The sequence below is a fragment of the Dyella koreensis genome, from assembly GCF_044904565.1.
Taxonomy (GTDB): Bacteria; Pseudomonadota; Gammaproteobacteria; order Xanthomonadales; family Rhodanobacteraceae; genus Dyella_D; species Dyella_D koreensis.
Window position 1 is genome coordinate 922,747 of record NZ_JADIKD010000012.1, and the last position, 457,848, is coordinate 1,380,594.

Consider the following 457,848-nt stretch of genomic DNA (forward strand, 5'->3'; position numbering starts at 1 on the left):
TACCGCCGATGAGCGCGCGCGCTGGGAGAACTTCCGCCGTGACCGCCTGCTCAAGCCGGGTCCGCTGACCAACCTGACCATGGACGACTACTTCGCCCGCATCGCCACGCTGCGTGCCGAACATGCGAACGAATCCGGCAAACTGTCACTGCTCGATCAACTGCAACTGTGGGGCGAGCACCTCACCGCCGACCTCCTTCCCCTCGCCACCTGATTCTCGATAAGCCCTATGCCGAAGAGCTACTTCTCGCCCGCCACCTTCCGCTTCCTGCGCGCGCTCGACCGCAACAACAGCCGCGAGTGGTTCCAGGCGCACAAGGCCGACTACGAGCGCGACGTGCGCGATCCGTTCCTGGAGCTGATCACCGATATGCAGGCCCCGCTGGCCAAGATCAGCCCGCACTACCGCGCCGACCCGCGCAAGAACGGCGGCTCGCTGTTCCGTATCTACCGTGACACGCGCTTCTCCAATAACAAGCTGCCGTACAAGCCATGGCAGGGCTCGCGCTTCTTCCACGAGCGGCGCCACGAAATTCCGGCACCGTCGTTCTATGTGCACATCCAGCCCGGCGATTGCTTCGCCGGTGGCGGCATGTGGCATCCGGAACCCGATGCACTCAAGCGCCTGCGTGCCTTCCTGGCCGACAACCCCACTGCCTGGAAAAAGGCCACGCAGAGCAAAGCCTTCCGCGAACACTTCACTTTCTGGGGCGAGGCACTCAGCCGTCCGCCGCGTGGCTTCGATCCGGAGCACGAGCTGATCGAGGACATCAAGCGCAAGGACTTCGCGGCCGGCGAAGGCTTCGACGAAAAGCTCGCTTGCTCAGACGAACTGCTGCCGTGGCTCGTCGCCACCTTCAAGCGCATCTCGCCGATGATCGACTACCTGTGCGCCTCACAAGAACTCGAGTTCTAAGTAGGAGCGCACCCTGTGCGCGACTGGCCGCGCGACAACGTGCGGCCCTGGTCGCCCACAGGGTGGGCTCCTACAAGGCAGCGCGCCGCTGCCTGAGCAGATAAATAGCCACCACAGCCGACACCACCGCCGTGATAGCCACGTAATGCGCCGGCGCCATGTGCCCCACACGCTCGGCCAGCACTTCGATCAAAGTGGCCGTACTGGCGCCGAACACGGCATAGGCCACGTTGTACGCAAAGGACAGGCCGGAATAGCGGATCGGCGCCGGGAAGGCCATCACCATCACCGTGGGCACCACGCCGACCGCGCCGACCAGGAACCCCACCAGCGAATACAGCAGCAGGAAGTGCTGACCGCCATTCGCCAGATCGCCGAACAACACGTAGGTCCCCGCCAGCAACGCGATCGAACCGGCGAGCAGCGCCTGGCGATCGCCGATGCGATCCACCAGCCAGCCATAGCTGATGCAACCCAGGCACAGGAAGAACGCCGCAAGACTGTTGCCGAGGAAGGCCACGTCGGGACTCAGACCGAACTGCTTCTGCACCAGGTTCGGCAACATCAGAATGAGCACCAGGATCGCCGCCGTCAGCATCCAGGTCACCAGCATCGAGGTGACTACGGCACCACGATGCGACCTCAGCACAGCCCGCAATGGCAACTCGCGGCTCAGCTCCTTGCGTTCGCGCATCGCCGCGAACACCGGCGTCTCGCTCAACCAGCGGCGCAGCCACACAGCAATGAAGCCGAACACACCGCCAAGCAGGAACGGCATGCGCCAGCCCCACGCCAACACCTGCTCGTGACTGAGGTGATGATTGATCCATGCCGCCGTCAGCGAGCCGATCAGAATGCCCACCGTCAGGCCGGACGTGAGGCTGGCACAGGCGAAGCCGACTCTACCCTTCGGCGCGTGCTCAGCCACGAACACCCACGCCCCCGGGACTTCGCCGCCGATCGCGATGCCTTGCACCACGCGCAGCAACAGCAGCAGCACCGGCGCGAGCAGGCCAACCTGCGCGTGCACCGGCAACAAGCCAATCGCCAGCGTGGGCAATGCCATCAGGAACACACTGAGCGTAAACATGCGCTTGCGCCCCAGCCGGTCGCCGAAGTGCGCCATCACGATGCCGCCCAGCGGCCGCGCGAGATAACCCGCCGCGAAAATGCCATATACCTGCAGCTGCGCCAGCCATGGCGCCGTGCCCTTCGGAAAGAACAGCTCGCTGAGCGGTAACGCGAAGAACACGAACACCACAAAGTCGTAAAACTCCAGCGCACCACCCAGGGCGGCCAGGAACAGCGTGCGGAAATCGTTGCGGGTAAGCACGGCGGATGTGCCGAGCGAGGGCACTGACGGAGCGGCTTGCATCATCGGTGGCGGCGGTGCGGGCATCGAAAGGTGGCGGGCAACATAGCACCAAACCTGCAGCCCGCCGCAGGCGCTATCGGATACGCACCCATATGCCCCGCTTAACCAGTTTGCTAGGCTAGCCCGGCGCTTGGGCAGGGAGAGCCTGGGCAGTAGGGGTAACAAACTTTTTGGATTTCCCTTCCCGCTTTTCGCAAGGAGACCTACTCATGAGTATGGGCAAGCGTTTTACCGCCGAGTTGTTCGGCACGTTCTGGCTGGTGTTCGGCGGTTGCGGCAGCGCTGTCCTGGCAGCCGCGTTTCCCGATCTTGGTATCGGCTTTGCGGGCGTCGCGCTCGCCTTCGGCTTGACCGTGGTGACCATGGCCTATGCGGTCGGCCACATCTCCGGCGGCCATTTCAATCCCGCAGTCACGGTAGGCCTGTGTGCCGGCGGCCGCTTCCCGGCCAAGGACGTATTGCCTTACATCGTCGCGCAGGTCATCGGCGGCATCGCGGCGGGCGCCGTGCTGTACGCCATCGCCAGCGGCAAGGCCGGTTTCGACGCCAGTGCGGGCTTCGCCTCCAACGGTTACGGCGATCACTCGCCGGGCGGCTACTCGCTGCATGCAGCCATCGTGGCCGAACTGGTGCTGACCGCGTTCTTCCTGATCGTGATCCATGGTTCCACCGACAAGCGCGCACCGGCCGGTTTCGGTCCGCTCGCCATCGGCCTCGCGCTTACCTTGATCCACCTGATCAGCATCCCGGTCACCAACACCTCGGTGAACCCGGCGCGTAGCACCGGCGTGGCGCTGTTCCAGGGTAGCTGGGCGCTCCAGCAGCTATGGGTGTTCTGGCTGATCCCGCTGATCGGTGGCGCCATCGGCGGCCTGATCTATCGTCATCTGCTGGAAAGTAAGGACTGACGAAAAAGAGGGATCCGGCGAAAACCGGATCCCTCTTTGGTTTGGTAGGCGCCCATCCCGTGGGCTACCTGATTTTCTGGCTACGTCTTACTCGGCATAAGCCGGAGCGTCAGGCCTTGGGCAGATTGCCCTTGAACAGCATGCCGACGCCCAGCGCGATCAGCGCCAGCGGCCACCAGGTCACAAAGAGCTGACCCAGGTGCAGGTCGAAGCCAAGGTTGCGCATCAGGAACAACACGCCGATCACGATCAGGATCAGGCCGGGTACGCTGGGTTTCATCGAAGCCTCACAAGGGTTGGCACGCGGCCACTCTGCGTGGCCGCCGCGGGCGAGTCAATCGGAACGTTGCGGACAATTCAGCTAGCAGCGCTGCACCGGACACTCCCTCCCCTGCGTGTCCCACGGGGACTTCCTCTGGGCGCATCAGGGGAGGGTCGGGGTTGGGTGAAGCCCACCCATGTGCAGCGCCATCGCAAGGGCCTACCCCCTCCCAACCTCCCCCTGCCAGCAGGGAGAGGAGCAGAAGCTCAGAGCACGCCCTTCAGGCATCCGCAAACGGAAACGCCAACACGTCGGCAATCGCATCCGTACCGGCCAGGCACATCAGCAACCGTTCCATGCCCATGGCCACGCCAGCGCAATCGGGCATGGCGTCGAGCACGGCCAGCAGATGCTCATCCAGTGGCACTTCGCGCAGGCCGCGCTCGCGGCGCAGTGCGTTGTCGCGCTCGAAACGCCGGCGCTGTTCCGCTCCGTCGTTCAACTCGTGATAACCGTTAGCCAGTTCATAACGCCCCAGGTATAGCTCGAAGCGCTCGGCCATCGGCGGATCGCCAGGGCGAATCTTCGCCAGCGCGCACTGGCTGGCCGGATAGTCGTGGATCACCGTGACGCGATCGCGCGGAAAAGCCGGCTGCAATTTGTGCGTGATCAGCAGATCGAGCCAGTCGTCGCGACGCAGCCCTTCCGGATCGATGCCGTACTCCGCCAACGGCGCGCGCAGCTCGTCGGTGCTGGCATGCAGCGGATCCAGCCCCAGTTCGTCGAGAAACAGCTGGCGATAGCTTTCCACCACCACTTCCGCACGCCGGTGCACCAGCGACAGTGCCGCTTCCACCAGCGCAATGCTTTCCTCCATCAGCTGGCGATGATCCCAGCCGACGCGATACCACTCGAGCATGGTGAATTCGGGATTGTGGCGCCCGCCCGCCTCACCATTGCGAAACACCCGGCCCATCTCGTAGCAGTCGCCCACACCGGCGGCGAGCAAGCGCTTGAGCGGATACTCCGGGGACGTGCGCAGCCAGCGCTCACGCGGGCCGGCGTCGACGTGGCCATTGAAGCTCGCACTGAAGCTTTCAATGTTCGGATCGGTATTGCCGGCCGCCGACAGAATCGGCGTCTCCACTTCCAGCACACCGCGCTCGGCGAAGAAAGAACGAATCAACGCATTCAGGCGCGCGCGCAGCTGCAGCGGCGCGCGCCGCACCAGCGGAATCACCCGGTCGCCATCGTGCGTGGTCATGCCTTCCCCTCATGCATGGCCAGCAGCGCCAGGAGGCGCGCTTCGTCCCACACCTCCACGCCCAGCTCCTGCGCCTTGTCGAGCTTGGAACCGGCCGCCTCGCCTGCCACCACGAAACTGGTTTTCTTCGATACCGAGCCAGAAACTTTCGCGCCCAGCGCTTCCAGTCGATCCTTGGCTTCGTCGCGCCCCAGCGTGGCGAGTGTGCCGGTAAGCACCACAGTCAGCCCTTCGAGTGGCGCGGTGGAGGCGCCAGCGCTGGAGGGAATCGCGTCGAGCAGGCGCTGCATGGCGGCCTCGGCCTCGCGCAGCGGCACCAGATTCGCTTCGTCGGCCAGACAGGCTTCCAAGTTGATGGCCGCCGCCGATGGCACACCCGCTGTTACCCATTGAGCCTGCCCGGCGCGGACAAGCTGCTGCAGATTCGTGTAGTGCTGAGCCAGTTGCTTGGTGCTCTTCGGGCCCAGCTTCGACACCTTGGCCATATCCAGCAGCACGTCCAGACTGAGCTTGCCGCGCAGCTTGGGCGAAGGTTCGGCTTCGTCACTGAATACGATACCGGACGCCAGCAAATCGTCGACCACCTTCTGGTTGCCTTCCTGCGCAAAGAAACCCGCGATGGAACGCGCCACTTCGCCGCCGATATCCGGCAACACCTGCAGCACCGGCTCCGGCGTGGTGCGCACGAACTCCAGCCGTCCCAGCCACGCCGCCAGCGTCTTCGCGGTGCTCTCGCCGATATGCATGATGCCCAGCGCGAACAGGAAGCGCGGCAAGGTGGTGTGCTTGCTCGCTTCGATGCCTTCGATAAGGTTCTCGGCCCACTTGGTGGCGACCTTGCCCTGCTTCACCGTTTCCGGCGTGGTGCCGTCGCGCTCGTCCGCGCGCCGTTTCATTTCAAGAAAATCGTCCAGCGTCAAGCGATACAGATCCGCCGGCGTGTGCACATAGCCGAAGTCCACCAGCGCATCGACAAAGCGCTCGCCGAGGCCGTCGATATCCATCGCGCGGCGCGCGGCGAAATGGATCAGGGCTTCTTTGCGCTGCGCCGCACAGATCAGGCCGCCGGAACAGCGCCATGCCGCCTCGCCTTCCTCGCGCAGCAACGCCGAGCCGCAGACCGGACAATGCGTTGGCATCGACCACGGCTTGGTGTGCGAAGGCCGCTGCTCCGACATCACGCGCACCACTTCAGGAATCACATCGCCGGCACGCCGCACGATCACCGTATCGCCCACGCGCACATCGAGACGCGCCACCTGATCGGCGTTATGCAGCGTGGCGTTGGTCACCGTCACGCCGGCCACCTGCACTGGAGCCAGCCGTGCCACCGGCGTCGCCGCGCCGGTGCGGCCGATCTGGATCTCGATCGCCTCCACCGTGGTGGTCTGTTCCTGCGCCGGAAATTTATGCGCGATGGCCCAGCGCGGCGCGCGCGAGACGAAACCCATCTCCTGCTGGCCGGCGTAGTCGTCCAACTTATAAACCACACCATCGATGTCGTACGGCAGCTTGTCGCGCTTCTCGCCGATGCGGCGGTAGTACGCAATCAAACCGCCAAAGCCACGCGCCGTCCCCACTTCCGGCGACACCGGAAAACCCCACTCGCGCAGCTTCTGCAGCGTCTGCGAATGTGTCGGCGGCATCTCGCCACCTTCGACCACACCGATGGCATAGGCGAAGAAACTCAACTTGCGCTTCTTGGTGATGGCCGCATCAAGCTGGCGCAGCGAGCCGGCGGCGCCGTTGCGCGGATTCGCCAGCGTTTTCTCGCCGCTGGCGCGGGCACGCGCATTGAAGGCCTCGAAATCCTTGTGCAGCATGATCACTTCGCCGCGCACTTCCAGCACGCGTGGCCAGCCGCTGCCACGCAGGCGCAGCGGAATCGCGGCGACAGTACGCAGGTTGGCGGTAACGTCCTCGCCGGTCTCGCCATCACCGCGCGTCGCGCCCTGCACGAACGCGCCCCCCTCGTAGCGCAGGCTGATCGCCAGGCCATCGAGCTTGGGCTCCACCGAGAACACCGGCTCGCGGCGGTCCAGCGTCTGCTCGATGCGGCGCTCGAATTCCGCGACCTCGCGGAAGCGCTCGCGGTCGCCGTCGCCTTCCTGTTCGAAAGCATTACCCAGCGACAGCATCGGCAGCGCATGACGCACTTCCGCGAAACCGCCACTCGCGCGGGCGCCGACGCGGCGAGTCGGCGAGTCATCGGTAGCCAGCTCCGGGTGCTCGGCTTCCAGCGCTTCCAGTTCGCGCATCAGGCGGTCGTAGTCGGCGTCGGTGATTTCCGGGTCGTCGAGAACGTGATAGCGGTAGTTGGCTTGTTCGATGCGCTCGCGAAGCTCGGCGGCGCGGGCCTGAATAGTGACGGGATGACGTTGGTTCATGCCGGAAGTTTAGCGAGTAAGCCGCCCGAAAGCGGGTGGGTCTAGGGTCGCCCCGGGTGCGGCGGCGTCCGCCCGCCGCGGGAGGACACAGCCATGCGCGCGCTGCGGTTTACCCTGCTGCTACTTGTTATCGTTCTGTGCACAACCCTGCTGCCTGAGAATGCCCGGGCAGGCGGCGGCCCCCTCGGCATCGATCACACCCTCCACTTCGACAACACCGGCATCTGGAGGCGCAGCAACCAGCAGGTGCTGCTCTACGGCACGGTGCTTTCGGTGGCCGGCGGCGCGCTGTGGCTGGGCGACGACAACCAGTTGGGCGATACCCTGTGGCGCTCGGTCGACTCCATTGTGGTGACCAGCGTCAGCGCCCAGGCGCTGAAATGGACCTTTCAGCGCAAGCGCCCCACCCAGTCGCGCAGTCCCAACCAGTGGTTTCAGGGCTTCCATGCGCAAAGCTTCCCTAGCGGCGAGGTATCGACCATCACCGCCGCGGTGACGCCGATCATCGCCACTTATGGTGACGAACACCCTGCCGTTTATGCCCTGGCCCTGTTGCCAGCCTATGACGCTGTAGCCCGCATGAAGAACCACGCGCACTGGCAGACCGACGTGCTGGCGGGCGCGGCGCTCGGCGTCGGCGTAGGCCTGTGGGCCGAACACCGCAAATCGCCGTGGATCGTGGGCCTGTTGCCGGGTGGGTTCCAGGTGGGCTTCCAGAAGAAGTGGGATTGAAGGTCGGAACGGAACCGAACCGATGCGCTACTGGATTCCGGCCTACGCCGGAATGACGAGCAAAGAAGACGCTCCCTGACCGTCATCCCGGCGCAGGCCGGGATCCAGTAGAGACAGCATTTGTCACCTCAACGGTGCAAATGCCCCGCCGCCTCCGGCTGATACTCGATCTCCAGCACATGCAGCCGCCGCTGCTTGCCGTCCGGCGTCGGCCAGTCGATGTGCTGCCCCTTGGTGAGGCCCAGCAACGCGCTACCGACGGGCGCCAGGATGGATACCGTACCCGGAGCGCCCGCAGCGGCCGGATACACCAGGGACAACGTGAGCTTTTCGCCCTGCCCCTCATCCTCGAAGGTCACCCGGGAATTCATGGTCACCACGTCGCTCGGCATGGCGGCCGGCTCCAGCACCTCCGCGCGATCCAGCTCGGCCCGCAAGGTCGCATAACCCTCCGCCTGCGCGGGCGGCATGCGCTCCAGCAAGGCTTCGATGCGCTCCAGGTCGAGACGGGAGAGAACGATGGGGGGCTTGATGCTCATGTCGATGTCCTTTCCATAGGCGCTGCTTCGCGCCGACTACGCAAAAAAAGCAGCGCCGAGGCGAGAACACCTCGGCGCGGCGGGTTGAAATTCGGTCACGCGCTGGTACGAATGCGCGGTGAAACAGTAATGACTTTGGTGGCGCCTCGCGCGAAAAGCAAGGTGCCATAGCAGCTATCATTACGCGGGTCATGCCCGAACATTTCGCCGCCACGGAAGTGCCCCCACCTTCCGACCCAACCGGTCCCGAAACCGGCCTGCCTCCACCGGTTTCATCGCGCGAACGCTATCGCGGCCTGATCTGGCTGGTCGCCGCCGCCTTCTTCATGCAGGCGCTGGATTCCACCATCGTCAACACCGCCGTGCCGGCCATGGCCGACGCGCTGGGCGTCACGCCGCTGGGCATGCGCATCGCACTGACCAGCTATGTGCTGACCCTGGCCATCTTCATTCCCGCCAGCCCCTGGGTGTGCGACCGCTTTGGCACACGGCGCGTGTTCGCGGCGGCCATTGCCGTGTTCACCTTCGGCTCGCTGCTATGCGGCATGGCGCAGACGCTACCGCAACTGGTGGCTGCGCGCGTGCTGCAAGGCCTCGGCGGTGCAGCGCTGATGCCGGTGGGCCGTTATGTGCTGGTGCGCAGCATCGACAAGCGCGACTTCGTGCGCGCCATGAGCACGGTGGCCACCGTCGGCCTTTTAGGCTCCGTCCTGGGTCCCCTGCTCGGCGGCCTGTTGGCGCAATACACCTCGTGGCGCCTGATCTTCCTGATCAATGTGCCGGTGGGCGTGATCGGTTACTGGATGAACGGGCGTGAGATGCCGGATTACCGGCTCGACGATCCGCACCGCTTCGATCTGCTCGGCTTCCTGCTGTTCGCCGCAGCCTCGGCGATGTTGCTGACCGCCTCCGAAGTCGCCAGCGGCGGCGGCGGCCGCTGGCCGGAAATCGCGGTGAGCGGCGTGCTCGCACTGATCTTCGGCAGCATCTATGTATGGCATAGCCGGCGCACGGCGTACCCGGTCGCCGACCTCACCCTGCTGCGCGTGCGCAGTGTGTGGGTGTCGCTCGCCGGCAACCTGTTCACCCGCCTCGGCGTCTCCGGCATGTTCCTGTTGCTGGTGCTGTTTCTGCAGGTGGGTTGCGGCTGGTCGCCCACCATGGCCGGGCTGATGATGGTGCCGCAGGCGCTGGGCTCGATCTGCGCGAAGTGGGTGATCAACCGCCTGCTCACACGCATGGGTTATCGCCGCTTCCTGCTCACCAACACCTTGATCGTCGCAGCGCTGCTGGCCTCGTTCGCGCTGCTCGGCAAAACCACGCCGATGTGGGTGATCGCGCCCATGGTGTTCGTCTACGGCGGCTTCATGGGCCTGCAATACACCGCCATGAACACGCTGATCTACAACGACCTCGACGTGAAATATGCGTCGATGGCCTCGTCCATGGCCTCCACCGCGCAGTACCTGTCGATGAGCTTCGGCATCGCGCTCGCCTCGCTGCTGATGGAGGCTTTGCTGCAAGGCCATGCGCATGACGACTACGTCGGCGCATTCCGCTGGACCGTGCTGCTGCTGGGCATCGTTACCGCGACGGCGAGCTGGGTTTTCAGCCGCCTGGGCGTCGATGCCCCCAAGCGCTCAACCATGTAGCATGCCGGGCATATTTGCTTTCGGAAGGACCCCCGCATGCATCACGCCGCCGACATTCTGCTGACCCTTTTCATCGTCTTCGTCGCGGCGCAGATCGGTGGCGAGATCGCTCAGCGCCTGAAGCTGCCGGGTGTTGTCGGTGAGATCGCCGCAGGCTGTGTGGTCGGTCCCTCCCTGCTCGGCTGGATCACCCCCGACCAGATCGCCGTCGGCACACCGCTGGATGTGCTGGCCGAAATCGGCGTGGTCCTATTGCTGTTCGCCGTGGGTCTGGAAACCCGGCTCGAAGATTTGAAGAAGGTCGGCAAGGTCGCCTTCCTCGTCGGCGTACTCGGCGTGATCGTGCCGTTCGCGCTCGGCGGCTTCTGGGCGCATAGCAGCGGCTTCGACTGGGGCAAGTCGCTGTTCGTGGCCGCGGCCTTCGTTGCCACCTCGGCCGGCATCACCGCACGCGTACTGCAGGAGTTGAACGCACTGCAGCGCACCGAGAGCAAAGTGATTCTCGGCGCCGCCGTGATCGACGACATCCTCGCCATGCTGCTGCTCGGCGTAGTGGTGTCGCTGCAGGGTGGTGAAGGTTTCAATGTGATGCATCTGGTCACCACGCTGGCCGGCGCCATCGGCTTCATTGCGGTGATCGGTCTCGGCGGCGCACGTGCGATGCGCTGGAACTCCAGCTGGCTCGACAAGCCGCACGGCCAGCACTCCGCACTCGCCGTGGTGCTGGCGCTATGCCTTGGCCTCGCCTACGTCTCCACCCTGTTCGGCCTGGCCGCCATCATCGGCGCCTTCCTTGCCGGCATGATCGCTTCCGAAACGCGCCAGCAACACACGCTGGAGAAGCAGGTGCAGCCGCTGCTCGCCCTGCTCACACCGTTCTTCTTCGTCATCACCGGCAGCAAGATCGACCTGCACCAGCTCGGCAACGCCGATGCGCTGATCATGCTCGCCGTGGTCACCGTGATCGCCATCATCTCCAAGCTGGCCGGCGGCTTCCTCGGCGCGCTGTCGCTGGGCAAGCGCGGCGCCACCATCGTCGGCTTCGGCATGGTGCCGCGTGGCGAAGTTGGCGTGGTGATCGCCAGCCTTGGCCTGGCCGCGGGCGTCTTCAGCGACCGCATCTACGCCATCATCGTGGCGATGTCGCTGCTTACCGCGATGGTGACACCGCCGGTGCTGGCCATGCTGTTGAAGCGTGCGCCGGTCGAAGGCACCGTGGACGCTCCCGACACGCGCGGCTGATTCTTTCGGCTTTCGAACTCAGCAGCGAAATCGCATGCCCGCATGACTGGCTGCGGCAGTGCCGTCTGCCATCAATGCATGGCCATCCACGTGGAGTGGGTCAACCGCCTCCGTCGCCACTACCGCTCGGAATTCGCCTACCTGTGCCGGGTCTTTGCGACTACATACGTGGGCGGAGGACTTGGTCGACTGTTTGGCCAGGGCACTGGCCATACCAATGTCCAACTCAGGATCAGGGATCCATGCATTGAGAAGGACTTTCCATGCTGAAAAAAATCCTCATAAGCGCTCTGGGGTTGTCTGCACTGGCAGCGGCATCCATAGCCAGCGCATTCGACATCTATCAGATGCAGCTCTCCATCTCCCGGGCCAACGTCGTCATTGCGAAGCCCATCATCCAGATGGAAGCAAACAAGATCGCCGAGTTGACCGTCAAGCCGACCCAAGGATTCGACGACGACGCCGTACGCTTGCAGGTAAGCATCACCGAGCCGGACGCAGGCAGCTCCACGAAGGACTTCAAAGTCCACATGTTGATCTTTGACAGATCGAACGGCGAATGGATTCTCCGCGGAGAACCCGATGTCCAGTCAACATTGAATACCGAAGTGACCTTGACCACGGGTATCAACGGCCTCAAGCGCATAGCCGCACCGCTAGGGGTGAGCTTCCAATTGAGCAGAGTCACGGCTGACAAAACAACCAGCGCCCTTGATATCTTCCATCACCCGCTAAAGACCGAGACCGCCGACCTATCGGCCTTCCCCTCCTCCTGCAACTGCTGCACTGCCGGCAATCTTCAGTGCTGCAACGCGGTGAGTTGCTGCGAAGGAGTAAGTGGCGTTTGCTGCAACCCGCTGTGCCGCAGGATGACGGGGGATCGACATCGCCCCAGCGAGCATGAACGCCCTGGCCCTCGACGTTCCAGCGTCATCCTTGGCTGAAAGCCGACCGTCGCCTATCCTGCCCCGCTATCGGTCGTGGGGAGAAACGGATGGGTCACCCGACTCTATTGGTGCAGCTGCTGGTGATCCTGGTCGTATCCAGGGCCGTGTCGTGGGCGCTGCGTTGGCTGGGACAGCCGCCGGTGATCGGCGAGATGATCACCGGCCTGCTGCTGGGGCCCATCGTATTCGGCGCGATGGCGCCGACATGGCAAGGCGCGCTGTTTGCGCCATCCTCGCTGGGTGGACTGAACAGCCTGAGCACCATCGGCCTGGTGCTTTTCATGTTTATCGTCGGCGCCGAGCTGCGCTTCCCTAGCGGCGCACGGCGACAGATGCGCGACGCCAGCTATGTCGGCGGCTTTTCCGTGCTCCTGCCCGCCGTACTCGGACTCTGCATCGCGCCAATGCTCTACGCGGGCTACGCGCCAAAAGGCATCGACTTCTGGCCGTTTGCGATGTTCATCGCCGTTTCCGTCGCGATCACGGCGTTGCCGGTGATGGCGCGCATCCTTAAAGACCGCCATCTGACACAGAGCGAACCAGGGCAGCTAGCGATCGCCGCCGCCGCGGTCACCGACGTGTTCGCCTGGGTCGCGCTCGCTCTGGTCGTGGCGCTCATCTCCGCGCATGGCAACTGGGCACCGTTCTGGCGCACCTGCATCGGCCTCGCCGTCGTGGTGGCCGCCGGCCTGGGGGTGCTGCGCCCGCTGCTGGTCCGATGGCTCGCCCATCGCGCACCCGACGGCCGCCCCGCCAACACACTGCTGGCCATCCTGCTCGCCGGCGCCATCGCCTTCGCCGCCGTCACCGACTGGCTCGGACTGCATGCCGTCTTCGGCGCCTTCCTGTTCGGCCTGTGCCTGCCGCGCGACGACCGCCTGCTCCACTCGCTGATCGAGCGCATCGAGCACGTCGCCGTACTGGTGCTGCTACCCATCTTCTTCGTGCTCTCCGGACTCAACACCACGCCCAACATGCTCACCGGTGGCGCTGGCCTCGCCATGGCCGCCGTGCTGGCGGTCGCGATTGTGGGCAAAGTGCTGGGTGGCCTAGCGGGTGCGCGTTTGGCGGGCCGTTCGTGGCGCACCAGCTTGGCGGTGGGCTCGCTGATGAATGCACGCGGCCTGATGGAGTTGATCGTCATCAAGGTCGGGCTGGACATCGGCGCGATCGATCAGCGGATGTATACGATCCTGTTGATCATGGCGATCCTGACGACGGTGATGACGACGCCGATGGTGTTGGCGTTTACGCAGCGAGTGGGCGCGAATGAAACGGCGAACAAGGTCACGCCGGACTCCAGGCCGCACCAATAACGGCGCGACGCCACCGCAAACCTTACCCCTCGACCGCCTCAACGATGTCACCAAAATGCCAGCCCCCGGGTGTGAAATACGCTCCCTTATGGGACAGGCAACAGGTGCACCTTGGTTAGCTCATGGCTTCAACACCCGGTCATCCTCACAGGCCGCATCGTCGAACTTCGGCCTGTGGAAGAAGAAACCCTGGATGAACTTTTCAGCGTAGGCCGTGACCGTGCCATCTGGCGATTGACGTCAGTTGACTACTCCGACCCCGCCATCTTCTACCCAAACTTTACGGCGGCCCTGCATGACAGGAAGCTCGGCAAGGCCTACCCGTTTCTGCTGTGTCTTCGCGGCAGCGGCCGAATCATCGGCACTACCCGGCTCCTGGACATCCATCCCCACGACAAGAAAATCGAAATCGGCGTCACCTGGATGGCGAGCGAATTCTGGGGCAGCGGCGTCAATACGGAATGCAAGCAACTGCTGCTTGAGTATTGCTTCGAGACCCTTGATGTCAACCGAGTCCAGTTTCGTGCCAAGGCGGACAATGTCAGATCCCGGCGTGCACTCGAAAAGATCGGCGCGACGTTCGAGGGCGTCATGCGCAGAGACAAGATCGAGCCCAACGGCCATCCTAGAGACACCGCCTTCTACAGCATCGTGCGCGAGGAATGGCCGAGCGTGAAAGCATATCTCGCCCTTCAGCTTACCCCCCGTTGAAGCCGATCTGACGGCGGAACGCTGGCGCTTCCGCGCACAAAAGGATGCATGCGGCCATTGCCTCCCCCTTCAATCACACGCCGGCTTCAGCCTGAAACAAACAGGCCGGACTCACGAATCTTCGACGATGAGTACGTCCGACCCAACTTGATTCACAAAGACTGCAGAGATGAACTGACGTTTGTTTTTATCTATATCCAGGCATCGCCTCTCTTTTGGCGATACCGCTATCTATAGAAGCTTGAAATCCCCGTCCGAAACGGCAAAGAACACGTTGTCGTTGCAGCTGACCCGAATGCGTGCACGGGATGTTTTCTGGAGCCAGTCCGGGACTCTGATTGCGGCAGATCCCGTATTGGGCGTGGAGGCTAGCAATGGCTGCAATAAGTAGACGCGGCCTCCATCGATCGATAAGTCGACTCGCACATCCCGGCACAAGATAGGGGTATCGGCGGTACCCGCGACGTTCCATTTCACCAGTTTCTTGTCGCCTCCTCTCCATACCGTCGCACCGGTGGGATAGGTGACGGCAAACGCCTCTCCCGTGTCTTGCACATGGATTTTCTGATCGCGATAGGACGTCGAGGACTGACCCTCCAGGTTGTCACGCACTGTCAGGCGAAAATTGAGTTCGCGTGTTGTCGATGGATAGACTTCGCCCAGCCCCAGATCGCGAGTGCCAAGCACTGCCTCCAACTCGGGAAATACCCGCGTCCCCCTAGCGGATGGCGGGAAGGATCGGAAGATGGGCCCTTGCCCTTTATCGACCAATACTTCGTCGCCCAGTTGCTCAGGACCTACGTCAATCTGCTCCCATGAATACGTCAACTTCGCGTTGCGGTTTTCCGAATGTGCAGATCCGCTCAAGGCGAATGGCGTGTGCGCAGGGATGAATATCTGCCTATCGCCATACTTGATACGAATCGACGGTGGCGCATTGGGATTGACGGTCCTGCTTCCGCACTGCAAGCCCACGCCAGATGAAACGAATTGCCGAATCTGCGCGATGTTCACCCCGTTGAAATAGGAGTCGCGGTGGTCTTGTAGTTCATGAAGCACGTTGACCTCCGGAGGGTATTTATCCAGAAAGAAACACCCACCGGCATAACTCATCACGCTCGATCCGCTACCAGGTTCGACAGCCGCTTTGCCATCACGCACACAACCGTTAAAAATATGGTCCGCGCCGAATTGATGCCCTAGCTCATGCGTAACCGTAAGGATGAAGCCTTCGCCATATGTCGGAGCCCCGGTCAGATCTTGCAGCCCAGTCGCCGAATCTGCCTTTGTATCCGATTGACAGGCTGGCATCCCATTGCCGTCAATCCCATCGGTGAATACATGACCGGCATCAAAATTTTCAATACCGATGACCTTGCTCAATGTTTCCGTATTCTTCCTACGAACGAAGCTGTCATTCTCCTTTTCTTCATCGGTTCGCGGAACATAGGGATCGGATGTCGGATCGGTGAATATGATCTTGTCGTTGTCCTCGACAAGCGTGAAATGTATCCCGACATCGCGCTCAAACACGGCGTTCGAACGGTTAACCACCTGCACGACACTCGCCAGACTGTTGGCCAATGATTGGCCAACGTATTTTGAGTATCCGCTCGTGGCAGCGATGGCAAGACGATAGTTGCGGAGGCTGTTGTCGTAACCCTGTGCTCGATGGATCGCCTCGTCGCGTGCCGTCGATGCCGGCATCCCGGCCCCATCGCCCCGCATCCAGGATGCGTAGAGCGACACCGTCGCAGCTGAGGTATCGGAGGTTCGCGTACTGATGTAGGTGTTTTTGTCGACGGCGACACCATGATTCATCTTGAGCGGCCGTATGAACCACATGCCATCCAGGTCATAGACCGCAACGTTCAATCCGTTGTCCGAGAGGTCAACACGCGCCTCACGCCCTTTGCTATCACGCCCTTTCAAACTGCGTATCTGGGGATACTTCTTGGCGAGTCCGGGCGGAAGGACACCGGAATCACTCAGTACAAATTCGGTGTCACCGCCTTCCGGCAGAGGAAGCCTCAACTTCATAGATTGATTGCCCCCGCCATGCGAGTCCTTTCGATTAAGCAGCCGGTTATGCAATGAAAAATAATCGAGATGAATGATCAGCGGATTTGAGCGCCCTTCCAACGAATACTTATTGGCACTCAACGAACCGATGGAAGCCTTATTCCGAGGACCTTCCACAGCCAGAACGCAAGAGCATGCCAACACACCACCAGCCACAGCGACGAGCTTGAGCGCGAGCTTGTCGCACGCGATTGCTTTGATCACATCAGTTCCTTTTCCAAAAAATGAATGAATTCCATCAAGACAGACATACATCTATCGATTCATCCCATCGCGCATGAAGAAGAACACTCTCCAGGCGGCACAAGAAAATCCGAAATCACGAGTGCGAGAAGACAACCGAATGCCAGCGCGAACAACGACCACGCACGAAGCCTGGGGCAACATCTCGCTGTTGATTGCATGACCAGCATGGCGTACCAGAGCGACGCCAACGCCCAACAACCGCCGACAACATGTAACGTCATCGATGATGTGGCAATCATCATCGGCGTCATGTTGAAGAGGTACAGACTGGCGAACCACACACCGAAAATCGTGGAGAGCATGACCGCGATCGGCTTGCGGCATACCGATTCCTTCCGCGCACATTCCGAAATGAGCAGCAACGGCATGGCAACAAAGAACAACACCAGCCCGATCACGCAGAAGCGCTTCCCATCCCAGAGCATGTGATTGAGTGTGGTGGCCATGACAAGGCCACCACAAATCGCATTCCACCCCACAAGAGACATCATGTGAATGGCACTCATATCCCTGCTCTCCGATTCCGCCGAGCTGAGTTAGCCGTGAAAGCGCGACTACCGCGCTCAGCCTCAATATCCAGTGCTACGGGCTCGTCGAGTGCTTTCTTCAGCATCAGGCATGCTAAAAGCACGCTCCGCGGGGCGGGCTCTCCCGCTGCTGCAAATCGTGCCGTTCCGATCCGAGGTACAAGTCTCCAACGCACTTGCTCGCTCAGAGTGGGTGCGCCCTGACGCCGCACGCGTGTCGCCGCTGGATGTTGTAGAGACCGGGCGCTTGCTTGTTATGGTTTCGGTACCGCAGGCCGTGACGCCTAGCGCTAGCGTCGTGATACAGATCGATCGAGTCACTGCTGATAACACGGAAAATCCTCCATGGATGCGATTCACGCTCATCAGCGCATGGTCGTCGGAAGACGGCACGACATGCGAGATGACCGACGCCGGGCTTGCGCAGCCCGACGTGGAATCACTATGCGCGTCCCTCAGAAGAGAATCCGTAGCTATTTGAGCGCGACATTGAAACGGAAGATCGCCGTTATGTGATCGTATGTAACGTCACGAACAGCGCCGGTCGCCACACGCAGGCAACGAAAAGCACAAGCGCGCTCCACCCAGCGGAGAGGCCTCAGCCGTGCAACCTCCGCCGTGCCGTTCCGCAATAGTCCGGACGAGTGCCAGGCCCAGACCAAAACCCGGCTGCGATCGATCGAGCCGGCGAAAGGGTTCGAAGACAAGATCGCGCATCCCCTCAGGAATACCCGGACCATCGTCATCGACCGTTACCGTCACGAAACCATGGCGGCTCGCGACGCTGATCACTACGTATGCCGAGGCGTACCGCACCGCATTGGATACGAGATTGGCCAGCGCCAGGCTGATGCTCTCGCGATGCGCATAGACACGTAGTGCTTCAGGAGAGTCAACACGCAGGTGGACACCATCGCGAGAAGGCCAATCCCTTCTCCATTGGGCAAGTAACGCAGCCATCTCCAGCATTTCGCCATGCACACCGGCCCGGCTTGTGCCGAGACGCGCATAGGAAACACTGGCTTCCGCCAGGGATTCGAGATGATGGACGTCCGCATCCAGTTCGCTCAGCCAGCGCTCTCTTTCCACGCGCGGCCCCTGCTCTTCCAACATGGCCAAAGCAAAATGCATGCGAGCCAGAGGCGTGCGCATCTCATGCGCCACCGCCTGGGAAAGTACTTTCTGCCCCTGGATCAGGCGCAGCGTTTGCTGCGCCATATGATCGAGCGCCGCGCCAAGCGGCGCCAGCATCGGTGTACAAATGGCGGGAGTGCGAACATCGAGGTCGCCCGCACTGATCTTTTGCGCCGCACCGCCAAGAATGCGTATGTCGCGCGTGACCCGCCACGTAAGCTGGTAAACCGGCAGCGCGAAAGCCAACAGGGCGATAGCAATGTATAGCGCAGCCTCGTTCTCATCACTGGTGCGCAGCCATCGGCTCAGCAACGGCTTTCTTGGAAGATCCAGCTTGATGACCGTTTCGGGGTCGATGCGGCTGAAACTGGTATGCCCCCGCCGGATGACCAAGCGCTCCAGGTCGGCGGAATCGACGGGCCTTCCCGCGACATAGCGATCGAACTCACCCTGTGAAATCAACTCGAACCGGTCGCCCAGAATGGTCCGCAATCGCTGAGTCACTTTAGGCCATTCATCCCGTGGGGTACGCGTATAGAGTGTATGGATGATCGCATGCCGCGCCTCGATATCTTTCGGCGGCACGCGTTCGTAGCTCTCCATGACACTCAACAAGCCAATGGCGACGGCCGACAACACCACATAGAAGAACAGCACGCCGATGTAATGACGAAAGAAGAAAGCGAGCTGTTTCCGCCAATCCCTCACGCATTCCATCCACTGGCGTTGAAGAGATAGCCTCGGCCCCGCACGGTCTTGATGCGCTCGGGTTCGCCGCCCGTGTCCTTCACCTTGCGCCGGAGACGGGAAATGCGCGCATCGATGGATCGGTCCAGCCCATCGAAGCTGATACCCCTGAGGTTCTGCGACAGCTCATCCCTGCTGAGGATGTTCCCCGCATGCGAGGCGAGCAGCCAAAGCAGATCGAACTCCGAATCGGTCAGATCGATACGCTCATCGGACAGCGTGGCCTCTCGTATGCGCTGGTCGATCGCGAAGCAGCCAAAACGGAGTGACGTCGCATCCTGCTCCAGACTGTCGCGGCGCAGGTGCGCCCGGATGCGCGCTAGCAGCACACGCGGAGGAATGGGCTTGGCGACATAATCGTCCGCACCAAGTTCCAGGCCGAGCACCTGGTCAATTTCCTCATTTCTCGCGGTGAGCATCAGAATCACACCGCCATAGCTCGCCCGGATATCCCGGCAGATATCGAAGCCGTTGCGGTTCGGCAACGCGATATCCAACAAAACCAGGCGAGGCTGCTCCTGCAGGATCACTGCCTCCGCGCGTCCACCGTCGCTTTCAATGACCACCTTATAGCCATGGGTCTGCAAATACGTGGCGACAAATGTGGCAAGACGCGCGTCGTCCTCGATAAGCACAATGTCGGTCATTTTCCTTCCATGGCGAGGCCGTGACCCGGCGTTCCTTCGTGACTACAGGCGTCGATCGCACTGCGGCGGCCGATACTATCGAATCGATACTCGCCAAGAAATCAGAGCCTTCTGCCAGACCATTCAACACTGGTCCAGCGCCCCTAACGACGACGGACTGACGGCGAAACACCGTCAGTCCGTCACGGGTAGCAAGCAGGTACGGCGCATCCCCGCTCAGCCTTACTGATACGCCTCCGTCACCCTCATGACATTCCACCTGCCTTACACCACACGCTGGTTATACGTTGCGAACCGACTGGGGAACCACCTGGCAGTGCTGGCCTCCCGCGCGTACATATTGCTTGCAATACACGTTCACGATGGCAACGGTGTTCTGGGCAGGGTCAATCAATTGGAACTGTTTCGCCACGCCGGGGCCGGTTGAGTTGTCGACGGCCACAGCGACCAACGCCCGCCGGGCCATGCCCTGCTTCCGCAGAGCTTCCGACCTATCGGCCGCGCGCCGCGCTTCCATGTACTGCCTGTGCGTGTTGCCGACAAAGGCTTCCAATCCGTAGCCCGTGCGCAAGTCGACAACGTAGGTTTCGTACTGACCTGGTGGCGCGTTGACGGTGACGTGTTGCAAGTTGGTGGTTTGAAGCTGGTCTTGGGCGGCACTGACGCTACCGACGCAGGCAAGACCGAGCGCGATGGTCGTGGCAATGAGCGGGTGTTTCATGAGGGCCTCCGTTACGGACACCAATGTCCGTTCGGCGATTCTGGGCCGGCGTTAGGAAACAAAACGCCAATAAGACGAGAACAAAACGAGATGACCGCCGTTGAACGCCATCAACAATCTCCGTCTCGTTTCTCGCGATATGCGAGTGCGCGTACCAACATGATGACTAGTGGCATAGGCAGCGTCCGCCCTTCCGCTGCTGTAGATATGCCAGAAGTCACGGTACGATGCTGCATGATCGACGCCCCGGCGGACGATCGCGCATGCGCGCCACCTCATGGCGCGCCCATGGTCGACGTAGTCCGGCTGCCTACGCAGCTTGAATACACGCATCCATCCCGAATGAGGAGAGCCAAGATGGTCAGCAAGAACACCGTTTGTCTCTGGTACGACGGCACCGCGTTGGATGCCGCGAAGTTCTACGCCGAGACGTTCCCGGATAGTGCAGTAGGTGCCGTCCATTGCGCACCTGGCGACTACCCCGACGGCAAGGAGGGCGATGTCTTGACGGTCGAGTTCACCGTGATGGGCATCCCATGTCTCGGCCTGAACGGAGGGTCGACGTTCAAACATAACGAGGCGTTCTCGTTCCAGGTGGCGACCGACGACCAGGCCGAAACGGACCGCTTGTGGAACGCGATAGTCAGCAACGGCGGCCAGGAAAGCGCATGCGGCTGGTGCAAGGACAAGTGGGGCCTGTCGTGGCAGATCACGCCACGCGCTCTAACGGCCGCGTACACCGACCCTGACCGCGCGGCGGCCAAGCGCGCGTTCGACGCCATGATGGAAATGGGCAAGATCGACATCGCTGCCATCGAAGCGGCTCGGCGCGGCTGAGGTCCCTTCCGGCTATCGCTCCTTAGCCGATCGACATGCCGGCGAAGCGATCACCGCTTATGGATTCGGATGATCGGCTTCGTCGGCGCAACCTCGGTCGTCAGATACCCATCGCAGATCAGCCATCTCGTAGAGCGGCCGCATGTAGCGGATGTACCCTAACCATGCGTTCAAGCGGGCGCGTATGCCGCGCTCCGCTCAACTCCAGCACTAGAGCGCATGTGACCGGCGCTCGGAGGCAACCATGTCCAACATCGACAAGGTCTTCGCTGGCTCCATTCCGAAGCTATACGAGACCCATCTCGTGCCGCTGATCTTCGCGCCATATGCGGCGGACTTGAAGCAACGGGTAGGTTCGATGGGCGTGTCCCGCGTATTGGAAGTGGCGGCGGGTACCGGCGTGGTGACACGCGCCCTGGCAACGATCCCGAACGATGCGATGTCGATCGTCGCGACAGATCTCAACCAAGCCATGCTCGACCAAGCCGCGGCCGTGGGAACCGCCCGCCCTGTCCAATGGCAACAGGCAGACGCCATGGCACTGCCGTTTCCCGATGCCCAGTTCGACGCCGTCGTATGCCAGTTCGGCGCGATGTTTTTCCCCGACAAGTCCAAGGCTTTCTCAGAAGCACGCCGCGTGCTCAAGCCAGGCGGCGTTTTCATCTTCAATGTCTGGGACCGCATCTCAGAGAACGAATTCGCCGACACCATCACGGCAGCGCTCGCGACCGTCTTTCCCAGCGACCCGCCCCGGTTCCTGGTGCGAACGCCCCACGGTTACCACGATCCATCGACCATCGCGCAGGACCTGGCGAACGGGGGATTTACCAAATCACCTCGGATAGACATCGTCGCTGCGCGAAGCCTGGCAGCTTCGGCCGATGTGCCTGCGATGGCGTATTGCCAAGGCACCCCACTCCGAAACGAGATCGAAGCGCGCGACGCTTCCCGACTCACCGCGGCAACGGACGTGGCCGCCGCCGCGCTCGCACAACGATTCGGTACGCATGCCGTGGATGGCAAGATTCAAGCGCTTGTCGTCACTGTCGAGAAATGAAGCTCCGCCAGAAACGGGACGAAGATAGTTAGACCCAATGAATCACCTCCGTCCCGTTTTCCATAAACAGCCAGGCTGCCACCCAGGCAAATAGGTACAAAACCAGTTCGGCTCTCCTCGCTGGCGATGGATCAGGCCGCAGCCGCCTGGATCGCCGCGCCGAGTTCCTCGTTTGTATACGCCTTGCCGCCGATACCCCATGCGCCGTCCACCGCATAGGTGACATTGACGTAGGTCCGTTCGCGCGGGTGCGCGCCCGCTTTCAAGGCATCGACGATGTCGGTGACTTCGCTCACAAAAGCCTGTTTGACCTCGGCACTGGGAAACGTGGCGGCAGGCACCTTCACCTCGATCACGGCCAGCGACTGATAGCCGCCGCCGACATAGCTCTCCGACTCCTGGCTCACCATCAGATGCCCAATGACATTAGGGGTCATGAACGCATTGTCGGTAAGGCCGTGGACGCGCAATAACGCTTCGGCAACGCGCGGCAACACATCGCGCTCACCCTGAGCGGTGAGCAAGCCCTTGGTAACCTGGACTGAGATAGGCATAGCAACAACTCCTTGGATTTTCGAAGGGATCGAACCAGAGCTCTTGTTCGTGCGTCACAGCCGCCATATAACGGTCGTGATGTTGGCGATCGTTTCATAACGATCGTTATGTCGTCAAGAACAAAATAGTGATCGTTATGTGGAGACGTCATATGGCCCACCGGCCCGGTAAGAAGGAAGAAAGCAAGGCAAAGATCCTTAAAAGCGCCGGCCGCGGCTTCCGCAGCCGGGGCTTCGGCGGCTCCGGCGTGGACGGGCTGGCGAAAGACGCTGCCGTCACCTCCGGCGCCTTCTATGCCCACTTCAAGTCAAAGGCGGATGCGTTCCGCGAAGCGGTGATCGTCGGGCTGTCGGAGTTGAAGGACGGTGTCGAAATGATGCGCGCCCAACGGGGTCCACGCTGGCACAAAGACTTCGTCGACTTCTACCTGGGCGACCGCCGCACTTGCGACCTGGCCGACAGCTGCGCCTTGCAAAGCCTTTCCAGCGAAGTAGCACGTGCCGACGATGAAACACGGGAGGCCTTCGAGACTGAGCTACGCGGCATCATCGACGCCGTCGCCGGTGGCCTTGAGGGAACGCCCAAGGCCAAGCGCGACGAAGCCATCAGTCTGCTTGCGCTACTCGTTGGCAGCGTCACGCTGGCACGTGCGGTCAAAGATCCTGTCGTCAGCAACGAGATAGCGGCGGCGGTGCGGAAGGCGGCGCTTGGGTTGCATACGCGTGCGCAGTGATCAACCTGATCGGTGTGCGCACTGAGGTGAAGCCCTCCCCCTCTAGGTGGCATGGGCCCTACCCGCTATGCTCGCCCTGCACGGCGCGGGGGCGCCGATCTTCACGGACGACACCATGACGACACGATCCAAGGGCCCATCGGCCGGTTTGGGCTGGCTGACGAACGGCATCACCGTGGGCTTCCGCCATCCGAAGCCGTTGCTAGGAGGGGCAGCCTTCATGGTGGTGGCATGCCTGCTGCCGTCGCTGTTCACGCTACCGATGCAATTCCACGCGACTCGCACCATGACACCGATGAATCCGGCAACCTTTGGCTGGGCCATGGCATTCGCCATGCTAGTCGGCCTGCTGATCGTGCCGCTCTACGCGGGTTATCTGCAGTTGGTCGATGCAGCGGAGCGCGGGTTGCCGGCACGCGCACTCGACATCTTCAACCCCTATCGACAAGGCGAGGCGTTGCGCCTGATCGGCTATGGGCTGGCGATCCTGGTGGCCTACCTCGTCGTGATCGGAATCATTGTCGCTGCCACGGGAGGCGGCATCGCCAGCTGGTACATGGAATTACTGACTGCACAGGCCACCCATCAACCGCCGCCGGCGTTGCCCCAAGGTTTCGGAATCGCCGTAGCACTTTTCATCGTGCTCGGCCTTTTCATGATGGGTTTCTATGCGATCAGCCTTGGCCAGGTGGCGCTGCGCCGTCGCAGCGTGTTCGGCGCCATTGGCGATGGCGCAGTCGGCGCGCTGAAGAACCTGCTGCCGCTGATCGTGTTTGCAGGGTGCCTCTTCCTTTGCTGGATTGTCATGGCCATTGCCTTCGCGCTCCTGGCCCTTGTACTCGCCCTGCTTGGGGCGCTCATCGGCCCGTGGCTGGTGTTCGTGCTGATGATTCCGCTCTATATCGCCATGATGCTGACGGTATTCGCGGTGATGTTTGGGATGATGTATTACCTGTGGCGTGATGTGTGTGGTGACGACACCGTCACTGGCCTGGCTCAAACGACAGCCGCCTGATCCGCACTCCATCGTTGAACCATTGCGCCCGGTCAAGCCGGGCGCAGTCATTTCCGCCCTCCCCTACTAATAAAAGAAGGCAGAGACATTTTCATCTTCTGTAGGTATCTCCGCTCCCCATTAAAACTACTTCCGGGGCGCAACATCCTCCACATGCTGGATGTTGAGGACATAAGGCGTCAGCGGACTTGGATCTGATTGAAAGATCCCAGTGATGGTTGCAACTCCCATGCGCCCTTGATGGTTCATCTGTACGTAGAAGTGATGCACGTCTTTCTGCTTGAACACAGCGTCTGACTTAATAACAAGCTCGATCCCTCGTCCGGGGCATGCCTTGTCACTGATGTTCATGTGATCCTCCCCGAGATAGATAAGCCCACGGAGGCGAATCACTTGATTGACGAATGCCTCAGGTGCCTTCAGCACGCTGCAAACGTCGATAGAGACAAGCTTTGGCTTGTCCTTCACGGCCCCTGCCGATGCAGCAAGGGAAATGCTCAAAGGCAACACAAGAGAAGCCGCCAATATCGAAGCCTTCATTGCGCATCGCTCGGAGGCCAAGGCGAAACAGAAATAGAACGACATGGGATGGCTAAGCGACATTGACTGCTTCCACATCTTTCTCCGGAAAGCCTCAGAACCTACCCCACCACCTCTTCCACGAGGTCATGCAGACAAGCGTTCTTATTTTTTATTTTTCCACGGCAGAAGATACGAATCTTCTACATGCATGTCATCAACGGCGAAGCGGAGTTCGCCCATGGATCTGACCAGGCGCCCACAGACCATGACATTTTGCCGGTAGTACCGGACCTTACTGATGTCCGCTTTGTACTTCGCACCCTCCACAGGGTGAAGTTTGGCGAACAGATCGCTGACCACATTGAAAGGAGGCTTGGCCGACAGGTTATGGCGCTTGTTGTATGCAGTGGACTCGTCGTCCGCTGTTGTCAGGACTGAAAAACCCGACTTTTCATCAAGCGAGATGCGCGTGTACGCCTTCGCATCGGTCCTCAAGATGGCATGCGTTTGAATACGCTGATTGAGAAATTCACCTGGTTTCGAGAGCACCTGGTCTAAGGGGGTAAATTTTGATCCCTCACAAAAATCAGCCCCGGTCACTTGTGCCGAGAAGATATACAGCAAACTGATACAAATGATCCGAGCTTTCATGGGCATTTACCGTTGTGGCAATACGCATTGGTTGAAGCCTCGGCTTCGCCATACACAGCCTTCATATTCAAGCGGTCCAAGTCCCCCTGGGATCGTTCTCGCCCATGCCCTCCCAGATGGGTGTTTCAGCACGAACACCACGAACCTCGTGCCAGAACTCGTTTGACACATCGTGCGGTTTATCGCGCGCCTGGCGCCTCATACCCCCTGAAGGATGAGTACGCAAGCGGCATCCCTGATCGTTAAGCGGGTTTTACCCGTCTCGCTATTTGAAAACAATGGCATCAAGATCCCCCTTGCGCCCTTGCCCATCCGCGACTCGAAAAGCGTCCAAACGGCTAACGTCGGGGCCGGTGCCATCGACAGCTATCCAAAACGACGGCGAGTTCTTCCGCGTACTTGGCGAAGCACGCAAACACGGGCCTGGCATCCACCTTCAGCGGCTTCGCCTTGGGATCGGCACCGTCGGCAAGATCGGCGAGTTGCCATAGCGCGTCGCGGATCTCGCAGAGCTGGCGGTGGGCGTGTTCGGGGAGGTCGTAGTGCAACGCGACGGGCTGCGGCTTGCGTGCGATACCGGCCATGGTGGTGTCTCCTTGGCGTGGACTCGTTCGTTTCGCCCAGGTGCGGCACACCGTGTGCAACGCACGACGTGCCGCGGGGCGATCACAGGACTCAAGGGCTCACCGACGGCTCATGCCTGAGCGCCGATGCGATGTGATTAAAGAAGTGGATCGCAGCGACCGCCCTTGCCATCGAGGCACACGGCAACGTGCCGGGTGCAACGGCTTAAGTGGATTCGCATGGAAACGGCAGCGCCGCGGTTCCTCAATCGTGTTCGCTGATAGCGCGAACCGCCCGGGTTATCGGTGAGGGTGCCGCCGAGGGGTTCGGCGGGCGAGCGAGTGCCGTATGATCTGGCTTAGCCATATCAACTCCTTACTAGTTGGTTTGGTTAGCGGGTCAGGGGTGCGTCAACACCTCTGGCTCGCGCTTCTACACTGCATCGCTGCAATGGTTGCTTGCGTCGACGTGCTACAGACTCCGCAAGCAACGGAACGAAGCTAGCAAAAGATCGGATGGACGTCTGTAGGGGTTGGCCTGCATGGGGCATGAGGAATGTGTCGTCGACTTATGCCGTATGCGAAATCCATACGCGTAGCCGCCACATATTGCCCTCGTACACCACATCAAGCTAATGAATGGCTTTATTCATGCCGACAAAAATCAATTCATAAGTTCAACAAGATGGTCTCAGCGACAACATTCTTGTACCAATCCTCTGGCATCACGCGCCAGATTTCATGCGCAAACTTGATGCGACTCATCTCACCCCGTAAAACCATCTCGCGCAGATCTTCATAGCCCTGAGCAGCTACGAAAAACGTCAGCATACGGTCGCCCAGAAAGTAGAACTCATCTTCGCTGATACCGCGCCGGACAGCATCCTCGAGCAGAAGACCGTACAAGAAAGCCCACTCGTCTTGGTCATCCCCTTGTTCGGCGCCGAATGGAAGAGACATATCTGGACGACCGTTGAACTCGGCATGCACCCGCCGATGACATCGGTGACACAAGGTAATGCCATTACCAATCTCGAAAGCTCCCCACGGAAAGAGCGTTTTCCGTACAACGTGATGCGCTTGAAGACCTTCAACTGAATCGCAGCACACGCAACGGTACAGATCCCGTGTCTTAATGAAGCGACTCCACAGCTGGAGAATCCACCTGCCCGATCGATTCTTCTGGACAGCCGACGTCAAAGCGAGTTTTCGCCTCCGAATATCTTCCAAACCAATCACGGATGGTGAGCTCACGCGGACATCCATATCAACTCAACACTGGAAGAGCTTCAAAAACAGAGACCTCTACTGGGCACCTCAAGAAAAGCAGCTCCCTAGGCCAGTCATTCTCCAAGACGGCACTTCGCGATGATCAATCGGCCGCGCTTGATCGAGCGCTTTTCGCCGTCAAATAGGCTGATCATTGCCACACCACATATCAAGGAACGCTCAGGACACGACTCAAAGGGGCAAGGCATCCTTAAATACCGCTTTGAATTTTTTCGACGAGGGACGCAACCGTCGCGTCGATACGACTGGGGGTGACCTCACATTCCCAAACCACGAAGACTCGCCATCCAAGCTCAACCAATCGAGCCTGGTTCAAGCTATCCCGTGCCACATTTGCTTCAAATTTCTTCTGCCAGAACTCGCTATTGCTCTTCGGATTGTTGGCCACCATGCAAGCCCAATGGTGATGCCAAAAGCAACCATGAACAAACACCACCGCACGATACTTGGGCAAAAGAATATCGGGCCGTCCGGGCAAATTCTGTCCGTGCAGCCGATAACGAAAGCCAAGGCAATGAAGTTTCTTCCGCAAGCACACCTCGGGTTTTGTGTTCTTTCCCCTGATGCGAGACATTCGTATAGAACGCTCAGCTTTGGACAGAAAGTCAGTCACTTCCTTACACCTAAGCCTCAACCGGTCCGTCTGACTCAGCAGCCTTGTCTAGCGCGGATTGAACGGTTCGGCTGGCCAACTCCCTACTGATGTCATTGAACGCTAATTTGTACTCAATGATCTTCTTGCGAAGAGCTATCCCCACCTCATCACTGAAGATGTAGCTCTTTCCCTGATATTTAAATATTTCAGTTCCATTGTCCCCGGGCTCAGGTACTCCATGAGCGAGGAAATTTCGAGGAACAAGGATCTCTTTAACATAATCGCCAAGCTGCACAGACTTAAGCGTCTCGTGATGGTCCTTGGCCCTATTGTAATTTGCCCATCGCTTGTTGCTATCACAGAGCATCAGTAGGACATCGACACTGGGAGCTTCCTTAAAGGAATCCAACTTCTCCTTATGTTTCCCATGAAGCGCTTCAGAGGCTTGATGGAAACGATCAAATACGTCACGACGCTGCTCTGGATTCAGGCTGTCGATTGCAGTTCGGACAATCACATCTAGTGAATGATCCAGATCACCGACCTCGGCCATCACTATGCCGCGCATATTCCCGACATCCAACACCTTCCGAAGCGTTTGCAGACCGACTTTGAGAATCTTCTCAATAATTACAGTCTTGTTCGCGATGTAGATGCCTTCGAGCTGGTATTTACCAACGGCCTCCCAAAGCGACGACGACTTGCCCGCTGAATAAAATATAATCTCAGTGTAGACCTCTTGATCTCGAATCTTCGCAATAAAGTCCTGACCTTGCCCGTGCTCTTCCAAGTTATAGTCAACAACAATGAGGTCATAGTCAGTAAAAGGACTTCTCTTTAAAAAGTCGTCTGGATTGCTAACAAACTCAATCTCCGGCACAAAGCCCCACCCATCAATCCCCTGTCTAAGCGGATCAAAATCGATGGACTGATACATCTCTTCATTGTCATCAAACCAGAGAATTTTGTATTCAAGCTTCATCGTGTTAGCTCCAGCAACATCTCCATCCCCTTCGGCTTCTGAGGTATCGCAGTAAGCCGCCCGTCCATTGATTCAACTATACGCCTAGCATGGAACAAACCTAGCCCCGATCCAGTTGATGTAGTTACGCCCATTTCAAAGATCGACTCGACGTCAGCAACCTCAGGCGAAAGACCTTTTCCATCATCCTTGAAACTGACTTGCAGGTGATTCTTACCCTCAAGCCTCATTTCGACGTCAAGTCGCCTGGACATCGCCTTGACGGAATTACTGACCAAATTATCGATAAGTATCGACAGCTCTAGCTTGCTAGCCTTGATTTCGAACGCTTCATTCACAGAATTATGGACACGCACATTTAGATCGGTGGCGGTAAACTCTTTTGCAATATTCAACAAATACTGCTCGATAAATGCCGGGATATCAGTCAGTTCCTTCTTCAGCCCCGACCTAAAGTTGGCTTTACTCGCGTACTGAGCAACAACGGATATCCGACGGTTAGCCATCAAAGCCTTCTCTATGTCCTCAATGATGGGCCTCGAATTTGGCATCCCTCTAAGAGCCTTAATAGCTTTCGCCAGATGGTTGGCAACAATTGTGGAGTCGTGATTGATCTGATGATGAAAATTCACCAGTTCATCTACATTTGCCTGCGCTACCGATTGCAGAAAAAGCGTTTGCGCACGATATGTCTCTGTTTCTCCGCGCAACTTCTCAACATCGCGCTGTTGCTTCGCCGTAACAACCCTGAGTTCCGCAACCTCCGCCTTGGCGGCCTTTGTTTCTTCTTCCTTTTTTTGCAAAAGTTTTCTAATTCTGGCAAGCCCCCTCTTTAGGTCGCCATCCAGTTGGTCAGCTGACGAGCCTTCAATCTGAGAGAGAAGTTGACGAACTTCTTCACTTCTTGTTTCGTATACGGCTTCAAGAAGGGATGGGTTAAACCAATAACTGATGGTTCTCGATGGATCACCCCCTATCAATGACATGATGGAGAGTGCAATACGCTGCTGCTTCCGCTCGCGTGACTCAACGTAGACTTCTGGTGTATTCCCCCAATCGAGGCCGTCGCTTTTCCGAAGCTCTTCTCGCAGAGAATGAGGAACGCTATCCCAATCAAGGCCATCAACAACGAATCGCTCAAGCTTCCTCAGCGTCTCTATGAAGAACGCATTTTTGAGTTCAATAAAGGCGGGTGTGTTTTTCAATCCTTCTCGGCTGGAGACAGGCTGAAAAGCATCTTGGTTATCTGAAATTTCGATACGGCCCACGATGTCGCGGCTCGACAAATATCTGGTTGTACCCTGCGTCTTTCTAACATCCAGACCCAGCCAATCATCGCCACGGTCACCATAGGGCGCAACGCGAAAGCCATTTAAGAATAGAAAAATGGAGCCAAAATCGACGGATCGTATACCAGTTTGTCTGGTGAAATAAGCTTTCTTATAGGAATTAAGATAATAGATGATCACTGAAACATCATCGAGACCGGGGTAGAACTCGTTTTTTTCCTTTGTCCTAAATACAAGCTCACCTTCATGATACAACTCAGTATCAACGATCCCCTCTTCCGCTGACACGTGCGACTGGATGTATGTCGCGTTGAATTTAAGCCTTTCGAAAACTTGATTCCTGACCTCTCCATTGACGGTGTTGTAGTAGAGTTGACCAGCGTCCTTTTGCAGCAATTCGGGCACACGCAACGTGATTTTGAAAGAGTTCCGCTGAAAAAGCTGGTTCGGGTTAAGGAATTTCTCTAACGACCGCTTCAATTCCAGCAACCGATCTCTATTCCAAATGCTGCGCAGCTCGGATATGACAAGAATGGTGCCATTCTTCGGGAATTTTTTGATCCCAGCCATGGACGCCGCTTTGCCATCATCGATACGATTGATAGATATATCGATATCTTGAATAAGTAGGTCTTTGTCGCCCTCAACCTCGAAGTCTTTCCAGTTGATAGGCATATGAAGGACACGTTCACCATCGATCCTCGTTAATAAATCGAGGCGTGCGCCCAAACGATCACAAGAAAAGCGCCCTACGCCTTTATTACCTGCATAGTACGATCCATTTTCTTGTTGAAGCTGCCTCTTTTCTGAGTAAGCAATGTTGAGCCATTTATCCCTAATGTCGTGAAGACTCATACCAGTGCCATGATCTTCAATGATTATGCGACTCTCATGGCCCGTCTTGCTACTTGAAGACAATTTCTCAAATGTGATCAGTACCACAGGAGAACGGGCGTCATAAGAGTTTTTCGCCAATTCAACAATGGCGATGTTGTCGTCGTTGATTAAGTCCTTGCCGACGAGATTCTTAAGCAACGTGTTGGTCTTGAAATGGTAGGTCGTTGCCATGACGCCCTCAGGAAGCAAGCTGCTTCAACATTCGGCCAATCGCCTCTGCAAACAAGGGTGGAACAGCATTCCCTATTTGCGTATACCTAGGACATTCGTTCTTGCGATTTGGCCCACCAGTGGTGTACTTACCGGTGAACTGATAGGTGTCGGGAAAGGTTTGAAGTCGAGCGCTTTCGCGCGCTGTCAGAATTCTGGGTTCGGAATAATGAATAATGTCGTCGGGAAGTGTCGTTATCGTCGCAGATGGCAACGTGCCCTCCAGGGGAGTGATGGCATGTTTCTTCAACTTGAGGCGCTTTCTGTCGAGGTCAGTAAGCGTCCGCCCTTTAACACAGGTATCCATAATCAACTTGAACTGCGTCCTTGTTGATTCATTGTGATTAGGCAACCTAAGACTGTTGGGCTCAGAAACAACTCCTTTTCGCATTAGGGAAATGAACGACGACCTGTATTTACCCCGCTCATAACTGACCTTATTGAAGCCTTTCAGCGGCGAATCAGTGCACGGCAGTAAGTTGCCACCCTTTATCTCTAGGTCACCAATTGCTTCTTTTACCGATACCGGCCGGTCATACGGAATCCTCTTATTCGCCAAGAAGCGAACTCGCTGCTTATACAGCAAGTCAATTGGAGAACTCCCATCAAGCTTCTTGAGCGCCTTATCGCCACACTTGATAGCAATCAATATGAAGCGCTTGCGTGATTGCGGCACGCCAAATCGACTTAGATCAATCAGATCTGAATAGACCCGATACCCGATCTTCTCAAGACTTTCTTTTACTCTATCTGAGTAGGGTCCAGCATCATGTTCGTCGCTAACGTTCTTCTTAAAAGGGAGCGTAAATCCTCTCACGTTCTCGATTAGTAGAAATCTAGGCTCTAGGAGTCTAACCATCTCAATGTAATCTTCGGTCAGCGCATTTCGGGGGTCCGACTGAGTGCGCCGACCAGCCAATGAAAAACCTTGGCACGGGGGGCCGCCCGCCAATAAAGTTAATTTACCTTTCATTTCCGCTAATTCTTTACCGTAGCCGCCCAGAAGATCACTGGTCGCTATTTCCGATTTTGGCAACCATTGAGGCCAGGCAAACTTTCGCTTTGAAGGGCGGCCATTCACCAGATTCGTTGCAAGAGTCCCAAAGGCATCAGCGTGCCTTTCAATTGCAAACGTCCCCTTCCATCCTGCATTCACCAAACCCAGGGAAAGCCCACCACAGCCCGCGAATACGTCCGCAAAGGTTATACTTGCCACTTTTTTCGCGGAAGTATTTTTTCTTTTTTTCTTTGCATCCATGGAGTCATCCTGAAGCCAATATATTTCTGCACCACACCAACTTAATCCCAAGGCCGGAAATTAAAGACCCAATCAATCTCAAGATCTTCTACAATCACATCAAAAATTCTATTTGCCAAATATTGCCATACCTGACATAGCCGGGACCATACTTAATGAAAACCAATAAAAATAACGGCACTTTGCGGCAGCCAGTAATCGCATTTCTCCAAGCAGCGCAATAGCGATCATTTCCATTCCTCCCATTCCCAGTCACCCATCCAATCACGCAGCACAAATCTGAAAGCAATATAATTTCATTATTGGTCGAATACTTGATTTCATTCAACTACTAGGCCCGGCTTTGCCGATAGCGATGCTGGGGATGCTTGATGATGAGGAAGCTAGCAATGCCGGCGATACGGCCTGCACGGCTCACACGAACTGATAGCACGGTTCTTTGTCCAACCGTCCGATGTGCTCAAGTGCATCCATGGCAAGGGCATAGCCCGCCTTACCATCAGCTTCGATTTCAGCTGAGCCATCCGCTCGCTGGATGATTTTGTAATCCTCGAGGCGCTGAGTCCCAAGGATTTCAGAAATTATTGGCACGCCATCCCTAGCCACCACACCCAGCCCCCCAGCATGTGTGAAGGTTTGAGCATACGCCTAGGCAACTTCTAACGCACGCCTTGGGCAGCGAAGAGGTCACGGATACGAAGGCTCTGTTTGGCCCCTGCTCCATTCGTTTAACGGGCAATCTAAACTGAAAGACGTTGGCAAAAATGCCAGGCGCCCGAAGGAGCAAGCTGCAGATAGTTCGGAATACGTATCTCGATCGGTGTGTGCCGATTTATGTACCAGCAGACTTTTATCCGGCCCCAAAAAAAAGACCCTGTAGAACAGGATCTTTGTCGTACTGGCGGAGAGAGTGGGATTCGAACCCACGGTAGGCTTACACCTACGGCAGTTTTCAAGACTGCTGCCTTAAACCACTCGGCCATCTCTCCGTATTTTGTCGTTGCCCGGCTTTGCGCGGGGTAACGTTTGAGCCGCGACATCTTATCAGGAATGCCGCGCCGCCCCCTGCCCTTTCTTCGAGAGCGCCAGCAGCGCCCACAAAATAATGCCTACCGGAATCGCCGCCCCGATCAGCGGCAGTAGCAATACCGGCTGGCGGACCACCATGGGCACCAGCTGGGTGGCGGCGGCGAAGCCGATGACCCAGAAGCGCAGCTTGCGGCTGTGGCGCGCGAACCAGAACGCGCCGATCACCAGCACGGTGGCGGCGCTGGTGAGTACGAGGTCCACAGTGGGCAGCGGGAACATGCTGATCAGGCCGAGGCGGGTCAGCAGTTCGGTGGCGAGGATCACCAGCAGCGTGTAGCTGGCGGTAAGCTCGACTTTGTCCCAACGGGCGGTGCTCATGGCGTTCGCGCTCAGGCGATTTTTTCCAGGCCGTGCATGTAGGGGCGCAGCGCGTCGGGCACGGTGATGGTGCCGTCGGCGTTTTGGTAGTTCTCCATCACGGCGACCAGGGTGCGGCCCACGGCGAGGCCGGAGCCGTTCAAGGTGTGCACCAGCTCGGGCTTGCCGGTGGCGGGGTTGCGCCAGCGGGCTTGCATGCGGCGCGCCTGGAAATCACCGCAGTTGGAGCAAGAGGAGATTTCGCGATAGGTGTTCTGGCTGGGCAGCCACACTTCGAGGTCGTAGGTCTTGATGGCAGCGAAGCCCATGTCGCCGGTGCACAGCAGCACTTTGCGGTACGGCAGGTTGAGCAGCTGCAGCACTTTCTCGGCGTGGCCGACCATTTCTTCCAGCTGCGCGTGCGACTGCTCGGGCGAGGCGATCTGCACCATTTCGACTTTCTCGAACTGGTGCTGGCGGATCATGCCGCGGGTGTCGCGGCCGTAGCTGCCGGCTTCGGCGCGGAAGCACATGCTGTGCGCGGTGAGGCGCATGGGCAGTGCATCGGCTTCGACGATGCTGTCGCCCACGAGGTTGGTGAGTGCGACTTCGGCGGTAGGGATGAGGTAACGCTTGCTGTCGCCCACCTGGGTGGAGAACAGGTCTTCCTCAAACTTGGGCAGCTGGCCGGTGCCCTGCATGCTTTCGGCGTTGACGATCAACGGCACGTTGCATTCGAGGTAGCCGTGCTCGGCGGTGTGCAGGTTGAGCATGAACTGCGCGAGCGCGCGGTGCAGCTGGGCCAGCTGGCCGCGCAGCACGGTGAAGCGCGCGCCGGAGAGCTTGGCGCCGGCGTCGGCGTCGAGCCAGCCGTGGCGGGCGCCGAGGTCGACGTGGTCTTTCACGTCAAACGCGAACGCGCGCGGGGTGCCCCAGCGCAGCTGTTCGGCGTTGTCGTTTTCGTCCTTGCCCTGCGGCACGGACTCATGCGGGATGTTGGGGATGCCCAGCGCGATGGCGGCGAGCTTGGCTTGCACCTCGGCCAGCGCGTGTTCGTTGGCCTTGAGCTTGTCGCCGATACCGGCGACCTCGGCCATCAGCGGCGCCACGTCTTCACCCTTGGCCTTGGCCTGGCCGATGGCCTTGGAGCGGGTGTTGCGCAGGTTCTGCAGCTCCTGCGTTTCGGTGGACAGCTGCTTGCGCTCGCTTTCCAGCGCGTCGACCGCGGCCACGTCGAGTTCGTAGCCTCGGGTTTCCTTGAGGCGCGCGGCGGTGTCGGCCAGGCGCGAACGCAGCAGTGCGGGGTCCAGCATGGTGGGATCCGGGTGGTGACTTGAACGCGGGATTATCGCTGTGGGGGGCGGATTGCCGCAAACGTGGTGTGCGTTTAGCCCCTCCCCCTGCTCGCAGGGGGAGGTTGGGAGGGGGTGAGTACTTGAGGAAGCCTTTCCATTCCGGACGGGAGGCTTAGAAGCGCTTGGATCTGAAACACCGTCTCAAGGGCTTACCCCTCCCCAACCCTCCCCTGCAAGCAAGGGAGGGGGCTGGGTGGCTCAAGTCTTGTGCGTTCGGAAGGAGGTCAGGCTCAAGCCTTGGTCTGCTCTCCGCGTCCCAACCACCAGGCCATGGCGGCGCCGGCGATGAGCCAGCCGATCCATTGCTCCACGAACGCGGACAAGGTGAAGTCCAGCGGGAAGCGGTACCAGTTCCAGTACGGCACCATGGTGCTCAGCCACGCGAACACGGCCAGCGCCACGGCAATGACCAGGCGGCGGGTGAAGCTGACGGCCGCCAGGCTCATCACGAAGGCCAGCACCAGCGCGGACAGCGTGTCGGAGGCCCACTGCCGACCCAGCTGCGGGCCCATCTGCATCATGTCTTCGCCCTGCGGCAGGTAGACCACCCAGGCGTACGGCGAGGTTTTGCTTTTTTCCGAGTAGGCCTTGATCACGGCCTGGTCGGACATTTTGTTCGGGTCCACCGACGGCAGGATGTAGACGCCGGATTGTGTGCCCAGCCCCTGGTGCAGGCTGCTGAGCACCACGTCTTCGTTGGCGGGCTGGTGGATGCCGATGCTGCCCAGGCCCAGGGCCATGTGGGCCACGGCGCCCCAGATAAACATCACGATGCCGCCGATCAGGCCTGCGACGAGTACACGCATGATTCGCCCTCCCCCGTTCAAATCGCTATGGGTGCGGCGAATCTATGCCTGCACTGCGAAGCGCCGCAAGGGCGAACGCAGCAGCGCTCAGAGCCGCGAGACGCCCACCGGCAAGGTCGCAACGCGGTGCATTTCGGCCTCGTCCCACATGGCCGGGTTGCGCAGATAGTCCATCGCGAAATCGTGGGCGTCGCCGCCCCAGAACAGGCGGCCGTCGATCGACAGCGTGGGCACGCCGAACAGGTTTTCCGCCATGGCTGCGTCGAAGTTGGCTTTCAGCTGCGCCTTGACGGCGGGGTCGGCCACGGCAGCGGCGGGGTCAGCGATGCCGAGCTGTTTGGCGACCGGCGCCAGCGCCTCGATGGTGTCGCTGACCTGCCCCTGCCCCCAGATCCACTCGAAGATCGCATCGGTGGCACGCACATCGCTACCGGCGGCGATGCACAGGCGCAGCGCCGCCAGCGGGTTGAAGGGATGCTTGGGCGGAAAGCGCAGCGTCTGTCCGGTTTGCTGCGCGCGCCACAACACGTATCGGTAGGAGAACTCGCGCTTGGCGGGAATCTCCGCCGGGCCTTTCTGCCCCACGCGGTCGAGCACGCCTGCGAACAGGATGGGGCGCAGGGTTACCGGATGCGTTTGCGCCAGCTCTTTGATGCGCGGCCACTGTAGCCAGGCGAAGGGGGAGATGAAATCGAAGTACCAGATGATCGACATGGGTTTACCTCGAGTGTGTGGGGATATTTTTTTCTCCTCCCCCTGCTTGCAGGGGGAGGCTGGGAGGGGGTAAGCCCTTGAGAAAACCTCTCCCGAGGCGCGTTCTCAAGTACTTACCCCTCCCCAACCCTCCCCTGCGAGCAGGGGAGGGAGCGCGCCTTGAGTGCTTGCGGCACGCTAGAAAAATCGCTTACTTCTTTTCGCGCGCTTGCCGCCGAGCCTCACGCAGGCTCAGCAGCTTCTCGCGCAGTTTCAATTCCAAACCGCGTTCGACGGGCTCGTAGAACACGGTGCCTGCCAACGCATCTGGCAAGCATTGCTGATCAAGCGCCACGCCACCTTCCGCGTCGTGGTCGTATTGGTAGCCTTTGCCGTAGCCGAGGCCTTTCATCAGTTTGGTCGGCGCGTTGCGCAGGTGCATCGGTACGTCGAGCGTGCCGCTTTCGCTGACGACGGCGCGGGCCTGGTTGTAGGCCTTGTAGGCGGCGTTGCTCTTGGGTGCGATGGCGAGCCAGATGGCGAGTTGTGCCAGGCCGAGTTCGCCCTCGGGGCTGCCGAGGCGTTCGTAGGTGTCCCATGCGTCGAGCGCCATGCGCCATGCGCGCGGTTCGGCCAGGCCCACGTCCTCCACCGCCATGCGCGTCATGCGGCGTGCGAGGTAGAGCGGATCGACGCCGCCATCCAGCATGCGGCATAGCCAGTAGATCGCGGCATCCGGGTCGGATGAGCGCACGGATTTATGCAGCGCGGAAATCTGGTCGTAGAACTGTTCGCCGCCCTTGTCGAAGCGGCGCGTGCGATCGGCCAGCACCTGCTCCAGGGTGGTGTCGTCGATATGGCCGTCTTCCGCCAGCTCGGCGGCGATCTCCAGCAGCGTGAGGCCGCGGCGTACGTCGCCATCGGCCGCGCGCGCGATGAGTTTCAGTGACTCGTCGGAGACTTGCAGCGGTTGATCGCCGAGGCCGCGCTCCTTGTCGACCAATGCGCGCTTCAACGCGGCAACGATGTCGTCGGGCGAGACCGCTTCCAGCACATGCACGCGGCAGCGCGAGAGCAAGGCGGAGTTGAGTTCGAACGACGGGTTCTCGGTAGTGGCGCCGACGAAGATGATCACGCCCTTTTCGATGTGCGGCAGGAAGGCATCCTGCTGCGCCTTGTTGAAGCGGTGCACCTCATCCACGAACAACACGGTGCGCCGCCCCTGCGCGAAATTGGCTTCGGCTTCGGCCAGCGCCTTGCGTACTTCGGGCAGGCCGGAAAGCACGGCCGAAATCGCGCGGAAATCGGCGTCGGCGTAACGCGCCACCAGCAGCGCCAGCGTAGTCTTGCCGCAACCGGGCGGCCCCCACAGCACCATCGAATGCACCCTGCCCGCTTCCAGCGCGCGGCGCAGCGCCTTGCCCGGCGCCAGCACACGCTGCTGGCCCACGATCTCGTCGAGGCTGCGCGGACGCATGCGCTCGGCCAGCGGCTTCAGCTCATCGGACTCGGCGAATAGCCCGGGGGATGGGGACAGCTTGGACATGAGGTAACGGAAACAATCCGGGAATCAGGGGCGGGCATCCTCGCGCTTGGATTGCCGCAACAAACTCAGCGCCATGCCACCAACAGCCAACGCGCCCGCCACCAGCACCACCCACAGCAGCGGCTTGGTCCAATCATAAGGCACCTTGGGCGCGGCCAGTGCCTGGGGGCCACCGACGTCGCTGCGCGCGCCCAGGGCGGCCAAGGGCGGCTGCCAGTCTTCGGGATGGGTTGCGTGCAAGCTATCCAGCGCCGCCGCTACCGGGTAGTCAGCACGCCGTGCGGCATAGCTGCCGGCCAACAGACGATAGGGGCCGCCGCCTTCGGCGAGGAACACAAACTCATCCGGTAGCCAGGCCACCGCTAGTGCAGGTGCCTGCAGCAAAGGCGTGTCGGTGTGCAAGCGCAAATGCTGCACGCGCTGCGGCGGGAACGAGGCGTCGGCCGTGGTTTTACCCGCAACGCGCACGACGGTGATCGAGGCCAACGGGCTCCACGATGCGCTGCCACCCTCGCCTGCCTGCGCCGACAACTGGAACAGTGCGGCGGTATTGGCATCCGGCAACGTTACCCGCACGGCCTCCAGCGGCAACCTGGCCGGCAAGGCGTAGTCGTAGTCATGGCCATTGCCGGATGCGCTTGACGTTACCGGCTGCATGGTCTGCCACTGCAGCGACGCGGCGTGATCGGCGGCCGGGTCGGTGTAATGGCCGCTAAGCTCGACAGCAGGCGTGTGCTCGCTGTCCCAAGCCGGTGCGCCATCGATGATGCGCAAACGGTAATAGCGTGCCGGCTCGCCGCCGACCGGGATGCTGCGCTGGTCTACGGCATCTTCGCCGCGTTTCACGCTGACGATGGTGGCGCCATCATTGCGTCCGCTCCAATGCTGCAGATCGTCGCTGGCTTCCACCGCCAGCTGGATCTGCATGTCGTGCTCGGAGTCCAGCGCATCGATATCGATGTGGTCGATGGCCACCGAACGGCGCGCATCGACCAGCCATTGCACTGGCTTGAGCGCAGCGGCTACCGCGCTCGGCTGATTAATCACGATATCGCCGTTCGCGGTGCGCTCTACCCGCACGCTGTCTTTGCCATCCGCACCACTGGTGGGCAGCGGCAGCAGCTTCGCTTTGAGCGAATACGCATGCACCTGTGGCGCCGTGGGCGGCATCGGCGCAAACGGCACTGGACGCCCTTGCGCATTGATCACCACGATATCGCGCAGCCCGGCATCAGGTCGCGATGCCGCATACACAGCGGGACTCAACGCCACCCGATAAGCCTCGCTTTCGTTCTTGGTATCCAAGGCGAAACCGTAGGCATAGTCAGTCATCGTGCTGGCATGCGCCGCTGCCAGCGGCAGCAGCGACGCCGCCAAAACCCAACGCAGATCAAGGCGCATGTGCGGCCTCCTCTTCAGATGAAAGCGGGCGCTTGGGGGGCGCCGGCGCGAGATAACCAATCACCGTGCACAGCAAGCCATAGGCGATGAAGGAGCCGATGCCGAACAGATTGCCGAGGTGTCCGCGATCGATCAGCAACAACTTCGCCAACACCACGCCCATCATCACCGCGCCGGCCAGCCATACCAGCCGTTGGCCACGGCGCGAGCCCCACACCCAGGCCAACAGGCCGAGCGCGCTCCACACCACGGTCAACGACATCTGAGCGAGGCTGGAGTCGCTTAGCGCGCTGTTCCAGGGCACGCCGGCCAAGTGATGCACACCGCGCAAGGTGGCGCTGGTAGTAAACAGCAGCACAAACACGCCAAGCATGATCGGACGCGCCTGCCGCAACGCTGGCGACGTTGCCGGATCGATAAGCCAACGGGCGACGCACAGGGCGATCAGCAACAGCAGCACATCCACCGGATTCAATAGCGGCAGATAGTGCAGCGGTGCCGCGTCTCCATCCTGCAGCAGCGCCCAAAGACCCAGCGCGCCCAACACCATCAGCAATGAATGCAGTAACGGCGGACGCCACTGTGGCAAAAGCTCGGACAGCGGCGAAGCGATCCACCGCGGCTGCCACAACGCCAGCGCGAGCAATAGCAACAGCGGAATAGATGCCAGTACCACGTACCAGTTGGTCGACAGCCAGCGGCTGCCAATGAAGGCCACCCCAATCGCCACTGTAAAAATCACGCCCCACCGCCATAGCCAGGCGAGCTGTGCCAGCGTCGCGGCCAATGGATAGGCACGCAGGCAGGCCAACGCGCGCCAGCCGAGCACGGCGGCAAACGCGACGCTGAGCAAGCGCCAGCCGACCAGAAGCTGCTGCTCCTCCACGCCGCACTGGATCAGCAGAAGAAGCACGGCGGCGAACAGCGCGGGCACAGTGAAAGCGATGACCTTCCCCAGTTCGTGCGGGGGGCGGCGCTGCGCCACCTCGGCAACGCCCCAGGCGGTGAGCGCGAGCAATGCGATGCCCCAAGCCAGCCGCATGGACGGCCCAGCGAAATGAACGATCTCCGCGTGGCATGCCAGCAGCCACCAGCCCAATCCCCACCCATACAAAGCCACGGAGATGAGTCGCTGCGTCGAGGTGTCGCCGCCCCAGCGCGCATAGAACGTACTGCCGGCGAAGGCTGCCGCGACGAGCAGCAGTGCACCGACGAAATCGCCATTGAGTAGCGGCAGCATCGTGTCGTACGCATGTCCCGTGCGAGCGATGAGCAAGGCGCTGGCCGCAAAGACCTGCAAGGCCAGACCGCTCCAGCGAGACAATGCGCGCTGCTGCTTCAAACCCAGCCAGATCAGGCCGGCGCCTTCCAGCGCAAAGATGCTGCCAGTGACACCCGCGCTCAGTGCCAAGGGCACAGCCAGCGTAGCCAGGCTCACCGCCAATACCGCCCAGGCGTCGCGCAGCAACCGCAGCCCACTTCGATGGCGCACGCTGAAGGCAACGAACACGTAAATGGCGGCGGCGATCAGCGCAGAAAACGCCAGACTCTGGCCCTGCCAACGCAGCAGCGCGCCCTGTAACAACAAGCTCACGATCGGATTGCCGAACAACAGGCTGCCGTCGATCACCAGGCGCCGATCCGCCGGGGCGCGCAATACGTGCAGCCACGGAATCACCAGATAGAACAGGAAATTCAGGATCAGGAACGGCTCGGTGCTGGCGAAAAGCTCGTGCTGATAGCGCAGTACGCCCCAGGCCGTACCGACACCGAACGTTGCGATGAAACCCAACAGGTTCAGCACGCGCCAGGAACGCACCCACGCAATAGCCAGCACCGCGATGTTCAACACGGCGTAGTAACTGAACAGCGCGACATGGCTTCCGCTGCCGGTGGAAACCAGAATCGGTGCGGCAAAACCGGCAAGCAGGCCGAGCACCGCCAGCGCCAAAGCGTCTTGCAACACGGCCAGTACCCCGATCCCGGCGACCAGCAGCACGAGCAGGGCGAAGGCCGCCGCAGGCGGCAGCAGATCGTACAAACGAAATGCCGCGAAGATCGTTATCAGCAACACGCCGATCGCACCGCCTTGCAGCGATAGCGCGAACACGCGTCGCTCGGTGCGTTGGCGCCAACCGAAACCGAGCGCTGCAATCGCCGCGACTGCCACCAAGCTGATGCGCAGCCCGATCGGCACATGCAGCAAGCCGCTATCGGAGGCGTATTTCAACAATGCGGCCACACCGGCAAACAACACCAACATGCCGATCTTTACCGGCACGTTGCCCTCGGTGAACCAACCCCACACGCGCTCCAGCAGCGTTGGGCCACTCGGCGGTGGTGGTGGCGATGCCGGCGGCGAAGCGCGAACTGGCTCAGGTACCGGCTTCGGAAGGGATGACGGCGGGTTGTCTATGACCAGCGAAGGCTGTGTGTCGCGAACCGGCATCGGCGCAGCGACCACCGTGGCTGCCGGTGGCGCGACCAGCGGGAAAGGTCGACTCTCCGCCGGCGTTGGCGCGGATTTACTTCCTGCGGCCAGCGCATCCAGCGTCGCACGGGTGTCGCGCAACTCCCTGGATAGCGTCGACTGTCGCGCCCACAACAGGCCGAGCACGGTGCCGGACAGTGCGGCAAACACGCTCTGCCCGGCGATAGCGCCAAGCACAGCGCCTACAACCATCCATAGAAAATACATGTCGCATCCCTTTCTGCCCGCCGAATGATTCGCCGGATCCGACTCACGGTCGTTGTGGTCATCAGTCTGCCATGTTCAGGGCAGCTGCCGTAGCAAATCTTAGGTTAGATGCCGGTGGCGGTAGATGGCGTAGGCAAGGCCGACCAGGCCGGTGAGCACGGCGGGCAGCAGCAACGTGCGTTCCGCCAGCACACCGAATGCGAGTGCACCGACGGCGCTGCCGGCGAGGAAACTGCCGGCCACCAGCACGCATACATGGATGCGCAGCATGTCGACCTCCAGCCCACGCAGGCGCTGGCCGAGGTAGATGCCGAGGTCGGTGAAGATGCCGGAGAGATGAGTGGTGCGGAAGGTGGCGCCGCTATACGTGCTGGCCATCGCGTTCTGCAGGCCGCAGGCGATGGAGGCGAGATACAGGCCGATGTCGTTGCCGTTGTGGATCAGCGGCACGGCGGCGAACAGCAGCGCCGATTCCACCATCAGCGCCACGCCGTAGCGCCGCCCCAGCTTCAGCGTGTGCTGCTGCACGATGAAACCGCTGAGTACCGCGCCGAATACGAAGGCCACGATCGCCAGCGTCCAGTGCAGCATTTCGCCGCGGTTGCCCTCGGCAACGGCGGCGCCCAACAACGTGGTGGTGCCGGTGAGATGGGTGATCGCCTGATGGCGGAAACCCATAAAGCCGACGGCGTTGATCATGCCGGCAATAAAGGCCAGCAGCCCTCCGCCGACCCATGCCCAGCGCGGTAACTGGCGCAGCATGAGGGGCGATCAGTTCTTCAGCGGCTGGGTGGTGATCACCGGCGCATCGCCGATGACGTCAGCGCCCTTCGGCGGCACGAAGTTGAAGGTGGCCGGCGGAATCGACGCGTTGCGCTGCCAGCCGGAGAAGCGGATGTCAGTGGTGGCGCCGAGCTGGTCGCGGAAGGTCATGCGCGCGAGGCCGTTGGCGTCGAAGCCAAGGTCGGCGTAGTCGAACTGCGGATCCTTGCCGGTGGAGGTGAGGCGCAGCCAGTTCAGGCCGTCATGCTCGCCCTGCTCCACCACTTTGAAGTCGCGGTCCATCTGCTTGAGATCGGTGAGCACGGTGAGCGGGCTGTGCGCTTCCTCGGTGCTTTGCACGCGCACGGTGACCTGCTCCAGGTCCGGGTCATACAGCCACACGCGGCTGCCGTCGGCGACGATGGTCTGCTTGTACGGCGTCACGGTGTCCCAGCGGAACTGGCGCGGCGCTTCCAGCGCGAGCGTGCCGGAGCTGGTCTTGCCCGCGTTGCCGGCGGCGTCGGTGAGCGTCTGGGCGAACTTGCCGGTGAGCGAATGCAGGCCCGTCGCGAAGGTATCCAGGCGCGCGCGTGCCGCGCCGGTGGCGGCCTGGGCGGTGGCGCACAGCGATAGCGCGATGGCGGCGGTGAAAGCGATGAAGCGGTTCATGGGGTTCCCTGTTTCGTTTCCGCGATGGTGCGAAGTTTGCGCGGGGGTCGCTTAATGGTTGGCGCTTGGGTGGGGGTGTCGCAAGGGCTTACCCCTCCCCAGCCCTCCCCTGCAAGCAAGGGAGGGGGCAGGTTGCGCAAGCCTTGAGCCTTTGCCCCTCCCCCTGCTCGCAGGGGGAGGCTGGGAGGGGGTGAGCCCTTGAGCCACCCTCTCCCCCTGGCCACCTCAATTCTTCGGCGGCGGCGGCGCCAGCACTTCACGGTTGCCGTTGTGCTGGGGCGCACTCACCACCCCGTCCTGCTCCATCTGCTCAATCAAACGCGCCGCACGGTTGTAGCCGATGCGCAGATGGCGCTGCACGCCGGAGATCGATGCGCGGCGCGTCTCGGTGACGATGCGCACGGCCTTGTCGTACAGCTGCGTGTCGGCGTCGCCGCCTTCCTCGCCTTCCTGCGGCAGGCCGGCGTCGTTGATGAATTTGCCGTCGCTGGTGGCCTGCACTTCTTCCAGCACGCCTTCGATGTATTGCGGCGCGCCCTGGGACCGGAGCCAGTTCACCACGTTGTGCACTTCATGGTCGTCCACGAAGGCGCCGTGAACGCGATCCGGCGTGGCGGTGCCGGGCGGCAGATACAGCATGTCGCCATGGCCAAGCAGAGTTTCCGCACCGCTCTGATCCAGGATGGTGCGCGAGTCGATCTTCGACGACACCTGGAACGCGATGCGTGTGGGGATGTTGGCCTTGATCAGACCGGTGATCACATCCACCGACGGACGCTGCGTGGCGAGCACCAGATGCACGCCAGCCGCACGCGCCTTCTGCGCCAGGCGTGCAATCAGCTCTTCGACCTTCTTGCCGACGATCATCATCATGTCGGCAAATTCGTCGATGATGACCACGATGTACGGCAGCGGCTCCAGCGGTTCGGCCGCCAGGTTGGGCATCTCAGGGTTGGGACGGAACAGCGGGTCCAGCAGCGGCTGGCCGGAGTTCTCGGCGTCGCGCACCTTCTTGTTGAAGCCCGCCAAGTTGCGCACGCCGACGGCAGCCATCAGCTTGTAGCGGCGCTCCATCTCGGCGACGCACCAGCGCAGTGCGTTGGCGGCCTCCTTCATATCGGTGACCACCGGCGCCAGCAGATGCGGGATGCCCTCGTACACCGAGAGCTCCAGCATCTTCGGGTCGATCATGATCATGCGCACGTCTTTCGCGCTGCTCTTGTAGAGCAGGCTCAGCACCATCGCGTTGACCGCCACCGATTTGCCCGAGCCGGTGGTACCGGCCACCAGCAAATGCGGCATCTTGGAGAGGTCGGCGACGGCCGGGCGGCCGGCGATGTCCTTGCCCAGCGCCAGCGCCAGCGGCGACTTCAGCTGGTCGTACTTGTCGGAGCGCAGGATCTCGGAGAGATAGACGATCTGCTTCTTGCTGTTGGGGATTTCCAGGCCGATCACGTTCTTGCCCGGAATCACGTCCACCACGCGCACGCTGACCACGGAAAGGCCGCGCGCGATGTCCTTGTCCAGGCTGGATACCTGCGAGCCGCGCACGCCGGCCGCGGGTTCCAGCTCGAAGCGCGTGATGACGGGGCCGGGATACACACCGACCACTTTCGCTTCGATCTTGAAGTCCTTGAGTTTCAGCTCGACCTGGCGCGACAGCACCTCGAGCGTTTCTTCGGAGTAGCCCGGCCCCTGCGGCGGCGCTTCGTCCAGCAGCGACAGCGGCGGCAGTTCGCCCGGCGAGGATGCGCCGGTGAACAGCGGAATCTGTGTCTCGACCTTGGCGCGCTCGCTCTTCACCACCGGCGGCGGCGGTGCTTCGATACGCACCGGCTCGCGCTTGGCCTGCTTCACCGCTTCAACTTTCTTGACCACGTCGCGCTCGGCACGCGCCTGACGTGCGGCCAGCGCTTCCGGTGCCTCGCGCAGCTTGCCGCCGAACCAGTTGGCGATCTTGACCACGACCAGGCCGGTCCAGTCCATCAACTTGAACCACGACAAGCCGGTGGCCAGGGTCACCGCCACCAGGAACACCGCCAGCAACAGCAGCGGCGCACCTTTGTCGCCAAAGGCGTGCAACAGGCCGCTGCCCACCCACTGACCGATGATGCCGCCCACGCCCTGCGGCAGGATCGGCTCATCATGAAAATTGAGATATAGCAGCGCCGGCGCGGTAATAAAGAAGAATACGAAACCGATCAGGCGCAGTGACGGCTCCCACGGCTGCACCGTGCGCTCGCCGCGATGGCGCAGCACCTGCACGCCCAGAATCAGCAGCAGCAGCGGGAAGCAATACGAAACCAACCCGAAGATGTAGCGCAGCAGGTTGGCGATATTCGCGCCCACTTCGCCACCGAAGTTGCGCGCATGCTCCACCGTGCTCGCATGGCCCCAGCTGGGATCCTGATCGTTGTAACTGAACAGGCAAACCAGCAAGTACAGCGCGAGCGGCAACAGCAGTAACGCGCCGGCTTCGCGCAGACGGCGCTTCAGCTCCTCGCTGAGGCCGCTGGGCTCTTTTTGCTTCTTGACGTTCGCGCTACGCGCCACTGCGTTCCTTTTCCTCGGGATAAAACCAAACCTGCTTCTACTGCGTCGCAGGGGCAAAAGCCAGAACCCGCCACGCCCCTATGCTTGCCCGGGCCGGGCGACTAAAAAGGCGGGCCATCCTCGGCGCATGCCCTTGAGTGCCGAATGAACCCGTCGATATCCCCTCGCCATCCGCCCGGAACCTTGTGGGCTCCCGGATCTGGCGTATCGCCGTTACCTGCGCCTTGAATCGGTCACGCGTCTTCCCCATTCTTGCGGGCTTAGGCGACCCCGCCCCATGCCTTGAACCGGCATGAGGAAACCGCTGTAAGGGTCGGAACGAATAACGATTCAAGCTGCCAGTAAACCCCAAGGATTATAACCATGACCACCCCCAAGCACAGCCGCCTGCTGATCCTCGGCTCCGGCCCCGCCGGCTACACGGCCGCCGTGTACGCCGCCCGCGCCAATCTCAAGCCGACGCTGATCACCGGCCTGCAACAGGGTGGTCAATTGATGACCACGACCGACGTGGACAACTGGCCGGGTGACGTGGAAGGCCTGCAGGGTCCGGCGCTGATGCAGCGCATGGCCGAGCATGCCGAACGCTTCCACACGGAAATGGTGTTCGACCATATTCATAGCGTGGATCTGAAGCAGCGCCCGTTCCGCCTCAAGGGTGATTCCGGCGAGTACACCGCCGACGCGCTGATCATCTCCACCGGCGCCACCGCCAAGTACCTGGGCATTTCGAGCGAGGAGCACTTCAAGGGCAAGGGCGTTTCCGCCTGCGCCACCTGCGACGGCTTCTTCTTCCGCGAACAGGAAGTGGTGGTGGTCGGCGGCGGCAACACCGCCGTGGAAGAGGCGCTGTATCTGTCCAACATCGCCAGCAAGGTCACCCTGGTGCATCGCCGCGACAAGCTGCGCGCCGAGAAGATCATGCAGGACAAGCTGTTCGAGAAGGCTGCCCACGGCAAGATCGAGCTGGTGTGGAACCACGCTGTAGACCAAGTGCTGGGCGACCAGTCCGGCGTGACCGGCGTGCGCGTGAAGGACGTCAACAGCGGCGCCACTCGTGATATCCAGGCCACCGGCTTCTTTGTCGCTATCGGCCACACGCCGAATACCGGCATCTTCGAAGGCCAGCTCGAGATGCACGACGGCTACATCAAGATCCGCAGCGGCCAGGCCGGCATGGCCACCATGACTTCGGTGCCCGGCGTGTTCGCGGCGGGCGACGTGGCCGACCATGTCTATCGCCAGGCCATCACTTCGGCCGGCTTTGGCTGCATGGCCGCACTGGACGCCGAGCGCTGGCTGGACCAGCAGAGCCCGGCGGGTTGATGTCCACGCATCACGCCACGCTGCATTACATCCACGATCCGCTGTGCGGCTGGTGCTATGCCGCGCAGCCGCTGGTGAGCGCGGCCGTCGAGAAACTCGGCGGCCGGCTTGCCCTGCAACTGCATGGTGGCGGCCTGTTCGGCGAACCGCGCCGGCTGGATCCGGACATGGCCGAACACATCGTGCATGCCGACCAGCGCATCGCTCAGCTCAGCGGGCAGCCGTTCGGCAAGGCGTATCTGGAAGGTCTGCTGGCGGAGCAAGGCACCGTGCTGTATTCGCTGCCGCCGATCACGGCGGTGCTGGCGGCTGAAGCGGTCGATCCGGCCAAGGCCTACCCCATGCTGGTCGCCATCCAGGATGCGCATTACCAGCGCGGCCTGCGCGTGGTCGAACCCGAAGTACTGGGTGAACTGGCGGTGGAAACCGGCCTCGACGGCGAGCGCTTCACTGCCGCCTTCGCCAAGGCGCAGAGCACGCAGGTGATCGAGCATGTGCAGGCCAGCCGTCGCCTGCTGGAGGAAGTGGGCGGCCAGGGCTTCCCTACCCTCGTACTGGAAGTAGATGGCAAACGGCAGGTGCTGCCGCATCATCATGACTACGGTAAGCCTGATGCTTTCGTGGAACGATTGGCCGCACGCCTGCCGGCGGTGCATTGATTGAATGATGCGCGACGGCCACGGTTCCTGCCTGCTGGCGTCGAATCTCAGTAAAGCGACGCTCATGCTCCCTCCCCTGCTCGCAGGGGAGGGTTGGGGAGGGGTGAGTACTTGAGGAAACGCTCTGGAGAGGTTGTCGCAAGGGCCTACCCCCTCCCAACCTCCCCCTGCGTGCAGGGGGAGGAGCAGGTTGTGTTTTCGTGGGGACTCGCCGCTAACCACACGCCGCTGATTACCGCACACTGAGGCATGATCGAAGCGCGCTTCCATTCCAGCATCACCGAACTGCCGGCGGCGGACTGGAACGCGCTGCGTACCGACGACAATCCATTCCTCTCCCACGCTTTCCTCGCCGCGCTGGAATCCACCGGCTGCATCCGCGAGGACTGGGGCTGGCGCCCGCATCATCTGGGCCTGTATGACAACGATGCGCTGGTCGCCGCCGCACCGCTATACCTCAAAGGCAACTCACACGGCGAGTTCGTGTTCGACTGGAGCTGGGCCGGCGCGTGGGAACGCGCCGGTGGCGACTACTACCCCAAGCTGCTCAACGCGGTGCCCTACTCACCCGTGCCCGGCGCGCGCCTGCTGGCGGGAACCCACCCCAAAGCGCCGCAGCGACGCCAGGCACTGGCCGGCGCGATGCAGGCGGTGACCGAACAGCTCGGTCTATCTTCCGTGCATGCCAATTTCCTCAGCGCCGACGACCTGCCCGCTTTCGGGCCTGATTGGCTGTCGCGCACTGATGTGCAGTTTCATTGGCCCAATCGCGGTTACACCAGCTTCGACGATTTCCTCGCTGCGCTGAATCACAAGAAGCGCAAAAACATCCGCCACGAACGCGCGCAAGTAGCGCGCAGCGGCCTGCGTATCGAATGGCATCGCGGCGACGCGCTGAGCAACGAGCAATGGCGCGCCATACACAAGCTCTACACCAACACCTTCGACGCCAAGGGCAATCACGCCGCACTGACCTCGGCTTTCTTCCACGAACTCGGCCGCAGCCTGGGCGATGTCTCGCACGTGGCGCTGGCGCTGGATGGCGACGTCATCATCGCCATGGCGCTATTCCTGCAAAGCAGTGACGCCCTCTACGGACGCTACTGGGGCAGCCGCGCCGAGGTGCCTGGCCTGCATTTCGAACTGTGCTACTACCAGGGCATCGAACACGCGATCCGCGAAGGGCTGCAACGCTTCGAACCCGGCGCCCAGGGCGAACACAAACTCGCGCGCGGCTTCCTGCCGGTGCGCACGCACTCGCGCCACTACCTGGCCGACGAAGGTTTCCGCGCCGCCGTGCGCGCCGCGCTTGCGCGCGAGGCCGAAGGCATCGACGCTTATGCGCAAGATCTGTTGCAACACGACCCCTACGCCCACCGCGACGCCGAGCCATGATCCGCCTGCCTCTCCTCGATGCAGCCAAACCGGAGCAGTTCCCCGATCCCGGTCGTGCCATGACCGACCCCAATGGCTTGCTCGCATTCGGCGGTGATCTCTCCCCGCGCCGCCTGCTCGCCGCGTACTCTCGCGGCATCTTCCCCTGGTACAACGAAGACGAACCCATCCTGTGGTGGTCCCCCGACCCCCGCTGCGTCTTCCACACCGACCGCCTCAAACCCAACCGCAGCCTGCGCCGCCAACTCGCCGGCAAACCCTGGCGCGTCACCGTCGACCACGCCTTCCGCGACGTCGTCGAAGCCTGCGCCGCACCGCGCCCCGGCCAGATCGGTACGTGGATCGTCCCCGCCATGATCGACGCTTACGACGGACTCCACACCATGGGCCACGCCCACAGCGTCGAAGTCTGGGAAAGCGATCGCCTCATCGGCGGCATCTACGGCGTCGCCGTCGGCCGCCTCTTCTGCGGCGAATCCATGTTCAGCCGCGAAAGCGGCGGCTCCAAACTCGCCCTGCTCGCCTTAGGCCAATTCCTCCACCGCTGGGACTTCCCCCTCATCGACGCCCAGGTCACCAACAACCACCTCATGAGCCTCGGTGCCGTGGAATATCCGCGCGAGCAGTTTCTGCGCATCGTTGAACAGCTCACGCAATTGCCGGGGCAGCCTGGGAGCTGGGAGCGGTTTACGCCGTTGGTGGAAGGGATGTTGGATGGGTGGGGTTGAAGCACATCAAAGATGTGTTTTGACTTTGAGCTGATGTGCTTGAGAGCTGCGTTGTAGAAACGCGATCTCAAGCACCCGCCCCTCACCCCAACCCTCTCCCCGGAGGGGAGAGGGAGCTGCTCTTTCTTTTTCTTTGCTTGGCGATGCGTAAGCGAGCCCGTAACGGGTCCCCTGTGGAGCGGTGAGGGTTGGACGATCAGGCCCCGAAGGGGGCGCAGGCAGGACGCCTGCGCCTTTTCGACACGACAGGGACGTCGTGTCGAAAAGCCCGGCCAACCCTCACGGACCCGTAGGCGAAGCCGGAGGGCGCGTAAGAGGGGTGCCTTTTCTTTTGGTTACTTTTCTTTGGGCAAGCAAAGAAAAGTAACCCGGCTCGCGGCAGCGAGACGGAAGCCCGCCGCAGGCGAGCCCGGTCGCGATAACACGACAATCGAAACGCTTCACTACTGGATTCCGGCCTGCGCCGGAATGACGAAGTAGGAAAGGATGTTGCCAGACCAAACCCTCATCACTCCAACCCTCTCCCCAGAGGGGAGAGGGAGCAAAAAACTTAAGCAGCCTTCGCAGACCGCAACACCTGCGCCCTCCGATACGAACTCAAAATATCCTCCCGCACCGGCACCTCCCCTGAAGCCACGCAACGCACCCACTCCTCCGTACTCAACACCGCCGCAAACCGCGACTGCTCCACCACCGCAAACACCCGGTGAATCTCCTCCGCCGTCGCATAACCAGCGCGGTTCGCATACGACACCGCCCCCGACGCGTCATGCAAAAACTCCACCGCCATCCCGCGATCGAACGCATGCTTGATCGTGGTGTCGTTGCAGTTATGTGTCATGTAGCCAACCACGCTCAGCGTGTCGATCTGATTCGCCTGCAGCCAATCGGACAAACCGGTCTCGGAGAACGCACTCGGTAGCGGCTTGAGGAAAAGCACATCGCGATGACGGCGGGCCACTTCGGGGTGCAGCTGCCAGCCATCGCTGCCTTCGGCGAAGGCCGGGCCATCGGCCGGTGAATTCTGCTGGATCACGATCACCGGAATGCCCGCCGTGGTCGCCGCGTCCATCGCATGAGTGATGTGCGCAAGGCTGTCAACCACTGGCGGATATTCAATCTGCAGGTTGCCGGTGAAGTATTCGTTCTGCACGTCGATAACGATCAGCGCGCGGCGCGGGGTCTTGGCAGTCATGGCTCAACTCCTGATGTGTGGAAGGTGTGCGTATGCTGCGCCGCGCGGCACTTGTGCGAGAGTGGCCCGAAGGACAATCATCGATGGTATTGGGCCAGCCGGATATTCTCATGCGCAAGATCCGCATCGCCGTGGTGGCGTTCAACGACATCCTCCCCTTTCATCTCTCCGTGCCCTGCGGCGTGTTCCAGGCGGTGCTGCGCGAGAAGACCTCACCGTTCCGCCTGCGCGTGTGCTCCGCCGAGGGCAAGCGCGTGCGTAGTGCCTCGGGTTTCGCCATCGCCACCGACTATGGCCTGGATGAACTACGCAACGCTGACATCGTGATCGTGCCCTCCTGGCGCGATGCCGATGAGCGGCCGCCGGAAGCCTTGCTGGAAGCGCTACGGCGCGCCGCCGCGAGCGGCAAACGCATCGTCGGCCTGTGCATGGGCGCTTTCGTGCTCGGCCATGCCGGCCTGCTCGATGGCCGGCGCGCCACCACGCACTGGTTCGCTACGGATGAGCTGGCAGCGCTGTTCCCCACCGCCGAGGTGGACCCGGATGTGCTGTATGTGGATGCGGGCCAGATCGTCACCTCCGCCGGCGCCGCGGCCGGTATCGATTGCTGCCTGCATCTGGTGCGCCAGCTGCTGGGCAGCGAGCACGCCAACCGCATCGCGCGGCGCATGGTGGTGTCACCGTTCCGTCATGGCGGGCAGGCGCAATTCATCGAGCAGCCCGTGCCGGCGATGGCTGGCGATGTGCGCATGGGAAAGCTGCTCGACGAGATCCGCCGCAAACTGCGGCATCCGCACAGTCTGGATGAAATCGCCGCGCGCGCCGCGATGAGCCGGCGCAGTTTTACCCGGCATTTCCGCCAGCTCACCGGCAGCAGCTTTGGTGACTGGTTGATGTCTCAACGTCTCAGCGAAGCGCAGCGATTGCTGGAAACCACCAGCCTGCCGCTGGACCGCATCGCCGGCGCGGTCGGCCTGGGCTCGCCGGTCACGTTGCGCCAGCATTTCCAGCGTGCCTTTCGCACCTCGCCGATGAACTATCGGCGCACCTTCAATGCAGCGCGTGTGGAGAACTGACCTCGGGCGGCGGCAACAAATCCAGGCGGTCCATGCCGATGCGCTTGAGTTCGTCGTAATGCGCCAGGAACAGCTCGACCATGTTCGGATCCAGCTGGCTTCCGGAAATCTTGTGCAGGTAGTCGATCACTTCGTGCTCGGGCCACGCGGGCTTGTACACGCGCGGAAAACTCAGTGCGTCCCATACGTCCACCACGCTGAACACGCGCGCGGCCAGCGGAATCGACTCGCCGCGCAGCCCGCGCGGATAGCCGTTGCCGTCCCAGCGCTCGTGATGGCTGTACGGAATGTCGACCACCGGTCGAAGAAAATCCACGCGTTGCAACAGATCGTGGCCGATCTGCGGATGCGTGCGCATCAGTTGGATTTCTTCGGCATCCAGCGGACCTGGCTTGATCAGGATCGCATCCGGCAAGGCCAGCTTGCCGATGTCGTGCAGCAGCGCGCCGAACTTCACGCGGTACAGGGCCTCTTCGTCCATCCCCGCCAAGCGCGCCAGCGCCACCGTCATGCGCATCACACGCTCGGAGTGGTCGCGGGTTTCCTTGTGGCGGATATCCATCGCCGACACCAGCACGCGCAAGGATTGCTCATTGCCTTCCATCAACGTGCGGTTGACCTTGGCCAGGCGGCGCAGGTCGCGGTCGATCATCACGTAGAGCAAGCCACCGGTGATCAGCACAAACAACGTGCCCTTCACGCTCTGGAATAAGCTGAGTGTTTTGGCGTCCCGCACCAACGAAAGCAATGCGTGATTGGACAACCAGATCCACAGACTGGCCACGATGACGTAGGTCAGTACCGTGCGGACTTGAGGCTTCAATGTCATGCCATCCCCCTGACCGTCCGCCGGGCGCTGTCCCTGCGGGCGTGACGAGCGGGAGCTTACCTCCAACCGGGGCGGATGGGTGTGCGTTTGCGCACCGGATCATCCATGACTAATGGATCATCGATCCATCGCCAGGTGCATGCACGACTTCAGACGCTGTGGGCGGGTACCAGCACGAACAATACGGAGGCCGGCCGGCCACTGTCCGGATGCAGCGGCTCATCGATGCGTATCAGCCTGAGCCCGCACGCCGTGAACGTATCCAGCCAGCCGCCCAACGTGCGGAAGTACCACGGTGCCGGCGTATTGAAACCCTCGCCGCATCCGGCCCATGAACCTTCGCGCCAGCCATCGCGATAAGGCTGGTCGCCGCAAGCCATCATTGGATGCAGGGTCTGCACCACCAATACGCCACTGTGATTCAACAGGCCGGGCACGGCTGCCAGCAGGTGTTCCACCGACTGCTTGCCCAGCAAGGAGAAGTTGCACACCACCACATCGCCCCGCTCGCCAAGCATGCCGGCGGCGAGCTGCGCATAGGAGAGGTGTTCGAAGCGCCCGCCACCTTGCGCCCGTGCTGTCTCGATCAGGTCGGCCACGGCGTCCACGCCGATGACCTCGACACCCTGCGCCGTAAGCACGCGCGCCAGCCAGCCTTCGCCGCAGCCGATATCGATGACCCGTTTCGGCGCGCAGGCCATGACGGCCTCCACCACCGCGCGGTCCGTCACCAGGCGGCGGCTTTCGATGCGCTGTTCGCGCACCGCCTGCGTCCACGGCTGCGCGTTCTGTTGCCAGGCCGCGAGGATGGCGTTTTCGAGGAGGAGCGTTTCGCTGGTCATGCGAGCAGGCAACGCTCCGATGGGTCAGCCGCCGCGCGCCTGGTAACGCGTGGCAACGTAGTTGTCGAGGATGCCCACGAACTCGTCGGCGATGCGATCGCCGCGCAAGGTCATGGCCTTCTCGCCGTCGATGAATACCGGCGCCGACGGTGCCTCGCCATTGCCCGGCAGCGAGATACCGATGTTGGCGTGCTTGGATTCGCCCGGCCCGTTCACCACGCAGCCCATCACGGCCAGCGTGAGGTTCTCCACGCCGTCGTACTTCACGCGCCACTCCGGCATCTTGTCGCGCACATGCGCCTGCACGGTCTTGGCCAGTTCCTGGAAGAACTCGCTGGTGGTGCGCCCGCAACCCGGGCAGGCCGTGACCAGCGGCGTGAATGCACGCAGGCCCATGGTCTGCAGCAGCTCCTGCGCCACCACCACCTCGCCGGTGCGCGACGCGCCCGGTTCCGGCGTAAGCGAGATGCGGATGGTGTCGCCGATGCCTTCCTGCAACAGCACGGCCAGCGCGGCGCTCGACGCGGTGATGCCCTTGGAACCCATGCCGGCTTCGGTCAGGCCCAGATGCAGCGCGTAATCGCAACGTGCGGCGATATCGCGGTACACCGCGATCAGCTCCTGCACGCCAGATACCTTGCAGGAAAGAATGATGCGATCGCGCGACAGGCCGATCTCTTCCGCGCGCAGCGCGGAATCCAGCGCCGAACGGATCAAAGCCTCGCGCGCCACGTGCGCGGCATCCCACGGCTCGGCACGGGTGTGGTTCTCGTCCATCAACATGGCGACCATGCTCTGGTCCAGCGAACCCCAGTTGGCGCCGATGCGTACCGGCTTGCCGTACTGGATCGCCTTTTCGATGATCGCCGCGAACTGGCTGTCCTTCTTCTTGCCGAAGCCGACGTTGCCGGGATTGATGCGGTACTTCGCCAGCGCCTCGGCGCAGGCCGGCTCGCCTTCCAGCAACTGATGGCCGTTGTAGTGGAAGTCGCCGATGATCGGCACCTCTACGCCCATCATCTCCAGCCGCTCACGGATGCGCGGCACTGCCGCAGCGGCGGCTGGCGTATTCACTGTAATGCGCACCAGCTCGGAGCCGGCGCGCGCCAGCTCGGCGATCTGCTTGGCGGTGCTGACCGGGTCTTCCGTGTCGGTGTTGGTCATCGACTGCACCACGATCGGCGCACCGCCGCCCACGATCACCTTGCCGATCTGCACGGCGACGCTGGGGCGGCGCTTGCCGGGTTCGGCATTGCGGGGGGAAGAAGAAGACTTGTCGCTCATCAAGGAACCAACCGGACACAGGCCGCGACGCTGGCGCGGCAACCGTACAAGGATACTTCAAGCCGCTGTGGCGGTTCATGACAGGTCACGTAACAACCGCGTTTCGCCATGGATCGTCCAGCACCCTGGCCGATGCGGCATAACCGCGCACAGGCGCCATTCCGGCGGTTTCCAGACCGATCATGATCGCGGAGAAACGTGCCCGACACGACGATCAAGGAACACCCGCATGCCCGCCATCCATACCCTGGAAACCCCGCCGGCCACGCGCCGCGCGCACACCGTCGGCTGCACCGGCTGCGCCCACGCCAGCGCCTGCCAGGCGGGCGGCTACGGCAAGGACGAACTCTCCGGCCTGCGCCGCATCGTGGAAAAGGTCGGCCTGCTCCGCGACGGCGAATACCTCTACCGTCCCCGCACGCCCTTCCGCGCGCTCTACGCCGTTCAGTCCGGCATGGCCAAGACCGTCACGGTCGACAGCGCCGGGCGCGAGCAGGTGTTGGCCTTTCATCTCCCTGGCGAGCTGTTCGCCCTCGACGCGATCTGCCTTGGTTATCACGACAACGCCGTGATCGCGCTCGGCCGCACCCAGTTCTGCCGCTTCCCCTTCGACAGCCTGCGCTGCCTCGCCACCACCCAGCCCGACGTGCAGTGGCATCTCATGCACACCATGAGCCGCCAGATTCATCAGCAGCGCCTGAGCGGTGGCGACTACCCCGCCGAAGAACGCATGGCCGCCTTCCTCACCGACCTCAGCGACCGCCGCGCCATGCTCGGCCTGCGCGCCGACCACCTGCCGCTGCCGATGTCGCGCGCGGACATCGGCAACCACCTGCGCCTCGCCACCGAAACCGTCAGCCGCCTGCTCGCCCGCTTCCGCGATGCCGGGTTCATCCGCATCGACCGGCAGGGTCTCGACATCCTTGACGGCAGGGCGCTGCGCGACGTCGGGCGACACCTGCTTCAAGGCTGAGTCGCCTAGCACTCTCGCCCGAGCGGCATAACGACGCACTCCGCCATCACATCGCCGCGGCGCACTCCAAACTGCGGCAAAACAACTCATCGAGTTGATGTCGATCAATATCGAGAACAGCCCCGCTGCCTACCCTGCGCGCACTCCTTATGCAGGCAACAGGGGCTATGGCCAACGCAGCCGATTCGCTTACCTATAACGACAAGGTCGTGCGGCAGTTCCTCGCCGCCGCCGTTTTCTGGGGCATCGTGGGTATGGGGGTCGGCCTGCTCGCCGCCGCCCAGCTCGCCTGGCCCGCCCTCAACTTCGACATCCCCTGGCTGACCTACAGCCGCATCCGGCCGCTGCATACCAATGGCGTGATCTTCGCCTTCGGCGGCAGTGCGCTGATGGCCTCCTGCTACTACGTGGTGCAGCGCACCTGCCACACCCGCCTGTTCTCCGACAAGCTCGCCACCTTCACCTTCTGGGGCTGGCAGGCTGTGCTGGTGTCGGCGGTGATCACGCTGCCGCTGGGCATTACCCAGAGCAAGGAATACGCCGAGCTGGAATGGCCGATCGACCTGCTGATCGCGGTAGTGTGGGTGGCTTTCGGCTGGAACTTCTTCGGCACGCTGGCCAAGCGGCGCATCCGCCACATCTACGTGGCCAACTGGTACTACGGCGCCTTCATCATCGCGGTGGGCTTGCTGCACATCGTCAACAACATCGCCATCCCGGTGTCGATGGGCAAGTCGTACATCGTGTACTCCGGCGCCGTCGACGCGATGGTGCAGTGGTGGTACGGCCACAATGCGGTGGCGTTTTTCCTCACCGCCGGCTTCCTGGCCATGATGTATTACTTCGTGCCGCGCCAGGCCGACCGCCCGCTATGGAGCTACCGCTTCTCCATCGTGAACTTCTGGGCGCTGATCTCCGTGTACATGTGGGCCGGCTCGCACCACCTGCTGTACACCGCCCTGCCCGACTGGGTGCAGTCGGTGGGCATGATCTTCTCGCTGATCCTGCTGATGCCCAGCTGGGGCTCGGCCGCCAACGGCCTGATGACCTACAACGGCGCCTGGTACAAGCTCAAGACCGACCCGATCACGCGCTTCATGGTGATGGCGCTGGTGTTCTACGCCGCCGCCACCTTCGAAGGCTCGATGATGGCGATCAAGAGCGTCAACGCGATCTCGCACTACACCGACTGGACTATCGCCCACGTGCATTCCGGCGCACTCGGCTGGGTGGCGATGATCACCATCGGCTCGCTCTACTCCATGGCGCCGCGCGTGCTCGGGCAGGAAGCGATGTACTCCACCCGCGCCATCAACGTGCATTTCTGGATGCATGTGGGCGGCACCATCATGTACGTGTTCGCCATGTGGACCGCCGGCGTCACCGAAGGCGTGATGTGGCGTGAAACGCTGCCCTCCGGCTCGCTGGCCTACAGCTTCATGGACAGCCTGCGCGCGGTGCACCCGATGTACATCATCCGTGCCGCCGCCGGCCTCATGATCGTGAGCGGCATGTGTGTGATGGCCTGGAACATGTGGCGCACCTGGGAGCCCGTGCGTGCGCGTGGCGTCGAACCTATCGCCATTCCGCAGGGAGCCTGAGCCATGAGCCAAACCAATCCAGGCGGCTTCCGTCGCTACCGCTATTTCGAGTTCATCGAGACCCACGCCGGCCTGCTCGGCGTGCTGATCGCCATCGCCGTGTCGTTCGGCGGCCTGGCCGAGATCATCCCGCTGTTCTTCCAGGCGCATGTGGTGAAAGCGCTGCCCGGCGTCGAGCCGCGCGACCCGCTGCGCCTCGTTGGCTTCGACGTCTATGTGCGTGAAGGCTGCTACGGCTGCCACTCGCAGATGATCCGCACCCTGCGCGCAGAAACCGAACGCTACGGCCACTACTCCGAAGCGGGCGAATCGGTCTACGACCATCCGCACCAGTGGGGCAGCAAGCGTACCGGCCCCGACCTGGCCCGCGTCGGTGGCAAGTACAGCGACGACTGGCATCGCCAGCATCTGATCAATCCACGCAGCGTCCCCGGCGGCAAGGACTCCAACATGCCCGGCTATCCCTGGCTGGACAACAACGCACTCGACGTCGCCGACGTGCAGGCACGCATGAAAGTGCTGCGCACCCTCGGCACGCCTTACAGCGATGCCGACATCGCCGCCGCTCCGCAGGTTCTGAAAGGCAAGACCGAAATGGATGCGCTGGTCGCCTACCTGCAGAGCCTCGGCACCGCACTGCCCGCCTCGGGTGTGCGCACCGCTTCCACTCAAGCCGCGGAGGTCGCGCCATGACTGCTTCCTGGATCGGACATCTCTACGGCGGCAGCATCCTGGTGCTGATGGTGCTGTTCCTTGGCATCTGGGCCTGGGCCTGGAGCCGGCACAACAAAAAGACCTTCGACGCGGCCGCGCACCTGCCGCTCGAACACGACCGCGTCGCGCCGCACCCGCAGGAGAGCCGTCGATGAGTTTGTTCTGGAGCATCTACGTCGGCGTGCTGGTGACCAGCAATCTCGGCCTGGCGATCTTTCTGTACATCTACGGCACCCGCGTCAAAATTCCCATCGAGGGCGACGGCACCACCGGCCATAGCTGGGACAACGGCCACCTGCGCGAGTCGGTGCGAAGGCTGCCGCGGTGGTGGGCGATGATGTCGCTCACCTCGATCGTGGTGGCCATCGGTTATCTGATCCTGTTTCCCGGCTTCGGCAACTACAAAGGCCTGCTCGGCTGGACGTCGGAACAGCAGGTCAGCGAGGCGCGCGTCGCCAACGCACAAAAGCTGGACCAGATGTTTGCGCGCTATCGCCAGTACCCGGTGAACCAGCTTGCCGGCGATAGCACCGCGCGGCAGTACGGCAACCGCCTGTTCCAGGACAACTGCGCCGCTTGCCACGGCACCCGCGCGGAAGGCGGGCACGGTTTCCCGGCGCTCACCGTGAACGGTGACGATGGCGACTTCGTGGTCTCGACCGCGCTGGCCGGACGCACCGGCGTCATGCCGCCCTGGGGAGCCGTGCTTGGCGAACAGGGCGTCACCGACGTGGCGAACTACGTGCTCAGCCTCTCCGGCGCACCGCACGATGCCGCACGCGCACAGGCGGGCGAGCCGCGCTTCAAGGAAACCTGCGCGGCCTGCCACGGCGCCGAAGGCAAAGGCACCAAAGCGCTCGGCGCACCCGATCTCACCGATCACAGCTGGATCTACGGCGGCGACCTCGCCAGTGTCGAACAGAGCATCCGCGATGGCCGCACTGGCCACATGCCGGCGTGGAAAGACCGGTTGGGCGAAGACCAGCTCCGGCTAATCGCCGCATGGCTGCGCTACAACGCCCTGACCGAACGCGAAGCGTCCATCGCCGCGCCGGTGGCGGACGCGCGCCGATGAGCGCTGCCGCCTATCGCGCGTTCCGCTGGTATCGCGAGCCCGTCGTATGGCTGGGCGCGCTGGTGCTGGCGACCGCGATCGGCGGATGCATTTCCTTGATCCGCACCGCCTCGCATCATGTCGACGCTGAACTGCCGGAGCCGGTGAACCGCGGCGCGCGCATGCAGGTGTCGGCGCAACGCCTGTCGGGCACGCTGCCGGCGCTAGCGCAATTGCAGCGCATGGACGACCAGTTGGTGATGCAAGCCGACGTCGGCGACACGGCGCCGTCGTCGCTGCAGCTGCTGTTCTGGAGCACACGCGCAGAGCACGACGTGACAGTGCGCCTGCTGCGCCAGGCTGATGGAAGCTACCGCACCGCATGGCCCTCCCTGCCATCGATACCGCTGCACGTGCGCATCGACACACCAAGCCGCGACGATGTACTGATCGGCGAATGGCCCCTGCAAGCCCAACAGATCGAACTGCGCGAGCCATCCCGATGAGCGGCGGCTGCTACCACTGCCACGAAACCTTGCCGGAAGGCGAGCGCATCGTCGCGCGTATCGGTGGCGAAACGCGGACCTTCTGCTGCATCGGTTGCCGCGCCGCCGCCGAGTGGATCGAACAGCTCGGCCTGGGCGACTACTACCGCCTGCGCAGCGCCCCGGCACGCAAGGCCGAGGACGCGCCGCGCGAAGAGCATCTGTGGGACAGACCCGAACTGGACCGCCACGTCGTGCGGCAGCTCGGCGACTCGCGCAGCGAAGTCTGCCTGTTGATTGAAGGCGTGCGCTGCGCCGCCTGCGTGTGGCTGATCGAACGCAGCCTCAGTGCCTTGCCGGGTGTGATCGATGTCCAGGTGAATGCCGCTGCCTCGCGTGCACGCGTCGTGTGGGATGCGCAGCGCACACCGCTGCCCGGACTGCTGGAAACCCTGTCGCGTACGGGTTATCGCGCCCTGCCGCTAGATGCGCAGGCCTTGGACGATGCCCGCCGCCGCGAACTGCGCGGCGCACTCAAGCGACTCGCCGTTGCCGGCTTCGGCGCGATGCAGGCCATGATGTATGGCGTCGCGCTTTATGTCGGCGCCTTCCAGGATATGGACGCCAGCACGCGCGACCTGCTCCGCTGGATCGGCTTTCTGGTGGCCACACCGGTAGTGCTCTACGCCGCACGCCCCTTCTTCGCCGGCGCGCTGCGCAACCTTCGCGCGCGGCGACTGGGCATGGATGTGCCGGTGGCGTTGGCGGTCGGCCTGATCTATGCCGCCAGCCTGATCCAGGCGCTGCACGGCGGCGCCGAGGTGTATTTCGATTCGGTCAGCATGTTCGTGTTCTTCCTGCTGCTGGGCCGCTTTCTGGAAATGCGCGCGCGGCATCGCTCCGGCGACCTGGTCGATGCACTCGCCCGGCTCACGCCGGTGTTCGCCGACCGATATCGCGAAGACGGCACGCTCGAACGTGTCGGCGCGAACGAACTGCAACCGGGCGACACTGTGCATGTCCCCGAAGGCGGCAGCGTGCCGGCCGATGGCGTTCTCCTCGATGCGGCCTGCCGCGTCGACGAGTCGCTTCTTTCCGGCGAAGCGGAACCGATCGGCAAACGGACCGGCGACCGTTTGATCGCCGGCAGCGTGCTGCAGGACGGCCCGATCCGGCTGCAAGTGGAGTGCGTAGGCGCGGATACCGCGCTGGCCGGCATTGTCGCCCTGGTCACTCGTGCGCAGACCGAGCGGCCGCGCCTGGCCTTGGCCGGCGAACGCGCCGCGGCCCGCTTCGTGGCGCGCGTGCTGGCGCTTACCGCCGTTACCGCGTTGACCTGGAGCTTGCTCGATCCTTCGCGCGTGCTCACCGCCACGCTGGCCGTGCTGGTGGTGTCGTGCCCCTGCGCTTTCGCGCTGGCGGTGCCCGCCGCGATGACGCGTGCACTGGCTGTGCTCGCGCGCCGTGGCGTACTGGTCGCCCATGTCGATGCCATCGAAGCATTGGCCGCAGCCGATCACGTGGTGTTCGACAAAACCGGCACCCTCACACAGCCGTATTTCCAGCAACAGGCGGGGGACGACGCCGTGCGGCCGCTCGCGCTGGCGATGGCTCGTGCAAGCAGCCATCCGCTGGCACAAGCCATGGCTGCATCGCTTGGCGACGGTGGCGCCGCGCCTGTCGCGCAGCAGGTGATCGCGTATGCCGGACATGGTGTGGAAGGCATCGTCGATGGTCGGCGCCTGCGCCTGGGCCGCGCCGACTTCGCCCTGCGCGGTACGGTGAAGGACAACGCGCTCAACGATGCAGTCGTACTGGCCGATGATCACGGCGTGCTTGCCACCTTCCAGCCAAGGGAACGGTTGCGCGACGGCGCCGCGGCCTGCGTGCGCGAACTCCACGCGCAGGGATTGGCGGTCGACGTGCTCAGTGGCGACGCGCCGCAACGCGTGCGCGGTATCGCCTCGGCGGTCGGCGCTGGCGAATGGCACGCGCGCCAGCGGCCCGCCGATAAACTGGCGCGATTGCAGGCGCTTCGCGCGCGCGGTGCCAAAGTGATCGCGGTCGGTGACGGCATCAACGATGCTCCCGTACTGGCCGGCGCCGATGTCGCCGTGGCGATGGGCACGGGTACGTCGCTGGCGCAGGCAAGCAGCGACATCGTGCTGACCCACGGCCGCCTGCAGGCACTGCCGGAAGCGCGGCGGCTTGCACTGCAAACACTCCAGGTGCTGCGCCAGAACCATCGCTGGTCGCTGCTCTACAACCTTTGCGCCGTGCCGCCTGCTGCGCTGGGCCTGGTGCCACCATGGCTCGCCGCCATCGGCATGTCGCTGAGCTCACTCCTGGTCGTATTGAACGCCTTGCGCATCGGCCGCGAACGTCCCGCCCCCACTGGCGCGATGCCATTGCGCGAGGTGCACGCATGACCACCATGCTGATCCTGATTCCGCTGACCTTCCTGTTGCTTCTGGTCGCGGGCGGCGCCTTCTTCTGGGCGGTGAATCACGACCAGTTCGACGACATGGATAGCGCGAGCCTGGTGCCGCTGACCGACCACGCACCCCAGCCAAGCGATCCGGACAAACCGGAGGATTCGTGAGCGGTGGGCTCGGTCTGTTCGCCGCGCTATTGCTGGGCCTTGCGGCATCCGGCCACTGCGTATTGATGTGCGGCGGTATCTCGGGCGCACTGGCCCTGGGTACGAAGCGCGATGCGAATGGCCGTCCATTGGCGCGCCTGATGATCGCCTATCAACTGGGCCGCATCGGCGGCTATGCGCTCGCCGGCTTGCTGTTCGGCTCGATCGGCGCGGGACTCTATCTGCTATTGGATCACGATGGTTTGCGCATCGCCCTGCGGGTGATCGCCGCGGCGGCGTTCGCTACCGCGGCGCTTGCGTTGCTGGGCGGACAAGGCCTGCTGGAACGCCTCGTCGGCAGACGCCTATGGCAGCGCCTAGCTCCGCGCGCGCGAAAACTGTTCCCGGTCAATACATGGCCCCGCGCCTTCGGCGTCGGCATGTTATGGGGCTGGATGCCCTGCGGCTTCGTCTACACCGTGCTGCTGCTCGCCCTGGCGAGCTTCGATCCGTGGCGCAGCGCGGCAACGATGCTGACGTTCGGGCTGGGCACCCTGCCCTCGATGCTCGCCGCGGGTTTCAGCGGCGGCGTGCTGTTTCGCTGGCTGGGGCGTCTCGCGTTTCGCCGTGCCGGCGCGGGTCTGTTGCTGACCATGGCGCTGCTGACACTGGCCGGCCCCTGGCTGGCGCCGCTCGGCATGCCGCATCTGACGGCGCTGCTGCCGTTCGATTGCTGACGCCCCTCTCGTCCGCATGACGAGAGGGGCGTCATTTCAAAGCTCGACGCGATTGAGCCTCAGCGCATTACTCACCACCGACACCGACGACAGACTCATCGCCAGCGCCGCGATCATCGGCGACAGCGTGATACCGAGCAGCGGATACAGCAGACCGGCCGCCAGCGGCACGCCCAGCGCGTTGTAGACGAAAGCGAAGAACAGGTTCTGGCGGATGTTCGCCACCGTCGCCTGCGACAGTGCGCGGGCACGCAGGATGGCGGTGAGCTCGCCTTTGACCAGCGTGACTTGTGCGCTCTCCATCGCTACATCGGTGCCACCGCCCATGGCAATGCCGATATCCGCAGCCACCAATGCCGGGGCGTCGTTGATACCGTCGCCCGCCATGGCCACTCGACGCCCTTCAGCGCGCAACTGGTTGACCACGGCTGCTTTGTCGGCAGGCGACACGTCGGCGTGCACGGCATCGATACCCAGCTCCTTCGCCACTGCATTCGCCGTGACGGCGTTGTCGCCGGTGAGCATCACGATACGCAGCCCCGCCGCATGCAGATCGGCAATGGCCTTGGGCGTACTCGGCTTGATGCGATCGGCCACCGCCAGCAGGCCAGCAAGTGCGCCATCGACGGCGAGGAACATCACCGTGGCGCCACTCTGACGCAAGGCGTCGGCGCGAAGACGTGCATCTTCGCCCAAGGCCACACCCAGCGATTCGAACAGCCGCGCATTGCCCAGCGCGACATCGCGACCATCGACGCGGCCTTGCACGCCGCCACCCGTAAGCGTGCGGAAATCCGTCACCGCAGGCACGGTTACCGAGCGGGCTTCGGCGCCCGCAAGAATCGCGCGTGCCAATGGATGTTCGCTCGGACGCTCCAACGCGGCAGCGAACGCCAGCAACTGGTCCCACGGCAGCGCACCGACACTGATGACATCCTTGAGCGCCGGCTTGCCCTCGGTCAGCGTGCCGGTCTTGTCCACCACCAGTGTGTCGACCTCACGCAAGGCCTCGATGGCGCTGGCGTCCTTGAACAATACGCCGTTCTGCGCACCGCGACCGCTGGCCACCATGATCGAAATCGGCGTTGCAAGACCCAAGGCACACGGACACGCGATGATCAGCACGGAGACCAGCGCGATCAGCGCATGAGCCATACGCGGATCCGGCCCGAGCACCGCCCAGCCGATAAAGGCCAGCACCGCCACCGCAACCACCGCAGGCACGAACCACGCTGCCACACGATCCGCCACACGCTGTAGCGGCGCCTTGCTGCGCTGCGCCTGCGCCACCAGCGCGACGATCTGCGACAACATGGTGTCGGCGCCGACCTTCTCCGCACGCATGGTCAACGCGCCGTCCTGGTTCACCGTGCCGCCGGTCACGTGATCGTCCTTTGACTTGGTTACCGGCAAGGGTTCGCCAGTGAGCATCGATTCGTCGATATGGCTGCTGCCTTCCAGCACTACGCCATCGACCGGCACCTTCTCGCCGGGACGCACGCGCAGCATGTCGCCCGCCTGCACCTCATCCAGCGCCACATCCTGTTCACTGCCATCGGCAGACAAGCGTCGCGCGGTTTTCGGCGCCAGCCCCAGCAAGGCCTTGAGCGCCGCGCCGGTGCGACGACGCGCACGCAGTTCAAGAAAATCACCCAGGGTGACCAGAGTGACGATCACGGCAGCGGACTCGAAATACACGCCCACCCTACCGTGCATGTCCCTGAAACCTGCCGGGAACAGATCGGGCGCGAAGAACGCCACCATGCTGTACAGCCACGCCACGCCGGTACCCAGCGCAATCAGTGTGTACATGTTCGGCGACCACGGCTTCAGCGAACGCCAGCCGCGCGCGAAGAACGGCGCACCGCCCCACAGCACCACGATGCTGGAGAACACCACCTCGATCCAGGCCGCCACACGATCCCACGGCGCCGGCAGATGCCAGCCGAACAGATGCGGCCCCATCGCCAGCAGAAACACCGGCAGCGTCAGCGCCACCAACACCCAGAAGCGGCGCGACATATGACGGAGCTCGCCGCCGTCATCCTCTTCAGCACTCGGCATCATCGGCTCGAGCGCCATGCCGCATTTCGGGCAATCGCCGGGGCCGACCTGCTGTACTTCCGGGTGCATCGGACAGGTATAGATCGCACCGGGCACGACAGGCGCGGCAGGCTTGTCATGCAGATAGCGCTGCGGCTCCGCCACGAACTTCGCGCGGCAACGCTCGGCGCAGAAGTAATAAGTATGGCCCTCGTGCTCAGCGCGATACTTGGCGCTGTGCGGATCGACGTTCATGCCGCACACCGGGTCCTTCACCGTATGAGCGGCGTGATCGTGATGATGGCCGTCGTGATGCGAAGCACCGTGATGATGATGGTCATGCGCATGATCGTGCGCGTGCTCATGCGGCCCGGCCTGCGCCGCCTTGTCAGCACAGCAGCTTGCGGAAGCTTTCGGCACGACCGGCTCGGCAGCGGGGCTGCAGCAAGATCCCTTTTCACCGCTCATGCCTTCGGCTCCTCATCCACCAGCGCCCGCAGGATCGGACACTGCTCCGGCGAGCCGTGCCCTGGGCAAGCCGCCACCAACTGTTCCAGGCCGTTGCGCACGCGCGTCAGCTCGGCGATGCGCTCGTCGATCGCCGCTAACCGATCCTGCGCCCGCTTCTTCACCGCCTTGACACCGCGATGCCGATCCGCCGACAGCGCCAGCAAATCGCGGATCTCTTCCAGCGTAAAACCCAGATCCTTGGCGCGACGGATAAAACGCAACTGGCGCACCGCGCCTTCGTCGTAGCTGCGATATCCCGAAGCGCGCCGCTCCGGCTCCGGCAGCAAACCCTCGCGCTCGTAATAGCGGATGGTGTCGATAGCAACGCCGACGCGCTTGGCGACGGCACCGATGGTCAGGGAGGAGGTTTGTGTGTTCATAGGTCAAGTCTAGACCTTTGATCTAGGTCTAGAGTCAAGCCCTTCTTAAATCCGCCCCCATTCAGGTGGCCGGAACCAGCAAGGTGTCCACCCTCGATCGGCCTAGTGTCCAGTTCACTCCGGCATCCGCACTATTGGAGATCACGCGCTGGAATTTATTTCTGGATGGGCTTGGAGGAAACATCCTCCGCTATCAGGCGCAATGCCCGCTCACCACGAGCACGATCGCTCTCACCCTCTGTCGGCAGGACCGGCAGGTCGGGAGCGATACCGGCTTCCTCGTTGGACCCGTCAGCGCGGAGGCGCATGCAATTCGGCACGCGGAATCGCAGCCGTGAATGACGCAGGACGATCGGCACGCCATCGGTCATGAAGCCGCAACCGTCACCGCCTGTCCGGTCTCCGACCAGCTTGGCGATGTGGTTGTCCTGCATCACCGCAGCGAACATCTCCGCCGACGAGTAGGAGCGTCGATCAGCGAGGACATAGGTTGGGCCAGACCACGTGCCGTAGTAGGCATCGACGATCGATGACGACGCGAGCGTACCGGCGGTCTTGTCGCTCCCGTAAGCGCCTCTCTGTAGACCGGCGCTGTACCCGCCAGCATAGCCGGCGGTGAGGAGCCGATTGCAGTTCAAGGGCGACCATGGTCGCCGCTCACGCCATGACCACGACAGGTCGCACCGATGCTGCCCGATGCTGTTCTTCTGATCCACGAAGAAAGATCGGGCCTCGGCCAATGCCGCCTTCGCGGCCGGCGGCCTTATGGAGGGGAGCGCGGCATCGATGTCGCTAACCTCACTATCGAAATAACCAGCCGCGAGCGGGGCATCTACCATCAGGAGCCGGGCGGAGCGTACCGCGTGATCGGTGAATAGGCGGGCCGTCCAGTCGCCGCTGTCGTCACCACCGCTGTTGTTGCCGATATCGATGACGAGGGCGGTCGCACCTGCCTGGCGCAGCTCTGTCACAGCGGCGGTCATGTCCTGGAACCAACGCATCCGCGCCGCTTCCATGATCGTCTCGGGGGTGATGGCCCTACCCGCTCGCCGCAGATCTGCCCATGCGTGTAGGCATGAAGCAGGAAAAGCCCTCGCCCGAAACGCCTGAATGCGAATGACGCCCAGCCTGACGCCTGAGCGCACCACCAGGCCGGTGCGGAAGGTCGAGCCAAGGCCGTCAGACACAAGCTGGAAACTGGGGAGTCCTTCGAGCGGAAGGGAGAAGGCAACCGGCGCGGTAGACGCATACCCGAGCGACGCGCATCCCCCGGCAGAGGCGTCAGGGCTGAGGGTCGGTTTCTCCGGCTCTATAGCCTGCGCCGATGCGGCGGCAAGAAGGGGTAGTTCCGACAGATGCCCGTCGTGGAAACCGGTTATGAAGGCGCGGATGGCGTCGGCGGCCTCCGCATCGTCGCTAGCGGACGCGAGCGCTGCTGTCGTCTTCCGATCCAGCGCCGGAAGATCGACCCCGCCAGCACCGGATGCCTTCCATGCCAGATTGGAGTAGCGATCAGTCAGCTCCGTCTTGAGCTGGACATAGTCCTGTTGCCAAGCCCCACGGTCGAATGGCTCGGCCGCGATGGTCGTTCCGGAGAACAGGATGAGAGCAAGCAGCAAGGATATGCGCATCGTCGATCCACGGAAGGCAAACGAGACCGCACGGTAGTGGAAGCTGTGCGACCGGTCTTGGATGTTTGGCGCAATCAGGATGCTACGCGCGTTTCCGGTACTCGGAAGGCGAACAACCCAGCACCGCGTGGAACGATCGCGCGAGATGCGCTTGGTCGCAGAAGCCGCAGTCCGCAGCGACCTGCGCAATGGGAAGGCGCGTTGCCTTCAGCATGTCGGCCGCCTTTTGCACGCGCGAGCGTCGCTGATATTCGCCTGGAGTGCAGCCCAGTTCCCGGCGAAAGGCCCGAGTGAGCGTCGCCGGATGGCAATCGATAACTCGGCACAACGCCGCCACTGATATGACTTGCCCCTGCACGGCATCGATAACCGCGCAGGCGCGCCGCACGATCACCGAAGTGGGAACGGAAGCCCCGGCAAGATCGCGGCCCATCTCGGCGGCGACCTGCCAAATCAAACCCGCGATCGCGCCCCTCGAAAATGCATCGTTCGTTCGGCGTTCCGCGTCGATCCGGGCGGCCAGCTCTCGGATAGGTGTTGAACGTGCTGCCGGGGCCGCACGAAACGGCAGTGTCGTCACGAGATAGTCGAGAAGATCGGCCGCCGGCGTAACGATGATCTTGCGAGCTCCATCAGCCCCAAAACGTTGGGCATGAGGTAACCCCTCCGGGCAAATGAGAGCGCTTCTGCAATCCTGCACGGCAACCCGCCCGCCGATCGTTTCTTCATAACCTCCACCAAGCACGACCGTAAGGCTCGGTGTTGCATGGATATGCGACGCGATGCTGCTATTGGCCGCATAGGTTCGATAGCAGAGGCTTGCAGAATGCGAAGGCTCATCGGTCATTGAGCCATCATATCGCCTGACGGGTTGTTGAGAAGCAGCCCGCCGTGAATCAAGCACATCAAGTGCTTGATTCATCGGAGCCGGGATGCTCACGCACACTAGGGTCGACATCGCCAAGACGGACATGCCCCCATGTAAAGAGTCATCGCGACTCTGTGTATCGCTTGAAGATGTCGAGCGTTCCCATCCAATAGAAGTGCAAATGCCTATAGATGGCTATCGTGGGAAATCCGGATGCCTCGAATCTCAGGAGCGTTCGGCTACCGCCGGCTTCGAGTTCGAAGCTGAGTTTCGTATAGCTCGCGGGCTGATCCGGGAGACGAGACAGCGAGCTCAGATGCGTGAAGCTCAGCGCTTCGCACGGGCGAAATGCCAGCACGACGCCCCTGTTTTCGAATGGAAGATGGTGCATGCCTCGAATGACGATCGCGCTACCCAAGGCCCAGGTCGTATCCACCTCGACGGCGTAGTCGTCGCCACCAAGCCATTCGCGCATACTGCGGTGGCTAACGAGGTGCTTCCAAACCACAGGAGCGGGTTTCTCCAAAACCACTTCTTCGCTGAAGTGGTCGGGAATGTCGCCGCTGTCATCACTTGGTAGGTTCATTGCTCGATCCGCAGTTCGCCATCGACTCGCGTCGCAGCGTGGCCGCCCACCCAAAGACGCTGCCCGTTGACGGCAATATGCACTCGGCCTGAGCGCCCTATCATCGCCCCTGATTGACCGCGCTTTCGTCTTTCAGCAGGAAATCCAGCACCGTGCGTACGTAGGTATCCGTGTGCTCCACGTTGGGCAGGTGGACAGCCGGCAGTATCACCAGGCGCGCACCTGGCACGGTCGCGGCGATGTACTCGCCATGGCTCGCCAGCGTGACCGTGTCGTTTGCGCCAGCGATCACTAGTGTGGGGAGGTGGATGAGCGCAATGGTCCGCCGCATGTCGGAGTCGCGCACCGCCGCATAGGAGCCCGCCAGTCCTACGGGGCTGGTGGAAAGCAGCATGTCGCGGAATGGCTCAATGGCGGAGTGTTCGGCTTCGAGCATATGCGCCGGAAACCAGTTGGCCAGGAACGCCTCCGCCACGGCGGCCATGTCGGGCGATGTCTGCAAGGCGGCGATGCGTGCGTCGAATTCGCTGGGCGGTCCCAGATGGGCTGAGGTATTGCTCAGGATCAGTCGATCGATGCGCTCCGGCGCATGGATGCCCAGCCACTGTCCCACGAAGCCACCGAGCGACAGGCCAAGGAAATGGGCGCGTTCGATGCCGAGCGCATCGAGCAACTCGGTAACGTCGCGGCCCAACCGATCCATCGAATAAGCCCCTGCGGGAGCGTCCGATTCGCCGTGGCCGCGGGCGTCGTAGCGCAGCACGCGAAAGTGCTCGGCCAATGCGCTTGTCTGGCCATCCCACATGTGCAGTGTCGTGGCAATGGAGTTCGACAAGACGAGGACAGGCTTGTTCGCGTCGCCATCAAGGCGGTAGGCCAGGCGGTGTCCATCGCCGGTGGTGATGAAAGTGGTGCTGTTCATGGCGCATCGCTCCTTAGGGTTGGGCAGGTGCCCGGTACGAGAGGGATGCTAAGTGCCGCCGCTTCTGATAAAAATTACAAAGTTCTGAAAACCTTTGTAGGTAATTTGGACATGAGCGCTTTTACCCTGCACGACCTCCAATGCTTCGACGCCGTGATCAAGGCTGGCGGCTTTCAAGCCGCGGCCCAGGTCATGAACCGCTCACACCCCGCCGTGTTCGCCGCCGTCGCCAAGCTCGAGCGACAGCTGGGATTTGTGCTGCTGGAGCGTGGCGGCTACCGCGTGCAACCCACGGCGGCGGGCCGGTCCTTTCATCGCCGTGCGCAAGCGCTGCTGCGCGAACTGGAAAGCCTGCACGCCCACACGGCGCAACTGGCCATGGGCGCGGAAAGCGATCTGCGTGTTGTCATCGGCGACATGTGTCCCGTGCCACAGACGCTGCGCTTGCTGAGCGGCTTTTTTGCGCAACATCCCAGTACCCGGCTGCATCTCCATTTCGAAGCGGTCACGGGGCCGTGGGAGCGACTCTTCAACGACGAAGCCGACCTGATCTTTCATCGCGTGGATAAGCACGATGCGCGCATCGAATGGGTGGATCTGTGCCCGGTGTCGTTCATCCCTGTGGCAGCGCCGGGCTTCCTGCCATTTCGCGCCGGCCGCGCGGTGCGGCCCGAGCATCTGCGTGAACTGACGCAATGCATCATGCGCGATACGGCGCAAAGCCCCGAGTCACGAAGCTACTTTGTGGTGGAAGGCGCGCCGCAATGCACCGTCGCCGATCAACTCATGAAAAAGGAAGTCATCCTGCAAGGCATGGCCTGGGGTCACCTGCCGAACTTCCTGATCGAGCAGGAACTGCGCGATGGCAGCCTGATTTCCCTCGCCGGGCGATACCTGCCTGGTGGCGTGCAAGAGCTGGTAGCCGCCCGCCGCCATGACCGGCCACACGGCCCCGTGGCCAATCAGCTGTGGCAACTTATCCGCGACAAGACAACTCAATGGCGAAGTGCTTTGGCATAGTGGCTCTGATCAGGGGCGATGCTGTAGAGGGCAACGTCAATATTCCCAGCCTCTTCGAAAGAGAGAAGCCTTCCCTGTTTTCTATTTCAATACGACCCCTGGGTGCCAACCGCTCTTGTCCAGGAATGCGTGCGGGTCGTGCATCTGGATGATCTCGCGTATCGCGCGGCGTTTATCGGGAGCATGCTGGTAGTAGGACTTCACGATGCGGTAGCCGACCCAATAGCCGAGATCCCCGAGCTTGTCCGCCGTTGTATTGTCAAACCAGTCAGACAAATCGGTCTTGTCCGTGTCGGCCGCGAACCTGGCCTCGATCTCATTCTCTCGCCCTTTGGTCGACTCCCTGAAGGCTCCATAGGCGACATCGCCAGATATCATTTCGCCCATAAACTCGGCGGCTCCTTCCAACAGGGATCTCTCAAGAACCGTAGGGTGCTCGTTGTTGGAAAGCCCGGGGTCTTGCTGGGAGTGGATGTACTCGTGTGCAGTCACATGCACGAAACGATCGTCGATATTGGGGCTGAGGAACCGCCCGATCGGCGAGCAGATGACCTCCAGGCCGATCTGGACGCCATCCCCCGGGCCGGAGATGGCCAATGGCCTCCCGCGGCCGATGACGATGGTCACCGGGGGCTTCTGCGACTCCGGGTAGACAGCGACAAGTTTGCCAAAGGCGATGTCGAGCCGCTCACGGACGCGAGGCAGTACCGCCATGCAAGCTCTCGCCCCAACATAAAGTTCTGGCCGTGTCGCAATCGCCTGCGCGATGCGTTCGGCCGTCACATTGCGTACCTTCATGAGATGGTGCAGCCCCTCTGTTCCGGGGCCCAGATAGTCATATTGGAGTTGCTCTGCGGTCGGGTGATCGCCGGCGGCGTCATAGATCTTGTAGAAACGTGTGACATCCTCGGTTTGAATCTCGATGCCACTGGCGGGCGAACGTGGCGCGTTCAACACGGCGAGGCTCGTGGGCTGGTCTGCGGCCTGGGCGGCAGAAAGTGCAAGGCAGCAGACTAAAGCGAGACCGATGGATGAGCGGCGGTTCATGTCAAATTCCATGAGCGTAAAGTGCAGTGAATGATTGAGTAGGCATGTCTACTTTTTCGTGATTCTCGAGCCACTTCGCGAAGAAACGGCTTGTCGCCGCGGCCGGGCTACGCGCACTGCAGCTTGCCACGACCCACCTCGCAGCAAGGCCACCCACCCAGAGACTCCGCTCGTCAACGGTAACGTGGACTCGGCCTGAGCGCCCAATCACTCGCCCTGATTGACCACGAAGCGGTAGGGAGCGGCATTCACCGCTGAGCGAAAACGGAGGCTCAGCGGGAAACGCACGCCTCATAGGCCTTATCCAGCGCGGCGCGGGAGTCGCGCGGAAGATAGTCGGACGCTTTAGTGTGCGCCGCCAACGAACCGTTCGTGAAGAAGCCAAGTACCTTCTCAACGATGGCGGGATCTCGCAACACGCGCCGGTGTCCCAGCCCTCGCGTCACCACCAGATGTGCCGACGGCCATGATGCCGTCAATGTGCGCGCATGCGTCAATGGCACTTCCCTGTCGTCCTCATCATGGACCACCAGTAGTCGTTGTTGCTTATGCGCATCGTCCAATGGGGCGATATCCAGATAAGACCACGGATGCCCAAGCCAGCGTTCAACGCGTGCGCGGAATTCAGCGACGACGCGCGCATTCGCACCGATGGCTTGAGCGAAGCCATCGATGGAAGCCACGGGATGCACAAACGGCGCAACGAATACCATGCTTGCTGGTGGTGTCCATCCGGCGCGCAAAGCGAGCGATACGGCGGTGCAGCCGCCGGAGTGGGCGATGATGCCGGCGACGCTGGCTTCGCTCGATGCGATGACCTGCAACGCGTCGGCGAATTCGAAGAAGGTCACCCGGCGTCCACCATGACGGCTCTCGGCGGATGAGCCATGCGATGGCGCGTCGAAAGCGACGACGCGGAAACCCGCTTCGCGCAACGGCAGCACGAACGACTGCAGCTGCCCCGCATGTCCACCCCAGCCATGCAGAAGGATGACCGTCGGCCCTTCATCGCCCCAGGCCCACGCCACCACCTCTCGGCCATGGACGCGGAACGACAGCCGATCACCGCAATCGAGCACGGTCTGATCTGCCGCGCGAGGCGTCGTCCTCGGCGCGGAGAACCATAGGCGATCCATTACTTTTGCCGCATACGACGGGCTGATGGCACCGAGCATGCGCACGCCCACCCGTAACAGACGCTGCCCTGGCAGGATCCAGGCCGGCGTTTCGGAACGTTTGACTGGTGTGCGTGGTGAATGCTGCGCCGTCATGATGATCACGCTTTCCGTGGATGAAGAACCGGGGGCGTTGCGTGATCGACGTTAGCAGTGGTGAGTCATCGGGTAACCGGGCGAGCCGGCCAGATTGATGGGCAAGCTCGCCATCGCATGGCGAGGCGTCAGAACACCGTGACGTCGGCAGTATAGAAACGTTTGCGGAACGCCGCGGGCGTGAGATGCGTTCGCCGCGTGAATAGTCGCGAGAACGTCGCCACATCAAGATAGCCCACTTCGGAAGCCACCTGCGCCACGCTGAGCGTGGTGGTTTCGAGCAGCAGCTTCGCGCGTTCCACACGCAGGTCGTGCAGAAGGTCCAACGGTGAGCGTCCCGTTTCGGCACGGAATTTACGCAGCAACGTGCGGCTGGAAAGATTGAACGCATCCGCCAACGTGTCCAGCCGGTAACGCTCCGCCAGACGTTTCTCAAACCACACGCTCACGGCGCGCGCGAAGGATTCGCGCCGCTTGTGGCTGAAGCGATGGTCAAGATATGTCGCCTGACTGCGCGGGCTGTGATCGATCAGGCTGAACCTGCCGACCGCGCGGGCGAGACTGGTGCCGACGCAATCGCGGATCAGCTGCAGCGCAAGGTCCCCGTACGCCGTGAACGCGCCGCACGTAACGATCTCACCATCACGCACCAGCACGGCATCGGGTACCACTTCCACCTTGGGATAGCGTCGCGCCATTTCCCCGGCGAGCGCCCACGCGGTGGTCGCCTGCCGTCCATCCAGGACGCCGGCTTCGGCGAGCAGCAGGCTGCCGCCGCAAATGGAGGCCACCTTGCGTTGTTCCGCCGCGCGGCGAATAAGCGTCTTCTCTTCATCGAGACCGGCCAGTGCTGCGCTGATCTCCTCGGCATTGTTGAAATCGAAAGCCGGCACCACGAGCAGGTCGAATGGCGTGGGCGCGGTGACGGACAACTGGGCACCGCCCGCCAGGCGTATGAGGCCGGCCTGCGCGCCGATGATGGACACGGAGAACGGCATTGGCGCATCCGGCTCGCGCATGCCGCTGATGCGATTTGCCACGAGCAGGACATCCGAGAGTCCAAGGACCTCGGCGCCCATGCACCCGTCGTAAGCAAGAATGGCGACCCGCACAGTAGTTCCCTTCGATCACTCCAAGCGCCAAGCGTGGCGATTTCGCCCTGCGCGTCAAGCGTTCCGTTGTGCAGACCGTCGCGTCATTGAGCGGAGGGTGACATCGTAAATATCCATCTATTCAATACATTACCTACGATCCCGAACACCTATACCACTGCAACCCTGGCGGCGCCGGCGAAAAGATTGGCGAGATCGCACATGGGTTTTGCGAACACGCGGCGGGATTACCCCTAGATCTGTCGCTGCAGACAAGTGACGGGGCAATGCGGCCAACCTAGGCTGGCATGGATCGATTTCCCCCACCGATCCGACGCGCAAATCCTGTCTGAGAACGCGCGTCGTCCCCTGTCAAAGACAACCCATTCTTCTGTGAGCAGCCATGCCCGAGCGACATGTCGTCAGTACATTCATTTCGCTGGTCGAGAGCGGCCAGTTTATCGACGCACTGCAGCGCTTTTACCATCCCGACGCCATAGTCTGGGAGAACCTCTGGCAGTCACGCATTGGCCTCGACGCGCTAATCGAGAACGAGCGCCTGGTGTTGAACCGCTTCACGACCGTGACGGCGCACGCGGCTCAGGTCGTGGTCGATGGCGATCGCGTTGTCATCAACTGGCGCTTCGAGTTCTCCAGCGACAACGCGCACACCACGCTGGACGAAGTCGCCGTGCAGCAATGGGTCGATGGGAAGATTGTGTACGAGCGTTTCTATTACGATCCAGCGCAGTTGCAGCCCGAGGCCGTCGGTCCGGCGGCCCATGAGGATGCCCGGGAAGCCGCTGCCCAATGAGCGCTGCATTCCTCATTACCGCGTTGCTCGTCGTGGCGTCGCCAGGAACAGGCGCGCTCTACACCATCTCCGCCAGCCTTTCCCGTGGCGTACGCGCAGGCCTTGTCGCCGCGGCAGGCTGCACGCTCGGCATTCTCCCGCACATGCTGGCCACCGTGCTCGGCCTTGCAACGGTGTTCCGCACTAGCGCACTGGCGTTCGAGGTGCTCAAGATCGTCGGTGCCGCCTACCTGCTCTATATGGCGTGGCAGGCGCTGCGTGACGCCCGCATGCTCGAGGTAAAGGATTCTGGCGAGGAACAAAACACGGCGAAGGTCATCGCCTCCGCCGTATTGCTCAATCTGCTCAATCCCAAGCTTCCGGTGTTCTTCCTTGCTTTTCTTCCGCAGTTCGTACCCGCGGACGATCCATCGCCCATCACCACGATGCTCATGCTCAGCGGTGTCTTTATGGCGATGACGTGGGTGGTGTTTGCGAGCTACGGTTGTTTCGCGGCACTGATGCGCAAGCACGTTCTTACGCGACCGTCCGTGCTGACGTGGATGCGGCGAAGCTTCGCTGCAGGCTTCGCGCTACTCGGCCTTCGGCTGCTCGTCAGTCAACGTTAGCTGCGTAGCCTGCCGATGTCGCACGACCAGTTCGCTTTCCAGGCCAGCAGCGTGTCGACCAGCACGGCAGGTCAATCGCTGCAACGAAAAAAAGGAATTTCGTATGAATGTTCGTCACCTCACATGGCTTCTCCTGGTCGCCGTACTAGCAACTCCCCTGCAGGCGCAGCCCGCCGCCCCTTCATTGCGTCTTTATGTTTTGGATTGCGGCCGGATCCATTTTGACGACCTTGCCCAGTTCGCCGATACCGGCGAGTACGATGGAAAACCGGGCGACCTGGCGGCTCCTTGCTTCCTCATTCGGCACCCGAAGGGGGACCTGCTATGGGACGCTGGCTTAGGAGACCGTTTCGCTGGCAACCCCAACGGCACACTGGTTCGCGAAGGTGTTCATGCATTCGTGACCAAGACGTTGCGATCACAGCTCGAAGCTGTGGGGGAGAGTCCCGACGATGTCAAATACATTGCCTTCTCCCACTTCCATTGGGATCACACCGGAAATGCGGGTGCGTTCGCCAAATCGACGTGGTTGTTGAGTCGACGCGAAGTGCAAGCACTGGAAGGCGAGTTGACGCCAGTTGCCGTGCGCCCCGAGAACTTGACTGCCTACAAGCAGGCAAAGGTGGAGCTTATCGATTTGGATCGAGACGTCTTTGGCGATGGCTCGGTGAGCATTCTGCGTGCCAATGGCCATACGGCCGGCCATCAAGTATTGATGCTACGCCTGCCGAAGAGCGGCACGGTCGTTCTCTCGGGCGACCTGTTCCACACCCGGGAGAATTTCGACAAGGGCCTCATGCCGGTATTCAACTATTCCCGGGGCGAGACGTTGGGCTCCATCGACCGTATTCGCCGCATCCTTAAGAATACGGGAGGTCGTCTGATCATCCAGCATGACCCGAAGGACTTCGAAGCATTACCCAAAGCACCGAAGTTCCTCGAGTAAGCATTCAACGCGCTACATGCTTCGAACCCGTCCAGTCGATCATGCCCCTATCTCATAGCCTGGCGCGTGAGTCACAACGGTGCCCGCTGATGGATCAACTGGACTCGCCATGTCATGTCCGTCATGACCCATCGCACGCACTACATCGAGCAGCATCCATGACTAAGCCACGCCTGAAACCCATAGTCGCTGTGGTGAGCCTGACCCTGTCGCTGAGCGCCTGCGGCAAGCACGAAGCCACTTCGGAGCCATCCGCCCCCGCCAAAGGCATCAGCACTGCGACCGCCAAAGCGAGCGGCACCGCCGCAGCGACTGCCTCCAAAAGCTCGTTCGACGTCAGCGAGCTGGATAGCACCATCGCCGCCTGTCAGGACTTCAATGGCTTCGTCAATGCCAAATGGGTAGCTGCCAACCCCATCCCCGAAGATCGCAGTGGTTGGGGCGCCTACGATTCGCTTATCGAGAGCAGCCTCAACATCCAGCACGATATCGTCGATGCAGCTGACAGGAGCGCCGACAGCGCCAAGGCCGCCTCGATCGAGCAGAAGATTGGCTGGCTGTATCGCTCGGGTATGGACGAGGATGCCATCAACGAGGCCGGTCTCGAACCGATCAAGGTGAAGCTGGAGGCGATCGGCGACCTCAAAATCCCTGCCGACGTGGTCGAGTATATCGACCGCAGTTTTAGCGAGGGTGCGCAGCCGCTGTTCCATTTTGGCGCAAACCCGGACTACCGGGATGCCAAGATGCAGATTGGGTACGCCAACCAGGGCGGCCTTGGTCTGCCGACCAAGGACTACTACAGCGACTCCAAATATGCCGATGTCCGCATCGCCTACGTCGCCTACATCGTCAAGCTGCTTCAGCTGGCCGGCGTGTCTGCAGACGATGCGAAGTTACAGTCCGTTGAGGTGATGAAGTTCGAGACCCAGCTTGCCGAGGCTTCGCTTTCGCCAGAGGAAGAGCGCGATCTGCGGAATCAGTACCACTACGTCACAGTAAAAGAGGCTGACAAGATCACGCCGCACTTCAGTTGGCTGAAATTCTTCAGCATGCAAGACCTGGCCACCATCGATGGCTTCTCGCTATCCCAGCCGACATTCTTTGCTCAGGTCGACAAAATGCTCGCTCATGTGCCGATCGAGCAGTGGCAGGCCTATCTGCGCTTTCATGCGATTGATGATGCGGCCAGCGATCTATCCCAGGATTTCCAGGACGCAAAGTTCGCGTTCTACAGTCGCACCCTGACCGGCCAGCCGCAGCAGAAGTTGCGTTGGAAGCGTGTGCTCGACACCGTCAATGCCGATATGGGCGAAGCCTTAGGCCAGCTGTACGTAGCCAAGATGTTCACCCCCATGGCCAAACAGCGCGCCGAAGCGTTGGTCGACCGTGTGCGCAACGCGCTGAAAGTCCGCATCGAGAACCTCGACTGGATGAGCGCCGAGACCAAGGCCAGGGCCATCGCCAAGTGGAACACCTTCCTGCCCAAGATCGGTTATCCAGACAAGTGGCGCGACTGGTCAGGCCTGCAGATCAAGCCGGATGACTACTACGCCAACGTAAAGGCAGCGGCCAAATTTAACTACCGGTACGACATCAGCCACATCGGCAAACCCACCGATCGCAGGGAGTGGGGTATGACGCCGCAGACAGTGAATGCCTACTACAACGCATCTGACAATACGATCAACTTTCCGGCCGCCATCCTGCAGCCACCGTTCTTTGACACCAACGTTGACGATGCGATCAATTACGGCGCGATCGGTGCGGTGATCGGTCATGAAGCCAGTCACGGTTTCGATGATGAAGGCAGTCAGTTCGACGGCGAGGGCAACAACAAGAACTGGTGGAGCAAAGAGGATCGCGCCAAGTTTGACGCGCGCACCGACAAGCTGGTTCAGCAGTTCAACGCGTATGCGCCGATCAAGGACAAGCCTGCTGTTCATGTCAGCGGCAAGCTCACCCTGGGCGAAAACATCGCCGATCTGGCAGGCTTGAACGTGGCCTACGACGCGCTGCAAGCGGCACTGGAGAAAAGCCCGGCGGATTCAGCACGGAGAATCGACGGCTACACCCAAGATCAGCGCTTCTTTCTCAGCTGGGCGCGCATTTACCGCTCCAGCATGCGCGAGAAGAAAGCCCTGCTCTACGTCAATACCAACGTACACGCACCGCCCGCGCTGCGCGCTATCGGCGCGCCCTCGAACATGGAAGCATTCGCTACTGCATTCCAGTGCAAGCCGGGCGATGTAATGGTTCGTGCGGGCAATAGGCAAGTGAAGATCTGGTGAGGCTTTCATCGCGGCCGTACCCAAGCTACGGCTTCGAGCACAACCACAGACTTACTTACGCTCGGGAAGCGAAAGCCCTGCCCTGGCTTGATAAGGCGCGAAGCTTCATTACAACACCATCCGATAGCACAGCACGCTGAGCTATCGGCCGCCCGCACTGGAAGCGATCCCGATCCACAGACCTCAACCCAACCTGCGGCCTGCGGCTCGCCGCGCAAACTAACTTGGCATCTGGACCAGTCAATGCGGGCCAGTCAGGCAAGTGCCGATAGTTGGCTCTGGCACTGTATATATGTGAAGGGTTAGCGCGGCTACTATGCCGAACGCCCCAGGCTTTTCCCCACGCAACCCTTAATTGCTTTTGCACCCATCACGCACGGGTGCGAGAAACCGCTATGTCCAAAAATCTCCGCCGCTTTGTGCCCGTGTTAGCTGGAAGCCTGTTGCTGGCCTCATGGGCCGTTTGCAATGACGCGCACGCTAAACTTGTAGTCGCGGCGGATTCCGTCGATGCCAACATGGCTACTGATATTCTCCCTTGCCATCGGTATGACGGCATGCAGCCGCAAGGCACCACCAATCCGGCCATCAGCACCTGTGAAACCATGTCGCCGGATTGGGGCAAGTTTCGCGAAAGGTTGGCCGAGCACGGCTGGCTGATTCAAGGTGGCATCACTCTGGGCGGAACCTTCGACCTGCTGGATCATGGCGCGCATCCCCAGCTTTACATCGGGCAAAATCCCACTTACCGGGCTAACGGGTATGTAGCCGCTACCTACGATCTATCCCGGGTGGGTTTTGCCGGCGCTTCGCAACTGGTGTTCAATGCGAACGTGCAACGGTTCTCGTACGCCGGGGAAAATCCAACCGGTTTCGCCATCAACAGCCTCTATGTCAGTCAGCGCTTCAACGACGGGCGCGTGCAGTTGCAATATGGCTTTGAGGAGCTAGGCAACCAGTTCTATGGTTTTGCACTCGGCACCAGTTCGACGACATCGCCGGCCGGTGTCGGAAGTTCCATCCCCTACCAAGTCGGCTTCATCTTCAACAAGACGGCACCCGAGATCAACCTGCGCCTGGCTTCGGCCAACAAGCACTTCTATGAGCGGATCGGCGTGACCCGCAGTGTGGATCCCGAGGGAGCGCAAGCGGATTGGGACCACAATAATTTCCTGGGGCTGAAGTGGCATATTCCCGGCGCCAAGGCGCTCCTCATCAATGAGTTGGGCTACCAGGTCGAAGCCGCTCCCAGCCAACGGATGATATGGCTGCGACAGGGCGTGATGTACAACGAAAGCCGTATTTCAAGCTTCCATGGAGGCTATGCGGATGGCAACTATGCCTATTACCTGGTCGGCGACTATCAGTTGTTCCAGGCCGATGCGGCAAAGCCGTATCGAGGTTTTTACGTCAATGTAAAAGCCGACTATGCGCCACCCGATCGTAACGTCTATACCGGAGATATCGGCGCCACGTTGTACGTACTGGGTCCTTTCGGACAGCCCGAGGATGCGCTCGCGCTGGGCTATACCTTCAATCGATTGAGCCGCTCCTACCAACGCATGCAACAGGCAAGCGGGATCGCCGCTGTGGACTACAGTCGCAACTATGCGCTGTCCTATGTCTACCGTGTGACGCGCGGCGTTTATCTCTCCAACCAACTGAGCTATACCGTCAACCCCATTCCGGCGCCGAAGCAGCCGGAAGCTTTGACGTGGATGAGTTCGTTGTCGCTGTCTTACTGAATCTGGTAGTCGACCCATCCAGATAGGATCTTGCGTGGGCCTGCCGGGTTGGATGTGCATCCACTCGATACCGTGTCGCTGTGCCCATCTGCCCCGTTCCAGCAGCACCTTATTTCAGACCGTGGAAAATCGATGAAGACGCTGATAATCGCCATCGCGTTGACCCTGTCCATCGGGACGGCAACCGCCGAAGGTTCTCCTGCGGCAACCATCGATACTGCGCTGGCATCGTTTGCCGGTCCGGCGGATGCGCCAGGCTGCGCGGTCGGCGTACAAAGCGGAAACAGCGCACCGGAGTTTCGCGCTTTCGGGACGGCCGATCTGGAACATGCGGTGCCGATCGGCGCCGATACCGTGTTCGAGGCGGGCTCCGTAAGCAAGCAGTTCACCGCGGCGGCAACGCTGGTCCTGGTGAGCGAAGGCAAGCTGTCGCTGGATGAAGACATCCGCAAATACCTTCCAGAGCTGCCCGACTATGGGCACCCCATCACCATTGCCGAGCTGCTGGGACATACCAGCGGATTGCGCGATTGGGGCGACATCGAAGCGATCGCCGGCTGGCCGAGAGCCGATCGCATTTATGAGATGGCGGATGTGCTGCATATCACCGCCCGGCAACGCGCGTTGAATTTCAGTCCGGGCACGGCCTGGTCGTACACCAACACCGGCTTCAACTTGCTGGTGCTGATTGTGCAGCGGGTAAGCGGCGTCGGCTTCGTGGATTTCACCCGCGAGCATCTGTTCAAGCCATTGGGCATGACCCATACCCAATGGCGTGACGATTTCCGTCGCATTGTCCCTAACCGGGCCGTTGCCTACGAGCGCCTATCCGACGGTGTTTACGAGCAGCTGATGCCATTCGAAAACACCTATGGCCACGGTGCCCTGCTGACCACCGTGAGCGATCTGCTGCGCTGGAACCAGGCGCTGACCGAGGAGAAACTGGGGGCCTCGGTGACCAAGGCCTTGCAGACACGCACCTTGCTGTCGGATGGGCGACCCACGGTGTATGCGCGCGGTTTGTTTCTGGGCAGCTATCACGGCCTGAGCGAAATCTTCCATGACGGCTCCACGGCGGGCTATCGCGCATGGCTTGGGCGTTATCCCGGCCAGCATCTGTCGATCGCCCTGCTGTGCAATAGCGGCGATGCCATTCCCGCCAACTATGCGCACGCCATCGTCGATCGCTACCTGCCTGACGCCAAGCCGGAGCCCAATCGCTTCAACTCCACTCCACCCGCGAGCCTTGCCGGCATCTACGCCAGCGAACGCGACGGCAGCCCGCTGAAACTGAGCTTCCACGATGGCAAATTGCGCGCTGGCAATGGCCTGATCGTCATGGCCGGACCGCGCGACGCTCTGGCGTTCGAGCGCAAGGATGGCAGGGTCGCCATGACCGGAGCAGTCGTTGCAGGCGGACGGATTCGTATCGATCGCGAAGGCGATGCGACCTTTTTTACCCGGCAGCAAGCGTACTCGCCCACGCCGGGGGAGCTTGCACACATGACAGGCCGCTTTCATAACGCGGAAGTTCCGGTGACGTATCAGATCACGGCCGCGAAGAATGGCTTGCAGGTTATCGCCGAAGACCGCCCAGGCCAGACCCGACTGTTTGTCCCCGCTTACGCGAACGCTTTCATTGCCGGCGACACGGTATTGCGGCCGGTGTTCAATGCTCAAGGAGATGTGACGGGTATTCGGGTTTCCGATGATCGCGTGTGGGACCTGCCGTTCGACAGGCTGCCCACGACGCGCTGAACCTGTTGGCCGTCAATTGGCCAGCTGATCGACGACCATGTCCAGCAAGGCCCTCAACCGTGCGAGCCGGCGCATATCACGGTGATAGCCCATCCAGATTTCCCGCACCGGCGGTTCTTCACCCAGATCGATGCGCTGGAGTTGCCCGATGGCGTCACCCAAAGGTCGCGGCAACACGGCTATCCCCGCGCCCTCCACGCACATACGCGCCTGCACCGAGCGCGAATTGCTGCGAAAGACCACGCGCGCTTTTGGCAGCATGTGCTGCAGCCAGGTGACTTCCGGCATACCGCCAAACGCAAGATTCATCACCAGCAAGGCCGCGTCCTTGCCATCGCCCGGCACCGGGTGTGGATGATCCATCGACACGTAGACCCCATAAGGCATGCACAGCAGCTTGCGGGAAACCACATCCGGCTCGTCGAACGGCTGGATGCGAAACGCCAGGTCGGCCTCCTGCCGTGACAGGCTGAAAAGCCGCGAGTCGGTCAGCAATTCCACGCTCACCCGCGGATACTTCGCGGAGAACCGGGCGGTGACCGGCGTCAGCACATATTCGGCGAACCAGTCCGCCGAGGTGATGCGCAACATGCCGTCGAGCTCTCGTCCCTTGCCGGCAAGCTGACGCTGAAAGGCGAGCGCCTCTTCCTCCATGCGCTCGGCATGGCCGAGCACGAGCGAGCCCTCATCGGTCAGCACGAAACCATCCTTGGTGCGCTGCAGTAGCTGCTGTCCAAGCGCCTGTTCCAGCGCCTGCAGACGCCGCCCCATGGTGGGCTGACTCTGTCCCAGTTTGCGCGCGGCGCCGCCCAATGTTCCCTCGCGGGCAACAGCAAGAAACACGCGCAGATCACTCCACTCCATGAACGCCCTTTCCTTAGTCGAAATCACGAATTTGTCACCATGAAGCGGCGCGCGCCTCATTCAATTATGCATGGAAGCCATACACATCTTTCGATCAACATGCGGAATTTTTTGTCGTAGCGTACGCGCCCACTCGCCGCCCCAGCGAGTCTGCCCGCTCATTCGATGTGTGCGGCAGCACGCTTTCGATCCGTATCGATCCCGCTGCTCCATCCCATCCCAAGGAAACGCAATGAAAGCCATGATGCGCAGGACGCTCCCTCTTTGTCTGATGCTCTCGTTGACGGTTTCATATGGCGGCACCGCGACTGCCGCTATTCACTCATCACACGGAAGTGTGGTGACGCCGGCGACCACGAAGATCGCCACCAAAGCTTCCCTGGCAATGGCCGCGCTTCCCGTCGGTGTCACCTTGCGCGACATCGACGGCGGCCCGCAGTACTTCACCAACAAAGATCCACGCAGCGCCTGGATGGACAGCCACATCATGCTGGGCGCATGGATGGAGCAGCCGGCCGACGCCACGCAGGTGGGTTATGCCGTGGCGATGGGCAACAACATCTATTGGAACCTCGGCGGCAAGGCCGGCGATCCGGAGCAGTGGCGCGCCGACTATGACGTGATCCGCGCGGCAGGCATGCACGTTTCCGCGCCGGACACCACGCCCAACAGCGGCACCGAAACGGTGGTCTACGACGGCTGGGACGAGGCGGACATGCAGTACGGGTCGGGCGCCAATGGCTGGAACCCCGCCGCGCCCAATGCCAACCAGGACGACTGCATCCCCGCAGGCAGCGAATGCGGATACACCGTTGCGAAATGGTCCTACTCAGGTCAACCCGGCAGCTATGGTTCACCGGGCTATCCCATCGACAGCATGGCCAAGCATCAAGGCTACGGCAAAGGCGTGCTGTTCTGGATGTGGGATTCCGAAGCAGCGGTTTTTCTTGGCTATTCGGACATCCTTTCGGCGGACAGCTATTGGATGACCGATCCCGACCTGGAAGCGAATTCCCAGGGCGGCTGCGCGTTCTTCCCCCACAGCGAAAGCATCTGCTATGGCGCGAATCCCGTCGGCCTGACTCGCGCCCAGCGCGCGTTGCCCGCCAACTACGCGTTCAACGTGGCGCGGCTGCAGACGCTGTCCAACACGCTCAATCATCAGTCGAAGCCGGTGGTAGTCGATGTGGAGACGGGCTGCCCCATCTATGGCGGAACGGAGTGCATCACGCCCGCGGCGATGAAGGCAGCGGCCATGCACGGCCTGATCGCTGGCGCGCGCGGCATCCTCTGGTTCCAGCACAACTTCAGCGGTCCTTGCACCGACTACACCACACTGATCGACGGCTCGGATCCCAGCAGCGACGATTACAACTGCCAGCAGACCCCGGGCGTCACCATCCACGACCTGGTGTTGAACATCAAGGCGTTCAACCAGCAGGTGAACAGCGTCAACAATGTTCTGTTGTCGCCATTCGCCGATGGCTACGTCAGCCACACGGGCAATGTCGCCGCGATGGCCAAGTACGATGGCAGCCATTTCTACGTATTCGCCGCCTCCGGCACGCCGGCAACGCCGCCGCCGGCGAATCAGTCGGTGACATTTACGGTAAAGAGCTCCGGCGCGACCAAGGTCACCGTCGTCAATGAGGGACGCACGCTCCCCCTGGTCAATGGCACGACGTTCACCGATACCTTCGCCGACGCCAACGCGTATCACATCTACCGCATGGACTAACCATCCTGCCGCCGCTTCAGGCAGTGCTGTCGATCACCTGGCAGTAACCCCTGCCCGTTCGGCTGAGTCAGCGAATCGGGCCGGGGCCTTTTTTATCCCACATCTCCATTCACAACCGAGACCATCCATGTCGACCAGCAAGACCGCGCATGTCCTGGCACGAACTCTTTCATTGGCTCTGATCGTCGCCTGGGCAGGACCGGCCCTGAGTGCACAGGGCATCGTCGATCATGTGAATGCGGAGGCCGCCAAAGGCGCCATCGCTATCCATCCACTGCGCGCCAACGTGTGGGAGCTGGAAGGATCCGGCGGCAACATCACCGTGCTGAGCGGTCCGGATGGCAAGTTTATGGTCGATGCCGGCATCGCCTTGTCCAAGGCGGCCATGCAGGCGAGCCTGTCCAAGCTCGGCCCTGCGCCGGTCAAGTATGTCGCCAATACCCATTGGCACTGGGATCACTCCGACGGCGATGCATGGCTGCACGAAGCGGGCGCCACGATCATCGCCACCCCGCAGACCGTCAGCCACCTCACCCAGGCATCGCGCGTCTCGGAGTGGGATCACACCTTCCCTGCCGTCGCTGCGGACGGCGTGCCGTCAGTCAGGCTGACCGACGACAAGACTTACACGATGAATGGCGAGTCCGTGGTGGTGCGGCCGCTTATGGCGAGCCATACCGACGGCGACATCGCTGTCTACTTCAAGCAAGCCGATGTCCTGGCGACGGGCGATACCTTCTGGAACGGCATTTACCCGTTCATCGATCATGAGCACGGCGGCGGCATCAACGGCACCATCGCCGTAGTCGACTCGTATCTGAAGTTCGTTACCGACAAGACGATCATCGTTCCGGGACATGGCGCGGTGGCGGACCGCAAACAGCTGCTCGAATACCGTGACATGCTGATCGCCATCCGTGATCGCGTCGCGGCGCTCAAGCACCAGGGCATGACGGCAGCCGAGGTTGTCGCAGCCAAGCCCACCGCGGCATTCGACGCCAAGTGGGGGAAGTTCATCGTGACGCCGGAGTTGTTCACGGAGCTTGTCTATGACGGCGTGTAAGCGGCTCCAGATGGACGTCCTCGAACGACGCAAGGCATGCTGTCGTCCTCCCGTATCGGCAAGAAAACACTTGAGGCCGCTATTGCTCGCGGCGGCCATCGCCTTCGCTCCGATGATCTGGTGTCAGGAGATCGCGAGCCCGGCATCACCAGAGGGGCTGGCCTCCTCCATCAGCGCCGCAGCGGATTCCGCGCATGCATTCGATTTCAGCGAACTGGACAGCACCATCAGCGCCTGTCGCGACCTGAATGGTTTTGTCAATGCGAAATGGTTCGCCACGCATCCGATTCCGCCCGATCAATCCCATTGGAGCGTCGGCACCGCACTGGCTGAGCGCTCGCTCGCCATTCAACGGAACATCGTCGAGTCTGCTGCGGCCAACGCCGGCAGGGTCACGGCAAGTTCGATCGAGCAGAAGATCGGATGGCTGTATCGCTCTGGCATGGATCAGGCGGCGCGCGACAAGGCCGGGTTTGACCCCATCAAGCCACTTCTGGCGGACATCGCATCGCTGCGGGTACGCAGCGATATCTCCGGCTATATCCGCGCCCACTATCTCGAAGGTGGCATGATTTTTCTCTTCGGCGCCAATGCGGATGCCAAAGATGCGAGCAGGCAGATTGCGGTAGCGCAACAGGGCGGCCTTGGCCTCCCCACGCCCGCCTACTACGCTGAGGACAGGTACACAGACCTTCGCAGGGCATACTCCGAACACATTGCGAGAACACTCGCACTCACTGGCATAACTACTGCCGACGCGGAAGAACAAGCTTCGGATGTACTGGCGCTTGAAACGGCGCTGGCCAGGGCTTCACTCACTCCCTTGCAGCTACGCGATCCGACTCGTCAGTACCATTTCGTCACCGTGCTAGAAGCGAGCAAGATCACTCCACATTTTGACTGGAGCGCCTTCTTCACCGCGCAACATGCGACCGTCAACCAAGGCTTCTCGATAGCGCAACCAGGGTTCTTCGCCCAGTTCGACCACCTGCTCGCGACGGCACCCATGAAGCAGTGGAGAGCCTACTTTCGCTTCCATCTCATCGAAACCGCCTCGCCTTATCTAAGCACGGCATTTGAAGACAATCACTTCGATTTCCGCGGCAGGGTCCTGGCTGGCCAGCCACAGCAGCAGCCAAGGTGGAGGCGCATGCTCGATAACATCAACGCCTTGATGGGCATGGCGCTAGGCAAGCTGTACATACAGCAGAACTTCTCGCCAGATACCAAACAGCAGGCCGAACAACTGGCCACCGAGATAGGCGCGGCGCTGAGGCAGCATATCGAACAAGCCGACTGGATGAGTGCCGTCACAAAGAAGAAGGCGCTGGATAAGTGGAGCAAAGTACTGCTCAAGATCGGCTACCCTGACGACGCACACTGGCGAAACTGGGATGACCTCCAGCTCACCCCGGATCGCTACTACGGCAACGTCATGGCCATTAACCTGTTCAACTACCAATATGAGATGGCCAAGATCGGCAAGAAGACCGACCGCAACGAATGGATCGTGACGCCACAGCGGATCGACGCCTTCTACGAAGCGAGCACCAACGCCGTCAATATTCCCGCTGGATTTTTGCAGCCGCCCTATTTCTATCCCGGTAGCGACGACGCCATCAATTTTGGTGCGATCGGCAGCTTCATCGGTCATGAGTTCACCCACGCCTTCGATGACGAAGGCAGCCGCTTCGACGGCGACGGCAATCTAACCGACTGGTGGACGCCTCAGGATAGACAAGCCTTTACGGCACGCACCGCCAGGCTGGTGGAACAAGCCAGTGCGTTCGCGCCGATCAAGGACAAGCCGGATCTTCATGTCGATGGTGCGCTGACCCTGGGTGAGAACATGGCCGATCTTGGTGGCGTCAGCATCGCCTATGACGCCTTGCTTACTGCGCTGGAGAAGAGCCCCGGCGGGGCCATGGCCATCATGAGCGGCTACACACCCGAGCAACGTTTTTTCATGGCCTGGGCCCGCAACTGGCGCAACAATATCCGCGATAGAACGCGCGAAATGGCGCTCCACAGCGACCCTCACGCTCCGCCGGCGTTTCGCGCCAATGCACCAGCGTCCAACATGACGGCTTTCTCGACGGCGTTTCAGTGCAAGGTAGGTGATCAGATGGTTCGCTCAGGCGATCAGCAAGTGAAGATCTGGTAGATGCGAGGGCTGGCTTCCCGCCTGAAACCCTACGGCCTCGATATGTCTGCCGGCTATGGAGTTGCTGATCCGCATGACTGAATTGAATGGCATTCGTGTTTTGATCACCGGCGCGACCAGCGGCCTGGGTGCCGCGATGGCCGCAGCGCTTGCGGAAGCCGGGGCACGGGTAATGGTCACTGGTCGCGACAAGCTGCGAGCCAACGCGACCGCCAGGAAGCTCGGTTCAGCAGTCATCTCGTGCCCGCTCGATGTGCGCGACGAGCGATCCGTCGCCGACTGTGTGGCCAGGGCTTGCGACACATGGGGCGGCGTCGACATGCTCGTGAACAACGCAGGCATCGGTATGCGGACGGTCAATCCCCGCTTCATGTCGGAACCGCAGCCCTTCTGGAAGGTGACCCCCGCGGGGTTCCACGACGTCGTGGACACCAAGCTCACAGGCTGCTTTCTGATGGCGCGCGAGGTCGTTCCGCTGATGCTCCGCAACGGTGGTGGGCGTATCGTCAATATATCGATGAATCAGCAGACCATGGTGCGCCAGGGTTTCGTGCCCTATGGGCCCGCGGGCGCAGGTGTCGAAGCGTTGTCGCGCATCATGGCGGCGGATCTGGCAGGCAGCTCGGTGACGGTAAATCTGTTGCTTCCAGGCGGCCGGGGAACCTTGAGCGAGATGGTCCCCGACGATGTTCCCACCGAAATCCGGGCTCGGCTGCAGGCTCCCGCCATCATGGGGCCACCCATCGTCTGGCTCGCCTCCAAGCAGGCCGCTGGCGTGCACGATCGTCGCTTTGTCGCGACAGAGTTTGATGCCGACCATATGGTCTGGCCAGTATGTCAGCCTGGGTCGCCACGGTAACAACCATTTCCAGCCAAACAATCAAAGAGGCTCCGCTATGCGCGCGCTTGTCTTTCAACATGCCGGTGAGGCAGAAGACGTATTACAGCTGTCCCGGCATTCGATACCTGATCCCATGCCTGGCGAAGTCAGGGTCAGAGTTACCGCGCGACCCATTCAACCCGCGGATCGTTTTTTTATACGCGGGCAATATCGAATCAAACCGACCTTCCCGCAGATCGCCGGCCTGGAAGGAACCGGCGTGGTGGATACGAGCAACGACCCTGCGTTTCATGCCGGAGAGCGCGTCGCCTTTCGCTGGTCGGGAACGTGGGCGGAGTACGTCACCGTTCCCGCGGCGCGCCTGATTCGCGTACCCAGCGACGTAAGCGATGACGATGCCTGCCAGATCGCCCTGAATCCGATCACCGCCTGGGCCTTGCTTGAAGGGGCGCAGGCTGGTCCGGGCGACTGGATCGCGCTTACCGCCGGTGGCTCCACCGTATCGGCGCTTATCGCTTTGCTCGCGCGTGCCCGGGGTATCCGCGTCATCAGCCTGGTTCGCGGTGACGTAGCGCGCATGGCAACGAAATCAAACGCCGATATCACGCTTTCGGTGGATGAGCCGGATTTCCCGGCCAGTATTCTCCAAGCGACGGAATCGGTGCGCATAAGCGCGTTGCTTGACAGTGTGGGGGGCGCCAATACGGCCAAGCTATTTGGCGTGCTTCGCCCTGGCGCGCGCGTGGTTGCCTATGGTGCGCAGGATGCCTCGGCTATACCCGTCACCAATGCCATGCTGGTTTACCAGAACCTGACCTGGGTCGGGTTCGGCATCGACCACTGGCTGGGCGGCATTTCAGCCGACCAATACAACGCCATGCTGACCTCCCTTTGGCAGCTGATCCGCTCAGGCTCCCTTCCACTCCCCGTTGCCGGTCGCTATCCGCTGGAACAGGCGCGCGAGGCACTGCAAGCGGAATCCAACCCGGATCGGCTGGGAAAGGTGTTGCTCATCACCTAGAGAGTGTTTCTTCGCCCGTCGGCTTACACCATGTGGCGAGCAGATCGACGCGCCTGCTCGTGGCCTGCTGAGCGCTTCATGGGTATACCAAGTGCTTGGCCGGCTTGCCGGCGACATACTTGAGCCATCAAGCCCGATGCGGATATCCCGAGTGCCAGGCTACAAATGGGGATCGTAAATGCCCCGATGTACTTGCATACAATCTCGTAGCTTTCCGGCTGCACAGCCCATTCCTTGGCTGAAGGATCGACATGGGACTCCCATGGTCACTTGGCACGGTTCCGCCGATTCTGGCCCGGCTCGACCGCGGCCGGCCAGGTATGGAGCCGTGTTTGAAGATGCTATTGCGGAGCGTGATAGCGAGCGCTGCACTGTTCTGCGAGCAGGCGTTATCCGATGAGATTGACGATCAAAAGGCCAACCTCATTCGAAAAGGTGTAACCCCTGCCTTGGTGTACGACGGAAGCGCTGTCGCAGATACCTCTGGCGGTATGCGAACAGGCACTGCCTATGTCGGCAATCTACGATTGCAGCTTGCGCTGGATGGCAACCGACTGCTTCGCGCGCCAGGTTGGACGGCCTTTTTCCAGGTACTTTCGATACACGGCGGCCAACCAAGCAACTTCATCGGAGACGCTCAGGGCGTTAATAGCTACGCGGCAAAGCCGGCATTGCGACTCTACGAAGCATGGGGACAGTACAGCTCGCCGAACGGACATTGGTCGTTTCTCGCCGGCCGATATGATCTCAACTCAGAGTTCTATCGCCTTGCGTCCAGCGGTCTCTTCTTGAACAGTTCGTTCGGCATGGGGCCCGAGTTCTCTCAAAGCGGCATCGGTGGACCATCCATCTTTCCCGATACCTCATTCGGGGCCAGGGTTACCTTCAAACCCACCCCAGGCATTCTGATTCGCACGGCGATCATGGATGGAGTACCGGCCAATCGGGCTGAGGGGCAGACCCGATTTCCTGGTCAAAAAGAAGGTCTACTGTTTGTCTCCGAGATCGCCTTCCTGACTCGCCCGGGGTCAGATGCTTCACAGGGCATCGCCAAATACCGCGTTGGTCGCGGTGCGAACTTCCCCGCTTACGACGACAAGATCGCCATCGGAGCCTGGCACTACACCGGCACCTTTCGCGATCTGAGTCTCGTCGACAACAAAGGACGTCCTTTGCAGCACGAAGGCAGCAGCGGTGCTTATGTCCTCATAGACCGGACCCTGTTCAGGTCGTCCACCGATCCCAAGGCACGGCTATCGGGCTTCCTGCAGTACGGCATCGGAGACGGGCGAATCAATCAGTTTGGCTCGTACGCCGCCGCGGGCCTTACCGCCTCCGGATTCTTGATAAGCAGGCCGGACGATACGTTTGGCATCGCTTTCACCTCTGCACGGAATGGATCGCACTACATCGACTCACTGAACACGCAAGCGATCCCAACGACACACGCCGAGACTTCCATTGAGGCCACCTATCTTTTGCAGGTGAATCCGAGGTTGGCGATACAACCGGATATTCAGTACGTGATTCATCCTGGCACGAGCTCGACGAGAGCAAATGCAACCGTTCTCCAGGTGCATTTTCAATGGATACTGTAACCAGCCCACCTGGCGTGGATGCCCCATCATGGCCTTTGTGAATGCATTTCTTTTTTCACACCGTGATGCTCCAGCTGACCAACTGGCGCCTCCTTGTGCCCATCAGCCCGAATCAAAGCAACATGCCGATAACCACTATGGCCATGGCCGCCGTGGCTAGCCAGCCGAGCCAGCGCAAGGCGCCCTGGATGGCGAAATGCCCCATCACGGCGCGGTGGGTAGCCACCCACATGATGCCCACCATCAGGGGAACGGAGATCACACCGTTGATCACTGCCGACCAGAACAACATGCGGATGGGATCCAGAGGCGAGAGGCTCAGCAACGTGCCCAGCACGGTCGCGCCGATGATGATCAGGTAGAACAGCTTGGCGTCCGCCGGTTTGCGTCCGAGCCCGGATTGACGGTCGAATGTTTCGGCAACCGCATAGGCCGCCGACCCGGCGAGGATCGGCACCGCCAGCAAGCCCGTGCCCACAATGCCGGCGGCGAAGAGCAGCGAGGCAAAGCGTCCCGCCAGCGGCCTGAGCGCCTGCGCCGCTTCGGCCGAGGTATTGATATCGGTGATGCCATGCGGATGGAGTACCACGGCCGTCGTCAGCATGATGAAGAAGGCCACCACGTTGGAATAGAACATGCCGATGTCGGTATCGAAGCGGATCCGCTCAAACGCGGCACCAGCCTGTTCGGGGGCTGCCTCCAGCGGCGACTGATCCGCCGCACTCTCCTCTTCCTCCGCCTCCTGCGACGCCTGCCAGAAGAACAAATACGGGCTGATGGTTGTGCCGAACACGGCAACGACGGTCACCAGATAGTCGTGCCCCGAGTGACGCGACGGCCACCACTGGGTGGCTACCTCGCGCCAGGGTACGTCGATCACCAGCACGGTCAGCACATAGGCGAACAGGCTCAGCGTGAGCAGCTTGAGCAAGGGTGCATAGCGCGGAAAGGGAATCACCACCTCAAGCGCCAGCGACAACAATGCAAAACCCAGCGCGTATACGGCAGATGGCCCACCCACGAGAAGGGTCAGAGCCGCCCCCATCGCGCCGATGTCCGCGGCGAGATTGATGATATTGGCCAGCAACAAGAGGCTGACCAGTGCGAGCACCAGGGGCTGCGGGAAATGCAGGCGCATATTGGCTGCCAACCCACGCCCAGTCACGCGGCCCACATGAGCGCAGATCGTCTGGATGCCGATCATCAACGGCAACGTAAATAGCGTGGTCCACAGCGTGGTGTAACCAAACTGGGCGCCGGCCTGCGAATAGGTGGCGATGCCGCTCGGGTCGTCATCCGCCGCCCCGGTGATGAGGCCGGCGCCAAACCGGCGAAGCCAATGCCGGGGTTGCGCCCGAACGGGAGCAACCGCGTGGTCGATGCCAGGTGTCTCTGCCAAGGTGCCGCCCCTGTTCCGGTATCAATCGCTGGCACGCTAACGCTTTTTGCCATCGCGAAATTGACGCTCATCAATCATGGCATCGATCGGGCCTTTAGTTGATCACGATCAAGATCGCCTGCCCCTGGCCCGCGCACGCTGTCGCCACATTCTTGTGGGGTGGCAGTCATGGGTCGGCTCGATGGCAAGGTGGCGCTGGTGACTGGTGGCGCGCTGGGGATTGGCGCCGCATGCGCCACCCGCCTGGTTGAAGCAAATGCGCGCGTGGCCATCGTCGATCGGCTCGATGACGAAGGGCAGAAGCTTGCCGCGAAGCTGGGGGACCCTGCCCGCTACTTTCATGCGGATGTCACGAAGGAATCCGAGGTGGCGCAAGTGATCGCCGACATCGTCCATCGGTTTGGCCGGCTGGACGTACTGGTCAACAACGCCGGCATCTCGGGGGCGAATAAACCGACCCATGAACTCACTGAAGCCGAGTGGGACCAGGTACAGGCCGTCAACGTCAAAGGCGTGTTCTTTTTCACCAAGCACGCCATAGCGCCGATGCGCGCCGCGGGTGGCGGCAGCATTATCAACCTGTCGTCCATCTACGGCCTCGTGGGCGCGCCCGACGTCCCGCCGTATCACGCCTCCAAGGGGGCGGTGCGGCTCATGAGCAAGGTCGACGCCCTGTACTACGCCGCCGACCGGATCCGGGTGAATTCGATCCACCCCGGTTTCATCTGGACACCCATGGTGGAGCACCACCTCGCCACGCTGGGCGGCGACCCGGAGCAGCACCGCAAAGACGTTGGCGCATTGCACCCGCTCGGCCACATGGGCGAGCCGGATGACATCGCCTGGGGCGTCGTCTATCTGGCTTCCGACGAATCGAAATTCGTGACGGGAAGCGAACTGGTCATTGACGGCGGCTACAGCTGCCACTGATCACTTAAGGAGCACCGCTATGTTCAAGCACATTCTGTTGCCGACCGATGGTTCCGAGCCGTCGTTGCGCGCCATCGATATCGGCATCGCGCTGGCCAAATCACTGGGGGCCCAGGTGCATGCCCTTTACGTCGCAACGCCGTTTTCCGCGGTGACTTACTTCGCTGAAGTGATTCAAACGCCCGCGGAGCCGGCTTACGTCCAAGGCGTCGTGAAGCTGGCGGAACGCTGTCTTGAAGAAGTCCGCAAGCGCGCCAATGCCGCCGGCGTTGCCTACGACGGCAACTACACCTTCGACCATCGCCCCTACACGGCCATCGTGGGCGAGGCCACCAAGCGCCAGTGCGACCTGATTGTCATGGGGTCTCACGGCCGAAGGGGCCTGGACCGGCTCATCCTTGGCAGCGAGACCTACAAGACGATGCTGAGCACCGACGTTCCCGTACTGGTGTGCCACTAGCTGCGAACCGGAGACGGATCATGCCGCTTGTTGATCCTGGTCAAGTCATGCCGCCGGGCGCGGCGTAAAACAACATCGTCGGTGTCGCTGACACATGTCGGCCATCCCGTATTTCGTGATCACCGGAGACCGCATCATGACCGCTCCCACCACCCAGCCGCCCAGCACCGAAACCACGCCCCCGCTGCTGACCGGCGAGCACTGGATCGAAACGCTGAACGACGGAAGCCACGTGTTGGTGCGGCCGATCCGTCCCGAAGATCGCGAACGCGAGAGCCATTTCATCGAGCGGCTTTCGCCGGCATCCAGGCATTTCCGCTTCCTGGGCGAAATCCGGGAAGCCAATCCTGCCTTGCTCGATCAGTTGATCAACGTGGATTACAAAAAGAGCATGGCGTTTGTGGCTCTGGTGCATGACAACGGTGAATTGCGCGAGGTAGGCGTGAGCCGCTACAGCGCTTCCGGCGACGACCAGCACTGCGAATGCGCGGTGACCGTCGCCGACGACTGGCAGCATCGCGGCCTCGGTGTCGCGCTGATGCGCCACCTGATTGAGGTGGCTCGCCATAACGGATTCCGCCAGATGTTCTCGATCGATGCTGCATCCAACGAGCCCATGCGCGATCTGGCGAAGTATCTGGGGTTCGACCGGAAACGCGATCCGCAGGATGCCGCGCAGGTCATCCATACCCTGGATCTGTAATCCCTAAGCTCAAAGGGAAACCGCACATGTCCACGTATGCCGAAGAAGCCGAGACAGCCACCATGGGCATCGATCCCGCCCTATCGCCCCATAGGCCGAACGATGTGGTGGCGCTGGTCACTTCGACCGACCCGTGGAGTCCTGCCGCTACAACGGGTGTCGCTCTGGCCCGGCAGTGGGGAAGCCGCCTGACCGGCTGCTATGTGGACCCCTCGCTGCGTACGCTCAGTGGCGCCGATGCGGAGCCCACGGTACTTGGTCTTTTGATACAGGCATGGGATGAGGATCACGGCGAGCGCGCCGCTTTTGAATCGCTGGCCCGCGCATCGGGTGTGCCCGATGCCGCCTGGGCGGTCACTCACACCAGCGTGGCGCCAACGCTGCGCCAGCTGGGCGCCTGGCACGATCTGGCCGTACTGGAGCGCGACATGGTGGAAGGCCATGCCTTGGCCGACATCCTGGGCGAGACGATGCTGAGCTGCCGCATCCCTTGCCTGATCCTGCCGCCCGGCTGGAAGGGTGAGGTCGCCTTCAAACGCGTCTTGATCGCGTGGAACGGAAGTATCGAATCCACCCGCGCATTGCATGCCGCGCTGCCCTTCCTTGAAGCTGCCAAGGACGTCATCCTGATCGATGGCGAACGACTGAACCCCGAGGATCTCACCGGCCACCCGCCGCGGTTCGACCCCATCACCTACCTGATGCGCCATCGCATCGCCGTTAAGCCCCATTCCATCGGAGGCCCCCATCACCTCAGTGGGGAAAAGCTGCTTCAGGAGGCCGTGCATCTGCATGCCGACCTGCTGGTGATGGGCGCCTACGGACATTCGCGTACACGCGAGCGGATTCTTGGTGGCGCTACCAGGCATGCCCTGCAGCACGCGAAGATCCCATTACTGATGCAGCACTAGCGCATGAGTCACGCGACGGAAGCCCCCCGCAAAACCCGGAACATCACCTACAGCTGCCATGGCGCAGCAAAGCAGGTAACGGGCTCGTGCCATCTGGTTACCTGCAACGGGCGACGCGTACTGATCGACTGCGGCCTGTTCCAGGGCGGCCCTGAGCAAGAAGAGGCCAACTACCAGCCCTTTGGTTTCGATCCGGCCAGTATCGATGCGCTCCTGCTTACGCATGCTCATCTGGATCACTGCGGCCGCATACCACGATTGGTGCGCGAAGGATTTCGCGGGCCGATTTTCACCACCGCGGCGACGCGGGAACTGGCGCGCGTCGTGCTCATCGATGCCGCCGGCCTGCAGGAAGAGGCAGCGCGACGCCAGCTACGCAGCGCACGTCGCCGCGACGAGCCGAAGACGGAGCCGCTGTATACGCTCGATGACGCTTTCCACGCGCTCGATTTCTTCACTGGCGATGTGCGCTACGGCGACATGGTGGCCGTCACGCAGGGCGTCCGCGCTCAGTTTCTGGACGCCGGCCATATCCTCGGCTCCGCCTCCATCCTGCTTGAGCTCGATGATGGCGAAGGCACTTGCCGCATGTTGTTCTCCGGAGACCTGGGAAGCCCCGGACGCCCCATCCTGCGCGATCCCACGCCGGCACCGGACGCCGATTACGTAGTGATGGAAACGACCTATGGCGACCGTCCGCACCGCCCCCTGCCCGATTCAGTGGATGAACTGCATCAAGCCGTGCGCCAGACCATCGAGCGCCATGGCAACGTGATCATTCCTACCTTTGCGCTCGAACGCGCACAGGACGTGCTCTATTACCTTCACCGGGGTATAGAGGATGGTGCCATCCCCTCGCATATCCCCATCTTCCTCGACTCGCCCATGGCAGTTTCCGCCACCGAGATCTTTCGCCGCCACCCAGAGTGTTTTGGCGAAAACTTCGTCAAAGAGCTGCAGGGCGGCGACCCGTTCGCCATGCCGGGGCTGCACTTCACGCGAGAGTCCGCCGAATCGATGGCGATCAACAACATCGAGGGCGGTGCCATCATTCTGGCGGGATCGGGCATGTGCAATGGCGGCCGCGTTCAGCACCACCTCAAGCACAATCTGTGGCGCGACAAGAGCAGCATCGTCTTCGTCGGCTACGCGGCCGAAGGCACCCTTGCCCGGCGCATCATCGACGGCGCGCCAAGCGTGCGGATATTCAACGACGAGATCCGCGTGCGCGCGCAAATCTGGACCATCAACGGTTTCTCGGCGCATGCCGACCAGGGATCGCTGCTTGCCTGGCTGGGCCATCGCCATCCGCGCAAAGTGTTTCTCGTGCACGGCGAATACGACCGCGGCATGAAAGCCATGGAGCAATGCCTGAGTGATCGCGGTATCGCCAGCCAGATACCCGCCATCCACGAATCCATCCCACTCTGAGAACAGCGGCGGTGGCCGGGCGCATGCCATTGCCGCGGGACCGCTCTTCAAAGGCAGGCCTATGTCGCCAGGCTCCGACATGAGTGAAATAGCCGTCAGCGCGCTGAGCCTTGGTGTCGCCCTTGGCGTCGGTCTGCTGATAGGACTCGAGCGGGAACGGAATAAGCGCACCGGGCCGATGCGCGGTCAGGCCGGCGTGCGCACCTTTGCCTTGCTTGGTCTCGCCGGCGCCATCTCGGCCCTGATCGGCGCGAAAGGCATCTATGCCGCCAGTTTCTTTATTGCGCTGGCGATGGTGGTCAGCTATCGGCGGACGCGCGAGCGCGATCCCGGCCTCACCACCGAGATGGCGATGCTGGTGACTTTTCTGTTGGGGATCCTGGCGATGTCCATGCCCGAGCTGGCCGGCGGGCTTGGCGTGATCGTCGTGGTTCTGCTGGCAAGCAGGAGAAGGCTGCATTTGTTCGCCCGGCAGTGGCTGACCGAACAGGAACTGCACGATCTGCTGATTCTCGCGATCGCCGCCTTTGTCATTCTTCCCTTGCTGCCCGATCGCACCATCGATCCCTGGGCCGCGATCAATCCGCACCGGCTCTGGTTTCTGGTGGTGGCGGTGATGTCGATTTCATCGCTGGGTTACCTCACCCTTCGTTCGTTTGGTTCGAGGCTCGGATTGACGATTGCCGGTCTGGCGGGCGGTTTTGTTTCCAGCACCCTGACCGTCGCCGCCATGGCAGACCGGGCCAGGGAAGCGCCTCGACTCACCGCAGCGGCGGCCAGCGCCGCGGTCATGTCGAACGTCGGCACCATCGTGCAATTAGCGGTGGTGGTTGGCTCGTTATCACGCGCGTTGCTGGCACATATCGCCGTGCCGCTGATCGTTGCCGGCGCCATCGCGGTGGTGGCATCCGCCTTGTCCAGCTGGCGAACGTTCTCCTCATCCATCCCGGTGGACGCGCTTGCCGGGAATCGCCCTTTCAAGCCCGCCGCCGTGCTTCGATTCGTTGCCGTGCTGGCGGGGATCATGCTTCTGAGCGCCATCATTCGCAGCGCTCTGGGCAACGCAAGCCTGCCCTGGGTGATGATGCTTTCCGGCCTGGCCGACGTTCACGCTGCGGCGGCTTCAGCTGCTCAGGCCACCGCAACGGCACAGGTTGATGTAGTGCAAGCGGGGTTGGGTGTATTGATCGCACTCACCGCCAACTCGCTGCTCAAATGCGCCATGGCGCTCGCCAAGGGTGGCCGCGCCTATGCGTTGCGCGTCATCCCCAGAGTTATCGCCATGGTTTCGGGTTTTGCGATCGCCTTGTTCACCGCCTAGGCGCGCCACGTGTAGCGACAGGTTCTTCCCAATTGACCTGCATCAAGTCGATGGTTGCGCACACGCGCCAGGATTTGTTCCGGGGGATAGAGATCTCCTGCATAGAGAACATAACTACGGGGGTGAAACGCCATGCCGTCCATACTGGTCGTTTACTACAGCCGTTCCGGTACAACGCGTCGGGTCGCCGGACAGCTCGCGGAAAAGCTGGGCGCCGACCTGCTGGCTGTTCAAGACACACAGCCTCGTCGCGGCCTGTCGGGATACCTGCGCTCCGTGCTGGAGGTCATGAGCCGGTCCTTGCCGGCCATCGTACCCACCTGCACTCCGCTATCAAGCTATGACCTGATCGTGCTTGGCGCGCCCGTCTGGATGGGACGCCTTTCCAGCCCGATGCGCCGCTTTCTCAATGACCATGCTCCGCAGATACGCAAAGCGGCGTTCTTCACCACCATGGGTGGCAAAGATGCTCAACGGGCTTTCGCTGACATGCAGGAGCTGCTCGGTCAGCCACCCATGGCCACGTTGGCTATCACGCATGCCAAGGTCATTCATGGCCAATGCCTCGCACCGATCCGCGACTTCGCGGATGAACTCGGCAAGGCGGCCATGCGGCCGGCGGCTCCGCGCACTCCGGAGCATGACGAGCCCCAACCAGCGTGCACCTCACTGAAATGGCAGTCCTGAACACGGCGACTGGCGAAGAGGGAAGCATTCCATGCGCGCGTTCTCGCCCATCTCGGTCTTCTTCCTCGTCTTCGCCATCGCATGCGCCGTACTGATCGGGCTGGACAAGACGCCCACGCTTAAACCGGCGCTCGAATGGCTCTGCGGCATCAGTGTCGTGATGTTCGTCATCGCACTTTGGAACCGACGCCGGCTTTAGCGACGCGCGCCGGTGCGATCGGCGATACGCGCCGCGCCTATGACAAGCCGGCCTGACGATCCGTGGGCAAGCTCACTATCTGGCCCGACATGGGCTCCACCGTGGTCAATTCATCCTCGACGCGGATGACGCCGGGAATGCTTTCCACCAGCACTCTCAGCGCATCGCGCATGGCGTCGTTGAGGATCACTCCTTGCAGATGGACGACACCGCGACGCACATCCGCATGTGCCGTGGTGCGCGGCGCCCAGGATTGCGAGTCAAACTCCATCGCGATGCGCTTGCTGATCGTAGCGTCCGAGGTATCGGCTGGAGCCAGTCCGGGCAAACCTGACAAGGCGGCCCGCATCAGATCCGCGCGACTGAGGATGCCTTCAAGCCGGCCGTGATGTACCACAGGAATACGCTTGATGTGCCGCTGCTCCATCAGATTCACCGCCGCAGCCAATGGCGCTTCCCCGTCGATGGTGATCACCTCTGGCGTCATCACCTCCTCCACTGTGCGTCCGTGCGAATCGGTGTACTCACGCGCAAGGCGCCCCGGCCCCATCAGAAACGTAAGCCAGCGAGGATGCTTCTGCTCCGTGCCCAGTTCCGCGCGGCGCAGAAGATCGCCCTCGGTGAGCATGCCGACGAGTGTTCCTTTGCGGTCGACCACCGGCAAGCCACTGATATGTGTCTGCAGCATCAGGCGCATGGCGTCACCGATATCCGCCTTGGAGGCGATCGTAGTCACTTGGCGTGTCATGGCATCGCTGACTTTCATGGCTTTGGCCCTCGCTGAGGTTTTCAGTATCGGAACGGCAGGACATGGCTCATTGACCTGGGTCAACTTCTTGCGCGCCATTCGCCCTGCCTCACTCTTTCTTTTTGGCGACGGCGGCTGCACCGCCAGCCTTCAGCCCTTCTTGACGACGGAGAGCGCAGCCTACGGGCTTCGGATCGGCACCCGCCGACGGAGGGACCATCATGAAACTCGCCTATCTGACACGCACAGTGTCATTAGGAATGCTTGCCGCGGCGCTGTTCGCCAACACGCAGCTCCACGCACAGGACAGCATGCCTCCGGCGCCGGCATCGCAAGACCGAGCGGCGGGTCAAACCATCGGGCCAGCGAATCGCGTCGGCGTGATGAAGGTCCGCGATGTCGATGGCAGGCACACCATGCAGGCCACCGTCACCGCCACCGATCCCGCCACCGGCATTGTCGACGTGAGCACCGGTGGCATGGCTTTACGAGTGCACTTCCCACCGCCGGCCATGGCGTCGCTCAAAGCTGGCGATCAGATCACCTTGTATCTGGGCTTTACCAAGCCCTAGGCGCTAGCGCCATCCGGCATGACCGTCACGACCCGCCAACCCGGCGGTACGACGGATGATGCCTTGCTGATGCGCGGTTGATGCAGATCAACAAGCGTTTCGCATCGCTGACTACCCTGATCCCTGCAAATCGTTGGGGCCCAGTTACCGTGCATCGGGCCATCAATCCTCTGCCGGGATGAAATGTCATGCGCGATGTGCTGGTTTACTCCGAGAGCTACAAAGCATGGTCGCCGGGCGTCGAATACGCCGCCCGTCTGGCGACGGCCTTCGATGCGCACCTGACCGGCATCTGGATCTGTCCGTCGCCCAGCGCGGCCATCCCCGCCTTCGAAGCGCCGGATCTGCTCGCTCTGCTGTTCGAAACTACGCGGCAGCTTGAAGATGAAGCGTTCGCCGCGGGCCCTTCGTTCGTGGATTGCGTGCACAAGCTGGGAGTTCACAAAGCGTCCTGGCAGGTGGCGGAAGGGTATGTACCCGACACCCTGGCGCTGGCCAGCCGTTACCACGACCTGCTGGTGATCGACCGCAGCAATGAAACGGCCTGGGGTTCGCTATCGGCGGTCGGCAACATCGTGATGGGTTCGGGGATGCCCTGCCTTATCGTTCCGCCAGGCCAGCTCAACCTCCCCGCTCTCGACACCGTAGCCATTGCCTGGAACGGTTCCGCCGAGGCGCTTCATGCCGTGCACGCTGCGCTGCCGCTGCTGGCGCGCGCACTGCGTGTAGTGATCCTGCATGGCGAGCAGCAGCAACCGATGAGCATGCTGTCCTGGCGTCCGCCATTCGATCTGGCCAGCTATCTGCTTCGCCATGGCATCGCCTCGGAAAGCAAACGGCTCAACGAAGGCAATGAGGACATCGGCGCTGCGTTGCTGACCGCCGCCGGACGTGCCGGGGCCACCCTCCTGGTCATGGGTGCCTACGGCCACACCCGCTTCAGCGAATGGGTACTCGGCGGAGCAACGAGATCCGTGCTGGAGCAAGCAACGATTCCCGTTCTGATGCTTCACTGATCGAAGAGGTCGATATGTTCAAGCGCATCATGATCCCAACCGATGGTTCGGCCTTGTCCGAGAAGGCTATCGCGCTCGGCGTCGAGCTCGCCGCCAGCCTCAAGGCAAGCGTCTGCGGTTTCTATGCCGCACCCACCTTCCATATGGTCTCCTCGGTGATCGATGTGGTCGAGGCGACACCGGATAGCTATGTCAAAGAAGCTATCCAGCGCGCCGCGCGATATCTGGAAGCGGTCAGCGCGGCCTGCCGCCAGGCGGGCGTGGCGTGCGAATGCGAGTACGAATTCAATGACCATCCCTACCAGGCCATTGTGCGAGTAGCTGCCGAGCAAGGCTGCGACCTCGTGGTGATGGCTTCTCATGGCCGACATGGGGTCAGTCGCCTACTGCTCGGCAGCGAGACGGCCAAGGTGCTGTTGGAGTCGTCCACCCCCGTGCTGGTCTATCATTAAATAGAAAAAGCCTGAGTGATTGACCTTCTCGTCCGCGATGAGGTCGGCTTCATCACTGGAGCCATGCTCGACATCAACGATGGGCAGTTAATGCGCTAGGCGCACCCCTCTCCTCCCAGGCACGCTCGATGCCTGCGTTTCCCGGCGACACGCCGCCGGATGTATCGTTCTGTCCGCAGCAGATACCTTCGCCGACAGGCAGGCGGGGCCATGCCCCATGGCTGGCCGGGCCAAGGACTGAGACTTGAAGGTAACGGCAACACACCTGTCAGTAAGATGCGCCTACGCTCAGCCAAAGGTTTTTCTCGCATGTCGGTTGAAAGCTTCGAGTCCGCCAATGGATCACGCCCGACCCGCCTGCTGGTGGTGGAGGACGACCCGGAAATCTCGACCCTGGTAAACCGCTACCTCACCAGCCAGGGCTTTGAGGTGATCGTCGCGGCCAATGGCACCATGCTGAGAAACACGCTGGCCGTCACGGCCGTGGATCTCGTGCTGCTCGATCTTGGCCTGCCGGGCGAAGACGGCTTTGCGCTGACCCGCTACCTGCACGAGCACTGGCAAGGGCCCGTCATCATTGTGTCCGGTCGCGGCGAATCCATCGACCGCGTGGTGGGACTGGAACTGGGCGCGGACGACTATGTCACCAAGCCCTTCGAACTACGCGAACTGCTGGCGCGCATACGCAGCGTACTTCGCCGGTCCGCCGGACGGGCGCCGCCGAAAGCTCCGCCCGGTGACAGCCCATCGGCCCTGCATTTCGCCGGCTACCGCTTGGATCCGGGTTCCCGCCTGCTCACCGGCCCGGAAGGCCAGGAGGTCCCGCTGACCACCGGCGAATTCGACCTGCTGCAGCTGTTTCTGGACCACCCCAACCGGGTGCTATCGCGCAACGACATCATGACCCACATCCATGGACGGGACGCTGGCCCCTATGACCGCGCCATCGACGTACAGATCAGCCGCCTGCGCCGCAAGATCGATGCCGACCCGACGCGGCCTGCCCTGTTCAAGTCGATCCGCGGCGCCGGCTATATGTTTACCGAACGAGTAAAGCGGGCATGAGTACCTTTCCCGATCTGGCTACCGACGCCGATCTGTTCAAAGCGCTCTTCGAAACCGCGCCCGACGCGATGATCGTGGTCGATCATGACGGACGCATCGTGCTCGCCAATCCGCAAGCCGATCGCCTGTTCGGTTATGACGAAGGCCAATTGCGCGGGTTGAAAGTCGAAGCCTTGCTGCCCGAGCAGGTGCGCAGCGCGCATATCGTGCATCGCTCCACCTACATGTCGAGCCCGCGCGTGCGTCCGATGGGCGCGGGTTACGAGCTGACCGGTGTGCGCCGCAATGGCCAGTCCTTTCCAGTGGAGATCGGGCTCAGTCCGATTCCGGTCGATGGCCGCCCGCTCTTTGCGGCATCGATCCGCGATATCTCGGAAACGCAGCGGGCCCGCCAGGCTCTGGTGCGCGCCCGTTACGACGCCTTCGTCGCGGAAGCGAGCCGCCTGCTGCTCGAATCGCCGAACTACGAGGTGGCCGTGGACGGCATGCCGTCGCTGATCGCTTCGGCGCTGAAAACCGATGCCACCGCCATCCTGTTCCGTGATGCCCACGGTACCGACCTTCATGCCCGCGCCGCGACCGGCGCGCCGTCCGACCTGTTGCGGACCATCTGCGCCCAGCTCTCGCAGAGCGCCTGGATGGCGAAAATGCTCGAGCGTGAAGTGGGGGCTATCGCGTTGTCGCGTACTGGCGAAGCCTTTGCCCAGATCCGGGCCACCCTGAGCGAAGCCGGTTTCCGGGAAGCGGGCATGGTCCCGCTGTTCGACCGTTACGAGCCGATGGGCTTGTTGCTGGTGATGTCCAAGGAGCAGGACAGCTTCGATCACGACAAGCTGCACTTCCTGCAATCGGTCGCCAACATGCTCGCGGCGGCGGTTCAGCGCAGCCGCAGCGAAGAAAAACTCTCTCACGCACAACGACTCGATGCGATCGGCCAGCTTACGGGCGGCATTGCCCACGACTTCAACAATCTGCTGACGGTGATCTCGGGCAACCTGCAGTTGCTCATGGCGACGTTGTCCACTCATTCGTCAGCCATGGAAATTATCGAAAGCGCGGCACGCGCGACGGACCGTTGCGCCGCGCTGACCGGCAAGCTGTTGTCCTTCGCCAGTCGCCGGCGTCTCACGCCGCGCCCGGTCCACGCCACCCGCGTACTCACAGACCTCAAGGAAATGCTGGGCCGCACGCTGGGCGAGCGGATCACGGTGGTCACCGAGGGCCCGGACGACATTTCACCCATCCACGTCGATCCGGCTGAATTCGATACGGCCTTGGTGAATCTGGCCGTCAACGCGCGCGATGCCATGCCACGGGGCGGAACGCTGACCATCACCGTACGCGAAGAACATGTCGGCCCCACCCAGGCGGGCATCAAGATCCCGCAGGGCTCTTATGTGGTTTTCAGCATCGCCGACACCGGCATGGGAATGACGCCCGAGGTACAGGCCCACGCGCTGGAACCCTTCTTCACCACGAAAGAAGTCGGCAAAGGCAGTGGCCTCGGGTTGAGCATGGTGTATGGCTTCGTCAAGCAGTCCGGCGGACATCTCAGTATCGACAGCCAGCTAGGCTACGGCACTCGTGTCGACCTGCATTTTCCGGTGGCGCCTTCCGCTTCCGGCGAAGGTTCCGCACCGCAGGAACGCGCCGTTCCGCCAGGCCATGAAACCATTCTGGTAGTGGAAGACGAGCCCGAAGTGCGCGGCATCGCGCTGGCCTTCCTGCACTCGATGGGCTACGCCACGCGCGAGGCCGACAATGCCAGCCAGGCACTCGAACAGCTTGAACGACATCCCGAAATCGCTCTGCTCTTCTCCGACGTCGTGCTCGGCAACGGCATGACCGGTGTGGAGCTGGCCAAGGTCGCGCAACAAATGCGCCCCGGCCTGCCCGTGCTGTTGACCTCGGGCTATGAGCATTGGGCGCTGGACACCGACGACGCCTCGCTCAAGCGATTCAATCTGCTGCGCAAGCCTTATCGGATGGAAGCGCTCGCCGCGGCCATGCACGATGCGCTGAAGCATCGTTCGCCGCCATAACGCGCCCGTACAGGTCTAGACGCGCATCCCGGCCATGGCCCTCAGGCCGCTATCGTCCAGCACGTGGACTTCACGGCGCTCGACCGAGATCAGGCGAAGGTCGTCCAGGCGCGACATCACGCGGCTCACGGTTTCGTGCTTGAGCGCCAGGAAATTCGCCATGTCCGTGCGGCGCATGCGCAGCATGAAATGGCGGGCGCTGTAACCCAGCCGCGCATAGCGTTTGGCAACGTCGAGCAGGAAAGTCGCCACGCGCTGCTCGGCATTCAACGTGCCAATGGCCAGCATCCAGGCGTGGTCGTCGCGGATCTCCTGCGCCAGGGCCGCCGTCAGGCGTGCCTGCAGCTCGGGGATCTCCCTGCATGCAGTCAGCATGGCGGGATAAGGGAGCTCCCACGCCTCGCCGGATTCCAGGGAAACGGCGCCGCAAGCGTAGGTTTTCAGCCCGATCGACTCGGCGCCCAAAAAGTCGCCGCGCATGCGGAAGCCGGTGACCTGGTCGCGCCCGTCATCCGCCAGCTCAACCGTTTTGAGGAACCCCGAGTTGATCAGGTAAAGCGACTGGAAAGGCTGGCCGGCGTGATAGAGATATTGCCCGGCGGAAAGCTTGTGGCGAAGCACCGGCACATACTTGCGCAGCAGGTCGATATCGATGTCGGTGAATCCGGCTTCATGCTCAGCCGCCGGATAGCGGGCGGCCTGTGCCCGGGTTGAAGCAACCGTTGTCTGCATGATCATGACGACACCCCATAGTCCTAGCGAATCCCCGAAACGCAGGCATAAAGTAGCGTCGCCGTGTCACAGGGTGACGTCAGGTCGGAAACGGTTTGTAACAGTACGTAACCGAACCATCGTGCAAGAACTTGATGTGGCTCAAGTCCTTCGCCGGGCAGCGACCGATACTCGCGACAAGTTCATCGTATGAGCCGTCATGCGTCATCCATCGCTCTTCAAGGACATCATCGCGGTCGAAGCCTGGGATGCCTGGTTTCGCTGGCGCGAAGACGGATATCTGCGCGACCTTTCCATCCATGACACCTGGTCGCGCATCGCGCGAACGCTGTCGGTTGCGGAACCCCGGGATCAGGCAAAAAGCTTCGAGCGCCGCATTATCGAAGCCAGCGAAAGCTGGCGCTTGCTGCTGGACGAGCGAATCATGGTCAGCGCAGGCACCGCAAAGCCCGATTGGCCCGGTGACGGACTGGCCGCGGTCCTGAATGCGGCAAGTTTCGTTTGTGCACCCTATTCGGGTGATGCCTATTTTGAACATGAGTCGTTCGAAACCACCGCCGCGCTGGCAGTTCGCGCGCTGGACAATGCGTGTTGCGTGGCCGCTCGGTCCGTCGACCACGCCCCTACTCATCTGCGTATCGGCGTGATGGGGCTGGCCGATGCCATGGCCATGTTGCAGGTGCCCTACGACAGCACCGCGGGACGCCGGTTCGCGCATGACGTCGCCCGGAGTCTGGCCTGTGGCTGCCTGCGCGGAAGCCTGCGGATGGCCTGTGATCGGGGCGACGCGCATCCGCTGTCGGCATCTCCGACACAACAGCACAAATTGCAGGCACTGCCCGCCGAGTTGCTCCGGGATGTTCAGCGGCATGGGCTGAGGCACCAGCGACTGACTGCCGTCGAGCCGCAACGGCGGATCGCCCTGTTGGCCAACCATGTCTCGGACGCGGCCGACCCACTGCTGGCCCATGGTTACGCCCATACCATCGCCGATGCCTATGCCACCCGATCGGTATGCTCGTCCGGCTATGCCATTCATCTGGCCCAGCATCTCAATGCGCACGATGCGCTCATGGCCCTGCTCAAGGAGCTGGCGACCCTGTCGCCCGAAGCACAGCTCGCACTTCGAACAGCCATGCAGGGGTGGATCGACTACCCCATCGATTACCCGCTGGCGCAGTCCATTCCGCCAGAAACGTTGAGTGCCGTTGCCGCTCTCCGGCCGGCCTAAGAAAGAATTGATCCTCGTCAATATGGGCCGCGCCATCGCGCGTAAGGTGAGTTGCGTCCATCCATTTACTGAGGGCCTTCGTCATGCCCAAGTCCACACCCAACGTCTCCGCCGGCAACGTTCAGGCCATGTCTGACATGGCCCGGCAGTCACTCACCGCCATGTCCGGCGCCTTCTCCGCCTGGATGCACGACGCCAGCAAAGTGCAGGCCGAAACCGTCCGCTTCTTGAACGAGCGCTTCGAAAAAGACATGGCGCTGCTGACGCAGTTCGCGCAGTGCAAGCGACCCGATGAAATTGCCGCCCTTCAGGCGAAGCTTCTGACATCGCTGGTGACGGACTACATGGAAGAGAGCCGGACCATGCTCACCCTGCTTGGCAACGTCTCCAAACACAATTTGGAACAAGTCGAAAAGATGGCCCATACGGCGACACCACACTGACGCGCGTCAACGGTTGTCGATGCGTGCGAAAGATCCTGGATCCCGCATGGCCCTGGATGCTCCGGACAATAAAGGAGCCCAATCTATGACACAGACGACTCATCGCTCCATTTCTTTGCCAGCCAGGCCGCCTTCGCTGCAAGAGCGGCTGCGCGACGGAAGCGTGGTGTATATACGGCCGATCCTGCATACCGACGCGTCCCTCGAAAAATCCTTCCTGTCGCGACTTACGCCGGAAGGGCTTTCCTATCGGTTCCTGGGATTGGTCAAGGACTCAAGTCCAGAGACGGCGCGAGAGCTGACCCATATCGACGCATCCAGAGAATTCGCCCTCGCCGCGCTCAGCATCGATGGCGATCAGGAGAAAGAGATCGGGGTTGCCTGCTATCGACTCAGCGACGATGGCAGGCGCTGCGATTGTGCCGTCACCGTCGATCCCACGTGGCAGAACCGTGGCGTCGGCCGCGCACTTATGCAGCACCTTATCGGCGTCGCGCGGGCGCAAGGCGTGCAGCGCATGTATGCCGTGGATGCCGTGCGCTGCGCGGGCGCGCATGCGCTGGCCCAATACCTGGGCTTTCATAGCCGCCCTGATCCGGAAGATCCCGCCGTGGTGACGTTCGAACTCGAACTGGACTGAGGAGGGTAGTATGTCCCGCACTTGGGTACTGATCAGCGACGCAGCGCGCGCCCGGCTGTTCGAAGTCGCCGAGCACGACGGCATGACCGAGATTGCCTGCTATAGCAACCCCAGCCGCCGCAGCATGACGCATAACAAGGCCGATCACTCGCCTTCGCGCACTCATGACAGTCATGGCCCAGGCAGGCACATCATCGAAGTGCACACCAGCTCTCGCGAGAAGAGCGAAAGGCAGTTCGCCAGCAGCATCGTGGAGGCTCTGGAGCACGGCATCGCACAGCATCAGTGCGGGCGCCTTATTCTGGTGGCGCCACCCCATTTCCTGGGTGTGCTGCACGCGAAGCTCACTCCATCGCTCGAGAAGGTCATGGTCGGCGAGATCCATAACGATCTGGTGTCGTGTTCCACCCAGGAACTAGCCGATCGCCTGCACGAGGCCTTTCCCCGGGAATGTCATCAACAACTCAGGCGCGCAGCTCTCTGACACCCTTGTCATGCCAGAGAGCCGCCCCCGGCATAAGGCTGGCCTTGTACGTGCGCACTGGCGAATGACTGGCGGCCATTGGCACGACTTGTTAAGAAGCCAGGCAGATCGACACCAGCGGAATCAGGTTGAACAGAATGATTCCGATCTTGTAGACAGCCATGCCGCCGTAGTGAATGGCATCAAAGGCACCATCCGAAAGCTTGAACCAGCGGCCATGTATTCGATACATCCAGTCACGGGCAAAGATGAAAACGCCGGCCCAGGCAAGCAGGATGATGTAGTTCAGGACTACACACCAGATAAGAACGTCTTTGATCAAGGTAGTCGTCATATCGTGTCTTCCTTACTGTACGGTGCTGTTGGCGCACTACGTTGCTCGCGCAGCGCCCCACCGACAGTCAAACGCTAGAACAGGGGCACGACCGCCATGATTTCACGTCCTGCCCGATAGAGGTCATTGACGCTACGCGAGCGGCACCCGCACCCAAGTCATAGCGTGTGTCACTGCTGACATCGCTCGCTTGATCGAGATCAATAAACTGTTTCCGACATTGTTTAACGTCGCCCTATCAACCCGAGGAGCAGTGATATGGCGAAGACCATGCGAGCGGCAATCGTCCACACGTTCGGCAAGCCGCTGACGATCGATGAGATACCGATCCCCGTACCGGGCCACGGCGAAGTGCTCGTCAAGATTGTTTCGACCGGCGTATGCCATACCGACCTTCATGCCGCCGATGGCGACTGGCCGGTCAAGCCAACACCTTCCTTTGTCCCGGGCCACGAGGGCGCCGGCATTGTCGCCGCGGTCGGACCAGGCGTGACGCATCTCAAGGAAGGCGACCCCGTCGGCATTGCCTGGCTGCACGATGCCTGCGGCGGATGCGAATACTGCACCGACGGCTGGGAGACGCTTTGCGAATCTCAGCACAACAGTGGCTACAGCGTGAATGGCACGTTCGCGGAATACGCCATCGGCTCGGCGGCCTACGTTGCCCGACTACCGACCAACCCGGATTTCGCGGCGCTTGCACCGATACTTTGCGCAGGCGTCACCACCTACAAAGGCGTCAAGGAAACGGAAGCGAAGCCCGGCGAGTGGATTGCCATCTCCGGCATTGGCGGCCTGGGTCACATCGCCATCCAGTATGCCAAGGCGATGGGTCTGTACGTCGCCGCGCTCGATGTCACCGAAGAGAAGCTTGACCTGGCCCGCCAGCTTGGCGCGGATATCGCGGTCAATGCCAAGGCACCTGACGCGGCGGCGCAAGTCGTGAAGCAGACCGGAGGCGGGGCTCATGGCGTGCTGGTCACGGCGGTGTCGCCGCCGGCTTTCAACCAGGCGCTACACATGGCTCGGCGCAAAGGCACTGTAAGCCTTGTGGGCCTGCCTCCTGGCGATTTCTCGACGCCCATCTTCGATGTTGTACTGAAGCGCATCACGCTGCGGGGATCGATTGTCGGTACGCGCAAGGATCTCGCCGAAGCCCTGGCTTTCGCAGCCGATGGCAAGGTGCGCGCCCATATACACAAGGCCAAGTTGACCGACATCAACCAGGTCTTCGCGGACCTCAAGGCTGGCAAAGTCGATGGACGGATCGTCATCGATCTGTAGAGGCTGCCTTAGACGCTCGCTTTTGAATCAAAGGCGAGCATTTCCAATCGGCCGCTATGGCTTACAGCGAAAACAGATCTATTCAGTGCATATGTGAAATAGCATCGGCGATAAACATCGGCTTCTTGGTCGAGCGTTGTTGCCTACCTTTAGATGCCGCCCGTGATGGGTGAGGCATCGGTTAGCTTGTCTTTGACGCTGACGACCCCGGGAACATTCTCTACCAGCACGCGCAGCGCATGACGCATGACGTCATTTGTAATGACGCCACGAAGATCGACAACACCTTTTGTCACCTCAACCTGGATGACCGAATGGGTGATCCAGGGATGTCGCAACATCTCCTGATAGATATGCGTCCGAATATCGGCATCCGACATGTTGACCGCCTCTTCCTCCCTGGGCAGGGCGTTGAGAAACACCCGCATGAGGTCTGCCCGACTAAGCATGCCTATCAGCCGGCCTTGATGGAGCACGGGCAGACGCTTGATGTGGTGCTTTTCCATGAGGTCTACCGCATCCACCAAGGGGGCGGACTCATCGATCGTCAGCACATTGGTCGTCATCAGATCTCCCACCCGGCGACTGTGAGACTCCACGTATTCCTGCGCCAGGCGCCGCGGACCGAGAATGATTTCCAGCCAGCGCGGCCGTCGGCGCTCGGTTCCAATTTCCGTCCGTCGCAGCAAGTCGCCTTCCGTCACGATGCCGACCAAGGCTCCCTGGGCATCAACGACAGGGAGACCACTCACCCTCACCCCCAGCATGATGCGCATCACGAGAGACACTCTGTCTGTGACAAGAGCGGTACGTACCTGGCAGGTCATCGCGTCGCTGACGATCATGATTCAGACCTCCTCTGCTTGGCTCAAGTATGGATAGGCCAAAGCAGGAAGGATTGATGTATATCAATGCGCGAGCGAGATGCGGCCGACCTTTCGACCCTTTTGATGTGCATGAATGATGCGACCGGAACCAGGCGGGCATCAGCTCATGGCCAAGCGGCTTATCGCGGCATCGTGGCGGCCATGAAAAACGCCAACGCACCGGCAAGCTCCTTGGTCAACTTGACCTTTCGATTCTCCAGCCAGCGCAACACCGCGCCCAGGTACAGGAAATGCAGATGCCCGGATAGCAGGACCGGTGCAATGTCGTCGCGGATCTCGCCTCCGGCTTGCGCCCGTTCGATCAGCTGCGCATAGAGCGTCTGCATTTCAGAATCGCTTTGCCCGGCTTGTCCGTCGCTAATGGTCTGAAAGCGGTAGCGGATGTAAGGGGCCGCATAGTCGCGATGTGCCTCCCACCACTTCGCTGAGGCTTCAAACACCCCCGTAAGCTGTGCCAACAGGCCGCGGCGTGTCATCGCCTTCTGCAGCAAAGGTCCGAGTTCGCTCGCCAGTTGTACGTGCAGGGCTTGCACCAACACGGCTTCCTTTACTGGAAAGTGGTTGTAGAGCGTGCCGCGCGCAACGTCCGCGGCAGCGGCGATCTGCTCCATGGTGACGGCGTCATAGCCGTATTGGTCGAACAGCGCCAAGGCCACCGCGACAAGGTGTTCGCGGGTACGGGTGCGTTTGCGATGGGTGCGGGTAGGTGTGGGCATGGTTGCGATAGTTAATAAACAATGTTCATAATTGAACATTGTTCAATTATTGACGGGCCAGCATAGCATGGCGCCACGAAGGATGGCCGCTGGCGGCTTGAACTGACATTGATCCATAAACCCTTGATGAGGTTCACCATGCCCCAGCCTGCCCTTCCTGTCATCGTGATCGGTGCCGGCCTGTCCGGCCTGTCCGCCGCATTGGCGTTGGCCCGCACAGGCCGTGACGTGGAGTTGCTGGAAGCGGGAAATACGATAGGCGGTTGTTGTTCCAACACCCAGATGGATGGCTATACCTTCAACAACGGTGCCGTGTACGTCGCCGTACCCTCCTTGCTGCGTCGCGCCTTTGACCAACTGGAACTGGATTTTGATTCCGAGGTGCCGCTGCTACCCATCGAGCATCCGCACGAGACCCATCTCGACGACGGCACCGTGGTGCACCTGAGTGCGCCGGACAGCACTCGTGTGGAAGGCCCACAGGCGTCGCTCCGCACCAAGTTGCTGCGCGATGGCCTGCGCGACCTGCAACGCGACTGGCAACCCATTTACCACCGCCTGCTCGACGAGATCCTGCCGTTCGAACCATCGCTGCCGCGGACACTGGCGCAACTGTGGCGCTATCTACCGACGTTGGCCGGACGAGCGGACCGGCTGATCGCCCGCTACTTTCCCGATCCCGCGTTGCAGGCCGCAGTCGCGTCCATCCTGCTCTACACCGGCACGGCCCCACAGCGGTTATCGGCTTCGCAACTGATCGGCCTGCTTGCCTTGCTGGAGGAAGGGTTCCACCTGCCGCGTAAAGGCATGGGCGCCATCACGGCGTCACTGCATCGCGCACTGCAAAGCTTGGGCGTCAGGGTACGTTGCGGCTGCAAAGTCGAGCGGATCGACGTCGCCCATGGTGCCGTGAGCGGCGTGATACTGGCGGGCGGCGAGCGCATCGCCGCACGCGAAGTCATCGCCACCTGCGCCGGCTTCAGTGTCGTCGAGCATCTGCTTCCACCGGCAGCCGTGCCGCGCGCGATGCAGCGCACCGCGCGCAAAGCACCGTTGTCACACCGGGCAATCGCGATACAACTTGGGGGCCAATTCGAGCTGCCATCCAAGTCCTTCATCGTCAACCATGTGCCCGACATGGCAGAGCAAGGTGAGATACACCGCGCCACTAGTGGCGAGCCACGCTGGCTCTCCTGGACTTCACCAAGCGAAGTACTGTCCGGACTTGCTCCGGCAGGCAAAGCAGTGATCGAACTGTATGCCCCCGTGTCCGGCATCGCACACGCCGACGAATGGACGCCCGCGATGACCGAGCACGCGCTCGCAGGACATCTGGCCGCATTGCAACGCCGCCTTCCCAAGTTCCAGATCGATACGGCGCGAACGCTCGATCCACAAACCTTCGCTCACCAGCGGCATTTGCACGAAGGTGCTCTTTATGGCGTCGCCCCTGGCACCAATCCCAATCTTTACTTCCCTCACCGCACGGCCTTGCAGGGTCTCTACCTCGCCGGCCAGACCACCTTCCCCGGTTTTGGCGTGCCGTCGGCCATGTTCTCGGGACTGCAGGCCGCAGCATGCCTGTTGGCTGAGGGCCGGTAAGTTCACGGTCCAGGCATGACTGTGCGGTCGTGCCGCGGAATCCATTTCTATCCGCTGAGACCCATCACTTCACGAGTGATCTTCGATGTCCGGCGTCATCATGGGAGCCAAGTCAATGTCTTCAATGGTAGTCATTACACTATGCGTTGCCTTCGATCTCGGCTTCGCACTCTTTCATCTGGCCTTCTGGCGTTGGCTCAAGTGGCCGCAATCCCTCAAGGGCAGTGGAACGCTTAATCAGAGCATCACCCAGACACTCAACCTCATGTTGAGCTACGTTCTGGTCGTCTATGGCGTGTCGCTCTGCGCGTCCACTCACAACGTTCAAAGCCTGCTCGCGTTATCCGGGGCAGGATTCTGGCTACTGAGGAGCATGGCGCAGCCGGCCTTGTTTCTCCGTACGCGCTTGAGTTGGGCCATGACGGTCTTGTTCGCGGTGGGCGCCATCTTGCATGGCGCCGCATGGGTCTTGACCCGAGTGCCTGGCAACTCCGCGTGACGACATCATGGAGGTAATTCGCTATCCACGCCTCGACGCGCGCGGCGCCGTCGAGCCCCGCACCACCAGATCGGCCGACAGCACGCGCTTGCGCGGCGGCACCTCCGGATCGTTGAGCAGCTCGATCATCATGGTCATGGCTTCACGCCCCAGCGCGTTCTTCGGCTGGGCGACGGTGGTCAGCGACGGTGAGGTGTAACGCGCGAAACGGATGTCGTCGAAACCGACCACGGAGACATCATCCGGCACGCGCAAGCCGTGCGCGCTCAATGCGCGCATCGCACCGATCGCCATCTCGTCGTTGGAACAGAACACCGCGCTGAACGTCTGTCCTTGCGACAGGAACAACTCGATGGCGCGCTCACCCGCTTCGATCGAAAAATCACCGACGGCCGTGAGCGCGGGATTGGCGGGAATCTTTGCCCGCTGCAAAGCGAGCTGGTAGCCCTGTTCGCGATCCACGCAGATCGGACTCGACGACGGGCCGGCGATGAAGGCGATGTCGCGATGTCCCAGCGTCACGAGGTAGTCGACCGCGGCACCGGCTGCCATGACGTTGTCGATATAGACGCTGGAGATCTGGCTGTCCTTGACGTATTCGCAGGCATTGACCACAGGCAGGCGTCCATCGATCGGAATCGCCGGCACGCGATGCGACATGGTGATGATGCCGTCGGCCTGGCGCGCCGCGACCATGTCGGCATAAGCCTGCTCGCGCACGAGGCTGCTCTGCGTCTCGCCCAGCAGCACCGAATAGCCGTTCTCATGCGCAACCTGCTCGATGCCGCGGATCACTTCGGAGAAAAACGGATTGGCGATATCGGGCAGCAAGGCGACGATCAGTCGCGTGCGCGCCGTGCGCAGATTGCGTGCCAGTGCGTTGGGCGTGTAACCCAGACGCTTGACCACCTCATGGATATGCAGGCGTGTCGCTTCGCTGACGATCTCGGGCCGCTGCAAAGCGCGCGAAACCGTCGCCACCGACACCTTCGCGATGGCGGCAATCTCCTTGACCGTCTTGACGCGCGCCGGCTGCGCGACGGTTTTCGATCGCGTGCCTTTGGTGCCCTTCCCTTTGCCCTTGGATCCCGCCGTACTCACGAGCTTCAGACTCCCTCATCGCGTTGTGGCATGGACGATACCACCCGCACTCCGGTCAACAAGCACCTGGAAACGAAATATCCAAGTGGTTAGTTCGCTGCATATTTGTGCAGTGCAATGTAATGGATTACATGAAATCGTTGCATCGGCGTTTGTACATCTGCTACATACAGCGGCACGTTTTTCAGCGTTATTCAGCGAATCGGTTGTCGCGCAGAATCACGCAGCTCCCGGATCAAGCAGCAAAGCCCAGCTTTCAAGCGAATGTAATCGAATACATTCACCCAATGACAGTGATGTATCGGAGGGGAAGTGGCAAGCCAGTCCGTATCGAACAGCCCCAGGCCCGCGCCCGGCGCCACACCTGTATCTCCACCCCTCTCCGGCCGTTACTACCTCCTTGAACTCCCCACCAGGCTTGCCTTCGGGGAGATGGGCCGATGAAGAAACTCGGCATGGGGCTGGTCGGCCCTGGCTTTATCGCGGCGCACCACCTCGATGCGGTACGCCGACTGGGTGATGTCGAGATCATCGGTATCGCCGGCTCCAGTCTTGAGTCCGCAAAGAAGAGAGCACGCGAGCTGGACGCCGGGCGCGCCTACGCGAGTTACCAGGAACTGATCGCCGATCCCGCCGTGCAGGTGGTGCACAACACCACGCCGAATCATTTGCATAAAGAAGTCTCGCTGGCAGCGCTGCGCGCCGGCAAGCATGTGATCTCCGACAAGCCGCTGGCGAGCAATGTGCAAGAGAGCCGCGAGCTTTATGAAGCCGCGCGCGAAGCGGGCGTGGCGCATGTCGTTACATTCAACTACCGCAGCCACGCGCTCGTGCAGCAGGCGCGCGCGATGATCGCCAAGGGGAAACTCGGTGCGCCGGTGTTCGTGCATGGTTGTTATCTGCAGGACTGGCTGACCGACGAGCAGACCTATTCGTGGCGTCTCGATCCGAAGCTGGGGGGCGCCAGTTCCGCGCTCGGCGACATCGGCTCGCACTGGTGTGATCTCGCCGAACACGTCACCGGCGCGCGGATCACGGCCGTGTTGGCCGACCTGCATACCGCCGTGCCGATTCGGCATGCGCCAGCCGAATCGACCAAAGCCTTCGCCAAATCGAAGTCGGCGCAGCGGCGCGAGGTCAAGATCACCAGTGAAGATTTGGCCAGTGTGCTTTTGCGTTTCGACAACGGCGCACGCGGCTGCGTCACGGTGGGCCAGGTGCTTCCCGGCCACAAGAACGACCTGCGCCTGGAAGTGAGCGGCCGCCTTGCCTCCGTTGCGTGGCGACAGGAACAACCCAACGAACTATGGATCGGCCATCACGCGCAGCCCAACACCTTGCTGTCGAGGGATCCCGCGCTGCTAGATCCCTCCGCGCGCGGCTATGCGCATTTGCCCGCGGGCCATCCGGAAGCCTGGAGCGACGCCTTCCGTAACCTGATGGCCGATGCCTATGCGTGGATACGCGGCGGCGGCACGCCGGAAACGAAGCCCGCTGCCCTACCCACCTTCGCCGACGGTTACCGCAACAGCCTTCTGGTCGACGCCATGCTCAAGAGCCATGCCGCGGGTGGTGTATGGCAAAGCGTCGAAGAGCAGCTCAAACCAAAACGCAACGAGCCAAAACAACGAAGGGGAACGCGGGAATGAAATGGCGCCTTAGATTGATGATGCTGTTCGAGTACGCGATCTGGGGCGCCTGGTTCGTCACCGTCGGCACCTGGCTGGGCAAGACACTGCACTTCAGCGGTCAGGAAATCGGCGCCATCGCCAGCACTACGGCGATTGGCGCGATGATCTCGCCGCTGTTCGTGGGCCTGCTGGCCGACCGCCTGTTTGACACGCGCCGCGTACTCGCCGCCCTGCACGTTCTTGGTGCCGTGCTGCTGGTCGTGGCGGCGCGGCAGACCTCGTTCCTGGCGCTGTACGCCACCCTGCTCGCCTATAGCCTCTGCTACATGCCTACCCTGGCGCTGACCACCTCGCTGGCGATGCGCCACATCGCCGATCCGCGAGAGGAGTTCGGCGGCATCCGCGTGCTCGGTACGATCGGCTGGATCGTGGTCGGCTTGATCGTGGGCAAGTGGGGTGTGGAAGGCACGGCCACGCCGCTGCATCTGGCAGCGGGGCTTTCGGTGGTGACGGCGATCTACTGCCTCACGTTGCCGGCGACCCCGCCGCTGGCGCGCCACCAGCGCTTCGAACTGCGCCATGCGCTGCCGCTCGAAGCCTTGCACCTGTTGCGTGACCGCTCGATGGCGATATTCGCCCTCGCCTCGTTCCTGATCTGTATCCCGCTGCAGTTCTACTACGCGTTCACCAACCTCTTCCTCAATGAGGTCGGCGTGGTGAACGCGGTAGGCAAGATGACCGGCGGACAGATGTCGGAAATCCTCTGCATGCTGCTGATCCCCTGGTTCTTCCGGCGCCTGGGGGTGAAGTACATGCTCGCCGTGGGCATGCTGGCCTGGGTGGTCCGTTATGTGATGTTCGCCTTCGGCGCGCCCGGCGAGTTGATGTGGATGCTGTGGCTGGGCATCGTGCTGCATGGCATCTGCTTCGACTTCTTCTTCGTGGTGGGCCAGATCTACATCGACCGCGAGGCGCCGCCGGCATTGCGCGCGGCGACGCAGGGCCTGATCACCTTCCTCACCTACGGCTTAGGGATGTTCGTCGGCTCGTGGCTGTCGGGACGGGTGGTCGATATGTATGCCGCGCAGGGCGCCGCCGCGCACGACTGGCGTCCGATCTGGCTGATCGCCGGCGCCTGCGCCGCGTTGGTCCTGGTGCTGTTCGTACTGATGTTCAAGGACCGCAAAGATACCGTCGGAAACCCCGTCGCCGTTGCCGACTGATCCCCAACACTCCCCGTCTCAACCTGATCGCCGAAGAGAAAACGACATGACGATGACTCGCAGGCAGTTCCTGGCTCGATCCGCGCTTTGCGGCTCCGCCGCGTGGCTGGCAACCAGTATGCCCGGAAGGATTCTCGCAGCCTCCGCGCAAGGCAAGCCGCTCGGCATCCAGCTGTACATGGTGCTCAAGGCGTACCAGGACGACCCGGCTGGCACGCTCAAGACACTCAAGAGCATCGGCTATACCGAAATCGAAGCCATCATCACCAGCACCGCCAAGACCCTGCGCGATCAATTGAATGCCGCCGGCCTGGGCTGCCCCAGCCTGCACTTCGACAGTCTCGGCATCGACCCGGGTATCGAAGCCGCACACACGCTCGGCTCGCAGTACGTGGTCAGCAGCATGCTGCCTTCGATCATGCAGAAGGAGCAGGCCGCCAAGGGTCAGAACGCGCCGGAGCCGACCTACTCCCTCGACGAGGCCAGACGCACTGCGGAGTACGCCAACCGACTCGGCGAAAAGGCCAAGAAGGCCGGGCTGCAATACGCCTACCACAACCATCATCTGGAATTTACCGACGTCGGTAACGGGCAGACCTTCTACGACGTGCTGCTCAAGGAAACCGATCCGCACCTGGTCAAGTTCGAACTCGATTGCGGCTGGGTCCATGTGGGCGGCAAGAATCCGGCCGACTATTTCAAGGCGAATCCCGGCCGCATTCCGCTGATGCATGCCAAGGATTTCCTGTCCACCGCTGGCGGCAAGGACTATCCAGGCGCCGAACTCGGACGCGGCACCATCGACTACAAGCCGGTGATGGCGGCGGCGGATCGCGCCGGATTGAAACACTGCTTTGTCGAACAGGAAGGCCCCTTCGCGCGCATGAGCCAGCTCGACGCGGCGCGTGTCGACTACGCCTACCTGCGTCCGCTGCGCTGAACCGCGCTTTCTATTGATCGTGACCTTGCCCCAAGGGACCCGCATGGAAAAGAACACATACGACGCCATTGTCGTCGGCACTGGCGTCAGCGGCGGCTGGGCCGCCAAGGAACTCACCGAGAAAGGACTCAAGACGCTGGTGCTGGATCGTGGCCGCATGGTCGAGCACGGCGATTACCCCACCGCGATGAAAGCGCCGTGGGAGCTGCCCTACGCCGACGAACCTACGCGAGAGGACATTGCGCGCCACCCTATCCACACGCGCCCTTCTTTCTACGGCATCACGCAGTCCACCAAACACTGGTTTGTCGACGACCTCGACAACCCTTATGAGGAAACCCGGCCGTTCGACTGGTTCCGCGGCTATCACGTCGGCGGGCGCTCGCTGATGTGGGGCCGACAGAGCTATCGACTCAGCCCGATGGATTTCGAGGCCAACGGCAAGGAAGGTGTCGGCGTGGATTGGCCTGTTCGCTACGAGGATGTGGCGCCCTGGTACGACTACGTCGAGAACTTCATCGGCGTCAGCGGCTCGATCGAGCACCTGCCGCAGTTGCCGGATGGCGATTTCCTGCCGCCGATGGAGCTGACCCGTCCGGAGAAGGATTTCCGCGACAAGCTTGCTGCCAAGTTCGGTGGCCGCAAGCTGATCATCGGCCGCACCGCCAATCTTTCGGGACCGCTCAAGCACGACAAGAGCCCGCAGCGCGCGCCTTGCCAGTATCGCAATCTCTGCATGCGCGGCTGCCCCTACGGCGCGTACTTCAGCAGCAACTCCTCGACGCTGCCCGCCGCCGAAAAGACCGGCAACATGACCCTGGTGACCAACGCCATCGTCTACGAACTGATCTACGACAACGCCAAGGGCAAGGCCACCGGCGTACGCGTGCTGGATGCCGAGACCGGCCACCAGACCGAGTATTTCGCCAAGGTCATCTTCATGTGCGCGTCGACCTTCGGCACCACGCACATCCTGCTGCACTCCACCTCCAGCCGCTTCCCCAACGGCTTCGGCAACGACAGCGGTGAGCTGGGCCACAACATCATGGATCACTTGTTCGGCAGTGGCGCGCGTGCGCTGGTCGACGGCCACGAAGATCGCTACTACAGCGGCCGCCGCCCGAACGGCTTCTACATCCCGCGCTACCGCAACATCGGCGGCGACAAGCGCCAGTATCTGCGCGGCTTCGGCTACCAGGGCGGCGCGAGCCGCCGCGACTGGACGCGGCTGGTGGATACGCCGATGCTCGGCGACGAGCTGAAGCGCGCCGCGCAGACGCCCGGGCCCTGGACCATCTCGATGATGGGCTTTGGCGAGATGCTGCCCTCCCACCGCAACAAGGTCACCCTGGATACCAGCCGCAAAGACAAGTACGGCATGCCGGTACTCAACTTCGACGCGGCGCACGAGGAGAATGAGCTGATGATCGGCAAGGAGATCATCAACGATGCGATGGAGATGCTCACCGCTGCCGGCTATCGCGACGTGAAATCGTTCAAGGTCGAGGCCAACGTCGGCGCCGGTATCCACGAGATGGGCACCGCGCGCATGGGCCGCGACCCGAAGACCTCGGTGCTCAATGGGTGGAACCAGATGCATGCCTGCAAGAACGTCTTCGTCACCGACGGCTCGTTCATGGCCTCCTCCGGCTGCCAGAACCCGTCGCTCACCTACATGGCCATGACCGCGCGCGCGGCTGCCCATGCTGTGGAAGAACTCAAGCGCGGCAATATCTGAGGAGACCGCCATGAACCGTCGCGAATGGTTGAAATGCATGTCCGCGCTGGCCGTGGGCGCCGTGGCCGCGCCGTCGCTGCTGGCCGTGTTCGATGCCCATGCCGCCGCGCAGAACGGCGGCGCCGCCCCGCAGTTCTTCAGCAAGACGCAAGGCGACCTGATGGCCGCTGTAGTGGACATCATCATCCCGCGCTCTGATACGCCCGGTGCGGTCGATGCAGGCGTGCCGCGCTTCATCGACCAGATGTTCAAGGACGTCTATACGCCGGAAGAACAAAAGCGCTACCTCAGCGCGCTGGCCGCGTTCGAGAAGGAGAGCGGCAAACCGTTCCTCCAGCTCGATGCCGCGCGGCGCAAGGCGCTGGTCGTCAAACTCCACGAACAGGCACTGGCCAAGGGCAAGGATCTCGAACCGACCTCGGCGCCCGCGTTCGTGCTGATGACCAAGAAGCTGGCCATGCTGGGCTTCTTCATGTCCGAACCCGGCTGCACGCAGGTGCTGCAGTATGCGGCCGTGCCCGGCGGCTATCAGGGCGACATTCCGCTGTCGAAGGCGGGCAACGGCAAGGCCTGGGCCGTCGAAACGGTCCTGAGGATCTGACGCATGAAAACACTCAAGGGGCCAGGTATTTTCCTCGCCCAGTACGCGGGCGACGCCGCGCCGTTCAACACGCTGCCCGACATCGCCCGCTGGGCATCGTCGCTGGGTTTCGTGGGTGTGCAGATCCCTTCCAACGACAAGCGCCTGTTCGACCTCGAACAGGCAGCGGCCAGCAAGACGTATTGCGACGACATCGCCGGCACGCTGGCCGAACACGGGCTCGTAGTTACCGAGCTGTCCACGCATCTGCAAGGACAATTGGTCGCCTCGCATCCCACCTATGACCGTCTGTTCGACGGCTTCGCGCCCGCCGAACTGCGCGGCCGCCCCGTGGAACGCCAGGCCTGGGCGGTGCAGCAACTCAAGCTTGCGGCGACCGCGAGCAAGCACCTCGGCCTGACCGCGCATGCCACCTTCTCCGGCGCGCTCGCCTGGCATCTGTTCTATCCCTGGCCGCAGCGCCCCGCGGGACTGGTCGAGGAAGCGTTCGCCGAACTCGGCAGACGCTGGCGTCCGATCCTTGATGCGTTTGACGAAGCGGGGGTCGACGTCTGCTACGAGCTGCATCCCGGCGAGGACCTGCATGATGGCGCGACCTTCGAGCGCTTCCTAGACGCCGTCGGGCAGCATCCACGCGCGAATATCTTGTACGACCCCAGCCACATGGTGCTGCAGCAACTCGACTATCTGGAGTTCATCGACTTCTATCATCAGCGCATCCGCGCCTTCCACGTGAAGGACGCGGAGTTCCGTCCCAACGGCCGCGCTGGCGTCTACGGCGGCTACCAGAATTGGATCGATCGTCCCGGCCGTTTCCGTTCGCTGGGCGACGGGCAGATCGATTTCGGCGCGATCTTCAGCAAGATGGCGCAGTACGACTATCCGGGCTGGGCCGTGCTCGAATGGGAGTGCTGCATCAAGGACGCCCAGCAGGGCGCGAAAGAAGGTGCGGCCTTTATCCGCGACCACATCATCAAGGTCACCGAGCGCGCGTTCGACGATTTTGCCGCGACCGGCTCCGACCGCACGTTCAATCGCCAAGTGCTGGGGCTCGAATAACCATGTCCACCGATTCCCGAGGCATCACCCGCCGCGCCGCGCTTGGCCAGATCGCTGCCGCCGCGGCGTTCGGCGCCACGTCGCTGCTGGCGTCCGCCGAAACCACTTCCGGCAAGCTTGCATCGGCGAAGGCGACGCCTGGCCGCCTCAAGCAATCCCTCAGCCGCTGGACCTCCAAGGCGCCGCTTCCCGAATTGTGCAAGCGCCTCCAGGCGATCGGCTTCGCCGGTGTCGACTTGCTGTATCCGGACGAATGGTCGGTGGTGAACGACAGCGGCCTGTCGGTTTCCATGGGCTATCCCAAGCTGGTCTCTCCCGATCGTCGCGACAACTTCATCGCGATGGGCTTCAACGATCCGGCCAACCACGCCACCTTGTTGAAGGAACTGGAGGCGTCGATCCCGCTCGCCAAGCGCGCCGGCGTGACCAACCTGATCACCATGTTCGGCAACCGCAAGGCGGGCATCGACGCCCGCGCGGCCCTCGACCACTGCGTGGCGGGGCTTTCCAAGATCGCACCCTACGCCGCCGAGAACGGCATCACCCTTTGCGTGGAATTGCTCAACAGCAAGGTCGACCACCACGGCTACCAGGGCGACCACACCGCGTTCGGTGTTGACGTGATGAAGGGCATCGGTTCGCCGAACGTCAAACTGCTCTACGACATCTATCACATGCAGATCATGGAAGGCGACGTGATCCGCACCATCCGCGACAACATCCAGTGGATCGGGCACTTCCATACCGGTGGTGTGCCGGGGCGACACGAGATCGACGGTACCCAGGAACTCAACTACCACGCGGTCGCCAAGGCGATCGCGGATCTGAATTACCAGGGCTTCATCGCACACGAATTCATGCCGGCGCAGCCCGATCCGTTCGCCTCCTTCGCCGAGGCGTTCAAGATTTGCACGGTGTGACCAGCCATTTATGGCTCATGGGTATGCGCCAATCAGCTCATTGGGGATGTTGTTTATGAAACGACGAATCGCGATGGCCCTTGTTCCCTTCGTGTTCGCATTACCCGTGTGGGCGCAAACCGCCCCGCCTTCCGCCTCCGCCGAACCCACCGACCCCAAAGCCACCGAGCAATGGGAGCCCGTGCCCAAAGCTGTGACGCCAGGCAAACAGGACAGCGCACCGCCCTCCGATGCCGTCGTGCTGTTCGACGGTCGCGATCTCGCGCAATGGGAAACCTCCAAGGACCATTCGCCCGCACGCTGGAAAGTCCACGACGGCGTGATGACGGTCAACAAGACGACGGGCAACATCCAGACCAAGCAGCGGTTCAAGAACTACCAATTGCATCTGGAATGGCAGGTTCCCAAAGACATCGCGGGCGAAGGCCAGGCGCGCGGCAACAGCGGCCTGTTCGTTGCATCGACCGGGCCGGCCGACGAGGGCTACGAAATCCAGATCCTGGATTCGTGGAAGAACAAGACCTACGTCAATGGGCAGGCTGCCAGCGTCTACAAACAGACGCCGCCCCTGGCCAATGCGATGCGCCCGCCGGGCGAGTGGCAGGCCTATGACGTGGTCTGGACAGCACCGGTGTTCGCCACCGACGGGACGCTGAAGTCGCCCGGTTATGTCACGGTCTTCCACAATGGCGTGCTGGTGCAGAACCACACCCAGCTCGCCGGCGAGACGGTCTACATCGGCAAGCCGAAATACAAGCCGTACGCCGATGCGCCGATCAAACTGCAGGCACACGGCGATCCTTCGCAGCCCATCAGCTTCCGCAATATCTGGGTGCGTCCGCTGGATTGAGCGACCCCGATACGGGTAAAGCCGTCAGCCGCTCACTTGCGCCGTCGCGTTTGCCGGCCCAGTGCGTGAAAACGCGAAGGCGGTGCCAGATGCGCGTACACCGTCTCAAAGAGCGGGCTCGCCTGAGCGGGATCCTGGACATGTCGGGCTACCGCCGCCGCGGCCAGTTGAGCCATTTCCAGCGGTACCGGCACGGTCGCCTCCGGCCAGAACGCCAGTTCGAGGGCACCGAGTCGAGATGTGGTGTCGAGATGCGCTAACACCTCGCCAAAAATCAGCCGCTGCCCATCGCTTTCGGCCGGCTCTTGGTTCGGTGCGACCACGATGCGGCAGGCCGCCTGGCTCGTACTCTTGAGGTAAGCGTTGTAGGCGGTCAGGCAGCCGGAAAACAGGGAGCGGCGGCGCAAGGCGTCCGAGCCATGATTCTGCTCCGTCTCTTGCTCGACCACGGCCACCGCGAATCGAATGGGAAGACGGCGGATCAAGGTAGCCAGCGTGCTTTCCGCGGCACCGGGATCCCGCTCAAGCGGAAGCCCCAGCTGCGGCGCTACCGCAGGAATCCAGGATGCGGTGCCCTTGGCGACGCTCAGCGACATCGAGTCGCCGCGACGCTGCTCGTTCAACGCCAAGGCTGTCTGGGTCAACATGCCCCAGGCCGCCGGAACGGTGGGCCAGCACAGGATTTGCACAAACACCTGCTTGTCCTTGGCGCTGGCGGTGTATTCGCCAAGAAAGGCCACCTGTTCCGGACGCAGTCCGGTCATCGCTTGCGAGGCATTTTTCACAGCCGTCGCGGCGGATGGCGATGTCGCGGCGCTGCGCTTACCGGCCGCCGACACGACGACTCCCCTGTTCCGAAGAAACCACCTCGTCCGACACCTCATCCTCCGCATGCCACGGCTTACCCGACGTGCGCTCGATGTATTCGCGGATGAGTCGACGCACCACCTGCGAGGGCGTGGCGTCTTCGTCGGCGCACAAGCGCTCAAACACCGCCTTCTTGCGCGGGTCGATCAGGATGGTCAGACGGGCCGTACGGCTCTCGATGGGCATGGGGTGATATCCGGTGTTACATGATGTGTGTATTCAATGATAATAACATTATCATCCAGGTCGCTTCGCAGGGGGAACGATGGACGCGGTCAGTGCGCGCAAATACCTGCGGCTCTATGTGCCCAAGTTGGTCACCGTGCTTTCGGAAGGCTATGGCTGGCGCGATTTGCGCAGCGATGCGATCGCGGGACTGACGGTTGCCATCGTGGCCTTGCCACTGGCCATGGCGCTGGCGATCGCCAGCGGCACCACGCCCGAGAAAGGGCTTTACACGGCCATCGTCGCGGGCTTCTTGATCTCCGCGCTGGGCGGCTCCCGCGTGCAGATTGGTGGGCCGACGGCGGCATTCATTCCGGTGGTGTTCGTCGTCATCCAGAAATTCGGTTTCGGCGGACTGATCCTGTGCACGCTGCTGGCCGGCCTGATGTTGATCGGCGCCGGCCTTTTACGGCTGGGCACCTTGATGAAATACATGCCGCAGCCGGTGATCACGGGGTTCACCGCGGGCATTGCCGTCAGCATCTTTTCCAGCCAGATCAAAGATGCGCTCGGACTGAGCATGGGCACCGTGCCAGCCGACTTTCTCGAGCGCTGGATGGCTTACGCGCAGCACCTGTCGACGACCCAGCCGGCAGCGGTCGCGCTCACGCTGGTGAGTCTTGCCGTGATCATGGCGATACGCCGGTGGCGGCCGGGATGGCCCGGTTTTCTGATCGCGTTGATCGTCTGCACCGCACTGGGTGTGGGCCTTGCCTTGCCGGCGGAGACGATTGGCAGCCGATTCGGAGGTCTGCCTTCGAACCTGCCGATCTTCGATGTTCCACACATTCCGTTCGAGCGCACACGCGAGCTGCTGCCCAGCTCCTTCACCATCGCCTTTCTCGCGGGCGTGGAATCGTTGCTGTCGGCCGTGGTGGCGGATGGCATGATCGGTGGCCGGCATCGGTCCAACGGTGAGTTGGTGGCACAAGGCGTTGCCAATGTCGGCTCAGCCTTATTTGGCGGCCTGCCCGCCACTGGCGCCATTGCACGCACGGCCACCAATGTACGCGCCGGCGGGCGAACCCCGGTGGCCGGCATGATCCACGCCGCCCTGCTGCTGGTGTTCATGCTGGCCTTGGCGCCACTGATGAAGTTCGTGCCACTCGCCGCTCTGGCGGCCGTGCTGCTGGTGGTGGCCTGGAACATGAGCGAGATCGAGCATTTCCGCCACACCCTGTCGGCCCCGAAAGGCGACGGCTTGGTGCTGCTACTGACGTTTGGCCTGACCGTGTTCTTCGACCTCACCGTTGCGATCGAGGTCGGCCTCGTGGTTTCGGCCTTCGTCTTCATGTTCCGCATGGCGGATGCAGTCGAGGTCAGCGCGGGCATCAAGCTACTGGACGAAAACGGCGATGACCGCGCGGCCGGTGACGACGCTTCGCAGCGTGCCCGGCTGCCGCCAGGCGTTGAGGTATTCCAGATCAGCGGCCCGTTGTTCTTCGGCGCGGCGAACCGGCTGGATGATTTGCTCGATCAGTTTCAGAAGCCACCCCGCGTCTTCATTCTTCGCATGCGATTGGTGCCGATCATTGACGCCAGCGGCGTGCATGCGCTCAAGACCTTGCTGGAGCGCTGCCGGCGGCGCAGCATCGTATTGGTGATATCTGGCTTACAGCCACAACCGCAGCGGGTGATCCGGCAGATGGCGCTGCATCCGCACGAGGGCGAGTTGTATTTCGTCGACCACTATGAGGCGGCTCTGGCTCTGTCAGAGCAACTCTGCCCCCGAGAGTAAGTGAAGGAACCGAGCGTCATGACTCCCAACGATCGAAAAATTGAAGCACTGCGTCGACGCATTCCGTCGTTCACCTGCGTCGTCGGTTGCCACGATTGTTGCGGGCCGGTAACGGCCTCCGCGGAAGAAGTCGCGCGGCTACCGATCAAAACCGAAGAGGAACATGCCGCAGCCTTGGCCGAACTGACTTGCCCCTATCTGGGCAAGCACGGTTGCGAGGTTTACAACGAACGCCCGCTCATCTGCCGCCTGTTCGGAACAACACCGCGCCTGCTTTGCCCAAATGGAAAGCGGCCGGTGTACATGATCGACACCAGGACCGAGGACGAGATCCACGCCTTCCTCAAGCACACGCGGCAAGTGCTGTTGTAGCGCGAACTCCAACCACGTCAGAAAGTAGCTGCCGGAAAGCCACACCCTTTTTCGACCTCGCGTCGCCTTATCGAAACCCACATCACAAACGCATGATTTTGCGCCACTCGCACAGCCACAGTTGTCATCTGCGGCGCTGAGGATGGGCCGCCCAATGACGGGTGCTGACAGGTCATGCATCTATGAAGGTGATGTCTAGAGCGGCGCTCGCCGCCTTGCTGATCGTTGCGATGGGACCCTTTGACGCTGTGCTTGCGGCCAATGGCGGCAGCGCGAATCTGATCGTTGGCGGCGATGGCGAAGCCGCTGCCTGCATGACGGACTGGAACGCAGTGACCACCGTACCGGGCTGGACCGTTCTTCGCGGCAATCCAAGCGTGGTGTGTTATTCCATCGCCAGCTTTTCCACACCGAATGCATCGGCGCAGGGCAAGGCCTTCATCGCCGACGGCCCGTATGGCGACTCCGCGCTGCAGCAGCGGGTGGATGTGTCAGCCGCCAGCGCCGCCATCGACACCGGCTCCACGACTTACACGCTTTCCGGCTGGCTGGGCGGCTATGGCATCTACAGTGCGCATACCGAACTGAGTGTGACGTTTCTCGACGCATATGGCCATCCGCTCGGTTCTTCGGCAACGGTTCCCACGGTGACCGCCGCGGACCGCGGCAATAGCAATGCCTTCCTTGCCCGCGCCATCACCAACCCGGTGCCCGTCGGCACACGCGCGATTTCCGTGCTGTTGCGCTTTGTGGATACCGGCGCCTCTTACAACATCGGCTACGCCGACAATGTGTCGCTGACACTTTCCACCCCGGTGCCGGCGCCCACGCTGGCGACGCCGCCATCGACTGTGCCGGCCTACGACCATGTCTTCGTCGTGATGATGGAGAACACTACTTACAGCCAGGTTATCGGCGACACCGCCGACGCACCCTTCATCAACAGTCTGGCCAACCGCGGTACGCTGCTGATGAACTCGAGCGGCACTTATCACCCCAGCGATGAAAATTACCTGGCGATCGCCGGCGGCGACAATTTCGTCCAGGGTGCCATTTACTACCCGAATATCCATGTGGCCTCCCCGCATCTCGGCGATCGCCTCGAAGCCATCGGCAAAACCTGGAAGGCCTACGAGCAAGGCATGGGCACGCCGTGCAATACCAACAAGAACTATGACTCTTACTACGCGCCCGATGACGCACCCTTTATCAACTTCACCAATATCAGCAGCAACCTCACCCGCTGCCAGGCGCATCTGGTCGATCTGAGCCAGCTCAACAGCGATCTGCAGACCGCAGCAAGCACGCCGAATTTCGCCTGGTTGGCCGCCGACGACTATTACGACGGCGAAGCTTCGGGCAACGGCTCATCGGCAAGCCTGAAGGTGCAGGACGGCTGGCTGAAGCAGACCCTGCAGCCGATCTTCAACTCGCCCGCATGGACCGGCCAGCGCTCGCTGCTGATCCTGACCTGGGACGAGTCCGCCGATAAGTCCAACAGCTCCGGCAATCACATCGCGACGATCCTGGTGGATTCGCAGGGCTCCGTGCGGCCTGGTTATGGCAGCGCTGCCAGCTATAACCATTTCAATGTGGGGCGCACGATCGAGCAGGCGCTCGGACTTGCTTCGCTGACCGCCAACGATACCTACGCCGCACCGATCAACGATGCGTTCGCCCCCGTCACGCCGCCGCCGTCGGCACCGACGCTGTCCACCGTTACGGCCACGGTGCCGCAAGGCGCCACTATCGTGTTCGACTATGCGACTACCGGTGCAAAGCTGAGCGCCACCAATTGGGTGGGCATCTATAGCGCCGGAAATACGCCGGGCTCGCAGTCGTCGATCACCTGGCAATACGTGCCCACCACGAACGGCAACGTCGCGTTCGACACGTCCGCACTAGCGCCGGGCAACTACACCGCCTGGTATCTCTATAACGATGGTTACAGCGTATTGAACGGACCGGTGAGCTTCCGCGTATCGCCCTGATCCATCCCGCCAGGACCGCGATACACCGCGGTCCTGGCAATCACACCGGCAACGCCGTGGTCTTCTTCACCGTACGCAAGGCCAGCGTCGACTGCACGCGCACCACGCCGGGCAACTGGGTGAGGATGTCGGTGTGGATGCGCTCGAAATCGGCGGAGTCGGCATAGGCCACGCGCACCATGTAGTCCGCCGCGCCGGCAAGCAGGCAGCACTCCGTGACTTCCGGATGACGCTGGATCGCTGCCTCGAAAGCATCGAGCGCGGCACGGCCCTGCTGGTCGAGCGTCACCAATACGAAAGCCGTGCCCGGCAGGCCGGCCACCTTCTCATCGAGCAGCATCACGTAGCGCGAAATCAGGCCGCGCTCCTCCAGCAACTTCACCCGGCGCAGGCAGGCCGAGGGCGAGAGGTTGATTTGCAGCGCCAGCTCCATATTGGTCAGGCGGCCGTCCTGCTGAAGCAACTGGAGGATGGCGCGATCCCGCTCGTCGAGGGCCCAATCGGCGCGTTGCATAAAATTCCAATAAATACGTATTTGTCTGAGTGAAAATTCTACACATAGGCCATCCGTGGCGCCAAATGAGCGAGAAATTGCTCAACACACCGTTCATACTGCTGCGTCGCCGGCGCCCCGGGCCGCCGGTCCAGCAACCCTCCCACTAGCGAGAGATCTCCAGTCATGCGCATCGGTGTGCCGAAAGAAATCAAGAACCACGAATACCGCGTGGGCCTCATTCCGTCGTCTGTCCAGGAACTGGTGCACCACGGTCACCAGGTGATGGTGCAGGCCGGCGCAGGCCTGGGCGCGGGCATCACCGATGCCGATTACACCGCCGCTGGCGCCACCATCGTGGAGAGCGCTGACCAGATCTTTGCCGACGCCGACATGATCGTGAAGGTGAAGGAGCCGCTGGCCGTGGAGCGCAAGAAGCTCCGCAAGGGCCAGATCCTCTTCACCTATCTGCACCTCGCGCCCGATGCGGAGCAGACGAAGGATCTCATCGCCTCCGGCGCCGTCTGCATTGCGTACGAAACCGTGACGGCCGCCAATGGCTCGCTGCCGCTGCTGACGCCGATGTCCGAAGTCGCCGGCCGCCTCGCTCCGCAGGTCGGCGCGCATTCGCTGGAGAAGGCCCAGGGTGGTCGCGGTGTGCTGCTCGGCGGCGTGCCGGGCGTGCCTGCGGCTGAAGTGGTCATCCTCGGCGGCGGCGTGTCCGGTACGCATGCGGCGACGATCGCCGTGGGCATGGGCGCCAAGGTCACCGTGGTCGACCGCTCGGCCGATGCACTGAAGCGTCTCGCCACACAGTTCGGCACCTCGATCTCGACCGTATTCTCCACCCGCTCGGCCATCGAAGAACTGGTGCGCCGCGCCGACCTGCTGATCGGCACCGTGCTGGTGCCGGGTGCCGCCGCGCCGAAGCTGGTGACGCACGACATGGTGCGCACGATGAAGCCGGGCTCGGTGATCGTCGACGTCGCCATCGACCAGGGCGGTTGCGTCGAGACCTCGCACGCCACCACGCATTCCGATCCGACCTATGTGGTGGACGGCGTGGTGCACTACTGCGTCGCCAACATGCCGGGCGCGGTTGCCCGCACCTCGACCTTCGCGCTCAACAGCGTGACCCTGCCCTTCACCCTCGCGCTGGCCAATCACGGCTGGAAGAAGGCGCTGCAGCAGGACGTGCATCTGCGCAACGGCCTGAACGTGTCGGAAGGCCAGGTGACCTGCGAGCCGGTGGCCCAGGCGCACAACCTGCCGTACGTCAAGGCGGAAACCGCGATCGGCCTGTAAGGCCTCGCCAACGCGACCTCCCTGCTCTGAAAAGCAGGGAGGTCGTGGTTAGTCAGCTACTCGTTTCGCCTGCATCCCCGCTGCAAACAGTCTGCACATTCGCGAACGCAAGCTTCGCGTAAGCATGAAACCGCACTGAACCCCTTCCGCGCGATGACGCATTCTGGGTCATCGACACCCGACATGGCTCGTTCTCGTTAGTGGCATCCGACGCCACAAACGAGGATTCCTCATGTCATTGCTCTCTCGCTCCCCAAGCAGAAAGACACCTACGCGACTGGTGCGTGGACTGTTGGCCGTCACGCTGCTGACAGCCGGCCTCGCCAGTCTCCCGCAGCCCGCCTCCGCGGGTGTGTTTGTATCGGTGACGGTGGCGCCGCCGCCTCTGCCCGTCTACGTGCAGCCCGTGATTCCCGCACCTGGCTACATCTGGGTGCCCGGCTACTGGGCCTACGATGACGGCGACTACTACTGGGTGCCGGGCACCTGGGTGCTTCCGCCCTACTCCGGTGCGCTATGGACGCCAGGCTACTGGGGCTGGGGTGATGGTGTTTACGTCTTCCATACCGGTTACTGGGGCCTGCATGTCGGCTTTTACGGCGGCATCAATTACGGCTTTGGCTACACCGGCATCGGTTATGGGGGCGGTTACTGGGATCACGACCGGTTTTATTACAACCGCAGCGTCAACCACGTCACCAATAACATCACCAACGTCTACAACAAGACGGTGATCAACAACACGACAATCAATAACACCACCATCAACCGCACCAGCTTCAATGGCGGCCCGGGTGGTATCGCCGCACGACCGACACCGCAGCAATTGCAGGCGCAACGCGAGCAGCATGCGGGACCAGTCGCTGCGCAACAGCAGCAGATGGCCATGGCCAGCCAGAATCGCGCGATGCATGCCTCGGTGAATCATGGCGTGCCGGCCATCGCCGCTACGCCAAGGGCCGGCGTTTTCAGTGGGCACGGCGTGGCCGCTGCGGCACCGGTGGCCGCATCCGCGCGACCGGCCGCCATGCCGGGGCCGACACACACCAATGCGCCAACGTCGCCGATGAATGACCGCGGCGCGTTGCGCTCCGCCAGCTTCGCGCCGCACAACAACAGCAACGTGAGCCACATGGCGCAGACAGCTCCGCACACGGCTTATTCACCAGCCACAGGCCCTGCCTCTCATGCTGCGCCTCACATGCAGCCGAGCGCTTACCGCGGTGAAACGGCAAGCCCACGCAACCCATACGAGGGTGGCAACGCCTTCAGTCATGGGGCGGCGAGACCGGCCATGCACGCATCTGCACCGCCGTCGGCGTATCACCCGGCACCGCCGCATCCGCAAGGTGGCGGGCGGCCCGCACCGCGAGCTCAGCCAGCGGCCCATGCCGCCCCGCATGGCGACCACAATATGCATTGAAGAAAAACGTATCTGTCGCAAAGCCCGCCACACGGCGGGCTTTGTTTTGTCAGAAGACCGGTGAGTACGAGACGCCGCTAGGCACTTGTCTGCGGCGCACGCGACCAGCCCAGCCGCCATTTCAAATTGACGCCCAGCGTGCCGAGCACGATCAGCACGAGTCCCGCGAGCTGCACCGGGACGAGGTGATGTCCGTAGATCAGGTAATCCAGCAGCAGCGTGACAAGCGGATAGACAAAGGCCACCACCGCGATCGTCACTACAGGCAGGCGCGGATACGACGAATAGAACAGCACATACACGATGCCGCTGTGGATCACGCCCAATCCGAACAGCCAGAACCAATGCGGCCCGGCATGAAACACTGACGTGCTGGAGAAGCCGGCCAGCATCGCCACACCCACCCAACACTGGATCATCACCAGCGCGAACGGACGCTTGCGACCGATCTGTCGCGACATCAGCAACGAAGCGCCGCATAGCACCGCAGCAAGCAAAGTCAGTCCGATGCCGATCAGGTACGAGAGGTCGGCACTCTGCCAGAGACGTACGGGATCGGAAGAGCAGGCCACACCAACGAAACCGAGCAGCGTCCACGCCAGGTCGGCGGGACGTGTGCGCTCGCCCTGCAGCAGCGCAGCCAGAATCAGCATCACAAACGGAAAGAAGTGATACACCAGGGTCGCCACGCCGATGGATGAGCGCGCCATGCCGGCGAACAGCGCCACCCAGTTCAGCACCAACAGCACGCCGCTGAACAAGGCACCGCGCAACAGCTCACGCTCTTGCAGCAAACCGCGCAGATGCCCCCGGGCCAGCCCCCAGCTCAGCAGGAACAGGCCGCCGAACAGGCACCGATAGAACACCGCCGTGACCGGGTCCTGGCCGCTTTCATGCACGAAAACACCGACCGAGCCGATCAGCAGTTCGCCGAGCAGCAGCTGGCCAAGCGCCGCGCGCGCGCCGTCGCGGCTGGAGGTGGCATGCATGACGTGGTCCTCGCAGGTGGATGACGTTCAGCGTAAGCCGCTTGCCTCCACCAATACAGATTCAGATAGGATGCAAATAGACCAATACAGATGGAACAAATCGGTGCTGCTTTACGAACGCCTCGCGGAAAGCCTGCGCGTACAGATCGCGCAAGGCGTATTGCGGGCGGGCGAGCGCATGCCGTCGATCCGGCAACTGGCGCACGGACATGGCATCAGCGCCGCCACTGCCGTACAGGCCTGCTTGCAGCTGGAACGCGAAGGCCTGGTGGTGGCTCGCCCACGCTCGGGTTACTTCGTGCGCGCGGCAACGCCTCTGCCACCGGCGATACGGCCTCCACGTCGACGCGTGCCCGGCAGCGTCAGCAATCCGGCATTGCAGGATGTACTGGACATGCTGGCGCGCAGCGACCTGCTCCCTCTGCACAGCGCCACGCCAGCGCCAGCACTACTGCCGCAACCCGCCCTGGCGGCGGCACTGACACGCAGCCTGCGACATAGCTCCGCGGCGGCACTCGACTACGCACCGCCACAGGGCCATCTCGCGTTGCGGCAACAGATCGCCAAGCGCTATGCACAAGTTGGCGCAGCAGTAGCGCCCGACGAGATCATCATCACCGCTGGCGCGATGGAAGCGATCAGCCTGGCGCTGCGCACACTGACGGCACCGGGTGATGTGGTGCTGGTGGAAACGCCGACTTATCACGGCATTCTGCAGGCCGTTGCGGCGCTGCGACTGAAAGTACTGGAGGTGCCCAACCTTCCCGGGCAAGGCATCGACGTCGCACGGCTGGAACAGTTGCTGCAACAGAACACCGTGCGCGCAGCGGTGCTGATACCCAACTTCAACAACCCGCTCGGCAGCCTTACCAGCGACGCCAATAAACAGTCCTTGCTGGAAAGCTGCGCCAAGCACGGCACCGTCGTGATCGAAGATGACATCTACGGCGAACTGGCCTGGTCGGGCCAGCGCCCCTCACCGCTGCGCCGCTGGGACCGGCATGGCATGGTGATCAGCTGCGGCTCGTTCTCGAAGACGCTGGCACCGGGTCTGCGCGTCGGTTGGCTGGCCGGCAGCGCATGGACCGACGCCCTGGTACGCGCCAAATACTTTTCGACCGTGGGCAGCGCCAGCCTGCCCCAGCTGGCGATGGCCGATTACCTGCAACGCCACGATCTGGAACGTCACCTGAGACGCCTGCGCCGCACCCTGGCGGACAACGCACAGCGCATGCACGAGGCGATTGCGCGTCACTGGCCCCAAGGGACACGAGCCAGCGAGCCGCAAGGCGGTTTATCCCTGTGGCTGCAATTGCCGGCCGGCGGCAACGGCTACGCGCTGTTCGAAGAAGCACTGAAAGACGGTATCGGCACATCGCCGGGCGTATTGTTCTCCAGCCGGGGCGATTATGCGGATTGCCTGCGGCTGAGTTGCGGACTGCCGTGGAGTGGACGGCTGGATATCGCGTTGCGGAAGCTCGGGCGACTGGCAGCACGCCAGTCCGAGTGACGTAAACGTCCCTGCCCGCAGAAGGAGGCCGCTTTTGTCCGTGACTTGCCTAGGAATTGTCTGAAAGAGCCGACGCCTTCGCCTCCCTAGACTATCGGCGCCCGAGATCGTGGTTTTATCGCTGCGATCCGGTTCACCTGGACCCTCATGGAGTCTCTAACAATGGCAACTCACGGCATTATTGTTTGGCTGATTATCGGCGCAGTAGCGGGCTGGCTGGCAGGGCTGCTGGTCAAGGGAGGCGGCTTCGGCCTGCTGGTCGACATCGTGGTCGGCATCGTGGGCGCCTTTATCGGCGGCTGGCTGGCAGGGATGCTCGGCATCAGCCTGGGCGGCGGCCTGCTGGGCTCGATCATTACCGCGACGATCGGTGCGGTGGTCTTGCTGTTTGTGATCCGTCTGTTCAAGCGAGCGTGAACGAACATACGCGCAACACGGATGCCGGCGCACGCGCCGGCATCTACAGCATCCGGGAAGACCATAACGGACGATGGATACTGTGGTCGGATGACCAGGTGGTATCAGCCGGCCTGCGCCTTGGGCCAGCGATCAAGCTGGCGCGCCTGCTGGTGCGCGAACAGCGTGAAAAAGATCAGGTCGGCTCAAAAATCGAGTTGGTAAGCTGCGGTCACACCATCGATGTGGACGACAGGGGATGAGCATTTCCTTTGAACAAGGCATGTTTCTGCCGCGTCCGCCCGAGCAGGTCTTCGACGTACTCGACGATATCTCGGCCCTGCCCAAATGGCTGGATCGCTGTATCCGCGTGCAGAAACATCAGCCGGGCCCGAACGAAGTCGGCGATGCACTGCGTTACATCTACCTGGATGGCCTGCGCAACAATGTCATGGAAGGCACCATCACCGCACGCAGCCCCAGCGAGCACTTGAGCTGCCAATGCGCCAATCGCAAGATGGCGGTGAACGTCGCCATCCATATGCGCCCCCATGGCACCGGCACCTATCTCACCCAGAGCATCAGCATCCTGCCCAAGGGTCTGTTTACCCGGCTGGCCGCGCCGCTGATTCGGCGCGCACTGCCCGATCAGAGCACCCGTGCCCTGGCCGGCCTGCGCAATTATCTGTTGCGCATACCGTCATCCCCCTAAGCAGGGATCAAGCTTCGCGTTTCAACACGATGGCCGCTCGCTGCAGCAGCTCGCGCAACTCCGGGTCGATCGCAACCAGCCGATCCACCGCGCGCAACATAACCAGCGAAACCGGATCGCTCAGCGCGCCTTCGCCCCACTCCGCCAGCACGATCCGGCGCAGCATGGGCTGCCGGATCTGCGCCAGCGCCGCTGGATCTTCCGGATCGATGGCAGACACCATGGTGACCAGATCGCGACGCATCGCGACGGCCCTGGCGTCCGATGCCGAGGTGCCGCTCTGCAGGGGATGCTCGAAAGACCCTTGGCTGGCAAGGTGGCGCAATACGTCGATCGGCGAGGCACGATGCGGCGATGAGTCCATAACAGAGGGCATGGCTGGAAGAGTCGGGATCAGTTGGTGGCGCGGCTGTTCTCGCCAGCGGCCTCAAGCAGATTCACCAGCACCACGACACGGCGGTTAGGAGCGAGGCAATCGATCAGGGCAGCGCGATCCGCGTCGTCGCAGCTGCGCACCGGGTCGGCCTTGCCCAGACCCTCGGCCTGGATCAATTCGGATGGCACGCCCTGTTCCACCAGGTAGTTCATCACGGCGTACGCGCGGCGGCCCGACAAGCTGTCATTGTGGCTATCGCTGCCGAGCCGGTCGGTGTAGCCCATGATGTGGATGTTCTCGACGCGCGTCTTATGCGTCAGCAGATTGCGTGTCAGCTGATCCAGCTGTGTCTTTCCATCATCGGTAATGTCGGCCACGGTGGCTCGATCGAAAGCGAACAAAGCATCCGTGGACAAGACGAACTGCTCACTCGACGGACCACTCTTGGCTACGGCATCCGCTTGCTGATATTTGGCGCAGGACTCCGGCAGCCAATAGAAACTCTGCGCGAGCTTGTTCTGGTCGAACAGCACCTTGAACTGGCAGGTGCTGACCTTGTTGTTGGCGTCGCGGAAGTTGAACAGGTAGTTCCACTCGCGCACACCCACCACACCTTCACTGAAGTGCGGGAAGCCGACGAGCGCAGCCAACTGCTGCTTGTTGAGTCCGGCTTTGACTTGCCGCACGTCGCTCACATTGGGAAACGTCCCGCCCTTGTGCATCGGCGTGGTGTCGCCGGGTGCCGGCCACACCAGCGCATCGGCGGTGTGGCCATCCGGCGCGACGCCGCGACTGAGGTTGCCGCAGGCGCTGAGTGAACCCAGTACCCCAAGCACGGTGAGCGTCGTAAGGATTTGCTTGATCGAACTATGCATGTCGTCGCTCTCCTGCCTTACCAGACCATGCCCGCGCCCACACCCACACCGGCGTCGCCGCGTGTATTGGTGCTTGCGTTGAGCTTGAAGATGTAGCGACCGCTCTCAGAGATGGTCGACACGCCGACGGCGACACCGGTCTCGCCATGGAAGCTGCCCACCGCGACGCCCGCCGAGTTCTGGTTCGGCTGATAGGCCTGCGGCAGCGCCGCCATCGCCATCGCCGACGCTGTACCCGCATTGGCGCGATTGCCGATCTCGTTGATGTTCCTATCGACCGTCTGGAAGCGCTGATCGGTATAGCTCTTGGACCAGTCCTTGGCCTGATTCAGTGCCTCGTTCAACTGCCCCACATTCGCCGCATCCGTGGTGGCAGTACCCGCGCCCACGTTGTGGACGACCGCAGCCGAGCCGCCCGAATTCAGCGTGACGCTGTTGTAGTCGGCGGCTCCGTTGACCGTGGTGTCGTACTTCACCACGCCAGATTGGGCTGCCTTGAGCTGACTCACATTCACCGCGTCAGTGGCCGCAGTACCTGCCGCTACATTGGTGACCTGCCGCTCGCTACCTGCAGCACCCACCGACACGCTATTGGCGCGATCGGCCACCGAGCCGCTGCCCACGGCCACGCTGTTGCTGGCCGTCGCCTGCGCGCCGGAACCGACCGCTGTGCTGGTATTGCCGGATGCGACGGCACCCGCACCGCCTGCCGTGGCATCCGTGCCCGATGCCTGCGGCTTGCCCTTGGCCGACGTGTCGTTGACCTGGAAGTAGCCGTCCTTGCCGTTCTGCAGATTGGTGACGTTGGTGGTGTTCTGCGATACCTGCTGATTGGTGGCGTACAGCTGCGAACCATTCACCGCATCCGTGCTGGTGGCCGAGACAGCGCCCTGATGCACGTTGGTAATGGTGGTGCCACCGATGACGCCGCCATCGGTCGAGGTGGTGCCGCCAAGCGTCACGCTGCCCTTGCCGCTGTTGTCGTACTGCACCGCGTTGTTGCTCAGCGTGCTGACCTGCGAGCCGATGTTGTTTACGGCCTGGTTGGTGGCATAGAGCTGTGAACCGTTCACCGCATCCGTGCTGGTGCTGCTCACCTGGCCGGCGGCGACATTACTGACCGTGCGCTCGTTACCTGCACTGCCGACGCTGACCGTGCTGGTCGGCGCCGTGCCGGCGAACTGGTAGTTCGTACCGTTGATGGTGGTGCCAGTGGTAGCCACCGCGGCTGAGGTGGTGGAGCCCGAACCCAGCGCCACATCGCCGGCGTTGGTCGCCGTTGCACCGGAGCCCAGTGCCACCGCGTTCTGCGCCGACGCTTTGGCGGTATCACCCAAGGCCACGGCACCCGCGCCATTCGCCGTCGACGTATTGCCGAGAGCAACCGCACCCTGCCCATTGGCAGTGCTCTGGTTACCCAGTGCTACGGCGCCCTGTCCGGTCGCTGTGTTGTTGGCGCCCATCGCCACCGCACCGGTACCGGTGGCGGTGTTCGGATCGCCGATGGCGACCGCGCCATCGCCCGACGCGGTGTTGCCCACACCGATCGACACCGCCTTGCCACCCGTAGCCGTAGCCGACTGGCCGATAGCTACCGCGCCTGCCGCGTTGGCAACCGCGCCAGTACCCTGCGCGATCGAGTTGCCACCGGTCGCCTGCGCACCGTTGCCGAGCGCGATGTCATTCGCCGCCGACGGACTGCCGCTGACACCGGCCACCGCGTTCGCGCCCTGTGCAATAGAGCTGTTGCCGTACGCATTCGCCGCCGGACCGACCGCGATGCTGTCCGTTCCCGCCGCATTGCTGTCGGCCAGCGTCGAGTTGGTGTGGAAGTAGCGAATGCCACCGCCGTTGATCGAACCGCCGATCTGGTTCAGCACGTTCTGCACGGAGCTATAGGTATTGCCGCCGTAGCTGAGATTGGTGGTCACCGTGCCCGTGGTCGGGTCGTAGCTGCTGCCGCCACCCAGCGACGTCGCCGTGGAACTGCCCACGTTGTTCAGCGCATTGCCCACTGCGTAGAGCTGCGAGCCGTTCACTGCATCCGTCGAGGACGAGGTGACCGTGCCGGCCGCCACGTTGGTGATCTGGCGCTCCTTGCCGGCGCCCCCCACCGACACCACCGACTGTGCGGACCCACCGGCGACCGTACCGCCGTTGATCGTGTAGGGGCCGGTCGACGGTGCCACCGTGACCGAACTCGCACCCAATGCAACGTCGTTGGCGTTGTTCGCCACGGCGCCCTGGCCGATCGCCACGCTGTCCGCGCCGGTAGCGCTGGAATCCGCGCCGGTCGAATTGGCATGGAAGTACTTGGTGCCCGTGGCGTAGACGTTGTTGACCTGGTTGCCCAGATTGGTGATCGCCGTCGTGTTGCCGGCGACCTGCTGGTTGGTCGTATACAGCTGTGAACCGTTCACCGCATCCGTGCTGCTAGCACTGAGCGTGGCCGGCGCGACGTTGGTGATCGACTGCGGCGAACCGCTGCCATGGCTGGCGTCGTAAGCGTTCAGTGACGCATTCCACTGCAAGGCATCCTGTTGCAGCGTGGTGATGTTGTTCGTGTTGGTGGTGACCTGATTACCCAGGTTGGTGATCGCCGTTGTGTTGTTGGCGATGTTGGTGGTGTTCTGGCTCACCTGCTGGTTGGTCGCGTAGAGCTGCGAGCCGTTCACCGCGTCCGTGCTGGTCGAGCTGAGGTTGCCAGCCGTCACGTTGGTCAGATTGACCGGCGTGGTGGAACCCGCGCCGCCCAGCGTCACGCTGGTCTTACCAGCGTTGTCGTACTGCACCGCGTTGCCTGACAAGGTGCCGATCTGGGTGCCTAGACTATCCACCGCCTGATTGGTTGCGTAGAGCTGCGAACCGTTCACAGCATCGGTGCTGGCGGCGCTCAACTGTCCGGCCGCGACATTCTGGATCTGCCGGCCACCGACGCTCAGCGCTGCCGAGGGCGTCGCGCCGGCAAAGGTGTAGCTGGTGCCATTGATGGTGGCGCCGCTTACGGCCGTCGTCGCCGAGGTCGTGCTGTTCGCACCCAGCGCCACATCATTGGCGTTGTTGGCCACCGCGCTCTGACCGATCGCCACACTGTCCGTGCCGACGGCACTGGAGTCCGTACCGGTCGAGTTGGCGTGGAAGTACTTGGTACCGGTCGCATAGATGTTGTTGACCTGGCTGCCCAGATTGTTGATCGACGTGGTGTTGTTCGCGATGTTCGCGGTGTTGGCGCTCACCTGCTGGTTCGTTGTGTACAACTGCGAACCGTTCACCGCATTGGTGCTGGTAGCGCTGAGCGTGGCCGGCGCAACGTTGGTGATCGACTGCGGCGATCCGGTGCCATGACTGGCATCGTAAGCATTGAGCGACGGATTCCACTGCAGCGCATCCTGCTGCAGTGCCGTGATGTTGTTCGTATTGCTGGTGACCTGGTTACCCAGGTTGGTGATCGACGTGGTGTTGTTGGACACCTGCTGATTCGTGGCGTACAGCTGCGAGCCGTTCACCGCATCCGTGCTGGTCGAGCTGAGGTTGCCCGTCGCGACGTTGGTTAGGGTCACCGGCGTGGTGGAGCTTGTACCGCCCAGCGTCACGCTGGTCTTGCCGGTGTTGTCGTACTGCACCGCATTGCCGGCCAGCGTGCCGATCTGCGAACCGAGGCTGTCCACGGCCTGATTGGTCGCGTATAGCTGCGAGCCGTTCACCGCGTCGGTGCTGGTGCCGCTCAAACGGCCGGCGGCCACGTTGGTGATGCTGCGTTCGCCGCCCACCGTACCCACACTCACCGTGCTCGTCGGGTTGGTGCCCGCAAAGCCGTAGCCGGTGCCGTTGATGGTGGTGCCGCTGGTGCCTACGGCAGCCGCCGTGGCCGAACCCGCACCCAGCGCCACATCACCGGCGCTCGCGCTAGCCGTGGCGCCCTGCCCCAGAGCGATCGCGCCGGTCTGCGAGGCGGCGCTGGTCGCGCCCAGCGCAATGGCGTTGATGCCCGTGGCTTGCGCACCGGTGTTGATGTTGCCGCCGATAGCAATGGCATCGGCGCCGCTTGCCAGCGTCTTCTTGCCGATAGCGATCGCGTCATCGACCGCGGCCGTCGTCGCGCTGGCACCGATGGCGATACCGTTCGCGCCGCTTGCCGTGGCGCCGTCGCCACCCGCGAAGCTGCTCACACCCAGCGCCCTGGTATTGGCGCCGATACCAGTTGCATTGGCTGCCGTGGCTTGCGCACTGTCACCCGCGGCGAAGGTGCTGGTGGCCGTGGCCTGGGTGTTGGCGCCGATGGCCGCCGCATTGACACCACTCGCTGTGGCCTTGTCGCCGACCGCCGCACTACTCACGGCATTGGCCTGCGTATTGGCGCCGATCGCCACACTGTTGGCGCCATTCGTCTTGGACGAATCGCCGATAGCGACGCTGCTGGTACCTGTGGCCTTCGTAAACACACCCAGCGCCACGCTGTTGGTGTCGTTGGCCGTCGCCGTATTGCCCATGGCGATGGAAGAACCACCGTTGGCCACCGACTGCGGCCCCACGGCAATCGACTCCGCGCCGACCGGCTGGCTATCCGCCGCCGTCGAATTGGTGTGGAAGTACTTGGTACCGGTCGCGTAGATGTTGTTGACCTGGTTGCCCAGATTGTTGATCGACGTGGTGTTGTTCGCGATGTTGGTGGTGTTGGTGCTCACCTGCTGGTTGGTGGCGTACAGCTGCGAGCCATTCACCGCATCCGTGCTGGTCGAGGACAAATTGCCTGCGGCCAGGTTGGTCACGGATACCGGAGTGGTCGTGCCGACCCCACCCAGCGTCACGCTGGTCTTGGCGCTGCTGTCGTACTGCACCGCATTGCCGGTGGCCGCACCAACCACCGCCTGCAACTGGCTCACATTGACCGCGTCCGTGCCGGCACTGCCCGCCGCCACGCCAGTGATCTGGCGGTTGCCGACGTTGACTTCGCCGGATGATGTCTGCGGCGCGGCCAGGCCATAGGCCGTGTAGTTGCTTTGCGCGCCACGGGTATCGGCGGAGCCGGCGCCCAGCGCGACATCGTTGGCGAACGTGGTCTTGGCACCGTTGCCCACGGCAACGCTGTTGGTGCCGCCGGAGCTGGCACTGGTACCGATCGCCACACTGTCGGTGCCGACCGCGCTCGAATCCGTGCCAGTCGAGTTGGCGTGGAAGTATTTCGTACCCGTCGCGTAGATGTTGTTGACCTGATTGCCAAGGTTGGTGATCGAGGTCGTATTGCCCGCCACTTGCTGGTTGGTCGCATTGAGCTGCGAGCCATTCACCGCATCGGTGCTGGTCGACGACAGCGTGCCCGCTGCCACGTTGGTGATCTTCTGCGGCGAGCCACTGCTGTGGCTGGCGTCATAGGCGCCCAGCGACGAGTTCCATTGCAGCGCATCCTGTTGCAGTGCCGTGATGTTGTTGGTGTTGGTGGTGGTCTGGTTACCCAGATTGGTGATCGCCGTCGTGTTGTTGGCGATGTTGGTCGTATTGGTGCTCACCTGTTGGTTGGTCGCGAACAACTGCGAACCATTGATCGCATCCGTGCTGGCCGACGAGATCACACCCGCCGCTACGTTCTGGACCTGGCGCTCCGCACCCGCCGCGCCCACCGACACAACGCCGTTGGCGGCATTGGCGATACCTGCCGCCGTGCCGCCGAAGCCCGCCGTCGTTCCCGTGTGCGGCGCCGCTGTCGTACTGTTGGCGCCCAGCGCCACATCATTGGCATTGTTCGCCACGGCACTCTGACCGATGGCCACGCTGTTGGCGCCGGTGGCCGCGCTATCCGTGCCGGTCGAGTTGGCATGGAAATACTTGGTGCCGGTGGCGTAGATGTTGTTGACCTGATTGCCCAGATTGGTGATTGAGGTCGTATTGCCAGCCACCTGCTGATTGGTGGCGTACAGCTGCGAACCATTCACCGCATCCGTGCTGGTGCCATTAAGCGCACCCGCCGACACGCTGGTCAGCGTGCGCGTACCGCCACTGGCATTGGCGAAGTTCACCGTGGTGCCACCGGTAGCCGCACCGACCGTGATCGGGTTGGTGTTGCTCGGGCTGATGCCGCCGGCCTGCTGCACCAGGCCCGCCGTACCGTTGTTGATATTGTTGATCGCCGTGGTGTTGTTGGTGATGTTGGTGGTGTTGGTGCTGACCTGCTGATTGGTCGCGTATAGCTGCGAACCGTTCACGGCGTCGGTGCTGGTCGCGCTGAGCGTGGCCGGAGTGAGATTGGTGATCTTCACAGTGCCCGCCGCACCGCTACCGCCTGTGGCACCGAGCGTAATGGTGTTGCCACCGACCGCGTCGTACTTCACCGCGATGTTGGCAGTGTTGGCGATACTGTTGTTCAACGCGCCTAGCGCGCCGGCCACGGTGGTCTGAGTCGTGGGACTGCTTACCGCACCCGTCGTGCTGACGCTGTTGATCGGCTGACTGAAGCCGCTGATCGTGCCGGTAGCGGCGCTGTAGCTGGCACCGCCACCCAAGGTGTTTGCCGCGGAGCTGCCAAGGCTGTTGACGCCCGTCACGACGGAGTTGAGCTGCGAACCGTTGATCGCGTCGGTACTGCTGGCGGAGATCACACCCGCCGCCACGTTCTGGATCTGGCGCTCCGCGCCTGCGGCCCCCACCGAGACCACGCCGTTGGCCGCGCTGGCAATGCCCATAGCGGCTCCGCCGTACACCGCCGTGGTGCCCGTATGCGGAGCTGCCGTCGTGCTGTTGGCGCCCAGCGCCACATCGTTGGCGTTGTTGGCTACCGCACTCTGGCCGATCGCCACACTGTTCGCACCCGTTGCCGTGCTGTCCGTGCCGGTGGAGTTGGCGTGGAAGTACTTGGTACCAGTGGCGTAGATGTTGTTGACCTGGTTGCCCAGGTTGGTGATCGACGTGGTGTTGTTGGCGATGTTGTTGGTATTCGTCGTGACCTGCTGGTTGGTTGCATACAACTGCGAGCCATTCACCGCATCGGTGCTTGTCGCGTTGAGCGCACCGGCCGACACGCTGGTCAGCGTACGCGTACCGCCACTGGCATTGGCGAAGTTCACCGTGGTGCCGCCGGTGGCCGCACCCACCGTGATCGGGTTGGTGTTGCTCGGGCTGATACCGCCCGCCTGCTGCACCAGGCCCGCCGTGCCATTGTTGATATTGTTGATCGCCGTGGTGTTGTTAGCGATGTTGGTGGTGTTGGTGCTCACCTGCTGGTTGGTGGCGTACAGCTGCGAGCCATTCACCGCGTCGGTGCTGCTCGCGCTCAGCGTCGCCGGGGTCAGGTTGGTGATCTTCACCGTGCCGGTGGCGCCAGTGCCGCCTGTCGCACCCAAGGTAACGGTGTTGCCGTTCGGGGCATCGTATTTCACCGCGATATTGGCAAGATTGGCGGTGTTGTTGTTGAGCGCCCCCAGGGCGCCCGCCACTGTGGTCTGCGTGGTCGGACTGCCCACGGCGCCGGTGGTGCTGACACCATTGATTGGCTGGCTGAAGCCGCTGATGGTGCCGGTGCTGGTGTTGTAGGTCGCGCTTGCGCCCAGCGTGCTTGCCGCGGAATTGCCCAGGTTGGTCACCGTGGTGCCCAGTGTGCCGACCGCCTGATTGGTCGCGTACAGCTGACTGCCATTGATCGCATCTGTGCTGGAATTGCTGATGCGGCCAGCGGCCACGTTGGTGATCTGACGTTCCGCATTGGAGGCGCCAACGCTCACTACGCCACCGGCAGCAGGTGCGGCACCCGCGAAGTTATAGGTCGTGCCGTTGATCGTGGTGCTGGCTGTCGGGTTCGACGTCGCTACAGTGGAGTTGTTGCCCAGTACGACCGCGCCATCCAGACCGGTCGCCACAGTGACATTGCTGCCCACCACGAACGCATTGTTCGCATTGATGGTGTTGTTATTGCCCAGCGAGTAGGAACCGGTGCCGGTGATGACGGTGGGATCGCCGATGGCGCCCGAGTTATTGCCGCTTACCGTGTTGCCGGTACCGATGCTGATGCTTTGCGAACCAGTGGCTTTGGCGCCCTTGCCGATAGCGATGGCACTGCCGGCGGCGGAGGCTGCGTCGCCTGCGGCGAGGCCGAAGGCAGCGGTGACGGAGGAGCCACGACCGAAAGCCACACCCGACGTCGCAGTAGAGGCTACCGAGGACTGGCCACCGATAGCGATTGCATCCGACGCCTGCGCATTGGCGCCTGCAGTGGCGTTACCGCCGATCGCCGCGGCGCCTGCCGCCGAGGCTGTAGCCGACGGACCGATCGCCGTCGCGTTCGTCGCGGAAGCCTTGGAGTTATAGCCAATCGCTTGTGATTGGCCGCCCGTTGCCGAGGTTTGATTGCCTATCGCCGTATCGTTGGCCACCGTGCCTGAGCCGGACACACCCGCCGTAGCAGTGCCTCCAAGCGCCAGCGAACCTGTGTTGTAGGCGTTGACTCCGTTGCCAATGGCCACCGCCGATTGGCCGACCGCATTAGCCGATTGGCCGATCGCCGTGGACTGGTTGCCGCTTGCGCTCGAACCGGGCGCACCAGCATGGCCACCGATAGAGATCGCATCGGTGCCAGTGGCGCTCGCAAAGTCACCGATGGCCGTCTGTGAACCAGCGCCGATTGCGCTCGCGTTGTTGCCGATGGCGGTTGGTGACGCACCCGAGGCGCCAGTGACGACAGACCGCGAATTGTTGCCAATCGCTACGCCACCGTTCTTATTGGCAGTAGTGGAGGTGACCTGCGCCGACGGACCCAGCGCGACGTCACCGGCTCCGCCCGTCGCCGTTGCACTGACACCAATGGCGATGCTTGGTACCAAGCCACCCGTGGGCGTATTCGCCAAGGCCTGACGGCCCAAAGCTATGTCACCCTGGTTGGTCGCCGTTGCGCCATCTCCTTGCGCAATGCCATAAGCGGCGCTAACAGTCGAACCGCGCCCTAATGCGATGCCAGACGCGGCGGCTGAGGACACAGACGATTGACCACCAAGCGCAATCGAATCCGAGGCCGCTGCCTGTGCGCCTTTAGTAGCGTTGCTACCAATAGCGATGGCACCTGCGCCGGAAGCAGTGGTGGAGTTAGCCACCGTAAGAGCATTGGTGCCATCACCACCGGCACCGCCGATGGCCACAGCGTTGAGTGCGGTGGCATTACTACCAAAGCCCACTGCTGTGCTGGAGGTGGCGGACGCATTGGCTTCCAGGCCAATGCCCGTGCCCCACTTCGAGGCTAGGCTCAGCAAGCCGAAGGCCGAAGCACCATCGCCCTTGGCCTGCGCGAAGGAACCGTATACCGACACCCCGACATAGCCATTGCCGGCGGCATTACAGCCGGCCACATTGGAGTAAGTGCCGGAACCATCTGTTGCCTGGCTGGAGGTGCCGCCCGGGTTTATTCGACCCACGACACCGCTGCTTCCGGTCACGCAAGATTGATCGGAGGTATAGGTATTGGCGTATCCAATAGACGGTGAGACCTGCAGTACCAAACCCAGTGCTGCGGCTAGCGCGCTCAGCTTTAGGCTCGTACGTCCCATGCCACTCGCTGCGGCACCTGTGTCACGGCTCGCCAGTTCCGATGCCACCACAACCTGGCCCAGTGACCGATTCCACACCTTGCTATAGATTTTGTTCATTGCCGTTTCTCACACCGCCCAAAGGGATACGCCCGAGCGCGGTGCTAAAAAACGAGCACGCACGCCCTACTCGCGGAACGAGGGGCGTGCCATGGATTCGGATCGATATTCGCCGGGCGTTTGCCCTAGCGCTCGGATGCGAAACATCCCACTGGCGCCCCCTGCCACCCCCTCACCTAGAAACAGATCCCGGCAGCCAAGCCCCAGGGGGCCAGGGCCTAACTACCGCCGGCGTTATTCGCCGACACATACACGTCCTTGGTATGCGGGAAACCGTGTGTGGCGGGCGGGGTCGCTCATCTCTGGGGGAGCGAATGTGACGCCCGTCACATCTGGTGGGTGTAATTTCGGTGACGGGGCGCACGCTTTGAATCAGAAAAGTCCTACGAGACTAAAAATGTGACTTAAGTCCTTTTTATTGATTTATTTGCGTGATAAGCGATGAGATCCGTTCGGGTGCGAGCCACTGGAAGGCGGGCGCCAGACAGCAGAACGGGGCCCGAGGGCCCCGTTCCACGGTCAAAGCTTTCGATGTGCTGCTAGAGGAGGCCGCTGGAGCGCGCGTACTCGAACAGCTGCTTGTCGCCATCCAGCCCAAGCTTGCGCATGGCATCGCGCTTCTGCTGGCTCACGGTTTTCACGCTGCGCTCGGTGCGGCGGGCGATCTCGGAAACGGTCAACCCCTGGGCGAGGAAGCGCACGACCTCGGCCTCGCGCGGCGACAGGGTGCCGGCGTCCTCGCCCGCTATCGACACGTTTTCGATCTGCTTGCGGGTGCGCTCGCTCAGGTAGGTGCGGCCCGCGCGAATCACATCGATGGCGAGCATCAATTCCTTGGTCATCGACATCTTGTCGACCACCCCACGCACGCCGGTCGCGAGCATGCCCTGCACCAAAGCGGGATTGCTGAGCATGGTGAGCACGAGGATGGGTAGCTGCGGATAGCTTTCCCGCAAGCGGCTGAGCATGGCCAGCCCATCCTCCGCGGGCGGGTCGCCGGGCATAGAGAAGTCAGTGATGAGCAGATCGCAGGATTCCTGCGCCAGCAGTTGAATCAGCTCTTTGCCATTACGCGCCTCGCCGACGATGCGGAACCTGTCACCGTAACTCTGCAAAGCTGCCTTCAAACCCATCAGGACGACAGGATGATCGTCGGAAATAATGATCCGCACTGCACCACCTCATAACTTCCGTTGCATACCGTCCAACCTACCCAGGAGCGAAGATATTCGCGCCTGACGCTGGTTTGTACCGGAGCGGCGGCAACAGTAACATGAACAAGTAACAAGGCATTGACCGCGGCAGGCGTGCGCCTGGGCCAGCCAGCGGTTCACAAGGCCTGCACAGATGCCCTGCCAGCACAGCATCGCCAGGGAGCGATATGCCGACCACGCTGCATCCTTCGTCTTCACGGCCGGCCGCCCTGAGTCCCTTGCTTGGTATGGCCTGGGTCGACAACCAGGCGATTCCCGTTTCCGCGACCACCCTGATGCTGGCGGCACTGCTGATTCTCGTGGCGGTGGCGGCATTAGGGCTCGCCTGGCTATTGCAGGCGCAGGCAAGCAAGACCAAGCGGCTGCAAGCGGAACTTCTCGCGCAACGCACCTGGTCGAAGAGCGCCATGGATGCGTTGCCGGCATTGGTGCTGATGCACGGTCCCGATGGCGATGTCCTCGACACGAATGCCTATGGACGCCAGCATCCCATCGCCGCCGAAGCCATGCTCGTCGCGATCAAGTCCAACGATCTCACCGTCACGCCTGATGGCGAACCCGAGCCTTACGAGATCGATTACACGGACGATGACGGTACGCATCGACAGGGAATGCTATGGAGCCAGCCGCTCCTTGCGCTATCGGGTGAACGGACGGGTTCGATCAGCTTTCTGTTTGACATCACGGCATTTCGCGATGCCGAACAGGCAGCCAGAGTTACCGAACGCGGTTTGCGCGAGATCGTGCAGCGGGTTCCAGTGGCGGTCTTTTCCATCCTGAAGGACACGCACGGTGTCCGCCATGTCACCTTTGCCGCTGGTGACGTACGCGCATTGTTCGGACTGGAGTTGACGGATCTGCTGGGTGCGGGCGATGTGTTGCAGGAGCGCCCCTTGCAGGGTCGTATCCACCCTGACGATGTTGCTGCCTTCGGCCGCCTGATCTCTCCCGTTACAACCGACCTGAAACCGCGCTCGCTGGATTTCCGCGCCTTCGGCCGCGAAGGCTTGCGCTGGATCCATGGCACGCTGACGCCGCAGGCCCTGCCTGATGGCAGCCTGCGCCTGATCGGTTATTTCATCGATACCACCGAACTCAACGCACGCAATGAAGCACTGCGCATCGCGCGCGACGTCGCCGAGCGTGCGTCGAAGGCGAAGGCGGATTTCCTGGCGACCATGAGCCACGAAATCCGCACGCCGATGAATGGCGTCATCGGCATGCTCGAACTGCTCGGCCGCACCCCCATCAACGCGGAGCAACGGGAGCTCTTGCGCGCCGTCGAAGATTCGGCGGCCGTGTTGTTGCAGATACTCAACGACATCCTGGATTTCTCTAAGCTCGAGGCGGGCGATCTCCGGCTGGACGAAACGCCGTTCGATCCACGCGTCCTGGTCGACAATGTGGTCAGCGTGATGGCATCACGTGCGCAAGCGAAGGGCCTGAGCGTTCACGTAGCCATCGACGCTACCGTCGCCGGCAGCCTCGTTGGCGACAATGTGCGTTTGCGCCAGATTCTGCTGAACCTATTGAGCAATGCCACCAAGTTCACCGAGCGCGGCAGCATTGCTGTGCGTGTAGTAGTGCTTGCCGATGACGGTGCCCAGCAGCATCTGCGCGTGAGTGTGAGCGACACCGGCATTGGTATTCCTCGCGAAAAGCAGGCCATCCTGTTCAACCCATTTACCCAGGCCGAGGCTTCGACCAGCCGGCGTTATGGCGGTACCGGACTGGGGCTGGCCATTTGCCGTCACCTGGTACAGCTCATGGAGGGCTCGGTAGAACTGAGCAGCGAACCCGGTCATGGAACGACTGTCGGTTTCGAAGTGCGTCTACCGGTCGAACGACGGGAAGCTGCGGCGCCCGCAGGTTTGCGCGGCCGGCACGCTGTGGTTCGGCTGGTTTCGGCCGACACTGGTACTGCCTTGAGCGAACATCTCAAATCGCTGGGCATGACGGTGGAATTGGCGGACAGCGCCGCACCTCTGCGCGAAGGCATGGCCGCGAGCCTGCTGTTTGTCGAGCCTGCGGATACTGAAAGTGAAACGCGGATCAGCGCCCATGTGGTCGCCGTGACGGATGAGCCACTGCTGTCTACCGGTATCGAGCTGCGCCAGGAGCGGCTGTTTCTCAGCGCCAATCCGCTGAAATGGCAATCGTTGGTACGAGCCTGCCTCAATGTGCTGGAGCTGCGTGACGATGTCGCCGAGACGCACGGTTTGCATCCGTCATCCGAAGCGGTGGCAACAGACGCCGATCCGCCACCTTCATCGCTGGCGGATCTGCCCACCCATCGCGGGCATATTCTGGTGGCCGAGGACCATCCGGTCAGTCAGAAGCTGATCCTTCGCCAGTTGGCGATACTGGGCTTGAGCTGCGATGTGGTCGACAACGGGCGCGATGCCCTCGAAGCCCTCAGCGGGAACGATTACGCCATGCTGCTCACGGACTGCAACATGCCCCTGATGAGCGGCTACGAACTGGCTACCGCCTGGCGTAAGCACGAGGCGGAAAACCGCAGCCCCCGGCGACTGCCGATCATCGCGATGACTGCCAACGCGCTGGCCGGCGAAGCCGTGCGTGTACGCAATGCCGGGATGGATGACGTACTGAGCAAACCACTGCAACTGCTGCCACTCAGCCAGAAGATCAGCCAGTGGCTGCCCGAACAGCTGGCGTCCACAAGTGCCTCGCCATTGGGGCTGCACGATCTTGGCCTATTGACCGGCCTGGCTGGCGATGAAGTGCCCGGCCTGTATGACGAGATGCTGCAGGCCTTTTCCAGCGCCAGCCATGACGACCTGGTCGAACTCCGACACTGCGTGGAAAGTGGGGATCCGGCGGCGGCGGCCCTGAGCCTGCACCGCTTGCTCGGCGCCCTCCAACTGTTCAGCAACGGTGCCCTGCTAGATCAGGGACGGGGGCTGTTGGAAGCCCTTCATACCGGCCAAGCCCGGGAAGTCCTGCCCCAGTTGCCCAGTTTCGCCCGGGACGTAGAACTCCTCCTGTCGAACCTGAACGGCCAACCAGCTGATAAGCCGGTGAATTAGCTATTTCCTTGTGGCTCCGCGACAATAGGAATTGTCTGTAGTCCGCACTAAGGCCATCGGATCCGGATGAGACGGGGGCTAGAAGGATCGCGCGGATAAGCGTCAGGGGGCGCATTAGGATCGTCGAGGTTTTCCCATGACACACAGGGTATGGAGACGGCTCTCGTTCGGCCGTCAATGGTTCGCTGCGTTGCTTATCGTGGTCGTCGTGCCGGTTCTTGCCGCGCCGGCTGCCGATTGGAGCTACCGGGTACGTCCCAAGGACACCATCTGGGATCTGGCCGGCCACTACATGAAGCCGGGCATTCCCTGGCAGAAGCTGCAGGACTACAACAAGGTCACCGATCCGCTGAACCTGCCGCCGGGCATGACTTTGCATATCCCGGTCGCATGGCTGCGCCTGGAGCCGGCCAAAGCCAAAGTCGTAGCCGTTATCGGCAAGGCCGCCGCAACGCTGCCCGATGCCACCCAGCCAGTTCCGGTAACCCAGGGCATGACGTTCGGTTACGGCACCCGCTTGGTGACCGATGACGATACGAGCCTCACCCTGGAGTTCGCGGACGGCTCGCGCATCCTGGTGCAGAGCAATAGCGAGCTGGCGCTCGACCGACTCACCGCCTACGGCAATACGGGCATGGTCGATACGCGCGTGCGCCTGCAACGCGGGCGCTTGAACAGCGACGTGATTCCGTTGAGCGGCAGCGCCGCGCGCTTCAGTGTGTCGACACCGGGCACCATTTCCAGCGTGCGCGGTACGCACTTCCGCGTAGTCGCCGACTCGCAGGCCGGTGCGGCGCGAACCGAGGTGACGTCAGGCAAGGTCGATGTCGGCAATGACAAACGGCATGTCCTGGTGAAAACCGGTTCGGGCGTGGCGACGGCCGACGGCGCCTCACCCGGACAACCGCAATCGCTGCTGCCAGCGCCCACGGTGCAGTGCCCTAAGGATCCGGTCAACCAGTCTCCCTATGAATTCCAATGGCAGGCACTGGCTGGTGCGCAGCACTACCGCGTGCAGCTTGCGCCCAATGCGAAGTTCGAAGCGCTGTTGCTCGACCGCGTGGTCGACGACGCCAAGGTGGCGCTGCCGGAACTCAGCGATGGCACTTACGCTGTGCGCGTGCGCGGTATCGGCACGGGAGACCTCGAAGGTCTCGATGCCACCTGCCCTGCCGTGACCATCAATGGCCAGCCACAGCCGCCGCTGATCATGTCGCCGCAACCGGGCAGCAAGGTACGCGATACCCGCCCATCATTCCGCTGGACCGAAAGCGAGCAGGCGGCGTCCTATGCCTGGCAGCTGTCCAGCGATCCGGCGTTCCAGCAATTGCTGGCCGAACAAACGAAGATCACTGGCAGCGACGTGCGGGCGCCGAATGCCCTACCCCTTGGCCACTATTACTGGCGTGTCGCCAGCCGCGACAAAACAGGCAAGGTAGGCCCTTACACCCATGCACTGCCGTTCGATCTGGTGGCTGAGCCGCCAGCACCGACACCTGGCGAACCGAAGCGCTCGCACGGCGATCTGGTCTTGAGTTGGCCCGAGGGGGCCGCCGGCCAGAAATATCATGTGCAGCTCGCACGCGATCCCGCGTTCGCCAAGCCGGAAGTGGATACGACTGTCGACAAGCCGGAGCTGGATCTCAAGAAGCTGTCATCAGGCAAATGGTACGTGCGCGTACAGACCATCGAACCCGATGGCTATGCCGGCCCGTGGAGCTCGGTGCAAAAGACCCGCATCTCATGCGTCGCTTGTCGCTGGGCAGCAGCCGGTGGCGGCGCAGCGCTGCTCTGGCTGGTGCTCTGAGGTCATGAATGGCCGTGGCCGCGCCGACGACGGGAATCGCTCACCCAGGCAATGCGGCCACTGATGATGCCTGTCGATCCATTGCGGATACTCGGGCGCGCGCTGGCGTGGATGATCGGGGTGGCGTTGCTCACCCTGGTGCTCGCGAGTGGCGTGGCGACGCGGCTCGATAGCGCCTTCTATGATCTGCACATGCGTTACTGGCCTTACCAGACCAGTAACGCGGTAACGATCGTGGCGATCGACCCCAAGAGCCTTTCCAAGCTGGGCAACTGGCCGTGGCCCAGGACGGTTCATGCGCAATTGCTCGACCGTCTGACCGACGCCCATGTGCGCGGGGTCGGCGTCGATATCACCATGGCGGACCCCGACGTCAACCATCCCGAGAACGATCACGCACTGGCGCAGGCAATGCGCCGCAATGGGCGCGTGATCATGCCGGTATTCGCCGAAGCAGCGGAATTAGGCGGCACATTGGAAGAAATGCTGCCGACACCGGAGATCGCCAGCGCGGCAGCCGGCTTCGGCCACGTTGATGCGGCGAAGGACGACGATGGAGTCATCCGCGGCGCCTATCTCAAGGCGGGGCTTGGACATCCGCAATGGTCCGCGCTGGCGCTTGCGGTCTACGAGATCGGACAGAAGACCCCGGAACCCGCGTTGCCCAGCCTGCATCGGCCGGACCCGGGAGCCGAATCGCCTTATGAATGGATGCGCGACGACTACGTCATGCTGCACTTTGCCGGCCCCGTTGGCAGCTTCGAGCAGGTGTCCTACATCGACGTACTGGAAGGCCAAGTGCCGGCGGCACAACTCAAGAGCCGCTGGGTATTGATCGGCGCCACTGCCGCTGGTTTGGGCGATTTGCTCGACACATCCGCGTCCGGCGGCGGCGAGCGCATGCCTGGCGTGGAATACCAGGCCAATCTGCTTGAATCCATCAAGAACACCCGCACCCTGACACCGCTGAATTTCACCAGCCAATTCCTGCTTGGCGCCGCACTGCTCGTTTTGCCGATGCTGCTCTATGGCATGCCGGGCTTTCGTCGAGTGTGGCTGGCCGCCGTGATATCACTGTGCGCCAGTTTCGCCATGAGCATTGGACTATTGCGATGGGCGGGATGGTGGTGGCCGCCGATCGATAGCGCGATAGTGATCGTGATGGTCGCGGTGGCGGTTTCCGGATTGCAACGGATCAATTGGCGGCGTTGAAGGGCGTGCCGCCTGCCTTAAGTGATAATCCGGTTGTTACGGGCAAGCTCGATCAGATCGCGGATATTAGCCAGGCTAAGCTTGTCCATCAGGTTTCGCTTGTGCGCACTGACGGTCTTGTTGCTGATCATCATGTGGCGTGCGATGTCGATATTGGTCATACCGAGTGCCAGACAGCGGAACACTTCGAATTCGCGCTTGCCCAGGGAACCGAGCGGACTGCCCTTTTCCCTCGCGATCACACTGGAAGCAGCGACAATCACTTCACGGCCGAAATAAATTTTTCCTCGCGCCACGAGCTGTGCCGCGGTGACGATATCGTCCATGGCAGAACTCTTATGTACGAAGCCATCAGCGCCCGCGCGAAACGCGCGCACACCGGCAACGATTTCATCAGCCGCGGAAATCATCAGAATACCGATCGTCTCGGCGGCGTGGCGCAGCCGATGAATAACTTCGACGCCACCCAGCTGCGGAATGTCCAGATCGATAATCAGCAGGTCTGGATGCAGTTCGCGAGTTGTCGATAGTCCGGCAATGCCACTAGTACATTCGGCCAGGATACGGAACTCACCAGATCTTTCGAGCAGGGCGCGAACCGCCCCATTGACCATGGGGTGATCGTCCACGATTACGACGGTGAACATGACGCGTCATCCATGTGAAGAAGTCACGGGTCGGCATTTCTCGTACCGATGCCTCCAGGCATGGCCACGAAGAAAACGGAGCGCCTAGCGCTCAGTAACCGACCTCCATCGCGTAGGCGTAAATCTCCATGTCGGAGCGAAGGCCCAGCTTCTTCATGGCATCCGTCTTCTGCTTGCTGACCGTCTTGACACTGCGCTCCAGCTTGCGCGCGATCTCCGTGACGCTCATGCCCGCAACGAGAAGGCGGATAACCTCGCCTTCCCGATCGGTCAGCTTGTTAACGGAATGGGTACCAAAACGCGCGAGCCGTCCTTCGAAGGTGGCGCTGACAAAAACATGTCCGAGTACGGCAAGACGCACTGCGGTGTGCACTTCGGCCATCGCTGTGGTTTTGTCCACAATCGCTTTGACGCCCGCCGCCAGCAGCGCCTGCAGCAACCCTACATTGCGGATCATGGTGAGCACGACGATAGGAACACCAGGATGGCTGGCGCGTAACCGCTCGATCAGGCGGATACCATCCGGAGAACCATCACTGGGCATGACGTAGTCCGTCACTACCGCATCACAATCGACCCGCTCTACGAGAGACAGCAGCTCGGCCGGGCAAGAAGCTTCTCCGACCACCTGGATATCGCTGCCATTGAGTACGGCCATGACACCCTTGCGAATGATGGGGTGGTCATCAGCAAGGATGATTTTGATGTTCTGATCGACTGATGCGTTCATGGGAGGCATCTCCTCTTGTCGCGCTCGTGAAGGGGCTTCGGCGGTTCGACGGCGGCGAAGCAATATGACTATCCGCGAATGAAGGTTGAGCATGTCGATCAGCAGCATCAACCACTCGGAACCCTTCGAACCGTTATGGGCAGCTGCGGGATTTTCCCTTGCGACCCCGCATCGATCCATACGAACATTCCGAAATTCGCTTCGTACTTATCGGAAAATTAGCTCTATGTTTGCTGGGATTGCTTCAAGGCCGACATGAATCCGCCCAGATCGGATTCAAGCTGGCGTGCACGCATAAGCATGTCTGAAGTCGGCTGATCCGACTCGACCGATGACGCCACCTCCGCGAGCTGACTTGCGCCGAAGAACGCCGCGATGCCGCGCACGGAGTGCGCCACTTCGCGCACTTTATCGATATCCATCACTCTCAACGCCGCGTTCAACCGCTCCCGCTCGGACTGAGTCAGCTCGACATAATCCTTGAGCACCGCAACATAGCTGTCGCCAAACACCTTGCTCAGGCAGGTTTTCACCTGAGCAATATCAGAACCGTCAGTCTCGTCAGAGATGGCATCGCTTACGACTGAGGCGGATAGCATCGATCGGCCAATCCAGTGATTCAGTTTGTCGGCCAGCGTCGCCAGCCGCAGGGGCTTGGCCATCATGTCGTCCATGCCAGCCTCTATGCATCGCCTTTCCTGATCCACCAAGACGTTAGCGGTCAGCGCAATGATGGGAAGGCGACTACCCATTTCGCCGGCGCGTATTCGCCGCGCCAGTTCGAAACCATCCATCTTCGGCATGTGGCAGTCGGTGATCAGCAAGGCGTACGACCTCGCCGAGAGTGCGGCCAGGGCCTCTTCGCCATCAGCTACGACATCACACAGCCAGCCAAGGGTTTCCAGTTGCCGATGAAGGACTTCACGTACGATCGCATGATCCTCGGCCACTAGAATCCTGAGCTCTTCGGAGAGCTTAGTGCTACCCGAATCGGGCGTGATGGCGAACGAGGCATCCTCACGCTCAGCCGCTCCGGCCATCACGAACCGGCCACGCAACATAATGCGCGCGCTCTGATCCGGCTCACTCTGATGACCGATCGACAAATCCATCAAACTGCATAAGCGATGAGCGATGACCAGCTCCAGGCCGTCGGCTGCACCACTCCTGTCGATCGACCCGGCTGCCTCCGCTGACGGATCGAACAAAGCAGCCCAATGCTCTGCTCCCATCTCGCCACCGGCACCAGCGACACCGATCTCGATGTCCTGTCGCCCATCTGCTTCTTCAATCACTCGCACCTCGACACGAACATCTCCATCGAAGGTGAACTTCAATGCGTAGCGAAGCAGGTCATCGAGCAAGTGCCGCAGGCGCTCACCATCGCCCTTCAAATATGTCGCCACATCGGAATCGATTCTGGCGTCGATCCTCGCGCCATTGATGGTCGCTTGAGATAGCCGCGCCCGCACAACGTTATCGATGACCTGGCGGAGATTGAACGGCTTGCATGCAATGGCCAGCCTTCCTGCCTCGATCCTGGCGTAGTCCAGGACGTCATCAATGACATGCAACAGGGAACGAGCGGCTTCGCCAGCCACTCGCAAAAGCATTCGCTGGCGTTCGCTCAAATGAGGATGATCAAGCAGCTCCAGGGTACCCAACAGACCGCTCATAGGCGTGCGGATCTCGTGGCTCATTAGCGACAGTAGATTTGCGTCCCAGTTGGCGGCCTGTTTCAGCCCGATGCCATTGTCCTGCCACTGCGGCGCGCGAGCCTCTTCCATGTCCGCAATCACCACCAACAGTGCTGCCTGTCCATTGGGTAATTGCACGGGTATGCGGTGAATCCGGCACAAGCGCTCGCCGCCGATGGCCGGAAGAACGCGCTCATCCCGCTCGGCCGCCCGGCTGCTTAGTACGCGCAAGTGCGCCTGATGCGCCTGCTCCCAATCGACATCGATATGCCGGGTCTGCAACAGGCTGCGTCCGAGCAATTGCGCTCTCTGAACCCCGAACCGGGATTCATAAGCGTCATTGACCGCCAGATAGGCGCCCTGCGCATCTTTGCAAAGGACGGGATACGGCAGCGCATCCAAAATGGCCTGACAGATTCCGTTCGACGCAGGAGATGGCTTGGCAGCCTGCCCCGATTCGCGACTGCCCCCCATCCATCCGCGTAGTCCCAACCACCATCTGAACCACGGAGTGCGTCCCCACCCGGAAGCCACCAAACGCATGCCGGCACCTCACTCGTCCATCGGCCTCCAGGCAGGAGGTCTGAATGGGTCACAAGGGACATATGCGATACCCCGATGCCCCGTCACGCCAACGGCGCAGTTTCCTGGGCGGAAGCCTTACATGGGCTCCGGCACCAGACGGACGCATTGTCGGATTTCGCTGTGCGCGGAAGATATGGGACGCGCCTTAAAGACGGCCGGATGCGTCTCATACTGCATGGCGTTTCGCCTTAACGGGACCAAGCCCCCCGGTTACCTGGAGTGGCTGCCCAGACCCCACCTTTCATTTCGCCACAGCTTGCGCCGCAAACGGTCGGCACGTAGAATTCGCGGCTCTCTGCCGGAATAGCTCAGTTGGTAGAGCGGCGCATTCGTAATGCGTAGGTCGCAGGTTCGACTCCTGTTTCCGGCACCAGTCAAAGCAAAAAGCCCGCATCGCTGCGGGCTTTTTGCTTGGTGGGGCCTTGAGCCCGCCCTCAGAGACTGGCGGGAGTGCTGCTGCCGGCGATGCGCAGCTCCTTCGGCAGGGCAAAGGTAATCGTCTCGGCCTCGCCATCCAGCTCGCGGACCTCGCCAGCTCCCCAGGACTGCAACCGAGCAATGACGTCGCGTACCAGCTTCTCGGGCGCGGAAGCACCGGCAGTCAAGCCGATGTGCCGGACGCCTTCCAGCCAGCTACGCTCGATGTGCTCTGCACCGTCGATCAGGAAGGAACGTACGCCTTGCTTCTCCGCCAGCTCACGCAGGCGATTCGAATTAGAGCTGTTGACGGAGCCGACCACCAGTACCAGGTCCACTGAATCAGCCAGTCGCCGCACGGCGTCCTGGCGGTTCTGGGTGGCGTAGCAGATGTCGTCCTTGCGGGGGCCTTCGATATCGGAGAACTTCTCGCGCAACGCGGCGATGATCGCCTTGGTGTCGTCTACCGACAGCGTGGTCTGGGTGACATAGGAAAGTGCATGCGGGAATTTCGGCTGCAGCGTCTGCACGCACTCCACCGATTCGACCAGCAGAATCTCGCCTTCGTTGGCCGGGTTCCACTGCCCCATGGTGCCTTCCACTTCCGGATGCCCCGCGTGACCGATCAGCACCACACTGCGGCCGGTGCGGCCCAGCCGGGCAACTTCCATGTGCACCTTGGTCACCAGCGGACAGGTGGCGTCGAAGACATTCAGATGGCGGCGATCGGCTTCCTCACGCACCGCCTTGGAAACGCCATGCGCGCTGAAGATGACGGTGGCGCCGTCCGGCACCTCGTCCAACTCTTCCACGAATACCGCGCCACCGGCGCGCAGCTTGTCCACCACGTAGCGGTTATGCACCACCTCGTGTCGCACATAGATCGGCGCGCCATAGGATTCGAGCGCACGCTCGACGATGGCAATGGCGCGATCCACGCCTGCACAGAATCCGCGGGGGTTGGCGAGCAGAATGTCCAAAGAAGGCCTCAGCTGTCTGGCGCCCGGTCCGGGCTGCACCGCACCCCGATTCGGGCCGGCGCTGAACTCCGTAATTATCGCACGGCACCGGCAGGCTTGCCGGCAAACAGGCCGAACGCGATCAGCAGCACCGCACCCACAGTAATGGCGCAGTCGGCTACGTTAAACACCGGGTAGTACCAGTCACGGTAGTAAACCTGGATGAAATCCGTCACCTGCGCGGCGTGCAGGCGATCAATCAAGTTGCCTAGCGCGCCGCCCACAATCAGGCCTAACGGCAGCGCCGTACGCCAGTCGCTACGGGCCGTGCGCTTGAGCCACACCACCAATACGCCACTGATCACCACCGCCAGCAACACAAAAAACCAGCGCTGCCAGCCTGCGCTATTAGCAAGGAAACTGAACGCGGCACCGGTATTGAACGCCAGCGTCCAGTTCAGGAAACCCGGAATCACCGGATGCGGCATGCCCGCAGGCTGTAGCGCACCCAGCGCCCAGAACTTGCTGATCTGATCCAGCACGATGACCACGACGGAAAGCCATAGCCAGCGGAGTGCATTGGGGGAGTTACTCATGATGTCCTTCGGCACTCAGAACCAGCGGCGATCTTCGCCCGGCCCTTCCACGTTGCTGATACAGCGGCCACACAACTCGGGATGGTTGGCGTGCTGACCCACATCGTCGCGACGATGCCAGCAGCGCACGCACTTCGCCGCATCACTCACCGTGGCCGAGACCCATACGTCGGCACCTTCGAGCTCTGAAAGTACCGCCGTTTCCGGCTGACCGCCTGCGACATCAAGGCGCACATCCGAGGTGATGAAGAAGAAGCGCAGCTCTTCCGCCGCGGGAGCGTAGCGCGACACCACGGCCGGATCCGCATGAATGGCCAGCTTGGCCTCCAGCGAAGCGCCGATCTGCTCGCCCTTGCGCATGCCTTCGAGCACACGCGACGCCGTGTCGCGAATGGCCAGCAGGTCCGACCAGTAACGACGCTGCTCCGGCGAACTCTGAGTAGCCGCAAGACCCTCGTACCAAGTCTCGAACAGCACACTCTCACCGCGCTCGCCCGGCAAGGACTTCCAGATTTCCTCGGCCGTGAAACTCAGTACCGGCGCCAGCCATCGCACCAACGCCTCGGCGATGCGGTACATCGCGCTCTGCGCACTGCGCCGACCATGGCTATCGGTCGGCATGGTGTAGAGGCGGTCCTTGGTAATGTCGAGATACAACGCACCCAGCTCCGTGGTGCAGTAGTTCTGCACGCGCTGCACGATCTCGGGAAAATCGTAACGATCGTATGCCGCGGCCACGGCCTGCTGCACATCGTACGCTTGCTGCACCGCCCACTGGTCCAGCAATAAACACTGCTCTACAGGCAGCAAATGCTTCGCCGGATCGAAACCATCGAGGTTGCCCAACAGAAAGCGCGCCGTATTGCGGATGCGACGATACATATCGGAAACGCGCTTGAGGATCTCGTCCGACAGCGACATCTCGTTGCGGTAATCGGTGGAGCAGATCCACAGACGCAGGATGTCCGCGCCCAGGGTCTTCATGATGTCCTGCGGCTCGATGCCGTTGCCCAGCGACTTGGACATCTTGCGCCCCTGCGCGTCCACGGTGAAACCGTGGGTAAGCACATCGTCATAGGGCGCACGACCATGGATCGCGGCCGAGGTGAGCAGCGAAGACTGGAACCAGCCGCGATGCTGATCCGAGCCTTCCAGATACATCACCTTGTACGACTTGGCATCGCCCTGCTGCAGCTCCGGACGCTGGCCGATCACGCCAAAGTGAGTAACTCCGGAGTCGAACCACACGTCCAGCACGTCGGTCACTTTCTCGTAATCGGCCGCCTGGTCGCCGAGCAATTCGGCGGGATCGAGCGCATACCACGCGTCGATGCTGCCCTGCTCCACACGCTTGGCCACCTGCTCCAGTAGCGCGACGGAATCCGGATGCGGCTCCTGTGTCGCCTTGTGCACGAACAGCGCGATCGGCACGCCCCAGGTGCGCTGACGCGAGATGCACCAGTCCGGGCGGTCGCCGACCATGCCGGCGATGCGCTCTTCGCCCCAGCCCGGCACCCAGCGCACATGCTTGATCGAGGCCAATGCGGCCTCGCGCAGCTTGGCCTGCTCCATGCTGATGAACCACTGCGGCGTGGCGCGGAAGATCACCGGCGTCTTGTGGCGCCAGCAATTGGGATAGCTATGCTCGATCTTGTGATGGGCCAGCAACACGCCGCGCCCACGCATCAGTTCGACGATGGCGTCGTTGGCCTTCCAGATGTGCATACCCGCCAGCTGCAGGCCGTCCGCCGCCGGCGTATCCGCGCGGTAGGTGCCGCGCGATTCGATGAAATTGAGCGTATTGATGCCATAGCGGCGTGAGACGACAAAGTCTTCCACGCCATGATCGGGCGACGTATGCACCGCGCCGGTGCCGTCTTCCGCGGACACATGCTCACCCAGCAGCACCGGCACCTGACGTGCATAGAACGGATGCTGCAACAACGTCCCTTCCAGCGTCTGGCCGACCGCATGACCCAGCACGACCGGCTGCTCTACGCCGTAGCGATGCAACGCCTTTTCCGCCAGAGCGGCGGCGATGACCAACAGGACGCGGCGTCCGTTGCGCGACGGTCCCTCGACCAGCGAATACTCCAGCTCCGCACCCAGCGCGACCGCCTGACTTTCCGGAAGCGTCCACGGCGTAGTGGTCCAGATCGGCACGGCGACAACGGCATCGCCCACATCCACACCAAACTTCGCGGCCAGCGCCTTGGCATCTACCGCGTCATAGGCGACGTCGACAGCCGGCGACGTCTTGTCGCCATACTCGATCTCCGCCTCGGCCAGCGCCGAGCCACAATCGAAGCACCAATAGACCGGCTTGGCGCCACGTACCACATGGCCATTGGCCACGATGCGCGCCAGCGCGCGGATCATGTCGGCCTCGAACTTGTAATCCATGGTGCGGTACGGGCGCTCCCAGTCGCCGAGCACGCCCAGGCGCTTGAAATCGCCGCGCTGCAGATCGATCTGCTGCTGCGCATACTCGCGGCACTTCTGGCGGAAGGCCACGGCGTCGAGCTTGTCGCCCGCCTTGCCGTGCTTCTTCTCAACCGCAATCTCGATCGGCAGGCCGTGGCAATCCCAACCGGGCACGTAAGGCGAGCGGTAGCCTGCCATCAGCCGCGACTTCACCACGACGTCCTTCAGTACCTTGTTCACTGCATGGCCCAAATGAATGGCGCCGTTCGCATACGGCGGGCCGTCATGCAGCACGAACACCTTGTCGCGGCCAGCGGTGTGCTCCTGAATCTGCGCGTAGCGGCTGACCTTCTCCCATTCCGCCAACCAGCCGGGTTCGCGCTTGGGCAGGTCGCCGCGCATCGGGAAATCCGTCTGCGGCAGATTGATGGTGCTCTTGTAGTCCTGAGTCATTGCCTGGGTGCCATCGGGGTTGCGGGCGCGGCCTTAAGGCCGGCGCCGTCTTGGTCTTGCCGGCGCGGGCCGCGCGCCGGGCGAAAGCTTGAACGTTACCGGATTCCGGCGCGTTACGCCTCGGCCAGGCGCGGATTCATGCCGAGCACTTCGCGCGCCATGCGGGCGTCGCGGTGCATCTGCTCGGTGAGGGCATCCAGCCCGTCGAACTTCATTTCATCCCGCAGCTTGGCCACGAACTCCACCGCCATGCGCTGACTGTAGAGATCGCCCTCGAAGTCGAACAAATGGACTTCCAGCAGCGGCTCGGCCACTTCGTTTACGGTGGGACGGATGCCCAGGCTGGCCACGCCGGGCCAGCTGCATTCGCTTTCGCCCAGCCCAACGCGCACCGCGAAGATCCCATGTACTGGACTCACCCGCTCACGCAGATGGATGTTGGCCGTGGGGAAACCCAGCGTGCGGCCCAGTTGATTGCCGTATTCGACCTTGCCTTCGATCACGAAAGGACGGCCAAGCAAGGGCGTCGCCCCGGCAAACTCACCCGCCGCCAGCAGCATGCGTACGCGGCTGGCGGATACCCTGGCGCCGTCCAGCAAAACCGAAGGCATGGTGCGCGCGGTAAAGCCGTGATCGGCACCCATCACCTCCAGCAAGGCGACGTCGCCGCCACGCTTGTGACCAAAGCGGAAATCGCTGCCGACCCAGACTTCCCGCGCAGCCAACCGCTCCACCAGCACGTGGCGCACGAAATCCTCGGCGGACATAGCGGTAAGCGTCGCATTGAAACGCAGCAACAAGGCCTGCTCCATGCCGGCTGCGTCAAAGCCGCGGAGCTTTTCCCGCACGCTGGACAGACGTGGCACCGGCTCCTTGGAGAAAAAGGCTCGGGGCAATGGTTCGAAGCTCACTACTACTGGCGTACAACCCAGCGCCTGCGCGCGCTCGTGCACCTCGGCCAGCAGCGCCTGGTGGCCGCGATGCAAACCGTCGAAAGCGCCGACGGCTACCACGCTACCGCCGGGCGCCAGGCACGGACCGGCGATATCCCTGGAAAGTCTCATCATCGCCTGAGTATAACGGCTGCGCCGCGGCGGCTAGTCACACGCCACGCAGATCGCGCAGGCGGAAACCCGTGGCGAACAGGGTGGCGACGTAGGCTCCGCCCCCAGCCACAACCAGCGCAGCCAGATGCCAGCCGCGTGTCCACTTGGACACATCGGTCCAATCCGGCCACAGCCACAATCCCAGCAACAGCACGGCAATCATCACCGCGCAGGAAAGCACAAGGCGCAACAGATGACGGGCCCAGCCCGGCTGGCGTTGGTAAACCCCGGCCTTACGCAGCCAATGCCAGAGCAAGGCGAGATTGATGTAACTGGCCAGTGCGCTAGCCATACCCAGCGCCATGTGCAGCCCTGGCACCTTGGCCAACCCTTCCAGCCAGGAACCCTGCTTCAGCTCCGACGGCGCCCAAAGCTCGAACAACAGCACCAGGAACACCACGTTCAAGGCCATGTTGGACACCAGCGAAGCCACGCCGGCGCGCACCGGTGTACGCGTGTCCTGCCGCGCATAGAACGCCGGCAGCACCACCTTCACGAGCGCAAAAGCCGGCAGCCCGAAGCTCAGCGCCGAAATCGACAGCGTGGCCATATGCGTATCGAACGGCGTAAAGCGGCCATGCTGGAACAGCGTCGCCACCAGCGGCTCGGCCAACAGCATCAGCCCGAACATGGCCGGCACCGCGATCAGCAGGGTCGTGCGCAGCCCCCAATCCAACGCCTTGGAGAAACCGGCACCGTCCGTCGCTACATGATGTCGCGACAGCGAGGGCAGGATCACCGTGCCCAGTGCCACACCGAACACACCCAGCGGCAGCTCCAGAAAGCGATCGGCCTGCGACAACCAGCTCTGCGAACCGGTGAACAGCAGCGAGGCGATGACCGTATCCAGCAACAGATTGATCTGCGCCACCGACGAGCCGAACAGCGTCGGCACCATCAGCCGCATGATCCGGCGTACGTCGGGTTGGCTCCAGCCCCAGCGCGGCAAGGTCAGCAGATCGAGCTGACGCAACGCCGGCAACTGAAACAGCAATTGCAGGATGCCGGCGGCCATGATCGCCCAGCCCATCGCCATGATCGGCGTATGCAGGCGCGGCGCCAGCCACAGTGCGCCGGTAATCATGCATAGATTGAGGATCACCGGCGTCAATGCCGGCAGACCGAAGCGATGGAAGCTGTTGAGCGCACCACCCGACAACGCGGTCAGGGAAACGAACAAAAGGAATGGAAAGGTCAATCGCAACAGATTCACCGTCAGCGCGAACTTCTCCGGCGTCTCGATCGCTCCAGGAGAGAACAGCGCGGTGACCTCGGGCGCGAAAATCACGCCCAACGCGGTAACAAGCAGCAGCACGCCCCCGAGCGTGCCGGACACGCGCGACATCAGATCCTTCAGATCCGCGTGAGGCCGCTTCTCCTTGACCTCAGTGAACACCGGCACGAACGCGGTAGAGAACGAACCTTCCGCAAACAGCCGCCGCATGAAATTCGGAATGCGGAAGGCCACCCAGAACGCGTCTGTCGCCGCATTGGCGCCGAAGGCCGCGTTGATCGACATATCCCGGACCAGACCGAGGACGCGCGAGATCATGGTCATGCTGCTGAACGACAGCAGCCCTCGGAACATGCTGGGTGACTTCATGCGCGCTCTGGCACCTTGGTTTTTATGGTCTGGAATAAAGCCGTGGGGCCGGTCCGGCACCCACAAAGCGCGTAGTTTGACAGCCGTTTCGGACCAGAGACAGCTCCGACGTGGCATAATGGTGACTTTCCGGTGGACATCACCGGCCCCGATTCAGCCTCATCGCACCCCGGCCAAGCCCGGGAGCGTAGCTAAGCTGTTGACGCAGCGGCGCATTAGCCGCATAATTACCGCCTTTTTCCACCCAACCCAGCGATTTCGGAGTTCTACCTTGGCCAACATCAAGTCCGCGAAGAAGCGCGCGCGCCAGTCCGAGCAGCGCCGCCTGCGCAATGTCAGCGCCCGTTCCATGGTGCGCACCGCCCTCAGGAAGGTCGTCAAGGCCATCGAGGCCAAGGACAAGGCTGCCGCCGTCGAAGCTTTTGCCGCCGCCCAGCCGGTGATGGATCGCTACGCCGCGCGTGGCCTGATCCACAAGAACAAGGCAGCTCGCCATAAGAGCCGCCTCAACGCGAAGATCCACGAGCTGGCGTAAGCCAGCGTCCTGCGCGATTCGGGTTGGCGAGAAGGCCGGCGAAAGCCGGCCTTTTTGTTTCATCGGGGAAAATCCTGCCGGCGACAGCCGGCGTTTTTGTTTGACTGAAGAAGTCACTAAAGGGCAGTCGACTCTCCCCTTACAGGCGCATCCCGCCATTGCCCACAAGAATGGGCTCCTTCATATCTCCGACAGGCACGCCTCAGGCGGCGTCTCGCGCCTTGTCCGGCAGGGCCAATCGCCTTTCCGCTTCGTTGTATTCGATCAGCAATACGCCCGAATCGTGGCGCCCATTGATGTCGACAAAGCACGCCCCACCAATGAACGGCTCCAGCGTCATCACTGATTTCAGCGGCGTCGCCACAATCATCTGGAAACCGAAGTTTTCGAAGATATTCATCGCCAGCGCAGTGAATTCGTTATCGGCCTTGTCGAAGGCCTCATCGAGCACCACGGGAGCATAGCGCGGCAGATGGCCATCTTCGCCGCCGAGCTGGTAACGCAAGGCGGCAGCCAGGCAAGTGGTCGCCAGTTTTTGGCGCTGTCCGCCCGACTTACCGGCGCCGCTGCGATAAACCTCCACCTGCCGGCGCGTATCCGCCTCCACTTCCACGCCGACGAATTCGACATGCTGCCGCACGTCCAGCACCTGTTCGCGCCAGCGGCGCTGCTCCGGATCCTGCGCGCCGAGACGCGCCACCAGCTGCCGCAGTACGGCGAACTGAGCTTCCGAGCGTTCGCGATCCTCTGTCTGGTGCTGCATCAGCACGTCGCGTAGCTGGCCCTGGAAATCGCGCACTTCCTGCAAGCCACGATCCGTGACTTCAATCTGCAGCAGCGTGCCCCGATTGAAGGGCACACGTTCCAGGCTTTCGTTGACCTCCTCCATGCGCTGGCCGATCAACTTGCGCGCTTCGGTCATATGCTTCTGGAGTACCAGCAGATCCTGCTTGCTCTGACTCTGCAGCAGCTCGAAGAAACGCGCCTCGTGCTTGGGCAGGCCATCCAGTTCCAGACGCCGCAGCCGGGCCATGAAGCCTTCGGTAGCGTCAAGAGTCGGCGTGAAGTCCGCACCGTCCTGCGGCCAGCGGCGGCAGAAGGCGCGGAAGCACTCCTCAATCGCCTGTACCAGCTGGATGTCCTGCGCCGCCTGCCCATTGAGCACGTCATGCAGCGCGCGCTCGAGCGTGCGGAACTGACTGTCGATATTGTCCAGAGAGAGCGCAGGCTGCGATGGCAGACGCGCCTCCAGCCCCCCGGATTGCACGGGAGTGAGTGCGGCCGTTCCCGCTTTTATCGCGCAAGCCTCGCGCTGCGAGACAAGGCCACGGTACTCGCGCCCCGCCGCAATACGCTCTGCAGCGACATCTTCATAGGACCTCGCCGCCCGCTGACGCTGGCCGCGCTCAGATTCAATCTGCTGCGCCAGCGCCTGCAGGTTGGCATCCCCCTCAGCTAGCTGACGCAGATGGGTCTCGATATCGCCCAAACGCTGCAGTTTGGGCGCCACATCGATTTCTTCCCATTCCACACCCAGCAATGCGGCAGCAGCCACGCGACGGTCACCTTCCTTGTCTCGCTCCTGCTTGAGTGCAGCCAGTGCGTCACCACCATGCGCAATCGCCTGGGCCAGTTCGCCGCCTTCCTTTTCGAACAGCACCAGCTTGTCGCGGTTATCGAAACCAAGCACCCAATGCCGGCGGTCATCCACCCCGCGCCGATCGTCCTTTTCATAACGATCGCCTGGATGCTTGACCTGGCCTTCCCGTGTGATTGCACGATCCGCCTGACGCAAGGCTGCCGCCGTATCCACACAGGCATAGTCGAAACGGCGCGTCAGCTCGGCCTGAAGCCAGGCTTGATGTGCGTGATCGCGAATATCCAGTCGATGCACCAACGAACGCGATTCGGGTTTGCGCTGACCAAAGTTCTCCACGCGATTCACGCGGTAGTACACCAGCTTGCCGCCCAAGTGAGTCTTGTTGACCCACGCGGCAACCTCGCCATATTGGTGCTCGTCAACCAGCAACGACAAGGCGAAGCCGTGCAATACGCGTTCAATGGCACCACGCCAGGCAGCATGCTCATTCTTGACCTGAAGCAGCTCACCCACGAAGGGCACAGCATTCTCGGACCAGCCAAGCTCCTGGCATAGACGCGCGCGCATAGCCTGGATCGGCGCCGGGATATTGGACGGATGACGCTTGAGCGCATCAATTTCTGCCCGCACTATCGCGAAGCGCTGCGCGGCCTGGCCGCTATCGCGCTTGACCGCATCCATTTTTTCTTCGAGTACCGACGTATGCCCACGTACGCCGTCGACAAGTTCCCGCGCCTGTCCGGCCAGCTCGGCAAAGCCGCGCGCACTCGATGGGAGATCCCAGTCCAACTCACGGCAGGCCGCTTCAATCTTGCCCCGCCTGCGCAGACGTTCGTCGCGCTCACGTGCCACTTGCTCGCGTTCGCGTTCCAACTGATCGATCGTGTCGCCACCCTGCTCGCGGCGACGGCGCTCCAGATCGGCGAGGTGCTGATCGTGGTTATCCAGCAGCGCTTTGCGCTGCGCCAGCTCGCCTTCAAGCGCCTGCTGTTGCACCTGCAGCTCGGCCAAGCGCCCATCCAGCAACATCAGCCGGCGCTGCTCCCGGAACAGATCGATGCCCTGTTGTTGCTCGCGCAAGGCGCTGGTCTCGCGGCGCAGCCCCAGCAGCCGGTCATAAGCCTGACGCGCCGGGGCCAGGGTATGCACCTGTTCGCGCGCCACCACCACCGCTTTATGTGCCGCATCCAGCTCGCCGAAATCGCCCACCAAGCGGTCGGCCGCGGCAAACGTTTCCGGCTCGTCCAGCATGAAGCTGCGCAGAAAATGATTGAGGTCGCCGAGGTTCTTTGCCGACTGGGTCTTGTGCAGCAGCTTCAGCGCCATCTCGTTCTGAATACCGAGCAAGCGCCGGAAGCGCTCCGCGTAACCGGCAAACGCATCGAAATGATGCACGTCATCGCCTAGCCGCGCCTTGAGTCGGCGCAGGTCGAGATCGAAGCCATCCATATCCTTCGCGACATCGAAGGCACGCTCAGCAACCATGTAATGCTTGCGCACATCGGCGGCGGCCGAACCATTGCCGCTGATCCAGAACAGACGGATCAAGGTCACTGTGGCGCCAAACGCATTGCGGTATTCCAGTGCCAGCGCGGACCAGGTCGTACCTTTGCGCAGGTACTGCGTAGCGATTTCGCCGGAGTCGCTATCGTGCTGGTCAGCCCATGCGCCGCGCACATAGGAAGCCAGGCTGCGGTCGCGGCCGCTGCGATCGGCTTCACGCGCTGCCGCGTTGAAATCCACCAGACTGGGCGGCACCAGCAGTGCCGACATGGCATCGAGCAACGTGGACTTGCCGGAGCCAGAACGACCCACGAACAGGAAACCGCGCTCGGCGATGGGGATATCGACCAGACCGCTGAACGTACCCCAGTTGAAAACCTGCAGGCGACGCATGCGGAACTGCTCGTCCCTGGGATCGGGCAGATCGGACAAGAACAACGAAGGAGCTGCCACGCGAGTGGCCTTGACTGGCTTGGCGCGTTTTACTGGAGCGGATGTGTCAGCAGGAACGGTGGCCGTAGCCATGGGTGACGCCACCGCGGAAGCCTCTACCTTCACCGGCTTGGCCGTCTTCTCTGGGCCAATAACCTGCCCGCGCTTCTTCGCTGCGTTCGCGGGCTTCGCTGACTTAGGCGGCTTCACGGATTTGCCAGGCGCCTTGGTCTCCACCGGCTCCGTCTTACCACCCACATTCTTCGCAGGTTTCTTTGCGTCCTGGCCCTTAGCGTTCATCCACATACTCCTCGACCACCGCTTCCACGCCGCGCAGCTCGCGATAAATCTGCGTCAAGGCCTGCACGTCCTCTGCCGAGAACAACAGCTTCAACGTGGGTGAAACTTCGAAGCGGTCTTCGCTGCCACGCAGGCGATCCAGCACGTGGTTGTCTTTCATTTTGCCGATCGCAGCCGATACACGTTTGGCGAAGCCGGCGCGGTCGGTCGACAGGTTCCTCTCGTAGACGGAAAGCGCATCCACCAGGGCACCCTCTTCCACCACGGCCCGCAACCCGTGCGCTTCGGCTTCCACCAGTTGCTGACGCAGATGAAGCAGGAGCACGGTGTCGATGAAGGTCAAAGGGGAAGAGCGCAGCAGTACCGGTGTATCCAGCTCGCCGGTTTCGGCCTGGCGCGCAAAGGCCACACCAGCCTCGCGATCCACCACCAACTCGAGAAAAAGCTCGCACAACTGCGAACGCAGTGTCGTTTCATAGCGAAGCAAGGCCGTCCACAGCAAACCGTGGCGCGCCATGTCCACGCTGGGGCCAGCCAGTAGCTGGCACAGCGCGCGGCGCGCCTCCAGGGGCAACACGCCGGTGTCTCCTTCGAACAAACCCTTTGCGGCCGTAGGTGCAGATTCGTGAGGAACGCCTAGCGTCTCGTTCTCAAGCAAGTTCATCGCGCTTCTCTTTGAGGAACCATACGAGGGGAATACGGGCATGGCGCCATTGGCCATCGCCACCCTGCCATGCGACTTCTTCCAGCTGACCTTCGGCCACCACGCCGTAACGCGTCGCGAGCGACAGGAAGCCGATGATGCTGCCCAGACCCTGCTCGGCCGGACGCTGCGTCAGCACCTCACGAATGGATAGCTGATCGTGTGTCTGCAGCAATTCATGGACATCGCGGCGAAGGCCGCGGAAATTGATCTCGGACTGCGCCACCAGCTCGCCCACGCTATCCAGTGAAATGGCGGCGCCGCCGCTCAGATCGACACGCCCGTCCACTCGGGCATGGCGTGGGTCATGCAATCGCCATTGCGACAGGGAGCGCAAACGCGAACTGGTAAGTGGCAGTACAAACGGGGTGCGCTGATGGGCGCTCACTTCGTCGCGCAACTGCAGTGCTTCCGCTTGTGCCTGTTTCAGCAACTGATTGAGGCGACGCTGCTCCAGATAGCCGCGGCTCTGAACGAAGCCACGCAGGCTGCGCGCAAAGTGCTGCATCACGTCGTGCACCTGACTGCCACGCTCCAGCATGACGCCGGTGAAGCCACGCAACAGCTGACGCTCTTCGCGCTGCAGGCGGCGGGCAAAGCCGCGAGAGAGCACTGTCTCCATTGCTGTATCAAGCTGGTGGCTCTGCTCCATGTTGTTGAGCAGCGTCCAGAACGCCTGAAAACTGCGCCCTGCCTCGCTCTCCGCAATCACATCCACGCCGTCGAACAGGCGATCGAGCAATTCGCCGCGATGCCCCTCGTCGTCAATGATGCGTTCGCGGAATTCGCGGTTAAGGCGCTCGAAGTCGTCGCGTACACGGCGAAAATCTTCTGCGAGGTCATCCGCCAACTGGATGATCTCGCGCGTGCGCTCCAGTGCCCGGTACCCGCCCAATGCATCCACTTTGCCGCTCTTGACGCGCTCGATCTCCGCATCCAAACGATCACGCTCCGCCTGCAGCACTTCAAGGCGTGCGGCGGGATCGGATTCGGTCTGCTCGGCCAGCTGCACCAGTTGCTGAATCACCAGCGACAGGCGGCTTTCCGTTGCGGCATGGCGTGGCGCAGCCAGGCCGGCGATGAAACGCACAGCCTGCGCGGCCTGCGCCGACAACTCGTACTCTTCCTCGCTGGCACCTTCGGGAAGGCGGCGCTCAAGGAAACCCTGCGAGAGCCAGTACGCTACATAGGCAGATGCTGTACGCGGCAGCTCGCGCGGCAGATCGGACGCGTTGATCGCATCCAGATGATCTTGCAGGCGCTCGTGCAGAACGGAGGCGAGAAGCCGCCGTTCGCCATCCTGCAGCAGCGTTTGCAGCAGGCCGATCAGTTCAGGGGCATGGTCGGCGGCCAGCAACCGCCACAGGGCTTGATCGCGCAGCCGGCGATAGCCGGCAATGCGTGCTTGCAGCTTCATGCGTGGGTGATGCTCCTGCGATACGGGAAAGAAGGAACGGCGTACCGCGCACTCAATCGCGCGGCGTTTCCCCACGCATGCGCACGTCGCCCGGCAGCATGTCCGTACGGCCTTCATGCTGCATGCGCTGCGATTCAAAGAAGCGCTGCACCTGCTGACACACGGCCATGGTGTTGTCGCGCGCGATAGCCGAGACCAGGAACCAGGGCTGGGTCCAGCCGAGGCGCTTGACGATATCTTCGGCCACCGCCTGGCGTTCGTCCTCCGGCAGCACGTCGGCTTTGTTCAGCACCAGCCAGCGCGGGCGCTGCAGCAGTTCGGGATCGAACTTCTCCAGTTCGTGCTCGATGGTGTGCACCTGCTCGACCACGTCGGAGCCGTCGATCGGCGCGATGTCCACCAGATGCAACAACAGGCGTGTGCGCGACACGTGGCGCAGGAACTGGATGCCCAGGCCGGTGCCTTCGGCGGCGCCCTCGATCAGGCCCGGGATGTCAGCGATGACAAAGCTCTGGTCGGTACCCAGGCTGACTACGCCCAGGTTCGGATGCAGGGTGGTGAACGGGTAGTCGGCGACGCGCGGTGTCGCCGCGGAGACGGCGCGGATAAAGGTGGACTTACCCGCGTTGGGAAAGCCCAGCAGACCCACATCGGCAAGCAGCTTCAGCTCCAGCTTCAGCTCGCGCACATCGCCCGGGGTACCCGGCGTCGATTTGCGCGGCGCGCGGTTCACTGAGCTCTTGAAATGGATATTGCCCAGGCCGCCCTTGCCGCCCTGCGCTACCAGCAGGCGCTGACCATGTACGGTGAGGTCGCCGATGATCTCATCGGTATCGACGTTGGTCACCACCGTACCAATCGGCACGCGCACCTCGGTGTCATCGCCACCCTTGCCGTACATGTCGCTGCCCATGCCGTTCTGGCCGCGCTGCGCCTTGAAGCTGCGCTGGTGGCGGAAGTCGATCAGGGTATTGAGGCCTTCGTCGGCTACCAGCCACACGGAACCGCCACTGCCACCGTCGCCGCCGTCAGGGCCGCCAAAGGGGATGAACTTTTCGCGACGGAAGCTGATGCATCCGTTGCCGCCGTCACCGGCCTGAACCTTGATGATGGCTTCGTCGACAAATTTCATAAGGAGTCCGGCGAGCGGTGTGGAATCGGGGGCAGGATAGCCGAGGCTGTCTTCACAAACGAAAAGCCCCGCCGAAGCGGGGCCTTCGCTGCAACGCCGAAGGGAATTAACCCTTGACGACGTTGACGAACTTGCGGTTGTTCTCGCCGCGGGTCTTGAATTCGACGGTGCCGTCGACCAGCGCGAACAGGGTGTGGTCACGACCCAGACCCACGCCGGTACCGGCATGGAACTTGGTGCCGCGCTGACGCACGATGATGTTGCCGGCTTCGATGGCCTGGCCACCGTACACCTTCACGCCGAGGTACTTCGGGTTCGAGTCGCGACCGTTGCGGGACGAACCTACGCCTTTTTTATGTGCCATGACTGATTACTCCAGAATTGGCGGATCAGGCGTTGATGCCCGTGATCTCGACTTCGGTGAAGTGCTGACGATGTCCCTGCTGCTTCTTGTGGTGCTTGCGGCGGCGGAACTTGATGATGCGGACCTTGTCGGCACGGCCGTGCTTGCGCACGGTGGCGCTGACGGTGGCACCGGCCACGGTCGGGGCACCGACGGTGATGGTCTCGCCGGCGCCGACCAGCAGCACCTGGTCGAACTTCACAGCGGCGCCTTCTTCGGCGTTCAGCAGCTCCACGCGCAGGACATCGCCCTGCTGGACGCGGTACTGCTTGCCACCGGTCTTGATGACTGCATAACTCATGGGAATATCCCTTCTGTCGTTATTCTCTTGGGTTTCGCTCTGACCCCTTCCGGGGCGGCGAACTCAGGATTATAGCGAGCCGTCGCACCGCTGGTCAATTCCTGACCACCTCGGACTCAAGACGAAGTGGCCGGCTTGGCCGGGGCCGCAGACTTCGACTTGCTGTCAGCCTGGGTCTTGGCCGGTGCAGCCTTGGCCGGCGCCTTCTTGCTCTTGGTGCTGGCCTTGGCTGGCGTTTTGGCCTTGCCCTTGGTGTGCGTGGTCGCCTTCTTTACCGTCGGCTTGGCGGCTGCTGGCGCGGCATCCTGGGCCTCGTCATCGTCATCGCCCCCAGCGGCTGCTCCGGTGGCCAGACCGGCCGCTGCGGCACCACCCGCGATGGCCGGCCCCGCCTTGTTGGTGGCCGGGCAGCGTCCATTGGCATCCAGACTGCCCTTCTGTTTCAGCTCGGCGATCAGCTGGTCGCTGCGCTCTCGGCTCCACTGCAGGCCGGCCTGATTGGCCTCGCCCATGGTGGTAGGCATCTCGGTGATCACTTTCTGGCCCAATGGGGAGCGGTAGAACTTCAGCATCCCCTCGATCTCGTCGGCGCTGAAATGGCGCTGATAGATCGGCACCAGGCGACCGATGAACTGCTGGGTGCCGCTCGCGTCGATGTAGTTCTGCCAGTAGCTGGCCGGCACACAGGGCAGCGACTGCTGCATCACGCCTACGGCCTGGTTGTTCATTTGGCTGAGCATCTTGCCCACCCCGACCACTTCCATCAGCTGGCGCACCTGCTCTTCGCTGGGCTGGGTGGCGGCAGCTGCCGGCCCCACACACAGCGCCAGTGCCAGGACGGCCCCCCATCCTTTCCACTTGTGCATTCGTTGTGTCTCTCGCTGGATCGGCCGAAAACGGCCAAAACACGTATTAAGCCACAACCCCCTGTTAACACTTTGATGCCTCTTCACTCCGAATTTTCCGCAGGCCCGGGCAATAACTAACCTGATTAGTTTGGTATAGTGCAGTTTTTCCCAAATCCCCGGCGTCATGGACACCATCCGCATACGCGGTGCGCGCACGCACAACCTCAAAAACATCGATCTGGACCTGCCCCGCGACCGGTTGATCGTGATCACCGGCCTGTCCGGGTCCGGCAAGTCGTCACTGGCTTTTGACACCATCTACGCGGAGGGCCAGCGCCGCTACGTGGAGTCGCTGTCGGCGTACGCCCGCCAGTTCCTCTCCATGATGGAGAAGCCGGACGTCGACCATATCGAAGGCCTGTCGCCGGCGATCTCGATCGAACAGAAGTCCACCTCGCACAACCCGCGCTCCACCGTGGGCACCATCACCGAGGTCTACGACTACCTGCGCCTGCTCTATGCACGCGTCGGCACCCCTCGCTGCCCTGACCACGGCATTCCGCTGGAAGCGCAGACGGTGAGCCAGATGGTGGATGCCACCCTGGCGCTGGATCCGGAGAAGCGCTTCATGCTGCTGGCCCCGGTGATCCGCGAGCGCAAAGGCGAGCACGTACAGATCTTCGAGCAGCTGCGTGCCCAAGGCTTTGTGCGAGCCCGCGTCGACGGCACCGTGTACGACCTCGATGCCGTACCGCCGCTGACCCTGCGCCAGAAGCACACCATCGAAGCGGTGATCGACCGCTTCCGTCCGCGCGATGACATCAAGCAGCGCCTGGCCGAGTCGTTCGAGACCGCGCTGCGCCTGGGCGACGGCCTGGTCATCGTGGTCGACATGGACGACCCGAAAGCGCAGGAACAGCTGCTGTCCTCGCGCTATTCCTGCCCGGTCTGCGACTACTCGCTGCCCGAGCTGGAACCGCGCCTGTTCTCCTTCAACTCGCCGGTGGGCGCCTGCCCGACCTGCGATGGCCTGGGCGTCACTCAGGTGTTCGACGCCTCGCGCGTGGTGGGCCACCCCGAGCTACCGCTATCCGGCGGTGCGGTGCGCGGCTGGGATCGTCGCAACGCGCATTACTTCCAATTGATTCTGTCGCTGGCGGCGCACTATGGCTTCGACGTCGACGCGCCCTGGCAAAAGCTGCCGGCCAACGTGCAAAAGGCCGTGCTGTACGGCAGCGGCAACGAGAAGATCCAGTTCCGCTACCTCACCGAACGCGGTGGCAAGGTCACGCGCGAACACAGTTTCGAAGGCATCCTGCCGAACCTGGAACGCCGCTACAAAGAAACCGAATCGCCCGCCGTGCGCGAAGAGCTGGCGAAGTACATCAGCGACCAGCCCTGCCCCGACTGCCACGGCCAGCGCCTGAACCGCTCGGCGCGCAACGTGTTTGTCGCCGACCATGCTCTGCCCTCGCTCACCTCGCGTTCGATCGATGATGCACTCGCCTTCTTCGAGGCGCTGACGCTCACCGGCTGGCGCGGCGAGATCGCAGTGAAGATCGTCAAGGAAATCCGCGAGCGCCTGACGTTCCTCAACGATGTGGGCCTTAACTACCTCACGCTCGATCGTCAGGCCGACTCGCTCTCCGGCGGCGAAGCGCAACGCATCCGCCTCGCCTCGCAGATCGGTGCCGGCCTGGTGGGTGTGATGTATGTGCTGGACGAACCTTCGATCGGCCTGCATCAGCGCGACAACGAACGCCTGCTTGGCACGCTCACGCGCCTGCGCGATCTCGGCAACACCGTGATCGTGGTGGAGCATGACGAAGACGCCATCCGCCTCGCCGACCATGTGCTGGATATCGGCCCTGGTGCCGGCGTGCATGGCGGCGAGATCGTCGCGCAGGGCACGCTCAAGGACATTCTTGCCTCCAAGCGTTCCGTCACCGGCCAATTCCTCTCGGGCAGGCGCGCCATCGAAGTGCCCACCGAGCGCCGCGAGCAGGAGGACAAGGACTCGTGGCTGCATCTGCGCGGCGCCAGCGGCAACAATCTGAAGAACGTCGACCTGGCGATCCCCGCCGGGCTGTTCACCTGCATCACCGGCGTTTCCGGCTCCGGCAAATCGACGCTGATCAACGACACGCTGTTCCGCCTCGCCGCGGCCGAACTCAACGGCTCCAGCGAACAGCCAGCGCCATACAAATCGGTGGAAGGCCTGGAGTTGTTCGACAAGGTGGTCGACATCGACCAGTCGCCGATCGGCCGTACACCGCGCTCGAACCCAGCCACCTACACCGGCCTGTTCACGCCGTTGCGCGAGCTGTTCGCGCAGGTGCCGGAAGCGCGTTCGCGCGGCTACACCGCCGGCCGCTTCAGCTTCAACGTGCGCGGCGGTCGCTGTGAGGCCTGCGAAGGCGACGGCATGATCAAGGTGGAGATGCACTTCCTGCCGGACGTGTACGTGCCCTGCGATGTCTGTCACGGCAAGCGCTACAACCGCGAGACGCTGGAGATTCTGTACAAAGGCCACACCATCGCCGACGTACTCAACATGACGGTGGAAGATGCGCTCAAGCTGTTCGAGAACGTGCCGACCATCGCACGCAAGCTCGACACACTGCGTGCCGTGGGCCTGGACTACATCAAGCTCGGCCAGAGCGCGACCACGCTCTCCGGCGGCGAGGCACAGCGCGTGAAGCTCTCCAAGGAGCTGTCCAAGCGCGATACCGGCCGCACGCTGTACATCCTCGATGAGCCAACGACGGGTCTGCACTTCCACGACATCGAGCAGTTGCTTGACGTGCTGCATCAGCTGGTGGATCAGGGCAACACCGTGGTGGTCATCGAGCACAACCTCGATGTGATCAAGACCGCCGACTGGATCGTGGACCTCGGTCCCGAGGGCGGCGCGGGCGGTGGACGCATCCTGACCACCGGCACACCGGAGACCGTCGCGGAAGCACCCGGCTCGCACACTGGCCGCTTCCTCGCACCACACCTCAAGATCGCGCCAGCCAAGGCCGCCAAGAACACCAGCCGCGAAAAACCAGCTGCACGGAAAAAGACGGCATGAGTTCCAGCACCACCGATACACCAGCCGCATCGCGCCGTCGCAAGGCGGCCAGTGCGGAGCCAGCCACACCGGTTTCCGCGCCGGCACCGTCTGCGGAAATCCACCCGCTGTACGTCGCCTCTATCGGGGTACGCTGGCGCGATCTCGACGCCTTCAATCATGTCAACAACTCGAACTATCTCACCTATCTGGAAGAGGCGCGGCTGCAGTGGCTGAGGCATGTACCCGGCCCGTGGTTCGACGAGCAATCGATGCCGGTATTGGCAGCGAGTGAGATCAACTACCGCATGCCGATTGAGTGGCCGGCACAGTTGCACGTCGAACTCCGTTGCGAACGCCTGGGCAACAGCTCGATCACCGTCGGCCATCGCATCGTCGATGCCGAACAGCCCGAGCGCCTTTACAGCGATGGTCGCGTGGTGATGGTGTGGATGAACCCGGCCACCGGCAAACCCGTGCCGCTGCCGCAGGCGATCCGCGACGCCGTCGAGGCAGCCTGATTCCGGACGCCACACCGGGCAAGCCGCAACGCACGCAAGGAGACTGGAATCCATGACGCAAACCTCGCAGCCACGCGTCGCCATCATCGGCTGCGGCGGCACCATCGCCTCATTGGGCACGTCCAACCTCGATCTGATGGACTACCCGGAGCACGGCACCAAGCTCAGCGTCGAGCAGATTCTGGAACGCGTACCGGAGGCCACTACAGCCGCTGACCTTGTTGCCGTCCCGTTCCGCTCCATCGGCAGCAACAACATCACGTTCGCGGATTGGTTCGAATTGCGTGCCGCGCTGGAGCGCCTGTCGCGTGAGCAGCCGGACCTCGCGGGCTTCGTGATCCTGCATGGTACGGCGACGCTGGAAGAGACCGCGTTCTTCCTCAACCTGACCCTGGATATCCCGCAGACTGTCGTGCTGACAGGTGCCCAGCGCCCGATCAGCGCAGTGGGTTCCGATGCGCCGATGAACCTGATCGGCGCTATCCGTGTCGCGGCTGAGGCAGATTCCCGTGACCGCGGCGTGCTGGTGGCTTTCAACGACACGATTCTCGCCGCACGCGACGTGGTAAAGGTCTCCAATCTCCGACTCGACACCTTCCGTTCCGCCGATTTCGGCGCGCTGGGCGTGATCGATCCCGATGGTATCCATTACTACCGTCAGCCAGCTAAGCGACACGCTCCCGATGGCGCGTTCAAGGACCTGCCCGGCGACACACAACTGCCGCGCGTAGACATTGTCTACTCGTACGTCGGTGCCGACGAAACGTTCATTGAAGCCGCGCTGGCGAAAGGCGCTCGCGGCATCGTCTCCGCCGGGCTCGCGCCGGGACTGACGACCGGCGCGGAAAAGCGGGCACTCGAAGCCGCCATCGGTAACGGCATCGCCGTGGTCCAGTGCACGCGCGCGCCTTTGGGCCGCGTGGCACATCGGCGTTATCTGCGTGACGCAGGCTTCATTTCTGGCGAGGATTTCACTCCGCAGAAAGCACGCATCCTGCTTGCGCTCGGACTGACGCAGACACGTGACATCGACATGCTGCGCAACTACTTCCAGACGCACTAAGCAACGGGTTCCCTCGGCTTGAACGCGACCTGGCGGATTAGGGGTTAAAGGCTACGCGATGGCGGATGCCGCGCCTTCATGCGAGATGCGTAAGATCGGCGGCGCCTAACGAAAGGAGTTCGCCCGTGAGCAAGTTTCCCCTCAGCACCCTCGCCATGGCCTGCGCCGCCATGGTTACGACCGTCGCCGCCGCACCTTCCGGCGAGCGCACCGAACTTACCCTCTATCGCAGTGACGACGCTTCGCTGTTCAACGCCGGCGATGGCGCCAATGTCGACGCCGGCTATGCCGTTGCGCGTGAGCCACGCAGCCTTGAGCTGAAAGCCGGTGTGCAGGATCTGAGCCTGGGCGGCTTACCCGCCTATCTCGATACCGAAGCGCTAGCCTTGAATGTCGATGGCGGCGCGGCCAAGGTGCTGTCACAGCGCCTGCGGCTGGGGCAAGGACAGGACGCCGCGCTCGGCAGCCTCATCGGCCAGCCGATCGATGTCATCGGCAACAACGGCCAGCCGCTGGCGAGCGGCACCTTGCTGCGTGCCGGTAATGGCCTGCTGGTCAGCGATACGGCAGGCAACACCACGCTGATCCGCGAATACGCGGCGGTGCGTGCGCACGGCAGCTTCAATACCGGCTCCAGCCTGGAGCTGCGCGTGGATGCGGCACGCGCCGGCTCGGCCAAGGCGACGCTCAGCTATCCGACGGCCGGCCTCGGCTGGCGGGCCGCTTACGTGGGCACGCTGCAACCGGGCAATACCTGCAAGCTGCAGTTCGAATCGCGGGCCAGCATCGCCAACCGCAGCGGGCGCGACTGGAGCAACACCCAGCTCACCCTGGTCGCCGGCGAACCGCAATTCGCCAAGGCTTCCGCTCCACGCCCGATGATGATGGCCGCCAACTATCGCGGCAAAGCGGCGGAAGCCGCCGACATGCCGCAGCAGTCCAGCCTCGCTGACTACCGCACTTACACGCTGCCCGGCGCCGTCGACCTGCCTGATGGCAGTGTCAGCCAGGTACCGCTCTACGCCACCCGTAGCATCGATTGCGAACGCACCCTGCTCTACGAAACCGGTGGCAACTGGACGCCGCCGCAGCCGATGATCGGCCGCGACTGGAGTCCGGGCGGCGGCAGCACGGTGACCAGCACGCTGCGTCTGCGCGCCTTCGACAGCCTGCCCGCCGGCTACCTGCGCGTGCTTGCAGCCGACCGCAACGGAACGCCGCAATTCATCGGTGAAGGCCGCATCGCCGACACCCCCAAAGGCAGCGATGCCAGCATCACGCTGGGCACGGCCTTTGATCTGCGTGCCGCTCGCGAGCGCACCGAGTTCAAGCTGGACAAGGCGGGCCGCAGCATGGAAGAAGGCTTCCGCATCACCCTCACCAACGCGGGCGATACGGCACGCACCGTGACGGTGCGCGAACACCCCAGCCGCTGGCGCGAATGGACCTTGCTGTCGTCCTCCAGCAAGCCAAGCGAACAGAAACCGGACTTGCTGGAATTCCGCATCGAAGTGCCCGCGGGCGGCAAGGCCGTGCTCGACTACGCCGTGCGCTATCGCTGGTCCGAGGCCGAACAGCCGCAATAATCTCTATCCAGCTGGCCCCTGCACATGCCCGCGAGTTTGATACTCTCGCGGGCATTCTTTTTCCCCACAGGCCGGCGCCATGCTCAATCTCGTCACCCACGATGCGATCACCGAGATCAACCTCGCTCGGCCGCCGGTCAACGCGCTCAATCTGGACTTGCTGCACGCCATCCAGGGTGGCATCGCGCAGGCGGTGAAGGATGGCGCCCGCGGCATCGTGCTGTCAGGTGCGCAGGGTATGTTCTCCGCCGGCGTCGATGTGCCGGCGCTGCTTGGCCAGGATCGCGATGGCGTGCGCGCGTACTGGCGTACGTTCTTCGCCACCTGCTCCGCCCTCGCCATGTCGCCCGTGCCGGTGGTCGCCGCGATCACCGGGCATGCGCCGGCAGGCGGCGCAGTGCTGTCGCTGTTCTGCGATTACCGGGTGATGGCGGAGGGGCCGTTCCGTATCGGCCTCAACGAAGTGCAAGTCGGGCTGATCGTGCCGGAGTGCATCCAGCTGGCACTGCGCCGGGTGATAGGCACATATCGCGCCGAGCGCCTGCTGGTGGCCGGCGCCATGATCGAGTCGCAACAGGCGCTGGCCTATGGCTTCGTGGACGAACTGACCGCCGTGGATCAGGTCACCACGCGTGCCCTGCACTGGCTCAACGAACTGGTCGCCTTGCCGCCGCGCGCGATGCTGGCGACGCGCCAGCTGGCACGCGCCGATCTCACCTCGGTCTGGGCCGACCCGGATGCGCTGCCGCTGGATCAGTTTGTCGATGCATTCTTCAGCGAAGAAACCCAGACCGTCCTGCAACAGCTGGTAGCGCGCCTGAAGAAGAAGTGATCGTTTACGCCTTCTCGATGGGACGAGCCGGATCGCTGACCCAGCCGCTCCACGACGGTGCATACAAGCGCGAACCACTCAGGCCCGCGTACTCCATCGCGAGCAAATTGTGACAAGCCGTCACCCCCGAGCCGCACATGTGGACGACCTGCGAGGGCGCGAATGCGCCCAGTAGCGCGGTGAAATCACGCCGCAACTCATCAGGTGACCTGAAGCGTCCCTGCGCATCCAGGTTCTCGGAGAACGGACGATTGACCGCCCCCGGCACATGGCCGCCGGCGCGGTCGATCGGCTCCACCTCGCCGCGATAGCGCGGCGAGGCGCGCGCGTCGATCAGCAGCTGCGCCGGCTGCTGGAACACCGCCCGATGGTCAGTGGTGAACCGCGCGGCATCGTAGTGCAAAGACATATGGGTAGCGGCGCGCTGGACGTCGCCCTTCTCCAGCGGCAAACCGGCCGCCTGCCACGCCTGGAAACCGCCATCGAGCACCGCGACGTCACTTACGCCGACCAGGCGCAACAACCACCACAGACGCGCGGCAGCCAGCGCACCACCTGCGGCGTCGTAGCACACCACTTGCAGACCCGGACGCCAGCCCCAGCGGGACAGCACGGCGGAGAACGCCTGTTCCAGCGGCAACGGGTGCCGTCCGAGACCTTCAGCCTGGCGCGACAGATCGGAGAGATCGCGATCCAGGCTGGCATAGACCGCGCCGGGAATATGGCCCTCGCGATAATCCTGTTCGCCCTTCGTGCTATCCCTGCCTGGCGCCGCCAGCTCGAAGCGGCAATCCACGATCAGGACGTCCTGCGTAGGCAGTGCAACCAGTTCGTCGACGGTGATCAGGGTTGTATGCAGGCTCATGTGCGCCCCATTCTTTGCAATAGGTTGAACAGCATCGCGGCGGTGGCACCCCAGATGCGGTGCCCGCCATGCACGAATTCCACCATCTCGCGGCGATGGCCGCGAAAGTCCATGGTGTAGCGGCGCATATTGGCCGGGTCCAGAAAAAAGCCCAGTGGCACCTCGAATACTTCCGCCACTTCGGCCGGCGCCGGATACAGCCGCGCCTGCGGCGCGATGCGTGCGACCACCGGCGTGATGCGATAGCCGCTGATGGTTTCAAAGCCGTCCAGAAAGCCCACCGGCGTCACCAGCGAACGGTCGAGGCCGATCTCTTCTTCGCTTTCGCGTAACGCCGTGGCGATGGCATCCGCATCCTCCGGATCCGTGCGTCCGCCGGGAAACGCCACCTGACCGGCATGTGCCTGCAGATTATCGGTGCGTACCGTGAGTACCAGCCGGGGCTGCACACCCTCGCGCCAGCCCAGCAGCACGGCGGCGGGGCGACGCGGCGTGTCGCCGATCAGCTCCGCCATGTCGCGATGGTTCCAGCCGGGGCCTTCGGGTGGGGACGACAAGGGCCGCAAGGCCGAGAAAAGTGTCGACAGCGGATCGCCGTCGGTCATGGCGACTCGCGCCCGGGCAGGACCTCGTCCATATAGCGCGCGCGTTCGGCGTCGCTCATGCTGCGCCAGCGGGCGATTTCGTCACCGGTACGGAAACAACCCTCGCAATAGCCGCGCGCGTCCAGCCGGCAGATACCAATGCACGGGCTGAGCAGGGGAGCGAGGTAAACGGCGGCGGGATCGTTCGACATGGAACCGACATGCTAGCCGAAGCGGCGGAGCCTGTTCAAAAGCTGCCGCCGCGTTTCTCGTTACTGCTTGATTTCCAGCAGTTCAATGTCGAACACCAGCGCCTCATTCGGACCGATACGCGGCAGATCGCCGCGCTCGCCGTAAGCCAGCGCCGGCGGGATCACCACGCGCCATTTGTCGCCGGTATGCATCCGCTGGATCACGTCCTGCCAACCGGGAATGACTTTGTTGTTGACGATGAAGCTCACCGGCGAGCCGTGCGCCCACGAGCTGTCGAACTCGGTGCCGTCGATCAGCATGGCGCGGAAATTCACCGTCACCGTGCTGTTGGCGCTGGGCTGGTCCTTGCCGTCACCCTGCTTGAGTACCTGGTACTGGATGCCGGAAGGCAGTTGCACCACGCCGGGTTTCTGGCGATTGCGGGCCAGGTAGTCCGCGCTCTTGGTCGCATTGGCCGCGGCAACGCTCTGGAATTCGGCCATCGCCTTGTCATGCATGCGCTTGTCGAGCCGGCGCAGCTGTTCATGCATGTCCTGCATGGGCACGGCCGGGCGACGCTTGCTATAAGCGTCCTGGATCGCCCGCTGCATAGTGGCGAGATCCACATCGGGATCACCGTTGGCGAACTGGCTACCGATCTGGTAGCCGATGGCATAGGACAGCTTGTTCTTGTCCAGCTTGGTCGCCTGCGCGTCGGACGTCGTGTCGCGACTCTGCGCATGCGTGACCGCTGTACCAAGCAGCATCATGCCCAGAGCCAACCAACGCAGTCGTGTCATGCCATTCCTCCATCGCGGTGCGCGAGCCGGCACATCGTAAGGGGTTTGACGGCGGCGTGCAGCGGTGCCGGTCGCGCCGGCTTATCGTGGCTAAGAACGTGCCGAGACCCAAAGGTTCCCGCTGCTACCATCTGAGGTTTCGATCCGCTGGAACCTGTCATGGCCTATCGCAATCTGGAAATCGGCAACCGCGGCGCGGTGCGCACCATCACGGTGAATCGCCCGGACAAACTCAATGCGCTGAATCGCGACACCCTCAACGAACTGACCCTGGCCTTTGCCCAGGCCGCGCAGGACGACGCCGTGCGCGTGGTGGTACTGGCCGGCGCCGGCGAGAAGGCCTTCGTGGCCGGCGCCGACATCAGCGAGATGAACGGCTACACCCCGGTGCAGGCCCAGGGCTTCTCCCGCGCCGGCCAACGCCTGATGAGCTCGATCGAGCGGCTGGGCAAGCCGGTGATCGCACGCATCCAGGGCTTCGCCCTCGGTGGCGGCATGGAACTGGCCATGGCCTGTCACCTGCGCATAGCCAGCGAAAAGGCCAGGTTCGGCCAGCCGGAGATCAATCTCGGCCTGATTCCCGGCTTCGGCGGCACTCAGCGCCTGTTGCGCCTGGCGGGTCGCGGCGCCGCGCTGGAACTGTGCCTTACCGGCGTGCCGATCAACGCCCAGCGTGCCTACGAACTCGGCGTGGTGACGCGGGTCACCGCACCCGAAGCTCTGGACGATGCGGTAAACACGCTGGCCGACCAGTTGGCCGCTGCTGCGCCGCTGGCCGCAGCGGGCATTCTGGATGCCGTCCTGCAAGGTGGTGAAACCACCATCGATCAGGGCCTGGAGTTCGAGACCCAGGCCTTCGCCCTCGCCTTCTCCACCGAGGACATGCGCGAAGGCACCACCGCCTTCCTGGAAAAGCGCAAGGCTGAATTCAAAGGCAAATGATCAACGAAGAACGAGGGCGCAACGGGCAACTGCCTGTTAATGCCCTGCGCCCTCGAACTTCTTCTCGCCCGCCGTGATGGCCAAGCCCAGCCGGTTCTCCGGCGGCGCCAACGGGCAGACCACGTGCGGAGTGATAGCGCATGGCGGGTTCTCCGCCAGATTGAAGTCGAGCACGACTTTGCCGTCCTTCGGCATGGCGGCATAGAGGAAACGCGCACCACCGTACGTGAACTTGCCGGCCGTGCGGTCAGTGAAAACGAAGAAGAGGCGGCCGTCCTCCTCCATCGGGATCAATGCGTAACGCTTACCGTCGCGCTCGAATACCGCCTGGCCGGTGATCGGTTCGTCGCTTTCCGCGCCAACCACGTTGACCAGCTTGAGCGTGTGCGGCGTCTCGAACGGCTGCCACTGAGCCTCGATCTTCCATGACGGGTCGATCGGAAAGTAATCGAACCCAGGGAAATGCGTACGCAAAGGCGCTGCGTTGTCCTTCACTCGGAGACCACGTCGCCCGCCGGTCTCGACCACGTAGAGGTAGCGCTCCGGGCCGAAATAGGCCCGGGTCGGCGTATGTTTCTCTTGCGCGCCCTGCGTCGACATCGACGCCGCGGTGACCGGCTTTCCGTCCACCGTAACGCTCGCCCCATCCACCGTCCGCAAGCTCACCACGCCATCGGCAGCGAGATGCAGCACACCCAGATGTGCTGGCGCGCCGGGTACCGCGAAGCGATTGTCCGGTGCAGCGCCGATCGTATTGTCGCCCTGCTCCAGCCAGCCAGAGCCGACCAGGCTGAGGTAGCCGTCCGAACGTTGCAGCGACTCGACCCGCGAAGCACGCGCCGAAGCGATCTGCTTCGCATAGTCGCCGCCCGCTTCTGCCGCACGTACCGAGATAAACGGCAGTGCGGCAAGCGACAGAACGGCAAAGATCGTACGGCAGGCGACGCGAGGAATCGACGCGGTGGCCACGCTCAGTGATGCTCGCCGCGATACTTCTTTTCGCCAGCGGTGATCGCTACGTCGAGCCGGTTTTCCGGCGGCGCCAGCGGGCACGTGGCAAAGGCCGTGAAGGCACAAGGCGGGTTGTAAGCCTTGTTGAAGTCGAGCACGACCTTGCCGTCCTTCGGCAGGGCCGCGTAGAGGAAGCGCGCGGCTCCGTAAGTCTCTTTGCCTGAGGTACGGTCAGCCAGCACGAAGAACAGTTCACCGCCCGGCTCTTCCTGGTACGGCAGCAACTCGAAGGTATGACCGTCGCGCTTGAACACCGCCTTGCCCGGTACGTCGACCTTGTCGATGGTGCCGATCACCGAGCCGATCTCCAGCTTTTGCGGCGGATCAAACGGCACCCAGTCGGCGACGACGCGCCACGAGGGGTCGACCGGGAAGTAATCGATGCCCAAAAAGTGCGCCCGCGTTTCCGCCGCGCTGTCCTTCACGCGCAGGCCCTTACGCCCGTCGCGATCGATCACATAAAAGTTGGCCGTGCCGAACGCCACCGTGGTCGGCGCTGACTCGCCAGCATGCTGATCGTCGATCAGAGTCGCCTCACGCACCGGCTTGCCATCGACCGTCGCAACGCCGTCAGCGGCAAGCTTGATATGCACTACACCGTCCTTGCCCAACTGCACCACACCCAGATGCGCGGGACCGGCCTTGAGCACGATATCGTTGTCGGCCGCACTGCCAACACGGTTATCACCCTCGCTCAGCCACTCCAGCCCGATCAGGCTCAACCAGCCGGTGGGTGCGGTGAGATTGGCGGTGCGCTTGTCGCGCCACTGCTGGATTTCCTGCGCATATGGGCCAGGTACGGTGGCGTGGCTGGTTTCGGCTTGCACGGCGACAACTCCAAGACTCAGGGCAACAACAAGGGCGGCGCGACGCAACATGGCATGGACCCGTCGGAAGACTGGGTCGAGTATGGACGTCTATTTGCCGGGGCTGCAAGCGCGGGACACGGCTCAGCGCCCGCGCAGAAACAATTTGTCCAGCTCACCGAGGCTGAGCTGGGTCCAGGTGGGACGGCCATGGTTGCACTGGCCGGAGCGCTCGGTGGCCTCCATCTCGCGCAGCAGCGCGTTCATCTCCGGCACGGTCAGGCGGCGGCCGGCGCGCACCGAACCATGGCAGGCCATGGTCGACAGCAGCTCGTTCTCCAGCTCCTGCAGGCGGCGCGAGCTGCCGTGCAGCGCGAGCTCGGCCAGCACGTCGCGACACAGTTGCGCCACGTCGGCACCTTCCAGCAAGGCAGGAATGCGCCGCACCACCACACCGGACGGGCCGCTGCGCGACAGCTCCAACCCCCATTCCGCCAAAGCGTCGGCATGTTCTTCCGCCGCGGCGGCTTCTTTCGCGCTCACGGCCACATTGAGTGGCACCAACATCATCTGCGAACGAAGATTGCTGCAGGCACGGCCGGCCTTGAGCTTTTCGTAGGTGATGCGCTCGTGTGCCGCATGCATATCGACCAGCACCAGGCCATGTGCATTCTCAGCCAGGATGTAGATGCTCTTGAGCTGAGCAATGGCGAAGCCCAGTGGAGGCGCCTCATCATCCTGTGCTGGTGGCATGGGTGAATTGGCGGCATAGACCAGCCCCGATGCAGTCTGGCCCGACGCAGTCTGGCCCGATTCGCCTAGCAAGGCCGCATAGTCAGCCAGCGGCTCATCGCGCACACCCAGGCTGAGCCGGCTCTGGCTGAATTGCCCAGACCACGCCGGCGTGGATGTTGGCGAAGCAGCGGCATACATCGCGGGCGACGCGGCCGGCATGACTGTCTCGTGCGTGGCGGGTAGCCCCACCTGCCCCGCGCGCGTTTGCGCTAGAGCTTCGTGCAGCGTGCGAAACAGGAAATCGTGCACCAGACGCTGCTCACGAAAGCGCACTTCGTGCTTGGCCGGATGCACGTTCACATCCACGCCCGCCGGGTCCAGTTCGAGATACAGCACAAACGCCGGATGCCGGCCATGGAACAGCACGTCGGCATACGCCTGACGCACGGCATGCGCCACGATGCGATCACGCACCAGTCGGCCGTTGACGTAGAAATACTGCGAATCCGCTTGCGAACGCGAGGCCGTCGGCAACCCGACCCACCCCGACAAATGTAGCCCCGCCATAGCGTGATCGATGCGCAGGCTTTGCGCCGGAAAATCCTCGCCCAGCACTTCCGCCACGCGCTGCAAAGCCGCAGCCTCATCGCGGGCCGCCTTGAGAATGCGCACCGGCTTGCCGTTGTGGCTTAGGCGGAACTCCACCGAGCCGCGCGCCAAGGCCAGTGATTTCAGCAGATCGTCGATATGCGCGAATTCCGTGCGTTCGGCACGGAGAAATTTACGACGCGCCGGTACGTTGTAGAACAAGTCGCGCACTTCCACGCTGGTGCCCTGCGGATGCTGCGCCGGACGTGCCGCCTGCACCTTGCCGCCATCCACTTCGATGCGGAAAGCCGTGTCGTGTTCGCGAGCGCGCGAAGTCAGCGCGAAGCGCGCTACCGATGACACCGAGGCCAGCGCCTCGCCACGAAAACCCATACTGGCAACATGCTCGAGATCGTCAAAGCTGCCGATCTTGCTGGTGGCATGCGAGGCCACCGCGAGCTGCAACTCTTCCGGCACGATGCCGCCGCCGTCATCGCGCACACGGATCAAACGCGACCCGCCCTGCTCGATATCCACTTCAACGCGGGTGGCTCCCGCGTCCAGACTATTCTCGACCAACTCCTTGACCACGGAAGAAGGCCGTTCAATCACTTCGCCAGCGGCAATCTGATTGATGAGTTCGGGGGGAAGCGGACGGATGGTCGACATCCGCCAAGCTTAAGACTTGTGCCCGAGGGGCGAAAGCAAAAGCGCCACCCGAAGGTGGCGCCTGCGTAACCCGATGAATGACCGCGATCAACCGGCCGGAATGGTTAACACCGTACCGGCGTGCACGGTATCGGCATTGATCCGGTTGGCGGACTTGAGCGCATTCACACTCACACCATATTGGCGGGCAATGCTGCGCAGGCTCTCGCCGCGCGTCACACGATGCAGATCACGTACATCGGCATCTGCCCGCGCCGTGGCGCTGGACTGCGATGCCTTGGGCGTCGATGCCATGGCCTGCGCTACCGCCTTGGTCGCGGCAGTCGACGTATCGTTACCGTCATCGTCACTCTTGGACGAGGCTACGGCGGTGCCATTACGGCGCGCGGCCTGCGCCGCAAACCAGGTACCCGGCGGCGGCGTGGATTCGAAATAGTTGCGCACACCACCCATCACCGCCTCGGCGAGGCGCGACTGATGCGCCGGATCGCGCAGCTTACGCTCTTCGGTCGGATTACTGATGAAGGCGGTCTCGACCAGGATCGAAGGCACGTCCGGCGAACGCAGCACCACGAAGTTGGCGCGTTCGACATAGCCGCGGTGCGTGGGACCGAGGTTACCAAGCGCCTTGAGCACGTTGCCGGCCACCGATTCGCTGGCCTGCATCGCATAACCCTGCTGCAGGTCGAGCAGCACCGCGGCAAGGCTGTCGTCCTTGTCGTCAAGCGACACGCCGCCGATCAGATCGGCGCGGTTTTCGCGATCGGCCAGCCAGCGCGCCGCTTCGCTGGTCTTGCCGCGCGGCGACAACACCCATACCGACGAACCCTTGGCATCACCGTTGACGAACGCGTCAGCGTGGATCGACACGAACAGATCGGCATTGTTCTGCCGCGCGATCTGGTAACGCTGCTTCAGCGGAATAAAGAAATCCGCGCTGCGGGTCAGCACGGCCTTCATGCCGGGCTGCTTGTTGATCTGCTCGGCCAGCTCGCGAGCCACCGCCAGCGTCACGTTCTTTTCCAGCGTGCCGCTCGGGCCGTGCGCGCCGGGATCCTCGCCGCCGTGGCCGGCATCGACCGCCACCACCACTTTGCGCTCGCCATTGAGCAGTGCCGCAGCCTGGCGCGTGGATGCCATGCCGCTCTGCGTGCTCTTGATGCTGTTCTTGGTCGGTGCCACCGGCGTCTTGATCGTCACCGGCGCCGCTACCACCGCCGGCGCGGGAGCGGACGCGGCTGGCGCCACATCGTCATCGTCCGCGTTGCGGCTGGCGGTGCTGGCGGCGGAAGAGCCGCCACCGGGATACACGTCGACCACCAGGCGATAGCCGTAATCGGCAGCCGGCTTGAGCAGGAAGCTCTTGTAGTGGGTCGAGGCGTCGACCTTGGCGACCAGTTGCAGACGACCGCCCTGCTGGCTGCTTTCCAGCCCCTTGTAGAGCCCCTGCTTGCCTGGCACGGCGAAGTCGCCGGCCAAAGCGCTGCGGTCAAGGTCAATCACCACCTGAGTGCCGTCCTGGCGGACTTTATAGTCCAGCGGACCCGACACATCGAGCACCAGACGGGTGTATTCCGGGCCGGCCCAGACGCGGGCCGACTTCACGTCAGCGGCGTTTGCGGCGCACAAAGGCGCCATAGCCAACACGGCCAGGTAGGAAAAAGAACGGAATCGAGTCGGATGTCCCCTCATGGGGCGGCATTGAAGCGCAGCACTTTCCTGAATGCAAGTGCTTTTCCCTTGAATATCCATAACCTGCAATCGTTTTGTCAGGCTGGATCCAGCTATCGGCCGCAAGCCACGCAATCGGAAGGCTTCTGCGACCAGACGGGCGGAAGCAAAAATCTCAGGAGGGATCGATACTTAGACTTGGGAGGCCACTTGGGCTGCCCTGTCCGTCAAACGTGACAGCGTGCTCGCCCCGCGTGGCGAGCACGCCTGAATCGTGGCCTGGCGGCCAAGACCAGCGTAGGCCAGATCGACAACGAGATCGGCGGCCGGCAACGCGCCCGCCCCGCGCTCCGGCCACTCCACCAGCACCACCGCCTGCGGATCCGACAGCGCATCCAGCCCAAGCCATTCCAGCTCACCGGGGTCGGCGATGCGGTAGAGATCGAGATGCCATGCCGCACGGCCACCGGCGCGATAGGACTCCACCAAGCTGTAGGTTGGACTCTTGATGCGTTCGCCGACACCAAGGGCGCGCAGCAGCGCGCGGGCGAAGCTGGTCTTGCCCGCGCCAAGGTCACCATGCAGGTAGATCACCTGCCCTCCGTCCAGCACCGCCGCTAGCTGCGTCGCGAGTGCTGTGGTGGCGGATTCTTCAGGGAGCTCCCAGTGATGGTTCATGCGTCCAGTCCGTTGAGCAGGCGACGCAGCGGCAGCAAGAGATCACTGGCCATCAGACCACGTTCGCCAGACGCCGCTGCGGCATCACCGGCGCGCGCATGCAGCCCCACACCAAGACAAGCCGCCTGCCAGGGCGTACAGCCTTGCCCGAGCAATGCCGCAATCACACCGGTGAGCAGATCGCCCATGCCGCCCGCGGCCATGCCGGGATTGCCCCACGGACAGACGGCTAGACGTCCATCTGGATCGGCCACCAGGCTACCCGCGCCTTTCAATACCACGATAGCGTGATACCGGACCGCCAACGCCCGCGCGGCGGCAAAACGATCCGCCTCTATGTCGGGAATCGCGCATTGGAGCAGACGAGCCGCCTCACCCGGATGCGGTGTCAGCACGGCAGCCTGAGAAAAAAGTCGCGGCTCACGCGCCAGCAGATTCAGGCCATCCGCATCCAGCACCAGCGGTTTGCCGGCCTCCAGTGCAGTCAGCCATAACGCATGGCCCCAGGCGGCCTGCCCCAGTCCAGGCCCCACGGCGAGCACATCGGCGCGATCCAGCAAGGGCTCGAGGGCCTGTGGCCCATCTACCGCATGCGCCATCAACTCGGGCCGCGCACTGTTCAGTGCCACCAGATTCGATTCGCGGGTGGCGACGCTGACCAAGCCAGCCCCCGCCCGCAGCGCAGCCTCCCCGCATAGCCGAATGGCCCCGGCCGTACCGCTGTCGCCACCGATCGCCAGCACGTGGCCGTTATCGCCTTTGTGCGCATGGCGGGAGCGCGGCGGCAAGGTTTGGACTTCCAACAGCGTTGAATCAGGTGACATGCCTTCCCACAGCGTTTCAGGCAGGTCCAACAGATCAAGCTCCACGTCGCCCACCTGCCCTGGTGCTCGCCCGGTATACAGACCACGCTTGGCTGCAATGAAGGTGATGGTGGCGGCTGCATCAATGGCCATGCCGGGACATTGCCCCGTATCGGCGTTCAGGCCTGATGGCACATCCAACGCCAGTACCGGCTTGCCACTCGCATTGAGTTGCGTGATCAGATGGGCAGCCTGCTCCTCGGGCGGCCGCGTCAAACCGGTGCCGTACAGCGCATCCACATGCACGTCGACATCGGATAGGGCCATCGATCCGCACCACAGACGCAGTTCGCCACCGGCTTGTTCGAAGCGCTGACGCGCGCTGGCCGCATCGCCGCGCGCCTCGTTGCTCAGCGCATACAAGTCCACCTGACAGCCCGCGTCGAGTGCCATGGCCGCCAACAAGAAACCATCGCCACCGTTGTTGCCCGGACCGCAATACACCCCGATGCGCCGTGCGGACGGCCACCGACGCCGCAAACAGGCAAACGCGGCGGCGGCCGCGCGCTGCATAAGCTCGATGCCGGGGATACCGAGCACCTCGATGGCGCGTCGATCCAGCGCTCGCACCTGGTCGACGGCATAGAGATCGTGGCTGTGCGGACGCGAAGTCATGAGGCGGGATTATAGGGGAGCTGCCTGCGGTACCGCGGATACGAGCGCCTACAATAGGCGCATGTCTTCCCTTGCCCCACCGTCCCGCGACTACGCCGCGCTTGCCAGCGACATCAAGCGCTGGGCGCGCGAGCTAGGCTTTGCTGATGCGGGGATCGCCGACACTGAACTGGGTGAGGACGAGCTTCATCTGCAGCGATGGCTCGACGATGGTCATCACGGCGAGATGGAGTACATGGCGCGCCATGGCACCAAGCGCAGCCGTCCCGCCGAACTGGAACCCGGCACGTTGCGCGTGATCTCCGTGCGCATGGATTACATCCCGCCCGGCACACGCAACGCGTGGGATGTCATCAACGACCCCAACGCGGCTTATGTAGCGCGCTATGCGCTTGGCCGCGACTATCACAAGCTGATGCGCAACCGTCTGCAGAAGCTGGCGGAGCGCATTCACGACACCATCGGCGACTTCGGTTACCGCGCCTATGTCGATTCCGCACCGGTGTTGGAGAAGGCATTGGGGCGCAACGCCGGCCTCGGCTGGATCGGCAAGCACACAGTCCTGATCAACCGCCGCGCGGGTTCCTACTTCTTCCTCGGCGAGCTTTACACCGACCTGCCCTTGCCCGTGGATCCGCCGGCCAGCGCACACTGCGGCAGTTGCCGGCGCTGCATCGACATCTGTCCGACCCAGGCCATCGTTGCGCCTTACCGGCTGGATGCGCGGCGCTGCATTTCCTATCTGACCATCGAGCTGAAAGGCAGCATTCCGGAAGAACTGCGCGCGCCGATGGGCAACCGCATCTTCGGTTGCGACGACTGCCAGCTGATCTGCCCCTGGAACAAGTTCGCACAGGATGCCGCCGAACCGGATTTCGCACCACGCCACAGCCTCGACGGCGCCAAGCTGGTGGAGCTGTTTGGCTGGAGCGAAGAGGAATTCCTCAAACGCACCGAAGGCATGGCAATTCGGCGTACCGGCTATGAAGGCTGGCTGCGCAATCTTGCGGTAGGGCTTGGCAACGCACCCACGTCAGAGGAAGTCATCACCGCCTTGCAGGCTCGCGCATCCCATTCATCGGAAATCGTGCGCGAGCATGTGGCCTGGGCGCTAGAGCGGCACGCCACCTCGTTGTAGGAGCGCACCCTGTGCGCGAAAGCCCCGCGCTAGCGGGGCCGCTTTTCTCTCGTGTGGCAAAAGCGGCCCCGCTAGCGCGGGGCTTTCGCGCACAGGGTGCGCTCCTACCGCAAGCATCTAGCCTTCGCGGCGTTCCTGGATAGCCTCGATCGATGCGCGCGTGGCCGAATCGAAATCGGTCAGGTCGTCGACCTGCCCATCCAGCGCGGGCAGGATCTGCCTCGCGATGACCTTGCCGAGTTCCACGCCCCATTGGTCGAACGCGTTGATATCCCACAGATGGCCGAGCATGAATACCTTGTGCTCGTACAACGCGATCAGCGCGCCGAGGCTTTCCGGAGTCAGCGAATCCAGCAAGATCAATGTGCTCGGACGATCGCCCGGGAAGGTGCGCTGCGCGGCCAGCACGCGGCGCGCAGCCTCGTCACCACTTTTCACTTCAGCCAGCGCTTCATCGAAGGTTTTGCCCAGCGCCAGCGCGGCCGCCTGGGCCAACAGGTTCGACAGCAATGCATCGTGGTTGCTGCGCAGCGTATGCGCCGGCCGCACCACGCCGATGAATTCCAGCGGTACCACATCCGTGCCCTGGTGCAGCGCCTGAAAATACGCGTGCTGCGCATTCGTACCCACGCTTCCCCACACCACAGCCGAGGTGGATTGCGTCGCCGGCTGTCCCTGTGATGTCACCTGCTTGCCGAGGCTCTCCATCTCCAGTTGCTGCAGGTATGAGGTGAGATCGCCAAGCAGATCCGCATAAGGCACCACGGCACGGCTGGTGGTGCCGAGCCCGTTACGGTTCCAGTACTCGATCAGGCTGAGTAGCACCGGCAGGTTTTCCTGCCACGGCGCCGTGCGGAAGTGATCGTCGATGCGTGCCGCACCTGCCAGCAAGGCACGGAAATGATCCATACCAATCGCCAGCGCCAACGACAGCCCCACCGCGGACCACAACGAGAAACGGCCGCCAACGAAATCCCACATCGGATACACGTTCGACGCCGGCACGCCCCAGCGCTCCGCCTCAGCCGTGTTGGCACTGACCGCAATGAAGTGACGGGTGGCCGCACGCGCGTCGCCCTCATAAGCGCGCACGATCCAGTCGCGCAGGACGTTGCCGTTGAGCAGCGTCTCCTGGGTAGTGAACGTCTTGGAGACCACGATCACCAGCGTGCGCTTGGGATCCAGCTGACGCATCAGCTCATGCGCGGCCTGGCCGTCCACATTGGTGAGGAAGTGGCTGCGCATGTGCGGCACATGAAACGGCGCCAGTGCGCGCACCGCCAGACGCGGACCGAGGTCCGATCCGCCGATGCCAATATTGACGACGTCGGTAATGGTGGCTGGCAGCCCCATGCTGGCCGCCTCGCCGCGCTCGATCGCCTGGATCAGGCGCTCGATGCGCTGCAGGGTCTGCTCGATTTCCTGGCGCGCTTCGCGCGGCGCCAGGGAAGGCAGATGCGAACCGCCCGCGCGCAAGGCCGTATGCAGCACGGCGCGGTGTTCGGAAGTGTTGATCGGCTCACCAGCGAACATCGCATCGCGCGCCGCCTGCCAGCCGCTGGCTTCGACATGTGCACCCAGCGCGCCGAGCGCGGGCGCATCCAGCTTCTGCCGGCTGAGATCGAGCAGGATCGGCCCGACCCGATGGCGAAGCCGCTCGCCCCGCCCCGTATCCCTCAGCAAATCGCGCAGATGCGTGCGCGAAAGACGTTCGACGTGTTCGGCCAGAAAGGACGGACTGCGCTGGGGCGACATGGGCACTCGTACGTGACGGAGGGGAGGCTCGATCTTAGAACCTCTTCAATACCTCTGAGTAGTCCATTTCTCCGCAAAATCGGCCCCCAATCGCAGGAACCAGCGCAGACTCGCCAACGCCTGGCGCACAGTGCGCGCCAGGCGAGAACCACATCAAAAAAGTGGTCTTATCAGGCTGCCGCCATCTGCTTCGGAATCGAGCGATTGGTATGCGAGATGCGGTTGTCGGCATCGACATACACCAGCGTGGGCTGGAACTGCTCCACCTCGGCCTCGGAGAGCTGGGCAAAGGCAGCGATGATGATCAGGTCGCCCGGCTGCGCGCGGTGAGCGGCACTGCCATTCACCGAAATGATGCCCGAGCCTTCTTCGGCGCGCAGCGCGTAGGTGACGAAGCGCTTGCCGTTGTTGATGTTCCAGGCATGGATCTGCTCGTACTCGCGAATGCCGGAAGCATCGAGCAACAGGCCGTCGATCGCGATCGAGCCTTCGTAGTGCAGCTCGGCGTGGGTCACCGTGGCACGGTGGATCTTGGCCTTGAGCATGTTCAGATTCATGGCATTACTTCCAACAGGAATAGCGGCAGAGGGGATTCTGCGTAGCTGACAATTATCGAGCCGCCGGCGGTATGCCCGCAATCGGGTCCGCCGGTGCGCCGGAGATGGGGCCGGATCAGTCGAAGGGCAAGTTGTCGATCAGCCGGGTGCTGCCCAGGCGGGCGGCGATCAGCGCCACCAGGCCGTCCTGATCGCCGTCGGCCGGCTCGGACAGGTCTTCGGCGCGGCGGATGGCGGTGTAGTCGGGGTCGAACCCGGCGCGGGCCAGCTTGGAGGCTGCCGCCTGCTCCACCACACGCCAGGCATGGCCTTTGGCCACCAGTTCGCGCATTTGCTGCAAGGTGGCGTAGATCTGGGGTGCCAGCGCGCGCTCGGCCACGGACAGATATTGGTTGCGCGAGCTGAGGGCAAGACCATCGTCGGCACGCAGTGTCGCGGCAGCGACCACTTTCACCGGCAACGACAGGTCGCGCACCATGCGCTCGATCACCTTGAGCTGCTGGAAGTCCTTCTGGCCGAACACCGCCACATCCGGCTGCACCAGGTTGAACAGCTTGCACACTACCGTGGCGACGCCATCGAAATGGCCGGGGCGGTGTGCGCCTTCCAGCATTTCAGTCAGCTGAGGCACGTGCAGCGACACGCTGCTGGCCGCACCGAAGGGATACATGGTGGCCACTTCGGGCGCGAACAGCAGGTCGCAGTCCTGTTCGGCTAGCCCGGCCTGATCCTGGACAAGCGTGCGCGGGTAGCGCTCGAAATCCTCGTTCGGACCGAATTGCGTGGGATTGACGAACACGCTCGCCACCACACGGTCGGTACGGGCGCGCGCCAGCTTGATCAGCGAATGGTGGCCGGCGTGCAGGTTGCCCATGGTCGGGACGAAGCCCACCGTCTGGCCCTGGGAGCGCCAGCCGCGGATCACGGCGCGCAACGCCGCTGCATCTTGCACGGTCTGCATGGAGTTTCGTCTCAGCTAAAGCAGTGTTCGGGAGCCGGGAATGCACCACTGCGCACGTCCTCGGCGTAGGCGGCAATGGCCGCCGCGACAGAGTCGCGTCCTGCGAGAAAATCCTTGCTGAACTTGGGGCGCTTGCCCGGGGTAATCCCGAGCATGTCCTGCAATACCAGCACCTGGCCGTCGCAATGCGGGCCGGCACCGATGCCGATGGTCGGAATGCCGACAGCCTTGGTGATGCGTTCGCCGAGCGAAGCGGGAATGCCTTCCAATACCAGCAGGTCAGCTCCCGCGGCCTCGACCGCCTTTGCCTCCGCCAGCAGGCGCTCGGCCGCTTCCTGTTCGCGCCCCTGGATACGGAAGCCGCCGAACTTGTGCACCGACTGCGGCGTCAGGCCGAGGTGCGCGCAGACTGGAATGACCCGCTCGGTCAACGCATGAATCACTTCAAGGATATGCGGTGAAGCGCCCTCGATCTTGACCATGGCCGCCCCACCCTCGCCCACTAGCCGCGCGCCAGCTTCAAGGGCGTGTGGCACATCGCGATCACTCATGAACGGCAGATCGGTGACCAGCAGCGACGCCGACAAACCACGCGCTACAGCCGCTGTGTGATAGACCATGTGATCCAGCGTCACCGGCAGCGTGCTGCTGTGCCCCTGCACCACCATGCCCAGCGAATCACCTACCAGGGCGATATCGACGCCTGCAACATCCAGCTGCCAGGCAAAACTGTAGTCATATGCCGTGAGCATCACGATGCGACGGCCTTCCGCCTTCATGGCACGCAGACCCGGCATGGTGACGGGCTTGCGGGCGGGAGCATTGGCGTTCTGCACGTACACGGGGATTCCTTACGGAAAGAGCAGACGGTGATTATCGGTTGCGCGACACAAAGGGCTCAAGGCAGCGCTTCGCATTCGCTGTGATCCAGCGCCGCCAGCAGCTCAGCCACGCGCCCTTGGCCGGGAATCGCCAGATCGGGCGCAAGATCATGCAGCGGCAGCAAAACAAAGGCGCGCTCAGCAATGCGTGGATGCGGCAGGGTCAACTGCGCATTGCTTAGTTGCACACCCTCCATATGCAGCAGATCGAGATCGAGCGTACGCGGCCCCCAGCGATCGCCATCGCGAACGCGGCCAGCGGCCCGCTCGATCGCCAGCAGGGACTGCAGCAAGGCGTCAGCTTTCATGGCCGTATCGATCTGCACCACGGCGTTGATGAAAGGTGGCTGCTCCAGCACGCCCCAAGGGGGCGTGCGATAGAAGCGGGAACTAGCCAGGACTTGAGTCTCCGGCAGGCGCGCGAGTGCCTCGATGGCATCCTGCAGGTACCGACGCGAATCACCGAGGTTGCTGCCCAGCGCAATGTAGGCTGTGGTCACGCGGCGCCCGATTTGCCATTCGGTTTGCGGCGTCGGCGACGCTTGCGCGGTGCCGTGCTCGCCGTCGTTGCCACCGGTGCCTCAGGCACCGCTCCCGAACCGGATAGTGCCGCGGCCAGGGTTTCGTGCGGCAACTGTTGGGCATGCGCCCACCATTCGCCCAGCTCATGGATCGCGGGTGACTCGGCAGCACGCAGCAACAGGAAATCGAACGCTGCGCGGAAGCGTGGATGCGCCATCAGGCGGAAGACGCGCTTGCGCTGCACCTGTTCAAAACGCGGTTGCAGCGACCAGATTTCTTCCATGGTGATGGTGAAGCGGCGCGGGATCGCTACACGCTGGCATTGCTCCGCCACCACGTGCGTAGCGGCGCGCGTCCAGGCAACGCTGTCCTCCACGCCCTTGACCATCCAGGCATGGGCCAAATCGCGCACTTCACCCCACAGCAGCACGGCGAACAGGAAGGCCGGTGTAACCGACTTGCCCTCGGCCACACGTGCATCGGTATTGGCGAGTCCCTGCTCGATCAGCCCGCGCAGCGCCTTGTCACCGCGCTTGAGCGCGCGTGCCGTGGCCGGCAGCAGAAACTTGAGCAGGCCGCACTGTTCGAGCATGTGGAAGCTTTTCAGGCCATGCCCGCCGAGGAACATCTTCAGCGACTCGTCGAACAGTCGCGCCGGCGCCGCATCCAGCAGCAGCGGCCCCAGTTCCTCGAACGGCGCCGCCGCGGCGGCATCGATACGAAAGTTGAGTTTGGCGGCCAGACGCGCCGCGCGCAGCATGCGCACCGGATCTTCGCGGTAGCGCGTGGCGGGGTCGCCAATCAGGTGCAGCACGCGATTTTCGACGTCCTGCATGCCGCCTACGTAATCGCGTACCGAGAAATCGCTGATGTCGTAGTACAGCGCGTTGACGCGGAAGTCGCGGCGTATGGCGTCTTCCTCGATGGTGCCCCAGACGTTGTCGCGCACGATGCGGCCATCAACAATATGCCGGTCGCCGTCGCCATCCTCTTCGCCGGTGCCGCGGAACGTAGCCACCTCGATGATCTCCTGCCCGTACACCACATGGGCCAGGCGGAAGCGGCGGCCGATCAGACGGCAATTCCGGAAAAGCTTCTTCACCTCTTCCGGCGTGGCACTGGTGGCCACGTCGAAATCCTTGGGATGCCCGCCCAGCAGCAGATCGCGCACGGCGCCGCCCACCAGATAGGCCGTGTAGCCGGCTTCGTTGAGGCGGTACAGCACGCGCAATGCGGCCTTGCTGATGTTCTTGCGCGATATCACGTGCTGCTCGCGCGGAATGATGCGCAGCGATGGCGTGGCGTCGTTCCTTGCTTTCAAGTTCAAGCGGTTTGAATCCTTGCAGCCAGAGGGCGCCGGGAGGCCGTGGCCCGCAGGCATCTGACCCGAAATGGTCGATGGCTGCGTACGGCCCGCAGGCATGAATCCGTCGTTTCGGAGGCATTGCCGCCCGAGACAATTCCGCTATACTACCGCGCTCCGGTGCTTTTCGCTCCCTTCGTCTAGTGGCCTAGGACACCGCCCTCTCAAGGCGGGAACACGAGTTCGAACCTCGTAGGGAGCGCCACTTCCCCGGCCTGAACAGGCCTTCCGGCATTTAAGGCGCGCGACAGCATGACCTTTGTCGTCACCGACAACTGCATCAAGTGCAAGTACACCGACTGCGTTGAAGTCTGCCCGGTCGATGCTTTCCACGAAGGCCCGAACTTCCTGGTGATCAATCCCGACGAGTGCATCGACTGCACCTTGTGCGAGCCGGAGTGCCCGATCAACGCGATCTACCCCGAAGACGACGTGCCCGCCGGGCAGGAAAGCTTCGTGGCATTGAACGCCGAACTCGCCAAAGACTGGCCGGTGATCACCGAGCGCAAGGATGGCCTGCCCGACGCGAAGGATTGGGAAAACAAGCCAGGCAAGCTCGAACACCTGCAGCGCTGAGTTTTACTGGATCGCCTACAAAAAAACGCCGCCCCATAGGGCGGCGTTTTTATTTGGACCTGAGGCTCAATGCTTAGCCGCCGAGACGCGACTTCAGCGTATCGACCACCTTGGCCACCGCAGCGGCATCGCCCTGCGCGCGCACTTCGCTCGCGTTCTGGCCACTGTTGCCGATGGTCAACTGCACCTGATGCGCCGACGCACCCGGCGCCGATGCCGAACTCGCCTCCGGCGCATCCTTCTTGCCGCCGCCGAACACACGGCTGAACAGACCCGGCTTGCTGGCCTTCACGGCCGAAGCGACCACGCTGAGCGTGTAGGTATGCGCCGCATCGTCATGCGCGATCACCTGGCCGATATCGCCCTGCTCCAGGGCCTGGCCGACGCGACGGTAAGCGCTGTCCACGTTGTCCGACAGCACGAAGCCGTCGGCGATCACGCCGCCGCCCCTGCCCACGCGCGCGGTGGCGCCGTTGGCGGTCGGGTTATTGGCACCCGGTTCCGGGATCACCAGCGCGGCGCTGGTCGACGGTGTATCGAGGCCAGGCGGGATCTCCAGCGGAGACTCCTGCTTGGCGGCTTCCCACGCCTTCTGCGAACGGAACATGCCGCAACCGGAAAGCAGCAAGGCGGAAAGGGCCAGGACCGGCAGGGCAACGACGAGCGGGGATTTCTTCATTGAAGTGAGATTCCGTAGAGATATCGGGCGGCCGCTTCAGGCCGCGTTTGCCAAGGATGCCAGACCCGCCAGCGTACCAGTGATGCGCGCGCGATCGGGGCCTTCTTGCAGTTCAACCAAGGGTAAGCGTAGTGCGGCCGTCCCCAGACCCAGTGACGGCAGGCCAGCTTTCACCGCAATCGGGTTCGGCGCGCAATTGAGCGCCTCCACCAGCGGGGCAAGCGCCTGGTCACAGCGCGCCGTGGCCGCCTTGTCGCCGCCGGTCGCCGCGTCGCACAGCGCGCGGAAAGCCTTGGGCGCAAGATTGGCCACCACCGAGATGGTGCCGGCCGCACCGGCCAGCATGGCCTTGCCGGCAGTACCGTCGTCACCGGACAGGTAGACGAAATCCGGACGCACAAGTTCCGCGAGGGCGTGAATGCGCTCGTCGCTGCCGATGGCTTCCTTTATGCCCACGATGGCCGGATGCTCGCGCAGCGCGGCTACCGTCTCCGGCAGCAGGTCGCAGGCGGTGCGGGTCGGCACGTTGTAGAGCAGCACCGGCAAGCCGCCCTGCTCGGCCACTTCCAGATAATGACGACGCAGGCCTTCCTGGGTCGGGCGCACGTAATAAGGGGCCACGACCAGCGCCGCATCGGCGCCGAGCGCATGAGCACGGCGGGTCAGGGCCACGGTCTTGGCCGTGGCGGCCTCGCCCGTGCCAGCGATGACCGGGATGCGTTTGGCGACTTTTTCTACGGCGAAAGCGAGCAGGCGGTCGTATTCGTCATGCTCAAGCATGTGAGCCTCACCGGTGGAACCGGCAACGACGACAGCCTGGGTCCCGCCAGCGATCTGATAATCGAGCAGGCGCCCGAAGGCATCCAGATCGAGCGCACCGTCCGCCGTGAACGGCGTTACCAGCGCGCAGATGCTTCCACGAATATTCAAGACATGCTCCGGCCTAAAGCCCAGCCCTGCATATTACTTGCGGGCTCGCAGGGGCCACAAGTAAGCTGCCTGGACGCCCGCCGCCTTCCTGCGCGGCGCGAGGCTCGCCACAGGCCCATTCTCTTGAACCGTTCTTCCGTGCGTACCGGCAACGACAACCAGCTGCTGATCCAGACGCTGACGCCATCTCCTCGCACACCCTTGCTGAGCCTGGCCCGGCGCATCGCGGATGCTGGCTGCAATCTGGCCGATGCGCGCGTCGCCACCATCGGCCCGGACACATCCCTGACGTTGCTTGCGACCGGTGCATGGGATGCCGTCGCCAAGCTGGAATCCTCACTGGCCAAACTGGCCCGCGAGGAGGATCTGCATCTGGTTCACTACCGCACCGATTCGCGCGAACAGGCCTCGCGCCTGCTGCCGTATCTGGTGGAAGTCATTTCCGCCGATCGACCGGGCATCCTGGTAAAGATCATCGATTTCTTCGACCGCCACGACATCGCCGTGGAGCAGCTCAGCTCGATGCGCTACCAGGCCATGCAGACCGGCGCGGCGATGTTCCAGGCGCAGATCACCGTGGGGATTCCCGCCGACACGCATATCGCCGCCTTGCGCGACGACTTCCTCGAGTTCTGCGACGGCCTCAATCTGGATGCCATCATGGATCCAGTGAAGTTCTGAAGCCGGTTTCGTCGAGGCCGAAAAAGCGTTTTCGGCGATCCCGCGACGGACGCCCAGCATGCCCAGCCTGCACAGCCCTTGCAAGGGCTGTTATCCGTCGCTGCACGCGCTAGTCTTGGCCTCGAGGCAACACCTGAGGACCCGCGCGCATGCAGCTTGCCGTTCGAGCGACGACCATCGCACGACGCGCCGCCCTCGTCATTTCCGCGCCGCCCGCCGGCGCCTTGTTTCCCTTCCCCGATGACATCAAGTCGGAACCGACCACGGTTCCGCAGGAGAGACCATGCCCGAAGTCGGCAAGAAAGCCCCCAAGCTCAAAGGCCTCACTGGAGACGGTAGCGAGCTGAAGCTCGACAGTCTTAAAGGCCAATGGGTGGTGGTGTACTTCTATCCCAAGGACAGCACGCCGGGTTGCACCAACGAAGCGAAAGACTTCCGCGACCTGTACCCGAAGTTCCGCAAGCGCCATGCCGAGATCGTCGGCGTCTCGCGCGACTCCGTGAAATCGCATGCCAATTTCGCGACCAAACAGGAACTGCCGTTCCCGCTGGTTTCCGACCCCGACGAAACCTGGTGCCAGGCCTTCGATGTGATCCACGAGAAGGTGCTGTATGGAAAACGTCACATGGGTGTCGTACGAAGTACCTTCCTCATCGATCCCGACGGCAGGCTGGTACAGGAATGGCGCAACGTGAAAGTCCCGGGCCACGCCCAAACCGTGCTAGACGCCATCCCCGCCAAGTGAAGTCCGTCCGCCTCATTCGTCTTCCCGCGGTGGCGCTCGACACCCGCCACCGCGCAGGACGTCTGCACTCCGGTCACTGCGACCGGAAACCCACGGCATCCCGCATGCCGCGTTTCATCCACCAGCCAGCCAGCGAGGCCCCTTCCGTATGACCGGAAGCAAGCGCATTTACGCTCTCGACACGAATGTCCTGCTGCACGACCCGACGTCGCTGTTCCGCTTCGAAGAACACGACGTCTTTATCCCCATGACAGTGCTGGAGGAGCTGGACGAAAAGAAGAAAGGCGCGTCAGAAGTCTCGCGCAACGGCCGCCAGGTCAGCCGATTCCTCAACGAACTGATCGAGCTGGGCAATGGCCATGGCATCAGCAACGGTCTTGAACTGACCAGCCCTCAAGGCATCAAGCTCAAACGCGGCGGCGCCGTGGGGCGGCTGTACTTCCAGCAGCGCACCGCCAATGGCCACGGCAAGGCGGACAACCAGATCCTGTCGTCGGTGATTGAACTGCGCGACCAGAATCCGGATCGCGCCGTGATCCTGGTCACCAAGGACATCAATCTGCGCATCAAGGCCAAGATCTACGGCATCGATGCGGAGGACTACGAGAACGATCGCGCGCTCGACGATTTCGCCCTGCTTTACACCGGCTCCACCGAGCTGCCGGAGAGTTTCTGGGATCGTCATCCGGAAGTGCAATCGTGGAACGAGCGCGGCCGCACCTTCTACAAACTCAACCGCCACGACGATGAGGACTGGCATCCGAATCAGTGCCTGTTCCTGCCTGGCGAAAACAGCGTCGAGCTGCGCGTGCTGCATGTGGACGAGGTGCAGGCCACGCTCGTGCTGCTGGACGACCACAGTCATTCCAACCACAGCGTTTGGGGTATCGCCGCGCGCAACCGCGAACAGAACTTCGCACTCAATGTGTTGATGGACCCGGACGTGGATTTCGTCACCCTGCTCGGCACCGCCGGCACCGGCAAAACCCTGCTGGCGCTTGCCGCCGGCTTGGCGCAAGTGATGGATCAGCAGCGCTATCGCGAAATCATCATGACCCGCGCCACAGTGTCGGTCGGCGAAGACATCGGTTTCCTCCCCGGTACCGAGGAAGAAAAGATGACGCCGTGGATGGGTGCGCTCACCGATAACCTCGAAGTGCTCGCCAATCCCGAGGAAGGCGGCAGCTGGGGCCGCCAGGCCACCAACGACCTGCTTGCCTCGCGCATCAAGATCCGTTCGCTCAACTTCATGCGCGGCCGCACCTTCCTCTCGCGCTACCTGATCATCGACGAGGCACAGAACCTCACGCCGAAACAGATGAAAACCCTGATCACCCGCGCCGGCCCCGGCACCAAGATCGTCTGCCTGGGCAACGTGGAACAGATCGACACGCCCTACCTCACCGAAACCACTTCCGGCCTTACGTATGCGGTGGACCGCTTCAAGAACTGGGAGCACTCGGCGCATATCACCTTGCGGCGCGGCGAGCGTTCACGACTGGCGGATTTCGCCTCGGAGGCCTTGTAAACCGCACCTAGTCCGTCATTCCGGCGCAGGCCGGAATCCAGTGGAGACCACGCCATGGATTGGCGACAACCTTGCGTCTACATGCTTGCAAGTCAGCGGAATGGGACGTTGTACATCGGCGTCACCAGCGACCTGATCAAACGCATCTGGCAACACAAGCATGATGTCGTGGATGGATTCAGCAAACGGTTCGGGGTACACACCTTGGTTTGGTACGAGCTACACGAAACCATGGAGTCGGCCATACTGCGCGAGAAGACGCTCAAAGGGTGGAGGCGGGCCTGGAAGGCTCGATTGATTGAAGGCGAGAATTCTGAGTGGCTCGACCTCTACCCAACGTTGCTGTAACTGGATTCCGGCCTGCGCCGGAATGACGAGCAAGAAGCCAAGCACTGATGTCCACAACTCCTCCCATCGCCCTCACCATCGCCGGCTCCGACTCCGGCGGTGGTGCTGGCATCCAGGCTGACCTGAAGTCCTTCCATGCGCGCGGTGTTCACGGTCTCTCCGTGATCGCCGCGATCACGTCGCAGAACACCCGCGGCGTCACCGCCGTACACCCGGTGCCGCTCGCTCATATTCGCAGCCAATTGGCTGCGGTGTTCGATGATTTCCCCATCGCCGCAGTCAAGACCGGCATGCTCGGCAATGCCGCCATTACTCGCCTGGTGGCGCGCGAGATGCACCGGCGCAAACCGGCTTGGCTGGTGGTGGACCCGGTGATGATCGCCACCAGCGGCTCGCGCCTGCTGACCGAAGACGCCATCGGCGCGATGGTCGACAAACTCATCCCGCTCGCCGATCTCATCACTCCCAATCTGCCGGAAGCGGAGGCGCTGCTCGGCCGTCCGATCCGCACCGCCAAGGACTTCGCCCAGGCCGGCGAGGATCTGCTCGCGCTAGGCGCAGGTGCCGTCCTGCTGAAGGGTGGCCATGCCAAAGGCGGCGAGGTGATTGACCGTCTCTACGACGAGCAAGGCGTACTGGAACTGCATCACCCACGCCTGCGCGTGGAAGGCCATGGCACCGGCTGCACGCTGGCCTCGGCCATCGCCGCCGAGTTGGCGAAAGGTGCCTCGCTGCGCGCGGCAGTGCGCCGTGCGGTGGACTACGTTCATCGCGCCCTGGCACAGAGCTACCGCCCCGGTGGCGGCAAGGTTCATGTACTGAGGCATTGAGCCCGCCGGCCAGGGGGTAGAATGGCTGTTGATTTCACTGAGCGCCCCTGCCCCACATGATTCTTGCCCCGCGCCTGATCCTGCTGATCCTCTTTGCATTGTTCGCCCTTTGCGTGCTGATGGTGCATCTGCGCGGTCGCGCCCGGCTGCGCTTCGATCGCCAGCTGGTGGATCACTCGGCGATTTTCGCGCCGTACAATTTGTTGATGTACGCCTTCTCGGCGGTGCCCGCGCGTCCGATTCTCGACCGCCGGGGTTTCCCCCAACTCGATCTGCTGCAGGCGAACTGGCAGGCGATTCGCGAAGAAGCGCTGCATCTGTTTGACGAGGGCTTTATCCGCGCAGCGGAAAAGCACAACGATGCGAGCTTCAACAGTTTCTTCAAACAGGGCTGGAAGCGCTTCTATCTCAAGTGGTACGGCGAACCGCTGGCCTCAGCCGAGACGCTGTGCCCGCAAACCGTGAAGCTGCTCAACGCGATCCCCAGCGTGAAGGCGGCGATGTTCGCGCTGCTGCCGCCGGGCAGCAAACTCAACCCGCATCGCGATCCGTTCGCCGGTTCGCTGCGCTATCACCTGGGCCTGATCACGCCGAACTCCGAGGATTGCCGCATCTTCGTCGATGGCGAAATGCATTACTGGGGCGACGGCAAGGATGTGGTGTTCGACGAAACCTACGTGCACTGGGCCGAGAACCGCACCGACCAGACTCGCGTGATCCTGTTCGCCGACGTGGAGCGCCCGCTGCGCACACGCTGGATGAACGCCATCAATCATCGCGTGGGGGCCTTTATGGGCAAGATCACCGCCTCGCCGAACACCGAGTCGCCGGAAGAAAAGACCGGCTTCGTCAATCGCATATTCGCCCTGAACCAGCGCAGCCGCGATCGCAGCCGCGCCTTCAAGAAGAAGCACCCCAAGCTGTTCCGCGTGCTGAAATACATCGGCATCGTGCTGATGATCTGGCTAGTGTTTCTGGCGCCTTATCCGTTCGTACGTTAGAGCCTGTCCCTAGTCTCTGCATGGCCCGCGCCGGGATCGGTTTGCGCGCAGGGCAAGGAAGAACGAGGGCGTGTACGTCCGTACACAACCGAGTGATGACGCCGCCATGCGGGCAAACAGACCCGGCCCGGGCCATACAGAGATTAGGAGCAGGCTCTTCAGCCCTGTCACGTTTCGGACGCTTGATACGTCCTGGTGTCATCCCCACCCAGGAGCCTCCGATGGACGCACAAACCGCCCTCTTCCAGCAGCACCGCCAGCGCCTGTTCGGCCTGGCCTATCGCATGCTGGGCCGCCCGGCCGACGCCGAAGATGTGCTGCACGACGCCTGGCTGCGCTGGCATGAGCAGGACACCGCCAAGCTGGACGACCCCGAGGCCTGGCTGGTCACGGTGACTACCCGCCTCGCCCTGGATCGCCTGCGCCGCGCCAAGACGGAGCGTGAGCACTACACCGGCCCATGGCTGCCCGAGCCGCTGGAACCCACCGACGACGAGGCGCCATCCGATCACGCCGAGCGTGCCGAGACCTTGAGTCTGTCCTTCCTGCTGTTGCTCGAACGGCTTAGCGCGGAGGAGCGTGCCGCCTTCCTGCTCAAGGAAGTGTTCGATTACAGCCATGCGGAAACCGCTGCCATCCTGGGCATCAACGAAGAAGCCTGCCGTCAGCGCGTGCACCGCGCCAAGACACGCCTGCGCGACGGGCGCCCGCGTTTTCAGGTCAACCCGGCCATGCAGCAACGCATGCTGCAACGCTTTGTCGCGGCACTGGAGCAGCCTTCACTGGACTCGCTGCGCGCGCTGTTCGCCGAGGACGCGGTGCACCTTGCCGACGGCGGCGGTGTGGTGCGGGCCACGCTGCGCCCGCTGCATGGCGCTGACCGCCTCGCCCGCCTTTATCTGCAGATCGCCATCAACACCATGGACATTCCGCAGCAGCGCGTATTGGGCACGCTCAACGGCGAGCCCGCGCTGTTCCTGTGGAGCGAAGGCAAGCTGACCTCGGTGATGTGGGTGGAATGCGAGGACGATCGCATCACCGAAATCCACGCCATCCGTCATCCGGACAAACTGACCCGCATCGAGGCTGTCACGAAATCCATGGGTGCTGCGTCCTTGCATTGAACAGCCAATACCGGCTGCGTCCATTCAAGGAGCCCCCCATGTCCCGTTTTGCCATCCAGAAGCACTACAACGCCCTCCAGCCGCTGTTCGCACTCGGCAACAACATCCGCGCCAGCGGCCTGGAGAACACCCTGATCGAACTGGTGCTGATGCGCGCCTCCCAGCTCAACGGCTGCGCTTATTGCCTCGACATGCACAGCAAGGATGCGCGCGCCGCCGGCGAGACCGAGCAGCGCCTGTATCTGCTGCCCGCGTGGCGCGAGGTGTCCCTCTACAGCGAACGTGAGCGCGCCGCCCTGGCCTGGTGCGAGGCGCTGACGCACCTCGACCCGCACGACGCGGTGCCGGACGCCCTGTACGAACAAGCGCGCGCCCAGTTCGAGGAAAGCGAGCTGGTCAACCTGACCCTGCTGGTGACGATGATCAACAGCTGGAACCGGATCAATGCCGCTGCGCGTACCGAGGCGGGTAGCTATCGGCCCGGGATGCATAAGACCGCAGCCTGAGTCCTGAAGGGTTCGCCAGAGCCGAACCACCTGCTTCGACCGACCCCTCTCCCGCCTGCCGGCCCCCTCTCCCGGCGGGAGAGGGATTTGCCGTGGAAGGGGTAGTCAGCAACCCAATCCAGCGACGTCCGAATCGGGCGAATCGCATCAGTACGCCGTTCTCGCGCCGTACGACTCCGCCGGATCGGACGATGGACAAAGCCCTCACACCCCAAGCTGACCACCCCGACTCACTGGAATCCGGCGGATCCCCATGGCTTTGCGCATCCTGAAAATCATTCTCGGCACCCTGCTGGCGGTCGTCCTGATCGCGGTCGTCTACATCAATACGGCGGGCAAGGATCTGCTCTACACCGCCACCGGCTCGGTCAGCCGGTCCCTTTGCGCGACAGCCTTCGTCGCCGGGCTCAGCCCTGATCAGATGTTCCGCGAGGAACAGCGCCCATTGATGAGCAGCGTCGCTTGGGCGATCCGTTACCAAGTGGATCGCGCTCAGCGCGAGGTGCGCGCCTCCCTGCTCGGCGGCTTTACCGCGCGGGCCGTCTTCCGCCCCGGCCTGGGTTGCCTGCTCGTCCACGGCAATGGGCCGGTGCCCGAAGCCAACGGCTTTGTGCCGGCGCCGATCGCCAGCCCCTACCCGCAGGCGCCGGTCGAACCAGCCGACCCTGCCATCCGCCAGGCACTCGATAAAGCCTTCGCCGAGCCCAACCCGGCTCACCCAAGACTGACCAAGGCAGTGGTGGTGCTCCACGATGGCAAGCTGATCGCCGAGCGTTACGCGCCGGGCTACAGCCCAGACACGCCGATCTACGCCCACTCACTGACCAAGTCGGTGATCAACGCCCTGACCGGCGTCCTGGTGCGGGAGGGCAAGCTGCGGCTGGATCAGGCCGCCCCCGTCGCCGACTGGCAAGCGCCGACTGACCCACGCCGCGCCATCACGGTCGACCATCTGCTGCGCATGGACAGCGGGCTGCCCTTCGACGAAACCGAGAACACCGACGGCCCGCTCAGCCCGATGACGCGCATGCTGTTCCTGGAACACGACATGGCCGGCTACGCCGCGCAGACGCCGCTCGCCCATCCTCCCGGCACGGCCTGGGGCTACAGCAACCTGAGCTATGTACTGCTGTCGCGCATGATCCGCGACGCGGCGGGCGGCAGCGCAGTCGATGCCGAGCGCTTCGCACGCCACGAACTGTTCGAACCGCTGGGCATGCGCAGCGCGGTCATCGAAACCGACGAAACCGGTACGCCGGTGGGATCGAGCAACGTGTATGCCTCCGCGCGCGATTTCGCCCGCTTCGGCCAGCTTTACCTCGACGATGGCGTGATCGATGGCCGACGCATCCTGCCGCAGGGCTGGGTGGACTACAGCCACTCGCAGACGCTCAAGACCGGTTACGGCGCCGGCTTCTGGACCAACCTGGTGAACGAGGGCAGCGTGCCGGTGTGGGATGCGCCCTGGGGCATGCCGCAGCTACCGAAGGATATGTTCTATGCACGCGGCGCGTACGGACAGTACGTGGTGATCGTGCCGTCGGAACGGCTGGTTGTGGTGCGCATGGGTATCACCCTCTCGAACAGCACCGGCATCGGCGATGTGATCGCGGACATCATCAAGGCGTTGCACCGCCAGCCGTCACCATGACCTTGCGGTAAGCGCTCGGCGTCTCGCCCACTTGTTTCTTGAAGGCGGCATTGAAGGTGGATTTCGAAGTGAAGCCGCAGGCATAGGCGATATCGAGAATGGTGCGCGTATCGCCCGCATCGGCCAGGCGGACGCGCGCCGCCTCGATCCGCAAGCGGTTGATGTAATCCCAGAAGCTGCCCCCGAGACGGCGGTTGATCACCGCCGATACCAGGTACTCGGGATAGCCGCTGCGCTTGGCGACCTGACCGATAGTCAGGGCCGGCTCGAAATACAGCGCCTCTGTCCCACCCATCAATTGCGAGAGCCGCGCCTCGACCGCAGCGAAGCGAGCGTCGTCCTGGCCGGCGCCCAGAGACGCCGCCTCGAGCTCGCTGGCCGCCGCCGGCGCAGGTTCGGGCTCAGCGATGACTGGCGGCTGGCCAAGGCTGAACCAACCGACCACGCATACCCACGCCGCTACCGCACCGAACAACAAGCCGTAGTTGACGATAGGCAGGTTCACCACCGCCTGCACGATGGCAATGAACCAGATCACGATCTGGCACCCCGCCATCGCGTCGATCCAGCGCAGCGACATACGGTCGGCATCGGAGCGCCGCTCACGCAGGCGACGCCGATAACGGTGCACCAACAACAGCGCCACCACGACGTAGGAAAGGCTATAGATAAACAAAGGAGCGTCGAACCACACCCCGACCGACTTCTCACCCGCAATCCAGCGCGCGGACAACGCCTGCAACTGCGCGTGATCCATCACCCAGACATAACCGTTGAGCACCAGCATCACGCCAAAGCCCAGCAGATGCACCACGTCACGCCACTGGAATCTGCGCGCCTGCGTCAACGCACGCACGTAGAGAAAGAACAGGCTGCCGTAAAGGAACGGAAACAGCGCCACGAAGCGATAGGCGCGGAACCATTCCGGCGACAGCAGATGCCAGTAAATCGCCTTCACGGCCAGGTCGGCGCCGGTCAGCGCCACCCATACAGCAAGCAGTCGATTCGCCTCGCGGTTGACCGGCCGGCGCCATAGCGCCAACGCCAGCAGGGCAGCCTGTAAAGCGGCGGCAAGGTAAAGGAAAACCCAGAACGTCATGCGCGCGATCGACCCGAGACAGGGATGGTTTGGCCGCTGATCCTAGCGACCCGCCCGGCGCCGATCCAGAAAACAAAAAAGCCGCGGACATGCCGCGGCTTTTCGTTTGGCAATGGAACGCCGATCAGGCTTTGACGCGCTTGACGATGGCATCGCCGAACGTGGCGGTGCTGCCCTTGCCACCAAGGTCCGGCGTCACGCTGTCGCGGTCGTTCGCCATGGTGTCGCGGATCGCCTGACGCACCTTGTTGCCCTTCTCCACCATGCCCAGATGATCGAGCATGTCGGCGGCGGCCAGCAGCAGCGCGCAGGGATTGGCGATGCCCTTGCCGGCGATGTCCGGCGCGGAGCCGTGCACGGCTTCGAAGATCGCTGCGCTCTCGCCGATGTTGTCACCCGGGGCCAGGCCCAGGCCGCCGACCAGGCCGGCGCACAGGTCGGAAAGGATGTCGCCGAACAGGTTGGTGGTGACGATCACGTCGAACTGCTCGGGCTTCATCACCAGCTGCATGCAGGTGTTGTCCACGATCATCTCGTTGAACTCGATCTGCGGGTATTCCTTGGCCACTTCGCGGGCGATGTTGAGGAACAGGCCCGAGCTGGTCTTCATGATGTTGGCCTTGTGCACGGCCGTGATCTTCTTGCGACCCTTCTTTACCGCCATCTCGAAGGCATAACGCACGATGCGGGTGCTGCCTTTGCGGGTGTTGCGCACGATCGAGGTGGCGACTTCACCGTCCTCGGACAGCGTCTGGCCTTCCGATAGGTAGGCGCCCTCGGTGTTCTCGCGCACCGTGATGATGTCGATGTTCTCGAAGCGCGCCTTGGTGCCGGGGAAGCTGATCGCCGGGCGCACGTTCGCGTACAGGTCGAAGTGGCGGCGCAGCGTGACGTTGATCGAAGTGAAGCCACCGCCGATCGGCGTGGTCAGCGGACCCTTGAGCGCGACCTTGTGCTTGGCGATGGTGTCCAGCGTAGCCTGCGGCAGCAGATCGCCATGCTTCTCGAGCGCCACCATGCCGGCATCGACGAACTCATAGGACAGGCCGCAGTCCAGCGCATCAAGCACGCGCAGCGTGGCGTTCATGATCTCCGGACCGATACCGTCACCAGGGATTACGGCGATGGTCTTGCTCATGGGGAACTCCTTGAAGGAAAGAATCGAACAGCCCGATGCGGGGGTGCCGGGCCATAAATCCTTTCAATTATCCCCGATGGCGCGTGAAGCAGCCAGTACGGAACCCGCGCGAGGCGTTGCAAATACTCGCATGGAGCATTGCATAACCTCGCACGGAGGGGGGCCGGCTACCGTCGGCCCGCCGTGCCTCAACTGTGGCTGTCGTAGCCTTCGGCCGCGGCGGGTTCGCCCGACTCCAGCTGGTCCAGGAAATCCACCGCGCGGCGCAGGTGTGGGATCACGATGGATCCGCCCACCACCAGGCCCACGCTGAAGGTTTCGAAAAACTCTTCGCGAGTCACCCCGGCCTCCTTGCACTGGGCCACGTGATAGCTGATGCAGTCGTCGCAGCGCAGCACCATGGAGGCGACCAGGCCCAGCAGCTCCTTGGTCTTCACGTCCAGCGCACCGGGCTTGTAGGTCTGGGTGTCCAGCGCGAAGAAGCGGCGCACGACCTGATTGTCTTCGGCCAGAATCCGCTCGTTCATGCGCTGGCGGAAGGCGGTGAACTCGGCGACGCGGTCCTTGCCCTTGTCGGCGCTCATGCGGCGCTACCCAGCAGCTCGGCCAGCTTGCCGCTGCGATCGGCGGCGACCAGATCGTCAAAGCCGCCCACGTGCTGGTCGTTGATGAAGATCTGCGGCACCGTGCGGCGGCCGCCGCTACGCGCCAGCATCAGTTCGCGCTGGGCAGGGTCGGTGTCGATACGCACTTCAGTCCACTCCAGCCCCTTCGACTTCAGCAGGTTCTTGGCGGAGATGCAGTAAGGACATACGGCGGTGGAATAGACCTCGATCTTGGGCACGACGACACTCCGAAACAAAAAACGACAATGGCCGGCTAATTGGGGACAAACGTCCCAAAAACAAGCCGATACCCCAATGAACCGACACCGCTGGATAGCGGTCACAAGTGATATTGTCACCCACCTATGCGCATGGCACCACGCACCCTCGTCCCCCGCCTCCTGACCACCCTGATCTGCGCCAGCCTGGCCTTCGCCGCCGGCGCGCAAGACAGCAGCGTGCGCCTGCCGGATCTGGGCAGCTCCGCCAACGCCCTGGTCTCGCCCCAGGAAGCCCAGGACTACGGCGCCGCCATGTTGCGCCAGATGCGTGCCATGGACATGGTGGTGGACGACGCCATGCTGGACGACTACATCAACGACCTGGGCTACCGCCTGGTCGCCAGCAGCGACAAGCCCAAGGATCATTTCTCGTTCTTCATCGTGAAGGACTCGGTGATCAACGCCTTCGCCGCACCCGGCGGCTACATCGCGGTGAACTCCGGCCTGATCGACATCACCAACAGCGAAAGCGAATTGGCCGGCGTGATCGCCCACGAAATCGGCCATATCACGCAGAACCATTTGCAGCGCGCATTCGAAGCTTCGAAAAAAGATGCGCCGCTGATGGCCCTGGTACTGCTCGGCGCCATCGCCGCTGGCGCCGGCGCGCATGCCGGCGATGCGGCCGGCGCGGTGCTGATGGGTGGCCAGGGCCTGATGCTGCAGCGGCAGATCAACTTCACCCGCAAGGACGAAGTCGAAGCCGACCGCGCCGGCATCCAGACCCTCGCTAACGCCGGCTTCGACCCGACCGCCATGGCCACCTTCTTCGAGCGCATGCAGGACACCCTGCGCGCCGGCTCCGGCGGCGATCGCGACGTGCCCGAACTGCTGCAGACTCACCCCGTGACGCTTTCGCGCATCAGCGACGCCAAGTCGCGCGCCGGCACGCTGCTGGCGGAACAAAAGCAGCGCCCCGCCGCACCCACCCTGGTCAAGAACCAGTGGGAAAAAAGCACCGCGCCGATCGCCTATGTGAAAGACCCCACCGCGCTCATCAACACGCGCAACGGCACAGGCGGCCTGGACACCTACGGGCTGATGCGCGAGCGGGTACGCGTGCTGTCGGGTGACGCATTGCAACTGAGCACTTACTACGCCTCCAACCTGGAAAGGCAGCACGGCTTCGATACGCCCGCAAACCGCTACGGTTACGCGCTGGCACTCCTGCGCAGCGGCCGTGCCGGCAAGGCCGTCGACGAACTGAAGCCGCTGCTGAAGAACTACCCCGACAGCCAGGTGCTGCAGATCGCCCAGGCCGACGCCACCTTCCAGGCGGGCCATCGCGGCGAGGCGCTTACCATGTACGCCGAACTCAACCGCCAGTCGCCACGCAATCGCGCCATCGCCCTGGGCTATGCGCGGGCGCTCACCGAGGGCGGCAATGCCGCCGACGCCGGCCAGGCGGCCAACATGCTGCGCCCGATGCTGGACAACGCCGAGGAGCCGGAGCTCTATCGCAGCTATGCCCGCGCCAGCGACAAGGCGGGTGACCCGGTGCGCGCCGGGGAGGCCTATGCCGACGCCAGTTACCTCTCCGGCCGCCCCTTCGACGCCATGGAGCAGCTCAAGCGCCTGCTCAAGCGCCCCGACCTGGACTACTACGCCCGCGCCCGCATCCAGGCCCGCATCAGCGATCTCACTCCGCTGGTGATGGAGCTGCGCAAGCGCCGGGTGCAGACCGAGGACAACCCCGAAGGCCGCCAACAGCAGTTGCAGAAACCCTCCGACAACTGCACCGGCCGACTCTGTTTCAGCGCCATGGGCGATTCACATTAGGGACCCAGGCCTCTTTTTCGAGTTATTTGTGCCATTCGAGGCGATTTTTCGTCTCGCCCTCGTGAAATGTCATCGCGACGTAACATTGGACCGCTGCAATAATTGCGTCATAGGCCACCCCAAGCGGACCACATCGCGTGCATAAGCGCATCCTGATCGTTGAAGATGAAGCATCGATCCGCGACATGGTCGCCTTTGCCTTGCGCAAAGCCGGCATGGACGCGGCCCACGCTGCCGATGCACGAGCCGCCCAGATATCCATTGCCGAACAGGTTCCCGACCTGATTCTGCTGGACTGGATGTTGCCCGGCACCAGCGGCCTCGAACTGGCCCGCCGCCTGCGCAAGGAGGAGCTGAGCCGGGAAATCCCGATCATCATGCTCACCGCCCGCGGCGAGGAAATGGACCGCGTCAACGGCCTCGAAGCCGGCGTGGATGACTACGTGGTGAAGCCCTTCTCCACCCGCGAGCTGGTCGCCCGCATCAAGGCGGTGCTGCGGCGCAGCCAGGGCGATGATGGCTCCGGCATGGTCGAACTCGGCGGACTGCGCATCGATGGCCCCGCCCATCGCGTGTTCGCCGGCGAAGACGCGGTGCCGATCGGCCCCACGGAATATCGTCTGCTGTATTTCTTCATGACTCATCCGGAACGCGTCTACTCGCGCGCGCAGCTGCTCGACCATGTGTGGGGCGGCAGCGTGTACGTGGAGGAGCGCACCGTCGACGTGCATATCCGCCGCCTGCGCAAGACGCTGGAACCGTGGAAGCTGGACGAGATGGTGCAGACCGTACGCGGTGCCGGCTACCGGTTCTCGGCCAGCGTCTAAGAGCCGGCTCTCATTCCGTTTGCGGGACCGGCAGCGTTTGCCGATATGCTTGCTCGCCGTTTCGGCGCCATGGCTGACTCCCGATGCTCCAGTTCTTCGACCGCTCCTGGAAACTGCCGGCCGCACTCGCGGCCGGCTTGCTTGCGGGCGGACTGCTGGGCTGGCTCGCGAACGGCCATATCGCTACAGGGGTGGCGCTTGTCGCCATCGCGGAAATCGTCTTGCTGCTGACTCGAATCCGTCATGTAACACGGCACATCATGCCGTCAAACCCCACTATCAGCTCCCTGCAGCATGACCGCTTCATGACGCGTTCCCGTCGCATTGCATCCAGTTTGCGCGATCTGCGCAGCGCCGCCGGCAGCCTGCCCGACGCCGTCGTTCTGCTCGACAACGAGCAGCACGTGCGTTGGTTCAACCATGCTGCCGAAGATCTGCTCGGCCTGCGCCGTCCGCAGGACCGAGGCACTCATCTGCACGAGCGCATGGGCACCACCGAACTGGCCGGCTGGCTGCAGGACGGCGCACACGAGCCGCTCAATGACGTGGTGGCACCGGGCCATCCGAACCGCCACATCAATGTCACCTTGCTGCCCTTCGGCCGCCGTCAACGCTTGTTGCTGGCCCGAGACATCAGCCATCTGACCCGGCTCGAACAGATCCGCCGCGACTTCGTCGCCAACGTGTCGCACGAATTGCGCACGCCGCTCACGGTGATCCACGGCTATCTCGAACTGATCGATCCGGAAGATGTGCCGGAACTGGCACCCGTGCTGGGCGAAATGCGCGCGCAATCCAAGCGCATGGGGCAGATCGTGGAAGACCTGCTCACGCTATCGCGCCTGGAAACGCAGGAGCACGTGACCGACGAGCGCGTGTCGATGACACCGCTGCTGGCCACCATCCGCAAGGAAGCCGAAGCGCTGAGTCAGGGCCGCCACCACATCACGGTGGAATCCACCGCCGAGGCCGATCTGCTCGGCTCGCCCAAGGATCTGCACAGCGCGCTGTCCAATCTGGTCAGCAACGCCGTGCGCTATACACCTACCGGAGGCAACATCACGGTCCGCTGGAAGCGCACGCCGGAAGGCGCCACTTACTCGGTGACTGATACCGGCTTCGGTATTCCGGCCACCCATCTGGCGCGATTGACCGAGCGCTTCTACCGCGTCTCCTCTAGCCGCTCACGCGACAGCGGCGGCACTGGCCTGGGCCTGTCCATCGTCAAGCACGTGCTGAATCTGCACCAGGCACGGCTGGAGATCGAAAGCGAACCCGGCCAGGGTTCCACCTTCTCCTGCTGCTTCGGCCACGAGCGCCTGCTCAAGCCCGGCACCTCGGACGAGATGTAGGAGCGCACCCTGTGCGCGAAACGGCCCGAAAGGGCCGCACTCTGACCCTCCTATAGATACCGGCCCTGCAAGGCAGGGCTTTCGCGCACAGGGTGCGCTCCTACCGAGTACGTGGCCGCCCGGGTGAACGGTCGCCGAGTGGCCCATCACAGTACGCGGCAGTGCCGCATGTGCTTGCGGGCGCCATCCGCCAGAATGCTCCGATGCGCCGTAAACCTGCCACACCGTCTCCCTTGATCGACCGTGCCGCCCCCGAGCTGTACCTGAGCCGCGAACTGGCCGCTCTCGAATTCAACTTCCGCGTACTCGCCCAGGCGCGCGATACGCGCGTGCCGCTGCTGGAACGGCTGCGCTATCTGAGCATCGTCGCCAACAACCTCGACGAGTTCTTTGAAGTGCGCGTGGCCATGCTCAAGCATCACCACAGCTTCGGCTCCGCCGCGCCCGGGCCGGATGGCCTGGCTTCCGGCGAGCTGCTGTCGCGCATCCGCAAGCGCGTGCTGAATCTGGTGTCCGAGCAATATGCGACCTGGCAGGACGAAGTGAAACCGGCGCTTGATGCCGAGAACATCCACTTCCTCACCCGCGATCGCTGGAGTGATCGCCAGCGCCGCTGGCTGCAAGGCTATTTCGAGAACGAGGTATTGCCGGTGCTGTCGCCGCTCGGCCTGGACCCGGCGCACCCGTTCCCGCGCATCCTCAACAAGACCCTCAACCTCGCCGTGGTGCTGAAGGGCCGCGATGCGTTCGGGCGCGAAGGCCACATGGCCCTGGTGCGCGCTCCGCGCTCGCTGCCGCGCATCATCCGCTTGCCTGATGAAGTCTGCGGCCCCGGCGATCACTACGTCTTCCTCGCCGAACTGTTGCAGGGTTTCGTCGACCAGATGTTCCCCGGCTTCAAGGTCGCCGGTTCGTACCAATTCCGCGTCACCCGCAACAGCGAGCTGATGGTGGAAGAGGCCGAAGTGGACAACCTGGCCCGCGCGCTCAGCGAGGAACTGCTGGGTCGCGGTTACGCGCGCCCGGTACGGCTGGAGATCGGTGCCGACTGCCCGAAGGCGATCGTGTCCATGCTGATCGCCAACTTCGAACTGGAAGAGAGCGACGTCTATCGTTGCGATGGTCCGGTCAACATCATCCGTGCCGGCACCATCTATGACGGACTGGACCGGCCCGAGCTGAAATTCCCGCGTTTCACCCCGCAGCTGCCCAAGGCCTTCGACGCCAGCAAGTGCAAGTTCGAAGTGCTGCGCGAGCGCGACGTGCTGCTGCACCACCCCTACGAATCCTTCGCCACCGTGGTCGACCTGCTGCGACAAGCCGCGCAGGACGCCAATGTGCTGGCGATCAAGCAGACCTTGTACCGCGCCGGTGTGGATACACCGCTAGTTGATCTATTGGTGGAAGCCGCGCGCAACGGCAAGGATGTCACCGTGGTGATCGAGCTGCGTGCGCGTTTCGACGAGGAAGCCAACATCCGCCTCGCCACGCGCCTGCAGGAAGCCGGCGTGCAGGTGGTATACGGCGTGGTGGGCTACAAGACTCACGCCAAAATGCTGCTGATCGTGCGCCGCGAGGGCGAACTGCTGCGCCGCTACGTGCATCTGTCCACCGGCAACTATCACCAGGCCAACAGCCGCGCCTATACCGATATCGGCCTGATGACCGCCAACCCGGAAATCGGCGAAGACCTGCACAAGGTCTTCCAGCAATTGTCCGGCCTGGGGCCGATGATCCAGCTCAAGCGCCTGCTGCATTCGCCCTTCACCCTGTACAAGAGCGTGGTCGCCAAGATCGAGCGCGAGACCGCGCATGCACTGGCCGGACGGCCGGCGCGCATCGTCGCCAAACTCAATGCCTTGAACGAAGCGCATGTGATCGAAGCGCTCTACCGCGCCTCGCAGGCCGGTGTGGAGATCGACCTGATCGTGCGCGGCGCCTGCACCTTGCGACCTGGTTTACCGGGTATTTCCGAACGCATTCGCGTGCGCTCCATCGTCGGGCGTTTTCTCGAGCACAGCCGTGTGTACTGGTTCGCCAACGGCGATGCGCCGGAAACCTATTGCGCCAGCGCCGACTGGATGGAACGCAACCTGATGCGGCGCATCGAGGTGGCCTTCCCCATCCTCGATCCTGCTCTGGCGAAGCGCGTATACGACGAAGCTCTGGCCAACTATCTGGAAGACAACACCCAAGCGTGGCTACTGCAAAGCGACGGCCATTACGTCCGGGCCCAGCCGAACGAAGCCGCACCGCACGAGGCACAACAATTCCTGCTGGATAAGCTGAGCCCGACGGTTGCCTGAAGCGCCGGGCTGACGCATCCGGTTCGGTGCGTGCGAGAATCCCGTCTCATTGCACGAAACGAGTCCCCGCATGAGCCAAGGCGATCCGATTCAGATCAAGGACGGCGAACTGATCGCCGCCGTGGACATGGGTTCCAACAGCTATCACATGGTGGTGGCGCGGGTGGAGCATGGTGAGCCGCGAGTGATCGATCGTCTGCGCGAGACCGTGCGCATGGCCGCAGGCCTGCGCGCCGACGGCACGCTGGATGCCGAACACCGCGCCCGCGCCTTGAATTGCCTGGCTCGCTTCGGTCAGCGCATCGCCGGCGTGCCTTCGGCACGCGTGCGTGCGGTAGCCACCAATACCGTGCGCCGCCTCGCGTCACCGCAATCGTTCCTTACCGCTGCTGAAACCGCGCTGGGACATCCGGTAGAAATCGTCTCGGGCCGTGAGGAAGGCCGCCTGATCTTCCTTGGCGCCTCGCACGACCTGCCGGCATCGCGCGAAAACCGCCTGGTGATCGACGTGGGCGGCGGCAGCACCGAGTTCATCATTGGCCGCGGCCTGGCCCCGATGCATACCGAGAGTGTGCAGGCCGGCTGTATCGCCTCGACGCTGCGCTTCTTCCCCGGCGGCAAGCTCAACCGCAAGCGCTGGCAGCGCGCCCGCAGCGAGATCGGCGTGCTGCTGCAGCAGTTCGCCGAGGACTACCGCGAGGCGGGCTGGGTGGATGCGTTCGGATCCTCCGGCACGGCCAAGGCGATCGGCTCGGTGGTGCAGGCGATGAAGCTTTCCGATCACGGCGTCACCCCGGCTTCGCTGGGCGCGCTGCGCGATGCCCTGATCGACCAGGGCCAGATCAGCACGCTCAAACTGCCCGGTCTCGCCGAAGACCGCGCGCCCGTGATCGCCGGCGGCGTAGTGATTTTCGAGGCAGCCTTCGAAGCGCTGGGCATCGAACGGCTACGCGTGTGCGAAAGCTCAATGCGCGAAGGCCTGCTGTGGGATCTGCTCGGCCGCGCCGGCGGCACCGATCCGCGTACCGCCAGCATCGATGCGCTCGCCTCCCGCTATGGCGTCGACCGCGCCCAGGCGCGCCGCGTCGAATCCACCGCGCTGATGTTGTTCGACCAGGTCGCCAAGTCCTGGAAGCTGGATGCCGAGGCGCGCGAATGGCTGTCGTGGGTGGCGCGCGTGCATGAAATCGGCCTGGCCATTGCGCATAGCCAGCATCACCATCACGGCGCGTACATCCTGCGTCATGCGGACCTGGCCGGCTTCTCGCGACAGGAACAGCAATTGCTCGCCGCCATCGTGGAGTCGCATCGCCGCAAGCCGGACAAGGCACAGTTCTCGACGCTGCCGCAGCGTTATCGCACCCTGGCCCGCCAGATCACCGCCCTGCTGCGCCTGGCCGTGCTGTTCCGTCGCGCCCGCCGTGCGGAGTCGTTGCCGCAGATGCGCCTGGCCGCCACCTCCCAGCGCCTGCGCCTGGCCCTTCCGCGCAACTGGCTGGAACAGCATCCATTGACCGAAGCCGATCTCGAACAGGAGCAGGCCCCGATGTCCGAACTGGGCTTGAGCCTCAACCTTTCCGCCGTGTGAATGCGTGGCTCTTTAAGCCAAGCCTCACGCCCGCCGCGTATGATGCCCGGATGCCCGACGCCGCCCGAACCGCCATGCCACGACTCCTGCTCACCGCCCTGCTGCTGATCCTGCCGTTCACGCTCGCCGCGCAAGCCGCCAAGCCGGCCGCCGCCGCACCTGCCGCACAGGCCCATCCCCAGGTGGTCATGCATACCTCGATGGGTGACATTACCCTCGAGCTGTATCCCGATAAGGCACCCAAGAGCGTCGCCAACTTCCTGCAGTACGTGCGTGACGGCTACTACAACGGCACCGCGCTGCACCGGGTGATCGCCGGCTACATGATCCAGGGCGGCCTCTACACCCGCGACCTGCAGCCCAAGCGCACGCGCTCGGCCATACCCAGCGAAGCGGACAACGGCCTGTCCAACCTGCGCGGCACCATTGCTGTGGCACGTGGCGCCGATCCCAACTCCGGCACCTCGCAATTCTTCTTCAACCTGGTCGACAACCGCCGGCTCGACTACGTCGGCAACCAGAGCGGCCTCACCTGGGGCTTCGCCGTATTCGGCAAGGTGGTGAAAGGTATGGACGTGATCGACAAGATCGCCGCGCTGCCTACGCGCGGCCTTGGTCCATTCGCTAATGACGTGCCGAATCCGCTGGTGGTCGTCAATGTCGCCAACGTCGTGGGCGAAGAAGCACCCGCCTCCGCGGCCAGTGCCGCGGCACCTGCTCCCGCTGCGGTCGCTCCCGCCCCGGCAGCCAAGCCGGACAAGAAGCACAGCAAGGCCAAGGGCTGACCGCTCCGATGCACACCCTGTTCATTGCCGACCTGCACCTCGACGCCAACCGCCCGCAGATCACCCAGCTGTTCGAGGACTACCTCGCCAGTAACGAAGCTCGCCAGGCGGATGCGCTCTACATCCTCGGCGATCTGGTCGAAGCCTGGATCGGCGACGACGACGATGCCGAACTGCCGCAACGTATCGCGCGAGCCACCCGGCAGCTGAGCGACTCGGGTGTGCCCGTCTATTTCATGGTCGGCAACCGCGACTTCCTGCTCGGTGAAGACTTCGCTCATCGTGCCGGCCTCACCCTGCTAGATGATGGAACCGTGCACACCCTCTACGGCCGCCCCACGTTACTCATGCATGGCGATGTGCTGTGCACCGATGACGTCGCCTATCAGGCGGTGCGCAAGCAGGTACGCACGCCGGAATGGAAGGCACAGATCCTCGCCATGCCACTCGACGCCCGCCGTGCGTTTGCCGCCAAGGCACGCGAGGACAGCCGCGCACATACCGGCAGCACGATGGAAACCATCATGGATGTGAATGCCAACGCCGTGGCAGAGGCGATGGACAAGGCGGATGTGACTCGCTTGATCCATGGCCATACGCATCGACCGGCTGTGCATCGCTTCGAGCTGAACGGTCAACCAGCGGAACGCATCGTGCTCGGGGATTGGTATGAGCACGGGTCGGTATTGAAGGTGACGCAGGATGGAGTGGAGTTGCGCGGGTTGGCTGTAAGTTGAGTTTGCGCGGACGCGCGGAACTTTCCTGATCTTGGTTGAACTCGCACTGGCATGAGGTGTGGGGAACGTCTCAATCCCTCCACGAGTTTTCCTCATACACATCGGCGAGCCTGCGCAAAAAGCGCCCATGATTTCGATGACGTGCACGCTGACGTGAAGCGTGGGATTGTTCGGCCCATCCATGGGCCTCACCCCTACGCGCTTACGCGCTCCGGGGCCAGCCTTCGGCTGTCCAAATTCGCTCCCGGCGAATTTGTCGAACCGGAGGTTTCGTCCACACCTCTCTCTCCGCCAGATACGCAAAACGCCCCTTGCGGGGCGTTTTGCGTATCTGGCGGAGAGAGAGGGATTCGAACCCTCGATAAGGCTTTTGACCCTATACTCCCTTAGCAGGGGAGCCCCTTCGGCCTCTCGGGCATCTCTCCGTTTTTGTTCCGCATTTCTGCGGAGCCGGCAAGGATACTGACCGGCGCGCTTTTGGTAAAGCCTTTTTGCGGGTCAGTGATCGCCGGTAGAGTTCGAGGAACCGCCTTCCGGCTCGTGCTCGTTCTTGATCCGCTGATAGATCTCTTCGCGATGCACGGCTACGTTTTTCGGCGCATTGATGCCGATACGCACCTGGTTACCCTTCACGCCCAGGACGGTGACGGTCACCTCGTCGCCGATCATCAGGGTTTCACCGACCCTGCGGGTCAGAATCAACATGTTTGCCACTCCATGAAAGCTATGTGGTCACAGGCCAGCAGATGGTGAAACCTCACCCCTGAGCTCACCATCTGTAGTTCGACGAACTGTCCATCGAAGGCCCTACCGCCTTCCCCGGCTCAACAACAGGCACCCGAAGGTTTCCTGCCGCCTGGCGACGCCGCAACGAGCGTAGCCGACATTCGTCCGATACTAGCCGAGCGCGAGCGCGCTGCGCAATGCGCCCCACCTGTGGTAAGGCGCCTGTTCACCTCAGTTTTAGCCAGCCAGGCGCGTGCCGATCCAGCCCGGCAAACCCGCCAGCAAAGCGGGAAGCTGCGCCGTATCGTTACCGCCGCCCTGCGCCATGTCGGGACGGCCGCCGCCCTTGCCTTCGATCTGGCTGGCCACGTGGGCCACCACGTCGCCCGCCTTGACCCGGCCCAGCGCTTTGCCGTGTACACCCGCCACCAGGGACACGCGGCCGTCAGCCGCGCCCGCCAGCAGCACCACGCAATCGGCGAGCTGCTGCTTGAGCTGGTCGACGCTGTCGCGCAAGGCCTTGGCGTCCAGGCCTTCCAGGCGGGCAGCTACGACCTTGATGCCGTCGACGTTGTGCGCCGACGACGCGAGATCCGCCGTGGCCGAACCGGCGGCTTTGGCACGCAGGGATTCGAGCTCGCGCTCGAGCTTTTTCTGCTTGTCCAGCAACTGGCGCAGCTTCTCCACAGCGTCGTCGCCGCTGGTGGAGAGCAACTGCGAGAGCTCGCCCAGGCGCTGTTCCTCGTCCGCCACATAGGCCAGCGCACCCGCTCCCGTCACCGCTTCGATGCGGCGTACGCCAGAAGCGACGCCAGCTTCGCCGACGATCTTGAACAAACCGATATCGCCCGTGCGGCCCACATGAGTGCCGCCGCACAATTCGGTCGAGAACTCACCCATCTTCAGCACACGGACTTCGTCGCCGTACTTCTCGCCGAACAGAGCCATCGCGCCAAAATCGATCGCCTCGTTGTAACCCATATGATGCACTTCGGCCTGCGCGTTGCGGCGCACCTCGGCATTCACCAGGTCTTCGATGCGCGCGAGCTCATCGCGGCTGACCGGCTTGAAGTGAGAGAAATCAAAGCGCAGCCGTTCCGGCGCCACCAGCGAACCCTTCTGGGTCACGTGTTCGCCAAGCACTTTGCGCAAAGCGGCGTGCAGCAAATGGGTGGCCGAATGGTTCAGCACGATGGACTGGCGACGCGCACCGTCAACCAGGGCATCCAGGCTGTCGCCCGTGCGCAGCGGCTGGGCACCGTGCCAGCGGCCGGCGTGCCCGAAGAACACACCGCCCATCTTGAGCGTGTCGGCCACGTCGAGGCGGCCAGCACCGTTTGCCAGTGTGCCGGCATCGCCCACCTGTCCACCGGATTCGGCGTAGAACGGCGTGCGATCGAGGATCACCAGCCCCTCCTCGCCTTCGCCCAGCTGATCGATCTGCTTGCCGGCACGCACGATGCCGACCACTTTGCTGCCCTTGCCGGAAATCGTCTCGTAACCAAGGAACTCGGTCGGCTTGAGCTGGCTGGCCAGCTCGGCCGGCATCTGGCCCTTGGCCTCGAAACGGCTGGCGGCGCGGGCACGATCGCGCTGCTGCTCCATCGCCTGTTCGAAGCCGGCCATGTCCACGCTGAGCCCGCGCTCACGCGCGATATCGGCAGTCAGATCAACCGGAAATCCGTAAGTGTCGTACAGACGGAATGCGTCTTCGCCCGGGACAGTCTTGCCCGACTTGGCCGCCACTTCGTCGAACAAGCGCATACCGTGCTCGAGCGTCTCACCGAAGCGCTGTTCTTCCATGCGCAGCGCGTCCTCGACAAACGTCTGCTTGGCGGCCAGTTCGGGATAAGCCGAACCCATCTCCTCGACCAGCGGCTGCACCATCTTCCAGAAAAAGTCACCGCGCACGCCGAGCATCCAGCCATGGCGCAAGGCGCGGCGAATGATCCGGCGCAGCACGTAACCGCGGCCCTCGTTGGATGGCAGCACGCCATCGACAATCAGGAAGGAACAGGCGCGGATATGGTCAGCGATCACGCGCAGCGACTTGTTGCCGAGATCCTGGGTCTTGGTGAGTTGCGCAGCCACCTTGATCAGGTGCGCGAACAGGTCGATCTCGTAGTTGGAGTGCACGTGCTGCAGCACAGCGGCCAGGCGCTCCAGGCCCATGCCCGTATCCACGCACGGTGCCGGCAGCGGCGACAGCGTGCCGTCAGGCGCGCGATCGAACTGCATGAACACCAGGTTCCAGATTTCGATGTAGCGATCGCCATCTTCATCGGGTGAACCGGGCGGACCACCGGCGATCTCTTCACCGTGATCGTAGAAAATCTCGGTGCAGGGACCGCAGGGGCCGGTGTCTGCCATCTGCCAGAAATTGTCGGAGGCGTACGGCGCGCCCTTGTTGTCGCCGATGCGCACGATGCGCTCCGCCGGCACGCCCATGTCGTTGTGCCAGATGCCGTAAGCCTCGTCATCGGTGTGATAGACGGTGACCCACAGCTTTTCCTTGGGCAGCTTGAAGACGTCGGTCAGCAGCTCCCAGGCGTAGCGGATCGCATCGCGCTTGAAGTAGTCGCCGAACGACCAGTTGCCCAGCATCTCGAAGAAGGTGTGGTGACGCGCGGTGTAGCCCACCGAATCCAGGTCGTTGTGTTTGCCGCCGGCACGCAGGCAGCGCTGCACGTCGGCCGCGCGCACGTAGGGCAGCTTCTCGCTGCCGAGGAACACGTTCTTGAACGGCACCATGCCCGAGTTGGTGAACAACAGGGTCGGGTCGCTGGCCGGCACCAGCGAGCTGGAGGGCACGATGGTGTGGTCCTTGGAGCGGAAATAATCGAGGAAGGCGGAGCGGATTTCTGCAGTTTTCATCGGTTCGTGGCGGCAAGCTGCGTAGGCCACGCCACGGCCGTGTTGGCGCGATCAGTCGCTTTCGTCGGCCAACTCGTCCACTTCGGCGTGGGTAAGACCTCTTACTGTGGCGGCGGGAAAGCCCCGGCGCAAGAGAAATTGCGCCCGGCGAACCCGTTCGGCGGGGTCTGTCACGGCCGTGGCGCCATAGCGGCGACGCAGCTGGGCGGCAGCGGACTCGGCCCAGTCGATATCGGCATGGTCCAGCAGCTGCCGGATGCGCGCGTCCGAGAGCCCGTGGCTCTTCAGTTCGGCGCGCAGGCGCAGTGGACCGTAACCCTGGGCAGCGCGGCTCCGCACCAGCATCTCGCCGAAACGATCGTCGTCCTGATAGCGCTGCTCACCGAGGCGATTGAGTGCGTCGCTGGCCTCATCGCCGGCATAGCCACCCTGGCGGAGTTTTCGCCCTAATTCGCGCCGGGAATGTTCACGACGCGCAAGCAAACCCAGCGCCTTATCGTAGGCACTGCGCTTGGGCTTGTCGTCGGATTTGTCTCGGTTACGGCTCATGCCGTGCGGGCTTTTGGGCAAGACGGGCGAGCGGATCGCATGGGCCTACCTCTCCCCAACCCTCCCCTGTGGATCAGGGGAGGGAGTCGGGCGTCGCTCAAACTTCTTCGAGCGCTTCTTCGGAGGCGGCCGCCGGAGCAGCCTTGCCGTTGCTGACCAGCAGGCGCGCGCGCAGCTCCTGGTCGATCTCGTTGGCAATGGCCGGGTTGTCGCGCAGGAACTGGCGCACGTTCTCCTTGCCCTGGCCGATGCGGTCGCCCTTGTAGCTGTACCAGGCGCCGGATTTGTCGATCAGGTTCTGCGCCACGCCCAGCTCGATGATCTCGCCTTCACGCGAGGTGCCCTCGCCGTAGAGGATCTCGAACTCGGCCTGGCGGAACGGCGGCGCCACCTTGTTCTTGACCACTTTGACGCGGGTTTCGGAGCCAATCACTTCCTCGCCCTTCTTCACCGCGCCGATGCGGCGGATGTCCAGGCGCACCGAGGCGTAGAACTTCAGCGCGTTACCGCCGGTGGTGGTTTCGGGGCTGCCGAACATCACGCCGATCTTCATGCGGATCTGGTTGATGAAGATCACCAGGCAGTTGGACTTCTTGATGTTGGCGGTAAGCTTGCGCAGCGCCTGGCTCATGAGGCGGGCGTGCAGGCCGACGTGGGAGTCGCCCATCTCGCCTTCGATTTCGGCCTTGGGCGTGAGCGCGGCGACCGAGTCGACCACCACCATGTCCACCGCGCCGGAGCGCACCAGCATGTCGGCAATTTCCAGCGCCTGCTCGCCGGTGTCGGGCTGCGAGACCAGCAGATCGTCCACATTGACGCCCAGCTTGGCGGCGTAGCTCGGATCCAGCGCGTGCTCGGCGTCCACGAAGGCCGCCGTGCCGCCGTTCCTCTGGCAGTTGGCGATGGCCTGCAGGGTCAGCGTGGTTTTGCCGGAGGATTCCGGACCGTAGATCTCGACCACGCGGCCGCGCGGCAGGCCGCCGACGCCCAGCGCAATGTCCAGGCCCAGCGAACCGGTGGACACGGTGTCGATGGCGTCGTCGGTGCGATCGCCCATACGCATGACCGCGCCCTTGCCGAATTGCTTTTCGATCTGGCCGAGGGCGGAGGCGAGCGCCTTGCGCTTGTTGTCATCCATCGTCTTGTATCCCGATTGCTGTAAGGGTTGGGTATGGCTAGCTGTCGTGTGGCGAGCATGATGCGCCGCCCCCGTCTCAGGGACTGCGATCAGATAGATGGGTCAGTATCCCACACCGGTCAAGCCCGCCCCGTGGCAAAAGGCAGTTATTCCGTCAGCGCTTTCCGCAAGCCGGCGAGCGCCGCGGCCACGGTCTGGCGTCGGATTGCTTCCCGGTCGCCGTCGAAACGGAATTGCCGCGCATGCGCGTAGCCACCGCGGCGCTTCCAGCCGATCCACACGGTACCGACCGGCTTGTCCGGCGTGCCGCCGCTTGGACCCGCAATGCCGGTCACCGCCACCGCCACACCGGCACCGAAGCGCGCCAGTGCGCCGGAGACCATTTCCAGCACCGTCTCTTCACTGACCGCGCCGGTCTGTTCCAGCGTGCGCGGGTTCACGCCGAGCAGCGCTTCCTTCGCCTCGTAGCTATAAGTGACCACGCCAGCATCGAACCATGCCGAGCTACCGGCCAGATCGGTCAGAGCTTTGGCGATCCAGCCTCCGGTGCACGACTCGGCCGTCACCAGCATCAGCTTGGCGGCCTGCACCGCTTCGGCGACCTCGCCGGCGAGCGCCATCAGCTCGGCATCGGTAGGAACAGACAACAACTCCATGCGAGACTCCCGCCTTCGAACGTCGCGGCAGCACTGCTGCGAAGCTGCCCGTTCTACCTCTTAAACGCCGCAAGGCCAAGACTTGACTGCATGACCGCTGACGATCTTTCCCTGCACACCCCGTTGATGCGCCAATACCTGTCGGCCAAGGCCGAGCATCCGGAAGTGCTGTTGTTCTTCCGCATGGGCGACTTCTACGAGCTGTTCTACGACGACGCCCGCAAGGCGGCGCGACTGCTCGACATCACGCTGACCCAGCGCGGCCAGTCCGCCGGACAACCGATCCCGATGGCTGGCGTGCCCTATCACGCCGTTGAAAATTACCTGGCCCGCCTCGTGCGCCTGGGCGAGTCGGTAGCGATCTGCGAGCAGATCGGCGACCCGGCGCTGGCCAAGGGCATCGTGGAACGCAAAGTGGTGCGTATTGTCACGCCGGGCACCGTGACCGATGCCGCGCTGCTGGAAGAACGCCGCGACAATCTCCTGCTGTCCATCGCCGCCGGACAGCAAGGCGCTTACGGCCTCGCATGGGTCGATCTGGCCAGCGGCCGTTTCCTGTTGAGCGAAGTGCCCAACGCGGAGGCGCTCGCCGCCGAGCTGGCGCGACTGCAACCGGCAGAAACCCTGGCGGACGAAAGCGTCGCGTGGCCTCGCCTGGTTAGCACCCTTCCCGGCCTGCGCAAGCGGCCACCGTGGCATTTCGACAGTGATGCTGCGCGGCGCGAATTGAACCGCTTCTTCGGCACGCGCGATCTCGGCGGCTTCGGCGTGGAGGGTTTGCCACTGGCCATCGCCGCCGCCGGCTGCCTGCTTGGCTACGTTGAGGAGACCCAGAAAAGCGCGCTGCCGCATCTGTCGGGCATGGCGGTGGAAAGCGCCAGCGAAACCATCGCATTGGACGCTGCCACCCGCCGCAACCTCGAACTGGATACGCACCCCAGCGGCCGCACCGAGCACACACTGCTGGGCGTGCTCGACGAAAGCGTCACCCCCATGGGCGCGCGCCTGCTGCGTCGCTGGCTGAATCGTCCTTTGCGTTCGCGCGAGCTGTTGCGTCACCGACATCAGGCTATCGGCGCGCTGATCGACAGCCGCCGCTACGAGAATCTGCGTGAACGGCTGCGCGGCATCGGCGACCTCGAGCGCATCCTGGCGCGCGTCGCCCTGCGCTCGGCGCGCCCGCGCGACCTGTCGACCCTGCGCGACGGCCTTGCCGCCGCGCCTGTGCTGCGCGAAGAAATCGCCACGCTCGACAGCCCGCTGCTGCACGCACTGGTCGAGCGCATCGGCGACCACGCCGACAACGCGGCGCTGCTTGTCCGCGCCATCGTGCCGCAGCCGCCAGTGCTGCAACGCGACGGCGGCGTCATCGCCGATGGCTACGACGCCGAGCTGGACGAATTGCGCCGCCTCGCCACGCATGCCGATCAATACCTGGTCGAGCTGGAGGAGCGCGAGAAGGCTGCCAGCGGCATCGCGACGCTCAAGGTTGGCTACAACCGCGTGCATGGCTACTACATCGAAATCAGCAAAGGCCAGGCTGACAAGGCGCCCACGCATTACACGCGCCGCCAGACCACCAAGAACGCCGAGCGCTACATCACCGAAGAGCTGAAGACCTTCGAAGACAAGGTGCTCTCGGCCAAGGAGCGCTCGCTGATGCGCGAGCGCGCCCTGTACGAAGCCTTGCTCGATACGCTCACCGAGAAGCTCGAACCGCTGAAGGCCGCCGCCACGGCCATGGCCGAACTGGACGTGCTCACCACCCTGGCCGAACGCGCCGTCGCACTCGATTGGAGCGAGCCAGTACTGAGCGACGAGGCCGGCATCGCTATCGAACGCGGCCGTCACCCGGTCGTGGAGAAAGTACGTGCGGAGCCGTTCGAGCCGAACGATGTGAAGCTCGACGATGCACGCCGCATGCTGGTGATCACCGGCCCGAACATGGGCGGTAAATCGACCTACATGCGCCAGAACGCGCTGATTGTGCTGCTCGCCCATATTGGCAGCTACGTGCCGGCGAGCCGCGCGGTGATCGGCCCGATCGACCGCATCTTCACGCGCATCGGCGCGGGCGACGACCTCTCGCGTGGCCAGTCCACTTTCATGGTGGAGATGAGCGAGACCGCCAACATCCTGCACAACGCTACCGAGTTCAGCCTGGTGCTGATGGACGAAGTCGGCCGCGGCACCAGCACCTACGACGGCCTCGCGCTCGCGCGCGCCGCTGCCGTGCATCTCGCCGCCAGCAGCAAGGCCTACACCTTGTTCGCCACGCACTACTTCGAGCTGACCGAACTGGCCAACGAATACCCGACCATCGCCAACGTGCATCTGGACGCCGTCGAGTACGGCGACCAATTGGTGTTCATGCATGCGGTGAAGGAAGGCCCGGCCAATCGCAGCTTCGGCCTGCAAGTGGCGGCGCTGGCCGGCCTGCCCAAGTCGGTGATCGCCGACGCACGACGCACGCTGGCTGAGCTTGAACGCGGCATGCATCAGCAGGCTTCGGCGGCGGTACCGAAGGCCGACAACTCGCCGCAACTGGGCTTGTTCGCGCCGCCGGCCCCGTCGGCCGCGGAACGTGCGCTCGATGCAGTGGATCCGGACGCGTTGACACCTCGTGAAGCGCTTGAAGTGGTCTATCGGCTCAAGGCACTGCTCTGAGCCGATAGCTCAAAAGGTTGTCGCGAGAAATGCTCCTCGCGACAACCACACGCTTCCCGATAACCCAAGTCAGGCCGCCTGCGGCAACGGCGCCGGGAACGGATCGCGCCACGCCGGTATCTCCATCAGGCGTTCATGCCAGCGCGCAATGTTGGCGAACCCTTCAAGCGGCAAATGCGATTCCTTTGCCCACGGCAACAGCGTGCCCGCACCGAAGTCCGCAATACTCAGGCGGTCGCCGACCAGATAGGTACGATTGGCGAGATGCGCGTCGAGTATGGCGGCGAAGCGCTTGTAGAACTTGGTCGCTTCTTCGACCGCGGCTGGATTGGGTTCGCCCAGGCCGAGGTACGGCTTGATGCGATTCTCGAAATACAAAGTGCCGCCATGGCGCGAGAAGTGGGAGATATCCCAGGACAGCCAGCGCAACACTTCCACCTGCCGCTCCGGCTCGCGTGGCCACAGGTCCGAACCGGCTTTCACCGCCAGATGCGCCATGATCGCCGTGCTCTCCCACAACCGCAGGTCGCCATCCACCAGCAGCGGCACCTTGCCGTTGGGATTTTCGGCGAGGAACTCGGGCTTGAGGTGCTCGCCCTTGCCCAGATCGATCCGGATGTACTCCATCGGCAAGCCCAGGTACTTCGCGACGGCACAGGCTTTGCGCGGATTCATCGTCTCTGCGTAGTACAGCTTCATCTCACTGCCTCCTAGCTCAGGGTGGGGTGCCCGGGAGTCTGGCAAAGAACAACATATGTTCAAGAACATATTCAGGCGCCGGAGTAGGCTTTTGCCGTTTCCGCCCCATCCCGGTCCATCGCCATGCCCTACACCACCGAGCACAAGCAGAAGACCCGCGAACGTATCGTTGAATGCGCCCGTGAGCTGTTCAATCGCCGTGGTTTCGCCGAGGTCTCCATCGACGAGATCATGCAGCGCGCCGGGTTGACGCGCGGCGGCTTCTACAACCACTTCAAGGCGAAGGAAGAGCTGTTCGCCGAAGCCATCGCGGCCTATCAGAACTTCAACCCCGCACAGCGCTGGAAAGAGTTCGCTTTCGATAACAGCGACTGCGGTGCCATGCATGCGCGGCAATTGGTGAACGCCTATCTCTCCGACGCGCACCTGGAAGATGTCGAAGGCCATTGCCCGATGATCGCCCTGCCCTCTGACGCGGCCCGCGCGGGCCCGCGGGTCAAACAGGCATACCAGGACCTGCTGGAGCGCATGGCCGGCCTTCTCGCGGAAGGCATGTCGCTGCCGGATGGTGCCGACCGGCGGCAACGCGGACTCGCCCTGGCTGCCCTCTGCGTCGGCGGCATGGTGCTGGCGCGCACCATTGACGACTCCGCGTTCGGTGACGAGGTACGGTGCGCGGCACGCGCCATGGCACTTGAACTGATCGGCCCAGGGGAGCACTAAAGTCCACCTTTCGATACCCGGTGATCACCGGAAACACCACGTGTCGCCGCCAACTCAAAAACGGCCCGGTCATCGTCCCTCTCCATAGCCATAGGCTATGGTTGGAATCAAAACAATCAAATTCACCTAAGAAGCCCGCCTGCGTAGATTTGGGTTGTCAGCCAGCCGACGCCAGCCACTCCCACCAGAAAGGAATTTCCCCGTGAATCAAGACCGCAACGCAACGACTCCCAGCGAATCGAAGTGCCCCTTCCATCACTCCGCCGGCAGCAGCGGTACGACAAACGGCGACTGGTGGCCTAACCAGCTGAATCTGAAGATTCTTCATCAACACTCTTCGCTGTCCGATCCGATGGACCGGGATTTCGACTACGCGAAGGCGTTCAACAGCCTCGACCTGGACGCAGTCAAGCAGGATCTGCGCACACTGATGACCGACTCGCAGGACTGGTGGCCGGCGGACTTCGGCCACTACGGCCCGTTGTTCATCCGTATGGCTTGGCACAGCGCCGGTACTTATCGCACGGGCGACGGCCGCGGAGGCGCAGGTGCGGGACAGCAGCGATTCGCCCCCCTCAACAGCTGGCCAGATAACGGCAACCTGGACAAGGCGCGCCGTTTGCTCTGGCCGATCAAGCAGAAATACGGCAGGAACATTTCCTGGGCCGACCTGATGATTCTGGCCGGCAACGTCGCGCTGGAATCGATGGGATTCAAGACTTTCGGCTTCGGCGGTGGACGCGAAGACGTGTGGGAGCCGGAAGAAGACGTCTATTGGGGCTCCGAAACCACCTGGCTGGGTGGCGACAAGCGCTACTCCGGTGAGCGGGATCTCGAGAATCCACTCGCAGCTGTGCAGATGGGGTTGATCTACGTGAACCCCGAAGGTCCGGAGGGCAAACCCGATCCGCTTGCGGCAGCCAAGGATATTCGCGAGACCTTCGCACGCATGGCCATGGACGATGAGGAAACCGTCGCCCTGATCGCCGGCGGCCATACCTTCGGCAAGACCCACGGCGCCGGCCCCGCATCTCACGTAGGTCCTGAGCCGGAAGCGGCAGCTCTCGAAGAAATGGGCCTGGGTTGGAAGAGCAGCTACGGCACCGGCAAAGGTCGCGATGCCATCACCAGCGGCCTGGAAGTCACCTGGACGAGCACGCCAACGAAATGGGGCAACGGCTTCTTCGACAATCTGTTCGGCTATGAGTGGGAACTGACCAAGAGCCCCGCCGGTGCGCATCAATGGAAGCCGAAGAACGATGCTGGCGCCGGCACGATCCCGGATCCACAGGACCCGTCAAAGCGTCGCGCGCCGTCGATGTTGACCACCGACCTCTCTCTCCGCTTCGACCCTGCTTACGAAAAAATCTCCAGGCGCTTCCACGAGCATCCGGATCAATTGGCCGAGGCGTTCGCCCGTGCGTGGTTCAAGTTGACCCACCGCGACATGGGGCCGCGTGCGCGCTACCTCGGTCCGGAGGTTCCCGCCGAAGAACTGATCTGGCAGGACCCGATTCCCGCGGTCAACCACAAGCTGATCAACGAACAGGACATCGCCGCGCTCAAGGGCAAGATCCTCGCCTCCAGCCTGTCGGTCTCGGAGCTGGTTTCGACCGCCTGGGCGTCGGCATCCACGTTCCGCGGCTCCGACAAGCGCGGCGGCGCGAACGGAGCCCGCATCCGTCTCGCCCCACAGAAAAACTGGGAAGCCAACCAGCCGGAGCAACTGGCGAAGGTGCTGAAAACGCTCGAAGGCATCCAGCAAACCTTCAACAGCGCGCAGTCCGACGGCAAGAAGGTTTCACTCGCCGACCTGATCGTGCTCGGCGGTTGTGCCGGCGTCGAACAAGCCGCGAAGAACGCGGGCATCAACCTGACGGTGCCCTTCGCGCCGGGCCGGATGGATGCGTCGCAAGAGCAGACCGACACGGAGTCCTTCGCCGTCCTCGAGCCGGTGGCGGATGGCTTCCGCAACTACCTCAAGGGCAAGTACAGCGTGCCGGCTGAAGTATTGCTGGTCGACAAGGCGCAGTTGCTGACACTGAGCGCGCCCGAGATGACCGTGCTGATCGGCGGCATGCGCGTACTCAACACCAACGTCGGCCACACCGCGCACGGCGTCTTCACCAAGCGGCCGGAGACGTTGACCAACGACTTCTTCGTGAACCTGCTCGACATGGGTACGGAGTGGAAAGCCGCCTCCTCCACCCAGGATGTATTCGAGGGCCGCGACCGTAAGACCGGTGCACTGAAATGGACCGGCACACGCGCCGATCTCGTCTTCGGTTCGAACTCCCAGCTTCGCGCCTTGGCGGAAGTCTATGGAAGCTCGGACGCGCAGACGAAGTTCGTCCGCGACTTCGTGGCCGTTTGGAACAAAGTGATGAACCTTGACCGTTTCGAACTGGCGTGATCCCGCTCTGCCAGTAAGGAAACAGATAAGCGCCGCAGCGTCCCTACGCTGCGGCGCTTCCGTCTGGAATCACGTGATCTGCTGCAAACAGGCGCCACCCAACTGTCGGCATCAAGCTCCGACATAGCCGATCAAGACAAGAAAACGCCAGCGACCCGCCAACCAGGCCGCCGGCGTCGTGGCGGAAACCACTCCCGATGACCCCACGGGAGCACTCAGGCCGCGATACTGGCGATCGCTTCCTGCACAACGGTCTCCTCCGGTACCGGCATGGCGACTTCCCGCACGATATCCCGTGCGGCCAATCGCCCCGATAGCACCAGCTTGTGGATGCAGGCCGTCACTTCAGCGCGGCCGAACGGCTTCTTGATGAAATCGTCCGCGCCGAAGCGCTGCACGTAGAACTGTTCTGTCGCCTGCTGGTTGCCGCTGATCATCACGATCGGGATGTCCCGCGTGGCCGGATCGTGACGCAGCGCACGCAACACAGCGAAGCCGTTGATACCCGGCAGCACGATGTCCAGGAAGATCAGCGACGGCTGCTCCTCGCGGGCCAGCTCCAGCGCACTTTCCCCGTCCACCGCCTTGATCGGCGCATAGCCTTCCTGGTCCAACATCTTTCCCAGCACGGCCAGCAAGGTGGGCGAATCGTCGACCATCAGCACTCGCGTGCCTTCCGGCGCTTGCAGCGTATGCGCCACAGCGGCGCGGTCTTGCACACTCGAGCTGCCGAGCAGGCGCTTCAAGAAACCCATTCCAGTCATGGCGTACTCCCCCAGGTGCTCTTGCACAGGCGGTACATCGCGTTACCGCTTCTTTGGTGCAGATGCTCCGCTAGATTTACGCGGCAAACTGCGAAGCGTTGCTCAACTGGAGTCCTTCAAACGCCGCAATTCCCTTCGATCCTGCTTGTCAGGACGGCGCGCGGGTGCGTTGGTACCGGTCAAGCGACGCTGCTCGCGGACGACTTCGCGTGCCTCCCGGCTGACCTCGGTCTCTCGATAAAGCGCTTGCGCCACGCTTGCCGGCCCGCGCCGCTCGGACAGGGTGAGCACCTCGACTTCCAGGCGCTCCTCGCCACGCGTGATCCGCAGCATGTCCCCGACATGCAGCGCCTTGGCTGGTTTGCAGCCAGCGTCGTTAACGTCGATCTTGCCGCCGTCGATTGCCTGCTTGGCAAGGCTGCGGGTCTTGAAGAAGCGCGCCGCCCACAGCCAGACATCGGCGCGGACTTCGTTCAAATCGGGAGTGTGCGGGGATGGCATGAGCGTATTATCCGCCAGCAACACGCCTCATTGAGAAGACACCCGTGATGGATCTCACCGCTTATCCATGGACATGGCCCATCCTCACCTTCGTGATCGGCTTTCAGCTGGCCCGAATGATTTACCGGCGCACCGACACTCCCACCATCGCACCGCGACGGGACATCAGCGACAACGAGATTGACGCCGCCCTGCGCGCAAGACAAACGATCGAAGCGATCAAGCTCTATCGGCAGCGCACCGGCTGCGGTCTCAAAGAATCCAGGGCAGCCATTCAAACGCGTGTGGCGCAGTTGGATATCACCCTCTAGCCAACGAGCCACGCATTGCCCAGCGGCACGGTCAACAACGACAACACGATACCCGCGCCCAGCACGGTATTCGCCAGTGGCGGTTCCAAGCCATATTCATCCGCCAGGATCGCCGCTGAAATCATCGGCGCCATGGCCGCCTGCAAGACACCAACGGTCAGCACCAGTCCACTGACACCGGTTGCGACACCCAGCGTCAGGCATAACAGCGGAGCCAGCACGAGTTTCCAGCCGAGCCCAAGCCCCAGGGCTACGGCCTGGCGCTCGCCGAGATGAAACTTAAACTGCAGGCCCACCGAGAATAAGGCCAGTGGCGTCAGCGTGGCACCGAGCGGCTCGAGCACGCCCTCGACCGGGGGCGGCCATCCTCCAAGCCACCCAACGACGACGCCAAGCACCAGCGCAACAAACGCTGGAAATGTCAGGATGCGCTTCACGATGGTGCGCGGTTGCGGCTCGCGTCCGGCATACAACGAAGCCACCACGATGCCGGCCGAGGCCAGCAGTGGAAAACAGCCGAGCTGATCGGCCACCACCGCCAGCGCCAGACCTTCCTTGCCATGCATCGCCTGCATCAGGGGATAACCCATGAACGAGGTGTTACCCAGGCCGCAGACCAGCGTCAGCGCACCGACGCGTGCGCGCGACCAACCCAGCCAGCGTCCCAGCAAAGCGAATAACAGCCACGAGCCAAAAAACACGATCCACATCGCCGCGACGGGAAACCACAGCTGCGCGTCGAACTTCACTTTCGGAATCAACGCCAGCACCAGCGCCGGCAACGCAATATTGATCACCCACCAGTTGATGCCATGCACTGTCCCCGCTGGAGGAGCGGCGAAGCGCCGCACCAACAGGCCGAGCAGAAGACAGACGAACAGCAGCAACAGAGCAGTCATCGGGTTGCCGGTGAATTGGGCATGGGGAGGAGACGAAGTGGAGATGCCGATCGTATCGCCACGTGGACGCGCAAGCAGCTATGCAACTCAGCTCAGCGCCGCTGCTGTGGATCGGACTGCGGCATCCCGTTTCATCCAGAACATCACCGCGACGGTCGCCATCACCAGCGGCACCACGAAACCGAATTCGTCGATGGCATAGGGAGTGATCGAACCCCGGCTTTCCGTCATCGGCGTGAAGAAGGACTGGATGAAAAGGTTGTGGCTAGCGTGCATGACTACCGCCGGCCAGAGACTGCCCGAGCGCAGGCGCAGCCAAGTCATCATCACACTGCTACTCAGCACCAGCACCATGAAGCACGATATGGCGAACCACCACGGCGTGCCGGCGTTGTAGTCGGCAAATAACAGGATCGGCAAATGCCACGCGCCCCAGATGGCTCCGGTTACCAAAGCGCCACCGGTGAAGCCGAGCCGTGTCACCAGCACAGGAGCGAGGAAGCCGCGCCAGCCGATCTCCTCGCCCAGCGCGGTAGACAAACTGCGCACCATGCCAACCGTGCCCAGCAACACGAAGTATCCCGCTGAGCTCAGCCAAACCGGCGCACCCGTCCAACCCAGCGCCTTGCCCATCGATGACAGGAACTCGGTGTTGCCGAAGCCACCCAGCCCGGTGCACCAAATGACGACGTAAGCCACCGCCGCATAGCCGAGCGGCACCAGGTAAGCCAGCCACGGCCAACGCCACTCACCCCAGCGCCATCCCAATCGTGCCGGCCCTTCACCGCGCAGTCGACAAGTGAGCAGCGCTGCGATACCGGGACACCACATGAGGCCGGTGACGTACATGCCTTTCGCACCGCCCAAATGACCAGTCGCGATGATCAGCGCGTAGAACACGCTGCTCAGCGCGAACGCCAGCAGCAGGAACAGACCTATCCCCGACCTGTCTTTACGCACCATGATGTCTCCCCCTATGCCGGAACCGTATGCATAGCCGGCAGTGTCGGAGGAAGCAAGTGCGAGCGAACGTTTCATGGCCGCTTCTTGCGATAAACACCGCCATAATCCGTCACACCGCAGGGGATGAGGTTCAGGCCATGAACGACACGGACGCCCTGGTGATCGGTGCTGGCCCTGCAGGCCTGGCTTGCGCGGCAATGCTGAGCCGACAGGGCCTGCGCGCAACCATTCTCGAGAAAGCCGACACCGTGGGAGCGGTCTGGCGGCGACATTACGACCGCCTGCATCTGCACACGGATCGCGGCCATTCGGCACTGCCCGGTCTACCGATGCCGCGCCACTACCCACGTTATCCCTCACGCGCGCAAGTGGTCGCTTATCTGGAAAGCTATGCCGCGCACTTCAGACTACGACCGGAATTTGGCTGCGCGGTGCAAACGATCCACCGCACGGGCAACAGCTGGCATGTGAACGCCGGCACACGAACGTGGACGGCGCCCACCGTGGTGATCGCCACCGGCTGGGCGGATTTCCCTCACATACCCATTTGGCCTGGACAAAGCGACTACGTCGGCAAAGTGATCCACAGCGCCGACTACCGCAACGCCGCGCCTTACGCGGGCCAGCGCGTGCTGGTGGTGGGCTTCGGTAACTCCGGCGGTGAGATCGCCCTGGACCTGGTCGATAACGGCGTCGACGTAACCATGGCAGTGCGAGGCGCGGTACGCATCCTGCCGCGCGACCTGCTTGGCCTTCCGCTTCTGACCTGGGCCATCGCGCAAGCGTGGTTGCCTCCGCGCTTGGCCGATGCACTCAACGCGCCGGCCATTCGCCTTGCCGTGGGATCCACTCGAGGCCTGGGCCTGACCATTTCCTCCAAAGGCCCTCGTCAGATGATCGCCGAAGACGGCAAGATTCCCCTGCTCGACATCGGCACGCTGGCGCGCATCCGCGACGGCAGCATCAAGGTGCGAGGCGGCATCGAACGCTTCACCCGCGAAGGCGTGGTGTTTGCGACTTCACCCATCCTGGCGGGTGAGCCCGTCGCCGAACCCTTCGATGCCGTGATCCTCGCCACCGGTTTTCGGCCGAACCTGCATCCACTCCTGCCAGATGCGCCGGACACACTCGATACGCAAGGCCGACCTCGCGTCACCGGTCAGTCCAGCGGCGCTACGGGCCTGTTTTTCTGCGGACAACATCCCTCGCCTACAGGGCAACTGCGCGAGATCGGCATCGAAGCCAGGCGCATTGCACGGCTGGCGAAAGCATTGGCGGGTTGAACGGCGCGGACTTTTGCTATCCGTTACAACGGCCGCCAGACGCCAGCGGGGATCATGCTGGCGTCTGGCATTCAATTATCCCAACAACACCCGATTCATGCGCTGCACGAAGGCCGCTGGGTCGGGCAGCGGAGCACCGGCGGCAATCTCGGCCTGCTCCAGCAGCAGATTCGCCAGATCCTTTGCCTTGCCGTCGTCGGTTTCGGCCTCAACCCGCTTGAGCAGTGCGTGTTGCGGATTGATTTCCAGCGTTGGCTTGCTTTCCGGCATGTCATGACCTGCTTCGCGCAGCAGGCGCGCAAGATGCGGTGCCATTTCGTAGTCGGACAACGCCAGGCAGGAAGGCGAGTCGGTGAGGCGCGCTGAGACACGCACGTCGGACACGCGATCGCCCAGTAGCTCTTTCAGTTTCTTGAGCAGCGGCTCGGCGACCTTGCTGGCCTCTTCCTGCTGCTTCTTGTCCGCTTCATCCAGCGCCAGCTCGCCCTTGGCGACGTTCTTCAGTTTCTTGCCGGCATATTCATGGAGGCTGCCGAGCATCCATTCGTCGATGCGATCGGACATCAGCAACACTTCAATGCCCTTGGCCTTGAAGGCCTCGAGCTGCGGGCTGCCGGCGGCGGCCGCATGGCTATCGGCGGTGATGTACCAGATGGTGTCCTGACCCACGGCCATGCGACCGATGTAGTCGTCGAATGACACGCTCTGTGTGCTGCCCTCGCCCTTGGTCGAAGCGAAGCGCAGCAGCTTGGCGATGCGCTCGCGATTGGTGGCGTCTTCGGCAATGCCTTCCTTCAGCGTGTTGCCGAAAGCCTTGTAGAAAGTGGTGAACTTCTCAGGCTCGTCGCGGGCCAGCTTCTCGATCAGGTCGAGCACGCGCTTCACGCAGGCGGCCTTGATGCGCTCCAGCTGGCGGTTCTGCTGCAGGATTTCGCGGCTGACGTTGAGCGGCAGATCGTCCGCATCGACCACACCGCGCACGAAGCGCAGGTAGTTCGGCAACAACTCTTCCGCCGCGTCCATGATGAAAACGCGCTTGATGTAGAGCTTGAGTCCCTTGCGCTCGTCGCGCCCGCCCATCATCAGGTCGAACGGCGGCTGCGAAGGAATGTAGAGCAGCGTGGTGAAGCTCTGGCTGCCTTCGACGCGGTTATGCGTCCAGGCCAGCGCGTCGTTGAAATCGTGGCCGAGGGACTTGTAGAAGCTCTGGTAGTCCTCGTCGCTGATCTCGGACTTGGGCTTGGTCCACAGCGCGGAAGCGGCATTCACCGCTTCCCACTCATCGCTCGGCTTGCCGTCCTTTTCCAGCGGCAGGCGAATCGGGAAAGCCACGTGATCGGAGTAGCGCGTGATCAGCGACTTGAGCGTCCACGGCTTGAGGAATTCATCCTCGTCCGCCTTCAGGTGAAGGATCACAGCGGTACCTCGCTCAGCCAGCTCGACCTGCTCCAGCGAATACTCGCCCTTGCCGTCGCTTTCCCATTTCACGCCCTCGCCGGCCGGCAAATCGGCACGGCGGCTGAGCACGGTAACGCGGTCGGCGACCACGAAAGCGGAATAGAAACCCACACCAAACTGGCCAATCAGGCGCGCATCGGTCTTCTGCTCGGCGCTCATCGCTTCCAGAAAACGGCGCGTGCCGGAGCTGGCGATGGTGCCGATATTGGCGACCACTTCGTCGCGGCCCATACCCACGCCGTTGTCGCGCACGGTGACAGTGCGCGCCTCCGGGTCCCAGCTCACGTCGATGCGCAGCTCGCTGTCGCCCGCCAGCAGCTCGGGCTTGGCGATCGACTCAAAGCGCAGCTTGTCGCAGGCATCGGAGGCGTTGGAGATCAATTCGCGCAGGAAAATTTCCTTGTGAGAATACAGCGAGTGGGTGACCAGGTGCAGCACCTGGGCGACTTCGGCTTCGAATTTGCGGGTTTCAGCGGGTGCGTTCATAGGTGACGTATCCGGACGTGCGGGAGTTTGCTTCGTTCAAAAGAGATCATCCCGGCTGGACCGGGATGATGGAGGGTTGTTCGACGCGGTCAGTCTATAGACCGGCCGCGTGAATCAGGCGTGTGGCGACGCGTTCTGCAGCGCGGCGATGCGCTCTTTCAGCGGCGGATGGCTCATAAACAAGCGCTTGAAGCCCGTCGCCAGGTGGCCAGCGATGCCGAACGCCGCCATGGTCTGCGGCAAGGTGCTCTCACCGTGGTTGGCCTGCAGACGCTGCAGCGCCGAGATCATCGAACCGCGACCGGCCAGCGTCGCACCGGCAGCGTCGGCGCGGAACTCGCGCCAGCGCGAGAACGCCATCACGATCATCGAGGCGAACAGGCCGAACACCAGTTGCAGCACCATCACCGACACGAAGTAACCGATACCGCCGCCATCACGATCGCGGCCACCCGACAACCAACTGTCGACCAACCGGCCGACAATGCGCGCGGCCACGATCACCAGGGTGTTGAGCACGCCCTGGACCAGGGTCAGGGTCACCATGTCGCCGTTGGCGACGTGGCCGATCTCATGGCCGAGCACGGCGGAAACCTGTTCGCGATCCATCTGCTGCAGCAGGCCGGTGCTCACCGCCACCAGTGAGCTGTTCTTGGTCATGCCGGTGGCGAACGCGTTCATTTCCGGCGCGTCGTAGATGGCGACCTCAGGCATGCCGATGCCCGCGTTCTGGGCATGGCGGCGCACGGTATCGACCAGCCAGCGCTCGGCGTCGTTCTGCGGCTGCTCGATCACGCGAGCCCCGGTGGACATCTTGGCAGTCCACTTGGACATGGCCAGCGAAATGAAGGCGCCACCCATGCCGAACACAGCGGCATAGACGAGCAGACCTCCCATGCCGCCATAACCACGGGCGGCGGCCCACTGATCGATGCCGAAGATACGGCACACGATGCTGAGCAGCAGAAGGACGGCGATATTGGTAAGCAGGAACAGTGCGATGCGACGCATGGCTGTCTCTCGGGCAGTCATGAAAGGGGATGCGGCTACGGCCGCCCATCAAGAATCGTGGCGAAGCGGCGCAGTTTCAAGAGCTGGAACGGTTCGGCATCACCGTAAACTAAGTGCATGAACTATCGCGGACGCTTCGCCCCTTCTCCGACCGGCCATCTCCATTTCGGTTCCCTGGTCGCCGCCGTGGCGAGCTGGCTGTGCGCACGGCACGCCGGTGGCCGGTGGCTGTTGCGGATGGAGGACATCGACCCGCCACGCGAGGTGCCCGGCTCGGCGCAAAGCATCCTGGCTGCTCTGCCCGCCTTCGGCCTGGTCGCCGATGAGCCGGTGCTCTATCAGTCGCAGCGCACAGCAGCCTATGACGCCGCCTTCGAGCAACTGCGCGCGGCCGGCCAGGTCTTTCCCTGCTGGTGCAGCCGCCAGGATCTAGCGGACCAGGGCGGCCTGCATCGCGACGGCCGATGTGTGGCCGGACCCGACCCTGACCGGGCACCGGCCTGGCGCCTGCGTTCGCCGGACCTGGAGATCCGCTTCGACGACGCCCTGCAGGGCCCGCAAACACAGAACCTGCACGATGCCGCTGGTGATTTTGTGATCAAACGGGTCGAGGGCTTTTATGCCTACCAGCTCGCCTGCGTCGTGGACGATGCCTGGCAGGGCGTGACCCAGGTAGTCCGCGGCAACGATCTGCTCGACTCCACTCCACGGCAGATATGGCTACAGCGATGCCTGGGGCTGCCGACGCCGGATTACCTCCATCTGCCGCTGGCGCTGGATGCGAGCGGCCGCAAATTATCCAAGTCCGAACGCGCCCATCCGGTGGACCCGGTTGACCCGTTGCCGGCATTGCGCAACGCGCTGGCCTTTCTCGACTTGCCGTGCCCCAGTGAGGCCCCGAATGCCGAAACGCTGCTGACCCACGCACTCGATCGCTTCGATCCCACTTTTTTGCCGCACTGCAGCGAACGTTCGGCCGCATAAACCGCTATAAAGAAACGGCTGCCCCGACCCGTCGCACCACGCGGCCGGCAGCGTGCCTCCCGTAGACGATTTGCCATGTTGAAACGATATACATGGCGTGCGGCCCGGTAGCACGACCGGGTCATCGTTATCAGTGGACTTCTGGAGGCAAGGCATGACGCAGCGCACGGCATTGGTCACGGGTGGCACGGGTGGCATTGGCACAGCCATCGTTCGGTATCTGGCCCGGCAAGGGCACCGCGTCGCCACTAACTATCGTGATGCCGCCAAGGCCGAGGCTTGGCGCCAGGCGATGACGCAGGAAGGCATCGACGTTTTCATGGTTCAGGGCGACGTCTCCGATCCGGCCTCGTGCGAAAGCATGGTGCGCGAAGTCGAAGCCAAGCTGGGTCCGGTCGAGATCCTGATCAACAACGCGGGCATCACCCGCGACACCACCTTCCACAAAATGACCTACGCGCAGTGGATGGATGTGGTGAACACCAACCTCAATGCCTGCTTCAACGTCACCCGTCAGGTGATCGAAAGCATGCGTTCGCACAAGTGGGGCCGCATCGTGCAGATCAGCTCGATCAACGGCCAGAAGGGTCAGTACGGCCAGGCCAACTATGCCGCCGCCAAGGCCGGCATGCATGGCTTCACCATTTCGCTGGCGCAGGAAAACGCCAAATTCGGCATCACCGTGAATACCGTATCGCCCGGCTATGTCGGCACCGACATGGTGATGGCCGTGCCGGAAGAGGTGCGCGAGAAGATCGTGGCGCAGATCCCGGTCGGCCGCCTGGGCAAGCCGGAGGAAATCGCACACGCGGTCGCGTTCCTCACCGGCGAAGAAGCCGCCTGGATCACCGGCACCAACCTGGCCATCAATGGTGGCCATTACATGGGTTGGTAAGTACGGGGATCGGTGATGGAGAGTCGGCGGCGACGCCGGCTCTACTTCCGGGGATCGAGCAGCTTCTCCATCACTTTGCCCACCGCCGCGAAGGCAAATGCCCCGGTGACATGAGTGGCCGCACCCAGGCCGCCACCACAAGCGAGATTGAGCGCGTCGCCGCCCGGCGGACGCGTGCCGCACACGGTGCCATCCGGCTGCGGGTATTGCACGTTCTGTAACGAGTACACAGCGGATACACCGAAATAACGGTCAGGATTGCGCGGGAAGCCGAAATCCTGGCGAAGCTTTTTCCGGATCAGGCTGAACATCGCATCGTGTTCCGTACGCGACAGGTCTCGCACGCGAATCTGCGTGGGATCGGTGCGACCGCCCGCCGAGCCCACCGATACGATCGGCAGCTTGCGCCGACGGCACCAGGCGATGGCTTCCAGCTTCACCCTAAAAGCGTCGCAGGCGTCGAGCACAACGTCGTAGCCCCGATCAAGCAATTCATCCAGGGTGGTGGGCGTCAGGAAACGCTCGATGGCCTCGATCTGGATCGCCGGATTGATCGCCTTCGCGCGCGCAGCGATCACCCCGACCTTGGTCTTGCCGTACTCGCCATCCAATGCGTGCAACTGACGGTTGGTGTTGGAAACACAGACCTCATCCGCATCGATCAGCGTGAGCTGGCCTACGCCACTGCGCGCCAGCGCCTCGGCCGCCCACGAACCGACACCGCCGATACCGATCACGCAGACATGCCCCTGCTGCAGCCGGTCGATACTGCCGACGCCATACAAGCGCTCGACGCCCTGAAAGCGCTCGGCCGGAAACGCGATCGCGCTCATGCGCTCACCACGGCACGGCAACTGGCAGGATGAAATCGAAGGCCGGACATCACAAACGTACTCCAGGGGTTTGCGGGACGCGCCATTCTATCCGCGCCGCCGAATGAGCGCCCGCAGGGCGCGTGCTACCCTCCCCGCCTTTCCATACCAGCCCGGAGTTTCACGCATGCGTGCAGCGCTATTGATCGTTCTCGGACTCGCCATCGGCATCATCGGCACGGTCTTCGGCATGAATGCGATCAAGCAACGTAACCCGTTCCCGCATGCGGTCATGGTGGTCATGGCGCATCACGTGGGCGACCTGCGCAATGCGGTGAAAGCCCAGCGCTGCGACGCCACGCAGAACCGCGAGCAGCTAGGCCGCTTGCTGGCCGCCTCCACGGATATCACCGCGGCCTTCCCCGGGGTGGAACAGGGCTTTACCGATGAAGCGCAGCATCTGCAAAACCAGATCCAGGCCGCCGTACAAGCCGCGCCGGCGGATTGCGCTGCGCTCACCGCGGCCCTCAAGCCGGTGGGCGAAACCTGCCAATCCTGCCATCAAAAGTACCGCTGAGCAGGCGCTCAATACCCCCGCATCCGCCGATGTAGGAGCCCACCCTGTGGGCGACTGTTAGCGAAAGCCATCGCGCACAGGGTGCGCTCCTACAGGGAACGGAGCGCCTTAGATCCGCACTTTGCCGCGCAGAATCTGCCAGTACATCACCCAGTCGCCCATCAAGCTGTAGAGCGGGTGGCTGAAGGTGGCTGGCCGGTTTTTCTCGAACACGAAATGCCCTATCCAGGCAAAGCCGTAACCCGCCACCGGTGCCAGCCACAACCAGGCAAGGCGCCCCGTAACGATGGCCAGTACCAGCACCAGCAGCACCAACGTACTGCCGACGAAATGCATGCGCCGGCAATTGCGGTTGCTGTGCTCGGTCAGGTAGTACGGATAAAAATCACGAAAGCTGGCGAACCCGGACATGCGTTATCCCCGTAATGCCGTGACGGCGAGGGTAATCCGCCGCCCACGCCATTGCATGCGCCGCCGCAGCATCAGCGGATGGGTAGCGGAATGAATTCCACCTCGTCACCTGCGACTTTGCCGTAGCGCTGCTCCTGCCATTCCAGTTTGGCCTGCTCGATGCGCTCCTTGCGGCTCGACACGAAGTTCCACCACAGATGCCGCTCGCCATCCAGCGGCGCACCGCCAAACAGCATTACGCGACTGGCCGTGGTGGCTTTGATCGGAGCCGCGGTCGCCCCTGTCTGCGCTGCGGCGTGTGTGGCAGGAACGGTCAGGCCATCCCAGCTTACCTCTCCCTCGATCACACAGAGACCGCGCTCGATGTGTTCGTCCGGCCACGCGAGCTCGGCGCCCGCCTCCAAGGTCGCTTCAATAAAGAACATCGGCGCGAACACCTTCACCGGTGAGCGCTCGCCGTAGCCGGTCCCCGCAATCAGCACCAGTTCGGCACCGGGCTTGCGGATACGCGGCAAGGCGTCGGCATCGTGATGATGGAACTCCGGATCGACCTCTTCGTCCTTCTGCGGCAACGCCACCCACACCTGGACGCCATGCATGCGCTGGCCATCGCGACGCTCGTCGGGCGGCGTGCGCTCCGAATGCGCAATGCCCCGCCCCGCGGTCATCCAGTTCACTTCGCCCGGACGGATATCCGCCACGCTGCCCACCGTGTCGCGATGGCGAATCGCACCATCGAACAGCCAGGTCACCGTAGCCAGGCCGATATGCGGGTGTGGCCGCACGTCCATGCCGCGCCCCGGCGCAAAATCCACTGGCCCCATCAGGTCGAAGAACACGAACGGCCCCACATGCCGCGCCAGCAACACCGGCAGCAGGCGGCGCACGGTGAAGCCATCGCCGAGGTCGTGCAGGCGTCCTTCGATCAGGGTCGGGGTCTGTTCCATGCGGATTCCTTTGTGTATTGAACTTCGCTTACCAGGCTCGCTGATATTGCGCCGGCGCTTCGATCTTCGCACCCAGTTCCTGCGCCGCGCGGCGTGGGAAGTACGGGTCGCGCAGACTCTCACGAGCAATCAGCACCACGTCGGCGTCTTCGTCGTTGATGATGTCGGCGGCATGGCCAGCTTCGGTGATCAGGCCCACAGCACCGGTGGCGATACCGGCTTCACGGCGGATGCGCGCCGCGAACGGCACCTGGTAGCCGGGCCCCAGCGGGATTTTCACGTGCGGCACCAGACCACCGCTGGAGACATCGATCAAATCCACACCTAAGGCCTTCAACTCTCGCGCCAACCGCACGCTCTGCTCGATATCCCAGCCACCTTCGTGCCAGTCGGTGGCAGAAATACGCACCCACAACGGTAATTCAGCCGGCCATACCTCGCGTACCGCGGCAATCACTTCGCGCAACAGGCGCGTGCGATTCTCGAAGCTGCCGCCGTAAGCATCGTCGCGATGATTGCTTAGCGGCGACAGAAATTGGTGTAACAAATAGCCGTGGGCCGCATGCAGCTCCACCAGCTGAAAGCCGGCCGCGAACGCGCGCTTGGCGGCCGCGCGGAAGTCCGCCACCACCGTGCGCAAACCCGCGTCATCCAGAGCCTGCGGCGTATGCCATCCCTGATCAAACGGAATCGCCGACGGCGCCTCCGTGGCCCAGGCCCCCTGCACCGCGCTCAAGGGACCGCCGCCCTCCCATGGCCGATGCACGCTGGCTTTACGCCCCGCATGCGCCAACTGCACGCCCGGAATGGCGCCCTGGGCAGTGATGAAGCGCGTAATCGGTCGCCACGCATCGCGTTGCGCGTCGTTCCACAGCCCCACATCCGAAGGCGAAATACGGCCTTGGGCGGAGACCGCCGTGGCCTCCGCGATCACCGCGGCGGCGCCACCAACCGCGCGGCTGCCGAGATGGACCAAATGCCAGTCGTCCGGCATGCCGTCCACGGCGGAGTACTGGCACATCGGCGCGACCACGATGCGATTGCGCAAGGTGAGGCTGCGCTGGGTCAGCGGGGTATAGAGATTCATCAGGGCTGCCTGAAAGAGAATTGCATTGCAGATGCCGGCACAGAAGCCGCGCTTCAAGAGGCCGCAGCACTCCTTGTGTCCGCCTTCACGGCTGCCACCATCCAGCGGGCCATACGCGTGGCAACCGCTTCCGGCGATTTCATCCAGGCGAAGTGATCGGCTGAGGTGCCATCCAGATCCTGCGGTGTCAGTACTTCCTGCTTGGCATGAACGCGAGACATCTTTCCCAGCAGCCATGTCAGCGATGCTTCGGGCCCCAGCCAGTCGTCACGCAGACGCAAAGCAAGTACCGGCAGATCGAGCTCGGAAAGGCGTGCTTCAAAGTCCATCGGCACACCGGCTGCCGCATAACGGCCAGTACGCCCGCTGCGCGCCCAGTCGGCGATCACACTACGTGCCTCGTTGCCGCCGAAACCGATCCGCCGTCCGGGCAAATACCCGATCAAGCGTGCCAGCCATGGCGCCAGTACATAGCTAAGCCCGACCAGATAGGCCTGGCGGAAGCGCCGCCAATACGGCGAACCGCTCGCCACCAGCGCGATACCGGCATGTTCGCCCGGGTGCAGGCTGGCATAGAGCGAACCGAGCTGACCCCCAAGACTGTGGCCACCGAGCCAACAAGGCAAATCGGCGAAACGCTCGCGCGCGACGGCGATGCCTGCCGGCAGGTCGGTCTGCAACAACTCTCGGTACGCCCAGTCATTGTGCCGCCCCGCCCGCTGATCGCTGGATCCAATGCCGCGCCATTCGTGCAGAACCACGGCGATGCCACGCGCGGCCAGCGCCTCGGCCAGCGGCAGGTAGTGCTTCGCCGCAACGCCCATCGCCGGCAGCCAGTACAGCAGCCCCGTCGGCATGCTTGAAGGCGCTACCAGCAGCAGGTCGGCCTTTGCGCCATCCGCGGCAATCACTGGGAGCGTCGCGGAAACCAATGGAGTGGACATGGCAGCCTGTGATTCCTGCACCGGACGTTTCCAAATTAATGAAGTGAGATTACCTGCAGGCTAGCGAAGTCGATTCAAGCCAGCCACACCACACAAGAAAAAGGGCCGGCTTGCGCCGGCCCTTTTCAACAAACATGTCCTGAATTCAGGCGGGCACGACTTCATCGGCCTGCAGACCTTTTTGGCCATTGACCACTTTGAAGGTCACCTTCTGCCCCTCTTTCAGGCTTTTGAAGCCGCTACCCTGGATGGCGCGGAAATGCACGAACACATCCGGGCCACTTTCCCTGCTGATGAAGCCAAAACCTTTGGCGTCGTTGAACCACTTAACAGTGCCAGTTTCACGATCCGACATGACTCACTCCGATTGGCTCGTTACTGAGACAAGTCAGCCTCCCCTTTGGCCGACGACTTACTGGGCATGCAGGGAATCGGGTGAGGCGATGCGGGGCTCTTGGGAACCAGACACCGGGGCACGCACGTGACCTGACAAACACAGTCAAATGAGCATAGCGGATTTTCTTAAATGCAAGTAGCTAATGGTCACAGTTAATGCGGCCGGCGCCATGCATAAAAAAAGCCAGGCATCGCTGCCTGGCTTTTTCACGTACATGGGGCGGATTAAATCACGCCGCCTGCACTTCATCAGCCTGCAGGCCCTTCTGGCCCTGCACAACCTTGAAGCTCACCTTCTGGCCTTCCTGCAGGCTCTTAAAGCCATTGCCCTGGATGGCACGAAAATGCACGAAGACGTCGGGGCCGTTGTCACGGCTGATGAAGCCGAAGCCCTTGGCGTCGTTGAACCACTTGACGGTACCGATCTGACGATCAGACATGTAAATCACTCCATAAGGTTTTAATGAGACTCGGCCAGCCCAACCGGGTTAGCCGGCTTACTGGTGTGCAAGGAAGACCCTAGGGGTGAGGCGATGTAGCAGATCGCTGATCAGCGGCATCGGGTCACAAAACTCTGGTGACCCCGGCAAACACAGTGCTGGAATCATACCTGTATCCCTGTGGAAACGCGATTCCGGGGTTTTCCCCGGCTGAATAGAGTTACCTATGGCATTCAAAAAAAGCAGCCGCGACATCTTTTATTTCCATTTATGGCAGCCTGATTCAGCTTTTCTTTACGCGTCGCATTGTCTATTGCGCCTGCTTTCACACAGCCCTTCAAGGCTGTCCCAATCCGCGCGGACACGCCCGCCCCGGGCCCGCCAGTCGAGGAGATCCACTATGTCCAGCCTGCCTTCACGCCTTGCTTTGATCATCCTGTCCGGTGGACTTGTCCTGGCCGGCTGCGCCGACAAAACGACGCGTCCGGGCACCGCCCCAGCCGCCACCGGCAGTTCCTCGGCCACCAGCTCCCAAAGCACCACCACCCGCAGCGGCGGCGCCTCCGTCAGCAAGCCCCGCCCGGCCAAGGCCGCCACGCAGTCTTTGCCGGACAACACCGGTATCCAGGCCTGCGACGACTATCTGGCCTCGTATATGGCCTGCCACCAGGCCGCGGGCATTTACGCCCCGGACCAGATCGAGGGGCGCTACGAGGCTATGCGCGAGAGCCTGTTGAAGGACTCGCTCGACCCGACGATCCGCCCGCAGCTTGAGCGCCGCTGCACCTCGCTGGCCGGTCAGTTGCACCAGGCCCTGCACGGCAAGTCCTGCGCCACCGGCCCCGCAACAGCCACCAGCAGCGCCAAGCCTTGATCCACTAACCCCGCCACAGCGCCCGCAGGGCCGATGCGATGCCGGAAGGCTGGCATCGGCCCAGGCGGACCTTCGGAGTGCCATGCCATTGCGCGGTCGCGGCAATGGCCTCGGCCAGAGACGACAACAGCGCCGGCGAAGGCTCCACACCGGCTTCCAGATGCAGTGACTTCACTTCGAACACACCTTCGGTCCGATGCGCCTTGGCATCGAGACGCCCCACCAGGCTGCCGCGATGCAGGATCGGCAGGACGTAATAGCCATAGCGCCGCTTGGGTGCCGGCACGTAACACTCAATGGTGTACTCGAAGCCAAACATGGCAAGCACGCGTGCGCGATCCCATACCAGCGGATCGAAGGGCGACAACAACACGGTATGCGTCGCGCGAAGCCGGCCCTGCGCGGCCTGCCCCAGCAGCTCCGCATGATCGGCATGCACATAGGCCGGCACCGTCCAGCCATGCACCGACACCTTGAGCAGCTCGCCCGAAGCTACCAGCGGCGCCAGCTCCTGCTCGGTCACTGCTGGCTTCAAACGATAGTAATCGGCGATCCAGCGCGCCTGCGTGATACCCAAGGCACGCACGCTGTCGAGAACGAAGTGGCGACGTAGCGCGACGTGATCCAGCGTCGCAGCTGTTTCATCCAGTGGCGGATCGAGCCGCGCGATGACGTTCTCCGCCAGGTCATACACGCGCTGGAAGCGATCGCGTCGCGCCACCATCAGGTCGCCCAGCGCGAACCATGCTTCCAGCCAGCGTTTCTCCGGCTTCCACGCCCACCAGCCACTGACGCCGCGATTCTCGCTCGCGAAATCAGCCGCGCGCACCGGACCGGAGTCGCGGATGCGCTCCAGCAATCCATCCATGCCCTCGCGCTGTTCACGATGCATGCGTGCCGCATGGCGATGCGCCCAATGCCCTTCACGCTGTCCGCGCCATGCGCGCTGCCAGGCATAGTCGGCGGCAGTGACGAAACAGGCTTCATGCGCCCAACATTCCGCCAACTTTCCTTGCGCCAACGCTTCATCCAGCCATGCCGGCTCGTAGTCACCGAGTCGCGAATGCAATACCAGATAAGGGCTGCGCGCCACGACATGGATGGTATCGATCTGCAACAGCCGCATGCGGGCGATCGCATCCACCACATCGGCGCGCTTCGCACGTTTGCGCGGCGCGCGCAGCAAACCTTGTGCCGCCAGCTGCACGCGTTGTGCCTGCGACAGGCTGAGACTGATCGTTGGAGATGAAGCGGGAGACAACGAAGACATAGTCTTCACGTCATCAGGGCGCAAATGTTGTGCAGGCATTTACCCAGCCTTTGTTAGCGTGTCCACAGCGCGGGATGTGCCGCGGCTTGAGCCGCTTTCGATTCCCACGCCTTCCGTCCTCGAGCCAGTGATTCTGGCATGGAGTATCGATGATGAAATCCCGCAAACCACTGCTTACCCTTCTCGTCTCTGGTTCGATGCTGTTCGCCGGCTCGCTGCTGGCACAGAACCAGCCGATGTCGCCCCCTCCACCGCCACCCACACAAAACACACCGCCTCCGCCGACACAACAGGCTCCGATGACTGCGCCGGCTCCGACCGGACAGGCCAGCGCCAGCCCGCAACAGGCCCAGGTCACCATCAACTCCAGCGTCCCGCCAGTGAAGGATGCCGGCCCGCCGCCGGACTTCGCCCAGTTGTCAGGCGGCAAGGCTTACGTCACAGAAGATGATGCATCGGCCTACCCGCCACTAGCCAACGACTTCCTGCACGCCTCGGGCGGCAGCAAGCATCTGAGCAAAGCTGCCTACGCCCGCTGGTTGAAGCAGCGCTAAGCTTCCGGCACCTTTGACGCCGGCCGCGGTTCGACGCGGCCGGCGTTTTCGTGTGCGGCGTCATGCGCCCACTGGTTCATCCCTGACATGGAGTACGCCATGACGCGACCGATGCTGTTGATGACGGCCGTGCTAACCACGGCGCTGGCCAGCAGCCCAAGCCACGCCCAGAATCCGGATCCGATGGATATCCGCGCTTGCACCGCCATCGAGAGCGATGCGCAGCGCCTGGCCTGCTATGACCACGCCACCGGTCGCGTCAACCTGCCCGCCGGCCAGAAGAAAAACAATGCGACTGCGGCGACGTCTCGTGTGTTCGGCAACGAGAAGGACGCGCACGAAACCACGCAAACGGGCAACCCCGAGGTATCGCGCCCACTTTCCTTGCTCGATTCCCGCTGGGAACTGTCGCCCGAGAGCAAACTGGGCACCTACAACCTTCGCGGCTACAAACCGCTGTACGTCATGCCGTTGTTCGCCACGAGCAACCAGAACGACATGCCGCACAGCCCCAATCCGCAAAATACCGTCACCACTCCGCAGCCGCTGCAGAACATCGAGACGAAATTCCAGCTCAGCCTGAAGACCAAAATCTGGCAGGGTGTGTTCGGCGATGCGGGCGATCTATGGGTCGGCTATACCCAGTCCTCGCGCTGGCAGGCATACAACAGCAAGCATTCGAGTCCGTTCCGCGAAACCAACTACGAGCCCGAAGCTCTGCTGATGTTCAACACCAATTACCAGATTGCGGGCTGGGACGGCCGCCTGCTCGGCATTGGCTTCAACCATCAATCCAATGGCCGCGGCGATCCTCTCTCGCGCAGCTGGAACCGTGTGATCGCCAATATCGGCCTGGAGCGCGATGGATGGACGGTGATGCTGCGCCCCTGGTGGCGCGTGCCGGAAAACCGCAAGGACGACAACAATCCGGACATCACCGATTATGTCGGACGCGCCGACATGCAGATCGTGCATGAATGGAATGGTCAGGAATTTGGCCTGATGTTGCGTCACTCACTGCGCGGCGGCAGCCGCAGCCATGGCGCCGGCCAGTTCACCTGGGCCTTCCCGATATCCGGCAACCTGCGTGGCTATATGGAGCTGTTCAAGGGTTATGGCGAAAGCATGATCGACTACAACCACAATGCCACTTACCTGGGCATCGGCGTCTCGCTGCTCGACTGGTATTGATCTTCGCCGCGACAACAAAGCCTGGTGGTCAACGCCACCAGGCTTTCTTTGTGCCGGTCAAAATCTTCAGCGTCTGCCCACGCGCCAGCGGCAAACGGCTCAACGGATGAAACAGCGCGTCACGCCACCGCGCCAGGCCATCGCTGTCGGATTGGAACAAGGGCGTCAGCCAGCGGCTCATCCGTTGATAGACCGCCAGATGATGACGACGGCGGCGTCGATAATCCTGTAGTGCGATATCGACACTCGGACTGGCCGCCAGCGCGTCCGACAATGCCTCCGCATCCAGCAGCGCCATATTCACGCCCTGCCCCAGTTGCGGACTCATCGCATGCGCCGCGTCACCGAGAAAGACCAGTCGGCCATGCAAGGGCGTGCGCAACACCACGTCGCGATAACGCGCGCGATGCAACTGATCGTGCGCCGTAACGTGCTCCAGCAACGGCATGGCTTCTGGCCATAGCGCCGCGACGCGTTCACGCAAACGCGTCAGTCCCGTCGCGTCGAAAGTATCGACCTGCTCGCCCGGCAAGCTGAAATAGAACGTCAACCACTGACCTTCGCGATCCGCGCGTTGCCCCACCGGCAGCAGTCCGATCATTTCGCGCGTACCGCCATAGCGTTGACGCAGCTCGGTGCGATGCAGCCAGTCTTCGGCCGGCAGCAGACACCACAGTGCGCCCCAGGGATACACGATCTGTCGACGCACCTGCTGCGGCACACCCTGACGCAGGCGCGAATGCGCGCCATCGGCCGCCACAATCAGATCGAACGGCCCATGCAGACCGCCCTGACTGTCACGCAGACACGAGCCGTCTTCAGTCAACGATTCGATGCAGGTGCCGGTATGGATTCGCGATGCATCCGCATAGGCATCGCGCAACAGCGTAAACAGACTGCCGCGAGTCAGCCCGAGGCCAAAGCAATCCGGTGCGTGGTCGGCATAACGCATGTCCATCACACGCCGGCCGTGGCGATTGACGCCGTGCAGCCGTTCGACGCGCTGGCCCCGCGCCAGCGCCTGCTCGTGCAACCCGAGCCGGGTCAGCACGCCCAGCCCTGTCGGCTGCAGCAGAAAACCCGCGCCCACCGGCCCCGGTGCAGGGGCCTGTTCGTACACGCTCAACGCGTGGCCTTGCGCGGAAAGAAACAGGGCGGCCGCCTGTCCGGCGGCGCCATACCCCACGATAGCTATGCGCAAGCGCTCCCGCATGATGGCGGCTCGATCCTTGAGTGGCGGCTCCGCGGGAGCCGCTTAGCGTGGGTGTCGCGCCGATCCGGCCGGACCGGCGCGATCGGTGGCCTCAGTGGTGATGGCCGCCTTCGCCGTGCACGTGGCCGTGCGCAAGTTCTTCTTCGCTGGCATCGCGCACGTCGGTCACTTCGATGGCGAAGTGCAGGGTCTTGCCGGCAAGCGGATGGTTGCCGTCGATGTGCACCTTATCGGCATCGACCTTGGTCACCGTGACGTTGATGACGCCCTGCGGGCCGCGACCCTGGAACTGCATGCCCGGCTGGATATCATCCACACCCTGGAAGGCCTCGCGCGGCACTTCCTGCATCAGCTCGGCGTGATGCACGCCGTAACCTTCCTCAGGCGCCACGTCCACCTTGAACTGGTCACCGGCCTGACGGCCTTCCATCGCCTTCTCCAGGCCGGGCACGATCTGACCGGTGCCATGCAGGTAGGTCAGCGGCTCACGGCCCTCGGAGCTGTCGATGACCTGACCCTGGTCGTCGGTCAGCGTGTAGTGGAAAGAGGCGACGGAGCGCTCGGAAATCTGCATGATCTTCTCGCAAGTACGGATGGGGCCGGCTGACTCCGGCATGAGGCTACAAGCCTAACATCCATGGCAAGCCCCGCTGAAATGCACCGTGCCAGAATGGCCTGCCTTCCAACGTTTCCGCCCATGCCCCCGATACTCGACGCCTGGCGCCATCGCCCTACCCATCAACGGGTCTGGGCGATGGCCGTGCCGATGATCCTGTCCAATCTGACCGTGCCGCTGGTGGCACTGGTCGATAGCGCCGTGGCGGGCCATTTGCCGCAGACCCAGGACCTCGGCGCCGTGGCCGTGGGCAGCGCGATCTATGCCCTGCCGGTATGGAGCCTGGGCTTCCTGCGCATGGGCACCACCGGGTTCGCGGCGCAGGCCAGTGGCGCGGGCGACAGCGCGGCTCTCCGCACCGTGCAGGCGCAGGCGCTGCTGCTGGCCGCCGTGCTCGGCGTAGTGGTTGGCGCCCTGATGCTGCCGCTGCTGCCGTGGATGATCGGGCAGATGCATTCCACGCCGCCGCTTGCGGCGCGCAGCCTGGATTATCTGCATATCCGCCTGCTGGGATTACCCGCGGCCTTGCTCAACTACGCACTGGCCGGCTGGTTTATCGGCGCGCAACGTGCACGCACCACGCTGGCGTTGCTGCTGGTCACCAACATCGCGAACATCGCACTCAACCTCGTCTTCGTGCTCGGTCTTGGATGGGGCGTGCCTGGCATCGCGCTGGCATCCGCCTGCGGCGAATGGCTGGGTGCCATCTATGGTCTGTGGTGCGCGCGGCGCGCTCTGCGCGGTCTGGCAGGACAGGTCGACTGGCGCGCCATGCGTGGCTTCGCGCACTGGCGTCCGCTGTTGATGGTGAATCGCGACATCTTCCTGCGCACGCTGGCGCTGGAGGGTGTGTTCTTCAGCCTGTCCCTGCTGGGTGCACGACTGGGCGATGCCACCGTTGCCGCCAATGCCTTGCTGTTGAATGGCCTGATGCTCACCGCGTTCGGCCTGGACGGGCTCGCCAATGCGGTGGAGGCTCTTTGCGGACATGCCATCGGCGCGCGCGACCGCCTGGCGTTGCGACGCGCACTAGTGGTGGCGGGTGGCTGGTCGTTGTTCGGCAGCATCGGCTACGCCCTGCTCTTTGCGCTCGCCGGACACGGGTTCATCAACCTGCAAACCAGCCTGCCCGAGGTTCGCGAAACCGCCTACCGCTATCTGCCTTGGCTATCCGCCTTGCCAGTGGTCGCGGTGTGGAGCTACCTGCTGGACGGGCTGTTCATCGGCGCCACACGGGCACGCGAGATGCGCGACGGCATGCTGGTATCGGTGTTGCTGTTCGTGTTGCTGGCATGGTTCGCGCGCGGCTGGGGCAATCACGGTTTGTGGCTGGCGTTCCTCGCATTCATGGCGATGCGCGGCCTGAGTCTCGGCCTTATCGGCTGGCGCCTGCGCCAACGACAGGCGTGGCTGCCGGAAAGCGTTCACGCCATACTGCGGCCATGAAAGCTATGTCGCCGGGACGCCGTTTACTGCTGCTCATCGCAGTCGCGCTGTCGCTGCCAATCGCCGCGACAGCCGCCCAGGATGCGCCTGTACAAAGTGCGCAGGATCTGGCTACGCGCATCGACGCGCACATCCGCCAGCCGCGTTTCGCAGGCGCCAACTGGGGTATCGCCGTCGTGTCGCTCGATAACGGCCGCACGCTCTATGCGCACAACGCGGATCAACTTTTCCAGCCGGCTTCCACCGCCAAGCTATTCACCGCCGCGCTGACGCTCAGCGAAGTCGGCGCCGACTACCGCATTCCCACCCGCGTGCTGGCCGGCGACAAGCTACACAGCGGCATGCTGGACGGCCCGTTGATTCTCTATGGCATGGGCGACCCCACACTGGGCGCGGATGCCTCCACCGCGAACTGGGCCGATCAGTTGGCGAAGCAGGTGGCCGAGCACGGCATCCAGCGCGTCAAAGGCGATCTCATTGCCGACGACAGCTATTTCGCCAGCCCGCCGATGGGCTCCGGCTGGGAAGCGATCGATCTGCAGAGCTGGTTCGCCGTGCCCGCCTCCGCGCTCAGCGTGCAGGAGAACCAAGTCGATGTGACGATCACCCCGGCAGCACGCGAAGGACGCCCCGCCATCGTGGCGCTGGACCCCGCCGGCGCCGTGCCGAGCGTGGTGAACCGCATGACCACGGGCGCACCGCAGCTGCGCAACGACATCAATCTTTATCGCGCGCCCGGCGACAACACGCTGTATGCGTTTGGCAGCATCGCTGCACGAGCGCCCGCGCAGCGTTTCAAGCTGGCGTCGTTCGATCCCGCCCTGCTCGCCGGCAATCAGTTGCTGAAAGCGCTGGCGCGCCATGGCGTCCGCATTCAGGGCGGGCTTCGCTCATTGCATTGGCCGCAGAGCAGCGAAGGCTTGCGCGCGAACACATCAGCTGTCGCCGAAGTACTGTCGCCACCGGTGGGCGAGATCCTGCAGCGCGGCCTCAAGCGCTCGCAAAACCTCTATCTGCAGAATCTGCTGTTGATCGCCGGCGTACGCGCGCAGGCCGACGCCATGCAAGGGCCATCGCCACCCAACGGCTTCCTCACCACGGAGAACTGGGGTATCCGCGGCCTGCGCCAATTGCTCGAACGCATGGGCGTCGCACCCACAGCCACACTCATCGAAGAAGGCACCGGCCTGTCGCGGCGCGACCTGAGTACACCGAATGCGATGGCGCGCCTGCTGGCCTTTCTCGCTTCGCAGTCGTATGCCACCACCTTGCGCCAGGCGCTGCCCCTGGCCGGCGTCGACGGCACCCTGCAATGGCGCATGCGCAATACGCCGGCGGAAAACAATGTGCAGGCCAAGACCGGCAGCATGAATCTAGTGCATAGCCTGGCCGGTTATGTCACCACGGCGGGCGGCGAGCGGCTGGCTTTCGTCATCATGCTCAACAACTACGATCCGCCGCCCGGCTCGCCTGGCGCGAGCCGCGACATCGATGCGATCGCCGTGATGCTGGCCGGCCTGCGTACCGACGCGCCACAGCCGGCGGCAGCGCAGGCCAACGCTACCGCGAATCAGCCGGTCAACTGAGCGGCGAGATCCTTGCCGATCTTTTCAGGGGTATCGGTAGGCGCGTAGCGCTTCACCACTTCGCCCTCGCGATTGACCAGGAACTTGGTGAAGTTCCACTTGATCGACTCGCTGCCCAGGATGCCTTTGCCCTCGCTCTTCAGCCATTTGTAGAGCGGGTGGGCCTTGTCGCCATTCACCTCGATCTTGGAAAAGACCGGGAAGCTGACGTCGTAGCTGGTGCTGCAGAAGTTCTTGATCTCGGCTTCGTCGCCCGGCTCCTGATGACCGAACTGGTCGCAAGGAAAGCCAAGCACCACCAGGCCATGATCCTTCTGGGCGCGCCACAAGGCTTCCAGGCCGGTGTATTGCGGGGTGAAGCCGCACTTCGAGGCGACGTTGACGATCAGCATGGCCTTGCCACGCCACTCGCTCAGCGAGCGCTCGTTGCCGTCGATATCCTTTGCACTGAAATCGTAGACCGTGGTCATGGCCGAGCTCCGCTGTTGGTCGGCTGATGAGTCTACGCCAAGGACAAGGGAACCTGGCATAGAATGCCCGTCCCGGTCACTGTCCAAGGCCCGTCGTGATCCGCTTTGTCGATGTCCACAAGTCCTACCGCGTCGACGGCAAGGACCTTCCCGCCCTGCAGCCCTTTAGCCTGGACATCGCCGATGGCGAGGTGTTCGGCATCATCGGGCATTCCGGTGCGGGCAAGTCCACGCTGATCCGCCTGATCAATCTGCTGGAACGCCCCAGCGGCGGCCGCATCCTGATCGGCGATACCGACATGACCGCGCTGGGTGACGCCGAGCTGCGCGCACAGCGCCGGCGCATCGGCATGATCTTCCAGCACTTCAACCTGCTGTCCTCACAGACGGTCACCGACAATATCGCCTTCCCGCTGCGCCTGGCCGGCGAGCGTGACGCGGCAAAGATCCGTGCCCGCGTAGACGAGCTGCTGCAGCGCGTAGGCTTGACTGCGCACGCCAATAAATACCCTTCGCAGCTTTCGGGCGGCCAGAAGCAGCGCGTAGGCATCGCCCGCGCGTTGGCCAATCGGCCGTCCATCCTGCTCTGCGATGAGGCCACCAGCGCGCTCGATCCGCAAACCACCGCCTCGGTGCTGGAACTGCTGGCCGAGATCAACCGCGAACTGAAACTCACCATCGTGCTGATCACGCATGAGATGGATGTGGTACGCCGCGTTTGCGATCGCGTTGCCGTGCTGGACGCAGGCCGCATCGTCGAGCATGGCTCGGTGGCCGACGTGTTCCTGCATCCCACGCATCCCACCACGCGACGCTTCGTCAATGAGGCATTGCCGGAAGAAGCCGCTGGCGAACATGCGCTGTATGCGCACATTCCCGGCCGCATCCTGCGCCTGTCCTTCCGCGGCGAAGCCACCTGGACACCAGCGCTGGGTCGCGTGGCGCGCGAAACCGGTGTGGATTTCAACATCCTTGCCGGCCGCGTCGACCGCATCAAGGACCTGCCCTACGGCCAGCTCACCCTCGCCATGCAGGGTAACGGCGTGGACGCTGCGCTCGCCACGCTGCGCGAAGCCGGTATCGAAATCGAGGAGCTCGCGCGATGACCGCCCCTTTCCTGCAAAGCCTGTTTCCCAATATCGACGACTGGGCGGAAATCGGCCACGCCTGCATCGATACCCTGCTGATGCTCGGCGGCTCGCTGCTGCTCACCGTGCTGATCGGCCTTCCACTGGGTGTGCTGCTCTACCTCACCGGCAAGGGCCAGCTACGCGCCATGCCCAAGCTGTACGCCGCACTGTCGCTGGTAGTGAATGTGCTGCGCTCGATCCCCTTCATCATCCTGATGATCGTGCTGATGCCGCTGACCTATGTGCTGGTGGGCACCAAGCTCGGCATCCGCGGCGCCATTCCGCCGCTGGTGATCGGCGCCGCACCGTTTTTCGCCCGCCTGGTGGAAACCGCGCTACGCGAAGTGCAACAAGGCGTGATCGAAGCGAGCCAGGCGATGGGTGCCAGCACCTGGCAGATCGTGCGCCACGTGCTGTTGCCCGAGGCGCGCGGCGGCCTGATCGCCGGCACCACCGTCACCGCCATCGCCCTGGTCGGCTATACCGCCATGGGTGGCGCCATCGGCGCGGGCGGCCTGGGCGACCTGGCCTATCGCTACGGCTACCTCAGCTACAAATCCGACTACATGCTGGTCACCGTGATCCTGCTGATCGTGCTGGTGCAGCTCCTGCAAATGCTGGGCGACCGCATCGTGACCCGCTACACCCGGCATTGAAGTCTTTGTAGGAGCCCACCCTGTGGGCGAAAGCCCTGCGCAGCTGGGCCGTTTCGCCCACAGGGTGGGCTCCTACCATCAAGTACCTTGCTTTGCTTTCAGCGGTATGGACGGCTATTCTGATGCACCGCATCAAGAGCCGTCGCCATGAAGAAGCTGCTCGTCGCCCTTGCCGCCCTGCTTGCGCTGGCCGGCTGCTCGTCATCCAACTCCGGTAGCAGCAGCGACAGCCAGAAGCTCGTCGTGGCCGCCACGGCCGTGCCGCACGCGGAGATCCTCAAGCAGGTCAAGCCGCTGCTGGCGAAGGAAGGCGTGGAGCTGGAGATCAAGGTCTTCGCCGACTACGTGCAGCCGAACACACAGGTGGCGGAGAAGGCGATCGACCTCAACTACTTCCAGACCAAGCCCTATCTGGACGAATTCAATCGCCAGCGTGGCACCAATCTCACCATCGTCACCGGCGTGCATATCGAGCCGTTCGGCGCGTACTCGCGCAAGCTCAAGAGCATCGATCAACTTCCGGACGGCGCCACCGTCACTCTGCCCAACGACCCGAGCAACAACAGCCGCGCCCTGCTCCTGCTGGCGCGCCACGGGCTGATTACGCTCAAGGATCCGAACGACGAGCTGGCTACGCAGAAGGACATCACGGCCAACCCGAAGCACCTCAAGTTCCGCGAGCTGGAAGCCGCCATGCTGCCGCGCACGCTGGACGAGGTGGACCTGGCCCTGATCAACACCAACTACGCGCTGGCCGCCGGCCTCAATCCGACCAAGGATGCGCTACTGATCGAGGGCAAGGATTCGCCCTACGTGAACTACCTGGTCGGCCGCCCCGACAACAAGGACGACCCGCGCGTGCAGAAGCTGGCCAAGGCGCTGACCAGTCCGGAAATAAAAGCTTTCATCGAGCAGAAGTACCAGGGTGCCGTGCTGCCGGCGTTCTGAGTCCATCTGCGCATAGAGAAAAAACGCCGGGTGATGCCCGGCGTTTTTGTTTGCATCTCAGGCCGCTTCATCTACCGGCTGCGGAATCTCGAACACCTGGCGCAGGTAGGTCACGTATGCCTTGTCCTCGCACATGTTCTTTCCCGGCGAGTCACTGATCTTGGCGACCGGCTGGCCGTTGCAGCGGACCATCTTGATCACGATGTTGAGCGGCGTCGGCCCCACGTCGTTGGTGAGATTGGTGCCCACACCGAAAGCAAGCAGGCAGCGTTCGCGGAAGTGTGTGTACAGCTGCATTACCTTGGGAATGTCCAGACCGTCGCTGAACACCAATACCTTGCTGCGCGGGTCGACGCGATTCGAACGATAGTGCGCCAGCACCCGCTCGCCCCAGGCGAAGGGATCGCCCGAATCATGCCGGGTCCCGTCGAACAGCTTGCAGAAGTACATGTCGAAATCGCGCAGGAAGGCACTGAGGCCGTACACATCCGATAGCGCAATACCGAGATCGCCGCGGTATTCCTTGGCCCAGGTTTCCAGCGCCGCCACCTGCGAGTCTCGAAGACGCGGCCCCAGCGCCTGATGCGCCTGCAGGTACTCGTGCGCCAGCGTACCCAGCGGCGTCAGGCCCAGCTTCCACGCCAGCCACACATTGCTGGTACCGGCGAGCTGCGACCCGAGCGTATCGCGCAGGGTCGTCGCCACCTCCTGATGCCATTGGCGTGAGAAACGCCGACGCGAACCGTAATCGGCAATCCTGCAGCCGTCGTAGCCTGGGGTGTCACGCAGCAAGGCGATCTTGTTCTTCAGGCGCTGCCGCCCTTCCGCCATATCCAGCTCCGGCTGGGTGTTGCGGAAGTACACCTCGTTGACGATGGAAAGCAGCGGCACTTCGAACAGAATGGTGTGCAGCCATGGCCCGATAATGCGGATCTCGATCTCGCCGTTGCCGCTGGCCGCCGGCGAGATATCCACATACTTGGCATTGAGCTGGAACAGGCCGAGGAAGTCGACGAAGTCACTCTTGATGAAACGCCAGCTGCGCAGATAGTCCAGCTCTTCCGGCGTGAAGCGAAGACTGCACAAGGCATCCAGCTCGGCGCGGATCTCGTCGATGTAAGGCACCAGGTCCACGCCGGGGTTGCGGCATTTGAAACGGTACTCGACCTGCGCGGCCGGATAGTGGTGCAGCACCACCTGCATCATCGAAAACTTGTACAGGTCGGTGTCGAGCAACGAGGTGATGATCATCGGTGACTCACGCGGGAGGAGGAAGCACACGCCCTGGTGTGTTCCGTTGATTATCCGCGTGCGATGCACGTTTACGCGAGCCCTGGAGCCTGCCCTCATAGTCCGCATGGCCCGCGCCAGGATCCGTTTGTTCGCAGGGCAAGGAAGAGCGAGGGCGTGTACGTCCGTACACAACCGAGCGATGACGCCGCCATGCGGGCAAACGGACCTGGCCCGGAGGGTTGAGTTGCTGTGGGCGCCATGCGGCGGCGCGCGGCTTGGCCTGACAGCCAGTCAGGCGCTGCGCCACGCACCACCACCTGACGCCCACAGCAACTCAACGCGGGCTATGCGGACTATGAGGGCAGGCTCCAAAGTAAAAACCCCGGTAGCCAGGGGAGTAGCTACCGGGGTTCTGTCAGGCCGTCCCCCACAAAGAGGGGGAGAAAAGGGGGCGGCCCCCGACAACGCGTTAAAGCTACGTCATCTCATGTCGCCTCACGGCGATACGGGTAGTTAGTGTGGTCGCTGCGATACAAGTTCAAGGGCTCATCGGAACGGTTCAGCTTTCCGCCAGCTTAGGGCAACGCCACTACAATGCCGCGGTTTCCACTGGAGTCCGCCATGCCCCTGTTGCGTTGCCTGTGCCTGCTCGCCCTGATGATCGCCCTGCCCGCTGGCGCCGCGGAATTGAAGGTGGATCTGGGTAACGGTTTACAAACATTCGACGGCGCGCAGCTCGTCGCACGCAAGGATGCCCGCGACATCGCCATTCCCGCCGACGTCGCCTATAAGCGCGCCACGCGCTATCGCGCCGTACCGCTTAAGTCGCTGCTTGCCGGCATCGGCCCGAAGGATCATCTGCAATTCGTCGCCAGCGATGGCTTCGCCGCGGAAATTCCCGCCGCGTTGATTCTTGATACGCATGGCGCCGAAGCGTGGCTCGCAGTAGAAGATCCCAAGCAGCCCTGGCCAGTTCTGCCCGGGAAGAACGTCAGCGCAGGCCCGTTCTACGTTGTGTGGACGCAACCCGAGGCAGCGCGGATCGGCCCGGAACAATGGCCTTACCAACTCGCCTCGATCCGCAAGCTCGATGATGTCGCCGCGCGCTTTCCGTCGATCGTGCCCGCGGCTTCGCTGCCAGCGAACAGCCCGGTGCGGCATGGCTTCGAGGTATTTCAGCGCAACTGCTTCGCCTGCCACACCCTCAACGGTGAGGGCGATGCGCGGCTGGGACCGGATCTGAATATCCCGCACAACCCCACCGAGTACCTGCGCGCCGACCTGCTGCGCGCCTATGTGCGCGATCCGCAATCACTGCGTCACTGGCCCCAGGCCAAGATGCCGGGCTTCAGCGCCAGCGTGTTGAGCGAGGGCGACCTCGATGCCTTGCTGGCCTATCTGCGCCACATGGCCGGCCGCAAACACACCCCGTAGGAGCACACCCTGTGCGCGAGAGGCCCTGCGATAGCAGGGTCGCTTTGAATACGATGACGTGAGGAGCGCGGCGCTAACGCGCCGTTTCGCCCACAGGGTGGGCTCCTACGCCGAGCTGATCCACACCGCGGTTATAGACGTCCATATCCAGCAGCCCCTGCTCGCGCGCCACCAACACCGGCACCAGCATCTGGCCGGTGACATTGGTCATGGTGCGCATCATGTCGAGCACGCGGTCGATCGCCACCAGATAGCCGATGCCTTCCACCGGCAAACCGGCTGAACTCAACACCAGCGTCACCATCACGGTCGCGGTGCCCGGCACACCTGCCGTGCCGAACGAACCCAGCACCGAAGCCAGCAGGATCACAAAGTACTGCGCCGGCTCCAGATGCAGACCGAAGTACTGCGCCACGAAGATCGAACTGATCGCGGGATAGATCGCCCCGCAGCCGTCCATCTTGATACTCGCGCCGAGCGGCACGGCAAAGGCGGCGTATTCCGGTGCCACGCCCAGATTCTGCGTCACGCTGCGCAGGGACACCGGCATCGAGGCGAAGCTGGACGAGGACGTGAAGGCCACCTGCATCGCCGGCAGCACACCGCGGAAAAACCGGCGCGGGCTCAGGCCATGCGTCAGCAGCAGGCCGCCGTAAACCAGCAGGATCTGCACACCGCAGGCGAGATACAGCGCCAGCACGAATTTACCCAGCGGCAACAGCTTCTCGAAACCGTAGCCACCCACCAAGGCCGCAATCAGGCCGAAGGTACCGATCGGCGTCACCTCCAGCACGAAGCGTGTGACCTGGATCATCGCGTCGTTGGCTTCACCCAACAGCTCACGCAGACGCGCAGACTTCTCGCCGATCTTCACCAGCGCCAGGCCCAACAGGCCAGCGAAGAAAATCACCTGCAGGATCTTGCCTTCGGTCAGCGCCTTGAACGGATTGGTCGGCACCACATCCAGCAGTACCTTCACCGGCGACGGCACTTCTTTCACTTTGTAGTCACTGGCCATCGCCAGCTCACCCACGCCCAGGCCGGGATTGGTGAGATGCGCCACCAGCAAGCCCACGCCTACCGCCAGCGTCGCGGTGATCGCGAACCAGAGGAAGGTACGCCCGCCCAGCGCAGCCATGCGCTGTACGCCATGCAAGCTGGCAACACTGTTGACCACGGCGAAGAACACCAGCGGCACGGCGATCATCTTGATCAGCGAGATATACACATCGCCCAATGGCTGGAACCAGGTCACCGACGCCGGCCCGCATAGCCAGCCTGCCAGCGCGCCCAGCACGAAGCCCGCAAGCACGCGCTTCCAGAAACGAATGCCAAGCCACCAGGAAACCAGCCTCACTGCCCTACTCCAACCGCGCGAAAGGCTCCGACCATACACCGGGAACAGCCATCCATACGGCCAAATCGCAACACAGCGTTCGCGACAGCGAACGATCAGCCACCGCGATGCGCGATGTCAGTTTCACCAGCCAACCGCTTGAGTGCCTGATCCCGTTGCGATTTGGGGAGCTGTCCGAGCTGCCGCACTTCGGCGTAGAACGCCGGCCACTGCGCGTCGGCCTGGTGAAATAGAGCAGCGAAAGCGGGCTTCCACTGGTCGTAGAGGCCAAACGGCAGCAGGCGCGCGTTATTGATCGGCGCGGCGACCCACGCGTCGTAACGATGACGCTTTGGCCAGCCCTGATCGCGCCACACCTCGTAACGCTGGCGGAAATCGGCGATCTCGCGCTGCTTGCCTGTCTCCATGATCGCCTCATCGCCCCCGCTGGCATACAGCTTCTTGAGTCGGTCGCGCAGGTCCAGCACCAGCCGGGTGAAGGCGTCGTCCATCGCCTGAGCTTCACCGTCCTGCGCCGGCAATCCACGCGACTCGCGCCATTCGCGCAAGCCCTGCTCCTGCACGAAGCTGGCAAAGGACTCGTTGAAGGCGCTGTCGTCCTTCACGTAGATCAGCTGATGGGCCAGCTCGTGGAAGATCGTGCCGGCCAGTTCGTCGTCATCCCAGCGCAGCATGCTGCTGAGGATGGGATCGGCGAACCAGCCCAGGGTGGAGTACGCCGACACTCCACCTACGTAGACATCGTCACCGCCCGTTTTCAGCCGCACCGCCTCGGCCCGGGCTTTGGTTTCATCGAAGTAGCCGCGGTAGGCCACGCAACCGGCGACGGGAAAACAGTGCCGCACCGCCTCCACCGAATAGCGCGGCGTGGCGAACACGTTCCACACCACGTAAGGGCGATGCAGATCGACATAGCGGGTATAGCTGCGGTTGTCCGGCAGTCCGAGTTCGCGCGAAGCGAAGCGCCTTGCCTGTTGCGACAACGCCAGGCGACTTGCCAGCTTGCGGTCGGTGACCGGATCAGCCACCACCGTCTCCACCGAACGCTGCCGCAGCACCAGCTCGCTCTGCCCACGCGCCACATGCGCGTAATAACACCCGGATAGCAAAAGGCTCATCGCCGTGACAGCGATGAGCCTTGCGAGCCCTTGTTGCAGCATGGGGAGAGCCATGCCGCGATTGTGCCGGCCTTAGTGGCCGCGGTCACCCCAATGCCCGCCTCCGCGCCCGCCGCGCCCGCCGTTCCAGTTGCCGCGGTGGCCGCCGTCGCCCCGGCCGCGCCAGCCATTGCCGCCGCGCCAGCCGCCGCGATCCCAATAGCGGTCGTGATCATGCCAGCGCGATCCGCCATACCACACGCCGCCAATGCCCACCGTCACCGGCGGTCCATAGCAACAGCCGTAGTAGCCGCCGTAATAGCCGGGCGCGTAGTAACCATCGTCATACACCACGGTGGAGCCGCTGCCGTAATAGGCATCGCCCGCATAGGTGGAGCTGCGGACATAGCTGTAACCCGGGTCGTAATAACAGCCCGACAGCGCCGCGGTGGCGACAAGCAGGGTCAGGCCGGCAAGCAGACGTTTCATGACACACCCCATATGGGATCACGTCATTACGCTAGGCCCGATGGATTGAATGCGGACTGAGTACAACCTGACCACCCAGCGGGCATTTACTCGCCATCCATCTCGTTGCGTGGCGTCAGAAGCGCGGCTGCGAAAGCTGGGCCAGGAAGTGCGAAATAATGTCCGGACGGATTATCACGGTGAACGCGATACCGAACGCCGCACCCCACAAATGCGCACTGTGATTGACGTTGTCGCGTGCCTGGCGGTCCATATAGATCGAATACGCGACGTAGAGCACTGCGTAGATGATCGCCGGCATCGGAATCACAAACACGATGATGCGCGACCATGGTGCCAGCAGGATGTAGGCAAACAGCACGGCCGACACGGCCCCCGAGGCGCCAAGGCTTCGGTAGTTCGCGTTGTGCCGGTTCTGCAGATAGGTCGGCAGGATCGATATCACCAGCGCGCCGATATAGAACAGCGCAAAGCCCATGGTGCCCAGCTGCGCGCTGTAAAACCCCTCCATCACGCGCCCGAAGAAAAACAGCGTGATCATGTTGAACAGCAAATGCCCGAAATCCGCGTGGATCAGCCCGTAGGTCACCAGCCGGTGGTACTCGCGCTGCTTCTCGATCGCCGGTGGCCACAGGATCAGATCGTCCATCAGGCGGCGGTTGTTGAACGCCATGAACGAGACGATGCAGGTGATGGCGATGATGAGCAGGGTGATCAACATGTACGTTTCCCGAAAGAGCCTGTTTAGTGTCTTTGAATGGCCCGCGCCGGGATCTGTTTGCGCGCAGGCCAAGGAAGAACGAAGGAGTGTACGTCGGTACACGACTGAGTGATGACGCCGGCCTGTGGGCAAACAGACCCGGCCCGGAGGGTTGCTGTTGAGTGGCTGCCATGCGGCAGCGCGCGGCTTGACCTGGCAGCCAGCCAGATGCTGCGCCACGCGCTACCACCTGACAGCCACTCAACAGCAACGCGGGCCATTCAAAGACACTAAACAGGCTCGGTAAGACAGGTACGGCAAAGCGGGCATCTTGGCCGCACGGCCGGCGCTTGTCGACCTCACCCCCGTCGCCAAGCCGAGTATGATGCGCGGCTTCCGCGCTTCCCCCCCGCGACCATCACCGCTTCCATGCCCCCCATTCGCTATTTGCATCTGGACGTCTTTGCCGCTTCCTACGGCGGCGGCAATCACCTCGGCGTCGTGACCGACGCCACCGGCTGGAGCGACGCGCAAATGCAGCGCTTCGCCCGCTGGACCGACCTGGTCGAAACCACCTTCCTGCTGCCGCCGAGCGACCCCAAGGCCAGCTACCGCGTGCGTATCTTTACGCCGCAGAAGGAAATTCCCTTTGCCGGTCACCCCAGCATCGGCAGCGCGCACGCGGTGCTCGAATGCGGCCTGGCCACCCCGCGCGACGGCTTGCTGTGGCAGGAATGCGGCGCTGGCATCCTGCCGATCCGCATTGAGGGTGAAGGTACGGCGCGGCAGTTGCTGCTGCAATCACCCAAGGCCACTGTGGAAAAAACCGGCGCGGATGCACATCCCCTGCTCGGCGCAGCCCTTGCCGGCATCGCGCTGGGGCAATTGCCGCCCGCCTACGTCGCCGGTGGCCGCCACTGGTGGCTGGCCGAATGCGCCGATGAGGCCAGCCTGCGCGCCTGGCAGCCCGACCACGCCGCCATCGGCGCCCTGGCCAAAGCCACCGACAGCCTTGGCCTGTGCGCCTTTGCCCGCAGCAGCCACCCGGACTACCAGCTCGTCGTGCGCGCCTTCCCGGCCGGCGTCGGCATCGTGGAGGACCCCGCCTCCGGCGCTGCCAACGGCCTGATCGCCGCCTATATCGCCCATGCCGAACCGCAAGGCCTTCTCGCTGCCGGCTACACCGTGAGCCAGGGTCGCGAGATCGGCCACGACGCCAGCCTGCTGGCGCACATCATCGATGGCGTGGTCTGGATCGGTGGGCGCACGCATACCGTGGTCGACGGCCGCTTGAACTGGAGCGGCGACGTTTGAACGCCGACGCGCAGATCTGGGTCGACGCCGACGCCTGCCCGGTGGCGATCAAGGAAATCCTGTTTCGCGCCGCCGAGCGCGAACAGGTTCCGGTCACCCTGGTCGCCAACCAGTTCCTGCGCACGCCCCCTTCGCGCTTTGTCCGCGCACTGCAAGTGCCCGGCGGCTTCGATGTGGCGGATAACGAGATTGCCCAGCGCGTCACCGCGGACGATCTGGTCATTACCCAGGACATTCCGCTGGCCGCGCAGGTGATCGCCAAGGGCGCACTCGCCATGCACCCGCGCGGCGAGTTGTACACGCGCGACACCATTGCCCAGCGGCTGGGCATGCGCAATTTCATGGAAGAACTGCGCGGCGCCGGTGTCGATACCGGCGGCCCTGCCGCTTTCCACGCACGCGACAAACAGGCGTTCGCCAATCAGCTCGACAGCTGGCTCGCCCAACTTCGCCAGGCGCGCAAAAACCCGTAGGAGCGCACCCTGTGCGCGAAAGTCCCCCGCGTTAGCGGGGGCCGATCTTCTCTCGTGTGGCAAAAAACGGCCCCGCTGGCGCAGGGCTTTCGCGCACAGGGTGCGCTCCTACAATGCGCTTAGCGATCTAAGCCGGCGCGGCGTGCAGCGACCATCGCCAGCGCCGCCCAATCCACATCCTCATCACCGGCCGCCAGGGTTTCCAGCAGACTGTCCCGCAGCACGCTGGCGAATGGCAGCGGCACACGCGCGGCATCACCTGCCGCAAGCGCGAGATTGATGTCCTTGTAGCCCAGCGGCAACGCGAAGCCCGCCGGCTTGTAGCGCTGCTCGGCGATCAGCTGTCCATACCCTTTGTAAACCGGCGTGGCGAACAACGTTCCCGTCATCAGCCCAAGGAAGTCAGCCGCTTCGACGCCATGCGCACGCGTCAGTGCCACCGCTTCGGCCATGCTCTCGATAGCGGCGCCGATCATGAAGTTGCCGGCGATCTTCACCACATTGGCGCGTTCGGGCTCGTCACCCATCGGCCAGATGCCGCCCCCCATTGCCTCCAGCAGCGGACGCACACGCTCGAGCACGGCCGCCTTGCCGCCCACCACGATATTCAACTTGCCCGCCGCCGCCACGTCAGGGCGACCGAATACCGGTGCGGAGAGATAATCCAGACCGCGTTCCGCATGCGCCGCGGTCAACTCCTTGGCCAATGCCACCGACACCGTCGCGTGATTGACATGCACAGCACCGCGATCCATCGCATCGAGCAGGCCGCTATCGAGGATCACCTCGCGCACAGCGCGATCGTTCGCCAACATGCTGAACAGCACATCGCCCTGCGCGGCACGATCCGGTGTGCGGGCTAGCTTCGCGCCCAGCGATACCAGCGATTCGGCAGCCTGCGGCGAACGGTTCCACACCGTTACCGTATGTCCCGCCTTGATCAGGTTGCTGGCCATGGCGCTACCCATGGCACCCAGGCCGATAAATCCAACTTTCATGCGTACACCTCGTTCGCTGCCAAGCACATCACCTTGCTCCATCTGGGGTGCAAGGCGTGTGGATTCAAACCACCTGCCCAGCCGCCTGTCCTGAAGCCCATGCCCACTGGAAGTTGTAGCCGCCAAGCCAGCCGGTGACATCCACCACTTCGCCGATGAAATACAAGCCGGGCACTAACTTCGATTGCATCGTGCTGGATGACAAGCCATCGGTATCCACGCCACCTAGCGTGACTTCCGCGGTGCGATAACCTTCGGTGCCGCTGGCGACAATCGGCCAGTCATGCAGTTGCGCGGCGATCTGGTTCAATTCGGCTTCACGGTACTGCTTCATCGGACGGCTCTCGAACCACAACTCGCACAGGCGCTGCGCGAGCCGCTTGGGCAAGGCATCAGCCAGTACGTTCTTCAGTTCCATCGCCGGCCGTGCTGCGCGTTGCGCATTGAGCCAGTCGGCCATGTCCAGCTCGGGCAACAAATCGATGCGCAGATCGTCGCCCGGCTGCCAGTACGAGGAAATCTGCAGGATCGACGGCCCACTGATGCCGCGATGCGTAAACAACAGGCCGGCACGGAACGAACGCTTGCCCACGCGCGCCGATACCTGCGGTAGCGCCAAGCCAGCGAGATCCTGATAGCGTTCCTGATGCTTGCCGCTCAATGTCAGCGGCACCAGCCCTGCACGCGTGGGCAGCACCTGGTGCCCGAACTGCCGCGCCAGCTCGTAACCGAAGCCCGTGGCGCCCATGCTGGGAATCGACAAGCCGCCGGTCGCAATCACCAGCGACGCCGCATGCACTTCACCGCGCGCGGTGCGCACGCTGAAACCTTCCTCGCTCTTGCTTACCCGCTCCACGCCGCAACTGGTCTCGATACGTACGCCGGCCTGCGCGCATTCGTCCAGCAGCATGCGCACGATCAACTTGGAGGACTCGTCGCAGAACAACTGACCGAGCTCCTTCTCGTGATACGCAATGCGATGCTTTTCCACCAGCTCGATGAAATCCGCCGGCGTGTAGCGCGCCAGGGCGGACTTGGCGAAATGCGGATTGGCCGAGAGATAGCTCGCCGGCGTCACGCCGGTATTAGTGAAATTGCAGCGGCCGCCACCCGACATCAGGATCTTCTTGCCGACCTTATTGGCATGATCCACCACCAGCACCTGCCGCCCGCGCTGCCCGGCCGCGATGGCGCACATCAGCCCGGCCGCACCCGCGCCGATCACCAGCACATCCACCTTCACGCCATCACCCGCATACCCACTCCGGCCGCCGCCCCGAAAACATTGAGGGCGGATTATCCCCCACTTACATCGCTTACACTTACCCGCCTGCCTTCCTATCGAGAAACGCCATGCCTTCCTTCGACGTTGTTTCCGAAGTCGACAAGCACGAGCTGACCAATGCCGTCGACCAGGCCAACCGCGAACTGACCAGCCGCTTCGACTTCAAGGGCACCGACGCGAAGTTCGAGCTGGACAAGTTCGAGATCACCCAGAGCGCGCCCAGCGAATTCCAGCTGCAGCAGATGCTGGACATCCTGCGCGGCCGCCTTACCTCGCGGAAGATCGACATCCGCGCGCTCGACATCGCCGCCCCGGAAACCAACCTCGGCGGCGCGCGCCAGAAAGTCACGGTGAAGCAAGGCATCGAGCAGCCGGTGGCGAAGAAACTGGTGGCCGCGCTGAAAGAGGCCAAGCTCAAGGTCGAGGCGCAGATCAACGGCGACAAACTGCGCGTCACCGGCAAGAAGCGCGACGACCTGCAGCTGGCCATGGCCGTGCTGCGCAAGGCCGATATCGAGCTACCGCTGCAGTTCGACAATTTCCGCGATTGATCACGCCCCTCCCCCTGTCCGCAGGGGGAGAAAAGCATCGTCAGGCCTGACCGGCCACCACGTTCACGCTCAACGCAATGATGAACACGTTGAAGAAGAACGCGATCACGCTATGCAGCAGCGCCACGCGGCGCAGATAACGGCTGGTGATCTGCACGTCGGAGACCTGGAAGGTCATGCCGATCACGATGGCGAAATACGCGAAGTCCCAGTAGTCCGGCTGCGGCGTATCCGGAAACTCCAGCCCCTCGTGGTTCTTGCCGAAATCGCCGTAGTAGCCGTGCGCGTAGTGCATGGCGAACATGGTGTTCATGAACAGCCAGGACAGCACGATGCTCGCGGCCGCCAGCGCAATAGTGGCCATGCCGCCCTGCTTGCCGCCGTGCAGCTCCGCGCCCAGTGACACCATCACCACCGCGGTGAGCACAATGCCGCTCCACAGGAATCCCCAGCGCCCCGTATCCTGCGCACGCGCCTGGCAGCGCATTAGCGCCGGGGTTGCACGAGTGAACAGCACGGCGAGCAGAATCAGATAGACCAGTGCGGCCAAGTCGAAGCCGAGCAGCAAGGCCATCGAGGAACGCACACCGCTGGCATACAGCACCGCCACGGCCAGCACAAAGACCACCGTCGACGCCATCAGGCGCGGCCGCGCCCTCAGGTTATGGAAGCGGCGATGCGAACGCTCGGTCGGCGTGTCCTGACTCGCGCTGTTCATGCCTGTTCCCCACACAAAACGACACACATCGCCCGCACTCCCAATTCAACTGTCAATGCACAGGATGATAGCCATAACGTTCTCAACCGAGGCGCAGATCGTCGTATTCGGGATGGCGCCGCATCCACGCTTCCGCGTAGGAACATGCGGGCACCACTTTCCAATGCTCGCGACGCGCATGCTCCAGTGCGGTTTTCACCAGACTCGCCGCAATGCCGCGACCACCGACCGCCTCAGGCACCAAGGTATGGGTGATGGTCATCACACCATGCGCCAATGTGTAGTCGAGCACGCAGAGCAAACCTTCCACCTCGGTCTCGAAGCGGCGATCGGCGAGTTGGTGGCGGATATCGAGGGTCATGACGGCTCCACGGGCGGCACAAAGCCGACAGCATAGGCCATGTCCCGGATCCCGGTGTGCTAAGCCGCCGCGCGCCGCCTAGACAATACATTCGCATTCCCTGCATGCCGCGCTGCGCACACTGCATGCTCCCCCACGCAGGAAACCAGCCCATGAAACGCTCCGCCTCCGCCGCCTGGAGCGGCGACCTCAAGCATGGCCAAGGCCAGATCTCCACCGAAACCGGCGTGCTGCGCGATGCGCCCTACGGCTTCCGCGCCCGCTTTGAAGACGGCCCAGGCACCAACCCGGAAGAGTTGCTCGGCGCCGCGCACGCCGGCTGCTACACCATGGCGCTCGCTGCCGGCCTCGGCCAAGCCGGCTTCACCGCCGACCATATCGACACGCGCGCCGTAGTCACGCTGGACAAGGAAGGCGACGGCTTCGCCATCACCACCGTGGAACTTACCTGTCGCGCCAGGGTGCCGAAGATCGATACCGCCGCCTTCGACCAGATCGCCCAGGCAACCAAGCTCGGCTGTCCCGTATCGAAAGTGCTCAAAGCAAAAATCAGCCTGGATGCCGCGCTGGACAACTGAGCAAGTCATCCACGCGCATGCCGGTGCGTTTCCGTTTCAACGTGCCGGCTCGCCGCACGCATCTCCGTCACGACAGAGCACCCATCGATGCCTGCATGGAATCGCCGCCAATTTGTCCAGGCCTGCCTCGGCGCATTCGCCGCATCGCAGGTTTCACGCGTGCGCGCCCTGCCCGATGGCCGCAGCGCTTGCCGCCTCAGTGCGGAGCAAACCGAAGGGCCGTATTACCTCGACCGCGCCCTGCTGCGGCAGGACATCACCGAAGGCAAGCCCGGCCTGCCGCTGAGCCTGCAATTCGAAGTGCTCGATGTACGTACTTGCAGGCCGCTCGCCGGCACCACCCTGGAAATCTGGCACTGCGATGCGCAAGGCGCCTATTCCGGCTTCAGCGGCATGGGTGGTGGTATGCCGCCACCGCCGGGACCGCCGCCCGGCGGCGCGCTGCACGGCCCGCCACCGCGTGGCGATCATGGCCCGGGCGGACATCCGCTGATGTCGCATCCCACCGACCAGCTCACCTTCCTGCGCGGCGTGCAGATCGCCGATGTGCGTGGACGCGTGGCATTCCGCAGCATTTTCCCGGGCTATTACGCGGGCCGCTGCAACCACATCCACCTGAAACTGCATGTCGGCGGACAGGCCGCGGACGGCCACTATCGCGGCGGCCATACGGTGCATACCGGGCAACTATTTTTCAGCGAAGCAGACAGTCTTGCGGCGATGGCGCTGCCTGCCTATCAGCGCCATGGCCTTGAACGCATGACGCTGCAACAGGACAACGTCTACACCACCCAGCACGGCGATCAATCCATCGCCACGCTGCTGCCGCCCGATGGCGATGCACCGCGCATCGCCCGGCTCACACTCGCCATCGATCCAACCCAGCAGAGCCGCGAAGGGTCCTAGGGCCCCTCTGATCGATTCCACGCAGGCGTCACCATAGCTGTTTGCGCGCAGATCGCCGTTGCGCTGCCGATGGCAGACTGGCCGTCTGTTGAGGCAGCATGGCGGTGAGCTGCGCGCAAACAGCCATGGCCCTCACTTAATAAATTCAATGACAGGGTGATATCCAGCAAGGGCGCTGCCGCCGCCGCGTGGCGAAGCGCCTGACTGGCCGTCAGGTCGAGCCACGCGGCGGCGGCAGCGCCCTTGCTGGATATCATGACGCCTGCGTGGAATCGATCAGAGGGGCCCTATCAACCCACCGCCTGCTGCAGTCGAACCGCCACGCCAGAGCCGGCGCGGCGGCGACGCACCGCATCGGCCAATCGCTCCAGCACGCGCACCGAGCTGTCCCAATCGATGCAGCCATCGGTGATGCTCTGGCCGTAACGCAGCGGCTGGCCCTCCACCAGATCCTGGCGTCCGCCGACCAGATGGCTTTCCACCATCACGCCGATAACGCGCCGCTCATCGGCTTCGATCTGTTCCGCGATGTCATCGATGACACGTGGCTGGTTCTCGGGCTGCTTGGCGCTGTTGGCGTGGCTCGCATCGATCATCACCCGCGCAGGCAACCCCGCGCGCACCACGGCATCGCAAGCGGCATCGACGCTCGCCGCGTTGTAATTCGGCAGCTTGCCGCCGCGCAGGATCACATGGCAGTCGCCGTTGCCGGTGGTGCTGGCGATAGCCGTCTGGCCGTCCTTGGTCACCGCCATGAAATGATGTGGCTGCGACGCCGCCTGCACCGCATCCACCGCGATCTTCACGTTGCCGTCGGTGCCGTTCTTGAAACCCACCGGACAAGACAGGCCGGAAGCGAGTTCGCGATGCACCTGGCTCTCCGTGGTTCGCGCACCGATCGCACCCCACGCGACCAGATCGGCGATGTACTGCGGAGTGATCATGTCGAGGAACTCACAGCCCGCCGGCACGCCCAGATCGTTGATATCGCACAGCAGCTTGCGCGCGAGACGCAGGCCCTTGTCGATCTGGAAACTGCCATCGAGATCCGGATCGTTGATCAGGCCCTTCCACCCCACCGTGGTGCGCGGCTTCTCAAAATACACACGCATCACGATCTCCAGCGTATCGGCGAAGCGTTCGCGCTGTGCCGCCAGCCGGCCGGCGTACTCCAACGCGGCGGCGGTATCATGGATCGAGCACGGCCCGATCACCACCACCAGCCGGTCGTCCTGCCCGGCAAGAATGCTGTGCACGGCATCGCGTGCGTTGGCCACCGTGTCGGCGGCATGTTCGGTGGCCGCGCAATCACGCATCACCTGCGCCGGGGTACTCAGCGTGGTGATGGCGCGGATGCGCAGGTCGTCGGTGGTCTGTCGGGTCACGGCTTGCTCCTGGTGGGGTTCCAGTGGCGGCCATGAAAAAAGCCGCCAGTGGAGGCTGGCGGCTTTCAGGGATGCGGTTTGATCTACTTAACTTACGATCGCGCCCCTACTTCCGCCAACGGCATCGGATAGCCGTAAAACCAAAAATAATAGCGGGCGGAGGTGAGGTTCATGGCGTGTAGTGATAACACACAGTTCGAACGATGCAAACCCCACCGCCGCATTTGGCCTTCCAAATCGGTATCCATTGAAACCACCGGCCGGGATGTCGCGCAACGATAGAATCCCGTCATGCCCTCCCCACTGCATCTGCTGACCCACCCCGCCCGCGAACCCATCCGCCGTTGGGTACTGAGTGCCTTTCCCCGCAATGGCGGCGGCACCATCGACTACGACCACCCCATCGGTGACCCCGGTCTGTTCGGCCCCGACAGCGCCACCTGGCGCATCCATTCCGACTTTCCCGGCATGCTCGCCGGCGGCCTCGCCGCGCTGATGCTGCAAACCCTCCACCCACTGGCCCTGGCCGGCGTGTGGGACCACTCCAACTTCCGCGAAGACCTGCTCGGCCGCCTGCGCCGCACCACCGCCTTCGTCGGCGGCACCACCTACGCCCCGCGCGAACAGGCGGAGCAACTGATCGAACGCGTCAAACACATCCACGCCCAAGTCATCGGCCACGCCGAAGACGGCCGCCCCTACGCCGCCGACGATCCCCACCTGCTCACCTGGGTCCACGTCACCGAAGCCCACAGCTTCCTGCAAGGCTACCGCCGCTTCAGCCACATCCACCTGCCCACCGGCGCCGCCGACCGCTACTACGACGAAGCACGGCGCATCGCCGAAGCACTCGGCGCACGCGACGTACCCGCCTCCGAAGCGGAAGTCACCGCCTACTTCCGCCAGATGCGTTCCGAACTGATCTACAGCGAGCGCTCACGCGTCGTACTCGACGTGCTTTCCCGCGTACGCCTGCCCGTTCCTATCGCCGGCCTTTCGCGCGACATCTTCCTGCTAGCCGGCGCCGCCCTGTTACCCGAATGGGCCGAACGCCTCCTTCAACGGACACCACTGCAGCGCGCACAGGCGCGATTGGCATCGCGCGCCTTGTGGTCCGTATCGCCGGTATTCCGCGTGGCACTGAAAGACGGCATCGCCAGCCGCGCTTGCACGCGCATGGGCGTTGCCAGCGACCAGCTTCACAGCTGGCCGTGAAGGCTAAACGGCCTATCGTTATCTCAAGTACTCACCCCACCCCAACCCTCCCCTGCGAGCAGGGGAGGGGCAAAGAGCCAAACGAAGAAAACCATCCCGAGGTCTGGCACTGGAAAAGGCGAGGCTACAGAGCCCACCGCTTGCTCTCAGGCCATTTCTCTTTGGTTACTTTCTCTTTGGGCCAGCAAAGAGAAAGTAACTCGGGCGCCGGCAGGCGTCCGAAATGCCCGCTGCATAAGCGGCCAGGGCACGCAGACGCGACAACCGGGCGACAACGCCACTGGATCCCTGCCTACGCAGGGATGACGAGTTAGGAGGGATATCGCAAGAACCGCCTCCCCAGCTCTCTCCCAGAGGGAGAGGGAGCAAAATGCCAAATCACCCCTCCACCATCATCGCGTCATACCTCCTCTGCATCTCCTCAGGACTCACCTTCTCGATACTGTGCCCAATCAACCACTCATGCCCAAACGGATCGCGCACGGTCCCCCCACGCTCCCCATAAAACGCATCCGCCGCCGGCCGCACCAACGTCCCACCCGCCTCCACCGCCCGTGCCAGCATCACATCCGCGTTATCGACATGCAGATGGATCGACACACTCGTGCCGCCAATGCTCTGCGGCCCCACGATGCCGCACTCCGGATACTCGTCCGACACCATGATCACCGCCGGCCCCAGCTCCAGTTCCGCATGGCCGATGCGCCCAGTGCCGGGTTCAATGAGCTGATAGCGCAGCCGGGCGCCGAAAGCCTGCTGGTAATAGGCCAGCGCCTCCTTGGCGTTCCTGACGCGCAAATAGGGGAAAACCTCGTGGACGGTGGAAGCAACCTGGGTATCCATGGACCGACTCCGTGATGGGTTCGCTGGGAATGATGTGCCCGCCAGCAAGCGCCGTCTTGTAGAAAATCCAAGTGAAAGCCCGTCGCAGCGCGGATTGACACGGCCCCGCGATCCGTTAACGTCGCCGCATCCCGCAAGGAGGCCCCGGTGGCGACGCTTATTCCAACCCGAAACAGCTGCCTGTCGCGGATGACCAGCGGCGAAAAGCGCTTATCCGAGCGCCTGGAGCAGAAGCTCGAAGACGATTACCTGCTGTGGTACGACGTGCCGGTCGGCCCCAAGCAGCGCCGTCCCGATTTCATCGTGTTCCACCCGCGCCGCGGTCTGCTGGTGTTGGAAGTGAAGGATTGGAAGCCGGACACCATCCAGCAGGCCGACCCCACCCTGTTCACCCTGCTCACCGGCCGCAGCAGCGTGAAGGAGCACAACCCGCTGATGCAGGCACGCGACTGCGCCAGCGAGGTCTACAAGGTCCTGCAGCACGACCCCGCGCTGCGCCATCCGCCTGGCCATCACTACGAGGGCAAGCTGCTGATGCCGTGGGGCTATGGTGTGGTGCTGTCCAATATCAGCCGCAAGAACTACATCGCGGGCGGACTGGAAGCGGTGATCCCGCCGCATCTGGTGATCTGCCAGGACGAGATGTACGAATCGGTCGAGGCCGAGGATTTCCAGGAACGGCTGTGGGCGATGTACCCGCAGGTCTTCCCCACCGCGCTTACCCTGCCGCAGATCGATCGCGTGCGCTGGCACCTGTTCCCCGAGATCCGTGTCGAGCCGGGTTCCGGCCAGTTCGGCCTGTTCGACCGCGCCACCGGCGGCGCAGTGAACAAGGTGGAGATCCCCGACCTGATCAAGGTGATGGACGCGCAACAGGAGCAATTGGCGCGCTCGCTCGGCGACGAGCACCGCATCATCCACGGCGTCGCCGGCTCTGGCAAAACGATGATCCTCGGTTTCCGCGCCATGGCGTTGGCGCGTGCGCTGAACAAGCCGATCCTGGTGCTCTGCTACAACAAGACGCTGGCCGCGCGGCTGGACCAGCTGATGGGCGAACGCGGCCTCAGCGACAAGGTGCAGGTGTACAACTTCCACAAGTGGTGCCGCAGCATGCTCACGGCCTACCACGTGCCCTTGCCGCCCGAAGGACGCGACTTTTTCGATGCGCTGCCGCCCGCCGTGATCGAAGGCGTGGACAAGGGCCAGATCCCGCGCTTCCAGTACGGCGCCGTGCTGATCGACGAAGGCCACGATTTCGAACCGGACTGGTACAAGCTGATCGTGCAGATGATCGATCCCAACACCAATTCGCTGCTGGTGTTGTACGACGACGCGCAAAACATCTACGGCAAGGCCAGCCGCAAGCAGATCAGCTGGAAAAGCCTGGGCGTGCAAGCGCAAGGCCGCACCACCATCCTCAAGCTCAACTACCGCAACACGCTGGAAATCCTTTCCGTTGCACGCGGCTTTGCCAACGAACTGCTGCTGGGCCGCGACGAGGAAGACGACGGCGTGCCACTGATCGCGCCCGAAAGCGCCGGCCGCCGCGGCGCTCTGCCGGAGCTGATCCGCGTCGAACGCACCGAAGACCAACTCCCCGCCATCATCGACCGCCTGCGCGACGAACGGACGCTCGGTCGCCCGCTGTCGGACATGGCCGTCATCTTCCGCAACATGTGGGAAGGCGAACGGTTGCACGAAGCACTCAAGCGCGCCGACATCCCCAGCCGCCTCGCCGAAGGCAACGGCAAAACCGCCCTCTTCGTCGCCGACGACACCGTCAAACTCGTCACCATGCACTCCAGCAAAGGCCTGGAATTCCCCCTCGTCATCATCCCCGGCCTCGGCTCACTCCCCATGCCCGGAAAAGACGAAGCCGAAGAAGCCCGCCTCCTGTACGTCGCCATGACACGCGCCACCGAACGGCTGGTGATGATCCATCACGCGGACTCGGTCTTCAGCGCACGCATCCGCAACTCGATCAATGACGTGCAAGGACAATTGGGCGCCATGGCCTGAAAAAAAACTTCCAAACGTCTGGCACTGGAAAAGGCGCATCTACAAAGCACGCCGCCTGCTCTCAGGCCATTTCTCTTTGGTTACTTTCTCTTGACTCCGGGCATCCATGCCCTCCGCCCTTCGGGCCAGCTGCGCTGTTCGCACCCGCTCCTGCGGGTGCGTGGGCCAGCAAAGAGAAAGTAACTCGGGTGCCGGCAGGCGTCCGAAATGCCCGCTGCATAAGCGGCCAGAGCACGCAGACGCGACAACCGAAGCACACCACTCTGGATGACCAGCTTCGCTGTTGTAAAGCGCCTCCGGCCTTCGCCGGAATGACGAAGTAGGGAGGCGTGTCGCAAGACCGAATCCTCACACCAACCCTCTCCGAGGGAGAGGGGGCCAAAGCGCACACCTCTTCCCACCCCTACCAAAGCGATCAATACTCCCCCTAACCCACTCAGCCGGCTCGCCGTCCATGACCGACCTGCTCGAAGCTCGCACCCTCGCCCCGCAACCACTGGACCACGCGCTAGCCCTCCCCGCCCGCTACTACACCGATCCGCGCATGCCCGCGCTCGATGCACAGGCCGTGTTCCGCCGCAGCTGGCAACTGGTCTGCCATCAATCGCAACTGAGTGGCGTGGGCGATCACATCGTCACCGACATCGCAGCTCTGCCGCTGCTCATAGTGCGCAGCGATGAAACAACAATCCGTGCCTTCCACAATGTCTGCCGCCATCGCGCCGGCCCGGTCGCCAGTTGCGACGGCAAAGGCGCCAAGGCCTTGCGCTGTCGTTATCACGGGTGGACCTACGGACTCGACGGCGTGCTGCGCGGCGCACCGGAAATGGGCCGCACGCCGGACTTTGAACCATCCGACATTCGCCTGCCGGAAGTGCGCGTGCAGGTATGGCAGGGACTGGTGTTTGTCGCTATCGGCCAGGCGGCGCCGTTTGCGGATCTGGTCGCGGGTATCGACGCGCGTCTCGGCGCGGAACGTTCGCTCGCCGGCTTCGAATTCCATCACCGCTCCAGCTACGACGTGGCCTGCAACTGGAAGGTGTACGTGGACAACTACCTGGAGGGTTACCACGTCCTGCACATCCATCCCGGCTTGAACAGCCTGCTCGACTATCGCAGCTACATCACCGAAACGGCCGAGTGGTATTCGTTCCAATACAGCCCGCTGGAAAGCGCGTCCGATCTCTACGGTAGCGGCGAGGCGCTCTATTACTTCCTCTATCCGAACACCATGCTCAACATCCTGCCCGGCCGCCTGCAGACCAATCGCGTGCTGCCGCTGGGTGTGGATCGTTGCCGCGTGGAATTCGACTTCTACTACGCACCCGATGCGAGCGAAGCGGGTCAGGCGCGCCGTGCGCGCGATATCGAGTTCAGCGATGAGGTGCAGGTGGAAGACATAACCATCTGCGAAGACGTGCAACGCGGCCTCGCCTCTGGCTCTTACGAAGCAGGACGACTCAACCCGCTGCGCGAAAATGCCGTGCACCATTTCCACGAGCTGCTGCGCCGCGCGTACCGCAACGCTTCCGCCAACGGACACGCATGAAGAACCCGGCCCGGTTGCTGGGCCCGTGGATGCTCACCGCCCTGGTCGTGGGCAACATGATCGGTTCGGGCGTGTTCGTGCTGCCGGCCGCACTGGCGCCTTACGGTGCGGCGAGCCTGCTCGGCTGGGGCTTCACCATGGCGGGCGCGCTACTGCTGGCGCTGGTGCATGCGTGGCTGTCGCAACGCGTGGCCAATCATGGCGGCGCCTATGCGTATGCGCGGCTTGCGTTCGGCGACGTGGTGGGTTTTGTCGCGGCGTGGAGTTACTGGACTTGCGTGTGGACGGCCAACGCAGCGATCGCGGTGGCCTTCGCCGGCAGCCTCGGCGCGATCTGGCCTGCGGCCACGGCCACGCCATTACGCAGCACGCTATGTGCGTTGGCCGTGTTGTGGTTCTGCACCGCGGTCAACGCGACCGGCGTCCGCGAAGCGGGACGCATGCAGGTGGTCACCACCACCTTGAAAGTGATCCCACTGTTGGTGTTCGGCTTGCTCGCTCTCGGCCTGGTGCACGTCAATGCATACCGCCCTTTTAATCCGAGCGGCCAGTCGCTGCTGAGTGTGACCACCGCCACCGCCTCGCTGACCTTGTGGGCCTTCCTCGGTCTCGAAGCGGCGACCGTGCCCACCGGTGTAGTGCGAGACCCGCAACGCACCGTGCCGCGCGCCACCGTCGCCGGCATGTTGATTGCCGGCATCGCCACCATGCTCGCCTGCACCGTGGTGATCGGCATGTTGCCGGCCAGTGTCCTGCAGTCATCCGCCGCACCAATGGCCGAGGCAGCCACGCAAGCCTGGGGACATGCGGCTGGCTGGGCGATCGGCCTGGTGGCCACGGTGTCGTGTCTCGGCGCCTTGAACGGCTGGGTGTTGCTGCAGGGACAGACGCCTTACGCCGCCGCGCAAGACGGCCTGTTCCCCGCCGCGTTCCGTCGTATCGATGCGCGCGGCACGCCATGGTTCGGCCTGTTGCTCAGCAGTGTGCTGGCCAGCGTGCTGATCGTCGCCAACGGCAGCAAATCGCTGGTCGCGCTGTTCACGCTGGCGATCCTGCTCTCCACCGCCGCCACGCTGCTGCCGTATGTGCTGAGCGTGCTGGCCTGGTGGCGCATCGATGCAACAGCGACTCCAGCGCGCAAGACCGTCGCGGCGCTCGCGCTCGCCTACAGCCTGTGGGCGTTGATCGGCACGGGAGCCGAAGCCTTGCTGTGGGGCACGGTGCTGCTCTTGTGCGGACTGCCGATACTCCTGTGGCAACGGCGCCAGCAGTGGCTGCGACCGGGTGCGCGTTCCTGAGCACAACGCCGCTTGCGTGATGCCCCCTGAGGCGCCACAGTGCGGCGGCCAGCCGAAGCGCTGACGCCATTCCATTGACTGCCCGGGAGTTCACGCAATGAGACGTCTCCTGCAGTACGCCCTTGCTCTGCTCGCCTTCGTCGCCTTGCCGGCGATGGCGGCCGACGGTTTCGTCACCGGCAATGTGAATCTGCGCGCCGGTCCGGATACGGAATACCCGATCATCACCGTCGTGCCGCTCGGCACCAACGTATCCATCCAGGGCTGCACGGAAGGCTTCGCCTGGTGCGACGTGATCACCATGGGCACACGCGGCTGGGTCTCCGGCGGCTACATCCAGTACACCTATCAGGACCAGCGCGTCGTGGTGCAGGACTACGGCGCACGCATCGGCATTCCGGTCGTCTCGTTCGTGATCGGCACCTACTGGGGCAACTACTACCGCGACCGTCCGTTCTATCGGCAGCGCGACTACTGGTTCCACCGCCCGATCGTGCATCGGCCACCGCGCCCGATCCATCGCCCGCCGCCGATACGTCCGCGTCCGCCGGGCTGGAGCGGTGGCCATCGTCCCAATCCCGGCCATGGCACGCGCCCGCCCAGGCCTGGCCAAGGCTCGGGTGGCGGAACGCGCCCACCGAATCCTGGCAATGGTTCGGGTGGTGGCACCCGTCCGCCGAACCCCGGCAACGGTTCGGGCGGTGGCACCCGCCCGCCCAGGCCGGGCAATGGCAATGGATCAGGCACCGGGCCTCGCCCTAAGCCGCAGACCCGTCCCGCGCCTACACAGGGCAGCGGCAACTGATTCATTCGCCGGCTCTCCCGTTACACGACAAACGCCACGGCCCACCGTGGCGTTTGTCGTTGTGTGCACTCGCCATGTCCACACATACCCGGTCAGTTTGTGCCTCGAAGCGTCCCGCCAACGGCATGTGAAATGTGATTCACATCACACACAAGCACGCAATGCATTGATTCTTTGACAAAAACAGAAAACCGATGGGTGGCACGGCTTTTGCCATTCCTTTCATGCAAGGCCCAGTTTTTCGAATCAACGCATTACACATCCGCAGCATCAGGGGCGCCGTTCGATACCACCGCGAAAACGCACCTCCCTCCGGCATCCAGGACCGGCAGGGCCGGAGACGCTCGTGCCCGATATCGCCTGCACCGAACCACGGGAACCACCCATGAGCATCCACGCACAGGATTGGCCGAAGTACACCTCGTCATGGCGGGCAACCCCCGTCGATAACGACGCGCATCGCCGCCGCTACCTGTCGGTGCGCTACAAGTTCGTGATCACGGTGCTGCTCTCGCTGGCCTGGGCGGTGTTCTCCTACAGCCTGGCGCGCCGCTGGATCCACGATCTCTCCTCAGTGGAAGGACGCGTGCTGGCCGACCTGATGATCTTCGGCATCGCCATCCTGCCCGGCTTCATGAATGCCTTCCTGGTCATCGGACTGCTCATGGATCGGCGGCCACCGCGGCGCATTTTCGCCGACAGCGACCTGCCGGGCGTCACCGTATTGGTCGCCGCCTACAACGAAGAGGAATCGATCCTCTCCACCCTCGCCAGCCTCGACCGTCAGGACTATCCCTCGCCGGTCGAAGTGATCGTGATCAACGACGGCTCCACCGACGGCACCATGGAGCGACTGCGCAGCGTGTCTTATCCGTGGCTGCACGTGATCGATCTGCGCTGCAACGGCGGCAAGGCGAATGCGCTGAACGTGGGCCTGCGTCACGCCACCTATCCGCTCACCATCACGCTGGATGCCGACTCTTATCTGTATCGTGAAGCTCTGCGCCGCCTGGTCGAACGTTTCCTGAGCGACCCGCCCGACACGGCGGCGGTGGCGGGTGCGGTGCTGGTGCGCAATTCGCGCCTCAACCTCATCACCCGCATGCAGGAGTGGGATTACTTCCACGGCATCGCAGCGGTGAAGCGCCTGCAGAGCCTGTTCCAGGGCACGCTGGTGGCGCAGGGTGCGTTCTCGCTCTATCGCACCGATGTGCTGCGCAGCGTCGGCGGCTGGCCGGAATGCGTGGGGGAAGACATCGTGCTGACCTGGGCCATCCTGCGCCAGGGCTATCGCGTGGGTTACTGCGAAGATGCGATCACCTTTACCAACGCGCCTACCACGTTCCACCAGTTCATTCGCCAGCGGCAGCGCTGGTCGCGTGGCTTGATCGAGGCGTTCAAGACACATGGCGGACTGTTGTTCCATCGCCGCATGAGCACGCTGTTCATCTGGTGGAATCTGCTCTTTCCGTACATGGACCTGGTCTACACGCTGGTGTTCATCCCCGGCCTGCTGCTCGCATGCTTCGGCATCTACTGGCTGGCCGGCCCGATGACTCTGCTGGTGCTGCCGATGGCGTTCCTGGTGAACTACCTGATGTACGTGATCCAGTCGCGCATGTTCCGTGCGCAGGGCCTCAAAGTGCGTCACAACCCACTGGGCCTGGTGGTCTATACCCTGTTCTACGGCATCGTGCTGCAACCCGGCTGCGTGATGGGCTACTTCGCCGAGTTGCTCAAGCTCCGCAAGCGCTGGGGAACGAAATGAACACCCGCTGGCCGTTACTCGCCTTACTGTTGATGCCGGCCGTGCACGCGCAGACCAACGTTGTGGCGGACGACATCCGCGCAGGACGCGCCGCACTCGCCGATAGCCGTCCCGCTCAGGCGCGCGAATGGTTCGCCGCCGCGCTGGCGCAATCCGGCAGCGCGCGCGAAGACCGCTACGCCGCCGCCATCGGCCTTGGCCAATCCGCCCTATGGCTGGGCGATTACCCCGCCGCAGCCCGTGCTTTTCGCACCGCGCGCGAAGCGGCCGGCGACGCGGGCGCGCAACAGGCGGCGGATACCGGTCTCGCCCAGGCGCTCAACGCGCAGGACTATTCACGCGCCGCCTACGCGCTGGTCGCGCCGTATGCACAGGGCCAGACCAAACCCACCGTCGAACTGCTGCGCGCCGCGCAATCGCTTGGCTGGCAGGATCGCGCCGCCGGCTATCTCGATGCCGCTACGCCGCCACCCGCACAGGGTTATCTGGGCACGCAATACCGTCTGTTGAAAGACGACCTGCGCTTCGCACTCGCGCCGCAAGTCGAAGGCGACTTCGGCTACAGCCACGACAGCGACGGCCTGGATACCTTGCATGTCGGTGCGGCCTATCGCTTTGCACCGTTCCGTCGCGGCGACTGGTCGCAACGCTGGGGCGTCGCAGCCAACACCACGCGCGTGGACGACGGCCGACAGATGCGTCATCTCGACGATCTGTCGCTGCTGGGACAACTGAGCATCGGCGACAACCACAACATCGATCTCGACCTCGGTCCCGGCCGCAGCGGCGGGTGGCACTACTGGCAAGGCACAGCGCACTGGAACTGGCAGCCGGGCGACAGCTTCGGCCTGTCCGCCGGCGCCGAGCGTGCGCCCGTGCCCACCGACATCGCCATTGAGCATCACCTGATCTACAACCTCTATAGCGTGGGTGCGAACGTACGGCCCGACGCGCGCTGGTATGTGCTGCCCACCTACTACCGGCAGAACTTCAACGACGGCAACCACCGCGACGGCGGCAGCCTGCGCGTGCTGCTGAGTCCCTACGACATCGCGGACACCCGTATGGCGATCGGCGGCGAGTTCTCTGCGCGCATCTTCCACAGCAACCAACCCAGCCACGGCGTGTATTTCAATCCCGCCAACTACCGCACTGCTCAGTTCGGACTGGTCGGCGTGTACAGCATCAATCCCGAATGGAAGCTGCGTGCCTTGGCCGCCGTCGGCCGTCAGGTCATCGATGGCGCAGGCGCCAGCGTCTACACCATCGGCGTCTCGCTCAACGGCCGCCTGCCCGGCAACGGCCGGCTGGAACTGCAACTCGGCCGCAGCTCCGCTGCCTCCGCCAGCAACGGCGGCTCCGGCTACTGGAACAACAGCGTGAACCTCGTCGTGCGCTACCCACTCTGAGGTCGGTTCGGAATCTCCGATTCTTTATCGATTTGCTCGTTCCTCTGCGCGCGAGGGTGAGCTTTTGGTGTTGGGTTGTCGCGAACACCCCCCTCAACACCTTCCGACGTAGAGCCTTTGAACAGGCTCTACATGTTCAGCGGCCACCAGCCACGCCCCAATTGCGCATAACGATCCGCCGCACGCTCAAACGGATTGCGCACACTTACGCCGCCGCACAAGGCATACAGCGGCAGAAACAACGGCCCCAGCACCATGTACTGATAGACATGCGCGCGCTCGTGGTCCGCCAGGGAAACCGGCAGCTCCCTGCATCGCCCTGCGCGATGCGCATACGTCAGGCACGGCGTATCCAGCTCATTGCCCGTGTAAAGAATCACATTCCCCAGCGTCAGCGCACCGCCACCATCTCCACGCCACGGCACATGCCGGAACACCAGCGCCAGATCGCGCGGCCGCCACTGCGGGCGCGCACCGAACGCCATGCACACCAGCCCCGCAACCAACCCCAGAAAACTGTTCGGCAACGTCCAGCAGATACCCGCCGCACGCAACAGGCGCATCAACACGGAAACCTTGCGCACGCCGCCAAGCTCGTCGCTCATCACCGGACTCCCACGCATACCCGCGCCTTGTTTCCCGTCGCCGCCAGCACCATCTGATGCGGCATCGAGCTTTCGCTGTCGGAGTCTGCCATGACCACCCCGCTGAGTGTCCCCTGCCCCCACTGCGGCGCACTCAACCGCGTCCCCGCCGAACGCCTCGGCGAACAACCCGTCTGCGGCCGTTGCAAACAACACCTGTTCCAAGGCCACCCCATCGACCTCACCGCCACCAACTTCGACACCATCGCCGGTCGCGGCGACCTGCCCGTCCTCATCGACTTCTGGGCCACCTGGTGCGGCCCCTGCCAAAGCTTCGCCCCCACCTTCACCCACGCCGCCCGCACCATGGAACCCAGACTGCGCTTCGCCAAAGTCGACACCGACGCACAACCCACACTGGCACAGCGATTCGCCATACGCAGCATCCCGACCTTGCTGTTGCTGCGCGGTGGAAAGGAAATCGCACGGCAAGCGGGGGCACTTAGCGCGGGGCAGTTGCGGCAGTTTGTTGATAGTGCTTTGCGTTGAAGAACTCCCGTGCGCAGATCAGCGCCTCCCGCAAACACCTAGCTCAGAACGCTAAGTAGCAACGCCATCCCGAGCACCCACCCCTCACCCCAACCCTCTCCCCAGAGGGGAGAGGGAGCCGTTGCTCCGAAAGGCGATGCGAAGCGAGCCCGTAACCGGGTCCCCTGTGGAGCGGTGAGGGTTGGACGATCAGGCCCCGAAGGGGGCATCGACAGGACGTCGATGCCTTTTCGACACGACAGGGACGTCGTGTCGAAAAGCCCGGCCAACCCTCACGGACCCGCAGGCGAAGCCGGAGGGCGCGCAAGAGGGGTGCCCTCTCTTTTGGTTACTTTTCTCTGGGCAAGCAGAGAAAAGTAACTCGGACCGCGGCAGCGGTTCGAAAGCCCGCCGCAGGCGGACCAGAACACTCAGACGCTAAAACCAAGCGACAACGCCACTGGATCCCTGCCTACGCAGGGATGACAACGTAGAAGCGATACAGCAAGAACCGAACTCTCTTGCAAAAAGAGAGGAAGAAAATCAGGAGCTGCAAGACAACATCGAACACCCCGCCTTCACCCTAGCCCACTCCGGCCTCCTCCCAGCAAACCGCTCCCTCCCCACCTGCTCCTCATAAGGCCTCCGCATCACATCCAGCAACTCATGGATGCCCGCGTAATCCCCCTGCTCCGCCCGATCGATCGCCTCCTGCGCCAGATAATTGCGCAGCACATAACGCGGATTCACCGCATGCATCCGCGCGCGCCGCGCCTCGGGCGAGAGCGGATCCTCGATCAGGCGTGCCGTATAGCGCGCCAGCCAACCCTCAAAATCCGCCTCCACTTTCCACACCTTCGCTTCGTCATAAAAGGCGTGGCGGAACGGATCGAGCGAAGGCGCATAGGGATCCACGTCGGAAAGCGCGCGGAAGAACAAGGTCATGTCCACCTCGCCTTCGTGCAGCAGCGTGTGCAGCGATTGCATCAGCGCGACATCTTCGTCGCGGCATTCCGCCAGGCCAAGCTTCGCCGCGGTCGCGAGCCGGTCGGCGGCGGCATAAGTCGCGGTGTAGCGATCCAGCCCGGCCTGCAAGGGCTCGACGCTGGTGAACAGCGGCGCCAGCGCGCCCGCCAGCCGGCTCAGATTCCACCAGGCCACGTTCGGCTGCTGACCGAAGCGGTAGCGGCGTCGGCCGGCGTCGGTGGTGTTGGGGGTCCAGTCGGGATCGAAGTCGTCGATCCAGCCATACGGGCCGTAGTCGATGGTGAGGCCGAGGATGGACATGTTGTCGGTGTTCATCACGCCGTGCACAAAGCCCACGCGCATCCAGTGCGCCACCATCACCGCCGTGCGTTCGCACACCTGGCCGAACCATTCGGCGTAAAGCGATTCACCCTCGCCATGCAGTTCGGGAAAGTCGCGGCGGATGGTGAAATCCACCAGCTGGCGCAGCAATGCGACATCGCCGCGCGAACCCGGCAACTCAAAATTGCCAAAGCGGATGAACGAAGGCGCTACACGGCACACGATGGCGCCGGGCTCGGCTTGCGGATGGCCGTCGTAGAACATGTCGCGCACGACCGTGTCGCCGGTCAGCACCAGGCTCAGCGCCCGCGTGGTCGGCACGCCAAGATGATGCATGGCCTCACTGCACAGAAATTCGCGGATGGACGAACGCAGCACGGCGCGGCCATCGGCACCACGCGAATACGGCGTAGGTCCGGCGCCCTTGAGCTGCAATTCCAGGCGCTGGCTTTCGTCGTTGACCAGTTCGCCCAGCGAGATCGCCCGCCCGTCGCCGAGCTGCCCCGCCCATACGCCGAACTGATGACCGCCGTAGTTGGCGGCCCAGGCCTCCATCCCCGGCAACAGCGCATTACCGCCGAACACCTGTGCAAATTCCGGCCGCGCCAGATCCGCTTCGCTCAAGCCCAGTTGCGCGGCCATTTCCGCCGACCAGGCGATCAGCTTCGGCGCGGCGACCGGCGTCGGCTCCACGAGCGAATACAGCGCGCCTTCCACCTGACGGATGCCGGCGCCCTGCACCGGGTCGCCGGGCAAGTCACGGATGAAAGCATTATCGAAACGGAGCTTGTGCATGGAACGGTGACATCCGAAAGCGCGCGGCGGCTTACCTATATCCGGCCGCTCATCGCCCTTCGCAAGGCTTACAGAATCCGGCGACACCAACCGTCAGTTGCGATGCCGGGAAAACGCAAGCGGAAGGCCCATGACCAGTGTCACACTTCACACATTTCCGCGAATTTCTGTTTACTATGGATTCACGGCTGCACAGGGGCAGCCGGGAGTAGAGACCATGCATATGCCTCTTGCCGATTCCGCCCTGGGGCGCGGAATGCAGCGGGTCGCAGGGATGCTCATCGCGAAAACGGGCCTGGACGCCAAACCCGCCAAGAACACCGAAACACACTTCCAGCTGGTTTCCTGGCGCGCCGGAGCTCGCTCCCGCCGCGAAGACGAACTGGCCCGATGCCGCGAGCAGCAGCACGAGCTCGCTTCCATCGAATCCTGAGCGTCGTCAGGCGCTGAAGATCTGCGCCACCTCGTCCGCCGACAAGGCCCGCCATTGACCGGCGGGCAGGTCGCCCAGCGTCAGTCCGCCGACCGATACCCGATGCAGCGCTTCGACGTGGTTGCCCACCGCGGCGAACATGCGTCGCACCTGGTGATAGCGGCCCTCAGTGATGGCAAGGCGCGCACGCCTCGGCTCGATCACCTCCAGCTGGGCCGGTGCCAGCGGCTCCTTCTCCGCCTCCAGCATCATGCTGCCGCTGGCGAACAGCGCGGCCTCATCGCCACGCAGATCCTGCGCCAGCACCGCCTCGTACACCTTGGTCACCTGGGCACGGGGCGAAATGATCCGGTGCAGGAGCGCACCATCGTCGGTGAACAACAGCAGACCCGACGTATCGCGGTCGAGCCGCCCTACCGTGGACAGCGCCGGATCGCGCATGCGGTAGCGCGGCGGCAGCAGGTCGTACACCACGCGGCCGGGATCCTTGCGCGAGCAAGTGGCACCAAGCGGCTTGTTCATTATCAGCGCCAGACCCATTGGTGGATCGAGCGGCTCGTCGTCGACGCGGATGTGTTCGTGCGGCACCTTGTCGTCGGCATATAGCACCTCACCGTCCGGGTCGGTGATGCGTCCTTCGCGGAACATCAGCGCCACGTCCTTGCGGCTGCCATAACCGAGATTGGCGATCAGCTTGACCAGTTTCATGCGCGCACGCCTCGAGCTTCGATCACTTTGAATCCTTCTTGCGTCACTACCGTGCGCACATCGTTGAATCGCGACGCCAGGGTCGCTTCGTAAGGCAGATGCCGGTTGGCGACCAGCCACAGGCGGCCATGCGGCAACAGCGCGTCGGCCGCGGTCTGGATAAAGGCGCGACCCAGCGCCGGCAGATCCTCACGCCCCTGATGGAACGGCGGATTGCTGACGATGGCGTCGTAGCGCTGCGGCAGACCGGTAGCGACATCGTGCCAATGCACCGCCACCGGAAGCTCGCGCCCGCAGGCGCGCTGCGCCTCCGCAAGGTTAATGCGCGCTGGCTCCAATGCGCGCGACTCCGCCTCATAGAGATCGAGCGACTCGACCTTGGGACAGCGCGCCAGCACCTGCGCGGAGAGATAACCGTAGCCCGCGCCGAGATCCGCCACGCGACCGTGCAGATCGGCCGGCAGATGCGCGGCCAGCAACGCGGAAGCCACGTCCACCCGATCCCAGGCAAACAAGCCAGGCCGGCTGGCGTAACCGGCCGGGTTGGCGCGCGGCTCATCCAGCGCCAGCCATTCGTCGAGCAGAGACGCATCGACGCGCTCATCCAGCGGCGCGCTCCAGAACACACGGCATTTGTGTTTGGACAGATGCGCCAGCGGACCGGCCAGCCGGGCCAGATCGCCCTCGCCCGACTTCGCGCCTTCCGCGTTGGGAATGCAGGCCAGCACGATGCCACCGGGTTGCGCGTGCCGCACCGCGCGCGCGAACAAGGCGCGTGCCTCGTCGCGCTGGCGCGGCGGCAATACCAGCACCAGCGCAAAGTGCTCTTGCACCGAGGGCTCGGCGACCTGCAGGCCACTGCGCAGCAAGGCATCGGCGAACGGCTTGAAGCTCTGCTCGCATACCCAGCCCGGCCGCGCCATTTCGCGCAGGCGAAAGCCATCCCGTGCGCGCAGAAACAACACGCGGCCGTCCGCCGGCAGCATCAGCGCACCGGTAGCGAATGGAACGAACAAAGCCTCCAGTGCCGTATCGGCGGAGGACAACGCGGCAGCAGTCACTCGCCGACCTTATTGAAGGGAAATCAGCACCATTTTACGCGGCTTGCGCTACTGTCGCGCCATGCGACCCGGAGGTAGTCCCGTGGGACGGCGATCTCCTGCCCTGCCCGTGGCCCTGTTCGCGCTGGCCGGCGCACTGGCCGGATGCGAATCGGGCCACCCATCGACCCATACCGCGCCTGCCGCGGCGCCGCCCGGCTTTGCCGGCGAATACATCCACAACGCCAAACATCTGCTGATCGCGCATCGCACCGACGGTTACTGGCTGCATATCGAAAGCAAGGACTCCTGCGAATTCGAAGGCCCAGCTCTGCTGATCGGCGAGCAACTGCAGGTATCGCTGCAGGACTGGAAAGCCGGCGCCCTACTCACCGTGCGCCGTGCCGCCAAGGGCAGTGTCGATGTACTGAGCGAACAGGAAGACGACCGCTTCAGCCTCAGCTACTTCTGCCATGGCGGCGAGACGCTATCGGGCAACTATCAACGGGTGCCCGCGCCCAAGGCTCCCCGCTGACGATCAGGCTTTTGCCGCTGCCGCGATCAGCGTCTCGCCACGGACAACGCCTTTCAGGGTTCGCAGCAACAGCGCAACGATCACCACCGTCGCGAAAGCCAGCAGGCCCATCGCGATGAACCGACTCGGCGGCGACGGCATCGCATCAGCGAATCGCAAGGCCGCCGCCGCGCTGGCCGCCAGCGGAAAACTCACAGCCCACCATGACAACTGGAACGGCTGCTTGCGTGCCATGACCGGTAAACGCCCCAGCACGACTGCCAGCACGAACAGCGTCAGATAGAACAGTGCGCGAGCAAACGCATCCACCTGCCCCATCACGGCGACATACGCTGAAAACCCCACTGCGAACGGCGCGACCAGAATCAGCAACGTCGGTTGCAGTACCGGCGGCAGCGATTCCTGGAACACCAGTCGCGAAAAGACCAAGGCAAATAGCGGCACTGCGAAAAACAACCCGACAGCCAGCGCGAACAACATCGATTCGTGCCATGCCGGCACACCAAGCAAAGGATAGGCAAGCGGGATATCGAGCAGCCCCACCACAGGGATGATCCAGGCCGGAGTCGCATGCACCAGTTCCTGCCGTGCACCGATCCAGCGTTGCACACTGAACCAGGCGAAAGCCGTCATCCCGAATGCACCAGTCACCCACAGCGCACGCGCCATCAACAGCCATGGCGAAGGCAGTAGCATCGGCAACAGCAGCAGGCTGATCCAGAACGTCCCAAGAAAACTGCCGGTCACCGGATGCCGCAATTCAGCCATCCATACGTCCGACTCGTGCAGGACGCGCCGCGCCTGCAACACCACCAACATGCCGAACACCAGCCAGGCCAGCATCGCAAGCGCGTCGCCTATCCAGCCGGGCGCACCCTCATGCCGTGCCGCCAGACGCCACGCCAGCGCGAGGCCGCTGAGCCCCATCACCGCACCGAACAGACTGATCGGCCAAGCCGTCACCGCCGCGCCCGAGGGGCGCGGGAAAACCGACGAGTTATCCATGGGAGAAAGGACCCGAGAGGAAAGAGCTACGTGCCCTGTAGGAGCGCACCCTGTGCGCGACCGCTCTTGCATGAGCGATGTCGATAACCCCGGTCGCGCACAGGGTGCGCTCCTACAGGCAAGCTTGATGGAGGTGAATCAGCCGGCGCTGTGCGCGCTGACGGCATCCATCACACGCGCCGAATACACCAACGCCGCACCCGCATTCAAGGCAATCGCCACGCCTAGCGCCTCGGCGATCTCTTCGCGGCTGGCGCCATTCTTCAGTGCCTGTGCGGCATGCACGGTGATACAGCCATCGCAACGCGTGGTCACCGCCACAGCGAGCGCGATCAGTTCGTGTGTCTTGGCGTCGAGGTGACCGGTTTTTTGGCCGGCGTTAGACAGCGTCTGGTAGCCGGCCACGGTGTCGGGGCTCAGCTTGCCGATCTCGCCGATACGGCCCAGCAGTTCTTTGCGATAAGCAACCCAATCGAGCATGACGCATCTCCTTCAAGAGAGGCGGGCAACGTGTCCGCCGTGATGCGTAGTGTTGCTCTGTCCGGTTTTACGACGAATACTCCATCCGCTCTATTTCTAGCGCGATCGTCTCATGGATGCTTTGAGTCGCCTGATCCAGCTCGCCCGCCTGCAAGGCAGTCTCGACCTGCGCTGCCAGTTTGCCGGCGCCTTCGCGGTAGACCACGCGCCGGCGGCACCGGGCGTGGCGCTGTTCCATCTGGTACTGGACGGACATTGCACCGTCGAACCGGCCGGCGAAGCGCCACTGTCGCTGGCGGCCGGCGATCTGGTGCTGTTCCCGCGCGGCGCCGCGCACTGGGTGCGTGGCAGTAACAACGGCACGCCGCCCGCACCGATCCGGCTCGAGCACGACGGCATGCTGCCGCTGCGGCGCAATACCGACGACACCGCGGAACTCGATCTGCTGTGCGGCCGCTTTGAGTACGCACCGAACTCCGCCTCGCTACTGCTGGCTGGACTACCTGCGACCTTGCGCGTGTCGCTGCACGAGACCGGTGTAGCGGCGAGCCTGCGCGCGCTGGTTGAGCTGATGCGTACCGAAGCGAGCCAGCGCCAGGCGGGCGCACTGGCGATCGTCACCGCGCTGACCCATGCCTTGTTCGCCATGGCACTGCGCAGTTACAGCAGCGGCACCCAGCAAAGCAGCCTGCTCGCCTTGCTGGCAGAGCCGCGGCTAGGCGCCGCCGTGCAGGCGATGCTGGCCGACCCCGCGCGCGCATGGACGCTGGAGGATCTCGGCCGCGTCGCCGCGATGTCCCGCGCCAGCTTCGCGCGCCACTTCAGCGAGCGCGCCGGCATGACGCCGTGGGAATGCCTGACCCGCCTGCGCATGCAGATCGCCAGCGACCTGCTGATGCAGACACGGCGCCGTACTGGCGATATCGGGCAGGACGTGGGCTATCAGTCCGAGGCGGCGTTCGGCAAAGCCTTCCGTCAGTACAGCGGGATGACCCCGGCCCGTTTCCGCCGGTTGAACGCGGAACCTGTCGACAGTCACTAGACGACTGGTCTAATAGTCGCTAAGGTGCCGCCCCATGAACGCGACCGCCCCCACCTCCGACGTCCGCCAACACATCCTGGACGTGGCCCACCCGCTGATGCTCCGCAAGGGTTTCACCGCCGTGGGGCTGTCCGAAATACTGGCTGCGGCGCAGGTACCGAAGGGTTCGTTCTATCACTACTTCGGCTCCAAGGAAGCCTTCGGCGAGGCCATGCTCGATGCCTATTTCGCCGGCTACCTGGCACGCGTGGACGTGCTGCTGGCGGCCCCCGGCACGGCCGCGCAGGCACTGCTGCGTTTCTTCGATGACTGGCTCGACTCGCAGACCGGAGACGAGGCGCAAAGCCGCTGCCTGGCAGTGAAACTCGGCGCGGAAGTCAGCGACCTGTCGGAAAGCATGCGTATGGCACTGGCTCGCGGCACCCGCAGCGTGGCCGAGCGCCTTATGCGATGCGTCGAAGCCTGCAAGGCCGACGGCTCGCTGCCGGCCGAAACCGACGCGCCCATGCTCGCGCTGACGCTCTACCAAAGCTGGTTCGGCGCCAGCCTGCTGGCCAAGATCAGCCGCGACCGCGCGCCGCTGGATATCGCCATGGCCAGTACGCGGCAGCAGCTCGGCCTGCCGAAACACACCTGAGGCGGGACGACCGATACGTTCCCGCCTTTTTTGCACCCACCAACTAGACGACTGGTCTAATCCCGATTTCGCAGCACCCCACACCCACCCACAGGAGCAAACCGATGTCAGCAAGGGATAACGTCAATCGCCGTGTCGTACTCGCCACCCGGCCACGCGGCGTGCCGACGCCACAAGACTTCCGCCTCGACCAGACCGCTGTTCCAGCGCCGAACGAAGGCCAAGTCCTGCTGCGCACGCTGTACTTGTCGCTCGACCCGTACATGCGCAACCTGATGGATGAAGCCGGCACCAGTTACGCGCCACCGGTGCCCGTGGGTGCGCCCATCGTGGGCGGTACGGTCAGTCGCGTCGTCGCTTCCCGGCATCCGCAATTCCGCGATGGCGATCTCGTGCTCGGCAACGCCGGCTGGCAGGACTACGCGCTGTCGGACGGCAAGGATCTGATTCCCCTCGGCGAGATGGCGCGACCCTCGCTGGCCTTGAGCGGACTCGGCATGACCGCGTTTACCGCCTACGTCGGCCTGCTCGACATCGGCCAACCCAAGCCCGGCGAAACCGTGGTCGTGGCCGCCGCCACTGGCGCGGTCGGCGCCGTAGTCGGGCAGATCGCCAAGCTTAAGGGCGCGCGCGTGGTCGGCATCGCCGGTGGCGCCGACAAGTGCCGCTACGCGGTCGAAGAACTCGGCTTCGATGCCTGCCTGGACCGCCGCGATCCGCAGCTGGCCGAACATCTCGCCGCTGCCTGCCCGAACGGTATCGACGTCTATTTCGAGAACGTCGGCGGCGCCGTGTTCGACGCGGTACTGCCGCTGCTCAACAACGGCGCGCGTGTGCCGGTATGCGGCGTGATCGCCCACTACAACGAAGACGACCTGCCTGCGGGCCCGGACCGTCTGCCGAAGACCGTGACGACGCTGCTGCAGAAACGCATCCGCATGGAAGGCTTCATCATCCTCGACCACTATGGCAACCGCTTCGACGATTTCCGCCGCGACATGAGCGAGTGGATCGCCAGCGGTCGCGTGAAGCTGCGTGAGGATGTGGTCGATGGTCTTGAGAACGCACCGGACGCGTTCATTGGCCTGCTCGAAGGCCGCAACTTCGGCAAAGTCGTGGTGCGCCTTACCGACGCCTGATGGACTCTGACCGGGGAGCGGACTGCCGTTCCCCGGTCGACGCTTTACATCGAAACGTGCAAGCGCAAGCCGCTTTCGAAAGATCGCTGCAGGCCACTGAGCGGATCGGTGAACGACAGCGACTGCGCCAGCAACTGTAGCGGCTTCTCGTAATCGTCCGCGGCAAGCTCGGCGAGCTCCGGATAAAACCCGTCATTGAGGATCGGCGCGCCGAGCGCCGCCATATGCACGCGAAGCTGGTGCTTGCGTCCGGTGACCGGTTGTAGCGCATAGCACCAGTAATTGTCGAAGCGCTCGTACACATTGATGCGGCTTTCGCTGTTCGCTTCGCCCGGCGCTTCGCTCATGCGGAAGAACGGTTCGCCAGTGACGATGCGCGAGTGTCGCACCAGCGGAAAATCCATGGCCGGCAACGCCGGTGCGAGGGCGAGGTAGCGCTTCTCGATACGCCGCTCGCGAAACAACGAGTGATAAGCCGAGCGGCTCGCTTTATTGGCGGAAAACAAGACCACACCCGCAGTGGCGCGATCAATCCGGTGCAATGGCACCAGATCCGGATTACCAAGGCGCTGGATCAACCGATGCAGCAGGGTTTCCTGTACGAAACCTCCGGCCGGTGTGACCGGGAGAAAATGCGGCTTGTCAGCTACGACCAGATGCTCGTCGACATGCAGCAAGTGTTCGCGGAACGGGATGGGTGTTTCATCCGCCACTTCGCGGTAGTAGCGCACGCACAGGCCGACGCGATAAGGCGTTTGTGGGTCGAGCGCGTGGCCGTCGGCGTTGAGTACGCGGCCGCGCGCCATGCGGTCCAGCCATTGTTCGCGGGGGATGGTGGTGAAGTGGGCGCAGAGGCAGTCCAGGACGGTGGTCCAGGGGCCAGGGGGGAGATGGAGGGTGCTGGGGGCGGCGTTGGTCATTGAGGGGGATTTTAGAGCTCGCGCGAATGCTCTCTACGCAGCGTGTAATCCCTCTCCCTCCGGGAAAGGGGTTCGACCCTTGCGATATCCCGTCCTACTCGTCATTCCGGCGCAGGCCAGAAGCGCTTCACAACAGCGAAGCTGGTCATCCAGTGGCGTTATCGCTCGGTTGTCGCGTCTGCGTGCCCTGGCCGCTTATGCAGCGGGCATTTCGGACGCCTGCCGGCGCCCGAGTCACTTTCTCTTTGCTGGCCCAAAGAGAAAGTAACCAAAGAGAAATGGCCTGAAGAGCAGGTGGCGCACTTCATAGCTCCGCCTTTTCCAGTGTCAGACCTCGGGATGGATTTCTTTGCAGCGCCTCGCTTCTGCCCCCTCCCCTGCTCGCAGGGGAGGGTTGGGGAGGGGTGAGTACTTGAGATCGCATTGCTAATACAAACACGCCTCTCCCTCCACCCAATAAAGACAACATCCACATCCGCACAACATCTATCGGCGCAATGTGATGGCGCAAGCATGCGGGAGACGGTGTGATGTCGCGAAGCATGTGGGTTCTGTGGAGCGCCCTGTTTGGCCTGGCGTTGGGCGTTGCTGCGCTGGCTCAGCCTGTGCCTGAAAGAAGTTCGCCGTTTGTGGCGCGTATTGAGCTGGATGGTGCGATCGGCCCGGCGTCGGCGGAGTATTTCGACGACGCGATGCAACGCGCTACGCGCGAAGGTGCGGTGGCGGTGGTGTTGCGGCTGGATACGCCGGGCGGACTGGCGGAGTCGATGCGCCAGATCGTGAGCGGCATTCTTGCTTCGAGGTTGCCGGTGCTTGGTTATGTGGCTCCGGATGGTGCGCGTGCCGCATCCGCGGGTACATACATTCTCTACGCCTGCCACGTTGCGGCGATGGCGCCGGCGACGCATCTGGGCGCGGCGACACCGGTGAGTCTGGGTGGCAGTACGCCGATGCCATCGCCGCTGGGCGCGCCCGCGCCAGCGGGAAGTGCGGAGAAGCCTGCCGCCGGCAATGACGCCACGCACGATGCGGAGGCGAACAAGGTGCTCAACGATGCCATCGCGTATATCCGCTCGCTTGCGCAACTGCGCGGTCGCGATGCGGTGTGGGCCGAGCAGGCGGTGCGCGGTGCCGCCACACTTACGGCCGACGAAGCGGTGGCGAAACATGTGGTCGATTTTGTCGCTGCCGACGCCAGCGCACTGCTGGTGCAGGCCAGCGGCCGCAAGGTGCGGGTCGCCGGACAAGTGCAGACGCTGCAACTCACCGGTTTGCCGTTGCGCGACTACGCGCCGAACTGGCGCACACGCTTCCTCGGCATCATCACCAACCCCACCATCGCTTACGTACTCCTGCTGGCCGGCATCTACGGATTGATCCTCGAAGCCTTCCATCCCGGCGCGTGGTTGCCCGGCGTCGTCGGCGGCATCTGCCTGCTGATCGGCCTTTACGCCCTGCAATTGCTGCCGGTGAATTACGCCGGACTGGCCTTGATGGCGCTCGGCGTCGCCCTGCTGCTTACGGAAGCGCTTACGCCGACGGTCGGCGCAGTTGGCGTGGGCGGTGTGATCGCCTTCGTGCTCGGCTCGATCATGCTGTTCAACACCGGCGTACCGGGTTATGCGGTGAACCTTGGCGTGATCGCCGGCATCGCCTTCTGCGCCATCGCCCTGCTCGCCCTGATCCTGCGCCTGGTGATGCGCGCGCGCCGCACGCGTCCTTTCAGCGGCGACGAACAAGTCCTGCAAGCCACCGGCGAACTGCTGCAAGCCGTGCAGCCCGACAGCGAGAGCTGGGCGCTGGTCGGCGGCGAACGCTGGCGCGTGCATTGCGAAACCGCCCTACCCGCCGGCGCACGCGTCCGCGTGCTGCGCCGCGAAGGCCTGCAACTCTGGGTAGCCCCTCTTTAGGTGAACGTTATGGAGATTCCCATGTTCGGATTCGCTGGTGTCGTGGTGGTGCTCGCCGCCGCCCTGCTCTTCATGTCGATCAAGGTGCTGCCGGAATATCAACGCGGCGTAGTGCTTACGCTTGGCCGCTACACCGGCACCAAAGGCCCCGGCCTGGTGATCCTGGTGCCGGTCGTGCAACGCATGATGCGCGTCGACTTGCGCGTAACCGTGATGGACGTACCGCCACAGGACGTGATCTCGCGCGACAACGTCTCCGTGCGCGTCAACGCGGTGGTGTACTTCCGCGTCGTCGAACCCGACAAAGCCACCTTGAAAGTCGCCGACTTCCTGCAAGCCACCAGCCAGCTCGCCCAGACCCGCCTGCGCTCCGTCCTCGGCCAACACGAACTGGACGAAATCCTCTCCCAGCGCGACTCCATCAACCGCATCCTGCAAACCATCCTCGACGAAGCCACCGACGCCTGGGGCATCAAAGTCAGCAACGTCGAACTGAAAGACGTCGACCTCAACGAAACCATGGTCCGCGCCATCGCCCGCCAGGCCGAAGCCGAACGCGTCCGCCGCGCCAAAGTGATCCACGCCGAAGGCGAACACCAGGCCGCCGAAAAACTCCGCGACGCCGCCGCCACCCTGTCGCAACAGCCACAAGCACTACAGCTGCGCTACCTGCAAACCCTGGCCGACATGTCCAGCAGCGGCAACGCCTCCACCATCGTATTTCCGCTACCGCTGGACATGATCCGACCGTTGCTGGATGGACTGGCGAAGACACCACCGGCGGGGTGAATCACCACCAGGTAGCAGCGCTGTTCCGAGCACCCACCCCTCACCCCAACCCTCTCCCCGGAGGGGAGAGGGAGCTGTTGCTCCAAAAGGCGATGCGAAGCGAGCCCGTAACCGGGTCCCCTGTGGAGCGGTGAGGGTTGGACGATCAGGCCCCGAAGGGGGCGGCGGCATGGATGCCGACGCCTTTTCGACAGGACAAGGATGTCCTGTCGAAAAGCCCGGCCAACCCTCACGAACCCGCAGGCGAAGCCGGAGGGCGCGTAAGAGGGGTGCCCTCTCTTTTGGTTACTTTTCTCTGGGCAAGCAGAGAAAAGTAACTCGGACCGCGGCAGCGGTTCGAAAGCCCGCCGCAGGCGGACCCGGTCGCGACAACGCGAACATCGAAACGCTTCACTACTGGATCCCTGCCTACGCAGGGATGACGAAATAGGCGGGAATGTCACAAGGGCCGAACTCTCACTCCCCAAAAGGAAGCGGGGACAAAGCCCCACCTGCCCTACAATAAGCGGCTACCTCAACCAGGCGGCCCCATGGCCCTCAACGCCACCATCTACAAAGCCGAACTCCAAATCAGCGACATGGACCGGCACTACTACGCCACCCATGCCCTCACCCTCGCCCGGCACCCCTCCGAAACCGAAGAGCGCCTGATGGTGCGCCTGCTCGCTTTCGCCCTGCATGCCGACGAGCGCCTGGAATTCGGCAAGGGCCTCAGCACCGACGACGAACCCGATCTGTGGCGCAAGGCCTACACCGGCGAGATCGAGCAATGGATCGAGCTGGGCCAACCCGACGAGGCGCGCATCCGCAAAGCCTGCGGCCGCGCGCAGCAAGTGGTGGTGATCAACTACGGCGGACGCACCGCCGATATCTGGTGGGACAAGACCGGCTCCACGCTGGCGCGCCACAGCAACCTCACCGTCATCGACATTCCCGCCGCCACGGTCGAAGCGCTGCTTGAACTCACGCAGCGCGGCATGCGCCTGCAATGCCTGATCCAGGACGCGCAGCTGCAGATGATGAGCGACACCACCGCGGTGTCGATCGAACCCACGCGCCGCATGGGCAACGCCTGAACCATGGTTGCCGATACCGCATCCGGGCTGGTCATCATCGGCGGCGGTCCCGCCGGCTTGATGGCGGCCGAGAGCGCTCGCGCGGCGGGTGTCGACGTGGACGTCTGCGAAGGCAAAGGTTCGGTCGGACGTAAATTCCTGCTCGCCGGCAAAGGCGGCATGAACCTCACGCACGGCGAAGCCAAAGCGGAGTTCGTGCAGCGTTACGGGGCACGCGCCAAAGACATCGGCCGCTGGCTGGAAACCTTCGACGCGGACGACTTGCGCGCATGGGCGCGCGGCCTCGGCGTGGAGACCTTCGTCGGCAGTTCCGGCCGCGTGTTTCCCAGCGATCTCAAGGCGGCACCGCTATTGCGCGGCTGGGTGCATCGTCTGCGCGAAAACGGCGTGCGCTTCCATGTGCATCACCGCTGGCTAGGCTGGGATCAACACGGCGCACTGCGCTTCGACACACCTGCCGGCGAACGGGTCGTGCAGGCGGGCGCCACCGTGCTGGCACTGGGCGGCGGCAGCTGGCCGCAGCTGGGTTCGGATGGCACGTGGCAGCCGTGGCTGGCGGCGCGCGGCGTGGATGTGGCGCCGTTGCAGCCGTCCAATTGCGGCTTCGATATCGGCTGGAGCGAGCTGCTCGCCACTCGCCATGCCGGCGCACCACTGAAGCCGGTGGTGGCGCACTGGCGCGATGCGCAGGGCCAGGGCCATCAGCGCCAGGGCGAATGCGTGATCACCGAAACCGGGATCGAGGGCAGCCTGATTTATGCGCTCTCCGCCACCTTGCGCGACGCCATCGCCAGGCACGGACACACCACCCTGCAACTGGATCTGGCACCCGACCGCACGCTGGAACGCCTCCAGCGCGACCTCGCCAAGCCGCGTGGCAGCCGCTCGCTCAGCGAGCATCTGCGGCGGCAGGCGGGAATCGTCGGCGTCAAAGCGGCGTTGCTGCGCGAGGTGTTGAAGACGGAACAGCTCAACGACAGCACCGTGCTTGCCAACACCATCAAGCGCCTGCCCCTGCATCTCAAACAGCCGCGGCCGATCGCCGAGGCGATCAGCAGCAGCGGTGGCGTGCGACTGGAAGCGATGAACGACGCACTGATGCTCAACGACCTGCCCGGCGTGTTCTGCGCGGGCGAAATGCTGGATTGGGAAGCGCCGACCGGCGGCTACCTGCTCACCGCCTGTTACGCCAGCGGACGCATCGCAGGGCAAGGCGCCGCGGCTTGGTTGAAGCGCTAACGTTGCTGTAGGAGCGCACCCTGTGCGCGATCAGCCCGTAGGGCTGTGCTCATCTTCAATAAGCGGCCCTGCTAATGCAGGGCTTTCGCGCACAGGGTGCGCTCCTACATTTTTCGGGCCGTCTACGACTTACTTGAGGTTGCTCTTGCTGGTGTCGATGTCGGCCTGCACCTTGCCGGCCATTTCCTTCGACGCACCATCGAGCAGCGCCACGAACAACTTGGCGTAGTCGGTCTGTGCGGATACCGGCGCGGACGGCTGCGAACGCAGCTCGCTGCGCGTCACGAAGCCGCGCGCATTGGTGGTGCAGCGCATGGAGATATCCAGCGTCGCAGTGCTCGGCGCGTCGTCTTCGTGCTTCACGCGCATATCCGTCTTCACGCGCTCGCAAGTCACGGTGAGATTGGAGATATAAGCCGGCTGCAAGGCCAGGCGCAGCTGCGCCTGCAGCACGTCGGACACCGGACGCGACGGCGTCAGGATCATCTTCTGGTCCAGCCCGCGCACCAACAGGTCACCCTGCGTCGGCTCCACACTGATCCACGGTGCCGAGACCGGCACCACCAGCGCGTCCAGCGGCACCGTCTCGCGCGTCTTCTGGCTTCCACAGGCGCATAGCGCCAGGGTCAGCGCCCCTATCGTCAGCACTTGCTTGAACATGGTTTCCCCCCATGACAAAGCGTTGGACTGTACAGGCGCCCCGCAGGGGGATCAACGCTGAAAGGCGGCCATTGTGTGCTTGTTCGCAACATCCGCCCGCTTCGGCCCCGGCACACGTCGCAACGGCGCACTCATGGCAGGATGCGGGAGCTGCCGCTTCAGATCGAGTCTTGTCGTATGTGTTTTCGCTTCTGGCTGGTCCTTTCCCTTCTCGTCGCCTCCGGCACCGCCACCGCGCAATGGCCAGGCCACCCGGAAGAGCGCCTCAGCGTGCAGGAAAATACGCCAGCGATCGGTGTCTCCGAGCTCCAGCTCAAGGCTCCTGGCGTGTCGCCGCAACCGATGCATATCAGCGTCTATCTGCCGCCCGGCTATGCCGCGCACCCAGGCCGCCACTACCCGGTGCTGTATGCCAACGACGGACAGGACATGGGCGCGGTCGGCCTGTCCAGCACGCTGGCGGCGTTGTACCGGGACCGCCTGATCGAACCTATCATTGTGGTGGCGGTCGACATGCCGCCCGACCGCGCGGGCGCTTATGGTCTTTCCGACCGCAAGCAGGCGCGCAGCGTGGTCGGCGATTCGCGCATCGGCCCGATCGGCACGCACGCGCAGGACTACACGCAATGGTTCGTCACGCGGCTGGTACCCGCTGTCGATGCGCGCTTCCGCACCCAGCGCACCCCCGAAGGCCGCGCCGTGCTCGGCTGGTCGCTGGGCGGGCTGCATGCTTTCAACCTGGCCTGGCAGTATCCGGAACTATTCGGGCGCGTCGGCGCCTTCTCGCCGTCGTTCTGGCTGGCCAAGGATCGCAGCGACGGCCTCAGCATCGATCGCACGCGGTTCGCCCTGCACATGGTGGATGCGAGCCGCAGGCGCCCGTCACTCAAGCTGTGGTTCTCGGTGGGCAGCGCGGAAGAAACCGACGACCGCGACCATGACGGCGTGATCGATGCGATCGGCGATGTGCGCGACCTGATCGAGGGCTATCGCATCCCCGGCGGCGGCCAGCTGCGCGGCCTGCGCCAACTGGGTTATCGGGTGGACATGGATTACGCACAACACCCTTCGCGTCAGGCGGATGTGGCCTTCTATCTGCTGGACGAAGGCAAACACAACCAGGCGTCGTGGGCGATGGTGCTGCCGCCGTTCCTGCAGTGGGCGTACGGCAGCAAGAGCGCCAGTCACTACGCCGTGCGGTAGTTGTCCACTTCGCGGTAACGCCGCGCGTACGCGCCGAAGGCCAGCGCCGCCAGCAATGCGAATGCGGCGAAGAAGAACATCTGGAAGGCCGTCACGCTGAGCCCGGTCACCGCGATATGCCCGGTCACCACCTCACTGCGCACGGCGGCATTGGCCATCAGCACCCACAGATTGCCGATGGTGGTGGTGAGGTTCCAGAAACTCATCACCACCCCCTTCATCGACGCCGGCGCCTGGCTATAGGCGAACTCCAGGCCCGTGGCGGAGACCAGCACTTCGCCGAAGGTAAGCAGCGCGTACGGCGCGACCTGCCACACGATCGACAGCGCATCGCCGCCATCGATCACCAACTGATAGCCGCCCACCACTATCCACGCCAAGCCACTGAACGCGATGCCCGCCGTCATGCGGCGCAACGCCGTGGGCTCGTAGCCGCGACGGCGCAGCAGCGGATACAACACCAGGTTGTTGAACGGGATCAACAACATCACCAGCAGCGGATTCAGCGCCTGCATCTGCGCCGGATGGAACCAGTCCGGCGCGCCCATCTCGTTCCCCTGCAGCACCCACGTCGACGCCTTCTGATCGAACAGCGAGAAGAACGGCGTGGTCAGCGCAAAGATCACCAGCACGCGCAGTACATTGCGCGCGCCATCCACCGCTACATCCGGATGCAGCCCGCGCGCACGCTCCATCTGCAACCACGCACCGCCACCCACACCACCGATCAACGCAACCAGCGCAAGACACGCGGCAATCACAAAACCCAACGCCGGCGACGACACCAGCGCGGCAACCGCCGCCAACACACCGACACCTGCCACCCATAAACCGGGCCGCCCCTGCCCTGCACGTTTCTCCAGCAACGCACTGCGCAACACCCGCGAAAATGCATCCGGATCCGGCGGCGACGGCGGCACCATCACGTACTGCTTGCGTCCCAGCCAGAACACCACCGTCGCCACCAACATCAGCGCACCGGGAATACCAAACGCCACCGCCGCGCCGAACTTCCGCAGAAAAATCGGCATCAACAACGAAGCGAAGAACGAACCGAAATTGATGATCCAGTAAAACGCATCGAACACCAGCTTCGCCCAATGCTTGTTCGACTGATCGAACTGATCGCCCACAAACGACGCCACCAACGGCTTGATCCCACCCGCCCCCAACGCAATCAACCCGAGCCCCACATAAAAACCCGTCGGGTGATGCTCGAACAACGCCAGACACAAATGCCCCAGGCAATACACCAGACTCATCCACAACACCGTCTGGTACTTGCCGAAAAACCGATCCGCCAGCCACCCGCCCAGCAGCGGAAAGAAATACACCCCGATCACGAAGGTATGAAACACATCCTTCGCCGCCCCCGGCCGCTCCGACTCCGGCAAATACATCAACAGCGACGTGATCAAAAACGGTGTGAGGATGTTGCGCATCCCATAAAACGAAAACCGCTCACACCCCTCATTACCGATGATGAAAGGAATCTGCCGCGGCAAACGACCGCGTTCGGTAGGCATGGCAGCGCTCATGGACGCTCCTGACAGACGAAACCATTGAGTTTGCCGCAAGTTCTTGCGGCAGCCAAACATAAGCCCTGCTCTAGCAACGTGATCCCGAGCACCCACCCCTCACCCCAACCCTCTCCCCGAAGGGGAGAGGGAGCTGCTCTTCTTTATTCTTGGAAAGGCGATGCGAAGCGAGCCCGTCACCGGGTCCCCTGTGGAGCGGTGAGGGTTGGACGATCAGGCCCCGAAGGGGGCGCAGGCAGGACGCCTGCGCCTTTTCGACACGACATGGATGTCGTGTCGAAAAGCCCGGCCAACCCTCACGAACCCGTAGGCGTAGCCGGAGGGCGCGTAAGAGGGGTGCCTTTTCTTTTGGTTACTTTTCTTTGGGCAAGCAAAGAAAAGTAACTCGGCTCGCGGCAGCGAGACGAAACCCCGCCGCAGGCGAACCCGTGCGAGACAACGCGACAACCGAGCGACAACGCCACTGGATTCCGGCCTTCGCCGGAATGACGAAGTAGATGGGGATGGCGCAAGGACCAACCCCTCACCCCGGCCCTCTCCCATAGGAGAGAGGGAGAAAAGCGCGCACTACTCCGCAGGAGTAAAGAAGCCCCATCAACGATGCGTCACAACACCCCTGATAAGCTCCCCCCACTCTCCACCCACCACCCAAAATGCGCCCCCTAAAACCCGCCATCCTCATCATCATCCTGGCCGTCGCCGCCCTCCTCTGGAACCGGCACCCGACCTCACCGCCGCCCACCGGTGCGCCTACACCCGCAACCGCCTCCAACACGGCGCCAGCCACCGGGGCGCTCCCCAGCTTCCTCCCCCCGGAAGCCCGCGACATCGTTGAACGCATCCAGCGCGGCGGCCCCTTCGCCCACCGCCAGGACGGCACCGTCTTCGGCAACCGCGAAGGCCGCCTGCCCGCGCAGCCCAACGGCTACTACCACGAGTACACCGTGGAAACGCCCGGACTCAATTACCGCGGCGCGCGGCGCATCATCACGGGCGGTAATCCGCCGGTGATCTACTACTACACCGACGATCACTACCGCACTTTCCAAAGCTTCCAGGTGAACCGATGAGCGAGCACGACACCGAAATCGATCTGACCGATCCCTCCCGCGGCGGCGTGTTCTTCGTGGTCGAGGAAGATCTGGATCCCCTCGCCGCCTTGGCCGACAAGTCGATGTTCGTGGGCCGCACCAGCCTGAAGGACTGCCATGACAAGGAAGAATTGCTGCGCCGCCTGGCCGCGTCGTGGCAGTTGCCGGCGACGTTCGGCCAGAACTGGGATGCGCTGGCCGATTGCGTGCGCGACTTCGCCTGGCTGAAGGCGCAGGGCTACCTGTTGCTGTTCGATCACGCCAACGATTTGCGCAGCGCCAACGAGGAAGACTTCGATACCCTGCTCGATATCCTCGACGAGGCGGCCGAGGGCTGGCTGGATGACGACGTGCCGTTCTTCGCCTTCTTCGCGCTGCCGGAAAGCGCCTTTAACGAAACGGACGACTAAGCCGCATGCAAGAACTCGAATTTGAACTCGACCGCGACCACGTGGAACTCAACCAGTTGCTCAAGCTGGTGGGCCTGTGCGACAGCGGCGGCGCTGGCAAGGCCATCGTCGCCAGCGGCGCGGTGTATGTCGATGGGCAGCAGGAGCTGCGCAAGACCTGCAAGATTCACGCGGGCCAGGTGGTGCAACTGGACGACGTGACGATTCACGTCTTCGCCGCGGGCTGAGCGGCGTTTATTCCGGAAACGGCAGCGCGTCCAGGCGCTGATCCAGCTCGGGATGTTCCGGCAGGCGGATCGAGAACTCACGTTGCAGCACGTCGCGAATCTCCGCCACGTTCTGCAGCGTGCGCCGCACGGATTCGCCGCCGAGATGATGAATGACGAAGTCGCGGTTGCGCAGATTCAGGCGGCGGCCCGGGAGACTGCGCGCCACGACCAGCATGTGCAGGAAATGCGATTCCGGATAGGTCGATGTGTAGTGGTTGGCCACCACGTAGTCGACCGGATAGCGCGGCTGCAGGTCGAAGCGATAGAGCGTGCCCCAGGTGTCGCGCACCAGCGTCTGCATGCGCCAGACGCCATCGGCGTGCAACAGGCGATACGGCTCGTGCGCGCTCGGCTGCACGGTATCCGCTTCCAGCTTCAGGGCGCCGGTCAGTGTCTGGCCGCCAAAACCGACGTCCACCAGCCAGCTCTCACCCGCCAGATCCACGCGCAGCAGCATGTGGCTTTGTGCGGTGATCGCATCTTCGTCGCGTCCCCATAGCACCCGCGCGATCAAGCCAGTGACCTCATAGCCGATGGCGCTCAGCGCCGCGCGCAACAGATGGTTCTGCTCGAAGCAGTAGCCGCCGCGGCCGGCATGCACCAGTTTCCGCTCGATCGCCTCCAGCTCGATCACCACCGGCACGCGCAGCAGCGGGTCGAGGTTTTCGAAGGGAATGGCCGCGACGTGCGCGGCCACGAGCGCGCGCAGAGTCGCAAGATCCGGCTGCACTGGCGCCTGGTAGCCAATCCGGCGCAAATAGGCGGCAAGGTCGAAGCTGTAGGTCATGTCGGCATCGGGGAAGGATGTGGGCCGGCACGATAACACCGCATTTGCGGAACGAACGGTGCGGGAAGTAACCCTGCGAGCCTTGCCAGCGAATCAGCTGTGGAACATGCCACGTCCAGGAGCATTGCCATGACTGCCATCCGTCGCCGTTCCATTCACGCGCTCGCCAGCCTGTTGATCCTGGCCGGCACCAGCGCGTGCAGCCTGCCGACCGCCAGCGCGGCCAGCGCCCTGCCAGCACCCAAGGTAGACGTCCCCCTCGCCGCCACCCACAGCGAACAGGTCGCCGTACTGGCCGGTGGCTGCTTCTGGGGTGTGGAGTCTGTGTTCGAGCACGTCAAAGGCGTAAAGAAAGTCTGGTCGGGCTATGCCGGCGGCAACGCCGACACGGCGCACTACGATCTGGTCAGCGACGGCAACACCGGCCACGCCGAATCGGTGAAGATCCTGTACGACCCCGCGCAGGTCAGCTACGGCCAGTTGCTGCAAGTGTTCTTTTCGGTAGCCATGGATCCGACCCAGCTCAACCGTCAAGGCCCGGATGCCGGCACGCAGTACCGCTCCGTGGTGTTCTACGGCAACGATGAGCAGAAACGCATCGCCTCGGCATATATCGACCAGCTCACCCAGGCCAAGGCCTTCGCCGATCCCATCGTTACCCAGGTGGTACCGCTCAAGGCGTTCTATGTCGCCGAGGCGTACCACCAGGACTATGCGCGGCTACACCCCAACCAGCCGTACATCGTGTTCAACGACGCGCCGAAAGTAAGGAACCTGAAACAGCTGTTCCCGAACGTGTACAAGACCGAAGAATCCGTCGTCGACGTGCAGCTGCATTGATCACCGTAGGAGCCCACCCTGTGGGCGAAAGCCACGCGTAGCGTGGCCGCGGGTTGCTACAAGAGGCGGCCCTTATGGGCCGCTTTCGCCCACAGGGTGGGCTCCTACAACTGCTTCGGCGGCACCAGGCGCAGCCGGGATTGCGCGTGGCGGGGGCTAGGGCGCAGCAGGCGCTCGATGTCCTCGGCGGCCTGCGGGCGGGCATAGAAGAATCCCTGACCTTCCGCGCAACCCGCACGCAGCAGGAACTCGTGCTGCTCCTGCGTTTCGATACCCTCGGCGATGGGCCGCAGGCCAAGGCTGCGCGCGATGGCGAGCATGGCCTCGGTGATCGCCAGGTTGTTGGTATCGGCCGGCAGGCCGGAAATGAAGGAGCGATCGATCTTGAGGAAGGCAATCGCCGACAACTTGAGGTAGGCCAGCGAGGAATACCCCGTACCGAAATCGTCGATCGCCACACCGACACCCAACGCATGCAAGGCTTGCATGGTGCGGTCGGTCTGCTCGCCCAGGCGCAGGATCGCGCTCTCGGTGATTTCGACCAGCACGCGCTGGCCGGGCAATTTCTCGGCCTCCAGCGCGGCACTCAGCCTGTCGATGAAGGAGCGATGCCCGAAAGTGCTGGCGGAGACATTGACCGCCATGCGCAGCGACGGCAGCCGCTCGTTGTCCCAGCGCCGCAATTGCGCGCAGGCCTCGCGCATCACCCATTCGTCGATCTGGCGGATCAGGCCCAGGCTTTCCGCCATCGGAATGAACTCGTCCGGCAGCAGCAGGCCGCGGTCAGGGTGATGCCAGCGCAACAACGCTTCGACCGCCACGATGCGGCCGGTGCGCAGTTCGATATTGGGTTGATAGACGAGATGGAACTCGCCCTTGGCCAGCGCCTGGCGCAGATCGACGCCCAGCATCAGGCGGCGGCGCGCATCGGCATGCATCAGCGGCGTATAGAACCGGTAGGCGTTGCGCTCTTCGGTCTTGGCCACGTACATCGCAGCGTCGGCATTGGTGATCAGCGTGATCGGATCGCCGCCGTCCAGCGGATAGCCGGCAATACCGATACTGGCGCTGAGCGCGATTTCGTAATCACCCACCATCACCGGTTCCGCCAGCGCGGCCAGCAGACGGTTGGCCACGCCGCGCGCATCCTCTCGCGCACTAAGCCGGCTCAGCAGCACGGTGAATTCGTCGCCGCCGATGCGGCCGGCCACGTCGTGCTTGCTCATGATCTTGTCGATGCGCTCGGCGACCTTCACCAGCAGGCTGTCACCGATCGCATGGCTGTAGCTGTCGTTGACGACCTTGAACGCATCGAGGTCAACGAACAGCACCGCCACCGCATTGCGTTCGTGCGTGGCATTGAGAATGGCGTGCTCGCACAGGCGTTCGAATTCGGCGCGGTTGACCAGGCCGGTCAACGGATCGTGCGTGGCGAGATGTTCCAGGCGCAGGCGATCCGCCTTGGTCGCGGTGATGTCGGTACACACCGCCACGTAGTGCTGCACGCGACCGTAGGTGTCGCGGATGGCGCTGACGCTGAGCAGCTCGGGATAGGTGCTGCCGTCCTTGCGCCGGCTCAACACCTCGCCCTTCCAGTTGCCGCCGTTGGCTACCGTATCCCACACGGATGCGGACAGCGGCGAGCCGCTGGGCAGGCTGCGCGTCTCGTCGAAGCGGCACAGGCGCAGCGTGCTGGCGTCATAACCGGTGATGCGGGTGTAAGCAGCGTTCACCGTGGTCACCAGGCGGTCGGCATCGGCGATGATTACGCCTTCGGCGATCCCGGCCAGTGCTTCGGAAGCGATGCGGCGCTCCTGCTCCATCGACACCCGCTCGGAGATGTCGCTGATGATGGCCTGCCGTACGAAGCGCTCGCCCCACATGGCCAGCGCACTGCGCATCTCCACCGGACGATGATGGCCATCGGCACCGCGCAGCAGACTCACCCCACCCTCCTGCGGCAGGCCGATGCGGGCGAACAGGTGCGCAAAGACATCGCCAACCAGCTCGCTGGGTTCGCGTCCGGCCCAATGGCCGGCCATGCGGTTGGCGTCGAGGATGCGGCCACTGGCCTCATCGACCATCACGATGGCCGAGGATGCACTGTCGAACAGCAGGCGATAGCGCTCCTCCGTGCCGCGGATGCCGGCCAGGATGCGCCGCGCCATGCGCAGCCACAGCAGCGAAGCAACCAGCGCCACGAGGAACACGCTGGCGAACAGCACGCGCCCCAGCCAGGTGGCGCCCCTGGCGATATATACCGAGAAACGGTTGCTGCGCGGCTCGATGAAATTGTTGAGCGTGTTGATGCGGTCACGCTGGCGCAGCAGCTCCTGGCTGGACAGCCCGCCGTGCGCATAAGCGTCTTCGAGTTCACCGGCGATGGCATCGAGCTCGGCGATCTGGCCATCCACCGAATGCCAGGCTTCGATCGCCTCGCGCATGTTGGGAGCGCCAGAGAAATACTGCAGCATGAACACCATGCCCGGGATCGCCGACGGGATCACCCCGCCGCGGCGGAACGCCTGGTCGACCTGCTGCGGATCGTAGTGGCCGCTGTCGATGGCATCGCGCGCCCAACGGTCCGACTTCACCACCAGGTAGTTTTTCCTGAAGCTCGCGAGGTCGGCCGCGTTGCCCTTGACCGCATAGTTGTCGAGGTCGATCACCGCCTGCTTCTGCGCCTTGGACCAAAGACTCTCGCCGTTGAGAAACCCGGCGAGAGTCACCTGGACCTGCAAAGCGCCCCAGGTAAGGGCGAGGATCAGCCCGATCATGACCGCCAGCGCGTACGCCAGCGGCATCAGTCGCTGCAGCAGGGGTCTTCGCAAGCCAGTACGAGCGATACGCATCTTGTCCTGTATCCTCTTCGACGACATCCGCTGCCTGTGGATACGTATCGCCCGGCGATCACGTTACTCAGGCTGCGGCTTCACTGACTGCCCACGGACCTTGACGCACATCCAGGCAACGATCCAGCGTGACCCGCATGCTGACGTAACTGCGTCGCACACATTCACCCAGATACGCGACCTCGGCCGGCGTCGGTGCCGTGCCCATAAGCGTACAGACTATCTCCAGCGCTTCCCATGGATGGGTATCGTCATACGCGGCATGCAGCTGTAGCCAGCGCAGGCTGTTGGCACGCTTGTCCTTGGGGAAACTCTCCGCATAGGCCGTGCTCTCGTAGACGATCTGCGACCAATCTCCGGTCGCCCCTTCTACTGCATAGTTGGTGGCAATTATGCCGGCCGCCAGCGATGCCTTGCTGCTGACCTGCTCACACCAATCCGCCAAGGCCTGCGTGCCGTGCGGGGCCTGCCCGTGCAGGACCTCGTCCCGGCTGACGCCGGCGCCTTCCGCCCAATGGATCCAATAGTCAGCATGGTTCTGCTCCACGCGGATATTGCGGACCAGCCAGCGCCGGGCCATGTTCTCCCCCGGGCTCCTGCCGTACTGCGTTTTAAGCAGGTTTAGTGCCATATAGGCAGGGAAACGCTCAATGACCGGCCAGACGCCGACCATAAAATGCCGGGTGGAGGTAGCGTCGAGACGGGCTTCCTTCATCACCGACCACAGCTCGTGGTCCACCACCCCCCGTTTCGCGTCCTCGCAGGCGGCGACCATATCCTGCGCCCAATGCGGGTAGCTGGTCAGTTCAGTCAGCGCGCCAGTGCGTTCGAAGTGCGTGTTCATGTTGCTTCTCCAGTGTTGGCTTTCAGGTCATCGCCGGCGCACATGGCCGGCGCGCCGGTGCCGTCACGGCACCGGCGCCTCATAGTCTTCGCCCACAGGAGCCTTGGCGACATCGGCCAGTTTCGGAGCCCGGTGCCTTCCCGCTCCGCCCGCCAGAGCGGCACTCGATGGCTCGCTACCGGCAGCGAACCGGCGCATGATTCCAAGGCGCCCGCACCGCCATTTCGCGTGCGTGAAGGCGCTCCCGCTCCTGTCGCCAACGGAGAATCCGTATGAGTTACGTCGATGGTTTCGTGGTGCCCGTCCCCAGGAAAAGCCTCGCCGCGTACCGCCGCCTCGCCCGCAAGGCGGGAAGCATTTGGCGCGAACATGGCGCGCTGGAATACATCGAATGCCTGGCCGACGACGTGAAGCCGGGCAAGCAGACCTCGTTCCCTCAGGCCGTCAAACTCAAGCCGGACGAGGTAGTGGTGTTCTCGTGGATCGTCTTCAAATCGCGCGCCCAGCGCGACCGCATCAATAAGAAGGTGATGGAGGACCCGCGCCTGTCCGGCTTGAGTCTCAAGACCCTCCCCTTCGATGGCAAGCGCATGTTCTGGGGCGGGTTCAAACCGATCGTGCAGCTATAGCGATATCCGGCGCCGGATCGACGGGACACGTCGACCCGGCGCCGCGCGTTCCGGCAGTGACTAGACGGCGTGTCGTACCGGCAGGCAGAGTTCGCAGCCGAAGACGCCCGTATCCTTGTCCATCTTGAAGTCCTTGCCGTAGAGCTCGAGGGCACCGCGCGCCTCGTCGCTGGTGTCGATCACATAGCCGCTGCCCGGCAGCCAATCCGAGACAAAGTGTCCCCAGGCACCCGAAATCTGCGCAGCTGTGCCAGCAAATGACGCACATGCGTAACGACCGCCCTTCAGCGTCGTCACGCCGATTTCACCTTGCGGCTTGAAGTCGGTGCCGACTTCGATACACGCGTCGTAACGCAACTTCTCGGCGGGCGTCATGCCAGGGTTGTCCAGGCATACGCCATACATGATGCGCGGTGGGGGTATCAGCCCCTGCTCGCGGCACCAGCCGGCGAAGCGCTGCCACATCTGGGTGATGCCGGCGCTGCCGTAGGGACCCACGTGGCGCATGTAAGCGACGCGGGCATCCGGAATGTTTTTGATCTCGACGTGCATGGGAGAATCTCCAGTGGCGGGAACATGGCCATGCGGCCACATGCCCGCATCCTTGCGGATCGCCTCAAGCACGGCTTGATGCTTCTTGCTTTCGTCTTGATGAATCTTGCTGAGCGCTTCGCGACGCGCCACACCCCAGGACAGATGGCCGCCACCGCGCCATTGCGTCGGCGTCATGCCGAAATAGCCACGGAACGCGCGCGTAAACACCTCAGGAGAAGTGAAGCCCACGTCCAGCGCAATCTTCGATGCGGTGGCTTCGCGTATCGCCACCAACCGCGTCGCCGCCACCTCCACCCGCCGCCGGCGCACGCGCTCCGCCAGGGTCTCGCCGGCCATGGCCTTGAAGATGCGGTGGAAGTGATACGGCGAGAAATGCGCTACTTCCGCCAGGGTATCGAGATCGAGTGCGGCATCCAGATGCGCATCGATGTAATCGAAGACGCGATTGATGCGGGCGAGATAGGCGCTATAAGTGAGCATAGGCAGAAAGCATACGTCACGGTCCTCGCTGAAGGACCATGACGTTGCCAAGGATCGTCAGATCAAGCCACCAAGTACCTGCAGCAGCCCCCATAGCGACACGCCCCAGACCAGCGTGCGCACGTAGGGAATGCCCGCGAGGTAGATCGGCAAATACGCCACGCGCGCCCACAGGTAGATCTCAGCGCCCAGCGCCGTACTCGCCGTAGTCCGTTGCGCAAGGACCACCGCGAGAACCGCGGCGGCGAAGAAGGCAAACGTCTCCAGAAAATTGCGGCTCGCCCGATCGGCGCGCGCGGCGACACCGGTCAACGGCTTGGGCTCGGTATCACGGTTGCTGGCATTCCACTTCAGGCCGCGCTGCAGCAAGGACAGCGTGACAGCGACCAACACATAAATCACCCCAAGCAGTACAGACCACGCCAACATCTTCAGCTCGATCGCCATGACGCCTCTCCCGTGGTGGTATGCCGAAATGTACTTCTATCGCCTGCGCTTGATGATCTGCAGGGTCCGCCACGGCCAGCATCTCACGATAGTGAGCGCACCGCCGGCGCAAAGATTCCGATCACGAACCACGCCGCATGAACGACCCACAGCAGCAGAAAGTACAGTTTGATCTGCTCGGCGTTCCAAAGCGATGCATGCAGCCAGTCAATGAAGAACAGGGAGCGCCATCCCTCCATCCACTCGGCGCCGCCCCAGCGCATCACCCAAAACACGAAGACCGAACTGGCAGCGAAAAACAAAAACCAATAGAACAGATTCATGAGTCCCCCGGATGCCCCTGGCCATGGCCAGGGGCATCCTCATAGCCCGTCGCTCACACCGTCATTGTTGCTGGTGGCCTGGGGCCCACTTGAGATCGCCGCTCTGCATCTTGCCGAGGTCGCTGGGGTAACTTTCCTGGCCGGCTTTCGCGGCGCTCCACGAGCGGACGAAATGCCCGTTCTTGTCGAAACTCAGCATGGTCGAAACGACCTTGTCCACCTTCTTGGGAATCGCCGAGCCCGTCGTCGGGGTGTCGTCCGCCGCCAGATCACGCACCTTGGATATGTACTGCAGCTGTTCGGAACCATCAGGCAGGCGGTTCGACTGGAACGGCTGGCCCAACACCGCCTCTACCTGCGCGACCGTGGTCTCCCCGGGCTTGAACGAGTCGACTGTCGCTTGATCCACTTTGCTGTATTGGGTTCCGGCCGTCGCACACCCGGCAAGCATCAGAACCACTGCGCTTGAAGCAAGAAACCTCACCATCGCACACCTCCTGTTGTGTACCGACACCAAAAACGGGCACGCATGCCTGCATCACTCGCAAGGAATGTCACTACACCTGCATGCCCGGAATCTTGAACCGTTAAACCAGGGGAGCCCGTTGGAACGCTTTGGGGAGAGGGCGCCCGATGATGAGTCGATCCGCGTCCCAATATCCAGTGCCGCTTGTCCTGGGGCGGGCCATGACCAATTCGGCCGGCGCGCATAAAGCATTACGCCCTCAAAAGAGGGCGTAATGGAGCCTGATAAGTGGTGGAGGCATTTACACCATCGGCAGCTTCAAACCCTGCTCTTTGGCGCACTGCACCGCCATGTCATAGCCCGCATCGGCGTGGCGCATCACACCCGTACCCGGGTCGTTCCACAACACGCGCGCAATGCGCTTGTCGGCGGCCTCGGTGCCGTCGCATACGATCACCACACCGGAGTGCTGTGAGTAACCCATGCCCACGCCACCGCCGTGATGCAACGACACCCACGTCGCGCCACCGGCGACGTTGAGCATGGCGTTGAGCAGCGGCCAGTCGGACACGGCATCGCTGCCGTCCTTCATCGCTTCGGTCTCGCGGTTGGGACTGGCGACCGAACCAGAATCGAGATGATCGCGGCCAATCACCACCGGCGCTTTCAGCTCGCCCTTGCGCACCATTTCATTGAAGGCCAGGCCGAGCTTGTGGCGCAGGCCCAGACCGACCCAGCAGATGCGCGCCGGCAGCCCCTGGAAGCTGATGCGCTCTTTTGCCATGTCGAGCCAGCGATGCAGGTGCGGATCGTCAGGGATCAGCTCTTTCACTTTCTGGTCGGTCTTGTAGATGTCTTCCGGATCGCCGGACAGCGCGACCCAGCGGAACGGACCCACGCCACGGCAGAACAGCGGACGCACGAACGCCGGCACGAAACCCGGGAACGCAAACGCGTTGGTCAAGCTTTCGTCCTTCGCCATCTGGCGAATGTTGTTGCCGTAGTCGAACGTGGGAATGCCCTGCGCGTGGAACGCGAGCATAGCCTCCACATGCGTGCGCATGGATTGCTTCGCCGCCTTGGCGGTACCGGCCGGATCGCTCTTGCGGCGCTCGAACCACTGCTCCACGGTCCAGCCGCTGGGCAGGTAGCCGTTGACCGGATCGTGCGCGCTGGTCTGGTCGGTGACGGCATCCGGTTTCACGCCACGACGCACGAGTTCCGGCAGCACGTCGGCCGCGTTGCCGAGCAGCGCGATGGATTTCGCTTCGCCGGCGGCGGTGTATTTCGCGATGCGCGCAAGCGCGTCGTCGAGATCGGTCGCCTGCTCATCCACATAACGCGTCTTCAGGCGGAAATCGATGCTCTTCTGCTGGCACTCGATATTCAGCGAGCAGGCGCCTGCCAACGTCGCCGCGAGCGGCTGCGCGCCACCCATGCCACCGAGGCCGGCGGTGAGAATCCACTTGCCCTTGAGGCTGCCGTTGTAGTGCTGGCGCCCCATCTCGACGAAGGTTTCGTAGGTGCCCTGCACGATGCCCTGCGAGCCGATGTAGATCCACGAGCCGGCCGTCATCTGGCCGTACATCATCAAGCCCTTCTTATCGAGCTCGTTGAAGTGCTCCCAATTCGCCCAGGCCGGCACCAGATTGGAATTGGCCAACAGCACGCGCGGCGCGTCGGCATGGGTCGGAAACACGCCGACCGGCTTGCCGGACTGGATCAGCAGGGTTTCGTTGTCATTGAGTTCGCGCAGGGCGCGCAGGATCGCGTCGAAACATTCCCAGTTGCGCGCGGCGCGGCCGATGCCGCCGTACACCACCAGCTCCGCCGGGTTTTCCGCGACCTCCGGATCGAGGTTGTTCTGCAGCATGCGGAACGGCGCCTCGGTAAGCCAGCTCTTGCAGCTCAGCTCGCTGCCGCGCGGGGCGCGGATGGTACGGGTAGTGTCGATACGCGTCGGGGCATTCATCGGAAATCCTGAACTGCGGAGGGGGAAATCTCGATTATGGGCGCGCGGTTTTGCCATCGCCAACTGCACTGCGGCAAAACCGCGCCGGGCCTGTCCGTTTGGCTGATTGTCCGCCGACAACCGGCGGCCCAGACTCATAGCCGGGAATCCCAGGACGACTGCGCCGGGGAGGTCATATGAACACCCAGGGATCGATGTACCGGACCATTGCGGTCGCTGTCTTGCTTACCTTGGCCGGCAGCGTCCCGGCCGCGGAAAAACATGCGCCCAGCGATGCCGAACTGATCGCCAGCGCGATGCGCGCGGCGCCGGCCGGGGTCGCCAAAGGCGCCACCATCATCGCCATGGAAGCGGACGGCAAGATGCGCACGGTGCGCAAAGGCAGCAACGACTACACCTGCATGCCGGACAACCCCACGACACCGGGGCCCGACCCGATGTGCATGGACAAGAATGCGATGGAATGGATACAGGCATACATGGCGCACAAGCCGCCGCCGGCCGGCAAGATCGGTGTGATGTACATGCTCGAAGGCGGTACCGATGCGAGCAATACCGATCCGTACGCGCAGAAGCCTGAGGCGAGCAATCACTGGATCAAGACCGGACCGCATTTCATGGTCGTCGGCGCCGATGCGGCGTTCTACGACATGTATCCGAAGAACGCGGACCCGGATACTTCCATGCCCTATGTGATGTGGGCCGGCACGCCGTATCAGCACCTGATGGCGCCCGTGAAATAAGCCGGGCCGGACGCGGTGCAACCGCCGGCACCCTCGTGCCGGCGGGCTGCCTATTGATGTCCGAAAACGGCGAGTCGGTAGCCGCCGACGGTGCTAGCCTGCACTTATGCAGGATTCCAGCGCCCCTCATCTCCCCGACCGCCGCATCTGCGACCAGGCACGCCTGAGCCGCGATGCGCGTTTCGATGGTCTGTTCTTCACCGCGGTCACCAGCACACGGATCTATTGCCGCCCGGTGTGCCCCGCGCCGTCGCCGAAACCGGAAAACATCCGCTACTACGCCACCGCCGCCGCGGCCGAAGCGGCAGGCTTCCGCCCCTGTCTGCGCTGTCGGCCGGAGCTGTCTCCAGGCAACGACGCGTGGCAACGTGGCGATCATGTGATCGCACGCACGCTGAAGTTGATGGAGCAAGGCGCACTCGAAGACGACTCCCTGGAGCAGGTCGCACAACGCGTCGGTATCGGCGCACGTCAGCTGCGTCGCCTGTTCGTGGAACGCCTCGGTGCGCCACCGATCAGCGTACACACCACCCGTCGCCTGCTGTTCGCCAAACAACTGCTCACCGAAACCACTATGCCGGTAACCGACGTGGCAATGGCCTCCGGCTTCCGCAGCCTGCGTCGTTTCAACGCCGCGTTCCAGCAGGCGAACCGCGTGCCGCCGCGCGAGCTGCGCCGGCATCCGAGCAAAAGTACCGGCGACGCGCTGACACTGCGGCTCGGCTATCGCCCACCGTACGACTTCGAGGCGATCCTCGCCTTCTTGCGCACACGCTCGCTGCCCGGCGTGGAGCACGTAGACGAACACAGCTACGCACGCGTGTTTGGTCCCGCCGATGCGCCGGGCTGGCTGCGCCTGAGCCCGTGGCCCGGTGCGGAACACGCACTGCAACTGCAATTGCATTGCCCGCAGCCAGTGCAACTGCTCGGCGTGGTCGCGAAGCTGCGGCGCATGTTCGATCTCGATGCGGATCCGCAATCCATCGGCGACGTACTGCATGCCAGCAAAGTCCTCAAACCCATGCACCGCCGCCGCCCCGGCCTGCGCCTGCCGGGCGGCTGGGACGGTTTCGAGATCGCTGTACGCGCGATCCTGGGCCAGCAAGTCAGCGTCGCTGCCGCACGCACCCTGGCGATACGCATCGTGCAGCGCTATGGCACCGCCGTGAACGCTCCAGTGGTGCCTGGCCTCGAACGCCTGTTCCCCGGTCCCGAGATCCTGGCCGATGCCGACCTGCGCGACGTCGGCCTGACCAGCGCTCGCGCCGCCACGGTGCGTGGCGTGGCGCAGGCGCTGCTCGACGGCCGTATCGATTTCCGCAGCGAGCAGCCACTCGACGAATTCGTCGCACGCTGGGTGGAGCTGGCCGGCATCGGCGAATGGACCGCGCACTACATGGCCATGCGCGCACTCAGCCATCCCGACGCCTTCCCCGCCGCCGACCTGATCCTGCGCCGCGCCGCCGCAGGCGATGGCGCGGAACTGAGCACCAAGGCCCTCACCTCCCTCGCGGAAACCTGGCGCCCATGGCGCGCCTACGCTGTGATGCATCTATGGCGCAGCGCCAGCGATGCCGCCGCGGCACGCGCCAAGATCAAGGTATCGAAGCCATGAACGAAACCCACCCCATCTGGTTCGATGACATGCCCACCCCGATCGGCCGACTCCGCCTGGTCGCCGACGCCGAGGGCCTGCGCGAAATCTGGTTCGAAACCGGCCGCCACCAGAAAGCTGCGGATCCCAGCTGGATCCGCGCCGCCGAACCCGTGGCCGAAGCGCGCCGGCAACTCGAGGAATACTTCGCCGGCGAACGCCAGCACTTCACCCTGAAACTGCACCCTCTCGGCACCCCGTTCCAACTGCAGGTATGGCACGAACTCGACCGCATCCCCTACGGCGTTACCATCAGCTACGGCGAACTCGCCCGCCGCATCGAGCAACCCCTCGCCGTACGCGCCGTCGGCGCAGCCAACGGCCGCAACCCCCTCCCCATCGTCCTCCCCTGCCACCGCGTCATCGGCAGCAACGGCAGCCTCACCGGCTTCGGCGGCGGCCTGCCAACCAAACGATTCCTGCTGTCGATGGAAGGCCGCGTAGTGCATGGCGATTTGTTTGCGATGCCGGGCTAAACGCCCTCAATAGCAACGCCATCCCGAGCACCCACACCTCACCCCAACCCTCTCCCCATAGGGGAGAGGGAGCTGCTCTTTCTTTTTCTTTGCTAGGCGATGCGAAGCGAGCCCGTAACGGGTCCCCTGTGGAGCGGTGAGGGTTGGACGATCAGGCCCGCAGGGGGCATCGGCATGGATGCCGATGCCTTTTCGACAGGACATGGATGTCCTGTCGAAAAGCCCGGCCAAGCCTCACGGACCCGCCGGCGAAGCCGGAGGGCGCGTAAGAGGGGTGCCCTCTCTTTTGGTTACTTTTCTCTGGGCAAGCAGAGAAAAGTAACTCGGCCTCCGGCAGGAGGACGAAACCCCGCCGCAGGCGAACCCGGTCGCGACAACGCAAACATCGAAGCGCGCCACTCTGGATTCCGGCCTACGCCGGAATGACGAAGTAGGAAAGGATGTCGCCAGACCAAATCCTCAGCGCGCAGGCTGCTGCCCCGCCCCCTGCGACTCCACCTTCTTCTTAGCCGGCGCCGCCTGCGGCAACACCACCGGATTCACCGCCGACGCCGCCCGATACCGATTCAGCAAATCCTGCTGCCTAGCGTTGTACTGATCACGCTGCGCCTGATCGCTGCTATCCAGCGCCCCCGTCGCCGCCTTGTCGTTGGCAAACGGCCGGCGGATCGCCGCCGCATTACGCTGGCGCTGCTCCTCCTGCACCTGGTTCTTCTGCACCTGATCCATCAACAGCGCCTGCTGATTGGCCTGCTGCGCCTGGATCGCCGACGCGCTCATCGTCGGCGGCTGCGAAGTCGGGGGACGCTGTTGCTGCCAGGCCATCACGGCACCGGCGGAAAGCAGCAGTGACACGCCCAGCAACGGCTGTGCAATCCGGCGGGCGAGGGAAAGAGATGTATTGGTCATATGACTACGCCATCATGTCCGGATTGTCTGAAGTGATCGTATGGACTCACGCATGAAATTCCCGTTTCGCCTGTTGTTATGTTCCGTTGTGGCGTTCAGCGCCGGGTGTGCCACGCAGCCTCCCGCTTCGCCTTCGACCACCGCCGCGCCGGCCGCCAGGCCCGCTCCGACACCGCTGCTGCTGATATCCATCGACGGCTATCGCGCCGACTACGTCGAACGCAATCTCAGCCCCACCCTGTCCGCGCTGGCGGAGGGCGGTGTGACGGCCGAATCGATGCAGCCCTCGTTCCCGTCGCTGACGTTCCCCAACCACTACACCATCGTCACCGGCCTGCGCCCGGACCATCACGGCATGGTCAACAACACCATGTTCGACCCCGCGCTGGGCGAGTTCAGCCTGAGCAACCGCAAAGCCGGCGCCGACGGCCGCTGGTGGGCACAGGGCACGCCGATCTGGGAAACCGCCGGCCGCAGCGGCCTGAATACCGCCACCATGTTCTGGCCCGGCACCGAAGCGCCGATCCACGACTATCGCCCGGATCATTGGCAGCCGTACGACGGCTCAGTCACGCCCGAGCAGCGCGTAGATCAGGTGCTCGCCTGGCTGGATCTGCCGGCCGACCAGCGCCCCAGTTTCCTCACCTTGTACTTCGACGACGTCGACCACGCAGGCCACGAGCACGGTCCGGATTCGCGGCAGGTCAATGCCGCCCTGAGCAAGGTCGATGCCGCACTCGCGCGTCTGGTGGATGGCCTCAAGCAACGCCAGCTGTTCGATCGCATCAACCTGATCGTGGTCTCCGACCACGGCATGGCCAGCGTGCCTGCCAAGAACAGCGTGATGATCGAAAAACTCATCCCGCTGGACCATGTGCAGACCGTAAGCATGGGCGTGCTCGCCGGCTTCAACCCCAAGCCCGGTTTCGACTTCGCCAAGATCGAAGCCAAACTGGAAAAGCCGCAGAAGCATATGCAGTGCTGGGATAAGACCCGCGTGCCCGAGCGTTTCGCCTACGGCAGCAACCCGCGCGTACCGCAATTGCTCTGCCTCGCCGACGTCGGCTGGCGCATCACCACCCGCGCCTACCAGGCCAAGAAACTCAAAGACGGCAAGTTGAGCCTGGGCGAACACGGCTACGACAACGCCGACCCACGCATGAAGGCACTGTTCGTCGCCCACGGCCCCGCCTTCCGCGAAGGCGCGCAGATCCCCGCTTTCCCCAATGTGGACGTCTATCCGCTGATGACCCACCTGCTGAACCTGACGCCCGCCAAGAACGACGGCGACTACAACGCAGTAAAAGATGCGCTGAAGTCCGAAGCGCAGTAAGCCCACAGCATGGTCACCGTCCGCCAGCCGGACGGTGACCTAGTCCGGATAACGGCTCACCTCGATCAGATTGCCGTCGGGATCGCGAAAATACACCGACTCAATCGGCCCGCGCGCGCCCGTGCGCGCCACCGGCCCCTCCTCCACCGCCACACCGCACTGCGCCAGATGCGCAAGCACCTCTTGCGTTGACGCCCGCGTAATCAGACACAGATCCGCCGAACCCGGCGTCGGCCGCTGCGCCTTCGGCTCGAACTCATGCCCGTGCTGATGCAGATTGATCTTCTGCCCACCAAACGCCAGCGCCTTACGCCCCGCACCAAACGCCACTTCCTGCATCCCAAGCACGCGCGTATAGAACGCACAACTCACCGCAACATCCGCCACGGTCAACACCAGATGATCAAGCGACTCGATATGCATGCGATGAGATCTCTACGAGTGACATAACTGAAACGATAACCGACCTGTTCCACAGCAACGCCATCCACGCTGGGGAGAGGAAGCTATATGCTTTTCTCTGCTAGGCGATGCGAAGCGAGCCCGTAACGGGTCCCCTGTGGAGCGGTGAGGGTTGGACGATCAGGCCCCGAAGGGGGCATCGACAGGACGTCGATGCCTTTTCGACACGACAGGGATGTCGTGTCGAAAAGCCCGGCCAACCCTCACGAACCCGCAGGCGTAGCCGGAGAGCGCGCAAGAGGGGTGCCCTCTCTTTTGGTTACTTTTCTCTGGGCAAGCAGAGAAAAGTAACTCGGCTCGCGGCAGCGAGACGAAACCCCGCCGCAGGCGGACCCGCATGGAGCAACGCGACAACCGAAGCACATCACTACTGGATTCCGGCCTACGCAGGGATGACGAGTAGGTGGGGATATCGCAAGAACCGAACCTTATCCCCGAGGGAGAAGGAGAAAAATCACACCTCCGGCAACGGCGGCTCCACCCCCGTCGAAGGCGGCCCCGGCAACGGCGCCAACCAATACAACCGCCACGCAATCAACAACCCCACCGACACCAACACCCCCACAAACCCCGCCACCCCCGGCCACCCATGCGAGGCATAAAACAAACCACCGCCCGCACCAGCCAGACTCGACCCCATGTAATACGAAAACAGATACATCGACGACGCCTGCGCCTTGGCCGCCCCCGCGCGCCGCCCCACCCAACTGCTGGCGATGGAGTGCCCCCCGAAGAAACCGAACGTGATCGCCACAATGCCCAACACGATCAACAGCAGCGGTTGCGTCAGCGTCAGCAGCACGCCCGCCAGCATCAGCGCAAACGCGGTCCACAGCACTTTGCGTCGCCCGAGACGACCGGCGAGATGCCCCATCCATGCCGAACTGAACGTACCGATCAGATACACGCTGAAGATCAGGCCGACCACCGCCTGACTCAGGTTATACGGCGCCGCCAGCAGGCGATAACCGATGTAGTTGTAGACCGTGACGAACGCGCCCAGCAGCAAAAACCCTTCGGCGAACAGCCACGGCAGACCGGCATCGCGAAAAGCTCCCGCGAAGCGCGCATGCAGTGTGCGCAGGTTGAGCGGATGCGCAGTGAAATGCCGTGACGGCGGCAGGCTGCGCCAGAACACCAGGCCTGCAAGCAATCCGATCGCCCCCACCGCCGCCACGCCGATGCGCCAGCCGACGAAGTCCGCCAGCACACCGGCCACCAGCCGTCCACCCATTCCGCCGATGGCATTGCCGCTGATATACAGGCCCATGCCGAGGCCGATCGAGTCCGGATGCATCTCTTCGCTGAGGTAGGTCATCGCCACCGCAGGCAGGCCGCTCAGGGTGAGGCCCAGCAAGGTGCGCAGGATCAGCAGCGTGTGCCAGTCCGGCACCATCGCCGTCAGCAAGACGATCACCGCTGAAGCCAGCAGCGACACGGTCATCACCGATTTGCGCCCCCACGCGTCGGAAGCGGCACCCGCGAACAACATGGCGACGGCAAGTACGCCGGTAGTCAATGACAGCGAGAGCGCACTGGTGGCGGCGCTGACGTTGAAGTCCTTACTGAACTCGGGCATCAGCGGCTGGATGCAATAGAGCAATCCAAACGTGGCAATGCCGGCCGCGAACAAGGCGAAGTTGGTACGCCGGAAGATAGGGGTACCGTGCCGGATAAAGTCCGCTGTCGCCTGCTCACCCGGTCGTGCATTCGCCTGCATGTGCTTCCTCGACGTTGCGCCGGAACGCCGGCGCATTCGGTCTAGGATAGAACCATCCGCCGGGTCGTTCGACGTCGGCGGATGTCATGCAGGCCGCTATTTCATTCCGCGCGCAGCAGCCAGCCCTTGCCCGGTTCGACCGGAATCGCATCACCCGGCGCGAACGTCGCCGCAGGCTGGAAGCCTTGCACCTCCGCCGACACCAGCTTCATCTTGCGCGGGTCGAGGCCAAGCGCTTTCCAGTCGATGCTGAGCTTCACGTCGACTTTCTCTGGCGCCCAGGAGGCAATGGCGATCAACGTGCCTTGCCCCTTGCGCACATAACTGGTCGCCAGCACGTCGTCGCGCCCGGTCTTGACCGGCGTGTCGCGCACCCACCAGCCGATCATGTCGGCCTTGGCGATGTCGAACGCATCCCACAGCTTCCACAGTCCACGCGGATCACTGCCCGGCGACCAGCCAAGGCGGTTGGTCATGCCGAACAGCATGCCGCGCCACGGGTTGCCATCGTGCTGCAGCATCTCGCCCATCAGGCCATAGGGAATGCCGGAGATTTCGGTGAGCCAGTAATCGGGCGAAGTCTTCTCGTAATCGAATTCCTCGCCGAACCACAGACGGTCGATGTACGGAAACAGCTCCATATAGAGCAAGGTGCTGTTGATATAGCCGTCGCGCGGGTTGTACTGATTGGCCGAGTGCAGGTCGATCAGCGGATTCGGACGATGCGCCTGAAGCACTTTGCGCACACGCTTCATGGTGGTGCGGTCGTAGGCCACATCGTCGAGATACAGGCCATCGATACCCACGTTGCGGGCGAGCCAGTCCAGGCCTTCGATGTAGTAGTTGTGCCAGCGGCTCTGGCCTGCGTTGATCACCGCGGCGTCGCGGTTCTCCGGCACATGCCAGGCGGCGATGTAGTCGCCGTCGAGATGCTCCTGCAGCCAGGAGAAGCCGCCGCCCTTGCCGGCGCTGATCACCTCATGGCCCAGCGATTCCAGCATCGGCAACTCGGGCGCGCGGTCGGAGACTTCGCGCACGGTGTCGTAGATCTTCACCTTCATGCCGCGCTGATGCGCCGCATCGATGTAGTCGCGCATCGCCTTCGATTCGAGGAAGGGATAGTTGATCCACGGATTGATCGGCGTGGCATGGTGGATATTCACTACGTTCGCGCCGTCGGCCTTGATCGCGTCGAGGTCGCCGTACTTGTGGAAGAAGTGTTCGCTGAAATGCTGCGCGGGATTGATCGTCTTGAACGGCGTTACACGCATCACCAGGTCGTAATGCAGCGTTTCGCCGGCCTGCATGGTGCGCGGGCCGCTGAAGGCCTTGACCAGATAGCGCGCGTCGTCGCGATGCAAGGTGATGCCGCCCTTCCCGCCGTTGTCCCACGACACCGGCATGCGCAACGGCTGCTGGTGATAGAAGTTGGTGTTGAGCGGACGCAGGTAATGCTCGTCGCGCAGGTGGAACTCCACGCCCGCGTTGACCGCGCCGATCCAGGCGCCGTCCTGGTTGTTCTGCACATTCCAGGTCCAGCTGAAATCGGCCGGCGCGGCGGCACCGGTGCGGCCAAGACCGAGCTGGAACTTTGCCACGTCATTGCGCAGCGGCATCTCCAGACGAATATCACTGAGCGTGGCGGCTTTGGTGGCGGTGAGCGCAATGGCATAAGTCAGCGTGCCATCGGCTTCCAGCGAGGCCTCGACCTCACCCCGCAAGGGACCCGCGTTGCCCCCGACCGTCCAGTGCACTTTGCCGGGGCCATCCTTCTGCACACCAGGCGCGCCCTTGGCTTCCCACGCATGCGCGCCACTGCTGTCCTGCACGATCAACTGCACTGGCGCCGCAAGCAAGGCGCGCGGCTGCGCGGCAAGGCCCGTCATCTTCTCGTCGAAGCGGCTCTCGATCTGTGCCGGCAGACCATTGTTTCCCAGCTTTACCTCGCGCCCCAGAATGCCCAGCGTCGAGCCCTTCACCGTGATCGCCGTGAACGGATTCACCAGCGCGTCGTCCTGCGCCAGCGTGGAATTGAGCCAACGCAGACGGGTGAGCTTGAATGGATCATCATCGCCATGCGCAACCGCGGCACCGTCGCCCACCGTGATCACCAGCGGTACTTTCTGCGCGGGCACGCCCTCCGCGCTGACGGTGACTTCGCCGCGGTAGACACCGGGCTTCGCATCGGCGGGAATATCGAGCCCCATCCACAGCGGCTGTACGCGACCCTTGGCTACATCCACCTGCGCGGTGAAAGCTTGCCCGGTGAAATCCGTGCCGCCCAGATTGAAGCAGGTCAGCGCCTTGGCGGGGATCACAGCGCCTGCCGGGCCTTGCAAGTCCGCGAAGGCCACCTGCACATGGCTGATGGCGTTGTTCGGCGCCCACACGCCGACCTGGAAACTCAGGTATTCGCCGCGCAGCGCCGTGTCGCTCAACGCACCGCCCGGGCCGCGCTGAGCCCAGCGCTCGGGCAGCGTATCGAACATGCGCACGGGGTACGCGCGCGTTTCGGGAAACAGCAGCCAGGGTGCGTCCTTGTGCGCCGCGAGCAGCGATTGCAGTTCCGCAGGCGTGGCGGTGCGCTCCATGTCGGTATATGCGTCGAAATCGTCGACGGCTTCGTAGCGCAGCACCTTCGCCGACGGCAGCTTCTGCCAGTCCTTGCCCAGCTTGCGCGCCCAGCCGGCATCGGCACTGTCCTTCGGTGCCGCATAAGTCACCGTGGGATAGTTGCTGCGTCCGTTGCTGAGATAAGGCTGGTAGTAGATCGCGTAAGTGCCGGCTTTGGCCGCCTGGAACACCAGCTCGCCGTGCGCCTGATCGATCGCTCCGCGCAAAACGTTGGAGATCACCTCGCCATCCGGCCCTGTGACGACCACCGCCACCTGATCCGGATGCGCATCGCGACGGCGCCAGGGAATGTCCACGCGCACGGCTGCCGCGGGCGCGTCCACCTGCACGAGATAGCGATGATTGCCGAACTTCGAGGCATCCCAGCGCAATGCCGGCATGGAGGCCGATGGCGTGGCCATCATGGCGGGAGTCACCCCCAGCAACACACCCATCACCATCCACGCACAGCGCCGGTTATTCATTGCTACCCCACCACGTTCATGACGAAAGTTGAGGTGTTTAACCCGGTTTGCTATCGAGGGGCAAGTTCCAGACGTCTGAGAGCCTGTCCTCACCTTTCGCATGGCTCGCGCCGGGATCGGTTTGCGCGCAGGGCAAGGAAGAACGAGGGCGTGTACGTCCGTACACAACCGAGTGATGACGCAGACATGCGGGCAAACAGACCCGGCCCGGAGGGTTGAGTCGCAGTGGGCGCCATGCGGCGGCGCGCGGCTTGACCTGGCAGCCAGCCAGGCACTGCGCCACGCTCCACCGCATGGCGCCCACTGCGACTCAACGCGAGCTATGCGAAAGGCGAGGACAGGCTCTTATCAAGCACCACGATCGGTGCGAAGTGTGCGCACGTCCTCATCATGGCCCGCGGCGGAGCGCCCGCTGATCCAGCCAAACAGTGCGATGCCAACGATGATCAACAGTGCACCGAACGCGGAAAAACCGTGCGGCCACGCTTCGCCAAGGAAAATCGCACCAAGCACGGTCGCGAACAACAACTCCGCCGCCTGCATCGACTCCACCGCAGCCAGCGCGGTGGGTTCGCTGCGCACCATGTCGGTGGCGCGAAAGAACAGCACGGTGGCGATCACACCGGATGAAAGTGCCACACCGCCAGCCAGCCACACCTCGCGCCAGCCGGGCGGCCCGACGGTGAACCACACGACCACGGCCAGCAGCCACCACAGCGGCCAACTGCACAGGGTCATACCAAACACGCGCTGCACCGCGGTCAGTTGCGTGCCTTCGCGCTCCATATGCAGAAGCAGCATGCGATTGCCCAGCGGATAAGCAAAAGCAGACACCGCCACCGCAGCGATCGCCAGCCAGTCACCGGCATGCAGCTGCCCTTGCGCGTGTCCCCATTGCAGCGCAAACACACCCAGCACAATCAGCAAGCCAATGGCGAGGCTGCGCCATGCGAGATGCCGCCGATGATCCCGATAGATCAACGGCGCCATCAACGGCCCCGCCAACACCGTGGTCTGGAAACTGCCCGCGATCAGCCACGACGGCCCACTGCTCGCTGCCCAGGTCAGCGGCACGCCGAACAACACAAAACCCACGCTGCTCCACAGCAACCAGGTACGCGGATGCCGGCGCAGTTCCTGCGGCAAAGTACCGGCACCGCCCTGCCAGGGCAGCACCAGCGCCAGCAAAGGCAAAGTGATCAGATAACGCAGGATGCCGGCCCATACCCAATGTCCACCACCGGCCACGAGGCTGCGGTTGAGCACATAGGTCAGCGTGAAGAACAACGCCGAGCACAGCGCGAGCCCTACGGCGGCGGGAGCATGGGAGCGCATCGGGATCCTGCGAACGAAAAAGACGCGGCTAGTATGCCGACGAGCTTCTTCGTCGCCTAATGATGGTAGGAGCGCACCCTGTGCGCGAACCGGCGTGGCAGGTCGCAAACCGGCCGTCGGCCAGTTTGTCGCGCACAGGGTGCGCTCCTACCCGGAGATGAGCGGCAAACGCAGCCGGACTTCCAGTCCGCCGCCTTCGGCATTGCGCGCATGGATGTCACCGCCATGCACCTGGGTCACGCGCTGCACGATGGCAAGGCCGAGTCCGTGTCCTTCTGCGCGCGCCGCATTGCTGCCGCGGAAGAACGGCCGGAACAACTGCTCCAGCTCCTCGTCCGGTACGCCCGGACCATGATCACGGACAGTCAGTTCCGCCATCCCTTCCACGGCACGCACGCCAAGTTCGATGGATCCACCTTCGGGATTGAACTTGATCGCGTTCGCCAGAAGATTGTCCAGTGCACGCTCCAATAGCTGCGCATTGCCGGACACCATCAGGGCACCCTCGACCGCAAGATGCAGCTGAACCTTGCGCGCAGCGGCTTCCAGCTCGACTTGCGCAACACCGTCGCACGCCACTTCGGCGAGATCCACGCGTTCACGCTCCATGCCGGGGAGCCCGCCTTCCATCCGGGATAGCGCCAGCATTTCGCCGGTCATGCGGTCGAGCCGGCCGATCTCCTGTTCGGCCTGCCGGAAATACGCAGCGGCTTGATCGGCATCACTGCGTTGGGCGAGATCGAGGATCAGATGCAGACGCGCCAGCGGCGAACGCAGTTCATGCGAGAGATCTTGCAGCACACCGCGATCGTGCGATACCAGCGCCTCGATGCGTTCGGCCATGGCGTCAAAGTCATGCGCAAGCTGGGACAACTCGCCGGGCCCTTTGCGCCCTTCCGGCCCGACGCGCGTCGACAGCTCACCTGATGCCATGCGCTTGGTGGCGTCACGCAGTGCCTCCACCGGCCTGGCGACGCTGCGCGCCACCCACCAGCCCACCAGGCCGATAAACAACAGAGAAAGACCGAACTGGAATGCCAGGAAAATCTGCTCGCGTGTCTGCTGTGTCATGCGTACATGAGTGCGGCTCAACGCCACCAGCTGCCGCACCTTGCCATCCTTGCCGGTCACCTGCTGCACGGCGAGATAGAGACGCGGATAGGGCTGCATCACCATGTCGCGTCCTTCGGCCAGCCAGTCCGGCAACGACTGACGCATGGCAGGCGGCAGGCGCATGGGAGTCAGCGCCTGTCCGTTCTCGAACAGCGTGGCATCGATACCCTCCTGTCGCTGCTCCGCCGCCCATGCCTGCAGGGCCGGTGTGCCGCCACTGTCGTAGGCCTGCCCTGCACCTTCCGCCAATGAAGCCCAGTTGATCTCGACCGCGGTGGTGTATTCGATGAAACGCCGCGTCAGAAACCCGCCGAGCACCAGCACCAGCAGGTTGACCACAAAGAACCACACCAGCAGGCGCCCGTAGAGCGAGCTCTTGAAAGGACTCATGCCGTCGCTCCCGCCACCAGCACGTAGCCGGCGCCACGCACGGACTCGATGCGCGGCGACTGCTCCGAAGCTTCGGCCAGCTTGTGCCGCAGCCGGCTGATGTGCACATCCACACTGCGGTCGAAACGCTCCAGCTCGCGCCCGAGAGCCAGGCGCGTCAGCGAGGCCTTGTCCACCAGCTCACCCGTGCGCTGCGCCAGGGCGAGCAGCAGCATGAACTCGGCGCCGGTCAGGCTCAGCTCCTTGTCCGCGGCATAAGCGCGACGCTCGCCCGGCAGCAGGCGCAACACACCCACTTCCACCGTACCCGTCGCTGCAGGTGCGTTACGGCGCAGCTGCGCACGTACGCGTGCCAGCAATTCGCGTGGGAGGCAGGGTTTGGAAAGATAGTCGTCCGCGCCCAGTTCAAGACCAATCACCCGGTCCACCGGCTCGCCGCGCGCCGACAGCATGATCACCGGCAAGCGGTGCTGCAGACGCAATTCGCGCAGGGTTTCCAGGCCATCGCGGCCCGGCATCATCACGTCGAGAACCAAGAGATCGGGACGCTGCGAAGGATGGCGCAACAGCGTCAGGGCGGTGTCGCCATCGTGCGCGACATCCACGGTAAAACCTTCGCGCCGAAGGTATTCGGCCAGCAGGTCGGTCAGTGCGCGGTCGTCGTCAACAAGCAGGATTCTGGACATGCGTTCATTAGAACCTGTCAGAACTTGCGATGGCAGCCATACCACCAGCTTTACGCATCTTTACCTTTCCGCAAAGAACATACACACCGGGGTGTCGTCAAATACTCCGCAAGTCCCCCAACCACGAAAGGCACGACCTATGCGCAAGAATCTCCTCCTTGGCCTGGCTCTGGCTTCGGCCATGACTCTCACCACCGTTGCCGTTGCTGCCGGTCAGGATGGCGGCTTCCGTGGCGGCCATGGTCACCACGGCCACGCCATGCTGATGGGCATGGACAAGCTCAACCTGACCGACGCCCAGCGCACCAGCATCAAGCAGCTGGTGAAGAGCAGCTTCGAGCAGAACAAGTCGCAGCGTCAGAACCTGCGCCAGCAGCGCGAAGCCTTCGAAGCGATGACGCCTGATCAGGTCGGCTATCAGTCCGCCGCCGCCAGCCTGGGCCAGGCAGAAGCCAGCGCCCTGCAGGCACGCATCCAGCAGCGCGCTGCCCTGCGCACGCAGATCTACGCCCTGCTGACCCCGGCGCAGAAAACCCAGCTCGCCTCGCTGAAGGCCGAGCGCCAGGCACGCAAGGAACAGTGGGAACAGTTCAAGGCCCAGCATCCCACCCAGTCTGCCGGTACGTCGTCGTCGGGTGCGACGTCCGCTCAGTAAGCTCTCCAACCCGATAGGTAGCACCCCGGTGGGACGGCGCCCGTGGCAACACGGGCGCCGTTTTTTTGCGAACAGTGCCCAATGCTTTTGCTTCTGATCTTCGCCCCTCGTGTGCGATGGCGAGAGCTGGACGACAAAGCTTCGACGAAAGTCATTCGACCGTCTGGCACTGGAAAAAGCGCAGCTACAGGGCGCACCGCCTGCTCTTCAGGCCATTTCTCTTTGGTTACTTTCTCTTTGGGCCAGCAAAGAGAAAGTGACCCGGACCGCGGCAGCGGTTCGGAAGCCCGCGGCAGGCGAGCCAGAGCACGCAGACGCGACAACCGTGCGACAACGCCACTGGATTCCGGCCTGCGCCGGAATGACGAAATTGAGATGGCGTCGTGAGCTCCGTCACCCCAATCCTCTCCCCTGGGGGGAGAGGAAGTGAAAACACTCATGCATCATTGATCACAGAAGCCCCCGTCGCAGCCACCTGCGCATCCTGCACAGACTGCATCCCCGACACACCGATGGCCCCAATCACCCGCCCATCGCGGCACAACGGCAAACCACCATCAAGCGGCAGCAGATTGGACATGCCCAACAGCCGCAAACCGAGTCCGCCCTCCTTCACCGCATCCTCGAACAGCTTCGACGGACGACGGAAATTCACGGCGGTTTCCGCCTTGCCTTGCGCCACCGTCACACTGCCATGCTGGGCATCGTCAAACGCATGCAGCATCACCAGATGGCCACTGCTGCTGACGATGGCAATCACCATGGGCCAACCATGGCGGCGTGCCTCGGCCTCCGCGGCCGCCATCACTCGCGAAGCGTCGTCGAGCGTGATGGGCGGCCCATACTTCATCAATATGCTCATGCGGCAGAAGTCCCGGCAAGGCTGTCGAAGAAGTCGCGCAACAGGGGCATCACGATCTCGGGCGCTTCCATGTTGGTGTGGTGTCCGGCATCAGGAATCAACGCAAGACGCGCGTGTGGCATGCCATTCACCAGCTCCCGCGCTAGCTCGATATATTCGGGCTGATCTTCCTCGCCGACGATAATCAGCGCGGGCACCCGCAAAGCAGCGAGGTGATCCAGCACCGAACGTTGCGGATCGCGCTGCCATTGCGAGTGGCGCCAGTAACCGTCGTTGCGATTGAAATTCCACGCGCTCATCGCGCGGACGCGTTCTCGCGCACCGGGAGCGCTTTGTTCGGGCGAACGGCGCGGTCCATCGACAAAGGTGTACAGCGAGCTTTCGAGCATCGCGTCGGCATTACCGCGCTGGAAGGCGTCGACGAAGGTGCGCGCCTCAGGCGTGCTGCCCGGATAGCGTCCCCAGTAGCCCGTACCGATCAACACGAGCCCACTGACCCGCTTGGGATGCGCCAGCGCGAAGTCCAGCGCGGCGGCTGCGCCACCGGAACAGCCCAACAGCGCGGTGCGTTCGATGCCATGGGCATCCAGTACGGCGGCAAGGTCCTCGTAATGAACGAAAGGTGCCTCCGGCATGGAAGAGCGACCGAAGCCACGCAGGTCATAGCGCAGCACGCGGTGTGTGTCTGCGAATGCCGCGAACTCGACATCCCATTGCCCGCTGTCGATCAGGAAGCCGTGCAGCATGGTGATGGCCTCGCCCTGCCCAGCCAGCTCGGCATGCAGATGCGCACCATCAACTTCGACCCAGCGTGCATGCGGCACGGTAAGTTCCTTGCGACGCGTTTGTGTGCGTGACATGAGTGATGACTCCCTGGCTCAGCGGCTCGCGCGCACGTCGCGCGCTTCGACGGCGTCGACGAATACCGGTGGCGCGTAGCCGGCCGGCTTGTCGCCCACCGCCACACCGCCGTGAATACGCGTCTGCTGACGGTCGACAAACATGTAGTACGGGAACGGCGCGTACGGTGCGCTGGCCTGATCCAGTCGTGCGCGCAGTTCATCTGGCAGAGTGAAATCGAGTGCGGCCAGGTTGTCGTCGAGCTGTGACAGCTTGGTGGCGCCGACGATCAGCGACGCGATACCGGGCTGGTTGGCGGCCCAGTTCAATGCGACCTGCGCCATGCTGTGTCCGCTCTCGCGCGCTACTTGTTCCAGCGCCGCCACGATCTGCCAATTGCGCTCGGTGAAGCGCTCGAAGCCCGGCGCCGCGGTGACCTTGGCCAGACGGCCTTCGCCTTCGCCGCCCGCCTGGCTGGGACGGTATTTGCCGGAAAGCATGCCCATGCCGAGCGGGCTCCATGCAGTGATGCCCATGCCCAACTGCGTCGCCAGCGATACGTATTCGTGCTCGATATGGCGTTCGATCAGCGAGTACTCGAGTTGCAGGTTCACCAACGGGGTGAGCGCGTGCGCCTCGGCGAAGGTCTGCGCGCGGGCGGCGTACCAGGCCGGCACGTCGGACAGGCCCGCGTAGCGGATCTTGCCGGCGCGCACCAGGTCGTCCAGCGTACGCACCACTTCTTCGGCCGGCGTGATGCGGTCCCAGGTGTGCAGCAGATAGAGGTCGATGTAGTCGGTGCGCAGGCGGCGCAGCGAGCCTTCCACGGCGCGCATGATGTTCTTGCGTCCATTGCCGCCGGCATTGGGATTGCCGGGCTGTGCGTTGTAGCTGAACTTGGTGGAGATCACCACGCGGTCGCGCACACCGGCCTGCTCCACAAACTTGCCCAGCATCGTTTCACTGGTGCCTTCGGTGTACATGTCGGCGGTGTCGATGAAATTGCCACCAGCGGCGAGGTAGCGATCGAACATGGCGCGCGCGGTGTCTTCCGCGGCGCCCCAGCCCCAGTCGTCGCCGAAGGTCATGGTGCCCAGGGTGAGGCGGCTGACGCGAAGGCCGGAACGGCCGAGGGTGAAGTACTGGTCGAGCGACATGGCGTGTTCCTCCGGTTGGGATGGGCACAGTCTGTCGCTTGCCATTACGTAGAAAAATACCGATCCTCTTGATGCGTTATTAAGCAAGGCTAATCAATGAGAGACGATCACACCCCCGCCCTGCGCGCCTTCCACCTGATCGCGCGGCACGGCAGCTTCACCCGCGCGGCGGCGGAGCTGGAGGTGACCGCGTCCGCGCTGAGCCAGACCATGCGCCAGCTCGAGCAGCGCATCGGGGTGCGCCTGTTGCAACGGACCACGCGCAAGGTCGGCCTGACCGAGGCGGGCCGGCAGTTTCTCGACCGCATTACGCCGGCGCTCGCCGTCATCGACAGCGCATTGGACGAACTGCGCCAGCATGGCGACCGCCCTGCCGGCACCTTGCGCATCACCGTGCCGCAGATCGTGCTGGACTGGCTGATCGCGCCGATGCAAACCGACTTCCTGCGCGCGTGGCCGGAGATCAAGCTGGATATCGACGTGAACGGCGGGCTGGTCGATCTGGTGGCCGGTGGTTACGACGCCGGCATCCGCCTCGGCGAGCGGCTGGCGCGCGACATGGTGGCGGTGCCGGTGGGTGGCCCTGTGCGTTCCGTCGTAGTGGGTTCGCCCCGCTACCTCAAACAACACGGACGCCCGCAGCATCCGCGCGATCTGCAGGATCATGTATGCATTCGCAACCGCTACATCAGCAGCGGCGCAATCTACCGTTGGGAATTCGCGCAACGCAGCCGCTGGTTCGAAATCGATGTGGACGGACCGCTGATCGTCAACGATCTCGCGCTCGCCATCCGCGCCGCACTGGACGGTCTTGGCCTGTCACACACGGTGGAGCCGGCCGTGCGCGAACACATCGCCGCCGGCCGGCTCGAAACCGTGCTGGATACCTGGCTGCCGCCGTACGAAGGCTTCTATCTCTACTATCCCAGCCGCTTCCAGGTGCCACCGAAGCTGCGCGCTCTGATGGATTTCCTGCGCGAGCGCATGCAGCCGTAGGAGCGCACCCTGTGCGCGAGAGCCCTGCAACGCAGGGCCGCTCTTTTCTCTTCATGTGGCAAAGGCGGCCCTGCTAACGCAGGGCTTTCGCGCACAGGGTGCGCTCCTACCGGCGGTGCGGAGGCTTTGCCGGGATCGCAAACAGGCGCTCAGCGATAGCGCCAATGCCCTTCCACCCACACATGCGGCGGCCCCCAATAGCCCGGCACCCAGACACCGCCATGGCGAGGTGCCACTACGACGCAACCACTCAGCGACAGACTGGCTACGACGGATATGGCGGCTAACAGGAAATACGTTCTGAGGCGTGACATGGAGACGCTCCAAAGCAGGGAGGTGCCTCGGAAAACGTCGTGTTACGTAGCGCGCTGACGTCGCAAATAAGTACGGATGCTTGGCGTTCAGCCCCGCGCCAATCGCTCAACCACGGCACGATAGCGAGCGGCGATACCGGCTTCATCGTGATGGTGGAAATCGCGCACCACCCAGCGCCCGCCGCACATCACATGACGCACCAGCGGCACGTTGCCGGCGAACAGAAAACTGTCGATCAGCGAGCGCGAGTCGCGGGCGGCCAACAGCGGCGCCTCATCGTCCAGCACCAGCAGATCCGCACGCGCCGCCGTGCGCAACTCGCCCACCGGCATCGCAGCCGCCCGCGCACCGCCGTGCAACGCGGCACGCCATAGCGTTTCGCCCACGCTGTCGCCTTCGCGCCGTGCGGCGATGTTGCGATGGCGCGTGGACAGGCGCTGGCCGTACTCCAGCCAGCGCAGTTCTTCCACCGGCGAAATCGAGATATGCGAATCCGAACCGATGCCCAGCGTGCCGTGCGCATCGAGATAATCGGCCAGCGGGAACAGGCCGTCGCCGAGATTCGCCTCGGTGGTCGGGCACAGACCGGCGACAGCGCCGCTACGTGCAAGGCGCGAGGTTTCGTGGCCGGTCAGATGGGTGGCATGCACCAGCGTCCAGCGCTTATCGACATCGGCATGATCCAGCAGCCATTCGACCGGACGCGAGCCACGCGTAGCGAGGCAGTCCTGCACTTCGCCGATCTGCTCCGCGATATGGATATGGATGGGCACATCCTTTGCTGCACTGGTCGCCAGCAGGCTGCGCATCGCCTCTTCCGGCACGGCGCGCAGTGAATGCAGGGCGATGCCGACGCGAAGGTCGTCGCGCTCGTGGCTGCGCAGAGTTTCCAGCAGATGCACATAGGCCGACAGGTCGTGACCGAAGCGGCGCTGGCGCACGGTGAGTGGGCGTCCATCGAAGCCACCGGTCATGTACAGCACCGGCAGCAGTGTCAGCGCGATGCCGGCTTCGCGCGCCGCCTCGATCAGCGCCAGCGACATCGCCTCCGGCTGCGCGTACGGCGTGCCGTCGGGCTGGTGATGCAGGTAGTGGAACTCGCAGACCTGGGTATAGCCGGCCTTGAGCATCTCGACATACAGCTGCGCGGCGATCGCCTTCAGTTCCTCGGGGCCGACCTTGGCGGCGAATGCATACATCGTTTCGCGCCAGGTCCAGAAACTGTCGTCGCTTTTCCCTTTGCGCTCGGCGAGGCCGGCCATGGCGCGCTGGAAAGCGTGCGAATGCAGATTAGGCATACCTGGCAGCACCCAGCCGCCCAGCCGCTCCGCACTGCCTTCCGGGGGCGCCACATGGCCGCTCGCATCCACGGCAAAGGCGCCATCGGTGCTCCATCCATCGGCCAGCCAGAGCTGGTCAGCGCTGTAGGTGCGGGCGGTGTCGCTCATTGTGTGGCTCCGGTGCGAATGCCGCGGAGTGTAACCGGCCCCGCTGACGGCCGGGTTCATCGGGCGTGGACTTCGCTACGGCATAATGCGCGAATGGCCAAGAAGACCAACGAGCACACCCCCAAGCTGCTGGTGCGCCAGGCGACGCCTGCCGATGTACCGGCCCTGGTCGATCTCACCGCCCGCGTATATACGCCCGAATGGGGGCATGCGGCGGAAATGCTGCGCTCCCAGCAGACACATTTCCCCGAAGGCCAGTTCGTGGTCGAGTACGAAGGCCAGATCGTCGGCTACTGCGCCACGTTCCGCATCGACGAAGCCACCGCGCTGGCACCGCATACCTGGATGCAGATCACCGGCGGCGGCATGGCCTCGCGCCACAAGCCGGACGGCAACTGGCTGTACGGGATGGAAGTGGTGGTGCATCCGGACTATCGCGGCATGCGCATCGGCCAGCGCCTGTATCACGCGCGCAAGCAGCTATGCAGCGATCTGAAGCTGCGCGGCATCGTGTTCGGCGGACGCATCCCGGGGCTGGCCAAGAACATGCAGCGCTACGGTAGCGCCGAGGCTTACGTGCAGGCCGTGGTGGAAGGCAAGCGGCGCGACCTCACCCTGAGCTTCCAGCTCAGCAATGATTTCGAAGTGATCGGCGTCATCCGCGGCTACGTGCCATCGGATTACGAATCGCTCGGCTATGCGGCGCACTTGGTATGGCGCAATCCGCGCCTGCTCAATCAGCCGGATATTCCGTCGATCCCGACGCCGCAGCGCCTCCCCGATTCGGTGCGCGTGGCTTCGGTGCAGTACCAGCAGCGCCGGATCAAATCGTTCGACGAATTCGCCACGCAGGTGGAGTACTTCACCGACATCGCGGCGGATTACAGCGCGGATTTCGTCACCTTTCCGGAATTGATCACGCTGCAGTTGCTGTCGATCGAGAACGCGGAGCTGTCGCCGGTGGAGTCCATCCGCAAGCTCAGCCAGTACACGCCGCAGGTGAAGGAACTCTTCAGCCGGCTGGCGGTGCACTACAACATCAACATCGTTGCGGGCTCGCATCCCACCGAACAGGCCAATGGCGATATCCATAACGTCTGTTATGTATGCCTGCGCGACGGCTCGATCCACGAGCGCGAAAAGATCCACCCGACGCCGAGCGAGCGCACGGTGTGGAACATCATCGGCGGCGACAGTGCGGCCACGGTGCAGACCGACTGCGGCCCGATCGGCGTGATGATCTGCTATGACTCCGAATTCCCCGAAGTCGCACGCCACCTCACCGACCAGGGCGCACTGATCCTGTTCGTGCCGTTCTGCACCGACGTGCGCGAGGGTTATCTGCGCGTGCGCTATTGCTCGCAGGCACGCGCCATCGAGAACCAGTGCTATGTGGTGCTATCAGGCAACGTCGGCAATCTGCCGGGCGTGAACAACTTCGATATCCAGTACGGCCAGAGCTGCATCCTCACGCCGAGTGATTTTCCATTCGCGCGCGACGGCATTGCGGCGGATTCGCAGCCGAACATCGAGACCGTGCTGTTCGCCGATCTGCGGCTGGAAAGCCTGGCCCGCGCGCGCAACGCCGGGGCAGTGCAGAACCTGAAGGACCGCCGTTTCGATCTGTACGAAACCCGCTGGATGACCAAGCGCGACAGCCAGTCATGAGCGAGCAGGACGACGCTCGCGACACCTCGCCCGAACCGCGTGGGCGTTTTCAGCGACTGGCCGATTCCGAATTGTTCTCGCCGGTGCAATGGCGCCGGCGTGTGCTGTTCTGGAGCGGCGCCGTATTGGTCGGCCTGGCCGCGGTCGGTTTCGCGCAGGCCGCCGACTACGTGTTCGGGCTGTTTCATGCGGTGGTGACGCATAGCCGCTGGTGGGCGTTTGTGATCACGCCGCTGATGTTCGCCCTGCTCGCCTGGCTGACCCAGGGCGCGCTCAAGCCCACGCGTGGCTCCGGTATTCCCCAGGCCATCGCCGCACTGAAAGTGGAGGACGAAGGTTTTCGCCAGAGCCTGCTTTCGTTGCGCGTCGCCATCGGCAAGATGTCGCTGACACTGGCCGCCCTGCTCGGCGGTGCATCGGTGGGACGCGAAGGTCCTACCGTACACGTCGGTGCCGGCCTGCTGTATTCGCTGGGACGGCGTTTCGGTTTTGCCGACCCATCGGCGGCAGGCCGTTTCATTCTCGCGGGCTCCGCCGCAGGCCTTGCCGCGGCGTTCAATACGCCGCTGGCTGGCGTGGTGTTCGCCATCGAGGAAATGAGCGGTGCCTTCGAACATCGCATGAGCGGCATTCTGCTGACGGCGGTGATCATTGCCGGCGTCGTGTCGCTCGGCATTCTCGGCAATTACGCCTACTTCGGACGCATGGACATCGGCCTGCCACTAGGCAAAGCGTGGTGGGCCGTGCTCGCCACCGGCCTGATCTGCGGACTGGCGGGGGGATTGTTTGCGCGCCTGATCCTGCCGCATGACCGCGGCGTGCGCGGTTTTATCGGGCGGCTGCGCGGGCACCAGCCAGTGATCTTCGCCGCCTGTTGCGGACTGGCGCTGGTACTGCTGAGTCAGCTCACGCATACCGGCCTGTACGGCACCGGCTACGCGCAGGCCAAAGCGATTCTCGAAGGGCACACCGATACCACAGCAGGTTTTGGCGTGCTGAAGTTCTTCGGCAATATCGCCTCGTTCTGGGCCGGTATTCCAGGCGGCATCTTCTCACCCGCGCTGGCTGTCGGCGCCGGGCTGGGTGACAACATCAGCGCGCTGGTGCCGGGTACCGATGCTTCCGCGGTGGTATTGCTGGCGATGGCGGCGTATCTCTCCGGCGTAACGCAGGCGCCACTCACCGCCACGGTGATCTCGATGGAGCTCACGGCCAATCAGCAGATGGCGATTCCGATCATGGCCACCTGCCTGCTGGCGCGTGCGGCTTCTTCCTTGCTATGCCGCAAGCCGGTGTATCGCGCACTGGCGGACCGGCTGATCGAGAGCTACGAGCACGAGGTCGCGCAACGCAAGGCGCAAGCAGAAAACGAGAGCGAGGCCGACGTCGAGGCCATGGTGGAAGATCCAGCTACGCCGATCCCACCCGATACATTCGTTCCACCTGAACATTCCCTCTGAATTGCGCGAGCCAACATGAGCACCTCCTCCTGGGATCACCTGCTGATTGGCGCCACGCTGGCAACGTTTGCCGGCAACACGCCTTATGGCCTGATCACTGACGGTGCGATAGCCATCGCCGACGGAAAGATCGCCTGGATCGGCAAGAGCGGTGCGCTTCCGGCGGATGCGATTAATCGTGCCGCCAACATCGACTACCTGCATGGCGCGCTGGTGACGCCAGGGCTGATCGACTGCCATACCCATCTGGTCTTTGGTGGCAATCGCGCGCATGAATTCGATCTGCGCCTCAACGGCGCCAGTTACGAGGAAATCGCCCGTGCCGGTGGCGGCATCGTTTCCACCGTCAAAGCCACACGCACAGCCAGCGAGGATGCATTGCTCGCACAAACGCTGCCGCGTGCTCGCGCATTGCTCGCCGATGGCGTGACCACGCTTGAAATCAAATCTGGCTATGGACTGGAGCTGGAAAGCGAACGCCGCATGCTGCGTGTGGCGCGACGCATCGGGGAAACGTTGGGCGTCACCGTGCGCACCACCTTCCTCGGACTGCATGCCTTGCCGCCCGAGTACAAAGAGCGCCGCGAAGAATACGTAACGCTGGTGTGCGAGCAGATGCTGCCCGCACTCGCTGCCGAAGGCCTGGTCGATGCCGTCGACGCGTTCTGCGAGAACATTGGCTTCACCTACGAAGAAACGCGCCGTGTGTTTGAACGCGCCAAGGCGCTCGGCCTTCCGGTCAAGCTGCACGCCGAACAGTTGTCGGATCTGGACGGCGCTGCGTTGGTAGCTGAGTACAAAGGTCTGTCCGCAGATCATCTGGAATATCTCAGCGATGCCGGTATTCGCGCGATGGCTGCCGCCGGCACGGTGGCAGTGCTGCTGCCGGGAGCGTTCTACGCGCTTCGCGAGACCAAGCTTCCACCAATCACCGGTCTGCGCGAGCATGGCGTGAGCATGGCGATCGCGACGGACTGCAATCCGGGCACATCGCCGCTGCTATCGCTGCGCATGGCCGCAGGCATGGCGTGCACGCTGTTCCGTCTTACCCCTGAAGAAGCCTTGCGCGGCATCACCGTCAACGCTGCGCGTGCCTTGGGTTTGCATGACCGCGGCACACTGACCATCGGCCAGCGCGCCGACCTGGTGGTGTGGCAGGTAAATACGCCGGCCGAACTGTGCTACTGGATCGGTGGCGACCTTGTACGCACGGTGTATCGCGCCGGCCAACATTGAGCATGAAATAGGCGTGCATGGCCCGATTGGCGGGTTACTCCGCCGCCGATCCAAGCCACTGTTTTACCGGTCAATTTCGGAACATTCCGAACGACAATGCGAATACCATGCTTTGGCTGGGCTCGCCACGCTGAAGTATCGCAGGCGTTCCTTTAGGCAACCTGCCTGCACTCCCAACGACGCGCTATCGATAACCGCAAGGCATCGGTAGCTGCGGCGTGCATCGCCGCCGGCACGAGCCTCCGTTCGAGTCACCGCTCCGATCCGGAGCACGGTGCATTCCCGAGGAGCGATAGTGAAGCTTCTGAACTTCCCGCATATGCAAAGCTCGCCATCGCAGTCGGCAGCGCAGAAATCGAGGACGCGTCGCGTTGCGCTCGCAACCGGTGTATGGGTCGCACTCGCCTGCCCGCTGCTTGCCACTTGCGCGCGGCGGCCCGACGACGGCGGCCGGGCGTCGCTGAGTGTGCCGGAAGAAACACGCCCTGCTATGAAACAGCAGGCAGCGGCGACCGAAGCGCCGGAGTATCCCATCGCCTCGGCTGCATCCATGTCTGCGGAGCACACCGGGACTTCGATGCCTGGTGCAGGCCACGCTGTACGCAAAGCGATAAAGCGGGAAACCAGTGGCGGCGCGATCATGGGCCATGACGCTGCTACACCGCTCATAGACACTGCGACCGCAGAAAACGGGGAAGCGTCAGGTGCACCCGACCTGTCTTCCGATCATCCCGCAACGCCTGGTGCTGGCCTGGGCATTGCTCCCACGACGCCACCAGGATCTGACGGGCAACCTCACGAAGCCCCGGAAACCGAATCAGACAAGCTCGACAACCCTGAGTGGTACGTCACAGCTCTTTCGTTGGCACGCTATGCGCTGTGGGGACTGCTGCTTCTATTGCTCACCGCCCTGCTGATTCACAAGGCGAAGCGCCAGCAAACGAGGCCGATCCGACACCCCCGAGAAACGCCTCTCATCCTTGCGACCCTCGACGAAGAATCGCCGAAACAAGCACATGGTCTCCTGCCGCCAGCCCGTATCGACTCACCTTCCTATCAACCGCCTTCGGGCCTGAGCTGGTCGCTGACGCAGCCCGCCTATAACGCATGGGAAGGCTGGCATTTCAGTAACCAGGTCGATGTAACGCCACGTATGTCTGCTCCTCTGCCGGTGCCGGTTTATGCCGAAGAATCTGCTCCGGCGTGGAACGCACCGGAGGTCTTCGAGCCGCCGATTACGGTGACGGAAGCAGAAGACCGCGGCGCAGCGCCTAGTGAACCTTCGGCGCCCGAAGTGATCGCGGATCCGACGCCGATGACCGATATCCAGATCGAAGATGCTGCGCCACCAGCGTTCCTCGACCAACTGGAGCAGATCGCGACAATCACAGGCGAACCACTGCCCGCTTTCTTCGTCGAGCTGGACAGCCCATTACCCGTGCTCGTTTTCTCCGCTCCACCAACGGAATCACTGCTGGATCAGTTGGAGACCCTGACGCTGGAAGCCATGCAGGGCCGCGAGCCTTCCGCCGCGTGGCTGCTCGTTCAACTGCTAATCCAGCGCATAACGCAGGCCAGCAAGACCGAGCTCAATGCGCTGTATACGCAAGCCTCCGCACTGGTGCGACGCGGCGCAGCTGATGCCGGCGACGGCAACCGGGCACGGTGGCTTGCGCGCTCGATCGATCTTGAGCTTGCTCATCTTGCCCGCCAGAAAGGCGCAACCCGCCTGCTGAGTCTTCGCACCACGCAGGCTCGCCACGCTGCCGATACCGAAGCTGGTGAGGGACCGGTACTACGTGCCTGGATCGACGTGCTGCTGTACTGGGCGCATTGCCAGATGGGCGACGGCGCCCTGGACAAATACGCCGAAGCGGAAGTGATCTGCCAGCGCCTGCGGGGCATTCCCGAGTACGCCAACGACGCACAACGGCTGCATGCAAAGCTGCTGGTACAGCGTGCGAGCGTCGAACAGGGCGGCGTCCGCGCCAATAGCCTGGCGTCTGCTCAATCGTTGATCGATGAGTTGTTCGCACGCGAACCCACGGCAGAAACCGCCCTCGCTGTGGCCACCACCGCGTTGGCGAGAGGACAGGTGTTGCCGCCCGAGCCGGCCAAGGAAGCCTATTCGCACGCACTGATGCACGCCTTCCTGGCCGACAGTCATCCGCGCTGGCGAGCAGACAGCCTGCAATGCCGGCTCGCTATCCAGCTGGCCTATGAGTCGCTCCCTGACATGCCTGTGCAGGGCCGGGTTGCGCTGGATCTCACCAGCCGCCTCGAAGCCATGCCGGCCGCGCAAGCGGAGACGCTTCACCACATGGCACAGACCTACCTGCGCCATGCGGATTTCGCCCGCGCCTGCCAGCTGTGCACAGAAGCGTGGCGCAGCGGAACGCCTGCATCCGCATTGATGGACACCTGGCAGGAAGCCAGCAGGCAATGGGCGGCGGCTTTGCCGCAATCCACCCAGGACAAAACCTGGCAGGCAAGCGAACGATTACGACGCAACGCAGCCCATGGCCATTAAAGAACTCAAACTCTAGACGACAAGGTTTTTCACCATGAACAACAAGACGATCGGCACCGATCAGAATCCACGACTCTGGAACACCCGCTACGGCCTCGCCGCCGTCGTTCCGCTCGACTGTCCCGCCTCGCGCTCGCTGCAGCTGTACGGCGAATGGGCCGAGCAGGAAATCGACCTGCTGAGCGGTCTGATCCAGGACGGCCACAGCGTGCTTGAGTTCGGTGGCGATTTCGGCGCGCATACGCTATGGCTGGCACAAGCCGTCGGCGAGCGCGGTCAAGTGCACCTGGCCGAGCCGCGCCGTCTCCTGTTCCAGCAGACCTGCGCGAATATCGCCATCAATGGGCTTACCAATGTGTACACCCATGCCCGCTGGTTGGGTCGCAGCAAAGGCCAGTCGGCGCTGTCATCCCTGCCGGGCAATCCCGCCAGGAAATCCGGTGGCGACGAGATCGTCAACACGCTCACTGTCGATGACCTGGAACTCGATGCGTTGCATCTGATCAAGGTGAATCTGCCGGGTACGCTGATCGATTTGCTGGCCGGCGCCGCTGAGACGATCCGTAAATATCGCCCGATGATCTACGCGCGCATGGCGGGGCTGGAGCTGGCCGAGGCCGAGATCCAGGTGCTCAAGGATCTGGGCTATCGCTGCTGGTCGCACGTGCCGTATCTCTACAACTCGGACAACTACACCGAACACACCGGCAATATTTTCCCTGGCTGCGTCTCACAGAACGTGATTGCCTCGCCGGTGGAAGGCCGCTTCGAGCTGGAAGCGCGCCACGAGCTGTAATCCACGCCCATAAAAAAGCCCCCGCAAGCGGGGGCTTGGATCCAGCTGAAAGCCAGCTCAGGCCGACTTTTTCTTCGGCGCTGCCTTCTTGGCGGCGGCCGGCTTGGTCACGGTCTCCTTGGCGCCGACAACGGCCGGCTGCGCGCCGTGCACGCGGGTGTTGCCGTAGCTGCCGCGATAGGTCTTGCCACGACGGGTCTTGCGATCGCCCTTGCCCATGGGAAACTCCTTGATTCGACGTAAGTTGGACGGCCGATCATCGTATCAGCGGCGGCCCAAAGCGCAATAGGCCGGGTCAGTGCGACCGGTTACCGCCAGCGCAACCGTGCGCGTGATCGAGGCAATGTCCGGGGTCAATCTGTACCGTGACGTGACGAATGCCAAAGCGCTCGGCGAGCACACGGTTGATGGCAAGGATGGCCACCGCGCTGTCGCCTTCTTCGTGCAATTCCGCATGCACCGTCGCCATGCGCGAACCGGAGGCGAGCTGCCACACATGCAGATGATGCACGTCGCTGATCGAGGCATCGGCCGCGCGCAACGCCGATTCGACTTCCCCGGTATCCAGACCTTCGGGAACGCCTTCCAGCAGAATGTGCGCGGAACGGCGCAGCAATCGCCACGCACTGTTGAGGATCAGCAGCGAAACCAGCAGCGACAGCACCGGGTCCGCCCACAGCCAACCCATCCAGCGCACCGCCAGCGCAGCCAGCACAGCCGCCACCGAGCCGAGCAAATCGCCCAGTACATGCAGCGCGGCACCGGCCACATTGACGTCGTCGTGGTCGTGGCCATGCAGCGTGCGCAGCACCACCAGGTTCACCACCAGGCCCACGGACGCGACGATCAGCATCACGCCGGAAAGAATCGGACTCGGCGTGAATAGACGCTCGATCGCCTCATAGGCAATAAAGCCCACCAGCGCGAACTGGGTCAGCGCATTGAGAAAACCCGCCAGCACTTCGACGCGCCCATAACCATAGCTTCGCCGCGCATCGGCCGGCCGCCGCGCCATCCATGCACCGATCACCGCGAGCAACAGCGCTAGCGAGTCGACCATCATGTGGCCGGCATCGGCAAGCAGGGCAAGCGAACCGGACCACAGGCCACCGACGACTTCGGCGACCATCATCACTACGGTCAATGCAAAGGCGAACGCCAGCTTGCGCTCGCGGCCCGACATGCCGGCAACGTTTTCCCGCGCGTGATCGTGATCATGCGCGTGGTCGTGATGATGATCGTGGGAATGGGTGTGCGTGCTGCTCATGCGTGCATGCTAGGAAGCGTGTACGCCGTTACACAATCACGAGGCTGCGTTACCGCGCACATCAATGCGCGCAATCCGCGCTGTGCACATGTCCGAATTGGCGATCCGCACGCAGGTTGACGAAATGCGCCGCCGCCACCAGCAAGCCACCGCAAGTGACCAGCGCACTGTGCAGACCGATCGAATACTGCTCGGCGAAAGTCACACCGATCAACAACAACGCCAGCCCCGGCATCGCCAGACGCAATGGCAGGCTGCGGCGATGACGGCGATAACCGTTGAGCAGACTGATCAGCGCCAGCACGCAAGCAAAGATCACAAAACCACGCTCGAAGCGATGGTCGGCAAGAAAGCCCAGGCCAAGCACCGGCAGCAAAGCGAGCACGAACGGCAACGCCGCGCAGTGGATCGCACACAGGAAGGAAGCCATGGCGCCGACTCGATCGGCGACCTGCCACCAGCGGGATTTGCTCACTTGCCCTGAATCCATCGGTCTGTCCGGAACGCGAAGCGTGACTTCTTGCCTTGGCACTAGCAAGCAATGTTACTTTATAACGTAACACGAATCCACCCCATGGAGCTGTCCCCCGATGCGTAAGTCCGTGATCGCCCTAGCCCTGGCCGCCAGTCTCGGCGCCACCGCCTTGCCGCTGCAGGCCGCCGACGCCGAAGCCCCGGCCGATGCCTCCACCGACAAGGAAAGCCACAAGGCCAAGAATCTGGATGCAATCACCGTGAACGCCGTGCCGCTCAACCAGCAGGCGGACCAGATTGTGGCCCCGGTCGCCGTGCTGGCCGGTTCCGCGCTGGACGACGCCAAGGCCGGCACTCTGGGCGAAACCGTGTCGGGCATTCCCGGCGTGCAGACCACCGGTCTCGGCAAGGCGGTGGGCCGTCCGGTCATCCGCGGCATGGACGGCCCCCGCGTCGCCGTGCTGGAAAACGGTCTCGGCGCGCAGGATGTTTCCAACATCAGTCAGGACCACGCCACTTCCGTCGAGCCGTTCCTGGCTGACCAGATCGAAGTGCTGAAAGGCCCATCCACCCTGCTCTACGGTTCCGGTGCTATCGGCGGCGTGGTGAACGTGGTCGACGGCCGCATTCCGATGCGCGCACCGCAGAACGGCTTCAGCGGCCGCGCCGAAGGCCGCTACGACTCAGGCACCCAGGGCAAAACCGGCCTGTTCCGCGCCGATGCCGGCGACCAGCAGTTCGCCCTGCATGTGGATGGTATGCGCCGCGATGACGGCAGCTATGACATTCCCGGCGGCACTCAAGCCAACAGCCAAGTGAAGACCACCTCCGGCGCAGTCGGCGCCTCGCTGCTGGGCGATTGGGGTTATCTCGGCATGTCGGTGTCGCGCTATATGGACAAGTACGGCAGTCCCGCCGAGCCGGGCGAGTCCGACCACGGCGATCACGACCATGATCATGGGCATGACCACGGCGCCGAACCCGCGACCATCAAGCTCGCGCAAACGCGCTATGACCTCAAAGGTGGTTTCAACAAACCGCTGCCCGGCATCGCCAAGGCCGAAGTGAGCTTCGGCCACAACGACTACCAGCACGTCGAGTACGAAGGCGAGACGCCCGCAACCACCTTCACCACCAAAGCCAATGAAGGACGCCTGCTGTTCACCCACGAACCGCTCGCCGGCTGGGAAGGTGCGTTCGGCGTGCAGTACATCCATCGCGATTTCGCTGCGCTCGGCGAAGAGACTTTCGTACCGGCCACCACCACCAAAGCCTGGGGTGTATTCCTTACCGAGCAGCGCCACTTCGGCCCGATCAAGCTCGAATTGGGCGCACGCACCGATCGGCAAACAGTAACGCCCAACGATCAGTCACGCCGCCGCTTCTCGCCCTCCAGCTTCTCCGCCGGCGCCTCGTGGCGTTTCGCCGAACAATGGCACCTGAGCCTGAACCTGGATCGTGCACAGCGTGCGCCCGCCGAAGAGGAACTCTTTTCGCATGGCCCGCACGCCGCCTCCAACAGCTTTGAGATCGGCAATCCCCATCTCAAGAAGGAAACCGCCAATCAGGCCGAGCTCGCCCTGCACTACCACGGCGAATTCGTCGAAGGCAAAGCCGCCGTCTACACCAACCGCTACAACGACTTCATCTACCTCGCCGACACCGGCGAAGTTGAAGACGGCATGCCGCTGCGGAAGTGGTCACAGCGCAATGCGAAATTCCGCGGCGCCGAGGCCGAGGCCACCTTCCATCTGGCGAAGAACGCCAGCGGCGCGTGGGACCTGCGTGTCTACGGCGATACCGTGCGCGCCTCTCTGTCTGACGGTGGCGGCAACCTGCCACGCATTCCCGCCGGCCGCCTTGGCGGCCAGCTGAGCTGGAGTCGCGACGATCTGCGCGCCAGCATCGGTGTGGTGAAGTACTTCGCGCAGAACAAGATCGCCGAGTTTGAAACACGCACGGCTGGCTACACCCTGGTCAATGCGCATGCGGCCTGGACCTTCCACAACGGTGAACGCAGCCAGTGGGAAGCCTTCCTCGATGGCAGCAACCTGACCAACCGCAAGGCACGCCTGGCCACATCGCTGTTCAAGAACCAGGTGCTGATGCCGGGTCGCAGCGTGTCCGTCGGCGTGCGCGCGTTCTTCTGATCGTTCCGGCGTTCTCGGCCCTGAGACCTACTCCCTCCCCCGATCGGGGCCGAAACAAGCGGGGCGCGATGCATGACATCGCGCCCCGCGTCTTTGATGTAGGAGCGTACCCTGTGCGCGATTGACCTTGCAATACAGCTATTTCGATAGGGGTCGCCCACAGGGTGGGCTCCTACGGAAGCTTTCAGCCCTTGCGGCAGTTCTTGCAGATACCGTGCACTTCCAGCGTCTGCGCCTGCGGGCGGAAACCGAAAGCCTTGGCCTGCGCCTCGATCAGCTCGGCCACGCGCTCGTCGCATACTTCCTGCGCACTGGAACAAACATCGCAGATCAGGAACGGCACCTGATGCGCCTCGGCCGGGTGATGGCAGGAGACAAAGGCGTTGATCGATTCCAGCTTGTGAATGAAGCCGTGCTCGAGCAGGAAATCCAGCGCGCGATACACCGTGGGCGGCGCCGCGTTGCCATGGCGCTCGCGCAGATGGTCCAGCAAGTCATACGCCTTCACCGGCTTGCCGGCGGCGGCAACCAACTCCAGTACTTCCTTGCGCAGCGGCGTCAGGCGCAGGCCGCGCTCTTCGCTGGCATGCTCCACCGCACGCACGAAGCCCTTGGCGTCGTCGTGGTGATGATGCGTATGCGTTTTGTCGGTAGCGGTCTGGCTCACAGGGGTCACCTCGGTGCCGATAATACACCCCCGGTGGCTAACGCCTTCCGGGTGGTAGCGGCGGTGGCTGCGCACGCGACATGGGGCGAGGGCGCGACAGGATGACTATCCAGCCGATCGGCCCCAAGATGGCGGCCCACACCACGCCTTCCCACAGGCGCCCGCGCCACCATCCCAGCACGGCGCCGACCACCAGAAACAACAAGCTCCACCACAACAGCGCTGCCCACGGCACCAGCGCCATCAGATTCCCGAAGATGTGCCAGAACGCGTCTGGCGCATCCAGATCGACACCTTGGGTGGCTTTGGCGAGCAATTCGTCCATACCGGCTTCAATAAAGTGCGGGCATGGACGCGATGCTCAAACCCGCGCTTTGGCGATAGCGACGTCGATACGCTTGAGCGCCTCATCGCGCCCCGCCAGATACACCGTGTGATCGATCGACGGCGATACCTGGGTTCCGGTCATCGCCACGCGCAGCGGCTGGGCGATCTTGCCCATGCCCAGTTCCAGCTTGACGGCGATCTGCTCGACCGCCTGATGGATGGCTTCCGGCTTCCACTCGCAAGCGGCGAACAAAGCCTTGGCTTCGCCCAGCACGGCCACCGCGCCATCGTTCTGCAGATGCTTGGCCACAGCCTTGTCGTCCCACTCGACGATCGGGCCGTACCAGATCTTCGCGCGCTCGGCCATTTCCTTCAGCGTCTGCACGCGGTCGCGCAACGCGACGATCACGTCGGCCGGTGCCGGGCCCTTGCTGAAATCGATGCCGGCCTGCGTGAGGTGCCATTCGAATTCCGGCGCCAGCGACAGCGGGTCTTCCGTCTTGAGGTAATGCTGGTTGAGCCAGGACAGCTTGGTAACGTCGAAGCGCGACGCCGCCTTGTTGACGTCGGCGATGTCGAACAGCTCGATCATTTCCTGCTGCGAGAAAATCTCCTGGTCGCCATGCGACCAGCCGAGGCGCACCAGATAGTTGAGCAGCGCGTGCGGCAGGAAGCCGTCGTCGCGGTACTGCATCACGCTGACGGCGCCATGGCGCTTGCTGAGCTTCTGGCCGTCCGGGCCAAGGATCATCGGCAGATGCGCGAACTCCGGCACGGGCTTGTCGAGGGCCTTGTAGATGTTGATCTGGCGCGGCGTGTTGTTGACATGGTCGTCGCCGCGGATCACTTCGGTGATGCCCATGTCGATGTCGTCGACCACCACGGCGAAGTTGTAGGTCGGCCAGCCGTCGGAGCGGAAGATCACCAGATCGTCCAGCTCGGTATTGGCCCACTCCACCCGGCCCTTCACCTTGTCGTCGAACACCACTGAGCCTTCCAGCGGGTTCTTGAAGCGGATCACGCGGTTCGGATCGTCGCGGTACGGCTCGTTGCGGTCGCGGTAGTAGCCGTTGTAGCGGGGCTTCTCGCCCTTGGCCATGGCGGCCTCGCGCATGGCCTCGATCTCTTCCTTGCTCTCGTAGGCGTAGTACGCCTTGCCGGCCTTGAGCAGCTCGTCGGCCACCTGCTTGTAGCGCTCCAGGCGGTGCGTCTGGTAAATCGGACCCTCGTCATGCAGCAGCCCCAGCCACTGCATGCCGTCGAGAATGGCCTGCACGGCGGCCTCCGTGGAACGCTCGCGGTCGGTATCCTCGATGCGCAGCACGAACTGGCCGCCGCGGCGGCGCGCCTCCAGCCAGCAATAAAGCGCGGTGCGGGCACCGCCGATATGCAGGAAACCGGTGGGACTGGGGGCGAAACGGGTGCGGACGGTCATCGGGGTTTTCTTGAAGGATGCGGAGCGAAGCGATGGATTTTAGCCGATTCGGCCGGTGGCTCCGCGCCTTTGCAACGGCACTGCTGTTGGTTGTCGTCGTGCCGGCATGGGCGGATGACGCTCCGGGCTTCGATCGCCCTGGCCTCGGCTTCGCCACCAATCCCCTGCACGCCGGCCAGTTCGCCTACGAGCAAGGCCTGCCCGACTGGAGCCGTCACCGCGACAGCGGTGTCACTACTGATCTGGCCACCTACGACACGTTGCTCCGGTTTGGCTTGGGTTCGGGGCTGGAGTTGCAGCTAGGCGGCTCGCCATACAACCGGCAGCACCAGACTGCCGATGGCTCCATGCAGATCAGCCACGGCCGCGGCGACACCATCCTCGGCCTGAAATGGGCCCCCTCGCCCGCCAGTGATATCTGGAACTGGGGTGTGCTAGGCAACGTGGAGTTCACCGACGGCGCGCGTGACTTCCGCAGCGACCGCCGCGTCTACACCGTGGGCGTGGTGGCCGACCAGAAGATCAGTGAGCAGACGGACATCAGCTACTTCGCGCAATGGCAGCGCAGCGGCGGGCGGGACAACTACCTGCTGGCGCCCGACTACAACTACCAGCTCAACGATCACTGGGGCTTCTATCTCGAAACCGCCCTGCTGCGCGACGCGGACCACCGCAACGGCACGCAGGCCGGCGGCGGCCTGGTGTGGCAGCCGCTGTCGAATCTGCAGTTCGATACGTGGTTCCGGCATCGCCTCGGCGGACAGGCCGCGGTGTGGGAAGCCGGCGTAGGCGTGGCGATGTTCTTCGGCCGCTGAACATGCGGCACAACCGAAGCGGCCCCGCCATAGCGGGGCCGCTTCGCGATGGACTTACTTCACGTGCACGGTGATCTTCTTCGACACCACCGCCGGGTCGAATGGGATGTGATTCTCGTCGGCCAGCTCCAGTTGCAAGGTGTGCGTGCCGGGTTTCAGCTTGATGGTGGTTTCGGTCTGGCCGTTGCCGAAATGGACGTGGGTGTCGTCCTTCGGAATCGGCTGGCCGGCGGCCGGCAGATCCGTCACGTCGATCAACAGATGGTGATGGCCGGTGCCTTCCTTCTTCACGCCGGCCGGTGCCACGCCCATGCCCTTCAGGCCGAAACTCACGGTGACCTCCTGCCCCACGGTGGCACCGTCCTTGGGCGAGATGATGTAGACCTCGGCGCCGGCAGGCGACTTGGTTACCGGCAGCGCGGGGGTATCGGCGGCGAACACCGCCCCGGTCACGGCAGCCAGGGCCAGGGCCAGGGCGAGCAGGATGCGTTTCATCGTCGGTTCTCCATGGTGACAAGAAGGCCCAGTGTAAGCGCCCGGTCATTCAGAAAGCGCCAATAAATCCGCCTATTTGGGCCAGAGGGGCCCTAACGTCATGCGGACGTCATGAACACGCCACGCAGCCGCAACGCCGTGAGAAGAACCTACGCCGGGCCAGCACAGGTATTCCCATGCGCATCGGCATCGTCACTGAGACGTACCCGCCAGAAATCAACGGCGTTGCACTTACCGTGCATAGCCTTGCCGCCGGACTCGCGTCGCGCGGACACACCGTCGACCTGATCCGCCCGCGCCAGGCGCAGCCGTTCGCCGACGAACCCGGCATTGTGGCGGTGGAGATGCGCGGCGCGTCGCTGCCGCGCTATCCCGGCCTGCGTTTCGGACTCCCCGCCGGACGCACGTTGCGTGAACGCTGGACTCGTCTACGGCCGGACGCCATCTATGTGGCCACGGAAGGCCCCCTGGGCTGGTCGGCGGTACGCGCCGCCAACAAGCTGGGCATACCCGTGGCGACCGGATTCCACACGCGCTTCGACACCTACGCCAATCACTATGGCGTGGGGTTTCTCACACCGGTGGTGCGCCGTTACTTGCGCCGCTTCCACAACCGCGCCGCGGCCACGCTGGTGCCCACCGATGCCCTGGCGAACGAACTCAGCGCGCTGGGCGTGGATACCGCGCGCCTGCTGCGCCGGGCGGTGGATACGCAACTGTTCCATCCGCGCTTTCGCGATCCGGCCCTGCGCGCCAGCTGGAACGTGGACGGCAACACGCCAGTGGTGCTCTACGTCGGCCGCATCGCGCCGGAGAAAAATCTCGACCTCGCGGTGCGCACGTTCCGCGCGATTCAACAGAAAGTGCCCAAAGCGCGCTACGTGTGGGTCGGCGACGGCCCCGCTCGTGCCGCGTTGCAGGCGGCCCATCCCGATTTCATCTTCGCCGGCATGCAGCGCGGAGACGCCCTGGCGCGCCACTACGCCAGCGCCGATCTGTTCCCCTTCCCCAGCCTCAGCGAAACCTTCGGCAACGTGATCCTGGAAGCGCTGGCCGCTGGACTGCCGGTGGTCGCGTACGAGGAAGGCGCCGCGCGCGAACACCTCAACACCGGCATCAACGGCTATCGCATCGAGGCCGGCAATGAAAGCGCCTTTGTCGAGGCGGCGACGACGCTGGCCAGCAACGCAAGCCTGATCCGCCATATGGGCCGCGCCGCGCAAGCGAGCATCGCCAATCTATCCCCGGACGCGGTCATCCGCGAATTCGAAAACCTGTTGAGTGAACTGGCCAAGGAGCACAGCGATGAACACCCTGCCGCCGCTGCACACGCCTGAACTCACAGAGCCTGTTCATGGCTTCCTCGTAGCCCGCGCCGGAAGCTGTTTGCTCGCAAGACAAGGAAGAACGAGGGCGTGTACGTCCGTACACAACCGAGTGATGACGCAGGATTGCGGGCAAACAGACCCGGCCCGAAGGATTGAGTCGCAGAGCGCGCCAGGCGCCCGCGCGCGGCTTGACCTGACAGCCAGTCAGGCGCTGCGCCACGCGCGGGCGCCTGGCGCGCTCTGCGACTCAACGCGGGCTACGAGGAAGCCATGAACAGGCTCTCTGGCCCGCGCTTCGCTTTCGACCGACGCCTGTGCGTCGCCGCCAATCACTGGGGCGCACGCCGCGCCGTCGGCGTGTTCTTCGGCATCATCAGCCGGCTCGGCGATGGTGTGTTCTGGTACTCGCTGATGCTGGCGCTGGCGCTGTTCGATGGCCGGCGCGGTCTGCTCGCCGCTGCGCAGATGGCGATCACCGGCCTCACCGCCTTGCTTCTGTATCGCCTGCTCAAGCGCTGGACGCGCCGGCCGCGTCCGTTCCGCGCCTGTCCCGGTGTGATCGCGCACGTGCCGCCGCTGGACGAATTCAGCTTTCCCTCCGGTCACACGCTGCAGGCGGTGAGCTTCACTGTCGTGGCGCTCGCCTGGTATCCGCTGCTGGCGCCGTTGCTGCTCACGTTCACCACGCTGATCGGCGCGTCGCGCGTCATTCTCGGCCTGCACTATCCGAGCGATGTGCTCGCAGCAACGGTGATCGGCAGCGCGCTCGGTGCACTTTCGTTGTGGCTGATGCCGATGGCGCATTGGATGCACTGAGCTATACGCATTGCCTGTAGGAGCGCACCCTGTGCGCGAACCGGCGCGAAAGCGTCGCGATGAGAAGTCGATCTACGAACCCGGAATTCACCCTTCGCAGGAATCGCGCACAAGGTGCGCTCCCACAACATATGCGCCCCGTTGCGCATTTCATGAGCATGGTGTCGTACCTGTCTTTACGATCAGACAGATAGAGCACCTATCCACAGGTTTCACCGGACACATTCCACAATCGCTGTGGAAAACCATGATTTTCCCGCGCGTTTGTTGAGCAAAACATCGTCAACGCGTAGCAAGTCACTGTTGGCAAAGGCACCGATGCGTGTTGTCCACAGGCTTACCCCGGTGACATCCACAGTCGCTGTGGACAACCTCGTCCAGCACGCTGACGAAAACTTCGCCATCGCGTAGCAAGTGCTTGTCGACAAAGCATCACCACGCGCTTGTCCACAGACTTGCTCATACGACATCCACAGGCGCTGTGGAAAACACGATGCGATTTACCGCGCGATGACCAAAATGCTCGCACCGTGTGCGAAGCGTCGACAGCACAAGCACTTGCGATGCTTTTCCACAGGCTTACCCGGACTGTGTCCACAGTGGCTGTGGACAACCTCGCCGCGGATGCTGGAAACGATGATGCCGCCTTGCGGCGGCATCATCATGATCACTTGATCGACGCACTCACGCCGCGCGCGGCGCCTTCATCAAAATGCCCAGCAGATCAGCCAGCTTGTCGCGCATCTCGCGGCGATCAACGATCAGATCGATAGCGCCATGCTCGACCAGGAACTCGGAGCGCTGGAAGCCTTCCGGCAACGTCTCGCGTACGGTCTGCTCGATCACGCGCGGGCCAGCGAAACCGATCAACGCCTTCGGCTCAGCGACGTTGATGTCGCCCAGCATGCCGAGGCTGGCGGACACGCCGCCGGTGGTGGGATGCGTCAACACACTGATGTACGGCACACCGGCATCGCGCATGCGGGCCAGTGCGGCCGAGGTCTTCGCCATCTGCATCAGCGAAAAGAGGGCTTCCTGCATGCGTGCGCCGCCGGTGGCGGAGAAGCACACCAGCGCGCTCTTGTCGGCCAGCGCTTTCTCGGCGGCACGGGTGAATTTCTCGCCCACCACCGAACCCATCGAGCCGCCCATGTAGGAGAACTCGAACGCCACGGCCATCAGCGGACGGCCCTTGAGCTTGCCGCTCATGGCCAGCAGCGCGTCTTTCTCGCCGGTGGATTTCTGCGCGGCGACGATGCGGTCGCGGTATTTCTTGGAGTCGCGGAATTTCAGTGGATCGGTGGGCTCCATGCTGGCCCACAGTTCCTGCGTCGAGCCTTCATCGAGAAAGGCGTCGAGGCGCGCGCGTGCCTCGATGTTGTGGTGGTAGCCGCACTTGGGGCAGACCATCAGGTTGCGTTCCAGCTCGGGCCGGTACAGCACCGTGCCGCAACCGCCGCACTTCTCCCACACGCCTTCGGGCACCTTGCCCTTGCCGCCGTTGGAGCTCTGCGTGCGCGCACGCGGGGTCATGATTTTCTGCAGCCAGTTCATCGCAACACCTCAAACGTTCCTGACCGAAACGGCCAGGAGACCGTTTCAGTGTGCGTCGAGCGCGGCCCGTATCGGTTGCAGGAACTCCCGCGCACGTTCGGCGATCTCGCCGGCCTGCGCCGCCCCCGCCAGCCGTTCGACCAGCGCACTGCCGATGACTACCGCATCGGCAAACCCGGCGATGGCTTTCGCACTGTGCGCATCGCGCACACCGAAACCCACTGCCACCGGCGCCTTGGCGCGGGCCCGGATGTCGGCCACACGGGCCGCGATATCCGAGGTGCTCAAACGCCCCGCGCCGGTGATGCCGGCAAACGACACATAGTACAGGAAACCCTCCGCCATCCCGCACAACTGCGCCATACGCGCGGGTGCGGTGGTGGGTGCGGCCAGCAGTATCTGCTGCAGGCCGGCGGCCTTCAGCGGCGCCAGTACGGCGGATTCCTCCAGCGGGCAATCGACCAGCAGCACCCCGTCCACGCCGGCCGCCACGGCCTCTTTCGCGAAACGTTCGTAGCCGTGGATTTCCACCGGATTGAGGTAACCCATCAGCACCACGGGCGTCTCGGCATCGCGCTGGCGGAACTCAGCCACCCAGCGCAACACGTCACCGAGACCGACGCCCTTGGCGATGGCGCGCTCACTGGCGTGCTGGATCACCGGACCGTCAGCCATCGGATCGGAGAACGGCACACCCAGTTCGATCAGATCGGCGCCTGCGTCGACCAGCGCATGCATCAGCGCCACGGTGTGCCCAGGCGAGGGATCGCCAGCGGTGACAAAGGGAATCAGTCCGGTCCTGCCGGCGCTCTTGAGTGCGGCGAAGCGTTGGTCGATGCGGCTCATACCTGCACTCCTTCGCGCGCAGCGATGGTGTGTACATCCTTGTCGCCACGGCCGGACAGGTTGCACAGCACCAGCTGATCCTTCGGCATCTCGCGCGCCAGCTTCATCGCCTGCGCGACAGCATGGCTGGATTCCAGCGCGGCGAGGATGCCCTCGGTACGCGCCAGCAGATGGAACGCTTCCAGCGCCTCGTCGTCGGTGACGCCGACGTACTCGGCGCGACCGGCATCCTTGAGGAAGGCATGCTCGGGGCCGACGCCCGGATAATCGAGGCCGGCCGAAACCGAGTGCGTCTCGGTGATCTGGCCGTTGTCGTCGCACAGCACATAAGTGCGGTTGCCATGCAGTACGCCCGGGCGGCCCGCCGCCAGCGACGCCGCATGATGCCCGGTGGCAATGCCTTCGCCCGCTGCTTCAGCGCCAACCATGCGCACGTTGGTGTCGTTGAGAAAGGCATGAAACAGGCCGATGGCGTTTGAGCCGCCGCCCACACAGGCCGTGAGCACGTCTGGCAGGCGGCCGTATTGCGCCAGCATCTGCTCGCGCGCCTCGCGCCCGACGATGGCATTGAAGTCGCGCACCATCATCGGATACGGATGCGGGCCGGCCACGGTGCCGATGATGTAGAAGGTGTCGGCGACGTTGGTGACCCAGTCGCGCATCGCTTCGTTGAGCGCATCCTTCAGCGTCTTCGAGCCCGACGTCACCGGCACCACTTCGGCACCGAGCAGCTTCATGCGATAGACATTGATCTTCTGGCGCTCGATATCGACCGCGCCCATATAGACCACGCACTTCAGGCCAAAACGCGCCGCCACCGTGGCGCTGGCCACGCCGTGCTGGCCGGCGCCGGTCTCGGCAATCACGCGCGGTTTGCCCATGCGCTTGGCGACCAGGGCCTGGCCGATGGTGTTGTTGATCTTGTGCGCGCCCGTGTGGTTCAGGTCTTCGCGCTTGAGCAGGATCTGCGCGCCGCCGACGTGCTTCGACAACCGTTCGGCGTGGTAGATCGGGCTGGGGCGGCCGACGTAATACTTCAGGTCGCGGTCCAGCTCGGCGAGGAACTCGGGATCTTCGCGCAGGCGCAGGTAGGCCTCGGTCAGCTCGGCCAGCGGCGCCATCAGGGTCTCAGCGACGTATTGGCCGCCGAAGGCGCCGAAACGGCCGTGCTCATCGGGCCATTGGTGGAAATCCTGGATCGCGGTCATAAGCCTGTCTCACTTGCGGAAAACGCACATGGCGGCAGCCGCCATGGGAGCGCCACCCTAGCGCAGCACGGGCATCGGCGAAAGCGATAAGATCGCCGCCATATGTCAGAAAAACTCACATATCCCGCATCCCGTCCGATGCCCTCGCTGAATGCCCTGCGTGCCTTCGAGGCCACCGCACGCCTGGGCAGCGTCAGCCGCGCCGCGCAGGAATTGCATGTAACCCACGGCGCGGTGAGCCGCCAGATCCGCGCACTGGAAGACGACTTGGGCACACCGCTGTTCCAGCGCCAGGGCCGCGGCCTCAGCCTGACCGCCGCCGGCCTGCGCCTGCGCGACGCCAGCGCCGCGGCTTTCACGCAACTCCGCGAAGCCTGCGATCAATTGCGCGGCCATACCGCGCAGACACCGTTGGTGCTCGGCTGCCCCGTCAGCCTGCTGGCACGCTGGATGATTCCGCGACTGGAACGGCTGATGGCCGAACTGCCCGAGCTCACCTTGCATCTGCGCCCGCAAGAGTTGCCGTTCGATGAGGCGCTGACGGGACTCGACGCCGCCCTGCTCGCTGGCGAAGCGCCCTGGCCCTCGGGATGGCAGGTGCATGAACTGGCGCGTGAGTGCGTCGGGCCGGTGGTCAGTCCGCACTTCGCCGAACAACACGGACTGTTGAGCAGCGCGCCATCGGCCTTGCTGCAACAGCCTTTACTACACACCACCTCGCGCCCGCAGGCTTGGCAGGCATGGGCGCAAGGCCAGGGCCTCCCAGCAACGCAACTACCACCGGGCCAAAGCTTTCCGCATCTCTATCACCTGCTCGAAGCGGCGGTAGCGGGACGCGGTGTGGCGATCGCACCGGAGCAACTGGTTGCAGACGATCTGACCAGCGGACGCCTGTTGGCGCCATGGGGGTTTCAGGCCACGGCGGCGCAATGGGTGCTGGTAGCGCCGTCGCGCGCGCCGGCAGCGCGGCTTACAGCACTGGCGGACTGGCTAAAACGGGCATTAGCCGCTCAGAGATAACGCAATACGGTCTCGCGCAGCTTGGCCACCTGCTGTGCGTCCAGCGGCCCCAGCACGCCGCGGCGCGACGGCGGAATATGCGCGGCGGGATCTTCATCGCTGAATACGTAGTGGTCGAGCAGCTCGCGCCACGCCTTGCGTTCGGCCGGCGGCAGCGATTTGAAACCAAGCACGCAATGCAGCAGACAGCCCAGCAGGGTCTGCGGCACCAGGCCGCTGCCCAGCCCCGGCTTCCACCAGTAATTCACCAGCGCATTGATGCTGCCCAGCGAAGCCACGTGATGCCACCACATCGGCGGCATGTAGGTGGCATCGCCCGGCTGCAGCTCGGCGACCCATGCGTGTTCCAGTGCCAACTTGAGGCGCGGGTAGCGCGGATCATCGGGACGATCGAGCCGAGCGACGCTGATGGCTGCTCCCGTGGGCGCGAAATCCAGCGGCCCGACATAAAGGTTGCGCACCTGCTCCGGCGGAAACAGCGTGAAGCGGCGCGAGCCGCTAACGACGCAGGCGATGTTGTGGAACTCATCGAAATGCGCCGGCGTAGTCACCTTGTTGCCAATCCAGATGCGCGGCTGGATAGCGGCATCCAGAAACGGCACCGAGTGTTCCGCCAGGAAACCCGGCAGGCAGGCGGCGATCGGCGCGCTTTGCATGGCCAACGCCGGCGGCTGTTCCTGCCGATTGAATTGCTGCAAATGCTGCAGCCCCTGCGAGACGGAGACGCGCTGGTGCCGGAAATTGAAATGCTGCAGGTCGGCGCTATAGCCCACCACACCGTCTTCGCCGGGCGGCATCAGCAACGCATCGACGGGCGTACCGTTGTCGAACCCCGACAGCCGTGCCACGAAAGCCGATTCGGATTCGCGGGCCGCCGCCACGATGGGCCAGTGCTTTACCAGGCCGCGCATGACCAGAGGACGCTCGCTGCCGACGATGGCGTCGAGCACATCGTCACGGCCATCGACGACGAACTCCTCCATGGGAACTGGCATGGCGTTTATCCGGAGCGATCAGTGGTGATGGTGCATGCTAGCCCGCGGCACGCACGGCCTGCACGAAAGCCGCCATCTTGGCGGGATCCTTGATCCCCGGCGCCGACTCGATGCCGCTGGAAACATCCACCGCCCACGGCCGCGCGATACGCACGGCAGCGGCAACATTCTCGGCGGAAAGCCCGCCGGCGAGAATCAAAGGCTGCTTGAGGTCTGTGGGCATCAGCGACCAGTCGAACGCTTTGCCACTACCGCCCGCCTCGCCCAGCCCGTGCCCATCCAGCAGCAAAGCGGCGGCCCCGGGGTAGTCATGCAGTCGCGGCAAAGCGGCGACCCCATCGCCCATCGCGATCGCCTTGAGGTAGCGGCGCCCGAACTGTGCGCACCAGGCATCGCTTTCGTTGCCGTGGAACTGCAGCAGATCCGGCTGCACGGCATCGATCACTTCGCGCACTAGCGCCGCTTCGTCGTCCATGAATAACGCCACGGTGCCGACGAAAGGCGGGAGCGCTGCGCAGATCGCCCGTGCCTGAGCGATATCCACCCGCCGCTTGCTGCGCGCGGTGAGGATCACGCCGATGGCGTCGGCGCCGAGTTGCGCTGCGAGCAGCGCGTCCTCGATACGAGTCATGCCACAACATTTGATACGAGTCACTGGCTCACCTCCACCGGCAGCCCCCAGTGCGCTTCGTAGCGTGGCCCGATAAAGGTCAGGCCCGAAGATGGCGCCGTCGGGCCGGCAACCTCGCGATCGCGGCCCGCCAGCAGTTCGCCCACCCAGGCCACCGGCTGTTCGCCGCGCCCCACGGGCAGCAGAGAGCCGACGATATTGCGCACCATGTGATGCAGGAACGCGTTCGCCTCGATCTCCACGATCACCTGTTCGTCTTCGCGCCGCACGCTCACCGCCAGCACCGCGCGACGCGCGTGCGCAGCCTGGCAGGACACCGCACGGAAGGCACTGAAATCGTGTTCGCCGATCAACACCTGCGCGGCCTCGTGCATGCGCGCGGCATCGAGCGGATGGCGCTCCCAGGTCACGTAGCGCGCATCCAGCGCGGCACGCACCGGACGGTTGAGGATGCGATAGCGGTAGCGCCGGCTACGCGCGGAGAAGCGCGCGTGGAAATCATCCGGCACCATCTGCGCCCACAGCACCGCCACGCTCGTCGGCAGGTTGGAACAGGCACCAAGAATCCAGCCACGCAGATCGCGCTGAACCTCCGTATCGAAATGCACCACTTGGCAACGCCCATGCACACCAGCGTCGGTACGGCCGGCGCAAGTGACCTCCACCGGATGCGCCGCCACAAACGACAGCGCCCGCTCCAGCGCGCCCTGCACGGTGGCACCGTGGGTCAGCCGCTGCCAACCCAGAAAATCGGTGCCGTCGTATTCGATACCCAGGGCAATACGCATGAAGAAAGAGGGACTCCACTCAACCAAGCGCACAGATTAGTAGGAGCGCACCTTGTGCGCGAATTTGGGCCTGACGCCCGGATCGCCCACGGGGTGGGCTCCTACACGAACGAAAAGGGCCGGCTAGGCCGGCCCTTTCGATGCAAGGTGTCGCGCAGAGCGGTTTAGCGAATGCTCTCCAACAGCTTCTTCGCCACATCCTTCTGCATCTGGCTGCCCTCATGCAGGACTTCTTCCAGCATGGCGCGCGCGCCATCCGGATCGCCCATGTCGAGGTAGGCGCGGGCCAGATCGAGCTTGGTGTCAGCCGGATCGTCGCTGAATTCGCCGGCGTCGTGCAGCTGTTCGCCAGCGTGGTCATGCGCGTGCTCGGCCGGCTGCTCGTCATCAAGATCGGCGAACTGCCAGCTGGTGGCGGCTTCGTGATGTTCCGGCTCGGCGACCGACGCCGCAGCGGGTGCATTGGCGCCGAGCGGGCGAGGCGTAAGGTCGAAGTCGAAGTGATACTCGCTGACCTTCTGGCTCTTGGACGGCACCGGAGCCGCAGGAATCGGCGGAATGTCCGAACCGTCACCGGCGTAATGGCCCAGATCAAAATGGTCGAGCGCTTCATGCTCGTCCTCGTTCTGCGGCGGCAGCGGCGACAGGCCTTCGCGCGCGAACAGCGGATGACCCGGCACCAGGTCCTCGCCCATGTGCACCACATCCTGCCATTCCGGCTGGTCCGGACCGGTGATATGGGCGTGCATGGCTTCGGCCGCGGCCTCGAAATGGTCCACGTCGCGGCGGCTGTAGTAGAGACTCACCAACTCCAGGTGCAGACCGACGTCATCCGGATGCTCGGCGAGCTGGTCGAGCAATTCGTCCTGGTCGGGATCGATGCTGCCCAGCGACGGCGTCGCACCGAAACGATCGGCCAGCGAAGACGACGAAGCAGCCGCAGCGACTGCGGGGGCCGCCTTGCGACGACGACCCAGCAGAGCGCCCAGGAGCAGCAGCACGGCGGCACCACCGCCGGCGGCGAGGGCCCAGGTCTGCGTGTACCACGGCTCTTCCGCAACCGGCGCCGGAGCGGGTGCCGGCTTCGCCACCGGGGGCTTCACCGCCGGCTTGGCCGGTTCGGCAGCCGGCGTGCTGGCCAGCGGAGCAGTGATCACGGTGGCGGCATGGGCTGGAGCATTGCCTGCCGCCGTGCTGGAACCTGCCGGCGTCACGGCGAGGGTTGTCTCAGCGGCGGGCGCCAGCTTCGCGGCACTGGCCGCCGCAGCCGGCTTGATCTCTGCCGTTTCGGGCGTCGCCGGTTTCGCTGCGGCGACCGGCGCGGCCGGCTTGCCCGCAGACCTGCGGGCTTCGGCCAGCTTGCCCTGCAGCTCGGCGATTTCATTGTCCTTGAGCGACAGCAGCTTGGCGTTCTTGGTGTTGATGTCTTCCAGGTCTTTGAGGCGCGACTTCAGCTCGCCGCCCTGCTGCTCCAGCGAGGCCAGGGCCTCCTGGCTGCGCAGCAGATCCTGGTGCAGGCCGGCCATGCTTTTGCCGCCCTTGTCACCCTTGCCGCCGCCGCTTTCGTTGCCCTGCCCGTCCTTCGCCGGGACCAGGGCCAGATGGTCGCCGTTGTCGCTCTTCGCCGAACTCGGCGCGGTGGAGGCGGAAGCGCGTGTGCCGGCATCGGCCACACTGGTGGGCGTGCGCGCGGCGCCGGAGCGCCAGTCGCTGTTCTGGCGGCGCACTTCCGCAACCGCCGCGGCAACGGCCATGGCCTGCGCGTCTTCACGCGAAGGCACGCGCAGCACCGCACCACTCTTCAGTGCGTTGATGTTGTCGCGATAGAACGCATCGGGGTTGGCCTGCTTCAGCGCCAACAGCATCTGGTTGATATCGACGCCAGTCGGCGCAGTCTGCTTGGCGATGCCAGACAGGGTCTGGCCGCGCTCGACCGGACCGAACTGACCCGGACCGGCCGACGAGGCGGCCGGCGCAGCCTGCCTGGCAGGCTTGGGGGCGGGCTTGGGTGCGGCGGCCTGCTCATCAGCGGCCGGAGCCGGCGCGGCGGCACGGCGCGAAGGCTTGGGCGACGCCGCCGGTGCCTGGGTCGGCGCGGAGGTTACCGGCGCGGCAGCCGGTGCATTCGGCGGATCGAGCAGGATGGTGAACTCACGCACGCTCTTGCCACTGGCGCTATCCACTTCAACCAGCAGGTCGAGGTAAGGATCGTTCACCGGCACGCTGCTGGTGATACGGATGAATTTACGGCCACTGCCGCTATCGACCACGCTGAACTGCAACGGGAGATTCGGCGCCCCACCGCTGATGCCGGCGCGCGTGAACTCATCGCTGGAAGCCAGCTTGGCCGAAAGATGCTGCAGCTCCGACGGGTGCTCAGGGTTCAGCGGTATCTCGGCCAGCAAGGGCTGGCCCAGTGCCGACTTGACCTGGATCTGGCCCAGCTCAAGCGCGGCTGCCTGGCCACTGCCCACGGCAAGCGCCAGCAGCACCGACAGTTTCAACGAACGATTCATCGCGTGTTCCCCCGAACGACCCCGTGACGTTTCTTATTGGGTCGCCGCTTCACGGCGGCGACTGCCCATAACGAGGCGCCACTTTAAGTTAGACAAAGGCCAGACAACAATAGCTGTGGCCGATATTTACAACGCATTGCTGCGGTCTGTTCTTGATCTTGCCCGATTCAGTGCTGGGTAGCTGAACCCGTCGGCGCCGCTTTCAGTTCCTTCAATTGCCGCTGCAGGTCGGCGATGGTCTTGTCCTGCTCCTGCATCTTCTGGTCGGCCTGTTTGCTCTTGGCTTCCTGCGCCGCCACGTCGTGCTGCAGGCCTTCAAGCTCGGCTCGCTGCTTGGAAATGCGCTGTTCGATGCCGGGGGCAGGATCGGCTTTCGCCCCCTTGCCCACATCCGCCGCCCAGCCCGGGACCATCACCACCAGGGCACACAGGCCCAGACCGAACCACATTTGACGCATTAAAGATAATCCTCGATCAGGAGTTCAGCGATCTGCACCGCGTTCAGCGCGGCACCCTTGCGAATATTGTCGGCGACGATCCACATATCCAGGCCGCGCTCGTGCGAGATGTCCTCGCGAATGCGGCCAACGAACACCGGGTCCTTGCCTGCTGCGTCGCTCACCGGAGTCGGATAGCCGCCCGCCTTGCGCTCGTCCACCACCACGACGCCCTCGGCCTTTTCGAGCAGCGCACGCGCCTCGTCGACGCCGATCTTCTCGCGTGTTTCGATATGCACCGCCTCGGAGTGGCCGTAGAACACCGGCACGCGCACCGCCGTCGGGTTCACCTGGATGCTGTCGTCCTCCAGGATCTTGCGCGTCTCCCACACCATCTTCATTTCTTCCTTGGTGTAGCCGTTGGGCTGGAAGTCGTCGATGTGCGGGATCACGTTGAACGCGATCTGCTTGGTGAACTTGTTCTGCTCCACATCCTGGAAGCTCAGCAGCGCGGCGGTCTGCTTGCCCAGTTCCTCCATGCCGGAGCGGCCAGCGCCGGAGACGGACTGGTAAGTGGCCACATTGATGCGCTCGATGCCCACCGCGCGATGGATCGGCGCCAGCGCCACGAGCATGCCCATGGTCGAGCAGTTCGGATTGGCGATGATGCCGCGGTTGGTGTAGTGGGCGATGGCGTGCGGGTTCACTTCGCTCACCACCAGCGGAATGTCGTCCTGGTAGCGGAACTCGGAGGTGTTATCGATCACCACCGCGCCGGCCGCGGCCGCGCGCGGCGCATGCTCGCGGCTGACCGAACCGCCGGCCGAGAAGAAAGCGATATCCACGCCCTCGAAGTCGTAATCGGCAAGATTGCGCACGGTGATCGATTTGCCGGCGAACTCCACTTTGCCGCCCGCCGAACGCTCACTGGCCAGCGGCACCAGCTCGCTGACCGGGAATTCACGCTCGGCCAGGATGGCCAGCAGGGTTTCGCCCACGGCGCCTGTCGCGCCGACCATCGCCACCTTGTAGCTGCTCTTCTTGCTCATGTTCCGGTATCAGTTGAGGAAATCGGAGAACCGTCCGTACGGGGCCGATATCCGCACCTGCGGAAATCTAGCCGGGGTCTTCTGCAAAACAATACGCGATCTGCCTGGGCGTGAATGGCATCACGCTTTGGCATCAACGCCTGGACCTCAACGCCTGGACCAGCGCGCCATCACTTCGGGATTCAGGGGCGTCGCGGGACGGCCGGCATGCGGCCCGTAACCCAGCGCAGCCAGCACATTATCAGCTGCGAGGCTGGCCATGGCGCGGCGGGTATCTTCGCTGGCGCTGGCGATGTGTGGACTGAGCAAGGCGTTGTCGAGCGCCAGCAGGTCCGGATGCACCGCCGGCTCCCCCTCGAACACGTCCAGCCCCGCCGCCCCCAGACGGCCTTCGCGCAAGGCCGCGGCCAGCGCCACTTCATCCACGATGCCGCCGCGCGCCACGTTCACCAGCACCGCGGTGCGCTTCATCAGGGCCAGCTCCGCCGCACCGATCGCATGATGGCTGGCCTTGCTGTACGGCAGCACCAGGATCAGGTGATCGGCCTGCTTCAGCAACTCGTCCTTGCCCACCAAGGTGGCGCGGCACTCGCGCTCGATCGGCTCCGGCAGACGCGAACGGTTGTGATAGAGCACCCGCATATCGAAACCGGCTGCGCGGCGCGCAATAGCCTGGCCGATGCGCCCCATGCCCAGGATGCCCAAGGTCTTGCCGTGCACGTCGACGCCGAGCCAGTCATCGAAGCGCTGCTGATTGCTCCACTGCCCCGCGCGCAGCCAGCGCTCGGCGGCACCGATGCGCCGGGAAGCGGCGAGCATCAGCGCCCAGGCGTAATCGGCCACGGTTTCGTTGAGCACATCGGGCGTATTGCAGGCGAGTACGCCGGCGCGGGTCATCGCGGGCAGGTCGAAGTTGTTGTAACCCACGGCCAGGTTGGCGATCACGCGCAGGCGCTCGTTGCCTTCCAGCACCGCGGCGTCCACCCGATCACCCAGGCCGATCACCGCGCCATCCACTTGGCGCAAGCGCTCCCGCAGCTGTTCCGGTGTGTGTTTTCGCTCGATCGCCTCGGCCTGCACGTCGAGATGCTCGGACAATTTCGCCAGCACTTCGGGGAACAGCGGACGCGAAACCCAGACTTTCTGTTTTACGGTCATGCCGCACTTCTCAATAGGTCATCAACGCGTTGCTTGGGGAACGAAGGCGCGTCGGGAAGATCGCGCCGCCACGGTCAAGGCAACCGCGGTTTCACCTCGCCTACATCGCCGCATTGAGCGCGGTGGCGCAGGGCGTGATCCATCAGCACCAGCGCCATCATCGCCTCAGCAATGGGCGTGGCGCGGATGCCCACGCAGGGGTCATGACGACCCTTGGTGACCACTTCAACGGATTCGCCGGCCAGGTTCACGCTATGGCCTGGAATCAGGATGCTCGAGGTCGGCTTGAGCACGATGGACGCGGTCACCGCCTGCCCCGTACTGATGCCACCGAGAATGCCGCCGGCATGGTTGGACGCAAAACCATCCATGCTCATTTCATCGCGATGCTGGCTGCCGTGCTGGGTGACCGCAGAGAAGCCATCGCCGATTTCCACACCCTTTACCGCGTTGATCGACATCAGCGCCGAAGCGAGATCGCCGTCGAGCTTGCCGTAGATCGGCTCGCCCCAACCCGGCGGCACGCCGTCAGCCACCACGTTGACGCGCGCGCCCACCGAATCGCCGGATTTGCGCAAGGCATCCATGACCTTTTCGAGCTGCGGCACCTGACTGGCATGCGGCCAGAAGAACGGGTTCTGCTCCACGGTCTCCCAGTCGAAACCTTCCGGCGCGATCGCGCCCAACTGCGCGAGATAGCCGCGCACACGCACGCCGTAACGCTCGGCCAGCCATTTCTTGGCGATTACCGCCGCCGCCACGCGCATGGTGGTCTCGCGTGCGGACGAGCGGCCGCCACCGCGCGGATCGCGGATGCCGTACTTCTGCCAATACGTGTAATCGGCATGGCCGGGACGGAACGTGCTGGCGATATCGCCGTAGTCCTTGCTGCGCTGATCGGTATTGCGGATCAGCAGCGCGATCGGCGTGCCGGTGGTCTTGCCCTCGTACACCCCAGAGAGAATCTCGACGTCGTCGGCTTCGCGCCGCTGCGAGGTATGCCGGCTCTTGCCAGTGGCGCGACGATCGAGGTCGGTGCGGAATTCGCTTTCGTCGATCGCCAGCCCCGGCGGACAGCCGTCGATCACACAGCCGATGGCGGGACCATGGCTTTCGCCGAACGTAGTGACAGTGAAGAGCTTGCCGAAGGAATTACTGGACACGGGGAATGGACGTCCGAAGAAAAACGTCCACAGCTTAACGCGTGCAGACCCCGGGGTCTCGCTTCAAAGCGCGCCGGACGGCCATTCCGTCGCCAGCAGGGCAAATACCACGTCGTCCACCCATTCGCCGCGCAGCTGCAGGCTCTGGCGGAAATGCGCCTCCTGGCGCAGACCCAGCGAGCGCAGCAAGGCCACGCTCGCCTGATTGCGCGGATCGACGGAAGCACACACACGGCGCTGCTTCATCTCGACGAGAAGCCAGTCCAGCAAGGCCCGCACCGCTTCGCGGGCGTAGCCTTGTCCCTGATGGAGCGGCGCGATGCTGATGCCGAATTCGGCAGCCTCGTCGGCCACGGGCAGGCGCACACCCATATCGCCGATCAGCCGATCCTCGCCGGCCAGGCGGATGGCGCGCTGATACCAGTGCCCCGATGCCGGCATGGTCGCCTGGCTGCCGATCCATGCCTCGGTGTCCGCCAACGACGCCGGCCACCACCCTTGATAGCGGGCCACCGCGGGATCGCCGCGATAAGCGAACAGCGCCTCGGCATCCTCGTCACGCAAGGCGTCGATGCGCAGCCGTTGCGTTTCCAGGTGCATGGCTTAGGCGCGCCGCGCCTTCGCCGCGGCGCGAATGGCTTCGGCGTGCTCGATCAGATCACGGCGCTCGAGTGCGAACACACCCATCGCGCCCACCTTGAACTCGATCCACACGAACGGGACTTCCGGCAGCAGCGCAGCCAGCGCGTGCTCGCTTTCGCCCACCTCGACGATGAGCAGGCCATCCTCGGTGAGGTAGTCGGCCGCTTCGTCGAGCATGCGCACGCAGATGTCGAGGCCGTCTTCGCCCGAGGTCAGGCCCAGCTTCGGCTCGTGGCTGTATTCGCCCGGCAGCGCGGCGTATTCGTCTTCGGTGACGTAGGGCGGATTGGACACGATCAGGTCGTACCGACGGCCCTTCAGGCCGTTGAACAGATCGGACTTGACCGCTTCGACGCGGCCTTCGACGTGCTGGAACACGATGTTCTCGCGCGCCAGCGATAGCGCCTCGTCACTGATATCGACGATGTCCACATGCCACGACGGGTTGTATTCCGCCATGGCGATGCCGATGCAGCCCGAACCGGTGCACAGGTCCAGCGCACGCTCCACATGGCGGTGATCCAGCCACGGCGTGAAGCCGGATTCGATCAGCTCGGCGATCGGCGAACGCGGCACCAGGGCGCGGCGGTCGCTCTTGAACTTGAGGCCGGCGAACCAGGTTTCGCCCACCAGATAAGCCACCGGCAGGCGCTCACTGACGCGTCGCTCGATCAACGCCAGCACACGCTCGCGCTCTTCCCGGGTGAGCTTGCCGGCGCCATAAGCCGGCGGGATATCCGGCGGCAGATGCAGACTGGCCAGCACCAGATGGGTGGCTTCGTCGATCGGATTGTCGTGGCTGTGGCCGAAGGTCAGCCCGGCCGCCGAGAAGCGGCTGGCGCCGTAGCGGATGAAGTCGATGATGGAGGCGAGTTCGGCAGTCACGGCGGCCAGGGATCGTAAAGGGGGTTGTGAAGTATAGCGGCTGGGGCCGAGGGTCAGCCGGACAGCGACCTGTAGGAGCCCACCCTGTGGGCGAACGCCCTGCGATAGCAGGACCGATATTGAACAGAGCGCGGCCCTTAGGGGCCGGTCGCCCACAGGGTGGGCTCCTACAAGACCTCACCGCCCTCGGGGCCGTAGAAGAACACCCAGGTGCAGAAGTCCTCGCTGAAATCCTCGAAGCGGTGCTCCACGCCGGCCGGCACGAACAGCACCTCGCCGGACTCGAAAGGACGGCGCTCGCCGCCGCAGAAGAACTGCCCACGACCGGCGACCACGACATACACCTCATCGCGACGGTGCGGCGTCTGCTTGTCCACACCGACCGGCCGATAGATTTCCACTTCCAGCGAGCCATGCCGAAACAAAGCCGCGAACGGCGTATCCACCTGTTCGAGTGCGGCCAAGGCTGCCGTGGGGGTCATCCTGTCGTGCATGGGTACTCCCTCGCATGAGAACGGATTCGGTGTCGCCACCATAGGGTGCTCTGAGCAAGTCTACGTAGCCGTCACCGGCTCTGTCTGCCCACCGCTCTGCGGCGCGCTGGCGACGGCAGACTGGCCGTCTTCCTAGCCAGCGCGCCGCAGAGCGGTGGGCAGACAGAGCCGGCCCTCACACTTTGAAATGAATGACAGGGTGATGTGTGGGAGGCGCGCAGGCTGCGGCCCACGTCTAGGCAAGGCAGCCAGCCTTGCCGTCGCCGCGCGCCACACCCTGCGCGCCTCCCACACATCATGACAGCTACGTAGACTTGCTCAGAGCACCCTATACTGGCCGGATGACTTTCAACGTACTCCTGCAATACATCCTGCCCCACCGTGCCCTTTCGCGGGTGGTCTATTGGGCCACGCGCTGGACGTTTGCGCCCTGGAAGAACTTCCTGATCAGCCAAATCGTGCAGAGCTATCAGGTGAATATGGCTGAGGCGGCGCAACCGGATGCCCTCGCCTATCAGCATTTCAATGCCTTTTTCACCCGCAAGCTGCGCCCGGATGCGCGCCGCGCGGATGCCGACCCGGCGGCTTTGATCAGCCCTGCCGACGGCAAGATCAGCCAGTCCGGCCCGATCGTGGACGGGCGCATCTTCCAGGCCAAGGGCCAGGAGTACACCGCTGCCGAGTTGCTGGGGGACGAGGCCGCCGCCGCACCTTACCGCAACGGCCGCTTCGTCACGGTCTATCTGTCGCCGCGCGACTATCACCGCGTGCATATGCCGCTGGCCGGCACTTTGAAGGAAACCGTGCACGTGCCCGGTCGCATCTTCAGTGTGGCTCCGTTCGCGGTGGAAGCGATCCCGCGCCTGTTCGCCCGCAACGAGCGCCTCGTCTGCCACTTCGAGGGCGAGCACGGCCCGTTCGTGGTGGTGATGGTGGGCGCGATCCTGGTGTCTTCAGTCGCCACGGTGTGGGATGGCCTGGTGATTCCGCCCTACGCGTCGTCGATCCGCCGCAAGTCTTTCGCCGGTCAGAACATCACACTGGAACGCTTCGCCGAAATGGCGCGCTTCAATATGGGTTCGACCGTGATCCTGCTGTTGCCCGAAGGTATGGCCGAACTGGATGCACTGCAGCCACAGCAGGCCGTGAAAGTGGGCGAGCGACTGGGTCTGCAAACGAAACACTGAGCACGCTCTCACCATGAGTACGCACACGCCCGCCGCACCCGTCATCGTGATTGACCTGCAGACCGGCATGTTTGATGGCGTCATGGAACCGCCGATCCATGACGCTGATGCCCTGGTCGAGCGCGCGCGGGCGGTGCTGGCCTGGGCACGGCGCTCGGGACGCAACGTGGCTTTTGTTCGTCACGACGGACCGGCAGGCGATTCGCTGGCGCCGGGCGCTCCCGGCTGGCCCGTGTGGCCTGCGTTGGGCCAGGCCGACGACGAACCGACCTTCGCCAAGAACGTTGGCAACGCCTTCGGCAATCCCGCACTCATCGCATGGGTCGCGGACCAGGGCGTCCAAGAGGTGATCCTGCTCGGTGCCCAGACTGAACATTGCGTCGCGGCCACTGTCCAGGGCGCCATCGATGCCGGCTTCAAGGTGACGGTGGTGTCCGATACCCACGGCACCTGGGACAGCAGCGGCGAGACCGCCAGCGAGATCATCGCCCGGCACAACACTGCCTTCGCCACAGCCGGCGCAAGGCTGGTGACAGCCCAGTCGCTGGCGAATATTTGATCACCACTGCGCGCGCCTCGCGCCACAAGCTGACGCCCTTTGTCGTTTTGTGACCTTTTTGGCGCAAGGCGACCCGACACATGACTATGCTTCGCGGAATTCATGGTGCGTCTTCGCACCGCCCCTTTGTGTTCCGAGGAGACCGCCATGCGTATCGTCAGCCAGATCATTGCGATCAGCCGCGCCCGTCAGTTGAGCCGGCAGTTCCGCGAGGTCGAGCGCCATATCCAGAACCTGCCCCGCCGTGGCCGCGCTCAGCTAGGCATGCTGACGTTGCGCGAGATCGGCCAGGCATCGCGCAGCGAGTTTCCGCATCTGTATGGCACGTCGCCTGAGCAGCGCTACCTACCCTGGGGCGAAGGTACCGATATCGGTTACGCGCGGGCGCGCTCGGATAACCCGGAGATCTCGATGCGCGGCATCGCGCTGTGGCTCGCCGTCGCCTATCACGAGACCAAGGATTCACCGCATCTGAAACTGCAGCTCCAGCACCGTCACCTGATGCGCGTGCTGCGCGAGCTGAAGGAAGTCCACCGCAGCGCGGAGCCGCGCCCCGGCAACAGCCTGATGGGAACAGCTGCCGCCGCGTGATCCAAGAGAGCCCGCAAAATCTCTACGCCGGAAGATAGGGGCTGGCGCTGAGCAGGCGTTCTTTCTGTTCGCGACAATCGCTGAGTTACCGCGCTCTGGCCGCTTATGCAGCGGGCATGTCGGACGCCTGCCGGCGCCCGAGCCACTTTCTCTTTGCTGACCCAAAGAGAAAGTAACCAAAGAGAAATGGTCGAAAGAGCACGGTGTGCTTCGTAGCTACGCATCTTCCAGTGTCAGACATCGCGTTTGCTCCTGCCCCCTCCCCTGCTCGCAGGGGAGGGTTGGGGAGGGGTGAGTACTTGAGATAGAGCAACAGGAGAGGTTGTCCCAAGGGCTTACCCCCTCCCAACCTCCCCCTGCGAGCAGGGGGAGGAGAAAAAGCACGCGCAGCTCTGACAACGCCAATCAGCTCTAGAGGAGAGCAAGAAGCGAAGCCATCCCGATGTCTGGCACTGGAAAAGGCGAAGCTACAAAGCCCACCGCCTGCTCTTCAGGCCATTTCTCTTTGGTTACTTTCTCTCTAGGCCCCCTCGGGGGGTTGGGCCAGCAAAAAGAAAGTGACCCGCCTCGCGGCAGCGAGGCGGAACGCCCGCTGCGTAAGCGACCAGGTCGCGATCCCCCAACGCCAAAGCAAGAAGAGCTCACCTCTGCGAGCAAAGACGGCGAGCAGACCAATACAAGATCAAAGATTTTGTACAGGCCCTAAGGGGTGCAAGAAAGCCCCTACCTCAGCGGCAAGCCGGCAGCTTGATCGTCTGCCCCGGGCGAATGTGCTCGTGCTTGATGCCATTCAACTGCGCAACCTCCTGCACATCCGTGCAGCCCACCTTGCGCACGATGCCAACCAGCGTATCGCCACGCTTCACGACGTAACTGCGCGCCTTCGTCGGTGCGGAAGGACGCGGCGCGGGCGCAGCCGGCGGCGGCGATGGAGCCACCGGCACCACCGCTGTATGCAGATCGTTGGCAAGAATCGGCCACGGGCCATCCGTGCAGCGCGAGGCATACGGCTTCTCGAGCAGCTTGGGTACGTTCAATCGCGTACCGCTGGGCAGCGTCACCTGCGGATCGAGTCGCGGATTGAGATTGCGCAGCGTGCGAAACCAGCCGTCGTTCATGCCCCCGGCCGAGCCAAGACATACCGTGAGCTCGGTCAGCGAGGCGCCGCGCGTCAGCGTGATGTTGCCCGGCGCGCCGTCCACTTTCGGGAAGCGCAGGTTGTAGCTGTCCGGATGCAGGAACAGCCACGCCGCCGCGAGCACTGCCGGTACGTAGTCGCGGGTTTCCTGTGAGAGCTGGTTGTAGATGCGTGGGTCGTAGAAGCTGGTGGAGGTTTCGTCGCCGACCAGACGGCGCATGCGCCCTTCGCCGCCGTTGTACGCGGCCAGGGTCAGCTCGAGATTGTTGTTGAAAATCTTCAGCTGCTCGTCGAGATACTCAGCGTTCGCGCGAGCGGATTGCGCGGGATCGAAGCGCTCATCGAAACCACCGTCGCTGCTCAGGCCGAAACGCAGGCCGGTGGCGTACATGAACTGCAGCGGGCCCGACGCGCCCGAGCGCGACACCGCGTGCACCTTGCCACCCGATTCCTTGGCCAGGATGCCGAACAGCACTGCCTCCGGCAGATCGCGGTTCTGGTACTGCGGCCACATCTGGAAACGCAGGTACTGATAGTTGATGTAGGCATCCATCAGGTTCGGACGCCACTGCGTCAGCCACATCTCCAGCGCGGCTTTCACGGGACCGTTCATCGCAATCAGCTCGGATAGCTGCTGGCCATGCAACAAGGTCACGCTGCGCTGCGCCTGCGGCAGGCTGGCTGCTCCGGTCTTGCCGGCGTTGCCGCCTTCGGGCACTTGCTCACCGCTGACTTCCACATCATCACCGAGCGAGAAGCTGCCGTCCTTCAAGCGCAACAGGCGGTCGTAGACCGAGAAGAACCGCTGCGGATCGCAACCCAGGCTGTTGCCGCATTGCGCGGAGGCACGCTTCAGCTGCTCAAGCGCCGACGACAGCGTTTGCTGCGAACCCTGGTTGTCGCCTTCGCGCGCCTGCTGCAAGGCCTTCTCATAACTCTTGCTGGCCTGATCGAGCTGGCCGTAGAGCGCATTGACCTGCGGCGTGGGCGCGGTGCCGCCGGTACTGGCGCAGGCACCAAGCGCCACCAGCGCCGCATACAAAGGAACCAGGCGCAGGGAGCGAGCGGAGAGAGATACCGGCATGACAGGCTTCACAATTCGAAAGCACGGACAATAGCCTTCGCAAGCCCCTGACTCAACAGGAAACTGCCTAGCCGGACTATGTGCCGACAAGTCCGCGTTGAAGCGAGCGCTTGGCTACAATCGCTGAGCCCCTCTCGGACGGAACCTCATGACTGACATTCTGATCGGCCGCAACGACAGCGCCAGCGTCAACCTGGACCCGCACTACGGCAACCGCCACGGCATGATCGCTGGCGCCACCGGCACCGGTAAGTCGGTGTCGCTGATGGTGCTGGCCGAAGGATTCTCCAAACTCGGCGTGCCCTGCTTCCTGGCTGACGCGAAAGGCGATCTGGCCGGCCTGTCGATGGCTGCCGGCGAACCGGGCGACAAACTGAAGGCGCGCCTGGCCAAGCTCGGCCTCAACGACTGGAAGCCGCAGGCCAACCCGGTGATCTTCTGGGACATCTACGGCAAGCTCGGCCATCCCGTGCGCGCCACCATCAGCGAGATGGGCCCCACCCTGCTCGGCCGCATCCTGGAATTGAACGACACCCAGGAAGGCGTGCTCGAGGTCATCTTCAAAGTCGCCGACGACAACGGCTGGCTGCTGCTGGATCTGCCCGATCTGCGCGCCATGCTCACGTTTGCGGCAGAGAACGCCAAGGACATCTCCAGCAAGTACGGACTGATCAGCACGCAGAGCGTCGCGGCGATCCAGCGTTCGGTGCTAAAACTGGAGCAGGACGGTGCCGACCAGTTCTTCGGCGAACCCGCCCTGGAGCTCGCGGACCTGATGCGCCAGGACATGAGCGGCCGCGGCGTGATCAACATCCTCGCCGCCGACCAGTTGATCCTGAAGCCGCGCCTGTATTCGACCTTCCTGTTGTGGCTGCTGTCCGAGCTGTTCGAGCAACTGCCGGAAGTCGGCGATCTGGATCAGCCGAAAATGGTGTTCTTCTTCGACGAAGCGCACCTGCTGTTCGATGATGCGCCGGCAGCGCTGCTGCAACGTGTGGAGCAAGTCGTGCGGCTCATCCGCTCCAAGGGCGTGGGCGTGTACTTCTGCTCGCAAAATCCGGACGACGTGCCGGGCAATATCCTGGGCCAGCTCGGCAACCGCGTTCAGCACGCACTGCGCGCATTCACCCCGCGCGACCAGAAAGCAGTGAAGGCCGCGGCCGAAACCTTCGTCGCCAATCCAAAGATCAATGTCAGTGAAGCGATCACCCAGCTCGCCGTGGGTGAAGCGCTCGCTTCGACGCTGCGCGATGGCGGCGTGCCCACGCCGGTGGAACAGGTGCTGGTGACCTCGCCTACCGCGCGCATCGGCGCCATCACGGACGCGGAGCGCGGCACGGTTCGCCAGCGCTCGCCGGTCGGCGGCAAGTACGACACGGCGATCAACCGCGAATCGGCTGCCGAACTACTCGCGGCTCGCGCCAACGAGAAGGCCGGCGCGCCGCCGGCAACCAAGAATGGACCCGCTGGCGCCGCCGCGGGCGCGGAAGGAAGCGACTGGAGCAACACAGTGCGCGATGTGCTGCTTGGCAGCGGCCGCCGCCAGGGTGTGATCGAAGCGATGGCGAAATCCGCCAGCCGCAGTATCGGCTCGAGCATCGGCCAGAAAATTGTGCGCGGCGTGCTGGGCAGCATCTTCGGCGGCAAGCGTTGAGCGATGCGCGACGAGAGAATCGCGTGAAAACGACGGAACGCCTCGGCACCCTCGCACTGATCGGCATAGCGGTGTTTCTCGCCACCAGCATCGCCGCGCAGTTTCTGCGCGGCGATCTCGACTGGACGAAAGTGCCGAACAGTTTCTATCTGATCGGCCCCTACGGCTGGATGGTGCGCACCGGCTATGTGGCGATGTCGCTCGCGCTGGCGGGAGTCGCCACGGGCGCTTATCTGGCCCTGTCTAAAACGGCGCGCAGTGCCGCACCGTTGTTGCTGTTCGTGGTCGCGGGCATTGCGTTGAGCGTGACCGCGTTCGAGCGGACACCCATCGCGGGCCAAGCACCCACCTTCGAAGGTTATGTGCATGGCGTCGCGGCGCAGACCGCCTTCCTGTGCACCGTGACTGCGATGTTGTTGCAGGCATGGCGGCTGCGCGGCGACTCGCGATGGAAACGTTGGTTCAAACCGGCGTTTCTCTATGCATCGGCCTGCTTCATCCTTTTGTGGGTGCTGGCGCTATGGCGCGAGCTGCCACGCGGCAGCAGTCAGAAGCTGCTGATCCTGCTGATCGCCGGTTGGCTGATGCTCGCGGCCTATCGGCTGCGACGCGGCCCGGATAGCATGGCGCCCCCTGAAGCATCCGTAGTTGTGCCATGAGCCGCTGGCGTCCGCCCTCTCCCTCCTCCACGGCGATCATCACCCGCGAAGGCTTCGAAAGGCTCAAGACCGAGCTGGATCAGCTATGGCATACCCTGCGCCCCGAAGTAGTCAAGGCACTCGCAGCGGCCGCGGCTGAAGGCGACCGCTCGGAGAACGCCGAATACACCTATCGCAAAAAGCAACTGGGTGAGATCGATCGCCGCGTGCGTTATCTCAGCAAGCGCATTCCGTCGCTGAAAGTGGCCGAGGGCATGCCATCGGATCGCGATGCGGTGTTCTTCGGCGCCGTCATCGAGCTGGAAAATATCGATACCGGCGAAGCCCTCACCTATCGCATCGTCGGGCCCGACGAAACCGATGCCAAACAAGGCTGGATCAGTATCGATTCGCCGATGGCGCGCGCCGTGCTGAAAAAGCGGCTGGATGATGAGTTCGAAGCCGAACTGCCCGGCGGGCGCACGCGCTTCGTCATCGTCGGCGTCACCTACTAAGCGCAACTTCTGTAGGAGCGCACCCTGTGCGCGAAACGGTTCGGAAGGACCCCGCTCTTTCTCATTATTCCAACAACGGCCCTGCGCGAGCAGGACCGTCTCGCGCACAGGGTGCGCTCCTACAGGTACTGCCCCGGCGCTATTTGTCGCCACGCATCAGGGCTGCGATCTGCTCCTGGTGCGATTCGTAGAACGCCACATTGGCCATGTTCACCTTGGACTGGTCGATGGACTTGGACATCGCCGGATCGTTGCGTGACTGCACCACGATCGCCGCATTCACCAGCGCGATATTGGCCAGCATGAATTCACGCGGCGTGAAGCCGTATTTCTTGATCAGCGGCGCAATACGCGGATCACCGGCCATCGCTTGCGTGGCGAGATCGTCAAGGCTATGCACCTTGGAAGGGTCTGGATTCGCCTGCGAGTGAATGCCCTGCGTGCGCGCCTCCTTCGTCGCAGCCAGCAGCCGGCCGAACACATCCTCGTTGAGGTTGTAGTCCTTGATCTGCTGCTTGTCCGTATCGGACAGCCCCTGCGTCGCCGCCTGCGCGATGGCGGCATGCGGCAGCAGCGCCGCGAACACCAGCCACACGGCAAACAGCCAGGTGGATGAAACGCGGGATGGGCGTGGATTCGATGTCGTCATGAGATTCTCCGTGAGCTGTTCAGCGCCACAGCATCGCGGCATGCAAGCTGTAACAGCCAAAACCCTACGCAAGGCGAGATGAATATCGCCTGCCCGAAGTATTCGATGAATGTTAGTGCGGCCGCAGCAGGCGCAGCGTTTTCTGATGGTCGGCCTCTACCTGCCGCAGCCGAGCGGCCTGCGCCGCCTCGCTCACCCAGCGCCCATGCTGCACCTGCTGACGCAGCAGGGTGTACTCCATATCGATAAAAGGCTGCAGTACCAGACTGTCGGCCGGCGCAAATCCTGCCAGGTCGGGAACACGTGCCAGATTCGCGCGCTCGCGCTCGCCACTGGCTCCACTGCTCTGGCCATAGCCACGCATGAAACCAATCAGCTGACTGCGCAACGGCTCGTCCATCTCATCGCGCACCACCAGTACGCCGGAAGGAATCAGGCTCGAACGCCAGATCACCTTCAACTGCGCCGCCTCCTGCGGAAAATTGCGCCGGAACAGATCCAGATCCGGGTTGTTGCTGCTGGCCACGTCTACCTCGCCATTCACCACCGCCAATGCGTTGTTCTGGTGGTTGCCGACATGCACCGAGGCAAAGAACGTATCGGAATTGAGCCCGCGCGGCGCAAACACCTCCGCCTCCGGCGCGACATACCCCGTCACCGACAGCGGCTCGCCACGCGCATAGCGCCAGCGCCCCGGATGCGCCAGCAACCCTTGCAGATCATGGATGGGACCGTCCGCGCGGACGATCAGATATCCCACATTGCCCTTGGCCCCATCGCTACGAACAAACTGCGCAATCACACTCATGCGTTGCTTCAACACCGCATCGATCGCCAGCTTGCCGGAGAGAAAGGCGATATCCACCCGCTGGTCCCCGATCGCACCAGAGAGGCCGGCATAACTGCTCACCGACACCGTCGTTACCGGATGCCCCAACCGCTTCTCCAGATCAGCGAGCAACGGCCGCCACTGCTCACGCGACTCCGCCGCACTCCCAATCGGCAGAATGCCAAAACGGATCGGCGCCGCCACTGCCTCCGGATTCGTCCCAGCCGCACGCGTGCCGCCCATAGACAGGCAGCAAACCAATGCCAACACCCACCGGCCGAAACCACCCCACGGCCGCTGCCACGACACCATCAAACCCATAGTGATCGCCCCCGACCAGCCCCTGAAACCTGTATAGCCGCGATTGCCTACCGGAGCAATCGCAGCGAGCAAAGACGGTGCTTGCAGTGACTTGCGTTTGCTTTCGCAAGGAAAAGCAGGAGCGGGCAAGTAGATACCTCATCTCGAGCACCCGCCCCTCACCCCAACCCTCTCCCCGGAGGGGAGAGGGAGAAACGCTCTACTAGGCGATGCGAAGCGAGCCCGTAACCGGGTCCCCTGTGGAGCGGTGAGGGTTGGACGATCAGGCCCGCAGGGGAACCGGCATGGATGCCGGTTCCTTTTCGACAGGACAGGGATGTCCTGTCGAAAAGCCCGGCCAACCCTCACGGACCCGTAGGCGAAGCCGGAGGGCGCGCAAGAGGGGTGCCCTCTCTTTTGGTTACTTTTCTCTGGGCAAGCAGAGAAAAGTAACTCGGCTCGCGGCAGCGAGACGAAACCCCGCCGCAGGCGGACCCGGTCGCGACAACGCGAACATCGAAACGACAACGCCACTGGATGACCAGCTTCGCTGTTGTAAAGCGCCTCCGGCCTACGCCGGAATGACGAGGTAGAGATGTCTTCAATCAGAAGTCAGAGGAAAGAAACATCGAGCGGAGCCGGATAACACCTCCCCGCCCGCAACGGCTGATAACAAGCCGCCCCCCGATGAAACGCCTCCCGCCCACTATCGACATGCCATTCCGGCAACCCCGACAGCGGCAATGGCCGTAATTCCAACGGGTCGAGCAACAACTTCCCTTCCTCGATTCCTCGCGCGCATTGCGCCACCAGATCAACCTCTCCACCCGGCGGCACCAAAAACACCACCGCCTTGCCCACCAACAACTTCCCGGCAGTCAACGCATGCTCAAGCAACGCATGCCCGAACACCTGCACACGGATCGAACCATCCAGCCACGCCTCACGGCGGCGCCAGAACAAACCATGCCAGTCGTGCGCATCCCACAGCGCCATCAGCGACGCATCGCTCACGCCGACGATCACGCCAGCCTCATCGAAATGCGTCTGCGCATACTGCGGACGCGAACGTTCGCGCGTACCCATGTGCGCGATCTCCGCCATCTGTCGCGCATTCAGCGCCCGCTTGATCGCCGGGTAGCGCAGCCAGATAAGCGCATTGAACAGGTCATGCCAGTTCGACAAGCGCGTAGCGATCTCGCCACGCTCGGCAATGCGCTGCTCGTAGTGCATGCCGTCCGCAAGCAGCTCCGGCGTCTGCGCTACGAAACGCTCGCGCACGTCGGCTGGAAAGCGCGCGTTGAGCGCGTCGATCGACGGCCACGCATCGCCTTCCAGCAAGTCGGCATAGTCGCGCCACGCGGCCAGCGGCAGCTGGCGGAACACCGACGCATCGACCGAGTCGCGCGCGGGTGCCACGTAGCGCATGGGACGGAACCTCAGCCCGCGAGGCGGGCGTGCAGGTCGTGCTCGTCGGCGGACTCGACCACCACGTCGACGAACTGGCCCGCCTTCAACAGCTGGCCGTTGGCGATATGCACCAGACCGTCGATCTCGGGCGCGTCGGCCGCCGAACGTGCGACCGCGCCTTCGGCGCCAGCCTCGTCCACCAGCACCTTGATGGTGCGGCCGATCTTGCGCTGCAGCTTGGCTGCGGAGATTTCCGCCTGCACGGCCATGAACTGTTCGAGGCGATCTTCCTTCAATTCCTCGGACACCGGATTCGGCAGCTCGTTAGCCTTGGCGCCATCCACCGGCGAATAGGCGAACGCACCGACGCGGTCCAGCTCGGCCTCGCGCAGGAAATCCAGCAACTCCTCGAACTCCGCATCGGTCTCGCCGGGGAAACCGACGATGAAGGTGCTGCGGATGGTGAGATCCGGCACAGCCTTGCGCCAGTTGCGCACGCGCTCGAGCGTCTTGTCGATGTTGCCCGGACGCTTCATCAGCTTGAGGATGCGCGGGCTGGCGTGCTGGAACGGGATGTCGAGGTACGGAAGAATTTTTCCTTCCGCCATCAGCGGCATCACTTCATCCACGTGCGGGTACGGATAGACGTAGTGCAGGCGCGTCCACACACCGAGCTCGGACAGGCCTTCGCACAGCTCGGTCATGCGCGTGCGATAGCTCTTGTCGCGCCACTGGCGCTCGGCGTACTTCATGTCCACGCCGTAGGCACTGGTGTCCTGCGAGATCACAAGCAGCTCTTTCACGCCGCCCTTCACCAGCTTCTCGGCTTCGATCAGCACTTCGTCGACCGGGCGCGACACCAGGTCGCCACGCATCGAGGGAATGATGCAGAAGCTGCAGCGGTGGTTGCAGCCTTCGGAAATCTTCAGATACGCATAGTGCTTGGGCGTCAGCTTGATGCCCGTGTCGGGAATGATGTCCAGCAACGGATTGCGCTTCGGCGGCAGCGCGCTGTGCACCGCGTTCATCACGCTGCTGTAGTCCTGCGGGCCGGTGATGGCCAGCACATCGGGATACGCCTCGCGGATCAGTTCCGAGCGCTTGCCCAGGCAACCGGTAACGATCACCTTGCCGTTTTCGTGCAGCGCCTCGCCGATCGCATCCAGCGATTCCTGCACGGCGGCATCGATGAAGCCACAGGTGTTCACCACCACAGCGTCGGCGGCGTCATAGCGCGGCACGATCTCGTAGCCCTCCACCTTGAGCTGGGTGAGGATACGCTCGGAGTCGACCAGCGCCTTGGGGCAGCCGAGGCTGACGAAACCGATCTTGGGGGACGCCTGGGACATGACAGGGCTACCGTAAACATGCGGGAAACCGTCAATTATACGCCAGCCCGGCCCGCCTGCCCGGCTGGCTAGAATCGCGTTTTGCCGCCCCCGAAAGGATCCCGCCATGGGCCAGACTATCCATCTCAACACCACCCGCATGCAGTGCATCGGCGCCTATCTGGCCCAACCCGCTACGAAACCGAAGGGCGGCATCGTGGTGGTGCAGGAGATTTTCGGCGTCAACGCGCATATCCGCAGCGTCGCGGACCGCCTTGCCGCCGCGGGCTACACCGCCATCGCGCCCAGTTTCTTCGATCATCTGGAGACCGGCGTGGAAATGGATTACGACTCGGCCAGCGCTGCCCGTGGCAAAGCCCTGGTGACGGAGCTGGGGCTGGATCGCGCGCTGGAAGACGTCGCCAGCGCTGCCGAGTCCATCGCATCGTCGGGCAAGATCGGCGTCATCGGTTTCTGCTGGGGTGGCACGGTCGCCATGCTTTCAGCGATGCGTCTGAGCCTGCCGGCGGTGAGCTACTACGGCGCGCGCAATCTGCCCTTCCTCGGCGAAAAGCCCAAGGCACCGGTGATGTTCCACTTCGGCGAGCTGGACAAAAGCATCCCGCCGGAGGCCGTGGCCAAGCACCGCGAGATGCTGCCGCAGATGGAGGTCTTCACCTATCCGGCGGATCACGCCTTCAATCGCGATATCGGTCCGCAGTATCACGAGGCCAGCGCCACGCTGGCGTGGGAGCGCACCATGGCTTTCTTCGACAAACAGCTGGCGGGCGCATGAGAGGCGCCAGTTTCATCCTAGACGCGCGGCTGGAAGCCGACACACGCCGCGTGGCATCGCTGCCCTTGTGCGATGTGCTGCTGATGAACGACGCGCGCTTCCCCTGGCTGATCCTGGTGCCGCATCGTCCCGGCCTGGTCGAAATCGCTGACCTTCCGGAGGAAGCGCAGGCGACGCTATGGCAGGAAGTGAGCCGCGCCGCCGCCGCGCTGCGCGACCACGCTCCCTGCGACAAACTCAATCTCGGCGCGCTGGGGAATATCGTGCGTCAGCTGCACGTGCATGTGGTCGCGCGCCGCGAAGGCGACGCGGCCTGGCCGGGACCGGTGTGGGGCAGCGGCCCCGCCGAAGCTTATGCACCGGATGCGCTGGAAGCCCTGATCGGACGCCTGCGCACCGCGCTCGAAACGCAGGTCTGAGCATCGCGCAAAGAAAAAGCCCGCGATCGACATCGCGGGCTTTTCTTCGTGAGCGGAGCGGATCAGCGCCGCGAAGGATCGTAGCCGCTGTCGCTGGCCGACTTGCCCTTCATCTCGTCGTTCATCTTGACCGGCGCGTGGTAATCCTCGAGATCGCGCGCCTTGGTTTCGATCGCGTTGATCTTCTTCAGCGTGCCGCCGTCGTCGTAATAAACGACAAAGCCGTAGTCGAGCTGCATGCGCGCCATGAATTCCAGGTGCTGCTTGCGGATCTTCGACTCATCGCTGCGCATCAGCAGCACGGTCTTGGGCAGCTTGCCCTGATCCTTGAGGTAGGCGAAATGGCTGCCGGTATCGAGCGCGGAGAGCACGGCGCCGTCAACCACGAACTGGCCGCTCTTGTACGCCTGCACCGTGGCGTCGAATTTGCCCTGCATCTGCTCGGTCTTGATGGCCTCGCCCTTGGTGTCGCCGCGATGGCAACCGGCCAGCACCAGCATGCTGCCCAGGAGGATGGCGGCAGCGGTGCGGCTCAGCAGCGTGGATAAACGAATCATGTGTATCTCCGACATTCGATCAATGAGAACAACGTAAGGAGTGTAGCGCCGCGCGCCTGCGCCGCATCGCATCCGGACGGCAGCCATTCAGCTGCAACGCACTCGCCCGTGATACGCGGACACAGGAACCTGCGCCGGCTCAGGTGCGCGGCAGCGTCACGCCCTGCTGGCCCTGGTATTTGCCGCCGCGGTCGCGATAGCTGGTCTCGCATTCCTCGTCAGATTCGAGGAACAGCATCTGCGCCACGCCCTCGTTCGCGTAAATCTTTGCGGGCAGCGGCGTGGTGTTGGAGAACTCCAGCGTTACATGGCCTTCCCACTCCGGCTCCAGCGGCGTCACGTTGACGATGATGCCGCAGCGCGCATACGTGCTCTTGCCCAGGCAGATGGTCAGCACCTTGCGCGGAATACGGAAGTACTCGACGGTGCGCGCCAGCGCGAACGAGTTGGGCGGAATGATGCAGACGTCCGCTTCCACGTCGACAAAGCTGGTCGGATCGAACGCCTTGGGGTCGACAATCGTGGAGTTGATGTTGGTGAAGATCTTGAACTCACGCGCGCAACGCACGTCGTAGCCGTAGCTGGAGGTACCGTAGGAAACCAGCTTGTTGCCATCCCGCATTTTCACCTGGCCCGGCTCGAACGGCTCGATCATGCCCTGCTGCTCGGCCATGCGCCGGATCCACTTGTCGGATTTGATGCTCACTCGGGCTCCCGTTACGTTCGTGGGTGCGTCAGCGCCAGGCGCTGGGCACAAGATGCGGAAAAATAACGGATCGGCCGGTACCCCGCCAGTCGAGGCCATTGGCGTCTCCCTGCGCTTTTCATAAGGCCGCCTCAAGCATCGAAGGGTAAGCCCATGAAGGCACGGCATATTTGGACAGTGCTTTCCGTCAGGCGCGGCCGGCTTCCAGGGCGGCCAGTTCATGCAATGCCTGCAACAGGCGGCTCAGCGCATCCCCGACCCGCGCCACCTGCTCCGGCTGCTCCAGCAAGGATTCGACTGTACTTCCGGCCCCGGGGAGCGGCACTTCGGCCGCTGCGCCGTCCAGCACCTGCGCCGACATGGTCTGCAGTACTTCGCGCAACGCTGCCTGCGCGTGATGCGAGCCGCGGCCCGATGCATTCCACTGCGCCACCGGCTTGCCTGGAAATTCCAGGCTGCCGACCAGCCAGTCGAGCAGATTCTTGAAAGGGCCGGGAATGCCGTGCGCGTATTCCGGACAAGCCACGATCAGCGCGTCACACGCGCCAACTGCATGGCGCAGGGCAGCCACCGTAGAGGGCAACGGCTCCACATCGTGATCGGGATTGAACAGCGGCAGCGCACCCATGCCGTCGTACAGCAACAGCTCGAGCGCTTCCGGCGCCAGGCTGCGAGCTGCATGTAGCAACGCCGTATTGCCCGACACGCCGCGCAGGCTGCCGGAAAGACAAAGCACGCGAAATCGCGCGCCAGCCGTCATGCCGACGGCGCGCCCTGCACCACGATCTTGCCCAGCCCCAGCGACTTGTTGCGCGGCTGGCGAGCCAGATGCCCGGCCGTATTGCGCGCGATCTCGCGATAGCGCGCGGCAAGATCGGAATCGGGCATCGCCACCACCGTGGGCGTGCCACTGTCCGCCTGTTCGCGGATGCGGATATCCAGCGGCAGCGAGCCAAGGTAGGCCACGTGATACTGCTCGGCCATGCGCGCGCCACCGCCCTCGCCAAAGATGTGCTCCTCGTGCCCGCAGTTCGAACACACGTGCGTGGCCATGTTCTCCACCACGCCCAGTACCGGCACTTCGACCTTCTCGAACATCTTGAGCGCCTTGCGCGCGTCGAGCAGGGCGATGTCCTGCGGCGTGGTGACGATCACCGCGCCAGCTACCGGCACTTTCTGCGACAGCGTGAGCTGGATGTCGCCGGTGCCCGGCGGCAGATCCATGATCAGGTAGTCGAGCTGCTCCCAGCGACTGTCGTTGAGCAGCTGCATCATGGCCTGGGTGACCATCGGGCCGCGCCAGATCATTGGCGTTTCCTCGTCCACCAGGAAACCGATCGACATCGCCTGTAAACCGTGCGCCTGCATTGGCGTGATGGATTTGCCGTCCGGCGACTCCGGCTTGCCGCTGATGCCGAGCATGCGGGGCTGGCTCGGGCCATAGATGTCCGCGTCCAGCACACCCACCTTGGCGCCTTCCGCCGCCAGCGCCAGCGCCAGGTTGGCCGACACCGTGGACTTGCCCACGCCGCCTTTGCCCGAAGCCACCACAATGATGTTCTTCACGTTGGGCAGCGGCGCCAGCGTGCCCTGCACCTTATGCGCGTAAATGCGCGTGGTGATCGACACCGCGGCGGCTTCGATCGCCGGATCCGCTTCCAGCGCCTGTTTCACCTGCGCCGTCAATGCCGCGATGGCGCCGCCGGCCGGGTAGCCCAGCTGCAGATCCACCGACACGCGCGCGCCATCCACACCGACCGCGCGCAGGCTTTCTGCCACCGGGGCGCCGGTATGGGTGTCGATCAGCTCGCCGAGAATGCGGCGGACCAGGGCTTCGCTTGCTTGCGTCATGGGATCGGGCGTCGGGAGAAGAGGCTTTGCATTATGCCAGTCCGCCGACTTTCCCGGCCCCGTAAGGGCTTGCGCGTTGCAGCTTGACGCCCTGCCGCGCGCTCGTCAGGCTCCGTCCATACTGTTTCGTACGGGAGGGTTACATGAAGCCACTGATTCGCCTCGCTGTCGCCACCGGCCTGCTGCTCGGCGCCGGCGCCGCCTTTGCCGCCAGCAACTCGCCGGTCGGCACCTGGAAGACCATCGACGACAAGACCCACCAGCCCAAATCCATCGTGCAGATCACCGAAGTCAACGGCGAGCTGCAGGGCAAGGTGCTGCAGGTGCTGCAGTCCGACGAAGGCCCGCACCCGACCTGCAAGGAGTGCGACGGCGAACGCAAGGACAAGCCGGTGGAAGGCATGGTCATCATGTGGGGCGTAAAGCCCGACGGTGACGAATGGGACGGCGGCAAGATCCTCGACCCCAAGAACGGCAAGACCTACAAGGTCAAGCTCAAGACCATCGAGAATGGCACCAAGCTGGACGTGCACGGTTACATCGGCTTCTCGCTGCTCGGCCGCAGCCAGGTGTGGGTACGCCAGGAATAAAGCCTCGCGCCAGCACCAGCCGGATCAGGACGCGGGCCATCGGCCCGCGTTTTTTATGTGCGCCCTATTCGTCCGCGGCGTCGGCGCGATGCACCGTTACGCCGCGCGTGGTGTAGGCCGTGCGCGTGGCTTTATCCACGTCATGCTCCACCACCAGATGCTGCACTTCGGCCAGTTCCGCCACGCGATGCGTTGCTATCGTGCCCAGCTTGTCGCTGGTGACCACCACGGCGGTTTCGCCGCTGGCCTCCACCATGGCGCGCTTGAACAGCACCTCTTCGCTATCGAAACCCCATAGGCCGCCCTCCACATCCACCGCACAGGCGCCGGGAAAGCAAAGATCCGCACGGATCCGCTGCAACTCCTTCACCGCCTGCGCACCGACCGCGCCACCGATACGCGGATCGACGCGGCCGCCGACCAGCAGGATCTCGAAACCTTCGCGATCCATCAGCGCCAGCGCAACATCCGGTGCATTGGTGACCACAGTCAGACCGAAACGCTCGGGCAGCGCCGCGGCGATCGCCGTGTTGGTCGAGCCCGCATCGATCATCAGGATCTGCCCCTGCCGCACCAGCGTGACGGCCTTGCGCGCCAGCGCCTGCTTGCGGCCGGTGTGCTCAACGCGCCGCTGCTTCAATGGCGACACGGCCACCGGCAAAGGCAAAGCGCCGCCATAAACACGCTTGCACAATCCCTGCGCTGCCAGTTCGCGCAGATCACGACGAATGGAGTCTTCGGAAACCTCAAACTCCGCCGCCAACTCCACCGCCACCACACGGCCGTGGCTGCGCAGGCGTTGCAGGATCCATTGCTGCCGCTCCTGCGGCATCGCTTCGCCCAACGGAATCGGCGCCGCCGCGCGCGACTTGCTCATGCCGGCACCTCCGCAGAAACCAGTCCGTGCGAAGCCAGCCACGCGCGCAAGCCTTCCGGCCCACGGAACCACCACGCACGCATACCCTGCGCCTCGGCGGCATCGACATTGCGTTTCGCGTCATCGATGTAAAGCGCGCGCGCCGGATCGATCGCATAGCGCTCGAACAGCCGCTGATAGATACGCGGGTCCGGCTTGATCAGGCGCTCCTCACCGGAGACCACGATGCCCTCGAACCAATGCAGGAAATCGAAAAGCTCCAGCGCACGCGGAAAGGTCTCGTGCGACCAGTTCGTCAACGCATACAGGCGCACGCCACGCGCCTTCAGTTCGGCAAGCAGATCGACCGTTTCCTGGATCACACCGCCCAGCATGTCTTCCCAGCGCTGCCGGTAAGCCACGATAAGTGTGGCCTGCGCTGGATGCTCGGCACTGAGGCTGGCAATCGCTTCATGCCAGGGTCGCCCGGCATCCTGCTGCTCATTCCACGTGCCGGTACAGACCTCCGAAAGAAAGCGTTCCATCGCCGCCTCATCATCGAACAGCTGGCGATAGAGATGGCGCGGATTCCAGTCGATCAGCACGCCGCCGAGGTCGAACACCACTGTATCAATCATCTTGTCAGTCCCGTTCATCGCCGCACGATCCGTGCGGACGCCGCCACCATCAGCAACAACCCCGCCACCGCCACCATCGCCACCGGCAGGCTGCTGAGCTTGGAAATAAAGCCGATCAGCGCGGGCCCGCTAAGCAGCCCCGCATAACCGAGCGTAGTCACCGCGGCGATCGAAATTGCCGGCGACGTTCCCGGCAGGCGACCGGCGGCGCTGAACATCACCGGCACGATATTCGAAGCGCCCAGTCCGATCAGCACGAAACCGCACAAGGAAATGGGCGACCACGACACACTCGCCGCCAACACAAATCCCAGCGCAGCCAAACCCGCACCCGCGCGCACCGCCCACACCGGACCAAGCTGCTGGACCAGACGATCGCCAGTCAGGCGACCGAGCGCCATCGCAATCGAGAAACAGGCATAGCCGATACCGGCCGAACTCGGCTCGAAACCGCGGAAGTCGCGCAGAAACACCGCGCTCCAATCCAGCATCGAACCCTCGGCCATGAAACTCACAAAACACAACAAACCCAGCAACAACACCACACCACGCGGCATGCGAAACGGCGCATGCCCCGCCGCCGCGTCATCCACCTCAGGCAACAAACCGCCGCGCAAATACCAGACCAGTGCAGCAAGCAACACCGACACCGTCAATGCCGCCACCGGCAATGGCAAACCCAGCGCAAGCAGCGCACTCATGCCCGCCGCACCCGTCAAACCGCCCACACTGAACAGCCCATGGAAGCCCGACATCAACACACGCCCATCGCGCCGCTCCACCTCCACCGCATGCGCATTCATGGCGACATCCACCGCACCCAGCATCACACCGAAATACAGCAACGCCACCGTAAGCACCGCCGCATTGGGTGCTAGCGCCAATACCGGCAACGCCAGACACAACAACAACCCCGACGCCACAATCACCCGGCGATTGCCAAAGCGATGACTCAACCACCCCACAAACGGCATCGAAACCATCGACCCGCCACCAAACGCCAGCAAGATCAGCCCCAACTGCGCATCGTCCAGCCCAAGCCGCGCCTTGGCATACGGCACCATCGGCGCCCACGCCGCCATCCCGATACCCGACACCAGAAAGATCAAACGCGTGGCACGAATCGCCGCCACCACAGATTCACGACTTGAGATCGCCGGTTCGCTTGTCACTCTCATTGCTCAGGCCTTGCACGGAAACTATGCATAAATGTAAACAATCATGCATAAACATGCAAAAGCAAATGCACGCGGCCTGGTGGGCAACTGACAAAAGCACCTCTAAAGAAACGGCAAACCGAGCACCCACCCCTCACCCCAACCCTCTCCCCAGAGGGGAGAGGGAGCAATTGCTCTAAAAGGCGATGCGTCAGCGAGCCCGTAACGGGTCCCCTGTGGAGCGGCGGTGAGGGTTGGACGATCAGGCCCCGAAGGGGGCATCGACAGGACGTCGATGCCTTTTCGACACGACAGGGACGTCGTGTCGAAAAGCCCGGCCAACCCTCACGGACCCGCAGGCGAAGCCGGAGGGCGCGCAAGAGGGGTGCCCTCTCTTTTGGTTACTTTTCTCTGGGCAAGCAGAGAAAAGTAACTCGGCTCGCGGCAGCGAGACGAAACCCCGCCGCAGGCGAACCAGTAAGCGACAACGCGACAACCGAGCGACAACGCCACTGGATGACCAGCTTCGCTGTTGTAAAGCGCCTCCGGCCTACGCCGGAATGACGAGATAGAAGCGTGTTCGTGAAGCAAAAAACCGCCCCAGACACCCATGCCATAATGCCCAACTCACAAATCACCCAAACAACCATGTCCCGCCGACTCCTCGTTACCAACGCCCTGCCCTACGCCAACGGCCCGCTGCACCTCGGCCACTTGCTGGGCTACATCCAGGCCGACATCTGGGTGCGGGCGCAGCGCATGCAGGGCAACGAGACCTTCTATGTCTGCGCCGACGACGCGCATGGCACACCGATCATGCTGGCGGCGGAAAAGGCCGGACTGGCACCCGAGGCCTATATCGACGGCATCCGCGTCGGACACGAGGCGGATTTCGCCGCGTTCGGCGTGGCCTTCGATCACTACCACTCCACGCATTCGGAAGAAAACCGCGCGCTCGCCTCATTGATCTATACGCGCCTGCGCGACGGCGGCTACATCGCGCGCCGCGACATCCAGCAGCTGTTCGATCCTGAAAAGGAAATGTTCCTGCCGGACCGCTACATCAAAGGCGTCTGCCCCAACTGCGGCACCCCGGATCAGTACGGCGACAACTGCGAGAACTGCGGCGCGACCTACGCGCCCACCGATCTGATCAATCCGTACTCGGTGATGTCCGGCGCCACGCCAGTGCTGCGCGATTCCGAGCACTACTTCTTCGAGCTGGGCAAGTTCGAGCAGCTCCTGCGCGACTGGTTCGCCGGCAAGCTCACCGGCGGTGCGCCGGTGGCCAACAGCGGCGTGGTGGCCAAGCTGCGCGAGTGGCTGGATGGCGGCCTGAAGGACTGGGACATCTCGCGCGACGCGCCGTATTTCGGCTTCCCCATTCCCGATGCGCCGGGCAAGTTCTTCTATGTGTGGCTGGACGCGCCAGTGGGTTACCTCGCCAGCTTCAAGGCGCTGTGCGACAAGACCGGCATCCGCTTCGAAGATTTCCTGGCACCGGACAACCAGGCCGAAATGCACCACTTCATCGGCAAGGACATCATCAATTTCCATGGCCTGTTCTGGCCGGCGATGTTGCACGGCGCGAACTTCCGCACGCCGACGGCCTTGCACGTCAACGGCTACCTGACGGTGAACGGCGCGAAGATGTCCAAGTCGCGCGGCACCTTCATCCAGGCCCGCACCTATCTGGACGCCGGACTGCATCCGGAATTCCTGCGCTATTACTTCGCCACCATGCTCAGCGACACGCCGGTGGACGTGGACCTCGACCTCAAGTCGTTCGAGGAACGCGTCAACTCGCACCTGATCGGCAAGTGGGTGAACATCGCCAGCCGCACCGCGGGCTTCGTGCAGAAATTCTTCGACGGCCGCCTCGCACCGGCTTTCGGCAAGGAAGAAGCCGAACTGTGGCGCGTGCTGGTCTCGCACTACGGCGACGTGCCCGCGCTGTATCGCGACGGTGAATTCGCCGAGGTCATGCGCAAGTTCGTTCTGATGGCGGATCTGGTGAACGGCCATATCGCCGCCAAGGCGCCGTGGGCGATCGCCAAGGACAGCACTCGCCGCGAGGAACTGCACCAGGTCTGTTCGTTCGCGCTAGCCGCGTTCCGCCTGCTCGCCGGCGTGCTCAAGCCAGTGTTGCCGGCCACGGTGATCGCCGCGGAGCAATTCCTCGCAGCGCCGATCACCGGCTTCGAGGACGCCCGCGCCGAACTGCATAACCACACCGTCAATGCGTTTGAGCCGCTGCTCACCCGCATCGACCCCAAGCACATCGAAGCGATGGTCGAGGCGTCGAAGGAATCGCTCGGCACTCCCGCCGCCGAAACCAAACCCGCCCCCGCCAAGAAACCGAAGGAACCCAGCAAGACCATGAGCGAGACCAGCAACACGGCCGTCGACGGCGCCGCCATCATCGGTATCGATGATTTCGTCAAGCTCGACCTGCGTATCGGCAAGGTCACCGTCTGCGAGTTCGTGGACGGCTCCGACAAACTGCTGCGCTTCGAACTCGATGCGGGTCCGCTCGGCACGCGCCAGATCTTCTCCGGCATCCGCGCCGCCTATGGCGAACCGGACAAGCTGATCGGCCGCAACGTCGTATTCATCGCCAATCTCGCGCCACGCAAAATGCGCTTCGGTCTTTCCGAAGGCATGATTCTTTCCGCCGGCGACGGTGGCAGCGATCTGTTCCTGCTGGATGCGGACCAGGGGGCCAAGCCGGGCGCCACGGTTCGCTGAAGCCAGCTCGCCGCGCCACGGAGTTATGAGCACGCTCGCTGATCGGATCGATACCCTGCTGCCGCAGACGCAGTGCGAACAGTGCGGCTATCACGGCTGCCGCCCTTACGCGGAGGCGATCGCGCGCGGCGACGCGGAGATCAACCAGTGCCCGCCCGGAGGTTCGGCGGGCATCGCCAAGCTGGCCGTACTACTCGGCCGCGATCCGCTGCCGCTGAATACCGAGCACGGCGTAGAAAAACCGCGCACGCTGGCACGCATCATCGAAGCCGATTGCATCGGTTGCACCAAGTGCATCCAGGTCTGTCCAGTGGATGCGATTGTAGGTTCGGCCAAGTTGATGCACACCGTCATTAGCGACGACTGCACCGGCTGCGAACTGTGCGTGCCGGCCTGCCCGGTGGACTGCATCGTGCTGGAACCGATGCCTCTCGCCCAGGTCGAGGACATGGCGCACGCCGATGCTTCGCGTCGACACTTTCAGCGCCGCGAGGCACGGCTTGCGCGCGAGCACGCGCGACGCGAAGAAGAACTAGCGGCACGCAAGGCGCAGGTCGGCGCGGCGGTCAGCGAGAATCCCGTGCTGGCCGCATTGGCCCGCGCCAAAGCAAAGCAACAGGAATCCAAGCCGTGAAGCGAGCCGATGTCGTCGAGCTGTTTTCCCGCCTGCGCGAAATCGACCCGCACCCCACCACGGAACTGGACTACTCCACGCCGTTCGAACTGCTGGTTGCCGTTGTGCTCTCGGCGCAGGCGACCGATGTCAGCGTCAACAAGGCCACCAAGAAACTCTTTCCCGTCGCCAATACACCGCAGGCCATCCTGGATCTTGGCGAAGAGAGATTGAAGGGCTACATCAGCACCATCGGCCTGTTCAATGGCAAGGCCAAGAACGTGATCGCGCTATCCCGCATCCTGGTCGAGCAATACGACAGCGAAGTGCCGCGTACGCGCGAGGCGCTGGAGGCGCTGCCGGGCGTGGGCCGCAAGACGGCCAACGTGGTGCTCAACACGGCGTTCGGACACCCGACCATTGCGGTGGATACCCATATCTTCCGCGTCTCCAACCGCACCGGCCTCGCTCCCGGCAAAGACGTGCGCGCGGTGGAAGACAAGCTGGAGAAAGTCGTACCGGCCGAGTTCAAGCAGGACGCCCATCACTGGCTGATCCTGCATGGACGCTATGTGTGCAAGGCGCGCAAGCCTGAGTGCCCGCAATGTGTGATCCGCGATTTGTGTCGTTACAAGGACAAGACTGTCGTCGACTGACGACCGGGGGTATCCGCTGTAGGAGCGCACCCTGTGCGCGAAAGCCCTGCGCGGCAGGGCCGCTGTTGGAAATAGACACAATCCCTGTGAACGGTGCTTTCTCTCGTCACTACTAAGAGCTAGAGCGGCCCTGCTAACGCAGGGCTTTCGCGCACAGGGTGCGCTCCTACGGGTTGCGTTTCCCAAACGCTGAAAAGCAAAACGGCGGGCATAGCCCGCCGTTTTTCCGTCCATGGGTAGAACTCCCTTCCGATAACCGTGAAACCGGGGATCAGTAGGACAGCATGCCCCAGAAGCCGATTTCGTTGGTCTTGTACTGGAACGCCTTGATCGGGCCTTCCAGCTTGTCGTACTTCCACGCGAACGCCAGGCGCAGGTTCTTCAGCACGTCGTAGGAGACGCCGGCGTTGTAGTAGGTGTCCTTCAGCTTGTTCTGCGGACCGGTGAGGCCCCAGTACTTGTAGTCCACGCGGTCGTAGCGAGCGAACACAGCCCACTGCGGCATGAAGGTCCAGTCGCCGAACAGCGAGTAGCCGTTGGCCTTGTCGCGCACTGCGGCCGGACCCGGCAGCGGACCGGCGATCTTCAGCACGTCGTCCCAGTTCTTCGCGGTGAAGTACTCGGCACCCACGCCGAAGGTCTTGTCGCGGTAAGCGACCAACGCGTCGCCGCGGGTAGCGTTCTGGGTCGGCGCGCCGTTCTGCACCTTGTTGCCGCGCTTGCCGTCGTAACCGCCGACGGCGATGACCATCTGCTCGATCGGCGAGTAGCCGAAGCGGCCTTCGAAGTCGATGCCGTTGGAACGTGACGGGTTCTTGTAGCCGCGACCGGTGACGGCCGACAGCTGGTAGTTGATGGAGTTGTCGCCGGTGGTGGCACCCAGCGCATGGATACCCCAGTCGGACGAGTTGCCAAACGAACCCATGCCCTGCGCAGCGGTACCCGCCGTGCCACGGCCGCCGTCGATCGAGCGGTCGGTGATGGTGTTCTCGAGGAAGCGGTAGCCGTACCACTTCTCGACGAACGGAATCCACGGCATGTCAGCCGCACCGAAGCGCACGGCGAAGAGCGGATCGAACGTGCCCTGCACGTAGGCCTTCTTCACGAACAGGCTGGTCTGGCCCAGCGTCGACTGATAGTTGAAGTCGGTGGTCAGGTTGGCCGACCACACGTCATCGAACTTGTGGTCGACGACCAGGTAGAAGCGCTTGACGTCGAAGCCGGTGCCATTGGTCCAGCCATGGCCGTCCTTCTTCGCGTAGCCGCCGACCTTGCCGGCTTCCTTATGATTGACGTCCGTCATGTCGAAGAACATGGTGGCGCCGATCTTGGTGTTGTTGACCAGCTTGTCGTACGTGGCGACCTTCTTGTCGGCCACAGCCTGTGCCTTCTGCACGGCTTCAACGTTCTGGCCGGTGCTGACATTGATGTCAGACTGCGCATCCGTGCGCTCCTCCAACGAAGCCACCTTGGCCTGCAGCTCGGCGAGCTGGGCCTTCAGCAACTCGATCTCGGCGTTCTTGGACGCCGACGAATCCTGGTTGGTGGTCGTCTGCTTATGGGTCGTCTTCGCCTTCGTCGCCGGCTCGGCGGCAACGTGGAAGCTGGCTACGCCCAAACCGGCAGCAATCGCCACCGCGAGCAACTTGGAACGCATGGATGTTCTCCGCATGTTGGTAGGAATCACCTGGACCGCCCCCTAAATCAGTCTGGCGCCCAGTAGGAACGGGTCGCAGAATGCGGTCGCCTGTTTACGATTCCGTGCTGTTTGCATGACAAAATGAAGACAGTCGTACTAACAACTGCAACATTCGCCCCGTCCGGCCCTACCCCCGAACTCACGCGTATGGCCGCTTGCAAGGCCCATTCGTGTTCCCTGGGAACGCAGAGCGGCTGATATGCTTCCCTGATGGAGAATCTCAGCAACAGCATGGCCAGCCGCATGGCCGAGCGTTTTCGCGGCTTTCTGCCGGTGGTCGTGGATGTGGAAACCGGCGGTTTCGATGCCGAGCGCGACGCCCTGCTGGAAATCGCCGCCGTCACCCTGGACATGGATGCCGAGGGCTATCTGCGCCCCCGGCCGGCCGTAGCGGCCCATGTCGAGCCCTTCCCCGGCGCCAATATCGATCCGCGCGCCTTGGAGATCACCGGCATCGACCCGGACAATCCGCTGCGCGGCGCCCTCAACGAACGCCTGGCGCTGGACCACGTATTCAAAGCGGTGCGCGAGTCGATGCGCGACAACGATTGCCAGCGCGCCATCCTGGTCGGCCACAACGCGGCGTTCGACCTGGGCTTCGTCAATGCGGCCGTGCGCCGGGTCGGGCACAAGCGCAACCCGTTCCACCCTTTCAGCTGCTTCGACACGGCCACGCTGGGCGGGTTGGCCTATGGGCAGACCGTGCTCAGCAAGTCGGTGCAGGCGGCCGGGCACGTGTTCGACACGCGCGAGGCGCACTCCGCTATTTATGATGCCGAGCGCACCGCCGAGCTGTTCTGCACCATCGTCAATCGCTGGCGCCGGCTGGAGACGTTCGAGCGCGAGCACATCGGGCTGGATGTGCTCTAAAGAGGCAGATGGCGTGGGCAGCGGCCGCTTCCCGCAAAATACCGGCGGTTGCGCCACATCTGCGGCCGCCTCGTCATTAATGCCGCAAGCTTGCGGCAAGCCTACATATTCTCCCCGCCGTCGTGCGTCGGCACCCCGGGTTCCATGACAAGTTCGTTCGAATTGTCATCTGTCTGAAACATTCAACTCATTTCATTGCAACACGGCGCGCATGAAATAGGGACGGGCGGGAATCCCCCGAAACCCTTATCGCTAAGGAGCAACCGTGTTGACCTCAACCAAATCCCTGTCTCGCATCGGCACGACCGCTGTGTTCGCCGCGGCGTCGCTGTTCGGCATGTCGGCCCACGCTACTGACATCACTGGCGCCGGTTCGAGCTTCGTCTATCCGGTGCTCTCGAAGTGGTCCGCCGCTTATGCCGAGAAGACCGGCAACAAGCTCAACTACCAGTCGGTGGGTTCGGGCGCCGGCGTGGCGCAGATCAAGGAAGGCACCATCGACTTCGGCGCCACCGACGCGCCGCTGAAGGCCGAAGACCTCGAAAAGTTCGGCCTGGGCCAGTTCCCGGTCGTGGTCGGCGGCATCGTGCCGGTGGTCAACATCAACGGTATCGACGCCGGCAAGCTGAAGCTCGACGGCACCACGCTGGCCGACATCTTCCTCGGCAAGATCACCAACTGGAACGACCCCAAGATCGCCGCGCTGAATGCGGGCCTGGCCCTGCCGGCCGGCAAGATCACCGTGGTGCATCGCTCGGACGGCTCGGGCACCTCGTTCAACTTCACCAACTTCCTGTCCAAGGTGAACAAGGACTGGGCCGACAAGGTCAAGTTCGGCACCGCCGTGGAATGGCCGACCGGCGTGGGCGGCAAGGGCAATGAAGGCGTGTCGCAGTACGTGAAGCAGATCAAGGGTTCGATCGGCTACGTCGAATACGCCTATGCCGTGAAGAACAAGATCAGCTGGGTGGACCTGAAGAACGCCGCCGGCAACTTCGTGTCGCCGAGCGCCGAAGCCTTCGCCGCTGCCGCCGCTACCGCGGACTGGACCAGCGCCAAGGACTTCAACGTGATCATGACCAATGCGCCGGGCGCGCAGGCATGGCCGATCACGGCGACCACCTGGGTGGTGATGTACAAGAAGCCGAAGAACGCCGAGCACACCAAGGTGGCTTTCGACTTCTTCAAGTGGGCGCTCGAGAACGGCCAGCAGCAGGCGGCCTCGCTCGACTACGTCGCCCTGCCGGACACCCTGGTCAAGAAGATCGAGGCGTACTGGGGCTCCGAGTACAAGCACTAAGGACACTACCGCGGCCGCTCTCGTCGAGGGCGGCCGCCTCCAGCACGGAGGCTGGGGTATGACCCGGGCCGCCCCTCTTCGCAGGATGGGCGGCTTGTTGCTGAAAGGCGTTTCGTACGCCCGACCACCGACCGGACAGGCCCTCGCGCCGGCCGGATCCGCTGACACCTGAGGGATCGAATCACATGCAAGCGAACGAGGCTGCCGTGGCGCCCGCCATCGCCCAGGAACAACGCGCCCATCGCGACGCGCGCGACGACCGCATGTTCAGCTGGTTGCTGATGGGTTGCGCACTGCTGGTGCTGGTCTGCCTGGTCGGCGCCGCCGGCGCTACGCTGTGGGGCGGCCGCGAGGCCTTCAGCACGTTCGGCTGGGGCTTCCTCACCAGCTCCGAGTGGAACCCGACCGACGACGTCTACGGCGCCCTGGTGCCCGTCTTCGGCACCATCATCACGTCATTCATTGCGTTGCTGATCGCCGTACCGGTGAGCTTCGGCATCGCGCTGTATCTGTCGGAAGTCGCGCCGCCGTGGCTGCGCACACCGGTAGCCTCGGCCATCGAACTGCTGGCCGGCATTCCGTCGATCATCTACGGCATGTGGGGCCTGTTCGTCTTCGTGCCGTTCTTCTCCGACCACATCAAGCCCCTGCTGATCCGCTACCTCGGCCGGGAAGCGGGCGACACGCCTGGTTCGGAACACGTCTCCTGGATCGCCCAGCACCTGCCCTTCATGGGCAAGCTGTTCAACAGCGAGAATCTTTTCGGCGGCAGCGTGCTCACCGCAGGCATCGTGCTCGCGGTGATGATCATTCCGTTCATCTCCTCGGTGATGCGCGAGGTGTTCCAGACCGTGCCGACCCGCCTCAAGGAGTCGGCTTATGCGCTGGGCTCCAGCACGTGGGAGGTCGCCTGGGACATCGTGTTGCCGTATACGCGCACGGCGGTGATCGGCGGCATCTTCCTGGGCCTGGGCCGCGCGCTAGGCGAGACCATGGCGGTGACTTTCATCATCGGCAACAAGATGAAACTGTCGCCCTCGCTGCTCGATCCGGGCGCGTCCATTGCATCGACCATCGCCAACCAGTTCGGTGAGGCGGCGGGCTTGCAGAAGTCCTCGCTGATGGCGCTGGCCTTCCTGCTGTTCGTGGTGACCTTCATCGTGCTGTTGATCGCGCGCCTGATGCTGCGCCGCCTGGCCCAGAAGGAAGGCCGCTGATGAGCAACCACGCACTCTATCTGCGCCGCCGCATCACCAACGCGATCGCGCTCGGCCTCAGTACCTTCGCGACGCTGATCGGCCTCGCCTTCCTGGCCTGGATCCTGTGGGAAACCCTGCGCCAGGGCATCTCCGCGATCAACATCAATCTGTTCACCAAGATCACTGCCTATGGCGAAGATGGCGGCCTGCTCAATGCCATGGTCGGCAGCCTGGTGATCAACTTCATCGGCATCGCCATCGCCACGCCGATCGGCGTGCTGGCCGGCACCTGGCTGGCCGAGTACGCCAACCGCACCAAGCTGGGCGAAACGATCCGCTTCCTCAACGACATCCTGTTGTCGGCACCCTCGATCGTGCTCGGCATGTTCGTCTACACCATCGTGGTGCTGCCGACCAAGACGCTTACCGACGGCTCCACGACGTACTCGGGCCTCGCCGGCGGTGTGGCGCTGGCCTTGATCGCCCTGCCGGTGATCGTGCGCACCACGGATGAAATGCTCCGCCTGGTGCCCTCCACGCTGCGCGAAGCCGCGCTGTCGCTGGGCGTGCCGCAGTGGAAGCTGACCATGCAGGTGCTGATGCGCTCGGCGCGCTCGGGCATCATCACCGGCATTCTGCTTGCGCTCGCGCGCATCAGCGGCGAAACCGCGCCGCTGCTGTTCACCGCGTTCGGCAATCTCTATACGACCGTCAATCCGATGGACAAGATGGCCAGCTTGCCCCAGGTCATCTACGAATACGCCAACCAGGCCGGCGACGGCATCCATGCGCTCGCCTGGGCCGGCGCTTTCATCATCACCATGTTCGTGCTGATGCTGAGTCTGCTCGCCCGCCTGATCCTTTCTCGCAACAAGGTGTCCCATGACTGAGTCCGCCGCCGCAGGCATCCATCCCCAGGCCACGGCCGCGCCCACCCCGCTGGCGCCGACCAAGATCCAGGTGCGCGACCTGCACTTCTACTACAACGGGTTCCATGCGCTGAAAGGCATCAACATGGATATCCCGGAGAAGAAGGTCACCGCGATCATCGGCCCTTCCGGCTGCGGCAAATCCACCCTGCTGCGCATCTTCAACCGCATCTACGCGATCTACCCGAAGCTGGAAGCCAAGGGCGAAATCATCCTGGACGAGGAGAACATCCTCGACACGCGCTACTCGATGAACAAGTTGCGCAGCAAGGTCGGCATGGTGTTCCAGAAGCCGGTGCCGTTCCCGATGACCATCTTCGAGAACGTGGCCTATGGCATCCGCCACCACGAGCGCCTGTCGCGAGCCGACATGGATATCCGCGTGGAGCAGGCGCTGCGCAGCGCCGCTCTGTGGGACGAGGTGAAGGACAAGCTCAAGCAGAATGCACTCGGTCTTTCCGGCGGCCAGCAGCAGCGCCTGTGCATCGCGCGCGGCATCGCGCTGAAGCCCGAAGTGCTGCTGCTCGACGAGCCGACCTCGGCGCTGGACCCGATCGCCACCAGCCGCATCGAGCAGCTGGTGGAAGAGCTGAAAAGCGAGTACACCATCGTCATCGTCACCCATAACATGCAGCAGGCGGCGCGCTGTTCCGACCTCACTGCCTTCATGTACCTGGGCGAGCTGATCGAGTTCGACCGTACCGAGCAGATCTTCACCAAGCCGAGCAAGAAGCAGACCGAGGATTACATTACGGGTCGCTTCGGCTGATCAGACACCCCCTCTCCGGCGAGAGAGGGCTGGAGTGAGAGGTGTCCCGCGGCACCCTCCCTACTCAACATGCGAGAACGCACATGAGCGGCAGCAGCAAGGAACACATCATCAAGAGCTACGACGACGAGCTGGCGCGTCTCACCGGCGAAATCGTCCGCATGGGCGAACTGGCTGTGAGTCAGCTGGAGGCCGCCATCGACGTGGTGGAACGCCGCGACGAGCGCGCCGCGCAGCGCGTGGTCGCCAACGACGACGCCATCGACCTGCTGGAACAGGAAATCAGCCACGACGTAGTGCGCCTGCTCGCCCTGCGCGCGCCGATCGCCAGCGACCTGCGCAATGTGTTCGCCGCGCTGCGCATCGCCGCCGACATCGAGCGTATCGGCGACTACGCCGCCAACGTGGCCAAACGCTCCATCCCGCTGTCGATGGTGGCACCGATCGCGCCGACCAACGGCCTGGGTTATCTGGCCGAGCTGGCCGCCAGCGAAGTGCGCGAAGTGCTGCTCGCCTATCGCGACCGCGATGCCGAACGCGCCTACCAGGTGTGGAAGGACGATGCCGACCTGGACGAAGCCTATACCGGCTACTTCCGTCAGCTGCTCACCTACATGATGGAAGACCCGCGCAACATCACGCCATGCACGCATCTGCTGTTCATGGCCAAGAACATCGAGCGCATCGGCGATCACGCCACCAACATCGCCGAGAACATCTGGTTCCAGGTGCATGGCGAACCGCTGAACACCCAGCGCGCCAAGCGCGACTTCACCTCCAGCCCGGAGATGACCAAGCTGGGCACCAAGCCCGAATAAAGATATGGCCGCCCATCCACCATGGATGGGCGGCCTTTCGATTCAATGCGCGCCGCTGGTGAGCTTCAGGCCGATGATGCCGGTGAGCACCAGTGCAACACAGATCAGGCGCGCCGGCGATGCCGAATCGCCGAACAGCACGATGCCGAGAATCACCGCGCCCAGCGCGCCGATGCCGGTCCAGATCGCATAAGCCGTTCCGATCGGCAGTGTTTTCACGGCCATCGCGAGCAACACGATGCTCACGATCATCGCCGACACCGTGCCTACGGTCGGCCACAGGCGCGAAAAGCCGTCGGTGTATTTCAGGCCAATGGCCCAGCCGATCTCGAACAGGCCAGCGAGTACCAAGTAGATCCAGGGCATGACAAAACTCCTTGGAGCCGGTCGACGCTTGCTACCTGGAATGCGGACGGCTCTCGATTGAAGAGCAGGGCCGTCCCCGCGAACGCGATACGTATCCAGGTCGTCCCGGTACGCCGGCAGTAGATGCCGGAGCGTCCATTCTACCCAAGCGGAACGCCCCAAGCCTGACCCGCTATTCAGGAGCCGATCTTGCGCTCCACATCGCGCAGCTCACGGCGTACGCGAGCACTGTTGGCCATGCCGTAGATGCCGATGATCAACCAGGCCACCTGCATCACAAAGGCCGATGTGTTGAAGCTGCCGAACAGCAGCGACAACATCACGCCGACCGCGCCGAGCACATTCATCAATTGATAGACCAGCCCATTGCCGTGCAGCTTGCGCGCCTGCAACAGCAGGAACGCCAGCAGCACCAGCACTACGCCGATATACCCGGCCCAGTCATGCCATAGAAAACTCATCGCTTGCCACTCCTCTGCCGCAGCGCCTCGAACAGTACGACACCCGTCGCCACCGAAACGTTCAGGCTCTCCATCGCGCCGGGCATGGGAATCTTGGCGACGAAATCGCAGGTCTCGCGCGTGAGGCGGCGCATGCCCTCCCCTTCGCTGCCGAGCACCAGCGCCACCGGCCCTTTCAGGTCGACGCTATAGATTGACGTCTCGGTATCGCCCGCCAGGCCAGTGATCCACACCCCCGCATCCTTCAGGGTGCGCAGCGCGCGCGCCAGATTGGTGGCCGCGACCAGCGGCACGCGATCCGCACCGCCCGCCGACGCGCGCCGCACCACGGGGGTCAGCCCCACCGCGCGATCCTTGGGCACGATCACCGCCGTCACCTTGGCCGCCGCCGCACTGCGCAGGCAGGCGCCAAGATTGTGGGGATCGGTGACGCCGTCGAGCACCAGCACCAGCGCATCGGCGCCGGCCTTTTCCAGCAGGTCCGGCAGATCGTTCTCGCCGGCCATGGGTGGCGCTTCGTAACGCGCCACCACACCCTGATGCCGTGCCTCGCCGGCGATCTTTTCCAACTGCTCGCGCGGACGGTGATGCACTGGAATCTTCAGCGCCTTCGCGCGTTCGGCCAGTTCATGCACGCGCGCGTTGCGCTGGCCGTTTTCGACCAGCAGCTCGCGCACGCGCTCTGCATCATTGCTCAATGCGCCTTCGACCGGGTTGATCCCGACGATCCAACTCTCGCTCATCGCTTGCCTTTCGGTTTGGCGGGCCGTGCCGTTTTGCTCGGCTTGGCTGCCTTGTTTTTATTCGCCGCGGCCTTGGGCGATGCTTTGGGCCTTGCCTTGCTGGCCGCCTTCGCTTCGCGGAATGGCCGCGCCTCCGGACGCGCATTATCGCGCGGCGCGGCACCCGCCGTCGCCTTGCGGCCAGCCGGCAGGGAATAGCGCTCGCCCGCATTGGCATAGTCGTAAGCGCGCGCGGCGCGCGGCGGTGGCACGGAGGCTTCGCCCTTCGACACCAGGCGGAAATCGATCTTGCGATCCTCCAGGCTCGCGCGCAGCACCTGCACGCGCACGTGATCGCCGAGACGGAACTGCGCGCCCGAGCGCTCACCCTTCAACAAATGGCGGATCGGATCGAAGTGGTAGTAGTCGTTGGACAACTGGCTGATATGCACCAGCCCGGACACCTTCGACTCCTCCAGCTCCACGAACAGGCCGAACGAGGTGACTCCGGTTACCGTGCCGTCAAACTCGCTACCCACATGCTTGGACATCCAGGCGCACTTGAAGCGCTCGTCCACATCGCGCTCGGCTTCCTCGGCACGGCGCTCGCGCTGCGAGCAATGAATCGCCATGGCCGCCATCTGTGCCGGTGTATAGGCGTAGTCGGCAGGCTTGCTGCCGGTCAACGCATAGCGGATCGCGCGATGTACCAATAGATCGGGATAGCGGCGGATCGGCGAGGTGAAGTGCGCATAGGCCTCCAGCGCCAGACCGAAGTGGCCGCGATTCTCCGGCTGATACGCCGCCATGCTCTGCGCGCGCAACAACACGGACTGGATCAACTCCTTCTCGGGACGATCCTTGACCATGCGCAGTACATCGGCGAAATCGCCCGGCGTCACCTCGCTTACCGGCGGCATGCGCAGCTTGAACTCGCGCAGGAACTGCTGCAGGTCCTCGTACTTCTCTTCCGGCGGCGGCTCATGCGCGCGATACAGAGCAGGAATCTTGCGCTTCTCAAGGTACAGCGCCGCCTGCACATTGGCGGCGATCATGCATTCCTCGATCAGCTTGTGCGCGTCGTTGCGCTCGGTAGCGCCCATGGCCACCACGTCGCCGGTGTTGTCGAGACGGAATTTCACTTCCGGCGTTTCGAAATCGATGGCGCCACGCCGTTTGCGCTGCGCCGCCATCAATTGATACAGACCATGCAGATGCTCGATCTGCGGCAGCACATCGGCCAGCTCGTGGCGCGCATCCGCGTCCCTCAGGCCGATGGCCTGCCACACGCGGTCATAGGTGAGCCGCGCATGCGAATACATCACGGCTTCATAGAACTTGGATTTGACGACCTCGCCTTCCGGGCTGACCTGCATGTCGCAGACCATACACAGGCGTTCCACCTTGGGGTTCAACGAGCAAATGCCGTTGGACAGCGTCTCCGGCAGCATCGGCACTACAAAGCCAGGGAAGTAGGTGGAGGTGCTGCGCTCATATGCTTCGCGATCCAGCGCGCTGCCGATCTGCACGTAATGCGACACATCGGCAATCGCCACCACCAGGCGATAACCGCCGCCGCGGCGCGGCTCGGCATACACCGCATCGTCGAAGTCGCGCGCATCGGCACCGTCGATGGTCACCAGCGGCAACTTGCGTAGATCCACCCTGCCCTCGCGTTCGAGGGCGGTGACCTGCGGCTCGATCTCTTCCGCCTCGCGCTCCACCTCGACCGGCCATTCATGCGGCAAGTCGTGACTGGCGATCGCCATCTCCACCAAGAGCGAAGGCTGCAGGCGTTCGCCGAGCACGGCACGGATCGCACCCATCGGTCCACGATGCGGCGTGGGCGGATCGGTAATTTCAGCCACCACGATCTGGCCGCTGCGCGCGCCCATCTCCTTGCCAGGGGCGATCATGATGTCCTGATGCAGGCGGCGGTCGTCCGGCGCCACCAGGGTCACGCCGTTCTCCACCACCACGCGGCCGACCAGGCGCGGCGAGCGCCGCTGCAGCACTTCGACAATCGCGCCCTGCTTGCGCCCGCGCCGATCCATGCCCACCACGCTCGCCAGCACGCGGTCGCCGTGCAACACCGCGCGCATCTGCTGCGGCGACAGGTAAAGATCCTCGCCACCGTCGTCCGGGCGCAGGAAGCCATAGCCCTCGGCATTGGCCAGGACCAGGCCCGGAATCAGATCGAGCTTGTTGGACGGCGCATAGCCGCCACGGCGGCCAAGCAGCAGCTGACCATCGCGCACCATTGCGCCCAGGCGCTTGCGCAGGGCATTGAGTTCGTATTCGTCATGCAGTTGCATCGCCTCGGCGATGCGCGCCTCGGTCAGCAATTCGCCGCGCTCGGTGAGCAGCGCAAGAATCGCCTCGCGGCTGGGAATGGGGCGCTCGTAGCGCTGGGCTTCGCGCTCGGCGTGGGGGTCCTGCGTTTTCGGCGCCTTGGACGCCTTGGAAGTTTTCGGCGACTTGAGCGCCGGCAAGGCCGGCAGCTTGCCCGTCACGGCCTTCTTGGACGCATCCGGGCGGGCGGTCTTGCCCTCACCGGCGCGTTTATCCTTGTTTTTTTTGATCACTTATCAGCCTTGATAGAGGTGCCGCGGCTGCCTGGCCCCGGCACGATGAAAATTCGATGAAAGAATAGTTGACAACTCTTAGCTCCATGCCTAATCTACGCGGCTCACGCAGATCGCTTAGCGACGCGCGACACCTGCCCAGGTGGCGGAATTGGTAGACGCACTAGTTTCAGGTACTAGCGGGTAAAACCGTGGAGGTTCGAGTCCTCTCCTGGGCACCAATTGTAGACGAAGCCCGCCGCAAGGCGGGCTTCTTCGTTTCCGGGTCCGATGGAATCGCTTCGTCATGGCGTTCCGCGAGTCGCCTGTGTGATCCCTGGACTCAGGGTGTCTCCTCCCAGCACTTTCACGATCAGGTTGATCGCCTCGTCGTTGCGATAGACCCGGTGCCCCGATACCACCGTCGTCGTCGATATCGCGCCAGGCAGGAAAGCGCTCTCCAGCGGCACGATGCCGTCGCCGGGCACCGCCTCACCGGGCAAGCTGCCAGCGATGGTGTAGTAGCGCACACCACTCACAGGCATCAGCGAGGAAGCGGCGCGGCTCACCGGCTGCTCCATGCTCAGCGTGCTGATGCTGCTCAGGCCGTGCTCCCGAAAGTTCGCCAGCAATTCCGGCCGGAAGCTTTCGGGATTGGCCTTGAGCACACGAGCAATCGCATCGAGTTCCGTGCCATGCGGCCTGACCAGATGCTGCGCCAGACGCCCGATGAAATCCACCGCGACCGGACTGCCATGATGCGGCGTGGCGAGGAAGAATGCGGTGTCCACGCCGGGATACGGCGTAAAGCGCATCATGTGATCGAGTATCGCCAGATCGTCCGCATTGCCACGCAATTGCTTGGGTGGAATCGTGAGCGCAGCCTGCCATAGCGTGTCTCCGCTATCGACGGTGAGCAGGCGCGCGATCATCCCGCCCATGCTGTGCCCGACCAGCACTATGCGTTTTCGCGCGGTGTCGTGTCCGGCGGGGTCGAGTTCCGCCCAAGCACGATCCAGAAATCCCTGCACGCGCAGCCGCGAAATCAGCACTGGCTCGTCGGTCGGGTAAATCACATGCCACACCTGATAGCGCGCCCGCAGCGTGGGCGTGCCCTGGATGCGATTGGTCAGGCGCGCCCAGATCAACGGACTCGCCGCCAGCCCGTGCAGCATCACAATCGGGATCTTGTGCGGGTCATAGTCCTCCAACAGATACAGCCCCTGACGCAGCCCGATGTCCTGCCCGCCAATCAACCCGCGTATCGCCAGTTGCTTGAGTTGCGTGGTGCTGGCCAGGGCGGCATAGGGCGCTGTGGTGTCGACCGACAGAATGTAATCGCGCGCGCCAATGCGCTCGGTGGGATGTGCCAACGGATCGGCGAAAACCAGGTGCGGGGAGACCTCGTCGGCACGCCATTCAATCCAGGCGACAGCCGTGCGAGTCACGCCTTCAAGCGGAAACAGCTGACAGCGCGGAGCCCCTTTGCAGCGCGGCGTGCCAGCAACCATCGCTACGCCAAAGCCACTGGTGGCGAAACGCTGACCGAACAGCAAGGTCGATATCGGCACTTCATCGGCGCGAACGAAGGTTGGCGGACCGCTCAGGGCTGGCGACAGTTCGCGCAGTTCAACCGCCAGCGCGTCGCCGGCCAGATCCAGGGTCTTTGCGGTCCAGCGTGGCTCTTCTGTCGACAGCACATAGTCCAGCACTTTGCCGGTGCATTGCGTGTCGAGCGATGCGGCCTCATCGGCCTGATCGCCATTCGCCGCCACCCGGTAAGCCGTCGCCGCGCAGCGCAGCCAGGCGCGCGCGGCGCGCTCACGATCCGGAATATGCAGTGCTTCGGTCACCCGCGCCCGCGCTTGCGCCAGCGTCGGTTCGTGAATGCCTGCTTCCGCTGGCGGCCGTACTGCATGGCAAGCGGCCAGAGCCAACGCCATCACGCACCCCAGCAGCCGGTATGCCATCGCCTTGGCCGATATCGCCGCCAAGCGCGTTTCAGTCACATGCATTTCGACACACCACATGCCGATACCTCACTCACATGACGCACGACCGGAAGCGACCGGGTGCCCGTTCGCATTCCGGTCGCGGGAATATCGCTCCGCCCTGCCGCGCGACGTTCACACCGCCACCATCTTCCTGCTACGCGATGCCTTCTTCGGCGCTGCCGTCCTGGCTCGTGTCGCCTTGGCGCCCTGAGCGGCCAGGCGCCGCCGATCCAGCCGCCGCTCTTCGCGGAAAGCATCCGCATAGTCCTTCAGTTCCGCCTGCAATTTCGCCCCGCTCTTCAGCTCGCCCTTGCTGATGCTCTTGATCATCCGCTGCATCAACTCGTAGTCGTGATAATCGCGGTAAGGCTTGAGGTCGAGATCCGCAGGCACCTTGGTCAACCGTTCGTCGCCCACCGACTTGACGTACTTCTGCATGAAGCGGTCGTAGGCTGCCCAGGTGACGCGCTCGGCATTCACGGCCGCCTCTTCCGCGCGCGTCGCGATCTGATGCGCGTGCAGGTAGTGCAGGCCAAGCTGATCGATCAACGTCTTCTCCACCTCTTCATGCAGGATCAGGAACCGATCCACTTCCACCTTGCGCCCACGGAACATGAAGCTCTTCGGCAGGTGCCGGTCGATGTAGATGGTCTTGCCATCCTTGCTGTAGCCAGCAAGGTAGGGAATGTCGTGGTTGCGATCGAATTTCTTTACCCGGCGCAGGATGGCGTCCAGCGCACGATCCAGCATCAGCGCCGAAACGTACCAGTCGGGAACTTTCAGCTTGGTGTGCGGCGCATGCGGATGACAGGTGTTCGACGGCATGAACGACATCTCCTGAGTAATGGGAACATCGGACGCCCGCCGCTTGACCGTACTCAGACCGCAGGCGGACCTTTCAGCTCGATCATGTTGCCTTGTGGATCGTACAGATATAGCGAAGGCCCTTCGCCTTCGGCACCGTAGCGCGAACCTACCTCGCCCACCCGTGCGCCATGCGCTTCCAGATGGGCGCGGATGGCGGCCTCGTCATAGCCCTCCACGCTAAGGCAGAGATGGTCCATGTTGTGGCCTTCCTTGCCGGGCGCAGCACCACCCATCCGACCGAGCTTGCTGTTGATGGCGACCAGGTCGATCAGGGAGGCGCCAGCACGCAGCTGCACCAGGCCGATCTCGTCCTGCCGGCGCTCCTCGGTGCAGCCGAGCACATCGCAATAAAAGGCCTGCATGGCGGCCGTGTCGTGGACGCGCAGGACAATGTGGTCCAGTCGCGAAAGTCGGAAAGGGGGGCGGGTCATGGCTGAGGTCCATCGGCTATGGAGGAAATGCCGACACGCTACGCCGCCCGCATGGCGGAGGGAAATGGATGCTTTCTATCGTGGGGATAGGCGGGCGGGAGTTCTTAGCCCCTCCCCCTGCTTGCAGGGGGAGGCTGGGAGGGGGTGAACCCTTGAGAAAACCTCTCCCGGAACGCTTTCTCAAGTACTCACCCCTCCCCAACCCTCCCCTGCGAGCAGGGGAGGGAGCAAGGGCGTCTCACACCAGCACGAGTGGTCTCCCCTACCCGGGAAAACTGTCGCCTCAGGTCGTATAATTAGTCACTTGGCATGGTGGGAGAAGCGGACACCGTCCGCTGCCGAAGGCGCAACGCCCGTAATCGCTCAGGCTCCCATACCACCACGCCTGGAACACTCTGGAGAGACCGGTTAGATCCGGCGCCGAAGGTGCACGAAGCGAGCTCACCCGCTTCCAAACTCTCAGGCAAAAGGACAGAGGGGCGCCCCACGTGCGGCACGCACGTCAGGCCTTTACCGGCCATTTTTGGACGCCCCTTGCCATGAGCCAGAACACCACTCCCTCGTTGCGCGACCTTGAGCATCACCACGCCTTCATCGAGCGCCACATCGGCCCGAACGACGCCGAGATCGCGCAGATGCTGCGCGTCATCGGCCACGGCTCGCTGGAAGCGATGACCGACGCCATCGTGCCCGGCTCGATCAAGTCCGGCGCGCCGCTGGCCCTGCCCACCGCCATCACGGAAGTGGAAGCGCTGGCGAAGATCCGCGCCATCGCCAACAAGAACAAGGTGTTCAAGAATTTCATCGGCCAGGGTTACTACGGCACCCACACGCCGAACGTCATCCTGCGCAACATCCTGGAGAACCCGGCGTGGTACACGGCCTATACGCCGTACCAGGCGGAGATCTCGCAGGGCCGCATGGAGGCGCTGATCAACTTCCAGACCATGGTGGCTGACCTCACCGGGATGGATATCTCCAACGCCTCGCTGCTCGACGAAGCCACCGCCGCCGGCGAAGCGATGACGCTGGCCAAGCGCTCGGCCAAGTCCAAGAGCAATGTGTTCTTCGTCGCCGATGACGTGCACCCGCAGACGCTGGAAGTGCTGCATACCCGTGCCGACGGCGTGGGCATCGAACTGCATATCGGCCCGGCCGCTGAAGCCGTCACCGTCGACAGCTTCGGTGTGCTGCTGCAGTACCCCAACACCTATGGCCAGATCCACGATTACAAGGCTGTGGCCGATGCCGTGCACGCGCGCGGCGGCCTGGTTTCGGTCGCCACCGACCTGCTCGCGCTCACGCTGATCGCCTCGCCGGGCTCGTGGGGCGCGGATATCGTGATCGGCAACAGCCAGCGTTTCGGCGTGCCGTTCGGTTTCGGTGGCCCGCACGCGGCCTACCTCGCCTGCCGCGACGCCTTCAAGCGCTCCATGCCGGGCCGCCTGATCGGCGTGTCGGTGGATGCGGAAGGCAAGCCGGCCTACCGCCTTACCTTGCAGACGCGCGAGCAGCACATCCGCCGCGAGAAAGCCACCTCCAACATCTGTACCGCACAGGTGCTGCTGGCCGTGATGGCAAGCATGTACGCCGTGTACCACGGTCCGGAAGGTCTTGCCCGCATCGCGCGCCGCACGCATCGCCTCGCTTCCATTCTTGCCTCGTCGCTGCGTCAGGCCGGTCACACCGTGGGTCCGGACTTCTTCGACACGCTGCACGTGACCAACGTCGATGCCGACGCCATCCGCGCCAAGGCCGAAGCCACTGGCATCAACCTGCGCCAGATCCACGGCCAGAGCGTGGGCATCAGCCTCGATGAAACCACTACGCGCGCCGACGTCATCGCGCTCGCCACACTGTTCGGCGCCGATATCGGCGACATCGACGAACTGGATGCCGCCACCGCCGACGCACTGCCCGCCAGCCTGCGCCGCCAGGGCGAGTTCCTCACCCATCCGGTGTTCAACACGCATCACAGCGAACACGAGCTGCTGCGCTACATGCGCTCGCTGGCCGACAAGGATCTGGCGATGGATCGCACTATGATCCCGCTGGGCTCCTGCACCATGAAGCTCAACGCCACTGCCGAGATGATCCCGGTGACCTGGCCGGAGTTCGGCAACATCCATCCGCTGGCGCCCACCGATCAGACACGTGGTTATAAGCAGCTGATCGACGAGCTGGAAGCCATGCTGGTGGAGTGCACCGGCTACGACGCCGTGAGCCTGCAGCCGAACTCCGGCGCGCAGGGCGAATACGCCGGCCTGCTGGCGATCCGTGCGTACCACCGCTCGCGCAACGAAGGCCATCGCGACATCTGCCTCATCCCCGAGTCCGCTCACGGCACCAACCCGGCCTCCGCGCAGATGTGCGGCATGACCGTGGTCGTTACCAAGTGCGACAGCAACGGCAACGTGGACGTGGAAGACATCCGCCGCGCCGCCGAGAAGTACAGCGACCGCCTCGCCGCGCTGATGATCACCTACCCGTCCACGCATGGCGTGTTCGAGGAAGACATCGTCGCCATCTGCGACATCGTGCATAAACACGGCGGCCAAGTGTACACCGACGGCGCCAACATGAATGCGCTGGTCGGCGTCGCCAAGCCGGGCAAGTGGGGTTCGGACGTCTCGCACCTCAACCTGCACAAGACCTTCTGCATTCCGCACGGCGGCGGCGGCCCGGGCGTGGGCCCGTGCGCGGTGAAGTCGCATCTCGCTCCGTTCCTGCCCAAAACTTATGTCGGCATCCATGCCGATAATGCGGCCCTGGATGGCCGCTCTGCTGGAGGCATGGTGTCCGCAGCACCGTTCGGCAGCGCCAGCATCCTGCCGATCAGCTGGATGTACATCACCCTGATGGGCCAGCAGGGTCTGCGCAAAGCCACCCAGGTCGCGCTGCTCAACGCCAACTACATCGCCAAGCGCCTGGCGCCGCATTACGAGACGCTCTATACCGGCCGCAACGGGCTGGTGGCGCATGAGTGCATCCTTGACCTGCGTCCGCTCAAGGACAGCACCGGCATCAGCGCCGAGGACGTGGCCAAGCGCCTTATCGACTTCGGCTTCCATGCACCGACCTTGAGCTTCCCGGTGGCCGGCACGCTGATGGTCGAACCGACCGAAAGCGAATCGATGCACGAGCTGGATCGCTTCATCGACGCCATGATCCAGATCCGCGACGAAATCCGCGCCGTCGAAAACGGCAGTCTCGACCGCGAGGACAACCCGCTCAAGCACGCGCCGCATACCGCCACCATGGTCACCGGCACCGAGTGGACCCACGCCTACCCTCGCGAACTGGCCGCCTTCCCGCTGCCCAGCCTCAAGCTGCAGAAGTACTGGTCGCCGGTGGCACGCGTGGATAACGTCTATGGCGACAAGAACGTGATGTGCGCGTGCATTCCGATCGATGCGTACAAGGAAGAGGCTGAGGCGTAAGCCCCTCCGCTTTTGATCACGAACAAAAAGCCCCGCCTCGGCGGGGCTTTTTTTGCGCCCAGCTAGGCCAGACGGCAGGGTGCCCTCCGGGCATTGCCCGGTGATGCCAGACACTGTTCTCATGCCGCAATCGCTCTACCGTGTCAGCCCATCGCATTCCCTACCGGAGTCGGCCATGCAGCCTGTCGTTGCCCGCTCGTTCGCTCTCGCCACGCTTCTGCTGTTCTCGCCCTTGGCTGCACATGCGCAGGAAAAAGCCGCCAACGAGCAAGGCACGTTCGTGCTGTACAAGTTCGCCAAGGCGATCGGCAAGGAAACTTATTCGCTCACCAACGAGAAAGGCCAGCTGACGCTTCGCTCGGACTTCAAGTTCAATGATCGCGGCACCGACGTGCCACTGAAAACCGTCTATACGGCTACCGACATCCTTCACCCGGTGTCGCTGAAGACGGAGGGACGATCCTCGCGACACTCACCGATGAATGACACGTTCTCGATCGACGCAAAGCGCCAACGCGTCGCCTTGGTGCGCGACGGCAAGACGACCGACTATCCCGCCACCGCCGATACGTTTCTGGTCGACGGCTATTCGCCCGTCGCCATGCAACAGATGCTGATGCGCTTCTGGATCGCTCGCGGCAAGCCCGCTGAGATCGTCGCCCCACCCGACGCCAACATCCATATCAAACCCGGCAGCGATCTCACCATCACCGCCAATGGCCACCCCGTGGTCTTGCATAGCTACGTGATCAACGGCCTGATCTGGGGCGCCGAAACCGTGTGGCTGGATGACAACCAGAAACTCGCCGCGGTGGTGACGACGGATGCCGAGTTCGATCACTTCGAAGCCGTTCGCGAGGAGTACGAAGCCTCGCTCACACCATTCATCCAGCAAGCCGTTAGCAACAATCTGACGGCGCTCGCACTACTGACGGAAGCAGCAAAACACCCCGCCGCAAAACGGCTGATCATCCACAACGTCACGCTGATCGATGGCACAGGAGCTGCACCGCGCCCTGTTGGCGCCGTCTACGTGGAGGACGGCCGGATCACCCGCATTTTCGCTCCAGGTTTCCTGCCTAAACCCCCGAAGGAATCCGATGTTATCGACGGCACCGGCAAATACCTGATCCCCGGCCTATGGGACATGCACGCCCATTACGAGCAGGTGGAATGGGGTCCCATCTATCTCGCCGCCGGCGTCACCACCGTGCGCGACTGCGGCAACGAGTTCGACTTCATCACCACCGTTCGGGATGCCGTGCAATCCGGACGTGGCATCGGCCCGCGCCTGCTGATCGCCGGCCTCGTCGACGGCACCGGCCCCATCACGCTGGGTGCCGTCACGGCCGATACGCCAGAGCAGGCACGTGAAGTGGTTCGACGCTACAAGAACGCGGGCGCTGTGCAGATCAAGATCTACAGCAGCATGAAGCCCGAACTGGTACCGGTGATCGCCGACGAGGCCCACAAACTCGGCCTGACCGTAACCGGCCACGTCCCCGAAGGCATGACCACCGCACAGGCCGTCACCGCCGGCTACGATGGCATCAATCACATCCATTTCGTCGCCCGCGACCTGCTGCACATGCAGCGCGGCAAGCCGATGCCACCGCTCGACTTCAGCACACCGGACGCCCAGAAACAGCTGGCACTGTTCAAGGAACATCACACCGTATTCGACGACACCATTGTGCTGTTCGAAGCGCTCTCACGTCCCGCCAGCACGCCGCTTTCAACACTCGAACCCGGCGTCGACCACATCCCCCTGTCGATGGCGGCAACCTGGAACGCCACCGGCGCCCCGGCGGACAAGGCCGAGGAGTTCGGCAAGCGCTACCAGTACATGCTCGCCACCCTGCGCGAACTGCATAAGCAAGGCCTGCCCATGGTCGCGGGCACCGACCAGTCGATCCCCGGCTACTCACTGCATCGCGAACTCGAAATCTACGTGCAGGCCGGCTTCACCCCGATGGAGGCTTTGCAGGCGGCAACCATCGTTCCCGCACGCGCGCTCAAGCTGGACAAGGAACTGGGCACGCTGGAAGTCGGCAAGCGCGCCGACATGCTGCTGCTGGATGCCAACCCCCTGGCGGATATCAGCAACACTCGCCGCATCGCCAAAACGATCAGCGGCGGCACGGTCTACGACCCGGCACCGCTGTGGCAGTCGGTGGGCTTCAAGCCCTGACTCGGCTCACCAGGCACGGATACTTGTGCGCAAAGCCCCGTTCCGGCGGGGCTTTTTGTTGTACGCGGCGCGGCAGAAAGTGCCCTCGACTGGCTGAACGACCGGCCTGCCCCCGTGAAATCCGCATCAAATGGGCATTCCCCAGTGGGCACGACCATTGCATTCCCCTGCCCGGATCACCCGGGCCCCGACCTTTGCGGCCGCCGACCCGTCACAGACATCACCATAAGCGACACCAGGCAGCCGAGGGGACACTCATGCCGTCGACGCAGATGCTGGACAACGCCAAGGCCATCCTGGCCCAGGCGGACGAAAAGCTGGAAAAGCTTCGCCGTATCGAACCCTACCTGATCGATCTCTCGCTCCGCGAAAACCCGGTGGGCTCGCGCATCGGCCAGACCCTGCAGGACAAGCTCGCCATCCTGCCCCGCCTGCGCGAGTTCGGCTTCAAGCACATTTCGCTGGGCACACTCGACTACGCCATGCCCGACGAGCTAGAAGTCGACGACGACTTCATGCAGCACCTGCGCGACCGCTCCATCGACATGACGGGCTGCTACGCCTTCACCGCCATCGGCCTGCAATCCACGGACGGCCATTTCACGCCCGACCCATCGCAACTCAAGCTCAAGGCGTACGGCGTGCCCAACACCGTGCACGAGATCTACCTGAGCAAAGAGGGCATGGCTGATCTCTACGATCTGGAAACCCTGCGCCGCAGTCTGCCGGCCAGCATCCAGTGGCTGCACGACAACATCCGCGGCGACCAAGGCGCGCCGCCGCGCATCCTGATCAACATCGTCGACGGCTGCGACGCCTTCGCCGAATCGCCTGAGACAGTGTGCTCGATGCTGGAGCTGCTGACGGAACTGCCTATCGAAGGCGTGTCCATCGAAGACGACCGCGGCACTTTCCTACCCTTCCAGGTCGGCGCTTACGTCGCGGTGCTCCGCAGCTTCCTGCCACCGCCGCTCAAGGTACTGGTCCATATTCACTCGGGCGCCGGTTTCGAGAATGCCTCGGTGATCGAAGCGCTGCTCAACGGCGCCGACGGCATCTGGGGTGGGCTGCCCAAGCGCGCCGCGATCATTGGCCATGCCTCGGTCGGTGAGTTGATCGCCAATCTGGTGCGCCTCGGCAATCCGCATATGAAGCGCTACAACCTGCACCAACTGCATCCGCTCGCCACCAGTTTGCAAGTGCTCGATGACGCACACGCGGTATCCGATGACCTGCCCGTCTTCGGCCGCAACGCATACCGGCTTACGCTCGGCGCGTTCGAGCAAAAGAAAAACCGCTTCATGGATCTCGCGCCGGAAACCATCGGCGGCCGCTACGGCTACCGCGTCTGCCCCGTCATCAGCGATCCCGGTGTCATCGCCGGACGCCTCGCCGAAGTGACCGGGCGACCGATAGACGATTTCCCTCTGCACGTCACGCGCCGGATGGTCCGCCTGATGCGGCGCGATCTCCGCTCCGGCCGGCGCATCGCTTACGACGAACCCATGCAGCTGCTCGAGCTGTACGCCCGCGCCTCGGCTCCCGACACCGCCGAGCCCGCTATCGACGAGGCCACCGCCGATGCTTGACCGCGTATACAAGATGGAACCCGACGATGATGCGGTCTACAAAACCCTGCTTGAATCCACCCGCGCGATTCCGTGGAAGATCGACTGGAAGACCCTGAAGTTCGCCTACATCGGCCCACAGATCGAAGCCCTGCTCGGCTGGGCACCCAGCAGTTGGGTAAGCGTGGACGACTGGGCCGAACGCATGCATCCCGAAGACCGCGCCTGGGCCGTGGATTTCTGCGTGGCCCAATCGAAAGCCGGCGTGGACCACGAAGCCGACTACCGCGCCATGACCAAGAGCGGCCAGTACGTATGGATCCGCGATGTGGTGCACGTGGTGCGCAACGAAGACGGCAGCGTCGATTCACTGATCGGCTTCATGTTCGACATCAGCGAACGCAAGCGCACCGAAGCGAAACTGCTCGACATGCAACGCGAGCTGGAGGAACTCTCCTTCAAAGACGGCCTCACCGGCGTCGCCAACCGCCGCCGCTTCGACGCCATCCTCCATCAGGAGTGGAACCACTCGCGCCGCACCAAGCTTCCGCTGTCGTTGCTGATGCTCGATATCGACTACTTCAAGCAATACAACGACTGCTACGGCCACCTGCAAGGCGACCAGTGCCTGAAACAAGTCGCCGCCATCCTCAGCACCACCATCACCCGCCCCCGCGACTTCATGGCCCGCTTCGGCGGTGAAGAATTCGTCCTCGTCCTCCCCGAAACCGACGAAGACGGCGCCAGGCAAATGGCCGAACGCTGCCGCGACCTGATCGCCAAAGCACAAATCCCCCACGCCCGCTCCGAAATCGGCTCCGTACTCACCGTCAGCCTCGGCGTCGGCACCACCGTACCGGGGAAGACCGACGAACCGCTGATGTTTATCGAAGCGGTGGATCAGTTGCTCTATCAGGCGAAGCAGCGAGGGCGGAGCAGGATTGTGACGAGTGGTTGAAGTGCAACCGTAAAGTTCGCCAGTTCTCCGCAATCTCAAATAGCCACGCTCTACCGAGCACCCACCCCTCACCCCAACCCTCTCCCCGGAGGGGAGAGGGAGCTGTGCGCCTTTTCTTTGCTGGGCGATGCGAAGCGAGCCCGTAACCGGGCCCCCTGTGGAGCGGTGAGGGTTGGACGATCAGGCCCCGAAGGGGGCGGCGGCATGGATGCCGACGCCTTTTCGACAGGACAAGGATGTCCTGTCGAAAAGCCCGGCCAACCCTCACGAACCCGCAGGCGTAGCCGGAGGGCGCGTAAGAGGGGTGCCCTCTCTTTTGGTTACTTTTCTCTGGGCAAGCAGAGAAAAGTAACTCGGCTCGCGGCAGCGAGACGAAACCCCGCCGCAGGCGGACCAGAACACACAGACGCTAAAACCAAGCGGCAACGCCACTGGATGACCAGCTTCGCTGTTGTGAAGCGCCTCCGGCCTACGCCGGAATGACGAAGTAGGAGGGAATGTCACAAGACTGAACCCCCTCTCCCTCTTCCAAAGGGAGGGGGAGCAAAAGCGAGAGCGCCGCACAAGCGCGACGCCCCCTTTCATCACGCCCCGTGCGACTTCAACCAAGCATCAATCGCTGGCAACCGCTCATCCCGCACCTTGATCCGATACTCGATGTTAGCCACCGCCGTATCCGCATCACGACGCGAACCCTCAGCAACATACTTCTCCGCGAACGCCTTCACCTTGCCCACCATCGCCGGGTCCAGCGAACGACTGGCCAACGCCGGGTAGTAACGACTGCTCGCGCTGGAATCGACCTTCTTGTCGACCTCCGCCTTGTGCGCCACGGCGAAATCGAACGCCATTTCAGGATGCTGTCCGGACACCGCGCCAATCATGCTGCTGCTATTGGTCGCGCCCGGCTCATCCGTCATCGCCAGATCCAGCGCGCGCTGCGCCAGTGCCTTGTCGCGCGGCATCGACAGCAACGTGTACAACTGGTCCTTCACTAGCGGCGTCTTCTCAGCCTTGGCCATCGCGTGCAAGCGATCCCACGTCGCCGCATCGGCATTCTTCGCCACGACACCGAGGATGGTGCGACGAAGCGCTGCCGGCATGGCCTTCGGATCCTTGTCCTGCGCATCGAAGCGACGGCGCGCTTCCTTGATCACGGCTGGATCGCCGAGACCACCCAGCGTGCCGATCAACTGCGTGCGCAGGATCTTCACCGGATCGGCCTCGCCTTCCTTCGGCTCCCAGCCCACGCGCGCGAACACCGGCGACAGCTTGGCGATGGCGAATTTACGGAAGGCTGCCTGGCGCGCGTCGTCGCCCTGGTAATAGTTGTCGAGCCCGCTCAGATCGCCGGCGATGTCACCCCAGATCTGCGGATCGGCATCCGCCGGCGTGGCTTGCACCAGATCGAGGAAATCCGAAGACGGACGCAGGCCGGCCATGCCCAGTGCCCAGGTGTCGCCCAGGGTGCCGAGCTGATCGATCGGCTGCAGCTTGCCGAAGTTGTCCTTCAGCGCGGTGAACTGTGCCGGGGCGTACAGCGTGCGGTAGTAACCGCTCTGCCCCGCATTGACCACCACCGGGCCGCAACCGGGCACGTCGAGGGTAGCCTTGCCACCGCTGACCAGCGTGCGTGCGGGGGCGCCGCCAAGCGTCTGCGCGATCACCGGCACGCGCCACGACAGCGGCTTCTTGTCTGGACGGTCGCGGGTGAATTCGCCCTGGCTCAGCTGCAGTGTGGTCTTGCCGGCGTTACAGGTGGCCGACTCCACTTTGATCATCGGGATGCCGGGCTGCAGGGTGAAGTCGTGCGCGATATCGCTGATGGGTTTCTTGGAAGCTGTCTCCACCGCATGCCACAGATCGTCCGACACCGTGTTGCCGTAGGCGTGCTGCTTCATATACAGGCGCACGCCATCGCGCCACGCGTCGGAGCCGACATAGCCTTCCAGCATGCCGATCACCGCCTGGCCCTTCGAATAGGTGATGGCGTCGAAGGCCTGGCTGGCCTGCTCCACCGTCTCCACGTGCTGCACGATGGGATGCGTGGTGGCGATCGCGTCGCGGCTCATCGCGCCTTCGCGCACATCGACCTGCTCCAGCTTGGTGTTCCATTCCGGATGCAGCTTCTCGGTGGTGCGGGCTTCCATCCACGACGCGAAGCCTTCGTTGAGCCACAGATCGTCCCACCAGCGCATGGTCACCAGGTCACCGAACCACTGGTGCGCCATCTCGTGCGCCTGGATCGAAAACACCGACTGCTTGTCGGCTTGAGTAGAGATGGTGGGATCAAGCAACAGCGCGTATTCGAAGGTGTAGATCGCGCCCCAGTTTTCCATGGCGCCAAAGAACTGGCTGCGGCCCGGCGAAGCAATATTGTCCAGCTTGGGCAGCGGATACGGCGTACCGAAGTAATCGTTGTACTCGTTCAAGATGGTCTTGGCCGAATCCAATGCGAAATTGGCCTGTGAGAGCATGCCTTTCTGCGTGACCACACCCACTTCGGTCTTGCCCGCCATCGCAGTGGCGCGATCGAAATCGCCCAGGCCGAAGAACAGCAGATAGGTGGACATCTTCGGTGACGACTGGAATTCGACCTTGGTCAGGCCGTTGCCCGCGTCGGTCTTCTTCGCCACCGGCATGTTGCTTATCGCCATCTCCGCCGACGGCACGATGGCGTCAAGGGTGAAGGTGGCCTTGTAGTTGGGTTCGTCCCACGACGGGATGAAACGGCGCGCGTCGGAGTTCTCGAACTGCGTATACAGCGCGCGCTTCTTGCCGGCCTTGGTGTCGTAGTCGATCGCGAACAGGCCATTGGCCTGGGTGCCGATCTTGCCGGTGTAGTCCATCGCCAGCTTGTAGCTGCCTTTGGCGAGCGGCTTGTCGAAGGTGAAGGTGGCCGTCTGCTTCTCCGCATCCACACTCACTTTCGGCGCGGACAGCGCCTTGCCATTGGCGGGCGTGAGCGTGACCGAGGAAAAGCTCATGTCCAGCGCGTTAAGGGTGATGCTGCTGGTGGGCTCCAGCACGTCGACGCTCACCGTCACCTTGCCGTCGAAGCTGAGCGATTCCGCATGCGGCGTCACCGACACGTCGTAGTGCGTGGGCCGTACGCTGCGCGGCAGCTGGGTGGTGGCCTGCTGCGCGGCGGCGACGTGCTTGGCCGGCACCGCCGCCACGGCGCTCATGGAGGCGCCCGCCAGCGCCAGGACGATCGCGGAAACCAGTGTGCAACGGCGCATGTCAGCCCCTTAAAAATGTTGACCGGGAAAAACCGGGAAATCCCCTGAAGACGGCGACCGGCGCAAAGACTCCCTCCTTGCCCGTACCGCCATCCCCGATGGTGGACGCCGGAGCCGGTCGACGACACGGCCCGGAAGTCATGTAGGAGCGCACCCTGTGCGCGATGCTCTGTGTCGCATCGCGGCAAGAGCATCGCGCACAGGGTGCGCTCCTACGGGATCTCCTTGCCGAGAGCCACCAGCGCGGCCACCGCCGCATTCCGCTGGTCCTTGCCCCAAGGCGCACCAGCGCCACGGCCTAGCGTGCCGACCTGCTGCGTCATGCGCGCCGTCGATATCCCCAGGCGCAGGCACGCATCCTCCTCGAGCGATTTCTCAGCGATGGCCACCACCGGCAAGCCGCACGCCTCTGCGGCCTCACAGAGCACTCGCGGAAACAGCACGCCCTCTGCCTTGTGCATGCGGATATGCACGGCGAGGATCTCGGCCGTGCTCCATGCGGGCATGGGCCCGGGCATCAAAACCGCGCAAGCGATGAGTTCATGTCCCGAGGCGCGGCAGTGCTCCACCACCTCGCGCATCCGCTGCAACGTAGTGCGCTGCACTGCGTCGACCGCGCGCTTCACCAGAACATCGGCTTCGCCATGGGCCGCGGCGTGATACGGGTGCTTCTCCCAGTCGGCACCTTCCTCCACAAGGGTGATCCGTTGCCGATCGACCAGCACCGGACCCTCGCCGATCACTATCAGCACGGCCCAGCCGGAGTGCGTCTTCCAACCCAGAGCGACTTTCATGCCGGCCACCCTTTTTGCCGCCTTATGGCGGCTTCGCATGCTGTGACATTAAGCGCGTTTTGGGCGACGCAATAAATTGCCGTGGGAAAACGATTACTGATGAAACCACTCTTGACGCGGTTTTGATTTATTCGCAATCAAGGTAAAGCGCGATTAATAACGCACACCGCAAGAACCGCGCAGCCAAGCCATCCGCCGCGGCAATGAAAATCGTTCATAAGCCCGCGCAATAGTCGCCTATTCGCAAGATGGCGACGCATGAAACTGCGCTCGTTCAAACACCTTAATTAGCCCCAAACGCAGCGTTTGGAAGTTCTAAATTTCCAATTGACCCGCTCCCCGAACCTCTCTATATCGTCGTCAATTCGTTGACCGGGGGAGCGGTTGACGAATGATCCCAGGGCGATACCACGCGGGCACACGTCGCCAATCGTCATTCACGCGCCAAGCAGTCAAGGACTGACCCAGGGGGCGGCGCCATGGATGTTCGGGGTCCGTGGGGAGCAACAAAGCATCGACCGGCACATCGTGCCGACATGTCTCTTGTGCATGGGGTCCACGCGGCCGCATCGGGCGCGCTTGTCCCTGAATTAACTCAACTGGGGAGTTACTCATGAAAGGTCGTTTGATCACCGTAGCAGCTGTTACGGCCCTGCTTACGCTGGCCGGCAGCGCAATTGCTACCGGCAGTGAAAGCAACAGCACTAGCAGCACCGCCTCGCAACAGGCGGGCAATCCCTACGCGCCGAACTATGGACACGCCTATCGCCATGGCGCCGTCCCAACGCGTGAGGCGCAACTCAAGATGAAGCAGTACGCCGCACTGCATACCGCGACCGCAGCGGCCACCGGCACCGAAACGCTCAGCTATGGCGGCGGTGTCGATGGCATTGGCGTCACCAGCGGCACACCCAAGGTGTACCTGGTGGTGTACGGCAGCCAGTGGGGTACGTCGGGTACCGACGCCAACGGCAACATGACCCTCACCGGCGATACCGTCGGCGCCGTCCCTTACCTGGAAAAGATGTTCAAGGGTGTGGGCACCGGTGGAGAACTGTGGTCGGGTGTGATGACGCAGTACTGCGATGGCCCGAGTGTCGCTTCCGGCGCCACCTCCTGTCCGGCGGGTGCACCGTTGGTCGGCTACCCCACCGGTGGCCCGTTCGCCGGCATCTGGTACGACAACTCCGTCGCCTCGCCGTCCAACGCAACCGCCGCTCAGCTGGCCCAGGAAGCCGTCAACGCCGCCGCACATTTCGGCAACACCACGGCCGCGTCGAACCGCTATGTGCAGTACGTGATCCTGTCGCCGACCGGTACGCATCCGGATGGTTTCAACACCACCAGCGGCCAGTTCTGCGCATGGCATGACTACAACGGCGACGCGGGTGTGAGTTCGCCGTATGGCGATATCGCCTTCACCAACATGCCTTACGTGTACGACATGGGCACCAGCTGCGGACAGAACTTTGTCAACAGCGGCACCGCCGGTAATGTCGATGGCTTCTCCATCGTCAATGGTCACGAGTACGCCGAAACCATCACCGACCAAAACCCGGCCGGCGGTTGGACCAACCATACCGGCTCCAGCTACAACGGCCAGGAAAACGCCGACGAATGCGCGTGGCTCAGCAGCGGCCAGGGCGCCAGCGCCAATGTGGTGATGGGCAATGGCACTTACGCGATGCAGAGCACCTGGTCCAACGACACCAATCGGTGCGACATCTCGCATCCGATCGTCAGCGGCGGCGGCGGTGGCGGCGGTACGCCCACAGCCAACTTCAGCTTCACCACCAGCGGTCTGACGGCCACCTTCACCGACAGCTCCACCGATAGCGGCGGCACCATTTCGTCGCACTCCTGGACCTTCGGCGACGGCGGCACCTCCACCGCGACCAACCCGAGCCACACCTATGCGGCCGGCGGTACCTACAGCGTGACCGAAACCGTCACTGACGGCGTCAGCGGCAAGAACAGCAGCAAGACCTCGTCGGTTACCGTGAGCAGTGGCGGTGGCGGCAGCCAGCTCATCGTCAACCCGGGCTTTGAAACCGGCGCGGCCACGCCCTGGTCGATGACCTCCGGCGTGCTGTGCAGCAACAGTGGCTGCAGCGGTGAAACCGCCCATGGTGGTACCTGGTTCGCATGGCTCGATGGTTATGGCAGCGCCCATACCGACACGGTCTCGCAGCAGGTTGCCATTCCGAGCGGCAAGACCTCGGCCACACTGACCTTCTACCTGCACATCGACACGGCGGAGACGACCACCACCACCGCCTACGACAAGCTCAACGTGCAAGTGCTCAACAGCAGCGGCACCGTGCTGAAGACGCTGGCGACCTATTCCAACCTCAACAAGGGAACGGGTTACACCCAGCGCAGCTTCGACCTGAGCGCCTATATCGGCCAGACCGTGACCATCAAGTTCACGGGCACCGAAGACAGCTCATTGCAGACCTCGTTCGTACTGGACGACGTCAACTTGAACGTGCAGTAAGAAGTGGGGGCACGGTGGGCTTTCAAGCTTGCCGGCCAGAACGGAAACGGGGCTGCGAAAGCAGCCCCGTTTCTCTTTTACCTTCGTCGTCGGCGTCGTTTCACTTCGCAGCAGGCAACGCGACCTGATGGCGAACCAGGAACCCTCCGACAAACTCGGCCACCTCATCCGGTGCATCGAGCGTAGCGAAATGCGTTGAGTCGAGGATATGCACCTCAGCCTGGGGCGCATCACGCAGATAGGCCTTTGCCCCCGGCGTCGTGAAGAACTGATCGCGCTGGCCCCACAGCACCAGCACCGGCACCTTCATCTTGCGCAGCGTGGCCTGCCATACGGGGTAGCGGCTTACATTCGTTCCGTAGTCGAACCAAAGATCATTACGCGCCTCGATCACACCCGGACGTTGTACCGCCGCAACCATCTGCAGCGAGGCGTCCAGACCGGCATGGTCTTCGTCTTCCCAACCCTCCGCCCGCGGATAGGTCAGCGACTTACTGTAGTTGGTGCGCCGCTGGTCGACAGCTGGATTGCGATTCGCCCAGTGACGCCGTAGCTCGCCGTTCGGATCCTGCGCTGAGGGAAAACCATCCAGGTGAATCACCCCGTTCTGCACGATGATGGCGGTGATGGCCTCCGGGTGCGCGCTGATCAGGCGAAAGCCCACCGGCACACCGTAGTCCTGCATGTACAGGCCATACCGGGAAATGCCGCGCGCCTTCAGGAAATCGGCCACGGTCTCCGCCACATGATCGAAGGTGTAGCGGTAAGTGTCGTGACTCGGCGCATCCGAGTAGCCAAAGGAGGGATAGTCCATCGCTATGACATGCACCCGCTGGTGCGCCACTAAGTCCTCCATGACCTTGGCGTACATGATGGAAGACAGCGGATAGCCATGCAGAAAGACCACGGTCGGATCGGCGGGGTTGCCTGCTTCACGGTAGAAGAGATGCAAGCCGTCCACCTCCTGCCAGCCTTCGCGGAGCGTGGCGGCCTGAGCCGTGGTTGCGGCGGTGCATGAGGCGAGCAAAGACAAGAGCAACGCAAACAGCTTCATGATCTCTCCGGCAAAATGTCAGACTTCGCATGGCCGTCGCGGCGATCGGCCCGGCCGCGAGTATTCGGTGACCCACGAACGCAGTGAAGTGATGATTTTTCACGGCAGCATGAATGCCGCTCAATCCACGGGATAACCGGATGCGCTACGTACTACCGCCCATGCACACCCTGCGCACCTTCGAGGCGCTCAGCCGGTTGCACAGCTTCGCCGGTGCCGCGGAAGAACTGCACCTGACCGCGAGCGCAGTCAGCCATCAGATCCGGGCGATCGAATCGTTCTACGCCAGCAAACTGTTCCAGCGGAACCGGCACGATGTGTCGCTTACGCCCGCGGGCGAAAAACTGCTGGAAGTGATCCAGGCATTTCTTCAGCAGCTGTCGTCGGTCAGCGAATCCCTGCGCAGCCAGGATGCGCGCCGCCTTGCCGTCACCGCCCCACCCTCGTTGGTGAGCCGCTGGCTGATGCCACGGCTGGGCGAATTTCTCCGCGAGCATCCGGAGATCGACTTCAAGCTCCACGCCACCACCACGCTGATCGATCTCGATGCCGAGCAGGCCGACTTCGCCATCCGCTACGGCGATGGCCACTGGCCTGGGCTGCGCAGCCAGAAGCTTTTCGACGAACAGATCTTCCCCGTCGCCTCGCCGCACTACATCACGCGAGCAAAGCTGCAGAAAGCATCGAAGCTCAAAGCCTGCGTCTTGCTGCGCGACGACTTTCAATCCTGGGAACGCTGGAGCGAGCAGACCGGCGAGAACCTGGATGCGGCCACATGGGGCTCTGTCTTCAACGACTCCGCCTTACTGCTTCAGGCCGCCGAAGCCGGTCATGGTGTGGCGTTGGGCCGGAGCGCGCTGATCGCCGACGCCATCGCGGCCGGCACCCTGAAGCGAATAGGCAAGCAAGCGATGACCGCACCGGGCGCGTATTACCTGGTGTCGCCCACCCGCCGCAGCGAATCCGCTCCGGCGACTGCGTTTCGAAACTGGCTGACGGAACAGGCCCGGTTATCGCCGGCATAGGCGACGCCGCCTGCAGAGACCGCCAGTGATTTCATTGACCATCGGCCTTGGTTGAAGCCAACTCGATCAGGACGACTTCTCTAGTGCGCGGAGAAGGTGACTCAATGGAGCCAGTGCGTCCTCGGGCCGTTGCGCGTACTGCGCTCGTACTATGGCGCCATCGATGGCCATGGCCACGGCTGCCGCGTTCGACTCGCGATCGTCCGACGGTGGCATGAGCTCCATGATTGCCTTCGTCATTGCTTGTTTGTGATCGCGCGATGTCGACACAAAACTCGGTACGCTCCCACCCAGTTCGACCACCGTATTGATAAACGCGCAGCCACGGAAATCGCTCTGAGCGAACCACTCCGAAAGCGTGGCCACAATGGCTTGAAGGCCGGCGCCCTTCTTCGCCGCATGCCGCTGCAAGGCGTCGACAAACCACGCCATCCAGCGTTCGTGCCGAACGTCGAGCACGGCCTGGACTAGCTGATGCTTGCTTGGAAAGTGGCGGTAGAAAGTCACCTTGGTCACACCGGCATCGGCAATGACCCGATCAATACCCGTCGCACGGATGCCCTCTTGATAGAAAAGGTCGTGAGCGGTTTGCAGGATCCGGTCCCTTGCTGGGAGAGGAGCTGGCTTGGGCGAGGCTTTGGATTTGGCAGGCATGCGGACATGGTAGACAACTCTGTCTACATGCGCTAGTTTTTCGATGTAGACAAACCTGTCTACGCTCACTCCCCTCTCCCCGCCGAGGTGCCTTATGGAAATTCGCCAGCCCGTTCCACCCTTTACCGCCGAAACCGCCGCGCAAAAAGTGCGATTGGCCGAGGACGCCTGGAACAGCCGCGACCCCGAGCGGGTGTCGCTGGCGTATTCGCCCGACACGCACTGGCGCAACCGCGCCGAATTCATCGACGGCCGCGAAGCCGCCAAAGCCTTTCTCGAACGCAAGTGGAATCGCGAGCTGGACTATCGGCTGATCAAAGAACTATGGACGCATGAAGGCCGTCGCATTGCGGTGCGGTTTGCGTACGAATGGCACGACGATGCCGGGCAGTGGTATCGCAGCTATGGCAACGAGAACTGGGAGTTCAACGATGCGGGGCTGATGACCCATCGCCACGCGTCCATCAACGACCGCCCCATCGCCGCATCGGAGCGCAAGTTTCACTGGCCTCACGGGCGCCGACCCGACGACCATCCGGGACTGAGCGCATTCGGGTTCTGAGAGGCACGCCATGCCGTAGAGGCGTATGCGCACCAGCCGCTACTAGGCGCGCAATACCGCGATGCCAAGCGCGGCAAACGGTGCAGTCGCCTCCTCAGGCGTATCCCGCTCCACCACGAGGGTGTTGGCCGCCGTCGCCTGCGCAATCACATACGGCGACGCGGCGTTGATCTTCTCCGCCGAGGCCAACACCACCACTTCCGCCGCGCGTTCGACGAGCGCGCGCTTGACGTAAGCCTCTTCCAGATCGCCCGTGCTCAAACCGGCAGTGGGATGCACACCGGTGACGCCCATGAAGTACACATCGGCGCGAATATGGTTGATGGCTTCGATGGCTGCGGCGCCCACAGCCACCACGGAATGCTTGAACAGGCGCCCGCCGATCATCACCACCTCGATGCCGGGGTGATCCACCAACTCCACCGCGATGCTCGGACTGTGCGTGACCACCGTGGCCTGCAGCGTCGCCGGCAGATGCCGCGCCAACTGCACGCACGTTGTGCCGCCATCGATGATCACCACCTGCCCCGGCAGGATCATCTCCGCCGCCTTGCGCGCGATGGCGGATTTCGACTCCGTGCTGATCTGCTCCCGATGCGCGAAATCCGCGGCAGCCGGCGACGACGGCAAAGCACCGCCATGCACCCGCTGCAACAATCCTTCCGCCGCCAGCTCGCGCAGGTCACGGCGGATGGTGTCCTCGGAAACCCCGTACTCCTCGCTCAGGGACTTGGCGATCACCTGTCCGTCCCGCTTGAGGGCGGTGAGGATGGCTTGCTTGCGATGGCTGGTCAGCATGGCATTTGCACGAAATTCATTGACATTGCACGAAACTGCACGATACGGTATTTGGCACTCCCTGACAACGCTGATTCGCGCCAGATCCTCGCGACGAAGCTTCTGCTCCCTCCCCTGCTCGCGACGCGAAGCTAGTCCCGTGGGACAGGGGAGGGCTGGGGAGGGGTAAGCCCTTGAGAAAGCGCCTCGGGCGAGCTTGTCTCAAGAGTTCACCCCCTCCCAACCTCCCCCTGCAAGCAGGGGGAGGAGCCAAAAGCCCAAAGCCGTGACTCCCGCGCGACTCACGCCTTCCACAAGAGCCACCACCATGACCCAAACCGCCGAACGCATCCGCGTCATCGAAAGCCAGGTGCTATCCAACGACTGGTACCTGCTGAAGAAAACCATCTTCGACTACCGCCGCGCCGACGGTACCTGGCAGCGCCAGCAGCGCGAAACCTACGACCGCGGCAACGGCGCCACCCTGCTGCTGTACCAACCTGCGCAACGGCGCGTGGTACTCACCCGCCAGTTCCGCTTCCCCGCCTTCGTCAACGGCCACGACGGCATGTTGGTGGAAGCCCCCGCCGGCCTGCTCGACCACGCCACACCCGAGCAACGCATCCGCGCCGAGGTGGAAGAAGAAACCGGCTACCGCGTGGGCGACGTGCGCAAAGTGTTCGAAGCCTTTATGAGCCCCGGCTCCGTCACCGAGAAACTGCACTTCTTCGTCGCCGAATACGACGCCACAGCCAAAGTCAGCGACGGTGGCGGCCTCGAAGCAGAAGGCGAAGACATCGAAGTGCTGGAGCTGCCCTTCGACGACGCACTGGCCATGGTCCGCCGCGGCGAAATCGTCGACGGCAAAACCATCATGCTGCTGCAGTACGCCGCCATACACATCTTCCCTACGCGCGAGCACGCGCCATGACGCCGCAACTCATCCTTATCGCCGGCCCCTACCGCAGCGGCACCGATGGCGATCCCGACAAAATCGCCCGCAACCTGCAAGCACTGGAGCGCGCCGCACTCTCCGTCTACCAACGCGGCCACGTGCCCGTGATCGGCGAATGGCTGGCCCTGCCGCTCGCACGCGAAGCCGGCTCCACCACACCCGGCGACGCCATCAGCGAAGCGTTTCTCTACCCAGTCGCGCATCGCCTGCTACGTTGTTGCGATGCTGTGTGGCGCATTGCAGGCGCATCCAAAGGCGCGGACGAGGATGTGCGCGTGGCGACGGAGTTGGGCTTGCCGGTGTATCGAGCGCTGGAAGAGTTGCCGGCGTAACGCCGATGGCGCTGCGTTTACGTTGCATGCATGCCGTTGCAACGAAACGCTATCGGCACATCACACGCTGAAAGATGAGTCGCGAGCCAAGGGGCAAACGCCCCCGACCCGCTGACCATGACAAGCGCCTAGAGCCCGCCATGGCTGCGCGCGAAGATACGGGAGAGTGCGCCCCTTATCTTTTACGCATCTCACAGTTAGGGCATCGCTTCGCGCATCGGCGCGCAGATGTCGGAATAGCGCCACATCACAAAGTGACGTAGCTCACATGCATAACAGCGACAGCTCACGCGCAGATCATCAAACCCACCTGCGCTATCGCTTCGCGAATGCGAGACTCCGGCCTGTCGTTACCTGTTTCACCCATGTTCCCCGAACAGGTAACGACCGCGACGAAGCAGTAGAGACGCGAGCCAAGGGTGCAGCAACACCCCTGACCCGCTAACCACAACCAACTAACGGAGAGTTGTCATGGCTAACAGCGATGATACGGCACCCGCACGCACGTATCTCCCCTCTGCCACCCCACCGCACCGTCCGCAATGGATGACAAAGCGAGTGGAAAATTCTGCCGCACCACGACACACGAAACCCACCGGCAGATTGAACGCAGCCAGCGCGCTGCGTGGGCCGCTCATTGACTAAAGCCTGAGAGGGCGTGGTTTCGTCGTGCGTTGAAAACGGCGCGGGGCAGCTTTGCGGCGGCAAACGCAGGGGTGTCTCGCGTCGCCTAACTGTTGCCACTGCAGGGCTGATCACGCCCCGAATAAAGTCAGCAAGTGATGTGTGTTCCTGGCAACCGCTGCCTGGGCTTTTTCTATACGTGCCGGCTCGGCGCCCTGCTTGACCAGCGCGTGCCCTACATCAATGAGTGAGCGCCCCACCCCTGCGGCAAGTTCAATGACACGATGTTTCACAAAGCGCGACGCGTAACCCGTCGCCTCGGCGAATTGCTGCCAGTCATCGACGCTGATTTCGTCGATGCGCGCCGCGTGACCGATGCTGAGGGCTGGCTTGCGATCGACCATGCGTTCGGAAATCGCGATGGTGGGTACCAGATCGTAGAACGGCGCGAGGCGGCGTGTGCCGTTCGGAGCGCATAGCAGTGCCAGATTCTTGGCGTGCGCATCGGCATTGCCGATGACGGCGTTGAAGGTGACCCAATCAAGAAAGGTTTGCAGAGCCGCAGGGCCTAATCGCAGTTGTTGGCGAAGCAGTTGTGCGCACATGGTCAGTGTCGGGCCACCGTTTGCTTCGTACTTGTGCTCACCGGGATAACCCAGCGCCTGGCAAAAGTCTTCCTGGTGCAGGCGCATGCGTTGGCCATGCTCGTCGACGTGACGATCGTAGCGCTCGATCAGCAGTGCCTTGTGCCCCGCCACCGTCACGATGGATGAGGAGGCAACCACCAAACCTACCGATCGCGCCAGTGCGAGGCCAAAGGCTTCGAAATCACGCAAACCACGAATGCGCAAACTATCGGGCTTGAGGATGTGCGTGGTGATTTCACCTATGCCAGGGAGTCGAATGGCTCCATCTGCGCCAAGCACTACAGCGATCTTGTCCTGCGCACCAGCGAGCGACAACCTGCGCGGCGTACCGATAAGCGCCAGCGATGCTTCGCCGGTGTCATCGCCTTGTGCCGCGAGCAGAGCTTCGAGATCCAACACCGAGTCATCATGCGGCGTTGTCTCGACACGGGGCGGCACAATGCTGACGGCGCCCGCGCACTCGCCACCTATAGCCGCTAACAGGGCAAAATCGTCCCACACAGGAATGCGTAAGCGCGATGCGATGGCTTCGCGCACGGGGCCTTCGGGCAAGAGATTGCCAAACCAATTGCGAGCCGTTGCACCGGCAAACGGTTCGGTCCGCAGCGGCAAGCTCACCGATAACGCGACTGGCTGCAGGGAATGGAGGTAGTCGGCGTCATACGTAAAGAGCCAATCCTCGGGCGCGCGAACTTCCCCCGTCATGGTCAACGTGCCGACGTGGCGATCAAATAGCCGGACGTGGAGTGTGTCGGTCATGACGGATCGCCGTTCACGCTCAAGCGCAAACCAAGCACCGCCAGCACGGCAACCACCTTGTTCATAGCCACGCTTGGCTTACCTCGCTCCAATTCGCTGATAAAGCGCAGCCCTGTCCCTGACAAACCGGCCAGTTGTGTCTGGGTCAACCCATGGCGAAGCCGTGCCTCTCGCACAGCGTGTGCGATGACCTCAATATCGGACGGCGTATCGATATTTTTTCCCGATCGGGAAAATTGGGTATTCATAGAGGCGCACGGAGGAAATTTATCCCGATCGGGATAATTTCCTCATTTCCGGCCTAAGTCAAGCAGTTTTTTCCCGATCGGGAAATTTGAGCTTCAGCACGGCGGTAGGGCTACCTATCTGGAACCAGGAGGAGGTGCGCCTGATGACCAAAACAAAAACGCCCCGCGATGCGGGGCGTTGATTGCTGCCAGACAAAGAAGATCAGGCAAACGGATCATCCAACACAATCGTGTCATCACGATCCGCGCCGGTAGCGACCAGCGCCAAACGGCAACCCGACAACTCTTCCACCGCGCGCAGGTATGCGCGCGCCGCGGCGGGCAGCTTGTTCCAGTCGCGGATGCCGGCGGTGGATTCTTCCCAACCCGGGAATTCGAGGTAGACGGGCTTGCACTCTTCCCAGCCGTCCGCGTCGAGCGGGGCCAGTTCGCGGCGCTTGCCGCGGTATTCGTAGGCGATGCAGACCTTGATGGTTTGCAGGCCGTCGAGGACGTCGAGCTTGGTGATGGCGAGGCCGTTGATGCCGTTGATCTGCACGGCGCGCTTCAGCGCGACGAGGTCAATCCAGCCGCAGCGGCGCGGGCGGCCGGTGCTGGCGCCGAATTCATTGCCGACCTTGCGCAGGCGCTCGCCCATCTCGTCGTTCAATTCGGTGGGGAACGGGCCGCTGCCGACGCGGGTGGCGTAGGCCTTGCAGATGCCGAGCACGTAGTCGATGTCGTTGGCGCCCACGCCGGTACCGGCGAGCGCGCCGCCGACGGTGGTGTTGGACGAGGTGACGTACGGGTAGGTGCCGTGGTCGATGTCGAGCAATGCGCCCTGCGCGCCTTCAAACAGGATGTTGCCGCCGTCGCGGCGCACGTCGTGCAGGATGGTGGCGACGTCGTCGACCATCGGGCGGATGAAGTCGCCGTAGGCGAGCGCGTCGTCCAGCACCTGCTGGTATTCGACCGGCTCGGCCTTCAGCCACTGGGTGAGGATGAAGTTGTGGTACTCGACGGCGGCCTTGATCTTCTCGGGCAGCTCATGCGGGTACATGAGGTCGGCGACGCGGATGGAGCGGCGGGCGACCTTGTCTTCGTAGGCCGGGCCGATGCCGCGGCCGGTGGTGCCGATGGCCGACTTGCCGGCGGCGATTTCGCGCGCCTTATCCACGGCGATGTGGTACGGCATGATCAGCGGGGTGGCCGGGCTGATCTTGAGGCGCGGACGCACGTTGACGCCCTGCGCTTCCAGCTCTTCGATCTCCTGCTTGAGCGCGGCCGGCGACAGCACCACGCCGTTGCCGATCAGACACAGCGCGTCGTCGCGCAGGATGCCCGAGGGGATCAGGTGCAACACGGTCTTTTTGCCCTTGATGACCAGCGTGTGGCCGGCGTTGTGGCCGCCCTGGAAGCGCGCCACGGCGCCCACGCGTTCGGTCAGCAGATCGACGATTTTGCCTTTGCCTTCGTCGCCCCATTGCGCGCCAAGTATTACGACTGACTTGCCCATGATCTTCTCGCTCATTTGACTAGGCCCCATCGGGAGGCCGGAGTGATGTGAAAACAAAAATCCGTGGCAGCGGCGTCAATGCACCAGCTGCAAAAACAGCAACCCGGCCACCATGGCCACCGCGCCGAAAATCCGCAGGCGGTTCGGCTCCATCTTCAGCGCCTCGCGCACCATGGTTTGCCAACTGCGCGGCGCGGCGAAGAGCACCAGGCCTTCGATCACCAGCACCAGACACAAGGCAGCGGCCAAATCATGCGACATCGATAGTGACCGTTTAGCGCTTGCTGTTGCCGTCGTTGAAGTAACGCAGGAACTCGGAATCCGGCTTGAGCACGAGCACGCCCTTGCCGTCTTCGAACGACTTACGGTACGCGCCGAGGCTTCGATAAAACGCGAAGAACTCCGGATCCTGGCCGTAGGCCTGGGCGTAGATCGCCGCGGCCTGGGCGTCGCCCTCACCGCGCACCTTGGCGGCGTCACGCTCGGCGTCGGCGATCAGCACCTGGCGCTGGCGATCGGCGTCGGCCTGGATGGTTTCGGCGGCCTGCTGGCCGGTGGAGCGCAGTTCGTTGGCCAGCTGCAGGCGCTCGGCGCGCATGCGCTTATAGACGGACTCGCTCACTTCGTCCGGCAAGTCGATACGCTTGATGCGCACGTCGACCACGGCAATACCGAGACTCTTGCGCGCGGTGCTGTCGGTCTGCTTGCGCACGCGCTCGGTGATGTCCTTGCGTCCGCCGGAGATCAGCTCTTGCAGGGTGCGGGCGTTGAACTCGAAGCGCAGCGCATCCTTCACGATCGGCGTGAGGCGGTTGGCGGCTTGCAGCTCGGAGCCGGCGGTGGCGCGGTAGTACTCCGCGTTGTCGGCGATGCGCCACTTCACGTAGAAGTCGACGTTGACGCTCTTCTTCTCGGAGGTGAAGTAGCGCTCGGGCTGCGCTTCCAGGGTGAGGATGCGGTTGTCGAACAGCAGCGCCTGCTGGATCAGCGGCACCTTGAAGTGCAAACCGGGGGTGTCGCCGGTGCGCACGATGCGGCCGAACTGCAGCACGAGGGCGCTCTGCCCTTCATGCACTACGAACATGCTGTTGTAGCCAAGCAGCACGGCCAGCACGACGAGAATGCCTGCAAAGAATTTCATGGCTGCTTCTCCTTGCCGGTGGTGCTATCCACATTGCCGGAGGACTGCATCACCGCCGGCAGATCTTTGGCGGCGGCGCGGTCGAGCGGCAGGTAGATCATGTTGCGGCCGCCGGTGCCGTCCAGCACCTTGGGATTGTTGGACATCACGTCCTCAACGGTTTCCAGCCACAGGCGGCGGCGGGTGACCTCCGGCGCGGCGTGGTACTCCTTGAGAATCAGATTGAAACGGCTGGCATCACCGGTGGCGCGAGCGACGCGCTCGGCGCCGTAACCCTGGGCCTGCGCGGCGATGCGCGCGGCTTCACCGCGAGCGACCGGCACAACCTGGCTGGCGTAGGCACGGGCCTTGTTCTCGGTGCCCTGCTTGTCTTCGCGCGCAGCGTTGACGTCGTCGAAAGCGTCCTTCACTTCCTGCGGTGGCGAGACGTTCTGGAAGCTCACGTCGGTAACGGCGAGACCGGAGTCGTAGCTGTTCAACGTGGCTTGCAGGATTTCGCGCGTCTGCTGTTGCAGGGTGTCGCGGGTCTGCGCGGCGGCGGCGGTCTGCGTCACGGCGGCCTGGGCGGCGACGACCGGTGTGGCAGCGGTCGAGGCAACGGCCGGCGTTGCGGTCACTGCTTCCGCGCCCGGGCTGGTGAGGATGTTGTCCATCACGTTGGCGCCCACCACCGAACGCACGGCGGCCTCGGCGGCCTGGCGCAGGGTGTCTTCCGGCGCACCGCTGACGGAGAACAGATATTTACGGGCGTCGGAGACCTGGTACTGCACGTTGAAGTCGACCGAGATGATGTTCTCGTCGCTGGTCAGCATGCGCACCTTGTCGGAAACCGAGCGGACCTCGGTCGTGCTGACCTTGGAGACGGTCTCGATCGGACGCGGGAGCTTGAAGTGGAAGCCCGGGCCCAGCGTGCGCGAGTACTGGCCGAAGCGCAGTACCACCGCAGCCTGGCGGGCGTCGACGATGGTGTAGCTGCTGAGCAGCAGCGAGGCCAACAGCAGTGCGACAACAATGGTGAGTACACCACCGGGGCCGCCACCCAGCCTGGACAGGCGGGCTTTGAGTTGCTTGAGCAGGTCGTCCAGACCCGATTTACCGCCGGTCGGGCGATTTTTGCCCCAGGGGTCGCGCTGCCCGTTATTACCGGGTTCGTTCCAGGCCATTGTCAGTCTCCTTGAGGCCGCTGGGAGGCCGGCAACATCGGCCGGAAAACACCTTGGTCGGAATAGAACATGGTGGCGAGTCGTGTCGTGGCAAGGGTGTCGCCCGGCACGGAAGCGGCACAAACAGCGGGCATTCTATCAGACCATGCCCGGGGAGTCGTGCCGCGGAGCGCCTCTTGTAGGAGCCCACCCTGTGGGCGATAGCCCGCGATAGAGGGCCGGGGCATACTCAAAAAAAGCGCCCCTTACGGTCCGCATCGCGCACAGGGTGCGCTCCTACAGGGTGGCGTCTTGTTCGAGGGGGCCGAGGAGGTCACGCAGCAATGCTGCCTCGGCCGGGCTGCCGCCACTGAGTGGCGCGATGACGCTGCGCGGCGCGTCGATGCGCAAACGCCAGCCCTCTTCGTCCACGTCTTCGCTGGCGATGGCGCCGGCGGCCTTGAGACGGGCATGCAAACGGCCGGCCGTAAGGGGCAGGCGCAGTTCGGACTGCACGCGCACGCCGCCGAGCAATTCGCCCAGCGCCTGGCGCAGCAGATCGAGGCCAACGCCGGTGGCCGCGGAGAGCCATACGGTGACCGGACGGCCTTCGGCATCGCGATCGATGCGCGGCTCGGTGCCAGCGAGGTCGATCTTGTTCATTACGCGCAACTGCGGCACGTCGCCGGCGTCGATTTCCTCCAGCACGCGGTCAACCACGCGATGGAGGTATTCGCGCTCATCGTCGGCGGCGTCGCTGACGTGCAGCAGCAGGTCGGCGTCGCGCGCTTCGGCGAGGGTGGCGCGGAACGCGGCGACGAGGTCATGCGGCAACTCGCGGATAAAGCCCACAGTGTCCGCCAGCACGGTCGGGCCGCAGCTGAGGTCGTCCAGCTTGCGTACGGTGGGATCGAGTGTGGCGAACAGCAGGTTCGCGGCGAATACCTCACCGGAAGTTAGCGCATTGAATAGCGTGGACTTGCCTGCATTGGTGTAGCCCACCAGGGCCACGCGCGGCACCGTGTTGCGCAGGCGCGCGCGACGCTGCTGACCGCGCTGCACCTGCACTTTTTCCAGGCGCTTGGTGAGCATCTTCACGCGCTCGGCGAGCAGGCGGCGGTCGGTTTCCAGCTGGGTTTCGCCGGGGCCGCGGTTGCCGATGGCGCCGCCGCGCTGGGCGTCCAAGTGGGTCCAGCCGCGCACCAGGCGGGTGGCGATGTGCTTGAGCTGGGCCAGCTCCACTTCCAGCTTGCCTTCGTGCGAGCGGGCGCGCTGGGCGAAGATGTCCAGGATCAGGCCGGCGCGATCCACCACGCGGACCTTGAGGTGTTTTTCGAGGTTGCGCTCCTGCACCGGCGACAGCGTGTGGTCGACCAACACTAGGTCGGCCTCTAACGCGCGGGCCATCTCGGCCACTTCGTCTGCCTTACCAGTGCCGATGTAATAGCGCGGGTTGGGATCTTCCACACGAGCCGCGATGCTCCCCAGCACCTCGGCGCCGGCGGATTTCACCAGCTCAGCGAATTCTTCGGCACGGCGCACAGTGTCGCCTTCGCCACGGGAATGCGGGAGCACGAGTACGGCGCGCTCGCCTTTCTTTTGTCTATCGAACACTGAGCTGGGATGACCTATGCGAAGAGCCCCGGCATCGAACCGCGAAGCGGCCAAGGCGGAGCTGAGAGTGTAGTGGCACACGCCAAGCCGCAGGGCTTTCGCCCCGCGGCCTCTACCACATGGTCATTCCTGGCCCTGAATCAACCTTCCGTATCGGAAGTGACCGGGGCATCGACGTGCCCGTCGTGGCCGTTGCCCATCCGCACGTTGCGGCTCGGCACCACGGTGGAAATGGCGTGTTTGTAAACCATCTGGCTGACCTGGTTGCGCAGCAGGACCACGAACTGGTCGAAGGACTCGATCGTCCCCTGCAGCTTGATGCCGTTGACCAGATAGATGGCGACCGGGACGCGCTCGCGGCGCAATGCGTTCAGAAATGGATCTTGCAATGACTGCCCTTTGGACATTTGTTGTTCTCCCCTCGCAACGGACGGGCCGGAGAAAAGACGCACGCAGCGTCCCGGCCCAAGGCGCAGGAATATTAACCACTTTTAAATCGTTGATGAAAGGGCATTTGCGCGTCAAAAGCCAGCTGTGCACGGACTTGTGAAGACGATGCAAAGATTTCCGGTAAGGGCCCACCCTTGGGCGAAAGCCCTGCAAAGCAGAGCCCATTCAAGCGCCCGCGAAAACCACGGCCCTCTCGGGCCGTTTCGCCCACAGGGTGGGCTCCTACCGGGGGTTTCCCAGGAATAGGTTCAGCGCGTCGATGGCGCGCGCTTCAAGGCCGGGCAAGTCAGGGTCGAAGGTCCGCGCATCCAGCTCACCGCGCAACCAGGTGATCTGGCGCTTGGCAAGCTGGCGGGTGGCGAACACTCCGCGGTCGCGGAATTCAGCGGCGCTGGTCTGGCCATCCAGATGTTCCCAGGCCTGGCGATAGCCCACCGCGCGGATGGCCGGCAGGTCGGCATGCAGATCGCCACGCGCGCGCAGGCGGCGCACTTCATCCAGAAAACCCTGTGCCAGCATGGCGTCGAAGCGTTCGGCGATGCGCGCGTGCAGCGGCGCCCGATCGGCGGGCAACAGCGCCAGCTTGAGTACTCGCCATGGAAAGCGCTCGCCGTTGCCGCCTTGCTGCTGCTCGGAAAGCGGGCGGCCGGTGAGTTCGATCACCTCGAGCGCGCGCTGGATGCGCTGGGCGTCGTTGGGACCGATGCGCGCCGCGGCGGCGGGATCGAGCTGCCGCAAGCGCTCATGCAAAGCAGGCCAACCGAGCCTGCCCGCCTCTTCCGTCAGCCGTTCGCGAATCGCGGCATCGGCCTCAGGCAGGCTGGAGAGTCCCTTGTGCAGTGCGCGAAAGTACAAACCCGTGCCGCCTACCAGCAACGGCACCCTGCCCCGGGCCGTGATGGCCTGCATCGCCGCCAGCGCATCGGCGCGGAAATCCGCCGCCGAGTACGGCTCCGCCGGATCGCGGATATCGATCAGGGCGTGGGGATAGCGCACCAGCGTGGCGGCATCCGGCTTGGCCGTGCCGATATCCATGCCGCGATACACCAGCGCGGAATCCACACTCACCAGCTCCACCGGAAAGCGCTCGCTCAGCGCGCAGGCCAATGCCGTCTTGCCCGAGGCTGTCGGTCCCATCAGGAAAATGGCGGGGTGACGCGAGTCGGCAGACATCGGGGCTCTCGGAGGGGCTCAAGGTGACGCCGGGTGTCAGGCTGTCATAAGGAACAAAATCTAGAATTGGCTCAACCATGCCGCATAGGCGGAATGGGCACGTGCCTTGCTTCGTATTTTGGACGAGAATCCAGAGGTCTTCCACGATGACCCCGTGATTTGGTTATCCGACGAAGCTGATTGAGGTTGGGGGGAATGAAGTGAGCACACGCAAGTACATGGCGGCTGACCCTGGCGAGCGCACCGGCGCTCCGTCATCCGGGGCGGTGGCAGAGCACGCCAAAGACCACGACGCGACCAAGCCGCCACTGTGGCACAAGGACAACCCGGGGTTCTGGTTGGCCGTGTGTGTCGCCCTGAGCGCGGTGTTCGCGCTCGTCTATACCGCACTGCGCTGACCACGCCCCGTTTCGCCGCCACCCGGCGACTGCCGGGTGTGACATAGCCGAATCTCCTGCCGCTTCGCTGAAACAGCCCGCATACGACTGGCCTCCCTTTTTGCGCGAGGCCTATGGATGCAAGAACAAAAGGCGGGCTCTCGAAAGAACCCGCCATGCAGAAGCGAATCAGCAGCGACTTACTTCGCCGGCACGCCCAGTTCCTTTAGCAAGTGCGGCGCCGGATAGACCTTATCCATCAGCCATCGCATGTAGCGCATGTCGACGTGGATGGCGCGCTTATAGCGCGGGTCGAACATCCAACTGGCGCTCACCGCCTCCCAGTTGCTGTCGAAGTTGAGACCGACCAGCTCGCCCTTGGCATTGAGCACCGGTGAACCGGAGTTGCCGCCCGTGGTGTCGAGATTGCTGAGGAAGTTGACCGGCATGACGCCGGACTTCGCATCCAGATAGCCCTTGTAGTCGCCCTTGGCGATGGCGTCGAGCAAGGGCATGGGCGCATCGAACGGTTCTTCGCCGGTGTTCTTCTCGACGATACCTTCGGTGCTGGTCAGCGGGGTGTAGTTCACCGCATCACGCGCCTTGAGCGGGGTGACCTTGCCATAGCTCACGCGCAGGGTGGAATTGGCGTCCGGATACACCGCGCGGCCCTGCTGTTCGCGATAGGCAATCAGCGCCTGCATATAAGCCGGGCGCAGACGCAGCAGATCGCCTTCGCGCGACTTGCGCTGTTCGTCGATGCGCAGCAGCGCGGGTTGCAGCTGTGCGGCGAGTTTGAGTAGCGCGTCATCGGACTTGGTCACGTCGGCGGGCGCGGCTTTCAGCCAGGACAGGCGTTGTGCTTCGTCACCGAGCTTGGTGGCACCGTAAACGCGATCCAGCGCGGCGGCGAGTTCCGCGGGTGTGTGGCCGAAGGCGGCATCGAATTCGGGTAGTCGCTGCGCATCAGGCAACTGCTGATAGCGCGCGAGTAGCGCGGTAAGCAGGCGCTTCTCCACGGTCGGATCGTAGCGGCGCTGCACTTGGCGCAGCATGCCGGCGATCAGGTCTTCATCGCGCTGCTGAAAACTCGTTTCGCGCTGCGCATCGGGCTTGACGCGTTCGTAGGCAAGGCGCTGCAGGCTGATGGCCGAGCGCATCAGCTGGGTTTGCGATTGCATCAATGCGAACAGCAGATCGCGCTCGCGCGTCGCGTTGCCTTCAGCGATCACCTTTGCAGCGGCTGCGATCTCCGGGTTCAACGTCTTCGCGCTGGGCTGCTTGTCGAGCCAGGCAAGCATGGCGGTTTCATCCTTACGGCGGATGCTGACCGCATCGCTGCGCTTGAGGCCATCCAGTTCGCCGCTGAAGCGCTTGATGCCGTTCTTCAGCGATTGCAGCTGCGAGGCGTAGCGGATCGAGGCCTGTTTGTCGGTCTTGCCGGCCTCTTCGATCACGCCCTGCAGTTGCTTCATCACTTCCACCGATTTGAGCAGGCGCCACTGCACCTGGTCAGCGAACTCCGTCGCTGTGCGGTGGCGGTACGTGATGCCGGGGTAGCCGGCGAGCATGACGAAGTCGCCTTCGCTCACGCCCTGGCTGGCGATCTGCAGATGCGCTGGCGGCGTGTAGGGCTTGTTGTCCTTAGAGTAGTCGGCCGGCTTACCGTCCGGGCCCACGTAGGCGCGCAGCACGGTGAAGTCGCCGCTATGGCGCGGCCACACAAAGTTGTCCACTTCGTCGCCGTAGTTGCCGATGGCGCGCGGCGGCGCATAAACCAGGCGCACGTCGCGCAGCTCCAACTGCTTCACCAGATAGAAGTCGCGGCCGTAGAACATGTTGACCACGCTGCAGCGATACCCAGCCTCGCGCTCGCACTCGGCGACCAGCGATTTGCTGGCGGCGTCGACAGCGTCGTAATAGGCACGCCCGGTCTTGCCTTTGGCCTCGGCCAGCACCTTGTCGGTGACTTTGTCGAAGCCGGTGGTGACGCGCAGGCGGAAATCTGGATTGGCCGGCAGCTCCTGCGAGCGGTCGGCGGCCACATAGCCGTTCTGGATCAGGTCGCGTTTCGGGTTGCTGTTGTACTGGATCACGCCGAAGGCCACGTGGTGGTTGGTAAGCACGAGGCCTTCGCGGCTGACAAAGGCGCCAGTGGCGCCACCCACTTTGACCACCGCGCTGAGCGGCGGCTTGGTCAGGTCGGCCAGATCGGCCGGATTGCCCTGGAAGCCGGCGGCGCGCAGCTGCCTGGCAATATCCGGCAACTGGGACGGCATCCACATACCCTCGTCAGCCTGGGCGGTGGGCGCCATGGCCATCGCCACAGCCATCCACATTGTCTTCAATCGCATTCGTTTCCCCTGTGGGTCGTCGCAGAAACTTGCGACCATAGAACGAAGCCGCCGGGCCGGCAACGCTGCACCGCACGAAGACGGCGGGCTAGGCACCCACTCTATAATTGGCGTTTCCCCGCCCCGTAGCCGATGGACGTCCCATGCCGCAGATGATGAAAGCCCTGGTCAAGCGCAAGCCCGAGCAGGGCATCTGGATGGAAGAAGTGCCCATGCCGGAGGTCGGCCCCAATGAGGTGCTGATCAAGATGGAGAAGACCGCGATCTGCGGTACCGATCTGCACATCTACAAGTGGGACGAGTGGAGCCAGCGCACGATCAAGCCCGGCCTGACCATCGGCCACGAGTTCGTCGGCCGCATCGTCGAAATCGGACCCGGCGTGACCGGCTACAAGATCGGTGATCGCGTCTCCGCGGAAGGCCATATTGTGTGCGGCCACTGCCGCAACTGCCGCGCAGGTCGTCAGCACCTGTGCCCCAACACGGTGGGCATCGGCGTGAATCGCAATGGCGCGTTCGCCGAGTACATGACCATGCCGGCTTCGAATCTGTGGCCGATCCCGGACCAGATTCCATCCGAGCTGGCCGCCTTCTTCGATCCCTACGGCAACGCCGCGCACTGCGCGCTGGAGTTCGACCTGATCGGCGAAGACGTGCTGATCACCGGCGCCGGCCCGATCGGCATCATCGCTGCTGGCATCGCCAAGCATGTCGGTGCGCGCAACGTGGTGGTGACTGACGTCAACGACTATCGCCTGAAGCTGGCCGCCGATATGGGCGCCACGCGCGTGGTGAATGTGGCGAATCAGTCGCTGAAGGATGTCGTGAAGGATCTGCACATCGAAGGCTTCGACGTGGGCCTGGAGATGAGCGGCAACCCGCGCGCCTTCAACGACATGCTCGAGTGCATGTACCACGGCGGCAAGATCGCCATGCTGGGCATCATGCCCAGGGGCGCAGGCATCGACTGGGACAAGGTGATCTTCAAGGGCCTCACCCTGCAGGGCATCTACGGCCGCCGCATGTACGAGACCTGGTACAAGATGACCCAGATGGTGCTCACCGGCTTCCCGCTGCAGAAGGTGCTGACCCATCAGATCCACATCGACGATTTCCAGAAGGGCTTCGACCTGATGGATGCCGGCCATTGCGGCAAGGTCGTCTGCTCCTGGCTGTAACCGCTGCCTGAAGCGCCCCATGACTCCCTCGCCAAATGGCGTAGGGAGTCATGCAGAAAAGTCTCATGCACGAGTAAACTCCTCCCGCGGCCGGCAAACAGGTCAGGGTTAGGAAGGGTGCGGCCCAGCCGCATGCCGTCGGGTCGCGACATCGACGGAGCATCACCTGCATGGCAGACCAACATCCCCCTGGCAGTTCCCGGCTGGCCGCCGGGCGCGAACGCGCCCTCAAGGTTTATCGCTCCCATCGCGTGCGCAAGACGCTGCTGATCCTGTTGATCGTGCTGGTGGTGTTTGGGCTGTTCGGCTTTTTCGCCGGGCCCTCGATCATCAAGAGCCAGGTAGAGTCGCGCGCCACTGCCGCACTGGGCCGCCCGGTGACGCTGGGCAAGGTGCACCTGAATCCCTATACGCTGCGGCTGGATGTCGACCAGCTGCATATCGGCGAACCCGACGGCAAGTCGCCCTTCGTCGACATCGACCGGCTGACGGTGAATACCTCGTGGACGTCGCTGTTCCGGCTGGCACCGGTGCTGGATGAGCTGAGCCTGCAACACCCGCAGATCCATATCGCACGCACGGGCGAGCAGAAGTTCAATTTCTCCGATCTGATCGATCGCTTCGCCTCCAAGCCGACTGACCCGAATGCACCGCCCGCGCGTTTCGCGTTGTCCAACATCAGCGTGCATAACGGCGACATCCAGTTCGATGACCAGGTAGCGCAGGCTAAGCATCGCATCGAGCAATTGGAAATAGGGATTCCGTTCCTCGCCAACCTGCCCAGCAGCACCGATGTATTCGTGCAGCCATTGCTGGCCATGCGGGTGGACGGCAGCCCGGTGCGCATCGAAGGCCAGACCAAGCCGTTCGCCAACAACCGCGAATCCACCATCGCTTTCCAGCTCGACCGCTTCGACCTGCCGCGCTATCTGGGCTATGTGCCTACGCAACTGCCTGTCGCCATTCCGCAAGGCCTGCTCAGCGGCAAGCTGGATCTGCATTTCGTGCAGGCGCAGCCGACGCCGCTGGTGGAGCTCACCGGCAACCTGCAACTGGATAACTTCACGCTCAACAGCAGCAAGCAGGAACCGATCGCCAAGCTGGTCCGCGGCACCGCGGATCTGACTGACGTGCAGCCGCTGGTATCGCGCTACCACCTGGGCGCGGTCAAGTTGGATCAGGCACAGCTCTATTACACCGCGGCTGCCGGTGGGCACAGCAACTTCGACACCCTGCTCGCTCCTTCCGCACCTGCCGAGGCGGACAAGAAAGCGCCACCGATGGATCTGCGCATCGCATCCCTGGCGCTTGGCGGCAGCGCCATCCACTACACCGACGCCGAGCAGAACAAGCTCGACCTCGCCAATCTGCACGGCAATTTGCAGGGACTCAGCATGCTGGCCGCACCGCCGGCCAGGATGGATCTGGCCGCGCAATTGTTCGGCGGCGACATCAACGCCAAGGGTACGCTGGATCTGGCCGCCACCAAACTCAAGACCGCACTGGACCTGAAGCAGGTCGATATGGTGCCGCTGCAAGCGATGGCCGGCTCAGCCATGGCGGCACGCGCTGCCAAGGGTAAGCTGGATGCCAACGGCCAGATGGAGTTGAACTGGGGCAAGGTGGTGAATGTGCACCTCGCACCGGCACACGCCACCGTCACCGATTTCGCGCTCGCATCGCCCGGCAAGGCACAGGCAACGCCGGTGGCCTGGAGCAAACTGGAAGCCGATATTACACAGATCGATCTGGCCAGCCGCCAAGCCCAGCTCGCCAGCCTGATCGCGACGGGCATGCAGCTGGATGTGCAACGCAGCGCCAACAACGTCATCAGCCTGACCACCTTGTTCGCGCCACCCAAGGGCACGCCGCGTGCACCCGCGAAAGGTGACAGCGGCCCCGCGTGGCAGTGGAGCATCGGCCATCTGGGTATCGAGAATGGTTCGGTGCGGTTCACCGATCACGCAGCGGGTGGTGACAAGCCAGCGCTGGTGGTGGTCCAGTCGCTCAAGGGCGGCATCGACGATCTGAATGACAAGTTCAACCAGCAGCGCAACCTCAAGCTCGAAGGCAGCGTTGGCAAAGGCAGCTTTTCGACAGCGGGCAAGGTACAGCTGTCGCCGGCGACAGCCGACGTCGACCTGAGCACCAAGCAGCTGGATATCGCGACGTTCGCGCCCTACATCAGTGTGCCGCTGAACGTGGTGATCTCCAGCGCCCGCATCAGTAGCAAGGGCAGATTGCATTTCGACGGCCGCAGCGCGCAGCCCAAGATGACCTACAAAGGCAGCGCCTCACTCGAGCGCGTGCGCGTACAGGACAAGATCACCGGCGACGACTTCATGCGCTGGAGCTCACTGGCCGGTTCCAACCTGGACGTGAGCTATGGCAGCGGCCCACCGCGCATGCACGTTGGCGCGCTGGTGCTGAATGCGTTCTACGCCCGCATGATCATCAACGCCAATGGCCGCCTCAACCTTTCCGACGTGGTGGCCAAGGGCGAGGCTGCGCCGGTGTCAGTGACCCGCGCGGAGAACAACGCGCCGGCCGCACCCAAGCCACAAACACCGGCTCCCGCACAGGCGGCGGCGACAGCCCCCACCGCGCCGGCGGCACCCGCAGCGGATATCCGTATCGGCCAGATCACGCTGGTGAACGGTCAGCTCAACTACACCGACAACTTCATCAAGCCGAACTACACCGCCAACCTGACCAAGCTCACCGGCAAGATCGGCGCGTTCGGCACGGCAGCGGGCGGCCCTCCAGCGGACCTGGCGGTACAGGCTGCGCTGGACGACAACTCACCGGTGGATATCAACGGCACCGTCAACCCGCTGGCGCCGGTTGCCTTCCTCGACATCACTGGCAAAGCCAACGACGTGGAGCTGACCCGGCTCAGTGCCTACTCCAGCAAGTACACCGGCTATCCGATCACCGAAGGCAAGCTCACCGTCGATGTCCACTATTTGCTGGATCAGGGCAAGCTCAACGCCGACAACCATATCTTTATCACCCAGTTGACGTTCGGCGATCGCATTGAAAGCCCGGGCATCTCGCATCTGCCGGTGAAGCTGGCGGTGGCCCTGCTCAAGGACACCGACGGCAATATCGACGTGAACGTGCCGGTGTCGGGTTCGCTGGACGATCCGCAGTTCAGCATGGGCGGACTGATCTGGCGCGCCATTGGCAACCTGATCGTCAAGGCCGTGACCTCTCCGTTCCGCTTGCTCGGCTCCGCCTTCGGAGGCGGTAGCCACGAAGACCTGGGCTATGTGGAATTCGAGCCCGGTTCGGCCGTGCTCACCGCAGCGGACAAGGAAAAACTGACCAAGGTCATCGACGTACTCAACAAGAAGCCAGCGCTTACCCTCGACATCATCGGCCGTACCGATCCGTCCAAGGACGAGGCAGGCCTGCGTAAGGTCACCGTGGACAACATGGTCCGCCGCGAGAAGGTCCTCGACGACGGTGGCAAGAACGCTGACACCTCCGACGAGGCACTCGCCGCAGCGTCGATTACGCCCGACCAGTACGAGCATTACCTGCGTCGCGCCTACAAGCACGCCGATGTCACCAAACCGAAGGACTTCATCGGACTGAACAAGTCGCTCGAACCCGACGACATGCGCAGCCTGATGGAGACCAACGTGAAAACCGACCAGGCCGCCATGCACGACCTGGCCCAGCACCGCGCCGCCGCCGTGCAGGCCTGGCTCAAGGGCAAGATCGACGATAAGCGTTACGGGTTGAAGGATCCCAAGCTCACCGCCGAGGGGATCGACGACAAGGGCAAGACCACACGAGTGGATTTCGGCTTGCACTGAGGACCCGCAAGAGAGCCCCTCCTGGACCAGGAGGGGCCCAGACGGTTTTCTGATCGCCCGTAAAAGCTCACAATCGGCACTTTCCTTCCCCAGGGCCGATCTCCATGAGCTACTCCGCCAAGGCACGCTACGCCGCCGAACTCGAATCCATCCGCGAGCAGGGTCTGTTCAAGGCCGAACGCGTGATCACCTCGCCGCAGTCGGCCGAGATCGAGCTGGAGGGCGGGCGCAAGGTGCTCAACTTCTGCGCCAACAACTACCTTGGCCTGGCTGATCATCCCGAGGTGATCCAGGCGGCGAAGGACGCGCTGGACAGCCATGGTTTCGGCATGGCTTCGGTGCGCTTCATCTGCGGCACGCAGGATCTGCACAAGCAGCTGGAGAAGAAGATCGCCGAGTTCTTCGGCACCGAGGACACCATCCTCTATGCCGCCTGCTTCGATGCCAACGGCGGTCTGTACGAGCCACTGCTGGGCGAAGAGGACGCGATCATTTCCGATGCGCTCAATCATGCATCGATCATCGACGGCATCCGCCTGTGCAAGGCCAAGCGTTTCCGTTACGCCAATTGCGATATGGCGGATCTGGAGAAACAGCTGCAGGACGCGGATGCTGCCGGCGCGCGCACCAAGCTGATCACCTCCGACGGCGCGTTCTCCATGGATGGCTTCATCGCCCCGCTGGACCAGATCACCGCATTGGCAAAGAAATACAACGCCATGGTGCATATCGACGAATGCCATTGCACCGGCTTCCTCGGCGATACCGGCCGTGGGTCGGCCGAGGTGAATGGCGTGATGGACAAGATCGATATCTTCACCGGCACCTTGGGCAAGGCACTGGGCGGCGCACTGGGCGGCTTCACTACGGGCCGCGCCGAGGTGATCGAGATGCTGCGTCAGCGCTCGCGTCCGTACCTGTTCTCCAACTCGCTGCCGCCGCATGTGGTGGCCGCGGCAATCAAGGTGTTCGACATGCTCGCCAACGCGGGTGACCTGCGCCAGCGCGTACAGGAGAACACCCGCTATTTCCGCGAACAAATGACCAAGGCGGGTTTCGATATCAAGCCTGGCGTGCATCCGATCGTGCCGGTGATGGTCTACGACGCCAAGAAGGCGCAGGCGATGGCCACCGCACTGCTGGATGAGGGCATCTATGTCACCGGTTTCTTCTATCCGGTGGTGCCGCAAGGCCAGGCGCGCATCCGCACACAGATGAGCGCGGCGCATACACGTGAGCATCTGGATCACGCCATCGCTGCGTTCACCAAGGTCGGGCGCGCGCTTGGGGTGATTAGCTAAAGCAAGGAACAGGGAGCGGACAGGCATCACGCCTCCGTTCCCTGCTTCCATCTTCAGGGGAGTCGACTCAGTTCCTGTCGGTAGCGCCAGCTTTCGGTGGTCGACGACTGCACTGCATCAGCGAAGTCGCGCAACGCGGCTTCGTCGCCGGCAAGCAAGGCGGCGATATCTTGCTCGAAACGGTCGTAGCTGGCCCAGTCTTCGCGAGACACCATCAGCATGTACTGCGGCGTGTCGCCGCCGGTGACCAACCGGTACCAGGTGTGCGCCGGCGCGGCCGCATTACCAGCCAGCGCTTTATGTACCGCCTGGATCGCACGTTCGAAGCGCGGCTCCATACCGGGACGCAAGTGGAAATGAGTGACTTGCACCACGGCACTCGGCTTACGGTTTTCAAGCGGCGTGCCGGTGCTGAAGTTGCGTAGCAGGACGTAGGTGGGCCGCCCCATAGGCGTGGCGTACGGCGCTACCGTAGCGTGGAAATCGGTGCCATCGTCGGCCACATCGACCCGGTGGTCGAAGGCTGCGAACGGCTCGCCTACGTTGGCATCGACGAAATAGCCATCACGCTCACCATCCTCGATGGTCCAGCCATACCAGACCAAGGGATCATGATGTGCCTTGTGCCAATCCAGATGCCGGCGGTAGCCGTCCTCGAACTGGGTCGTCGCGCCAGGGACCATGCGATAAACGAAGAAATGGGCAACGTTGCCTTGCACAGCCCAGGCTGGCGATGCCAGCAGCAGCGTCAGTGCAAACACGAGTGAGCGATGAGGCATGGGAATCCTGATGGGCGGCGTTAAACCGGGATTCTCGACTTGCTGCCCCGACACGACCATGCGAATCTTTTTCATCCCCCGACAAAAGTTTTTTGTCTCCTCCAAGGCACGACGCATGAACGTGGAACTGCGTTACCTGCATGCCTTTCGCGCGGTCTGCGAAGCCGGCAGCCTGCGCGCCGCGGCGGCCACACTGCACCGCACCGAGCAAGCCGTGAGCTACCAGTTGCGCAAACTGGAAGAAGCACTGGGCATGCCATTGTTTCATCGCGGGAGCGGCCGCCTCGTTCCCAACCCGGCCGGCGAACGGTTGCTGCTGTTCTGCCGCGACATGGGCAGGGACTGGGCCAAGCTGCATGAGGAGATCCGCGATGCCACGCTGCCGATGGAGCCGCTGCGTATCAGTGCAGTGAGTGGATATGGACGCTACGAATTGCTGCCGTTGTTTCGCAATGGCCCGCTGGCGGATATCCCCATTCACATGCGCTACCCCACGGCCGACGAGGTTGTGCATCAGGTGGAATCCGGCGCCTGCGATCTGGGCTTTGTCCATCTGATGCGAACGCATGAGCGCCTCAGTCTGACGCCAGTGGGCATGGAAGAAATCGTGCTAGTTACGGCGGCGCAGAACTCGCTGCCTCAACTCGATGCGACCTCGCTCAGCGAACTGACCTACATCACGTATGAGGAAAGCGACTACGTCTTCGCCACCTGGTTCACCCAGATACTCGGCATGAGTCCGGGCCGGTTGACCACCGCCGCTCATTTTGAGGAGCTGGAAGAAGTCATGGACTGGGTGGCTGCCGGTCGCGGCGTTTCCATTGTTCCCGCAGCCTGCGCTCTGGATTATGAGCAGCGCGGCGAGATCGTCGTCGTTCGCAAGCCCGACGCTCGATGCCACAACACGATTTACGCGGTGCTGGATTCATTGCATCGCCATCCCGCCATAGAGCGGACGCTGGCTGCAGTGAGAGAACGGACGTCTATTTACGAGTGAGGCTGGCTACTTCCTCGGGGCGCAGATGACGCCATTGCCCCTTCGCCAGATCGCCCAGGGGCAGATCACCAATGGCGACGCGAATCAGCCGTAGGACGCTAATACTATGCGCCGCGAGCAAGCGACGGATGTGTCGGTTGCGGCCTTCGTCGAGCACGACTTCCAGCCACGCGTTCTTTTCACCGCTGCGCAGCAGGGCGACGCGCTTGGCAGCCAGACGCTCACCCTCTTCCGTCACCCCTTCAATCAGGCGGTCCAGGACAGTCTGATCGGGAATGGCGTCGATCTGCACGTGGTAAGTCTTGTCCACGTGGTGCTTCGGCTCAGTCAGCTGTGCAGCCCATACACTGTCGTTGCTCAGCAGCAGCAAGCCCTCGCTGGCTTTATCCAGCCGCCCTACCGGACCTAGCCAGGGCAGGCCTGCAGCCTTGAGCAGGTCGTATACGGTGTCACGCCCGCGTTCGTCGGCAGCGCTGACCACGATGCCACGTGGCTTGTTCATTGCCACATAGACTCGCTGCACCGCACCTACCGTCTCGCCGTCGAAAAGAATGCGTTGACGCGCTGGATCGGCAGGCCGCTCGGGGTCGAGCACGACACGCCCATCCACGCTCACTCTGCCCTCGCGAATCGCTTTCTCGGCCTGGCTGCGCGAACAGACACCCAGCTTGCTGAGCACGCGGGCCAACCCGTATCGCTGCGTAGCACCGGGCGAACCCGTCGACGAGGGACGGAGCGGACGCATTCTCAACAACCTGCCTCAAATTTCATGGGGCTATCGTGCCCGATTTATGCGTTGCCACAAAAGAAAAGCCCGGCTTTCGCCGGGCTTTTCAGTACGACCTTGCGGTCGATTACTGCTGGACCTGCAGCTCGGTGCGACGGTTGCGGGCGCGGCCGGCATCCGTGTCGTTGCTGTCGATCGGGTCGTTCTTGCCGTGACCGATCGGGCCTTCCAGGCGGCTGGCAGCCACACCGTGGGAGGTCAGGTAGTCGTACACGATCTGAGCGCGACGCTCGGACAGGCTCTGGTTGTAGGCGTCCTTACCGACGGAGTCGGTGAAGCCGGCAACCGTGACCTTGACCTGCGGGTAGCGGTTCAGGGTGTCCACAGCCTGGTCGAGGATGGCGATCGAGTCGGCGCTGGGCTCAGCCAAGGCCTTCTTGATGTCCTTCTCGCCCTTCTTCGGACGGTCGAACTTGAAGTTCACACCACGCAGGTCGATCACGACCTTCTGCGGGCAGCCGTCCGGACCGACGATGGTGCCAGCCGGAGTGTTCGGGCACTTGTCGTCGCAATCGTTCACGCCGTCGCCGTCGCTGTCCAGCTTGGAGCAGTCAGGAGCGGCCGGCGGCGGAGCCACGACCGGAGCGGCAGCCGGGGCACCGAAGCGCGAAACTACGCTGAAGCCCAGGAACCAGTCGCCGTAACCGTTCTTCTTGGGCTGGCTCTTGTCGTCCCAGTCGTAGCGGTAACCAGCTTCGGCACGGATGTCGGAGCTGTCGGTGATCGACTTGGACACGCCCACGCCCAGCTCGGCGGCCGGAGCCCAACCGTTGTTGAAGCGGTTCTTGTGGTAGCTGCCCATCACACCGGCGAGCAGGTACGGACGCCATGCATCCGCCGCGCCGAAGTAGTAACGAGCGGCCACGCCGAAGTTGTTGCTCGCCCAGTTGCCGCCACCGATCTTGCTATCGATATCGCGCTTGGTGCGGTCGATGAACAGGTCGATCGAGGTGTTCGGAGCAATGAACTTGCCCACGCCCAGGCCGTAATAGACCTGACGGCTGTTGGTGTTGCGGTCGGTATCGTTGTAGTAGCCGCCCACGGTCGGTGCGATGTACCAGCGACCGTCGTAGCTCGGCGTGGTCGCACCGGCAGTGTCCTGCGCGTGAACGGCACCCACGCCGCCCAGGGCCAGGGCAATCAGAAAATACAAGCCCTTACGATTCATCAGGTGTCTCCTCGTTTATTGGTTTTCGCGTCCGTTCCACCCCAGACGGAAATCGCGCGTCAGAACTTCAGGGTTCGACATACAGGGACCTTCAATGTCCCTTGCTTGACGTTCCTAACAGCAAGCGCGGCAGAGTGTAGCAAAACCGTTAAGTGATACGCACGCCCCCGAACATATAAACATGACAGCTTAAGTTTTTGGTGGGGTCTCGTTCAGGCAAAAAACCCCGCCGGACAAGGCCTAGACCCACCCATGCCCCCTGATTCCCAAAAGAAAAGCCCGGCTTTCGCCGGGCTTCTCAAGACGACCTTGCGGTCGATTACTGCTGGACCTGCAGCTCGGTGCGACGGTTGCGGGCGCGGCCGGCATCCGTGTCGTTGCTGTCGATCGGGTCGTTCTTGCCGTGACCGATCGGGCCTTCCAGGCGGCTTGCGTCGACGCCGTGGGTGGTCAGGTAGTTGTAGACGATCTGAGCGCGACGCTCGGACAGGCTCTGGTTGTAGGCGTCCTTACCGACCGAGTCGGTGAAGCCGGCAACCGTCACCTTGACCTGCGGATAGCGGTTCAGGGTGTCCACAGCCTGGTCGAGGATGGCGATCGAGTCGGCACTGGGCTCGGCCAGCGACTTCTTAATGTCCTTCTCACCCTTCTTCGGGCGGTCGAACTTGAAGTTCACGCCACGCAGGTCGATCACAACCTTCTGCGGGCAGCCGTCCGGACCGACGATGGTGCCAGCCGGAGTGTTCGGGCACTTGTCGTCGCAATCGTTCACGCCGTCGCCGTCGCTATCCAGCTTCGAGCAATCGGGAGCCGGCGGCGGAGCGGCCACCGGCGCGGCAGCCGGAGCCCCGAAGCGCGAGACCACGCTGAAGCCCAGGAACCAGTCACCATAGCCGTTCTTCTTGGGCTGGCTCTTGTCGTCCCAGTCGTAGCGGTAGCCAGCCTCGGCACGGATATCCGCGCTGTCGGTGATGGTCTTGGATACGCCCACGCCCAGTTCGGCGGCCGGTGCCCAGTCATTGTCGAAGCGGTTGTGGTGGTAGCTACCCATCACGCCGCCCAACAGGTACGGACGCCAGGCATCCCACGCGCCGAAGTAGTAGCGCGCAGCCACACCATAATTATTGTTCGACCACTTGCCGCCACCGATCTTGTTGTCGATGTCGCGCTTGGTGCGGTCGATGAACAGGTCGACCGACAGGTTCGGGGCGAAGAAGCGGCCCACACCCAGCCCGTAATAGATCTGCCGGCTGTTGGTGTTGCGGTCGGTATCGTTGTAGTAGCCGCCTACGGTCGGCGCGATGTACCAGCGGTCGTCGTAGCTGGACGTAGAAGTCGAGGGGGCCGAGGCGCCAGCGGTGCTGTCCTGTGCATGAGCGGCACCTACGCCGCCCAGGGCCAGCGCGATCAGGAAGTACAAGCCCTTACGTTTCATCAGGTGTCTCCTCAATTATTGGTTTTCGCGTCCGTTCCACCCCAGACGGGTACCAACGTCACAGAACCCGCCATGAAGTCCGTGCCAGATCAAACCTGAAACTTGCCACCCGAAACGGGCGCGGAGAGTTTAGCAAAAAATAAACAATTGCCGCCCAACCCCAAACGCCCGTTCATTTTCAACTCACGCCGTCTTTACAACGTGAAGAGCCCCAGGAACTGCTGTACAGGCATGGCGTCGAGCTTGGCCGGGTCCGCCGTGGCGAGGAGGATGGCCTCGACCTGATGTGACGGCAAGTGCCCGCGAAGAGCCGCCTCGAACTTCTTCAGCAGCACCGGAATGCCCTCGGCACGGCGCTTGCGGTGGCCGATCGGGAAATCGATCGACACCTTTTCCGTGCTGGTGCCATCCTTGAAAAACACCTGCACCGAATTGCCGATATAGCGCCTCTCGGGATCGAAATAGTCCTTGGTGAACTGCAGATTCTCGCTGACCACCATTTTCTCGCGCAGCGCATCAATACGCGGGTCGGCTGCCACGTCGTCGTTATAGTCGTCAGCAATCAGGCGACCAAAGATCAGCGGCACGGCCACCATGTACTGGATGCAATGGTCGCGGTCAGCGTAGTTCGCCAGCGGGCCAGTCTTGTCGATGATGCGCATGCCCGCTTCCTGCGTCTCGATCACTACCTTTTCGATCTGATCGATCTTGCTGGCGACCTGGCCGTGCAACTGCATGGCGCACTCCACAGCGGTCTGCGCGTGGAACTCGGCCGGGAAGCTGATCTTGAACAGCACGTTCTCCATCACGTAGCTGCCGAACGGACGCTCGAACTCGAACGCCCTGCCCTTGAAGGCCACGTCGTAATAGCCCCAGGTCTTGGCACTTAGCGCCGATGGATAGCCCACCACGCCACGGTAAACCGCGTTGATCGCATGGGTAACAGCGCGACGGCAGGCGTCGCCGGCCGCCCAGCTCTTGCGCGGACCGGTGTTCGGCGCATGGCGATAGGTACGCAGCGCGCCGTTGTCGATCCAGCTATGCGAGATCGCTGTCGTGATCTGCTCCTTGTCGCCACCCAACATTGCAGTAGCGACAGCGGTGGACGCCAGGCGCACCAGGATCACGTGGTCCTGGCCCACACGGTTGAAGCTATTGAGCAGCGCGTAGCAA

Annotated in this window: 414 protein-coding genes, 5 tRNA genes, 2 pseudogenes and 1 riboswitch (2 of these 422 cut by a window edge); of the genes and pseudogenes, 201 read left to right on the top strand and 220 right to left on the bottom strand. The window is 63.2% G+C overall.

The window, feature by feature from the left end:
* Positions 1-214, top strand: the end of a protein-coding gene (gene sbcB / locus ISS97_RS19160) for an exodeoxyribonuclease I (RefSeq protein ID WP_379984580.1). It extends 1,238 nt beyond the left edge of the window; only the last 214 of its 1,452 coding nucleotides appear in the window; its start codon lies beyond the left edge, outside the window; the stop codon is at positions 212-214.
* A gap of 15 nt (positions 215-229) precedes the next feature.
* The gene (locus ISS97_RS19165) at positions 230-916 is read left to right on the top strand and encodes a DUF2461 domain-containing protein (protein WP_379984579.1); all 687 of its coding nucleotides are present in this window, start codon (positions 230-232) and stop codon (positions 914-916) included.
* 70 nt (positions 917-986) lie between these two features.
* Here the strand turns inward: ISS97_RS19165 and ISS97_RS19170 are convergent, their stop codons facing one another.
* A complete protein-coding gene (locus ISS97_RS19170) occupies positions 987-2,273 on the bottom strand; it encodes an MFS transporter (RefSeq protein WP_379984677.1) in 1,287 nt (428 codons plus the stop codon).
* Positions 2,274-2,500: 227 nt separating this feature from the next.
* Between ISS97_RS19170 and aqpZ the strand changes: the two genes are divergently transcribed.
* The gene (aqpZ, locus tag ISS97_RS19175) at positions 2,501-3,199 is read left to right on the top strand and encodes an aquaporin Z (RefSeq protein WP_379984578.1); all 699 of its coding nucleotides are present in this window, start codon (positions 2,501-2,503) and stop codon (positions 3,197-3,199) included.
* A 109-nt stretch (positions 3,200-3,308) separates the two neighbouring features.
* Here the strand turns inward: aqpZ and ISS97_RS19180 are convergent, their stop codons facing one another.
* The 3 genes from ISS97_RS19180 to ligA form a co-directional block, all read right to left on the bottom strand.
* Positions 3,309-3,479: a LiaI-LiaF-like domain-containing protein gene (locus tag ISS97_RS19180; protein ID WP_177229338.1), complete on the bottom strand. Its 171-nt coding sequence runs from the start codon at positions 3,477-3,479 to the stop codon at positions 3,309-3,311.
* A 262-nt stretch (positions 3,480-3,741) separates the two neighbouring features.
* Complete coding sequence (epmA, locus tag ISS97_RS19185) at positions 3,742-4,725, bottom strand: EF-P lysine aminoacylase EpmA (protein WP_379984577.1); 984 nt, start codon at positions 4,723-4,725, stop codon at positions 3,742-3,744.
* The gene (gene ligA / locus ISS97_RS19190) at positions 4,722-7,112 is read right to left on the bottom strand and encodes an NAD-dependent DNA ligase LigA (RefSeq protein ID WP_379984576.1); all 2,391 of its coding nucleotides are present in this window, start codon (positions 7,110-7,112) and stop codon (positions 4,722-4,724) included. Before ligA ends, epmA begins: the two co-directional genes overlap by 4 nt.
* A 93-nt stretch (positions 7,113-7,205) precedes the next feature.
* On the opposite strand from ligA, the gene ISS97_RS19195 reads away from it, so the two are divergent.
* A complete protein-coding gene (locus tag ISS97_RS19195; RefSeq protein ID WP_379984575.1) occupies positions 7,206-7,844 on the top strand; it encodes a phosphatase PAP2 family protein in 639 nt (212 codons plus the stop codon).
* Between the two features lie 128 nt (positions 7,845-7,972).
* Here the strand turns inward: ISS97_RS19195 and rnk are convergent, their stop codons facing one another.
* Positions 7,973-8,383: a nucleoside diphosphate kinase regulator gene (gene rnk, locus ISS97_RS19200; RefSeq protein ID WP_379984574.1), complete on the bottom strand. Its 411-nt coding sequence runs from the start codon at positions 8,381-8,383 to the stop codon at positions 7,973-7,975.
* 191 nt (positions 8,384-8,574) lie between these two features.
* Here rnk and ISS97_RS19205 point away from each other — a divergent pair, with 191 nt between their 5' ends.
* From ISS97_RS19205 to ISS97_RS19225, 5 genes are all read left to right on the top strand, one after another.
* On the top strand, positions 8,575-10,035 hold the full coding sequence (locus ISS97_RS19205; RefSeq protein WP_379984573.1) for an MFS transporter: 1,461 nt from the start codon (positions 8,575-8,577) through the stop codon (positions 10,033-10,035).
* Positions 10,036-10,071: 36 nt separating this feature from the next.
* Positions 10,072-11,277 carry a cation:proton antiporter gene (locus ISS97_RS19210; protein ID WP_379984572.1) on the top strand — a complete coding sequence of 402 codons (1,206 nt, stop codon included), beginning with the start codon at positions 10,072-10,074 and terminating at the stop codon, positions 11,275-11,277.
* Between the two features lie 263 nt (positions 11,278-11,540).
* Positions 11,541-12,221 (top strand): hypothetical protein, encoded by a 681-nt coding sequence (locus ISS97_RS19215; RefSeq protein WP_379984571.1) that lies wholly within the window; start codon positions 11,541-11,543, stop codon positions 12,219-12,221.
* A gap of 50 nt (positions 12,222-12,271) precedes the next feature.
* The gene (locus ISS97_RS19220) at positions 12,272-13,540 is read left to right on the top strand and encodes a cation:proton antiporter (RefSeq protein WP_379984570.1); all 1,269 of its coding nucleotides are present in this window, start codon (positions 12,272-12,274) and stop codon (positions 13,538-13,540) included.
* A 174-nt stretch (positions 13,541-13,714) separates the two neighbouring features.
* Positions 13,715-14,251, top strand: coding sequence for a GNAT family N-acetyltransferase (locus tag ISS97_RS19225; RefSeq protein ID WP_379984569.1), 537 nt, complete (start codon positions 13,715-13,717; stop codon positions 14,249-14,251).
* A 231-nt stretch (positions 14,252-14,482) separates the two neighbouring features.
* On the opposite strand, the gene ISS97_RS19230 is transcribed toward ISS97_RS19225, so the two are convergent.
* From ISS97_RS19230 to ISS97_RS19250, 5 genes are all read right to left on the bottom strand, one after another.
* Entirely contained in the window at positions 14,483-16,537 is a 2,055-nt protein-coding gene (locus ISS97_RS19230) for a reprolysin-like metallopeptidase (RefSeq protein WP_379984568.1), read from the bottom strand.
* A gap of 59 nt (positions 16,538-16,596) precedes the next feature.
* Complete coding sequence (locus ISS97_RS19235) at positions 16,597-17,085, bottom strand: hypothetical protein (protein WP_379984567.1); 489 nt, start codon at positions 17,083-17,085, stop codon at positions 16,597-16,599.
* Between the two features lie 549 nt (positions 17,086-17,634).
* The gene (locus tag ISS97_RS19240; RefSeq protein WP_379984566.1) at positions 17,635-18,948 is read right to left on the bottom strand and encodes an ATP-binding protein; all 1,314 of its coding nucleotides are present in this window, start codon (positions 18,946-18,948) and stop codon (positions 17,635-17,637) included.
* Entirely contained in the window at positions 18,945-19,634 is a 690-nt protein-coding gene (locus ISS97_RS19245; protein WP_379984565.1) for a winged helix-turn-helix domain-containing protein, read from the bottom strand. Before ISS97_RS19245 ends, ISS97_RS19240 begins: the two co-directional genes overlap by 4 nt.
* A gap of 280 nt (positions 19,635-19,914) precedes the next feature.
* On the bottom strand, positions 19,915-20,355 hold the full coding sequence (locus ISS97_RS19250; RefSeq protein ID WP_379984564.1) for a hypothetical protein: 441 nt from the start codon (positions 20,353-20,355) through the stop codon (positions 19,915-19,917).
* A gap of 357 nt (positions 20,356-20,712) precedes the next feature.
* On the opposite strand from ISS97_RS19250, the gene ISS97_RS19255 reads away from it, so the two are divergent.
* A complete protein-coding gene (locus ISS97_RS19255; RefSeq protein WP_379984563.1) occupies positions 20,713-21,192 on the top strand; it encodes a VOC family protein in 480 nt (159 codons plus the stop codon).
* A 244-nt stretch (positions 21,193-21,436) separates the two neighbouring features.
* Positions 21,437-22,249 (top strand): class I SAM-dependent methyltransferase, encoded by an 813-nt coding sequence (locus ISS97_RS19260; RefSeq protein WP_379984562.1) that lies wholly within the window; start codon positions 21,437-21,439, stop codon positions 22,247-22,249.
* 131 nt (positions 22,250-22,380) lie between these two features.
* Here ISS97_RS19260 and ISS97_RS19265 read toward each other — a convergent pair whose 3' ends face one another.
* Positions 22,381-22,803, bottom strand: coding sequence for a tautomerase family protein (locus ISS97_RS19265; RefSeq protein WP_379984561.1), 423 nt, complete (start codon positions 22,801-22,803; stop codon positions 22,381-22,383).
* A gap of 152 nt (positions 22,804-22,955) precedes the next feature.
* Here ISS97_RS19265 and ISS97_RS19270 point away from each other — a divergent pair, with 152 nt between their 5' ends.
* Together ISS97_RS19270 and ISS97_RS19275 are read left to right on the top strand one after the other, a co-directional pair.
* The gene (locus ISS97_RS19270) at positions 22,956-23,537 is read left to right on the top strand and encodes a TetR/AcrR family transcriptional regulator (RefSeq protein WP_379984560.1); all 582 of its coding nucleotides are present in this window, start codon (positions 22,956-22,958) and stop codon (positions 23,535-23,537) included.
* Between the two features lie 67 nt (positions 23,538-23,604).
* Positions 23,605-24,552, top strand: a complete 948-nt coding sequence (locus ISS97_RS19275) for a hypothetical protein (protein ID WP_379984559.1) — start codon at positions 23,605-23,607, stop codon at positions 24,550-24,552.
* 126 nt (positions 24,553-24,678) lie between these two features.
* Here ISS97_RS19275 and ISS97_RS19280 read toward each other — a convergent pair whose 3' ends face one another.
* From ISS97_RS19280 to ISS97_RS19370, 19 genes are all read right to left on the bottom strand, one after another.
* Positions 24,679-25,170, bottom strand: a complete 492-nt coding sequence (locus ISS97_RS19280) for a hypothetical protein (RefSeq protein ID WP_379984558.1) — start codon at positions 25,168-25,170, stop codon at positions 24,679-24,681.
* Positions 25,171-25,236: 66 nt separating this feature from the next.
* Entirely contained in the window at positions 25,237-25,725 is a 489-nt protein-coding gene (locus ISS97_RS19285; protein ID WP_379984557.1) for a hypothetical protein, read from the bottom strand.
* 338 nt (positions 25,726-26,063) lie between these two features.
* Positions 26,064-26,309, bottom strand: coding sequence for an XAC0095 family protein (locus tag ISS97_RS19290; RefSeq protein ID WP_379984556.1), 246 nt, complete (start codon positions 26,307-26,309; stop codon positions 26,064-26,066).
* 648 nt (positions 26,310-26,957) lie between these two features.
* Positions 26,958-27,542, bottom strand: a complete 585-nt coding sequence (locus tag ISS97_RS19295; RefSeq protein WP_379984555.1) for an HNH endonuclease — start codon at positions 27,540-27,542, stop codon at positions 26,958-26,960.
* 226 nt (positions 27,543-27,768) lie between these two features.
* The gene (locus ISS97_RS19300; RefSeq protein WP_379984554.1) at positions 27,769-28,191 is read right to left on the bottom strand and encodes a very short patch repair endonuclease; all 423 of its coding nucleotides are present in this window, start codon (positions 28,189-28,191) and stop codon (positions 27,769-27,771) included.
* Positions 28,192-28,201: 10 nt separating this feature from the next.
* Entirely contained in the window at positions 28,202-29,155 is a 954-nt protein-coding gene (locus ISS97_RS19305; protein ID WP_379984553.1) for a response regulator, read from the bottom strand.
* Positions 29,152-31,512 (bottom strand): ATP-binding protein, encoded by a 2,361-nt coding sequence (locus ISS97_RS19310; protein ID WP_379984552.1) that lies wholly within the window; start codon positions 31,510-31,512, stop codon positions 29,152-29,154. Before ISS97_RS19310 ends, ISS97_RS19305 begins: the two co-directional genes overlap by 4 nt.
* 7 nt (positions 31,513-31,519) lie before the next feature.
* Positions 31,520-32,809 (bottom strand): DNA cytosine methyltransferase, encoded by a 1,290-nt coding sequence (locus ISS97_RS19315; RefSeq protein WP_379984551.1) that lies wholly within the window; start codon positions 32,807-32,809, stop codon positions 31,520-31,522.
* Positions 32,810-33,708: 899 nt separating this feature from the next.
* Positions 33,709-33,798, bottom strand: a tRNA-Ser gene (locus tag ISS97_RS19320).
* Between the two features lie 55 nt (positions 33,799-33,853).
* Positions 33,854-34,216, bottom strand: coding sequence for an LrgA (locus tag ISS97_RS19325; protein WP_379984550.1), 363 nt, complete (start codon positions 34,214-34,216; stop codon positions 33,854-33,856).
* 11 nt (positions 34,217-34,227) lie between these two features.
* A complete protein-coding gene (gene serS, locus ISS97_RS19330; protein WP_379984549.1) occupies positions 34,228-35,508 on the bottom strand; it encodes a serine--tRNA ligase in 1,281 nt (426 codons plus the stop codon).
* A gap of 272 nt (positions 35,509-35,780) precedes the next feature.
* Complete coding sequence (locus ISS97_RS19335; protein ID WP_379984548.1) at positions 35,781-36,356, bottom strand: hypothetical protein; 576 nt, start codon at positions 36,354-36,356, stop codon at positions 35,781-35,783.
* An 87-nt stretch (positions 36,357-36,443) separates the two neighbouring features.
* The gene (locus ISS97_RS19340) at positions 36,444-37,070 is read right to left on the bottom strand and encodes a 2-hydroxychromene-2-carboxylate isomerase (RefSeq protein ID WP_379984547.1); all 627 of its coding nucleotides are present in this window, start codon (positions 37,068-37,070) and stop codon (positions 36,444-36,446) included.
* 190 nt (positions 37,071-37,260) lie between these two features.
* Complete coding sequence (locus tag ISS97_RS19345) at positions 37,261-38,595, bottom strand: replication-associated recombination protein A (protein WP_379984546.1); 1,335 nt, start codon at positions 38,593-38,595, stop codon at positions 37,261-37,263.
* Positions 38,596-38,619: 24 nt separating this feature from the next.
* Positions 38,620-39,996: a DUF3999 family protein gene (locus ISS97_RS19350; protein WP_379984545.1), complete on the bottom strand. Its 1,377-nt coding sequence runs from the start codon at positions 39,994-39,996 to the stop codon at positions 38,620-38,622.
* Positions 39,986-42,694, bottom strand: coding sequence for a DUF2339 domain-containing protein (locus ISS97_RS19355; protein ID WP_379984544.1), 2,709 nt, complete (start codon positions 42,692-42,694; stop codon positions 39,986-39,988). The genes ISS97_RS19350 and ISS97_RS19355 overlap by 11 nt, the downstream gene beginning before the upstream one ends.
* A gap of 99 nt (positions 42,695-42,793) precedes the next feature.
* A complete protein-coding gene (locus ISS97_RS19360; protein ID WP_379984543.1) occupies positions 42,794-43,456 on the bottom strand; it encodes a YoaK family protein in 663 nt (220 codons plus the stop codon).
* A gap of 9 nt (positions 43,457-43,465) precedes the next feature.
* A complete protein-coding gene (gene lolA / locus ISS97_RS19365) occupies positions 43,466-44,125 on the bottom strand; it encodes an outer membrane lipoprotein chaperone LolA (RefSeq protein WP_379984542.1) in 660 nt (219 codons plus the stop codon).
* 225 nt (positions 44,126-44,350) lie between these two features.
* Complete coding sequence (locus ISS97_RS19370) at positions 44,351-46,678, bottom strand: DNA translocase FtsK (protein WP_379984541.1); 2,328 nt, start codon at positions 46,676-46,678, stop codon at positions 44,351-44,353.
* A gap of 363 nt (positions 46,679-47,041) precedes the next feature.
* On the opposite strand from ISS97_RS19370, the gene trxB reads away from it, so the two are divergent.
* The 4 genes from trxB (at position 47,042) to aat (ending at position 50,786) form a co-directional block, all read left to right on the top strand.
* Entirely contained in the window at positions 47,042-48,004 is a 963-nt protein-coding gene (trxB, locus tag ISS97_RS19375; RefSeq protein ID WP_379984540.1) for a thioredoxin-disulfide reductase, read from the top strand.
* Positions 48,004-48,663: a DsbA family protein gene (locus tag ISS97_RS19380; RefSeq protein WP_379984539.1), complete on the top strand. Its 660-nt coding sequence runs from the start codon at positions 48,004-48,006 to the stop codon at positions 48,661-48,663. Before trxB ends, ISS97_RS19380 begins: the two co-directional genes overlap by 1 nt.
* Before the next feature lie 249 nt (positions 48,664-48,912).
* On the top strand, positions 48,913-50,058 hold the full coding sequence (locus ISS97_RS19385; RefSeq protein WP_379984538.1) for a GNAT family N-acetyltransferase: 1,146 nt from the start codon (positions 48,913-48,915) through the stop codon (positions 50,056-50,058).
* Positions 50,055-50,786, top strand: coding sequence for a leucyl/phenylalanyl-tRNA--protein transferase (gene aat / locus ISS97_RS19390; protein WP_379984537.1), 732 nt, complete (start codon positions 50,055-50,057; stop codon positions 50,784-50,786). The genes ISS97_RS19385 and aat overlap by 4 nt, the downstream gene beginning before the upstream one ends.
* Positions 50,787-51,336: 550 nt before the next feature.
* Here aat and ISS97_RS19395 read toward each other — a convergent pair.
* Positions 51,337-51,981: a cysteine hydrolase family protein gene (locus tag ISS97_RS19395; RefSeq protein WP_379984536.1), complete on the bottom strand. Its 645-nt coding sequence runs from the start codon at positions 51,979-51,981 to the stop codon at positions 51,337-51,339.
* Between the two features lie 110 nt (positions 51,982-52,091).
* Between ISS97_RS19395 and ISS97_RS19400 the strand changes: the two genes are divergently transcribed.
* Positions 52,092-53,057, top strand: coding sequence for a GlxA family transcriptional regulator (locus ISS97_RS19400; RefSeq protein ID WP_379984535.1), 966 nt, complete (start codon positions 52,092-52,094; stop codon positions 53,055-53,057).
* Here ISS97_RS19400 and ISS97_RS19405 read toward each other — a convergent pair.
* From ISS97_RS19405 to ispG, 3 genes are all read right to left on the bottom strand, one after another.
* Positions 53,032-53,886, bottom strand: coding sequence for an HD-GYP domain-containing protein (locus ISS97_RS19405; RefSeq protein WP_379984534.1), 855 nt, complete (start codon positions 53,884-53,886; stop codon positions 53,032-53,034). The genes ISS97_RS19400 and ISS97_RS19405 overlap by 26 nt on opposite strands.
* A gap of 149 nt (positions 53,887-54,035) precedes the next feature.
* The gene (locus ISS97_RS19410) at positions 54,036-54,728 is read right to left on the bottom strand and encodes a class I SAM-dependent methyltransferase (protein ID WP_379984533.1); all 693 of its coding nucleotides are present in this window, start codon (positions 54,726-54,728) and stop codon (positions 54,036-54,038) included.
* Positions 54,729-54,752: 24 nt separating this feature from the next.
* Positions 54,753-56,012 carry a flavodoxin-dependent (E)-4-hydroxy-3-methylbut-2-enyl-diphosphate synthase gene (gene ispG, locus ISS97_RS19415; protein WP_379984532.1) on the bottom strand — a complete coding sequence of 420 codons (1,260 nt, stop codon included), beginning with the start codon at positions 56,010-56,012 and terminating at the stop codon, positions 54,753-54,755.
* 229 nt (positions 56,013-56,241) lie between these two features.
* On the opposite strand from ispG, the gene ISS97_RS19420 reads away from it, so the two are divergent.
* The 9 genes from ISS97_RS19420 (at position 56,242) to ISS97_RS19460 (ending at position 64,157) form a co-directional block, all read left to right on the top strand.
* Positions 56,242-56,985: a helix-turn-helix domain-containing protein gene (locus ISS97_RS19420; RefSeq protein ID WP_379984531.1), complete on the top strand. Its 744-nt coding sequence runs from the start codon at positions 56,242-56,244 to the stop codon at positions 56,983-56,985.
* A 167-nt stretch (positions 56,986-57,152) separates the two neighbouring features.
* A complete protein-coding gene (ccoN, locus tag ISS97_RS19425) occupies positions 57,153-58,586 on the top strand; it encodes a cytochrome-c oxidase, cbb3-type subunit I (RefSeq protein WP_379984530.1) in 1,434 nt (477 codons plus the stop codon).
* A 3-nt stretch (positions 58,587-58,589) separates the two neighbouring features.
* A complete protein-coding gene (gene ccoO, locus ISS97_RS19430) occupies positions 58,590-59,279 on the top strand; it encodes a cytochrome-c oxidase, cbb3-type subunit II (protein WP_379984529.1) in 690 nt (229 codons plus the stop codon).
* Entirely contained in the window at positions 59,276-59,455 is a 180-nt protein-coding gene (locus tag ISS97_RS19435; protein WP_379984528.1) for a cbb3-type cytochrome oxidase subunit 3, read from the top strand. The genes ccoO and ISS97_RS19435 overlap by 4 nt, the downstream gene beginning before the upstream one ends.
* Positions 59,452-60,375, top strand: coding sequence for a cytochrome-c oxidase, cbb3-type subunit III (gene ccoP, locus ISS97_RS19440; protein ID WP_379984527.1), 924 nt, complete (start codon positions 59,452-59,454; stop codon positions 60,373-60,375). Before ISS97_RS19435 ends, ccoP begins: the two co-directional genes overlap by 4 nt.
* The gene (locus tag ISS97_RS19445) at positions 60,372-60,860 is read left to right on the top strand and encodes a hypothetical protein (RefSeq protein ID WP_379984526.1); all 489 of its coding nucleotides are present in this window, start codon (positions 60,372-60,374) and stop codon (positions 60,858-60,860) included. Before ccoP ends, ISS97_RS19445 begins: the two co-directional genes overlap by 4 nt.
* A complete protein-coding gene (locus ISS97_RS19450) occupies positions 60,857-63,268 on the top strand; it encodes a heavy metal translocating P-type ATPase (RefSeq protein ID WP_379984525.1) in 2,412 nt (803 codons plus the stop codon). The genes ISS97_RS19445 and ISS97_RS19450 overlap by 4 nt, the downstream gene beginning before the upstream one ends.
* Complete coding sequence (gene ccoS / locus ISS97_RS19455) at positions 63,265-63,441, top strand: cbb3-type cytochrome oxidase assembly protein CcoS (RefSeq protein ID WP_379984524.1); 177 nt, start codon at positions 63,265-63,267, stop codon at positions 63,439-63,441. Before ISS97_RS19450 ends, ccoS begins: the two co-directional genes overlap by 4 nt.
* Positions 63,438-64,157 (top strand): sulfite exporter TauE/SafE family protein, encoded by a 720-nt coding sequence (locus ISS97_RS19460; protein WP_379984523.1) that lies wholly within the window; start codon positions 63,438-63,440, stop codon positions 64,155-64,157. Before ccoS ends, ISS97_RS19460 begins: the two co-directional genes overlap by 4 nt.
* A 36-nt stretch (positions 64,158-64,193) precedes the next feature.
* On the opposite strand, the gene ISS97_RS19465 is transcribed toward ISS97_RS19460, so the two are convergent.
* The 6 genes from ISS97_RS19465 to pcaD form a co-directional block, all read right to left on the bottom strand.
* Positions 64,194-66,668, bottom strand: a complete 2,475-nt coding sequence (locus ISS97_RS19465; protein ID WP_379984522.1) for a heavy metal translocating P-type ATPase — start codon at positions 66,666-66,668, stop codon at positions 64,194-64,196.
* Positions 66,665-67,090 (bottom strand): heavy metal-responsive transcriptional regulator, encoded by a 426-nt coding sequence (locus ISS97_RS19470; protein ID WP_379984521.1) that lies wholly within the window; start codon positions 67,088-67,090, stop codon positions 66,665-66,667. The genes ISS97_RS19465 and ISS97_RS19470 overlap by 4 nt, the downstream gene beginning before the upstream one ends.
* Before the next feature lie 155 nt (positions 67,091-67,245).
* A complete protein-coding gene (locus ISS97_RS19475) occupies positions 67,246-68,721 on the bottom strand; it encodes a S41 family peptidase (RefSeq protein ID WP_379984520.1) in 1,476 nt (491 codons plus the stop codon).
* An 82-nt stretch (positions 68,722-68,803) separates the two neighbouring features.
* The gene (locus ISS97_RS19480; protein ID WP_379984519.1) at positions 68,804-69,643 is read right to left on the bottom strand and encodes a helix-turn-helix domain-containing protein; all 840 of its coding nucleotides are present in this window, start codon (positions 69,641-69,643) and stop codon (positions 68,804-68,806) included.
* A 67-nt stretch (positions 69,644-69,710) separates the two neighbouring features.
* A complete protein-coding gene (locus ISS97_RS19485; RefSeq protein WP_379984518.1) occupies positions 69,711-70,175 on the bottom strand; it encodes an SRPBCC family protein in 465 nt (154 codons plus the stop codon).
* Between the two features lie 100 nt (positions 70,176-70,275).
* On the bottom strand, positions 70,276-71,097 hold the full coding sequence (gene pcaD, locus ISS97_RS19490; protein ID WP_379984517.1) for a 3-oxoadipate enol-lactonase: 822 nt from the start codon (positions 71,095-71,097) through the stop codon (positions 70,276-70,278).
* Between the two features lie 45 nt (positions 71,098-71,142).
* Here pcaD and ISS97_RS19495 point away from each other — a divergent pair, with 45 nt between their 5' ends.
* Entirely contained in the window at positions 71,143-72,117 is a 975-nt protein-coding gene (locus ISS97_RS19495; protein ID WP_379984516.1) for a LysR family transcriptional regulator, read from the top strand.
* 81 nt (positions 72,118-72,198) lie between these two features.
* Here the strand turns inward: ISS97_RS19495 and ISS97_RS19500 are convergent, their stop codons facing one another.
* The 3 genes from ISS97_RS19500 to ISS97_RS19510 form a co-directional block, all read right to left on the bottom strand.
* The gene (locus tag ISS97_RS19500) at positions 72,199-73,164 is read right to left on the bottom strand and encodes a DUF2268 domain-containing putative Zn-dependent protease (RefSeq protein WP_379984515.1); all 966 of its coding nucleotides are present in this window, start codon (positions 73,162-73,164) and stop codon (positions 72,199-72,201) included.
* A gap of 272 nt (positions 73,165-73,436) precedes the next feature.
* A complete protein-coding gene (locus ISS97_RS19505; RefSeq protein WP_379984514.1) occupies positions 73,437-74,435 on the bottom strand; it encodes an alpha/beta fold hydrolase in 999 nt (332 codons plus the stop codon).
* Between the two features lie 128 nt (positions 74,436-74,563).
* The gene (locus tag ISS97_RS19510) at positions 74,564-75,547 is read right to left on the bottom strand and encodes a GlxA family transcriptional regulator (RefSeq protein ID WP_379984513.1); all 984 of its coding nucleotides are present in this window, start codon (positions 75,545-75,547) and stop codon (positions 74,564-74,566) included.
* A gap of 382 nt (positions 75,548-75,929) precedes the next feature.
* Here ISS97_RS19510 and ISS97_RS19515 point away from each other — a divergent pair, with 382 nt between their 5' ends.
* The 6 genes from ISS97_RS19515 (at position 75,930) to ISS97_RS19540 (ending at position 83,688) form a co-directional block, all read left to right on the top strand.
* Positions 75,930-76,340 carry a nuclear transport factor 2 family protein gene (locus ISS97_RS19515; RefSeq protein ID WP_379984512.1) on the top strand — a complete coding sequence of 137 codons (411 nt, stop codon included), beginning with the start codon at positions 75,930-75,932 and terminating at the stop codon, positions 76,338-76,340.
* On the top strand, positions 76,337-76,948 hold the full coding sequence (locus ISS97_RS19520) for a LysE family translocator (RefSeq protein WP_379984510.1): 612 nt from the start codon (positions 76,337-76,339) through the stop codon (positions 76,946-76,948). Before ISS97_RS19515 ends, ISS97_RS19520 begins: the two co-directional genes overlap by 4 nt.
* 103 nt (positions 76,949-77,051) lie before the next feature.
* On the top strand, positions 77,052-77,894 hold the full coding sequence (locus tag ISS97_RS19525; RefSeq protein WP_379984508.1) for an N-acyl homoserine lactonase family protein: 843 nt from the start codon (positions 77,052-77,054) through the stop codon (positions 77,892-77,894).
* A gap of 158 nt (positions 77,895-78,052) precedes the next feature.
* Complete coding sequence (locus tag ISS97_RS19530) at positions 78,053-80,185, top strand: M13 family metallopeptidase (RefSeq protein ID WP_379984507.1); 2,133 nt, start codon at positions 78,053-78,055, stop codon at positions 80,183-80,185.
* A gap of 395 nt (positions 80,186-80,580) precedes the next feature.
* Positions 80,581-81,930 carry a carbohydrate porin gene (locus ISS97_RS19535; protein ID WP_379984506.1) on the top strand — a complete coding sequence of 450 codons (1,350 nt, stop codon included), beginning with the start codon at positions 80,581-80,583 and terminating at the stop codon, positions 81,928-81,930.
* 132 nt (positions 81,931-82,062) lie between these two features.
* The gene (locus ISS97_RS19540; RefSeq protein ID WP_379984505.1) at positions 82,063-83,688 is read left to right on the top strand and encodes a serine hydrolase domain-containing protein; all 1,626 of its coding nucleotides are present in this window, start codon (positions 82,063-82,065) and stop codon (positions 83,686-83,688) included.
* A 12-nt stretch (positions 83,689-83,700) separates the two neighbouring features.
* Here the strand turns inward: ISS97_RS19540 and ISS97_RS19545 are convergent, their stop codons facing one another.
* Positions 83,701-84,552, bottom strand: coding sequence for a LysR family transcriptional regulator (locus ISS97_RS19545; protein WP_379984504.1), 852 nt, complete (start codon positions 84,550-84,552; stop codon positions 83,701-83,703).
* 340 nt (positions 84,553-84,892) lie between these two features.
* Between ISS97_RS19545 and ISS97_RS19550 the strand changes: the two genes are divergently transcribed.
* From ISS97_RS19550 to ISS97_RS19575, 6 genes are all read left to right on the top strand, one after another.
* Positions 84,893-86,290 (top strand): hypothetical protein, encoded by a 1,398-nt coding sequence (locus ISS97_RS19550; protein ID WP_379984503.1) that lies wholly within the window; start codon positions 84,893-84,895, stop codon positions 86,288-86,290.
* Between the two features lie 127 nt (positions 86,291-86,417).
* Positions 86,418-87,353 (top strand): MBL fold metallo-hydrolase, encoded by a 936-nt coding sequence (locus ISS97_RS19555; protein WP_379984502.1) that lies wholly within the window; start codon positions 86,418-86,420, stop codon positions 87,351-87,353.
* A 70-nt stretch (positions 87,354-87,423) separates the two neighbouring features.
* A complete protein-coding gene (locus ISS97_RS19560) occupies positions 87,424-89,517 on the top strand; it encodes a M13 family metallopeptidase (RefSeq protein WP_404580155.1) in 2,094 nt (697 codons plus the stop codon).
* A gap of 73 nt (positions 89,518-89,590) precedes the next feature.
* The gene (locus ISS97_RS19565; protein ID WP_379984500.1) at positions 89,591-90,376 is read left to right on the top strand and encodes an SDR family NAD(P)-dependent oxidoreductase; all 786 of its coding nucleotides are present in this window, start codon (positions 89,591-89,593) and stop codon (positions 90,374-90,376) included.
* Positions 90,327-91,379: a zinc-dependent alcohol dehydrogenase family protein gene (locus ISS97_RS19570; RefSeq protein ID WP_379984499.1), complete on the top strand. Its 1,053-nt coding sequence runs from the start codon at positions 90,327-90,329 to the stop codon at positions 91,377-91,379. Before ISS97_RS19565 ends, ISS97_RS19570 begins: the two co-directional genes overlap by 50 nt.
* Before the next feature lie 338 nt (positions 91,380-91,717).
* Complete coding sequence (locus ISS97_RS19575) at positions 91,718-92,977, top strand: carbohydrate porin (RefSeq protein WP_379984676.1); 1,260 nt, start codon at positions 91,718-91,720, stop codon at positions 92,975-92,977.
* Between the two features lie 112 nt (positions 92,978-93,089).
* Here ISS97_RS19575 and ISS97_RS19580 read toward each other — a convergent pair whose 3' ends face one another.
* Entirely contained in the window at positions 93,090-94,376 is a 1,287-nt protein-coding gene (locus tag ISS97_RS19580; protein WP_379984498.1) for an NRAMP family divalent metal transporter, read from the bottom strand.
* Positions 94,377-94,544: 168 nt separating this feature from the next.
* Between ISS97_RS19580 and ISS97_RS19585 the strand changes: the two genes are divergently transcribed.
* The 8 genes from ISS97_RS19585 to ISS97_RS19620 all read left to right on the top strand — a co-directional run bounded on the left by ISS97_RS19585 (position 94,545) and on the right by ISS97_RS19620 (position 101,018).
* Positions 94,545-95,306 carry a glucose 1-dehydrogenase gene (locus ISS97_RS19585; protein WP_379984497.1) on the top strand — a complete coding sequence of 254 codons (762 nt, stop codon included), beginning with the start codon at positions 94,545-94,547 and terminating at the stop codon, positions 95,304-95,306.
* A 19-nt stretch (positions 95,307-95,325) separates the two neighbouring features.
* Positions 95,326-95,766, top strand: coding sequence for a universal stress protein (locus ISS97_RS19590; protein ID WP_379984496.1), 441 nt, complete (start codon positions 95,326-95,328; stop codon positions 95,764-95,766).
* A gap of 136 nt (positions 95,767-95,902) precedes the next feature.
* Positions 95,903-96,469, top strand: coding sequence for a GNAT family N-acetyltransferase (locus tag ISS97_RS19595; RefSeq protein WP_379984495.1), 567 nt, complete (start codon positions 95,903-95,905; stop codon positions 96,467-96,469).
* Positions 96,470-96,495: 26 nt separating this feature from the next.
* Complete coding sequence (locus ISS97_RS19600; protein ID WP_379984494.1) at positions 96,496-97,380, top strand: universal stress protein; 885 nt, start codon at positions 96,496-96,498, stop codon at positions 97,378-97,380.
* Positions 97,381-97,383: 3 nt separating this feature from the next.
* Complete coding sequence (locus tag ISS97_RS19605; protein ID WP_379984493.1) at positions 97,384-98,811, top strand: MBL fold metallo-hydrolase; 1,428 nt, start codon at positions 97,384-97,386, stop codon at positions 98,809-98,811.
* Positions 98,756-100,132, top strand: coding sequence for an MgtC/SapB family protein (locus tag ISS97_RS19610; protein ID WP_379984492.1), 1,377 nt, complete (start codon positions 98,756-98,758; stop codon positions 100,130-100,132). The genes ISS97_RS19605 and ISS97_RS19610 overlap by 56 nt, the downstream gene beginning before the upstream one ends.
* 132 nt (positions 100,133-100,264) lie before the next feature.
* A complete protein-coding gene (locus ISS97_RS19615) occupies positions 100,265-100,819 on the top strand; it encodes a flavodoxin family protein (RefSeq protein WP_379984491.1) in 555 nt (184 codons plus the stop codon).
* 31 nt (positions 100,820-100,850) lie between these two features.
* Positions 100,851-101,018 (top strand): hypothetical protein, encoded by a 168-nt coding sequence (locus ISS97_RS19620; RefSeq protein WP_379984490.1) that lies wholly within the window; start codon positions 100,851-100,853, stop codon positions 101,016-101,018.
* 37 nt (positions 101,019-101,055) lie between these two features.
* Here ISS97_RS19620 and ISS97_RS19625 read toward each other — a convergent pair whose 3' ends face one another.
* Positions 101,056-101,784 (bottom strand): CBS domain-containing protein, encoded by a 729-nt coding sequence (locus ISS97_RS19625; protein ID WP_379984489.1) that lies wholly within the window; start codon positions 101,782-101,784, stop codon positions 101,056-101,058.
* Positions 101,785-101,987: 203 nt separating this feature from the next.
* Here ISS97_RS19625 and ISS97_RS19630 point away from each other — a divergent pair, with 203 nt between their 5' ends.
* From ISS97_RS19630 to ISS97_RS19650, 5 genes are all read left to right on the top strand, one after another.
* Positions 101,988-102,338 carry a hypothetical protein gene (locus ISS97_RS19630; protein WP_379984488.1) on the top strand — a complete coding sequence of 117 codons (351 nt, stop codon included), beginning with the start codon at positions 101,988-101,990 and terminating at the stop codon, positions 102,336-102,338.
* A 188-nt stretch (positions 102,339-102,526) separates the two neighbouring features.
* Positions 102,527-103,354 carry a universal stress protein gene (locus tag ISS97_RS19635; protein ID WP_379984487.1) on the top strand — a complete coding sequence of 276 codons (828 nt, stop codon included), beginning with the start codon at positions 102,527-102,529 and terminating at the stop codon, positions 103,352-103,354.
* Between the two features lie 14 nt (positions 103,355-103,368).
* Positions 103,369-103,806, top strand: coding sequence for a universal stress protein (locus ISS97_RS19640; protein WP_379984486.1), 438 nt, complete (start codon positions 103,369-103,371; stop codon positions 103,804-103,806).
* 309 nt (positions 103,807-104,115) lie between these two features.
* Positions 104,116-104,871, top strand: coding sequence for a response regulator (locus tag ISS97_RS19645; protein ID WP_379984485.1), 756 nt, complete (start codon positions 104,116-104,118; stop codon positions 104,869-104,871).
* Positions 104,868-106,913 carry a PAS domain S-box protein gene (locus ISS97_RS19650; RefSeq protein ID WP_379984484.1) on the top strand — a complete coding sequence of 682 codons (2,046 nt, stop codon included), beginning with the start codon at positions 104,868-104,870 and terminating at the stop codon, positions 106,911-106,913. The genes ISS97_RS19645 and ISS97_RS19650 overlap by 4 nt, the downstream gene beginning before the upstream one ends.
* 15 nt (positions 106,914-106,928) lie before the next feature.
* On the opposite strand, the gene ISS97_RS19655 is transcribed toward ISS97_RS19650, so the two are convergent.
* Positions 106,929-107,651, bottom strand: coding sequence for a Crp/Fnr family transcriptional regulator (locus tag ISS97_RS19655; RefSeq protein ID WP_379984483.1), 723 nt, complete (start codon positions 107,649-107,651; stop codon positions 106,929-106,931).
* A 193-nt stretch (positions 107,652-107,844) separates the two neighbouring features.
* Between ISS97_RS19655 and ISS97_RS19660 the strand changes: the two genes are divergently transcribed.
* The 4 genes from ISS97_RS19660 (at position 107,845) to ISS97_RS19675 (ending at position 110,443) form a co-directional block, all read left to right on the top strand.
* Positions 107,845-108,876 carry a hypothetical protein gene (locus ISS97_RS19660; protein ID WP_379984482.1) on the top strand — a complete coding sequence of 344 codons (1,032 nt, stop codon included), beginning with the start codon at positions 107,845-107,847 and terminating at the stop codon, positions 108,874-108,876.
* 83 nt (positions 108,877-108,959) lie between these two features.
* Positions 108,960-109,319 (top strand): phasin family protein, encoded by a 360-nt coding sequence (locus ISS97_RS19665; protein ID WP_379984481.1) that lies wholly within the window; start codon positions 108,960-108,962, stop codon positions 109,317-109,319.
* A 46-nt stretch (positions 109,320-109,365) separates the two neighbouring features.
* Complete coding sequence (locus ISS97_RS19670; protein WP_379984480.1) at positions 109,366-109,959, top strand: GNAT family N-acetyltransferase; 594 nt, start codon at positions 109,366-109,368, stop codon at positions 109,957-109,959.
* A 10-nt stretch (positions 109,960-109,969) separates the two neighbouring features.
* Positions 109,970-110,443, top strand: a complete 474-nt coding sequence (locus tag ISS97_RS19675; protein ID WP_379984479.1) for a host attachment protein — start codon at positions 109,970-109,972, stop codon at positions 110,441-110,443.
* 91 nt (positions 110,444-110,534) lie between these two features.
* On the opposite strand, the gene ISS97_RS19680 is transcribed toward ISS97_RS19675, so the two are convergent.
* On the bottom strand, positions 110,535-110,777 hold the full coding sequence (locus ISS97_RS19680) for a DUF6868 family protein (protein ID WP_379984478.1): 243 nt from the start codon (positions 110,775-110,777) through the stop codon (positions 110,535-110,537).
* Positions 110,778-111,035: 258 nt separating this feature from the next.
* Here ISS97_RS19680 and adhP point away from each other — a divergent pair, with 258 nt between their 5' ends.
* Positions 111,036-112,061: an alcohol dehydrogenase AdhP gene (adhP, locus tag ISS97_RS19685; protein ID WP_379984477.1), complete on the top strand. Its 1,026-nt coding sequence runs from the start codon at positions 111,036-111,038 to the stop codon at positions 112,059-112,061.
* Between the two features lie 149 nt (positions 112,062-112,210).
* On the opposite strand, the gene ISS97_RS19690 is transcribed toward adhP, so the two are convergent.
* Positions 112,211-112,906 (bottom strand): CBS domain-containing protein, encoded by a 696-nt coding sequence (locus ISS97_RS19690; RefSeq protein WP_379984476.1) that lies wholly within the window; start codon positions 112,904-112,906, stop codon positions 112,211-112,213.
* 161 nt (positions 112,907-113,067) lie between these two features.
* Complete coding sequence (locus ISS97_RS19695) at positions 113,068-113,703, bottom strand: TetR/AcrR family transcriptional regulator (RefSeq protein WP_379984475.1); 636 nt, start codon at positions 113,701-113,703, stop codon at positions 113,068-113,070.
* Between the two features lie 99 nt (positions 113,704-113,802).
* On the opposite strand from ISS97_RS19695, the gene ISS97_RS19700 reads away from it, so the two are divergent.
* Together ISS97_RS19700 and ISS97_RS19705 are read left to right on the top strand one after the other, a co-directional pair.
* On the top strand, positions 113,803-115,266 hold the full coding sequence (locus tag ISS97_RS19700) for a phytoene desaturase family protein (RefSeq protein WP_379984474.1): 1,464 nt from the start codon (positions 113,803-113,805) through the stop codon (positions 115,264-115,266).
* An 85-nt stretch (positions 115,267-115,351) separates the two neighbouring features.
* Entirely contained in the window at positions 115,352-115,765 is a 414-nt protein-coding gene (locus ISS97_RS19705; protein WP_379984473.1) for a hypothetical protein, read from the top strand.
* A 21-nt stretch (positions 115,766-115,786) separates the two neighbouring features.
* Here the strand turns inward: ISS97_RS19705 and ISS97_RS19710 are convergent, their stop codons facing one another.
* Positions 115,787-116,866, bottom strand: a complete 1,080-nt coding sequence (locus ISS97_RS19710) for a LacI family DNA-binding transcriptional regulator (protein WP_379984472.1) — start codon at positions 116,864-116,866, stop codon at positions 115,787-115,789.
* A 440-nt stretch (positions 116,867-117,306) separates the two neighbouring features.
* Between ISS97_RS19710 and ISS97_RS19715 the strand changes: the two genes are divergently transcribed.
* The 8 genes from ISS97_RS19715 to ISS97_RS19750 all read left to right on the top strand — a co-directional run bounded on the left by ISS97_RS19715 (position 117,307) and on the right by ISS97_RS19750 (position 125,828).
* Positions 117,307-118,515, top strand: a complete 1,209-nt coding sequence (locus ISS97_RS19715; protein WP_379984471.1) for a Gfo/Idh/MocA family protein — start codon at positions 117,307-117,309, stop codon at positions 118,513-118,515.
* Positions 118,512-119,720 (top strand): nucleoside permease, encoded by a 1,209-nt coding sequence (locus ISS97_RS19720; protein WP_379984470.1) that lies wholly within the window; start codon positions 118,512-118,514, stop codon positions 119,718-119,720. Before ISS97_RS19715 ends, ISS97_RS19720 begins: the two co-directional genes overlap by 4 nt.
* 118 nt (positions 119,721-119,838) lie before the next feature.
* Complete coding sequence (locus tag ISS97_RS19725) at positions 119,839-120,660, top strand: sugar phosphate isomerase/epimerase family protein (protein ID WP_379984469.1); 822 nt, start codon at positions 119,839-119,841, stop codon at positions 120,658-120,660.
* Between the two features lie 43 nt (positions 120,661-120,703).
* Positions 120,704-122,398: a GMC oxidoreductase gene (locus tag ISS97_RS19730; protein WP_379984468.1), complete on the top strand. Its 1,695-nt coding sequence runs from the start codon at positions 120,704-120,706 to the stop codon at positions 122,396-122,398.
* A gap of 10 nt (positions 122,399-122,408) precedes the next feature.
* Positions 122,409-122,999 carry a gluconate 2-dehydrogenase subunit 3 family protein gene (locus ISS97_RS19735; protein WP_379984467.1) on the top strand — a complete coding sequence of 197 codons (591 nt, stop codon included), beginning with the start codon at positions 122,409-122,411 and terminating at the stop codon, positions 122,997-122,999.
* A gap of 3 nt (positions 123,000-123,002) precedes the next feature.
* Complete coding sequence (locus tag ISS97_RS19740) at positions 123,003-124,058, top strand: sugar phosphate isomerase/epimerase family protein (RefSeq protein ID WP_379984466.1); 1,056 nt, start codon at positions 123,003-123,005, stop codon at positions 124,056-124,058.
* Positions 124,059-124,060: 2 nt separating this feature from the next.
* On the top strand, positions 124,061-124,978 hold the full coding sequence (locus ISS97_RS19745) for a hydroxypyruvate isomerase family protein (RefSeq protein WP_379984465.1): 918 nt from the start codon (positions 124,061-124,063) through the stop codon (positions 124,976-124,978).
* A 55-nt stretch (positions 124,979-125,033) separates the two neighbouring features.
* Entirely contained in the window at positions 125,034-125,828 is a 795-nt protein-coding gene (locus ISS97_RS19750; RefSeq protein ID WP_379984464.1) for a 3-keto-disaccharide hydrolase, read from the top strand.
* Positions 125,829-125,860: 32 nt separating this feature from the next.
* On the opposite strand, the gene ISS97_RS19755 is transcribed toward ISS97_RS19750, so the two are convergent.
* Positions 125,861-126,667: a hypothetical protein gene (locus ISS97_RS19755; RefSeq protein WP_404580156.1), complete on the bottom strand. Its 807-nt coding sequence runs from the start codon at positions 126,665-126,667 to the stop codon at positions 125,861-125,863.
* On the bottom strand, positions 126,651-126,881 hold the full coding sequence (locus ISS97_RS19760) for a CopG family transcriptional regulator (RefSeq protein WP_379984462.1): 231 nt from the start codon (positions 126,879-126,881) through the stop codon (positions 126,651-126,653). Before ISS97_RS19760 ends, ISS97_RS19755 begins: the two co-directional genes overlap by 17 nt.
* Positions 126,882-126,960: 79 nt before the next feature.
* Between ISS97_RS19760 and ISS97_RS19765 the strand changes: the two genes are divergently transcribed.
* From ISS97_RS19765 to ISS97_RS19775, 3 genes are all read left to right on the top strand, one after another.
* Positions 126,961-128,658 (top strand): SulP family inorganic anion transporter, encoded by a 1,698-nt coding sequence (locus tag ISS97_RS19765; RefSeq protein ID WP_379984461.1) that lies wholly within the window; start codon positions 126,961-126,963, stop codon positions 128,656-128,658.
* Between the two features lie 18 nt (positions 128,659-128,676).
* A complete protein-coding gene (locus tag ISS97_RS19770; RefSeq protein ID WP_379984460.1) occupies positions 128,677-129,030 on the top strand; it encodes a YkgJ family cysteine cluster protein in 354 nt (117 codons plus the stop codon).
* Positions 129,031-129,212: 182 nt separating this feature from the next.
* Positions 129,213-131,021: an alkaline phosphatase family protein gene (locus ISS97_RS19775; protein ID WP_379984459.1), complete on the top strand. Its 1,809-nt coding sequence runs from the start codon at positions 129,213-129,215 to the stop codon at positions 131,019-131,021.
* Positions 131,022-131,061: 40 nt separating this feature from the next.
* Here ISS97_RS19775 and ISS97_RS19780 read toward each other — a convergent pair whose 3' ends face one another.
* Positions 131,062-131,535 (bottom strand): Lrp/AsnC family transcriptional regulator, encoded by a 474-nt coding sequence (locus ISS97_RS19780; protein ID WP_379984458.1) that lies wholly within the window; start codon positions 131,533-131,535, stop codon positions 131,062-131,064.
* Positions 131,536-131,700: 165 nt separating this feature from the next.
* Between ISS97_RS19780 and ald the strand changes: the two genes are divergently transcribed.
* Positions 131,701-132,819, top strand: a complete 1,119-nt coding sequence (gene ald / locus ISS97_RS19785; RefSeq protein ID WP_379984457.1) for an alanine dehydrogenase — start codon at positions 131,701-131,703, stop codon at positions 132,817-132,819.
* Positions 132,820-133,051: 232 nt separating this feature from the next.
* Positions 133,052-134,242 carry a YXWGXW repeat-containing protein gene (locus ISS97_RS19790; protein ID WP_379984456.1) on the top strand — a complete coding sequence of 397 codons (1,191 nt, stop codon included), beginning with the start codon at positions 133,052-133,054 and terminating at the stop codon, positions 134,240-134,242.
* 77 nt (positions 134,243-134,319) lie between these two features.
* Here the strand turns inward: ISS97_RS19790 and ISS97_RS19795 are convergent, their stop codons facing one another.
* On the bottom strand, positions 134,320-135,231 hold the full coding sequence (locus tag ISS97_RS19795) for a DMT family transporter (protein WP_379984455.1): 912 nt from the start codon (positions 135,229-135,231) through the stop codon (positions 134,320-134,322).
* Positions 135,232-135,334: 103 nt separating this feature from the next.
* Between ISS97_RS19795 and ISS97_RS19800 the strand changes: the two genes are divergently transcribed.
* The 4 genes from ISS97_RS19800 to ISS97_RS19815 all read left to right on the top strand — a co-directional run bounded on the left by ISS97_RS19800 (position 135,335) and on the right by ISS97_RS19815 (position 137,849).
* Positions 135,335-136,741 (top strand): aminotransferase-like domain-containing protein, encoded by a 1,407-nt coding sequence (locus tag ISS97_RS19800; protein WP_379984453.1) that lies wholly within the window; start codon positions 135,335-135,337, stop codon positions 136,739-136,741.
* 162 nt (positions 136,742-136,903) lie between these two features.
* The gene (locus ISS97_RS19805) at positions 136,904-137,158 is read left to right on the top strand and encodes a GlsB/YeaQ/YmgE family stress response membrane protein (protein WP_379984451.1); all 255 of its coding nucleotides are present in this window, start codon (positions 136,904-136,906) and stop codon (positions 137,156-137,158) included.
* Positions 137,155-137,400, top strand: a complete 246-nt coding sequence (locus tag ISS97_RS19810; RefSeq protein WP_379984450.1) for a hypothetical protein — start codon at positions 137,155-137,157, stop codon at positions 137,398-137,400. The genes ISS97_RS19805 and ISS97_RS19810 overlap by 4 nt, the downstream gene beginning before the upstream one ends.
* Complete coding sequence (locus ISS97_RS19815) at positions 137,397-137,849, top strand: SRPBCC family protein (RefSeq protein ID WP_379984449.1); 453 nt, start codon at positions 137,397-137,399, stop codon at positions 137,847-137,849. Before ISS97_RS19810 ends, ISS97_RS19815 begins: the two co-directional genes overlap by 4 nt.
* A gap of 7 nt (positions 137,850-137,856) precedes the next feature.
* Here the strand turns inward: ISS97_RS19815 and ISS97_RS19820 are convergent, their stop codons facing one another.
* The 4 genes from ISS97_RS19820 to ISS97_RS19835 form a co-directional block, all read right to left on the bottom strand.
* The gene (locus ISS97_RS19820; RefSeq protein WP_379984448.1) at positions 137,857-138,225 is read right to left on the bottom strand and encodes a hypothetical protein; all 369 of its coding nucleotides are present in this window, start codon (positions 138,223-138,225) and stop codon (positions 137,857-137,859) included.
* Positions 138,226-138,242: 17 nt separating this feature from the next.
* Entirely contained in the window at positions 138,243-139,100 is an 858-nt protein-coding gene (locus tag ISS97_RS19825; protein ID WP_379984447.1) for an OmpA family protein, read from the bottom strand.
* Positions 139,101-139,117: 17 nt separating this feature from the next.
* On the bottom strand, positions 139,118-148,723 hold the full coding sequence (locus ISS97_RS19830) for an ESPR-type extended signal peptide-containing protein (protein ID WP_379984446.1): 9,606 nt from the start codon (positions 148,721-148,723) through the stop codon (positions 139,118-139,120).
* A gap of 539 nt (positions 148,724-149,262) precedes the next feature.
* A complete protein-coding gene (locus ISS97_RS19835; protein ID WP_379984445.1) occupies positions 149,263-149,895 on the bottom strand; it encodes a response regulator in 633 nt (210 codons plus the stop codon).
* A 209-nt stretch (positions 149,896-150,104) separates the two neighbouring features.
* On the opposite strand from ISS97_RS19835, the gene ISS97_RS19840 reads away from it, so the two are divergent.
* The 3 genes from ISS97_RS19840 to ISS97_RS19850 all read left to right on the top strand — a co-directional run bounded on the left by ISS97_RS19840 (position 150,105) and on the right by ISS97_RS19850 (position 156,006).
* Positions 150,105-152,987, top strand: coding sequence for a hybrid sensor histidine kinase/response regulator (locus ISS97_RS19840; RefSeq protein WP_379984444.1), 2,883 nt, complete (start codon positions 150,105-150,107; stop codon positions 152,985-152,987).
* A 136-nt stretch (positions 152,988-153,123) separates the two neighbouring features.
* Positions 153,124-154,794, top strand: coding sequence for a FecR domain-containing protein (locus tag ISS97_RS19845; RefSeq protein WP_379984443.1), 1,671 nt, complete (start codon positions 153,124-153,126; stop codon positions 154,792-154,794).
* Between the two features lie 63 nt (positions 154,795-154,857).
* Positions 154,858-156,006: a CHASE2 domain-containing protein gene (locus tag ISS97_RS19850; RefSeq protein WP_379984442.1), complete on the top strand. Its 1,149-nt coding sequence runs from the start codon at positions 154,858-154,860 to the stop codon at positions 156,004-156,006.
* A gap of 17 nt (positions 156,007-156,023) precedes the next feature.
* On the opposite strand, the gene ISS97_RS19855 is transcribed toward ISS97_RS19850, so the two are convergent.
* From ISS97_RS19855 to ISS97_RS19865, 3 genes are all read right to left on the bottom strand, one after another.
* A complete protein-coding gene (locus ISS97_RS19855) occupies positions 156,024-156,653 on the bottom strand; it encodes a response regulator (RefSeq protein ID WP_379984440.1) in 630 nt (209 codons plus the stop codon).
* Positions 156,654-156,744: 91 nt separating this feature from the next.
* A complete protein-coding gene (locus tag ISS97_RS19860) occupies positions 156,745-157,491 on the bottom strand; it encodes a response regulator (protein ID WP_379984439.1) in 747 nt (248 codons plus the stop codon).
* A gap of 116 nt (positions 157,492-157,607) precedes the next feature.
* Positions 157,608-159,482 (bottom strand): response regulator, encoded by a 1,875-nt coding sequence (locus ISS97_RS19865; protein ID WP_379984438.1) that lies wholly within the window; start codon positions 159,480-159,482, stop codon positions 157,608-157,610.
* A 480-nt stretch (positions 159,483-159,962) separates the two neighbouring features.
* On the opposite strand from ISS97_RS19865, the gene ISS97_RS19870 reads away from it, so the two are divergent.
* Positions 159,963-160,038 (top strand) — tRNA-Thr (locus tag ISS97_RS19870).
* 61 nt (positions 160,039-160,099) lie between these two features.
* Here ISS97_RS19870 and ispH read toward each other — a convergent pair.
* From ispH to murJ, 5 genes are all read right to left on the bottom strand, one after another.
* Positions 160,100-161,062 carry a 4-hydroxy-3-methylbut-2-enyl diphosphate reductase gene (ispH, locus tag ISS97_RS19875; protein ID WP_379984437.1) on the bottom strand — a complete coding sequence of 321 codons (963 nt, stop codon included), beginning with the start codon at positions 161,060-161,062 and terminating at the stop codon, positions 160,100-160,102.
* A 74-nt stretch (positions 161,063-161,136) separates the two neighbouring features.
* On the bottom strand, positions 161,137-161,637 hold the full coding sequence (gene lspA / locus ISS97_RS19880; RefSeq protein WP_379984436.1) for a signal peptidase II: 501 nt from the start codon (positions 161,635-161,637) through the stop codon (positions 161,137-161,139).
* Between the two features lie 15 nt (positions 161,638-161,652).
* Positions 161,653-164,514 carry an isoleucine--tRNA ligase gene (gene ileS, locus ISS97_RS19885; protein WP_379984435.1) on the bottom strand — a complete coding sequence of 954 codons (2,862 nt, stop codon included), beginning with the start codon at positions 164,512-164,514 and terminating at the stop codon, positions 161,653-161,655.
* A 113-nt stretch (positions 164,515-164,627) separates the two neighbouring features.
* Complete coding sequence (locus ISS97_RS19890; RefSeq protein ID WP_379984434.1) at positions 164,628-165,581, bottom strand: bifunctional riboflavin kinase/FAD synthetase; 954 nt, start codon at positions 165,579-165,581, stop codon at positions 164,628-164,630.
* Between the two features lie 34 nt (positions 165,582-165,615).
* Complete coding sequence (gene murJ / locus ISS97_RS19895; protein WP_379984433.1) at positions 165,616-167,223, bottom strand: murein biosynthesis integral membrane protein MurJ; 1,608 nt, start codon at positions 167,221-167,223, stop codon at positions 165,616-165,618.
* A 271-nt stretch (positions 167,224-167,494) separates the two neighbouring features.
* Here murJ and rpsT point away from each other — a divergent pair, with 271 nt between their 5' ends.
* Positions 167,495-167,758, top strand: a complete 264-nt coding sequence (rpsT, locus tag ISS97_RS19900) for a 30S ribosomal protein S20 (protein ID WP_379984432.1) — start codon at positions 167,495-167,497, stop codon at positions 167,756-167,758.
* A 214-nt stretch (positions 167,759-167,972) separates the two neighbouring features.
* Here rpsT and ISS97_RS19905 read toward each other — a convergent pair.
* The 7 genes and pseudogenes from ISS97_RS19905 to ISS97_RS19935 form a co-directional block, all read right to left on the bottom strand.
* Positions 167,973-171,593, bottom strand: a pseudogene (locus ISS97_RS19905) (SbcC/MukB-like Walker B domain-containing protein); the annotation flags it as partial.
* Positions 171,583-172,257 carry a DUF4194 domain-containing protein gene (locus tag ISS97_RS19910; protein ID WP_379984431.1) on the bottom strand — a complete coding sequence of 225 codons (675 nt, stop codon included), beginning with the start codon at positions 172,255-172,257 and terminating at the stop codon, positions 171,583-171,585. The pseudogene ISS97_RS19905 and the gene ISS97_RS19910, both read right to left, overlap by 11 nt.
* On the bottom strand, positions 172,244-173,713 hold the full coding sequence (locus tag ISS97_RS19915; protein WP_379984430.1) for a DUF3375 domain-containing protein: 1,470 nt from the start codon (positions 173,711-173,713) through the stop codon (positions 172,244-172,246). Before ISS97_RS19915 ends, ISS97_RS19910 begins: the two co-directional genes overlap by 14 nt.
* 52 nt (positions 173,714-173,765) lie before the next feature.
* Complete coding sequence (gene cgtA / locus ISS97_RS19920; protein WP_379984429.1) at positions 173,766-174,845, bottom strand: Obg family GTPase CgtA; 1,080 nt, start codon at positions 174,843-174,845, stop codon at positions 173,766-173,768.
* A gap of 106 nt (positions 174,846-174,951) precedes the next feature.
* On the bottom strand, positions 174,952-175,209 hold the full coding sequence (gene rpmA, locus ISS97_RS19925; RefSeq protein WP_090450248.1) for a 50S ribosomal protein L27: 258 nt from the start codon (positions 175,207-175,209) through the stop codon (positions 174,952-174,954).
* Positions 175,210-175,234: 25 nt separating this feature from the next.
* Complete coding sequence (gene rplU, locus ISS97_RS19930) at positions 175,235-175,549, bottom strand: 50S ribosomal protein L21 (RefSeq protein WP_379984428.1); 315 nt, start codon at positions 175,547-175,549, stop codon at positions 175,235-175,237.
* A 116-nt stretch (positions 175,550-175,665) separates the two neighbouring features.
* Complete coding sequence (locus ISS97_RS19935; protein ID WP_379984427.1) at positions 175,666-176,415, bottom strand: DUF2059 domain-containing protein; 750 nt, start codon at positions 176,413-176,415, stop codon at positions 175,666-175,668.
* A gap of 166 nt (positions 176,416-176,581) precedes the next feature.
* Between ISS97_RS19935 and uvrA the strand changes: the two genes are divergently transcribed.
* The 5 genes from uvrA (at position 176,582) to ISS97_RS19960 (ending at position 183,454) form a co-directional block, all read left to right on the top strand.
* Positions 176,582-179,473 carry an excinuclease ABC subunit UvrA gene (gene uvrA / locus ISS97_RS19940; RefSeq protein ID WP_379984426.1) on the top strand — a complete coding sequence of 964 codons (2,892 nt, stop codon included), beginning with the start codon at positions 176,582-176,584 and terminating at the stop codon, positions 179,471-179,473.
* Positions 179,470-179,973, top strand: a complete 504-nt coding sequence (locus ISS97_RS19945; RefSeq protein ID WP_379984425.1) for an acyl-CoA thioesterase — start codon at positions 179,470-179,472, stop codon at positions 179,971-179,973. Before uvrA ends, ISS97_RS19945 begins: the two co-directional genes overlap by 4 nt.
* Positions 179,974-180,025: 52 nt before the next feature.
* A complete protein-coding gene (locus ISS97_RS19950; RefSeq protein WP_379984424.1) occupies positions 180,026-181,036 on the top strand; it encodes an asparaginase in 1,011 nt (336 codons plus the stop codon).
* Between the two features lie 155 nt (positions 181,037-181,191).
* On the top strand, positions 181,192-182,622 hold the full coding sequence (locus ISS97_RS19955) for a DUF4139 domain-containing protein (protein WP_379984675.1): 1,431 nt from the start codon (positions 181,192-181,194) through the stop codon (positions 182,620-182,622).
* 79 nt (positions 182,623-182,701) lie between these two features.
* Positions 182,702-183,454, top strand: a complete 753-nt coding sequence (locus tag ISS97_RS19960; protein ID WP_379984423.1) for an enoyl-CoA hydratase/isomerase family protein — start codon at positions 182,702-182,704, stop codon at positions 183,452-183,454.
* Positions 183,455-183,458: 4 nt separating this feature from the next.
* Here the strand turns inward: ISS97_RS19960 and ISS97_RS19965 are convergent, their stop codons facing one another.
* From ISS97_RS19965 to ISS97_RS19975, 3 genes and pseudogenes are all read right to left on the bottom strand, one after another.
* Positions 183,459-184,319, bottom strand: a complete 861-nt coding sequence (locus ISS97_RS19965; protein WP_379984422.1) for a sulfurtransferase — start codon at positions 184,317-184,319, stop codon at positions 183,459-183,461.
* Positions 184,316-185,115: pseudogene (locus ISS97_RS19970) on the bottom strand (NUDIX hydrolase). Before ISS97_RS19970 ends, ISS97_RS19965 begins: the two are co-directional and overlap by 4 nt.
* Positions 185,116-185,175: 60 nt before the next feature.
* Entirely contained in the window at positions 185,176-185,895 is a 720-nt protein-coding gene (locus ISS97_RS19975) for an FKBP-type peptidyl-prolyl cis-trans isomerase (protein WP_379984421.1), read from the bottom strand.
* Between the two features lie 159 nt (positions 185,896-186,054).
* Here ISS97_RS19975 and ISS97_RS19980 point away from each other — a divergent pair, with 159 nt between their 5' ends.
* On the top strand, positions 186,055-186,837 hold the full coding sequence (locus ISS97_RS19980) for an enoyl-CoA hydratase-related protein (RefSeq protein ID WP_379984420.1): 783 nt from the start codon (positions 186,055-186,057) through the stop codon (positions 186,835-186,837).
* A gap of 36 nt (positions 186,838-186,873) precedes the next feature.
* Here the strand turns inward: ISS97_RS19980 and ISS97_RS19985 are convergent, their stop codons facing one another.
* The 6 genes from ISS97_RS19985 to ISS97_RS20010 form a co-directional block, all read right to left on the bottom strand.
* Entirely contained in the window at positions 186,874-187,806 is a 933-nt protein-coding gene (locus ISS97_RS19985) for a DUF1684 domain-containing protein (protein ID WP_379984419.1), read from the bottom strand.
* A 2-nt stretch (positions 187,807-187,808) separates the two neighbouring features.
* Entirely contained in the window at positions 187,809-188,726 is a 918-nt protein-coding gene (locus tag ISS97_RS19990) for a DUF1684 domain-containing protein (RefSeq protein WP_379984418.1), read from the bottom strand.
* A gap of 72 nt (positions 188,727-188,798) precedes the next feature.
* On the bottom strand, positions 188,799-190,646 hold the full coding sequence (gene mutL, locus ISS97_RS19995; protein ID WP_379984417.1) for a DNA mismatch repair endonuclease MutL: 1,848 nt from the start codon (positions 190,644-190,646) through the stop codon (positions 188,799-188,801).
* An 87-nt stretch (positions 190,647-190,733) separates the two neighbouring features.
* Positions 190,734-192,338, bottom strand: a complete 1,605-nt coding sequence (locus ISS97_RS20000) for an N-acetylmuramoyl-L-alanine amidase (RefSeq protein WP_379984416.1) — start codon at positions 192,336-192,338, stop codon at positions 190,734-190,736.
* A gap of 171 nt (positions 192,339-192,509) precedes the next feature.
* Entirely contained in the window at positions 192,510-192,995 is a 486-nt protein-coding gene (tsaE, locus tag ISS97_RS20005) for a tRNA (adenosine(37)-N6)-threonylcarbamoyltransferase complex ATPase subunit type 1 TsaE (protein WP_379984415.1), read from the bottom strand.
* Positions 192,992-194,473 carry an NAD(P)H-hydrate dehydratase gene (locus ISS97_RS20010; RefSeq protein ID WP_379984414.1) on the bottom strand — a complete coding sequence of 494 codons (1,482 nt, stop codon included), beginning with the start codon at positions 194,471-194,473 and terminating at the stop codon, positions 192,992-192,994. The genes tsaE and ISS97_RS20010 overlap by 4 nt, the downstream gene beginning before the upstream one ends.
* A 61-nt stretch (positions 194,474-194,534) precedes the next feature.
* Here ISS97_RS20010 and queG point away from each other — a divergent pair, with 61 nt between their 5' ends.
* Positions 194,535-195,611, top strand: coding sequence for a tRNA epoxyqueuosine(34) reductase QueG (queG, locus tag ISS97_RS20015; RefSeq protein ID WP_379984413.1), 1,077 nt, complete (start codon positions 194,535-194,537; stop codon positions 195,609-195,611).
* A gap of 117 nt (positions 195,612-195,728) precedes the next feature.
* Here the strand turns inward: queG and pgi are convergent, their stop codons facing one another.
* From pgi to pcnB, 6 genes are all read right to left on the bottom strand, one after another.
* On the bottom strand, positions 195,729-197,366 hold the full coding sequence (gene pgi / locus ISS97_RS20020) for a glucose-6-phosphate isomerase (protein ID WP_379984412.1): 1,638 nt from the start codon (positions 197,364-197,366) through the stop codon (positions 195,729-195,731).
* Positions 197,367-197,536: 170 nt separating this feature from the next.
* Entirely contained in the window at positions 197,537-197,923 is a 387-nt protein-coding gene (gene panD, locus ISS97_RS20025; RefSeq protein ID WP_090450268.1) for an aspartate 1-decarboxylase, read from the bottom strand.
* Between the two features lie 115 nt (positions 197,924-198,038).
* Complete coding sequence (gene panC, locus ISS97_RS20030) at positions 198,039-198,884, bottom strand: pantoate--beta-alanine ligase (RefSeq protein ID WP_379984411.1); 846 nt, start codon at positions 198,882-198,884, stop codon at positions 198,039-198,041.
* A gap of 11 nt (positions 198,885-198,895) precedes the next feature.
* On the bottom strand, positions 198,896-199,681 hold the full coding sequence (gene panB, locus ISS97_RS20035) for a 3-methyl-2-oxobutanoate hydroxymethyltransferase (protein ID WP_379984674.1): 786 nt from the start codon (positions 199,679-199,681) through the stop codon (positions 198,896-198,898).
* A 101-nt stretch (positions 199,682-199,782) separates the two neighbouring features.
* Positions 199,783-200,265: a 2-amino-4-hydroxy-6-hydroxymethyldihydropteridine diphosphokinase gene (gene folK / locus ISS97_RS20040; protein ID WP_379984410.1), complete on the bottom strand. Its 483-nt coding sequence runs from the start codon at positions 200,263-200,265 to the stop codon at positions 199,783-199,785.
* Positions 200,262-201,614: a polynucleotide adenylyltransferase PcnB gene (gene pcnB / locus ISS97_RS20045; RefSeq protein ID WP_379984409.1), complete on the bottom strand. Its 1,353-nt coding sequence runs from the start codon at positions 201,612-201,614 to the stop codon at positions 200,262-200,264. The genes folK and pcnB overlap by 4 nt, the downstream gene beginning before the upstream one ends.
* 165 nt (positions 201,615-201,779) lie before the next feature.
* Here pcnB and ISS97_RS20050 point away from each other — a divergent pair.
* Together ISS97_RS20050 and fdxA are read left to right on the top strand one after the other, a co-directional pair.
* Positions 201,780-201,855: transfer RNA gene (locus tag ISS97_RS20050), tRNA-Glu, on the top strand.
* Positions 201,856-201,902: 47 nt separating this feature from the next.
* Positions 201,903-202,226, top strand: a complete 324-nt coding sequence (gene fdxA, locus ISS97_RS20055) for a ferredoxin FdxA (RefSeq protein ID WP_379984408.1) — start codon at positions 201,903-201,905, stop codon at positions 202,224-202,226.
* A 73-nt stretch (positions 202,227-202,299) separates the two neighbouring features.
* Here fdxA and ISS97_RS20060 read toward each other — a convergent pair whose 3' ends face one another.
* Positions 202,300-202,905, bottom strand: coding sequence for a hypothetical protein (locus tag ISS97_RS20060; protein WP_379984407.1), 606 nt, complete (start codon positions 202,903-202,905; stop codon positions 202,300-202,302).
* Positions 202,906-202,941: 36 nt separating this feature from the next.
* A complete protein-coding gene (gene dapA / locus ISS97_RS20065) occupies positions 202,942-203,835 on the bottom strand; it encodes a 4-hydroxy-tetrahydrodipicolinate synthase (protein ID WP_379984406.1) in 894 nt (297 codons plus the stop codon).
* 123 nt (positions 203,836-203,958) lie between these two features.
* Between dapA and ISS97_RS20070 the strand changes: the two genes are divergently transcribed.
* The 9 genes from ISS97_RS20070 to ISS97_RS20110 all read left to right on the top strand — a co-directional run bounded on the left by ISS97_RS20070 (position 203,959) and on the right by ISS97_RS20110 (position 212,249).
* On the top strand, positions 203,959-204,516 hold the full coding sequence (locus tag ISS97_RS20070; RefSeq protein WP_379984405.1) for a glycine cleavage system protein R: 558 nt from the start codon (positions 203,959-203,961) through the stop codon (positions 204,514-204,516).
* Positions 204,517-204,799: 283 nt separating this feature from the next.
* A complete protein-coding gene (locus ISS97_RS20075; protein ID WP_379984404.1) occupies positions 204,800-205,261 on the top strand; it encodes a peroxiredoxin in 462 nt (153 codons plus the stop codon).
* 148 nt (positions 205,262-205,409) lie between these two features.
* The gene (locus ISS97_RS20080; protein ID WP_379984403.1) at positions 205,410-206,789 is read left to right on the top strand and encodes a PhoH family protein; all 1,380 of its coding nucleotides are present in this window, start codon (positions 205,410-205,412) and stop codon (positions 206,787-206,789) included.
* Positions 206,790-206,843: 54 nt separating this feature from the next.
* Positions 206,844-207,137, top strand: a complete 294-nt coding sequence (locus ISS97_RS20085; RefSeq protein ID WP_379984402.1) for a GIY-YIG nuclease family protein — start codon at positions 206,844-206,846, stop codon at positions 207,135-207,137.
* Between the two features lie 44 nt (positions 207,138-207,181).
* Positions 207,182-207,967 carry a bifunctional hydroxymethylpyrimidine kinase/phosphomethylpyrimidine kinase gene (thiD, locus tag ISS97_RS20090; protein ID WP_379984672.1) on the top strand — a complete coding sequence of 262 codons (786 nt, stop codon included), beginning with the start codon at positions 207,182-207,184 and terminating at the stop codon, positions 207,965-207,967.
* Positions 207,968-208,041: 74 nt separating this feature from the next.
* Entirely contained in the window at positions 208,042-208,968 is a 927-nt protein-coding gene (locus ISS97_RS20095; RefSeq protein ID WP_379984671.1) for an aspartyl/asparaginyl beta-hydroxylase domain-containing protein, read from the top strand.
* 221 nt (positions 208,969-209,189) lie between these two features.
* A complete protein-coding gene (gene sigJ, locus ISS97_RS20100; RefSeq protein WP_379984401.1) occupies positions 209,190-210,092 on the top strand; it encodes an RNA polymerase sigma factor SigJ in 903 nt (300 codons plus the stop codon).
* A gap of 38 nt (positions 210,093-210,130) precedes the next feature.
* Positions 210,131-210,598 (top strand): carboxymuconolactone decarboxylase family protein, encoded by a 468-nt coding sequence (locus tag ISS97_RS20105; protein WP_379984400.1) that lies wholly within the window; start codon positions 210,131-210,133, stop codon positions 210,596-210,598.
* Between the two features lie 253 nt (positions 210,599-210,851).
* Entirely contained in the window at positions 210,852-212,249 is a 1,398-nt protein-coding gene (locus tag ISS97_RS20110; RefSeq protein WP_379984399.1) for a serine hydrolase domain-containing protein, read from the top strand.
* Here the strand turns inward: ISS97_RS20110 and ISS97_RS20115 are convergent.
* From ISS97_RS20115 to grxC, 4 genes are all read right to left on the bottom strand, one after another.
* The gene (locus tag ISS97_RS20115; protein ID WP_379984398.1) at positions 212,218-213,348 is read right to left on the bottom strand and encodes a helix-turn-helix domain-containing protein; all 1,131 of its coding nucleotides are present in this window, start codon (positions 213,346-213,348) and stop codon (positions 212,218-212,220) included. The two genes, ISS97_RS20110 and ISS97_RS20115, sit on opposite strands and share 32 nt — an antisense overlap.
* Before the next feature lie 124 nt (positions 213,349-213,472).
* Entirely contained in the window at positions 213,473-214,486 is a 1,014-nt protein-coding gene (locus tag ISS97_RS20120; RefSeq protein WP_379984397.1) for an isocitrate dehydrogenase, read from the bottom strand.
* A 188-nt stretch (positions 214,487-214,674) separates the two neighbouring features.
* Positions 214,675-215,070, bottom strand: coding sequence for a carboxymuconolactone decarboxylase family protein (locus ISS97_RS20125; protein WP_379984396.1), 396 nt, complete (start codon positions 215,068-215,070; stop codon positions 214,675-214,677).
* The gene (gene grxC, locus ISS97_RS20130) at positions 215,067-215,330 is read right to left on the bottom strand and encodes a glutaredoxin 3 (RefSeq protein ID WP_379984395.1); all 264 of its coding nucleotides are present in this window, start codon (positions 215,328-215,330) and stop codon (positions 215,067-215,069) included. The genes ISS97_RS20125 and grxC overlap by 4 nt, the downstream gene beginning before the upstream one ends.
* 126 nt (positions 215,331-215,456) lie before the next feature.
* Between grxC and ISS97_RS20135 the strand changes: the two genes are divergently transcribed.
* From ISS97_RS20135 to ISS97_RS20165, 7 genes are all read left to right on the top strand, one after another.
* Positions 215,457-217,151 carry a M48 family metalloprotease gene (locus tag ISS97_RS20135; RefSeq protein WP_379984394.1) on the top strand — a complete coding sequence of 565 codons (1,695 nt, stop codon included), beginning with the start codon at positions 215,457-215,459 and terminating at the stop codon, positions 217,149-217,151.
* Positions 217,152-217,288: 137 nt separating this feature from the next.
* Positions 217,289-217,978: a phosphate regulon transcriptional regulator PhoB gene (phoB, locus tag ISS97_RS20140; RefSeq protein WP_090450288.1), complete on the top strand. Its 690-nt coding sequence runs from the start codon at positions 217,289-217,291 to the stop codon at positions 217,976-217,978.
* 83 nt (positions 217,979-218,061) lie between these two features.
* A complete protein-coding gene (gene phoR / locus ISS97_RS20145; RefSeq protein ID WP_379984393.1) occupies positions 218,062-219,330 on the top strand; it encodes a phosphate regulon sensor histidine kinase PhoR in 1,269 nt (422 codons plus the stop codon).
* Positions 219,331-219,533: 203 nt separating this feature from the next.
* Positions 219,534-221,636, top strand: coding sequence for a polyphosphate kinase 1 (gene ppk1 / locus ISS97_RS20150; protein WP_379984392.1), 2,103 nt, complete (start codon positions 219,534-219,536; stop codon positions 221,634-221,636).
* Between the two features lie 70 nt (positions 221,637-221,706).
* On the top strand, positions 221,707-223,224 hold the full coding sequence (locus ISS97_RS20155) for a Ppx/GppA phosphatase family protein (RefSeq protein ID WP_379984391.1): 1,518 nt from the start codon (positions 221,707-221,709) through the stop codon (positions 223,222-223,224).
* A gap of 74 nt (positions 223,225-223,298) precedes the next feature.
* Entirely contained in the window at positions 223,299-224,009 is a 711-nt protein-coding gene (locus ISS97_RS20160) for a peptidylprolyl isomerase (protein ID WP_379984390.1), read from the top strand.
* Positions 224,010-224,017: 8 nt separating this feature from the next.
* Complete coding sequence (locus ISS97_RS20165; protein WP_379984389.1) at positions 224,018-224,746, top strand: UDP-2,3-diacylglucosamine diphosphatase; 729 nt, start codon at positions 224,018-224,020, stop codon at positions 224,744-224,746.
* Between the two features lie 332 nt (positions 224,747-225,078).
* Here ISS97_RS20165 and ISS97_RS20170 read toward each other — a convergent pair.
* The 6 genes from ISS97_RS20170 to ISS97_RS20195 all read right to left on the bottom strand — a co-directional run bounded on the left by ISS97_RS20170 (position 225,079) and on the right by ISS97_RS20195 (position 230,689).
* A tRNA-Ser gene (locus tag ISS97_RS20170) sits at positions 225,079-225,171 on the bottom strand.
* A 73-nt stretch (positions 225,172-225,244) separates the two neighbouring features.
* Positions 225,245-225,451, bottom strand: a complete 207-nt coding sequence (gene csrA, locus ISS97_RS20175; RefSeq protein ID WP_379984388.1) for a carbon storage regulator CsrA — start codon at positions 225,449-225,451, stop codon at positions 225,245-225,247.
* 258 nt (positions 225,452-225,709) lie between these two features.
* Positions 225,710-228,346, bottom strand: coding sequence for an alanine--tRNA ligase (alaS, locus tag ISS97_RS20180; protein WP_379984387.1), 2,637 nt, complete (start codon positions 228,344-228,346; stop codon positions 225,710-225,712).
* Between the two features lie 51 nt (positions 228,347-228,397).
* Positions 228,398-228,895, bottom strand: a complete 498-nt coding sequence (locus ISS97_RS20185; protein ID WP_379984386.1) for a regulatory protein RecX — start codon at positions 228,893-228,895, stop codon at positions 228,398-228,400.
* A 97-nt stretch (positions 228,896-228,992) separates the two neighbouring features.
* Entirely contained in the window at positions 228,993-230,033 is a 1,041-nt protein-coding gene (gene recA / locus ISS97_RS20190) for a recombinase RecA (protein ID WP_379984385.1), read from the bottom strand.
* Positions 230,034-230,179: 146 nt separating this feature from the next.
* Positions 230,180-230,689, bottom strand: a complete 510-nt coding sequence (locus tag ISS97_RS20195; RefSeq protein WP_379984384.1) for a CinA family protein — start codon at positions 230,687-230,689, stop codon at positions 230,180-230,182.
* A gap of 90 nt (positions 230,690-230,779) precedes the next feature.
* Here ISS97_RS20195 and mutS point away from each other — a divergent pair, with 90 nt between their 5' ends.
* Positions 230,780-233,356, top strand: coding sequence for a DNA mismatch repair protein MutS (mutS, locus tag ISS97_RS20200; RefSeq protein ID WP_379984383.1), 2,577 nt, complete (start codon positions 230,780-230,782; stop codon positions 233,354-233,356).
* 69 nt (positions 233,357-233,425) lie between these two features.
* On the opposite strand, the gene ISS97_RS20205 is transcribed toward mutS, so the two are convergent.
* The gene (locus ISS97_RS20205) at positions 233,426-234,055 is read right to left on the bottom strand and encodes a glutathione S-transferase family protein (RefSeq protein WP_379984382.1); all 630 of its coding nucleotides are present in this window, start codon (positions 234,053-234,055) and stop codon (positions 233,426-233,428) included.
* 123 nt (positions 234,056-234,178) lie between these two features.
* Between ISS97_RS20205 and ISS97_RS20210 the strand changes: the two genes are divergently transcribed.
* Together ISS97_RS20210 and katG are read left to right on the top strand one after the other, a co-directional pair.
* Complete coding sequence (locus ISS97_RS20210; RefSeq protein ID WP_379984381.1) at positions 234,179-234,778, top strand: TetR/AcrR family transcriptional regulator; 600 nt, start codon at positions 234,179-234,181, stop codon at positions 234,776-234,778.
* A gap of 202 nt (positions 234,779-234,980) precedes the next feature.
* Positions 234,981-237,191: a catalase/peroxidase HPI gene (gene katG, locus ISS97_RS20215; protein WP_379984380.1), complete on the top strand. Its 2,211-nt coding sequence runs from the start codon at positions 234,981-234,983 to the stop codon at positions 237,189-237,191.
* A 215-nt stretch (positions 237,192-237,406) separates the two neighbouring features.
* Here katG and ISS97_RS20220 read toward each other — a convergent pair whose 3' ends face one another.
* Both ISS97_RS20220 and ISS97_RS20225 read right to left on the bottom strand, forming a co-directional pair.
* Entirely contained in the window at positions 237,407-237,955 is a 549-nt protein-coding gene (locus ISS97_RS20220) for a response regulator (RefSeq protein WP_379984379.1), read from the bottom strand.
* A gap of 102 nt (positions 237,956-238,057) precedes the next feature.
* On the bottom strand, positions 238,058-238,456 hold the full coding sequence (locus ISS97_RS20225) for an RNA-binding S4 domain-containing protein (RefSeq protein WP_379984378.1): 399 nt from the start codon (positions 238,454-238,456) through the stop codon (positions 238,058-238,060).
* A 44-nt stretch (positions 238,457-238,500) separates the two neighbouring features.
* On the opposite strand from ISS97_RS20225, the gene ISS97_RS20230 reads away from it, so the two are divergent.
* On the top strand, positions 238,501-238,767 hold the full coding sequence (locus ISS97_RS20230; RefSeq protein WP_379984377.1) for a hypothetical protein: 267 nt from the start codon (positions 238,501-238,503) through the stop codon (positions 238,765-238,767).
* On the opposite strand, the gene ISS97_RS20235 is transcribed toward ISS97_RS20230, so the two are convergent.
* Together ISS97_RS20235 and ISS97_RS20240 are read right to left on the bottom strand one after the other, a co-directional pair.
* Positions 238,764-239,666: an AEC family transporter gene (locus ISS97_RS20235; RefSeq protein WP_379984376.1), complete on the bottom strand. Its 903-nt coding sequence runs from the start codon at positions 239,664-239,666 to the stop codon at positions 238,764-238,766. The genes ISS97_RS20230 and ISS97_RS20235 overlap by 4 nt on opposite strands.
* 87 nt (positions 239,667-239,753) lie before the next feature.
* Positions 239,754-240,704, bottom strand: coding sequence for a CPBP family intramembrane glutamic endopeptidase (locus ISS97_RS20240; protein ID WP_379984375.1), 951 nt, complete (start codon positions 240,702-240,704; stop codon positions 239,754-239,756).
* Positions 240,705-240,766: 62 nt separating this feature from the next.
* On the opposite strand from ISS97_RS20240, the gene ISS97_RS20245 reads away from it, so the two are divergent.
* Positions 240,767-241,912 carry a flavin-containing monooxygenase gene (locus tag ISS97_RS20245; protein WP_379984374.1) on the top strand — a complete coding sequence of 382 codons (1,146 nt, stop codon included), beginning with the start codon at positions 240,767-240,769 and terminating at the stop codon, positions 241,910-241,912.
* Between the two features lie 75 nt (positions 241,913-241,987).
* Here ISS97_RS20245 and htpG read toward each other — a convergent pair whose 3' ends face one another.
* Both htpG and htpX read right to left on the bottom strand, forming a co-directional pair.
* Positions 241,988-243,856, bottom strand: coding sequence for a molecular chaperone HtpG (gene htpG / locus ISS97_RS20250; RefSeq protein ID WP_379984373.1), 1,869 nt, complete (start codon positions 243,854-243,856; stop codon positions 241,988-241,990).
* Positions 243,857-243,970: 114 nt separating this feature from the next.
* Positions 243,971-244,867, bottom strand: a complete 897-nt coding sequence (gene htpX / locus ISS97_RS20255) for a protease HtpX (RefSeq protein WP_379984372.1) — start codon at positions 244,865-244,867, stop codon at positions 243,971-243,973.
* Between the two features lie 117 nt (positions 244,868-244,984).
* Here htpX and gluQRS point away from each other — a divergent pair, with 117 nt between their 5' ends.
* Both gluQRS and phbB read left to right on the top strand, forming a co-directional pair.
* Complete coding sequence (gluQRS, locus tag ISS97_RS20260) at positions 244,985-245,851, top strand: tRNA glutamyl-Q(34) synthetase GluQRS (protein WP_379984371.1); 867 nt, start codon at positions 244,985-244,987, stop codon at positions 245,849-245,851.
* Between the two features lie 154 nt (positions 245,852-246,005).
* Entirely contained in the window at positions 246,006-246,746 is a 741-nt protein-coding gene (gene phbB / locus ISS97_RS20265) for an acetoacetyl-CoA reductase (RefSeq protein WP_379984370.1), read from the top strand.
* A gap of 41 nt (positions 246,747-246,787) precedes the next feature.
* Here phbB and ISS97_RS20270 read toward each other — a convergent pair whose 3' ends face one another.
* Complete coding sequence (locus tag ISS97_RS20270) at positions 246,788-247,579, bottom strand: tRNA threonylcarbamoyladenosine dehydratase (RefSeq protein WP_379984369.1); 792 nt, start codon at positions 247,577-247,579, stop codon at positions 246,788-246,790.
* A gap of 166 nt (positions 247,580-247,745) precedes the next feature.
* Between ISS97_RS20270 and ISS97_RS20275 the strand changes: the two genes are divergently transcribed.
* A complete protein-coding gene (locus tag ISS97_RS20275) occupies positions 247,746-248,135 on the top strand; it encodes a cytochrome c (protein ID WP_379984368.1) in 390 nt (129 codons plus the stop codon).
* A 108-nt stretch (positions 248,136-248,243) separates the two neighbouring features.
* Here ISS97_RS20275 and ISS97_RS20280 read toward each other — a convergent pair whose 3' ends face one another.
* The 6 genes from ISS97_RS20280 to ISS97_RS20305 form a co-directional block, all read right to left on the bottom strand.
* The gene (locus ISS97_RS20280; RefSeq protein ID WP_379984367.1) at positions 248,244-248,546 is read right to left on the bottom strand and encodes an Mpo1-like protein; all 303 of its coding nucleotides are present in this window, start codon (positions 248,544-248,546) and stop codon (positions 248,244-248,246) included.
* 71 nt (positions 248,547-248,617) lie between these two features.
* Entirely contained in the window at positions 248,618-249,493 is an 876-nt protein-coding gene (locus ISS97_RS20285) for a pirin family protein (RefSeq protein WP_379984366.1), read from the bottom strand.
* Positions 249,494-249,521: 28 nt separating this feature from the next.
* On the bottom strand, positions 249,522-250,580 hold the full coding sequence (locus ISS97_RS20290; protein ID WP_379984365.1) for an NADH:flavin oxidoreductase/NADH oxidase: 1,059 nt from the start codon (positions 250,578-250,580) through the stop codon (positions 249,522-249,524).
* Between the two features lie 53 nt (positions 250,581-250,633).
* Positions 250,634-251,524 (bottom strand): alpha/beta hydrolase family protein, encoded by an 891-nt coding sequence (locus tag ISS97_RS20295; RefSeq protein WP_379984364.1) that lies wholly within the window; start codon positions 251,522-251,524, stop codon positions 250,634-250,636.
* A gap of 145 nt (positions 251,525-251,669) precedes the next feature.
* Positions 251,670-251,879, bottom strand: coding sequence for a cold-shock protein (locus tag ISS97_RS20300; protein WP_090450315.1), 210 nt, complete (start codon positions 251,877-251,879; stop codon positions 251,670-251,672).
* Positions 251,880-252,150: 271 nt separating this feature from the next.
* Entirely contained in the window at positions 252,151-252,360 is a 210-nt protein-coding gene (locus tag ISS97_RS20305; protein WP_090450316.1) for a cold-shock protein, read from the bottom strand.
* Positions 252,361-252,760: 400 nt separating this feature from the next.
* Between ISS97_RS20305 and ISS97_RS20310 the strand changes: the two genes are divergently transcribed.
* Complete coding sequence (locus ISS97_RS20310) at positions 252,761-253,234, top strand: hypothetical protein (protein WP_379984363.1); 474 nt, start codon at positions 252,761-252,763, stop codon at positions 253,232-253,234.
* A gap of 4 nt (positions 253,235-253,238) precedes the next feature.
* Here the strand turns inward: ISS97_RS20310 and ISS97_RS20315 are convergent, their stop codons facing one another.
* A complete protein-coding gene (locus ISS97_RS20315) occupies positions 253,239-254,504 on the bottom strand; it encodes a winged helix-turn-helix domain-containing protein (RefSeq protein WP_379984362.1) in 1,266 nt (421 codons plus the stop codon).
* A gap of 152 nt (positions 254,505-254,656) precedes the next feature.
* On the opposite strand from ISS97_RS20315, the gene ISS97_RS20320 reads away from it, so the two are divergent.
* Both ISS97_RS20320 and ISS97_RS20325 read left to right on the top strand, forming a co-directional pair.
* The gene (locus ISS97_RS20320) at positions 254,657-255,058 is read left to right on the top strand and encodes a hypothetical protein (protein WP_379984361.1); all 402 of its coding nucleotides are present in this window, start codon (positions 254,657-254,659) and stop codon (positions 255,056-255,058) included.
* Between the two features lie 99 nt (positions 255,059-255,157).
* Entirely contained in the window at positions 255,158-256,249 is a 1,092-nt protein-coding gene (locus tag ISS97_RS20325) for a phospholipase A (RefSeq protein ID WP_379984360.1), read from the top strand.
* Positions 256,250-256,277: 28 nt separating this feature from the next.
* On the opposite strand, the gene ISS97_RS20330 is transcribed toward ISS97_RS20325, so the two are convergent.
* On the bottom strand, positions 256,278-257,462 hold the full coding sequence (locus ISS97_RS20330; RefSeq protein WP_379984359.1) for an FAD-dependent oxidoreductase: 1,185 nt from the start codon (positions 257,460-257,462) through the stop codon (positions 256,278-256,280).
* 91 nt (positions 257,463-257,553) lie between these two features.
* Positions 257,554-258,036 (bottom strand): FKBP-type peptidyl-prolyl cis-trans isomerase, encoded by a 483-nt coding sequence (locus ISS97_RS20335; protein WP_379984358.1) that lies wholly within the window; start codon positions 258,034-258,036, stop codon positions 257,554-257,556.
* A gap of 123 nt (positions 258,037-258,159) precedes the next feature.
* Here ISS97_RS20335 and ISS97_RS20340 point away from each other — a divergent pair, with 123 nt between their 5' ends.
* Together ISS97_RS20340 and dacB are read left to right on the top strand one after the other, a co-directional pair.
* On the top strand, positions 258,160-259,524 hold the full coding sequence (locus ISS97_RS20340; RefSeq protein ID WP_379984357.1) for an MATE family efflux transporter: 1,365 nt from the start codon (positions 258,160-258,162) through the stop codon (positions 259,522-259,524).
* On the top strand, positions 259,521-261,110 hold the full coding sequence (gene dacB, locus ISS97_RS20345; RefSeq protein WP_379984356.1) for a D-alanyl-D-alanine carboxypeptidase/D-alanyl-D-alanine endopeptidase: 1,590 nt from the start codon (positions 259,521-259,523) through the stop codon (positions 261,108-261,110). The genes ISS97_RS20340 and dacB overlap by 4 nt, the downstream gene beginning before the upstream one ends.
* On the opposite strand, the gene ISS97_RS20350 is transcribed toward dacB, so the two are convergent.
* Positions 261,095-261,580, bottom strand: a complete 486-nt coding sequence (locus tag ISS97_RS20350) for a glutathione peroxidase (protein WP_379984355.1) — start codon at positions 261,578-261,580, stop codon at positions 261,095-261,097. The genes dacB and ISS97_RS20350 overlap by 16 nt on opposite strands.
* Positions 261,581-261,675: 95 nt before the next feature.
* Between ISS97_RS20350 and ISS97_RS20355 the strand changes: the two genes are divergently transcribed.
* From ISS97_RS20355 to ISS97_RS20365, 3 genes are all read left to right on the top strand, one after another.
* The gene (locus ISS97_RS20355) at positions 261,676-262,686 is read left to right on the top strand and encodes a methionine ABC transporter ATP-binding protein (protein WP_379984354.1); all 1,011 of its coding nucleotides are present in this window, start codon (positions 261,676-261,678) and stop codon (positions 262,684-262,686) included.
* On the top strand, positions 262,683-263,366 hold the full coding sequence (locus ISS97_RS20360) for a methionine ABC transporter permease (RefSeq protein ID WP_379984353.1): 684 nt from the start codon (positions 262,683-262,685) through the stop codon (positions 263,364-263,366). The genes ISS97_RS20355 and ISS97_RS20360 overlap by 4 nt, the downstream gene beginning before the upstream one ends.
* Before the next feature lie 147 nt (positions 263,367-263,513).
* Positions 263,514-264,314, top strand: a complete 801-nt coding sequence (locus tag ISS97_RS20365) for a MetQ/NlpA family ABC transporter substrate-binding protein (protein ID WP_379984352.1) — start codon at positions 263,514-263,516, stop codon at positions 264,312-264,314.
* Positions 264,315-264,371: 57 nt separating this feature from the next.
* Here the strand turns inward: ISS97_RS20365 and pncB are convergent, their stop codons facing one another.
* The gene (gene pncB / locus ISS97_RS20370; protein ID WP_379984351.1) at positions 264,372-265,565 is read right to left on the bottom strand and encodes a nicotinate phosphoribosyltransferase; all 1,194 of its coding nucleotides are present in this window, start codon (positions 265,563-265,565) and stop codon (positions 264,372-264,374) included.
* A gap of 603 nt (positions 265,566-266,168) precedes the next feature.
* On the opposite strand from pncB, the gene ISS97_RS20375 reads away from it, so the two are divergent.
* Positions 266,169-266,981: a cytochrome c gene (locus ISS97_RS20375; RefSeq protein WP_379984350.1), complete on the top strand. Its 813-nt coding sequence runs from the start codon at positions 266,169-266,171 to the stop codon at positions 266,979-266,981.
* 73 nt (positions 266,982-267,054) lie between these two features.
* On the opposite strand, the gene ISS97_RS20380 is transcribed toward ISS97_RS20375, so the two are convergent.
* The 4 genes from ISS97_RS20380 to ISS97_RS20395 form a co-directional block, all read right to left on the bottom strand.
* Positions 267,055-268,338, bottom strand: coding sequence for a dicarboxylate/amino acid:cation symporter (locus tag ISS97_RS20380; RefSeq protein ID WP_379984349.1), 1,284 nt, complete (start codon positions 268,336-268,338; stop codon positions 267,055-267,057).
* 95 nt (positions 268,339-268,433) lie between these two features.
* Positions 268,434-269,456, bottom strand: coding sequence for an aminopeptidase (locus tag ISS97_RS20385; RefSeq protein ID WP_379984348.1), 1,023 nt, complete (start codon positions 269,454-269,456; stop codon positions 268,434-268,436).
* Between the two features lie 72 nt (positions 269,457-269,528).
* The gene (locus tag ISS97_RS20390; protein ID WP_379984347.1) at positions 269,529-269,924 is read right to left on the bottom strand and encodes a lipoprotein; all 396 of its coding nucleotides are present in this window, start codon (positions 269,922-269,924) and stop codon (positions 269,529-269,531) included.
* A gap of 115 nt (positions 269,925-270,039) precedes the next feature.
* A complete protein-coding gene (locus ISS97_RS20395; RefSeq protein WP_379984346.1) occupies positions 270,040-270,645 on the bottom strand; it encodes a rhomboid family intramembrane serine protease in 606 nt (201 codons plus the stop codon).
* Positions 270,646-271,053: 408 nt separating this feature from the next.
* Between ISS97_RS20395 and ISS97_RS20400 the strand changes: the two genes are divergently transcribed.
* Positions 271,054-271,938 carry a PhzF family phenazine biosynthesis protein gene (locus tag ISS97_RS20400; protein WP_379984345.1) on the top strand — a complete coding sequence of 295 codons (885 nt, stop codon included), beginning with the start codon at positions 271,054-271,056 and terminating at the stop codon, positions 271,936-271,938.
* Positions 271,935-272,411, top strand: a complete 477-nt coding sequence (locus ISS97_RS20405) for a YaiI/YqxD family protein (RefSeq protein WP_379984344.1) — start codon at positions 271,935-271,937, stop codon at positions 272,409-272,411. Before ISS97_RS20400 ends, ISS97_RS20405 begins: the two co-directional genes overlap by 4 nt.
* A 119-nt stretch (positions 272,412-272,530) precedes the next feature.
* Here ISS97_RS20405 and ISS97_RS20410 read toward each other — a convergent pair whose 3' ends face one another.
* Both ISS97_RS20410 and ISS97_RS20415 read right to left on the bottom strand, forming a co-directional pair.
* A complete protein-coding gene (locus tag ISS97_RS20410; RefSeq protein WP_379984343.1) occupies positions 272,531-273,409 on the bottom strand; it encodes an NAD(P)-dependent oxidoreductase in 879 nt (292 codons plus the stop codon).
* A 64-nt stretch (positions 273,410-273,473) separates the two neighbouring features.
* Complete coding sequence (locus tag ISS97_RS20415) at positions 273,474-274,652, bottom strand: BaiN/RdsA family NAD(P)/FAD-dependent oxidoreductase (RefSeq protein ID WP_379984342.1); 1,179 nt, start codon at positions 274,650-274,652, stop codon at positions 273,474-273,476.
* A 110-nt stretch (positions 274,653-274,762) separates the two neighbouring features.
* On the opposite strand from ISS97_RS20415, the gene ISS97_RS20420 reads away from it, so the two are divergent.
* Complete coding sequence (locus tag ISS97_RS20420) at positions 274,763-275,245, top strand: YajQ family cyclic di-GMP-binding protein (RefSeq protein WP_379984341.1); 483 nt, start codon at positions 274,763-274,765, stop codon at positions 275,243-275,245.
* 40 nt (positions 275,246-275,285) lie between these two features.
* Here the strand turns inward: ISS97_RS20420 and ISS97_RS20425 are convergent, their stop codons facing one another.
* Positions 275,286-275,963 (bottom strand): DUF1345 domain-containing protein, encoded by a 678-nt coding sequence (locus ISS97_RS20425; RefSeq protein ID WP_379984340.1) that lies wholly within the window; start codon positions 275,961-275,963, stop codon positions 275,286-275,288.
* A gap of 82 nt (positions 275,964-276,045) precedes the next feature.
* A complete protein-coding gene (locus ISS97_RS20430; protein ID WP_379984339.1) occupies positions 276,046-276,324 on the bottom strand; it encodes a GNAT family N-acetyltransferase in 279 nt (92 codons plus the stop codon).
* A gap of 152 nt (positions 276,325-276,476) precedes the next feature.
* On the opposite strand from ISS97_RS20430, the gene ISS97_RS20435 reads away from it, so the two are divergent.
* Together ISS97_RS20435 and ISS97_RS20440 are read left to right on the top strand one after the other, a co-directional pair.
* Positions 276,477-276,902 (top strand): OsmC family protein, encoded by a 426-nt coding sequence (locus tag ISS97_RS20435; RefSeq protein WP_379984338.1) that lies wholly within the window; start codon positions 276,477-276,479, stop codon positions 276,900-276,902.
* 87 nt (positions 276,903-276,989) lie between these two features.
* The gene (locus ISS97_RS20440; protein WP_379984337.1) at positions 276,990-277,808 is read left to right on the top strand and encodes a dioxygenase family protein; all 819 of its coding nucleotides are present in this window, start codon (positions 276,990-276,992) and stop codon (positions 277,806-277,808) included.
* A 290-nt stretch (positions 277,809-278,098) separates the two neighbouring features.
* On the opposite strand, the gene ISS97_RS20445 is transcribed toward ISS97_RS20440, so the two are convergent.
* On the bottom strand, positions 278,099-279,193 hold the full coding sequence (locus ISS97_RS20445; protein ID WP_379984336.1) for a 3-deoxy-7-phosphoheptulonate synthase: 1,095 nt from the start codon (positions 279,191-279,193) through the stop codon (positions 278,099-278,101).
* 291 nt (positions 279,194-279,484) lie between these two features.
* On the opposite strand from ISS97_RS20445, the gene ISS97_RS20450 reads away from it, so the two are divergent.
* Positions 279,485-280,408 (top strand): oxygenase MpaB family protein, encoded by a 924-nt coding sequence (locus tag ISS97_RS20450; protein ID WP_379984335.1) that lies wholly within the window; start codon positions 279,485-279,487, stop codon positions 280,406-280,408.
* 378 nt (positions 280,409-280,786) lie between these two features.
* On the opposite strand, the gene ISS97_RS20455 is transcribed toward ISS97_RS20450, so the two are convergent.
* Entirely contained in the window at positions 280,787-281,251 is a 465-nt protein-coding gene (locus ISS97_RS20455) for a VOC family protein (protein WP_379984334.1), read from the bottom strand.
* 147 nt (positions 281,252-281,398) lie between these two features.
* Between ISS97_RS20455 and ISS97_RS20460 the strand changes: the two genes are divergently transcribed.
* The 6 genes from ISS97_RS20460 (at position 281,399) to ISS97_RS20485 (ending at position 290,099) form a co-directional block, all read left to right on the top strand.
* Positions 281,399-283,270, top strand: a complete 1,872-nt coding sequence (locus ISS97_RS20460; RefSeq protein WP_379984333.1) for a 3'-5' exonuclease — start codon at positions 281,399-281,401, stop codon at positions 283,268-283,270.
* A gap of 454 nt (positions 283,271-283,724) precedes the next feature.
* Positions 283,725-284,819 carry an aromatic ring-hydroxylating oxygenase subunit alpha gene (locus tag ISS97_RS20465; protein ID WP_379984332.1) on the top strand — a complete coding sequence of 365 codons (1,095 nt, stop codon included), beginning with the start codon at positions 283,725-283,727 and terminating at the stop codon, positions 284,817-284,819.
* Positions 284,816-286,117 (top strand): amino acid permease, encoded by a 1,302-nt coding sequence (locus ISS97_RS20470; protein ID WP_379984331.1) that lies wholly within the window; start codon positions 284,816-284,818, stop codon positions 286,115-286,117. Before ISS97_RS20465 ends, ISS97_RS20470 begins: the two co-directional genes overlap by 4 nt.
* A gap of 97 nt (positions 286,118-286,214) precedes the next feature.
* Positions 286,215-286,922 (top strand): SH3 domain-containing protein, encoded by a 708-nt coding sequence (locus tag ISS97_RS20475; RefSeq protein WP_379984330.1) that lies wholly within the window; start codon positions 286,215-286,217, stop codon positions 286,920-286,922.
* A gap of 385 nt (positions 286,923-287,307) precedes the next feature.
* Positions 287,308-288,690 (top strand): glycosyltransferase, encoded by a 1,383-nt coding sequence (locus tag ISS97_RS20480; RefSeq protein ID WP_379984329.1) that lies wholly within the window; start codon positions 287,308-287,310, stop codon positions 288,688-288,690.
* Complete coding sequence (locus tag ISS97_RS20485; RefSeq protein ID WP_379984328.1) at positions 288,687-290,099, top strand: hypothetical protein; 1,413 nt, start codon at positions 288,687-288,689, stop codon at positions 290,097-290,099. Before ISS97_RS20480 ends, ISS97_RS20485 begins: the two co-directional genes overlap by 4 nt.
* Before the next feature lie 128 nt (positions 290,100-290,227).
* Here ISS97_RS20485 and ISS97_RS20490 read toward each other — a convergent pair whose 3' ends face one another.
* Positions 290,228-290,704: a hypothetical protein gene (locus ISS97_RS20490; protein WP_379984327.1), complete on the bottom strand. Its 477-nt coding sequence runs from the start codon at positions 290,702-290,704 to the stop codon at positions 290,228-290,230.
* A 90-nt stretch (positions 290,705-290,794) separates the two neighbouring features.
* On the opposite strand from ISS97_RS20490, the gene trxC reads away from it, so the two are divergent.
* On the top strand, positions 290,795-291,232 hold the full coding sequence (gene trxC / locus ISS97_RS20495) for a thioredoxin TrxC (protein WP_379984326.1): 438 nt from the start codon (positions 290,795-290,797) through the stop codon (positions 291,230-291,232).
* Between the two features lie 522 nt (positions 291,233-291,754).
* Here the strand turns inward: trxC and ISS97_RS20500 are convergent.
* A complete protein-coding gene (locus ISS97_RS20500; RefSeq protein WP_379984325.1) occupies positions 291,755-293,314 on the bottom strand; it encodes a protein adenylyltransferase SelO in 1,560 nt (519 codons plus the stop codon).
* Between the two features lie 130 nt (positions 293,315-293,444).
* Between ISS97_RS20500 and ISS97_RS20505 the strand changes: the two genes are divergently transcribed.
* Complete coding sequence (locus tag ISS97_RS20505) at positions 293,445-293,747, top strand: hypothetical protein (RefSeq protein ID WP_379984324.1); 303 nt, start codon at positions 293,445-293,447, stop codon at positions 293,745-293,747.
* A gap of 6 nt (positions 293,748-293,753) precedes the next feature.
* On the opposite strand, the gene ISS97_RS20510 is transcribed toward ISS97_RS20505, so the two are convergent.
* A complete protein-coding gene (locus tag ISS97_RS20510; protein WP_379984323.1) occupies positions 293,754-294,455 on the bottom strand; it encodes a pseudouridine synthase in 702 nt (233 codons plus the stop codon).
* The gene (locus tag ISS97_RS20515; protein WP_379984322.1) at positions 294,452-295,516 is read right to left on the bottom strand and encodes a class I SAM-dependent methyltransferase; all 1,065 of its coding nucleotides are present in this window, start codon (positions 295,514-295,516) and stop codon (positions 294,452-294,454) included. The genes ISS97_RS20510 and ISS97_RS20515 overlap by 4 nt, the downstream gene beginning before the upstream one ends.
* 82 nt (positions 295,517-295,598) lie before the next feature.
* Here ISS97_RS20515 and ISS97_RS20520 point away from each other — a divergent pair, with 82 nt between their 5' ends.
* Positions 295,599-296,030 carry a hypothetical protein gene (locus ISS97_RS20520; RefSeq protein WP_379984321.1) on the top strand — a complete coding sequence of 144 codons (432 nt, stop codon included), beginning with the start codon at positions 295,599-295,601 and terminating at the stop codon, positions 296,028-296,030.
* A 3-nt stretch (positions 296,031-296,033) separates the two neighbouring features.
* Here ISS97_RS20520 and ISS97_RS20525 read toward each other — a convergent pair whose 3' ends face one another.
* Both ISS97_RS20525 and ISS97_RS20530 read right to left on the bottom strand, forming a co-directional pair.
* Positions 296,034-297,035 carry an SLAC1 anion channel family protein gene (locus tag ISS97_RS20525; RefSeq protein ID WP_379984320.1) on the bottom strand — a complete coding sequence of 334 codons (1,002 nt, stop codon included), beginning with the start codon at positions 297,033-297,035 and terminating at the stop codon, positions 296,034-296,036.
* A 138-nt stretch (positions 297,036-297,173) separates the two neighbouring features.
* Complete coding sequence (locus tag ISS97_RS20530) at positions 297,174-297,515, bottom strand: carboxymuconolactone decarboxylase family protein (RefSeq protein WP_379984319.1); 342 nt, start codon at positions 297,513-297,515, stop codon at positions 297,174-297,176.
* A 112-nt stretch (positions 297,516-297,627) separates the two neighbouring features.
* Here ISS97_RS20530 and ISS97_RS20535 point away from each other — a divergent pair, with 112 nt between their 5' ends.
* The 3 genes from ISS97_RS20535 to ISS97_RS20545 all read left to right on the top strand — a co-directional run bounded on the left by ISS97_RS20535 (position 297,628) and on the right by ISS97_RS20545 (position 300,333).
* Entirely contained in the window at positions 297,628-298,557 is a 930-nt protein-coding gene (locus ISS97_RS20535; protein ID WP_379984318.1) for a cupin domain-containing protein, read from the top strand.
* Between the two features lie 34 nt (positions 298,558-298,591).
* The gene (locus tag ISS97_RS20540) at positions 298,592-299,194 is read left to right on the top strand and encodes a TetR/AcrR family transcriptional regulator (protein WP_379984317.1); all 603 of its coding nucleotides are present in this window, start codon (positions 298,592-298,594) and stop codon (positions 299,192-299,194) included.
* Positions 299,195-299,298: 104 nt separating this feature from the next.
* Positions 299,299-300,333 (top strand): NADP-dependent oxidoreductase, encoded by a 1,035-nt coding sequence (locus tag ISS97_RS20545; RefSeq protein ID WP_379984316.1) that lies wholly within the window; start codon positions 299,299-299,301, stop codon positions 300,331-300,333.
* Positions 300,334-300,377: 44 nt separating this feature from the next.
* Here ISS97_RS20545 and ISS97_RS20550 read toward each other — a convergent pair whose 3' ends face one another.
* On the bottom strand, positions 300,378-301,253 hold the full coding sequence (locus ISS97_RS20550) for a pseudouridine synthase (RefSeq protein WP_379984315.1): 876 nt from the start codon (positions 301,251-301,253) through the stop codon (positions 300,378-300,380).
* Between the two features lie 530 nt (positions 301,254-301,783).
* Between ISS97_RS20550 and ISS97_RS20555 the strand changes: the two genes are divergently transcribed.
* From ISS97_RS20555 to ISS97_RS20570, 4 genes are all read left to right on the top strand, one after another.
* Complete coding sequence (locus ISS97_RS20555; protein WP_379984314.1) at positions 301,784-303,163, top strand: NfeD family protein; 1,380 nt, start codon at positions 301,784-301,786, stop codon at positions 303,161-303,163.
* A 21-nt stretch (positions 303,164-303,184) separates the two neighbouring features.
* The gene (locus ISS97_RS20560) at positions 303,185-303,952 is read left to right on the top strand and encodes a slipin family protein (RefSeq protein ID WP_379984313.1); all 768 of its coding nucleotides are present in this window, start codon (positions 303,185-303,187) and stop codon (positions 303,950-303,952) included.
* Positions 303,953-304,482: 530 nt separating this feature from the next.
* Positions 304,483-305,028, top strand: a complete 546-nt coding sequence (locus ISS97_RS20565; protein ID WP_379984312.1) for a YaeQ family protein — start codon at positions 304,483-304,485, stop codon at positions 305,026-305,028.
* A 3-nt stretch (positions 305,029-305,031) separates the two neighbouring features.
* Positions 305,032-306,267: a TIGR03862 family flavoprotein gene (locus tag ISS97_RS20570; protein WP_379984311.1), complete on the top strand. Its 1,236-nt coding sequence runs from the start codon at positions 305,032-305,034 to the stop codon at positions 306,265-306,267.
* A gap of 129 nt (positions 306,268-306,396) precedes the next feature.
* On the opposite strand, the gene ISS97_RS20575 is transcribed toward ISS97_RS20570, so the two are convergent.
* Positions 306,397-306,927, bottom strand: a complete 531-nt coding sequence (locus tag ISS97_RS20575) for a hypothetical protein (protein WP_379984310.1) — start codon at positions 306,925-306,927, stop codon at positions 306,397-306,399.
* 177 nt (positions 306,928-307,104) lie between these two features.
* On the opposite strand from ISS97_RS20575, the gene ISS97_RS20580 reads away from it, so the two are divergent.
* Complete coding sequence (locus ISS97_RS20580; protein WP_379984309.1) at positions 307,105-308,130, top strand: alpha/beta hydrolase; 1,026 nt, start codon at positions 307,105-307,107, stop codon at positions 308,128-308,130.
* Here the strand turns inward: ISS97_RS20580 and ISS97_RS20585 are convergent.
* Complete coding sequence (locus ISS97_RS20585) at positions 308,115-309,668, bottom strand: POT-type proton-dependent oligopeptide transporter (protein WP_379984308.1); 1,554 nt, start codon at positions 309,666-309,668, stop codon at positions 308,115-308,117. The two genes, ISS97_RS20580 and ISS97_RS20585, sit on opposite strands and share 16 nt — an antisense overlap.
* A 653-nt stretch (positions 309,669-310,321) precedes the next feature.
* On the opposite strand from ISS97_RS20585, the gene ISS97_RS20590 reads away from it, so the two are divergent.
* From ISS97_RS20590 to ISS97_RS20600, 3 genes are read left to right on the top strand one after another with little or no spacing between them, the layout of a single operon-like run.
* Complete coding sequence (locus ISS97_RS20590; RefSeq protein WP_379984307.1) at positions 310,322-310,738, top strand: ribonuclease domain-containing protein; 417 nt, start codon at positions 310,322-310,324, stop codon at positions 310,736-310,738.
* Positions 310,735-311,169 carry a barstar family protein gene (locus ISS97_RS20595; RefSeq protein WP_379984306.1) on the top strand — a complete coding sequence of 145 codons (435 nt, stop codon included), beginning with the start codon at positions 310,735-310,737 and terminating at the stop codon, positions 311,167-311,169. The genes ISS97_RS20590 and ISS97_RS20595 overlap by 4 nt, the downstream gene beginning before the upstream one ends.
* Positions 311,170-311,174: 5 nt before the next feature.
* On the top strand, positions 311,175-311,396 hold the full coding sequence (locus tag ISS97_RS20600; RefSeq protein WP_379984305.1) for an RNA-binding S4 domain-containing protein: 222 nt from the start codon (positions 311,175-311,177) through the stop codon (positions 311,394-311,396).
* A 7-nt stretch (positions 311,397-311,403) separates the two neighbouring features.
* Here ISS97_RS20600 and ISS97_RS20605 read toward each other — a convergent pair whose 3' ends face one another.
* Positions 311,404-312,225, bottom strand: a complete 822-nt coding sequence (locus ISS97_RS20605) for an arylamine N-acetyltransferase family protein (protein ID WP_379984304.1) — start codon at positions 312,223-312,225, stop codon at positions 311,404-311,406.
* Between the two features lie 129 nt (positions 312,226-312,354).
* Between ISS97_RS20605 and msrA the strand changes: the two genes are divergently transcribed.
* Positions 312,355-313,065 (top strand): peptide-methionine (S)-S-oxide reductase MsrA, encoded by a 711-nt coding sequence (gene msrA / locus ISS97_RS20610; RefSeq protein WP_379984303.1) that lies wholly within the window; start codon positions 312,355-312,357, stop codon positions 313,063-313,065.
* 104 nt (positions 313,066-313,169) lie between these two features.
* Here the strand turns inward: msrA and ISS97_RS20615 are convergent, their stop codons facing one another.
* Together ISS97_RS20615 and ISS97_RS20620 are read right to left on the bottom strand one after the other, a co-directional pair.
* Positions 313,170-315,917: a putative bifunctional diguanylate cyclase/phosphodiesterase gene (locus ISS97_RS20615; RefSeq protein WP_379984302.1), complete on the bottom strand. Its 2,748-nt coding sequence runs from the start codon at positions 315,915-315,917 to the stop codon at positions 313,170-313,172.
* 67 nt (positions 315,918-315,984) lie between these two features.
* Entirely contained in the window at positions 315,985-316,761 is a 777-nt protein-coding gene (locus tag ISS97_RS20620) for a TenA family transcriptional regulator (RefSeq protein WP_379984301.1), read from the bottom strand.
* Positions 316,762-317,033: 272 nt separating this feature from the next.
* Between ISS97_RS20620 and ISS97_RS20625 the strand changes: the two genes are divergently transcribed.
* Positions 317,034-317,390 carry a DUF1428 domain-containing protein gene (locus ISS97_RS20625; protein WP_379984300.1) on the top strand — a complete coding sequence of 119 codons (357 nt, stop codon included), beginning with the start codon at positions 317,034-317,036 and terminating at the stop codon, positions 317,388-317,390.
* Between the two features lie 60 nt (positions 317,391-317,450).
* Here ISS97_RS20625 and ISS97_RS20630 read toward each other — a convergent pair whose 3' ends face one another.
* The 5 genes from ISS97_RS20630 to hutU all read right to left on the bottom strand — a co-directional run bounded on the left by ISS97_RS20630 (position 317,451) and on the right by hutU (position 321,633).
* Positions 317,451-318,425 carry an AraC family transcriptional regulator gene (locus tag ISS97_RS20630; protein WP_379984299.1) on the bottom strand — a complete coding sequence of 325 codons (975 nt, stop codon included), beginning with the start codon at positions 318,423-318,425 and terminating at the stop codon, positions 317,451-317,453.
* 57 nt (positions 318,426-318,482) lie between these two features.
* On the bottom strand, positions 318,483-318,872 hold the full coding sequence (locus ISS97_RS20635; protein WP_379984298.1) for an MAPEG family protein: 390 nt from the start codon (positions 318,870-318,872) through the stop codon (positions 318,483-318,485).
* Positions 318,873-318,955: 83 nt separating this feature from the next.
* The gene (locus tag ISS97_RS20640; protein WP_379984297.1) at positions 318,956-319,195 is read right to left on the bottom strand and encodes a hypothetical protein; all 240 of its coding nucleotides are present in this window, start codon (positions 319,193-319,195) and stop codon (positions 318,956-318,958) included.
* 61 nt (positions 319,196-319,256) lie between these two features.
* The gene (locus tag ISS97_RS20645) at positions 319,257-319,604 is read right to left on the bottom strand and encodes a hypothetical protein (RefSeq protein ID WP_379984296.1); all 348 of its coding nucleotides are present in this window, start codon (positions 319,602-319,604) and stop codon (positions 319,257-319,259) included.
* A gap of 358 nt (positions 319,605-319,962) precedes the next feature.
* Positions 319,963-321,633, bottom strand: coding sequence for a urocanate hydratase (hutU, locus tag ISS97_RS20650; protein WP_379984295.1), 1,671 nt, complete (start codon positions 321,631-321,633; stop codon positions 319,963-319,965).
* Positions 321,634-321,809: 176 nt separating this feature from the next.
* Here hutU and ISS97_RS20655 point away from each other — a divergent pair, with 176 nt between their 5' ends.
* The 3 genes from ISS97_RS20655 to ISS97_RS20665 all read left to right on the top strand — a co-directional run bounded on the left by ISS97_RS20655 (position 321,810) and on the right by ISS97_RS20665 (position 324,506).
* Entirely contained in the window at positions 321,810-322,376 is a 567-nt protein-coding gene (locus tag ISS97_RS20655; RefSeq protein ID WP_379984294.1) for a hypothetical protein, read from the top strand.
* A gap of 106 nt (positions 322,377-322,482) precedes the next feature.
* Positions 322,483-323,991: a DNA-3-methyladenine glycosylase 2 family protein gene (locus ISS97_RS20660; RefSeq protein ID WP_379984293.1), complete on the top strand. Its 1,509-nt coding sequence runs from the start codon at positions 322,483-322,485 to the stop codon at positions 323,989-323,991.
* On the top strand, positions 323,988-324,506 hold the full coding sequence (locus tag ISS97_RS20665; protein ID WP_379984292.1) for a methylated-DNA--[protein]-cysteine S-methyltransferase: 519 nt from the start codon (positions 323,988-323,990) through the stop codon (positions 324,504-324,506). Before ISS97_RS20660 ends, ISS97_RS20665 begins: the two co-directional genes overlap by 4 nt.
* Before the next feature lie 459 nt (positions 324,507-324,965).
* Here the strand turns inward: ISS97_RS20665 and ISS97_RS20670 are convergent, their stop codons facing one another.
* Complete coding sequence (locus tag ISS97_RS20670) at positions 324,966-325,415, bottom strand: hypothetical protein (protein WP_379984291.1); 450 nt, start codon at positions 325,413-325,415, stop codon at positions 324,966-324,968.
* Positions 325,416-325,467: 52 nt separating this feature from the next.
* On the opposite strand from ISS97_RS20670, the gene ISS97_RS20675 reads away from it, so the two are divergent.
* A complete protein-coding gene (locus tag ISS97_RS20675) occupies positions 325,468-326,748 on the top strand; it encodes an alkaline phosphatase family protein (protein ID WP_379984290.1) in 1,281 nt (426 codons plus the stop codon).
* A gap of 39 nt (positions 326,749-326,787) precedes the next feature.
* Here the strand turns inward: ISS97_RS20675 and ISS97_RS20680 are convergent, their stop codons facing one another.
* The 6 genes from ISS97_RS20680 to ISS97_RS20705 form a co-directional block, all read right to left on the bottom strand.
* A complete protein-coding gene (locus ISS97_RS20680) occupies positions 326,788-327,171 on the bottom strand; it encodes a VOC family protein (protein ID WP_379984289.1) in 384 nt (127 codons plus the stop codon).
* 493 nt (positions 327,172-327,664) lie between these two features.
* Positions 327,665-328,930, bottom strand: coding sequence for an MFS transporter (locus ISS97_RS20685; protein ID WP_379984288.1), 1,266 nt, complete (start codon positions 328,928-328,930; stop codon positions 327,665-327,667).
* Between the two features lie 101 nt (positions 328,931-329,031).
* Positions 329,032-332,028, bottom strand: coding sequence for a glycoside hydrolase domain-containing protein (locus tag ISS97_RS20690; RefSeq protein ID WP_379984287.1), 2,997 nt, complete (start codon positions 332,026-332,028; stop codon positions 329,032-329,034).
* Positions 332,029-332,376: 348 nt separating this feature from the next.
* On the bottom strand, positions 332,377-333,363 hold the full coding sequence (locus ISS97_RS20695) for a DMT family transporter (RefSeq protein ID WP_379984286.1): 987 nt from the start codon (positions 333,361-333,363) through the stop codon (positions 332,377-332,379).
* A gap of 147 nt (positions 333,364-333,510) precedes the next feature.
* Positions 333,511-334,866: a sensor histidine kinase gene (locus ISS97_RS20700; protein ID WP_379984285.1), complete on the bottom strand. Its 1,356-nt coding sequence runs from the start codon at positions 334,864-334,866 to the stop codon at positions 333,511-333,513.
* A complete protein-coding gene (locus ISS97_RS20705) occupies positions 334,863-335,552 on the bottom strand; it encodes a response regulator (RefSeq protein WP_379984284.1) in 690 nt (229 codons plus the stop codon). The genes ISS97_RS20700 and ISS97_RS20705 overlap by 4 nt, the downstream gene beginning before the upstream one ends.
* Before the next feature lie 139 nt (positions 335,553-335,691).
* Here ISS97_RS20705 and ISS97_RS20710 point away from each other — a divergent pair, with 139 nt between their 5' ends.
* Positions 335,692-336,207 (top strand): Spy/CpxP family protein refolding chaperone, encoded by a 516-nt coding sequence (locus ISS97_RS20710; protein ID WP_379984283.1) that lies wholly within the window; start codon positions 335,692-335,694, stop codon positions 336,205-336,207.
* Positions 336,208-336,643: 436 nt separating this feature from the next.
* On the opposite strand, the gene ISS97_RS20715 is transcribed toward ISS97_RS20710, so the two are convergent.
* Genes ISS97_RS20715 through ISS97_RS20725 form a run of 3 tightly spaced genes read right to left on the bottom strand, consistent with a single transcriptional unit; the run spans position 336,644 to position 339,066 of the window.
* Positions 336,644-337,069: a GlcG/HbpS family heme-binding protein gene (locus ISS97_RS20715; RefSeq protein WP_379984282.1), complete on the bottom strand. Its 426-nt coding sequence runs from the start codon at positions 337,067-337,069 to the stop codon at positions 336,644-336,646.
* Positions 337,066-337,929: an alpha/beta fold hydrolase gene (locus ISS97_RS20720; RefSeq protein ID WP_379984281.1), complete on the bottom strand. Its 864-nt coding sequence runs from the start codon at positions 337,927-337,929 to the stop codon at positions 337,066-337,068. Before ISS97_RS20720 ends, ISS97_RS20715 begins: the two co-directional genes overlap by 4 nt.
* Before the next feature lie 18 nt (positions 337,930-337,947).
* A complete protein-coding gene (locus ISS97_RS20725; RefSeq protein ID WP_379984280.1) occupies positions 337,948-339,066 on the bottom strand; it encodes an aldo/keto reductase in 1,119 nt (372 codons plus the stop codon).
* 96 nt (positions 339,067-339,162) lie between these two features.
* On the opposite strand from ISS97_RS20725, the gene ISS97_RS20730 reads away from it, so the two are divergent.
* Positions 339,163-340,062 (top strand): LysR family transcriptional regulator, encoded by a 900-nt coding sequence (locus ISS97_RS20730; RefSeq protein ID WP_379984279.1) that lies wholly within the window; start codon positions 339,163-339,165, stop codon positions 340,060-340,062.
* 149 nt (positions 340,063-340,211) lie between these two features.
* Here the strand turns inward: ISS97_RS20730 and ISS97_RS20735 are convergent, their stop codons facing one another.
* The gene (locus ISS97_RS20735; RefSeq protein WP_379984278.1) at positions 340,212-340,376 is read right to left on the bottom strand and encodes a hypothetical protein; all 165 of its coding nucleotides are present in this window, start codon (positions 340,374-340,376) and stop codon (positions 340,212-340,214) included.
* Positions 340,377-340,463: 87 nt separating this feature from the next.
* Positions 340,464-341,825, bottom strand: coding sequence for a formimidoylglutamate deiminase (locus ISS97_RS20740; protein ID WP_379984277.1), 1,362 nt, complete (start codon positions 341,823-341,825; stop codon positions 340,464-340,466).
* Positions 341,826-341,918: 93 nt separating this feature from the next.
* Here ISS97_RS20740 and ISS97_RS20745 point away from each other — a divergent pair, with 93 nt between their 5' ends.
* The 5 genes from ISS97_RS20745 to ISS97_RS20765 all read left to right on the top strand — a co-directional run bounded on the left by ISS97_RS20745 (position 341,919) and on the right by ISS97_RS20765 (position 349,515).
* A complete protein-coding gene (locus ISS97_RS20745) occupies positions 341,919-343,493 on the top strand; it encodes a GNAT family N-acetyltransferase (protein WP_379984276.1) in 1,575 nt (524 codons plus the stop codon).
* Positions 343,490-344,953: a chloride channel protein gene (locus ISS97_RS20750; RefSeq protein WP_379984275.1), complete on the top strand. Its 1,464-nt coding sequence runs from the start codon at positions 343,490-343,492 to the stop codon at positions 344,951-344,953. The genes ISS97_RS20745 and ISS97_RS20750 overlap by 4 nt, the downstream gene beginning before the upstream one ends.
* Positions 344,954-344,968: 15 nt before the next feature.
* On the top strand, positions 344,969-346,189 hold the full coding sequence (hutI, locus tag ISS97_RS20755; protein ID WP_379984274.1) for an imidazolonepropionase: 1,221 nt from the start codon (positions 344,969-344,971) through the stop codon (positions 346,187-346,189).
* Positions 346,190-346,679: 490 nt separating this feature from the next.
* On the top strand, positions 346,680-348,719 hold the full coding sequence (locus ISS97_RS20760) for a hypothetical protein (protein WP_379984273.1): 2,040 nt from the start codon (positions 346,680-346,682) through the stop codon (positions 348,717-348,719).
* 34 nt (positions 348,720-348,753) lie between these two features.
* Positions 348,754-349,515 (top strand): FkbM family methyltransferase, encoded by a 762-nt coding sequence (locus tag ISS97_RS20765; RefSeq protein ID WP_379984272.1) that lies wholly within the window; start codon positions 348,754-348,756, stop codon positions 349,513-349,515.
* Positions 349,516-349,572: 57 nt separating this feature from the next.
* On the opposite strand, the gene ISS97_RS20770 is transcribed toward ISS97_RS20765, so the two are convergent.
* From ISS97_RS20770 to ISS97_RS20780, 3 genes are all read right to left on the bottom strand, one after another.
* Positions 349,573-349,734 carry a 30S ribosomal protein THX gene (locus tag ISS97_RS20770; protein ID WP_090450405.1) on the bottom strand — a complete coding sequence of 54 codons (162 nt, stop codon included), beginning with the start codon at positions 349,732-349,734 and terminating at the stop codon, positions 349,573-349,575.
* Positions 349,735-349,810: 76 nt separating this feature from the next.
* Complete coding sequence (locus ISS97_RS20775) at positions 349,811-350,782, bottom strand: cation diffusion facilitator family transporter (protein WP_379984271.1); 972 nt, start codon at positions 350,780-350,782, stop codon at positions 349,811-349,813.
* 61 nt (positions 350,783-350,843) lie between these two features.
* On the bottom strand, positions 350,844-351,272 hold the full coding sequence (locus ISS97_RS20780) for a MerC domain-containing protein (RefSeq protein ID WP_379984270.1): 429 nt from the start codon (positions 351,270-351,272) through the stop codon (positions 350,844-350,846).
* Positions 351,273-351,372: 100 nt separating this feature from the next.
* Here ISS97_RS20780 and ISS97_RS20785 point away from each other — a divergent pair, with 100 nt between their 5' ends.
* A complete protein-coding gene (locus tag ISS97_RS20785; protein WP_379984269.1) occupies positions 351,373-353,406 on the top strand; it encodes a TonB-dependent receptor domain-containing protein in 2,034 nt (677 codons plus the stop codon).
* A 184-nt stretch (positions 353,407-353,590) separates the two neighbouring features.
* Here ISS97_RS20785 and ISS97_RS20790 read toward each other — a convergent pair whose 3' ends face one another.
* The 3 genes from ISS97_RS20790 to gltX are packed head-to-tail and all read right to left on the bottom strand — an operon-like array spanning position 353,591 to position 355,835.
* Positions 353,591-354,082 carry a transcriptional repressor gene (locus tag ISS97_RS20790; protein ID WP_379984268.1) on the bottom strand — a complete coding sequence of 164 codons (492 nt, stop codon included), beginning with the start codon at positions 354,080-354,082 and terminating at the stop codon, positions 353,591-353,593.
* Between the two features lie 28 nt (positions 354,083-354,110).
* On the bottom strand, positions 354,111-354,398 hold the full coding sequence (locus ISS97_RS20795; RefSeq protein WP_379984267.1) for a hypothetical protein: 288 nt from the start codon (positions 354,396-354,398) through the stop codon (positions 354,111-354,113).
* Between the two features lie 36 nt (positions 354,399-354,434).
* Positions 354,435-355,835, bottom strand: a complete 1,401-nt coding sequence (gene gltX, locus ISS97_RS20800) for a glutamate--tRNA ligase (protein ID WP_379984266.1) — start codon at positions 355,833-355,835, stop codon at positions 354,435-354,437.
* A gap of 32 nt (positions 355,836-355,867) precedes the next feature.
* Here gltX and ISS97_RS20805 point away from each other — a divergent pair, with 32 nt between their 5' ends.
* Positions 355,868-356,650, top strand: a complete 783-nt coding sequence (locus ISS97_RS20805; RefSeq protein WP_379984265.1) for a transporter — start codon at positions 355,868-355,870, stop codon at positions 356,648-356,650.
* 54 nt (positions 356,651-356,704) lie between these two features.
* On the opposite strand, the gene ISS97_RS20810 is transcribed toward ISS97_RS20805, so the two are convergent.
* Positions 356,705-357,145 carry a DUF4399 domain-containing protein gene (locus ISS97_RS20810; protein WP_379984264.1) on the bottom strand — a complete coding sequence of 147 codons (441 nt, stop codon included), beginning with the start codon at positions 357,143-357,145 and terminating at the stop codon, positions 356,705-356,707.
* Between the two features lie 176 nt (positions 357,146-357,321).
* Here ISS97_RS20810 and ISS97_RS20815 point away from each other — a divergent pair, with 176 nt between their 5' ends.
* The gene (locus ISS97_RS20815; RefSeq protein ID WP_379984263.1) at positions 357,322-358,482 is read left to right on the top strand and encodes a glycosyltransferase family 4 protein; all 1,161 of its coding nucleotides are present in this window, start codon (positions 357,322-357,324) and stop codon (positions 358,480-358,482) included.
* A 261-nt stretch (positions 358,483-358,743) separates the two neighbouring features.
* A complete protein-coding gene (locus ISS97_RS20820; RefSeq protein WP_379984669.1) occupies positions 358,744-359,289 on the top strand; it encodes a phosphatase PAP2 family protein in 546 nt (181 codons plus the stop codon).
* 684 nt (positions 359,290-359,973) lie between these two features.
* Here ISS97_RS20820 and accD read toward each other — a convergent pair.
* The 3 genes from accD to trpB are packed head-to-tail and all read right to left on the bottom strand — an operon-like array spanning position 359,974 to position 362,897.
* Positions 359,974-360,843: an acetyl-CoA carboxylase, carboxyltransferase subunit beta gene (gene accD, locus ISS97_RS20825; protein WP_379984262.1), complete on the bottom strand. Its 870-nt coding sequence runs from the start codon at positions 360,841-360,843 to the stop codon at positions 359,974-359,976.
* 45 nt (positions 360,844-360,888) lie between these two features.
* Positions 360,889-361,689 carry a tryptophan synthase subunit alpha gene (gene trpA, locus ISS97_RS20830; protein WP_379984261.1) on the bottom strand — a complete coding sequence of 267 codons (801 nt, stop codon included), beginning with the start codon at positions 361,687-361,689 and terminating at the stop codon, positions 360,889-360,891.
* Positions 361,686-362,897: a tryptophan synthase subunit beta gene (gene trpB / locus ISS97_RS20835; RefSeq protein ID WP_379984260.1), complete on the bottom strand. Its 1,212-nt coding sequence runs from the start codon at positions 362,895-362,897 to the stop codon at positions 361,686-361,688. The genes trpA and trpB overlap by 4 nt, the downstream gene beginning before the upstream one ends.
* Positions 362,898-363,035: 138 nt before the next feature.
* On the opposite strand from trpB, the gene ISS97_RS20840 reads away from it, so the two are divergent.
* Positions 363,036-363,917 (top strand): LysR family transcriptional regulator, encoded by an 882-nt coding sequence (locus ISS97_RS20840; RefSeq protein WP_379984259.1) that lies wholly within the window; start codon positions 363,036-363,038, stop codon positions 363,915-363,917.
* Here the strand turns inward: ISS97_RS20840 and ISS97_RS20845 are convergent.
* From ISS97_RS20845 to ISS97_RS20895, 11 genes are all read right to left on the bottom strand, one after another.
* On the bottom strand, positions 363,908-364,912 hold the full coding sequence (locus ISS97_RS20845) for a cupin-like domain-containing protein (protein ID WP_379984258.1): 1,005 nt from the start codon (positions 364,910-364,912) through the stop codon (positions 363,908-363,910). The two genes, ISS97_RS20840 and ISS97_RS20845, sit on opposite strands and share 10 nt — an antisense overlap.
* Before the next feature lie 37 nt (positions 364,913-364,949).
* A complete protein-coding gene (locus tag ISS97_RS20850; RefSeq protein ID WP_379984257.1) occupies positions 364,950-365,567 on the bottom strand; it encodes a phosphoribosylanthranilate isomerase in 618 nt (205 codons plus the stop codon).
* A complete protein-coding gene (gene truA, locus ISS97_RS20855) occupies positions 365,564-366,331 on the bottom strand; it encodes a tRNA pseudouridine(38-40) synthase TruA (RefSeq protein WP_379984256.1) in 768 nt (255 codons plus the stop codon). The genes ISS97_RS20850 and truA overlap by 4 nt, the downstream gene beginning before the upstream one ends.
* 164 nt (positions 366,332-366,495) lie before the next feature.
* A complete protein-coding gene (locus ISS97_RS20860) occupies positions 366,496-368,847 on the bottom strand; it encodes a FimV/HubP family polar landmark protein (RefSeq protein WP_379984255.1) in 2,352 nt (783 codons plus the stop codon).
* Positions 368,848-369,014: 167 nt separating this feature from the next.
* Positions 369,015-369,305: a hypothetical protein gene (locus tag ISS97_RS20865; RefSeq protein ID WP_379984254.1), complete on the bottom strand. Its 291-nt coding sequence runs from the start codon at positions 369,303-369,305 to the stop codon at positions 369,015-369,017.
* Positions 369,305-370,333 (bottom strand): aspartate-semialdehyde dehydrogenase, encoded by a 1,029-nt coding sequence (locus ISS97_RS20870; RefSeq protein ID WP_379984253.1) that lies wholly within the window; start codon positions 370,331-370,333, stop codon positions 369,305-369,307. The genes ISS97_RS20865 and ISS97_RS20870 overlap by 1 nt, the downstream gene beginning before the upstream one ends.
* Positions 370,334-370,480: 147 nt before the next feature.
* Positions 370,481-371,491, bottom strand: a complete 1,011-nt coding sequence (locus tag ISS97_RS20875) for a 2-hydroxyacid dehydrogenase (RefSeq protein WP_379984252.1) — start codon at positions 371,489-371,491, stop codon at positions 370,481-370,483.
* Between the two features lie 74 nt (positions 371,492-371,565).
* Positions 371,566-372,654 (bottom strand): chorismate synthase, encoded by a 1,089-nt coding sequence (aroC, locus tag ISS97_RS20880; protein ID WP_379984251.1) that lies wholly within the window; start codon positions 372,652-372,654, stop codon positions 371,566-371,568.
* A 63-nt stretch (positions 372,655-372,717) separates the two neighbouring features.
* The gene (locus tag ISS97_RS20885; RefSeq protein ID WP_379984250.1) at positions 372,718-373,254 is read right to left on the bottom strand and encodes a GNAT family N-acetyltransferase; all 537 of its coding nucleotides are present in this window, start codon (positions 373,252-373,254) and stop codon (positions 372,718-372,720) included.
* Positions 373,255-373,257: 3 nt separating this feature from the next.
* Positions 373,258-374,181, bottom strand: coding sequence for a 50S ribosomal protein L3 N(5)-glutamine methyltransferase (prmB, locus tag ISS97_RS20890; RefSeq protein WP_379984249.1), 924 nt, complete (start codon positions 374,179-374,181; stop codon positions 373,258-373,260).
* A 167-nt stretch (positions 374,182-374,348) separates the two neighbouring features.
* Positions 374,349-374,675 (bottom strand): cupin domain-containing protein, encoded by a 327-nt coding sequence (locus ISS97_RS20895; RefSeq protein ID WP_379984248.1) that lies wholly within the window; start codon positions 374,673-374,675, stop codon positions 374,349-374,351.
* Between the two features lie 341 nt (positions 374,676-375,016).
* Here ISS97_RS20895 and asd point away from each other — a divergent pair, with 341 nt between their 5' ends.
* From asd to ISS97_RS20910, 3 genes are all read left to right on the top strand, one after another.
* The gene (asd, locus tag ISS97_RS20900; RefSeq protein ID WP_379984247.1) at positions 375,017-375,862 is read left to right on the top strand and encodes an archaetidylserine decarboxylase; all 846 of its coding nucleotides are present in this window, start codon (positions 375,017-375,019) and stop codon (positions 375,860-375,862) included.
* Between the two features lie 13 nt (positions 375,863-375,875).
* Positions 375,876-376,421 carry an isochorismatase family protein gene (locus ISS97_RS20905; RefSeq protein ID WP_379984246.1) on the top strand — a complete coding sequence of 182 codons (546 nt, stop codon included), beginning with the start codon at positions 375,876-375,878 and terminating at the stop codon, positions 376,419-376,421.
* A 147-nt stretch (positions 376,422-376,568) separates the two neighbouring features.
* The gene (locus ISS97_RS20910) at positions 376,569-377,012 is read left to right on the top strand and encodes a hypothetical protein (RefSeq protein WP_379984245.1); all 444 of its coding nucleotides are present in this window, start codon (positions 376,569-376,571) and stop codon (positions 377,010-377,012) included.
* Between the two features lie 728 nt (positions 377,013-377,740).
* Here ISS97_RS20910 and ISS97_RS20915 read toward each other — a convergent pair.
* Positions 377,741-379,234, bottom strand: a complete 1,494-nt coding sequence (locus tag ISS97_RS20915; RefSeq protein WP_379984244.1) for a transglycosylase SLT domain-containing protein — start codon at positions 379,232-379,234, stop codon at positions 377,741-377,743.
* A 148-nt stretch (positions 379,235-379,382) separates the two neighbouring features.
* Between ISS97_RS20915 and ISS97_RS20920 the strand changes: the two genes are divergently transcribed.
* The 3 genes from ISS97_RS20920 to greB are packed head-to-tail and all read left to right on the top strand — an operon-like array spanning position 379,383 to position 382,041.
* Positions 379,383-380,888: a helicase HerA-like domain-containing protein gene (locus tag ISS97_RS20920; RefSeq protein WP_379984243.1), complete on the top strand. Its 1,506-nt coding sequence runs from the start codon at positions 379,383-379,385 to the stop codon at positions 380,886-380,888.
* Positions 380,889-380,911: 23 nt separating this feature from the next.
* Positions 380,912-381,547: a DUF998 domain-containing protein gene (locus tag ISS97_RS20925; protein WP_379984242.1), complete on the top strand. Its 636-nt coding sequence runs from the start codon at positions 380,912-380,914 to the stop codon at positions 381,545-381,547.
* Entirely contained in the window at positions 381,544-382,041 is a 498-nt protein-coding gene (gene greB / locus ISS97_RS20930; RefSeq protein WP_379984241.1) for a transcription elongation factor GreB, read from the top strand. Before ISS97_RS20925 ends, greB begins: the two co-directional genes overlap by 4 nt.
* A 139-nt stretch (positions 382,042-382,180) precedes the next feature.
* On the opposite strand, the gene ISS97_RS20935 is transcribed toward greB, so the two are convergent.
* From ISS97_RS20935 to rimO, 4 genes are all read right to left on the bottom strand, one after another.
* The gene (locus tag ISS97_RS20935) at positions 382,181-382,690 is read right to left on the bottom strand and encodes a hypothetical protein (RefSeq protein WP_379984240.1); all 510 of its coding nucleotides are present in this window, start codon (positions 382,688-382,690) and stop codon (positions 382,181-382,183) included.
* A gap of 112 nt (positions 382,691-382,802) precedes the next feature.
* Positions 382,803-383,840, bottom strand: coding sequence for a phosphate/phosphite/phosphonate ABC transporter substrate-binding protein (phnD, locus tag ISS97_RS20940; RefSeq protein WP_379984239.1), 1,038 nt, complete (start codon positions 383,838-383,840; stop codon positions 382,803-382,805).
* A gap of 591 nt (positions 383,841-384,431) precedes the next feature.
* A complete protein-coding gene (locus tag ISS97_RS20945) occupies positions 384,432-385,247 on the bottom strand; it encodes a DUF3025 domain-containing protein (RefSeq protein ID WP_379984238.1) in 816 nt (271 codons plus the stop codon).
* A gap of 11 nt (positions 385,248-385,258) precedes the next feature.
* On the bottom strand, positions 385,259-386,578 hold the full coding sequence (gene rimO / locus ISS97_RS20950) for a 30S ribosomal protein S12 methylthiotransferase RimO (RefSeq protein WP_379984237.1): 1,320 nt from the start codon (positions 386,576-386,578) through the stop codon (positions 385,259-385,261).
* Between the two features lie 106 nt (positions 386,579-386,684).
* On the opposite strand from rimO, the gene ISS97_RS20955 reads away from it, so the two are divergent.
* Positions 386,685-387,353, top strand: coding sequence for a dienelactone hydrolase family protein (locus ISS97_RS20955; protein ID WP_379984236.1), 669 nt, complete (start codon positions 386,685-386,687; stop codon positions 387,351-387,353).
* Complete coding sequence (locus tag ISS97_RS20960; RefSeq protein ID WP_379984235.1) at positions 387,350-387,772, top strand: HIT domain-containing protein; 423 nt, start codon at positions 387,350-387,352, stop codon at positions 387,770-387,772. The genes ISS97_RS20955 and ISS97_RS20960 overlap by 4 nt, the downstream gene beginning before the upstream one ends.
* A gap of 62 nt (positions 387,773-387,834) precedes the next feature.
* Here ISS97_RS20960 and ISS97_RS20965 read toward each other — a convergent pair whose 3' ends face one another.
* The 4 genes from ISS97_RS20965 to apbC form a co-directional block, all read right to left on the bottom strand.
* On the bottom strand, positions 387,835-388,329 hold the full coding sequence (locus ISS97_RS20965; protein ID WP_379984234.1) for a hypothetical protein: 495 nt from the start codon (positions 388,327-388,329) through the stop codon (positions 387,835-387,837).
* Positions 388,330-388,468: 139 nt separating this feature from the next.
* Positions 388,469-389,035, bottom strand: coding sequence for a dCTP deaminase (gene dcd / locus ISS97_RS20970; protein ID WP_379984233.1), 567 nt, complete (start codon positions 389,033-389,035; stop codon positions 388,469-388,471).
* A gap of 187 nt (positions 389,036-389,222) precedes the next feature.
* Positions 389,223-389,795, bottom strand: a complete 573-nt coding sequence (locus ISS97_RS20975; RefSeq protein WP_379984232.1) for an NADPH-dependent FMN reductase — start codon at positions 389,793-389,795, stop codon at positions 389,223-389,225.
* On the bottom strand, positions 389,792-390,886 hold the full coding sequence (apbC, locus tag ISS97_RS20980; RefSeq protein ID WP_379984231.1) for an iron-sulfur cluster carrier protein ApbC: 1,095 nt from the start codon (positions 390,884-390,886) through the stop codon (positions 389,792-389,794). Before apbC ends, ISS97_RS20975 begins: the two co-directional genes overlap by 4 nt.
* Positions 390,887-391,029: 143 nt before the next feature.
* Here apbC and ISS97_RS20985 point away from each other — a divergent pair, with 143 nt between their 5' ends.
* Complete coding sequence (locus tag ISS97_RS20985) at positions 391,030-391,476, top strand: DUF2147 domain-containing protein (protein WP_379984230.1); 447 nt, start codon at positions 391,030-391,032, stop codon at positions 391,474-391,476.
* 64 nt (positions 391,477-391,540) lie between these two features.
* Here the strand turns inward: ISS97_RS20985 and ISS97_RS20990 are convergent, their stop codons facing one another.
* The 3 genes from ISS97_RS20990 to ISS97_RS21000 are packed head-to-tail and all read right to left on the bottom strand — an operon-like array spanning position 391,541 to position 394,148.
* On the bottom strand, positions 391,541-392,353 hold the full coding sequence (locus ISS97_RS20990) for a DeoR/GlpR family DNA-binding transcription regulator (protein WP_379984229.1): 813 nt from the start codon (positions 392,351-392,353) through the stop codon (positions 391,541-391,543).
* A complete protein-coding gene (locus tag ISS97_RS20995) occupies positions 392,350-392,970 on the bottom strand; it encodes an HAD family hydrolase (protein WP_379984228.1) in 621 nt (206 codons plus the stop codon). The genes ISS97_RS20990 and ISS97_RS20995 overlap by 4 nt, the downstream gene beginning before the upstream one ends.
* Before the next feature lie 14 nt (positions 392,971-392,984).
* Positions 392,985-394,148 carry an MFS transporter gene (locus ISS97_RS21000; RefSeq protein WP_379984227.1) on the bottom strand — a complete coding sequence of 388 codons (1,164 nt, stop codon included), beginning with the start codon at positions 394,146-394,148 and terminating at the stop codon, positions 392,985-392,987.
* Positions 394,149-394,775: 627 nt separating this feature from the next.
* Here ISS97_RS21000 and metG point away from each other — a divergent pair.
* Genes metG through nth form a run of 3 tightly spaced genes read left to right on the top strand, consistent with a single transcriptional unit; the run spans position 394,776 to position 398,144 of the window.
* Positions 394,776-396,875: a methionine--tRNA ligase gene (gene metG / locus ISS97_RS21005; protein ID WP_379984226.1), complete on the top strand. Its 2,100-nt coding sequence runs from the start codon at positions 394,776-394,778 to the stop codon at positions 396,873-396,875.
* Positions 396,876-396,900: 25 nt separating this feature from the next.
* Positions 396,901-397,509, top strand: a complete 609-nt coding sequence (locus tag ISS97_RS21010; protein WP_379984225.1) for an RnfABCDGE type electron transport complex subunit B — start codon at positions 396,901-396,903, stop codon at positions 397,507-397,509.
* A complete protein-coding gene (nth, locus tag ISS97_RS21015) occupies positions 397,506-398,144 on the top strand; it encodes an endonuclease III (RefSeq protein WP_379984224.1) in 639 nt (212 codons plus the stop codon). Before ISS97_RS21010 ends, nth begins: the two co-directional genes overlap by 4 nt.
* A gap of 271 nt (positions 398,145-398,415) precedes the next feature.
* Here nth and ISS97_RS21020 read toward each other — a convergent pair whose 3' ends face one another.
* Entirely contained in the window at positions 398,416-399,801 is a 1,386-nt protein-coding gene (locus ISS97_RS21020) for a carbohydrate porin (protein ID WP_379984223.1), read from the bottom strand.
* Positions 399,802-400,053: 252 nt separating this feature from the next.
* On the opposite strand from ISS97_RS21020, the gene rnt reads away from it, so the two are divergent.
* The 6 genes from rnt (at position 400,054) to phoU (ending at position 405,728) form a co-directional block, all read left to right on the top strand.
* Positions 400,054-400,713 carry a ribonuclease T gene (rnt, locus tag ISS97_RS21025; RefSeq protein ID WP_379984222.1) on the top strand — a complete coding sequence of 220 codons (660 nt, stop codon included), beginning with the start codon at positions 400,054-400,056 and terminating at the stop codon, positions 400,711-400,713.
* A 265-nt stretch (positions 400,714-400,978) separates the two neighbouring features.
* Complete coding sequence (gene pstS, locus ISS97_RS21030) at positions 400,979-402,013, top strand: phosphate ABC transporter substrate-binding protein PstS (RefSeq protein WP_379984221.1); 1,035 nt, start codon at positions 400,979-400,981, stop codon at positions 402,011-402,013.
* A 185-nt stretch (positions 402,014-402,198) separates the two neighbouring features.
* On the top strand, positions 402,199-403,230 hold the full coding sequence (pstC, locus tag ISS97_RS21035; protein WP_379984220.1) for a phosphate ABC transporter permease subunit PstC: 1,032 nt from the start codon (positions 402,199-402,201) through the stop codon (positions 403,228-403,230).
* On the top strand, positions 403,230-404,102 hold the full coding sequence (pstA, locus tag ISS97_RS21040; protein ID WP_379984219.1) for a phosphate ABC transporter permease PstA: 873 nt from the start codon (positions 403,230-403,232) through the stop codon (positions 404,100-404,102). The genes pstC and pstA overlap by 1 nt, the downstream gene beginning before the upstream one ends.
* Entirely contained in the window at positions 404,095-404,910 is an 816-nt protein-coding gene (gene pstB / locus ISS97_RS21045; RefSeq protein ID WP_379984218.1) for a phosphate ABC transporter ATP-binding protein PstB, read from the top strand. The genes pstA and pstB overlap by 8 nt, the downstream gene beginning before the upstream one ends.
* An 83-nt stretch (positions 404,911-404,993) precedes the next feature.
* Positions 404,994-405,728, top strand: coding sequence for a phosphate signaling complex protein PhoU (phoU, locus tag ISS97_RS21050; protein ID WP_379984217.1), 735 nt, complete (start codon positions 404,994-404,996; stop codon positions 405,726-405,728).
* Positions 405,729-405,770: 42 nt separating this feature from the next.
* On the opposite strand, the gene sugE is transcribed toward phoU, so the two are convergent.
* From sugE to rnr, 4 genes are all read right to left on the bottom strand, one after another.
* Positions 405,771-406,094 (bottom strand): quaternary ammonium compound efflux SMR transporter SugE, encoded by a 324-nt coding sequence (sugE, locus tag ISS97_RS21055; protein WP_090450463.1) that lies wholly within the window; start codon positions 406,092-406,094, stop codon positions 405,771-405,773.
* A gap of 176 nt (positions 406,095-406,270) precedes the next feature.
* Positions 406,271-406,555 carry a CBU_0592 family membrane protein gene (locus tag ISS97_RS21060; protein ID WP_379984216.1) on the bottom strand — a complete coding sequence of 95 codons (285 nt, stop codon included), beginning with the start codon at positions 406,553-406,555 and terminating at the stop codon, positions 406,271-406,273.
* Positions 406,552-407,298 (bottom strand): 23S rRNA (guanosine(2251)-2'-O)-methyltransferase RlmB, encoded by a 747-nt coding sequence (gene rlmB / locus ISS97_RS21065; RefSeq protein WP_379984215.1) that lies wholly within the window; start codon positions 407,296-407,298, stop codon positions 406,552-406,554. Before rlmB ends, ISS97_RS21060 begins: the two co-directional genes overlap by 4 nt.
* Positions 407,295-409,769 carry a ribonuclease R gene (gene rnr, locus ISS97_RS21070; protein ID WP_379984668.1) on the bottom strand — a complete coding sequence of 825 codons (2,475 nt, stop codon included), beginning with the start codon at positions 409,767-409,769 and terminating at the stop codon, positions 407,295-407,297. The genes rlmB and rnr overlap by 4 nt, the downstream gene beginning before the upstream one ends.
* Before the next feature lie 229 nt (positions 409,770-409,998).
* Between rnr and ISS97_RS21075 the strand changes: the two genes are divergently transcribed.
* Positions 409,999-410,083 (top strand) — tRNA-Leu (locus tag ISS97_RS21075).
* Between the two features lie 63 nt (positions 410,084-410,146).
* Here the strand turns inward: ISS97_RS21075 and ISS97_RS21080 are convergent.
* From ISS97_RS21080 to ISS97_RS21090, 3 genes are all read right to left on the bottom strand, one after another.
* Positions 410,147-411,850, bottom strand: coding sequence for an esterase/lipase family protein (locus ISS97_RS21080; protein ID WP_379984214.1), 1,704 nt, complete (start codon positions 411,848-411,850; stop codon positions 410,147-410,149).
* Between the two features lie 117 nt (positions 411,851-411,967).
* Positions 411,968-412,660 carry a hypothetical protein gene (locus tag ISS97_RS21085; protein WP_379984213.1) on the bottom strand — a complete coding sequence of 231 codons (693 nt, stop codon included), beginning with the start codon at positions 412,658-412,660 and terminating at the stop codon, positions 411,968-411,970.
* Between the two features lie 53 nt (positions 412,661-412,713).
* Entirely contained in the window at positions 412,714-413,133 is a 420-nt protein-coding gene (locus ISS97_RS21090; protein ID WP_379984212.1) for a VOC family protein, read from the bottom strand.
* 385 nt (positions 413,134-413,518) lie between these two features.
* Positions 413,519-413,618, top strand: a riboswitch (glycine riboswitch).
* Positions 413,619-413,672: 54 nt separating this feature from the next.
* Here ISS97_RS21090 and gcvP point away from each other — a divergent pair.
* The 4 genes from gcvP to ISS97_RS21110 all read left to right on the top strand — a co-directional run bounded on the left by gcvP (position 413,673) and on the right by ISS97_RS21110 (position 421,290).
* On the top strand, positions 413,673-416,573 hold the full coding sequence (gene gcvP, locus ISS97_RS21095; RefSeq protein ID WP_379984211.1) for an aminomethyl-transferring glycine dehydrogenase: 2,901 nt from the start codon (positions 413,673-413,675) through the stop codon (positions 416,571-416,573).
* Positions 416,574-416,748: 175 nt separating this feature from the next.
* Positions 416,749-418,764 carry an amidohydrolase family protein gene (locus tag ISS97_RS21100; RefSeq protein ID WP_379984210.1) on the top strand — a complete coding sequence of 672 codons (2,016 nt, stop codon included), beginning with the start codon at positions 416,749-416,751 and terminating at the stop codon, positions 418,762-418,764.
* A gap of 257 nt (positions 418,765-419,021) precedes the next feature.
* On the top strand, positions 419,022-420,353 hold the full coding sequence (locus tag ISS97_RS21105; RefSeq protein WP_379984209.1) for a beta/alpha barrel domain-containing protein: 1,332 nt from the start codon (positions 419,022-419,024) through the stop codon (positions 420,351-420,353).
* Complete coding sequence (locus ISS97_RS21110) at positions 420,346-421,290, top strand: GGDEF domain-containing protein (protein WP_379984208.1); 945 nt, start codon at positions 420,346-420,348, stop codon at positions 421,288-421,290. The genes ISS97_RS21105 and ISS97_RS21110 overlap by 8 nt, the downstream gene beginning before the upstream one ends.
* A gap of 584 nt (positions 421,291-421,874) precedes the next feature.
* Here ISS97_RS21110 and ISS97_RS21115 read toward each other — a convergent pair.
* Both ISS97_RS21115 and ISS97_RS21120 read right to left on the bottom strand, forming a co-directional pair.
* Entirely contained in the window at positions 421,875-424,532 is a 2,658-nt protein-coding gene (locus ISS97_RS21115) for a M1 family metallopeptidase (protein ID WP_379984207.1), read from the bottom strand.
* A gap of 212 nt (positions 424,533-424,744) precedes the next feature.
* Positions 424,745-425,326, bottom strand: coding sequence for a hypothetical protein (locus tag ISS97_RS21120; protein WP_379984206.1), 582 nt, complete (start codon positions 425,324-425,326; stop codon positions 424,745-424,747).
* Positions 425,327-425,939: 613 nt separating this feature from the next.
* Between ISS97_RS21120 and ISS97_RS21125 the strand changes: the two genes are divergently transcribed.
* On the top strand, positions 425,940-427,823 hold the full coding sequence (locus ISS97_RS21125) for a PKD domain-containing protein (RefSeq protein ID WP_379984205.1): 1,884 nt from the start codon (positions 425,940-425,942) through the stop codon (positions 427,821-427,823).
* Between the two features lie 100 nt (positions 427,824-427,923).
* Here ISS97_RS21125 and ISS97_RS21130 read toward each other — a convergent pair whose 3' ends face one another.
* Complete coding sequence (locus ISS97_RS21130; protein ID WP_379984204.1) at positions 427,924-428,877, bottom strand: alpha/beta fold hydrolase; 954 nt, start codon at positions 428,875-428,877, stop codon at positions 427,924-427,926.
* Positions 428,878-429,017: 140 nt separating this feature from the next.
* Between ISS97_RS21130 and ISS97_RS21135 the strand changes: the two genes are divergently transcribed.
* Entirely contained in the window at positions 429,018-429,902 is an 885-nt protein-coding gene (locus tag ISS97_RS21135; protein WP_379984203.1) for a LysR substrate-binding domain-containing protein, read from the top strand.
* 66 nt (positions 429,903-429,968) lie between these two features.
* Here the strand turns inward: ISS97_RS21135 and ISS97_RS21140 are convergent, their stop codons facing one another.
* Positions 429,969-430,625, bottom strand: coding sequence for a TetR/AcrR family transcriptional regulator (locus ISS97_RS21140; RefSeq protein WP_379984202.1), 657 nt, complete (start codon positions 430,623-430,625; stop codon positions 429,969-429,971).
* 25 nt (positions 430,626-430,650) lie between these two features.
* Here ISS97_RS21140 and ISS97_RS21145 point away from each other — a divergent pair, with 25 nt between their 5' ends.
* Positions 430,651-431,118 (top strand): nuclear transport factor 2 family protein, encoded by a 468-nt coding sequence (locus ISS97_RS21145; protein ID WP_379984201.1) that lies wholly within the window; start codon positions 430,651-430,653, stop codon positions 431,116-431,118.
* A gap of 42 nt (positions 431,119-431,160) precedes the next feature.
* Here the strand turns inward: ISS97_RS21145 and ISS97_RS21150 are convergent, their stop codons facing one another.
* Positions 431,161-431,916, bottom strand: coding sequence for a DeoR/GlpR family DNA-binding transcription regulator (locus ISS97_RS21150; protein ID WP_379984200.1), 756 nt, complete (start codon positions 431,914-431,916; stop codon positions 431,161-431,163).
* A gap of 307 nt (positions 431,917-432,223) precedes the next feature.
* Between ISS97_RS21150 and ISS97_RS21155 the strand changes: the two genes are divergently transcribed.
* Both ISS97_RS21155 and ISS97_RS21160 read left to right on the top strand, forming a co-directional pair.
* A complete protein-coding gene (locus ISS97_RS21155) occupies positions 432,224-432,826 on the top strand; it encodes an NUDIX domain-containing protein (RefSeq protein ID WP_379984199.1) in 603 nt (200 codons plus the stop codon).
* Positions 432,823-433,182 carry a hypothetical protein gene (locus tag ISS97_RS21160; protein WP_379984198.1) on the top strand — a complete coding sequence of 120 codons (360 nt, stop codon included), beginning with the start codon at positions 432,823-432,825 and terminating at the stop codon, positions 433,180-433,182. Before ISS97_RS21155 ends, ISS97_RS21160 begins: the two co-directional genes overlap by 4 nt.
* 755 nt (positions 433,183-433,937) lie before the next feature.
* On the opposite strand, the gene ISS97_RS21165 is transcribed toward ISS97_RS21160, so the two are convergent.
* The 9 genes from ISS97_RS21165 to miaA all read right to left on the bottom strand — a co-directional run bounded on the left by ISS97_RS21165 (position 433,938) and on the right by miaA (position 442,475).
* Positions 433,938-435,212 carry a type II toxin-antitoxin system HipA family toxin gene (locus tag ISS97_RS21165; protein WP_379984197.1) on the bottom strand — a complete coding sequence of 425 codons (1,275 nt, stop codon included), beginning with the start codon at positions 435,210-435,212 and terminating at the stop codon, positions 433,938-433,940.
* Positions 435,209-435,460: a helix-turn-helix transcriptional regulator gene (locus ISS97_RS21170; protein WP_379984196.1), complete on the bottom strand. Its 252-nt coding sequence runs from the start codon at positions 435,458-435,460 to the stop codon at positions 435,209-435,211. The genes ISS97_RS21165 and ISS97_RS21170 overlap by 4 nt, the downstream gene beginning before the upstream one ends.
* A 202-nt stretch (positions 435,461-435,662) precedes the next feature.
* Positions 435,663-436,955 (bottom strand): adenylosuccinate synthase, encoded by a 1,293-nt coding sequence (locus ISS97_RS21175; RefSeq protein WP_379984667.1) that lies wholly within the window; start codon positions 436,953-436,955, stop codon positions 435,663-435,665.
* A 75-nt stretch (positions 436,956-437,030) separates the two neighbouring features.
* The gene (locus ISS97_RS21180; RefSeq protein WP_379984195.1) at positions 437,031-437,216 is read right to left on the bottom strand and encodes a DUF2065 domain-containing protein; all 186 of its coding nucleotides are present in this window, start codon (positions 437,214-437,216) and stop codon (positions 437,031-437,033) included.
* Positions 437,217-437,229: 13 nt separating this feature from the next.
* Positions 437,230-438,096, bottom strand: a complete 867-nt coding sequence (hflC, locus tag ISS97_RS21185) for a protease modulator HflC (protein WP_379984194.1) — start codon at positions 438,094-438,096, stop codon at positions 437,230-437,232.
* Entirely contained in the window at positions 438,093-439,259 is a 1,167-nt protein-coding gene (gene hflK, locus ISS97_RS21190) for an FtsH protease activity modulator HflK (protein WP_379984193.1), read from the bottom strand. The genes hflC and hflK overlap by 4 nt, the downstream gene beginning before the upstream one ends.
* Before the next feature lie 276 nt (positions 439,260-439,535).
* Positions 439,536-440,852, bottom strand: a complete 1,317-nt coding sequence (hflX, locus tag ISS97_RS21195; protein WP_379984192.1) for a ribosome rescue GTPase HflX — start codon at positions 440,850-440,852, stop codon at positions 439,536-439,538.
* Between the two features lie 140 nt (positions 440,853-440,992).
* Positions 440,993-441,259 (bottom strand): RNA chaperone Hfq, encoded by a 267-nt coding sequence (hfq, locus tag ISS97_RS21200; RefSeq protein WP_379984191.1) that lies wholly within the window; start codon positions 441,257-441,259, stop codon positions 440,993-440,995.
* 265 nt (positions 441,260-441,524) lie between these two features.
* Positions 441,525-442,475: a tRNA (adenosine(37)-N6)-dimethylallyltransferase MiaA gene (miaA, locus tag ISS97_RS21205; RefSeq protein ID WP_379984190.1), complete on the bottom strand. Its 951-nt coding sequence runs from the start codon at positions 442,473-442,475 to the stop codon at positions 441,525-441,527.
* A 200-nt stretch (positions 442,476-442,675) separates the two neighbouring features.
* Here miaA and ISS97_RS21210 point away from each other — a divergent pair, with 200 nt between their 5' ends.
* Positions 442,676-442,873: a hypothetical protein gene (locus ISS97_RS21210; RefSeq protein WP_379984189.1), complete on the top strand. Its 198-nt coding sequence runs from the start codon at positions 442,676-442,678 to the stop codon at positions 442,871-442,873.
* Between the two features lie 179 nt (positions 442,874-443,052).
* Here ISS97_RS21210 and ISS97_RS21215 read toward each other — a convergent pair whose 3' ends face one another.
* Positions 443,053-445,206 (bottom strand): S46 family peptidase, encoded by a 2,154-nt coding sequence (locus ISS97_RS21215; protein WP_379984188.1) that lies wholly within the window; start codon positions 445,204-445,206, stop codon positions 443,053-443,055.
* Between the two features lie 143 nt (positions 445,207-445,349).
* Here ISS97_RS21215 and tdh point away from each other — a divergent pair, with 143 nt between their 5' ends.
* From tdh to kbl, 3 genes are all read left to right on the top strand, one after another.
* A complete protein-coding gene (tdh, locus tag ISS97_RS21220) occupies positions 445,350-446,384 on the top strand; it encodes an L-threonine 3-dehydrogenase (protein WP_379984187.1) in 1,035 nt (344 codons plus the stop codon).
* A 170-nt stretch (positions 446,385-446,554) separates the two neighbouring features.
* On the top strand, positions 446,555-450,208 hold the full coding sequence (locus ISS97_RS21225; protein WP_379984186.1) for a DUF748 domain-containing protein: 3,654 nt from the start codon (positions 446,555-446,557) through the stop codon (positions 450,206-450,208).
* A gap of 104 nt (positions 450,209-450,312) precedes the next feature.
* A complete protein-coding gene (gene kbl, locus ISS97_RS21230) occupies positions 450,313-451,509 on the top strand; it encodes a glycine C-acetyltransferase (protein ID WP_379984185.1) in 1,197 nt (398 codons plus the stop codon).
* Positions 451,510-451,562: 53 nt separating this feature from the next.
* On the opposite strand, the gene ISS97_RS21235 is transcribed toward kbl, so the two are convergent.
* Positions 451,563-452,288 (bottom strand): hypothetical protein, encoded by a 726-nt coding sequence (locus ISS97_RS21235; RefSeq protein ID WP_379984184.1) that lies wholly within the window; start codon positions 452,286-452,288, stop codon positions 451,563-451,565.
* Here ISS97_RS21235 and ISS97_RS21240 point away from each other — a divergent pair.
* On the top strand, positions 452,287-453,285 hold the full coding sequence (locus ISS97_RS21240) for a LysR family transcriptional regulator (protein ID WP_379984183.1): 999 nt from the start codon (positions 452,287-452,289) through the stop codon (positions 453,283-453,285). The genes ISS97_RS21235 and ISS97_RS21240 overlap by 2 nt on opposite strands.
* Here ISS97_RS21240 and ISS97_RS21245 read toward each other — a convergent pair.
* The 4 genes from ISS97_RS21245 to ISS97_RS21260 all read right to left on the bottom strand — a co-directional run.
* A complete protein-coding gene (locus ISS97_RS21245; RefSeq protein WP_379984182.1) occupies positions 453,272-454,030 on the bottom strand; it encodes a pseudouridine synthase in 759 nt (252 codons plus the stop codon). The two genes, ISS97_RS21240 and ISS97_RS21245, sit on opposite strands and share 14 nt — an antisense overlap.
* A gap of 109 nt (positions 454,031-454,139) precedes the next feature.
* Positions 454,140-455,240 (bottom strand): OmpA family protein, encoded by a 1,101-nt coding sequence (locus tag ISS97_RS21250; protein ID WP_379984181.1) that lies wholly within the window; start codon positions 455,238-455,240, stop codon positions 454,140-454,142.
* A gap of 319 nt (positions 455,241-455,559) precedes the next feature.
* The gene (locus tag ISS97_RS21255; protein WP_379984180.1) at positions 455,560-456,675 is read right to left on the bottom strand and encodes an OmpA family protein; all 1,116 of its coding nucleotides are present in this window, start codon (positions 456,673-456,675) and stop codon (positions 455,560-455,562) included.
* A 194-nt stretch (positions 456,676-456,869) separates the two neighbouring features.
* On the bottom strand, positions 456,870-457,848 hold the 3' portion of the coding sequence (locus tag ISS97_RS21260) for a bifunctional 2-methylcitrate dehydratase/aconitate hydratase (RefSeq protein WP_379984179.1). It continues 473 nt past the right edge of the window; 979 of the gene's 1,452 nt are visible here — the last part of the coding sequence; its start codon lies off the right edge, out of view; the stop codon is at positions 456,870-456,872.

What these genes read in the sequence shown, in the direction of transcription:
- ISS97_RS19165 (WP_379984579.1), top strand. Translation starts at nt 230, where the DNA reads ATGCCGAAGAGCTACTTCTCGCCCGCCACCTTCCGCTTCCTGCGCGCG.
- aqpZ (WP_379984578.1), top strand. Translation starts at nt 2,501, where the DNA reads ATGAGTATGGGCAAGCGTTTTACCGCCGAGTTGTTCGGCACGTTCTGG.
- ISS97_RS19180 (WP_177229338.1), bottom strand. Translation starts at nt 3,479, where the DNA reads ATGAAACCCAGCGTACCCGGCCTGATCCTGATCGTGATCGGCGTGTTG.
- epmA (WP_379984577.1), bottom strand. Translation starts at nt 4,725, where the DNA reads ATGACCACGCACGATGGCGACCGGGTGATTCCGCTGGTGCGGCGCGCG.
- ligA (WP_379984576.1), bottom strand. Translation starts at nt 7,112, where the DNA reads ATGAACCAACGTCATCCCGTCACTATTCAGGCCCGCGCCGCCGAGCTT.
- ISS97_RS19195 (WP_379984575.1), top strand. Translation starts at nt 7,206, where the DNA reads ATGCGCGCGCTGCGGTTTACCCTGCTGCTACTTGTTATCGTTCTGTGC.
- rnk (WP_379984574.1), bottom strand. Translation starts at nt 8,383, where the DNA reads ATGAGCATCAAGCCCCCCATCGTTCTCTCCCGTCTCGACCTGGAGCGC.
- ISS97_RS19205 (WP_379984573.1), top strand. Translation starts at nt 8,575, where the DNA reads ATGCCCGAACATTTCGCCGCCACGGAAGTGCCCCCACCTTCCGACCCA.
- ISS97_RS19210 (WP_379984572.1), top strand. Translation starts at nt 10,072, where the DNA reads ATGCATCACGCCGCCGACATTCTGCTGACCCTTTTCATCGTCTTCGTC.
- ISS97_RS19215 (WP_379984571.1), top strand. Translation starts at nt 11,541, where the DNA reads ATGCTGAAAAAAATCCTCATAAGCGCTCTGGGGTTGTCTGCACTGGCA.
- ISS97_RS19220 (WP_379984570.1), top strand. Translation starts at nt 12,272, where the DNA reads ATGGGTCACCCGACTCTATTGGTGCAGCTGCTGGTGATCCTGGTCGTA.
- ISS97_RS19235 (WP_379984567.1), bottom strand. Translation starts at nt 17,085, where the DNA reads ATGAGTGCCATTCACATGATGTCTCTTGTGGGGTGGAATGCGATTTGT.
- ISS97_RS19245 (WP_379984565.1), bottom strand. Translation starts at nt 19,634, where the DNA reads ATGACCGACATTGTGCTTATCGAGGACGACGCGCGTCTTGCCACATTT.
- ISS97_RS19250 (WP_379984564.1), bottom strand. Translation starts at nt 20,355, where the DNA reads ATGAAACACCCGCTCATTGCCACGACCATCGCGCTCGGTCTTGCCTGC.
- ISS97_RS19255 (WP_379984563.1), top strand. Translation starts at nt 20,713, where the DNA reads ATGGTCAGCAAGAACACCGTTTGTCTCTGGTACGACGGCACCGCGTTG.
- ISS97_RS19260 (WP_379984562.1), top strand. Translation starts at nt 21,437, where the DNA reads ATGTCCAACATCGACAAGGTCTTCGCTGGCTCCATTCCGAAGCTATAC.
- ISS97_RS19265 (WP_379984561.1), bottom strand. Translation starts at nt 22,803, where the DNA reads ATGCCTATCTCAGTCCAGGTTACCAAGGGCTTGCTCACCGCTCAGGGT.
- ISS97_RS19270 (WP_379984560.1), top strand. Translation starts at nt 22,956, where the DNA reads ATGGCCCACCGGCCCGGTAAGAAGGAAGAAAGCAAGGCAAAGATCCTT.
- ISS97_RS19275 (WP_379984559.1), top strand. Translation starts at nt 23,605, where the DNA reads ATGCTCGCCCTGCACGGCGCGGGGGCGCCGATCTTCACGGACGACACC.
- ISS97_RS19280 (WP_379984558.1), bottom strand. Translation starts at nt 25,170, where the DNA reads ATGTGGAAGCAGTCAATGTCGCTTAGCCATCCCATGTCGTTCTATTTC.
- ISS97_RS19285 (WP_379984557.1), bottom strand. Translation starts at nt 25,725, where the DNA reads ATGAAAGCTCGGATCATTTGTATCAGTTTGCTGTATATCTTCTCGGCA.
- ISS97_RS19290 (WP_379984556.1), bottom strand. Translation starts at nt 26,309, where the DNA reads ATGGCCGGTATCGCACGCAAGCCGCAGCCCGTCGCGTTGCACTACGAC.
- ISS97_RS19305 (WP_379984553.1), bottom strand. Translation starts at nt 29,155, where the DNA reads ATGAAGCTTGAATACAAAATTCTCTGGTTTGATGACAATGAAGAGATG.
- ISS97_RS19310 (WP_379984552.1), bottom strand. Translation starts at nt 31,512, where the DNA reads ATGGCAACGACCTACCATTTCAAGACCAACACGTTGCTTAAGAATCTC.
- ISS97_RS19315 (WP_379984551.1), bottom strand. Translation starts at nt 32,809, where the DNA reads ATGGATGCAAAGAAAAAAAGAAAAAATACTTCCGCGAAAAAAGTGGCA.
- ISS97_RS19325 (WP_379984550.1), bottom strand. Translation starts at nt 34,216, where the DNA reads ATGAGCACCGCCCGTTGGGACAAAGTCGAGCTTACCGCCAGCTACACG.
- serS (WP_379984549.1), bottom strand. Translation starts at nt 35,508, where the DNA reads ATGCTGGACCCCGCACTGCTGCGTTCGCGCCTGGCCGACACCGCCGCG.
- ISS97_RS19335 (WP_379984548.1), bottom strand. Translation starts at nt 36,356, where the DNA reads ATGCGTGTACTCGTCGCAGGCCTGATCGGCGGCATCGTGATGTTTATC.
- ISS97_RS19340 (WP_379984547.1), bottom strand. Translation starts at nt 37,070, where the DNA reads ATGTCGATCATCTGGTACTTCGATTTCATCTCCCCCTTCGCCTGGCTA.
- ISS97_RS19345 (WP_379984546.1), bottom strand. Translation starts at nt 38,595, where the DNA reads ATGTCCAAGCTGTCCCCATCCCCCGGGCTATTCGCCGAGTCCGATGAG.
- ISS97_RS19350 (WP_379984545.1), bottom strand. Translation starts at nt 39,996, where the DNA reads ATGCGCCTTGATCTGCGTTGGGTTTTGGCGGCGTCGCTGCTGCCGCTG.
- ISS97_RS19355 (WP_379984544.1), bottom strand. Translation starts at nt 42,694, where the DNA reads ATGTATTTTCTATGGATGGTTGTAGGCGCTGTGCTTGGCGCTATCGCC.
- ISS97_RS19360 (WP_379984543.1), bottom strand. Translation starts at nt 43,456, where the DNA reads ATGCTGCGCCAGTTACCGCGCTGGGCATGGGTCGGCGGAGGGCTGCTG.
- lolA (WP_379984542.1), bottom strand. Translation starts at nt 44,125, where the DNA reads ATGAACCGCTTCATCGCTTTCACCGCCGCCATCGCGCTATCGCTGTGC.
- trxB (WP_379984540.1), top strand. Translation starts at nt 47,042, where the DNA reads ATGACCACCCCCAAGCACAGCCGCCTGCTGATCCTCGGCTCCGGCCCC.
- ISS97_RS19380 (WP_379984539.1), top strand. Translation starts at nt 48,004, where the DNA reads ATGTCCACGCATCACGCCACGCTGCATTACATCCACGATCCGCTGTGC.
- ISS97_RS19385 (WP_379984538.1), top strand. Translation starts at nt 48,913, where the DNA reads ATGATCGAAGCGCGCTTCCATTCCAGCATCACCGAACTGCCGGCGGCG.
- aat (WP_379984537.1), top strand. Translation starts at nt 50,055, where the DNA reads ATGATCCGCCTGCCTCTCCTCGATGCAGCCAAACCGGAGCAGTTCCCC.
- ISS97_RS19395 (WP_379984536.1), bottom strand. Translation starts at nt 51,981, where the DNA reads ATGACTGCCAAGACCCCGCGCCGCGCGCTGATCGTTATCGACGTGCAG.
- ISS97_RS19400 (WP_379984535.1), top strand. Translation starts at nt 52,092, where the DNA reads ATGCGCAAGATCCGCATCGCCGTGGTGGCGTTCAACGACATCCTCCCC.
- ISS97_RS19405 (WP_379984534.1), bottom strand. Translation starts at nt 53,886, where the DNA reads ATGACATTGAAGCCTCAAGTCCGCACGGTACTGACCTACGTCATCGTG.
- ISS97_RS19410 (WP_379984533.1), bottom strand. Translation starts at nt 54,728, where the DNA reads ATGACCAGCGAAACGCTCCTCCTCGAAAACGCCATCCTCGCGGCCTGG.
- ispG (WP_379984532.1), bottom strand. Translation starts at nt 56,012, where the DNA reads ATGAGCGACAAGTCTTCTTCTTCCCCCCGCAATGCCGAACCCGGCAAG.
- ISS97_RS19420 (WP_379984531.1), top strand. Translation starts at nt 56,242, where the DNA reads ATGCCCGCCATCCATACCCTGGAAACCCCGCCGGCCACGCGCCGCGCG.
- ccoN (WP_379984530.1), top strand. Translation starts at nt 57,153, where the DNA reads ATGGCCAACGCAGCCGATTCGCTTACCTATAACGACAAGGTCGTGCGG.
- ccoO (WP_379984529.1), top strand. Translation starts at nt 58,590, where the DNA reads ATGAGCCAAACCAATCCAGGCGGCTTCCGTCGCTACCGCTATTTCGAG.
- ISS97_RS19435 (WP_379984528.1), top strand. Translation starts at nt 59,276, where the DNA reads ATGACTGCTTCCTGGATCGGACATCTCTACGGCGGCAGCATCCTGGTG.
- ccoP (WP_379984527.1), top strand. Translation starts at nt 59,452, where the DNA reads ATGAGTTTGTTCTGGAGCATCTACGTCGGCGTGCTGGTGACCAGCAAT.
- ISS97_RS19445 (WP_379984526.1), top strand. Translation starts at nt 60,372, where the DNA reads ATGAGCGCTGCCGCCTATCGCGCGTTCCGCTGGTATCGCGAGCCCGTC.
- ISS97_RS19450 (WP_379984525.1), top strand. Translation starts at nt 60,857, where the DNA reads ATGAGCGGCGGCTGCTACCACTGCCACGAAACCTTGCCGGAAGGCGAG.
- ccoS (WP_379984524.1), top strand. Translation starts at nt 63,265, where the DNA reads ATGACCACCATGCTGATCCTGATTCCGCTGACCTTCCTGTTGCTTCTG.
- ISS97_RS19465 (WP_379984522.1), bottom strand. Translation starts at nt 66,668, where the DNA reads ATGAGCGGTGAAAAGGGATCTTGCTGCAGCCCCGCTGCCGAGCCGGTC.
- ISS97_RS19470 (WP_379984521.1), bottom strand. Translation starts at nt 67,090, where the DNA reads ATGAACACACAAACCTCCTCCCTGACCATCGGTGCCGTCGCCAAGCGC.
- ISS97_RS19475 (WP_379984520.1), bottom strand. Translation starts at nt 68,721, where the DNA reads ATGCGCATATCCTTGCTGCTTGCTCTCATCCTGTTCTCCGGAACGACC.
- ISS97_RS19480 (WP_379984519.1), bottom strand. Translation starts at nt 69,643, where the DNA reads ATGAATCAAGCACTTGATGTGCTTGATTCACGGCGGGCTGCTTCTCAA.
- ISS97_RS19485 (WP_379984518.1), bottom strand. Translation starts at nt 70,175, where the DNA reads ATGAACCTACCAAGTGATGACAGCGGCGACATTCCCGACCACTTCAGC.
- pcaD (WP_379984517.1), bottom strand. Translation starts at nt 71,097, where the DNA reads ATGAACAGCACCACTTTCATCACCACCGGCGATGGACACCGCCTGGCC.
- ISS97_RS19495 (WP_379984516.1), top strand. Translation starts at nt 71,143, where the DNA reads ATGCTAAGTGCCGCCGCTTCTGATAAAAATTACAAAGTTCTGAAAACC.
- ISS97_RS19500 (WP_379984515.1), bottom strand. Translation starts at nt 73,164, where the DNA reads ATGAACCGCCGCTCATCCATCGGTCTCGCTTTAGTCTGCTGCCTTGCA.
- ISS97_RS19505 (WP_379984514.1), bottom strand. Translation starts at nt 74,435, where the DNA reads ATGACGGCGCAGCATTCACCACGCACACCAGTCAAACGTTCCGAAACG.
- ISS97_RS19515 (WP_379984512.1), top strand. Translation starts at nt 75,930, where the DNA reads ATGCCCGAGCGACATGTCGTCAGTACATTCATTTCGCTGGTCGAGAGC.
- ISS97_RS19520 (WP_379984510.1), top strand. Translation starts at nt 76,337, where the DNA reads ATGAGCGCTGCATTCCTCATTACCGCGTTGCTCGTCGTGGCGTCGCCA.
- ISS97_RS19525 (WP_379984508.1), top strand. Translation starts at nt 77,052, where the DNA reads ATGAATGTTCGTCACCTCACATGGCTTCTCCTGGTCGCCGTACTAGCA.
- ISS97_RS19530 (WP_379984507.1), top strand. Translation starts at nt 78,053, where the DNA reads ATGACTAAGCCACGCCTGAAACCCATAGTCGCTGTGGTGAGCCTGACC.
- ISS97_RS19535 (WP_379984506.1), top strand. Translation starts at nt 80,581, where the DNA reads ATGTCCAAAAATCTCCGCCGCTTTGTGCCCGTGTTAGCTGGAAGCCTG.
- ISS97_RS19540 (WP_379984505.1), top strand. Translation starts at nt 82,063, where the DNA reads ATGAAGACGCTGATAATCGCCATCGCGTTGACCCTGTCCATCGGGACG.
- ISS97_RS19545 (WP_379984504.1), bottom strand. Translation starts at nt 84,552, where the DNA reads ATGGAGTGGAGTGATCTGCGCGTGTTTCTTGCTGTTGCCCGCGAGGGA.
- ISS97_RS19555 (WP_379984502.1), top strand. Translation starts at nt 86,418, where the DNA reads ATGTCGACCAGCAAGACCGCGCATGTCCTGGCACGAACTCTTTCATTG.
- ISS97_RS19565 (WP_379984500.1), top strand. Translation starts at nt 89,591, where the DNA reads ATGACTGAATTGAATGGCATTCGTGTTTTGATCACCGGCGCGACCAGC.
- ISS97_RS19570 (WP_379984499.1), top strand. Translation starts at nt 90,327, where the DNA reads ATGCCGACCATATGGTCTGGCCAGTATGTCAGCCTGGGTCGCCACGGT.
- ISS97_RS19575 (WP_379984676.1), top strand. Translation starts at nt 91,718, where the DNA reads ATGCTATTGCGGAGCGTGATAGCGAGCGCTGCACTGTTCTGCGAGCAG.
- ISS97_RS19585 (WP_379984497.1), top strand. Translation starts at nt 94,545, where the DNA reads ATGGGTCGGCTCGATGGCAAGGTGGCGCTGGTGACTGGTGGCGCGCTG.
- ISS97_RS19590 (WP_379984496.1), top strand. Translation starts at nt 95,326, where the DNA reads ATGTTCAAGCACATTCTGTTGCCGACCGATGGTTCCGAGCCGTCGTTG.
- ISS97_RS19595 (WP_379984495.1), top strand. Translation starts at nt 95,903, where the DNA reads ATGACCGCTCCCACCACCCAGCCGCCCAGCACCGAAACCACGCCCCCG.
- ISS97_RS19600 (WP_379984494.1), top strand. Translation starts at nt 96,496, where the DNA reads ATGTCCACGTATGCCGAAGAAGCCGAGACAGCCACCATGGGCATCGAT.
- ISS97_RS19605 (WP_379984493.1), top strand. Translation starts at nt 97,384, where the DNA reads ATGAGTCACGCGACGGAAGCCCCCCGCAAAACCCGGAACATCACCTAC.
- ISS97_RS19615 (WP_379984491.1), top strand. Translation starts at nt 100,265, where the DNA reads ATGCCGTCCATACTGGTCGTTTACTACAGCCGTTCCGGTACAACGCGT.
- ISS97_RS19620 (WP_379984490.1), top strand. Translation starts at nt 100,851, where the DNA reads ATGCGCGCGTTCTCGCCCATCTCGGTCTTCTTCCTCGTCTTCGCCATC.
- ISS97_RS19625 (WP_379984489.1), bottom strand. Translation starts at nt 101,784, where the DNA reads ATGAAAGTCAGCGATGCCATGACACGCCAAGTGACTACGATCGCCTCC.
- ISS97_RS19630 (WP_379984488.1), top strand. Translation starts at nt 101,988, where the DNA reads ATGAAACTCGCCTATCTGACACGCACAGTGTCATTAGGAATGCTTGCC.
- ISS97_RS19635 (WP_379984487.1), top strand. Translation starts at nt 102,527, where the DNA reads ATGCGCGATGTGCTGGTTTACTCCGAGAGCTACAAAGCATGGTCGCCG.
- ISS97_RS19640 (WP_379984486.1), top strand. Translation starts at nt 103,369, where the DNA reads ATGTTCAAGCGCATCATGATCCCAACCGATGGTTCGGCCTTGTCCGAG.
- ISS97_RS19645 (WP_379984485.1), top strand. Translation starts at nt 104,116, where the DNA reads ATGTCGGTTGAAAGCTTCGAGTCCGCCAATGGATCACGCCCGACCCGC.
- ISS97_RS19650 (WP_379984484.1), top strand. Translation starts at nt 104,868, where the DNA reads ATGAGTACCTTTCCCGATCTGGCTACCGACGCCGATCTGTTCAAAGCG.
- ISS97_RS19655 (WP_379984483.1), bottom strand. Translation starts at nt 107,651, where the DNA reads ATGATCATGCAGACAACGGTTGCTTCAACCCGGGCACAGGCCGCCCGC.
- ISS97_RS19660 (WP_379984482.1), top strand. Translation starts at nt 107,845, where the DNA reads ATGCGTCATCCATCGCTCTTCAAGGACATCATCGCGGTCGAAGCCTGG.
- ISS97_RS19665 (WP_379984481.1), top strand. Translation starts at nt 108,960, where the DNA reads ATGCCCAAGTCCACACCCAACGTCTCCGCCGGCAACGTTCAGGCCATG.
- ISS97_RS19670 (WP_379984480.1), top strand. Translation starts at nt 109,366, where the DNA reads ATGGCCCTGGATGCTCCGGACAATAAAGGAGCCCAATCTATGACACAG.
- ISS97_RS19675 (WP_379984479.1), top strand. Translation starts at nt 109,970, where the DNA reads ATGTCCCGCACTTGGGTACTGATCAGCGACGCAGCGCGCGCCCGGCTG.
- ISS97_RS19680 (WP_379984478.1), bottom strand. Translation starts at nt 110,777, where the DNA reads ATGACGACTACCTTGATCAAAGACGTTCTTATCTGGTGTGTAGTCCTG.
- adhP (WP_379984477.1), top strand. Translation starts at nt 111,036, where the DNA reads ATGGCGAAGACCATGCGAGCGGCAATCGTCCACACGTTCGGCAAGCCG.
- ISS97_RS19690 (WP_379984476.1), bottom strand. Translation starts at nt 112,906, where the DNA reads ATGATCGTCAGCGACGCGATGACCTGCCAGGTACGTACCGCTCTTGTC.
- ISS97_RS19695 (WP_379984475.1), bottom strand. Translation starts at nt 113,703, where the DNA reads ATGTTCAATTATGAACATTGTTTATTAACTATCGCAACCATGCCCACA.
- ISS97_RS19700 (WP_379984474.1), top strand. Translation starts at nt 113,803, where the DNA reads ATGCCCCAGCCTGCCCTTCCTGTCATCGTGATCGGTGCCGGCCTGTCC.
- ISS97_RS19705 (WP_379984473.1), top strand. Translation starts at nt 115,352, where the DNA reads ATGTCCGGCGTCATCATGGGAGCCAAGTCAATGTCTTCAATGGTAGTC.
- ISS97_RS19715 (WP_379984471.1), top strand. Translation starts at nt 117,307, where the DNA reads ATGAAGAAACTCGGCATGGGGCTGGTCGGCCCTGGCTTTATCGCGGCG.
- ISS97_RS19720 (WP_379984470.1), top strand. Translation starts at nt 118,512, where the DNA reads ATGAAATGGCGCCTTAGATTGATGATGCTGTTCGAGTACGCGATCTGG.
- ISS97_RS19725 (WP_379984469.1), top strand. Translation starts at nt 119,839, where the DNA reads ATGCCCGGAAGGATTCTCGCAGCCTCCGCGCAAGGCAAGCCGCTCGGC.
- ISS97_RS19730 (WP_379984468.1), top strand. Translation starts at nt 120,704, where the DNA reads ATGGAAAAGAACACATACGACGCCATTGTCGTCGGCACTGGCGTCAGC.
- ISS97_RS19735 (WP_379984467.1), top strand. Translation starts at nt 122,409, where the DNA reads ATGAACCGTCGCGAATGGTTGAAATGCATGTCCGCGCTGGCCGTGGGC.
- ISS97_RS19740 (WP_379984466.1), top strand. Translation starts at nt 123,003, where the DNA reads ATGAAAACACTCAAGGGGCCAGGTATTTTCCTCGCCCAGTACGCGGGC.
- ISS97_RS19745 (WP_379984465.1), top strand. Translation starts at nt 124,061, where the DNA reads ATGTCCACCGATTCCCGAGGCATCACCCGCCGCGCCGCGCTTGGCCAG.
- ISS97_RS19750 (WP_379984464.1), top strand. Translation starts at nt 125,034, where the DNA reads ATGAAACGACGAATCGCGATGGCCCTTGTTCCCTTCGTGTTCGCATTA.
- ISS97_RS19760 (WP_379984462.1), bottom strand. Translation starts at nt 126,881, where the DNA reads ATGCCCATCGAGAGCCGTACGGCCCGTCTGACCATCCTGATCGACCCG.
- ISS97_RS19765 (WP_379984461.1), top strand. Translation starts at nt 126,961, where the DNA reads ATGGACGCGGTCAGTGCGCGCAAATACCTGCGGCTCTATGTGCCCAAG.
- ISS97_RS19770 (WP_379984460.1), top strand. Translation starts at nt 128,677, where the DNA reads ATGACTCCCAACGATCGAAAAATTGAAGCACTGCGTCGACGCATTCCG.
- ISS97_RS19775 (WP_379984459.1), top strand. Translation starts at nt 129,213, where the DNA reads ATGAAGGTGATGTCTAGAGCGGCGCTCGCCGCCTTGCTGATCGTTGCG.
- ISS97_RS19780 (WP_379984458.1), bottom strand. Translation starts at nt 131,535, where the DNA reads ATGCAACGCGCCGATTGGGCCCTCGACGAGCGGGATCGCGCCATCCTC.
- ald (WP_379984457.1), top strand. Translation starts at nt 131,701, where the DNA reads ATGCGCATCGGTGTGCCGAAAGAAATCAAGAACCACGAATACCGCGTG.
- ISS97_RS19790 (WP_379984456.1), top strand. Translation starts at nt 133,052, where the DNA reads ATGTCATTGCTCTCTCGCTCCCCAAGCAGAAAGACACCTACGCGACTG.
- ISS97_RS19795 (WP_379984455.1), bottom strand. Translation starts at nt 135,231, where the DNA reads ATGCATGCCACCTCCAGCCGCGACGGCGCGCGCGCGGCGCTTGGCCAG.
- ISS97_RS19805 (WP_379984451.1), top strand. Translation starts at nt 136,904, where the DNA reads ATGGCAACTCACGGCATTATTGTTTGGCTGATTATCGGCGCAGTAGCG.
- ISS97_RS19815 (WP_379984449.1), top strand. Translation starts at nt 137,397, where the DNA reads ATGAGCATTTCCTTTGAACAAGGCATGTTTCTGCCGCGTCCGCCCGAG.
- ISS97_RS19820 (WP_379984448.1), bottom strand. Translation starts at nt 138,225, where the DNA reads ATGCCCTCTGTTATGGACTCATCGCCGCATCGTGCCTCGCCGATCGAC.
- ISS97_RS19825 (WP_379984447.1), bottom strand. Translation starts at nt 139,100, where the DNA reads ATGCATAGTTCGATCAAGCAAATCCTTACGACGCTCACCGTGCTTGGG.
- ISS97_RS19830 (WP_379984446.1), bottom strand. Translation starts at nt 148,723, where the DNA reads ATGAACAAAATCTATAGCAAGGTGTGGAATCGGTCACTGGGCCAGGTT.
- ISS97_RS19840 (WP_379984444.1), top strand. Translation starts at nt 150,105, where the DNA reads ATGCCGACCACGCTGCATCCTTCGTCTTCACGGCCGGCCGCCCTGAGT.
- ISS97_RS19845 (WP_379984443.1), top strand. Translation starts at nt 153,124, where the DNA reads ATGACACACAGGGTATGGAGACGGCTCTCGTTCGGCCGTCAATGGTTC.
- ISS97_RS19850 (WP_379984442.1), top strand. Translation starts at nt 154,858, where the DNA reads ATGATGCCTGTCGATCCATTGCGGATACTCGGGCGCGCGCTGGCGTGG.
- ISS97_RS19855 (WP_379984440.1), bottom strand. Translation starts at nt 156,653, where the DNA reads ATGTTCACCGTCGTAATCGTGGACGATCACCCCATGGTCAATGGGGCG.
- ISS97_RS19860 (WP_379984439.1), bottom strand. Translation starts at nt 157,491, where the DNA reads ATGCTGCTGATCGACATGCTCAACCTTCATTCGCGGATAGTCATATTG.
- lspA (WP_379984436.1), bottom strand. Translation starts at nt 161,637, where the DNA reads ATGAGTAACTCCCCCAATGCACTCCGCTGGCTATGGCTTTCCGTCGTG.
- ileS (WP_379984435.1), bottom strand. Translation starts at nt 164,514, where the DNA reads ATGACTCAGGACTACAAGAGCACCATCAATCTGCCGCAGACGGATTTC.
- ISS97_RS19890 (WP_379984434.1), bottom strand. Translation starts at nt 165,581, where the DNA reads ATGATGAGACTTTCCAGGGATATCGCCGGTCCGTGCCTGGCGCCCGGC.
- murJ (WP_379984433.1), bottom strand. Translation starts at nt 167,223, where the DNA reads ATGAAGTCACCCAGCATGTTCCGAGGGCTGCTGTCGTTCAGCAGCATG.
- ISS97_RS19910 (WP_379984431.1), bottom strand. Translation starts at nt 172,257, where the DNA reads ATGAACTTGCTTGAGAACGAGACGCTAGGCGTTCCTCACGAATCTGCA.
- ISS97_RS19915 (WP_379984430.1), bottom strand. Translation starts at nt 173,713, where the DNA reads ATGAAGCTGCAAGCACGCATTGCCGGCTATCGCCGGCTGCGCGATCAA.
- cgtA (WP_379984429.1), bottom strand. Translation starts at nt 174,845, where the DNA reads ATGAAATTTGTCGACGAAGCCATCATCAAGGTTCAGGCCGGTGACGGC.
- rpmA (WP_090450248.1), bottom strand. Translation starts at nt 175,209, where the DNA reads ATGGCACATAAAAAAGGCGTAGGTTCGTCCCGCAACGGTCGCGACTCG.
- rplU (WP_379984428.1), bottom strand. Translation starts at nt 175,549, where the DNA reads ATGAGTTATGCAGTCATCAAGACCGGTGGCAAGCAGTACCGCGTCCAG.
- ISS97_RS19935 (WP_379984427.1), bottom strand. Translation starts at nt 176,415, where the DNA reads ATGCACAAGTGGAAAGGATGGGGGGCCGTCCTGGCACTGGCGCTGTGT.
- uvrA (WP_379984426.1), top strand. Translation starts at nt 176,582, where the DNA reads ATGGACACCATCCGCATACGCGGTGCGCGCACGCACAACCTCAAAAAC.
- ISS97_RS19945 (WP_379984425.1), top strand. Translation starts at nt 179,470, where the DNA reads ATGAGTTCCAGCACCACCGATACACCAGCCGCATCGCGCCGTCGCAAG.
- ISS97_RS19950 (WP_379984424.1), top strand. Translation starts at nt 180,026, where the DNA reads ATGACGCAAACCTCGCAGCCACGCGTCGCCATCATCGGCTGCGGCGGC.
- ISS97_RS19955 (WP_379984675.1), top strand. Translation starts at nt 181,192, where the DNA reads ATGGCCTGCGCCGCCATGGTTACGACCGTCGCCGCCGCACCTTCCGGC.
- ISS97_RS19960 (WP_379984423.1), top strand. Translation starts at nt 182,702, where the DNA reads ATGCTCAATCTCGTCACCCACGATGCGATCACCGAGATCAACCTCGCT.
- ISS97_RS19965 (WP_379984422.1), bottom strand. Translation starts at nt 184,319, where the DNA reads ATGAGCCTGCATACAACCCTGATCACCGTCGACGAACTGGTTGCACTG.
- ISS97_RS19975 (WP_379984421.1), bottom strand. Translation starts at nt 185,895, where the DNA reads ATGACACGACTGCGTTGGTTGGCTCTGGGCATGATGCTGCTTGGTACA.
- ISS97_RS19980 (WP_379984420.1), top strand. Translation starts at nt 186,055, where the DNA reads ATGGCCTATCGCAATCTGGAAATCGGCAACCGCGGCGCGGTGCGCACC.
- ISS97_RS19990 (WP_379984418.1), bottom strand. Translation starts at nt 188,726, where the DNA reads ATGTTGCGTCGCGCCGCCCTTGTTGTTGCCCTGAGTCTTGGAGTTGTC.
- mutL (WP_379984417.1), bottom strand. Translation starts at nt 190,646, where the DNA reads ATGTCGACCATCCGTCCGCTTCCCCCCGAACTCATCAATCAGATTGCC.
- ISS97_RS20000 (WP_379984416.1), bottom strand. Translation starts at nt 192,338, where the DNA reads ATGAGGGGACATCCGACTCGATTCCGTTCTTTTTCCTACCTGGCCGTG.
- tsaE (WP_379984415.1), bottom strand. Translation starts at nt 192,995, where the DNA reads ATGAACCATCACTGGGAGCTCCCTGAAGAATCCGCCACCACAGCACTC.
- ISS97_RS20010 (WP_379984414.1), bottom strand. Translation starts at nt 194,473, where the DNA reads ATGACTTCGCGTCCGCACAGCCACGATCTCTATGCCGTCGACCAGGTG.
- queG (WP_379984413.1), top strand. Translation starts at nt 194,535, where the DNA reads ATGTCTTCCCTTGCCCCACCGTCCCGCGACTACGCCGCGCTTGCCAGC.
- pgi (WP_379984412.1), bottom strand. Translation starts at nt 197,366, where the DNA reads ATGTCGCCCCAGCGCAGTCCGTCCTTTCTGGCCGAACACGTCGAACGT.
- panD (WP_090450268.1), bottom strand. Translation starts at nt 197,923, where the DNA reads ATGAATCTGAACATGCTCAAGGCCAAGATCCACCGTGCCACGGTGACC.
- panC (WP_379984411.1), bottom strand. Translation starts at nt 198,884, where the DNA reads ATGCAGACCGTGCAAGATGCAGCGGCGTTGCGCGCCGTGATCCGCGGC.
- panB (WP_379984674.1), bottom strand. Translation starts at nt 199,681, where the DNA reads ATGCCGGGTCTGCGTGCCATGAAGGCGGAAGGCCGTCGCATCGTGATG.
- fdxA (WP_379984408.1), top strand. Translation starts at nt 201,903, where the DNA reads ATGACCTTTGTCGTCACCGACAACTGCATCAAGTGCAAGTACACCGAC.
- ISS97_RS20060 (WP_379984407.1), bottom strand. Translation starts at nt 202,905, where the DNA reads ATGAAGAAATCCCCGCTCGTCGTTGCCCTGCCGGTCCTGGCCCTTTCC.
- ISS97_RS20075 (WP_379984404.1), top strand. Translation starts at nt 204,800, where the DNA reads ATGCCCGAAGTCGGCAAGAAAGCCCCCAAGCTCAAAGGCCTCACTGGA.
- ISS97_RS20080 (WP_379984403.1), top strand. Translation starts at nt 205,410, where the DNA reads ATGACCGGAAGCAAGCGCATTTACGCTCTCGACACGAATGTCCTGCTG.
- ISS97_RS20085 (WP_379984402.1), top strand. Translation starts at nt 206,844, where the DNA reads ATGGATTGGCGACAACCTTGCGTCTACATGCTTGCAAGTCAGCGGAAT.
- sigJ (WP_379984401.1), top strand. Translation starts at nt 209,190, where the DNA reads ATGGACGCACAAACCGCCCTCTTCCAGCAGCACCGCCAGCGCCTGTTC.
- ISS97_RS20105 (WP_379984400.1), top strand. Translation starts at nt 210,131, where the DNA reads ATGTCCCGTTTTGCCATCCAGAAGCACTACAACGCCCTCCAGCCGCTG.
- ISS97_RS20110 (WP_379984399.1), top strand. Translation starts at nt 210,852, where the DNA reads ATGGCTTTGCGCATCCTGAAAATCATTCTCGGCACCCTGCTGGCGGTC.
- ISS97_RS20115 (WP_379984398.1), bottom strand. Translation starts at nt 213,348, where the DNA reads ATGACGTTCTGGGTTTTCCTTTACCTTGCCGCCGCTTTACAGGCTGCC.
- ISS97_RS20120 (WP_379984397.1), bottom strand. Translation starts at nt 214,486, where the DNA reads ATGAGCAAGACCATCGCCGTAATCCCTGGTGACGGTATCGGTCCGGAG.
- ISS97_RS20125 (WP_379984396.1), bottom strand. Translation starts at nt 215,070, where the DNA reads ATGAGCGCCGACAAGGGCAAGGACCGCGTCGCCGAGTTCACCGCCTTC.
- ISS97_RS20135 (WP_379984394.1), top strand. Translation starts at nt 215,457, where the DNA reads ATGCGCATGGCACCACGCACCCTCGTCCCCCGCCTCCTGACCACCCTG.
- phoR (WP_379984393.1), top strand. Translation starts at nt 218,062, where the DNA reads ATGCTCCAGTTCTTCGACCGCTCCTGGAAACTGCCGGCCGCACTCGCG.
- ppk1 (WP_379984392.1), top strand. Translation starts at nt 219,534, where the DNA reads ATGCGCCGTAAACCTGCCACACCGTCTCCCTTGATCGACCGTGCCGCC.
- ISS97_RS20155 (WP_379984391.1), top strand. Translation starts at nt 221,707, where the DNA reads ATGAGCCAAGGCGATCCGATTCAGATCAAGGACGGCGAACTGATCGCC.
- ISS97_RS20160 (WP_379984390.1), top strand. Translation starts at nt 223,299, where the DNA reads ATGCCACGACTCCTGCTCACCGCCCTGCTGCTGATCCTGCCGTTCACG.
- ISS97_RS20165 (WP_379984389.1), top strand. Translation starts at nt 224,018, where the DNA reads ATGCACACCCTGTTCATTGCCGACCTGCACCTCGACGCCAACCGCCCG.
- csrA (WP_379984388.1), bottom strand. Translation starts at nt 225,451, where the DNA reads ATGTTGATTCTGACCCGCAGGGTCGGTGAAACCCTGATGATCGGCGAC.
- alaS (WP_379984387.1), bottom strand. Translation starts at nt 228,346, where the DNA reads ATGAAAACTGCAGAAATCCGCTCCGCCTTCCTCGATTATTTCCGCTCC.
- ISS97_RS20185 (WP_379984386.1), bottom strand. Translation starts at nt 228,895, where the DNA reads ATGAGCCGTAACCGAGACAAATCCGACGACAAGCCCAAGCGCAGTGCC.
- recA (WP_379984385.1), bottom strand. Translation starts at nt 230,033, where the DNA reads ATGGATGACAACAAGCGCAAGGCGCTCGCCTCCGCCCTCGGCCAGATC.
- ISS97_RS20195 (WP_379984384.1), bottom strand. Translation starts at nt 230,689, where the DNA reads ATGGAGTTGTTGTCTGTTCCTACCGATGCCGAGCTGATGGCGCTCGCC.
- mutS (WP_379984383.1), top strand. Translation starts at nt 230,780, where the DNA reads ATGACCGCTGACGATCTTTCCCTGCACACCCCGTTGATGCGCCAATAC.
- ISS97_RS20205 (WP_379984382.1), bottom strand. Translation starts at nt 234,055, where the DNA reads ATGAAGCTGTACTACGCAGAGACGATGAATCCGCGCAAAGCCTGTGCC.
- ISS97_RS20210 (WP_379984381.1), top strand. Translation starts at nt 234,179, where the DNA reads ATGCCCTACACCACCGAGCACAAGCAGAAGACCCGCGAACGTATCGTT.
- ISS97_RS20220 (WP_379984379.1), bottom strand. Translation starts at nt 237,955, where the DNA reads ATGACTGGAATGGGTTTCTTGAAGCGCCTGCTCGGCAGCTCGAGTGTG.
- ISS97_RS20225 (WP_379984378.1), bottom strand. Translation starts at nt 238,456, where the DNA reads ATGCCATCCCCGCACACTCCCGATTTGAACGAAGTCCGCGCCGATGTC.
- ISS97_RS20235 (WP_379984376.1), bottom strand. Translation starts at nt 239,666, where the DNA reads ATGACTGCTCTGTTGCTGCTGTTCGTCTGTCTTCTGCTCGGCCTGTTG.
- ISS97_RS20240 (WP_379984375.1), bottom strand. Translation starts at nt 240,704, where the DNA reads ATGAAACGTTCGCTCGCACTTGCTTCCTCCGACACTGCCGGCTATGCA.
- ISS97_RS20245 (WP_379984374.1), top strand. Translation starts at nt 240,767, where the DNA reads ATGAACGACACGGACGCCCTGGTGATCGGTGCTGGCCCTGCAGGCCTG.
- htpG (WP_379984373.1), bottom strand. Translation starts at nt 243,856, where the DNA reads ATGAACGCACCCGCTGAAACCCGCAAATTCGAAGCCGAAGTCGCCCAG.
- htpX (WP_379984372.1), bottom strand. Translation starts at nt 244,867, where the DNA reads ATGCGTCGCATCGCACTGTTCCTGCTTACCAATATCGCCGTCCTTCTG.
- gluQRS (WP_379984371.1), top strand. Translation starts at nt 244,985, where the DNA reads ATGAACTATCGCGGACGCTTCGCCCCTTCTCCGACCGGCCATCTCCAT.
- phbB (WP_379984370.1), top strand. Translation starts at nt 246,006, where the DNA reads ATGACGCAGCGCACGGCATTGGTCACGGGTGGCACGGGTGGCATTGGC.
- ISS97_RS20270 (WP_379984369.1), bottom strand. Translation starts at nt 247,579, where the DNA reads ATGAGCGCGATCGCGTTTCCGGCCGAGCGCTTTCAGGGCGTCGAGCGC.
- ISS97_RS20275 (WP_379984368.1), top strand. Translation starts at nt 247,746, where the DNA reads ATGCGTGCAGCGCTATTGATCGTTCTCGGACTCGCCATCGGCATCATC.
- ISS97_RS20280 (WP_379984367.1), bottom strand. Translation starts at nt 248,546, where the DNA reads ATGTCCGGGTTCGCCAGCTTTCGTGATTTTTATCCGTACTACCTGACC.
- ISS97_RS20285 (WP_379984366.1), bottom strand. Translation starts at nt 249,493, where the DNA reads ATGGAACAGACCCCGACCCTGATCGAAGGACGCCTGCACGACCTCGGC.
- ISS97_RS20290 (WP_379984365.1), bottom strand. Translation starts at nt 250,580, where the DNA reads ATGAATCTCTATACCCCGCTGACCCAGCGCAGCCTCACCTTGCGCAAT.
- ISS97_RS20295 (WP_379984364.1), bottom strand. Translation starts at nt 251,524, where the DNA reads ATGTCCACTCCATTGGTTTCCGCGACGCTCCCAGTGATTGCCGCGGAT.
- ISS97_RS20300 (WP_090450315.1), bottom strand. Translation starts at nt 251,879, where the DNA reads ATGTCGGATCGTGAAACTGGCACTGTTAAGTGGTTCAACGACGCCAAA.
- ISS97_RS20305 (WP_090450316.1), bottom strand. Translation starts at nt 252,360, where the DNA reads ATGTCTGATCGTCAGATCGGTACCGTCAAGTGGTTCAACGACGCCAAG.
- ISS97_RS20310 (WP_379984363.1), top strand. Translation starts at nt 252,761, where the DNA reads ATGTCCAGCCTGCCTTCACGCCTTGCTTTGATCATCCTGTCCGGTGGA.
- ISS97_RS20315 (WP_379984362.1), bottom strand. Translation starts at nt 254,504, where the DNA reads ATGTCTTCGTTGTCTCCCGCTTCATCTCCAACGATCAGTCTCAGCCTG.
- ISS97_RS20320 (WP_379984361.1), top strand. Translation starts at nt 254,657, where the DNA reads ATGAAATCCCGCAAACCACTGCTTACCCTTCTCGTCTCTGGTTCGATG.
- ISS97_RS20325 (WP_379984360.1), top strand. Translation starts at nt 255,158, where the DNA reads ATGACGCGACCGATGCTGTTGATGACGGCCGTGCTAACCACGGCGCTG.
- ISS97_RS20330 (WP_379984359.1), bottom strand. Translation starts at nt 257,462, where the DNA reads ATGCGGGAGCGCTTGCGCATAGCTATCGTGGGGTATGGCGCCGCCGGA.
- ISS97_RS20335 (WP_379984358.1), bottom strand. Translation starts at nt 258,036, where the DNA reads ATGCAGATTTCCGAGCGCTCCGTCGCCTCTTTCCACTACACGCTGACC.
- ISS97_RS20340 (WP_379984357.1), top strand. Translation starts at nt 258,160, where the DNA reads ATGCCCCCGATACTCGACGCCTGGCGCCATCGCCCTACCCATCAACGG.
- dacB (WP_379984356.1), top strand. Translation starts at nt 259,521, where the DNA reads ATGAAAGCTATGTCGCCGGGACGCCGTTTACTGCTGCTCATCGCAGTC.
- ISS97_RS20350 (WP_379984355.1), bottom strand. Translation starts at nt 261,580, where the DNA reads ATGACCACGGTCTACGATTTCAGTGCAAAGGATATCGACGGCAACGAG.
- ISS97_RS20360 (WP_379984353.1), top strand. Translation starts at nt 262,683, where the DNA reads ATGACCGCCCCTTTCCTGCAAAGCCTGTTTCCCAATATCGACGACTGG.
- ISS97_RS20365 (WP_379984352.1), top strand. Translation starts at nt 263,514, where the DNA reads ATGAAGAAGCTGCTCGTCGCCCTTGCCGCCCTGCTTGCGCTGGCCGGC.
- pncB (WP_379984351.1), bottom strand. Translation starts at nt 265,565, where the DNA reads ATGATCATCACCTCGTTGCTCGACACCGACCTGTACAAGTTTTCGATG.
- ISS97_RS20375 (WP_379984350.1), top strand. Translation starts at nt 266,169, where the DNA reads ATGCCCCTGTTGCGTTGCCTGTGCCTGCTCGCCCTGATGATCGCCCTG.
- ISS97_RS20385 (WP_379984348.1), bottom strand. Translation starts at nt 269,456, where the DNA reads ATGAGCCTTTTGCTATCCGGGTGTTATTACGCGCATGTGGCGCGTGGG.
- ISS97_RS20390 (WP_379984347.1), bottom strand. Translation starts at nt 269,924, where the DNA reads ATGAAACGTCTGCTTGCCGGCCTGACCCTGCTTGTCGCCACCGCGGCG.
- ISS97_RS20395 (WP_379984346.1), bottom strand. Translation starts at nt 270,645, where the DNA reads ATGTTGATCACCCTGCTCATCATCGCCATCACCTGCATCGTCTCGTTC.
- ISS97_RS20400 (WP_379984345.1), top strand. Translation starts at nt 271,054, where the DNA reads ATGCCCCCCATTCGCTATTTGCATCTGGACGTCTTTGCCGCTTCCTAC.
- ISS97_RS20410 (WP_379984343.1), bottom strand. Translation starts at nt 273,409, where the DNA reads ATGAAAGTTGGATTTATCGGCCTGGGTGCCATGGGTAGCGCCATGGCC.
- ISS97_RS20420 (WP_379984341.1), top strand. Translation starts at nt 274,763, where the DNA reads ATGCCTTCCTTCGACGTTGTTTCCGAAGTCGACAAGCACGAGCTGACC.
- ISS97_RS20425 (WP_379984340.1), bottom strand. Translation starts at nt 275,963, where the DNA reads ATGAACAGCGCGAGTCAGGACACGCCGACCGAGCGTTCGCATCGCCGC.
- ISS97_RS20430 (WP_379984339.1), bottom strand. Translation starts at nt 276,324, where the DNA reads ATGACCCTCGATATCCGCCACCAACTCGCCGATCGCCGCTTCGAGACC.
- ISS97_RS20435 (WP_379984338.1), top strand. Translation starts at nt 276,477, where the DNA reads ATGAAACGCTCCGCCTCCGCCGCCTGGAGCGGCGACCTCAAGCATGGC.
- ISS97_RS20440 (WP_379984337.1), top strand. Translation starts at nt 276,990, where the DNA reads ATGCCTGCATGGAATCGCCGCCAATTTGTCCAGGCCTGCCTCGGCGCA.
- ISS97_RS20450 (WP_379984335.1), top strand. Translation starts at nt 279,485, where the DNA reads ATGCCCTCCCCACTGCATCTGCTGACCCACCCCGCCCGCGAACCCATC.
- ISS97_RS20455 (WP_379984334.1), bottom strand. Translation starts at nt 281,251, where the DNA reads ATGGATACCCAGGTTGCTTCCACCGTCCACGAGGTTTTCCCCTATTTG.
- ISS97_RS20465 (WP_379984332.1), top strand. Translation starts at nt 283,725, where the DNA reads ATGACCGACCTGCTCGAAGCTCGCACCCTCGCCCCGCAACCACTGGAC.
- ISS97_RS20470 (WP_379984331.1), top strand. Translation starts at nt 284,816, where the DNA reads ATGAAGAACCCGGCCCGGTTGCTGGGCCCGTGGATGCTCACCGCCCTG.
- ISS97_RS20475 (WP_379984330.1), top strand. Translation starts at nt 286,215, where the DNA reads ATGAGACGTCTCCTGCAGTACGCCCTTGCTCTGCTCGCCTTCGTCGCC.
- ISS97_RS20480 (WP_379984329.1), top strand. Translation starts at nt 287,308, where the DNA reads ATGAGCATCCACGCACAGGATTGGCCGAAGTACACCTCGTCATGGCGG.
- ISS97_RS20485 (WP_379984328.1), top strand. Translation starts at nt 288,687, where the DNA reads ATGAACACCCGCTGGCCGTTACTCGCCTTACTGTTGATGCCGGCCGTG.
- ISS97_RS20490 (WP_379984327.1), bottom strand. Translation starts at nt 290,704, where the DNA reads ATGAGCGACGAGCTTGGCGGCGTGCGCAAGGTTTCCGTGTTGATGCGC.
- trxC (WP_379984326.1), top strand. Translation starts at nt 290,795, where the DNA reads ATGACCACCCCGCTGAGTGTCCCCTGCCCCCACTGCGGCGCACTCAAC.
- ISS97_RS20500 (WP_379984325.1), bottom strand. Translation starts at nt 293,314, where the DNA reads ATGCACAAGCTCCGTTTCGATAATGCTTTCATCCGTGACTTGCCCGGC.
- ISS97_RS20505 (WP_379984324.1), top strand. Translation starts at nt 293,445, where the DNA reads ATGACCAGTGTCACACTTCACACATTTCCGCGAATTTCTGTTTACTAT.
- ISS97_RS20510 (WP_379984323.1), bottom strand. Translation starts at nt 294,455, where the DNA reads ATGAAACTGGTCAAGCTGATCGCCAATCTCGGTTATGGCAGCCGCAAG.
- ISS97_RS20525 (WP_379984320.1), bottom strand. Translation starts at nt 297,035, where the DNA reads ATGGATAACTCGTCGGTTTTCCCGCGCCCCTCGGGCGCGGCGGTGACG.
- ISS97_RS20530 (WP_379984319.1), bottom strand. Translation starts at nt 297,515, where the DNA reads ATGCTCGATTGGGTTGCTTATCGCAAAGAACTGCTGGGCCGTATCGGC.
- ISS97_RS20535 (WP_379984318.1), top strand. Translation starts at nt 297,628, where the DNA reads ATGGATGCTTTGAGTCGCCTGATCCAGCTCGCCCGCCTGCAAGGCAGT.
- ISS97_RS20540 (WP_379984317.1), top strand. Translation starts at nt 298,592, where the DNA reads ATGAACGCGACCGCCCCCACCTCCGACGTCCGCCAACACATCCTGGAC.
- ISS97_RS20545 (WP_379984316.1), top strand. Translation starts at nt 299,299, where the DNA reads ATGTCAGCAAGGGATAACGTCAATCGCCGTGTCGTACTCGCCACCCGG.
- ISS97_RS20550 (WP_379984315.1), bottom strand. Translation starts at nt 301,253, where the DNA reads ATGACCAACGCCGCCCCCAGCACCCTCCATCTCCCCCCTGGCCCCTGG.
- ISS97_RS20555 (WP_379984314.1), top strand. Translation starts at nt 301,784, where the DNA reads ATGTCGCGAAGCATGTGGGTTCTGTGGAGCGCCCTGTTTGGCCTGGCG.
- ISS97_RS20560 (WP_379984313.1), top strand. Translation starts at nt 303,185, where the DNA reads ATGTTCGGATTCGCTGGTGTCGTGGTGGTGCTCGCCGCCGCCCTGCTC.
- ISS97_RS20565 (WP_379984312.1), top strand. Translation starts at nt 304,483, where the DNA reads ATGGCCCTCAACGCCACCATCTACAAAGCCGAACTCCAAATCAGCGAC.
- ISS97_RS20570 (WP_379984311.1), top strand. Translation starts at nt 305,032, where the DNA reads ATGGTTGCCGATACCGCATCCGGGCTGGTCATCATCGGCGGCGGTCCC.
- ISS97_RS20575 (WP_379984310.1), bottom strand. Translation starts at nt 306,927, where the DNA reads ATGTTCAAGCAAGTGCTGACGATAGGGGCGCTGACCCTGGCGCTATGC.
- ISS97_RS20580 (WP_379984309.1), top strand. Translation starts at nt 307,105, where the DNA reads ATGTGTTTTCGCTTCTGGCTGGTCCTTTCCCTTCTCGTCGCCTCCGGC.
- ISS97_RS20585 (WP_379984308.1), bottom strand. Translation starts at nt 309,668, where the DNA reads ATGAGCGCTGCCATGCCTACCGAACGCGGTCGTTTGCCGCGGCAGATT.
- ISS97_RS20590 (WP_379984307.1), top strand. Translation starts at nt 310,322, where the DNA reads ATGCGCCCCCTAAAACCCGCCATCCTCATCATCATCCTGGCCGTCGCC.
- ISS97_RS20595 (WP_379984306.1), top strand. Translation starts at nt 310,735, where the DNA reads ATGAGCGAGCACGACACCGAAATCGATCTGACCGATCCCTCCCGCGGC.
- ISS97_RS20600 (WP_379984305.1), top strand. Translation starts at nt 311,175, where the DNA reads ATGCAAGAACTCGAATTTGAACTCGACCGCGACCACGTGGAACTCAAC.
- ISS97_RS20605 (WP_379984304.1), bottom strand. Translation starts at nt 312,225, where the DNA reads ATGACCTACAGCTTCGACCTTGCCGCCTATTTGCGCCGGATTGGCTAC.
- msrA (WP_379984303.1), top strand. Translation starts at nt 312,355, where the DNA reads ATGACTGCCATCCGTCGCCGTTCCATTCACGCGCTCGCCAGCCTGTTG.
- ISS97_RS20615 (WP_379984302.1), bottom strand. Translation starts at nt 315,917, where the DNA reads ATGCGTATCGCTCGTACTGGCTTGCGAAGACCCCTGCTGCAGCGACTG.
- ISS97_RS20620 (WP_379984301.1), bottom strand. Translation starts at nt 316,761, where the DNA reads ATGAACACGCACTTCGAACGCACTGGCGCGCTGACTGAACTGACCAGC.
- ISS97_RS20625 (WP_379984300.1), top strand. Translation starts at nt 317,034, where the DNA reads ATGAGTTACGTCGATGGTTTCGTGGTGCCCGTCCCCAGGAAAAGCCTC.
- ISS97_RS20630 (WP_379984299.1), bottom strand. Translation starts at nt 318,425, where the DNA reads ATGCTCACTTATAGCGCCTATCTCGCCCGCATCAATCGCGTCTTCGAT.
- ISS97_RS20635 (WP_379984298.1), bottom strand. Translation starts at nt 318,872, where the DNA reads ATGGCGATCGAGCTGAAGATGTTGGCGTGGTCTGTACTGCTTGGGGTG.
- ISS97_RS20640 (WP_379984297.1), bottom strand. Translation starts at nt 319,195, where the DNA reads ATGAATCTGTTCTATTGGTTTTTGTTTTTCGCTGCCAGTTCGGTCTTC.
- hutU (WP_379984295.1), bottom strand. Translation starts at nt 321,633, where the DNA reads ATGAATGCCCCGACGCGTATCGACACTACCCGTACCATCCGCGCCCCG.
- ISS97_RS20655 (WP_379984294.1), top strand. Translation starts at nt 321,810, where the DNA reads ATGAACACCCAGGGATCGATGTACCGGACCATTGCGGTCGCTGTCTTG.
- ISS97_RS20660 (WP_379984293.1), top strand. Translation starts at nt 322,483, where the DNA reads ATGCAGGATTCCAGCGCCCCTCATCTCCCCGACCGCCGCATCTGCGAC.
- ISS97_RS20665 (WP_379984292.1), top strand. Translation starts at nt 323,988, where the DNA reads ATGAACGAAACCCACCCCATCTGGTTCGATGACATGCCCACCCCGATC.
- ISS97_RS20670 (WP_379984291.1), bottom strand. Translation starts at nt 325,415, where the DNA reads ATGACCAATACATCTCTTTCCCTCGCCCGCCGGATTGCACAGCCGTTG.
- ISS97_RS20675 (WP_379984290.1), top strand. Translation starts at nt 325,468, where the DNA reads ATGAAATTCCCGTTTCGCCTGTTGTTATGTTCCGTTGTGGCGTTCAGC.
- ISS97_RS20680 (WP_379984289.1), bottom strand. Translation starts at nt 327,171, where the DNA reads ATGCATATCGAGTCGCTTGATCATCTGGTGTTGACCGTGGCGGATGTT.
- ISS97_RS20685 (WP_379984288.1), bottom strand. Translation starts at nt 328,930, where the DNA reads ATGCAGGCGAATGCACGACCGGGTGAGCAGGCGACAGCGGACTTTATC.
- ISS97_RS20690 (WP_379984287.1), bottom strand. Translation starts at nt 332,028, where the DNA reads ATGAATAACCGGCGCTGTGCGTGGATGGTGATGGGTGTGTTGCTGGGG.
- ISS97_RS20695 (WP_379984286.1), bottom strand. Translation starts at nt 333,363, where the DNA reads ATGCGCTCCCATGCTCCCGCCGCCGTAGGGCTCGCGCTGTGCTCGGCG.
- ISS97_RS20700 (WP_379984285.1), bottom strand. Translation starts at nt 334,866, where the DNA reads ATGAGTCCTTTCAAGAGCTCGCTCTACGGGCGCCTGCTGGTGTGGTTC.
- ISS97_RS20705 (WP_379984284.1), bottom strand. Translation starts at nt 335,552, where the DNA reads ATGTCCAGAATCCTGCTTGTTGACGACGACCGCGCACTGACCGACCTG.
- ISS97_RS20710 (WP_379984283.1), top strand. Translation starts at nt 335,692, where the DNA reads ATGCGCAAGAATCTCCTCCTTGGCCTGGCTCTGGCTTCGGCCATGACT.
- ISS97_RS20715 (WP_379984282.1), bottom strand. Translation starts at nt 337,069, where the DNA reads ATGAGCATATTGATGAAGTATGGGCCGCCCATCACGCTCGACGACGCT.
- ISS97_RS20720 (WP_379984281.1), bottom strand. Translation starts at nt 337,929, where the DNA reads ATGTCACGCACACAAACGCGTCGCAAGGAACTTACCGTGCCGCATGCA.
- ISS97_RS20725 (WP_379984280.1), bottom strand. Translation starts at nt 339,066, where the DNA reads ATGTCGCTCGACCAGTACTTCACCCTCGGCCGTTCCGGCCTTCGCGTC.
- ISS97_RS20730 (WP_379984279.1), top strand. Translation starts at nt 339,163, where the DNA reads ATGAGAGACGATCACACCCCCGCCCTGCGCGCCTTCCACCTGATCGCG.
- ISS97_RS20735 (WP_379984278.1), bottom strand. Translation starts at nt 340,376, where the DNA reads ATGTCACGCCTCAGAACGTATTTCCTGTTAGCCGCCATATCCGTCGTA.
- ISS97_RS20740 (WP_379984277.1), bottom strand. Translation starts at nt 341,825, where the DNA reads ATGAGCGACACCGCCCGCACCTACAGCGCTGACCAGCTCTGGCTGGCC.
- ISS97_RS20745 (WP_379984276.1), top strand. Translation starts at nt 341,919, where the DNA reads ATGGCCAAGAAGACCAACGAGCACACCCCCAAGCTGCTGGTGCGCCAG.
- ISS97_RS20750 (WP_379984275.1), top strand. Translation starts at nt 343,490, where the DNA reads ATGAGCGAGCAGGACGACGCTCGCGACACCTCGCCCGAACCGCGTGGG.
- hutI (WP_379984274.1), top strand. Translation starts at nt 344,969, where the DNA reads ATGAGCACCTCCTCCTGGGATCACCTGCTGATTGGCGCCACGCTGGCA.
- ISS97_RS20760 (WP_379984273.1), top strand. Translation starts at nt 346,680, where the DNA reads ATGAAACAGCAGGCAGCGGCGACCGAAGCGCCGGAGTATCCCATCGCC.
- ISS97_RS20765 (WP_379984272.1), top strand. Translation starts at nt 348,754, where the DNA reads ATGAACAACAAGACGATCGGCACCGATCAGAATCCACGACTCTGGAAC.
- ISS97_RS20770 (WP_090450405.1), bottom strand. Translation starts at nt 349,734, where the DNA reads ATGGGCAAGGGCGATCGCAAGACCCGTCGTGGCAAGACCTATCGCGGC.
- ISS97_RS20775 (WP_379984271.1), bottom strand. Translation starts at nt 350,782, where the DNA reads ATGAGCAGCACGCACACCCATTCCCACGATCATCATCACGACCACGCG.
- ISS97_RS20780 (WP_379984270.1), bottom strand. Translation starts at nt 351,272, where the DNA reads ATGGATTCAGGGCAAGTGAGCAAATCCCGCTGGTGGCAGGTCGCCGAT.
- ISS97_RS20785 (WP_379984269.1), top strand. Translation starts at nt 351,373, where the DNA reads ATGCGTAAGTCCGTGATCGCCCTAGCCCTGGCCGCCAGTCTCGGCGCC.
- ISS97_RS20795 (WP_379984267.1), bottom strand. Translation starts at nt 354,398, where the DNA reads ATGGACGAATTGCTCGCCAAAGCCACCCAAGGTGTCGATCTGGATGCG.
- gltX (WP_379984266.1), bottom strand. Translation starts at nt 355,835, where the DNA reads ATGACCGTCCGCACCCGTTTCGCCCCCAGTCCCACCGGTTTCCTGCAT.
- ISS97_RS20805 (WP_379984265.1), top strand. Translation starts at nt 355,868, where the DNA reads ATGGATTTTAGCCGATTCGGCCGGTGGCTCCGCGCCTTTGCAACGGCA.
- ISS97_RS20810 (WP_379984264.1), bottom strand. Translation starts at nt 357,145, where the DNA reads ATGAAACGCATCCTGCTCGCCCTGGCCCTGGCCCTGGCTGCCGTGACC.
- ISS97_RS20815 (WP_379984263.1), top strand. Translation starts at nt 357,322, where the DNA reads ATGCGCATCGGCATCGTCACTGAGACGTACCCGCCAGAAATCAACGGC.
- ISS97_RS20820 (WP_379984669.1), top strand. Translation starts at nt 358,744, where the DNA reads ATGAACAGGCTCTCTGGCCCGCGCTTCGCTTTCGACCGACGCCTGTGC.
- accD (WP_379984262.1), bottom strand. Translation starts at nt 360,843, where the DNA reads ATGAACTGGCTGCAGAAAATCATGACCCCGCGTGCGCGCACGCAGAGC.
- trpA (WP_379984261.1), bottom strand. Translation starts at nt 361,689, where the DNA reads ATGAGCCGCATCGACCAACGCTTCGCCGCACTCAAGAGCGCCGGCAGG.
- trpB (WP_379984260.1), bottom strand. Translation starts at nt 362,897, where the DNA reads ATGACCGCGATCCAGGATTTCCACCAATGGCCCGATGAGCACGGCCGT.
- ISS97_RS20840 (WP_379984259.1), top strand. Translation starts at nt 363,036, where the DNA reads ATGCCCTCGCTGAATGCCCTGCGTGCCTTCGAGGCCACCGCACGCCTG.
- ISS97_RS20845 (WP_379984258.1), bottom strand. Translation starts at nt 364,912, where the DNA reads ATGCCAGTTCCCATGGAGGAGTTCGTCGTCGATGGCCGTGACGATGTG.
- truA (WP_379984256.1), bottom strand. Translation starts at nt 366,331, where the DNA reads ATGCGTATTGCCCTGGGTATCGAATACGACGGCACCGATTTTCTGGGT.
- ISS97_RS20860 (WP_379984255.1), bottom strand. Translation starts at nt 368,847, where the DNA reads ATGAATCGTTCGTTGAAACTGTCGGTGCTGCTGGCGCTTGCCGTGGGC.
- ISS97_RS20865 (WP_379984254.1), bottom strand. Translation starts at nt 369,305, where the DNA reads ATGCGTCAAATGTGGTTCGGTCTGGGCCTGTGTGCCCTGGTGGTGATG.
- ISS97_RS20870 (WP_379984253.1), bottom strand. Translation starts at nt 370,333, where the DNA reads ATGAGCAAGAAGAGCAGCTACAAGGTGGCGATGGTCGGCGCGACAGGC.
- ISS97_RS20875 (WP_379984252.1), bottom strand. Translation starts at nt 371,491, where the DNA reads ATGACCGTAAAACAGAAAGTCTGGGTTTCGCGTCCGCTGTTCCCCGAA.
- ISS97_RS20885 (WP_379984250.1), bottom strand. Translation starts at nt 373,254, where the DNA reads ATGCACCTGGAAACGCAACGGCTGCGCATCGACGCCTTGCGTGACGAG.
- ISS97_RS20895 (WP_379984248.1), bottom strand. Translation starts at nt 374,675, where the DNA reads ATGCACGACAGGATGACCCCCACGGCAGCCTTGGCCGCACTCGAACAG.
- asd (WP_379984247.1), top strand. Translation starts at nt 375,017, where the DNA reads ATGACTTTCAACGTACTCCTGCAATACATCCTGCCCCACCGTGCCCTT.
- ISS97_RS20905 (WP_379984246.1), top strand. Translation starts at nt 375,876, where the DNA reads ATGAGTACGCACACGCCCGCCGCACCCGTCATCGTGATTGACCTGCAG.
- ISS97_RS20910 (WP_379984245.1), top strand. Translation starts at nt 376,569, where the DNA reads ATGCGTATCGTCAGCCAGATCATTGCGATCAGCCGCGCCCGTCAGTTG.
- ISS97_RS20915 (WP_379984244.1), bottom strand. Translation starts at nt 379,234, where the DNA reads ATGCCGGTATCTCTCTCCGCTCGCTCCCTGCGCCTGGTTCCTTTGTAT.
- ISS97_RS20920 (WP_379984243.1), top strand. Translation starts at nt 379,383, where the DNA reads ATGACTGACATTCTGATCGGCCGCAACGACAGCGCCAGCGTCAACCTG.
- greB (WP_379984241.1), top strand. Translation starts at nt 381,544, where the DNA reads ATGAGCCGCTGGCGTCCGCCCTCTCCCTCCTCCACGGCGATCATCACC.
- ISS97_RS20935 (WP_379984240.1), bottom strand. Translation starts at nt 382,690, where the DNA reads ATGACGACATCGAATCCACGCCCATCCCGCGTTTCATCCACCTGGCTG.
- phnD (WP_379984239.1), bottom strand. Translation starts at nt 383,840, where the DNA reads ATGGGTTTGATGGTGTCGTGGCAGCGGCCGTGGGGTGGTTTCGGCCGG.
- ISS97_RS20945 (WP_379984238.1), bottom strand. Translation starts at nt 385,247, where the DNA reads ATGCGCTACGTGGCACCCGCGCGCGACTCGGTCGATGCGTCGGTGTTC.
- rimO (WP_379984237.1), bottom strand. Translation starts at nt 386,578, where the DNA reads ATGTCCCAGGCGTCCCCCAAGATCGGTTTCGTCAGCCTCGGCTGCCCC.
- ISS97_RS20955 (WP_379984236.1), top strand. Translation starts at nt 386,685, where the DNA reads ATGGGCCAGACTATCCATCTCAACACCACCCGCATGCAGTGCATCGGC.
- ISS97_RS20960 (WP_379984235.1), top strand. Translation starts at nt 387,350, where the DNA reads ATGAGAGGCGCCAGTTTCATCCTAGACGCGCGGCTGGAAGCCGACACA.
- ISS97_RS20965 (WP_379984234.1), bottom strand. Translation starts at nt 388,329, where the DNA reads ATGATTCGTTTATCCACGCTGCTGAGCCGCACCGCTGCCGCCATCCTC.
- ISS97_RS20975 (WP_379984232.1), bottom strand. Translation starts at nt 389,795, where the DNA reads ATGACGGCTGGCGCGCGATTTCGCGTGCTTTGTCTTTCCGGCAGCCTG.
- apbC (WP_379984231.1), bottom strand. Translation starts at nt 390,886, where the DNA reads ATGACGCAAGCAAGCGAAGCCCTGGTCCGCCGCATTCTCGGCGAGCTG.
- ISS97_RS20985 (WP_379984230.1), top strand. Translation starts at nt 391,030, where the DNA reads ATGAAGCCACTGATTCGCCTCGCTGTCGCCACCGGCCTGCTGCTCGGC.
- ISS97_RS20990 (WP_379984229.1), bottom strand. Translation starts at nt 392,353, where the DNA reads ATGAGCAAGTCGCGCGCGGCGGCGCCGATTCCGTTGGGCGAAGCGATG.
- ISS97_RS20995 (WP_379984228.1), bottom strand. Translation starts at nt 392,970, where the DNA reads ATGATTGATACAGTGGTGTTCGACCTCGGCGGCGTGCTGATCGACTGG.
- ISS97_RS21000 (WP_379984227.1), bottom strand. Translation starts at nt 394,148, where the DNA reads ATGAGAGTGACAAGCGAACCGGCGATCTCAAGTCGTGAATCTGTGGTG.
- metG (WP_379984226.1), top strand. Translation starts at nt 394,776, where the DNA reads ATGTCCCGCCGACTCCTCGTTACCAACGCCCTGCCCTACGCCAACGGC.
- ISS97_RS21010 (WP_379984225.1), top strand. Translation starts at nt 396,901, where the DNA reads ATGAGCACGCTCGCTGATCGGATCGATACCCTGCTGCCGCAGACGCAG.
- ISS97_RS21020 (WP_379984223.1), bottom strand. Translation starts at nt 399,801, where the DNA reads ATGCGTTCCAAGTTGCTCGCGGTGGCGATTGCTGCCGGTTTGGGCGTA.
- rnt (WP_379984222.1), top strand. Translation starts at nt 400,054, where the DNA reads ATGGAGAATCTCAGCAACAGCATGGCCAGCCGCATGGCCGAGCGTTTT.
- pstC (WP_379984220.1), top strand. Translation starts at nt 402,199, where the DNA reads ATGCAAGCGAACGAGGCTGCCGTGGCGCCCGCCATCGCCCAGGAACAA.
- pstA (WP_379984219.1), top strand. Translation starts at nt 403,230, where the DNA reads ATGAGCAACCACGCACTCTATCTGCGCCGCCGCATCACCAACGCGATC.
- pstB (WP_379984218.1), top strand. Translation starts at nt 404,095, where the DNA reads ATGACTGAGTCCGCCGCCGCAGGCATCCATCCCCAGGCCACGGCCGCG.
- phoU (WP_379984217.1), top strand. Translation starts at nt 404,994, where the DNA reads ATGAGCGGCAGCAGCAAGGAACACATCATCAAGAGCTACGACGACGAG.
- sugE (WP_090450463.1), bottom strand. Translation starts at nt 406,094, where the DNA reads ATGCCCTGGATCTACTTGGTACTCGCTGGCCTGTTCGAGATCGGCTGG.
- ISS97_RS21060 (WP_379984216.1), bottom strand. Translation starts at nt 406,555, where the DNA reads ATGAGTTTTCTATGGCATGACTGGGCCGGGTATATCGGCGTAGTGCTG.
- rlmB (WP_379984215.1), bottom strand. Translation starts at nt 407,298, where the DNA reads ATGAGCGAGAGTTGGATCGTCGGGATCAACCCGGTCGAAGGCGCATTG.
- ISS97_RS21085 (WP_379984213.1), bottom strand. Translation starts at nt 412,660, where the DNA reads ATGCCGTCGAACACCTGTCATCCGCATGCGCCGCACACCAAGCTGAAA.
- ISS97_RS21090 (WP_379984212.1), bottom strand. Translation starts at nt 413,133, where the DNA reads ATGACCCGCCCCCCTTTCCGACTTTCGCGACTGGACCACATTGTCCTG.
- gcvP (WP_379984211.1), top strand. Translation starts at nt 413,673, where the DNA reads ATGAGCCAGAACACCACTCCCTCGTTGCGCGACCTTGAGCATCACCAC.
- ISS97_RS21100 (WP_379984210.1), top strand. Translation starts at nt 416,749, where the DNA reads ATGCAGCCTGTCGTTGCCCGCTCGTTCGCTCTCGCCACGCTTCTGCTG.
- ISS97_RS21105 (WP_379984209.1), top strand. Translation starts at nt 419,022, where the DNA reads ATGCCGTCGACGCAGATGCTGGACAACGCCAAGGCCATCCTGGCCCAG.
- ISS97_RS21110 (WP_379984208.1), top strand. Translation starts at nt 420,346, where the DNA reads ATGCTTGACCGCGTATACAAGATGGAACCCGACGATGATGCGGTCTAC.
- ISS97_RS21115 (WP_379984207.1), bottom strand. Translation starts at nt 424,532, where the DNA reads ATGCGCCGTTGCACACTGGTTTCCGCGATCGTCCTGGCGCTGGCGGGC.
- ISS97_RS21120 (WP_379984206.1), bottom strand. Translation starts at nt 425,326, where the DNA reads ATGAAAGTCGCTCTGGGTTGGAAGACGCACTCCGGCTGGGCCGTGCTG.
- ISS97_RS21125 (WP_379984205.1), top strand. Translation starts at nt 425,940, where the DNA reads ATGAAAGGTCGTTTGATCACCGTAGCAGCTGTTACGGCCCTGCTTACG.
- ISS97_RS21130 (WP_379984204.1), bottom strand. Translation starts at nt 428,877, where the DNA reads ATGAAGCTGTTTGCGTTGCTCTTGTCTTTGCTCGCCTCATGCACCGCC.
- ISS97_RS21135 (WP_379984203.1), top strand. Translation starts at nt 429,018, where the DNA reads ATGCGCTACGTACTACCGCCCATGCACACCCTGCGCACCTTCGAGGCG.
- ISS97_RS21145 (WP_379984201.1), top strand. Translation starts at nt 430,651, where the DNA reads ATGGAAATTCGCCAGCCCGTTCCACCCTTTACCGCCGAAACCGCCGCG.
- ISS97_RS21150 (WP_379984200.1), bottom strand. Translation starts at nt 431,916, where the DNA reads ATGCTGACCAGCCATCGCAAGCAAGCCATCCTCACCGCCCTCAAGCGG.
- ISS97_RS21155 (WP_379984199.1), top strand. Translation starts at nt 432,224, where the DNA reads ATGACCCAAACCGCCGAACGCATCCGCGTCATCGAAAGCCAGGTGCTA.
- ISS97_RS21160 (WP_379984198.1), top strand. Translation starts at nt 432,823, where the DNA reads ATGACGCCGCAACTCATCCTTATCGCCGGCCCCTACCGCAGCGGCACC.
- ISS97_RS21165 (WP_379984197.1), bottom strand. Translation starts at nt 435,212, where the DNA reads ATGACCGACACACTCCACGTCCGGCTATTTGATCGCCACGTCGGCACG.
- ISS97_RS21170 (WP_379984196.1), bottom strand. Translation starts at nt 435,460, where the DNA reads ATGAATACCCAATTTTCCCGATCGGGAAAAAATATCGATACGCCGTCC.
- ISS97_RS21175 (WP_379984667.1), bottom strand. Translation starts at nt 436,955, where the DNA reads ATGGGCAAGTCAGTCGTAATACTTGGCGCGCAATGGGGCGACGAAGGC.
- ISS97_RS21180 (WP_379984195.1), bottom strand. Translation starts at nt 437,216, where the DNA reads ATGTCGCATGATTTGGCCGCTGCCTTGTGTCTGGTGCTGGTGATCGAA.
- hflC (WP_379984194.1), bottom strand. Translation starts at nt 438,096, where the DNA reads ATGAAATTCTTTGCAGGCATTCTCGTCGTGCTGGCCGTGCTGCTTGGC.
- hflK (WP_379984193.1), bottom strand. Translation starts at nt 439,259, where the DNA reads ATGGCCTGGAACGAACCCGGTAATAACGGGCAGCGCGACCCCTGGGGC.
- hfq (WP_379984191.1), bottom strand. Translation starts at nt 441,259, where the DNA reads ATGTCCAAAGGGCAGTCATTGCAAGATCCATTTCTGAACGCATTGCGC.
- miaA (WP_379984190.1), bottom strand. Translation starts at nt 442,475, where the DNA reads ATGTCTGCCGACTCGCGTCACCCCGCCATTTTCCTGATGGGACCGACA.
- ISS97_RS21215 (WP_379984188.1), bottom strand. Translation starts at nt 445,206, where the DNA reads ATGCGATTGAAGACAATGTGGATGGCTGTGGCGATGGCCATGGCGCCC.
- tdh (WP_379984187.1), top strand. Translation starts at nt 445,350, where the DNA reads ATGCCGCAGATGATGAAAGCCCTGGTCAAGCGCAAGCCCGAGCAGGGC.
- ISS97_RS21225 (WP_379984186.1), top strand. Translation starts at nt 446,555, where the DNA reads ATGGCAGACCAACATCCCCCTGGCAGTTCCCGGCTGGCCGCCGGGCGC.
- kbl (WP_379984185.1), top strand. Translation starts at nt 450,313, where the DNA reads ATGAGCTACTCCGCCAAGGCACGCTACGCCGCCGAACTCGAATCCATC.
- ISS97_RS21240 (WP_379984183.1), top strand. Translation starts at nt 452,287, where the DNA reads ATGGGAATCCTGATGGGCGGCGTTAAACCGGGATTCTCGACTTGCTGC.
- ISS97_RS21235 (WP_379984184.1), bottom strand. Translation starts at nt 452,288, where the DNA reads ATGCCTCATCGCTCACTCGTGTTTGCACTGACGCTGCTGCTGGCATCG.
- ISS97_RS21245 (WP_379984182.1), bottom strand. Translation starts at nt 454,030, where the DNA reads ATGCGTCCGCTCCGTCCCTCGTCGACGGGTTCGCCCGGTGCTACGCAG.
- ISS97_RS21250 (WP_379984181.1), bottom strand. Translation starts at nt 455,240, where the DNA reads ATGAATCGTAAGGGCTTGTATTTTCTGATTGCCCTGGCCCTGGGCGGC.
- ISS97_RS21255 (WP_379984180.1), bottom strand. Translation starts at nt 456,675, where the DNA reads ATGAAACGTAAGGGCTTGTACTTCCTGATCGCGCTGGCCCTGGGCGGC.